Here is a 326,288-nt window from a genome sequence, read left to right as displayed (position 1 = left end):
AGTAGTGAAACGATGCATCGCCGATGGTAGTGTGGGGTTTCCCCATGTGAGAGTAGGTCATCGTCAAGATTCATTTCGCAAAACCCCTATCTGCGCGAGCAGGTAGGGGTTTTGTCTTTCTTGAGCTCCTTTTGCCGGAAAGTCGACTCCCACATTTCGAGCTGGAACACTAGAATAGAGCCGACGTACCTATTCAGAACCTCGAGATGCCCAACCCAGTCGAACCCCAAGCGTTAGAGCAGTTGCCGCTCGAGGAGTTGGTCGCCTGTCACGAATGCGACCTGCTCATGCGCAAGCCACAACTGCAGCATGACGAAAAAGCCCTGTGCCCGCGCTGTGGCTATGAGCTGTACGCTCACCGGCATAATGTGGTCAATCGCAGCCTTGCCCTGGTACTGACGGCGCTGCTGCTGTTCGTCCCAGCCAACTTCCTGCCGATCATGCAGTTACATCTGCTAGGCCAGACTTCAGACGATACGGTCTGGAGTGGCGTGGTTGGCCTGTACAACTCGGAAATGCGCGGTGTCGCCGTCGTGGTGTTTCTCTGCAGCATGGCGATCCCCTTCCTCAAGTTGATGTGCCAGCTGCTAGTGCTGCTGAGTATCCGTCTGAACGTAGGGCGCAGTTATGGCCTGCTGTGCTATCGCATCTATCACCACCTGCGTGACTGGGGCATGCTCGAGGTCTATTTCATGGGCGTGCTGGTCGCGATCGTCAAGCTGGTCGATCTGGCTGAATTGACCGTGGGCCTGGGTCTGTTCTGTTTCATCAGCCTGCTGCTGATTCAGGTATGGCTGGAAGTGGTGATGTCACCACACCAGATCTGGAGCGCTTTGTCAGGGGAGGATCTCCATGCGGGCGATTGATGCAGGCATTCTGGTCTGCAATGAGTGTCATGAGCTGAACAGGCATGAGCCCGACAGTGCTTCGCAGGCCTGTACGCGTTGTGGGGCCATCGTGCATGCCCGGCGCCCCAACAGCATCATACGGACGTGGGCACTGCTGATTGCCGCCTCGATTCTGTACATACCCGCCAACATGCTGCCGATCATGACCGTCAGCACACTGGGGCAGGGTAGCCCGGATACCATCATGTCCGGCGTCATTACCCTGCTCAAGCATGGCATGGTGCCGATTGCCGCAGTGGTGTTCATCGCCAGTATCCTGGTGCCCACCTTCAAGCTGGTGGGTATCGGCCTGCTGCTGTATTCAGTGCAGCGCCGTCAGCCCTTGTCGGCACGGCAGCGCATCTTCATGTACCGCTTCATCGAATTCATTGGTCGCTGGTCAATGCTGGACATTTTCGTCATCGCCATCCTGGTGGCCGTGGTGAATTTCGGCCGCATTGCCAGTGTCGAAGCCAACCTGGGCGCTGTCGCCTTCGCTACTGTGGTGATTCTCACGATGCTCGCTGCTTTAACTTTCGATCCCCGACTGATCTGGGATAACACGGAGTCGGATGACGACCATGAGTGACATGCCAACGGCTAAAACCCGTCCCGCTTCCAATTGGTCGGCCATCTGGATTCTGCCGCTGATCGCGCTGATGATCGGCGGCTGGTTGGCCTGGCAGGCCTACCGCGACGCCGGTGTGGAAATCGAGGTTCGTTTCGAAAGCGGTGAAGGTATCGTCGCCAACAAGACCGAGGTGATCTACAAAGGCATGCCGGTCGGCAAGGTGAAGAGCCTGGTGCTCGATGCTCAGGGCGAGAAGCAGGGGGTGATCGCCACCATCGAGATGAACAAGGCGGCTGAACCACACCTGACCAAGGGCACACGCTTCTGGCTGGTCAAGCCGAGCGTCACCCTGGCAGGTATTTCCGGACTTGAGACACTGGTATCAGGCAATTACATTGCCGTAAGCCCTGGCGAGGGTGAGCGCACCAAGCGTTTCACCGCCTTGAAGGTAGCGCCACCGCTTTCCGACAGCGAGCCGGGCCTGCACCTTACCCTCAAGGCCGACCGCCTGGGCTCGCTCAATCGTGACAGCCCAATTTTCTACAAGCAGATCCAGGTTGGTCGGGTGAAGAGCTATCGCCTGTCCGAAGACCAGAGCACAGTCGAGGTCAAAGTGTTCATCGAGCCGGCCTACGCCAGCCTGGTGCGCAAACACACGCGCTTCTGGAACGCCAGCGGCATCAGCATCGATGCAGACCTGTCTGGTGTGAAGGTGCGCAGCGAGTCGTTGTCCAGCATCGTTGCAGGCGGCATCGCCTTCGCCACGCCGGAACATCGCAAGGATAGCCCGCCCACCGACCCGGGCCTGCCGTTCCGTCTGTATGAAGACTTCGACGCCGCCCAGGCGGGTATCCGCGTCAAGGTCAAGCTGAGTGACTATGAGGGCCTGCAGGCGGGTCGCACGCCGGTCATGTACAAAGGTATTCAGGTCGGTTCGCTGAAAACCCTGAAGATGGAAGACAACCTTGGCAGTGCCATGGCCGAACTGACCCTGGACCCGCTGACTGAAGATTACCTGGTCGACGGTACGCAGTTCTGGGTGGTCAAGCCTTCCATCTCCCTGGCAGGTATCACCGGCCTGGAAGCCTTGGTCAAAGGTAACTACATCGCCATTCGCCCGGGTGACAAGGGTGCCACGCCGCAGCGCGAGTTCGAGGCACGTGCCAAGGCGCCGCCCTTGGACCTCAAGGCGCCGGGCCTGCACATGGTGCTGTTCGCCGATACCCTCGGTTCGCTGGAGGTCGGCAGCCCGGTAATGTACCGCCAGGTCAAGGTGGGTAGCGTGCAGAGCTACCAGTTCGCCCGCAACAGCAACCGCATCCTGATCGGTGTGCACATCGAGAAGGAATACGAGAATCTGGTCAACGGCTCCTCGCGTTTCTGGAATGTCAGCGGTATTACCCTCACGGGCGGCCTTTCAGGCATCAAGATCAAGAGCGAATCGCTGCAGACCCTGATGGCCGGCGGTATCGCCTTTGATACGCCAACGCCGAACGTGGCGCTAAAGCGCCATATCCCACGCTTCCGCCTGCATGATAGCCAGGAGGCGGTAAACCGCGCCGGTACGCTGATCACCATCCGCGTGGACCGTGCCGATGGGCTCAAGCCGGGTACGCCGATTCGCTTCCGTGGCCTGGATGTAGGCAGTATTGAAAGTGTCGACCTGACCAAGGATTTGCAGGCGGTACTGCTGCGTGCACGTATCACCGAATCGGCGGATCGCATCGCGCGGGCTGGAACGCAGTTCTGGGTGGTGAAGCCGGCGCTTGGTCTGGTGCGCACCGAGAACCTCGATACGTTGATTGGCGGGCAGTACCTGGAGGTGCAGCCGGTGGTGAAGGACAAAGGCCCGCAGCGCGATTTCATCGCCCTGGCCGATGCGCCTGAGGTCACCGGCGTGGAAGTGGGCCTGCCTCTGACGCTAAGTGCTCCGAGGCGGGGATCGATCAAGCCGGGCGTGCCGGTCACCTACCGTGAAGTGGCGGTAGGCAAGGTGACCGGTTTCGAGCTGGGCCAGACGGCGGACCGCGTACTGATTCATATCCTGATCGAACCACGCTACGCAGCCTTGGTGCGTGGCGGAAGCCGGTTCTGGAACAGCAGCGGTTTCGGTTTCGACTGGGGGCTGTTCAAAGGCGCTACTGTGCGTACCGAGTCGCTGGAGACGCTCATCGATGGTGGCATTGCGTTCGCCACGCCTGATGGCGAGCAGATGGGCAACCCGGCGCGGCCGCAACAGACCTTTGCCTTGTTCGACAAGCCGGAAGATGCCTGGCTACAGTGGGCGCCAAAGATTCAGATCGCCAAGTGATGGATCAGGGGCTGCCAGGTGCAGCCCCTTTTTTTCAACGTATGTATGCGCCCGTTATAAATCGCAGGCAATAAAAAACCGACCCTAGGGTCGGTTTTTCGACTAAAGCGTCGCTTAGGCAGCTGCAGCTTCTTTCAGCGCCTTGATGTGGCCATTCAGACGGCCTTTGTGGCGAGCAGCTTTGTTCTTGTGGATGATACCTTTGTCGGCCATACGGTCGATTACTGGTACAGCCAGAACGTAAGCGGCTTGCGCTTTTTCGGCGTCTTTTGCGTCGATGGCTTTAACTACATTCTTGATGTAGGTGCGGACCATGGAACGCAGGCTGGCGTTGTGGCTGCGACGCTTCTCAGCCTGTTTTGCACGTTTCTTGGCGGAAGGTGTGTTGGCCACCGTCGAGCTCCTCGAAAGACTTTAGGTAAATAGCAAACAAAATAGGCCGCGAATCATGCCGATGACTGGATCGGATGTCAAGGCCACCTGCAAGGTTCCGCCGAGCGGCGCACCAACAGGAGGGAAATATTCCTTTCTGCTGTACGACCTGTAAACTCGGGAATTTTTGGCTCCCCTGCGAAGGCGCGGGAGTATCGCACATTCGGCCGCTGTCTGGCAGCGTCCTTTGCCCTTGGCGTGAATCTTTTCGATGAACCTGCTCAAATCCTTGGCTGCAGTCAGCTCCATCACCATGATTTCCCGGGTGCTGGGCTTCGTGCGTGACACCATACTGGCCCGTATTTTCGGTGCCGGCGTTGCCACCGACGCCTTCTTCATCGCCTTCAAACTACCCAATCTGCTGCGGCGGATTTTTGCCGAGGGCGCGTTTTCCCAGGCCTTCGTGCCGATCCTGGCCGAATACAAGACCCAACAGGGCGAAGAGGCGACGCGTACCTTCATCGCTTATGTCAGTGGCCTGTTGACGTTGGTCCTGGCTCTGGTCACGGTGATCGGCATCTTCGCCGCTCCCTGGGTGGTCTGGGCCACCGCGCCGGGCTTTGTCGACAATGCCGAGAAGTACCAGCTGACCACCGACCTGCTGCGGGTGACCTTTCCTTATATATTGCTGATCTCGCTGTCTTCCCTGGTCGGCGCGATCCTCAATACCTGGAACCGCTTCTCGGTCCCGGCTTTCACCCCGACCCTGCTCAACGTGGCGATGATCATCTTCGCCGTGCTGCTCACGCCGTATTTCGACCCGCCGATTATGGCGCTAGCCTGGGGCGTGCTGGCCGGCGGCCTGGCGCAGTTGCTGTATCAGCTGCCGGCGTTGAAGAAGATCGGCATGCTCGTGCTGCCGCGCCTGAACCTGCGTGACAGCGGCGTGTGGCGGGTGCTCAAGCAGATGCTGCCGGCCATTCTTGGCGTATCGGTCAGCCAGATTTCGCTGATCATCAACACCATCTTCGCCTCCTTCCTGGTGGCCGGCTCGGTGTCGTGGATGTACTACGCCGACCGCCTGATGGAGCTGCCTTCGGGTGTGCTTGGCGTAGCGTTGGGCACAATCCTGCTGCCGACCCTGGCCAAGACCTACGCCAACAAGGATCGCGAGGAGTACTCGCGGATCCTCGACTGGGGCCTGCGCCTGTGCTTCCTGCTGGTATTGCCGTGCACCCTGGCCCTGGCGGTCCTGGCCGAGCCACTGACCGTGGCGCTGTTCCAATATGGCAAGTTCAGCGCCTTCGACGCAGCGATGACCCAGCGCGCGCTGATCGCCTATTCGGTAGGCCTGCTGGCAATCATTCTGGTCAAGGTGCTGGCACCGGGCTTCTATGCGCAGCAGAATATCCGTACGCCTGTGCGAATCGCGATTTTCACCCTGGTCTGCACCCAGTTGTTCAACCTGGCCCTGGTCGGCCCGCTGCAACACGCCGGCCTTGCTTTGGCGATCAGCCTGGGCGCCTGCCTCAATGCCGGCCTGTTGTTCTGGAAGCTGCGCAGCAAGCAGTTGTTCCAGCCGCAGCCGGGCTGGACCATGTTCCTGCTCAAGCTGGTGCTGGCGGTTACCTTGATGGTGGCGGTGCTGCTGGTGGGCATGCACTACCTGCCGGCCTGGGAACAAGGCAACATGTTGCAGCGATTCATGCGCCTGGGCGCGTTGATCGCGGCCGGTATCGTGACCTATTTTGGTTGCCTCTACGTGTGCGGTTTCAGGCCTCGTCATTTCGCCCGCAAGGCCCTGCATTGAAGTAGAAGGCGGGTCAGGCGTCGGTTTTTCATCTTCCACGCCGCACCCTGGCGCTGCTGCCTGTCACCAACGCCCGGGTGTGGTTATAATCGGCCACTTTATGAGCAAGAAGCGCGTTATGCAGCTGGTTCGAGGTCTTCACAACCTGCGCCCCGAGCACCGGGGCTGTGTCGCCACCATTGGCAACTTCGACGGGGTTCATCGTGGCCACCAGGCGATCCTGGCGCGCCTGCGCGAGCGCGGCCATGAATTGGGCCTGCCGACGTGCGTGGTGATCTTCGAGCCGCAGCCGCGCGAGTATTTCGCCCCGGACACCGCGCCGGCCCGCCTGGCACGTTTGCGTGACAAGGTCGAGCTGCTGGCCGCCGAAGGGATTGACCGGGTCCTGTGCCTGGCCTTCAACCAGCGCCTGAGCAAGCTCAGCGCCGACGAGTTCGTCAAGGCGATCCTGGTCGACGGCCTCGGCGTGCGCCATCTCGAAGTGGGCGACGACTTCCGCTTCGGTTGCGACCGTGCTGGCGATTTCGCCTTCCTGATCGAGGCTGGCAAGCAGTACGGCTTCACCGTCGAAGCGGCCAACACGGTGATCCAGGATGGCCTGCGGGTCAGCAGCACCGAGGTGCGCAAAGCGCTGGCCGAGGGCAACTTCGAACTCGCCGAGCACCTGTTGGGCCGCCCTTACCGCATCACCGGGCGTGTGCTGCACGGCCAGAAGCTGGCCCGCCAGCTCGGCACGCCCACCGCCAACATCCAGCTCAAGCGCCGCCGCGTGCCGCTGTCCGGGGTTTACCTGGCCAGCATCGAAATCGACGGCAAGGCCTGGCCGGGCGTTGGCAACATCGGGGTGCGCCCGACGGTGGCCGGTGACGGCCGCCCGCACCTCGAGATACATCTACTGGACTATGCCGGCGATCTGTATGGCCGGCGCCTGACGGTGGAATTCCACCACAAGCTGCGCGAAGAGCAGCGATTCGCCTCCCTGGAGGCGCTGAAGTCGGCGATCGATGCGGATATCGCCGCCGCACGTGCACATTGGCACGCTCAACCGCTAACCAAGAGCCTGAAATGACCGACTACAAAGCCACGCTTAACCTTCCGGACACCGCCTTCCCCATGAAGGCCGGCCTGCCTCAGCGCGAACCGCAAATTCTGCAGCGCTGGGACAGCATTGGCCTGTACCAGAAGCTGCGCGAAATTGGCAAGGATCGTCCGAAATTCGTCCTGCACGACGGCCCGCCCTATGCCAACGGCAAGATCCACATCGGTCATGCGCTGAACAAGATTCTCAAGGACATGATCGTCCGCTCCAAGACCCTGTCGGGCTTCGACGCGCCGTACGTGCCGGGCTGGGACTGCCACGGTCTGCCGATCGAGCACAAGGTCGAAGTCACCCATGGCAAGCACCTGACCGCCGACCGCACCCGCGAGCTGTGCCGTGAGTACGCCGCCGAGCAGATCGAAGGGCAGAAGACCGAGTTCATCCGCCTGGGTGTGCTGGGTGACTGGGACAACCCGTACAAGACCATGAACTTCGCCAACGAGGCTGGTGAAATCCGCGCCCTGGCCGAAATGGTCAAGCAAGGTTTCGTGTTCAAGGGCCTCAAGCCTGTGAACTGGTGCTTCGACTGCGGTTCGGCCCTGGCCGAAGCCGAAGTCGAATACGCTGACAAGCAGTCCCAGACTCTAGATGTAGCCTTCCCGATTTCCGATACCGATGCCGGGAAACTTGCCTCTGCCTTCGGCCTGGCGAGCCTGCCCAAGCCAGCGGGTATGGTGATCTGGACCACTACGCCATGGACTATTCCGGCCAACCAGGCGCTGGCCGTACATGCCGATTTCAGCTATGCCCTGGTGGACGTGGGTGATCGTCTGTTGGTGCTGGCCGAAGAGTTGGTGCAGGCGTGTCTGACCCGTTATGGCAGGGAAGGGCAGGTGATCGCTTGCGCCCCGGGTTCCGCGCTTGAGCTCATCAATTTCCGCCATCCCTTCTACGACCGCCCGTCTCCTGTATATCTTGCCGATTATGTCGAGCTCAGCGCCGGTACGGGTATCGTGCATACCTCGCCTTCCTATGGCGAAGATGACTTTGTCACCTGCAAACGCTACGGCATGCATAACGACGAAATCCTCACGCCAGTGCAGAGTAATGGCGTGTATGTACCGTCCCTGGAGTACTTCGGGGGCCAGTTTATTTTCAAGGTCGGCCCAGCCATCATCGAGAAGCTGCGAGAAGTCGATGCGCTGATGCACACGGAAACCATCAAGCACAGCTACATGCACTGCTGGCGCCACAAGACCCCGCTGATCTACCGCGCCACCGCGCAGTGGTTCGTCGGCATGGACAAGCAGCCAACCACCGGCGAGCCGCTGCGTGAGCGCGCGCTCAAGGCCATCGAAGACACCACGTTCGTCCCGGCCTGGGGCCAGGCGCGCCTGCACTCGATGATCGCCAACCGTCCGGACTGGTGCATCTCGCGTCAGCGCAACTGGGGCGTGCCGATTCCGTTCTTCCTGCACAAGCAGACCGGCGAGCTGCACCCGCGTACCGTCGAGCTGATGGAAGCCGTGGCTGCGCGCGTCGAACAAGAAGGCATCGAGGCCTGGTTCAAGCTGGACGCCGCCGAACTGCTCGGTGACGAAGCCGGCCAGTACGACAAGATCAGCGACACCCTGGACGTCTGGTTCGACTCCGGCACCACCCACTGGCATGTGCTGCGTGGCTCGCACGACATCGGCCATGCCACCGGCCCGCGCGCCGACCTTTACCTGGAAGGTTCCGACCAGCACCGCGGCTGGTTCCATTCGTCGCTGCTGACCGGTTGCGCCATCGACAACCACGCGCCGTACCGCGAGCTGCTGACCCACGGCTTCACCGTGGACGAGAACGGCCGCAAGATGTCCAAGTCGCTGGGCAACACCATCGAGCCGGAGAAGGTCAACAACACCTTGGGTGCCGACATCCTGCGCCTGTGGGTCTCGGCCACCGACTACTCCGGTGAAATGGCGGTTTCCGAGCAGATCCTGCAGCGCAGCGCCGACGCCTACCGGCGTATCCGCAACACCGCGCGCTTCCTGCTCTCCAACCTGTCCGGCTTCGACCCGGCCCGTGACCTGCTGAAGCCGGAAGAGATGATCGCCCTGGACCGCTGGGCGGTGGACCGTGCCCTGCTGCTGCAGCGCGAGCTGGAAGAGCACTACGGCGAATACCGCTTCTGGAACGTCTACTCGAAGATCCACAACTTCTGCGTGCAGGAGCTGGGCGGCTTCTACCTCGATATCATCAAGGACCGCCAGTACACCACCGGCGCCAACAGTGTCGCTCGCCGTTCCTGCCAGACCGCGCTGTACCACATCAGCGAGGCACTGGTGCGCTGGATCGCGCCGATCCTGGCCTTCACCGCCGATGAAATCTGGCAGTATCTGCCGGGCGAGCGCAACGAGTCGGTGATGCTCAACGGCTGGTACCAGGGCCTGAGCGAACTGCCGGAAAGCAGCGAGCTGGACCGTGCCTACTGGGACCGCGTGATGGCAGTCAAGGCTGCGGTCAACAAAGAGCTGGAAAACCAGCGGACCGCCAAGGTCATCGGCGGCAACCTGCAGGCTGAAGTCACCCTGTTCGCCGAAGAAGGCCTGAGCGCCGACCTGGCCAAGCTGGGCGACGAGCTGCGCTTCGTGCTGATCACCTCCGCAGCCAGCGTGGTGCCATTCGCCCAGGCGCCGGCCGAAGCCGTGGTCACCGAAGTCGAAGGCCTCAAGCTGAAAGTGGTCAAGTCCGGACATGCCAAGTGCGGCCGTTGCTGGCACTTCCGCGCCGACGTCGGCAGCCACCCGGAGCACCCGGAAATCTGCAACCGTTGCGTCGACAACCTGAGCGGCTCCGGTGAGGTGCGCCACTATGCCTAACCCTTCGGTAGGGCGCTTCGGGCGCCTTCCCTGGCTGTGGCTGAGCTTGTTGGTCCTGGTCCTCGACCAGGCCACCAAGCTGTACTTCAACAACGCCCTGACCATGTACCAGCAGATCGTCGTCATCCCAGACTACTTCAGCTGGACGCTGGCCTATAACACGGGCGCCGCATTCAGCTTCCTCGCCGATGGTGCTGGCTGGCAGCGTTGGCTGTTCGCCCTGATCGCCGTGGCGGTCAGTGCCGTGCTGGTGGTCTGGCTCAAGCGCCTGGGGCGCAACGAGACCTGGCTGGCGGTGGCGCTGGCTCTGGTGCTGGGTGGAGCCATTGGCAACCTGTACGATCGCGTCGTGCTTGGCCATGTGGTCGACTTCATCCTGGTGCACTGGAAGAACACCCATTACTTCCCAGCCTTCAATATTGCTGACAGCGCCATCACCGTTGGCGCGGTAATGCTGGCGCTGGACATGTTCAAGAGCAAGAAGTCCGAGGATCCGGTCCATGACTGACACCCGCATCGGCCAGAACACCGAAGTTACCCTGCACTTCGCGTTGCACCTGGAAAACGGCGACACCGTCGACAGCACGTTCGACAAGGCCCCGGCCACCTTCAAGGTTGGCGACGGCAACCTGCTGCCTGGCTTCGAAAGCGCGTTGTTCGGCTTCAAGGCCGGCGACAAACGCACGGTGGTGGTGGCTCCGGAGAATGCCTTCGGCCAGCCTAACCCGCAGAATGTGCAGGTCATGCCGAGGTCCAACTTCGAGGGCATGGAGCTGTCCGAGGGGCTGCTGATCATCTTCAACGATGCCGCCAACACCGAGCTGCCGGGAGTGGTCAAAGCGTTCGACGATGACCAAGTGACCATCGACTTCAATCACCCACTGGCTGGCAAGACCCTGACCTTCGAGGTGGAGATCCTCGAGGTGAAGGCCCTGTAAGCCTGGAGCCGAGCATGCAAATCAAACTCGCCAACCCTCGCGGCTTCTGCGCCGGGGTCGACCGGGCGATCGAGATCGTCAACCGTGCGCTGGAAGTTTTCGGCCCGCCGATCTATGTGCGCCATGAAGTGGTGCACAACAAGTTCGTGGTGGAAGACCTGCGCAACCGTGGCGCCATCTTCGTCGAAGAGCTGGACCAGGTGCCCGACGACGTCATCGTCATCTTCAGTGCCCACGGTGTTTCCCAGGCCGTGCGCCAGGAAGCCGCCGGCCGTGGCCTGAAAGTGTTCGACGCCACCTGCCCGCTGGTGACCAAGGTGCATATTGAGGTCGCCAAGTACAGCCGCGACGGCCGTGAGTGCATTCTCATCGGCCACGAAGGGCACCCGGAAGTCGAAGGCACCATGGGCCAATACGACGCCAGCAACGGCGGCGCCATCTACCTGGTCGAAGACGAGGACGATGTCGCCAAGCTGGAAGTGCGCGACCCGGACCACCTGGCCTTCGTCACCCAGACCACGCTGTCGATGGATGACACCAGCCGTGTCATCGACGCCCTGCGCGCACGCTTCCCGAACATCGGCGGCCCGCGCAAGGACGACATCTGCTACGCCACCCAAAACCGCCAGGACGCGGTCAAGCAACTGGCCGGTGAATGCGACGTGGTGCTGGTGGTGGGCAGCCCCAACAGCTCCAACTCCAACCGCCTGCGTGAGCTGGCCGAGCGCATGGGGACCCCGGCCTATCTGATCGATGGCGCCGAAGACATGCAGCGCGGCTGGTTCGACCAGGCGGCACGCATCGGTATAACCGCCGGTGCTTCGGCCCCCGAAGTGCTGGTGCGTGGCGTGATCGACCAGCTCAAGGCCTGGGGCGCCACCGGCGCCGAGGAGCTGGATGGGCGCCCGGAGAACATCACGTTCTCCATGCCCAAAGAGCTGCGGGTCCGCTCGCTGATCTGATCAGGGTTTTGCGCACAGTGAATCTTGCCGTTCATCTGTGCGCAGCCTGATCCTGCCGCTGCTGGCCAAAACCACTTGAAAGTGGCTTGGCCGCACGGCGTTCTCGCACAATTCCAGCCTGCCACCGAAGCCGTTCCACGGAGTGCCCAGGGCACTGAACCGGACCTCCCCACCCGTAGTTGCCAAAATGTTCACTGGCCGAGCAAGACGCTGCTCCCGCAGTATTTGCCGATTATGTTCCAGCATCACTCGCCAACCTCTTCCCCAATCTTTTTCCAACGATTGCACCAGCACTGGCTGACTTTGCAATATGGCGTGGCTGCGCGCGCTGCGCAGCGCCTGGGCCAGGTCGCGGGCCACCGCCGCTTTGTGTAGGTTTTCGCTCAATTTTGCGTAGGCCGGCAGGCCGAGCTGTGTCAGTACCGCAGCCAAGGCCAGTGCAAACATCATTTGTATCAGTGTTACGCCCTGTTGCTTCATCGTGCATTCCTCCCTGGAAGTGCTTGGCTTAGCTTCAGGCTCACCGGACAAGAGGTCCAGTCGCCAGGTTTTAAGCCATCGCGGGAAAAGTCGCAGGAGGTGCAGGGATGCACGCAAGGCAACGGGGCATGACGCTCTTGGAAGTATTATTGGCTGTGGGGGTGGTGGGTGCGGGGATGTTCGCCGCAGCGGCATTGCAGATCCAGGCACTGCAAGCCACCGAGGCGGGGCATCGAGAGGTACAAGGGGCGCTGGCCGCGCACAGCCTGCATGAGCGGGCCAGGGCTGCAGGCACGGTGCGCCAGCCATGAGGCGAAGGCACAGAGGCTTCGGCCTGGTCGAAGCCATGCTGGCGCTTGCCATTGGGCTGATGCTGCTCACGGCAGCCAGCCGGATTTTCGTTTCGGCCCACCAGAGCTGGCGGTTGCAGGGCGCGGCGCTACTCATGCAGGCAGACGCCCGGCTGGTGTTGCTGCGCATCGCCCAGGATATCCGCATGGCTGGCATGTTCGGTTGCTTGCGCCTGAAGCCGGGTGACTTCAAGGATTCCGCCTCGCGCGCTGCCTTTGCCCAGCCTTTGCAAGTACGCTCAACCAACCTGACCCTGACTGTGGCAGAGCTTCCCGGATACGCCGGGGCGCCGGAGTGGACGTTGCAAACGGACTGCATCCGCGACGTGCTGGTTGGCGAGAACCTGGACAAAAGCACTGACCGACTTTTGTCGTATGCGGTCAGCCGACATATCTATCGACTCTCGGGGACCACGCTGTCTTTCAAGCGAGGGAAGGACAACTTCCAGCCGCTGATAGACCATGTGCGCGAGCTACGTTTCGAGCACGTGCAAACGCTTGAAGGCGGGCGAGTCGATATCGCACTGACGTTGTACGAGCCGACGTTGGAGATCGAGCAGCACTACGACCTCAGCGTGGCAGTCCGCAACCCGCAGGCCCAACCATGAAGCGTCAGCGTGGCGTGGTACTTCTGCTGGCGCTGGTCCTGAGCCTGTTGCTAGGCCTGCTGGCGGCATCCGCTCTGCGTGATGCGCTGCTGGAGACACGCATGAGCGGCTACTTGCGCGACGGCTTACAAGCCTTCGAGCAGGCAGAGGCCACATTGCAGGCCGCTGAGGACGAAGTGCTACGTGCGCCGCCAGCCTTGTGTCAGGTCTGCCTGCCACCTGCGCGCCCCCATGAACTGGAAGGGCAATGGCAAGCCAGCAATGCCGGCTTCTTTCAACTGCAAAATCTGGGCGTAAGCACGCGTGCCCTTCACATGCCGGAGGGCGAGCCTGTCACGCTGTACCGCGTCACGGCCGTCAGTCGGCAGCTCGCGGCAAGGCAAGTACTGGAAACGGTCTATGCCGTCCCGGCCGCTCAAGCGCAAGCGCCCCAGCGCATTCTCTGGCGACAAAGACTGAAGGAAGACTGACATGCAGCAAGGCCTGAGTCTGATCGAGTTGTTGATTGTCGTAGCCGTCACCGGCATTCTGGCAGCCATTGCCTACCCCAGTTACAGCGACCAGCTCAGGCGAGCCGCACGCAGCGAAGTGGTTGGCCTGTTGCATGACGCCGCCTTGCGCCTGGAGCGCCATCGCGTGCGCACCGGCCAGTACGCCGAGGGCGACCCGGCATTGCCCACCGCCAACCGTTACTACAGCCTGCAGGCCGAACGCGGCAGCGACACTTTCACGCTTCGCGCACGGCGGCTGCCGCATGGCCTGATGGCCGAGGACCGCTGTGGCGATTTTCAGCTCGACCAGGCTGGCGTGCAGAGCAATCCTGGCGGCACCGAGGCCAGCGAGCGCTGTTGGGGAAGCTGAAGGTTGAATGATGCACGTGCATCGCGGTTTTACTTCAGGTGTTGGATCGACAGATGAGCAAGCGAGTAGTGGTGGTCGGTGGCGGGGTGATCGGCCTGCTGACGGCGTTCAACCTGGCGGCGAAGGTTGGCCAGGTGGTGGTGTGCGATCAGGGCGAAGTGGGGCGCGAGTCGTCCTGGGCCGGCGGCGGTATCGTCTCGCCGTTATACCCGTGGCGTTACAGCCCGGCAGTAACCGCCCTGGCGCACTGGTCGCAGGATTTTTATCCACAGCTGGGCGAGCGCCTGTTCGCCAGCACCGGCGTCGACCCCGAAGTCTACACCACCGGCTTGTACTGGCTTGACCTGGACGACGAGGCCGAGGCCCTGGCCTGGGCTGATCGCGAGCGGCGGCCACTGAGCGCGGTGGATATCTCTGCAGCCTACGACGCTGTCCCGGTGCTGGGTCCTGGCTTCAAACACGCCATCTACATGGCCGGTGTGGCCAATGTGCGCAACCCGCGGCTGGTGAAATCGCTCAAGGCGGCGCTGCTGGCATTGCCCAACGTGACCTTGCGCGAACACTGCCAGATCACCGGGTTCGTTCAGGAGGGTGGGCGTGTCACTGGCGTGCAGACGCAAGACGGCGCGTTGCAGGCCGATGAGGTGGTGCTCAGTGCTGGCGCCTGGAGCGGTGACCTGCTGCGCACGCTAGGCCTTGAGCTGCCGGTGGAGCCGGTAAAGGGCCAGATGATTCTGTTCAAGTGTGCCGAGGACTTTTTGCCGAGCATGGTGCTGGCCAAGGGGCGCTACGCGATTCCGCGACGTGACGGGCATATTCTGGTGGGGAGTACGCTGGAACATGCCGGGTATGACAAGACGCCGACCGAAGATGCGCTGGCAAGCCTCAAGGCTTCCGCCATCGAACTGCTACCAGCGCTCAAGGACGCCACGGTCGTGGCGCACTGGGCAGGGTTGCGACCAGGGTCGCCGGAAGGTATTCCTTTCATCGGTCCGGTCCGGGAGCACGCAGGTCTGTGGCTGAACTGCGGGCATTACCGTAATGGGTTGGTATTGGCGCCTGCCTCATGCCAGTTGCTGGCGGACCTGATGACTGGGCAACCCCCGGCAATTGCGCCTGCTGCTTACGACCCCCAAGGCCGTATTTAGAAGGAGCAACCGATGGCCGGGACCGGCTCCAGGACTTGATGCTGATGCGTGGTCTCGTGGAGCCGGCCTTGTTCATCGGTGGGGGGGCCAAGAAACAGGCTGTATGCCGGGTTTGACGTCTCATCGTGATAGGGGTAGCCAAGTCCGTCGAGCACACTGCACATGTTCACCCTCTCGGCCTGGGGAACATTCAGCCCAATAAGTACGTAGCCTTGCGCTATACCGTGGTGGCGGTAATGGAACATGGAAATGGCCCAGCGCATGTCCAGATTTTCCAGGAACCGGAACAGCGCCCCCGGTCTTTCAGGGAACTCGAAACTGAGCACTACTTCATCGCGTGCATCAGCGTTGCGCCCGCCGACCATATGACGGACATGCTGTTTTGCGCATTCGTTCGCGGTTAGATCTCGGACCTCGAAACCAAAGGAGCTGAGCATGCGTAACAACGGTACCTGGCCCGGATTCTGCGGGTCGGTTCGAACCCCCAGAAGTACCTGCGCATCGGGGCCGTCCTGGCTGCGCAGACTCAACTCGGTGATCGCGTGCCCCTCCAGCAGCTCGCATAACGACCAGAAGCTGCCTTTAAGATCCGAAAGGGTTACAGCGCAGAGGATCTCCTTGCCTCGACCCAGTTCGGCTCGCTCGGCCACGTGACTCAGCCGGTCGAAATTGATATTGGCCCCCGAGTTGACGGCAACCAGTTGTTTGCCGACGCAGCGGGTAGTTGCCACGTAACGCTTGATTCCCGCAACAGCCAAGGCGCCCGAGGGCTCGAGTATGGATCGGGTATCCTCGAACACTGCCTTGATAGCCGCGCAGATCTCGTCGTTGCTCACCGTAATGACGTGGTCCACATGGGTTTGGCACAGCTCGAAGGGGTAACGACCGATTTGATTGACGGCAACACCGTCGGCAAATTTGTCGACCTGTGACAGCGTTATTCGTTCACCTGCCTGCAGTGCTTTTTGGAGGCAGTTGGAGTCCTCCGGCTCAACCCCGATGATCAGTGTTTGCGGGCGTGCATACTTGATGTAGGCGGCGATGCCGGCAATCAGCCCGCCACCGCCGACCGGTACGAAGATCGCATCGGGCTCTGGAAGTTGTTCGAGGATTTCCACGCCTACGGTCCCTTGGCCGGCGATGACATCCGGATCATCGTAGGGGTGAACGAACGTCAGATCCTGCTGTTTGCACAGGCTTAATGCATAGGCCAGCGCGCAGGCAAATGTTTCGCCATGCAGCACTACGGTGGCACCACGGGAACGTACACCTTTGACCTTGATAGCGGGTGTGGTTATCGGCATGACGATGGTTGCCGGGCAGCCCATGGCCAGCGCAGCCAAGGCAAGCCCTTGGGCATGATTGCCCGCCGATGCGGTAATCACTCCTCGCTGGCGCTGCTCGACAGTCATGTTGGCCAGTTTGTTATATGCACCGCGCAGCTTGAACGAATAGACCGGTTGCAGATCCTCGCGCTTGAGTAGTATCCGGTTATTCAGCTGCGCCGATAACTGCGGCGCATCCTGTAGGGCAGTCTTGTGAGCCACGTCATATACCCTTGCCCGCAAGATGCGTTTGACATAGTCGGTACTCATTGCTTGCTGCCCTCCATGTCTGGCGCATCCGGGGGTGTACAGCCAGCGCGTTTTTCGAGCGCGTGGATGACCATGCCGTGGTTGTAGGCGAGCCCCGATGCCAGGATCAGTACAGCGCCCAAACCCTGGCTGATACTAATGATGTGACCGAAGGCAAAGTAATCAACGATGAGTGCCACCAATGGGTAAACGAAACCGAACACTGCCAGGCTGGTGGTGGTTGCTTTCTTGAATGCGGTGTATAGCAGCAGGTACATGAACGTGGTGTGGAACAGGCCGAGTGTTGCGATGGCACCCCAATGCGCTGTGGTAGTGGGCAACACGGTGAGGTCGGCAATGAACAGAAACACCAGGGTGCCAACGATCATGTGGCTGCTGGCGATGACTTCCGGGCGCATTTCATTAGCAATCTGGCGAGTCAGCAGCGTTGTTATCGCATAGAGAATTGCGGCTGCCATCGCACTGAGGCAGCCTAGCAGGAAGCGCTCGTCGAGGCTGGCCTGCTCGGGTCTGATGATGACAACAAGGCCGATGAAGGCCAGCGTCAGCCACAACAGGTTTGAGCGCTTCACGCGTTCTTTCATCAACAGCATGCTGCTGAACAAGAGGAAGAAGGGCTGCAGATGATAGATGATGGTAGTGATGCCGATGCTGGTGAGTTTGTAAGCCGTAAAAAGGAATACCCAGTTGAAGATGAGAGTCAGCGCCCCCAGCAGCAAGTAGATACCTTGCCGCTGGGTGATTCGCAACGAGCGGTAGAAGCCTTTGCAGAGGCAATACAGGATGAGCCCACTGCCGCCGATCGCGCAGCGAAAGAACACCACATTGAATGGGCTTTGGTCTGAGGACACCACGAAGAAACCGATGGTCCCCGAAATGATCATGGCCAGGATCATGGCCAAACGCCCTTGCTTCTCTTCTGTTATTGCACTCAAGGTCTACTACTCCGGTAGGCTGTTTACTTCTGTTGCAGATCCGCTTCCAGGTTGATCAACATCACGTCCCGGTAGGCCGTGCCTCCTGACGACCCCAGAGGCGTGACGGCGTGCTTCTTCATGGTGTCCACCACCAAGGTATCGAAAGGCGCTACCAGCCGCAGTACGTTGGTGGGCTTGTTGTCCATACCAGAGATCACATTATCGGCGCCTAGCGCATTGGCGGTGAGTTCCACCAGGTGGATGAACACCAAGGGTTCATCATCGAGGTGCAGCCAGACAGGTGAACTATAGGAAGCGCCGCCTTGCTCTGCCTTGTAACGGATGAAGTGAACACTGAGATTTAGCGAAGTGCGGCCCTGTCGCTCACAGTAGATGCGCATCAGTTCGGCGTCTTGATTGAGGATGTGGACAAATGTCTTGTTGCTGACAAGCGATGGGCAGATAGCGGGGAATACGCGAACTTTACCGCCGTCCGAATCATTCGCGCCGTAAGATTGGAAGTAACTCTGATTCGTTGCGAGTTGCAGGTCGCAGGTAAAGGGATTGAAGACGATTTTAATCATGCCGCGGTCTCGCACGGCAGGCGCATAGGGGTCTTCGGATACTTGCGAATGATAGAAGGCGCGGAAGTCGCTTAAGTCTGCCTCGCTGATGGACTGCATATAGTAGTCGCTAGCGATGAAGCGATAGCCATCAACGATATTTAGCGGGTTTTCACATTCGACAGTGCGTTCGGCAACGGCGTGCATTTGAAGTCCTTGTCTTGAAAGAGTCTGTCAGTTGAGGCGATAGCGTATGTTGCTAAGATCGATGATTTCTTCGGAGTTACTGATGCCGCTCAAGGTGTATTCCAGGGCATTGGCGAAGCCCCATATGTCGGTGTAGGAATACTCTCCAGCGTTGGCATGCTTGATGATTTCTTCTTCCCTTGCCTGAATTGAATCTGGCCAGTTGCGCTTTCCGCCATGTCGATGATGCCAGTCGTGCACGGCGAGGGAGCCCTGTACGAACAGGATCCGGCAAGGCAGGTGCCAGAACAGGTGACGAACTGTCCACAGGACCCACATGGGGGTAAGGGTTACCCAACTGCTGCCGCAGGGGGTGGCTTCACCGCAGAAACGGCCCAGGCTGTTGTTGACGTGGGAGGACTTCACTGTTTCACCCGCCTTGCGAATGACCCAGACATGCTCGGTCACTAGGTGCAGGATCGAACAGACTTGATAGACCAGTACCAAAGGCAACAGTACGGCCAAACAGAATGCTTCGATGCCGATGGTTTGGGCCAGTGCGGTTAAAGCCCCAAACCAGGCAACGCTCATCAGGATGCGATAGAGCGGCGGCCCGATGAGGTTTGACTTGAGGCGTCCAAACAGAAATTTGAGATGAAAAACCGGGTTGATGCACTGTAGGAACAGGATCATTTTTAACTCGGCCACTGTCTTGCCTGGGGTCAGTCCCATGCGATAAATCGCAGCCAGATCTTGGTCGCCCGTGGTGGAAAAATCGCTGCCATGGTGTTCAAACACGTGAAACTGTCGATAGATGTCATAGGGCTGGACAACCGTGATGGTCGACAGGATTTCCGAAAGGATGCGGTTTTTCAGTGGGCTGGCGAACAGCGTGTGATGAACGGCATGGTGGATAATAGTTGCGACAATGTAGCGGGCTCCCCCTGCGGTGAAGATGACCGATGGGATCAACCAGAGGGGGTGGTAGTCCTCAAGCACAACCAGCAGCGACGCTGCAAAGCCACCCAACAGCCAAATGCAGGACCAAATCAGGCATTCAACAGGTGACGTTGACCAGCGTGGCTGGCGGCCGCGTAGTTCTTTCCCGGTTAGCCATGTCCAAAAGGCTTGCAAGGGTAATGCCGAATAGCTTTCTCTGATGCGTACAGACTCATCCAATAAGTCTTTATTATTCATGTTAAATCCGGTTAATAGATGCCTATCTGCCAAACCATGGAAGGTTGGCAGTTCGATACTTAACGGCCAAGGCCGCTAGTGATATGGCGCAGTTTGCCAATTGACGACCACAGAAAAATCTACCCGTGCTCGCAGAAATCAATGCGTGCAGGGCAGCGGCGGCCGTGGCTCAGATATCAGAGGCGCAAGACAAAGTGGAGTTGTATCGGTGGGGGCCGTTTAAAAACGGTGGCGGGGGAGGTGCGAGGCGGGGTGACACTATATGCATCATGCATAAAGAAGCTCCAGTTTTCAGATACTGCAATCACGTCATAATTTTCTATCACCTAAAGCGGCACCACATTTTTTGAACGCGGTGGTAGGAGTACTGCTTGCAACTTATGGTTGCAAATTAGTTTTTTACAATACGGGGCTAAATTCGCTTTGTAAAGCCGGATACGCAAAAACGCTCGATCCGGCATAGAACATCTTGACCGCAGTGCGTTCAGCCTTGCCGCCCTGGCCCTTGCTCCAGATGCGCCGGGCTGCAATACCACTCATTGCCTCGGTGTAGCGCCCGGTCATTGGGCAGGTGCACGCCGCAATGGGCGCAGCGCACCATCTGCAACGGCGCGTCGAGTTTTGGCTTGGACGGCGATTGCTGGCTGATCTTGAATTTGCGCCACAGCCAGAACGCGGCGGCGATCAGGGCGATCCAGAAAAGTAGGCGAACCATGGTGTTCAGCTTGTCGAGAGAAGAAGCCGACAGTCTAGGGCGCGGCCAATAAAAAAGGGAGGCCTCAGGCCTCCCTTTCTTGTACCCCGGTGAATCAGTCGAACAGACCAAAGGTCATGTAGCTGAACCACGAGCGGTCTTTCTCGGCTTCTTTCGGCCCTTCCGGCAGGATCGGGTCGCCGTTTTCGTCTTTCGGCAGCAGGTCCTGCGGCATCTCGGCGCGGGCGTCCTGGAACTGGCGGACCACGTCCTGGTTGGCGCGGGTTTCACCCGGCGGCAGTGGCGTGTCGGTTTCGATCAGGCCCAGGGTGGCCTTGGACAGCCAGCCACGGCCATCAGACTCGGCCTGCTTGGGCTGGAATTCGCCATCGACCAGGCTCGGGTGATTCGGGTAGTTGAGCTTGAGGGTTTCCAGGCTGGTGGCAGCCAGCTCGTCCAGGTGCATCTTCTGGTACGCCTCGACCATCACTGCCAGGCCGTCGCCGACCGACGGGGTTTCCTGGAAGTTCTCGACCACGTAGCGGCCACGGTTGGCGGCAGCTACATAAGCCTGGCGGCTCAGGTAGTAGTCGGCCACGTGGATTTCATAGGAAGCCAGCAGGTTGCGCAGGTAGATCATGCGCTGCTTGGCGTCCGGCGCGTAGCGGCTGTTGGGGAAGCGGCTGGTCAGCTGGGCGAACTCGTTGTACGAGTCACGCGCGGCGCCCGGGTCACGCTTGGTCATGTCCAGCGGCAGGAAACGCGCCAGCAGGCCACGGTCCTGGTCAAACGAAGTCAGGCCCTTGAGGTAGTAGGCGTAGTCGACGTTCGGGTGCTGCGGGTGCAGGCGGATGAAACGCTCGGCAGCCGACTTGGCGGCCTCGGGCTCGGAGTTCTTGTAGTTGGCGTAGATCAGCTCCAGCTGCGCCTGGTCGGCATAACGGCCGAACGGGTAGCGCGACTCCAGGGCCTTGAGCTTGTTCACGGCGCTGTTGTAGCTGGAGTTGTCCAGGTCGGCCTGAGCTTGCTGGTACAGCTCGGTCTCGCTGAGGTTCTCGTCAATGACCTCTTTATTCGAGGAACAGGCCGCGGTAAGCCCGAGGATGGCGATCAGCAGCAGGTGTTTCACTTGCATGGCGGCTTGCGTCCCTTTGACGGCCGCTGTCTTGGGCGGTGCCGTCCTGTTATGATGAGCGCCCCGGCCAACCCCGGGACAAAAGAAGCCGTATTTAACCACAAGCGTGCAGCCGAAACCAAAGGCTGTACGCCCGCCGAATCGAGCATGTCCGAGATCATTCAACTTAGCGCAGAGGTACCGTCCGAACTGGGCGGTCAACGCCTCGACCAGGTCGCCGCCCAATTGTTCGCTGAATACTCGCGTTCGCGGCTTACTACGTGGATCAAAGAGGGCCGCCTGACGGTCGATGGCGCCGTCGTGCGCCCGCGTGACACCGTGCATGGTGGCTCGCTGCTGGCCCTGGAGGCCGAGCAAGAGGCCCAGGGCGACTGGGTCGCCGAAGACATCGAGCTGGATATCGTCTATGAAGACGACCACATCATGGTGATCAACAAGCCTGCCGGGCTGGTCGTTCACCCGGCCGCCGGTCACGCCAGCGGTACGCTGCTCAATGCCTTGCTGCACCACGTGCCAGATATCATCAACGTGCCGCGTGCCGGTATCGTTCATCGCCTGGACAAAGACACCACCGGTCTGATGGTCGTCGCCAAGACCCTGCAGGCGCAGACCAACCTGGTCGAGCAGCTGCAGAGCCGCTCCGTCAGCCGTATCTACGAATGCATCGTGGTCGGGGTGGTGATCGCCGGTGGCAAGATCGACGCCCCAATCGGCCGTCACGGTGGCCTGCGTCAGCGCATGGCGGTGACCGACGGTGGCAAGCCGGCGGTCAGCCACTACCGGGTGCTCAAGCGCTTCCGTTCGCACACCCATGTGCGGGTCAAGCTGGAAACCGGCCGGACCCACCAGATCCGCGTGCACATGGCGCATGTCGGTTATCCGCTGGTCGGCGACCAGACGTACGGCGTGCGTTTCCGCATTCCGCCGGCGGCCAGCGTGGCCATGGTCGAGGCGGTCAAGACCTTCCCGCGCCAGGCGCTGCACGCGCGTTTCCTGGCGCTGCGCCACCCCATCACCGGTGAAGTGATGAAGTGGGAATCGCCACTGCCAGATGATTTCACCTGGCTACTGTCGCTGCTCAACCAGGACCGCGAGAGCTTTATCGGATGAGTAGCCTGGCGCAGTCGCTGCTGTTCCCCGACTGGCCTGCCCCGGCCTCGGTTCGCGCCTGCGTCACCACCCGTCAGGGCGGCATCAGCCTGCCGCCCTACGAATCCTTCAATCTGGGCGACCACGTCGGCGACGCGCCGCAGGCGGTCGCCGAGAATCGCCGCCGCCTGAGCGATGAATTCGCCATCCTGCCCGCCTGGCTCAAGCAGGTGCATGGCTTGGTGGTGGCGGATGCCGACCCGTCCGTGGTCGCCGAAGCCGACGCCAGCTGGACCGACCAGCCCGGCATTGCCTGTACCGTGATGACGGCCGACTGCCTGCCCGTGCTGTTCTGCGACCGCGCCGGTACCCGTGTGGCGGCAGCCCATGCCGGCTGGCGCGGGTTGGCCGGTGGCGTGCTGGAAGCCACCCTCGATCGCTTGGCATTGCCACCTGAAGACGTACTGGTATGGCTCGGCCCGGCGATCGGCCCGCAGGCGTTCGAAGTGGGCCTGGAGGTGCGTGATGCCTTCACGGTCATGCACCCGGAGGCTGCAGAGGCCTTTGTCGAGGGTGAGCGCCCGGGCAAGCTGATGGCCGACATCTACAAACTGGCGCGCATTCGCCTGGCGGCGCGTGGCGTGACTGCCGTGTACGGCGGCGGTTTGTGCACGGTCAGTGATGAGCGGTTCTTCTCCTATCGCCGCACCCCGCAGGGTGGGCGCTTTGCTTCGCTGATCTGGCTGGCCCCCCGCTAATCCATCCGACTGACCCCGGTCAACCCCGCTACGCTTGAATCTTCCAGAATCACCCTTATCTATAAGGGCATCTCAGGCAGGTTTCTTCATGAACAGGCGCTGTCCATCGCTCCGACCTGCCCTTTAAAGGAAGGTACTCCCATGCGAATAGACCGTTTGACCAGCAAACTTCAATTAGCCATATCCGATGCCCAGTCCCTGGCCGTCGGCATGGACCACCCCGCCATCGAGCCCCTGCACCTGCTGCAGGCGCTGATCGAGCAGCAAGGTGGTTCGATCAAGCCGCTGCTGATGCAGGTCGGCTTCGACATCAACAGCCTGCGCCAGACGCTGGTGAAAGAACTCGACCAGCTGCCGAAAATCCAGAACCCGACCGGCGACGTGAACATGTCGCAGGACCTGGCGCGCCTGCTCAACCAGGCCGACCGCCTGGCCCAGCAGAAAGGTGACCAGTTCATTTCCAGCGAGCTGGTGCTGCTCGCCGCCATGGACGAGAACAGCAAGCTCGGCAAGCTGCTGCTGAGCCAGGGCGTGAGCAAGAAGGCCCTGGAAAACGCCATCAACAATCTGCGCGGCGGCGCAGCGGTGAACGACGCCAACGCCGAAGAATCGCGCCAGGCGTTGGACAAGTACACCGTCGACCTGACCAAGCGTGCCGAAGACGGCAAGCTCGACCCGGTGATTGGCCGTGACGACGAAATCCGCCGCACCATTCAGGTGCTGCAGCGCCGTACCAAGAACAACCCGGTGTTGATCGGTGAACCCGGCGTGGGCAAGACCGCCATTGCTGAAGGCCTGGCTCAACGCATCATCAACGGCGAAGTGCCCGACGGCCTCAAAGGCAAACGCCTGCTGGCGCTGGACATGGGCGCGCTGATCGCGGGTGCCAAGTACCGCGGCGAGTTCGAAGAGCGCCTAAAGTCGCTGCTCAACGAGCTGTCGAAGCAGGAAGGCCAGATCATCCTGTTCATCGACGAGCTGCACACCATGGTCGGCGCCGGTAAAGGCGAGGGCGCCATGGACGCCGGCAACATGCTCAAGCCGGCCCTGGCCCGTGGCGAGCTGCATTGCGTCGGTGCCACCACGCTCAACGAGTACCGCCAGTTCATCGAGAAGGACGCCGCACTGGAGCGTCGCTTCCAGAAGGTGCTGGTGGAGGAGCCGAGCGAGGAGGACACCATCGCCATCCTGCGTGGCCTGAAAGAACGCTATGAAGTGCACCACAAGGTGGCCATCACCGACGGCGCTATCATTGCCGCGGCCAAGCTCAGCCATCGCTACATCACCGACCGCCAGCTACCGGACAAGGCGATCGACCTGGTCGACGAAGCGGCCAGCCGCATCCGCATGGAGATCGACTCCAAGCCGGAAGTGCTCGACCGCCTCGACCGTCGCCTGATCCAGCTGAAGGTGGAATCCCAGGCGCTGAAGAAAGAAGAAGACGAAGCGGCGAAAAAACGCCTGGAAAAACTCCAGGAAGAAATCGAGCGCCTGGAGCGCGAGTATTCCGACCTGGAAGAAATCTGGGCGTCCGAAAAAGCGGAAGTGCAGGGCTCGGCGCAGATCCAGCAAAAGATCGAGCAGGCCCGCCAGGAGCTGGAAGCTGCCCGTCGCAAAGGCGACCTGAGCCGCATGGCCGAGCTGCAGTACGGGGTGATCCCGGACCTGGAGCGCAGCCTGCAGATGGTCGACCAGCATGGCAAGACGGACAACCAGCTGCTGCGCAACAAGGTCACCGAGGAAGAAATTGCCGAAGTGGTGTCCAAGTGGACCGGCATCCCGGTGTCCAAGATGCTCGAAGGCGAGCGTGAGAAGCTGCTGAAGATGGAAGACCTGCTGCACCAGCGCGTGATCGGTCAGCATGAAGCCGTCACCGCCGTGGCCAACGCCGTGCGCCGCTCGCGCGCCGGCCTGTCCGACCCGAACCGGCCAAGTGGTTCGTTCCTGTTCCTCGGCCCGACCGGCGTGGGCAAGACCGAACTGTGCAAGGCGCTGGCCGAGTTCCTGTTCGATACCGAAGAGGCCATGGTGCGCATCGACATGTCCGAGTTCATGGAGAAACACTCCGTGGCTCGCCTGATAGGTGCTCCGCCAGGGTATGTGGGTTATGAAGAGGGCGGTTACCTGACCGAAGCCGTGCGCCGCAAGCCTTACTCGGTGGTGCTGCTGGACGAGGTGGAGAAGGCCCACCCGGATGTGTTCAACGTGCTGCTGCAGGTGCTCGAGGATGGCCGCCTGACCGACAGCCATGGCCGCACCGTGGACTTCCGCAACACCGTGATCGTGATGACCTCCAACCTGGGCTCGGCGCAGATTCAGGAACTGGCCGGTGATCGTGAAGCACAGCGTGCGGCGGTGATGGATGCGGTAGGGGCGCACTTCCGTCCTGAGTTCATCAACCGGATCGACGAAGTGGTGGTATTCGAACCGCTGGGCCGCGAGCAGATCGCCGGTATCACCGAGATCCAGCTGGGCCGCCTGCGCAGCCGCCTGGCCGAACGCGAACTCGCACTGAGCCTGAGCCCGGAGGCGTTGGACAAGTTGATTGCCGTGGGTTACGACCCGGTGTATGGCGCACGGCCGCTGAAGCGGGCGATCCAGCGCTGGATCGAGAACCCGCTGGCGCAACTGATCCTGGCCGGCAAATTCCTGCCCGGCACCGCGATCACGGCCAAGGTGGAAGGCGAAGAAATCGTCTTTGCATAAGTAGCTGCATCATGAGCCCCGCTTCGGCGGGGCTTTTTTTCGCCGGGTGATCCCGCAAGGGCCCAGTAAAATCGGGGCTTGAAGACTTTATTGCATAACTTGCTGAAAATTTTGAAATTTCTGCTTGCATCAGAAAACGAGTGCCCCTAATATACGCCGCGTTGTCAGCCACTAAGCGAATCACCAGCAACATCGGCGATCGCAAAACAACTTACAAATCAGTAAGTTGAATGAAAAAAAGGGGTTGACAAGCAAAACGAAGAATGTAGAATAGCCGGCCTCAGCAGCGACAAAGCGAAAGCAGCGAAGCTGAAGAGATCGAAGCTAACACAGACTTCGAAGCAGTAAAGATGTACCGAAGTTCAGTTCCGCGATAGCTCAGTCGGTAGAGCAAATGACTGTTAATCATTGGGTCCCTGGTTCGAGTCCAGGTCGCGGAGCCACTCGGGGTGTAGCGCAGTCCGGTAGCGCGCCTGCTTTGGGAGCAGGATGTCAGGAGTTCGAATCCCCTCACCCCGACCATTTTCCGGGTCGTTAGCTCAGTTGGTAGAGCAGTTGGCTTTTAACCAATTGGTCGTAGGTTCGAATCCTACACGACCCACCATATAAAGAGGGCATCTCAGTAGAGGTGCCCTTTTTATTATGTAACACCCGGGGTGTAGCGCAGTCCGGTAGCGCGCCTGCTTTGGGAGCAGGATGTCAGGAGTTCGAATCCCCTCACCCCGACCATTTTCGGGTCGTTAGCTCAGTTGGTAGAGCAGTTGGCTTTTAACCAATTGGTCGTAGGTTCGAATCCTACACGACCCACCATGTAAAAAGGGCATCTCGCATGAGATGCCCTTTTTCTTTGTGCGGCGCAAAGCTAGAAAGTGCGCGATGCCTGTGGGAGCGGCTTTAGCCGCGAAACAGGCAACGCGGTGAATGGCACCGGCTTCGCCAGTGTTCGCGGCTGAAGCCGCTCCCACGACGGCCCCGCTACCGTCAGTGCAGCTTCAGCCGCGGCTCCGTACCTCGGCCAATCTTGCTGCCCAGCATCATCATCGCCGTGCGGAAGAACCCATACAGCGCCATCTGGTGCATGCGGTACAACGACACATAGAACATCCGCGCCAACCAGCCTTCCAGCTTCACACTGCCCATCAGGTTGCCCATCAGGTTACCCACCGCCGAGAAGCGCGACAGCGACACCAGCGAACCGTAGTCCTTGTAGGTGTAGGTCGGCAGCGGCTTGTTCTCCAGCCGTGCCTTCAGGCTCTTGGCCAGCATTTCGGCCTGCTGGTGCGCCGCCTGGGCACGTGGCGGCACGTTGCGGTCGCTGCCAGGCTGCGGGCAGGCGGCGCAGTCGCCAAAGGCGAAGATGTCATCGTCGCGGGTGGTCTGCAGGGTAGGGCGCACCACCAGTTGGTTGATACGGTTGGTTTCCAGGCCGTCGATGTCCTTGAGGAAGCCCGGTGCGCGAATGCCCGCCGCCCAGACCTTCAGGCTGGCCTGGATCACTTCGCCGCTGGCGGTCTTCAGGCCATCAGCCGTCACCTCACTGACTGCAGCGTTGGTCATTACCGTCACGCCAAGTTTTTCCAGGGTCTTGTGCACCGGCACGCTGATGCGTTCTGGCAGCGCCGGCAGCACGCGCGGGCCAGCCTCGATCACGGTGATGTGCATGTCTTTGGGCTGGATGCGGTCCAGGCCATAGGCGGCCAGCTCGTGGGCGGCGTGGTGCAGCTCTGCCGCTAGCTCAACACCGGTGGCACCGGCGCCGACAATGGCCACGCTGATCTTCTCGCTGGCCTGGTCGCCAGCATGGGCGCGCAGATAGTGATTGAGCAATTGCTGGTGGAAGCGCTCGGCCTGCTTGCGGGTATCCAGGAACAGGCAGTGCTGCGCCGCGCCCAGGGTGCCGAAGTCGTTGGTGTTGCTGCCCACGGCGATCACCAGGGTGTCGTAGCTCAGGGTGCGCGCGGGCACCAGCTCGCGGCCCTCTTCATCGAGAGTGGCGGCCAGTTGGATCTGTTTGCCTTCACGGTCCAGGCCACTCATGCGCCCCAACTGGAAGTTGAAGTGGTTCCACTTGGCCTGGGCCACGTAGTTCAGTTCGTCTTCCGAGGAGTTGAGCGAGCCGGCGGCCACTTCGTGCAGCAGTGGCTTCCAGATGTGCGTGAGGTTGGCGTCGACCAGGGTGATCTCGGCCTGCTTGCGCTTGCCCAGGGTTTTACCCAGGCGGGTCGCCAGTTCCAGGCCGCCGGCGCCGCCGCCGACAATCACGATGCGATGAGTCATGGGGATATCTCATAAGGTTTACGGAATTCGTGGCCCTCAGGGCCGGCCGCAAACTGCAGGAGGGGAGGGCGAGCGCAAGGCAGCTCATAGCACCAGTCCACTCAACAGGCGGCTGATGAGACCCAACCCGATGGTCACCGCCAGCACCAGCACAAGGAGCAGCCACGGCCGGAAAGGCTTGCGCTCGACTTGGTGCTGGGGGGCTTGCAGGTACTCATCGACACGACGCTGATCTTCAGGATTCAGTCGGCTGGTCATGGTAGGGCCTCGTCAGGTAGACGTATGTGACTGCCGGAACGCTACAGCGTTCGGGCAAGTACTTGAGGTAAATGATAAAGCTTTCTGTCCCTGGCGCCGAGTGTACGCCATCGCAATGACTCTCGGCACTGGATCAAAGACTGATGCCGACGTCGAAAACGATGCTGCGCCCCAGGTTGCCGCGCAGGAAGTCCGGCGCGTCGGGGTGGGCGAACAACACTCGGGCAAAGGTCGGGCCGACCAGCGACAACGAGCGCCAACCCTGGCGCAGGTACTCGGTGGGCGGCGGGAAGTGGGTGTTGAGGTCGAGCACTTCGCGCTTGAGGCTGGCGAAGGCGATGATGTCCAACTCGCTCAGGTCCAGCCCGCGTTCACGATAGTTGTGCGCCTTCTTGCGCAAGGTCGGCGCCAGCCGCGCCAGCAGCTCAGTGGCCGCGATGCGCCTGGGCCGCGCCTCACGCCGCACCAGTTGGGCCAGGGAAAAGGCACTGCGCCGCCGCTGCAGCTCTTCGCGCCACTCGTCGTTGAGCCGACGCCCCTCGTCGAGCACGAAAAACACTTCGAATGAGGCATCGCGGAACAGCACATCCGGCGGCTCCTGGCCGGCCGGCGTGAAATCCTCGCCGCGATAGGGAATGTTCAACCCCTGCAGCAGGCGCTGGCATACCCAACGCTCCCGCTCCCATTTGCGTGCATTGGAGAGGAAGGCGTTGGCTTGTTCGGCCTGGATGGTAAGCAGGCGCAGGTAGTCTGAGTCATCCATGCAGACAAGCTTAGACGCTAAATCATGACGTTAAGATGCTGTTTTGAATGGGTCTAGACTCAAGTTTATCCACAGGCTCGACAGGGGCATTCGATCGGTGATCAGCGCGCAGGTCTTGTCCGACACTAGCCTTACCCTCGGCTGGCTCGGTTATGTGCCTTTATTGCTCTGGGCGGCCAGCCGCAGCCGCTGGCTGGAGCTGTTCGCCGACAGCCGCCGGCAGCATCTGCTGTTCGGTACGGTGTTCTGCCTGTTTGCGCTGTGGTTGGTGAGGCGCGACTTCGATACCGGCGTGTCCTATCACTTCATCGGCATGACGGCGGTGACCTTGCTGCTGGACTGGCCGCTGGCGGTGCTCGGCGGGTTTCTTGCCCAGCTCGGTCTGCTGGCGCTGGGGCGTCAGGACCTGGCGGCGCTCGGGGTCAATGGCTTGCTGCTGATTGGCCTGCCGGTGCTGATCACCGAGGTGTGCGCCATTCTGGTTGAACGGGCGCAGCCGCGTAACCTGTTCGTTTATATCTTCTGTTCGGGGTTCTTTCCGGCGGCATTGACCGTATTGATCTGCGTGCCCGTGGCGCTGGGGGTGCTGTGGTGGGATGGGCTTTTCGCGATGCCGGAGTGGCTCAGCGACTTTGTAGGCTACCTGTGGCTGATGATGTTTCCGGAGGCATTTATCAACGGCATGGTGATCAGTGCTTTGGTGGTGTTTAGCCCGGAGTGGCTGGAGACGTTTAACCGCAGTCGGTATCTACAGGCGCCGTGGAAGGATGATGAGCGATAGCCTTGCATTGGCTGTGCCGGCCTCTTCGCGGGCTTGCCCGCGAAGAGGCTCGAACAGGCACGCACTGTTTACCTCAGTGCCGCGGCTCCAGATCCCCCGAAAACAACTCATCCTCGGAGTCCGGCGCCACCGGAATCTTGTGTTCCTCAGCCGCCCAGGCCCCCAGATCAATCAGCTTGCAGCGATCGGAACAAAACGGCCGGAACGCGCTCTTCTCGTTCCATTCCACAGGTGCGCCACAGGTCGGGCAGTCGACGGTCAATGGCTGGCTCATGGCTGGCCTCCTCGTAAAGTCAGGTAAAAGTGGTGCAGGCGGTCAATCTGCTCATGAAGCCCGGCGAGGTCGCCGTCATTGACCACCACGTCATCGGCATGGCCCAAGCGTTCCTCGCGGGCCAGCTGGGCCTTGAGAATCGCCTGCACCTGCTCGGCACTGGTGTTATCCCGCGCCAGGGTTCGCGCTACCTGGAGTTCAGCTGGCGCATCGATCACCAGCACGCGCTGGACCTTCTGGTGCTGGCCAGACTCGATCAGCAGCGGCGACACATACACCGCATAGGGTGACTCGGCCTTGGCCAAATAGCTGAAAATTTCCTGCCCAATCAGCGGGTGCAGCAGCTGTTCCAGCCATTTGCGCTGGGCCGGGTCGGCGAAAATCAACTGGCGCAGCGCCGCACGATCGAGCTGGCCGTCGTCCTGCAGCACGCCTGGGCCGAAGCGCTCGACGATACTGGCCAGGGCCGGGCGGCCAGGTTCGACCACCCAGCGCGCCGCCTGGTCAGCATCGACCAGGTGCACGCCAAGCTCGACGAAGCGCTCGGCGGCGGCACTTTTGCCGCTGCCGATGCCGCCGGTGAGGCCGAGTATCCAGGGGGTGAACGCCGCAGTGGTCATCAGAATCCAAGCAGTTGCAGGTAGGAGGCGTATATTTCATCACCCCAGAGCACAGCAATCCACCCCGCAATCGCCAGATAAGGGCCAAAAGGTATCGCCGTGCCGACCGAGTGCTGGCGCAGGCGCAGCAGGCACAGGCCGACAACCGCGCCGACCACCGACGACAACATCATGGTGAGGGGTAATACCTGCCAGCCGCCCCAGGCGCCCAGCATGGCCAGCAACTTGAAATCGCCATAGCCCATGCCTTCCTTGCCGGTGATCAGTTTGAACACCCAGTAAACTGTCCACAGGCTGAGGTACCCAGCCACTGCGCCCCAAAGTGCATCGGACAACGGCACCACGGTGTCGAAGGCATTGACGATCAGCCCCAGCCAGAGCGTCGGCAGCACCAGCACATCCGGCAAGATTTGCTGGTCATGGTCGATCAGGCTCAGCGCCAACAGGCTCCAGGTAAAGAGCAGCAGGGCGATTGCCGTGACACTCGCGCCGTAATGCCAGGCCACCACCATCGAGAGCAAAGCGCAGCCCACCTCGACCAGGGGATAGCGCGAACTGATCGGATGCTTGCAAGCCGAACAGCGCCCGCGCAAGGCCAGGAAGCTCAACACCGGAATATTTTCCCAGGCGCGGATCGAGTGCCCACAATGCGGGCAGCGTGAAGCGGGCAAGCACAGGTCGAAGCGCTCGTGCTCACCGCTTGGCAGCCCCAGCACCTCCTGCGCTTCACGCTGCCATTGGCGCTCCAGCATGATCGGCAGGCGATGCACCACCACATTGATGAAGCTGCCGAGCAACAGGCCCAGCACCGCCGCCAGAGTGATGAAATACGCTGGCTGCTGCGCCAGTAAAGTCCATGCAGTCATGTTCAGATCAAACTACCCAACTGGAAGATCGGCAGGTACATCGCCACCACCAGGCCGCCGACCAGCAAGCCCAGGATCAGCACGATGGCCGGCTCCAGCAGGCTGGTCAACTGGTCCAGCGCCTGGCTGACCTGTTCCTCGTAATGGCTCGCGGCTTTGCCCAGCATCTGGTCCAGCGTACCGCTGGATTCGCCGATGGCCGTAAGCTGCACCAGCAGTGGCGGGAACAGCCTCTCCAGCGCCATCGCCTGATTCAGCCCCTGCCCATTGGCCATGCTTTGGCGCAGCCGCAAGATTGCCTGTTCGTACAAGTCACTGCCGCTGGCCTTGGCCACCGTCCCCAGTGCATCCAGCAAGGGCACACCAGCGGCGTAAGCCGTTGCCAGGCTGCGTGCAAACCGGGCCAGCGCCGCCTGCACCAACAGGCTGCCAAACACCGGTATACGTAGCATTTGGCAAGCTATCCACAGGCGCGCTGGCGCATGCTTCCGATAAACCTGGCGCACGCCTACAGCGAGCGTAAATGCACTTATCAACAGCAGGGGGGCAAGACGGCCCAGCCCTGTGGACAAGTCAATGACCCACTGAGTGAACGCCGGCAAAGCCGCATCGAAGCCGGCAAACAAACTCTGAAACCGCGGAATCACTTCCAGCAACAAAATCGCCGAGACGCCCAGCCCGGTGAGCAACAGCAGCAGCGGATAAAGCATCGCCTTACGTACCCGTTTGCGCAGCGCCTGGCTCTGCTCCAGCATGCCCGCCAGCTGTTCGAGCTGCCGGTCCAGCGTGCCGGACTGCTCCCCCACCCGCACCAGGTTGCAGTACAAGGCATCGAACCACAGCGGGTGGCGCTGCAACGCATCCGCAAACCCCAGCCCCGCCGCCACATCCTGTTTCAATCGCTCCAGCAGCGCCGCCTGCCCAGCCCCGCAGCCGCTGCGCCCCATCACCTCGAACGCCTGCAACAACGGCACACCGGCCTTGAGCAAGGTTGCCAACTGTCGGCTGAAACCCGCCGGATCACGTTTCTCTGGCCGCTTCGGCCAGCGCCAGGCCAGCCCGCCTGCCGGCCGCACGCGGGTGACACGAATACCCTGACGCTGCAGGCCGGCACGCACGTAAGCCAGGCTACGCCCCGCCACCTGCCCGCTGACTATTGCGCCGTTGGCATCGGTGCCATGCCATGCGTAAAGCTGTGTTGAATGGTTCATGCAAAGGTCCTTTTTTGCTCGTGTGACAAGCCTGGAAACAGCTTGCCGCGTCCATGAAGGGGCGCGCTTCCCTGATGCTCACTAGAGTAGTTCAGCGAAGATGACGCCCTGGCAGGCAGGGGTGACAAAAGGTGTCTGTTCAGGCCTACTGCGCCGCTGCCAGCCGGGGTCGAGATTGACCTCAATGCATACGCGTATCAAAAAGGAAACTGTTCATGAAAGGGCAACGCGGTATCACCCTGATCGAACTGATGATCGTCGTCGCGATCATCGGCATCCTGGCGACCATCGCCATTCCGATGTACACCAACCACCAGTCACGTACCAAGGCAGCCGCCGGGTTGCTCGAGATCTCCGCGCTGAAGACGGCGATGGATTTGCGGTTGAACGAAGGCAAGGACGTGGCGGATGTAGCCTCGTTAGGGGGCCAGCCCACAACCTCGCATTGTGCGATCACAGCGCAGGGCACGGCTGCTGACGGTAGCGGCAGCCTCACCTGCACCCTGGTCGATGCGCCGGCCAATGTGGTCGGCAAAGCCCTGACACTGACCCGCTCGGCCAGCGGGTGGAGCTGTACCACCACCATCGAAGACGACCTGGCGCCAGGCGGTTGCAAAGGGGCCTGAGGGTAGGGCAATAAGTCAGGGGAAACAGGGGTTTGCGTAACGGGTGCGGCAGTGGTACGTTGCGCTACACGCCGGTGTAGCTCAGTCGGTAGAGCAGCGCACTCGTAACGCGAAGGTCGCAGGTTCGATTCCTGTCTCCGGCACCATGTACTCTTCCGGGATGGTCCAGCAAGTTCCAGCCAGCCCAGTGAAACCGCCGCCTAGGCGGTTTTCTTTTATCCGGATTCTTCCGAATTCTTCCAGTGCATTCCTGTCTTTTTTAGTACATTGCGCAGTACATCGTAGATTCGAGTACTCAGGTGATGTACTAAATGCCCCTCACAGACACAGCGGCCAGGCAGGCCAAGGAAAAAGCGTACACCCTCAAAGACAGCGACGGCCTTTTATTGCACGTTGCCGCCAACGGGACAAAGTCCTGGCTACCGATTCACCTGGCACGACAAGCAGCCGCGCATTTCCCTGGGCACTTATCCCGACATCAGCCTGCGCGATGCACGGGAGCGGCGCGACCAGGCCAGGTCAAGATCGAGATAACGGAGACTTGGTCCCGCTACAGCTCGTCTTCGACAAAGGGTAAAGGTATCAACCATATTCCAAAGCCTGTTGAGATTCGCATCGTCGACTTTCAAGAGCGCCTTGAAGAGATTGCGAGCCTTGCATCATCGCGCGTGGCGTTCGGCGATTCGTATGAAGACGAACTTCATGGCATCTGGGCGCATTTGAATGCCGAATTTGAGCAGTAGGCGGGGCGGTTTACGCACGAGCGTCACGTAGGCGGGGGGCGTGATACCGCGAGGTACGCAGCCAGGTACGCGCTGCTGGTACACATTCTGGCGTGCGGGTCACAAGTCAGCGAGGCACTGACTCAATAAATGCTTTCCTTTTGGAGTGGGCGCCCAGGGACGCGAACCGGTGCCAGAAGCTTTGAGGTGTGCCCTTGCCAAGCTGGCCCAGGTCGTGAAGTACGCGGAGGTTTTCCAGCGCTTGCTCCTTTGTGAACGTCGGGCCTAGTGCTTCTAGCGCGAGTCGCGCATTGCGTCGAAAGCCGTAGTTCAGCTCGTGCCCAGCCGGGGTCAGGCGATACATGGCCATGATTGTGACCTCCCACGTAGATGAGATATCCATGATAGCCATTGCGCCGGCGTCCGCCTTGCGCCTAGTTGTTCGCAACCATGGCTCGCAGTCAGGTTCGCAACCCCCCTATGCGCGAACCTTCCGTGCGAACCTGGCGTCCTGCCGGTTATCAAAAGTTATGATTTCCAGGTGGAGGTTTCCACTGTGGTTTCCACGGTATTGCGGCTTCCGGTGACCACGATGCCGCAATGAATGACCACATGAAAACCACAATGCTCGCTGCCCAGCGCCAGCCTATCCGCTCTCAGGTTCCAAGGTAGAGCTTCGTACCGCAAGTGCTGTATGAATAAACAGTGAATTTCTGTATGCTGATAGAACGAGGCACGACGACGGTGTCAACATGAATTTGACCCCGGGCCTTGACTTAGGCAGAATCGCGCCTCATTTTTGATAAACCAACCCAACTGACACAGGAGGTCGACATGGTGTATCGCACTGCTGCAGACGTCCTTCAGGCCCATTGGGATGGAAGATTGCCGGTGAATCCTCAGGCCATAGCGCAAGCGATGGGAATTGAGGTGAAGGCTCTGACTCCCTTTGATCCTGCCACCTGGCGCCCCAATGAAAGTGGGCATTACTCGTATCGCGAGGGGCGCCCTTTGATCACCTACAACTTCACTGACGCCCCGGTGCGGCAACGGTTTACGATTGCCCATGAGATTGGACACCACGTCCATGGCGATCTCGACGCACCTCGAGACACGACGGAGCAGTTCAGCGCCAGGGCACGTGACCCCAAAGAGGTCGCAGCAAATCGATTCGCGGCCGCACTACTTATGCCGGCAGCGTTGGTCAAGCACATGGTAGTTGAGCAAAGGATTACCGATCTCTCCAGATTGGCGCAGACCTTCGGAGTGTCCACTGCTGCCATGGAGTTCCGGCTCAAAGCGATCGGGTTGTTATGACAGTTTCGAGCGATGACCTGTCCCAAGGTGAAGCTGAGAATCCGGGGCTGATTGGCGATTACCTTCGGAAAGAGGCTTGGCGGTTTCGGTGGGAGAAGCGTCTTACCACCGTTACCGTTAGCCTCATCATCATTTTTTATGTATCGCTCCTGGGGTTCGTATTTTTCGGCAACATTCGAGTAACGGCCGGTGCTTGGTATTTCTTTGCTTCGGTGAGGCCGCATACTACTGGCGACATCCCCATCATCGTGTCCCTCTCAACGGTTCCGACGCTTCTGCTGATCGCATTGCTTAGGTACTTCCACCATAGGCCCAAGCCTGAGCAGGATGAACCGCAGGCGACGCTGCCCATCAGCGTCGAGGCGGCGAAAGAGATCATCAAGGCCACCACCGACGCTATGAAGCCTTAATAATAACCCCGCCGACAGCGGGGTTTTTTTATTCGCGGCGGTAGCCCCACGGGTGGCCGTCAGATCTCCCTGGACAAACGCCCCGGAGTAAATCGCATGGCTTCAATGGATGTAGCAGTTGTTGATGGGCAGCGACTGCCGCCTGCTCCCGGATTGAGGGGAGTTTGTGAGAGGTGTGGGGCGCCAGCTCAGGCGAAGTGTGGGCCGATCGTTCGCTGGCGTTGGGCGCATGCCGGCCGGCGTCATTGCGACCCTTGGATGGAGAATGAAGGACCATGGCATAAGGCCTGGAAGGAGCTATTTCCCTTCGAATGGCGTGAAAACGTTCGCATTGAGGAAGCCAACGGGGAAAGGCATGTGGCTGATATCAGGCGGCCTGATGATCTTGTGATTGAGCTCCAGAACTCTCCAATGCCGCTCGACGAGATGCGAAGTCGAGAGCAGTTCTACGGCGAGAGGATGATCTGGGTCGTCAATGGTGAGAGTTTCCGCAATCACATCAACATCGGTGTTGCTCTGCCTGCCCCCGAGCATCCCCAGCTTGACGAATATCAGTTGGCTATGCCGATCTTTGGGACTCAAGCAGCTTTGTGGCTTGGGTATTTTCGTCGGGCGGATTTGGATGCCCGAACGTCCACGCGCGACCTCATGGAGCTTTTCCACGGCAAGGAGTTTGAGGCCCTTGAGGGATCGCACCGTGGCCACCATGCCTGGTCCTGGAAAAGGCCACGTGAGGTTTGGCTACATGCCCGGAGAACCGTGTTTTTTGATTTCGGCGGGAGAGGGTGTCTTTGGGCACTGGTTAATTACAAAGGGCACACCGGGAAGGCGATTTATCCCGTCGTTCGCGAGCGGTTCATGCAAGCTGCTTTATCCGGAGCACAGCTCGACTTTGATCAACCCCCTAGCATAGCTGTTCCAATAGCGCCGCAGGTTTAGCTTTACCCAGCCTTTACCGAATATGAGACAGGCATGAGACGGAACCAGCATGGCCTGTGCGCCCGAGGCCTTTGTTCAGGCGGTGAGCGTAAAACTGGGGGATGACGCCGTCTCACATTGCCGGTGGTGCTAAGCACTTGTTTGACCACGCTTTGACGGAGTACGGACCAGACAGATGACAGTGGCTCTTGTGGCCGGGCGTCTGAGGTCTTTCCGGTGCTGGAGGCCGTCAAAGTAGGGGGGCGTACCCCGGACAGGCCTAAGACGGATTTTGGACCGCTTTGGACGGATCGGTGCGGGTGTTGGGTGGTGGTGCTGGCGCTATGGCGCGTGATGGTTGGGCTGCCAGTCTCGTGGCGGGCGAATCCGGCCGTAAGCTCGTCCAGAGTTTCCAGGTGAAACTAGACCCGCACTAGACCGCGATAGACGGTGGTCGGTGGCCCGACTCACTGGATCACTTGCCGCGCCTGGCCTGGACCTATGCGTGACAGGCTAGCGCGGGTAACCCCGTCTAATGCCGAGGCCCGAATTATGGACAGGCTCTGGGCGGATTTGCGCCAGCACCAGTAGGTAGGGCGTCATGAAGCCAGCGGCGTGCCCGGTGTGCGGGCAGCTCGATCATGCCTTGCCAGCTTGCTCTGACCAGAATGGCCAGCACCCTGGCCCCTTGACAGTCCTTGACGGAAATTTCTGACCACGCTTGACGGATTCAGCCGCGGACGCTTGAGCATGGTCGGCTGTAAGCCTTGCTGTACAAGGGCTGGCATTGAACCTGGCGGACTGACCGAGGCGACCGCCGTCAAAAATTTCCGTACATTTTCATCTAGGGAGATTGGGCCTAGAACAGTAGTTCTGCCAAGCTATCCCTGATTATTAACACCACGTCCAACCATGGCTCTACTAGAATCTTGGCCTCAATCGCATCGAGGGAAGTTGTTATGGATCAGGAAAATATGACGGACGCTTGTGCTTCCCTATTACGGGGTATGGAGAGCACTGCCGCCCGTATGCGCGATTTGATTGTTGCTATGCCCCCACATGATTTACTCGGCTATATCTACGCCCGGCACATGATGAAAGCGATAGCGGGTCAGCGCGGCTCTCAGGACCATCACGAAGAAGGCGACTTGGATGATTTGATTGATGAAAATCAATTTCTATTAGAGTACGTCCATGCAGTTCTCGCATCAGATGTCGCCCCTATGGATGTAGTCTTCGACGAAGCCCGGTGTGTCGAACTGTTTGAGCTTGGCCGAAAACTGCGAGAGCAGGCTATGATTTTCGCCATGGCTTCGTCCGACAATATTAAAGATGGTGTCTTTGGCCCAGACACTGCAGACATTGAGTTTCGCGCGAAATCTTCTTGGGTCTTACTGCGAGGGAACCGCTACCAAGTGTTGGAAGGCGAGTTCTATCGATACGTTTTGTCACCTCATGAAGATGTGCTGAGAGAGGTATATGGAGCTAATTCCGCTGAGATTGCGGATGGTTTCCAGGCCCTGGCCAATGCCGGCCGTTCAGGGCATTCCAATGCAATCTCGATGCTTATGAGACAGTTCGAGTCTGCGCAGAATTTCGCTGCGGTTCAGGGAAAGCCTCTGGAAGGCGTCATGGAGGAATGGGTCGCGTGCAACGAGGAACAGACGAATGCCGCAGGCCAGGCGATAAATGACATGTTTCGGGGTGGTATAGCCAACGTGAGTCTTCATACGAAATTGCCGCCTTTGCTCTTGGCGGACTTGGCTTATCGGCGCGGGGAGGAAACCGAGTTTTTTGCGCCTGGGGATTTCGTTGGGACACCGTATAGGACACTGCCAGCTAGGAAGAAACCCCTGATCCAGCTAGGCGAGGATTACTACGCAGTAGATCCGTGTTTCACCCGAGACTCGGGCTATCGGGCACTGCTTTTCAATCTCCTTCAGCGAAAACCTGACTACAAAAAATCGTTCAATGATCGCCAGAAAACGATGAGCGAAGCGGCTTTCGCCGACATCCTGGCCGCCCAGCTTCCAGGCGCTAAAGTTTTCCAAGAGGTTTACTACAAAGACCCCGCCACCAATAAATGGTCAGAGAACGATACTCTTATCCTGATCGACGACGTGTTGTTCCTAGTCGAAGCCAAAGCCGGCGCTGCTGCGACTATTGCATCTCCGGCACTTGATTTCGGACGTCATGCCCAGTCCGTGCAAGATTTGGTTATTAAGGCCTATACCCAATGTGAGCGCTTCTTCAATTATCTGAATTCATCAGAGGAAGTCACCCTCTACCAGCTCGTAGACGGCAAATATCAAGAGTGCGGCCGTGTCCGCTCTTCCGAATACCGAGTGATGATACCGATCGGGTTGACAGTCGAATCCTTCTCCCCCTTTTCAGCGTATTGCAAAAAACTGCCGCAGATCGCGCCGCTACTCGGGAAGCACGCTTTCATTTCGATGTCTATTGACGACCTGTTCGTGCTTAAGCGCTTCCTGCCAACCCCGGGCGAGTTCATGCACTATATGGAGGTGCGCCAGGCTGTGGCAGCTAGGCGTCATGCTCATCTGTTCGATGAGTTTGACCACTTGGGTGCCTATCTGAAGAAGAACCGCTTCGATCATGACATCGACAACCATTTAGCAGATGGCTCAGTAAGCATGCTCATTTGGGATGGTATGAGTAATTTAATAGATAAGAGCTTCGAGGGCGAAGACTGGAATAACACTCCGCTTCCTAAGCAGCACTTCCCTGTGGAGTTAGACAGGCTACTTCAAGCTCTTGACGCAAACCGAACTCCAGGATGGCTTGTAGCGGAAAGCCGTATTCGTGATCTGGGAGAAGAGGGACGTGATGATCTAGCCAAAACGCTGTCTGATCTTCGCCGCACTCTGAATCAGCGCCCCTATCGTTTTTTCCTGCTTGGGGGCTCCGCACCCATATTTGTCTGGCTTCAACAACACGATCACAAAATTGACTGGACTACGGTGCATGTCAAGGCCAGCGCAGGCGCTTTGTCTATCAATGCCTCCGACATGGTAGGCATTTTGGCCTGCGTAGATTCTGATGGGACCTATCATCGAGCCCAACCCTTCGCTGTTCATGCGCCCGGACAGCGAACGGCAGAAAATGATCATGTTTTCGAGGAGGCCGCCCGAATCACCCAGTCCGCGCTCATGGTGAAGCCAAAGCCTGAGAAGAAATTCATACCAGCAGCGGGGATCGAAAAACAAGGACGAAATGAGCTGTGTCAATGCGGCAGCGGTGTCAAGTTTAAGAAATGCCACGGCCGCTGACATACTGCTATCCGAAAATGACCAGTACCTATGATCGGCCGGCTATACATAACCCCCTGGGCATCGCTTAAACAATGGCTATACACAACCCCCCTGGCATCGCGTTGGTTGCCGAACCCACACCCGGAGTTGTGGGCATGTAAGTGATGAGCACAACTGACCGGGATAGGGCCGTTCGATTTCAAATCGAACCCTTCTGGTATGCCTACCTTCACCTGGTGCCAGCCACTACCTCGCGGCGGGGTGGTGGATCGAGCCGCATACCAAGGGTGGCAGCGCAGGTACTTTTCGTTTTAGGTATATGTTTAGGTATACAGTGCTGGCGTGGTGTCATCGAAATGCCCGGTTCCATTGGGCTTGAGGTGCCTGATTCGACTCCTGTCTCCGCACCACATCCAGCTCCACTGCATTCCGCTGAATGCCTCGAAGCCTTCTAAACCGGCTATCTGGCCGGTTTTTGTTTCCGAATCCCCGAAAGCTCCCAGATCTCCACCAACCACCCTATTTCAAGCACGCGCCATTAGCCTAGCGTTCAAATTACCCGCTGATTCACTCGCTTGGAGAGCGCTTCTGCACTTTCCTTGCGCTCCGAGTACCGGTCAACCATATACGCCTCCCGCCCCCGCACCAGCAGCGTAAACTTCATAAGCTCCTCCATCACATCAACCAAGCGGTCGTAATACGAAGATGGCTTCATCCGCCCGTTCTCATCGAACTCCAAAAATGCCTTGGGCACGGACGACTGATTGGGGATGGTGACCATGCGCATCCAGCGGCCTAGCACACGCAGCTGATTGACCGTGTTGAACGACTGCGAGCCACCACACACCTGCATCACTGCAAGGGTCTTGCCCTGAGAGGGCCTCACTGCGCCCAACGCCAGGGGAATCCAGTCAATCTGAGCCTTGAACACGGCGGACATGGAACCGTGGCGTTCGGGTGAGCACCACACCTGGCCCTCCGACCACAGCACCAAGTCACGCAGCTGCTGCACCTTCGGATGCTCTACAGGCGCATCATCTGGAAGTGGCAGGCCGGAAGGGTCGAAGATGACCGTCTCTGCTCCCATGAGCTCCAGAATCCGGGCAGCCTCCTGAGTGAGTAGACGGCTGAACGAGCGCTCCCGAGTCGATCCGTAGAGCAACAAAATGCGCGGCTTGTGGGCTGGAGGGGCGTGCTGGGTGAGCTTGTCGAGAGACGGGGCGTCGAACAACTCAAGGTCCAAGCTAGGGAAGTCCAGCGGTGTCTCCGAGGTGAATTCGGTCATCAGAGTTCTCCAATCCGATCCAGTGCGTGCTTGAGCTCCGTAGGAGTGAGCGCGCTGTGATTGAGGGCAAAGAACGCGGCGAAGCGCTTGCGGATATGGCTCACGGTCGCATCAAAGGCCGCCTGCACTTCCTCATCGCTTCCTTGAACATCGGAAGGATCGGAGAGACCCCAGTGGCTCTTTACGGACGGCCCGAAGTACACCGGGCACGGTTCACCACCAGCCTTGTCGCACACGGTAATTACGATGTCCGGTGGGTTGTCCTGGAAGCTCTCGGAGCCTTTGCTATACAACGCAGAAGTATCCACTCCGAGGCTATTCAGCGTGCTGACTGCGCGCGGGTTCAAGCGCCCACTGGGGAAGCTGCCGGAGCTCACGGCAGTCATTCCTTCAGGGGCAAGGAGATTGAACAGGCCCTCGGACAACACGCTCCGACAGCTATTGGCGGTACACATGAACAGGATTTTCATTGATGGCTCCTAGGCGTGGAGGCTCAGCCGCAAGGCCAAGGCGGCCAGGGTCACGAGCAGGATAGGCAGGGTGAGGAGGGTGCCCACCTTGAAGTAGTAACCCCAGGTGATGCGGATGTTCTTCTGCGCCAGGACGTGCAGCCACAGCAACGTAGCGAGGCTGCCGATGGGCGTGAACTTTGGTCCGAGGTCGCAGCCGATCACGTTGGCGTAGACCATTGCGTCATGGATCAAGCCTGTAGCATCGCTGCCTTGGATCGAGAGGGCGCCAATGAGCACGCTGGGCATGTTGTTCATTACTGAGGACAACAAGGCTGCCGAGATGCCTGTGCCAATGGTTGCTGCCCAAAGTCCGTGCCCGGCGAAATAGCTGAATAGTGTGGAAAGGGCATCGGTGAGCCCAGCGTTTCGCAACCCGTAGATGACCAGGTACATCCCCAGCGAGAACACTACGACCTGCCAGGGAGCATGCTTGATGACCTTCCGTGTAGAGATGATGTGGCCTCTACCTGCGATGACCAGAAGGATGGCGGCGCACAGGGCCGCGACAACGCTGATGGGAATTCCCAAAGGCTCCAGCGCAAAAAGACCGGCCAACAACAGGACAAGTACCCACCAGCCCGCTACAAATGTGACTCGATCACGAATGGCCCGCTCGGGGGCGGCCAGTTGCTCGGGATCGTACTGGGCGGGAATGTCCTTGCGGTAGAACAGCCAGAGCATCAGTAGCGTGGCGGCCACACTCACCAGGTTGACTGGCCACATGATGGAGGCGTACTCACCGAAGCCCACGCCGAAGAAGTCAGCAGAGACGATGTTCACCAGGTTGGACACGACCATGGGCAGGCTTGCAGTGTCAGCTATGAATCCTGCCGCCATTACGAAGGCGAGGGTGGATGCAGGGCCGAAGCGTAGGGCTGTGAGCATCGCGATCACGATGGGCGTGAGGATCAGTGCAGCGCCATCGTTGGCGAACAGTGCGGATACCGCAGCGCCCAGCAGAACCATCAGTGCGAAAAGGCGCCCGCCTTTGCCACGCCCCCAGCGCGCCATATGCAAGGCTGCCCATTCAAAGAAACCGGCCTCATCGAGCAGAAGGCTGATGATGATGACCGCGATGAAGGTGGCCGTGGCATTCCACACAATGTGCCATACCGTAGGAACATCACCGAGGCTGACCACGCCAGTAAGTAGCGCCAGGATTGCGCCCGCAGCGGCACTCCAGCCAACGCCAAGGCCCTTGGGTTGCCAGATGACTAGTGTGAGTGTGAGAACGAAGATCAGGCCAGCGGTGAACATTTTCGATCCTCAGCAGCACGAAGCCTGGCGGACAGGGCGGCCTTCCATGGAGGCAAGGCGTCCTTGGTCGTCATGAACCCAGGTCTGGTGCGCCTCAAGCGTTACCTGCAGGACACCTTTGATCCATTCGGGAAGCTCGGGGTGAAGGCGGTAGTAGATCCACTGACCCTGGCGACGATCCTCCAACAGTCCGCAGGCCCTTAGCTGGGCCAGGTGTCGGGACACTTTCGGCTGATTGTCATCAAGCGCCCAGATGAGTTCGCACACGCAAAGCTCCCCTTCGGCGAACAGCATCAGCATGATTCGTGCTCGGGTTTCATCACCGAGGCACTTGAAGACGGTGGGAGGAGAGAGGGGCATGGTAGACCTATTAAATATGGTAATTCGTATATTCGTATTTACGCATATATAGACAGTGTTAGGGAAGCCCCGCGGTAGCTCTGTTGAAATCCTTTGGAAGGCGCCTCGGCCCCGCGCGCGATTGCCCCCGATCGGATTTAGCCGGCCCTTAAAAAATCCGCCCACTATTAGTCAGTGCATAGTTTTATCGAGATTTTTCAATATAGCGAATAGTTAATTCGAAAATAGCCCCATTACCTGCAAAGTTAGAAAGCACTTTCCGCACAATCAGCGCCATCATTTCCCTCAGCTGCCGGCCTACCCTGGCCCAAGGCGCCCCAGGTGAAACCCACCTACCGAACCACCCTCCCAAAAGGAAGCGCCCCGTGTATCAGGTGACTTACGACCTGGCCGACGCCCAGTCGAGCCTAGAATTCATCCTTGAACAAGTGATCTACGGAACCGTGGTTATCATCGTTCGCCACGGCATCGAGATTGCCCGCGTCACCCGTGTGGAAGGCTTGCGCCAGCCAGCCACTCGGCGCATGGAGACGCCGTATGAACACTAGCGCCTCCTCTTACCCACGCAACAGCACGCTGGATGACGCGTACGGCCTGTTTACGGGCATCGCCCTGGCCGCGACCGGAATTGCAATCCTGGGCAAGAGCGGGCTGATCACCGGGGGTATTGCTGGAATGGCCCTGCTGGCGTCGTTTGTCACCGCCTACCCGCCATCGGTGCTGGTGCCGGCAATCAATGTGCCGTTCCTGCTGTTCGCGCTGTTCACCATGGGTCGGAACTTCACCCTGAAAAGCATCCTGGTCAGCTTCGCACTGGGCCTGGGCGTCAAGCTGGTTAGCCCGGCGTTGAACGTGAACGGGATCGAGCCGGCGGTGGGGTGGGCGCTCGGCGGGACGCTACTGGGAATGGGCATTCTCTGCCTGGTCAGGCACAACGCATCCATGGGCGGTACCGGGTCGATGGTCCTGTGGTTCCAGCGCAAGTTCGGCATCAACGCCGGTGTGGCGCAGCTCGTTTGCGATGCGGCGCTGTTCCTGGTCGCGGCCTTCTACCTGCCGGCCGACAAAATGGCCTGGTCGGCCGTGGGCACCGTCGCCATGAACCTGGTGCTGATTCGCTGGCACAAGCCTGGGCGGTATCGGGGCTAATTTCCGGGGCGCCAGTGGTACGCGTTCCTACGCCCGGACGGGGATCGGGAGGGGTATGGCTCATGTCCTGCACTGGCGGAGCCGATTAGGATTTGTCACAATCGGGACTGGTTAGTGGCGTTGTGATATCGCTTTCATGATGCACTTATTGTTGACGCGTGGGGGCAGTGTGTCGGATTGCGAGTTGATTGAGCTTTCAGCCAGGTCCATCGGGCTGGAGCTTTCCTTCCAGAATGGCTCGGCAGGCTATTACCGAGATTTCGGGGACTGCGTGGCCTGGCTTCCATGGGACCCGATTGTGGATGGCGCTGATGCAATGCGGTTGGTGGTGCAGCACGGCATGCAGATTAATGCGGGTGCAGTGACCTGCCGTGTTGGCACCCACAAACGAGAGCATGTTCGGGATTACCCTGTAGGGGTGAACGGGGAAACCGATGTCGATCTCGCGACCCAAGCGCTCTGCAGAGCGATCGCTGAGGTTGCGGTTGATATTTACAAGGCCGGAGAGGCTGAGAAAGCCTATTCCCAGCCAACCGCTCTTTCGAATGCCTGATCGGGCAGCCCTACGTCACCTGCTGTCTTTTCTGATACCCAAGAAACTTGCAGACGCGGGTTCAGAGGGATAAATTGCCTCAGTCGCAACTAACGATGCGACCGGGTTTGGCGACCCGTACGAAAAGGCGCAACGGCGCCCCGATCACGATTGCAGGCGCTTTTTTTGCGTCCGCAGTTTCGTGTAATGGCGGCTGTGCGTGGGAGACCTTCGGGTCTGCCGGGTTCCTTTTCCTCGGTTCGCCAACCTGCGTACAGCTGCCACCCTAACCGTTTGGCGACGGTCAGCGTGGTGCTTCAACCGAAAAGGACCTCATGCATGCTTACCGCAAGTCTAAAAAGGATCCTCGCATCCGTTCTCCGCCGCCGCCCCACGCCGGCCCCCAGCCTTCACCGTTTCTACCCCATCTGCTCCAAACCCCATCCCGCCTGCACACCAAGGCAGGTCCCCCATGACTGACCTCGAACGTTTATCCACCATCCAAAGCTACGCCTGGACGCTCGAACTGCTCGGCGAAGCCCTCGTACAGCACGACGAGATGCTCGAATGCGAGCACAACCCGCAGCTGACCTTCCGCAACACCGCCGGCATCCATCAGGCGATTCGGATCATCAGCCGCTTGGCCAGTGAACAGTGTGGGAAGATGGCCGAGCTCAGCCATCAAGGTGATCTAGCCGACTAGGAAACAGGCGCTATCGCCCGCCATTGGCTGGGCGATAGCGCATGTGTCGACCCCAACACATTCCAAGTTGGATAAGACTTCCGGCGTCGGCTACAACGTCCCTGCCAGCTTGGTCCCCATCACGCCGGCTTTGCCTTCTGCTTCACTCATCACATGCAGTTGGGTCTTGGCATTACCGAAGCCCATTCTCATTTCCTGCCAGATGTACAGGTTCTTGCCTGCCTCGGCAGTCACCTTGAGCATATGGAACTCCCCGCCGGTGCATGAAATGGTGTGTTCCCCCGGGGTTACTTCAGCGACGAGATAGGTGTCTTTGGCAGTGGCGCCGATCATGCGGCCGTCGATGGACACCATCCACTGAATTGCAGCACCCATGGTTTCGTTGCGGTAGATGTAGATGCGCGACTTGTCCGCCACGGTCTCGAAGCGCTTCATTTGCGCATCTTCGTAGGGGTGGGCCATCGGCACGGAGGTGCAGCCTTGCAACAGAGCGAACGTGGCGAGCGCGGCGAGGAGCTTTCTCATGAAATGTCCTTATTTGAGTAAAGGCGTTTTGCTATGGCGCAGGATGTTTTATACCCGTTGGGCGGGCGCTATCCAATGCTTGGCAGTCACTGGTCTTACACGACTCGACGTGTGCTATAGAGTGACGATATGGGCATCACGAATTGGCAGAGAAATTCGATTAATGTGTGGCCAGCTCCTGTGTAAGCTCAGGATGCTTGAGAATCAAACGCATCAGGCACAGCACACCGCCAGGAGGCACGAAGCGACCTTGTTCCCAATCGCGTAAAGTCGCCACGGGTGTAGCAATGCGCTCGGCGAACGAAACTTGAGTCAGGCCGCAGCGCTCGCGAGCCTGGCGAACCAGGATTTGCTCAGGGGTGGTAATGTGCCCAACCCCCAGCTTGGCTTCTTCTAGCGCTTGGCGCAGATCAGGCAACGGCTCGCCCGCATCAACCTCAATAGCCTTCGCAACTTTTTCGATATCAAGATCACGCATGTCATACCACCTTGCTGATTTCAGCGGGGCTTATGTTGGCTCGCTCTGCCTTGGCATAAACCGTAACCAACAACACAATTTCGTTTTCGCTCAGGTTGAAGTAAATCACCCGAGCGCCGCCGGATTTGCCTGATCCTGCGCAGCTCCATCGCACTTTTCGCGCGCCATCCGCTCCGGGAATCACATCTCCAGCCAGCGGATTCACCGCAATCCAGTCGATGAATGCCACTCGCTCTTCATCAGTCCATAACTTGGCAGCGTTTTTTTGAAACGTTGGCGTCTCGATTACTGTGCGCATAGTGAATGTACGGGAATCCCTTACAGCTCGCAACGTGGAAAATGGATGCTCGAAGGGGCGAGCCGCTCCTTGAACTCGTCGAGCGCAAACTGAATGCGCGCATCCGGTTCATTTTCCGGGCTCAGTAGTCAAAATGCTTCATCCGCTGATTTTCCGAATGTTTCACGGTCGAGCGGAGGTAGAGGGCGGCGGGAATGCGTGGGTGTTATCTGTGAGATTTTGGGGCTGCTCTGCAGCCCCTTCGCGGTGGCTTCTACACCGACTGCATCATTTTTTGACCAGCGCCGGCACCACACGCACATAAACCAACTCAAACACCAACTCCACAAGCGTCTGGGTTATCACCGCCGCCGCCGCCAGCCCACGCAGGTCTTCCGGCAACGCCAGCGCCAGCGGCAACACCACCAACGAATTGCGTGTCGCAGCGCTGAAGGTCACCGAGCGAGCCTCAGCCCCCGGCAAATGGAACAACCGCGCCGAAACAAACCCAAGCACCGGTGCCAGCAGCATGAAGCCGAGGTACACCGGGATCACCGGCAGCAAGCGCTCGAAATCGCGCAGCACCACGGCAATCTGCGAACCGATCACTGCCACCAACACAAGTGCCATCGTCGGCACTGGCATCCACGCCCAGGCGTCGTTCCAGTTCGATATCACCCTTGAACGCCGCGCGCCGGCCGAGGTGAGCACGGCGAGGACCATCGGCAGCACGATCAGCAGCACGAAGGCTTCGACGAAGGGGGTGATGTCGATCGCCACCGCATTGCCATCGCCAAGCATCAACATCAGATACACCGGCAACAGCAGCAACTGCACCAGCAGCAGGACGGGCGTGGCTGCGAGGGTCAGGCGTGAGTCGCCTTTGCCGATGTGAGTGAACACCACCACGTAGTCGATACACGGGGTCAGCAGCACCAGCAGGGCGCCGATGAGGATGGCCGGGTGTTCGACCAGGCCGCGAGTGGCGGCCCACACCAGCAGCGGCACGAGCACGAAATTGGCCAGCAGCAGCGCGGCCATGAAGCGGCGGTTGCCCAGGCCCTGGCGCAGGTCGAGGAAGGGGATCTGCAGGAACATCGCGTACATCAGCACGGCGATGGCGGGGGTAATCAGGGCTTCCAGCAAGCGCGCGGTGTCGGTGGCCAGCAGGCCGAAGACCACTGCTGCGAGTACGGCGGCGAAGTAGATCGGGATTTGCTGGGTTTCGAGTTGTTCTCGGGTCAAGGTGGGGCCTGTGCTGGTAGATTGGTTTGGGTGGGGGCAGGGCTAGCGCTGGATGGCACGGGCTTCGCCCGTGTTCGCGGGACAAGCCCGCTCCCACAGGGATCGCGCAGCTTTTTAAGTTTTGTGGAAGACAGTTGCTCCCCCAGGGATCTCATTGTGCCAGCCGGTGCCATTCACTGCGTTGCCTTCTGCCATAAACGAAAAAGCCCGGCACAAAGGCCGGGCTTTTTCACATCAGGCAATCGCCAATCAGTTGCCGTAAACCGGCAGCTTCTTGCAGATGGCCTTGACCTTTTCACGCACGGCGTCGATGACGGCGTCGTTGTTCAGGTCGGCGAGGATGTCGCAGATCCAGCCAGCCAGCTCTTTGCACTCGGCCTCTTTGAAGCCACGGGTGGTGACGGCTGGGGTGCCGAAACGCAGGCCGGAGGTTACGAACGGGGAGCGTGGGTCGTTCGGCACCGAGTTCTTGTTGACGGTGATGAAGGCTTTGCCCAGGGCAGCGTCAGCATCTTTACCGGAGATTTCCTGCTTGATCAGCGACAGCAGGAACAGGTGGTTCTGGGTGCCGCCGGAAACGACGTCGAAACCACGCTCGATGAACACGCTGGCCATGGCCTGGGCGTTCTTCACCACTTGCTGCTGGTAAGCCTTGAACTCAGGCTGCAGGGCTTCTTTGAAGCAGATGGCCTTGGCGGCGATGACGTGCTCCAGCGGGCCGCCTTGGGCGCCTGGGAACACGGCCGAGTTCAGCTTCTTCTCGATGTCGGCGTTGGCACGGGCCAGGATCAGGCCGCCACGCGGGCCGCGCAGGGTCTTATGGGTGGTGGTGGTGACCACGTCGGCGAACGGCACCGGGTTCGGGTACACGCCAGCGGCAACCAGGCCGGCGACGTGGGCCATGTCGACGAACAGGTAGGCACCGACCTTGTCGGCGATGGCGCGGAAGCGCGGGAAGTCCAGCACTTGCGAGTAGGCCGAGAAGCCGGCAACGATCATCTTCGGCTTGTGTTCAACAGCCAGGCGCTCGACTTCGTCGTAGTCGATCAGGCCGTTGGCGTCGATGCCGTACTGGATGGCGTTGTACAGCTTGCCCGAGGAGCTGACCGAAGCACCGTGGGTCAGGTGGCCGCCGTGGGCCAGGCTCATGCCCAGGATGGTGTCGCCGGCCGACAGCAGTGCCAGGTAAACGGCAGCGTTGGCCTGGGAACCGGCGTGCGGCTGGACGTTGGCGTAGTCGGCGCCGAACAGTTCCTTGGCGCGGTCGATGGCCAGTTGCTCGACCACGTCGACGTACTCGCAACCACCGTAGTAGCGCTTGCCTGGGTAGCCTTCGGCGTACTTGTTGGTCAGGACCGAACCCTGAGCTTCCATGACCGCTGGGCTGGTGTAGTTTTCCGAAGCGATCAGCTCGATATGCTCTTCCTGGCGCAGAGCTTCTTGCTGCATGGCTTCGAAGAGCTCGGCGTCGTACTTGGCAATGGTCAAATCACGGCTGAACATAACGGTCCTCAAGGATCGGGCTGAATTGGGGGTGCATTCTAACCGATTGATTCGCGCCTGGCATATGAAGTGGCATCAAGTCGCGGACCAATGGGCTTCATGTTGCATCCCGCGCCCCGCCTGGGCTGGCTGGGAGCGGGAGTTGACTTCAAGGTCCGCTTTTTCAGGGTTCCTGGAACATGAACAACGTCTCGTTGGCGAACTGCGCCTCGAACTGGTTGGCCGGCATTGGCCGCCCGAACAGGTAGCCCTGCACCTCGTCGCAACCGTGCTCGCGCAAGAACTCCAGCTGCTCGTGGGTCTCGACGCCTTCGGCGATCACCGCCAGGTTCAGGCTGTGGGCCATGGCGATGATCGCGCGGGCGATCTGCGCGTCCTGCTCGCCTTCGGGCAGGCCGTCGACGAAGGTGCGGTCGATCTTCAGCACGTCGATGGGGAACTGCTTGAGGTAGTTGAGCGACGAATAGCCGGTGCCAAAGTCGTCGACTGCAATGCTCAGGCCCAGCACCTTCAGGCCGTCGAGTATCTGCATCGCTTCGTTCACATCGCGCATCAGGATACTTTCGGTCAGCTCCAGCTCCAGGCAGGCCGGCGGCAGGCCGCTTTCTTCGAGGATGCTGGCGATGCGGTTGCCCAGCTGGCCGTCGGAGAACTGCCGCGCCGAGATGTTCACCGAGACCTTCGGCACTCGCACCTTGGCCTTGTGCCAGGCCTTGAGCTGGCGGCTGGCTTCGCGTAGCACCCAGTCGCCAACATCCACCACCAGGCCCAGCTCTTCGATCACCGGGATAAAGTCGCCCGGCGGCACCAGGCCCCGGGTCGGGTGGCGCCAGCGCAGCAGCGCCTCGGCGCCGGTCAGGCGCTTGCCGTCGCCGCTGAACTGCGGTTGGTAATAGAGGATGAATTCGTTCTGCTCAAGCGCGTGGCGCAGGTCGCTTTCCAGCTCCAGACGCTCCAGGGCGCTGGCGTTCATCTCCGCCTGGTAGAACTGGAAATTGTTCTTGCCGCGCTCCTTGGCGTGGTACATGGCGGTGTCGGCGTTCTTCATCAGCTGGCTCAGCTCGCTGCCGTCCTGCGGGCTGAGGGCGATGCCGATACTGGCGGTGACGAAGAACTCGCGGCCCTCCAGCACGAATGGCCGCACCAGGCTGCCGAGGATGTTCTCGGCCACGTGGATGGCGCGGTTGAGGGCCATTTCGCGGGTGGCACGCGATTGCAGCAGCAGGGTGAATTCGTCGCCGCCCATGCGTGCCACGGTGTCGTCGTCGTCGACGCAGGCCAGCAGGCGCAGGGCCATGTCCTTGAGCATGCGGTCGCCCGCGGCGTGGCCGAGGGAGTCGTTGATCGGCTTGAAGCGGTCGAGGTCGAGGAACATCAGCACCACCCACGACTTCTGCCGTTCGGCCTGTTGCAGCGCGGTGTGCAGGCGGTCCTGGAACAGCGTGCGGTTGGGCAGGTGGGTCAGGGCGTCGTAGTAGGCCAGGCGGTGGATGCGCTGTTCGCTGGCCTTGCGCTCGCTGATGTCGGTGAAGAAACACACGTAGCTGGCCAGGTCGCCCTCGTCGTCGAGCACCGCCGTGATGCCGACCCAGGCCGGGTAGCGTTCGCCGTCGCGGCGCTTGAGCCACACTTCGCCTTCCCAGGTGCCGCGCTGGTGCAATTGTTTGAGCACGTAGCGCAGGTGGCCCTCCTGCTGATCGTCGACGGTGAGCATGCTCGGCAACTGGTCGAGCACGTCGCTGACTGCATAGCCGCTGACCCGGCTGAACGCTTCGTTGGCCTGCACGATATAGCCGGCCGGGTCGGTGATGAGGATGGCCGAGGTGGAATGCTCGAACACCGTGGCGGCCATGCGCAGGTCTTTTTCCGCACGGCGCTGCTGGCTGATGTCGCGGCCCACGCCGAGCACGCCTTCGAAGCGCTCGTGTTCGTCCCATACCAGCACCAGGCGCAGCTCGATGGGGATTTTGCGGCCATCGGCGCGCAGGCAGTCGAACAGGAACAGCTGGGTAGGCAGCTGGCTGCGCAGTTGCGCCAGTTGCTCGCGATCGCCCATGGCCTTGCTGACCCGCTCCATCAGGCTATAGATGCCGGTGAGCTGCGACGGGTTGGCGATGATCGACTGCCAGCCGTTGCTGAAGATCCAGTCGGCCTGGTAGCCCAGCACCGCCTGTACCGAGGGGCTGACGTAATTGAGCTGCAGGCGGCTGTCGGTGGAGAAGATCACGTCGCTGATGCTTTCGGCGAGCATGCGGTAGCGCTGCTCGCTGTCGCGCAGCGATTGACTGGCCTCGATCTGCACGGTGACGTCCTTGCCCACGCCGATGATGCGCGTGACCAGCCCTTCGCCGTCGCGGGTCAGCACTTGTTCGCGGATGTCGTAGCAGCGCCAGCCGCCGTCACGGTGGCGGAAACGCAGTTGGCAATGCAGTGGCTGGTCGTGGCCGTTGCCGCGTTGCTGCTGGCGCAGGGCCTGGTAGTGCGCGGCGTCTTCGGGGTGCAACAGCAGCTCCCAGAAGCGGTCGCCCATCTGCGCAAGCTCGCTGCGGTCGTAACCGAGGGTTTGGCCGAGGTGGCGGTTGCTGAAGATCATCCGCTGGCTGAGCACATCCTGCACGTAGAGCTGGTCCGGGACGGTGCGCACCACGTCCGACCAGAAGCTCTCGCGCTCCAGCAATGACAGCTCAACCTGCTTGCGGCTGGTGATGTCGCTGATGCTGAGGATCACCGCCTGGTAGTCGCGGCGTTGCTCGGGCAGGCGCGCCATCAGCCACAGGTGCAGCTCGCCACCCAGTGGCGCGGGCAGGCGTACTTCGAGTTCGAGCAGCGGGCGCTGTTCGATCAGCGCATCGATCAGTTGCATGCCGACGCTGTCGCGGCCATCGCCGCTGCCGTCGATCAACCGCTGCCAGGCGCCTTCGTGGCAGTCGACGTTGAGCAATTGGCGCGCCACCTGGTTGATCTCGGTGATCTTCAGCTCCAGCAGCAACGAGCGGCGCAGGTTGGGGTCGAGCGACAGGCTCTGCTTGAGTGCGGCGAGGTTGCGCAGGTGGTAGCGATCCAGTTGGCCGGGCAGGCTGGAGAGGTCGAGCACGCACAGGGCCACGCCAGTGCCTTCGAAGATTTCCTGGTAACGCCGGCGGTCTTCCTGCAGGGCGCGCTGGCGACGGCGCATGTTGATCAGCGCCAGCACCGGCAAGAGGGCGCAGAACAGCGCCAGCAGGACTTTGCCGAGCAGAGCCGGCAGCAACTTTTGCTGGGCCAGGCCTGCATCGAACAGGCCGCGCAGTTGCCAGGCGCTGTTGTCGATGAATGCCAGCATCACGCTTTGCAGTGGCTCGTCGCTGGTTTGCGCGGGCGCGTGGCGCTCCAGCACCTCGCCGCTTCGGCTGTTTTCCAGTAGCCACAGCGGATGCGCTGGGCCGTCCAGATGCGCGGTGAGCGTGCGGTAGTAGTCGCTGGACAGGCGCAGCAGCCAATAGCCTCGGTCCTGCTCGGCGGTTTGGCGCAGCAGCAGGTAGACGGTGCGGTTGTCCGCTGAATTAGCGAAGAAGTAGCTGCGCCCCTGGTTCAGCTGAAACAGTTCGTCAATCTGCTGACGGTCGGGGCTGCCGACCAGGCTGTCGCTCAGCAGTTGCCCGCTGTGGTCCAGCCAGGCCAGGTCGCGCAACGTGGGCAGGCGCTCGCGCAAGGTGCCAAGTAGGGTCGGCAGGGCGGCGGGCGTCGGCGCTTTGACGTAGGGCTGCACCACATTCAGTGCCTGCTGGGCCTTGAGCGCCATGTTCAGGCTCAGGTGGTCGGCCAGCTCGGCGCTCGCATCCAGGTTCAGCTGGCGCTGGTCGGCCTGGGTGTGGCGAAACTGCGCGAACAGTTGCCAGAGCAGCAGCCCCAGCAGTACCAGGGCCAGCAGGGCCAGCGCACCTTTGACCGAGCCGCGCAACGAAGCAGCAGGGGCCGGGGTGGCGGGGCGCAGCGCAGACGGATGATTGAGATTGGTCAAGCGTTGATCCTGCTAAGGGGCTGGCGATGGCAGGGATTGATCATGCACGGTGTATGCCGGTGTCGCGGGGAACCGGACCGTGGTGGCGCACTATAAGGCCGGATACCCGAAACGGGCTAGCATGCCTGTGATTATGGCAAAGTGCCAGCCTCGCGGAGCGATGCCGACGGTCGTGGTGCAAGCGGGGCGTTCGGCAAGACCCTGCTGGCTGTGCGAGAATGCCGGCCGCTTCAATGACAACGCATCGGAGATGTTCGGTTTTGGTTACTCACTTTTCCTCCAATGGCCTCGATTCCGCCTGTGGGCGCAGCAGTCAGACCCTTGTCAGCACTGCCGTGACCGAGGACGTATCTTGCAAGTCGTGCCAGCGTTCGCTGGTCAAACCCGAGGCCGCTGCCTCGAAAAACAAGACGCCGTCGCTGGCTGAATTGCGCAAAGTCGCCAAGGCGGCGGTTGCACCGGCTGAGGTTGTTGCTGCGGTGAAACCGGCCAGCAAGGCCGTGAGCAAGCCGGCCAAGGTTGCCGAGCAGCCTGCCCGCAGCGGTGGCTTCAGCGTGAAATCCGCCTGGGCCGCGCGCCTGGCCGAGCAGGGTGACCGTTGCCGGTTGCCGCGGGGTAAGGCTGCGAAACAGCGTCACGTCTGAGCCATCTTCGGCTGCTGTGCTGGCCTCTTCGCGGCTGAAGCCGCTCCCACAGGGATATCATCGCCCTCATGTGGGAGCGGCTTCAGCCGCGAAGAGGCCGGCACAGGCAACAGCATTCTCCCCACCATCCGACCACCCTGTGCAACGCCGCGCGTTGGCGTAGAATGGTCGACTTTGTTCAACACCCCGTAAACACATCCGCCTGGCCACCCGGCCGGGGCGTACGTCGATGTCTTTACCTATCTAGAGGGCTTGGTTTTGGCTCAATACGTCTACACCATGCATCGGCTGAGCAAGGTCGTGCCGCCGAAGCGGGAAATTCTCAAGAACATTTCCCTGTCGTTCTTCCCAGGCGCCAAGATCGGCGTACTCGGCCTGAACGGCGCGGGTAAATCGACCCTGCTGCGGATCATGGCGGGCGTCGACAAGGAATTCGACGGCGAAGCCCGTCCGATGCCCGACATCAACGTCGGTTACCTGCCGCAGGAACCGCAACTGGACCCGACCAAGACCGTGCGTGAAGTGGTCGAGGAAGCGGTCAGCGTGATCAAAGACGCCCAGGCCCGCCTGGACGAGGTCTACGCCGCCTACGCCGAACCAGACGCCGACTTCGACAAGCTGGCCGCCGAACAGGCCAAGCTCGAATCGATCCTGCAGGCCGCCGATGGCCATAACCTGGAGCGTCAGCTGGACGTCGCCGCCGACGCCCTGCGCCTGCCGGCCTGGGATGCCAAAATCGAGCACCTGTCCGGTGGTGAGAAGCGCCGTGTGGCTCTGTGCCGCCTGCTGCTGTCGGCCCCCGACATGCTGCTGCTGGACGAACCGACCAACCACCTGGACGCCGACTCGGTGGCCTGGCTGGAGCGCTTCCTGCACGACTTCCCGGGCACCGTGGTTGCGATCACCCACGACCGTTACTTCCTCGACAACGTCGCCGGCTGGATCCTCGAACTGGACCGCGGCGCCGGCATCCCGTACGAAGGCAACTACTCGGGCTGGCTGGAAGCCAAGTCGGACCGTCTGGCGCAGGAATCCAAGCAGCAGAGCGCCCACGAGAAGGCCATGAAAGAGGAACTGGAGTGGGTGCGCAAAGGCGCCAAGGCCCGCCAGTCCAAATCCAAGGCTCGTCTGCAGCGTTTCGAAGAAATGCAGTCGCAGGAATTCCAGAAGCGCAGCGAGACCAACGAGATCTACATCCCGGCCGGCCCGCGCCTGGGCGACAAGGTCATCGAGTTCAAGAACGTCTCCAAAGGCTATGGCGACCGCGTGCTGATCGACAACCTGTCGTTCGCCATGCCTAAAGGCGCCATCGTCGGCGTAATCGGCGGTAACGGTGCCGGTAAGTCGACCCTGTTCCGCATGCTGATGGGCAAGGAGCAACCGGATTCGGGCAGCATCGAGATCGGTGAAACCGTGCAACTGGCCTGCGTCGACCAGAGCCGCGAAGACCTGGACGGCGGCAAGACCGTGTTCCAGCAGGTTTCCGACGGTTCCGACATGATCAAGATCGGCAACTATGAAATCCCGTCGCGCACCTACGTTGGCCGTTTCAACTTCAAGGGCGGCGACCAGCAGAAGTTCGTCAAGGACCTGTCCGGTGGTGAGCGTGGCCGCCTGCACCTGGCCCTGACCCTGAAGGAGGGCGGCAACGTCCTGCTGCTCGACGAACCGTCCAACGACCTCGACGTCGAAACCCTGCGTTCGCTGGAAGAAGCCCTGCTGGACTTCCCCGGCGCCGCGATCGTGATTTCCCACGACCGTTGGTTCCTGGACCGTGTGGCCACCCACATCCTGGCGTACGAAGACGACTCGAACGTGATGTTCTTCGAGGGTAACTACACCGAGTACGAAGCCGACCGCAAGAAGCGCCTGGGCGATGCTGCTGCCCAGCCGCACCGTGTACGGCACAAGAAGCTGGCTCAGTAAGCCGGTTTCCGCTGCACAAGAATGGGGCCCTTAGCGGCCCCATTTTTGTGCCTGTAAAACACTAATGCGCTTGGTTTTTTGTATACATTTATATAAAACGCACCAAATAATTTCATAAAAACGACATTTTGCCCTATTCCAGTGCGATTGCTTCTTGGTACATTCCAGCGAAATCAAAAAAACCAATAAGTCCAATCCCTCTTGGTGAGACGTCTACCATGATCGAATCCGTCGACAATTTCCTCGCGCGCATGAAGCAACGCGACCCGGGCCAGCCCGAATTCCACCAGGCAGTGGAAGAGGTGTTGCGCACGCTCTGGCCGTTCCTCGAAGCCAACCCTCACTACCTGCAATCCGGCATCCTCGAACGTATGGTCGAGCCTGAGCGCGCGGTGCTGTTCCGCGTGTCGTGGGTTGATGACCAAGGCAAGGTCCAGGTCAACCGCGGCTACCGCATCCAGATGAACAGCGCCATCGGCCCGTACAAGGGCGGTTTGCGTTTCCACCCGTCGGTGACCCTGAGCGTGCTCAAGTTCCTGGCTTTCGAGCAGACCTTCAAAAACTCCCTGACCTCGCTGCCCATGGGCGGCGGCAAAGGCGGTTCGGACTTCGATCCGAAGGGCAAGAGCGATGCCGAAGTCATGCGCTTCTGCCAGGCGTTCATGAGCGAGCTGTACCGCCACATCGGCGCCGACTGCGACGTGCCTGCCGGTGACATCGGCGTCGGTGCCCGCGAGATCGGCTTCATGTTCGGCCAGTACAAGCGCCTGGCCAACCAGTTCACCTCGGTGCTGACCGGCAAGGGCATGACCTACGGCGGCAGCTTGATTCGCCCCGAAGCCACCGGCTACGGCTGCGTGTACTTCGCTGAAGAAATGCTCAAGCGCCAGGACCTGCGCATCGACGGCCGCCGCGTGGCCATCTCCGGTTCCGGCAACGTCGCCCAGTATGCTGCGCGCAAGGTCATGGACCTGGGTGGCAAGGTCATCTCGCTGTCCGATTCCGAAGGCACCCTATACGCCGAAGCCGGCCTCACCGACGCCCAGTGGGATGCGGTCATGGAGCTGAAGAACGTCAAGCGTGGCCGCATCAGCGAACTGGCCGCGCAATTTGGCCTGGAATTCCGCAAGGGCCAGACCCCATGGACCCTGCCGTGCGACATCGCCCTGCCGTGCGCTACGCAGAACGAGCTGGACACTGAAGACGCCCGCACCCTGCTGCGCAACGGCTGTATCTGCGTGGCCGAAGGTGCCAACATGCCGACCACCCTGGAGGCTGTGGATATCTTCCTGGAAGCCGGCATTCTCTACGCGCCGGGCAAAGCCTCCAATGCCGGCGGCGTCGCCGTATCGGGCCTGGAAATGTCGCAGAACGCCATGCGCCTGCTGTGGACCGCCGGTGAAGTGGACAGCAAGCTGCACCACATCATGCAGTCGATTCACCATGCTTGCGTGCACTACGGTGAAGAGGCCGATGGCAAGATCAACTACGTGAAGGGCGCCAACATCGCCGGCTTCGTCAAAGTCGCCGACGCCATGCTGGCCCAGGGCGTGGTCTAGGCATCACCCGCGATGGCGACGACTTCGATCGACTGATCCCCAGCAGGTCGTCGCCACAACACCTCGTCGCCGGGGCTGGCGCCCAACAGCGCCCGCCCCAGTGGTGAGCCCCAATTGATCAGCCCACGGCTGGCATCGGCTTCATCCTCGCCAACCAGTTGTACGTTGTGCTCCTGCCCTTGTTCATCGGCAAATGTCACCCGGCTGCCAATCTGCACTTTGCTGTTCGAGGTCGCGGCGGGTACCACCTGTGCGCTCTGCACCCTGGCGCTGAAATAGCGTAAATCACGTTCGGCGTCGGCCAGGCGCTGCTTGTCAGCCCGGTCGCCTTGGGCCTGCAGCTCGGCACGCAAGGCATTGAGTTCAGCCACACGCTGCTGCAGCTGGCGCATGCCACTGACGGTGACGTAGTTGGGCTGGTCGCTGACGCGCCGCTCCACCGGCTGGTCGGCCTGGGCGGCGGCTTGGTCCTCGTTGACGAATGCTCGGCTCATGCTGGGGCCTCCTTGTGCTGGAGACCATGGTGGCAGGTCGCGGGTTTCAATGGATGTTCGATTGCGACGGTTGGCGGGGGATTTGTTGCGCCTGTGAGATCCAGCGCCGCGCGGGCGGCGCTCGATCTGATAGGCGCAACAAATCCCAAGGCGATCAATAGTGATACCACTTCAGCTCCAGCATCACCTCATTCTGCGCCGTGGCCAAGTGGCTGAACTCCCGCGAAGCACTCAACCTCAACCCCAGGTTCTGGCTGATCTCCCACTGCTGATTCAAGCTCACGCTGCGCCGCACCTCGCCATTGGTGAAGTAGTCACCCTTAGCCTCCAGCGTCATATTCCCCAGCCCATTGCGCCACAGCAGCCCGCTGTTGAACCCCGCCGCCGGGGCGATGAACTGGGCGAAGTCGTTGTGGTGCTCGACCCGCACCGTGCCGAGGGCAAAGCCCAACAGCCCTTCAGCCAGTTGCCAGGTGCCACCGGCGCCGCCGTTGACGTGGCTGACCAGCACTTCGTCGTCATGCCTGCCCGGCACCCGCTCCAGGCCACCGGCAACTTGCCACGACCACGGCTTGAGCAGGTCGTTGCGCGGTGTCAGCGAGCGAATGGTGGCCAGGTCCAGGCGTTGCACCTGCCAATCGTTGCCTTCGTACTGGCGCACCTTGAGCTGCAGGATCTCGATCTGCGCGCCAAGGGGGAAGCCGTAGGCGTTGTCGTTAAGGTCGTGATAGGCCATGCGCAGGGCGTACTCGGCATAGGCGCGGTCTTCGCGGGTGCCGACGCCGAGCTGCCAGGTGCGCGAATCATGGCCGTCTTCGGGCAGGCCAGGGCGTTCGATTTGCAGGGGCGGTGGCGGGTTGCGGTTGATCGCCCGCAGCAGTTCGAAGCTGCGCTTGGCCTGGCCGGGGTCGCGTTCCTGGCCGTTGGCGCGGTAGCGCTCCAGGCGGTAGGCGGCGTCCTGCACCAGCGCCTGGCGGTCGCGGGGCAGGGCTTTGAATTCGGGGCTTTGCAGTTGCGCGGTGTCGGCACTTACGGCCAGCACCTGGCGTTTTTCCTCAACGTCCAGCGGTTCGGCGCGGGCCAGCAGTTCCCGTTCGCGCGAAGGGCGGTAGGTCTCGCTGGCGACCATGCCTGACTGCTTGACGGCCTTGACCGTGTCGGTGGGGATCGCGGTCAGCGGGAACTGCGAGGTCAGGTCCAGGCTTGGCCGGGCCACTTTCAGCAGCTCCAGCAAGCGGTAGGAGCAGTTTTCGTCGAAGAAGAAGTAATCGAATTGGACCTGCTTGAGCTCCCACACATGCTCGACCATGCGCCCGGTTTCCTCGGGGGTCAGGTCCAGCTGGTACTCCCACAGGTCGCGGTTCTCCAGGCTGCGGTATTCGGACAGTTTTTCCTGGTAGGGCATCAGCGCGAACAGGCCGGGATAACCGCCCATCAGGCCCTTCCAGGCATACAGGATGCTGTTGTCGCTGCCTTCGATATAGGCGCCGAAGTTGATCGCGTAGCTCAGCAGCGTGGTGTCGTCGCTGCGGGTGTTGGACTGGTCGATGCGCAGCAGGGTATGGCCGAACATCGACGATGGGCTGTTCAGGTAGGCGGCCGGGAAGATCAGCGCCGCGCTGTGCGGGTCGATCGACTGGTACCAGGTCTTGAATTCCTGGCAGTCCGGCTGCGGCAGGTTCTGCAGGTCGAGTTGCTCGCGCAGCCAGCGGGTGCGCGCGGGGAATACGCACTGGACATGCTTGTCGCCCAGGCTGGCCGGGGCGTACAGCGCTTGTACCGTAGCCCGTAATTCCTGATCCGGGTGGTGCGCGCCGTCCTCGGCGAGGAAGAATTTGCGGTCGTCGACATAGCTGCGCCAGCCGCCGAGCTTGGCGGTTTCGTAATGGCCCAGGGCGATCCAGTAGGGGGTGTTGGCCAGTTGCTGGAGACGGCCTTCATCCAGCGCGGGCGCGGCATGAACAGGGGCGCAGGCACACAGCGCCAGGTAAGCGAGGCGTTTGAGCATGTCGGGCAACTACTTCTTAACGATGCCGATAGAAAGGTGAAAACCCGCCCCAGAGGTGAGGCGGGTAGACCTGCGCTTAGGCTTCAGTTGCGTACTTGGCCAAGCGTGGGTCGTTTTTCAGCACGGCCAGGGTGTTGCTGTGCACGGTTTCGGCAGTCACGTCGGCGCTGCTGAAGATCTGGTTGAAGTGCTGGTGAGCGACCGAGTTGAAGTAGCCACGGTCTTCCGGTGCCACGCCCAGGACCACGGCGTAGGTGGTGAGGGCTTCGCCCTGACCCATGGCCATGTCCTCGGACAGCTCGTTCATCATGCCATTCATGGCGAACCAGGACTTGCCGCCGTAGGTGAGCGAAGCCTTGGTGGAGCAGCCGTTGGTGCCGGAGGTCATGCCGAAGGTGGCGTTGCCGGAAGTGCCGTTGGTGGTGGAGGCCAGGAAGTGGGCCGGGGTGCCGCGCTGGCCTTCGAACAGCATGTTGCCCCAGCCGCAGTTCGGGCCACCTGGCGCTTCGGCCATGGCATTGAGGGAGACCACGGTGAACAGAGTACCCAGAAGAATCCGTTTCATAGCTTTTTCTCTATTTGTCTTAACCAAGGGTCAGGGTTTCTGGCAACTCGGTTGCCAGGTCGGGAAAGCGTTTCACCCACCCGCGCAGCTTGGAGTTTAGGCACGATCTAAAGGTTGCGTTGTTGATTGCGAAAAAATTGCTTGTGCATCATGCCGCACCGGCTGCGACATAAAGTCCCGCCGAGCCTTGCAAGGCGCGCGCGGGCAGCGCCAGAATGCTGCGTATCTGCCCCGCCGAAGTAAGGACACCCAATGCCCGATCCTGTCGCTACGCGCCTGCGTCTCGCGCCTGAAGCTTTGACCAGGCGTTTCTCCCCCGAGCAGTTTGCTTTTGCCACCACCGACGATCTGGAGCCGTTTCGCGGAGTCCTGGGCCAGGAACGTGCTGTCGAGGCCCTGCAGTTCGGCGTGGCCATGCCACGCCCGGGTTACAACGTGTATGTGATGGGCGAGCCCGGCACCGGGCGCTTCTCGTTCGTCAAGCGCTACCTCAAGGCCGAGGGCAAGCGTCAGCAGACCCCGGCCGACTGGGTCTACGTCAACCACTTCGATGACACCCGTGAGCCGCGTGCGCTGGAGCTGCCATCGGGCAGCGCCGCAGCCTTCATCAGCGACATGGGCGGCCTGATCGACAACCTGCTGGCGACCTTTCCGGCGGTGTTCGAGCACCCGTCCTACCAGCAGAAGAAGGGCGCCATCGACCGCGCCTTTAATCAGCGCTACGACCGCGCCCTGGATGTGATCGAGCGCGCCTCGCTGGAGAAGGACGTGGCCCTGTACCGCGACGCCAGCAACGTCGCCTTCACCCCGATGGCTGACGGCAAGGCGCTGGATGAGGCCGAGTTCGCCCAGCTACCGGACGAGGTTCGCGAGCAGTTTCATGAAGACATCGCCTTCCTCGAAGAACGTCTGAACGAAGAGCTGGCCAGCCTGCCGCAGTGGAAGCGCGAGTCGAACAACCAGCTGCGCCAGCTCAACGAAGAAACCATCACCCTGGCCCTGCAGCCGTTGCTGGCGCCGCTGTCGGAAAAGTACGCCGAGAACGCGGCAGTCTGCGCCTACCTGCAATCGGTGCAGCTGAACCTGCTGCGCACCGTGGTCGAGCAACTGGTCGACGACAGCAAGACCGACGCCGTGGCGCGCAAGCTGCTCGAAGAGCAGTACGCACCGAGCCTGGTGGTCGGCCACCACGCCGCCGGTGGCGCGCCGGTGGTGTTCGAGCCGCACCCGACGTACGACAACCTGTTCGGCCGCATCGAATACAGCACCGACCAGGGCGCGCTGTACACCTCCTATCGCCAGCTGCGCCCAGGCGCGCTGCACCGCGCCAATGGCGGCTTCCTGATTCTCGAAGCGGAGAAGATGCTCGGCGAGCCGTTCGTCTGGGACGCGCTCAAGCGCGCCCTGCAGTCGCGCAAGCTGAAGATGGAGTCGCCGATCGGTGAGCTGGGCCGCGTCGCCAGCGTCAGCCTGCAGCCGCAGATGATCCCGCTCAACGTCAAGCTGGTGATCATCGGCTCGCGTCAGCTGTACTACGCGCTGCAGGACCACGATTCGGACTTCCAGGAGATGTTCCGGGTGCTGGTCGACTTCGACGAAGACATGCCGATGGTCGACGAGAACCTTGAACAGTTCGCCCAGCTGCTGCGCACTCGCACCAACGAAGAAGGCATGGCGCCGCTGACCAGCGATGCGGTGGCACGCCTGGCCACCTACAGTGCGCGCCTGGCGGAAAACCAGTCGCGCCTGTCGGCGCGTATCGGCGACCTGTTCCAGCTGGTCAGCGAGGCCGATTTCATCCGTCAGCTGGCCAGTGACGAAAAGACCGATGCCGGGCACATCGAGCGCGCGCTCAAGGCCAAGGCCACCCGTACCGGGCGCGTGTCGCAACGGGTGCTGGACGACATGCTCGCCGGGATCATCCTGATCGACACCGAGGGCGCGGCCATCGGCAAGTGCAACGGCCTGACCGTGCTGGAAGTCGGTGATTCGGCGTTCGGCATGCCGGCGCGTATTTCCGCCACGGTGTACCCGGGCGGCAGCGGCATCGTCGACATCGAGCGCGAGGTCAACCTGGGCCAGCCGATCCACTCCAAAGGGGTGATGATCCTCACCGGTTACCTGGGCAGCCGCTACGCCCAGGAATTCCCCCTGGCGATTTCGGCGAGCATCGCGCTGGAGCAGTCCTACGGCTACGTGGACGGTGACAGTGCATCGCTGGGCGAAGCCTGCACGCTGATCTCGGCGCTGTCGCGCACGCCGCTCAAGCAGTGCTTCGCCATCACCGGCTCGATCAACCAGTTCGGCGAAGTGCAGGCGGTGGGAGGTGTCAACGAGAAGATCGAAGGCTTCTTCCGCCTGTGCGAGGCCCGTGGCCTGACCGGTGAGCAAGGCGTGATCATCCCGCGCGCCAACGTCGCCACGCTGATGCTCGACGAGCGCGTGCTGCAGGCGGTGGAGAACGGCGTGTTCCACGTGTATGCGGTGAGCCAGGCCGACGAGGCGTTGAGCCTGCTGGTGGGCGAGGAGGCCGGCGTGCTGAACGACGAGGGCCTGTTCACCGAAGGCAGCGTGAATGCCCGTGTGGTCGAGCGCCTGCGTGAGATCGCCGAGATGATCAGCGAGGAAGACATCGAGAAGGCGGAAAAGGAACGCCTGGAAGAGGTGATTGCCCAGGCCAAGCCGGCCTGAGTCAATAAATCGGCGCTGGCGGCCATGTGCTACCGTTCAGCGCCGGTTTTCCATCTTTTTAAAGCGTTATTCTATGCTGGAACTTAAGGACGGCAGCAGGGTTCAGGATGGAGACAGCCCGAACGTTTCGGGTTGAACAGGGCTTTTCAGAGGGGGACGCGGCCATGCGCAACCTCAGCCTTACTCGCCAGTGCCTGGGCCTGGTGACCCGTATCGAATGCAGCATTCGTCCGCTGGCCGGCGACAATGGCATGTGGACCCTGCTGTTCGCCGCCGGCATGGCCGGTGAACAACCCTCTGCCATCAAGGCCCAGGGGCCGTTCCATGGCCCGCTGGTGGCAGAGTCGGTGCTCAATGCCATCGTCGACAGCCTGACCCTGCATGGGTACCAGGTGGCCGAGGACCCGCAGATCTGGTGCCTGCATCTGCAGGCGCAATTGCGCCGGATCAACGGTGAGCGCTGTCGCAATCTAGGGGACTATCAGTTCCATCCGGAAACCTGAATGAGTTATCCCGATTTCATGCAGGGTGGCTGCGGCAATGGACCGCAGGCTTTTGCTGTCACAGGTGGCTGGCTATACTCGCGCTCGCTTTTTCAGTCACCTGACGAGTTCAAAACCCTCCATGGAACGTATTCTCGAAAACGCGATGTATGCCTCGCGCTGGCTGCTCGCCCCCATCTACTTCGGCTTGTCCCTGGGCCTGCTGGCCCTGGCGCTGAAGTTCTTCCAGGAAGTTGTCCACGTCCTGCCCAACGTTTTTGCCCTGAGCGAGGCCGACCTGATCCTGGTCATCCTGTCGCTGATCGACATGTCGCTGGTCGGCGGCCTGCTGGTCATGGTGATGATCTCCGGCTACGAAAACTTCGTCTCGCAGTTGGACATCGATGACAGCAAAGAGAAGCTCAACTGGCTCGGCAAGATGGACTCCTCGTCGCTGAAGATGAAGGTCGCTGCCTCGATCGTGGCGATTTCCTCCATCCACCTGCTGCGGGTGTTCATGGATGCGCAGAACATCTCCACCGATTACCTGATGTGGTACGTGATCATTCACATGACCTTCGTGGTTTCGGCGTTCTGCATGGGTTATCTGGACAAGCTGACCAAGCACTGAGTGCTGGCAGGACCCTTTCGCGGCTAAAGCCGCTCCCACAGGGACTATACCTGTGGGAGCGGCTTTAGCCGCGAAGCTGGCAACCCAGGCCAACTGACGAGCGGCATCAGTAATGCCTTGTTTAATCCACTTTCCTGTACAAAAAATGAGCACTCATGCGTGGTTCCAGCAGCGAGGTGCTCTCATGAACCTGCATCAGCTCAACCTTGAGGCCAGGGCCGGCCACGTGGACGAAGTGAACCTGATCGCCATCGAAGGCGGCGATTATCTGCTTGAAGCCCGGCTCAGAGGCCGTGCCCACCCCCTTTCCGATACCCGTGGTGAACGGCTTCGTGTGCACTCGGTGGAAGATGCGCGCAAGTTGCTGCAAACCATCCCGATGGTCTCGATGAACCTGGTGCATTGGTCTGTTCAAGACGAGATGTGCGGCATGGGTTCGCACCCGGAAGAAGACCTGAAGGTGCCGATTTCCCAGCGTTCGGCCTGGTAGCTGCTCGCAGCTTCCCAGTGTGCTAGGCTGCTCGCCCTTTTCATCAAGGGCGCGGCTGCACTGCGCCCTGCAGTGGAGCACAACCATGTCCGAACTCAACCTGTCCACCGACGAAACTCGCGTCAGCTACGGCATCGGCCGTCAGCTGGGCGGCCAGCTGCGCGACAACCCGCCACCGGGTGTTAGCCTGGACGCCATCCTGGCTGGCCTGGTCGACGCCTTCAACGGCGCCGACAGCCGCGTCAGCGAAGCCGACCTGTCCGCCAGCTTCAAGGTCATCCGTGAAGTGATGCAAGCCGAAGCTGCCGCCAAGGCCGAAGCCGCCGCTGCCGCTGGCAAGGAATTCCTGGTCGAGAACGCCAAGCGCGAAGGCATCACCACCCTGGCATCGGGCCTGCAGTTCGAAGTACTGACTGCCGGTGAAGGCGCCAAGCCAACCCGCGAAAGCAACGTGCGCACGCACTACCACGGCACCTTGATCGACGGCACTGTATTCGATAGCTCCTACGATCGTGGTCAGCCAGCTGAATTCCCGGTTGGCGGCGTGATCGCTGGCTGGACCGAAGCCCTGCAGCTGATGAACGCTGGCAGCAAATGGCGCCTGTACGTGCCGAGCGAGCTGGCCTACGGCGCGCAAGGCGTCGGCAGCATCCCGCCGCACAGCACCCTGGTGTTCGACGTCGAGCTGCTCGACGTTCTGTAATGCCGTTGAGGCCGGCGCTGCCGGCCTCAATTCCAGTCTGTTCCCCCAGGGCGCAACGCCCGTGCATAGCAGAACAGAAACAGATTGCGCACCAACTCCTTGAGCACGATCGGCTCGCTCGAATTCAGCCCATGCAGGTCCAGGTCTCCCTGGTCGCGCAGTTCGTCGAGTGCTTCTTCTTCGAGCACCGCGCACACTTCACCGGTTTCCCGATGAAGGATGCGCAGATAGGGGTGGGGGCGGTCCAGCCAGGCGTCGATCAGATAAGTCATGGCTATTCTCCTTGGATAGCGGTTCCAATGAGAATAATTCTTATTATCAGAATAGCAAGTGCCAATTGGCGGATTTTGTAATCAGACCTTACGCACGAACTCCGACTTCAGCTTCATCGCGCCGATGCCGTCGATCTTGCAGTCAATGTCGTGGTCGCCGTCGCACAGGCGGATGTTCTTGACCTTGGTGCCGACCTTGACCACCAGGGAGGAACCTTTGACCTTGAGGTCCTTGATCACGGTGACGGTGTAGCCGTCCTGCAGGACGTTACCGACCGAATCCTTCTTCACCACCTCATCGCCGCCGGCATCGGCTTCGCCGTTGGCCGACCACTCGTGGGCGCATTCGGGGCAGATCAGTTGAGTGCCATCCTCATAGGTGTATTCGGAGTTGCATTTGGGGCAGGCTGGCAGAGTGCTCACTTCGGTTCCTTAAACAGACGGACGGTTAAAGGCCCATATTGTATAAGGTTTTGTCGGAGAAGTGTTTGTGCCTCCAAATGCTTCGCGGGCGGTTCGGCGTCCCGACAAGCCCGCTCCCACATTGCCTGTGGGAGCGGGCTTGCCCCGCGAAAAAGACGACTCGGTCTATCAGTGCGTACGCGCTACCGCAAACTCACTCAACTCAACCAGCGCATCCCGGTATTCACTGGCCGGCAACACTTCCAGGCAGGCAATGGCCTTGGCCACATAATCGCGAGCCATCTGCGCCGTGTAATCCAGGGCACCCGAAGCCTCGACCGCCACGCGGATCTGCTCCAGATCTTCCAGGCCACCCTTCTGGATCGCCTGACGCACCAGTGCCGCCTGCTCAGGCGTGCCTTCGCGCATGGTGTAGATCAGCGGCAGGGTCGGCTTGCCTTCGGCCAGGTCGTCGCCGACGTTCTTGCCCAGGGTCTCGGAATCGCCCTTGTAGTCGAGCAGGTCGTCGACCAGCTGGAAGGCCACGCCCAGGTGGTCACCGAAGGTGCGCAGGGCCTCGCGCTGTTCGTCGCTGGCTTCGGCCAGCGCGGCGGCGCTGTGGGTCGAGGCCTCGAACAGCATCGCGGTCTTGCCGCGAATGACCTCCATGTACACCTCTTCGGTGGTGCTGGCATCGCGCACGCGCGACAGCTGCAGCACTTCGCCTTCGGCGATCACCCGGGTGGCCTTGGAGAGGATCTGCATGACCGGCATCGAGCCCAGCTCGACCATCATTTCGAACGAGCGCGAATAGAGGAAGTCGCCCACCAGCACGCTCGGCGCGTTGCCCCACAGGGCGTTGGCGGTGGAGCGGCCACGGCGCATGCCGGACATGTCGACCACGTCGTCGTGCAGCAAGGTGGCGGTGTGCAGGAATTCGATGGTCGCAGCCAGCAGGCGCAGGTCGTCGCCTTCGCGGCCCAGGGCCTTGCCGCACAGCAGTACCAGCAGGGGGCGCAGGCGCTTGCCGCCGGCGGACGTGATATAGTCGCCGATCTTCGATACCAGCGGCACGCGCGAGGTCAGCTGCTTCTTGATGATCTCGTCGACGGCGCTGAAATCGTCAGCTACCGCGCGGTAGAAGGTTTGGGGTTGCATCGGCTGCTCCAGTGAGGTTGCGCGGCATGCTAGGTCGCGGGTCCCGTGGTGTCAAGGCGCGGTGCCCAGGCGGCGGGGGCGGTACTTGCAAGCGAATCCCGTGTTGCGTACAATCGCGCACCCTAACTTCCTGGGCAGCACCTGCCTTACGCAATTGCACCGGGCCGTTCCAGCCCCATGCAGCCATGCCAGCCAATACTCAATATATAAAGCGCTGGGTGAGCAGGATTATCGGAGAAATACCCATGTCTTACGCAGTAATCGTTACCGGCGGCAAGCAGTACAAAGTCGCTGAAGGTGAATTCCTCAAGATCGAAAAACTGGAAATCGCCACTGGCGAATCCGTGACCTTCGATCGCGTTCTGCTGGTTGCCAACGGTGAAGAAGTCACCATCGGCGCTCCAGTCGTCGCTGGTGCTAAAGTTGTTGCCGAAGTCGTTTCGCAAGGCCGTCACGACAAAGTACGCATCATCAAGTTCCGTCGCCGTAAGCACCACATGAAGCGTATGGGCCACCGCCAGTGGTTCACCGAGATCAAAATCACCGGCATCCAGGCTTAATCCCCTAGATCCCCTGAATTTATTTGGAGAATTGAACCATGGCTCACAAGAAGGCTGGTGGTAGTACCCGTAACGGTCGCGACTCAGAATCGAAACGCCTTGGCGTGAAGATGTATGGCAGCCAGGTCGTCAAGGCCGGCAACATCATCGTCCGTCAGCGCGGCACCCAGTTCCACGCCGGCTACGGCGTTGGCATGGGCAAGGATCACACCCTGTTCGCCAAGATCGAAGGCGTGATCAAGTTCGAGAAGAAAGGCGAGTTCAACCGCCGTTACGTGAGCATCGTCGCCGCTTAATCGCGACGTCGCTCCAGAAGCCCCGTCATGCGACGGGGCTTTTTCGTTTGTGGTGAGCCTCTTGCAAAGCTGTTTGTATGGGCTGCCGGCGTGGGTTTCTTCGGTCGTACGGGGCCGCCGCGCTCATTTTTGCAAGAGCCTCAGGTTTTTCAGGTATTCAACTCGCCGGAAGGCGAGAGGCGGTTTAAATGAAGTTTGTTGACGAAGTATCGATTCGGGTCAAGGCCGGTGACGGCGGTAACGGTTGCATGAGCTTCCGCCGCGAGAAATTCATCGAGAACGGCGGCCCCAACGGCGGTGACGGTGGCGATGGCGGTTCGGTGTACATGGTCGCCGACGAAAACCTCAACACCCTGGTCGACTACCGCTACACCCGTCACCACGAAGCCCAGCGTGGCTCCAACGGCGGCAGCACCGATTGCACCGGCAAGAAAGGTGAAGACCTGTTCCTGCGCGTGCCGGTCGGCACCACGGTGATCGATGCTTCCACCCAGGAAGTGATCGGCGACCTGGTTACCCCTGGCCAGAAGCTGATGGTCGCCCAAGGCGGCTGGCACGGCCTGGGCAACACCCGTTTCAAGTCCAGCACCAACCGCGCGCCGCGCCAGACCACCCCAGGCAAGCCGGGTGATCAGCGCGACCTGAAGATGGAGCTGAAGGTACTGGCCGACGTTGGCCTGCTGGGCCTGCCGAACGCCGGCAAGAGCACCTTCATCCGTGCGGTATCGGCTGCCAAGCCGAAAGTCGCCGACTACCCGTTCACCACCCTGGTGCCGAACCTGGGCGTGGTCAGCGTCGACCGCTGGAAGAGCTTCGTCGTCGCCGACATCCCCGGCCTGATCGAAGGCGCCTCCGACGGTGCCGGCCTGGGTATCCGCTTCCTCAAGCACTTGGCGCGTACCCGCGTGCTGCTGCACCTGGTCGACCTGGCGCCGCTGGACGAAAGCAGCCCGGCCGATGCCGCCGAAGTGATCGTCAACGAGCTGACTCGCTTCAGCCCGGCGCTGACCGACCGTGAGCGCTGGCTGGTGCTGAACAAGTCGGACATGCTGATGGAAGACGAGCGCGACGAGCGGGTCAAGGAAGTGGTCGAGCGCCTGCAGTGGGAAGGCCCGGTCTACGTGATCTCGGCCATCTCCAAGCAGGGCACCGAGCAGCTCAGCCACGACCTGATGCGCTACATCGAAGACCGCGCCGACCGCCTGGCCAACGACCCGGCTTACGCCCAGGAGCTGGCCGAACTCGACCAGCGCATCGAAGATGAAGCCCGTGCCCAGCTGCAGGCCCTGGACGACGCGCGCACCCTGCGCCGCACCGGCGTCAAGAGCGTGCACGACATCGGCGACGATGACGGCTGGGACGATGATTTCGAGGACGACGAAGACGGCCCGGAAATCATTTACGTGCGCGACTGACCGGTTGCAGTACACTAAACGCCGCTCTCTGGAGCGGCGTTTTTGTATCTAATGTATCTACGGATTCGACATAGGTTGGAAGAGAAGATGCGAAGCAAGGTGACTGGCGCCAAGCGCTGGGTCGTGAAGATCGGCAGTGCGCTGCTCACGGCGGATGGCAAGGGCCTGGACCGCGGCGCCATGGCCGTGTGGGTCGAGCAGATGGTCGCGCTGCGTGAAGCGGGCGTGGAGTTGGTGCTGGTGTCCTCCGGGGCCGTGGCCGCTGGCATGAGCCAGCTGGGCTGGGCCACCCGACCGAGCGCGATGAACGAGCTGCAGGCCGCCGCCGCGCTCGGCCAGATGCGCCTAGTGCAGGCCTGGGAGTCGAGCTTCGGCGAGCACGGCAAGCACACTGCGCAAATCCTTCTGACCCACGACGACCTGTCCGACCGCAAGCGTTACCTCAATGCTCGCAGCACCCTGCGCACTCTGGTCGACCTGGGTGTGGTGCCGGTGATCAACGAAAACGACACCGTGGTCACCGACGAGATCCGCTTCGGCGACAACGACACGCTGGCCGCGCTGGTGGCCAACCTGGTCGAAGCTGACCTGCTGGTGATCCTCACCGACCGCGACGGCATGTTCGACGCCGACCCACGCAACAACCCCGAAGCGCAGCTGATTTATGAAGCCCGTGCCGACGACTCGTCGCTCGACGCCGTGGCCGGCGGTACCGGCGGTGCCCTGGGCCGTGGCGGTATGCAGACCAAGCTGCGCGCCGCGCGCCTGGCGGCCCGTTCCGGTGCCCACACGATCATCATCGGTGGCCGCATCGAGCGCGTGCTGGACCGCCTGAAAGCGGGCGAGCGCCTGGGTACCTTGCTGTCGCCTGAGCGCGGCATGCTGGCGGCGCGCAAGCAATGGCTGGCGGGCCACCTGCAGACCCGTGGCACCCTGGTGCTCGATGCCGGTGCCGTGCAGGCCCTGCGCCAAGCCAACAAGAGCCTGCTGCCGGTTGGCGTCAAGACCGTACAGGGCAGCTTCCGTCGCGGGGAAATGGTGGTGTGCGTCGGCCCGGACGGTATCGAAGTGGCCCGTGGCCTGGCCAACTACAGTGCGCTGGAGTCTCAGAAGATCATCGGCCAGCCGTCCGATGCCATCGAGTCCATCCTCGGTTACAGCGCCGAGCCGGAGCTGGTACACCGCGACAACCTGGTGCTGGTATGAGGATGCTCAAGGGGGTAATTGCCGCCGCAGCCTTGGCCATGCCGATGCTGGCCGGGGCCGAGGAAATCGGCCAGGTGTCCACCGTGTTCAAGTTCGTCGGGCCGAATGACCGCATCGTGGTCGAGGCCTTTGACGACCCCAAGGTGGAAGGGGTGACCTGCTACCTGTCGCGCGCCAAGACGGGTGGGGTGAAGGGTGGGCTGGGTTTAGCCGAGGACCGTGCTGAGGCGTCGATTGCCTGCCGGCAGGTTGGGCCGATCAACTTCAAGAGTGAGTTGAAGGACGGCGAGGAAGTGTTCAAGGAACGCACCTCGCTGGTGTTCAAGACCATGCAGGTGGTGCGCTTCCTGGACAAGAAGCGCAATACGCTGGTGTACCTGGTGTACAGCGACCGCATGATCGAAGGTAGTCCGCAGAATGCGGTGACGGCGATTCCGATTCTGCCTTGGAGTCAGTGACGCCGCGAATGGGCCGCAAAGCGGCCCCATACCACTATCAGGCCAACTCCTCAGCCTGATCCTCCCGCACAATCGCCTTCTCCACATCCCGCCGGCTGATGTACTTCCAGTCCGCCTCGTCGATGTAGATGCCATTCGGCCCGCTGCCGCCTTCCAGGTCAATCGCCACATGCGCCGACACCTGCGGCTTCACGCTCGCCAGAATCGGCACGAAGCCCAGCTGCAGGCTGGTCTCCAGCAGCGCCGCCTGGTTGCGTTCGTCGATGTCCGCCGCTTCGTCGAGGTAGTACGGCAGGCGAATGCGCCCGGCCAGGTCGCGGTCCATCAGGTGCAGCAACAAGTACATGTTGGTCAGCGCCTTGATGGTCATGGTGGTGCCGTTGGAGGCCGCGCCGTCGATGTCGGCGTGGATCACTGGCTGGCTGTTGATCTTGGTGATCTCGAAGGCCAGTTCGAACAAGTCTTTCAAGCCCAGCTGGTTGTGGTTGGCGGCCACCAGCCGTGCCAGGTATTCCTTGGCCTCTTCGTTCTTGTGATCCTGCTCCGAACTCTGCGTCAGGTCGAACACCGACAGGGTTTCGCCTTCCTCGTACTGGCCGGCGCTGTGGATGATCTGGTCGATGTGCTTGAGCGCTTCCTTGTTCGGCGCCAGCACCACGCGGAAGCTCTCCAGGTTGGACACCTGGCGCTTGTTGATCTCGCGGTTGAACAGGGCCAGCTGGTGCTCAAGGCTGTCGTAGTCGCTGCGGATGTTGCGCAAGGTACGGGCGATGTCGGTGACCGCGGCGCGGCGCGCCTTGGCCAGGGTCAGGGCCTCGTCGGTGCGGTGCGCGTAGGCGTTCACCAGCAGCTGCAGGCGGCGCTCCATGTCGTCTTCGCTGTCGAACTTGGCCACGCCCTTGAGGCGCACCTGGGCGTACAGCGCCTCGATCTGGTTGTCGACGCGCTGCAGGCCCTGCCAGCTGTCCTGGTAGTCGTTGAGCAGCGGCAGCAGGTTGTCCATGGAGTCGTCCACCGCTTCCATGAACGGCGTGCCGAACGGCAAGTCTGCTGGCAGCAGCTGGCGGCGGCGCAGGGCGTCTTCCAGGGTACGCTGCTTGGATTCCAGGTCACCGAGCTGGCGGCCGACCAGCTGCAGCTTGGCCGACAGCTGCTGGACGCGCTCGGTGAAGGCATCGCTGGAGCGCTTGAGTTCGTCCTGGGCGGCTTCCAGTTGCGCCAGCTGCTCCAGCTTCTCGGGCTCTTCGGCGGCCAGGGTTTCGCTGCGGCGGTAGTCTTCCAGGGCCTTCTGCGCGTCGAGTACCTGCTGGTACAGCGCTTCGGTCTGGGCCTTGGAGGCGGTGCGGTCAGCGGCCACCGATTGCTGGGTCTTGAGCTGCTTGAGCTCGCGTTCCAGGCGGTCTTTCTGATCGCGCAGGGCGGCGCGGTCGGCCAGGGCCTGCAGCGCCGGTGGGTCGATGTGCGAGAGGTCGATGGAAATACCCGGTGCCTCGAAGCGCTCGCCCTTGAAGCCGTCGAGCACCGCTTCCAGCGATTTCACCCATAGGTCGCTGTCGTCTAGCTCGATGCCACGGTCGCCCAGCGGCAGGCTGAACAGCGCACCGTTGAACAGGCGCATCAGGCGGTCGACGTCGGCCTGCGAGAACTCTTCGCGCAGGCGGGCATAGCTGTTGTTGTCGGCGTGGTCGAGCTGCTGCTTGACCTGTTTCACGCGCTTTTCCAGGTCGCGCACGCGTTCGTCGAGGTCTTCGGCGGAGAACTGCCGCGACTGCGCCAGGGCGCCGGCCAGTTCGTCGTGGGCGTCCTTGGCCGCCAGCAGCTGTTGTTCGAGGACTTTGACGTCATCGACCAGGGCGAAGCGGTGCTTGAGCACCGACAGCTCGCCGAGCCAGCGCTGGATGCCGGTGATTTCACGCTCCAGGCGCATCAGCTCCTGGGTGCCGCCGCGCTGGTCGTTCTGCAGGCGGTCCTGCTCGCCGCGGAAGTGCTCGGCCTGGATCACCAGCTCTTCCTTGCGCGCCATGGCGTATTCCTGCCAGGTACCCAGCAGGTTGTCGAGCAGCGGCGAAAGGCGGTGCAGCTTGCCGCGCAGGATGTCGCGCTGGGCCACGCCGCCGGCCAGGGCCTCGACCAGCGGGCCGGCAGCGACCAGGGCGTTGTAGTCCTGCTCCATGCGGCGCACGTCGCGGAAGGCTTCTTCGCAGGCGGCGATGTAGTCGACGCTGCCCGAGCGCAGGCTGTGCTCGAAGGCATCGAGGAACAGCTGCTTGAGCTTGGCGGCGGTGATTTCGCGCATGTGCAGCAGGTTGATGAACAGTGCGCGGAAGGTCTTCAGGCTCTGCTCGCTGGTCGAACGCAGCGGGATCAGGGTCAGGTCCAGCGGCACCGAGGTGTGGCCGCCGACCAGCAGCCGGCGCAGTTCGTCCGGCTTGAGTTCATAGGCCTTCAGGCCCAGGCGCTCAAGGTTGGTGAACAGCTCTTTCTGGCGCAGGCAGGTGTCGTTCTTCTGGTAGTGGGCCAGGTCCAGCTCACCTTTGTAGGCGAAGAACTGGTGACCGAAACCGCCGCCCGGGCCACGGCCGACCACACCGATCACGTGCGGACCGTGGGGCAGGTTCAGCTCGCAGAGGATGTACGAAGTATCGCTGGCGAAGTAGAAGCGGCGCGACTGCTCCAGGCTGTACTTGCCGAAGCTCATGTCAGACATGCGAGCCAGGATCGGGAACTGCAGGGCGTTGATCGAGGCGGACTTGCCCAGGTTGTTCGCGCCGTAGACCGACAGCGGGTGCTCCAGGGGGAACAGGCCGAGGCTGTAGCCGGCGGTGTTGAGCAGTGCGAAGCGGCTGATGCCGTAGCGTTCCTGGCTCATGCGTCAATCTCCTGTTGCTCTTCGCGGATGGCCCGGGCCAGGGCTTCTTCTTCGCTTTCGTCGGCCTCGAATGGAGCCAGGTCAAGTGGGTCGTCGGTGCGCGCCAGTTCTTCGGCGCTTTCTTCCTCGACCAATACCGGCGTGGGCAGCGGTAGGTCGCTGTGCAGGGTGGCGGCCAGGTCGCGGTCCTGCTGCACCGACAGGCACACGTCGAGGAAACGGTGCATCGGCGGCAGGAAGCGGTAGATGCCGCCTTCTTCATGGGCGAAGCCGAGCTGGGTCATGCGGCGCATGATCTTTTCTTCCAGCTCGTCGACAGTCTGCACTTCGGCCTGCAGGAACAGATCGCGGTATTTGTCGAGCAGCGATGGCAGCTCGTCGCGGCCGATGCTGCCGCCGTCGAGCACGGCCATCGGGTCGCGGCCCTGGTCGGCCAGGTGCTCGACCAGGATGAAGGTGAACAGCGACAGGCGCTGGGCGGTCTTGTTGACCTGCGCGGCGGCCTGATCGGGGACGAAGTAGTAGAAGCCGCGGGTATCGCACACCAGCTCGAAGCCCAGGGCCTTGAACAGGGTGCGGTACTGGTCCTGGAAGTTCGACAGCTGGGCGTACAGCTCCGGGTCGCGGCGGCTGACGTGAAACCCTTTGAACAGCTCGCGGAAGATCGGCGCGAGCTGGGACAGTTCGGAAAGATCAAGATGCATGGGCTGGGCTCGCGTTGTTTTCAGGTGGCGCTTCGCGGCTGGAGGTCAGGGCGAACGAGCGCAGGCTGACCAGGTGTTCCTGGGTGGTGTATTCGCGGCGGTCGAGGCGTTCGCGCTTGAAGCGCTTTTCCCGTGACAGGCGCGAGAACCAGTACAGCAGCTCGTCGGTGGCGCCTTCGGGCTCTTGCTCCAGCAGCCAGACCATCAGGTCGGGCAGCGGCAGGGCGTTTTCACAGCGTTCGAGCATTTCCTTGACCGTGCGCGGTGCACGCGGCAGCACGCCGCTCTGGGTCTTGTGCGCCTTGGGGAACTTGGCCGGTTTCGGTTCGAAGCGGGCGAGGGCGTAGACGTAGGCCTCGACCTGGCTGGCGCTGCCGAGGAAGGTGCTCTGCGGGCGGGTGAACAGCGGCATGGCGGCGTGCGGCACGGCGTCGATGCCTTTGCGGCGGATCACCGACAGGGCCAGCGCGGCGCCACGGGTCACGGCATTGTGCCGACGGGCTTCTTCACGCAGCGGCAGCAGCAGCTCGCGGGCGTGGCGCAGGGTCAGCTGGGCGCTGGTCTGCATTTCCAGGATGCGCGCGTGGGTACGCAGCAGCATGTCGTCGTCGACCAGGTGGCCGAGGCGCGCCTGTTCACCGAGCAGTTTCAGCAGCACGGTCTCGACCTTGCGCACGCCCTGTTCGAAGGCGCCGTCGGCGTTGACCAGCTGGATCATCGGCTCGACGTATTCGTCCCAGGTCGCCAGTACTTCGGCATAGCGCTGGCGCAATGGGATCTGGCGGTTGCTGGTCTTGGCCCGTTCGGCCACGGCCACCAGCGCCTGTTCGTCGTTGTCGAGCTTCTTGAGCACGTCGCGCACGCGCATGTCGAGCAGGCGCAGCTGGCGCGCCAGGTCGTCGCTGTCGCGGTTGTCGAAGGCATCCTGGATGTGCCCGGCAAGGCGCTCCAGGTGGCGCAGGTAGGCCTCGATCTCCAGGCACAGGCCCAGGCGGTGCTCGCGGCGCAGGTAGGCGAGGAAGTCGTGGATCTGGGCGTTGAGCTCGAAACGGTTCGGGCTCTTGGCCACCGGCACCAGGATATCCAGGCGGATCCACACGTCGAGCAGCTGGGTGATGTCCTGCGGCGTGCTTTCCACTTGCTGGCGGCCCAGTTGCTGGCGCAGTTCCACCAGGCTCAGGGTGCCCTGGTCGAAACGCTCGCACAGCGGCTCGATCAGGGCCCAGTGTTCGGCTAGGGCGCGCAGGACGCGCTTGGGTTCGATCATTGGCGTCTACTCGTTGCCAAGTAAAAAGGGGGCGATTGTACTGCATCCGGAGGGGAGGATTTCACCCCTTGTCTGTAATGAGGTGAATCCCCCGTGGTGGCAGGTGGTTGTCTTGGCGGGTGCGGCGCTCGGTCTCAAGGCCTCTGCAAACCCTACGCGTACACGTTACAATCCCCCACTGACCCTCCCCCGGATATCCGTGCCTTGCTGACCGAGTCCCGCCGCCGCGCCTACCTTTCCGCCATGCAAGTGGTGCATTGGCTGCCGCGCGCCGAACTGCCGTTCGCCGCCCCGTCGCGTCCCGAGCTGCTGTTGCCGCAGGTGCCGGTCGAGGACGCAGCGTTCGAGGTCAGGCCAACCGCTCCGGCCGCCAACGATGCACCGGCCGCACCGCAGGCGCGTTCCGGCGAGCGGCCGAAAATCGAGATCCCGCGCCCGAGCAGCGTGGCCAAGCCTGCCGCCAAGCCGGTCGAGGCCGATGAACAGCCCCCCGCGCCGCGCCCGACGCTGGTGCCGCCGCCGCGCTTCTCCCTGCAACTGCTGCGTGCCGGCAGCTGCCTGCTGCTGGTCGAGCTGGCCACCGGCCAACCGTTTCAGAGCCGCGACCCGTCCTACCTGCTGCTCAAGGACATGCTGCGCGCCGCCGGCTTGCCCGATGCGCCGCAGATCGTCGGTGAGCCCGTGCGCTGGCCGCTGCTGGTGCGCGGCAACATGGACCAGGGGCCGGAGGCCGCGCGTGATTTTCTCCAGGGCTTCATCCAGGCCCGGTTGGAGGAAACACCCTGCACAGTGCTGTGGCTGATTGGCTTGCCGGCCCTGCGCCATGCCGCCAATGTCGATGACACAGCCTATTACCAAGTCCTCAAGCTCGACGGCCTGGGCGATGCCTGGGCCTTGCCGGGCCTTGAACTGTTGATGGACGAGCCGCAGCGCAAAGCGGACGTCTGGCAAGCGATGCGCCAGCTGATGGCGCGCTGGAAAACCGTTGAATGAGTGAATCGATCAGTTTCCGCCCGATGACCGAGGCGGATCTGGATGCCGTGCTGAAGATCGAATATGCCGCGTTCAGCCATCCTTGGACCCGCGGGATTTTCCAGGATGCGCTCAAATCCTACGAAGTGTGGTTGATGTTCGATGGCCAGCAGCAGGTGGGCCATGGCGTGATCAACGTGATCATCGATGAGGCGCACTTGCTGAACATCACCGTGAAGCCTGAGAGCCAGGGGCGGGGGATGGGCTTGCGGTTGCTCGAACACCTGATGGCGCGGGCGTATCAGCTCAATGGGCGGGAGTGTTTCCTGGAGGTCAGGGCGAGCAACCAGTCGGCGTACCGATTGTATGAGCGGTATGGCTTTAACGAGATTGGCCGTAGACGGGATTATTACCCGGTAGCGGGTGGGCGCGAGGATGCGCTGGTGATGGCTTGTACGTTGCTCGAAGATTGATGGTCTACCGTGTCTGGCATTGAGTAATTTGCTACCAATATGCGGGTTTGATTGCCGGTCTTTTCAGGGTGGGTACCCGATCTGGGAATTGGTGTGAGGCAAGCTCCACGGTTGTCACCAGGTGGCGCATCCAGTGTGAATGATTTTTGAGTGAGCCGGGTGCAGTTCGCTTCATGCCCTCGCGGTGCGGCAGGATCACGCCCAATCGCAGTTCTGGGAAATCCTCTCTGATGGCCCTTAGGGCTGGAGTCATATCGGTATCTGCAGAAACTAGAACTATCTGTTCTATTCGCTCTTCTGCGGGGATCGTGCATTGCTGCGCGGCGAGCCGGTACATGCTGATGGCAATCAGAACGTCCGTTTCCTTTTCTTCGAGCTTCCAGATGGCCACTTTGTCGAGCCGCGAGGGTGGCGTTTCTTTATCGATGAATCGTGGAGCACTACGAGGCTCCAGCTGATGGCGTCCGTAATGAACAACAACCCCTCTTGCTATCAGAGCGCGAAGGTAGGTGTCTTGAGCTTCTTTCGAAATGCTTCCCCGGCTCGCTAAAGACGGTTTTACGCCGGCGGTAAAAAAGCTGATGGCTTTGATTTCGCTTTCCGGTTGTTCAACCTTGATGATATGGCCGAGTAAAGCAGGCAGGTCGAGCCATTTGAAGCCTGTGCCTGCCACCAGCCCGTAGAACACGTTGTATCCGTAGATGAAGCAGGCTGTACGCAAAATTTTATTGCCCTGAAAACGAAAAAACCGGCGCTAGGCCGGTTTTTTCACCCCAACAGCCAACGAACTGAATCGTCGCGTACGGGGCTGAGTAGTGAAATTGATTATGCCACCAGGATTGGGGCAGTCAACAGGCATCTCCGGTTCAGATACTCGCTGGTAGCTAATGATGACTCAATACGGAGCGGGCGTGGGTCAAGGCGTATGGAGAAGTGTGTTGCTCCACGTTGCCCTCGACATTGCCTGAAACATCTCACTCGGTTTCGACTGGCTTGCGCAAATCCCTCAGGCTCCTCGTCACAACCCCGCTATTACACTTCGCCGCCGCCTGCTCCGGCGTGTACTTGCGCACCGTGCGGAAGAACAGCTCGCAGGTCTGCTTCTTCTGTGTCACCTGCCACTTGGTCGAGCACGCATCGAGCGTCAGATTGGCATCGGCCTGCTGATTGCGCCCCATCCCAGCCTGCCAGCACGCCGCCGTCAAATCCTGCCCCATCATCTTCAGCCCCGCTGCGTCGGCCTTGTCCTGATCGCCGTCGTAGTTGCTCTTGTCCGCCGCATACCAGATCGCGCTCGGGTGGTTGGCCCCCAGCACAGGCACCTTGGCGCCCGCCTGCGGGCTGATGCTTACCAGGCCCAGCACACCGACCTTAGGCCCATATTGCTGCTCGATCCAGCTGCGCACTGGAGCACCGAAGGCAACCATTGGCAGGGGCTGGGTGATGTTCTGCAGGGTCATCTCCTTGACCATGCGCACCTGGTAGTCCTTGAAGTAGCTGTAAGTCTCTTTCAGCGTTTCGCCCGCACTGGCCGGAGCGGCAATCGGGGCGATGTCGATGATGGTCTGGTAGGCCGGGGTGTCGCCGGCTGCTACACCGTTGTAGGTCAGCAGCTCGGCCCAGCGGTCGGTGGTGTTGCTGCGCAGGTAGTCTTGCGCCTGGGTCAGCGAATAGTCGGGCGGAAAGTGCAGCAGCTCGATGCTGCGGCGGTTCTGCAGGGCCATGCCCAGCGGCAGGAACAGGTACCAGTCGTAGGACCATTTGCCGTCCTTGTTCAGCTGGGTGGCGCCCTGGTAAGCCAGATCGCCGCTGTCGAGCAGCTTGCGCAGCGGCTCGGCATAGTTGGCGGGGACGTCGCTGATGGTTGCGTGTAGCCGGTCAGCGTCGCGGCTGACGTGCACCTGGGCATTGGCGTGGCCGTCGCGGCGTACGCTCTGGGTCAGGTAATGTTCGACGGTCTGCTCCAGCGTCCAGTCGCGATAGCAGATCACGTGACAGTTGTTGGGGAAGGCGAACAGGCGGGTGACGCGCTGGGCGTCGCCCAGGTCAATCCGGGCATCGGCGGCGACTACGCCGGTGAAGGCGAGGGCGGCCAGGCTCGATAGGGCTATCTTGTGCATGCTTAACTCCTTGTCAGCAGAACCGCCAGGGTTGGCGGGCGTGCTCATACTGGAGCGGGGGAGCGGGAATGAGAAGTGTCAAAGGCTGCTTGATGGCGGTGGCGTTGATCGCAGGCGCGGCGCAGGCCGATGAGCGTGACCTGTGGATGTTCGCGCAATGGGCGGGAGATCATCAGACCCGGCCCTTCCGCGAGATGCTGGTGGATGCTCGCCTGTATGGTGTGGTGCCGATTTATCAGCTGCTGCGCTCGGCGTCCGACTGGCGGCTGTGCAAGGCGTCACCCTTCGCCGTGCCGCCGTCCAGAAACTGGCCCAACGTGCGCTCCACGCTAGCGTTGATCAAGACGCTGGGTGATCAAGGCATTCTGCGCCAGTTCGAAGTCGTATCGGCCTACCGCGATCCGAGCCTCAACCGCTGCGCCGGTGGTGCTGCGGACAGTGCCCATACCCGTGCCTTCGCAGTCGATATCCTGCTGCCGGCCTGGGCCGATCCCAACCCGCTGTGCCGCTTCTGGCAGCAGCACGGTCAGGCCTGGAACATGGGCCTGGGGCGTTATCCGACAGGCCGTATCCATCTCGACACAGCGGGCTATCGCACCTGGGGTGGTGATGGCAGTGCCGGTTCGTCGTTCTGTATCAAGCCCAGCTGAGCGAGGCAGGCCTGGCTTTCGCCAATGACCCATTCGGCAAAGCGCTGGCGCTTGCCGCCGTCGTCCAGCGGTTGGGGGCTTAGCAGGTGATAGGCGGAGCCGTCGCGCAAGAAGCCGAGCGGAGCGTGCAGCTGTCCGCTGTCGAGCTCGTCGCGCACCATCAGCGCCGAAGCGATGGCCAAACCAAGGCCGGCGCTGGCTGCCTGCAGTGACAGGTAAAAGTGTTCGTAGTCGCTGCGCTGGCTGTGTCGCGCCTTGCGGCCACTCAGGCGTAACCACGCCGGCCAGGCGTCTGGTCGGGTGCCGCTGTGCAGCAGGCGCTGGCCATTGAGGTCAGTGCTGGCGTCGCGGCTGACCGGGCCGATCCACTCGTCGCAGACCTTCAGGCTGTGCAATGCGGGCGGCCAGTGGAAGTCATCGCGGCGTAGCGCCAGGTCGACACCGCTGCGGGCGAAGTCCAGCGGCCCGCCAGCGGCCACCAGATGCAGTTGCAGGTCTGGGTGGGCGGTGTGAAAGCGAGGCAGGCGAGGGATCAGCCAGCGCATGGCGATGGTCGGTTCGCAGGAAAGCACCAGCACGTTATCCCGCTCTTGCTGCTGCAGGCGCTGCACCGCACCTTCGAGTTGCTCGAAGATGGCTTGGGTGGTGCCTTGCAGGGCGCGGCCGGCTGGGGTGAGGAAGATCGCTCGGTTGCGCCGCTCGAACAGCTCGATGCCCAGGTGTTCTTCCAACAAGCGCACTTGGCGGCTGACGGCGCCGTGGGTGACATGCAGGCGCTCGGCGGCGCGCACGAAGCTTTCAGTTTCGGCGGCGATGTCGAAATAGCGAAAGGCGGTGAGGGGTGGCAGCTTCATAGGCTTTTATGTGAGGAAAACTAGCGGATTCGCCTCACTATAAATCGATTTTTCGCTTTCTGTATGGCCTCGATAATCAGCGCATCCGTGCATTTACATCGCCTATCGAGGATCCACCCGTGACCGAACTGTCCGCCGTTGCTCTATTCACTCTCCTGGCAGTCATCAGCCCAGGCGCCGACTTCGCCATGGTCACCCGCAGCAGCTATGCACTGGGTCGCAGGGCGGGGCTGGCTGCAGCGGCAGGTATCGCCTTGGGCGTGCAGGTGCATGTGCTGTACACGGTGTTGGGGGTTGCGGTGATCATCAGCCACAGCCCGGCGCTGTTCCTGGCGATGAAGGTGCTGGGGGCGGGTTACCTGATCTACCTGGGTTATCAGTCGTTGACCAACACCACCCGCTTGAGCCTTGAGGGAAAGGTCTCTAGCAAGAGCCTGGTGGCCGCGCTGCGCACAGGTTTCATGACCAACGCATTGAACCCCAAGACCATGCTTTTTGTAGTCAGCGCTTACACGCAGGTGGTCCAGCCAGGTACGCCATTGGTCCTGGATTTCGCCTATGGGGCATTCATGTCGTTTGCCCACTGGGGCTGGTTCAGCCTGGTGGCGGTGTTCTTTTCCAGTGCGGGGTTGCGCAAGGCAATGATCGAGCGGCAGGTGGTGGTCGATCGGGTGATCGGTGTGGCGCTGATCGGCCTGGGGCTGGCAGTGGGGGTGGCGGGTGTGCGCTGAACTTTTCTGCAGGCAAAAGAAAAGGGCTTACCTTGCGGTAAGCCCTTTTCAAGTTTGGTGGCTACACAGGGACTTGAACCCCGGACCCCAGCATTATGAATGCTATGCTCTAACCAACTGAGCTATGTAGCCGATGGCGCGCATTATTCGCTTGTGAGGCCCCTGTGTCAACACTCATTTCAAAAAAAATTTGCACGCTTTCAAAAACTTAGCCGCCCAGCCCGGTTTTATTGGACGATCAGCCACTGCCCGAGCACGTCGTGCAGCTGCAAGTGCTGTGCGCTAGCCAGCGCGTCGAGGGTTTCGCCGGGGCGATCGAGGTTGAAGTCACCGCTCACACGCCGATACGCCGTCTGTTCGTCCATCAGCCATACGCGACGGCCCTGATAACTGGCCAGGCGTTCGATGACCTGGCCCAACGGCATGTTGCTGGCGCGAAGCTGGCCGCTGCGCCAGGCATCGGCGGTTTTCACGTCAACTTTTTCCACGGGGTTGATTCGCGCATCGGTAAAGGTCACCCGTTCGCCGGCCGAAACCATGCGCTGGTCGCCGCCCTGCAGGATCATCGCCTTGCCGTTGAGCACCACTAATTCGTCATGGTCGACATGGCGCGCGACCATCAGGCGTGTACCGAAGACCTGAATACGCGCATCGTCCACCTGCACTTCCATTGCGCGACCGTCGAGCATCACTTCCAGATACACCTGCCCCTGCACCAAGTGCAGCAGGCGTGTGCGCCCACGCAGGTCGACGTTCATCGCGCTGGCGCTGTCCAGGTGCAGGGTGGAACCGTCTGCCAGGCGCAGGCTGCGTCGCTCGCCAGCATCGGTGTGCAGCTCGCTGGCAAGGCGTTGCATCAAAGGCCAATACAAATACGCCAGCAGCGCCAGCGCTGACAGGAATAGCAGCGCCAGCACCTTGCCCAGGTGGCCGCGCTTGGTGCTGAACTCACGTGGCCGAGGCCGGGCAGGTGGCACTTGCAGTTGCTGCCAGCAGGCTTCGAGCTCGGCATAGGCGTGCGCGTTGAGTGGGGCCTGGCACCACCGGGCGAACGCCTGGCGTTCGCGCTCATCGCAGCCGGGATGGCGCAGACGGGAGAACCATTCCAGTGCTTCCTGCTCAGGGTCGGGCTGGAGTTGCGTGGCGGGCATCGGGCTCATGGGGAGTGCTCGCGAAAGGGCTGTTTCGCCCAACGATTACGGGGAAATAGGTCAGAGGATGCTAAATATATTGAGAACCATTTACAAGTACGCAGTGACAAAGGGATAAAAAGGTAGCTATGTATCCATTTGTTTCCTGATAATCGGATCCCAAACCTGCGGACGGAACTCAAGCCCATGGCCATCAGCAGCACCTCCAGCGTCAGCAGCGATTCGGCAAACCAAGCCAATCCGCTGGTGATGCGCATCATCACTTTTTGCGCGCTGGCGCATCTGATCAACGACCTGATTCAGTCGGTGCTGCCGGCGATCTACCCGATGCTCAAGGCCAATTACGACCTGAGCTTCGCCCAGATCGGCATGATCACCCTGACCTTCCAGATCACGGCCTCGCTGCTGCAGCCTTGGGTTGGCTTCTTCACCGACCGTCGACCGACGCCGAATCTGCTGCCGCTCGGTACCCTGTGCACGCTGGTGGGGATCGTCATGCTGGCCTTCGTCGGCAGCTTCCCGATGATTTTGCTGGCCTCGGCGCTGGTGGGTATCGGTTCGTCGACCTTCCATCCGGAAACGTCGCGGATCGCACGGCTGGCTTCGGGCGGGCGTTTCGGCTTGGCGCAGTCGACCTTCCAGGTCGGCGGCAATACAGGCTCCGCCTTCGGCCCGTTGCTGGCGGCCGCCATCGTCATCCCATTCGGCCAGACCCACGTTGCCTGGTTCGGTGTGGCCGGGCTGCTGTTCTTCGCCGTGACCTTGATGCTGCGTCGCTGGTACACCGAGCACCTCAACCAAGCCAAGGCGCGCAAGTCGGTGCAGGCCACCCACGGCATCTCGCGCAAGCGGGTGATCGCGGCGCTGATCGTGCTGGGCCTGCTGGTGTTCTCCAAGTACTTCTACATGGCCAGCTTCACCAGTTACTTCACCTTCTACCTGATCGAGAAATTCGACCTGTCGGTGGCCAGCTCGCAGTTGCACCTGTTCCTGTTCCTGGGTGCCGTGGCGGCGGGTACCTTCTTCGGCGGGCCGATCGGTGACCGTATTGGGCGCAAGGCGGTGATCTGGTTCTCGATCCTCGGGGTGGCGCCGTTCACCCTGGCGCTGCCGTACGCCGACCTGTTCTGGACCACCGTACTGAGCGTCGTGATCGGCTTTATTCTGGCCTCGGCGTTCTCGGCGATTGTGGTCTACGCCCAGGAGCTGGTGCCGGGTAGTGTGGGCATGATCGCCGGGATCTTCTTCGGCCTGATGTTCGGCTTTGGCGGTATTGGCGCGGCGCTGCTGGGGTATCTGGCGGACTTGCGCGGCATCGAGTACGTGTACGGGCTGTGTTCGTTCCTGCCTTTGTTCGGCTTGTTGGCGGTGTTTCTGCCAAATACCGGTAAGCGCTGAGACCGATGGGGCCGCACAGCGGCCCCCGGCAATTGACGACTCAACCTGGCTTGGCCTAGAGTGCCGCCTCTTTTCAACCACCTGCGTAGTAGCCAAAGCAATGCGCCGTACCCAGTCCCTCCCACACGCTCGCCAGCCTGCCCTTCAGGCCATGCGTCGTGCGTGGCCGAGCGACACGGTGCTCAAGCGTCGCCGCAGCGTGCTTTTTGCCTTTACCTTCTCGCCACACCTCGTTCTGAACTGACCTGCGCCCCTGTGTCGTTCGCCTTCCCGGCGTGCGCGTGGGCGCCCGTATCTGCGCGTCTTTTTCAGTTTGCTGGGAGTGGTACATGAACATGCGTTTGCTGGCGGGCCTTCTGTTCGCCGTGTCGGTGGTCGGCTTCAGTTTGGGGGCCAGCCTGCCGCTGGTGTCGTTGCGCTTGCACGAGGCCGGCGCCGGCACCTTGCAGATCGGCATCATCTCGGCCATCCCCGCCGCGGGCATGATGCTCTCGGCATTCATGGTCGATGCCTGCTGTCGGCACCTGACCCGGCGCACCATCTACCTGCTGTGCTTCAGCCTGTGCGCCGTCAGCATCGCTTTTCTGGAGTGGGCGTTCGACTCGATCTGGCTGCTGGCCGTGCTGCGCCTGGGCCTGGGGATCGGCATGGGCATCGCGATCATCCTGGGCGAGTCATGGGTCAACGAACTGTGCCCCGACCACAACCGCGGCAAGATCATGGCGCTGTACGCCACCAGCTTCACCGGCTTCCAGGTGCTGGGCCCGGCGATGCTCGCTGTGGTAGGTGCCAACAGCCCGTGGATCACCGGCGTGGTGACAATCTGTTATGGCCTGGCGCTGCTGTGCATTCTGCTCACGGTGCCCAACGACCACGTGGAGCACGGTGACGAGGGCGAGAAGAGCTTCGGCCTGGCCGGCTTCTTCCGCGTCGCGCCGGCACTGTGCGTCGCGGTGCTGTTCTTCTCGTTCTTCGATGCGGTGGTGCTGTCGCTGCTGCCGGTGTACGCCACCAGTCATGGCTTTGCCGTGGGCGTGGCGGCGCTGATGGTGACCGTGGTGTTTGCCGGCGACATGGTCTTCCAGCTGCCGCTGGGCTGGCTGGCCGACCGGGTCGAGCGCACCGGGCTGCACCTGGTGTGCGGGCTGGTGGCGATGGCGATCGGCATCGCCTTGCCGTGGCTGTTGCAGATGACCTGGCTGCTGTGGCCGCTGCTGGTGGTATTGGGTGCAGTGGCCGGGGGCATCTATACCCTGGCGCTGGTGCTGATCGGGCAGCGCTTCAAGGGCCAGGATCTGGTTACCGCCAATGCCAGCGTCGGCTTGCTGTGGGGTGTCGGCAGCTTGGTCGGGCCGCTGGTCAGCGGTGCGGCGATGGACGTGGCGCCCCATGGCTTGCCGATGGCGCTGGCGATCATGGCTGGCCTGTTCGTGTGCTTTGCCCGCCAGTCGTACCGGCGGGTGGGGAAGTTGCGGGCGGTGGCGGACTAGCCTTTATCAGGCAGCGCCGACGCTGACCCAGTAGCGCGTGCGGTAGTCGATACGCACCGGCAGGCTGCGGGCGAGCAATCGCAGAATTTGTTCGGTGTCGCCCAGCTGGTAGGTGCCAGACACTTTCAGCTTGGCCACCTCAGGTGCGCAGCGCAGCAACCCCGGGCGATAGCGGGCGAGTTCCGTGCAGAACTCGCCGAGCGGCATCTGCTGCACGCTGAGCACGCCGTCTGTCCAGCCCCACGGGTCGCCCTGCAGCGTCGCGAGTTGATAGCTGCCACCGGGTGACACCTGCAGCACCTCGCCCGCGTGAACCAGGCGCGGTGCAGTGGAGGCGGGGAACAGGGTGACTTCGCCGGCGCGCACGGCCAGCAGCAGGCCCTGATCATTTTCACGCAGCAGCAGTTGGCCGTCTTGGGTGCCGAGGGCCCCGACACGGGTGTTGATATGGAAGGGTCGGTTGTCGTCGGGGTTGCTGGCCAGGCTGACTTCGCCGCGCAGCAGGGTCAGTTCGCGTTGGTCGGCGCTGTAGTGCAGGTCGATGGCGCTGGCCGTGTTGAGCTGGATCTGGCTGCCATCGCTGCCCTGCAGCTGGCGGCGCTCGCCCGTGTCGGTGCTGCTGTCGGCGATCAGCGCCGGCAGGCCAAGAGGATCGCGCGCGGCCCAGCCAAGGCTGCCGCCCACCGCCAACACCGCCAACAGCTTGAGGTGGTCACGACGGCTGACGCGCTGACGCTGGCTGCCATCGAGGGTGCGCCGGCTCAGCTCGTTGGGTAATCCGGCCAGTTCGTCGCTGAGGTTGCTGACCCGTTGCCAGGCCTGGGCATTGTGCGGGTGGCGGGCCAGCCACTGCTGGAATTGCTGTTCGGTTGCCGGATTTGGGCTGTCGAAGCGCAGTTTCACCAGCCACTCGATGGCCTGGTCGACCTGGGCTTGCGCGGGGGCGCGATCAGAGTTCGGCATAGCGCAACCGGTAGCAGATGCCCAGGGCCTTGGCCAAGTCGCGTTCGACAGTGGCGCGTGACACGTCGAGGCGCAGGGCGATCTGCGGGAGGCTCAGGCCATCGAGCTGAGCCAGCAGGAACGCCTGGCGGGCGCGTGGTTTGAGCTGATGCAGGGCGCGGTCGAGGCGTTCCAGGGTATCGAGAATGACCAGGCGATGTTCTTCGCTCGGCACGTCGCCTTCGGGCAGGTGCGCCAGGCTTTCCTGATAGGCGCGCTCCAGGGTGCGGCGGCGGAACTGGTCGATCATCAGGCCACGGGCGATGCTGCTCAAGTAGGCGCGCGGTTCTTTCAGCGGTGAAACCTGGCGCGCCCGCAGCACGCGCACGAAGGTGTCCTGGGCCAGGTCGGCGGCGTGTTCCTGGCAGCCTACCCGGCAGCGCAGCCAACCACGAAGCCAGGCGTGATGGGACTGATAGAGCAGGGCGACCTCGGCCGGTTTGAACGTGTCGTTGATCTGCATCGTAGCGAAGGCCTGACCCCAGGGAACGTGAGTGATTGTGAATAGTTCTCAATTCTATGCGGGGAGGGCGTCGCGGGGCAATGGTATGCCAGGAATTAGCCGCGCAAGATTCGGCGTTTCCCCGATGGGAGGCTGGGTTAAGCTGAACCTGCACTGACCCCATTGGAGCACTGGATGATCCTCGCCGACCTCTCGCCTGGCGCCTACCGCGAGGCCACCGATTACCTGGCCGCGCTGGACCCTGACTGGGCGCGGCATATCGCCGCTATCGGGCCTTGCCTGCATTGCGCGACGCCGGGGCGTGAGCCTTATGAGACGTTGGTACGGGCGATCGCGTATCAGCAGCTGCATGCGCGTGCGGCCGAGGCGATTCTTGGGCGATTGCTGGCGTTGTTTCCTGGCGACGGGTTTCCTGCACCGCAGCAGTTGTTGGCGCTGGCGCCGGAAACGATGCGGGCGTGTGGCTTTTCGGCGAGCAAGCTGGCCACTGTTCAGGGGATTGCCCAGGCTGCCCTGGACGGCGCGGTGCCTGGCCGCGAAGAGGCGTTGTGCATGACTGACGATGCCTTGATCGAGCGCCTGGTTGCCTTGCGTGGCGTGGGGCGCTGGACGGTGGAAATGCTGCTGATCTACAGCCTGGAGCGCTCGGATATCCTGCCTGTGGACGATTTTGGCGTGCGTGAAGGGTATCGTCGGCTCAAAGGGCTGGAGAAGGCGCCGACACCGGCGCAGATGCGGTCGTTGGGTGGCGGCTGGAGCCCGCATCGGACGGTGGCGGCCTGGTACCTGTGGCGGGCCTGATGATTCTTCAATGGCTGTACTGGCCCTTTCGCGGCTGAAGCCGCTCCCACGGGTTAGGCACTGTACCCGTGGGAGCGGCTTCAGCCGCGAAAGGGCCGGCACAGGCAAACCAACCCATATAGGCACACCCCGATGAACGCGTACACCACCAACGATCAACGCTGGCAAGCCGTACAGACCCGCGATAGTAATGCCGCCGGTCACTTCATCTACGCCGTACGCACCACCGGCATCTACTGCCAGCCCGGCTGCAAATCGCGCATGGCCAAGCGCGAAAACGTCGAATTCTTCACCGACGCCGCCGCTGCCGAAACTGCCGGCTATCGCCCGTGCCTGCGCTGCCAGGTCAAGACCACGCCCAAGCGCCGCTCGGACCTGGTAGCCCGGGCCTGTCGCCTGCTCGAAACCTATGACACCGCTCCCAGTCTCGACCAGCTCGGCGCGCAGTTGGCCGTCAGCCCGTTCCACCTGCACCGCCTGTTCAAGGCCGAAACCGGCCTCACCCCCAAGGCCTACGCCACCGCCTTCCGCGCCCAGCGCCTGCGTGAAAGCCTGAGTGGGCAATCTTCTGTAACCGACGCCATCTTCGAGGCCGGCTACAACTCCAACAGCCGTTTCTACGAAAGCGCCGACCAACGGCTGGGCATGCGCCCACGCGAATACCGCAACGGTGGCGCAGGGGCGGCCATCCATTTCGCCGTGGGTCAGTGCTCACTGGGGGCGATTCTGGTGGCACAGAGTATTAAAGGTATCTGCGCGATTCTGCTGGGCAACGACCCTCAAGCACTGCTCGAACAATTGCAGGACCAATTCCCCAAGGCCCAACTGATCGGCGGCGATGCCGACTACGAGCGCGTGGTCGCCGAAGTCGTGGGTTTTGTCGAAGCCCCCGCTTTAGGCCTGGACCTTCCCCTGGACGTGCAGGGCACCGCGTTTCAGGAGCGCGTCTGGCAAGCGCTGCGCGAGGTGCCGGTGGGCAGCCGCGTGAGCTACACCGAGATCGCCGAGCGCATCGGCGCGCCCAAAGCGGTGCGCGCCGTGGCCAAGGCCTGCGCGGCCAACCGCATTGCCGTGGCCATCCCCTGCCACCGGGTGGTGCGCCGTGACGGTGACGTCAGTGGCTACCGTTGGGGCGTGGAACGCAAGCGGCAACTATTGGCGCGAGAAACGGCACTCTCCTGATTGCAATAAGCCGCGTAGAATCCTCCGCCAAATCGAGTTGTAAAGAGGAATGTTCGATGAGGCGTGTAAGCCTTGCCCGTTATTGCCTGGGAATCATGGCCCTGATGCTGGCGCTCGCCGCACCCGCTTGGTCGGCGCCCACGCCCGCGTCCACGCTTGCAGGTGGCGAACTTCCCGTGCTGGACGAAAATGCCAGCATCGAGCAGTTGAGCGATCGGCTCGATCAGATTCGTCAGGGGGTCACAAGCAACGCCAATGACGACCTGCTCTCGCAGCTGCGCATGGCGGCCGTTCAAGTGCAGCGCCAGGCCGATGCGTTGAGCGCGGTGCGCACGGCGGATGTGGAAAAACTCGATGACAAGCTCAAGGTCATCGGCCCGGTGCAACCGGACGAAGCCGCGAGCCTTACCCTGCAGCGCAAAGATCTCGAAGCACAGAAGAAGGCGGTGCTTGCCGAGCAGGACCAGGCCACCAAACTGACCCAGTCGGCCCGCGACCTGTCCACGCAGATCGTCAACCTGCGCCGCAGCCAGTTCAACTCGCAGGTCACCAGCCGCGCCGCCACCCCGTTGAGCCCGGCGTTCTGGCAATCGCTGATCCGCCCCACCGAAGACGACGTGATGCGCCTGCGCGACCTGCGCGGCGAGGCGGCCGACGCGGTGGCCAGTGCCTTCAGTGCCGAAAACCGCTGGTTCTTTATCAGCAGCCTGATCGCGGCAATCCTGGTCTGGACCCTCGTACGGCTGCTGTTCGAGCGCCTGCTCGCCGACGCGATGGTCCGCTGGTTGCCCGAGGGGCGCTTGCGCCGTAGCGCACTGGCCGTCAGTGTCAGCCTGGCCACCCTGGGCACCATCGCCGGTTCCGTGTCGCTGCTGCGCTGGGGCCTGGAGAGCAGTGCCGAGCTGGGTTCCGACATGGCCAGCCTGACCAACCACTTCCTCACGTTGGTGGTGTTCAGCGCCTTCATCACTGGCTTGGGCCGCGCCATGCTGATGCTCCAGCGTCCGTCCTGGCGCCTGCCGCCGATCCATGACGAAGTGGCCAGCGCACTGGGCTGGTTCCCCAAATTGCTGGCCCTGGCGCTGATGGTGATGCTGACCATGGAGCGCATCAACAGCGTGATCGGCACCAGCCTGGCGCTGACCGTGGCGACCAACGGCCTGACGGCGCTGGTGGTGGCGGCGATCTTCACGATAGCGATCGTCCGCTACCGCCGCACCCTGCGCGCCCATGAACTGGAACGCCCGACCGGCCTGGCCGGGCTGATCCCGTTCGTGATCTTCGTGTGGGTTGGCCTGATCGTGCTGACGCTGCTGGCCGGCTACCTGACCCTGGCCTACTTCCTCACTGCCAAGCTGCTGTGGATAAGTGTGGTCGCCACCTGCGCCTACCTGCTGACCACCTTTATCGGTGACCTCTTCGAAACGTTGCTGTCGCCGCGCCAACCCGGCGGTCTGGCGCTGGCCTCGACCTTGGGCCTGGCGCCACGCCATCAGGCCCAGGCCAGCACCATCCTGACCGGTATCGGTCGCACCGTGCTGCTGTTCCTGGCCGTGATGCTGGCGCTGATGCCGTCGGGCACCAGCCCGGGCGAGCTGCTGATGAGCCTGGGTGATTGGGACGGTACCGGAGGCAAGTTCCTCGGCAACCTGAACATCGTGCCGGGCGACATTCTGCTGGCCGTGGCGATGCTGTTCGGCGGCATGCTCGGCATCCGCGTGCTCAAGCGCTGGCTGAGCGAGCGGCTGCTGCCGGAGACCGACATGGACGCCGGCATGCGGGCTTCGCTGGTGACCCTGGTCGGTTACCTGGGCTTCCTGTTCCTGGCCATGCTGGTGATGTCGACGCTGCGCATCAACCTCACCAGCCTGACCTGGGTGGTCAGTGCGCTGTCGGTAGGTATCGGTTTCGGCTTGCAGCAGATCGTGCAGAACTTCATCTCCGGCCTGATCCTGCTCACTGAGCGCCCGGTCAAGGTGGGGGACTGGGTGAGTCTGGCCGGAGTCGAGGGTGATATTCGCCGGATCAACGTGCGCGCCACCGAGATCCAGATGTCCGACCGTTCCACGGTGATCGTGCCCAACTCGCAATTCATTTCGCAGAACGTGCGCAACGTGACGATGGGCAATGCCTTGGGCGTGGTAGGCATCACCTTGACCTTGCCGCTGGAGACCGATGCCAACCAGGTGCGCGATCTGCTGTTGGCGGCTTATCACGAGCATGAGGCGATTCTCGATGCGCCCGCCACTTCGGTGACCTTCAAGGACCTGACGGCCAGTGGCATGGTGATCAGTGTCAGCGGTTACGTGGCGGGGCCGCGGCAGGTGTCGGGGGCGCGCAGCGATCTGCTGTTCACCATTCTTGGCCGCTTGCGCGATGAAGGCATTGCCCTGTCTTCGCCGCAGAGCATGGTGCTGGTGCAGGAAGGTTCGCGCCCGGCTGACGAGCCCGCTTGAGGCTGGGGCCGCTGTGCGGCCCATTCGCGGGGCAAGCCCGCTCCCACGGGAACCCTATAGCCCTCAGGTCCAGCGCAAATTCTGTGGGAGCGGCTTTAGCCGCGAAGCGCCGCCCGCGCGGCGCTCGATCCCAAAGCAGCCAAAGATGTTATGGCAAGTTCACCCCAAGCACCGTGTCACATGCTTCACCGACAGATACCCCGACAACCCCCAGGGCCCAAGCTCACGCCCAATCCCGCTGCCCTTGGTCCCGCCCCACGACGTTTCGACAAACACCGCCTGCACCGAGTTGATCCACACATGCCCGACCTCCAGCGCATCGGCCACACGCTCGGCACGTTCAAGGTCGGCTGAGCAAACGGTGGCGACCAGGCCAAAGCGGCTATCGTTGGCTTCGGCAATCGCCTGCGCTTCGGTCGCGAACCGGCGCGCACACAGCACCGGCCCGAAGATCTCTTCCGTCCAAAGACGGCTGTTCACTGGCACATCGGCATACAACGTCGGGCTGACGAACCAACCGTCACAATCCAACGCCTTGCCACCGGCCAGGCACTGCAGGCCTTCTTCACGCGCCGTGGCAAAGTAGCCGGCCACCTTCAACCACTGCGCCTGGCTGGTCAGCGGGCCCATGTCCACTTCTTCGGTCAGCGGGTTACCCACGCGCAGCGTCTCCAAGGCCTGCTGCAGGCGCGGCAGCAGCGCATCGGCAATCCCGTCCTGCACCAGCAAACGCGAGGTGGCCGAGCACATCTGCCCGGCGTTCCAGCTGATGCCGGCGACGATCCACTCCACCGCCTGGTCCACATCACAGTCGTCGAACACCACGATCGCCGACTTGCCACCCAGCTCCAGCGTCACCGGCCGGCACTGCGCTGAAGCGCTGCGCATCACCTGGCTGCCCACGCTGTTGCTGCCGGTGAACGACAGCTTGTCCAGGCCGTTGTGGCTGCTGAGCGCCGCACCGGTTTCGGCCTTGCCGTTGACGATGTTCAGCACGCCGGCGGGCAGGCCCAGGGCATCGGCAATCTGCCCGTAGGCCTGCTCGATCAGCGGGGTGACTTCCGACGGTTTAAGTACCACGGTGCAGCCTGCGGCCAGGGCCGGGGCGAGTTTCCAGGCGCTGGTCACCAGCGGGAAGTTCCACGGCACGATCAGGCCGACCACACCCACCGGTTCCAGGCGGGTGCGCGACGTGAAGCCGGGAGCCGCCAGCGGCACGTCACGGTTTTTCGAAGGCAGCTGCTCGGCCAGTTCGGCGTAGTAACTGAAGGTGGCGATCGCGTCGTCGAGGTCGATTTCAGCCTCGTGACGCGGCTTGCCATTGTTGCGCATTTGCAGGGTGATCAACGCTTCACGGCGCTGCCCGAGTTGTTCGGCGAAACCGCGCAGGTAGGCCGCGCGCTCGCTGGCGCTGGTCTGTTTCCAAGCGGGCAGGGCTTCACGCGCCGCCGCCACAGCCTGGTCAACCTGGGCCACGCTGGCAGCCATCAGTTCGGCGAAGGGCACGCCCAATGCGGGGTCGTTGACGCTGATGCAGTCGCTGCCCTGGCCTTCGACCCAGCGGCCGGCGATGTAGTGTGAGGAGGTCATGGTCAGTATCCAGTCAGGCCATTTCGGCAGGGGTCAGTACTGGCGTGTGCGGGGTGCTTTTGCAGCGCACCCAGCGCGGGCCGTTGGGGCCATACACGCCAGCAGGTTCAGGGAACAGGTTGAGCAGCAGCAGGTACAACACGCCAGCCAGGCCCAAGGTGACCGGCAGGCTCAGGTCGATGCCGCCGGCCAGGTCGCCCAGCGGGCCGACGAACTGCCCCGGCAGATTGACGAAGCACAGGCCGACCACCGCGCTGGGGATCCACGCCCCCATGCCGCGCCAGTTCCAGCCATGCAGGAACCAATAGTGACCGCCGCGCTGACCACGGGTGAACACTTGCAGGTCGTCGGCGTGGTAGAAGCCGCGGCGGGTGATCAGGCCGAGAATCATGATCACCATCCACGGGCTGGTGCAGGTGATGATCAGCACGGCGAAGGTCGACACGCTCTGCACCAGGTTGAAGGTGAAACGGCCGATGAAGATGAAGGCAATCGCCAGCACGCCGATCAGCAGGGTGGCCCCGGCGCGGCTGAGCAGGCGCGGGAACACGCTGGACATGTCCAACCCCGTGCCATACAGCGCGGTGGTGCCGGTGGACATGCCGCCGATCACCGCAATCAGGCACACCGGCAGGAAGAACCAGCTCGGCGCCACGGCCAGCAGGCCGCCGACGTAGTTGTTGGCGGCGATGTAATCCGGCGCCTGGGTGGCGACCAGGGTGGCGGTGCACAGGCCGAACAGGAAGGGGATCAAGGTCGCGGCCTGGGCGGCGATCACCGCGAGCATGATGCGCGCCTTCGGCGTTTGCCGCGGGATGTACCGCGACCAGTCGCCGAGGAAGGCACCGAACGAAACCGGGTTGCTCATGGCTAGGATTGCCGCACCGACGAACGCCGCCCAGAAGCCGGCTTGGCCAAGGTTGACACTACCGGCGTAGCCCGCGTCGAACGGCCCGGCGAAGGCGACGATACCGAGCAGGAACAGCAGGCTCGACGCCCACACGGCGATCTTGTTCACCCACAGCATGAAGCGGAAGCCGAAGATGCACACCACCAGTACCAGGATGGCGAACAGGCCGTACGCCAGGCCCAGGGTCAGGTCCGTTTCCGGCAGCCCGACCAGGCGTTTGGCGCCGCCGACCAGGGCGTCGCCCGAGCTCCATACCGACAGCGAAAAGAACGCCACAGCCGTGAGCAACGACAGGAACGAGCCGACGATGCGCCCGTGCACGCCAAAGTGCGCGCCCGATGACACCGCGTTGTTGGTGCCGTTGAGTGCACCGAACAGGCCCATGGGGGCAAGGATCAGCGCGCCCACGCCGACCCCGAGCAGAATCGCCCAGACCCCGGCCTGGAACGACAGCCCGAACAATACTGGGAAGCTGCCCAGCACGGCGGTGGCGAAGGTGTTGGCACCGCCGAAGATCAGGCGGAACAGGTCCAGCGGGGCGGCGTCGCGTTGATCGTCAGGGATCTGTTCGACGCCATTGGTCTCGATACCGGTCGAGTGGCTCATGGTGATGCTCCAGCGCGGTTGTTGTAGGCCGGCGCGGTGCGCAGGCCCTCTTGTGGGTGCGATGGCAGGGCGGCAAGGCCGCGTAAGTCAGGATCAGGCTGCGGTGACGACCGACAGGTGTTCGTGGCAGGCCAGCCACTGATCGCCGTGGCGGCGGAACACGATGGTCTCGCGCTCGGCCAACTGGTGTTCTTCACCAGCGATACGGATGTGCGTGGCGACATCGTGCATGAAGATCGCCACCTCGCCCTGCAGGCTCACCTGCACATTGCTCGACACACAACCGAGCACGGCAAAGCCCTCGGCCTGCCACTGGGCCCAGAGGTCTTCATAGGCACGGCGTGACAGCAATGGTTGCGGCAGGGTGTGGAAGAGGAAGGTGGCGTCTTCGCTGAAACAGGCGAAGTAGCGGGCGGTGTCGTTGCTGGCGAAGGCTGCGACGAGGTCGGCGGCGGCTTGCCGTACCTGGAGTGTCTGGTCCACGGGAGAGGCCTCACGGTTATTGTGATTGTGGTGAAGCGATTCTGGTGGGGAGTGGCGGGGGGAAAAATCGCTGGGGGGAAATAATTAGTTCAGGAATTTGTGAACCAATGTTCCAGCCTGCTTTACCCGTTACATTGCAGTGGATAAGGTGAAGGCGATGGCGTGTGGTCTATGCGTGGAAATGCATGCCGCTAGCGAGGTCTCCAACTCCCAAGGAATTCAGGTAATGAGCAACTATGAGCCGCCGCTGACGGTAACGCCACGCATGCTGGCATTGGTGGCTGAAATCAGTGAGTACGTTGGGCAGTTGACTGCTTATCGGGACGACACGCTTACTCCTCAGCTACGCCGAGGCAACCGCATCAGGACCATTCAGGCGTCGCTGGCCATCGAGAACAACACGCTTTCCGTAGAGCAAGTGACGGCACTACTGGAAGGTAAGCGAGTACTGGGATTGCCGCGCGAAATTCAGGAAGTGCGGAACGCTTTTTCCGCCTACGATGCGATGCCGACTTGGCAGCCGGATCGTCAAACCGATTTGCTAACTGCTCATCGTCTATTGATGCAGGGGCTCATCGATGATGCAGGCCACTTCCGTCAAAGTGGCGTAGGTATCTATCGTGGGGCAAAGCTGTTGCATATGGCACCACCCGCGAGTCGAGTGCCCACGTTGGTGCACGATCTTCTGGAATGGCTAGCTCGGAGCGAGTGGCACCCGCTGATTGTCAGCTGCGTGTTCCATTATGAATTTGAGTTTATTCATCCGTTTGCAGATGGTAACGGGCGGATGGGCAGATTGTGGCAGACACTCTTGCTCAGCCGCTGGCGTGCAGTCATGGCGTTCATGCCGGTGGAAACGGTTATCCGTGAGCAGCAGGATGCGTACTACGCGGCCCTCGCTGCCGCTGATAAGGCAGCTGAAGCGACACCCTTTGCTGAATTCATGTTGGGTGCTCTGTTGCAAGCTTTGATTGAGGCCATCGCTTCCGATCAAGTAACCGATCAAGTAACCGATCAAGTAGCGAGTCTGTTGAGTATTCTTCCACCCGGTGTTGCCTTCAAAACCAGTGAGTTGATGCAGCGTCTAGGGCTGTCTCATAGACCCACGTTTAGCAAAAGTTATCTGAAGCCTGCATTGGCTGCAGGATTGATCGAAATGACTGAGCCGGCTTCACCTCGCAGTCCGACTCAACAGTATCGGCGAGTCCTGAACTGACGCGCTGCTGGCTTATATATACCGCGTCTCTTGAGGCACTGGCCGACTGACGGTCTCGTCCACCCCCCATCCTTGCCTACGCTGAAACTCCCTACCCGCGTAAGCAAGGAGATCTGTCATGGCCTTCCAATACAAGCGTCTGGACAAGAACAATGCCGCGGTCCTGCTGGTCGATCACCAGGCCGGCCTGCTGTCGCTGGTGCGTGACATTGACCCCGACCGCTTCAAGAACAACGTGCTGGCTCTCGCCGACCTGGCCAAGTACTTCAAGCTGCCGACCATCCTCACGACCAGTTTCGAAACCGGCCCCAACGGCCCGCTGGTGCCCGAACTCAAGGCGCAGTTCCCTGATGCCCCTTATGTTGCCCGCCCTGGCAACATCAACGCCTGGGACAACGAAGACTTCGTCAAGGCCGTGAAGGCGACCGGCAAGAAGCAGTTGCTGATCGCTGGCGTGGTCACTGAGGTGTGCGTGGCATTCCCGGCGCTGTCGGCACTGGAGGAGGGTTTCGAGGTGTTCGTGGTCACCGATGCTTCAGGCACCTTCAACGAACTGACCCGCGATTCGGCCTGGCGGCGCATGGAGGCCGCTGGCGCGCAGTTGATGACCTGGTTCGGCGTGGCCTGTGAGCTTCATCGTGACTGGCGCAACGATGTCGAAGGGTTGGGCACCTTGTTCTCCAACCACATTCCGGACTACCGCAACCTGATGACCAGCTACGACAAGCTGGCGAAGTAAAACCTCAGGGTTGGACCATACTGACTGTTCATTCGTGTTCAGGAGCGCGTCATGGCCAAGTCGTCCAGAAAACAAGACCTGCAAGTACCTGCGGAGAAACTGGGCGGCAAGGCCTACGAAAAGTCGCTCAAGCACCTGCATGTCGAGCTGGTGAAACTGCAGGAATGGGTGGTGGCGAAGGGCCTGAAGGTGTGCATCGTGTTCGAGGGCCGAGATGGTGCCGGCAAAGGTGGCACCATCAAGGCCATCACCGAGCGGGTCAGCCCGCGGGTGTTCCGTGTGGTGGCACTGCCGGCGCCGACCGAGCGGGAAAAGACCCAGATGTACGCCCAGCGTTACCTCAACCACCTGCCGGCCGCTGGTGAAGTGGTGATCTTCGACCGCAGTTGGTACAACCGCGCCGGTGTCGAGCGGGTGATGGGCTTCTGCACGGACGAACAGGCCAGCAAGTTCCTCACGGTGGTGCCGTTGCTGGAAAAGTTGATGGTCGAGTCGGGGATCATCTTGATCAAGTACTGGCTGGAGGTCAGCGCCGAAGAACAGACCCGTCGTCTGCAGGACCGCATCAACGATGGCCGCAAGCTGTGGAAGCTGTCGCCCATGGATCTCAAGTCTTACACCCGCTGGGACGATTACACACGCGCCCGCGACGAAATGTTCACCGCTTCGGATTCGTCCTGGGCGCCCTGGTTCCTTGCGCACTCCAACGACAAGCGCCGCGCCCGGCTGAACATCATCAGCCACTTGCTGACGCGGGTGCCGTACAAGGACATCACCCGTGACGAAGTGGTGAAGTTGCCCAAGCGCGGCAAGATCGGCAAGTACAAGGCGGTGGCGTATCCCTTCAAAGTGGTGGAAGAGCGGTTTTGATCTTCAAAATGGCATGTCAGCCGTAGGATCTTTCCTAACCTGAAACCAAATGCTTCAGTTCAAGTTAGCTTGGGAATTATCCTACGCGCGCCGCTGCCGTTTCTCTGTTGTCGATGATGAGCATCAGGGCTAATTTCCTCGGGTCGTCAGGGTTTGACGATCGGGTGTGAGAGCCCGCTGCATTCAAGAGTAACCGTCATGGTAGCTGTGCGCGGGCAGGCCCCGTGCCTGGCCGGTTTTCGCTCTTGTTTGGCCGGTCTCTCACCCCGCGTACAGCTGCCACCTAATCCTGTGAGAGGGAGCAGGACAGCTTCTGCCATCAAACGAGAGAAAGTCATGAAGAAGATTGTTCCTGATCCGCCCAAATCCAAATCCCATTCGTTCTACACAATTAACCAAGACATGCCATCACCCGAGGCATTGCTCTTTGTCATTCAGCTATTGCGTGGCATTGAAGACACCCTCGATGAATACATCTGCGGCAATGTCGGTGAGCCGGGTATCGGCATGTTGGTCAATTCTGTGCACAACGTGCAGATGGGTCGTGCGTTGGCCGAATTGGTGCTGACGCGGGAGTCCGGGGAAATCACCTGGCATTGAGGCAAGTGCTGCATGACCCCCGTGGGAGCGGCTTTAGCCGCGAAGCAAACGACGCGGTGAATGGCACCGGCTTCGCCGGTGTTCGCGGCTGAAGCCGCTCCCACAGGTTCGTGCTAAGCCTCGGATTGAGGTTCCGGAATCAAAGAATGCGGTCTGGAGCCGCCAGTGCAGTAAACAGCCAAGCCGACGGCCATCAATGTCAGCAGTGCACCCGCCCACGGTGTCGAACTCAATGCCCCATGACCTATCACCCATCCGCCGATACCCGTCCCCACAGCAACTCCAACGTGCATTGCTGAAAGGTTCAGGCTCATCCCCGCCTGCACGCTATCCGGCCCACGTGTGGCTAGATAGCTTTGTATCACCGGGGAAATCATCCAGCTGATGCATCCCCAGGCCATCATCAGTGGCAAGAACAGCCACGCTGCCGCACCGCCCCAGGCAACGCCCAGCAGTGTAGCGAGGTAGAGCAGGGGTGTGATCATGATTGCCCGACGTGCGCCCAGCCGATCAGCGAGCCAGCCACCAAGGTATCCACCCGCAACTCCCGCAATACCAAAGGCGGCAAAGATCAACGGCAGCCACTGTTCGGGAATTCGCGCGACGTGCTGCGCGTAAGGCGCCAGATAAGCGAACACTGTGAAATGCCCTGCGATCATGAGGACTGAAATCAGCTGCGCACTGACCAGCCGTCGGTCCCGCAGATGGTTCAGATAGCTAGCGGGCGTGATGCGCTCTCCGCCCTGCAGTTGCGGCAGGGCGTGCCAGGCGGTGAACAAAACGGCTGTGGCCAGTAATACCAACCCCAGGAACACCCCACGCCAGCCAAGCGCGTCGTTCAGCAGCATCCCTAGCGGTACACCCAATACCAGCGAGCCACTGATGCCCATGAAAATCACACCAATGGCGCGGCCGCGCAGCGCTGGTGCCACCATGCGTGTGGCCATCAGGGTGCAGATCAGGCAGGTCAGCGCGCTCGTCGCGGCCATGCCGATGCGGGCAGCCAGCAACACCGTATAGCCAGGTGCCAGGGCGGCAATCAGGTTGAACAGTGCAAACAGCGCTAGCGCCATGCACAGCAGCGTGCGCAATGGAAAACGGCGAGTGAGCAGGGAACAGAAGGGTGCCGCAATGGCAAACCCGAGTGAGAATGCGGTCGTCAGTTGCCCGGCGATGCCGAGCGGTACGTTCAACCCTTGGGCCAGCGTCGGCAGGATGCCGACCGTGATGTTTTCCGCCATGCCCGTGACGAAGGTCGCCAGGGCCAGAAGCCAAATACGCGCGTTCATGTTGCCTCCGAAACGCAGGCCGGTCGTGGTCCGGACCTGTGGGCCCCGACGGTTGACCGGCATAGGTCAGACCATCGGGTTTCGAGGCAGCGCTTCGGTTATCCCGCTTGAATCAGGAAGGGATTATAGGCCTTTGAGGGGTTTTGAAAACAGCGGCGCCCCGCGAAGGGAGCGCCGCCGTATACCGCCGTTATACGTTGAAGCGGAAGTGCATCACATCGCCGTCTTTAACGATGTAATCCTTGCCTTCCAAACGCCACTTGCCGGCTTCCTTGGCACCGCTTTCACCCTTGAACTGGATGAAGTCGTCATAGGCCACCACTTCAGCGCGGATGAAGCCTTTTTCGAAATCGGTGTGGATCACGCCAGCGGCCTGCGGCGCGGTGGCGCCGACGCGCACGGTCCAGGCGCGGACTTCCTGCACGCCGGCAGTGAAGTAGGTCTGCAGGTTGAGCAGCTCGTAACCGGCGCGGATCACGCGGTTCAGGCCTGGCTCTTCCAGGCCCAGGGCCTCGAGGAACATGTCCTTCTCTTCACCGTCGTCGAGCTCGGCGATTTCAGCTTCGATCTTGTTGCACACCGGCACGACGACCGCGCCTTCTTCCTCGGCGATGGCCTTGACCACGTTCAGGTGCGGGTTGTTGTCGAAACCGTCTTCAGCGACGTTGGCGATGTACATCACCGGCTTGCTGGTCAGCAGGTGGAAGCCACGGATGACGGCTTTTTCGTCGTCAGCCATGTTCTTCATCAGGCTGCGCGCAGGCTTGCCTTCGGTGAAGTGCGGGATCAGTTTTTCCAGGATGGCCTTTTGCGCCAGGGCTTCCTTGTCGCCGCCCTTGGCGTTGCGGGCGACCTTCTGCAGTTGCTTCTCGCAGCTGTCGAGGTCGGCGAAGATCAGTTCGAGGTCGATGATCTCGATGTCGCGCTTGGGGTCGACGCTGTTGGAAACGTGGATCACGTTTTCGTCTTCGAAGCAGCGCACCACGTGGGCGATGGCGTCGGTTTCGCGGATGTTGGCCAGGAACTTGTTGCCCAGGCCTTCACCTTTCGAGGCGCCAGCCACCAGGCCTGCGATGTCGACGAATTCCATCGTGGTCGGCAGGATGCGGTTAGGCTTGACGATCTCCGCCAGTGCAGCCAGGCGCGCGTCGGGCATCGGCACGATGCCGCTGTTCGGCTCGATGGTGCAGAAAGGGAAGTTCTCCGCCGCGATGCCAGACTTGGTCAGGGCGTTGAACAGGGTGGACTTGCCGACGTTGGGCAGGCCGACGATGCCGCAATTGAAACCCATGGGTATTCCCCTCTCTAGGAAATCAGGCCTTCTGGCTGTGCAGCTCGCGCATCGCCTTGGCGAAGTCGCCGGCAAGCACGTCCGGCAGCACGCCGAGGGCAAAATCGATGCTGGCGTCGAGCTTCTCCTGCTCGGCGCGCGGCGCGCGACCCAGGACGAAGTTGGAGACCAGTTTGGCGTCACCCGGGTGGCCGATGCCAAGCCGCAGGCGGTGGAAGTCGTTCTGGTTGCCGAGCTGCGCGATGATGTCGCGCAAGCCGTTGTGCCCACCATGGCCGCCGCCGCGCTTGAGCTTGGCAACGCCCGGAGGCAGGTCGAGTTCGTCATGCGCCACCAGGATCGCTTCCGGCTTGATGCGGAAGAAATTGGCCAAGGCCGCCACGGACTGGCCGCTACGGTTCATGTAAGTGGTGGGGATGAGCAGACGAACGTCGTTGCCCTGATGGCTGAATTTAGCCGTCAGGCCGAAATATTTTTTGTCAGCAGTCAGCGAAACGCGCTGGGCGCTGGCAATGCGTTCAACGAAAAGAGCCCCTGCGTTATGCCGGGTCTGTTCGTATTCGGGGCCGGGGTTACCCAGGCCGACGATCAACTGGATGGCGGTCACGTAGGGGCTCTTCCTTGGAGTTGGTGGGTTACGGTGCGCGGCACTGTAACCCGATCAACACCGGCGCGCGAGTGGATTACTCAGCGGCGCCTTCTTCAGCTTCTGGAGCAACGCGTGGCGCGTGAACGTTGGCAACAGCTTTGTCATCACCGTGGGCCAGAGCGACGAACTCTACGCCTTTCGGAGCTTTCAGGTCCGACAGGTGGATGATGGTGCCGATTTCGGCGTTGCCCAGGTCGACTTCGATGAACTCAGGCAGGTCTTTGGCTTCGCAGGAAACTTCGATCTGCGATTCAACGTGCGAGATCTCACCGCCTTTCTTGACCGGTGCTTCTTCGTTGATGAAGTGCACTGGAACGACAGCGGTCAGCTTCTGGCCAGCAACGACGCGAACGAAGTCGGCGTGCATGATGAAGCCTTTGGCTGGGTGACGCTGCATGGCCTTGACCACGACGTTTTGCTTGGCGCCGTCGACGTTCAGTTCGATCACGTGGCTGAAGGCAGCTTCGTTTTCGAACAGTTTGGCGATTTCCTTGGCCACGATGGTCAGGGATTGTGCTTCTTTATCGCCACCGTATACAACGGCAGGGATGCTGGCGGAGTGACGCAGGCGGCGGCTCGCACCTTTCCCCAGGTCAGTACGCGCTTGGGCGTTCAGAATGAAATCAGTCATTTTGTTTCTCCAAAATAGCCTCCCGAGGGCGTTTGCGACCAGCGCCAACGGGGATGGCAAAAAAGCCCCGCCCCAACACATGTTGGGGCGGGGCGCTTCACATCAATACGCGTTCCGCTTAGCGGAACATCGCACTGATCGATTCTTCATTGCTGATGCGGCGTACCGCTTCAGCGACAACCGGTGCGATATCCAACTGACGGATACGGTCACAGGCCTGAGCAGCGGCGGACAGCGGAACGGTGTTGGTCACCACCAGCTCGTCCAGTACCGACTTCTCGATGTTCTCGATCGCACGGCCCGACAGGACAGGGTGCGTGCAGTAGGCGTAAACCTTTGCCGCGCCGTGTTCTTTCAGAGCCTTGGCCGCGTGGCACAGGGTGCCGGCGGTATCGACCATGTCGTCTACCAGGATGCAAGTGCGCCCTTCGACGTCGCCGATGATGTGCATCACTTCGGAGTGGTTGGCCTTTTCACGGCGTTTGTCGATGATACCCAGGTCGACGCCCAGGGACTTGGCGACGGCACGTGCGCGCACGACACCACCGATGTCCGGGGAGACGATCATCAGGTTCTCGAAACGCTGGTCTTCGATATCGTCGACCAGTACGGGCGAGCCGTAGATGTTGTCGACCGGGATATCGAAGAAACCCTGGATCTGGTCAGCGTGCAGGTCGACGGTGAGTACACGGTCGATACCTACGACAGTGAGCATGTCAGCGACGACTTTGGCGCTGATGGCTACACGTGCCGAACGCGGACGGCGGTCCTGGCGGGCGTATCCGAAATAAGGAATCACGGCGGTGATTCGGGAGGCTGAGGAGCGGCGGAAGGCGTCGGCCATCACTACCAGTTCCATCAGGTTATCGTTGGTCGGGGCACAAGTCGGCTGAATAATGAAGACGTCTTTACCGCGAACGTTTTCATTGATCTCAGTGCTGATCTCGCCGTCGGAGAACTTACCGACAGAGACGTCACCGAGAGGGATATGCAGCTGACGTACGACACGCCGAGCCAGATCGGGGTTAGCGTTCCCCGTAAAGACCATCATCTTGGACACGCGCAGTACCTGGAGGCTGAGGGTATACCTGGATGAGTATAAGGAAAATGGCAGGGGCGGCTGGATTCGAACCAACGCATGGCAGGATCAAAACCTGCTGCCTTACCGCTTGGCGACGCCCCTGTATCTGTTGCTGCGAGCGCTAGGCACTCGACTTCTTGACCAGACTTTGCAGCTTGCGATGCAACATCGAAACATTGCTTCCTTTCGCCACAAACCCTGTTTGGGTCGCTGAAAGAAGGGCCAGAACTTTATCAGCTTCGGCTTTGTTTGGGAAGGCCCCAAACACACAACTTCCAGTTCCGGTTAGCCGAGCTTCAGTGAATTTGCCTAGAGAATTCAGCGCGTTGCGAACTTCTGGGTAACTCTGCTCAACCACCCGTTGGCAGTCATTTCGACTGTTTCCCTCGGGAACGGGGCGCATCTTAAGGGGGAGGGAATCACGTGTCAACTGTGGATGTGAAAAAATTTCTACTGTGCTGACAGACACTTGCGGCACCAGCACGACATACCAGGGTTCGGCCGGGTCGACCGGGGTCAGTTGTTCGCCAACGCCCTGGGCGAACGCCGCATGACCGCGAACGAACACCGGCACGTCGGCACCCAGTGTCAGGCCCAGCGCGGCCAGGCGATCTTCGTCCCAGTCCAGTTGCCACAGGTGCGCCAGCGCCAGCAGCGTGGTGGCGGCATCCGAACTGCCGCCGCCGATGCCGCCGCCCATGGGCAGCACCTTGGTCAGCCAGATATCGGCACCAAGCGCGGTGCCGGACTGTTCCTGCAGCTTGCGCGCGGCGCGCACGATCAGGTTGCTGTCGTGGGGCACTGCGGCGATTTCGGTGTGCAGGCGGATTACTCCGTCTTCACGCAGGGCGAAGGTCAATTCATCGCCGTGGTCGAGGAACTGGAACACTGTTTCCAGCTCGTGGTAACCGTCGGGGCGGCGGCCAATGATGTGTAGCCACAGGTTGAGCTTGGCCGGGGCGGGCAGGGTGAGCTTTTGCATCGGTCAGTGGCCCAGCTGGCGTGGCTGCCAGTCCTTGACCACCAGGGTCACGTCGAGGTCCTTGCCGTGCAGCTTCAAGCGCTCGGGCAGCCAGTAACCGTTTTGCTCGGTGTAGCTCAGGTACTGCACCTGCCAGCCATCCTGATCGAGGCTGGCCAGGCGGCTATCGCCGTCGAGAGTCAGCTTGCTCTTGCTGTCGGGGGCGGGCAGGCCGCGCACCCACCAGACCAGGTGCGACACCGGCAATTGCCAGCCCAGCTGTTCTTCCAGCAGGGATTCAGGGCTGCTGGCTTCGTAACGGCCCTGGTTGGCCACTTCCAGCACCACGCCGCCGGGGCGGCCGGTCAGGCGAGCGGCGCCGCGGCCCAGTGGCCCGGCCAGGCGGATGTCGTAATAGTCCTGGCGCTGCAGCCAGAACAGTGTGCCGCTGCCGGAATCGCGCGGGGCGCGAATGCCGACCTTGCCGTTGATCTGCCAGCCATCGAGGCTGCTCAACTGCTCTTTATGGGCGCGCCACTGCTGCGGGTCGCCGTGGCCCTGCAGGGCCTCGCGGCTACCAAAGCCGGCACAGCCGGCCAGCAGGGCGATCAGGGTGAAGGTGATGCAATGGCGCAGGAACATGGCGTTAAAGGGTCTCGGATCCGGTCAGGCGCAGGACGGTCTTGCGCAGGATAGGGCTGTCGGGCTGGGTCTCGAAGGCCTTGGCCCAGACCTGGCGGGCTTCGCGGCGCTTGCCGTTGGCCCACAGGACTTCACCCAGGTGGGCGGCCACTTCATGGTCGGGGAAGCGCTGCAGGGCCTGGCGCAGGTAGGTTTCGGCTTCTTCCAGGTTGCCCAGGCGGTAGGCGACCCAGCCTTTGCTGTCGAGAATCGCCGGGTCGTCCGGGGTCAGCTGGTAGGCCTTGTCGATCAGTGCCTTGGCTTCGGTGTAGCGGGTGGTGCGGTCGGCCAGGGTGTAACCCAGGGCGTTCAGGGCCATGGAGTTTTCCGGCTCGCGGGCGATGATGGCGCGCAGGTCTTTTTCCATCTGCGGCAGGTCATCGCGTTTTTCCGCCAGCATGGCGCGGGTGTAGAGCAGGTTGAGGTCATCCGGGTAGCGTTGGATGGCCTGCTGCAGCACCTGGTTGGCCTGGGCGTCCTTATTGTTGTTGCTGTAGCTTTCCGATTCGATCAGGTACAGCTGGATGGCGATATCCGGCTGCGCTTCGCGGGCCTCGGCGAGCATGCGCGACGCTTCGGTGCCGCGGCCGTTGGCGATGAGGATATCGGCCTGGCGCAACTGCGCTGGCAGGTAGTCGGGGCCTGGGCCGACCAGTGCGTACTCGCGCAGGGCGCCGGCCGGGTCGTGGCGCTCTTCGGCGATACGGCCGAGGTTGAGGTGCGCGGCGTCGACATTGCTGTCGCGCTCGATCAGCTCGCGCAGGTAGCTTTCAGCCTCGTCCCAGTCCTTGTTCTCCAGGCATACCAAGGCCAGGGAGTAACGCAGTTCGTCGTCGTCGGGGTATTGCTGGAGCAGGCTGATGAACTCGCTTTTGGCATCGGCGATACGGTCCTGTTCGACCAGGGTACGCGCGTAGGTCAGGCGCAGGCGCTTGTCGTCCGGGTTGTCGCGGATGGCCCCACGCAGCAGCGGCAAGGCTTCCGGGCCACGGTCCAAGGCCTGGAGCAAGCGAGCGCGGAGCAGGATCGGGGCGATCTCGCCGTTTTGCGCCGGGTGTGCTTCGAGCAGCTCAAGCGCTTCTTCAGCCTTGCCGTCCTGGTTCAACAGCAACGCCTTGCCGAACACCAACTGGCTGTTGTCCGGGTACTTGACCAGCAGCCGGTCGAAGCTCTGCATCAGGCCGTCGCGCGTGCTCTGGTCGGTTTCGGCCGCCGACAAGGCGAGGAAGTCGAAGTGCGTGTCACCCTGGCCCTGCAGTACCTTTTCCATGTAGGCCATGGAGTCGTCATAGCGGCCGGCACGCGCCAGTTGAATGGCGGCGGCACGCTGGGCGTCGAGGTTCTGTGGGTCGTTGCGCGCCCAGATCAGCGCGCTGTCCAGGGCCGGCTCGTCGGCGCCGAGGTATTCGGCAATGCGGTAGGCGCGCTCGGATACACCCGGGTCCTGGGTTTTCTCGGCCTGGTCGGCGTAATTGGCCAGGGCGATGTCGAAGCGGTTGCGCTGGCCAGCCAGCTCGGCCACCAGCAGGCTGTACAGCGTGTCCTGCTTGAACGACCCATACACCACGGGCTTCTCGGCCTCAGCCTTGGCGGCATCGGCAACGGGAGACTCGGCCTTTTGCGGGGCCAGGCTCTGGCAGCCCTGGAGCAGGGCGAAAGCAAGCAGCAGTGCGTAGGGTCTGTTCATATAAAGAGGCTTAGAGAGGCTTACCGGCGGTCGGAGCATGATGACACAAGCGCGGAGGCAAACCCACACGCGAAGGTCGCGCTTTACAGTGATGGTCTTGGTATATAGGGACAATAGCGAACGGTGGTTGTTCTAAAACCTGCGAAAGAGGACAATTATCGGCTTCCCGTCACAACCAGCGACCTTGCATGGCCTTTCTTGCACTTGGTATCAACCATAAGACTGCCTCGGTAGACGTACGCGAGCGCGTGGCGTTTACCCCAGAGCAGCTGGTCGACGCCCTGCAGCAGCTCTGCCGACTGACCGCCAGCCGTGAAGCGGCGATCCTGTCGACCTGCAACCGTAGCGAGCTTTATATAGAGCAGGACCACCTGTCCGCCGAAGCAGTCCTGCAGTGGCTGGCCGATTATCACCGGTTGAGCCTCGACGAACTGCGCGCCAGTGCCTACGTCCACGAAGAGCACGACGCTGTCAGGCACATGATGCGGGTAGCATCGGGCCTGGACTCGTTGGTGCTGGGCGAGCCGCAGATTCTCGGCCAGATGAAATCGGCCTATGCCGTCGCGCGTGAGGCCGGCACCGTCGGCCCGCTGCTCGGGCGCCTGTTCCAGGCCACTTTCAGCGCCGCCAAGCAAGTGCGTACCGACACCGCGATCGGCGAAAACCCGGTGTCGGTGGCGTTCGCCGCCGTCAGCCTGGCCCGGCAGATCTTCAGCGACCTGGGCCGCAGCCAGGCGCTGCTGATTGGCGCCGGTGAAACCATCACCCTGGTTGCCCGCCATTTGCATGAGCAAGGCGTGCGCCGCATCGTCGTGGCCAACCGCACCCTGGAGCGGGCCAGCCTGCTGGCCGAACAGTTCGGCGCGCATGCCGTGCTGCTGGCCGACATTCCGCAGGAGCTGGCCAACAGCGACATCGTCATCAGTTCCACCGCCAGCCAACTGCCGATCCTCGGCAAGGGCGCGGTGGAGAGCGCGCTGAAGCAGCGCCGACACAAGCCGATCTTCATGGTCGACATCGCCGTGCCGCGCGACATCGAGCCGGAAGTCGGTGAACTGGACGACGTCTACCTGTACACCGTCGACGACCTGCACGAAGTGGTCGCGGAAAACCTCAAGAGCCGCCAGGGCGCGGCCCAGGCGGCCGAGGAGCTGGTCTCGGTCGGCGCCGAGGACTTCATGGTGCGCCTGCGCGAGCTGGCCGCGGTGGATGTGCTGCGCGCCTATCGCCAGCAAAGCGAGCGCTTGCGCGACGAAGAATTGCAAAAGGCCCAGCGTCTGCTGGCCAACGGCGGCAACCCCGAAGATGTGCTGGCCCAATTGGCCCGGGGGCTGACCAACAAACTCCTGCATGCGCCCAGCGTGCAGTTGAAAAAGCTCTCGGCCGAGGGCCGCCTCGATGCGCTGGCCATGGCCCAGGAACTCTTTGCCCTCAACGAGGGCTCGACGGACAAATCCCTGCAATGAAAGCGTCGCTGCTGAACAAACTGGACACGCTCCAGGACCGCTTCGAGGAACTCACCGCTTTGCTGGGTGATGTCGAAGTCATTTCCGACCAAACCCGTTTTCGCGCCTATTCCCGTGAATATGCCGAAGTCGAGCCGGTGATCGCTGCCTATCAGAACTGGCGCAAGGTGCAGGACGACCTCGAAGGCGCCCAGGCGCTGCTCAAGGACGCCGACCCCGACCTGCGCGAAATGGCCGTGGAGGAAGTGCGCGAAGCCAAGGACCAGCTGGTTGGCCTGGAGTCGCAGCTGCAGCGCATGCTGCTGCCCAAGGACCCCAACGACGGGCGCAACGTGTTCCTGGAAATCCGCGCCGGCACCGGTGGTGACGAAGCGGCGATTTTCTCCGGCGACCTGTTCCGCATGTATTCGCGCTATGCCGAGCGGCGTGGCTGGCGCCTGGAGATTCTTTCCGAGAACGAAGGCGAGCACGGCGGCTATAAAGAGATCATTGCCCGCGTCGAAGGCGACAGCGTGTACGGCAAGCTCAAGTTCGAGTCTGGCGCGCACCGCGTGCAGCGTGTGCCGGAGACCGAGTCGCAGGGCCGTATCCACACCTCGGCGTGTACCGTGGCGGTATTGCCCGAGCCCGACGAGCAGGTGGCGATCGAAATCAACCCGGCCGACCTGCGCGTGGACACCTACCGCGCCTCCGGTGCCGGTGGTCAGCACGTCAACAAGACCGATTCGGCAATCCGCATCACCCACTTGCCCACCGGCATCGTGGTCGAGTGCCAGGAAGAGCGTTCGCAGCACAAGAACCGCGCCCGCGCCATGTCCTGGCTGTCGGCCAAGCTCAACGACATGCAGACCAGCGCCGCGCAGAACGCCATCGCCAGCGAGCGCAAGCTGCTGGTGGGGTCGGGCGACCGCTCCGAGCGCATCCGCACCTATAACTATCCACAGGGGCGGGTCACCGATCACCGCATCAACCTGACCCTGTACTCCCTCGACGATATCCTCGCCGGTGGCGTCGATGCCGTGATCGAACCTCTGCTGGCCGAGTACCAGGCCGACCAACTGGCGGCCCTGGGGGACTGATGACCATCATTGCCAGCTTGCTGCGCAACGCGCAGTTGCCTGATTCACCCAGCGAACGCCTGGACGCCGAACTGCTGCTGGCGGCGGCCATTGGCAAGTCGCGCAGCTACCTGCACACCTGGCCCGAGCGTATCGTCAGCAGCGAACACGCCGAGATCTACGCCAGCTATCTGCAGCGTCGCCGTGCCGGCGAGCCGGTTGCCTATATCCTTGGCCAGCAAGGCTTCTGGAAGATTGATCTGGAAGTGGCGCCGCACACCTTGATTCCGCGTCCGGACACCGAGCTGTTGGTCGAGACCGCACTTGAGTTGCAACCGGCAACACCGGCCAAGGTACTCGACCTGGGCACCGGCACGGGCGCCATCGCCCTGGCCCTGGCCAGCGATCGCCCGGGCTGGCAGGTTACTGCAGTGGATCGCGTCGATGAGGCCGTGGCCCTGGCCGAGCGTAATCGCCAGCGCCTGGGCCTGGGCAACGTCAAGGTGCTCGCCAGCCACTGGTTCAGCAGCCTGGCCGGCGGGCGCTTCGATCTGATTCTCAGCAACCCGCCTTACATCGCCGCCGAAGACCCGCACCTGATAGAAGGTGACGTGCGCTTCGAGCCCAGCAGCGCCCTGGTGGCCGGTGCCGATGGCCTGGATGACCTGCGGCTGATCATCAGCCAGGCGCCGCAGCATTTGCTGGCGGGTGGCTGGCTGCTGCTGGAACATGGCTATGACCAGGCGCCTGCGGTGCGCGAGCTGCTTGCCGCGCAGGGCTTCATTGAGGTGGCCAGCCGCAAGGACCTGGGCGGCCATGAACGTATTTCCCTGGGGCGCTTGCCATGCTGACCGATCAGGAACTGTTGCGTTACAGCCGGCAGATTCTGCTGGCTCAGGTGGATATCGACGGCCAATTGCGCCTCAAGCAGAGCAAGGCGCTGATCGTCGGCCTGGGTGGCCTGGGTTCGCCGGTGGCCTTGTACCTGGCGGCTGCGGGAGTGGGTGAGCTGCATTTGGCGGACTTCGACACCGTCGACCTGACCAACCTGCAACGCCAGGTCATCCATGACAGCAGTAGCGTCGGCATGAGCAAGGTGGACTCGGCGCTGCAGCGGCTGGAGGCCATCAACCCTGAGGTCACGCTGGTCGCCCATCGTCAGGCGCTGGACGAAGATTCGCTGGCTGCAGCCGTAGCGGCTGTTGACCTGGTGCTGGACTGCTCCGATAACTTCGGCACCCGTGAAGCCGTCAATGCCGCCTGTTTCGCCCACGGCAAGCCGCTGGTCAGCGGTGCGGCGATTCGGCTTGAAGGGCAACTGTCGGTGTTCGACCCTCGGCGCGACAACAGCCCTTGCTACCACTGCCTGTACGGCCACGGCAGCGAAGCCGAGCTGACCTGCAGCGAAGCGGGGGTAATCGGCCCGCTGGTGGGGCTGGTCGGTAGCCTGCAGGCGTTGGAGGCGATGAAGCTTCTGGCCGGTTTCGGTGAGCCGCTGGTAGGTCGCTTGCTGCTGATCGATGCCCTCGGCACGCGCCTGCGTGAGTTGCGGGTCAAGCGGGACCCAGCCTGCGCCGTGTGCGGCAAACGCGATGGCTGAGCGCTCGGCGCCGGTCGGCGTGATGGATTCGGGAGTTGGCGGTTTGTCGGTGCTTGCCGAGATCCAGCACTTGCTGCCGAACGAGTCGCTGCTGTATGTCGCTGATTGCGGCCACGTTCCGTATGGCGAAAAGACCCCGGACTTTATCCGCCAGCGGTGCCGACGCATTGCCGAATTCTTCCAGGCGCAAGGCGCCAAGGCCATGGTTCTGGCGTGCAATACCGCGACAGTGGCGGCTGTTGCCGACCTGCGCGAGCTTTACCCCGACTGGCCGCTGGTCGGCATGGAGCCGGCCGTCAAGCCAGCGGCCGCAGCCACGCGTTCCGGCGTGGTCGGTGTACTTGCCACCACCGGCACCTTGCAGAGCGCCAAGTTCGCGGCCTTGCTCGACCGCTTCGCCAACGATGTGCGCGTGGTCACCCAGCCTTGCCCCGGGCTGGTCGAGCTGATCGAGACGGGTGACTTGGCTAGCGTGCGATTGCGCCAGCTGTTGCTGGGCTACGTGCAACCCCTCCTGGCCGCAGGCTGCGACACGCTGATCCTGGGCTGCACCCATTACCCCTTCCTGCGCCCGCTGCTGGCGGAAATGGTACCCGCCGATGTGGCCATTATCGATACGGGCGCGGCGGTGGCGCGGCAACTGCAGCGCTTGCTGGCCGCCCGTGATCTGCTGGCCGCAGGGCCGGCACGTGACACTGCCTTCTGGAGCAGTGCGGATCCGCAATCTTTGAGAAGTATCCTACCTGTGCTGTGGAAGCAGTCTGGCGATGTGCACAGCTTTCAGTTGTAAAAAAAACGTGAAAACAGCTGAACTATCGTCCCATTCTTGATTTCTATCGCTTTGCCTGGCTTGAGGCGAAGACTAACAACATAGGAAAGAAGGATGTTTCTCATGAGGAAACTGCTTGGCTTGGCGGCGGCTGCCGTCGTTACCCTGGGGCAATTCACGGCGGCGCAAGCTGCGGACGTTTCACTGTCGGTGGGCCAGACCGGTGATTCAACCATGGTTTATCGCCTGGGGCTGCAGTCGAACTGGGATGCGAGTTGGTGGCAAACCAGCGTGGGTCGACTGACCGGCTATTGGGATGGAGCCTACACCTATTGGGACGGTGACGAGACGGCCAGTAACCATAGCCTGTCGTTTGCGCCGGTTTTTGTTTACGAGTTCGCTGGGGAGTCGGTGAAACCGTATATCGAAGCCGGTATCGGTGTGGCTGCGTTTTCGCGCACAGAGCTTGAGAGCAACGATCTGGGCTCGTCGTTCCAGTTCGAGGACCGCATCGGCTTTGGTTTGCGCTTTGCGGGCGGGCATGAGATTGGTGTGCGGGCCATCCACTATTCCAATGCGGGCATCAAGCAGCCCAACGATGGCGTGGAAAGCTACAGCCTGCATTACCGCATGGCGCTTTGATTCATGCAGTGCCGGCCTCTTCGCGGGGCGATCCGGCTTGCCCCGCGAAGAGGCCGGCACTGCAAATAGAGCATTCAGCGTGACAACGGCCACAAGCTGCTGATATCCAGCACTTCCAGCACCAGCTCAGGCTCGCGCAGAGTCAACCGCTGCAGCAGCTCTTCTGCGGCGCTCTCGGGCGTCCAGGCATCAGGCGCCGCCTGCACAGACGTCACCGGCGTTTTCAACGATTGCGGTGCCACTACGGTCAAGTCGATGCCCTTGCTTTGCAGCGCCTGACGTTCCTCGCGCAACCACTGAGGCATGTTGTTCCAGCCGGCCGTCACTTGCGTCGGCGCATACAGTTGCAGTGCCGAATAACGGTTGAAGATCGCCATCACCTGGGGCGAATAGCCCTTGGCCAGAAGCGCCAGCCCTTTAGTCAGACAATGCTCGCCTGCCAATTGATTGGTGTTGACGATCGCCTCGAACAGCTCGCTTTCCGCGACATCGTCAGCCACATAGTCGGTGGTGCCTGCGTTGATGATCAGGCTGTCGAGCGAGCCCCAGGCATGGCAAATCTGCAAGCAGGCTCCGGTTGCCTGGTCTTCGTCGTTCAATTGCCAAGGCAGCGGCAACAATCTGCTGCCATGTTGCGCGGCCAATGCATTCAACATCCCGCCGTCCTTGGCACTTGCGGCAACCCGGTGCCCTTGTTCGAGCAACCGCTCCACCAGGGCCAAACCCAGTCCATTGCTGGCCCCCGTAACCCAGAAACTGCGCGAGTTATTCAAGATACTGCCCTCTGGTCCTGCCGGCGTGGTAGGCCTTTGAAGGCTTCCAATGCGCGCTGGCGACTACTTCCGAGATCGACGATCGGACTGTGATAGGAATTATTAGCAAAAAGATCCGCGGACTTCACGGGCTGGTGAATAGTTTTATCATCCAGCCCCCGCAATTCCGGGAGCCAGTGGCGTATGAAGCTACCTTGCGGGTCGAAGCGTTGCGACTGCGAAACCGGGTTGAAGATGCGGAAATAGGGCACTGCGTCGGTACCGGTGGACGCGCTCCACTGCCATCCACCATTGTTGGCGGCCAGATCGCCGTCTATCAGATGACGCATGAAATGCCGTTCGCCCTTGCGCCAGTCGATCAGCAGGTTCTTGCTGAGGAACATGGCGACAATCATGCGCAGGCGGTTGTGCATCCAGCCGGTGTGCAGCAACTGGCGCATGGCCGCATCAATGATCGGGAAGCCAGTGCGGCCCTGTTCCCAGGCTTCAAGGTCTGCGGGGGCTTCGCGCCAGGGCAGGGCTTCGGTCTGGACGCGGAAAGCGCGGTGCCGCGAGACCTGTGGGTAACCCGTCAGGATGTGCTTGTAGAACTCGCGCCAGAGGAGTTCGTTGATCCAGGTCTGAATGCCGCTGCTGCCACTGTCGAACTCGCCGCGGTTGCTCGCCAGGGCGGCGTGCAGGCATTGCCGTGGCGAAATCACCCCAGCGGCCAGGTAAGCCGACAGCTGACTGGTGCCGGGTTTGGCGGGGAGGTCGCGCAGGTATTGGTAATCCTCGACGGTTTCGTCGAGAAAGCGGGTAAGCCGTGCCTGGGCTTCATCTTCTCCGGCCGGCCAATGCTCGCTGAGGGCACTCGGCGGTTTGTCGAAACCTTCGATGTGTTGCGGGATCGGATCGCTGTCGATATCCAGCGGCGCTTGGCGTTTTACCTGTGGCGCTTGTGATGGCAGGCTGCGGTGCAGGTGCTCCAGGCAGACCCTTTTGAACTGGCTGAAGACTTGGAAGTAGTCGCCGCTGCGAGTGAGGATGGTGCCGGGGCGGAACAACAGTTGGTCGAGGTAGCTGTGCGCCTGAATGCCGGAAGCTTCCAGCAGTGTGCGCGTGGCCTGGTCGCGGTTGTTCTCGTTGATGCCGTACTCATCGTTCCAGTGCACGGCTTCGATACGGTGCTGGCGGCATACCTTGAGCAGCGCAGCCGGGGCCTCGTCCCAGGTATCTATCTTGCGGATAAGCAGCGGGATATTGAGCTTCTCCAGCGACTGGCGCAGGTCGCGCAGGTTGCGTAGCCAGAAATCGACCTTGCACGCGGCATCATCGTGTTCCTGCCACTGGCCGGGGCTGGCCAGCCACAGGGCAACCGTCGGGCCGCGGGCGCAGGCGGCGCTCAGGGCTGTGTTGTCGTTGAGGCGCAGATCGCTGCGCAGCCAAATCAGTTGCATCGGGGGCTCATCTCTACAGGCGGGCGGCCATTGCCCTGGAGTGCGCGCAATGCCGCCTGTGGGGTGTCGAACAAAAAAAGCTCAGGCAGGCCGAAGGCTTGCAGTTGTGCTCGATGGAGGGCGACCGTGGCACCGCCCAGCAGCTTCGTTGCGGGTATCCCTTCGAGGGTGCGCAGCAAGGCCCGGCTGTCGATGCGCGGGCCAAGGTGCAACAGCAGTGCGCGGGGCGCAAGTGCGGTGACGGCGCGCTGCAGTTCGACACCGCTGACCGGTTGCTCCAGCACTTCAACGGGGATGCCGTTGCTGCACAGCAGCCAGGCACACAGCCACAGACTGGGGTCGAAAGCGTGCTCGCTGTCTGCAGCGATCAGTACGGCTGGCCCTTGCAGGAATTGATTGTCGTGGTAAACCCGCGCCCCGAGCTTGCTGCGCAACCAGGTATGGAAGAACACTTGCTCGAGCCGGGCATTGAAATAGGTGCGCCAGCGTTGCGCCAGGCTTTCCAGCAGCGGCAGCATCAGCTTTTCGCACAAGGTTATCGCCGGATACAGCGCCATGGCCTGGTTGAGCTGCTGGTCGAGGGCGCGCTGGGACAGGTTGGCGATAGCCTCTATCAACTGCTGTTGGCGCGTTTGCCAGTCACCTTGCGGGACAACGGCAGGGGGCTTGTCGAGCAGTTCGCGTACCTGCCCGACCGACGCGCCGCGCTCCAGCCAGGCCAATATCGCTTCGACCCGTTCGAGTTGATCGAGTGCGTAGAGGCGATGGCCTTTGGCGGTGCGTTGTGGCTTGAGCAGGCCGTAGCGCCGTTCCCAGGCACGCAATGTCACCGGATTCACGCCCGTGCGTCGCGCCAGTTCACCAATGGGCAGAAGCGTATCAGACGGCATTGCGCAGCCCCAGGCTGTCGGGGTGTGGCTGCAGGTAGGCCTGTTGCAGCAGGTACGGGTCGGGGTGTTTGCGCAGGTGGTGTTTGAGCAGGGTCAGCGGCACCACGAGCGGCACCTCGCCTTGCTGGTACTGATCGATGATGTGCTGCAGCTCGGCCTTGTCCTGAGGCGACAGTGCGTCTTTGAAATAGCCACTGAGGTGCTGCAGGACGTTGCCATGGGTGCCACGGCTGGCGCAGCGGCGCAGGGCCTGCATCAGCTGGCTGAAATAGCGTGGCCCGATTATCTGTGGGTCGTCATCCCGGCTCATGCTGCCGAGCAGGCGACCGAGCTGGCGATACGCCTGAGGGTTGTTGGCCATCAGCAGGTATTTGTAACGCGAGTGGAAGCGGACCAACGCACCACGGCTCAGCCCCTCGGCAAGCACATGCTGCCAGTCGGCATAGGCGTAGACGCGGCTGATGAAATTCTCGCGTAGTACCGGGTCGTGCAGGCGGCCTTCTTCTTCGACCGGAAGGTCCGGGCGACGCGCGCAGAATGCAGCGGCATAAGCGCCTGTACCGCCTTCGGCGGCAGGGTGACCGTTGTCCTGATACACCTTGACCCGCTCCAGTCCGCAGGAAGGCGACTTCTGCATGAAGATATAGCCGCAGATGCCATCGAGTTCAGCGGCCATCTGTTCGCCGTATTGGGTCAGCGGGCCGGTCAGGTCCAGGTCGGGATTGCGTGTGCCGACCACGGCAGGGTGCTGTGGGTCGCCGACCAGGCGAATCGGATCGCGCGGGACGCCAAGGCCAATGGCGACCTCAGGGCAGACCGGCAGCCAGTCGAAATGGGCTTCCAGTTGCTTGCGGCACAGATCGGATGCCTTGTGCCCGCCGTTGTAGCGCACATTGTGGCCGGTCAGGCAGGCGCTGATGGCGATGCTGGGCTTGTTGTGGGCGGATTGATCGGGCATGGCTGCCTCCGAATACTTGTACATTGAAGCGAGCGTGTACAAGCTTATTCCAGCACAGCCACAAAGTTATGCAAACTAGTATTTTTGTATAGCGTTGCCTTTGACGTTATTCGAGATGTTCCAGCAGCCGCCGCGCCGCCTCTTGACCACTGAGCCAGGCACCCTCGACGCGCCCCGACAGGCACCAGTCGCCACAGGCATACAGGCCTTGGTCGGCATCGGCCAGGGCGCCCCATTCATGATTGCCGGCGGGGCGTGCATACAACCAGCGGTGAGCCAGTGCGAAAGAGGGGGCCGGCACCACGCAGCCGACCAGTTCGGCGAATTCGCCCCACAATTGCTCGATCACGTCTTCCTTGACCAGGTCGATGTGATGCTTGCTCCAGTTGGAGGTGGCATGCAGTACCCAGGTGTCGAGGTGTTCGTCCCGGCCTGGTTTGCTGCGGTTGCGCGCCAGCCAGTCGAGTGGATTGTCCTGCACGAAGCAGCCCTGCATGGGCGTATCCAGCGCCGTCTCGAAGCCAAGGGCGACGGCCCAGGTGGGTTCCATGACCACACCTGCGGCCACGGCGGCGAGTTTCGGCGTGGCCGCGAGCAGCGGTGTGGCCTGTGGTGCCGGTACGGCGATCACCACGCGGCTGAACGGGCCGTGGCTGCAGCCTTCGGTGTCTTGCAGGTGCCAGAACTGCTTGCCTCGGAATACCTCGGCGATGCGGCAGCCGAAGTTCACCGTGACGTCCTTGAGCAGGCCGCGGGTGATGGCGCTCATGCGCGGCACGCCCACCCAGCGGGTCTGTTCGTCAGGGGAGGGGGTCAATTCGCCATCTCGGTAGTTGTACAGCTGCGGCTTCCACTGTGCGGCCCAGCCGGCGGCAACCCATTGCTGCACCTGCTCGACGAAACGCCGATCACGGGCCGTGAAGTACTGGGCGCCGAGATCAAGCGCACCAGCATCGCTGCGCTTGCTGGCCATGCGCCCGCCACTGCCGTGGCCTTTGTCGAACAAGTGAACGGCTTGCCCGGCCTTCTGCAGGGCCTGAGCGGCGGAAAGGCCGGCGATACCGGCACCGATGATGGCAATAGGTACTGTCATGATGGCCTCTTCGAACCTTGCTATTAAGCAGACTACGCTGTCAGGCAAACCTGTACAATGCACAATGTTTGTATAAGGTTATTCCGCATCTTAGGGCAGGTTGGCCTATGTTTATCCGAGAGCGTTGGGTTAAAAAAGTGCCTTGTTGTTAAAAATAGACCATCGCCGGACTCTGCGAGGATACAGCCATGCATATATTGCTGACGGGCGGCACTGGGTTGATCGGCCAGCACCTTTGCCAGTACTGGCTTGGCCAGGGTCATCGCCTGACCGTTTGGAGCCGGCGGCCCGATCAGGTGGCGCGTTTGTGCGGCAGCGGGGTGCGGGGGATTGCCCGGTTGGAAGATCTGGCTCAAGACGAAGCGGTAGATGCGGTGATCAACCTGGCCGGCGCGCCAATCGCTGACCGCCCCTGGACCGCTGGCCGGCGGCAACTGCTATGGGCCAGCCGCATTACCCTCACCGAGCAGTTGCTGGCCTGGTTGAGCAGCCGCGATCAGCGCCCCGAGGTGCTGGTGTCGGGGTCTGCCGTGGGTTGGTATGGCGATGGCGGTGAGCGCGAGCTGACAGAAGCTTCGCAGCCGGTGCGTGAGGATTTCGCCAGCCAGTTGTGCATCGCCTGGGAAGAAACCGCATTGCGTGCACAGGCGTTGGGCCTGCGTGTGGTGCTGGTGCGCACCGGGCTGGTACTGGCCAGTGATGGCGGCTTCCTGTCACGCCTGCGCCTGCCCTTCAAGCTTGGCCTGGGCGGCCCGCTGGGCAATGGCCGGCAGTGGATGCCCTGGGTCCATATAGACGACCAGGTCGCCCTGATTGATTTTCTCTTGCAGCACAAGGATGCCAGCGGTCCTTATAATGCCTGCGCCCCAGAGCCTGTGCGTAACCGCGAGTTCGCCAAGCGTCTGGGCCGGGCGCTGCACCGACCGGCGCTGCTGCCGGTGCCTGGGCTGTTGCTGAAGGCCGGCCTGGGTGAATTGTCGACACTGCTGCTGGGTGGCCAGCGGGCGCGCCCGGTGCGCTTGCTCGCTGCGGGTTTCACCTTCCGCTTCAACGATCTGCAATCGGCGCTGGACAACCTGTCCAGGCGCCTCTGACATAGGACGCTGCATGACCGATCACGCCCTGCTGCTGGTCAACCTGGGTTCCCCGGCCTCCACCTCGGTGACCGATGTACGCCGCTACCTCAACCAGTTCCTGATGGACCCCTACGTGATCGACCTGCCGTGGCCGGTACGGCGTTTGCTGGTGTCGCTGATTCTGGTCAAGCGCCCGGAGCAATCGGCGCACGCCTATGCCTCGATCTGGTGGGACGAAGGTTCACCTCTGGTGGTGCTGACGCGGCGCCTGCAGCAAGCGATGGTCGAGCATTGGCCCCATGGCCCGGTCGAAATCGCCATGCGCTATGGCCAGCCGGCACTGCCCGACGTGCTGGCACGCCTGGCCGCCCAGGGCGTACGCAAGGTCACGCTGGCGCCACTTTATCCACAGTTCGCCGACAGCACGGTGACCACCGTGGTGGAGCAAGCCAAACTGACCATCGCCGAGCGCGGCTTGCCGCTGGATTTGCGCGTGCTGCAACCGTTCTACGATCACCCGGACTACATCGATGCTCTGGCGGCCAGCGCCCAGCCGTATTTGCAGCAGGATTACGACCACTTGTTGCTGAGCTTCCATGGCCTGCCGGAGCGGCACCTGAAGAAGCTCGACCCCACTGGCAAGCATGATTTCCAGGCAGCGGACTGCTGCAAAGACGCCAGCGCCGAGATGCGCGCGGTGTGTTACCGCGGGCAGTGCCTGGCCACGGCCAAAGCGTTTGCTACGAAAATGGGCATTCCGGACGGCAAGTGGTCGGTGTCGTTCCAGTCGCGGTTGGGGCGGGCCAAATGGATCGAGCCCTATACCGAGACGCGCCTGGATGAGCTCGGCAAGGCGGGGGTGAAGAAGTTGCTGGTGATGTGCCCGGCGTTCGTCGCCGACTGCATCGAGACGTTGGAAGAGATCGGCGATCGTGGCAAGGAGCAGTTCATCGAGGCGGGCGGAGAAGAGCTGGTGCTGGTGCCGTGCCTGAATGATCACCCGGAGTGGGTGAGGGTGTTGGCGGGGATGTGTGAAAAGGTTTGAGCCTTAGGTTTACTGTTCCGGCCTCTTCGCGGGCGGTCCGACGTATCGGCAAGCCCGCTCCACAGAGGCCGGTTCAGGTTAAAGCTGGATCAAGGCAGTTGGTCATCCAGCTTCTTGTGTTTCCAGCCATCATTGCCCGGCAGAATCAGGTTCAGGGCAATGGCGACGATGGCGCACAGGGCGATGCCCTTCAGGCCCCAGTCGTCCGGACCGTCACCGCTGCCGATCAGCACGCCGCCGATACCGAACACCAGGGTCACCGAAACGATCACCAGGTTGCGGGCCTCGCTGAGGTCGATCTTGTGGCGGATCATGGTGTTCATGCCCACCGCCGCGATCGAGCCGAACAGCAGGCAGAGAATGCCGCCCATTACCGGCACCGGGATGCTCTGCAGCAGCGCGCCGAACTTGCCGATGAAGGCCAGGGTGATGGCGAAGATTGCCGCCCAGGTCATGATCTTCGGGTTGTAGTTCTTGGTCAGCATCACCGCGCCCGTCACTTCGGCATAGGTGGTGTTGGGCGGGCCGCCGAACAGGCCGGCTGCGGTGGTGGCCAGGCCGTCACCCAGCAGGGTGCGGTGCAGGCCAGGTTTTTTCAGGTAATCGCGACCGGTCACGCTGCCGACTGCGATCACCCCGCCGATGTGCTCGATCGCCGGTGCCAGGGCAACCGGGACGATGAACAGGATGGCTTGCCAGTTGAACGCGGGCGCAGTGAAGTTGGGGATCTCCAGCCACGGGGCGGCGGCAATCTTGGCGGTATCGACCACCCCAAACGCGAACGACAGTGCAAAACCCACCAGCACGCCAGAAATGATCGGCACCAGGCGGAAGATGCCTTTGCCGAATACGGCGACGATCAGGGTGGTGAGCAGCGCCGGCATGGAAATCAGCATGGCCGTCTTGTACGACATCAGCGCAGCGCCGTCACCGCCTTTGCCCATCGCCATGTTGGCGGCGATCGGCGCCATGGCCAGGCCGATGGAGATGATCACCGGGCCGATCACCACCGGTGGCAGCATGCGGTCGATGAAGCCGGTGCCCTTGATCTTCACCATCAGGCCCATGAAGGTGTACACGAAGCCTGCGGCCATCACGCCGCCCATGGTCTCCGCCAGGCCGAACTGGCCCTTGGCGAGGATGATGGGGGTGATGAAGGCAAAGCTCGACGCCAGGAACACCGGCACCTGACGGCCGGTGACCAGCTGGAACAGCAAAGTGCCGATGCCGGCGGTGAACAGCGCCACGTTCGGATCGAGGCCGGTAATCAGCGGCATCAGCACCAGCGCGCCGAATGCCACGAAGAGCATCTGCGCGCCCGAAACGACCTGGCGCCAGAGCGGGTCGTTGAAGCCGTCCTGCATGGTCAGGCGTCCTTCTGCTTGGTGCCGAAGATCTTGTCACCGGCATCGCCCAGGCCCGGCACGATGTAGCCGTGCTCGTTGAGACGCTGGTCGATCGAGGCGGTGTAGATCTTCACGTCCGGGTGGGCTTTTTCCACCACTTCGATGCCTTCAGGCGCGGCAACCAGGACCATCGCACGGATTTCCTTGCAGCCGGCCTTTTTCAGCAGGTCGATGGTGGCGACCATCGAGCCGCCAGTGGCCAGCATCGGGTCGATGATCAGGGCCAGGCGCTGGTTGATGTCCGGCGCGAGCTTTTCCAGGTAGGTGTGCGCTTCGAGGGTTTCCTCGTTGCGGGCGACGCCCACGGCGCTGACCTTGGCGCCCGGGATCAGGCTGAGCACGCCGTCGAGCATGCCGATACCGGCGCGCAGGATCGGCACCACGGTGATCTTCTTGCCGGCGATTTTTTCAACTTGTACCTTGCCACACCAGCCATCGATCTCGTAGGTTTCGAGTGGCAGGTCCTGGGTGGCTTCGTAGGTCAACAGCGCGCCGACTTCCTGGGCGAGTTCGCGAAAATTCTTGGTGCTGATGTCAGCACGGCGCATCAGGCCGAGCTTGTGGCGGATCAGCGGGTGGCGGATCTCACGAGTGGGCATAGGGGGGCTCCGAAAGGCGGGCAAAAAAACCGCGCTAGATTAATCTATTCAGCCTTTGCTGTCGTGCAGTCCTTTTGCACGTTAGTCCATAAATGCTTGATCTGTGACGAGCGGATGCGTACCTTTGCCCGCTTTTCCAAAATGCCCCCTGGAGAGCGCCATGTCCGCTGATCTCGAGCACATCCGTCAAGTCATGCGCGAGGCAGACTGCCTGTACAACGAAGCCGAAGTCGAAGCGGCCATTGCCAAGGTCGGCCAGCAGATCTGTCAGGATCTGCACGACAAGAACCCGGTGGTGTTCTGCGTGATGAACGGCGGACTGATCTTCGCCGGCAAACTGCTGACCCACCTGCAGTTCCCGCTGGAGGCCTCGTACCTGCACGCCACTCGCTACCGCAACCAGACCAGCGGCGGCGAACTGTTCTGGAAGGCCAAGCCGGAAGTGTCGTTCATCGACCGTGACGTGCTGATCGTCGACGACATCCTCGACGAGGGCCATACCCTCAGCGCCATCATCGAGTTCTGCAAACATGCCGGTGCCCGCTCGGTGCATACCGCCGTGCTGATCGACAAGGACCACGACCGCAAAGCCAGCCCGGACCTCAAGGCCAGCTATGTCGGCCTGCCCTGCATCGATCGCTACATCTTCGGTTACGGCATGGACTATAAAGGGTACTGGCGCAACGCGAACGGTATCTTCGCCGTCAAGGGACTTTGATCATGAGCCAGCCTGCTTTCATCGACCAATCGCTGTTTGCCGAGCTGGCGGAAAAAGCCGCTGGCTCCGCACGTGGGCGCCACCATCACAATTTCCATGCGATGGAAGACCCTTGTCACCGCCTGGCAGTGGGCTTGCAGCCTGAAACCTATATCGCACCGCACCGTCACCTGAGCGACGACAAGGCCGAGACCTTGTTGGCGCTCAAGGGCCGCCTGGGCATCTTGATGTTCGATGAGCAGGGGCGCGTGACCGGCAAGCGTGTTCTTGAAGCGGGGGGTGACTGTCTTGGCGTCGACCTGCCGCCGGGCATCTATCACTCCCTGGTCGTGCTGGAGGCAGACAGCATTCTGTTCGAGTGCAAGGCGGGGCCCTACCGGCCGCTGGCCGAGGGCGAACATGCGCATTGGGCGCCGCGCGAAGGCGAAGCGGGTGTCGCCGAGTACCAGGCCTGGATGCTCGCACAGTTCGATTGATAGCTGCGCCAGTTGCTCATGCTAGAGTGCTCCTTCATGCCAAGGAGCCTCACATGCGTGCGATTTTCCCTCTGCTGCTGGCAGTCAGCCTGCCGCTCGCCGCAGCACCGCTGCACAGCCAGTTTCTCCCGCCCGATGACCAGGCACTGCGCCAGGAAGCGCCGACTGCTCAGCAACTGTTGCAGGTCACCGATTATTCGGTGGTGGTTGCGGCCCAGCGCCAGTCCGACCAACAGCCGATCCCGATTACCCGCGCTTTGCAGGTGCGCCTCAAAGGCAAGCCGCTGAGTAAAGGTGCGACCGTCGCCCAGGTGCTGCTCACTTTCGACGGCGAAGCTGGCAAGAGCCTGAAGAAACCGCTGTACGACGACAAGACCCGTATCCTGAGCCTGAATTACCCGGTCAGTGATTACCGCGTGGTGATGGACCTGCTGCGCAACGAGACGGTCTATGTACAGTTTTTGACCTACGCCAACGGCCACATCTGGGCCGACCTGCACACCGGGACGGTACGTACGCGTTGAGGCGCGCCGGCTGTGAAGGGTAAACTGCCGGCCTTCGAAATCCCGTGATGGTCCAGTTGGAGCCGGCAATGCGTAAAGACAAGAAGCAGGTGATTGGTGACGAAATCAGCGACGACTACATCAAGACGTTCCTCCAGTTCGAGCCGGCCGATGGTGTGACCTCGCCGTCGCTGCACAAGCTGGTCAAGGCCTACCGCGGCCTGCGCGTGGACGACTTCGAGCGCTTTGTCGGCTTCTTCGTCGAGGCGGGCTATGACCTCGATGGCAAGGATGAGCACGGCAAGACCTTCGTCGAGCAAATCGCCGACCAGCGCACGGCCCCGGAGTACATCGAGATCATCGATAACGCCCGCGGCTGACGTTCAGCAGGCACAAAAAAACGCCCCGAGGGGCGTTTTTTCGTTTCAGCCGGTTCAGGCGTAATGCTTGGCCGGGCTGTCTTCCACCAGCTCCAATGCCGCATCGTTGTCGGCACTGATCTTGTGGTACAGGGCTGCGTCGGTGGCCAGGGTCTTCTCGCGGGCCGGGAAGATTTCCTTGAGCTTGGCGGCCCAGGCACCCTTGGCTTGCTCAGGGAAGCAGCGTTCGATCAACTCGAGCATGATCGACACGGTCACCGAAGCGCCCGGCGAGGCGCCTAGCAGTGCAGCCAGGCTGCCGTCCTGGGCCGAGACCAGCTCGGTGCCGAACTGTAGGATGCCGCCTTTCTTCGGGTCTTTCTTGATGATCTGCACGCGCTGACCTGCCACTTCCAGGCGCCAGTCTTCGGCTTTGGCCTGCGGGTAGAAGCGGCGCAGTGCTTCGAGGCGCTGTTCCATCGACTGCATCACTTCGCTGACCAGGTACTTGGTCAGGTCCATGTTGTCGCGGGCCACGGCCAGCATCGGGCCGATGTTGCCCATGCGCACCGACAGCGGCAGGTCCATCAACGAGCCATGCTTGAGGAACTTCGTGGTGAAGCCGGCGTACGGGCCGAACAGCAGCGAGGTCTTGCCGTCCACCACACGGGTGTCGAGGTGCGGTACCGACATCGGCGGTGCGCCGACGGCGGCCTGGCTGTAGACCTTGGCCTGGTGCTGCTTGACGATTTCCGGGTTGTCGCAACGCAGCCACTGGCCGCTCACCGGGAACCCGCCAAAGCCTTTGCTTTCCGGGATGCCGGACACCTGCAGCAGCGGCAGGGCCGCGCCGCCGGCGCCGAGGAAGACGAAACGGGCGTCGACTTCACGGCTACCGCCGCTGTTGACGTCCTTGATGCTGACGGTCCAGCCAGTGCCGTTACGGCGCAGGCCGACGACTTTCTTGCTGTACTTGACCTGCGCGTCCGGCGAATCGCCCAACAGCTTGAGCAGCTTGTTGGTCAAGGCGCCGAAGTTGACGTCGGTGCCTTTGCTCACTCGGGTGGCGGCGATCTGCTGGTCGGCTGGGCGGCCAGGCATCATCAGCGGCATCCAGTCGTTCATCACCGCCTTGTCTTCGGTGTATTCCATCTCGGCGAAGGCGTGGTGCTGCTTGAGCAGCTCGAAACGCTTTTTGAGGAAGGAAACACCCTTTTCACCTTCGACATAGCTCAGGTGTGGGACAGGGTTGATGAAAGCACGGGCCGAGCCGAAATTGCTCTTCTTGCACAGGTACGCCCAGAACTGGCGCGAAACCTCGAACTGGGTGTTGATGTGCACGGCCTTCTTGATGTCGATGCTGCCATCGGCGGCCTGGGGCGTGTAGTTCAGCTCGCACAGGCCGGCGTGGCCGGTGCCTGCGTTGTTCCAGGGGTTGGAGCTTTCCGCGGCCCCGGAGTCCATCGCCTCGACGACCTCCAGCTTGAGGGTCGGGTCGAGCTCCTTGAGCAGTACGGCCAGGGTGGCACTCATGATGCCCGCGCCTACCAGTACTACATCAACCGATTCGTTCTGCGCCATTTAACGCGTCTCCACAATCTACAGCTACCTAATTGACAGCATGAGAATCCTGGGGTGCCAGGATCGCCATGTCCGACTCTTCGCAGTTCTTGCCACTTCCGCGGACACCGCCAATCAGTCTTCGGGTTGCGATATTGAACCCCGATTGCCCTGGGTGCGGCAATTCGACTTATGGTCAAGGTGTCGTGCGTGCGCTATGGAACGACCTCAGATGCTCATGGAAACTGAGCGCTTTAGCCGCCTGTTCAGGGCTGTTCGGGACACATCTGCCGCTTTTGCACATGCCAGACTGTTCATTTGCTCGCCACACTCTTGTGAAGTAGTGAAAACCGTTTTTTCACGCTCTTTTGGAGACGTGAACCTCAAAAGGGGACTGCGCGATGGCAACCCGCAGGTTCATGCAGTGCGAAGGGCCGGAAAAGCAGGCACGACAGCCGATGCAAGACCTGAGTGGAAGGCTCTCTGTGGGCGAAGCGGTGAAGGTGCCGGGGTCAAACGGCAAATGCGGGGCCCGATCAGGAGACGTCCTTATAATCGGGGGGAGATTATAGCGATGTCGCGGGCAGAAAGGTCGTTATTCGTGCTTTTTATTGCAGCGTTTGTCAGGCCGGCAGGGTGCGGCGCTGCCAATGGTGGTTTGCGTGGGTGCAAACCCGGGCGCTGGAGGGCAGCGGGCGGCCCAGCCAACCGAGCTGGATTTCCTCGACCTGCACCCAGCCGCCGCCGGCAGGTGGCAGGCTGCATTGCTTGAAGGCCAGGCAGTTGCCGTCGCTATCGAGGCGGGCATAGGCAGTGTGGCGCGGGCGTTGGAAAAGCAGGGTCCAGAGCGAGGCCATGGCAGTGAGTCCTGTGCGTTAGGGCTTGGCGCAAGGATAACGGTGCGGCCATGAAACGATTGTGACAGCAGGGCGAGGCCGATGACTGGTGCATGCCTGGCTAGGTATACTGCTGGCCTTTGCCGCCTTTTCTGGAGAAACGCGCATGTTGCAACGTTTGTTGTTCGGTTTGCTTGCCGTGGCCAGCCTGAGCCTGGTCGGTTGTGCCCACAGCCCGCAACAACTCAGCCCGCAACCCAAGCTCAACGCCCAGCTCGCCCCGGTCGGTCATGGTCAGCCGGTGGTGGTCAAGGTTGTCGACGGTCGGGCTTCGCAGTCGCTGGGCACTCGTGGTGGCATGTACCCCGAGACCAGCACCATTAGCGTCAGCGGCAACGATATCGTGCCCAAAGTGCAGGCCCAGGCCGAAGCCGCCGTACGACTGCTGGGCTTCACCCCGACGCCCAACGCCTACAACGCGCCGCAGTTGACCGTGACCCTGGCCGAACTGAAGTACCAGTCGCCCAAGGACAACATGTACGTGACCGAAGCCACGATCGGCGCCACGTTCCGTGCTGATGTATCGAACGCCAACCGCCGTTACAGCGGCCGCTACGGCGCTTCGCTGGACCAGCGTTTCGGCATGGCGCCGAACCAGGAAACCAATACCAAGCTGGTCAGCGACGTGTTGAGCGATGCCCTGACCCGCCTGTTCAAGGATCCGACCATCGGCCAGGTACTGGGCGAATAAACGATTCGCCTGGGTAAAAGAAAACCCGCTGCCTGGTGTTAGGCAGCGGGTTTTTTATTGGCCGTGCCGGCCTTTATGAAATTCAGTGACACTTGGTCGCCAAATCCGAGCGCCAAGGGCGGTCTTCGGTAGAATGCCGGCCTTCGCTGTCGTTAAACCGAGGTTGCGTAATGTCCTTGCAAGTGCTCTGGGGGTTCCTGGCCGCCCACCCGACCAAGCTGATCAATCTGCTGGCATTGCTGATGACCTGCCCAGGCGGGCTGCTGGTGCACAGCGCACGGCGTCGTGAGGCCATCAGCCGTGAAAGCCTGGCAATGGACGAAGGCGTAGTGGATGCGTTCGACCAGCGGGTGCCGCGCTACTACTACATCCTTGGTTTTTCCTGCCTGGCGATGGCGTTGCTGCTGTCCTGGTTCAGTACCTGGATCTGAACGGTGAGGGGCCGCAATGCGGCCCCGCATGATCAGGCAACCGGCGCCTGCTGCTTGACCTGATACTGGTTGCGCACCGGCGTCGCGTACTGCAACACCAGGTACGGGCGCTGCTCTTCAGGGCAGGCGTCCAGGCGGCGCTGCCATTCTTCCTTGGCCTTGGCCAGCTCTTCGGCCGGGAACACCTTCTCGGCGCTTGGCACCTGCAGGGCCTCGTCCTTCTCGCCCCACATCGCATAGGCCAGGTAGTGCACCGGGAACAGCCGGTAGCCACCGAGGATCTGGCGGTCGATTTCCTGCGCCAGTTGCTTGGTGTCCTCAAAGAACTCGGTTACTGGCGGCGCGAAGTTGATGTGCACGCGGCCTTTGTAGCCGGTGATCCCCTTGGCGATGCTGTTGTCGTCCTCCCCCGGCGCCTTCTTGTAGGTGCCGGTGGTGGCGCGGATGTACAGCTCGCGCGCCTTGGCCTGGTCGCAGGGGTCGTATTCGTAGCTGATCGATACCGGCGTGAGGTTGAGGCCCTGGATCACCGCGCCGAACGGCTCGTCCTTGCGGCTCATGTGGAACATCTTGAGGATCGCCGAATCGGTGCGATCATCCCCATCCTTGGCGCGGCCTTCGGCCTGGGCAATCCAGATCGAGGCGCTGTCGTTGCGAATGGAGTGGTTGATGTAGGCCGAAAGCAACTGATAGGCCGCGAGCTTTTCACGACGACCGCTCAGCGAGCGGTGCACGATGAAGCTCTTGTTCAGGCGCATCATGTCGCTGACGAAGGGTTTTTGCAGCAGGTTGTCGCCAATGGCGATGCGCGGCGTCGGCAGGCCTGCGTGGTACACCGCGTAGTTGACGAAGGCCGGGTCCATGACGATGTCGCGGTGGTTGGCCAAAAACAGGTAGGCGGTACCGGACTTGAGCTGCTCGACGCCGGTGTAGGTGACGCCGTCGGTGGCCCGGTCGATGGTCTGGTCGACGTAATACTCGACCTTGTCCTGCAGGGTGGAAACGCAGGTGACACCGGCGAATTCCTTGCGCAGGCGCCGGGCGATCAGCGGCTTGAGCAGCCAGCCGAAGGTGCCGGCAGCGCGCGGGAAGCGGAAGTGGGTGAGGATATCGAGGAATGCCGGGTCGCTGAGCAGGCGTGCCAGAACGGCAGGGACCTCAGCGTCGTCGTACGGTCGGATGGCATCGAATTCGCCCATCATGCTCTCTTGTTGGAAACGGCTAGGGTAATAGATAGGGTCGGGGTCAGAAAAACGGCTCGGACACACACAGGCCCTGTAAACAGACCGGCAATTATACGCACAAGTCACCCCGGAGGCCGCGATGCTGGAAACTGCGATCTACGATTGCCCCTATTGTGGTGAAGAAGTCGAGACAACGGTGGACCTGTCCGGAGGCGACCAAGAGTACATCGAAGACTGCCAGGTGTGCTGTAAGCCTATCCGCTTCGTGCTGCAGGTTCATGGCGAGGAATGGATGCTCGATGTGTACGGTGAGAACGACTGATGCAACGAATCTACGATCCGGAAAACCTGCTCGAAGCACAAATGCTGATCGGCATGCTGGCCAGTGAGGGCATCGACGTGCACCTGGTCGGCCGCGACCTGATGGGCGGCGTTGGCGAGTTGCCGGTGCAAGGTCTGCTCGGCCTCGCCGTGGCCGATGAGCAGGCCGGTTACGCACGGCAGCTGATCGATGCGTACAATGGTGCCCAGCCGCTTGCCGGCGACGAACCGGAGAGTTATCCCGGTACCTTGATCTGCTAGGTTTTGATTTCGCCCATGTGTGGACGCTACGCCCTGTTTCGCTGGCCCCAGGAGCTGACAAGCCTGCCAGGCTTTCCGACCGGCCAGCCGGCGCAATGGAATATTTCGCCCGGTGCTTCTGTGCTGATCCAGCGTCAACTCGATGGCCGGATGCAACTGGCCAAGGCCCGTTGGGGGCTGACCCCGGCCTGGCTCACCGACCTTTCCCGCACCCCGGCCCATGCCCGTGCCGAGACCCTGGCCGAGCAGCCGATGTTTCGCGAAGCGTTGCGCCTGCGCCGCTGCCTGATGCCGGCCAACGGCTTTTATGAGTGGCGCGGCACGGTGCGCAAGCGGCCCTATTGGCTGACGCCGGGGGAGGGGTCATCGCTGTATTTTGCCGCCGTGTGGGAAGCCTACCCGGTGCAGGACCAGGTGTGGCTGAGCTGCGCGGTCGTGACCCAGGCTGCGATGAATCAACGCCGGCCGTTGATCCTCGATGAGACGGGGCAGGCCGCATGGCTGGACCCTGAAACGCCGCTGCCGCGCTTGCACGAACTGTTGGCCAGCCCCCCGGCCACGCTGCGCGAGCGGGCGCTGGCGAATTTCGTCAATGATCCCAAGCTGGATGCGCCAGAGTGCCTGACGCCGGTGTGATGTGTTGATAAAACGGTAAAGAAATCTTCCCTGCGGCTATGGCAGGTAACAGGCGACTCGGCCTAGGATACGGCGCATGTAAAAAGGGAGTGTTTTCATGCGTAAGTCTTTTGTCGTCAGCCTATTGAGCGCTGGCATCTTGCTGGCAGGCTGCCAGGCGGTGAATACCACCAGCGGCGGTGCTGTCGGCGTCGAGCGCAAGCAGTACATGTTCAGCATGCTCTCGACCGATGAGGTCAACCAGATGTACGCCCAGTCTTATCAGCAAACCCTTGGCGAGGCGTCGAGCAAGGGCGTGCTGGACAAGTCCAGCGCCGATGCCAAGCGCGTGCAGGTCATCGCCGACCGGCTGATCGCCCAGGCGCCGAAGTTTCGCCCGGATGCCGCGCAATGGCAGTGGGAAGTCAACGTCATCAAGAGCGACGAGCTCAACGCCAACTGCGGCCCGGGTGGCAAGATCATCGTCTACACCGGCCTGATCGACCAGCTCAAGCTCACCGACGCCGAAATTGCTGCGGTAGTAGGCCACGAAATCGCCCACGCCCTGCGTGAACACAGCCGTGAAGCCATGTCCAAGGCCTATGGTGTGGAAATGGCCCGCCAGGGTGCGGGGGCATTGTTTGGCCTTGGCCAGAGCAGCATCGCTTTGGCCGACCAGGTGGTGAACTACGCCATGACCCTGCCCAACAGCCGCGCCAATGAGAACGAAGCCGACCTGATCGGCCTGGAACTGTCGGCACGTGCCGGTTATGACCCGAATGCCGCGATTACCTTGTGGAACAAGATGAGCAAGGCTTCCGAGGGCGCGCCGCCCGAGTTCATGAGTACTCACCCGGCGTCCGAAAGCCGGATTGCCTCGTTGCAGGCGGCGATTCCGAAGGTGATGCCGCTGTATCAGGCAGCCAAGAAGTAATCAAAATCAGGGGCCGCAGAGCGGCCCCGTCACATTTACCCCACCCAGCCACTGGTTTTCATCGCCGAATAGACGGCGACGAGCGCCAGTACAATGAACGCAGCCGCCGCCAGGCGGCGAATCAGCGTCAGCGGCAGTTTGTCTGCGGCGAAGTTGCCCGCCAGTACCACCGGCACGTTGGCGATCAGCATGCCCAGGGTGGTGCCGATGATGACCATGATCAGGTGCGGGTACTGGGCGGCCAGCATCACCGTGGCTACCTGGGTCTTGTCACCGATCTCGGCCAGGAAGAACGCGATCAGCGTGGTCAGGAACGGGCCGAAGCGGCGCGCGGGGTTTTCATCGTCATCCATCTTGTCCGGCACCAGGGTCCACAGGGCCGTGGCGGTGAAGCTCGCGGCGAGGATCCAGTGCAGCATGGTCTCGCTGAAGAACCCGCCGACCCAGGCGCCCACGGCACCCGCAGCGGCATGGTTGGCCAAAGTGGCGGCGACGATGCCGGCGATGATCGGCCAGGGCTTGCGAAAGCGTGCAGCCAGAATGAGTGCGAGCAGTTGCGTCTTGTCGCCGATTTCAGCAAGGGCGACGATCGCGGTGGGGACCAGCAGAGATTCCAGCATCAGGGTTCCTACGGGGGCGGGTCGACACGGCTATGACACGTACAGCCTTCCCGCCCCGGGTAAGGTGTGCGTGTCATAGGTCTTGTCAAACCCTGGATCCGTCTGTGCGGATCTTGCTCATCAGAGCTGGGTCGCACGCGCCATGGCCTGTGGGCCAAGTGTGTTGACGCGTGCCGGGCAAGCTGGGCGCTTGCGGGAGACTACTCCCCTAGGACGGAGCGGATTCTGCCTAGCCGAAACGCTTTCGGCAAGCCCTGTTTTTATCCGCGTGTTGCCCGATAGATGCGAAAGCCATCGGCCTCGGCACAGGTCTGGCAGTTGCCAAGTGCCCCTTCGATCAAGGGCTGATAACGCAGGAAGCTGTTGGCAACCAAGCGCATTTCGCCACCTTTTCGCAGATGTTGGCCTGATTTTTTCAACAAGTTTTCCGATGCCTGGTAATTGGTGTGCACCCCGGTGTGAAACGGCGGGTTGCTCAGGATCAAGCTCAGGTCGCCGGGCGCGGCATCGATCCCGTCGCCACTGATGACGTTTCCTTCAAGATTATTCGCTGCCAGGGTCAGACGGCTGGCGGCCACGGCAAAGGCGTCCACGTCCAGCAGGGTGACCTGGCTCTGTGGATAACGGCGCTTGACCGTGGCCCCCAGTACCCCAGCCCCGCAGCCGAAGTCCAGCACGTGGCCGACCGGCAGATTGTCCAGGTGCTTGAGCAGCAGTGCCGTACCGCGGTCGAGGCGGCCATGGCTGAATACTCCAGGCAGGCTGACGACCTGCAACGGGCCGTCTTCAAGGTCGAGCTCGAAGCGTTCGGCCAGGCTTTCCAGCGGTTTGGCTGCAGGCGCGTTGTTCACGGTGACCTGCCACAACTGGCAATGCCGCGCGCTGTCCAGCTTGCGCGGCTTGCCAAAGGCTTGCAGCTGCTTGGCCGCGCCTTCGATGCCGCCGCGTTTTTCGCCAACCAGATACAGTTCGCGGCCGGCCAGGCGCGAAGCCACGGCATTGAGCAGGTAGGCCGCCAGTTCTCGCGACTTAGGCAGGAACAGTACCGCCGCATCGAACGCGACCGGCGGGACCTCGACGCCATAATGGCTGCGCCCGGCAAAGCGGCCGTCGAGCATGGCCTGGTCACCGGCATGCCAGGTCCAGCCATGGGCGTGGGGCAGTTGGCCGAGCAGGTCGTCGGCGGGGGCGCCGGCAATCAGCAGCGGACCCTGGAACAGGTCCGCCTGGCGGAGCAAAACTTCACTGCGCGGGTCCATGGACGACGCCTCCTGAAAAAAGTCGCGCAGTGTAGCAGAGCCAGCCTTACCGCTCAGCTGACCACGCGGCGTGGCTGGCCGGCGAAGAAGGCCTGGGCGTTTTCGCTGAGCTGGCCGACGATGCGCTGGCGCGACTCCACGGCGCCCCAGGCACTGTGCGGGGTGATGATCAGGCGCGGAATATCCGGGGCCAGCAGAGGGTTGCCATGGACCGGTGGCTCGACGCTGAGCACATCGGTCGCGGCGCCGCCGAGGTGGCCGTTACGCAGTGTGTCGGCCAGGGCCTGTTCGTCGATCAATCCGCCGCGAGCGGTGTTGACCACCAGCGCACCGGGCTTGAGCAGCGCCAGTTCGCGGGCACCGATCATGTGCCGAGTGTGCTCGTTGAGCGGGCAATGCAAGGTCAGGGCGTCGACCTGTGGCAGCAACTCCTCCAGCGGCAGGCGATCGTCACGCGCAGGGCGCCCGGGGATCTGCCCGCTCAGCACGCGCATGCCGAAGGCTTCGGCCAGACGCGCGACGGCGCCGCCGAGTTCGCCATGACCAAGCAGGCCGAGGGTCTTGCCCTCCAGTTCAACGATGGGGAAGTCCAGCAGACAGAACTGGCTGGCCTTGGCCCATTGGCCGTGGGCCACTGCCTGGTTGTAGTCGCACAGGCGCGTGGCCAGGGCCAGTAGCAAGGCAAGGGTGTGCTGGGCTACCGACGGCGTGCCGTAGCCCTGGCAGTTGCAGACGGTGATGCCTTGGGCGCGGGCGGCTGCCAAATCGACATTGTTGGTGCCGGTGGCGGCCACCAGGATCAGCTTGAGCTGTGGGTTGGCCGCCAGGGCCTCGGCGTCGAGCATGACCTTGTTGCTGACCACCGCCACGGCATCCTGCAAGCGATCGGCCACCTGGTCAGGGCGTGTGGCATCGAACAGCACGAATTCATCGAACTGGCTTCGCAGCGGAGATAGGTCAAGGTCACCCAAGTCCAGGGATTGGTGATCGAGAAACACGGCGCGACGCGGGCTGGGCATCAGTAGGGCTCCGTTGGCAGGGCAGGGATGATCCATCCACCGAACAATGCCACTCATACCTTGCATAGCCAAATCATTCCTTCGGCTGATTTGACCGTCACATTGGCAAACTACAGTAGACCCCAGACTTGTTCGGCTCGCTTTCCAGATAAGGGATACCCATGTTGCAGACCCGCATCATCAAGCCCGCCGAGGGCGCCTACAGCTTCCCTCTGTTGATCAAACGCCTGCTGATGTCCGGCAGCCGCTACGAAAAGACCCGCGAGATCGTCTACCGCGACCAGTTGCGGCTGACTTATCCACAGCTCAACGAGCGCATCGCGCGCCTGGCCAATGTGCTGACCGAAGCCGGGGTCAAGGCCGGTGACACCGTGGCCGTGATGGATTGGGACAGCCACCGCTACCTGGAATGCATGTTCGCCATCCCGATGATCGGCGCGGTGGTGCACACCATCAACGTGCGCCTGTCACCCGAACAGATCCTCTACACCATGAACCACGCCGAAGACCGCTTCGTGCTGGTCAACAGCGACTTCGTAGGGCTCTACCAGGCCATCGCCGGGCAACTGACCACGGTCGACAAGACCGTGCTACTGACCGATGGCCCGGACAAGACCGCCGAGCTGCCGAACCTGGTGGGCGAGTACGAACAGCTGCTGGCGGCGGCCAGCCCGCATTACGACTTCCCCGACTTCGACGAGAACTCGGTGGCCACCACCTTCTACACCACCGGCACCACGGGTAACCCCAAGGGCGTCTACTTCACCCACCGCCAGCTGGTGCTGCACACCCTGGCCGAGGCTTCGGTGACCGGTAGCATCGACAGTGTGCGCCTGCTCGGCAGCAATGATGTGTACATGCCGATCACGCCGATGTTCCACGTGCATGCCTGGGGCATCCCGTATGCCGCCACCATGCTCGGCATGAAGCAGGTGTACCCGGGGCGCTACGAGCCGGACATGCTGATCAAGCTGTGGCGCGAAGAAAAAGTCACCTTCTCGCACTGCGTACCGACCATCCTGCAGATGCTGCTCAACTGCCCAAGCTCCCAGGGCCAGGACTTTGGCGGCTGGAAGATCATCATCGGCGGCAGCGCACTCAACCGCTCGCTCTATCAAGCCGCGCTGGCCCGTGGCATTCAGCTGACTGCCGCGTATGGCATGTCCGAGACCTGCCCGCTGATCTCGGCCGCGCACCTGAACGACGAACTGCAGGCCGGCAGCGAGGACGAACGGGTGACCTACCGCATCAAGGCCGGTGTGCCGGTGCCGTTGGTGGAGGCGGCGATCGTCGATGGCGAGGGCAATTTCCTCCCGGCCGACGGCGAAACCCAGGGCGAGCTGGTGCTGCGTGCGCCCTGGCTGACCATGGGCTACTTCAAGGAACCGGAAAAAAGCGAGGAGCTCTGGCAAGGCGGCTGGCTGCACACCGGTGATGTCGCCACCCTCGACGGGATGGGTTACATCGATATCCGCGACCGCATCAAGGATGTGATCAAGACCGGTGGCGAGTGGATTTCTTCTCTCGATCTGGAGGACCTGATCAGTCGCCACCCCGCCGTGCGCGAAGTGGCCGTGGTGGGTGTCGCCGACCCGCAGTGGGGCGAGCGTCCGTTTGCCCTGCTGGTGGTGCGCGAAGAGCAGGTGGTCGATGCCAAGGCGCTCAAGGAACACCTCAAGCCTTTTGTCGAAGAAGGCCACATCAACAAGTGGGCAATTCCCAGCCAGATCGCCGTTGTTACAGAAATTCCCAAGACCAGCGTAGGAAAACTCGACAAGAAGCGTATCCGCCAGGACATCGTTCAATGGCAAGCCAGTAACAGTGCGTTTCTTTCCACGCTGTAACCGCGCTGCGGGTCGTGACCCTCGGAACACGACCCGCAGGCCAGAGCGGTCGGCGCCTTGCCAAACGGCAAAAATGCGCCATGCTTCTGCCTTGCCAACGCGCTACCCGGGACCACGCCGGGGCGAATTGGCGGCCAGTGTGCAAATCACACTTTAGAGGGATCAAGCACCTAAGTCTGCTGGCTATAGTCGGGGCCAGGGGATTTTCAGGAATGGGGGAAGGCGACACGCGCAACACGTGTCGTCGCGGGTGAAAACCCGCATACCGGTCTTTCGGGCCGTTCTTGAAAGGACTCACTGCCATAACAAAAAAGTACATGGAGTAGCGTCGATGAAATCTGCACACCCGTTCTGGCGTCGGGCCAAGTTGCCCTTGGCCGTCAGCCTTGCTTCCACGCTCGCAAGTCCTGCTTTCGCGGTCAGTTTCAACATCGGGGAAATCGAAGGCCAGTTCGATTCGTCGCTCTCTGTCGGTGCCAGCTGGTCGACCGCCAACCCGAACAAGAACCTCATCGGGGTCAACAACGGCGGCAAGGGCCTGTCGCAAACCTCCGACGATGGTCACCTCAACTTCAAGAAAGGTGAAACCTTCTCGAAAATCTTCAAGGGCATCCATGACCTTGAGTTGAAGTACGGCGACACCGGCGTATTCGTGCGTGGCAAGTACTGGTACGACTTCGAGCTGAAGGACGAAAGCCGCGAGTTCAAGGACATCAGCGACTCCGGCCGCAAGGAAGGCGCCAAGTCCTCCGGAGCCCAACTGCTCGACGCCTTCGTGTACCACAACTACTCGATCGGCGATCAGCCAGGCTCGGTACGCTTCGGCAAGCAGGTGGTCAGCTGGGGTGAAAGTACCTTCATCGGCGGCGGCATCAACTCGATCAACCCGATCGACGTGGCCGCCTTCCGCCGCCCTGGTGCCGAGATCAAGGAAGGCCTGATCCCGGTCAACATGTTCTACATCTCGCAGAGCCTCACCGATAACCTGTCGGCCGAAGCCTTCTACCAGATCGAGTGGGACCAGACCGTCGTCGACAACTGCGGCACCTTCTTCTCGCAGCCCGACATCATTGCCGATGGCTGTACCGACAACCTGCGCGTGCTCAACAGCAGCCGCACGGTGCCAGCAGCGGCCCAGGGCTTCCTTGCCACCCGTGGCGTGAACATCAACGAAGAAGGCGTGATGGTGGCCCGTGGCGCCGACCGCGACGCCCGTGACAGTGGCCAGTTCGGCGTGGCCATGCGCTACATGTTCGAACCGCTGGACACCGAATTCGGCGCCTACTTCATGAACTACCACAGCCGCGCCCCGATCTTCAGCGCCACCGGCGCCGCGCCGTCGGTGTTTGCCGGCCTGAGCCAGCTGCCGCCGCAGCTGCGTGCCCTGGCACCACTGATCGTGGCAGGCAACTCCAAGTACTTCGTCGAATACCCAGAAGACATCCGCCTGTATGGCCTGAGCTTCTCCACCACGTTGCCCACCGGCACCGCGTGGAGTGGTGAAATCAGCTACCGGCCGAATGCCCCGGTGCAGTTGAACACCACCGACATCCTGTTCGCCGGCGTGCGTCCGATTGGTGGCGCACTGAGCAACGCCTCGCTGCTGACCGGCACCCCTGGTGAGGACCTGCACGGTTATCGCCGCAAGGAAATCACCCAGTTCCAGACCACCCTGACGCACTTCTTCGATCAGGTGATGGGCGCCAGCCGCATGACCGTAGTGGGTGAAGTGGGCGTGACCCATGTCGGTGGCCTGGAAAGCGCGCATGAAACCCGCTACGGCCGCGACCCGGTATTCGGCCCTGGCCCGCTGCCAGCCACCGGTGGCGCCGACACTTGCCAGGCGCTCAATGCCAGCACCATCGCTGGCGCCGGGGCCGGTGCCTCGACCACCAACCTGAACCGCAAGTGCGAAAACGACGGCTACACCACCAGCACCTCCTGGGGTTATCGCGCCCGGGTCATCTGGGACTACAACGACGTGTTCGCCGGGGTCAACCTCAAGCCCAACGTGGCCTGGTCGCATGACGTGTCCGGCTACTCGCCAGGCCCTGGCGGCAACTTCGAGGAAGGCCGCAAGGCAGTCAGCCTGGGCCTGGACGCCGAATACCAGAACACCTACACCGCGAGCCTGTCGTACACCAACTTCTTCGACGGCAAGTACAGCACCGTGGATGACCGCGACTTCGTCGCCCTCAGCTTCGGCGTGAACTTCTAAGCACACAGATCCAGGACGAGACGACATGAACAAGACCAGAAGTCTGCTGCAAGCCGGTGTACTGGGCCTGTCCCTGCTGGCGACCAGCGTCATGGCTGCGGTTTCCGCCGACGAAGCGGCCAAGCTTGGCAGCACCCTGACCCCGATGGGCGCGGAAAAGGCCGGTAACGCCGATGGGTCCATCGGCCCGTGGCAACCGCTGTCGACCACGGCCGGCACAGCCGATGCCCGGGGCTTCCTCTCCGACCCTTATGGCAGCGAGAAACCGCTGTTCACCATCACCGCGCAGAACGTCGACCAGTACAAGGACAAGCTCTCACCGGGCCAGGTGGCGATGCTCAAACGCTACCCGGACACCTTCAAGATCCCGGTGTACAAAACCCACCGTGGCGCCACCGTGCCGGATGATGTGTTCGCTGCCATCAAGAAAAACGCCACTGCGACCACGCTGGTCGAAGGCGGCAACGGCCTGAACAACTTCCAGACCGCGATCCCGTTCCCGATCCCGAAAAGCGGCCTTGAAGTCATCTGGAACCACATCACCCGTTACCGCGGCGGCAGCGTCAGCCGCCTGGTGACCCAGGCCACGCCACAGCAGAACGGCTCATTCAGTCTGGTGTACTTCTCGGACCAGTTCGTCTTCCGCGACAAGATGAAGGACTACGACCCGAGCAACCCTGGCAACATCCTGTTCTACTTCAAACAGGAAGTGACCGCGCCTGCACGCCTGGCCGGGACCGTGCTGCTGGTGCATGAGACCCTCGACCAGGTGAAGGAGCCGCGCAAGGCGTGGATCTACAACGCCGGCCAGCGCCGCGTGCGCCAGGCACCGCAAGTGTCGTACGACGGCCCAGGCACCGCCGCCGACGGCCTGCGTACTTCGGACAACCTGGACATGTACAACGGTGCGCCGGACCGCTATGACTGGAAGCTCGAGGGCAAGAAGGAGATGTACATCGCCTCCAACGCCTACAAGCTCGACGATCCGAAGCTCAAGTACGGCGACATCATCAAGGCTGGGCATATCAACCAGGACCTGGCCCGTTACGAGCTGCGTCGGGTCTGGCATGTGGTCGCCACGCTCAAGCCTGGCCAACGCCACATCTACGCCAAGCGTGACTTCTACATCGACGAGGACACCTGGCAGGCTGCGGTGATCGACCAGTACGATGGCCGCAACCAGCTGTGGCGCGTCTCCGAGGCACATGCTCAGGATTACTACAACAAGCAGGTGCCGTGGTACACCCTGGAAGCCATCTATGACCTGCAGTCGGGCCGCTACCTGGCGCTGGGGATGAAGAACGAGGAGAAAAAGTCCTACGACTTCGGCTTCACGGCCAGCAAGGCCGACTTCCAGCCGGCAGCGCTGCGTCAGTCGGGTATTCGTTAATCGCTAGTGCATAACTCCGTGTGATCTCCCAGAACGCCCCGGCTTGCCGGGGCGTTTGCGTTGCACAGGCTAGGAAAGCCTGCCGATGTTTGCCTGGACGTCTTGCCAGTCGGCGACGGCGGCGTCCAGTTGTGCACTGGCAAATGCGCCAGATACAGCGGACGAACTGATTGCTTGCTGCAGTTGCTGCAACTGGCTTTGCAGCGCCTGGGTGCCGGCGAGCGTCGCGTTGACGCCTGCACCCATCTGATCGACAGCTGCCAGGTAGCTGGACAATGCCGGTAACAAAGCCTGCAAGTACGCCGCCTCCTGCGCGTTCGCGGTCTGGTCGGCGCGAATGCGGTTCAGTTGGTCGGTGACTCCGCTGATGTTGGATACCAGCGAATCGATTTCGCGGGCGAGCAGAGCCCCGAGCGGCCCCATCAGCCAGTACCACTTGGCACGATCGCGTGCGGCATCGAGCTGGGATTGCAGGTCGGCGATCTGCTGGGCGAGCACCGCCGATTGGTTGCGATCAGTCTCAAGGCGCTGGCTTATCTGCGTGGCATCACCGTTGAGATCGGCCGAGGTGCTGTGCAACTGCGCAAGGTATTGGCCAAGCCCCTGGGTGACGGCATTGAGGCTGAACGTCGGACCGGCCAGTTGCTGTTCAAGCGCGGCCACTTGGGTCACGGCTTGCTGACGGGCCTGCGCATCACCGTTGTTCATGGCTTGGAACAGCTGGCGTAACACAGGCGCTTCACGGTTGATGAAATTATCGCCAAACCCCTGCAACTGCTGCATGGCGGCCAGTAGGGGTGGCCGGTATTGCGTGGGCCAGGCTGCCGCCAGTTGTTTGAGCTGAATGATGTGCTGCGCCAGGCCGGGCACGCCTGCGTAGTTCAGCCCAGGCATCTGGCTGATGCTGGCGGACAGTTGGTCCAGCGGTGTGAGCAGGCTGCTGACGGCCAAGGTGCCATGCACAATCGCAGGCACACTGAAAGCCGACAGCGTAGCGCTGTCGAAACGTTGCATCAGAGTCATGTCGTTCCCCTCGTGAAACAAATGAAGGCAGGGAGGAGCGCGCCGACCGGGCCGGCGCGCAGGTGCCCTTCAGGCAGCCGCTGGGGTTGGGATGTTCTCGACGACGGAGAGTGGAACGGGCGCAGGATTGATCATGTCCTGCACCTTGCGGGCCTGTGTGGCCATGTCGTCCCAGTCACTGCAGGCGGCATTCAGCTGTGCGGTGAGGAACGCGCTGTCGACATCGGTGGACTGCACTTGTTTGATCAGCGTATCCAGGCTGCTGATCAACGTCTGCCAAGACGATTCCATGGCATTGAGTGCGCCGATGGCGTTGCTGATCTGTTGGTTCAACGTGCCCAGTTGGCCCTTGGCATGCGTCATCAGCACGATTTCGGCCTGGTCTGCGGCAAGTTTCTCGGCTGCCGCCTTGTATTTCTTCATGTTGCTGGAGTAGTCCACCGAACCATAGATAGTGACCGCCGCACCTCCCGCCACTACAACCCCACCCGCAACGATCAGCCCAGTGGACAGTCCCGCGCTGGGGATTTCGGCCAATACGCCTACCGCGATCATCAGCACCCCAACCACCGCGCCGGTGGCACCTGCGGCGATCATGGTCAGGTCGTTGTTCATGGCTTTCTGGCGTGCGGCCATTTCCGCCTGCAGTTGAATGATCTCGCCGTTGTCGCCCGCCAGTTTTTGGGTCAGCGTGTCGATATCAGTGGCAAATGCCGAGAAATCGACCGAGAAGTTCTTGCGGAAATCGTCCACGGACTGATTGGCCAGCACCGCGTTGGATTTTTGTGTGTTTGCGGCGGTCTGCAACAGTTGCAGGCCCTCGACCACCGTCTGGCGAGCCTTGGGGTCCGTGTTGACATTGGCGGCCGCCTTGAGCAGCGGCGCCAGGTAGGCATTGAACTGGTTGGAGAAACCGACCACGCCGCCAATGCTGCCGATCAGCGCCGGTTGCAGCGTATTGATCCAGAGGTTGGCATGGTCGCGTGCGGTCTGCTGGTGCTTGGCCATTTCCGGCATCGCCGGCACATCCATGTTGGCTTGTTGCAGAATGGCCGTGCAGGCGCCATTAACCAGTGAACCGGCCGAAGCGGTCTGGTTGATGGCGTCGTTGTGGTCGTCGGTCAGCAGAATGCTGTTGGTGAAGAGCGGGCGCAGCTGTTGGACGTTGGTCATCTTTCTTTCCTTGAGAGAGCTAACGATTTTTCAGGGGGCATGGCTTGCCACGTGTGCAACAGCACTGAAACAAGAACGCTCCCTGCCTTCTTGCAGCGACTGCACGGAACGTCATCTATGACAGTCCCGCTGTGATGTCTGGTTGACATCACGGAGCCAGCGTAGACCTGGCAAATGGTGATTGCGAGTCGATTGGTCGGCGAGGCCCCGGTACCCGACGGAAGGGCAGGTGGCTGCAAATTCGAGGCGTGATAAAGGCGATGAATATCTCATCAAACCCCGCCTGAACGCGTTGTCCATCAGGCTTGTTGCTTTTTGTCGTAGTCTTTTGCGGGTCATTTGTGCCCATCATCTTCAAATGCGCGGCGTTACCCGCTAGTCTCGCAAGCATCCGTACCGCCGTAGTCTTCCAATCAGAACGAGCCGGTCATGACAGATTTGTCCCGTACGCATGGATTCGCCAGCCAGGCCATGGGCCTGCTGGACGGGCGTTTCTTCCGGCCGCCGCTGCCGGACGGTCACGTGCCGCGCGCGCGCCTGTGCCAGCGCCTGCAAGCCGGCCTCGGCGGGCGCCTGTTGCTGGTCAACGCTCCGGCAGGCTTTGGCAAAAGCTCTCTGGCCATCGAGTTCTGTGAGGCATTGCCCGGCCAGTGGCGCAGCCTCTGGCTTGGCCTGAGCCAACGCGACGCCGACCCTGGTCGTTTCCTCGAACGCTTGCTCGAAGGCCTGCAGCAGTACTGCCCAGCGCTGGGCGGCCAGGCCATGGGGCTGCTGAAAATGCGCCAGCGCCACCAGCCCTTCGCTTTCGAGGAATGGCTTGACGGTCTGCTCGACGAACTGGCGCTGTATTTACAGGCCGATACCCCTTTGCTGCTGGTACTGGATGACTATCACCTCGCCCAGGGGCCAGTACTCGACCGCTGCCTGCAGTTTTTCCTCAATCACTTGCCAGGCGGCCTGGTCCTGTTGGTTACCAGCCGTCAACGGCCCGACTGGCACCTGGCACGGCTGCGCCTCTCGCGCCAACTGATCGAAGTGAATGAGCAGGAATTGCGACTGACGCCGGACGAAGCCCTGGCAGTCATCGGTCGACAACCGACAGGCCTGCGCGGCCAGGCCCTGGACAACCTGATCCAGCGCAGCGACGGCTGGGTGGCCGGGCTGCGCTTCTGGCAGCTGGCTGCCAGCGAATCCGGCGATGAACATGCCCTGCCGCAAGCCCTGCATGGTGGCGAGGGGTTGATTCGCGATTACCTGCTTGAAGAAGTCATCGATATTCTGCCAATCGAGGTGCAGGCGTTTCTGTTCGACACTGCCTGTCAGGAGCGTTTCTGCGCGGCGTTGTGCGATGCGCTGCGCGAGCGCGAGGACAGCGCCGCCATCCTGCACTACCTGCAGGCTCATCAGGTGTTTCTGGTGCCGCTGGATGAGCACGGCCACTGGTACCGCTATCACCACCTGTTTTCCGACCTGCTGCGCAGCCGCCAATCCAGCGAACCGCAGGCGCGCCTGCACTTGCGCGCCTGCCGCTGGTTCCAGGCCCAGGGGCTGCTCGACGAGGCCGTGGAGCAAGCCTTGCGTGCCGGCCATCTGGACGTGGCCGCCAACCTGGTGCAGAGCTTGTCGGAGGAACAACTGCTGGCAGAGCAGAACGTCGGCATGCTGCTGCGCTGGAAAATGGACCTGCCCGACAGTCTGTTGATCAGCACGCCACGCTTGATCGTTCTCTACAGTTGGGCGCTGGGCTTGGCCTGCCAACTGGATGCCGCTGAAGAACTGGCAAGCTACCTAAGCCGCTTTCTGCCCGCCCCATCGGCAACCGCGCAAAAGTCGATGCTGGCACAGTGGCTGGCGCTGAGCGGAGTAATCGCCCGTGGTCGCGGGGATCGCGAACGCACCCTGGCCTATTGCGGCGAGGCGCTGCAGAGCTTGCCCAGCAAGCGTTACGGCCAGCGCCTGGTGTGCCTGTCGACGCTGTCCAACCTGGCCATCGCCGACGGTGACTTCTGGCGCGCCCGGGGCTGGAACCGTGAGGCACTGGAACTGGCCCAGCGGGTCGGCAACCCTCTGTTCGAAGCCCTGGCGCACTACGACCGCGCGCGGGTGTTGCATGCCCGTGGCGAGGCGCTGCGCGCGCTGGACGAAGTGCGCCAGGGGCTGCAGCGCCTGCAGGGGCTTTCTGCACAGCGGCTCTACGCAGTGCGTGCGCGGCTGACCCTGTACGAAGGCTATCTGCTGGTGACACGGCTGCAACCTGCGCAAGGGCGTGCGCGCTTGCGGGCAGGGCTGGGAGAAGCACGCGCCTGTCGCGATATTAGTGTGCTGATCGGCCACTGCGTTATCGCCGCCCTCGATGGTCGTGAGGGCCACTACGCCGAGGCCTTTGCGGAACTGGCCGAGGCTGAGCGGTTGATGCATATCTGGGATGTGCCGCCGATCTTTTACCTGGCGATGATCACCCTGGTGAAGTGCGAGTTGTGGCTGGCTCAAGGCCGTACCGACCTGGCTGAATCCTGGTTGTTGCGCCTGGGCCAGACCTACGGCGGTGATCAACCGGCTGCGGCGCCGGAATTTCACCCATTGCTGCCTCTGCATATTGCTTTGCAACAGGCTTTGCTCGAACGCATCCAGGGCCGCAGCGATGACGCCGTCGCACGCTTGCGTGGCCTGGTCGAGCGCGGGCAGGCCAGCGGCGGCATGATGCTTAGCTTGAGTGCACTGTGCCAGTGGATCGCCTTGTGCCTGGAGGAAGGGCGCGAGGTGCAGGCTGTCGAACTGCTGCCTATGGCTTTGACTGCAGCCCAGGGTGGGGTGATGCAACCCTTCCAGCGGCTGATCGAGGTGCATCCGCTGTGGTTGCGCGAGCACCTGCTCGTGCGGTCTGCCTGCAAGGTCCAGGTAGACCTGTTGACGCGCCTGCCCGAGCTGGCCGCGCCTGCCAACGGTACGGGTGAAGCCCTGAGTGGACGCGAGCTGGCGGTACTCGAGTTGATCGCCCAGGGCTGTTCCAACCAGCAGATCAGCGAGCGCCTGTTCATCTCCCTGCACACGGTCAAGACCCACGCCAGCCACATCAACAGCAAGCTGGGTGTGGAGCGGCGAACCCAGGCCGTGGCCAGGGCCAAATCGTTGGGTTTGTTGGCCTGATCACAACGCTGCAGTGTCTGTCCTCATCTTTCCCGACAAGTGGCCGATACAACGTTCGGCGATCTGCATCGCCCCAGGCCACCCTCCCATCATCCAGTACAGGTCGTGTTGATGCTGCAGTACGGGCAAAAGAGCTTTCTGATCGTCGATGACTTCACTGACTTTCGCACGTCGACGCGCTCCATGCTGCGCGAGCTGGGGGTGCGTGAGGTCGACACTGCCGATAGCGGTGAGCAGGCCCTGCGTATGTGCGGGCAGAAGCGCTATGACTACATTCTTCAGGACTTCCACCTCGGCGATGGCAAGAAGAACGGCCAGCAAGTGCTTGAGGACCTGATCCTCGACAAGCTGATCAGCCATGAGTGCGTGTTCATCATGGTCACCGCCGAGAGCAGCCAGGCCATCGTGCTCAGTGCCCTGGAGCACGAGCCTGATGCCTACCTGACCAAGCCGTTCAACCGGGTTGGCCTGGCTCAACGTCTCGACAAGCTGACGCAACGCAAGACCTTGCTCAAGCCGATCCTCCAGGCGCTGGACCGCGGTCGTCCGGCCGAAGTGCTGGCCGCCTGCGCCGAGCTGTGCAAGAAAGACCCGCGTTTCGCGCCCCTGTGCCTGCGCTACCGCGCCGATGCCCTGCGTGACCTCAACCGCTTCGACGAGCTGGAAAAATTCCTCAAGGGCATCCTCGCCAGCCGGCCGCAGCCGTGGGTGTATGCGGCGCTGGGCAGCCTGATGCACAAGCGCGGCCAGAACGCCCAGGCCCAGGGCGTCTACGAACAGGCGCTCAAGGCGTTCCCGATCATGCCTAGCCTGTATGACGGCATGGCCGAAGTGCTGGTGGCGCAAGGCGAGAGCAAGCGCGCGCAGAACATGCTTGAAGAGGCGGTGCGACTGTCGCCGCTGGCGGTACGCCGACAGGCCGCGCTAGGCAAGTTGGCACTGGACAACGAAGACTTCGAGAGCGCCTCCAAGGCCTTCCGCCACGCTGTGAATCAGGGCCAGAGCTCGCGCTACAAGGATGCCGAAAGCAACCTGGGGTTGGTGCAGGCATTGATGAACAAGAATGCCGGCTTCGGCCTGGATGCGCGAACGCGGGTCGAGATCAACACCGTGCTCAGCGAGGTGGCCAAGGACAATGTCGAGGACCAGGGGCTGCAAGTGCGCGCGCGGCTGATGAAAGCCGCCAGCCTGCAGCAGGCCGGCGACGCCGAGACCGCCGCCAAGCTCACCGAGCAGGCGATGCAGCGGCTGGACAAGATGGACCAGTTCTTCTCGGTCGAAGCCGCCCTGACCGTCGCCAAACAGCTGCAGTCGCTTGGCCAGGAAGCCGCCGGGGGCACCATCCTCAAGGGCTGCGTGGAAACCTACGGCGATGACCCCAAAGTCATGCAGAGCGTGGCCAAGTTGACTGATGACCCGGCGGTGCTCGGTGCCGTCACCGAAGCGGTCGACCTCAATCGCCAGGGCGTGCGCAGTTATCAGGCTGGGCAGCTCAACGAAGCGTTGCAGATGTTCCGCAAGGCCCTGTCGTTGCAACCCAAGAACATCAGCATCGCCCTCAATACGGCCCAGGCGCTCTTGCGTATCGGGGGCGAAGCCACGCCACCGGCGATCCTGCAGGAATGTCGCAACTGCCTGACCAGCGTGGCGGGCATACCAGCCAGCGACAGCCGTTACGACCGCTATCGCAAACTGCACATCAAGGTTTTCGGCGCATGAGCCAGGACAATCAGGGGCTGGATTTTTCCACGGTGATCGCCTCCACCGTGCACGACCTGAAGAACTCGCTTTCGGCGCTGATCCAATCCCACGACCAGTGGTTGGCGCGCCTGCCTGAAGAGCTTCGCAGCGGCCCCGAGCAAGGGGTGATCGAGCACGAATTCCGCCACCTCAACGGCATGCTCGTGCAGATGCTTGGGTTGTACAAACTGGGCGTCAACCAGTTGCCGGTGTGCCCGGACTACCACGAACTCGAAGACTTCATCGAAGCGCAGCTGGCGGCCCATCAGCCGGTGCTCGAACACAACGACATCCTCGCCACCTGGCGTATCGACAGCGAAAACCCCTTGGGTTTCTTCGACCGTGAACTGGTCGCTTCGGTGATCGCCAACGTGGTCACCAACGCTACCCGCTATGCCGGGCACGCGTTGTTGATCAGCATCGAGGAAGAAAACGAACAACTGGTGATCAGCGTCAACGATGACGGCCCCGGCTACCCGGCACGTATGCTCGAACGGCAGCAGGATTACGTGCAGGGCATTGATGCGCAGAGCGGCAGCACCGGGCTTGGGTTGTATTTCGCGGCGCGGATTGCGGCGCTGCATGAACGTGATGGGGTGCGGGGGCGGATCGAGATTGCCAATGGTGGAGCGCTGGGGGGTGGGTTGTTTAGGTTGTATTTGCCGTGATTGAGGTTACGTGCCCGCCATGGGTTATCCTGCGCCCATGAAATCGAGCGCCGCCCGCGCGGCGCATCGCGGATGAATCCGCTCCCACGTTTGTTTCCGGCCAGTAACGTCAGTGACCGACGCGCGCGACCGCCTTGTTTGTACGACTCGGTATCGCGGGGGCACCAAGGCGGCCGCGCGCAAATCCCACTGACATAATTGGCCAGAAACAAACGTAGGAGCGGATTCATCCGCGATGCGCCGCGCGGGCGGCGCTCGATCTGCGCGACACCATGAAACTAAAGACAAGCGCCCGACCCCACCACCCCACGCCCCGGTAGCCCTGATGCTTTCCAAAGCCCCCCTCATCCGCGAAACCTTCCCCGTAGGCCCCCTGCAGTGCAACTGCACCTTGATCGGCGACCCCGTCACCAGGAAAGCCATCGTCGTCGACCCAGGCGGTGACCCGGACAAAATCCTCGCCCGCCTGCAGGCCCACGGCCTGACGCTGGTGAGCATCATCCACACCCACGCGCACTTCGACCATTTCCTCGCTTCAGGCAAGCTCAAGGAACTCACTGGCGCCACCTTGCACCTGCACAAGGACGACCAGCCGCTGTGGGACAACCTGGAAATGCAATGCCAGATGTTCGGTGTACCCTACACGCCGGTACCGCCACCCGACCGCTGGTTGGGCGACGATGAAGAACTCGCCTGCGGCTGCGGCGTGGCCTTGCACACCCCTGGGCATACACCAGGCTCGATGAGCTTCTGGTTCGCCGAGGCCAAGCTGTTGGTGGCCGGTGACACGCTGTTCCGCCGCGGCATCGGCCGCACCGATTTGTGGGGCGGCGATCAGCGCGCTATCGTTCGCTCGATCAAGGAGCGGCTGTATCGCCTGGACGAGGACGCCATCGTGGTCACTGGCCACGGGCCGGAGACTCGCCTGGGTGACGAAATGCGCGAGAACCCGTTCGTGCGGGCGTGAATTCGCATTAAAAGCCTTTCATGGAATTTTTTTGCCGTCGGGCAATCCAAGGCTGGCACAGAACCATTCATGATTTGCCGCACACACGAATTTTTGTAGGAGCTTGTCCATGTTCACCATGCGTCGTCTGATTATCGTCGCAACCGCTGCAGCCCTGATGTCCGGCTGTGCTGGCCAGAACCCTTATGACAGCCAAGGCCAGGCGCAGGGCGGCTCGACCGGCATGAGCAAGACCGCCAAGTACGGTGGCCTGGGCGCGCTGGCCGGTGCCATCGCCGGTGCGGCTATCGACCACAACAACCGTGGCAAGGGCGCGCTGATCGGCGCCGCCGCAGTAGGTGCCGCCGCCGCCGGTTACGGTTACTACGCCGACAAGCAGGAAGCGGAACTGCGTGCGCAGATGGCCAACACTGGCGTCGAAGTGCAGCGCCAGGGCGACCAGATCAAGCTGATCATGCCGGGCAACATCACCTTCGCCACCGACTCGGCCAACATTGCGCCGAGCTTCTATTCGCCGCTGAACAACCTGGCCAACTCGTTCAAGCAGTTCAACCAGAACACCATTGAAGTGGTCGGCTTCACCGACAGCACTGGCAGCCGCCAGCACAACATGGACCTGTCGCAGCGCCGTGCCCAGGCAGTCAGCACCTACCTGAGCTCGCAAGGCGTTGATGCTTCGCGCGTTACCGTGCGCGGCATGGGCCCGGACCAACCGATTGCCAGCAACGCCGATGCCAATGGCCGTGCGCAGAACCGCCGTGTCGAGGTCAACCTGAAGCCGATCCCGGGTCAGCAGTATGACCAGCAGGGTCAGGTGCAGCAGTATCCGTAAGCGGTAGCTTGCGGCAATAAAAAGGGCAGGCCCATTCGGAGCCTGCCCTTTTTAGTTCAGCCGATGGTGCTGGCCTGAATGGCCGTCAGCGCGATGGTGTGCACGATGTCATCAACCTGCGCGCCGCGCGGCAGATCATTCACCGGCTTGCGCAGGCCTTGCAGCATCGGCCCTAGGCTGACTCCGTCAGTACTGCGCTGGACTGCCTTATGGGTGGTGTTGCCTGTATTCAGGTCGGGGAACACAAACACCGTCGCGCGGCCGGCCACCGGGCTGTTCGGGGCGATCTGGCGAGCAATCACCGGGTTGGCGGCGGCGTCGTACTGCAGTGGGCCATCGATCAGCAGGCTCTGTTCCGCGCTTTGTGCCAGGCGTGTGGCCTCACGTACCTTTTCCACCTCTTCGTCGCTCGCCGAATCGCTGGAATAGCTGATCATCGCCACCCGCGGCGCGATGCCGAAGGCTTGCGCCGATTCCGCGCTCTGCCGGGCGATTTCGGCCAGCTCGCTGGCGCTGGGGTGCGGGTTCATCACACAGTCGCCGTACACCAGCACCTGCTCGGGGAACAGCATGAAGAACACCGACGACACCAGGCTCGCGCCCGGTGCGGTCTTGATCAGCTGCAGGGCAGGGCGGATGGTGTTGGCAGTGGAGTGCACCAGGCCCGAGACCAGACCGTCGACCTCGTCCAGCGCCAGCATCATGGTGCCGATCACCACCGGGTCTTCCAGCTGTTGCTCGGCCATCGGCGCATTGAGGTTCTTGCTCTTGCGCAGGTCTACCATCGGCTCGACATAGCGCCCGCGAATCAGCTCGGGGTCGAGAATTTCCAGGTCCGCCGGCAGGGTGATGCCCTGGGCGCGGGCCACGGCTTCGACTTCTTCTGGCTTGGCTAGCAGCACACATCGGGCGATGCCACGTGCCTGGCAGATTGCTGCCGCCTGTACCAGCAGCGGCTCGGCGCCTTCCGGCAGGACGATGCGCTTGTTGGCCTGCTGCGCCCGCTGGATCAGCTGGTAACGGAACACCGCAGGTGACAGCCGCAGTTCGCGCGGCGTGCCGCACCGCTGGTGCAACCAGGCAGCGTCCAGGTGGCTGGCGACGAAGTCGGTGATGAATTCGGCTCGGTCACGGTCATCCACCGGGATTTCGCGGTTCAGCGAATTGAGCAGGTTGGCGGTGTCGTAGGAACCGGTGCTCACCGACAGGATTGGCAGGCCGGCCTGCAAGGCGCCCCGGCACAGGCCGAGGATGCGCGCATCGGGCTTGCTGTCGCTGGTCAGCAGCAACCCGGCCAGTGGCACGCCGTTGATCGCCGCCAGGCTCACCGCCAGGATGATGTCGTCGCGGTCGCCCGGCGTCACCACCAGGGTGCCGGGGGTGAGCAACGGAACGGTATTGGCCACGGTGCGGGCGCAGATGATGATCTTGTTCATCCGCCGTTGTTCGTAGTCGCCGGCATTGAGCACTTGGGCACCGAGCAGCTCGGCCACGTCGCGGGTGCGCGGGGCATTGAGTTCGGGCTGGTAGGGGATGCAGCCAAGCAGGCGGAAATCATTGCCGCGCAGCAATGGCGAATGTTCGCGCAGGCGAGTGGCGAAGTCGACCATGCTCTCGTCGGTACGCACCTTGTTGAGGATCACCCCGAGCACTTTCGGGTCGCGCGGGCCACCGAACAGCTGGGCCTGCAGCTCGACCCGTCCGGACAGCTCGCTGAGCACTTCGTTTTCCGGTGCGGAGACCAGGATCACCTCGGCGTCCAGGCTCTTGGCCAGGTGCAGGTTGACCCGCGCCGCATAACTGGCGTGGCGGGTCGGCACCATGCCTTCGACTACCACCACGTCATTACCGATGCAGGCTTGCTGGTACAGGCGAATGATTTCTTCGAGCAACTCATCCAGCTGGCCATCGCCGAGCATGCGCTCGACATGGGCCAGGCTCAGTGGCATCGGCGGCTTGATGCCGTGGGTGCGCGCGACCAGTTCGGTAGAGCGTTCCGGGCCAGTGTCACCGGGGTGCGGCTGAGCGATCGGTTTGAAGAAACCGACCTTGAGCCCGGCGCGTTCCAGGGTACGTACCAAGCCGAGACTGATCGAAGTCAGGCCGACCCCAAAGTCGGTCGGCGCAATGAAAAATGTCTGCATGCGTGCTTCTCGAAATAAAGCGTTGCAAGGAATCAACGGCCAAGGGTAGCGCTATCGGCCCCTTGAGCGCACCAGCCACAGGCGAAAGCCTGGCCGATACGCTGCGCACGCTGCTCGGGGTCGAGCACCCACGGGCGCGCCTGCCACGGCGGCTGATGGCGCAGGTGCTGGGTGTGGCCGCAGGACAGGTCGACTACCCAGTGGCCTTCGTCGTCCTGGTGAAAGCCCATGATCCGACTGATGGGGCGCCCCGCGCCGCCGCTGCGGTCGCAATCGGGCGATGCGTTGGTTACACTTGTCCGCTCTACATACTTTTGCAAAAGGTCTTGCCCCATGCTGATCGCCGCCAACAAGGCTGTCTCCATCGACTATACCCTGACCAACGACGCCGGGGAGACCATCGACAGCTCCGCCGGTGGCGCGCCGCTGGTCTACCTGCACGGTGCCCAGAACATCATCCCGGGCCTGGAAAAAGCCCTGGAAGGCAAACAGGCTGGTGACGAGCTGAAAGTCTCGATCGAGCCTGAAGATGCCTACGGTGAATACCTGGCCGAACTGGTCAGCACCCTGAACCGCAGCATGTTCGAAGGCGTCGACGAACTGGAAGTGGGCATGCAGTTCCACGCTTCCGCGCCGGACGGCCAGATGCAGATCGTCACCATCCGTGACCTCGACGGCGACGACGTGACCGTCGACGGCAACCACCCGCTGGCCGGCCAGCGTCTGACCTTCCAGGTCAAGGTTGTCGACGTGCGTGACGCCAGCGAAGAAGAAATCGCTCACCGTCACATCCATGGCGAAGGTGGCCACCACCACTGATTTTCTGCGCTAAGCTCAGAAAGTCGCCAGGCGCTCGGACAAGCCGACATGCCTCCAACGTGGAGGGTGGACGGCTTGGAGGAGCGCCTTTTTAGTGGGCGCAATTCGCCCCAGCGGCAACCGGGAACCTGAGAGGGGATTCATCATGAGTGCATTTCACGACCTGACGTTGAAGGCGCTGAACGGCCAGGACCTTCCTTTGGCACCGTTCAAGGGCCAAGTGGTGCTGGTGGTCAATGTCGCCTCCAAGTGTGGCCTGACACCTCAATACGCTTCGCTGGAGAGTCTGTATCAGCAGTTCAAGGGCAAGGGCTTCAAAGTGCTGGGCCTGCCCTGCAACCAGTTCGCCGGGCAAGAGCCTGGCAGCGAGAAGGAAATCCAGGAATTCTGCAGCCTCAATTATGGGGTGAGCTTCCCACTGGGCGCCAAGCTCGAGGTCAACGGGCCGCAGCGCCATTCGTTGTACCGCCTGCTGGCTGGTGAGGGCGCCGAGTTCCCCGGCGACATCAGCTGGAACTTCGAGAAGTTCCTGGTGGGCAAGGATGGCCGGGTATTGGCCCGCTTCGCCCCGCGCACCGCACCGGACGACCCGGCCGTGGTGCAGGCCATTGAGAAAGCGCTTGGCTGATTATCCAGGGGGTGCTTGCGCCCCCGGCGATAGCGCAGAATCACCCAGATCAATAATGCTGTGCCAACCCCGTAACGCCCCCTAACCTCAGGCGCATTTCCTCACCCAGACGGAAGCGCCCCATGTCCAGCCATCCCCTGTTCCAGCCTTTCACACTCGGCGCGCTCACGCTGCCGACCCGCGTTGTCATGGCGCCCATGACCCGGACCTTCTGCCCCGGCGGTGTGCCCCACAATGGCGTGGTCAAATACTACCGCCGCCGCGCTGCCGCGGGTGTCGGCCTGATCATTACCGAAGGCACCACGGTTGCGCACAAGGCCGCCAACGGTTATGCCAACGTGCCGCGCTTCTACGGTGCAGATGCGTTGGCCGGTTGGCAGCGCGTGGTCGAGGCTGTCCATGCCGAAGGCGGGCGTATCGTGCCGCAGTTGTGGCACGTCGGTGCGGTACGCCGCCTGGGCACCGAACCGGACGCCAGCGTGCCGGGCTTCGGGCCAAGCGAGAAGGTCAAGGATGGCCAGGTGCAGGTGCAGGGCATGACCCATGACGACATTCGTGAGGTGATCGCAGCGTTTGCCCAGGCAGCCCGCGATGCCAAGGCCATCGGCATGGACGGCGTTGAGATCCACGGCGCCCACGGCTACCTGATAGACCAGTTCTTCTGGGAGGCCAGCAACCGTCGCACTGATGAATACGGCGGTGACCTGGCGGGCCGCTCACGCTTCGCCATCGAGTTGATCCAAGCCGTGCGCGCCGCGGTGGGGCCGGACTTCCCGATCATCTTTCGTTTCTCGCAATGGAAGCAGCAGGACTACAGCGCACGTCTGGTCGAAACACCCGAAGCGCTGGCGGCCTTCCTCCAGCCATTGTCCGACGCCGGTGTGGATATTTTCCACTGCTCGACACGGCGTTTCTGGGAGCCGGAATTCGAAGGTTCCACGCTCAATCTCGCTGGCTGGACGCGCACCCTGACCGGCAAACCGACCATCACCGTGGGCAGCGTCGGCCTCGATGGCGAGTTCCTGCAATTTATGGTCGACACCGACAAAGTGGCCAAGCCAGCCAGCCTGGAAGGCTTGCTGCAGCGCCTGTGCGACGAGGAGTTCGACCTGGTGGCAGTGGGCCGGGCACTGCTGGTGGATGCCGAGTGGGCGCAGAAGGTTCGCGAAGGGCGCGAAGCGGACGTGCTGCCGTTCAGCCGCGAGGCGCTGTCGAGCCTGGCTTGATCGCCAGTGCGGCGGTTGCCGGCCCACTGCCAGCAGGCGCCGTGTGGCAAGCGCTGTAAAGGTGCGTCTCGAACTGCTCGACGATCGCCGGCCAGCCCTGGCGGCTGGCGTGCTGGCGAGCATTGAGGCGGACCCGGCGCAGGGTCTCGCTTTCTTCCAGCAGCCAGCAGGCAGCATCGATGAAAGCCGCCTGGTCACCGGGCATGGCCAAGGCACCGCTATGGCCGTGGCGGATATGCTGGCCAGCAGCGGCCTCGTCATAGGCCACCACCGCCAGCCCCGAGGCCATGGCTTCGAGCACCACATTGCCAAAGGTTTCGGTCAGGCTCGGGAACAGGAAAAGGTCGCCGCTGGCATAGTGTTCGGCCAGCGCTTCTCCACGTTGGGCGCCGCAGAACACGGCGTCCGGCAGTTGCTGTTCAAGGGATGCCCGTTGTGGTCCATCGCCGACGACGATCAAACGCAGGCGCTGCTGTGGATAACTCTTCTGCAGGGCTTGCAGGCACGGCCGTAACAGCCCCAGGTTCTTTTCCGCCGCCAGCCGCCCGACATGCAACACGGCGATGTCCTCCGGGCCAAGCCCCCAGGCATCGCGCAAAGCCTGGCTGCGCCGGGCCGGGTTGAACAGGCCTGCATCGACGCCACGGGCCATCAGTGCCAGGCGTTCGAAGCCGCGCCGCTCCAGCTCCAGGCGCTGACTGGCGCTGGGCACCAGGGTGGCGACGGTGCGCCGGTGGAACCAGCGCAGGTAATGGGTGAGCAACCGTGCCAGCAGGCCGAGGCCGTATTGGCCGGAATATTGCGGAAAATTGGTATGAAAGCCGCTGACCACCGAAACGCCCAAGCGCCGCGCAGCCCGCAACGCACTCAACCCCAGCGGGCCTTCGGTGGCAATGTACAACACATCCGGGCGCTGCCTGCGCCAGCGGCGCAGCAGCTTGTGCATCGAGATTTCGCCCCATTGCAGGCCGGGATATCCCGGCAACCCCCAGCCGCGGCACAGCAACACATTTGGGTCGTCAGCGGCAGGCACATCCCCCGCCTGCCGTGGCCGCACGATTTCCACCTGATGGCCGCGCTGGCGCAGGCCATCGCAGAGGCGGCCAAGGGTATTGGCCACGCCGTTGATTTCCGGTGGGAAGGTTTCGCTGACGAGGGTGATGCGTAGGGCAGGTGTATTCATGACAAAAAGTTTCCGCCTACCGCGTTGCGCTCATGTGACAGCCCTATGACGCTCAGATGACGCCTGATTTCTGGCAATTTCGGCTGTATGAATATTTCCTTTCAACGCCCTCAAGAAGCGAGTGGAGGCAGCCGATGAAGATGCATTCGATCAGGTGACGCGCTCCGGGAGCGGTGATGTTCAACAGCAAGCTCAAGAAAGAAATCCAGCAACTGCGCGAGGACCTGTTTTCCGTCGAGCAGGTCAAGAGCAGCCTGGACAGCGAAATGCTGGTGCTCCAGCTCGACCCCCAGGGGCGTATCGAGATGGTCAACGGCAACTTCGAGAAAGAGATGCTCTACCGCTCCGAGCAACTGATCGGGCGCCACATCGAAGACATCGTGCCGGCGCATGTGAAGAAGCTCGACTTCTACCAGCGCATGAAAAGCGCCCTCAGCCGCGGTGAGCATCTCAACGGTGCTTTCCGCCTGCTGCGTGGCAATGGTGAAGAAGCCTGGTTGCGTTCGATCCTGCAGCCAGTCAAGGGCAGCGACGGGCGTATCAAGCACTTCTCCATGCACTCCAGCGACCTTACCCGCACCATCGAGACCTCGCGCGAGCACGAAAGCCTGATCAAGGCGCTGATGCGCTCCACCGCCGTCATCGAATTCAACCTCGACGGCCAGGTGCTGACCGCCAACGATCGCTTCCTGCAGACCGTGGGTTACAGCCTGGAGCAGATACGTGGCAAACATCACCGCATATTCTGCGAGCCGGAGGAAGCCAGCTCGGCGGGCTATCAGGCGTTCTGGGAAAAGCTGCGGCGCGGTGAGTACGTAGCGGACCGCTTCAAGCGCGTCGATGCCCATGGGCGCACGGTCTGGCTGGAAGCGTCCTACAACCCGATCTTCGATGCCCATGATGTGCTGTACAAGGTGGTCAAGTTCGCCACGGTGATCACCGACCAGGTCAATCAGGAGCAAGCCGTGGCGCAGGCTGCGGACATCGCCTACACCACCTCGCTCGAAACCGACAGCAGCGCGCGCAAGGCTACCGATGTGGTGACTCAGACCGTCGAGGTGATGCGTGGCCTGGAGGGGTCGATGCAAGATGCCGCCGAAGGCATCCAGGCGCTGGACAAACAGTCGAAAGTGATTGGCGCGATCATCAAGACCATCAGCGATATTGCCGGCCAGACCAACCTGCTGGCGCTCAACGCTGCCATCGAGGCCGCTCGTGCCGGGGAGCAGGGGCGTGGTTTTGCCGTGGTCGCTGACGAAGTGCGACAGTTGGCTTCACGTACCAGCACCGCCACCGAAGAGATCGCCAAGGTCGTACAACAGAACGAGCAACTGGCCCAGGCGGCTGTGGACATCATCGATACCAGCAAGCGTCAGGCCGAACAGGGGTTGGCGTTGGCGGCGGATACCGGTGGGGTGATCGTTGAAATCCAAGAGGGGGCAAAGAAGGTGGTGGATGCGGTGGGGCAGTTTTCCAGCCAGCTGAGCCATTGAACACTTCCGTTGTGAAGCTATACAACGTATCCGGCACCGCAGCGCCGGATACCAGGCCCTTTATCAGGCAGTCAGTTGCACGTAAACATCACTGGCAATCGCGGCGAATTGTTCGATGCTGGCGTGTTTGCCATCAATCCGGTGCTCGTCAGCGAACGAATGCGCTACACCGAAGACGCCGCTTGTCTCACCCCTGATGACCGGATGCTGATTGTTTTGCACAGCTTCGACCAACAGGGTTACCAGCGAGGCGCTGTGTATCACCACCTGCTCTTTTGGGTCGTTGACGCTATTGATGAACAGCGCCGAGGCCGGAAGATCGATGCCTTGTGCCTGCAACGCTTCATCAAGCCGCCAGTTGGCCTTGTGCTTGAGAATCTCGAAGCCTTGCAGGTGCTCTGGAATGCCAGACAGGTCCAGATAGTCTTTATCATTGTTCATAGTGTCCATCTCCTGATTATCGGGCTGCAAAGGTGCGGCCCGTGACTCAGTAGATAACGGCGGGTAATGCGGCTAGCGGTATATATGTCTCGCTAGCGCTCCCGCACCCAGAACAACGTCGCCCCCGCCACCGCCGCGGGCATCATCAGCACGTTCACTACCGGCACCATCAGTGCCAGGTAGGTGATCCCGCCAAACCCCAGCGACTGCCAGCGCTTCTCGCGCAGCCAGGCGAGCATGTCCTGCCAGCTCATCTTGTTGTTGTCCGCCGGGTAGTCGATGTACTGGATGGCCATCATCCACACACCGAAGATCAGCCACAGCGGCGCGGCAATCACGTTCACTACCGGGATGAACGACAGAATGAACAGCGCGATGGCCCGTGGCAGGAAGTAGCCGAGCTTGCGCATCTCGCGGCCAAACGTGCGCGGCACCATGGCCACCAGCTCACCCCAGCTGAAGGCCGGGAAGTTGTCCTGGCCACGCACCACGACTTCGACCTTTTCGGCCAGAAAACCATTGAACGGCGCGGCGATGATGTTGGCCACCAGGGTGAAGGTGAAGAACACCATCAATACCAGCAAGGCGACGAACAGCGGCCAGAGTATATAGCTGAGAAAGCTCAGCCAGTCCGGCAGGGTAGGCATCAGGGCATCCAGCCACAAGCCGAATTCATGGCCGGCAAAGTAGATCATGCCGCCAAACAGCAGCAGGTTGATTGCCAGAGGCAGCAGCACGAACAACCGCAGGTTGGGGCTCAGCACCAGTTTCAGGCCTTCGCGCAGGTACTGGGGGCCAGAGAGGACAGGGGCTTGCATCGAGACACTCCGCAGAGAAGGGAAAACGGGCTGACCTTACCGGCTTTGCCGCGCCGACGAAAGGCGGGCAGGGCCTGGGAAACCGTCTGTAACAAAAGCCTGTGAGCCGTTTAAACAGGTGAAATTCACGTATAGAGGTTGCCTATGAGGTGGATTGTCGAAGGATATTTCCTTAATCTCTGCCACCTCGCTACAGTGCGCTCAACTTTCGGTTTCTGGGCCTGCGCGTAGTAGCCTTCCCCAAGTGCTGCGTGGGCCCTTTTTAATTTACCGATGCCGGCCCCTGCGGCCTGCTCGACAGGAGTACGACATGTCTGAAGTACGTCATTCGCGCGTCATCATTCTCGGTTCCGGCCCTGCCGGTTACAGCGCCGCGGTGTACGCCGCCCGTGCCAACCTCAAGCCGCTGCTGATCACCGGCATGCAGGCCGGCGGCCAGCTGACCACCACCACTGAAGTCGACAACTGGCCGGGCGACCCCCATGGCCTGACCGGCCCGGCGCTGATGCAGCGCATGCAGGAACACGCCGAGCGCTTCGAGACCGAGATCGTCTTCGACCACATCAACGCCGTCGACCTGGCCAACAAGCCTTACACCTTGCAGGGTGACAGTGGCACCTACACCTGCGACGCGCTGATCATCGCCACCGGCGCCAGCGCCCGTTACCTGGGTTTGCCGTCGGAAGAAGCGTTCATGGGCAAAGGCGTTTCGGCCTGTGCGACCTGCGACGGGTTCTTCTACCGCAACAAGCCGGTCGCCGTGGTCGGCGGCGGCAACACTGCCGTGGAAGAGGCGCTGTACCTGGCCAACATCGCCAGCAAAGTGACCCTGGTGCACCGCCGCGAAACCTTCCGCGCCGAGAAGATCCTGGTCGACAAGCTCAATGCCCGTGTCGCCGAAGGCAAGATCGAACTCAAGCTCAACGCCACCCTGGACGAAGTGCTGGGCGACAACATGGGCGTGACCGGTGCGCGCCTGAAGAACAACGACGGCAGCAGCGACGAAATCAAGGTCGACGGCGTGTTCATTGCCATTGGCCACACCCCGAACACCTCGTTGTTCGAAGGCCAGCTGACCTTGAAGGACGGCTACCTGGTGGTCAACGGCGGCCGTGAAGGCAACGCCACCGCCACCAACGTCGAAGGTGTCTTCGCCGCAGGCGACGTGGCCGACCACGTTTACCGCCAGGCCATTACCTCGGCTGGCGCGGGTTGCATGGCGGCGCTGGACGTCGAGCGTTACCTGGACGGCCTGGCTAACGCCTCGTTCTGATCAACGCGCAATAAAAAACCGGCCATCTGGCCGGTTTTTTATTGCCTGCGCTCAGCTCACAGGCTCAGGCGCATCGACAGGTCGACGGCCTTCACATCCTTGGTCATCGCGCCGATGGAGATGTAATCCACACCGGTCTCGGCAATCACCCGCAGGGTGGTCTCGTTAACCCCGCCGCTGGCCTCCAGCTTGGCCTTGCCAGCGGTGATGCGCACCGCTTCGCGCATCTCATCCAGGGTCAGCTCGTCGAGCATGATGATGTCGGCACCGGCGTTCAGCGCCTGGCGCAGCTCGTCCAGGCTTTCCACTTCGATTTCCACCGGCTTGCCTGGGGCGATGCGGTGCGCGGCCGCCACCGCTTCGGGCACGCCGCCGCTGGCGGCGATGTGGTTTTCCTTGATCAGGAAGGCATCGTACAGGCCGATGCGGTGGTTGTGGCAACCGCCGCAAGTCACCGCGTACTTTTGCGCCAGGCGCAGGCCGGGCAGGGTCTTGCGGGTGTCGAGCAACTGTACCTGGGTGCCTTCGACCAGGTCGGCAAGTTGACGTGCCCGGCTAGCCACGCCCGACAGCATCTGCAGGAAGTTAAGTGCGCTGCGCTCGCCGCTGAGCAGCGAGCGTGCCGGGCCTTCGAGGTGGAACAACACCTGGTTGGCGCTCGCGCGCTCGCCATCGGCGACCTGCCAGTGCACCGCCACGCGCGGATCAAGCTGGCGGAACACGGCATCGACCCAGGCGGTTCCGGCAATCACGCAATCTTCGCGGGTGATGATGGTGGCCTTTGCCAGGCGCTCGGCCGGGATCAACTGGGCGGTGATGTCGCCACTGCCGATGTCCTCCAGCAGCGCGCGGCGCACATTGGCTTCGATCTCGGCGGTCAGGTCGGCAAGGCGTAGGTTCGGCATGGTCGGCTCCACAAGCTAGATGCCGCCGATTATAGGGCAGGGGGCCTGGGTGTACAGCCGTCTTGCAGCGCACCTTTGGTCAGGCCGACTGAGCATTTTGCAAAAAATACAGTCATTTACCGACACGTGAAGAGGTGCTGGCAGGCATCGGCATTTTTACCGATAATGGCGCCCAGTATTTGGCGTCATAGCTTTGACGATTATTCGCCCTATCGAATCAGACACCCAGCAAGGAGTTCGGGATGCATAAAGAAGGCAAGGTGGTGCCCCTGGCGGCTGCCACCGATCGAGGAGCGCGCACGCCCTTGCCTTGCCTCCCGGTACTACTGCTGCAAGTGCGCGACAAGGCCGCCCTGCAATTGCGCCAGGGCCTGCAGGCATTGTTCGACAATGCCGACGATACCCTCTTCGAAATGGCCGACAAGGCCGCCGACCGTTTCGACCAGCACCTGTACTTTGAAGCGATGCGCGACTTGCGCCTCAAGCGCAAGAGCATCGAGCGCGGCTTTCTCGACATCTTCTACGATACCTTCGCCCGCATCGGCCAAGTCGACCCGCTGGGCTTCATGGCGGCCAACGAACCTTCGCGCAACAAGGCGCAAATGGAGCGTGCTGCGAGCGTCGAGGGCATGGTCGCGCGCGTGCTGTCGCGCGACGGGCTTGCCCTCGATCAACTAAGCCTGCGTTTGCAGACCTTGCTTGAGTGCACCCTGGCCCCCCAGCACAACCCGCTCGGGCCTGCCGCGCTGAGCGGCTATTTCCTTCAAGCAGGGCGTAACCTGGGCGTGGGCCTGCGGGTCAAGCTGATTCTGCTGAAGCTGTTCGAACGGTACGTGCTGCGCGACATCGACGTCCTGTATGGTGAGGCCAACCAACTGCTGGCCGCCGCTGGTGTGCTGGCAGAGCTGCCGCCGGCACCGCGGCGGCGCGCCGAAGACCGGCGCAATGATTCGCGGCGGATTTCGGCCACGCTTGAGCCTGATGACATCGGCGCAGACAGTGTCGGCCAAGCGTTCTTTGCTTCTATACAAGGGCTACTGGCCCCGGCACGTGGGCGGATTGCCCCCCGCCTGCACGCGGTTGCCACGGCGCAGCCGATCGGGACAGCCGACCTGCTGCGCTTGCTTTCGCATTTGCAGCACTACGTACCGGCAGCCCAGGAAGAGGACGATTTCGACCTCGGTCAGCAGCTTGAACAGTTGCTGCTGCGGGTCAGTGTGCGCAGCGGCACGCGCCGACGTATCGCCACGGCCGACGAGGACATGATCAATCTCGTCGGCCTGCTGTTCGACCATATCCATGCCGACGACAACCTTCCGCACAGCCTGCGCACGCTGATCGTGCGCTTGCACATCCCGTTGCTCAAGGTAGCGCTGCTTGACAAAGGGCTGTTCAGCCGCGCCAGCCATCCGGCGCGGCGCCTGCTCAACGAGATCGGCGCCGCCGCGATCGGCTGGGAAACCGGCAGCGAGGGCTTGCGCGACAGCCTGCACTTGCGCGTGGAACGCATCATTCAGCGGCTGCTCAACGACTTCACTGAGGATGCCAGCCTGTTCGCCGAGCTGCTGGAAGACTTCCTGGCTTTCAGTCAGGACGAGCGTCGGCGCAACGAACTGCTCGAACAACGCACCCGCGATGCCGAAGAAGGGCGGGTGCGTGCCCTGCAGGCCCGCCAGCAGGTACAGCAGGCGCTCAACCAGCGTTTGCGCGGGCGCGTGCTGCCACAGGTGGTGGTGCAGATGCTGGTGCAGTCCTGGAGCCAGGTGCTGTTGCTGGCCTGGCTCAAGCAGGGCGAAGGCTCGCCTGCCTGGCGCAACGCGCTGGCCACCATGGACACCTTGCTTGCCAGCATTCTCCCGCAACGTGATCCGCAAGCGCTGTTGCAGCACGTGCCCGGCCTGTTGAAGGCGCTGCGCGAGGGGCTGGCCAGCGTGGCATTGGACTCGACGGCGACCCGTGACTTCTTCCAGCAACTTGAACTACTGCACTTGCGCGCTTGCGCAGGCGCCGAGGGGCCTGCTGAGGTGGCCGAAGTGCTGGTGGCCGAGGACATCGTGCTGGCCATCGCCGAAGAGTCCGCCTGCGCCCCCCTGCGTCAGCCCGACGAGCACGCCGCGCAGCTGCGAGCGGTGCAACGCCTGCGCATTGGTGCCTGGGTCGAAGTGCTCGACGATGATGAGCCGCTGCGCTGCAAGCTGGTGGCACGCGTCGACAGCAGCGACCGCCTGGTTTTTGCCAACCGTACCGGGCTCAAGGTGCGTGAGTGGACCGCACAAGGCCTGGCCCAGGCCCTGCGCCTCGGCGAGGTGCGGTTGCTGGATGACGGGCTGCTGTTCGAACGGGCACTGGAAAGCGTGCTCGACGGTTTGCGCCAGCAGCAGGTGCATTGACACACCTTCAAATGATTCACCTGCACAGCGCAGCATGGGCAAGGCATACTGCGCTTCTGTACCCGGCGCTTTTCAGGATCTGCCCCATGCAATTGGACCGTGCCACCGGCTGGTTCTGCGGAATCACCCACTGCCCTTCGCCGAACTTCAACGCGCGTCCCGAGGGCGAATCGATCTCCCTGCTGGTGATCCACAACATCAGTCTGCCGCCGGCCTGCTTCGGCAGCGGCAAGGTTCAGCAGTTCTTTCAGAACCGTCTGGACCCTGACGAGCATCCCTACTTCGCCAGCATCAGCCACCTGACCGTGTCGGCGCACCTGTTCGTCGAGCGCGACGGCGCGGTGACTCAGTTCGTGTCGTTGCTCGACCGCGCCTGGCATGCCGGCGTGTCGAGCTTCGAGGGGCGCGAGGGCTGCAATGACTTCTCCATCGGTATTGAATTGGAAGGCACAGACGACCTCCCCTATACCGATGAGCAGTACGCCGCGCTGGAGCAGCTGACGCGGCACATCCAGGCCGCCTGGCCGACCATCGACCAAGGCCGCATTCAGGGCCATAGCGACATTGCCCCGGTACGCAAGACTGACCCCGGTCCGGCATTCGATTGGGCGCGTTATCGCGCCGCCGTGCAGGCTAGCGAGGATAAGGCATGAGCTTTCTGGTGTTGATACTGGCGCTGTGGGTCGAGAAGTTCTCTGCCCTGCGCCATCAGGTGCAACGCGATGGTTTCTTCCTGGGGGAGCTGGTGCGCCTGGAGCGCAGCGGCAAGGTGCACCCCTGCTGGAGCCTGGCCATTCTGGTGCTGGCACCCGTGGCGGTGCTGGTCTTGCTCCTGCATGTGCTCGACCCGGTGGCCTATGGCTTGCTGGCCCTGCCGGTGCACCTGCTGGTGCTGATCTACAGCCTCGGCCGCGGCGACGCCAAGGCAGCCCTCGGGCCGTTTCGCGATGCCTGGCGGCGGGGCGACGACCAGGCCGCGCTGCATGTGGCTGAGCGTGACCTGGGCTTGGTGGCCGACGAACCTCACGGCTTGCTGGTGCGGGTTCAGGGTTACCTGCTATGGCAGGCGTACCAGAGCTTCTTCGCCGTGATCTTCTGGTACTTCGTGCTCGGCCCCGGCGCGGCGTTGGCCTATCGACTGCTGGCGCTGACGGCCGATAACAGCCAGCAACCTGCGCTCAAGGCGCGTGCCGAGCAGTTGCGGCACATCATGGATTGGCTGCCGGTTCGGGTACTGGCGCTGAGCTTTGCCCTGGTCGGCAATTTCGTCGCAGTGACCCGGGTGATGCTGCACGAGTTGCTCAACTGGCACATCAGTGCCGGGCACCTGGTGGCTCGGGTCGGGCGTATTGCCGACGACATACCGGAGGAAGAGGACGCCCAACGCGGACTTGGGCGTATGGACAGCTTGTGGGAGTTGCTGCTGCGCAGTGCGGTACTGTGGTATGCCGGATTCGCGTTGTGGACGGTTTTGCTCTAGGCCAAAGCCTTGATGCTCGGTGGTGCTGCGTTGAAAACAGCCTCGGAATGCTTATTTACAACCCGTAAAGTCGAGCGCGACCCTGGCCTTTCCTCGGCTGTTTTCGCTTTGCCTGACTGTCCTCTCAAGGCTTTTCACACAGACCCTGAATGGCGAACCCGAGCTTCCCCTCCGGAAAGTCTCGATTGATTATTTGAGATATGGCCTTAAATCATCAATCGAGACGAACCCCTCGGTTACCGTGACTTCGTCACCATCCTCAGTTTCCACCGTGAATTCGAAACTTGCTTCGTACGAGCCAGTCTCTGGGTTCCATATAGCACCAGAAATTTTTCCCTTTGTAGCATAACCAGAACGAGGGATTACAAATGAACCCATATAACCACCGGCGGGAGCTGTTTCCCCGCAACCCATCGTGTGCTCTTTTTCGCCGATACCGGCCTTCGGAAACCAAATGTCGACGATGAATCCCGAATCACCGTCGCAACCGGTCATACCTTGCAGGCTGATGCTCTCGTACTGAGTGGATACCCATATCCGCGTTATTTTCAAAGGGAAAGATCCAGAATGCCAAGTTACCGTTGCCAGCGTCTTACCTTTCTCAAAACCTAGAATACCTTTGTTGTTACTCATTTTAATGATCCTCAAAGAGTTAGATCAGAGAATAAAAGTCATTCTACGTGCCAGCAACTAGCAAAATTACTAGGTCTACCCTGGTGCTTCTTATAACCAGCGGTCTTACGGTTAACCTTTATTTACAAACCTACGATTCGATCTGCGCTAGATTGGTGGCCTAGTGCTACCCCTCGTAGAACAAAAAGAATCCATGGAGGTGCCTGTGAAGCGTCTGCTCTATCCGGCCATTGCACTGATGAACCGGCTGAGCTTCGGCCAGAAGTTCAGCCTCATCAGCGTTCTGTTCTTCCTTCCGATGCTGGCCACCAGCAGCTACCTGGTCCGCGACGCTTATCAGCAATACCAGGCCACCCGCGCCGAGCTTCAAGGCATTGCTCCGCTCGGCGGCAGCCTGGCGTTGCGCGCAGACCTGGAAACCCTTGGCAACCTCCTGCAAATCAATGCCGTGCTCGGTCAGTCAGGCCAGGCAGGGGATGTAGAGACACGCATCGCCGCGTTGCAGGACAAGGTTCAAGCGCAGCTGCTGGCTCTGCAAGACCACGATGCCGTGCCACGGGCCAAGCTTGAAGAGCTGGCCAACGCCTTCATCAGCGCTGCAGCCGAATCGTCCTTGCAGAACAAGGTCGCCCTCGTCGAGCGACTGCTCACGCAAGCTCAGGTGTTGAACAAGTTGGTGGCGAGCCAATCCGGCCTCAGTCAGGACAACCAGGCTTCAGTGCGGCAGTTGAGCGAGTTGCTCGGTACAGCCACGGCCCAGGTTACCCAGGCCCTGGGCGAGGGCAGGGCGATGGGCGCCATCGCGCTTGGCCGAGGCTTTATCGACTCGTCCGGCAGCGCTCGCTTTGAAGACCTGTTGCAGCAACTGGAGCGTCTGGCGGCCGACTATGGCCTGCGCGTGGATGACGCACTGGTCAGTGATCCCGGCCTCAGAAACGGCCTGGCTGATGTGGCTGAACGCAGCAAGACGTCCATCAGGCAAGCCGCTGCATTGTTCGAAGAGCAAGTGGTGGTCGCAGAAACCCTGGATGCGCCTTGGCCGGCGTTTTATCAAAAAGTCAGCGACCTGATGGCTCGCACCCAACAATTCAACGAGGCGATCCTCGCTCACCTGCAGGGCCAATTGCAGGATCGACTCGCCCAGCAGCATCTGCGCATGCTGGCCCTGGCCGCAGTTCTGGCTGGCGTGTTTGCATTGATCGTTTATCTGTACGGCGGGTTCTACGTCTCGACCCGCACGACCCTGCGCAAGTTGGGCGGCGCCATGCACAAGGTCGCAGCGGGAGACATGACGGTCAGCTTCCAGGCACACAGCCGCGATGAACTCGGTGAATTGGCCCAGGGTTTCAGCGAAACCGTGCGTCGCATCCGCGGCCTTATCGACCAGGTCGGCCATACCGTGGTGGCCGTCGAGGCGCAGGCCGGGCAAGTTTTGGCAGTGTCGACACGCAGCAACCAGGCCGTCAGCGGCCAGCGTGAACAGATCGAGCAGGTTGCCACGGCGATGAACCAGATGAGCGCCACCGCCCAGGAAGTGGCGCGCAGTGCTGGCTTGGCTGCTGATGGCGCGCAGCAGGTCAATCGCGAAAGCGCCAATGGCCGCAGCCTGGTGGAAAGCCAGCAAGGCAACATTGGCCGGCTGGCCGCCGAAATAGACCAGACCGTGGTGGCGATCAACCAACTGGCGGATGACAGCCTGGCGATCGGCCAGGTGCTGGAAGTCATCCGTAGCATCGCCGAGCAGACCAACCTGCTGGCACTGAATGCGGCTATCGAAGCCGCCAGGGCTGGCGAGCAAGGGCGTGGCTTTGCCGTGGTCGCTGACGAAGTGCGCACCTTGGCCAAGCGCACGCAGGATTCCACCGCACAGATCGCGAAGATGATCCAACGCCTGCAGGATGGCGTCGACGCAGCGGTGCGGGCCATGGGCAGCAGCCACCAGATGGCTGCAGGCACGGTCGATGAAGCGCGCCAAGTGCAACAGGCATTGGGCAATATCCTTGGCGCGGTCGGCGGCATCGTAGAGCAGAACCAGCAGATTGCGGCGGCGGTCGAGCAGCAGACGGCGGTGGCGCACGATATCGACCAGAACATCGTCGCAATCAACCGGGCGGCGCAGGACACTACCCTTGGGGCTTGCCAGACCGAGGACGCCAGCCGGGCATTGTCTGAGCAGGTGGTGGAGTTGAAGCGGTTGATTGGGGCGTTCAAGGTTTAGGCAGTACCAGCCTGTCAGGTGCTGGCCAGTCACTCAAGCTGCCAGCCAGCATCTCCTTCAATCAGTTCACCACCATGGTCGGTACGATCCCCCACGCGCGCCACGCCCATTCCCTCGATTGTGAAAGCAGATGAGCCGCTGACGATCACTGCCCCGCAACTGGTACTGTCGCCAATCCTGGCCACGGACTTACCGTTGAAGGTGTAAGTCGGGCTGCCCGTTTTTACGACGGTTTGGCCATGGATTGGACAGTCATGGGCATGGCCGACCAGTACGACAGGTTTCATGATTGTTCTCCGGGGCTGGGGGCGGTTCGGGATTCCAGGTCCATTGCGGCGGGCCATTTGACTTTGGGCGCGAATCGATCAAATGTATTACGATGAACCGCGTTCTCACAAGCGCCGGGGTTAGGAGATTCATCGAAGTCTCGCGGAGAATCCACGAAGTTGGGAAGTGCTTCGGGGCCTTGGTGCATGAATAATCTAACGACGTCCCAGTACTGTTCTCCTTTATTGATGTCGTCTGTGAAGAAGACGCGATCTATTACTTCGTCAGTACCAGGTTTGCGAACTGACAACATAACCCATTCTTTTAAACCGCCATAACCCAAAGGTAAATAAAGACGATAGGCCTCGGCGGTGAGGTCATCCCAATCATAAACGACAGGCTTTATACCCCATTTTTTTCGTCCGAACGGTTGGAGTTGGTCAAACCTGTATTGATAAAAGTAGACTTTTCTACGATGTCTGTTGAAACGTATGGGCTGGTCGCGGGGGCATTCAAGCTCCATACGAATGTAGGGTGCAACGAGTATAGCTCCTATTAGAAATATGAATAAATCTGTGGTGGCGTATTCAAAGTTATTTGTAGTTGCTTTGGCTGGGTATGTAAAATATAAAATAATTGCGAGGGTGAAAAATATGGGGGAAATTACGAGCCAGTAGCCTCGTAATTTCAGAGGTGAACGTGGTATTTCGATAAAGTTATCGTCAATGTGATTGGGTGTGTGGTATATGTTTGTTGGGGTCGATCCAGTTTGGATAAGGGCCTTGGAAGACGGTAAGTTGTATTTCCAGCCGATGCCGCGTAATGGCATATTCACGAATTTTTTTCCTCAATAATAACTTCGGCATAGGCGCCTGAAAAGTGGCGGTCTGGCCAGAATGTAATGCCGAGCGAAGCTGACATGATATTATGCCTACCCATTGTCGATTCCAGTTCGAGTCGGCCATTAAACACCTTGGTGCAGATGTCAATATTTTGCTGTGATGAATTTTGGAAAGTAGAGGATAATGTGATGGTTTCGGGATTAATGTCCGGTGTTTTTGGTTTGTTAGTTGGCTTCAAAGATGAGATTTTTGAAGTTCTAGTCGACAGTGATGGAGGGAAGTGGCTTTCAAGAAATACTGTTTCACCGCCGCTATAATTAGGCGCCTTGCCATCGTCATGCCGATGTATAACTAAGGCAAATTGATATCCAGATACTGAATTGTGGAAGTGAGGAAGTACGATCCTAAATGCTAGAAATTGATTTGGGGCTAAATCGATGGAAAGGCCCTTGGAGTTGTGCGAGTTTTTATTTGCTCTTGTTTCGAATTTGAGTACGGCAGTTACGCCAAGTGTTGAAGCATTCAGCTCGCTCAACGCGATATCGGCATGGTTAGGTGAATCCCAGTGGATGCGGGGTGACTCGTCGGCTAATCCGAAATAGCTGCGTCGTGCCCACCGCTCTAATGGAGTCGATTCGTTTTTATCTCCGGCCTTCATGAACGCATAAGTAGTAATGCTTAAAATAATTGCAATTCCAACGGGTCCTATTATTAATGGAGAAAATACCCCTGCGATTGCGGCTAAGCTACCTAGGGTGCCGGCGTAGATCGCTCGCCTGTACCAAATGTAGGAGCTGGTGTCGCCAGACGTGTAGGCGCGATTTGCCGCAATGACTGCCTGTACAGTGTCGAATATGCTTGCGGCGGAATTAATTAGTGCCCCGGTTCTGGCTACTCTTCGCCCGATTGAAACTTGGTTGCTTGTACTCGCTTTGTGTGGAATTAATAATCCAAAAAGTTCAACTCCGCCGCCCAGAATACCAATACTGGCCCCGTATAATGCCATCATTACTTCACTGGACGTCAGCCCTAATTCTTCTTCCGCCTTCTTCAAATTCTTCCCAAGGCTGTCGTTCAACAAATAAAGCCCGCCGATGGAAAGCAACAACTCCCACCCTTTGCCAGTCCCCCTCAACCCAGTAAAACCATCGCTCACCAACCGCGAAGCCTGCCCCGCACTGATCCGCATGCCATCGAGCAAATGCCGCGCACTCGGCTCCAGTGTCCCCGCTGCCACTTTGAGATCTACCAGCGTCATCTCTGCCCCAGGCCCCAGTTGATTGACGTTCAACTTGACCTCATTGGCCAGGCGTTCATGCAGTTCATGGGCCGTGCCTTCGACCCAGACGCTGACGTTGACCACCGTGTGCGCCACCTTCGGGTCGAGCACCGCCAGGCTCAGCAAGCCGGTCTGGATGATGGGCTTGACCTTGTTTGCCTTGTTCTCCACGCCCGCCATGACTTCGTGAAGCGGCGGCATCATCCGCGTCCGCGCCTTGGCCAGTTTCTCGCTGGCGCTGTTTTGCAGTTCGCGCAGGTGCGCGCTCTGCAAGGCGTAGTACTCGCCCAGCTTCATCTGCACCTGCAACTCGACCAGGTGCACGCCGTTGTAGATTCGTTGGCTGGCGCTGTTCAGGTGGCGGACCACCTGTTGCACGCCAGGGTCGAGCCACACCGCCAAGCGTTGGCTGGCCGCGTTGACTGCCCCCTGCAGTTCGGTGACCGACTGCTTGAGCGCATCGCGCAGCTTGAGACCGGCGTCTTCACTGGCGATGAACTTGCTCAAGGCGGTGTAGAGCTTTTCGCTGTCGTTCCAGTTGTTCGGTTCGGTCTGCGAAAAGCTGGGCAGCAGCGCGGCCAACAGAGCGCTATCGCGCAGCAGCAAGGCGCGGTAAGCGGGGCTGTTTGGGTCTTGTAGCCACTTGAGCCACAGGGCTGCGCTGGTGCCGGCGGCAGGTGCGTCGGGCTCGGCGCTCGTGGATGGGGCTTCGGTGATGCCGCCCGCCAGGCAGCCGGCCATGGTCTTGGTGTAGGCGATGCCTGACTCGCGGTTCCTGCCGTCATAGTCATGTCGCTCGATCAGGGCGAAGGCTGCGCTTTCGCAGTGCGCTACGTAGTTGACGGCGTGTTGGTCGATGTGGCGTTGGAACTGGAGTTCCTGCTGGTCGTAGTTGGCCTGGAAGGCAGCGCGCCGGGGTTCGTCGTAACGTTCTTCGAGCTTTTCATCGCTCTCGCGCTGGCGCACCTCCACCAGCCGCTGGCGCTCGGCGGCGGGGTCGGCGAACACCGGCGGGCCGTCGCCGGTCTGCGGCTCGAACGACGGTACCTTTTGCGCGGCCCATTCACGCTGGGTTTGCCGGATGATCTGGAGAATCTGCGAGGTCTGCAGCTGATAGGCGCGCAGCGGATCCTCGCGCCAGGCCTGGCGTTTGACCACCCAGTTCAGGCGCTGGTGGTTGTACTCCTGGACCAGGCCGACAGTGTCGTCGAGCACCACCGCCAGCACGCCATTTTCCAGCGCGTGCTGCTGCATGGCGTTGACCACGTAACCGCGCAGGGCGAACTTGCGCAGGAAGCGGCTGTGGAAGCCGTGGGCGCTGTCGAACGGGCCGTTGAGTTGCTGGGCGTATTCGAATACCTGCCGGTCGACCTGAAGGTTGTCTGGGGTCATCGCCAGGCCGAGCAGCTCGGGGTTGTTGCGCGCCTGGGCAAGGTCCAGCCCTTCGAAGCGGTGCGCGGGCGCCTGGCCATTGCGGTAGGCCTGCAGAACGCTGACTGGCCAGGCATCGCTGGAAAAGGCCAGCCAGGCCGAGCCGTAGGTCTCGGTGTCGATGTTGATAAAGGAAGACGGCAGGTCATGGTCCGCCTGCGCGCACCGTTCGGGCAGCGGCGGCGGTGGCCCGAGTGGCGGTTCGTAGGGGTTGAAGCGGCGCAGGTGGCCGTGGTCGGTGACTTCGTAGGCGTGCCAGATGCGCTGGTCGAGCAGCACGTAGAGGTAGCCGCTACGCAAGGTGCGCAGGCCCATGCGGGTTTGCGTGGCCGAGTCACGGCCTGGGCGGGTATCGGGGACCAGGGCTTGGCGCAGGGGCAGGATTGGCAGGCCTTGGCGCTGGCAGGCTTTGCAGGGGGTGAGGAGGAAATCGGTTTCGGCGACTAAAGTGGCGATGCTCTGGCTGATGCTCATGGATAGGCCTCGGACCGGGGAAGGGTGGCGACCAGGCGCTGCCAGCCCGGATCGGAGTATTGGGCCAGCATGGGTGCCAGAGTACGTTGCTGGTTGATGGCCGTGTTGACCATGTCGAGCACTACTTGGAGGGTGTGCAGCTTTGGGTGAAAGCACAGCATGTGAAGAGCAAGCACCTGGATGTCTTGGCCTTCGCTCAAGCCGAGCCCACGTGCATCATCGATATGATTTGATGTACGGACAGCAGCGAATGGAGGCATCACCGGGGCGTTGGTTGCGCCGGAGAGGGCGGACACAGAGCGCCATACTGCCAACACGGCCTCGATCAGCGGTACATTCCCTTGGATTCGCAAGGCATTCGCAGGCAGGCCCCGAGCGGCCTGAGGATTGCCTTTCAGGGTTGCCAGGCTGCCACCGCTGCTGAGGAACACCCAACGATCAATCGGCCACCATGGCCCCTGAGCACGGTCGGACATGGCCGCCAGCAGTTCCAGGCGCAGGGGTTCAAAGATGGGGCAGCACGTGGTTGAACCGCTGCCATCAGGTAAGCGGCACAGGGCGGTCAGATGCCTGGCAAGCGCTGTCGGATTCGCCTCGCTGAGCAGCCAGCCACACACGTATCGTTTTCGTCGCTGGAGATCCTGCTGTGCGACAAGAGCAGTCATTTCCAGCAAGGAAGTGCAAGGTTGATTGTCCGCAGAAGACAGGCAGACGAGCACAGGATGCAGCGTAGGTGCGCTGGGCAAGTCGGGTCGATACACCCGGGTAAGAGCCTGTTCGCCGAGCGCCGAGGCGAGATGCTCCATCAACGAATTTTCCGCAGCTGCGAGCGGGTCCAGCAATACATAGCAGTACAACCCTGGGCGGTGGTCAGCGAGAATGCGCTTGATCAACACGTCACTGCTCATCGGCCTTTCTCCTTGCAGTCGTCGCCTGCATCGGAAGTCAGCTCGAGCGCCACGCTGTTACCTGCGCCATCGGCGGCCGCTTGGGTCGGCCCAAGCAGTGTCAGTTTGAGCCCGTTCAGGGTGATGCCCTGTTGATCCAGAACGATGCTCCCACCCGGAGTTCTGAATTCGATGCGCTCGCTGGCCTGTAGTTGGTATGTGGTGGTTTGCTGATCGATGCCGCCGCCGACGCAGATGCTTTGCGGGCCTTTGACCGAGAGCTCACTTTCGCCGCCAATGAAGACGCGGTGATTGACCCCTGTGGACTCAAGGTGGTCGTTGTCGATTTGTTCGATCAGGTCGTGGCGTATGGTGGCGCGGTAGTCCCTGCCCACCAGATGAGTACGGTCGCGGCCTGTTAGCTGGTGGAGATCGTTGCCGACTTTCAACTGCTCGTCATTGCCCACTGCTTCGATGCGATTACGCCCTACCTGGGTTGTCTCATCGTGCTTGACCACGTTGTTCTGGTCTTTTTCGGCATGGATGAACACTTCCTGCCGACCCAACTCATCCTCGAACCGCAATTCGTTGAATCCAGCTCCCTTGTGGGTTTGGCTCTTGATGGTCATGCGGGTCTTGTGATCGGGCAGGTCATAAGGTGGCAGTTGGTTGCCGCAGTAGGTACGGCCGATGATCATCGGCTGGTCTGGGTCGCCGTTGACGTACTGGATGACCACATCCTGGCCGATGCGAGGAATGGCCATCGCTCCCCAGCTGCCACCGGCCCAACTTTGCGACACGCGCACCCAGCAGGAACTGAACTCGTTGTTTTCGCTTTCCCGGTCCCAGGGGAAGCTGACTTTGACCCGCCCCCATTCATCGCAATAGATCTCTTCGCCCGGCGGCCCGACAACGGTGGCCATGTGCGGGCCGTCGACGCGTGGTTTCTCCAGTGGGGCAGGCCGCCACTCGGTGCGACCGGGCACCAGTACGGCAGTCTGTTCATAACGCGTGCTCTGATCGACGCCGGCGGCCTCTTCCTGCAGGCTGGTAAATTGGCTGCCCTGATGCTTCACCCTGGCGACTCGCCAGTGCATGTTCAGCGCCTCACGTGGGTGCCCGGTGAGGGTGAAGCTCAGGCCTGGTTGCAGGCGCACGTCATCGCCCTTTACCTCAGCGATGCGGGCGTCGTGGCGGCGGGCAGTGATGAGGGTTTCGGTGAAGGGTTTGCCGGCTGCGTCGCGTTTGTAGCGGCCGGGGTAGTCGAAGCGTTCGTAGTCCTTGGACTGGTGCTGCAGATAGGTGCCCGACGCACTGTGTTGCTGGCGGTATTCCGGGTTGGTGAAGGTATGGTCGCGTTGCACCTGGCGGGCGCTGCGTACCTGTTCGCTGTAGCGCAAGTGCTTCAGACAGGGTTGGGCGGGATCGCCGCCGCTGTTGGATTGGTAAAGCACCGTGTTGGGCGCCACGGGTTCGCCGTTATCGCTGTAGTCTTCGTCATCGCTCGCGCTGAGCCCTTGGCTGATCAACCCGAACGTCAGCACGTGGTCGCTGATGAGCAGTTTATGTAGCTCGGGGGTGTGTTCGAATCGGTAGACGAAGCCTTCTTCCGCCGCCAGTCTGGCGATGAAATCAAGATCGGTTTCGCCGGCCTGAACGCAAAATTCGCGGACCTGATGGTTCTCGTGGGCAATGATCTGGAACTGCGTGATGCCCTGGCGCTTGAGCATCAGTTCGAGGATTTGCGGCGCGGTCTTGTGTTGGAAAATACGCCAGTTCGAGCGCAGATTGGCACGGGCCAGGAGAGGCTCGACGAGGGCGTGATAGTAGGTACGGTAAAATCCGCTCTCGCCCTGGCTGAAACTGCTGACCAGGCCGTGCACGTAACGCACCGGTCGCTCTCCCTCCCAGATCGTGAAGAGCACGGGCTTGTCGAGCAGGTGGCCAAAGTCGATGTCGGGCTCGAAGCTGATCAACTCCAGTTCCAGAGAGAAAGGCGCGCTGATCGCTTCGTTCAACGTGAACGACACCACTTCGAAGTCAGCTCTGCCAACGAATGGCTGGAAGCTGTAACGCAGATCGGATTGGCTTGGCATGCGGATGTCCTGGCAACTCATGACTCATGAAGAGGCATGGCTGCAAACGATGAAATGACATGGGCAGCTGATTACTGCTGCAAGATGAGGTTCAGCGATTCCAGCACCTCGGTGGTAAGCAGGTGCAGGCGGTAGCTGTAGATCGAATAGGCCACTGCCATCGCCAGGGCGGAAATCACCAAAGGGCTCCACCAAGGCCAATACCGTTTCATGCGGAAGTTGCTGGGGGCGACGTTGGTATAGGGGTCGCACACTTCTTCGGGCGTGGGGCCGCGCAGTTCACGGATGATTCCGTGAAGTTCAAGGATGAGGGCGTTCAGGGATTCTTCGCCCTTGGGGGCGATGGCATACTTGCCCTTCAAACCAAGGCACAGCGCGAAGTACATGAATTCCAGCACATCCTGGTAACGCTTGGGTTCCAGCATCAAGCGGGACAGTACGGTGAAAAACTTTTCGCCACCCCACGTTTCATCGTGAAAGATGCTCAGTAGCGGCTCGTGGCTCCAGCAGCTGTTTTTACCCCAGGGCCGCTCCATGACCGCTTCATCGATGTAGAGGCACAGGGCGTAGGAGTACGCCAACAGTTGAGCGGGCTCATAACCATGCTGGCGTATTTCTTCCCGAATATTGTCGATTTGAATACGCACTTGCTGATGAACATCTTTGATGTTTGGCAATTCATCCAGGGTTCGCAGGCGCATCACCAGGCCAAACAGGGGCATGGCAGCGTCAAGCATCAGGTTTTTATATCCGCCGCGGAGTTGAAATTCGGGATCTGCTGGGTAGCCAGTGGGCGTTGACGTAAGTTCAGCTTGGTTATCGACGGCGGAATGCTCAGGTTCCGCGGACCATGCTGATGGTTCGAGCAAGCTGCTGGCGCGGTGCTCGCTCAGGTCATGCTTGATAGTTGCACGCCCTGTCCTGTTGTTTGGATTGGATTCCATGTGCATGCGTGTTCCCCTCACCCGTCGGCGCGCGATGATGCCGGCTAACGAGTGGCTAGCGATTGAGGGCCATAAAGCAAAGGCAAAACACTAGCGAGGAATCACTTCTCAGGGGAGGTGATCCATTCCTAAAGGGTTGTAGGATTTTTCAACGTAATGCGCACGCTTGGCTTTGCTTAAGAGGGGAAGCCAAAAACCTCACAGGCATTCTTGCTGCTGGCGTCAGCCAACACTTCCACATCAACACCCATCACCTCAGCCAGCGCCTCGGCAATCTCCGGCAAATGCTCCGGGCTGTTGCGCTCACCGGCAAACATCACCGGCGCCATATCCGGTGAGTCGGTCTCCAGCACGATGCTATCCAGCGGCAGGCGCGGTAGGGTCTTGCGCAAGCGCAATGCCTGCGGCCAGGTAGCTGCACCCCCCAGCCCCAGCCGGAAACCGAGCTTTATGTATTCGCGCGCTTCTTCGTAACTGCCGGCGAACGCATGGATGATCCCCGCCCGCGCTGGTTTGTAGCGCTTGAGGGTGGCAATCACCTGGGCGTGGCTACGGCGTACGTGGAGCAGGGCGGGTAGTTCGAAGTCACAGGCCATTTGCAGCTGCGCCTCGAACAGTACCTGCTGACGCTGCTTGTCGAGATCCTCAAGGTAGTAGTCCAACCCGAACTCGCCAACGGCGCACAGCCTCGGGTCACCGCGCAGGCGTTCGAGCCATTCGCGCAATTGCACCAGATGCTCCGGTCGATGCTGCTCCAGGTAGATCGGATGCAACCCCAGCGCCGCATGGATGCGCTCATCGCTGCAGGTCAGGTCCCATACCCGCTGGAAATTCGCCTGATACACCCCCAGCACCACCATGCGCTCCACCCCGCGCGCCGCCGCGTTGGCCAGCAGGCGCGGGCGGTCGGCGTCGAAGTCGGGGAAGTCGAGGTGAGTGTGGGTGTCGATCAGGCGCATGTTCAGGCCGCTGTAATGCGTTGTTTGAACGTTCGACCGATGGCATGCACGCCGGGTTCGTAGCGCTTGTCTTCGATGGCTGCCAGGGCCAGCTCCAGTGCGGTGGCGGCAATTTGGCCGTGTTGCTGGGCCATTGCATTTACCGGCAGCGGCAGGAAGTCCAGCAGCTGGTTGTCACCGAAGGTGCCCAGTTGCAGCTGACGCGAGTTGGCCGGGCGCGCTTGGAGGGTGTCGAACACGCCTTGCAGCAGCACGTAAGAGGTGGTCACCAGGGCATCCGGCAGCCCGCCCAGTTCATCGATCAGCTGTTGCATCAGGCGCTGGCCGCATTCGCGGCTGAACGCCTCGCCCTGATAGCGACGCACATCGCCGGCAAACCCTTGCATGGCTTCGTCGAAGCCGCCGGCACGCGCCTGGCTGACCGACAGCTCCGGGCGCGCACCGATCAAGGCGATGCTGCGCGGCGCAGTGGCCAGCAGGCTGTCGGCCAGCTGACGGCTGGCATCGCGATCGTCACTGATGACCGAACAGAAGTGCGCCGGGTCCAGGCGCCGGTCGATGGCGATCACCGGCAGGCCTTTGTCCTGCAGTTCGCGGTAGCTGTCGTCTTCCGGCGGCAGGCAGCTGGCGACGAACAGGGCATCGCAACGGCGGGCGCGGAACAGCTGCTGCAGTTGGCGCTCGATGTCGGGCTGGTCATCGCTGCTGGCGATCAGCAGTTGGTAGCCGCGGGCGCGGGCGCCTTGTTCCAGTTGCTTGGCAATGCGCGCATAGCTGGGGTTCTCCAGATCCGGGAGAATGAAGCCAAGGGTGCGCGTATGCCGGCTGCGCAGGCCAGCCGCTTGCGGGTTGGGGGTGAAGCCGTGGGCCTCGACCACCGCACGCACCCGCTCGACGGTGCTGCTACTGATGCGTTGCTGTTCGGCCTTGCCATTGATGACGTAACTGGCCGTGGTCACGGACACACCGGCCAGACGGGCGATATCGCTGAGTTTCACCGAATTTTCCTTGTTATTACCGGGGCTGGCTGTACAACCAGACCGGTTAGTTTGACCCGGGTTGGCCGTCTCGCGCAGACGACCATTGTCGCAATTGTCCGACAGGATGGGGCTTTTTCCCTGGAAGATTATCGAGTAACGTGGCCGCTTGGTCAGGTTAAACGTTTCAGCTATTAATTTTTCTGCCTCGATGGCCATTGGTGCAAGGCTGTTGAACTGGCTGAATACGTGAATTTCACAACAATACCTCAGTACCCGGCGCAAAAGCGCAAGCAGGGGCTGCAAAAGGAGAAGGTCATGCTCGAGCTCGCCAATGAGCAGATAGCCATGGGCCAGACGGCCGCCGACAAGGCCGAGGCATTGCGCCTGCTGGCAGATGGGTTGGTCGCCGACGGCCTGGTCGCCGAAGGGTATCTACAGGGCTTGCAGGCGCGCGAGGCGCAGGGCTCGACGTTCCTCGGCCAGGGCATCGCCATCCCGCACGGCACGCCGCAGACCCGCGACCTGGTGTACGCCACGGGAGTACGCTTGCTGCAGTTTCCTGACGGCGTGGACTGGGGCGATGGCCAGATCGTCTACCTGGCCATCGGCATCGCCGCGCGCTCCGATGAGCACCTGCGTTTGCTGCAACTGCTGACCCGCGCCCTGGGCGAAACCGACCTGGCCGAGGCTTTGCGCCGCGCCAGTTCTGCCGAAGCGCTGCTCAAACTGCTGCAGGGTGCACCGCAGGCGCTGGCGCTGGATGCCCAGCTGGTCGGCTTGAACGTGCCCGCTGAGGACTTCGACGAACTGGCCTGGCGCGGTGCGCGGCTGTTGCAACGTGCCGGTTGTGTCGACAGCGGTTTTGCCGCCGTGCTGCAACAGGCCGAGCCACTGCCGTTGGGCGAGGGCTTGTGGTGGCTGCACAGCGAGCGTCAGGTGCGTCAGCCGGGCCTTGCCTTCATTACCCCGCAGCAGCCGCTGCGTTACCGCGACCAACCGCTCAATGGCCTGTTTTGCCTGGCCAGCCTCGGCGCGGCGCACCAGGCGCTGCTTGAGCGCTTGTGCGAAGTCTTGATCGAAGGGCGCGGGCAGACGCTGTACCAGGCCACCAGCAGCCGCGCGGTCCTGGAAGTGCTAGGTGGTGAAGCGGCGCCCGATTGGCCCAGTACGCGCATCGTGCTGGCCAATCCCCATGGGCTGCATGCGCGGCCGGCTAAAATCCTCGCGCAACTGGCCAAGGGCTTTGAGGGCGAGATTCGCATCCGTGTGCTGGACAGCGCCCAGCCGGCGGTATCGGTCAAAAGCCTCAGCAAGTTGCTGAGCCTTGGCGCTCGCCGTGGTCAGGAGCTGGAACTGCTGGCCGAGCCGGCGATTGCCAGCGATGCCTTGCCGGCCTTGTTGGCTGCCATCGAGCAAGGCCTCGGTGAAGAGGTTGAGCCACTGCCGAAAACCATTGCACCGTTTGCAGCCGCGCCTGTCGAGAAAGCCCAGGCCCCCGCAGCTGGCAGCCGCATTCAGGCCGTAGCCGCCGCTCCGGGTATTGCCAGTGGCCCGGCGCATGTGTGCGTCGAACGTGAGATCGACTACCCCTTGCGTGGCGAATCCCCAGCTCAGGAGCGGCTCAAACTGCGCCAAGCGCTGGAAGCGGTCAACGGCGAATTACAATCGCTGGTGCAGCGCAGCGACAAGGCCATCGGCGAAATCTTTGTCACCCATCAGGAAATGCTCGCCGACCCGGCACTGGCCGACGATGTCGAAATGCGACTGGCTCAGGGCGAAAGTGCGGCGGCCGCATGGATGGCGGTGATTGAAGCGGCGGCACGTCAGCAAGAGGCGCTGCACGACGCGCTGCTCGCCGAGCGCGCCGCCGACTTGCGCGATATTGGGCGCCGAGTGCTGGCACAGCTTTGCGGTGTGCAGGCCCACGCTGAACCCGAGCAACCTTACATATTGGTGATGGGCGAAGTCGGTCCTTCCGATGTCGCCCGTCTGGACCCTGCGCGGGTCGCCGGCATCGTCACCGCCCACGGTGGCGCCACGGCGCACAGCGCGATCGTCGCGCGGGCCCTGGGCATTCCGGCGGTGGTGGGTGCCGGGGCGGCGATCCTGTTGCTCGAACCTGGCACACCGCTGCTGCTCGATGGCCAGCGCGGCGAGGTCAGCGTGGCACCGCCTGCTGACGAGCTGCAACGGGCGCTGGCCGAACGCGACCAACGTGAACAGCGCCTGCAAGCGGCCTGGGCCAATCGCCACGAACCTGCAATCACCCGCGATGGCCATGCCGTCGAAGTGTTCGCCAACATCGGCGAGAGCAGCGGCATCGACAAGGTGGTGGAGCAAGGCGCCGAAGGCGTCGGCCTGTTGCGCACCGAGCTGATCTTCATGGCTCACCCGCAGGCACCGGATGTCGCCACCCAGGAAGCCGAATACCGCCGTGTGCTCGACGGTCTGGGCGGGCGGCCGTTGGTGGTGCGTACCCTCGACGTGGGGGGCGACAAACCGCTGCCCTACTGGCCGATTGATGCCGAGGAAAACCCGTTCCTCGGTGTGCGCGGCGTGCGCTTGACCCTGCAGCGCCCGCAGATCATGGAAGACCAGCTGCGCGCTTTGCTGCGAGCCGCCGACCAGCGCCCATTGCGGATCATGTTCCCCATGGTCGGCCAGGTGCATGAATGGCGAGAGGCGCGCGCGATGGTCGAGCGCCTGCGCGAGGAAATCCCGGTGGCCGACCTACAACTGGGCATCATGGTCGAAGTGCCGTCCGCTGCCTTGCTGGCGCCGCAGCTGGCCCGGGAAGTGGACTTCTTCAGCATCGGCACCAACGACCTGACCCAGTACACCCTGGCCATCGACCGTGGCCACCCGAGCCTGTCGGCCCAGGCCGATGGCCTGCACCCGGCGGTGCTGAGCCTGATCGACATGACCGTGCGCGCCGCCCACGCCGAGGGCAAGTGGGTGGGCGTGTGCGGTGAACTGGCCGCCGACCCGCAGGCGGTGTCGGTGTTGCTGGGCCTGGACGTGGATGAACTGAGCGTCGCTGCCCGCAGCATTGCCGAAGTCAAAGCCCTGGTTCGCCAGGCTGATCATACAAATGCCCGCGCCCTGGCGCGCGAGGCCCTGCAACAAGACAGCGCCGCAGCGGTTCGCGCGCTGGTGGAGCGTTATTGAATGGCCAAGATCCTGACCCTGACCCTGAACCCGGCGCTGGACATCACCGTCAGCCTCGACGCCCTGCGCCCGGGGCACGTCAACCGTGCCGGTACGCAGCACAGCCACGCCGCCGGCAAAGGGCTGAATGTCGCCCAGGTGCTGGCCGACCTGGGGCACGACGTGACCGTCGGTGGTTTCCTTGGCCAGGACAACCTGCAGCCGTTCGAAGCGCTGATTGCCTGGCGCGGCTTTGCCGACTGCTTCGTGCGTGTGCCGGGCGAGACGCGTAGCAACCTCAAGCTGGTCGAAGCGGATGGCCGGGTGACCGATATCAACGGACAGGGGCCGCAGGTCGACGAAGCCGCCAGTGTGGCCCTGATGGCGCTGCTTGAGCAGACAGCGCCAGGGCATGATGCTGTGGTGGTGGCCGGTAGCCTGCCGCGTGGGATCAGCCCTGAATGGTTCCGTGAGTTGCTTCAACGGTTGAAGACCATGGGCCTCAAGGTCGCGTTGGACAGCAGTGGTGAAGCCCTGCGCGCCGGCCTGCAAAGTGCACCCTGGCTGGTCAAGCCGAACACTGAAGAACTTGGCGAAGTGCTCGGTCTGTCTGTCGACAGCCCAGCCGAACAACAAGCCGCCGCCCAGCGGTTGCTGGCGACCGGTGTCGAGCATGTAGTGGTCTCGGCGGGCGAGCAGGGCGTCAGCTGGTTCAGCGCTGGCCCATTACTGCACGCTCAGCCGCCACAGGTGCGGGTTGCCAGCACCGTGGGTGCGGGCGACTCGTTGGTGGCCGGCATGGTTCATGGCCTGCTGCTGGCCGAAGCACCCGCGCAGACGTTGCGCCGTGCCACGGCCATCGCTGCCCAGGCCGTGACCCAGGTCGGCTTCGGCATCCGTGACCGGGAACACTTGGCGCGCCTGGAAGCCGCCGTGCAACTGACAGAACAACAAGAGGGTTGCCGATGAACATTGCCATTGTCACCGCCTGCCCCAACGGCCAGGTGTCCAGCGTGCTGAGCGCGCGCCTGCTGGCGGCTGCCGCCCAGCGGCGTGGCTGGAGCACGAGTGTGGAGGTGCAGGATGCCGAGCACCCCGAGCGGCAGCTGACGCCCGCGCAGATCGCCGAGGCCGACTGGGTGCTGGTGATCAGCACGGGGCCGGTGGACCTGGCCCGCTTCGCCGGCAAGCGCTTGTACCAAAGCACACCGTCACAGGCGCTGGCCGACCGTGAAGGCTTCCTCGACGGGGCTGCGGCCAAGGCCCAGATACAAGCGCATCACGCTGAGCCGCCAATGGCCACGGCCGGCGTCAAAGTCGTTGCGGTCACTGCCTGCCCGACCGGCGTCGCGCATACCTTCATGGCTGCCGAGGCCTTGCAGCAGGCTGCGCAACAGCTGGGCTATCAGCTCACCGTCGAGACCCAGGGTTCGGTCGGCGCACGCAATCCGCTGTCGCCCCAGGCCATCGCCGAGGCCGACGTGGTGCTGCTGGCGGCCGATATCGAAGTGCCCACTGCCCGTTTCGCCGGCAAACGCATCTACCGCTGTGGTACCGGCATCGCCCTCAAACAGGCCCGTGCCACGCTGGACAAGGCCCTGGCCGACGGCAAAGTGGAAAGTGCAGGGGACGCCGCAGCCGCTTCCAGCGCCGGCAAGCCCGAGAAGGCTGGGGTCTACAAACACCTGCTCACAGGTGTCTCGTTCATGCTGCCGATGGTGGTGGCGGGCGGTTTGCTGATTGCCCTGTCGTTCGTATTCGGTATCGAAGCCTACAAAGAGCCGGGCACGTTGCCGGCTGCATTGATGCAGATCGGTGGTGAGGCCGCCTTCAAGCTGATGGTGCCGCTGCTGGCGGGCTACATCGCCTGGTCCATCGCCGACCGCCCGGGACTGGCCCCGGGCATGATCGGTGGCCTGTTGGCCAGCACCTTGGGTGCTGGCTTCATCGGCGGTATCGTCGCCGGCTTCCTTGCTGGCTACAGTGCCAAGGCGATTGCCCGCTGGGCACGACTGCCGAGCAGCCTGGATGCGCTCAAACCGATCCTGATCATCCCGCTGCTGGCCAGCCTGTTCACTGGCCTGGTGATGATCTACGTGGTCGGCCAGCCGGTGGCAGCCATGCTCGCAGGGCTCACGCAGTTTCTCGACAGCATGGGCACTACCAACGCTATCCTCCTCGGGCTGCTGCTTGGCGGCATGATGTGCGTCGACCTCGGCGGGCCGATCAACAAGGCGGCGTATGCGTTTTCTGTTGGACTGCTGGCGTCATCGAGTTACGCGCCGATGGCGGCGACCATGGCGGCCGGCATGGTGCCGCCGATCGGTTTGGGCATCGCCACCTTCCTGGCCCGCCGCAAGTTCGCCCAGAGCGAGCGCGAAGCGGGCAAGGCGGCGCTGGCGCTGGGCCTGTGCTTCATCTCCGAAGGGGCGATCCCGTTCGCTGCCAAGGACCCGTTGCGGGTGATCCCGGCGAGCATTGCCGGTGGCGCGTTGACCGGGGCGCTGTCGATGTACTTCGGCTGCAAGCTGATGGCGCCGCATGGCGGGCTGTTCGTGTTGCTGATACCGAATGCGATCAATCACGCGTTGCTTTACTTGCTCGCGATCGTCGCGGGTAGCCTGCTGACGGCGGTGGTGTATGCGCTAATCAAGAAGAGCGAACAGGTGGAGCTGGCGGTGGCGCCGGTGAAGGGCTGATCCCTGATCACTCGACTGGCCCGCTCGCGGGCCAGACTCGCTTAGCGCCGATGCTTCTGCCGCAACGGCACCAACAAATCCCCCAGCCCGTTGTGATCGACTTCGTGCATCAACGCCAACAACCCGCCCAGTTCCCCCGCCGGAAAACCCTTGCGCGCAAACCAGGCCAGGTAGTCCCCCGGCAGGTCGGCGATGATCCGACCCTGGTATTTGCCAAAGGGCATGGTGCGGATCACCAGCAGTTCGAGTGTTTCCGGTTTCATCGGCAGTGCCTGGCAGTAAAAGTACGCCGACCATACTGCAATCTGCACGAGCGCCCAAGCGGCAATCATGCAGAACGCCGATTCACGGCGTTTGACGATTTATTTTAAGCACTTGATTTATAAGCAATTAATTTAATTAAACGGCTTGGCACGAAGGCTGCTCCTGTCTACATGACTATCACCTGCCAAGGAGTTCAGCCATGAGCAACCCCAACAAAGACGTAATCGACGTGCTCAACGACCTGATCGAGTACAGCAAGGACGGCGAGAAAGGCTTCAAGACTTCCGCCGAAGACGTGAAAAACCCGGAACTAAAAGCCTTCTTCGTCCAGCGTGCCGGCGAGTGCGCCAATGCGGCAGGCGAGCTGCAAAGCGAAGTGCGTCGCCTGGGTGGCGACCCGGAAACCTCCACCAGCATCAGCGGTGACCTGCACCGTGGCTGGGTCAACCTCAAGTCGATGGTCACCGGCAAGGACGAAGAAGCGGTGCTCAACGAAGTGGAACGCGGTGAGGACCATGCCCTTAAGGCCTACAAGGAAGCCCGTGAGAAGATGGTCAAGTTGGGCCGTTCGGTCAGTGATCCAAGCTATGCCGTGGTCGAGAAGCAGCTGCAAGGCGTGCAGCGCAACCACGACCAGGTGAAGGCACTGCGTAACGCAGCCCGCGCCCGCTCTTAATCCGCAGGAATCTCTACTCGGTTGCGGCCCTTGGCTTTAGCCCGGTAGAGCGCCTCGTCCGCGGCACCCAGCAGGCTCGTCAAATCGCGCTGGGTGCCGGGGACATAGACGCTGATGCCAATGCTGACAGTGACCGAATGGGCATCGTCGGCAAACGGCGCCAGGTCTTCGACACTGGCGCGAATGCGCTCAGCCAGTAGGCGAGCACCGGCCAGTTCGGTCTCCGGTAAAATCACCTGAAATTCCTCCCCCCCGTAGCGTGCCGCCAGATCTGCCGGACGACGTATGCAGCGCTCAATTGCTTTGGCCACTTCGCGCAACGCATGGTCACCGCCCGCATGGCCGTGGCGCTGGTTGAATGCCTTGAAATGATCCACATCCACCATCAGCACCGCCAGCGGCTTGCGGTTACGTTGCGCGCGTGCCCATTCCAGGCGCAGCACCTGGTCGAGTCGACGGCGGTTGGCCAGGCCGGTCAGACTGTCGGTCGCGGCCAGTGTGGCCAGGCCCTGTTCGGCTTCATGCCGGCGGCGCAGCTCGCGGCCCAGCAGCAATGTCAGCCAGAGGATGGCGATGCAAAGAATGCCGGTGGCCACGCTGACGACCATCGCGGTGCGTCGCCAGGACTGAAAGACCTCATCGGCGGAGTGAACCACCAGGACGATCAAGGGCAGGTCGGCCACACGGGCGAAGGTGTACATCCGCTGCCTGTCGGAAATGCTCGAACGGCCACTGAAGCTGCCGCTGCGTTTACCGAGGATGCGCTTGAAGTTAGGCCGGTCGGCAAAGCTGGTGCCGATCAGTGGGTCCTGCTCGCGGTAGGGTTGCCGGGCAAGCAACTGGCCATCGGCATTGAGCAGATTGATGCTGCTCTCATCGCCGATGTCCAGGCGTTGGAACAGTTCGCTGAAATAGGACAGGCGCAATGCTCCCGCGGCCAGCCCTGCGAAGCTGCCATCCGGGTTGGAGATGCGCCGGCTGAAACTGATACACCAGTCGAGGTCACCGAGACGTGCCTTGAACGGTGGGCCGATGAACAACCCTAGATTGGGGTCGCTGCGGTGTGCAACGAAGTCCACGGCGTCGGCGAAGTTGGCCTTGCGCGGTGTTGCACTGGTGGAGTCGCCCACCACATCGCCATTGGCATCGATCCAGAGAATATCGCCACGCACCGGCGCGGTGAAGGTCTGGTTGAAGAGGATCTGCTGGCGCAGCTTAGGCGCCACCTGCAACAGTTCGGGATGCTGCACGGCCCAGATCAGCCCGCGCAGGGACTGGTCGTACAGCTCGACGTTGCGCAGGATGTCGCTTTCGATCAGCTGGACGATGTTGTTGGAGGCGCGGATGGCGGACTGCTCGACACTGTCGCGCTCACGCGCCAGCAGGTAACTGACGATGGCCACGATAGCGAGCACGGCAAGGCAACTGCCCAGGTTGAGGATCAGCTCGGGGTGCGACCTGTAGAGTGCGAGACGCGGTAATCGAGTGGGCATGCGCGCTACTGCTGAGGCAGGGCCATTTGCGGCGGGCGACATTCTAGGCAAGCTGGGATTGTCGGACAAGATTTGTCCGACGGAATCGCGAGCGAGAGCAAGCTCTCGCCCGCCAGTCGGGATCAGAACACGTTCAATGGATAATCGACGATCACCCGCAGTTCGTCGTTGTCGCTGTTGCTGTCGATCGACGCATAGCCCTGGCTGCCACGGTGGGTGGCGTAGCGCACCAGCACCGAAAGGTCCTTGAAGTCGCCTCCCTGGAACACGTACTTCACGTCCAGGTCCCGCTCCCAGTGCATGGCGTTCTTGCCATCGGGGCGGTAGTAGTCGTAGTGGGTGATGTTCTGGTCGGCCTTGCTCAGGTCGGCCTCGCCGCGCGAGTACGACACGGTGGTGCTCAGGCCCGGCACGCCGACACCGGCGAAGTCGTAACCGTACTGCAGCTTCCACGAACGCTCGTTCGGCGCGTTGAAGTCCGAGTACATGCGCGAGTTGTCCAGGTACACGCTGTCGCCCAGGTTGATGTAGTCGAACGGCGTGTCGCCATTGACCCGCTGGTAGGCGGCGGTGACGCTGTGGTAACCGGCGTTGACCGTGAAATGCAGGCTGTAGGTGTTGTTGTCGATCTTCCCCAGCAGCGCCTGGCCGGTGTCCTGGGTGTGATAGAAGTGCACGCCCGGGTTGAGGCTGACCAGGTCGTTGACCACGTAGGTGTAGTCGAAGTCAGCGTAGTACTGGTTCCAGATGTCCTTCAGCTCGGCGGCATACAGGTTGGCGGTGATGTTCTCGGTACCGCTCCACGACGCGCCCGCCCAGTTCAGGTGCTTGCTCTTGTCGTGCTCGTCCAGCGACCCATAGTAGGTGTCGATGCGGCGGTGGCCGCTCTGGTTGTACGGGTGGGTGAAGCTGACTTGGCCGCCTTCGAGCAGCAGGCCATCGATGCTGGTGTTGGTCAGGCTCACGCCACGGAAGGTCTGCGGCAGCATGCGGGTTTCGCCACCAGCGATCACCGGGTTGGTGAGGAACAGATCACCCGCTTTCAGTTCGGTGTCGAAGGCCTTGAGCTTGACCGCGGCGCCTGCGGTGGAGAACGAGTGCGGGGCAGCGCCCAGCTCACCGTCGTCCTTCACATGCTCGGGCAGAATGCTGGTGCCAGCATGGCCGCCACCGCCATCGAGCTTGATACCCAGCATGGCGTGGGCATCGAGGCCAACGCCGACTATGCCTGGCGTGTAGCCGGACTCGAAGCGAGCGACCGCACCCTGGCCCCACTCGCGCTTGTCGCGCACGCCAGCGTTCTTGTTGTCGCGGTTGAAGTAGGCATTACGGAAATGCAGGTTGAAGGATGAGCCTTCGATGAAGCCATCAGCCTTGTCTTCATCTGCCTGGGCGGCGAAGGGCATCGTTGCAGTCAATGCAATGAATAACGGGGTAAAACGAAACGCGGAAGACACCGGTACTGGCTCCTTTGGTCTGACGGTGGGGCAGTTTTTATTTTTGAATGTGCAACTTTCTTGTTAGAGACGTAACGGCCGGGCTGATCGTTAACGCACATAAAAAAAGCCGCTGATCGGCAGCGGCTTTAAAAGGCTAACATATCGGCACCGGTGGTGCCCATGGCGTAGCCGAGGGAAAAACGGAGTAGGGGCGAGGCGCGATCAGCTATCGGCATTGGCATCGCTGGCGGCTTTCGAGGCTGTCTGTTCTGCGTCTTTGCCAGCGTCGGCCTTGTGTGCGATGGCGTCGCGGGCGTCTTGGTGAACAGCGGCAAGCTCTGCGTTACGGGCAACGAAAGCGGGGGATTCTTCGGCCATGGCCAGGGGCGACAACAACAGGGAAGACAGAACGAAAACGCTGGCAATACCCATACTGTTGGACATTTGAAACTACCTTCTTGCGCGGGCAAGTGTGAGTGAGGACGGGGCTAAAGTTAGTCCCTTGAGTGCCGCGGAAACAGCGTCTTTGCTGATAAGCACTGTTGCGTAAAAGGTAATGATTACGGAAAAGGCAATTGGACTTTCGCCTGAAAGCCGCGCGGTTGAGCAGTTCGCGTAGCAACAGGGGCTGCTTTGCAAATAAAGAGAAATTTCCTACGAGCTAGAAGGAAGTCGGAGAAGCCACAGGCAAGCGGTTCCTCGTTAGTGTTCAGAGTCCTCACGACTCTGCTCAATACGAGGTTCGCCCATGAGCATCAGCCAGAGCATCGCCACTTTAGTCGCCGAAACCGATTTCCTCCTCACCCCCTGCAAAGCCTGCCAGCGCCAAGGCCTGCCAATCCTGCCCCTGCGCCAAGCCCTGGTCCCCGACACCCGCCCAGGCCGCGACTCGGCCACGCAAACCCGCATGGGCCTGCGCACCTTGCGTAGCGGCTACCTCTACGTGCTGCTCGACCAGCGCATCTGGCACGCCTACGAAGTAACCGATCACGGCCACCTGCGCCGCTTCAACCCCTACGAACCGCCACCCGGGCCACCGCCGCCGCTGCCCGAACGGTGCACACAGGCGGACCATGATTTGCCGTCTTCCTTTCTCAACATCGACACCGAGACCTACGGCTCGGCCTGGCTGGCCTTCTCCAGCGATGCCTGGCCGGTCAGCGTGCTGCAGGCCTACCGCAATGGCCAGGCGCCCGCGCACCGTTTCGAAGGGCTGGACCTGGCCCAGGCGCGCAACAACCCCGAGCTGCTCGGATTGGCGATGACCCCGGACAACCTTCAGGTCGACCGGCAGGTGTTCGAATACGCCCAGCAACTGAACGGCCCGTTCGACAGCGCCCACGGCTTTCACAGCCGCTTCCTGCGCAAGTTCGCCCTGCGCGGTTACGTGGTCAACGCCATGGAGCAGCACGCGCTGGAAAACGGCGTGCTGGCGGTGGTGCTCGACGACACTGTCGGCCTGGTCCAGGAGTACAACCACCAGCGCCTGAACTGGGTGGTCAAACGCCAGGCCTGGCGCGAAGATCCGCTGCGCGCCTACCAGTTGCAAACCTCGCAGATCTTGTTGGCCATTCGCGCCGTTTTGCGGGAGCAGGCAGCACAGCAGGTGCCCTCGTTCGAGCCCCATTCAGGCGACGGCCCACCGGTTTTCGTCGACCCGCAAGTAGAGCGCCAGCGCGTGATCGAAATGCGCCAGGCCCAGAGTCAGGACAGGCTTGAGGAGCGTTACCACGAACCCCAGCGTGCGGCCTTCCAGGCCCAATACGATCAGCAGGACGCGCAGTTCCAGGTCTATATCGACCACTACGCAGCGGCCTATGCCGCGTTGTGGGACAGCCCTGCCTTTAAAGTCAGCGAACAATACGACTATGACGGCAACAACCGTGAGTCGGGTGTGGCTTACAGCAAAACGCTGGCGCTTTGTCTCGGCGGGGGCATTACCGAAGCCCCATCAACCGGCGCAGAACCCCGTCAGCCCGCACCTGGTACCAGCGAAGCGCTGTGGCTGAAGTGGCTGCAGGATCCTCACAGCCCTCCTTACCGTGCGTTGTTGATGAGGGATCAGGCATTGATGGGGGCATGGCTACCCAGCTTTTCCGGTACCGATACGATCAACTGGAATGACAGCGACAAATTGTACGCAGTGCTCAAACAAGTCCTCACCAGCGATGAGGGCCAATTGCGCAGGCGCAACATCCTAAGGCACGCCGTCACCGAGATGCTGGGTGCGGTGAATGCTGCCAGCCAACGCCTGAGGCACTTACTGCCCCCAGGCGTTGAAAGCGCTGTACGGCAACTGAACAGCGCCGTGCAGTTTTTCTACAACGGCGTGCAGCTTGTTGCGCTGGAAGTGCGCATGAAGCTGGGTGAGTACTACGCGTTGCAGAGTGCTCATTTGCGGGCGATGCAACACAAGGCCAATGAAGCGATTGCGGCGGTGAGGGACCGGATAATGGTCAGCCTCGATGACATCGAATGGGGATCGACGCAGTTGACGCGCAAGGTGCGGCCCATCATTCAAAACGGCTTGCTAAGCATCGCCGTGCTCGACCCCAGGTTTACCAACACCATGATCAGCGTGAGCGTTTGGGTGGAGGGTACGGCTGAGGCATTGCATGAGCGTCTGTTCAAGGATGCCAGTGTGGGCGTGAGTCAGCTCAGCAGCGGGGCGCAAATCGCGCTGGTCGATCTATCCGTGGCGGCTGGGACATTGGAGCCGAATGCGCGGAAATTGATGCAAGGCATGCGGGTGACTTCCCAGCAGGCGGCTAAGTTGGTGCGCACGAGCTTTGCTGGGTTGCGTGGAGTGGCCGGGAGTTGGGAGTTGCTGCTCGCGGTGGGTGGGATTTATGTGATGAACGATAGTTTGCGCAGGAATGTTGAGAAGGCGGAAGTTGAGATTGGGAGTAAATCTTATGAAGCGATGATGGCCTTGGAAGGCGCCAGGTTGGGTGTGATGGGGGGCAGTGTGGAGGCGTTGGGGCTGATCATCAGGGAGAGTGCAAATCAAATAGTGAAAAGATCCTCATTGAGCGCGGCAAGTGTTGGTACGGTTAAATCTACTGTAGCGCTGGGTCATGTCGTGGTCAGAATCGGAGCTCTTATCAGCGTTGGTTCAAGCATTCTTGATTCAGTCCAAACGGGGCTTGCCCTGACTCGGACGTTCAAATCGGGAGATACCGATGCATCCAAGCGTTATCTGTTGGCAGGCATATTCAGTATAGGTGCAGTTGTGGCCTCTATGGGCGCAGTATTTAATCCAGTGCTGCTCGGGCCGCTGGGTGTTGCAATAGTTTTAGGCATGATTGTATATGGCTTCAACAAACTTGCTGTGGCCCAGGAATCTAAGCCACTGGAGCGTTGGGCCAGGCGCTGTTATTTTGGACGGGCAAATGAGCAACCGAAAATTCATTGGAATAAGCCTGAGGATACAGACCTTGCTTTTGCTGAGCTGAATGCGGCTACGCTCGGTCTGACCGCTGAGTTGGATTTCCACTCACGGGCTGAAGACCCCCTTGTGACTTCCAAGATGGGAGGTCTTGCTGGCCATGAAATCACTCGGTACATCAGAATAAAAATTACTCTACCGAGATTCGATGAAGCTCACTCTGCCTACAGTTGGAGTTTGTCAGTGCATCGGCACGGTGATGGTGTGGCATCAAACTTTACTGGCGGAGAAACCATTACGTCGGGTAATTATTATCCGCCGCATACCAAAACGGCGGTTGATTTTTTACCTTCAAAGCAGCCCATATTTCCGGACTACAAGCCTGAAAGCTTGAATGTGCGCGTGGCGGATATTAAAGAGGTGGTATCAGAATCTGAAAGCTATCTGCATCGATCGATTTTAGCAAGCGTGGAAATGATGCCGGACATTGGGCGGCATAATATCTTGGCAGCCACCTTGGTCGTTTCATACTGGCCAGATCGAAGTATGCCGGATGCCTTGGCAGAAGTAATCGTACAGGAGTGCAGCTAATGGCCAATATGGAGATAGAACATCTCGAGCGGGCTGTAGGATGGAAGTACGATCTGCCAGCGCCGGGTGAGCCAGTAGATAGTCGGAGTTGCTTGGAACGGTTGGAGCCTGCGCCAAATTACGTAGATGCGGTTTATTTGGAACTGCCTAGGTCATCGTTGAAAGTAAGAGGGATCGGTCGGATTTTTGGGTCAGCTGCATTGGTTATTAGTATTCCAGGGTTGATGTTTTTTATCTATGACTTAATGTCTTCTTCATGGAATTATGATAGTCCGATTATTCTTTTCGGTACCATAGGGATATTCGTCGCATGCTGGGCAACCATTCCAATGATCCGCATGGACATAGAATTTCCCCGCTCCGAACCCATCCGCTTCAACAGAAAACGCCGAAAAGTCTATTTCTACCAATACCACTACGATCCATTCAATCCATTGGGCCTGCGCGGCTGGGGCGTGAAACCGGTCGTCTATGACTGGGACGACCTGGTGGTCGAAGCGTGCAGCATCTACGCACCCATGGGCTATGGCGGCCTGATGGAGCGTGTTTTCATCAGGGTTTGCAAGCCCGGCACCGACAAAGTGATCGACCGCTTGTTCTTTACCTACGACATCGACCAGGGCAAGGATTATTGGGCCGTCGCCCGCCTGTTCATGCAGCAAGGCCCCGAAGCCCTTCCGGACTTCGTAAATCCCCCATGGGACTGGAACAGCGATGACGGGTTGAGCCCCATGCACTGCCTCGCCCCTAAAGTTCAATGGCCCGCAGACATAGATCGCGAATCCCGCACGGCACCTACAGAAACCTAGCCGCCGAACGCGTGGGAGTTGGGCAGGCGTATACCAAACGTATTCGCGCCTGCCTCGCTACGCACAAAAATCTCCCCCCCATGCATCACCGCAATCGCCTTGACGATCGCCAGCCCCAACCCATGATTCCCCCCACCACTGTTGCTGCGCGCCGCATCCACCCGGTAGAACCGCTCGAACAACAGCGGCAGGTGCTCGTCATCAATCGCTGGCCCCGGGTTGCTCACGGCAATACTGACCTGCTCCGGCCCAGCCTCGATATGTACCCGAATCACCTGGTCCGGTGCCGTGTGCTGCACGGCATTGTTCAGCAGGTTGATCAGCGCGCGGCGCAACTGGGCTTTCTCGATGGGCGCTTGGGCATCGCCGCTGACCGAGACGCTGACCTGCGCGTCTTCGAGGATGTAGTCGAGGTAATCGAGCGTGGTGGCCACTTCTTCGGCCAGCGATGCCTGGGTCAGGGCAGTGACCTTGCTGCCCTGGTCGGCGCTGGCGAGGAACAGCATGTCGTTGATGATGCTGCGCAGGCGTTCCAGTTCTTCCAGGTTCGACTGCAGCACTTCAAAGTAATGCTCGGCGCTGCGGCCACGGGTGAGGGCGACTTGGGTCTGGCCGATCAGGTTGGTCAGCGGCGAGCGCAGTTCGTGGGCGACGTCGGCGTTGAACGCTTCCAGGCGTGAATAGGCCTGGCTGACCCGGTCGAGCGCAGCATTGAAGGCGCCCGCGAACTGCGCCAGCTCCGGTGCCAGGTTTTCCGTCTGCAGGCGCCCGTTCAGGCGCGGCGGGGCCAGGGCCTGGGCTTCGTTGGACAGCGCCAGCAGCGGGCGCAGGCCGATGCGCGCGACCCAATAGCCGAGCACCGAGGCCAGCAGCACGCCAAGCACTGCCAGGCCGACGATGGCCACCAGTAGGCTGTGCTGGGCCTGCCAGAACGTTTCGGTGTCGATGGCGATAAGAAAACGCAATGGCGGGCGATCACCCAGGGCCGGCAGCTCGCTGACCAGCACCTTGTAAGGGTAGAGGTGGTCGGGCAGATGCAGGTCGCGCATCCCCGGCGTGCCTTCGGCGAAAGCGCGGACCAGCTCGCTGGGATGACCATACTCGAAGGCCGGGTTGCTGCCGACAACCCAGAAGCGAATACGTTTGTCTTCCTCGCTCAGCAGGTTGAGCTTGTTGTTGATCTTGGCCCAATGCTCTGGCGTGCCGAAGCGGTTGAGGGTGGATTCCAGCACGCTGTAGCGCGCATCGAGCTCCGCCGCTGGCAGCAGGTCGAGGCTGCGGTCGACCTGGCGGTACAGCGCCGAGCCGATCAGCACGAATACACCCAGCGCCACCAGCAGGAACAATGCCGACAGGCGCAGGGCGATGGAGTTAACCGGCACGGTTTTCCAGGACATAGCCCATGCCTCGAATGGTATGCAGCAGCTTGTTGTCGAACGGCCCGTCGAGCTTGGCGCGCAGACGTTTGATGGCCACTTCGACGACATTGGCGTCGCTGTCGAAATTGATGTCCCAGACCAGCTCGGCGATCGCCGTCTTGGAGAGGATCTCGCCCTGGCGCCGGGCCAGCACGCTGAGCAGCGAAAACTCCTTGGCAGTCAGTTCCAGGCGTTGGCCGGCGCGGCTGGCCTTGCGCGCCATCAGGTCGATCCACAGGTCGCCGACCTGCACCTGCAGCGGTTCATGGCTGCTGCTGCGGCGGGTCAAGGCCTGCAGGCGGGCGACCAGTTCGAGGAAGGAAAACGGCTTGCCCAGGTAGTCATCGGCACCTTCGCGCAGGCCATGGATGCGGTCTTCGACACGCTCGCGGGCGGTAAGCATGATCACCGGCGTTTGCTTGCGTGCCCGCAGCGCGCGCAGCACGCCATAACCATCCAGGCCCGGCAGCATCACATCGAGCACGATCACCGCGTAGTCGCCTTCCAGGGCCAGATGCAGCCCGTCGATGCCATCACGCGCGAGGTCGACGGTGAAGCCTTGCTCGGTCAGGCCGCGATGCAGGTAGTCGGCGGTTTTCTCTTCGTCTTCGATGATCAGCACGCGCATGGTCTTGTCTCAGTGGGTACTTGGCGCGACCGCCGGGGCGGCCTGGCGGCGGTGGAACAGGCGCTCCAGGGCCAAGTATATGACCGGGGTGGTGAACAGCGTCAGGGCCTGGCTCACCAGCAGGCCACCGACCACGGCGATGCCCAGCGGCTGGCGCAACTCGGCACCGGCGCCGAAGCCGAACATCAGTGGCACCGCGCCGAGCAGTGCGGCCAGGGTGGTCATGATGATCGGGCGGAAGCGCACCAGGCAGGCCTGGCGGATCGCCTGCTCGGGTGTCATGCCGTGGTGGCGCTGGGCTTCGAGGGCGAAGTCGATGAGCAGGATGCCGTTTTTCTTGACGATACCGATCAACAGCACGATACCGATCAGGCCCATGATGCTGAAGTCCTGGCCGCTGGCCCAGAGCAGGATGACTGCGCCCAGGCCGGCGGAGGGCAGGGTGGAGATGATGGTCAGTGGGTGGACGAAGCTCTCGTAGAGCACGCCGAGGATGATGTACACCGCCACCAGCGCGGCGAGGATCAGCCAAGGTTGGCTCGACAGCGAGCTCTGGAACGCCTGCGCGGCGCCCTGGAAATTGCCGGCGATCGAGTCCGGCATGCCCAGTTCGCGTTGGGTGCGTTCGAGGATCTGCACCGCATCGCCCAAAGCCACGCCGGGGGCCAGGTTGAACGACAGGTTGGCGGCCGGGAACAGGCCGTCGTGGCTGATCGACAGCGGCCCGGTGCTGGGCGCGGCGACGTGCGCCAGGGCCGATAGCGGCACCATCTCGTTGGTCAGCGGCGAGCGCAGGTAGAAGAAATTCAGGCTCTCGGCCTTGCCGCGCTGCTGGGCATCTAGTTCGAGGATCACCTTGTACTGGTTGGTCTCGGTCTGGAACTCGCTGATCTGCCGCTGGCCGAAGGCGTCGTACAGCGCCTGGTCGACGTCGGTGGTGGTCAGGCCGAAGCGCGCCGCGGCCTGGCGGTCGATGTCGATGCGGGTGACGCTGGCGCCCAATTGCAGGTCGTTGGACAAATCGCGGAACGCCGGGTTTTCGCGCAGGCGGTCGGACAGGCGTTGGGTCCACAGGTTGAGGGCCACGCCGTCGTTGCTCTTGAGCACGTATTGGTACTGGGTGCGCGATGGCCCGGAGCTGAGGTTGATGTCCTGCCCGGCGCGCAGGTACAGGACGATGCCTGGCACCTGGGCGAGCTTGGGGCGGATCCGGTCGATCCATTCGCTGGCCGAGACATCGCGCTCGCCTTGCGGCTTGAGCGAAATCCAGAAGCGACCGTTGGCGATGGTCTGGTTGCTGCCGGTGACCCCGACCGAGTGCGAATACGCGCGCACTGCCGGGTCGTCACCGATGATCTTCGCCAACGCCAGATGCTTTTCGATCATCGACGGGTAGGAAACGTCCGCCGCGGCCTCGGTGGTGCCAAGGATAAAGCCGGTATCTTGCAGCGGGAAGAAGCCTTTGGGGATCCCCACGTAGCCGGCCACGGCCAGCGCCAGGGTGATGCCGAACACGCCGAGGGTGATGCGTCGGTGGGCCAGGGCGCGGTCCAGGCCCTTTTCATACCAACCTACGAGGCGATGACCGAACCCACCTTCGTGGTCGCCATGCGGGCGGCGCATGAACAGCGCCGCCAGGGTCGGGGCCAGGGTCAGCGACACGACCACCGAGATCAGGATGGTGGCAGTGGCGGTGAGGGCGAATTCCTTGAACAGCCGACCGACCACGCCGCCCATGAACAGCAGCGGGATGAACGCGGCGATCAGCGAGAAGCTGATCGACACCACGGTGAAGCCGATCTCGCCGGCCCCCTTGAGCGCCGCAGTGCGGCTGTCGTCGCCGGCCTCCAGGTGACGGTGGATGTTTTCCACCACGACGATGGCGTCGTCGACCACGAAGCCGACGGCGATGACGATGGCTACCAGGGTCAGGTTGTTGAGGCTGAAGCCGAACACGTACATCAGGGCGCAGGTGGCGATCAGCGATACGCCCAGCACGCTGGAAACGATGAAGGTGGCCGACCATTGGCGCAGGAACAGCGCCATCACCCCAATCACCAGCACCACGGCGATCAGCAGAGTCAGCTCCACCTCGTGCAGCGAGGCGCGAATGGTCTGGGTCCGATCCTGTAGCACCGACACCTCGACCGAGGCCGGCAGCATCTCTTGCAGACGCGGCAGAGCGTCGAGCACGCGGTCCACGGTATCGACGATATTGGCGCCAGGCTGGCGGAAGATCACCAGGTTGAGCCCCGGCTGCTCGCCGGACCAGGCTTTTACATAGGCGTTTTCGGCGCCGTTGATGACCTTGGCCACGTCCTTCAAGTGCACCGGCGCGCCATCACGGTAGCTGACGATCAGCTGCGCATAGTCTTCGGGGTGGAACAGCTGATCGTTGGCGGCGATGGTCGACACGCTGTGCTCGCCATACAGCGCGCCCTTGGCCAGGTTCAGGCTGGTCTGCTGGATGGCCAGGCGCACGTCGGCCAGGGTCAGGCCGATGGCGGCGAGTTTTTCCGGTTGTGCCTGCACCCGTATGGCTGGGCGCAATTGCCCGGTGATGTTGATCAGGCCGACCCCGTCGATCTGGCTGAGTTGGCGCGCCAGCAGGGTTTCGGCGTAGTCACTGAGTTCATTGCCAGGCATCTGCGCGGAGCTGACGGTCAGGATCACCACCGGGCTGTCGGCCGGGTTGACCTTGCGCCAGGTCGGCGGGCTGGGCAGGTCCTGGGGCAAGCGCGCGGTAGCAGTGTTGATCGCCGCCTGGACTTCCTGGGCGGCGGTGTCGATGTTCTTGTCGAGGGTGAACTGCAGGATCAGCGTGGTCGAGCCCAGCGCGCTGCTGCTGGTCATCTGGGTCATGCCGGGGATGGCGCTGAACTGCACTTCCAGGGGCGTGGCCACCGACGAAGCCATGGTCTCCGGGCTGGCACCGGGTAGTTGGGCGGTCACCTGGATGGTCGGGAAGTCCGCTTCGGGCAGCGGCGCAACGGGCAGGCGCGGGAAGGCGATGGCACCCAGCAGCACCAGGGCGAAGGTCAGCAGCAGGGTGGCGATGGGGTGGTCGATGCACCAGGCCGAGACGCCATTGCGGCTGTTCATGGCTGGCTCCTGCGGTCGGCGATTTCGGCAGGCGCGGGCGCGTCCGGTGTGATCTCGACCCGCGAGCCGGGCTTGAGGCGCGACTGGCCGTCGAGCACCAGCTGGTCACCGGCCTTGACCCCGGCGACGATGTTCAGCGTGCTGTCCTGATACAGCACCTTGACCGGCACGCTGGTGACCTTGTCGCCGTCGAGGCGGTAGACGAAGTGGCCATCGATGCTGCGTTGCACCACGGTGGGCGGCACCACCAGGGCGTTTTCGTCCATGGCCGTGCGCAGGCGCACGGTGACCAGTTGCCCTGGCCACAGGCGGCCATCCTTGTTGTCGAATTCGGCCTTGACCCGCACCGTGCCGGTGTTGGCCGAGACCTGGTTGTCGATCAGCGCCAGGTGGCCTTCACCGAGCAGGTTGCGCTCGCCATCGGCGTCCATGTAGGCCTGCACCAGCGCCGGGGTTGGCGCCTTGAGCAGGCCTTGCAGGGTCGGCAGCATCTGTTGCGGCAGCGAGAACTCCACTGCGATCGGGTCGATCTGGGTGACGCTGAACAGGCCCTGGGTATCGCTGGTGCGCAGCAGGTTGCCGGGGTCGACATTGCGGATGCCGACACGGCCGGTGACTGGCGAGCGAATTTGCGTGTAGGAGAGCTGTACTTCGGCATTGGCAATGGCGGCCTGGTTGCCCTTTACCGTGGCCTGCAGCTGGTTGACCAGCGCTTGTTGCTGGTCGAGGGTTTGCTTGGACACGCCGTCATCGCTGCTGAGCAGGCGATAGCGCTTGAGGTCGACACCGGCCACCTGGATCTGTGCCTGGCTCTGGCCGAGCTGGGCGCGGGCCTGGTCGAGGCTGGCGCGGATGCTGCGGTCGTCGAGGGTGGCGAGCAGGTCACCTTGCTTGACCCACTGGCCCTCCTTGACCAGCACCTGGGTCAGTATTCCCTCCACCTGCGGCCGTACCTCGACGCTGTGCAGTGACAGTACCGAGCCGATGGCGCTGGCGAAGCGCGGCACGTCCTGCTGGGCGACGCTGACCACGCGCACCGGGATGGCGGTTTGGGCGCGGGTGGCGGGCATCTCGTGGCGCTGGCCGTACCAGATGCCCAGGATCACCAGGGCGCACAGTGCCAGGCTGGCAAGCAGGAGAGAGCGGGAAGGACGTCGCATCGGGGCGGGGACCTTGGACAGGGGATGGAAAGTACGGGTCAGTACTCAAGCTTATAGACCTCGAACCGGGTCGGCAGCGTGACGGCTGGCTGACAGCGCTGACAGTTTCGGACGAAAAACGATATCGACTCACCGGTGCTGGCTGAAAACCACGACTGCAGCGTGCACTGAGACACTGCTCGGCCTAGGGTAGTACGCAGTTGAGAAGGGTGAATGCATAAATAAGACAAAGTCCGCTACTAGCAAGAATGCCAGCTGACGGTTCCTGCGACCTGCTGTAGTGTCTCAATACGCCATGGGGCTTGGAACGTATGCGTTTAATAAGCCAGCGAGGCTCAGAATTACGGCTTTCGGCAGGGTCGGCGGGTACAGCGTTTTCATGTGCTCAACGGTAGATGCAGGAATGTTTTTCGAGGATTGGATAATGGGTAATATTAAGCCATTGGCGCAAGTGCAGTCCGGTCATGCGGTACCCACAAACACTTCCCAAAATGATAGTTCTGCAATGCGCAATGCTGAAGGGGTTGTATCACTGCCGCTGACGTTTCGTGTGACTCGACTAAATCTGACCCTCCCGCCTCCGGTCGTTAGAAACACCCCAGACAATACGCTCACGCCTGTGGAAGGCCAAGTGGTGCTCGTGGATATAGCCTATGAGCATATGGGAACTTCACATGAGATAGAACTGGTTTGGAATGGCCGCATATACACCGCTGTGCGCGGAGAGGTCGGAGGCACGGTGAGTGTGGTGGTCGAGAGGGCAGATATCATTGCCAGTATCGGGCGAACCGTTCAGGTATTTTATTACGTGACGCGCGACGGCCGTCGGGAAACGTCAGATACGCTACAGCTCCAAGTCACGGCACCGACCTTTGACCCGATATTACACGCGCCTGTGATCCTAGAGGCCGTCAGCGGGCAACTGGATGTTAGCGCCTTGCTGCAGGATGCGAGACTTACCGTTGCGCGCTGGCCATTCAAGGAAGAAGGTCAGCTTCTTTATTTGAGTTTCAGTGGGACATTGCAAGCTGGTACACCCTATGAAGCACAGCATGCTATATGGTGGGGTTACCCTGCCTCCAACGCGAATCTTGAACAAACAGAAGTGGAGCTGATAGAACTGCGCAAGCTAAAAGCGGATTCCGACTTACATGTCAGGTTGGAGGTCTCATTTGATGGTGGGGTGAGCAAAATCCCTTTCCCTTTATCAACTTACCGTGTAATACAAGTACTGCTTGAAGAAAGATTCGAAGGTTTGCCGGAGGATGTGCTGAAAGAGAAGATCTATGCGGTAGGCGCAAAGATAACGGTGCCGAGCATGGTCATTGAAATGATTTACAACCAAGATGTTGCTAATGCCTACGCGGCTATTGAGAAAGACCCGAACAGTACCATGGCATTGCTGGTCAATCGTTCGCCTCACGGGGGTGTGACGCCTAATAGACGCATGGTCCTGAGGTTGACACTCAATCATGAATACAGCAAGGTGAAGTTGACATGGCTGGCTGCGCACGCCGTTGGATATGTTCGCTTTCTCGATGTCAATGGCAATGAGCTTGAGGTGGGTGTGGCTGTAGCGAATAATGCAGTTCAAGTTTTATCTTCGCGATTGCATGGACCTAATAAAATCAAGGCATTACAAATCGAAGTGACTGACGTCATCTATCTGGATGATTTCATTTTTACCCGATAACTCCATTGCCTGCGCAGAGAACGGGAGGTGATTGAAGTACTAACTTCGAGCGCCGCGCAGGCGGTGCTCGAAGTCATGTCACATCACAGCTTTTGAGGCGTGTGCCTGACAGCCTCATCAAAAACCAATGAACGCGTAGTAAACCGGCGTTTCGCGCGTCGTCTGCAAGCCCAAGCTGCGCAGCTCTCCCGCTGTTTCGGCGTCGGGCACATGCAGGGTCCACGCGGAAAGTTCATCCGTCGGCCCCCCTTCCAGCGCCCCTGCAAACGCCACCATCTCCGGCAAATACGCAGTAAACCCATTACTCTTCAACGCACTAGTTGTCATCCCCAACCCTTGGCACAAGGCAACCTTGGCCGCGATATCATCCCGATCAGCCTGGCGCGAAGCCTGGACTAGGGCGGCCAGTTGCGGGTCGACTGGCAATTGGCCGTGGATCAGTTCAGGACCTTGTTTCCAAGCTTCAGGAGGGCAGTCCTTGTTCTCTGGCCGCAGCGGAATATGTGGGTTGATCTCCACCGGGTAGATGCGACAGACCAGTGGCCGGCTCTCGTAGATGGTGCAAAGGTCATTGTCGTCGAGATTACGGCAGCGCCCGGGGTTGAATGCGGCGAAGGTCACCGAAACGCGCACTTCGCTGGCGCCGCACGGCACTGGGTGCGAGCGGCGCAGTACATGTTCACGCTGGTCCGCCGGCATGCCCGGCCCATCCACCACGAACGCCTCGATCAGCACCACCACCTGGCCACCAGACGCTGCCCAGCGGCGTGTCTCGTCCAGCGTCAGCGGCACATGGTGGCCGGTGCAGCATTTGCCGCAGCCGGTACAGGCAAAACGCAGGCTATCGGTCACTTGGCGTCGGGGTTCCATTCACTGACGAAGGCGCGCTGGTGTTGGCGGTCGTACAGGCACAGCTCGGTGCCGGTGCGTTGCTGCATGTGCTTTTGTGGGTAAACCCCTTCGATGACCAGGGCGCTGAAACCGACCTGATCATCGAACTCCGCCGGCTTGCCGCGGGCATGGGCATCCTTGAACTGGCTGGCGGCCAGGCAGGCCTTGAGCATTTGCTGGCGTTGTTCGTTCCAGGCCTGGGTGCTGGAGGCCTGGGCAGCGCCGCTGAAGGCGGCGAAGGCAATCAGGAGGGAGCTGAAGAACTTCATGCGCAATTTCCGGAAAAGCTTGCTAAGGGTGCGAATTATGCCCCAGTCATCCCCGGTAGCACGCCGAGGAGTTTGTCGCTGAATATAACAGCACGGCCCTCAGCGCTCGGCAAACACCACAGTGCGCGCCGCCACCACCAGACAGTCGGTCAGCTCGGGCGATGAGAACTTGGTAAGGATGGCATTGGCCCCGGCCAAGCGGGCCTTTTCGGCGCTCATGGCGCTGTCCAGCGAGGTGTGCAGCAGCACGTACAAGTGCTGGAAATCCGGCGTTTCGCGCAGGGTGCGGGTGAAGGCATAGCCGTCCATCTCCGACATTTCGATATCGGAAACGATAAGGTTGATTTCCTGCGCGGTGCCCTGCAGTTCCAGCAGCACGTTGATCGCGTCCTTGGCGCTGCGCGCGGTGTGGCACTCGATACCCAGGTTGCGCAGGGTGTGCACGGACTGCTGTAGCGCCACCTGGCTGTCGTCGACCACCAGAATATTGGCGGCGGCCAGCAGGCTGGCATCCTCTTCGTTGAGTACGCCCGCTGTAGGCTCCGGCGCGGCAGGGGCGATGGCGTGAATGACCTTTTCGATGTCCAGCACCTGTACCAGGGTGTTGTCGACCCGAGTCACGCCGGTGATGAACGAGCGGTTGCCCGAGCCAAAGGGCGGCGGCTTGATGTCGGTGCTCAGGCAATGGACGATGCGGCTCACCGCCTGCACGTGCAGGCCCTGGCGCGAGCGGCTGATCTCGGTAACGATCAGGCAACCGCCATCGGGGTCGGCCAGTGGGCGCTCACCGATGGCCCGGGACAGGTCGATCACCGACAGCGGGTTGCCGCGCAAGGTCGCCACGCCTTTCACATGCGGGTGCGACTCGGGCAGGCGGGTCAGCGGCGGGCAAGGGATGATTTCGCTGACCTTGAGCAGGTTGATTGCCATCAGCTTGCCGCTGCGCAGGGTGAACAGCAGCAGGGACAGCGAGTCCGCGCGGGCGTTTTGCGTGGCCATGGTGACCTTCGTGGGAAACAGGGGATAACGGGTTATCGGCCCAGGGTGGCTGGGCTTTAGGTAAAAAGAAGGAGCCTTGCGGCCCCTGATGTTTCAGAAGTTGTAGCGAACGCCGAGATTCACGCCCCAAGGCTGCTCGATGTTGTTGCCCTTCATGTAATCGAAGCCGGCATTGACCTGCACGGTGTCGGTCACCTGTGCGGCCACACCTGCGCCCAGCTCGATGCGACTACCCGACAGATCGTTGTCGAACCGGTTGCCGTTGACCTTGACCTGGTTGTTGCGGGCGAATTCATGGGCTGCAGCCACCTTCACGTAGGGCTGCACGAAGCCGCCTTTATCCAGCGAGATGGTACGGCCCACGTGGCTGCCAACCTTGCCCAGCAGCGAATCGGCGTTGTCGGCACTGGCGCGCATGCCGTTGTCCAGGTTGTAGCTGGCACCATCGACCCACAGCGTCGACGCCTGGGTGTAAGGTTCGACGAACCAGCCGTCGTCCAGCTTGATGTGCTTGCCCACTTCAACCGAGGCACCGATGCCGTTATTGCTGTAGTCGCCCTTGGCCTTGCGGCCGTCGCTCATGCGCACGTCGGAGCTGTTCTTGAAGCGGTTGGCCTTGATCAGTGCATCGATGTACAGGCCATCATCAGCCAACCAGGTGGTGTACGCACCCAGATAGAAGCTGTCGACCTTGCCAGAGGTGCCGCCGGACAAATCCAGGTCAGAGCGGCTGTAACCGCCCATCACACCGACCAGCCATTGGCCGTTGCTGGTAGGCAACGGCGCATCGGCACCGAAGGCGATGCCTTGCTGCACCTGGTCATACGAGGCACCGGCGCCGGCCGCCACCTTGTATTTGTTGCCGTAGCTACGCAGCCAGCCACCGCCTTGTTCCTGGCCGTTGCGCAGCTCGCCCATGCGCCCGCGAAGGGTTGTCGACTCGCCGTACCACACGGTGGGCGCGGCACTGAACAGGCCGGTAACCGAGCGCGTGCCTGGGGTGGTGGTGTCGCCTTTGCGCACCAGGAACCAGTCGTCGCCGCGTTGTTCCAGCTCGTAGGCGAAGGTGCCGAAGTCCACCTGGCCACCGACCAGGCCGAACTGCGAAGTGCTGCCTTCGCCGGTATGCACCAGCTGATGGGCACTGACTTCGGCGCTCGGGTCGGTGCCGGTATTTTCCACCAACAACTGGTGGTCGCCGCTGGCCTTGCCGCTCACGTCAAGGAAGTCGCCTTGCTGGCCAGCCAGATCGGTGCCGAGAATGAAGGTACCGTTGCCCGAAAGCTCGCCCAGCTGCAGACGGCTGAAGCCGGTGCTGCCTTCGGTTCCGCGCAGGTTCACCGTGCCGCCCGCGAGTGCCAGGCTGTCGACAGTGGAACTGCCGGTCATGGTCCAGGCGGAGGTGCCGTCGATTGCCAGCGTGCTGGCGTTCTCGATGGTGCCGGTCAGGCTGGCGTAGTTGGAGAGGCCCAGGTTCAAGGTAGCAGTCGAATCCGCCACGATGTTTCCGCTCAGTTGGCTGTTATTGACCGACACATTGGCGCGGGCTTCTTCGCCCACTTCGAGGATCACGCCGTTACCACCTGAGAGGGTAGAGCCGTTGTTGATTTCGAGCTCCGCAGTCTCGTTTGAGGAAGCCGTACGAAAAATCCTGATGGCACTGCCTTCACGTCCTGCTGCCCTGGACTGATCGAGCACCAGCTTCGCACCCTGCTCAACGGTTCCCGTGACACCCGCAAACAGCACGACGCCATTCTTGTCACCGCTAACCACGCTGCCTTCTCGGATGAGCGCTGTGGCACCCGCCACCACCACCCCTGCCCCCCCCGGCACCGCGCCACTGCCAGGGCCTCCGGCGAAGCCGTCTACCTGTGTATTGGCCAGATCGAGGACAGCGCTGTGGGCAACGTTAATGCCACGGCCAACTCCCGAGATAGTACTGTTGCTGATACGCGCGGTCGATGCCTGATCGGTCCCTGACAAGCTGACACCGTAGGCTGTGGCGTTGGGCTGGGCCGGGTCGACGCTACCGATAATGGTGCTGTTATCAATGACAGCATGGCTGTTATGCAGAGTTAGGGCGGTGATACCGACCATACCGACGTGGCCACTTTGGATATTCACCTGCGAGCCGCCGGTGGCAAATATCCTTTGGGTGGAGCCACCGGGCAGCACATGGAGGGTCGCGTTTCGTTGTAGTTCGTAACGATTGACTGAGGCCCCTTCATCTACGGTGAAGGAGCTGTCGGGCGGCAACACGATCGTCTCGGTGGCGAACGCAAGGGGGGCGATAGCAAATCCCCCCACTGCGATCAAGGTGCAGGTTATTACACGTTTCATGATGGTGCTCGGTCAAAAAATAAAGTGCGATTTGACCGGAATAAGCCGCAATTAAACGTAGGTATATTCTTATGATACTGAAGGAAAAGTCAGATGTTATTACAAAGTATTACACATCAGACCACGCTACCAAGCCAATTGAAATCCAACATTCACGCCCCACGGCTGCTCGATATTCTTGCCGTTGCTATAGTCAATGTCGGCGTGAAGTTGCAGCACATCCGTTATTTGGGCAGCGATACCCGCACCGATCTCCCCACGGCTGCCAGATAAATCGTCATGGAATGTCGTGCGATTTATCTTGATGTCATTGTTACGCGCAAATTCCCGAACTGCCGCAAGCTTTACGTAAGGCTGCACAAACCCTCCTGTCTGCAGAGGGATTGTGCGCCCCACGTGGGTACCCAGCTTCCCCAGCAGAGAATCGGCCCGGTTGCTGTCGGCCTGCAAGCCATTGTCCAGGCTGTAGTGTTCACCCTCGACCCACAGCGCCGATGCCTGCAGGTAGGGTTCGACAAACCAGCCGTCCTCCAGCTTGATGTGCCGGCCGGCCTCTACGCTGCCACCTAACCCATAGTTGCTGTAGTCCCCCTTGGCTTTGTCGCCGTCGCTCATGCGCACGTCGGCTTTGTTGTCGAAACGATTCGCCTTCAGTACTGCGTCGAGGTAGTAACCATTTTCCCCGATCCACGTGCTGTAGAGCCCAAGGTAGTAACTGCTCACTTGGCCGTTGCTGCCAAGTCGCATGTTCAACTGTGAATCGCTGTAACCGCCCATCAGGCCGACCAGCCATTTACCACTCTCGATCGGCAGTGCGGTGTCCACGCCCAGGGACAGCCCTTGCTGTATCTGTTCGTAGCTCACCTGGTCGGCGGCCGACACGCGATACTTGTTACCGTAAGTGCGCGCCCATAAACCGCCTTGCCCATAGCCGTCACGGAGTTCGCCCATGCGACTGCGCAAGGTGCTGAGTTCACCGTACCAGACCGTGGGCGCTGCGCTGAATACGGCGATGGCTACTTGCGTGCTGGGTGAAATGATGGGAGGGGAAGTGGGGTTCTGCGCCAGGTACCAATCAGTATCTCGCTGCTGAAGCGCATATGAGAAGGCACCTGCATCCACCAGGCCGTTTTCGCTGAGCACCGCGAAACTGGCATTACCGCCCTCGGTGTGCACCACCCGTTGCGCAAACTCTCCCGCAACTGGCTCAGCCCCCGTATTGACGATTTGCAGGCCGTAGGTGCCTTCGGCCTGGCCCTCGATGTTGACCAGGTCGCTTTGCAGTTGCGCCAGGTCGGTGCCCAGTACGAAGGTGCCGTTACCTTGCAGCTGGCTGGCTGTCAGGGTGCGAAAATCACCATTGCCAGCGCGCAGGTTGACGGTACCACCGGCCAGTTGCAGTGCGCCAACGTTCGAGTTGTTGACCATGTCGAACCTCGAGCTGGCGGCAATGCTGGTGCTGGTAGCATTGCTTACGGTGCCGATCAGCTGTGAGCCATTGGCCAGGCTCAGCGTGCCTGCTGTAGACGCATCCTGTATCAGGTCACCTGTCATGCGGCTGTTGTCCAGAGCCAGGCTGGCGACATTGTTGACCGAGCCCTTTAGCGACGAACCATTGGTGAGATTCACGGTGGTCGCACTGCTAGAGGCAGAAGCCACGTTTCCATCAAGATGGCTGGCGTCCAAGGACACCTGCGTTGCGTTTGTTACGTTACCGGTCAGCTGAGAGCTGTTGGCCAAGTTCAACCTGCCCAGGTTGAATGCGTTGCCACTGAGCGTTGAACCATTTGCCAGGCTAACCACGGCGGTCGAACCCGCCGACCCATTGAGCGTGCCAGTCAGGGTACTGGCATCTAGTGCCAGGCTGCGCACGTTGTTGACGTTACCCGTCAACGCAGCGCCATTGAGCAGAGAAACATCGGCCACCGCACCACTGGCAACCTGTATATCGCCGGTCAAGCTGCTGGCTTCTACGCTCAAGCGCGCCTGGGCGATGCGATCGGCGGGGTCGCCGGGCAGCCCGACTTCAAGCAGGGTGCCATTGGCTGTGGTCAAGGTCGTTCCATTGCGAATCTCGATACTGGCCAGCATGGCCTCGCTGCTGAGATTGCTCACGACGATTGCGCTGCCGGTCTTCGACTCAAGGCTTGCATGGTCCAGCACCAGGTGTGGAGTGGCGCTGCCGACCGTATTGGAGAACAGACCGGCAGCCCAATTGCTGCCAGTCACAGCGGTGTCGCGCAGGATCGCTTCGCCTCCGACGAGGGACACACCCAAGCCTCTGCCCGCCACAGAGGGCCCCACCGAGCCTGTTGCGCTGATGGTCGAACCAATGACCGTCGCACTGCTGCCGCCAGCGACATTGAGACCGCGGCCAGCGGCTGTGATGGTGGTGTTTTCCACCAGCACGGTCGCGCCAGGGATCGATTCGTCGATGCCTCTGATCACGGAAAGGCCGGTGTTGGCAGTGGATGTCAGGGTTGAATTACGGATGGTGCCCTGGCTTTCCGTCAGAACCACTGCGCGCAAGTTGCCACCACTGACCGTCGCGCCGTCGAGCGTAATGGTCGAACCTGGGTTGGCGAGGATGCCCAGCGCTTCCCCACCGGGTTCGATAATCAAGCTGGCAGCATCCAGGGTCCAGCGTTCTGCAATGTCACCAGGCTGGACAGTGGCGCTGTCCCCTGGGGAAAGATCGCTGGCCCTCACCGGTCCAAACAAACTGGCTGATAGAGCAAACGCATGGATATAACGCGAAACTCGTAGTTTTCTTAGTGAGGTAGCGCTCATCGAGTTTAACTCCCGGTTCAGCATTGAATTGCGAACTGCGCAAGAGTGAGCAGATGTTGAAAGCTCTCTGTCCAACGTACTTTCAAGTACCTGTTATACAGGAGTCACGTCGGTGCCGAACCTAGTAAAAATGCTAGGTTACAGGTCGAGAACGACCGGTTAGCATTCATGGGCACGCAGGGTGTTGCTAAAGGGCATAGCAGCGACTGTTATCGTTTGTATATGTATTGATTGAATTCCAATATAAATAACGGAGGTGCCACCATGAACGCCCCTTTCAATAAGCCGGGAAAGACTGACAGGCAACGCACAGTCAAGCCGACTGCCATGAATCAAGCCACGATTCCGGTGCGTGATGAAGCGACGGGTATCATCAGACGTCCTGACTTGGAAAACAATGTATTGGTTGAAGTGCCAAAAGGGCTTGAGTTCAGGAATACGCTGACCATTCAATTGTTTATCAATAACGATTTTGATGATCCCAATAACCGTATCGGTGATCCCCTTGATCTTGCCGGTTTCGATCTTGCTGACCCTCAGCTGGTGAAGTTTGATCTCTTTTATAAAGTCACCGAGTTCCCAGCGGATGGTACCGATGAGACGGTGTCTTTGAATTACTATCTATTTGACGCCGATTCAGAAGCAGGCATAGCGGCAACTCCTTTAAACGTGCGCTTCGATCGCAAGGCGCCCGGTGGTGATGAACCGCCACCGATAGCCTTCACCGCCGACCAGCTCAGCGGGATCACCGACGCCGATATCGATGGAAGCGACCAGCTGAATATGCTGATTGACCCTTTTTTTGGAGGGGAAACTGGCGATATCGTCGAGCTCTGGCTGGGGGAGTCCGAAACCTCAGGTAGCTATTTAACACCTACGTTCACGGTGCAAAACCCAAGAAACCAGCTGCCGGTTTACTTGACTCGGAATGACCTCAACACAGCGGGTGACGCGCGCACACTCTTCTTTGGCTACCGTGTCACCGATTTCGCAGGTAACGTCAGTGCGCAGTCCAACTTGATTGGCATCCCGGTATTCATCAACCTGCCCACGCTTCTGGCGCCTCTGGTACCCGAATCTGACGATGGTCTTGTGATCTTCACTGATGCCAACCCCTCTGTGAGCGTGGAAATCCCTCAATACCCCGGCGCCGCCGATTCTGATACGATCACGGTGATCTGGGGTGGCATTAGGACCACTTCTTATTCCCTAGGCCAAGGGGAGGGTAATAACGACCCTGTGGCCATTCTCGAAGTGCCTTATGATGTGGTGAAAGCTGCGGGTGATGGCCATGATATTCCTGTCACGTATGAAATGCTCCGAGGCGCTAATCCAGTCGTCCCTTCACCTGTAACCAATGTGCCCGTCAACCTGACGACTCCGGGCGGACCCAACCCGGACCCGGATCTGGGCACGCCTGAGCACGACAACATCAAGCCACCTTCAATCCAGTGCGGCACCAGCCCCGTGAACACAATCTCTCCGGCAGACTTCCACCTGCCGGCTACAGCGACGACCTTCCGCCAAGGCGTGGATAACAATCCCATCTGGAGAGTCGGAGATGTCATTCAAATGCATTGGGGAACGGTCTCGAACCCCGAAATCGCATCGGTGCCAGTAGTTCCGGGTAACGAAGGTGCCAATATTCCCGTCCCCATTCCTTTTGCCGGTGTGATCGAAGCGGTTGGCGTAGGTCCGATCACTACGTTCTTTACCATCACCCGTGAATTACCAGCACCGAGTGGCGGGACCGTTCCTGTGACCGTCAGTTCACCCGTGCAAATTGTTCAAGTAGCGTCAGCAGACGCTCTGCCGGGCGATGGTCAGCAGCTTAGGGCGGGTACATTCCCGGAAGCCAATGCCAGGAACATCATTACTCGCGCAGCCGGCATCAATGGTACGACATTCCGCATTCTGCTGGACGGTGTGACCAATATCGACGGCACAGGCGCAACGGTCAGCTATGACTTTGTGGGTGTTCAAAGTGGTGATGCGGGCAGCTTGCCTAATCCACCACCGGCGCCAATCGAACAATCGCGGGTCAAGGCTGATGATGTGCCGCTGACGGCGGATCATATCGCTCAAGGCTACTTCGAAATTAACTTGCCTTATTCGACGACTTATTACATTTGCCGCAACGGTGCGACACTGAATTATTCCTTGGCCAATACGACGGGGAGAAACAGTAATACGCTCCCGGCCTTTGTCCGTTTCGCCATGGATATTCCCGATAGCGGTTGTTCTCTTCCAACCTTCGGCAATCTCTCAAGCATGGCAACACTTTCGTCTGGTTCGGCGGGCCATGTGACTTATTCCGTACCTGTCAACCTGCCCGCCATCGCCTTCACCGACGATCAGCGCAGCGGAATCACCGAAGAAGACCTTGAAGGCGGTGTGCTCACCGCTTCGGTCAATGCTTACTTTGATAGCCAGCCTGGCGATGTCATCACGCCGTGGCTCGGTGAGTCAGAATTAACAGGGATGTATCTGGAGCCAACCAGTACCGTGGAGCCGGGTACAAAAACACCGATCCACTTCAAACGCAGTGATTTGATAAAGGGTAACCGCCAACGGCTGTTCTTTGGTTATCGGGTCACCACTGCCAGAAGCGAGGAAAGCGAGCTGTCGCGGCTGGTCGATATTGAAATCAATCTCGACATGAAGTAAGTCGATCAACGCTGCATGAAGCAGGGCGTCAGCCCCACTTCATGCAGCGTTACTGCAGCGGCGTGAATGGCGTGATTCAACTACCGTTCACGCAGCGCTTCCTTGGCGCGATTAAGCGGCTTGATCAAATAGTCGAGAATGGTCTTCTCACCGCTACGTATGTCGACGGTGGCAATCATTCCTGGCACGATCGCGAAACGCTTACCAGCCTTGTTCTGCAGGCTGTCCTGCTCGGTGCGGATAAACACCCGATAATAGTAGATCTCCGGCTTCACTTCGTCTTGCAAGGTGTCCGGTGAAATACCCACGACCTTGCCATCCAGCCCGCCGTACACCGAATAGTCATAGGCACTGATCTTCACCTTGGCCGCCTGGTCGGGGTGGATGAAGGCGATGTCGCGGGGTGCGATGCGCGTCTCGATCAGCAGCCGCTCGTCCAGCGGTACGATTTTCATCACCTGGCCGCCGGGCTGCACCACGCCACCCAGGGTGTTGACCTCAATGTCCTTGACGATACCGCGTACCGGCGAGCGCAGGGTCAGGCGGGTCAGCGAATCGCTGCGTCCGCGGATCACTTCGGACAGGCTGTCGGCTTCGGCGCTGGCCTTGGCCAGCTCTTCGCGGGCGCGCACCAGGTAGTCGGAGCGGGCCTCGTTGGCCTTGAGCTCCAGCTCCGAGCGCTGACGGTTCAGGCGGATCACCTCGACCCGGCTGGAGGCGCCCATCTTGGCCAGGTTCTCGGTGATCTTCAGCTCGCTGCGCACCAGCCGCAGCGAATCCTCGATGCCCGCCAGGGTCTGCTCCAGGCCACGGCGGCGGGTCTGGTACAGGGCGGTTTCGGCCTCGATCAGGTCGGGGGAGTCGCGCAAACTCTCGGGGAACACCAGCGGCTTGCCGGCGACTTCGGCACGCAAGCGCGCCACGCTGGCCGTGGCCGCGCGGTATTTGGCTTCGCTTTCACCAACGCTGGACGCGGTCTTGGTCGGGTCGAGTTGGGCCAGCACCTGGCCGCGCTCGACCAGGTCGCCTTCGCCGACGTTCATCTCGGCGACGATTCCGCCTTCGAACGACTGGATCACCTGCTCGCGCGAGCTGGGGATCACCTTGCCGGTGCCGGTGGACACCTCGGTCACCTCGAACCAGGCGGCCCAACCGAGGAACGCGGCCAGCATCAGCGCGCAGAGGGTGATGATGCGGCCCGCGCGTAAGACGGCCTGGTCATCCTGACCATCGAGGTACGAGGCGGGGAGTTCGTGGTTGCTCATGCCTGCGCTCCTTGCAGCTTGGCCAGCGCAGCGTCGCGCTTGTCGTCGATGACGATGCGCCCGCCGTCGAGCACGATGATCCGCTCGACCCGCTGCAGCACGCTCAAGCGGTGGGTGGCGATCACCAAAGTGCGGCCCTGGCAGAAGCGGTCGAGGTTATCCAGGAGCTTGCGTTCGGTCATGTCGTCCAGCGAGGCGGTGGGTTCGTCCAGCAGCAGCACCTGCGGCTGGCGCACTAGCAGGCGTGACAGCACCAGGGCTTGGCGTTGCCCGCCGGACAGGCCAAGGCCTCCTTCGAGGATCAAGTGATCCATGCCTTTGGGCAGACGGCGCACGAAGTCGAGGGCGCCGGTAGCGGCCAGCGCTGCCACCAGTTCCTGGTCGCTGGCCTGGCCGGCGCCGAGGGTGAGGTTTTCCCGCAGGGTGCCGTGGAACAGCCGTGCGTATTGCGGCAGCAGGCCAACGTCACGGCGCAGGTCGGCCGGGTCGAGGTGGGCCATGGCGATGCCGTCCAAGGTGATTTCACCCTGCACCAGGTCCATGGCGCCGCCCAGCGCCTGCAGCAGGGTCGACTTGCCAGCACCGTTGCGCCCCAGCACGGCAATGCGTTCGCCCGGCTGGATGTCCAGCTGGCCGATGTTCAACACCGGTGGCGCTTCGGCGTCGTAGCGGAAGTTGGCCTGGCGCAGTTTGTACTCACCGCGAATGGCCGGCAGGTGCACGCGCGCTTCGCCCTCGGGGTGGTCGACCGGCGACTGCATCAGCTTGTCCAGGCCTTGCAGCGCGACCTTGGCTTGTTGCCAGCGTGTCAGCACATGGGTCAGCTGGGCCAGCGGCGCCATCATCCGTGAGGACAGCATCGAGGCGGCGACCAGGCTACCGGTGGTGAGGTCGCCGGCGATCACCATCGGTGCGCCGATGACGATGACCACGGCGAACACCGCGCCCTGCACGTTCTGGGTCCAGGTCACCAGGCCGTTGGTCAGGGTGCGCAGGTGCAGGTTGGTGTGCGCGCAGGCGGCGTTGTACTGGTTCCACTGGCGCTCGAAACGCGCCTCGGCCTGCAGCGCCTTGATTTCGTCCAGGCCCTGGATGCTTTCCACCAGCATGGCGTTGCGCAGCGACGATTCGCGCATCGAGGCGTTGGCCAGGCGCGCCAGGCGGCGTTGCGCCAACAGGCCGGGGATGACCATGGCCAACAGCGCCACCAGCGGGATGAACACCAGCACGCCGCCGATCAGCCAGAACACGAACAGGAACAGCAGGAAGAACGGCAGGTCGGCCAGCGCGGTAGCGGTGCTGGAGGTGATCAGGTCGCGGATCGATTCCAGCTCGCGCAGCTGTGAGATGAACGAGCCGGTGGATTTTGGCCGCGCTGAATTACGCAGGCGCAGGGCATGGCCGTAGACCAGATCCGACACACGCAGGTCGGCGCGTTTGCCGAGCAGGTCGGTGACCTTCAGGCGCAACAGGCGCATGCTGAAATCGAAAACCAGCGCCAGCACCACGCCGCCGAACAGTACATACAACGTCGGCAGGGATTCGGCGGGGATTACCCGGTCGTATACCTGCATGGAAAACAGCACGCCGGCCAGCGCCAGCACGTTCGCTACCAAGGAGGCGACCATCACCTGGCCGTAGGGTCGCAGGTCGCGCAGGACGATGCGGGCGAACCAGTGGCGGTCGTAGGGCGCGGTGTAGTCGTCGGTGCGCACGTCGCGCAACGGCCGCGCCGGGCGCATCAGCGCCACGCGGTTGATGCGACCTTCGAGGGCTTCGCGGGGCAGGCGCGAGGTCAGGCTCTGGTCACCGGCGAACACCACGGCCAGTTCGTTTTCTTCTGTGACCGCCTCGACCACGGCCAGCTGACCATCGTCGAGTTCAAGCACCAGCGGCGTGCGCCATTGCTTCAGGGCTTTGGCGTCGAAGCGCACGAAGCGCAGCGCCAAACCTGCCTGGCGCGCCATGTGGCGGAGGATTTCGTCCAGCGGGCGGGCATCCTCCACGGCGGCCAGGCGAATGCGCTGGGGCGAGACATCCAAGCGGTAGTGGTGGGCGACCTGCAGCATCACCTCAAGCCACGGCCCGAGGTCAGGGCGATGGACCACGGCCTGCTCCGGGGGCTGCTGATTGGTTTGGCTCAGGTTGACGGTATCGTTCATGGCTCGATCTCCACCCCTTGCAGGTTGCGCCCTTCAAGGCCGAAGGCCATGCGCAGGGCCCCGGTGTTGTACAGGCAGTCGACATCCAGGCGCAGCAGGTCGGAGCGCGTGCCGGCAAGCTCGAAGCGCGACTGGTAGATTTCCTGCTCGGCGTTGAGCAGGTCGAGCAGCGGGCGCGTGCCCAGGTCCAGGTATTGCCGGCCGTAAAGCACGCGGGCTTCCTGGATGCTGGTCTGGCGCGCTTCCAACGAGTTCAGGCGGCGGCCCAGCCCCGAGGTCTGCGCCATGGCTTCGGCCAGCCCACGGCGCGCCTGCAGGCGTGCGGCGTCTTCAGCCGAGTCGGCGGCGGTCAGGGCGTGCCCGGCGGCGCGGCTGCGGGCGCTGATGGCGCCGCCCTGGTAGATCGGCACTTCGACGTTGAGGTAGATGCCGGCCTGGGTGCGGTCGATGCGGTTGTTGTCGCGGTTGTAGTCGTCGTCCAGGTAATGATTGACCTGCGGCTGCAGCGACAGCGTCGGGTAGGCCTCGGCCTTGGCCTGGGCCAGTTCGGCTTTGGACTGGGCGCGCAAGGCCAGGGCCATGAGCACGGCGGGCAGGCGGTCGTCGCCGTTGGCTGGGCGCTTGCAGGACTGGGCGAGTTCCGGGGGCGATTCTTCGGCCAGGGCCGGGGGCGATACGCGGCCCAGCAAAGCGGCGAGGGTCGAGCGCCAGCGCTCGTACTGCGCCTGGTATTCCTCAAGCGTTGCGCGCGCAGCCTCCACGCGTGACTCGGCCTGCACCAGGTCGGAACGGGTGCTGGCGCCCATGTCGCTGCGCTGGCGGGCCATGCCGGCGATGTCGCCGACGCCACGAATCTGCTCACGGGCGATGACCATGAGTTGTTCGTAGCGGCGGGTTTCGATCCAGGCGTAAGCGGTGTCGCGGGCCAGGTCGTCGACCACCAGCAAGATGTTGGCCTGGGCGCGGGCGGCGGCCGCGTGGGCGGCATCCACGGCGCTGTCGACCTTGCCGAAGTCGTAAAGCATCTGTTTCAACGACAGGTTCACCGCCTGGCTGTTGCGGTCACCGCCGTAGCCGGTGTCGTAACCGGTGCGGATGCCGCCGGAAATCTGCGGGTAGTAACCGGCGCGGGCGACGTTGATGCCTTCGCCTTGCTTGTACAGGTTGCCGATGGCCTCGGCGATGCTGGGGTGCCACTGCGCGGCCGCCAGCACCGCCTCGCTCAACCCCAGCCGGTCGCCAGTGCTGGCGGCCTGGCCGGACGGTGGGCGGGCAGGGATGGCATTGGGAGCGTCACGTAGCAGTGACGGCCCGATGTTGCGCAGTGTGGGGTCTATGTCGTCGGCTGCGTGTGCAACCGGGTGGAGGTTCAACGCCAGGAGCCCGAAGGCGCCCAGCAACAGCGGTGACAGCGGACTGCTTCGCTTCACAGAGTTCCCTTACTGCTGATCGTCCTTGCCGCCGGGCGTGGCGCCCGGCGGGTTACTGCGGCCTCAGACGACATGGATGCCGTTTTGTACCCACAGGTGGTGGCTCGGATCCTCCTGGGCCGTGTATTGGTTATAGTCGATGCCGTCGGCGGTCTGGTTGCCGGTCAGGCTCCAGGTGTCGGTCATGTGCACCGAATCCTTGTCATCACCCTTGATCAACAGGGTGTTGTTGCTGGTTTCGGTGATGGCTACGACGTCGGCGAGGTTGAGGGTCAGCGCCACGGCGCTGGTGTCGTTGAGGTCGATGATCTCGATGTCGTGGACACGCCCGACCAGGTTGCCGAGGTCGATGCTGGCATCGCCGCCGCCCCACAACAGGGTGTCGGTGCCGCTGCCGCCATCGACGCTGGCGAAGTTCTGGTCGACCACTTCGAGGATGTCGTTGCCGGCGCCGCCTTCCAGCGTGATGTGGCCGCCCTGGCTGCCGACCAGATGGTCATTGCCGTCGGTGCCGGCAAGCACCTCGCTGGACGCTGCCGCAAGCGTGGCAACACCCTCGTCACTGCTGTCGGCCAGCAGCGAGGTGGCGCTGAACAGGCCCGCGGCGTTGTCCAGGTTGACGGTCAGCGTGGCGGTGTCGGTGGTGCCGTTGGGGTGGGTCAGCTGGTAGGTGAAGGTGTCGTGCTGGCCGATCACCGCCGAGGTCAGCCCGCTGTTGAGGGTGTAGGTGTAGCTGCCGTCCGCATGCACCAGCAGCGAGCCGTAGGTGCCGGCCACGCTGAGCCCGTTGTAGCCGGGGATGGCGTAGGTGTTGCCCGCCACCAAAATGCTCAAGACGGTCAGCGTCGACCCCAGGTTGTCGGCAGTGCCGCCGGAGGTGTCGGTCAACAGGTTGCCGGTCACCGGGGTGTAGCCACTGACCACGAAGTCATTCAGGTGCGTGGTGGTGGTGTTGAGGCTGGTGGTGATCGAGCTGGCCAGGCCGATGCCGCCAGCGGTCACGCGGATGTGGTAAGTGCCCGCCGCCTGGTTCTGGAAGGTATAGGCCGCGCCGCCACCCAGCAGGCTGATCAGCGAGCCACCGGGCACCGACTGCACCAGCACGTACTGACCGGTTGTGGTGTTGAGCTTGAGCAGCTCGATGGTGGTGCCGTTGAGCAGGCCCAGCAGGTTGGTGGAGTTGATCACCACTTGCAGATTGGCCGTGGTGTCGGCACCAACGGTGGTGGTGTAGGTCGCCTGGCGTGAGCCGATCAGCGGCAGGGTCAGTGAACCCAGGGTGGCGCTGCTGGTGTCGACACGGTTGGCCAGGCTGATGTTGCTGCTGTCGATGTCGTTGACCGCATCGACTACCGTGGCCGGCGCGCTGAGGTTGCTGTCGCTCCAGATCTCCGTGGCTTGCGGGCTGTCGATGCGCACGTAGAGGTTGGCGGCATCGGTCAGGCCGTTGCCGTGCACCAACTGGTAGCTGAACACGTCCACCTTGCCGACGCTGGAGGGGCTGCCGTTCGGCGTGTAGGTGTAGCTGCCGTTGGCGCTGATCACCAGGGTGCCGTACAGGCCCTGCACCGTGGTCGAGGCGCCTGCGGCGACGTAGCTGCCGTTCTTCAGCACCTGCAACACGGCGCCGCTGTCCGGGCCGAGCGTATCGACGGTGCCGTCGGTGCCCGGGTCGGTGATGACGTTGCCGGTGGTCGCCGTGCCGGTGCCGGTGAACTGGGTGAGGCTGGTGGCCACGATGTCGAGGGTGGTGGTGACTTGCGTGACCAGGCCGATGCCGCCGCTGGCGACGGTCAAGCGATAGTCGCCGGCTTGCAGTTTGCCCATGTCGACCTGCAGCCCGATCGGCAGCACGATCAGGTCGAGCAGGCCTTGGGTGTTGCCATTGGCGATGGTCACCCAGGCGCCGCTGGCATCTTTGACTTGCAGGGTGAAGGTGGCGTTGTTGAGCAGCGCCAGGACGCTGTTGGTGGTCAGGGTCAAGGTTGGGTCGACCGTGGTGCCGGCCGCGACCGTCCAGGTGTAGGTCTTGCTGAAGCCCGACAGCAGGGTGGAGAAGCTGTCGGTGTAGGTTTGCGTGGCGGTGACCGGGGCCAGGTTGACGGTGGCGGTGACCAGGTTGTCGCTGGCGACCACCGGGGCGTTGGCGTCGACGTCCGGGGCCGTGATGTTGACGTTGCCGGAGACGTTGTTACGCGGGTCGGTGAGGGTGACCGTCAGCGTCTGGCCGTTGTCCTGGGCGGGGCTCAGGGTCACGCTGAAGGTGCCGTTGGGTTGTACCGTGGCGGTTTGCACCAGGCCGCCGGAACTGCGCACGGTCACGGTGGCACCGGCTTCACCGCTACCGGTGAGGGTGCTGCCGTCGGCGCTGATCACCAGGTTGCTGGCGGCCGCAGGCGGGGTGATGTCCGGCGCGGTCAGGGCGGTGGCGGTCGAGGTATTGCCGGCGGCATCGGTCAGGGTGACGGTCAGCGCCTGGTTGTCCACTTGCGCGGCGGCCAGGCTGACCACGAACAGGCCATTGCTGCCGACCGTGGCGGTGCCGAGCACGGTGCCGGCGCTGTTGCGCACGGTGACGGTGCTGCCGATCTGGCCGGAGCCGCTGATCGAGGTACCGTTGGTGTTGATTGCGGCGACAGGTGCGGCGGGTGGAGTGGTATCCGGCGCAGTGATGCTGGCGCTGCCGGACTGGTTGAGACCGGCGTCGGTCTGGCGCACGACGAGCAGTTGGCCGTCGTTCTGCGCGGTGCTCAGGGTGACACTGAAGGTACCGTTGGCTTGCACCACGGCGGTCCCTACCGTGCCGCTCGGGCCGGTGACGGTGACGGTCGCGCCGGCTTCACCGTTACCGGTCAGCACGGTGCCACCGGCATTCACCTGCAGGTTGGTCGGCGCGTTGGGGGCCTGCACGTCCGGCGCCGTGTAGCTGGTGCTGCCTGAAAGGTTCTGCGCCGCATCGACCTGGGTTACACCCAGCACCTGGCCATTGAGTTGCGCACTGGCCAGATTGACGCTGAATACCCCACCGCCATTCACCAGTGCCGTGCCCAGCACGTTGCCGCTGGCATCGCGCACGGTGACCGTGGCACCGGCTTCACCGGTACCGGTCAGGACCAGGCCGTTGGCCGACAGCGCGGTGACGATCGGGTTGGCCGGTGGCGTGATGTCGGCGGCCTGTACGATCAGCGGCAGCGACTCGCCGCCCAGCAGGGTCGAAGTGGTTACCGACAGCGTTTGGCCGTTGAGCTGCGGGCTGTTGAGTGTCAGGGTGAAGGTGCCGTTGAGGTTGGCCGAGCCGCTGCCAATCTGATTGCCTTCGGCGTCGTACACGCGAATCGACGCGCCGGTGGCGGCCGTACCGGTCAGGGTAAGGCCGTCTGCAGCCAGCACTGCACTGGTAGGCGGCTCTGGAGTCGGCACCAGCGGTGTCAGGTAGGCGAATGCCGCCGAGGTGTTGCCGGCGGGGTCGGTCTGGGTGATGGCCAGCGTCGCCGCCGAGCCGGGCGTGGGGCTGAGGTCGACCTGGAAGGTGCCGTTAGCGGCGACAACCCCGGTGCCGATCACGCTGCCATTGAAGCTGACAGTCACGGTCGCGCCGGCTTCGCCACGCCCGCTCAGCACGTTGTAGGCGGTATTGATGTTGATGTTGGTGACCAGGTCCGGCGCCGCCGTGTCCAGCCCTTGGTAGGTCGCGGGCAGCGATGCATTGCCGGCCGCATCAGTCGCCACTGCCGTCAGCAGCTGGCCATTGTTTTGAGCGGGCGTGAGGCTGACGGTGAACTCACCGCCCTCGGGCACTACCACGGTGCCGACCACCACGTTGTCCGGGCCGCGTACGGTGATGGTGCTACCGACCTCGCCTTTACCGCTCAGCAGCGTACCGCCTGCGTTCAGGCTGAGGTCGATGGGTTGGGAAGGCGGCACCAGGTCCGGTGCGGCGATCTGCAACGGCGCCGATGGGTTGCCGGTGGCATCCTGGGCGATGACGGTCAGGACCTGGCCATTGATCTGCGCGGTGGTGAGGTTGAGCACGAACGTGCCATCGGCATCGATCACCCCTTGGCCAACCAGGTCGCCACGGTCGTTCACCACGCTGACGCGTGCGCCGGCTTCACCGCTACCGGTCAATTGCGTGCCGCTGCCGTTGAGCGTTGCAGTCACGCTGACCGGTGGCGTGATGTCGATGGCCGTCAGGTTGCTGATCGGCGAGACATTGCCGCTACCATCGACCAGGCTCACTTGCAGCACCTGACCATTGAGTTGCGGCGCCGATAGGTCGACCACGAAGGTGCCGTTGGCGGCGACCGTGGCGGTGCCAACCTCCACGGTGCCGACGAAAACGCGCACGGTGGTGCCGGCTTCGCCTGTGCCCGTGAGCTGGGTACCGGCGGCGTCGAGGTGCAGCTCGGCGGCGGCTGCTGGCGGGGTCAGGTCCGGGGCATTGACCGTGACTGGCGCACTGATGTTGCCAGGTGGGTCGGCCTGCTGCACCGAGAGCACCTGCTGGTTGATCTGCGCGGGTGTCAGCTCGACCCGGAAGCTGCCGTCGGCCAGCACCTGGGTGGTGCCGAGTACATCGCCGTTGACGTTGGTCACCGTGACGGTCGCGCCCACTTCACCGCGACCGGTAATCGCGCTGCCATCGGTGTTGATGAGCACATCGGTGAGGATGGCCGGTGGTGTGAAGTCAGGCGTTTGCAAGGTTGCGACCGCCGACACATTTCCGGCCAAGTCGGCCTGGGCCAGGCTGAGCAGTTCGGCGTTGCCCAGCGCTGGGTTGAGCGTGACGGTGAAGTGGCCGCTGGCATCCACCAGCGCTGTGCCGATGTCGTCGCCTGCGGCATTGCGAACAGTCACGGTGGCGCCCGCTTCACCACGACCGGTGAGGGTCACGCCGTCGCTGGAAATTGCCAGTTCGGTGAGCACCGTGGGGGCCGTGGTGTCCGGCGCGGTGATGGAAGTGGGGGTCGACTGGTTGCCGGCGGCATCGGTCAGCACCACCTGCACCCGTTGGCCGTTGGCCTGCGGTGGGTTGAGGCTGACCTGGAAACTGCCGTCGCCCATCACCACTGCTGTGCCCAGCAGGGAACCGTTGGCGGCCAGCACCTTGACGCTGCTGCCGGCCTCGCCGGTGCCGTTGAGCAGGCTGCCGCCGCTGGCGAAGGCGAGGTTGCCGGCGGCATCGGGTGCCACGCGGTCTGGCGCTGTGAGGCTGACGCTATTGGATTCGTTGCCTGCCACGTCGGTCTGCTGTGCGCTCAGTTGCTCGCCGTTGGTCTGCGCGCTGGCCAGGCCAATGCTGAAGTTGCCGTTGGCATCCACCACGCCGGAGCCCAGGTCGACACCGCCTTGACCCGTTATTGTCACGGTGGCGCCCGGCTCGCCACGGCCAGTCAGGGTCAGGCCGTCGTTGCTCAGCACCAGGTTGGTAAGTGGTTGTGGCGCAGTGGTGTCTGGCGCCTGCAAGGTGGCTGGCAGCGATGCGGTGCCGTCGGTGGCCACGGCGCTGACATGCAGCACCTCACCGTTGGCCTGGGCGCTGCCCAGGTTGACGGTGAAGTTGCCGTCGTTGCCGACCGGCGCAGTGCCCAGCAGCGCACCGTTGGGGCCGTAGACGTTCACGGTGCTGCCAGGGGCGGCGGTGCCGGTGACCACCAAACCATCGGCCGAGAGCACCAGGTTGTCCGGCGCATCGGGGGCCAGGTTACCTGGGGCGGTCACGTTCTGAACTGGCGAAACGTTCTGCGCGGCATCGGCCTGGGTCACGCTGAGGCTCTCACCGACTACGGCGGCAGGGCTGAGGGTGACCGTGAAGTTGCCGTCGGCGCCAACTGTGGCGGTGCCGAGTGAAGCTCCGCCCGGAGCGCGTACCGTGACCGTGGCGCCCGCTTCACCGGTCCCCGTCAGCGTGGCGCCATCGGCGGCGACGGCCAAGTTGGCGACCGCCGCAGGCGGTGTGGTATCGGCGGCTGTGTATGGCGCGACTGTCGACACATTGCCGGCCGCATCGGTGGCGGTCACCTGCAAGGCCTGGCCGTTGGTCTGGGGGCTGCTGAGGGTGACCTGGAAGGTGCCATTGCCGCTGGCCACGGCGGTGCCCAGCACATTGCCCGCAGCATCGCGCACGGTGACCGTGCTGCCGGCTTCGGCACTGCCGCTCAGTTGCAGGCCGCTAGCGGCCAGGGCCAAGGCGGTCGGTGCTGCTGGCGGCGTGAAGTCGGGTGCAGTGACCGCAACGGCGACCGAAGTGTTGTTGCCCGCGTCGGTCTGAGTCACGCTCAGCTGCTGGGCGTTGAGCTGCGCGCTGGTGAGGGTCAGGGTGAAGCTGCCATTGGCCGCCACCTGGCCGGTGCCGATGATGGTGCCATCGGGCCCGCGCACGGTCACGTTGGCACCGGCTTCGCCGAGGCCGGTCAGGGTAAGGCCGTTGTTGTTGAGCACTACGTTGGTCAGGGAAGCCGGCGCGCTCAGGTCAGGGGTGGCGAGGGTGACGGCAGGCGAAGTATTGCCCGCCGCATCCAGTTGGGTGACGCCGATGGCCTGGCCGGTCGCCTGCGGGGTATCGAAGTTCACCGTGAAGCGACCATCGGCACCGACGGTGGCAGTCCCTACGACGGTACCGGCGGCGTTGCGCACCTGCACGGTGGCACCCACCTCGCCGCTGCCGGACAGCTGCTTGCCATCGGCACTGAGTACTGCGTTGCCGACCGCTGCCGGTGGCGTGCGGTCTGGCGTGGCCAGGCTGGCCGGGCCGGACACGTTGCCGGCGGCATCGCTGAGGGTGACCTGCAGCGGGCTGCCGCTGGTCTGCGCATTGGGCAAGGTGATCTGGAACTGGCCGTTCTGGTTGACCGTGCCAGTGGCCAGAATGGTACCCGCCGCATCGCGCACGGTCACGGTCGCGCCAGCTTCGCCCTGGCCGCTGACCACGGTGGCCGCGCTGTTCAGGCTCAGGCCAGTGGCGGCGCCTGGCGCTTGCAGGTCGAATGCTTGCTGGGTCGCAGCGAGCGAGGTGTTGCCGGCGGCGTCGACCTGGGTAATGGTGAGGTTCTGCCCGTTCGCTTGCGGCGGTACCAGGCTGACGCTGAACAGCCCATTGCTGCCCACGGTCGCGGTCCCCAGCAGGGTGCCCTGGGCATCCACCACGCGTACGGTGGCACCGACTTCACCGTGGCCGGTGAGGGTGCTGCCGCTGCGGTCGATGGCGAGCTGGTTGGGCGCGTCGGGTGCGGTGGTGTCTTCTGCCACTACCGTGGCCGGGATCGACGGCTTGCCGCCGACCGAAAGTCGGGCGCTGACTTGTAGCGTTTGCGCATTGAGCTGCGCGGTGCTGAAGAACACCCGGAAGATGCCGTCGCTGCCCACCGTTGCGGTGCCCAGCGTGGTGCCGCCGGAGGTGACGGTGATCAGCGAGCCGATCGTGCCTTCGCCGGTCAGCAGGAAGCCGTCGGCGCTGATCGACAGGGCGGTCGGCGTGGCCACTTCCGTGCCATCCGGGCCGGCCACGTTGACTGACGTCTCGTTGCCGCCGCCGTCGCGCACCACCACCTGAGCGGTATCGCCGCTGGCCAGTGGCGGTGTGATGTCGATCACGAAGGTGCCGTCCGGGCCAGCCGTGCCGGTACCCAACTCGGTTGTGCCATCGCGAATGATGACCGTGGTACCAGGTTCGGCAGTACCGCCGATGGTGCCGCCATCCGGGCTGACCGTGAGGTCGGCAGCGGGCGCGGGTGGCGTGGAGTCAGGCGCGGTGGCGGTCGACGCTGCGGTGGTGTTGCCAGCGTCATCCGCGACCACGACGGTTACCGTTTCGCCATTGGTCAGCGCGGGTGCCAACGGTACGTTGAAAGTGCCGTCGCCGTTGACCGGGACGCTGATCTGCGTGCCGTCAGGCGTGGTCACCGTTACCGAGCTTGCGCCCGGTGCGTTGCCGGTCACTGCGCTGCCATCGGGGCTGACGGCCAGATCGGTGGGCAATGCCGGTGGCGTAAGGTCCGGTGCGGTGGCTTGGCCTGCAGTCGATGGATTGCCAGCGGCATCGGTCAAGGTGATGGCAAGTACCTGGCCGTCCAACTGCGCAGGCGCCAGTGGCACACTGAAGATACCGCCCACCGGGACCACGACCGTGCCCAGCAGGTCGCCGTTGGCATTGCGAACTTCAACGGTCGCGCCTACCTCCCCACTGCCTTGCAGCGTGGTGCCGTCGGCACTGACCTGCAGGCCGGTCGGGGTGGCAGGGCCGGTGCTGTCGCCGACGGTGTACGGGGTCGACGGCGAGGCATGGCCGGCGTCGTCGATCAGCACCACCGACACTGTCTCGCCGTTGGTCTGCACCGGGCTCAGGGTCACGCTGAAAGAGCCGTCGCCTTGCACCACGGCATCGCCCAGCAACTGCCCGTTGGCATCCCGTACTTCGACGGTGGCGCCGGGTTCGCCCTGGCCGGTTAGGGTGCTGCCGTCGCCGCTCAGGCCCAGGCCTTGGGCAGGTGCGGGTGCTTCCAGGTCATTGGCGGTGAGGGTGCCGGCCCCGGAGGTATTGCCAGTGGCATCGGCCTGGGTGACCGATAACGTCTGGCCATTGAGCTGCGGTGGGTCGATGGTCACGCTGAAGCTGCCATCGGCTTGTACCACGGCAGTTCCCAGCACTGCGCCAAGGGTGCCAGTGACCCGTACCTGAGCGCCGGGTTCACCGGTGCCGGTCAGCAACGCGCCATCGGCGGACAGGGTCAAGCCGCCTGGCGTGCCGGGGGCCTGACTGTCCGGCGCTGCCAGGTCGACGGCTGCCGAGACGTTGCCGGTGGGGTCGCGCTGCTCCATGGTCAATGCCTGGCCATTGGTCTGTGCAGGGCTCAGGGTGACCTCGAAACTGCCGTTACCGGCTACCACAGCGGTGCCCAGTATGCTGCCATCGGGGCCGCGCACGGTGACGGTGGCGCCCACCTCGCCGGTGCCGGTGACGGTGGTGCCTGTGGCATCGATGACGGGCGCGCCGACCACCTGCGGCGGTGTGCTGTCGGGGGCGGTGAAGTCGACGGGGCCAGCGCTGTTGCCGAGGCTGTCGGTGGCCTCGACGGTCAGGCTTTCGCCATTGCGCTGCGGTTGGTTGAGGGTGACGTCGAAGCGGCCGTCGGCGCCGACCGTCGCGGTGCCCAGCACAGTACCGTCGGCCGCGCGCACGGTGACTGTCGAGCCGGACTGGCCGCTGCCGGTCAGATGGAGGCCAGCGCTGTCGATGGCCAACCCGGACGGTTGCAGCGGGCCATCCAGGTCGGGCGCGGTGAGGGTGGCAGTGGAGCTGTTGCCAGCGGTGTCACGCAGCACCACGTCGATCTCCTGGCCATCGGTCTGGGCCGGGGTCAGCGTAACGGTGAATACGCCATTCTGGCCAACGACCGCAGTGCCCAGCACGGTACCTTGCGCGTTGCTGATTTGCACGCTGGTGCCGGGTTCGCCGCGGCCGGTCAGGGTCACGCCGTCGGCACTCAGCACCAGGTCGGTGGCCTCGTTCGGTGGCGTGATATCCGGAGCGCCGACTTGAGTCGGCAACGAGCTGTTGCCGTCGGCGTCGATGGCCACCACGTCGAGCAGTTCGCCGTTGGCCTGAGGCGGGGTAAGGCCGATGCTGAAGGTGCCATCGTTGCCGACCTGCACGCTGCCCAACAGCGTACCGTTGGCATCGCGCACCTCGACCAAGCTGCCCACTGGGGCGGTACCGCTGACGGCTGAGCCGTCGGCAGCCACCACCAGCCCGGCAGGGCTTTCCGGCACGGGTGTTTGCGGCACGATGATGTTGAGGCCGACCGAGGGGTTGCCAGCGGCATCGGTCTGCACCAGCACAATCGACTCCCCGGCGCTGACTGGCGCAGTCAGCGTCACCAGGAAGGTGCCATTGTCAGACACCGTACCGCTGCCGATGAGGGCGCCGTTGGCATCACGTACCTCAACCGTGGCACCCGCTTCGCCACGGCCGGAAATAACCTGGCTACCGGCCCCCACCACGACATTGGAAATGATGTCTGGGGCGGTGATGTCCGGGGCGATGTAGTTCAGCGGCGCCGAGCTGTTGCCTGCGGCATCGATGACCCTGATGGCCAGGGCTTCGCCATTGCCTTGCACTGGGTCGAGGGTAAGACTGAACGTGCCGTCCGGTGCAACAATCCCGCTACCGATCAGCGTGCCATCGGCGTCGCGGACTTCGACCCGAGCGCCAGGCTCGGCGCTGCCGGCCAGCGTTTCGCCAGCGTTCAGCGTGAGCCCCGTCGGTTGCCCGGGGGCCAACAGGTCCGGAGCGGTGAGCGGGCTTGGCGTAGACACGTTTCCGGCTGCATCGGTCAGGGTGACCTGCAGGGAAGTGCCATCGACCACCGCAGCGTCGAGCTGCAAGCTAAAGCTGCCATCGCCTTGCACGGTGCCGGTCCCGACGACCTGCCCCTGGTCGTTCAGCACGTTGACGGTGGCGCCTGCTTCGCCACGGCCCGAGACGGTACGCCCGTCGGCGCTGATGATCAGGTCGCTGGCCGGTGCGGGTGGGGTGGTATCGCCACCACCGTTATCGATATCCGGTGCGTTTACGTTGCCTGCTGTCGAGGTATTGCCGGCGGTATCGGTGGCGGTGACTTGCAGTTGCTCGCCGTCAACCTGAGGCGGGTCAAGGGTGATACTGAACGCGCCAGTGGCACCGGCCACGGCGGTGCCGAGCACCGTGGTGCCGTCGGCAGCGAACACACGCACGGTGCTGCCCGGTTCTGCGCGGCCGGTGACGATGTTGCCGTCGGCGCTGACTGTCAGTTCAGATGGGGCAGTAGGGGCAGTTATATCGGGGGCGCTGACCTGGGTCGGCAGGGACGAGGCGCCGCTGTTGTCGACCGCCGTCACGTCCAGCAGCTCACCATTGGCTTGCGCTGGGTTGAGCACCAGGGTGAAGGTGCCTTCGGCGCCGACCACCACGCTGCCGACCAGCACGCCGTTGGCGTCCCGCACTTCGACGCGGCTGCCGACCGGGGCGCTGCCGGTGATGCTGCTGCCGTCGGCGGCGATGACCAGGTTACTCGGGCTATCCGGTGCCGGGGTCAGCGGCACCTCGAACTGCAGAGGTGGGGAGGTATTGCCACTGGCGTCGGTCTGCACCAGGTTCAGCTGCGCGCCGGATTGCGCAGCCGGGTCGAGCTCGATCAGGAAGGTGCCGTTGGCCGTGACCACACCCGTGCCGATCAGGGTGCCGTTGCCGTCGCGTACTTCGACGGTGGCGCCCGCTTCACCACGGCCACTCAGTAGCGAGCCGCCCGCGCCGACCACGATAGCGTCGACTGCGCCTGGCGCAGTGATGTCCGGGACGCCGAACTCGAGGGGGGCGGAGCTGTTGCCGTCGGCATCGACCAAGCGCACATCGAGGACCTGGCCGTTGGCCTGGGCAGGCGAGAGGGTCAGGCTGAAGGTCCCGTCCACGCCAACCTGGCCGCTACCTAGCACGGTGCCATTGGCATCCCGTACCTGCACGGTGGCGCCGGGCTCGCCGCGGCCGGTGAGGGTGACACCGTCGGCCAAAGCCAGCTCGGTCGGTTGCGCTGGCGGCTGCAAGTCGGGCGAAGTCACTGACCCAGGTTGCGAGACGTTGCCGGCCGCGTCGGTGAGCACCACCTGCAGGCTGCTGCCGTCTTTCACGGCCGGATCGAGGGTGAGTTGGAAGGTACCGTCCACGCCCAGCGTGCCGGTGGCCAGCACGTTGCCTTCGGCATCACGCACCTGCACCGTGGTGCCGGCTTCGCCTCGGCCGTTGAGTTGCCGACCCGCCAGGCCGATCACCAGGTTGGTCGGGGCGTCGGGGGGCGTGGTGTCGGGCGGGTTGCCAATACCGTCATCCGGGGCGTTGATGCCTGCTGCTGGCGATGTATTGCCAGCGCCATCCTGGGCAGTGACTTGCAGGGCTTGGCCATCGGTTTGCGCAGGTTGCAGGCTGACACTGAACTGGCCGTCAGGGCCTGCCACGGCAGTCCCCAGCAGCGCGCCGTCAGCCCCACGGACTTGCACGGTGGCGCCTGCCTCGGCCCGGCCGGTGAGAACGGTGCCCTGTTCGTTGATGAGCAACTCGGTTGGGGCCGCAGGAGGCGTGATGTCAGGAGCGGCTACCACGCCCACTTGCGAGGTATTGCCGGCGGCGTCGGTGAGGGTGACATTCAGGTTTTGCCCGTTGGCCTGGGGCGTGTTCAGGGTGATGTCGAACGTGCCGTCTGTGCCCACGGTGCCACTGCCGATCAGGTTACCGGCCGCATCTCTTACATTCACGGTGGAGCCGGCTTCGCCGCGGCCACTCAGGCGCAGGCCATCAGGCGATACCAACAGGTCGATAGGCGTGGCCGGGGGCGTGGTTTCGCCGGGTTCGGCGCCGCCGCTGCTGCCACCTCCGCCGCCGTTGTCGGCAGCCGCGGCTGCACCACCGACACCGAGCAGGCTGAGCCCGGCAATCGCCCAGGTCGGTGTGGCGCTGCCGGCGACGCCTATGCCAGCAACCAGCTCATCGAGCGAGGCGACTTCCTCGAAGGTGAAGCCGGTGAAGGCCGCCGCATCGTAGTTGGCGTGCCACAAGGTCCCGTCTTCGCCAACGAACACCATGTCACTGCCAACGCCAGCCTGGTCCACGGCAAAGAAGTTGCCGACTGTGACCTTTTCCCCGGATTTCAGCGTGACGATCAGGTCCTGACCACGCCGGGTGACGGTGGCCACCTGGTCGGGTGCCACCGGCATCTGCACGACACCTGGGCTATTGAGCGTGATATTGCCGAAGGCGCTCTGGGTGGCGACTGCGGATTGCTTGTCGGCGACGACGATGTTGTCCATGCATGCTCCCTGCTGGTGTGCGGTACACCGGATCGGCATCTGCGATCCGTAGCTGGCGCAACGTCGTAACTGGCTGCGCGCAGCTGGGCCGTGTAGCGGCCCTGTTACCGGTGGTAAGGGAGATATAGCAGTCCAACGGGAAGCAACCAGAGGCTTTCTGGGTTAATCCTTTGGTAGGGAAGGCTCTAGCGCAAGCCTAAGCGGCGCGCCAGGCGGCTGAGGTTGGCGCGGTCCAGGCCCAGTTCGCGAGCGGCGGCGGCCCAGTTGTCTTGGTGGCGCTGCAGGCAGGCATCGATCACCTGGCGCTGGTAGACGTCGACGGCTTCGCGCAGGCCACCCTCGGGCAGTGACGGGTCTGCCAACGGGGCAGGTGCAGGCGTCTGTGCCAAGGGCGCCACGGCATGCAGGGCAAGGTCGCTGGCTTCCAGGGTGAGGATGCGGGGCCGCTCGGGATGCTGGCCCATGGCTTTGAGCGCCGATCGGCCTATCAAATGTTCCAGTTCCCGCACGTTGCCCGGCCAGTCGTAGGCCAGCAGCGCGGCTTGGGCTGCGCTGCTCAGGCGCAGGCTGTTCAGGCCAAGGCGAGATCGGTTCTGTTCGAGGAAGTAGCCAGCCAATAGCAGCACGTCTCGCCCACGTTCGCGCAGTGGTGGGACATGCAACGGGTACACGCTGAGACGATGGTAGAAGTCGGCGCGGTAGTTGCCGTTGCGCACTTCGGCGGCCAGGTCGCGGTTGGTCGCTGCGATCAGGCGCACGTCGACGTGATGCTCGCGGTCCGAGCCCAGGCGTTGCAGTTGCCCGCTCTGCAAAACCCGCAGCAGCTTGGCTTGAACGGTCAGCGGCAGTTCGCCGACTTCATCGAGAAACAGCGTGCCACCGTTGGCCAGCTCGAACTTGCCGCGCCGTTCGCCGTGGGCACCGGTGAAGGCTCCGCGCACGTGGCCGAACAGCTCGCTTTCCACCAGGGTGTCGGGAAGCGCGGCGCAGTTGAGGCTGATCAGCGGCTTGTTGGCGCGGCTGCTGGCCTGGTGCAGGGCCTGGGCTACCAGTTCCTTGCCGACGCCGGTTTCGCCGGTGATCAGCACGGTCAGGTCGCTGCCGCCGACCAGGCGAATTTCTTCCACCAGGCGTTTGTGCGCTGGGCTCTGGCCGATAAGTTCCTTGTCCTGACCGATGGCCTGGCGATAGACCTCGGCACGTTGGTGTTCATCCTCGGCGCGCAGGGCCAGATGTTCGATGCGTTCGGCCACTGTGACGGTGGCGGCGGCCAGGCTGGCGAAAGCCTGCAAGGCATCCAGTTCCAGGCTCTGGAACTGGCCGGGGGTCAGGGCGTCCAGGGTCAGCAGGCCCCACGGGCGTTCGTCGACCATCAGCGGGCAGCCCATGCAGTCATGCACTTCTAGATCGACGTCATGGGCGTGGACCAAGCCGTCGTATGGGTCAGGCAATTCGGAGTCGCTGGGGAAGCGGGTGGGCTCGGCGCGGCTGAGCAGGATCTCGAAGCGCGGGTGCTCGCTGACTTTGAAGCGTCTGCCCAGCGTGTCCGGCGAGAGTCCATCGACTGCCAATGGCACCAGCCAGTCGCCGTCCAGACGCAGCAGTGCGGCGGCATCGCACGGCAGCAGTCCACGCATGGCTTGCAGCAGCCGGCGGTAGCGTTCCTGGTCGGGCAGGTCACGGGACAGGTCGCTGACCAGGGGGAGCAGGGCGGTAAGCAGGGGCTTTGCGGTCATGGCGCGTCCACAGGGTCGAAATGACCATAAGGTCGACGAGTCGCATACGGTCGTCAAGGTCGGAAGGAGGGGGTACTAGTAAAAATGCCAGGTTACGCAGCCCGCGGGCTTAGATAGTGTTGAGTCATGCCCGGAGTTTGGACGATTGCGATATCTGAATAGGGCTCCGATGCTGCATGCATTCCGTGCGGTAACCTTCCCAATCCCTGGAAAGATCATCATGAGTGCTGAAGAAAAACTGCGCCAATCGCTGAAAGTTTCGCTCAAAGTCGATGAGCTTAATCCGTTGACCATCCCTGATATGGATACACCTGAGGGTTACAGCGAGGGCCTCGGATGGGCTCAGCTTGACGATGAAACCCGTGCGGTGTCGTTGATCGCTCGTTTGCCTGAACCTATCCACGCAAGTCACAGGGCTAGATTGTTCTGGACGGCCACCGAACCGAACTCTCAGCCGCCGACGGAAGATCCGCTGGAATCTCCGGTGCAAACGTACCCTCTCGATGAAGAAATCATTGAAAAGGGTTGGTTGAGTTTTACCGTGCTGCGTAGTGATCTAAACCTGCCCTCCCCCCTCCCTTACCCGCACTTCGGGTATTTCTACTACTCGCTATATGATGTGGACGCTGAGACCACCAACTACAGTGATTACCGCCCTGTGCTGATCGATCTGGTGGTTCCAGGCGGGCTGGATCCGGACACAGATACGCCGATCAACGAGTACTTACAGGCACCGCAGGTCAAGCCTGATGTGATCGATGCTACGACTCCGGAAGTCGTGGTCACTGTGCCGATGTGGCGAGGGATGCAAGTCGATGACCAGCTGACCCTGGTCTGGAACGGGGTTAGCCATGTGCGTCCACGCCTGGTGGCAGCGGACGTTGGCAAATCACTGGTGTTCACCCTGCCGAAGGAGGTCATCGACCAGGGATTCAGCGGCAAGGATCTGCCGGTGTATTACTACATTCGTGACCGCGTGCAGAACTACTCGCGGCCCTCGTATTCCGCTTTGGTCGAAGTGGTGGATCCCAATGCTCTCGCCGAACCGATCGTAAAGGGCGCAGAATCGCCACCTTACCAGCTGGACCTTACGCCGCTCCGAGGCGCAGACGTGCAGATTGAAGTGCCGTTCTACAACGGCTTTGCCGGGGGTGACACCATCGCCCTGCACTGGGTCGGCCAGACCGCCGGAGGCCAGGAAGTAGCACATCACTTTGATCCGAGAGTGGTGAATTCGCCGAGTGATCTTATATTCCAGCTTCCCCATGCGGTTGCCGCCTTGGTGGTCAAAGGTTCCGCCCGGGTGTACTACGAATCGACGCCTGCGGGCGGGGCACCTAGGCCCTCGCGTACCCGCACGGTCACCGTCGTCGGTGAGGTCTCGGAACTGTTGCCACCAACGCTCGATGAAGCCGTGGAAGATGCAATCGACCTTGCAAACCTGACCGGGACAATCGTGCATGTGCGTATTCCGCTGTATCCAGGGCAAATGGAAGGCGACACGGTCACTATGTATTGGACAGGGCAGGCGGCGGGCGGGGGTGTGCCGCTGATATACTACACCGACTTGCCCATCCCCCCAGGTGGCGCGGATAAAGAGTTAGTATTTGAGGTCAGTACGCTACATTTGCTGGCGCTGGTTGATGGCACGCTTACTCTCCACTATACGGTGTACACGCCTGCCTACGGGATTACCCGAAAATCTGGCGAACAGCTTTACAGCGTCGTGGACACGGTTCCAGTGGAGTACCCTGCACCCACTTGCGCGCAGGTCCAAGGTACTGGAGGCGACGCGTTCCTTCCGTCAGATACGCCAACTGCGGTCGTGGTGATTCCTGACACTTCGCCGCTGCGTCCCGGTCAAGTGGTTACACTTCATTGGGCGGCGGCGGTCGGTAATACACCACCGCCCCACGAGCAGACCGCGACGTTCCAGCAGTTCCCATTCAGCTTCAATGTGACCAATACGAATATCCTGCCCTTCGAGGACATCGATGTATCGGTGACTTATTCTGTCGCTTGAGTCGATATGACTACATGGAGTCAAAATGACTCATTTCGAGATCGTGTCATTTTGACTTTTTGCCTTTTAACTTTTTGTTTTTAATGACTTTTTTGTTTGGCATGATTCTTGGTCTATGAATGGCAACCATTCGAAGCCTCAGGCTCAGGAGTTGCTGCAATGCTCAATGCCGAACAACGTGCAATCATCAAAGCTACTGTCCCGCTGCTGGAAACAGGCGGCGAAACGCTGACCACCCACTTCTACAAGCTGATGCTCAGCGAATACCCTGAAGTCAGGCCGCTGTTCAACCAGACCCACCAGGCCAGCGGCGACCAGCCGCGTGCCCTGGCCAACGGCGTGCTGATGTACGCCCGTCACATCGACCAGCTGGAGCAGCTGGGCGGTCTGGTCGGCCAGATCATCAACAAGCATGTTGCCCTGCAGATTCTGCCGGAGCATTACCCGATCGTCGGCAGCTGCCTGCTGCGTGCCATCGAAGAAGTCCTCGGCAAGGACATCGCCACCCCTGAAGTGATCGCTGCCTGGGGCGCGGCCTACGGGCAACTGGCCGATATCCTCATTGGTGCCGAGGAAGGCTTGTATAAACAGAAGGAAGAAGCCGCCGGTGGCTGGCGCGGTAGCCGCGAGTTTCGGCTGGTGCGTCGCGAGCGTGAAAGCAGCGAAATCGTTTCCTTCTACTTTGCGCCGGTCGATGGCAAGCCGGTGCTCAAGGCCGAACCCGGTCAATACATCGGATTGCAGCTGTTCATCGACGGTGCCGAGCATCGCCGCAACTATTCACTGTCTGCCCTGTGCGATGGCAAGGAGTACCGCATCAGCGTCAAGCGCGAGGAGGGCGGAAAGGTTTCCAGCTACCTGCATGACGCGTTCGTGGTTGGCGACACGCTGCAACTGTTCCCGCCTTCCGGCGACTTCACCCTGGCCGCCAGTGACAAGCCACTGGTGCTGATTAGTGGCGGCGTCGGCATCACTCCGACCCTGGCCATGCTCGAGGCAGCCCTTGAGACTCAGCGGCCGGTGCACTTCATCCACTGTGCACGCAATGGTGCGGTACATGCCTTCCGTGACTGGGTTGATGGGCTGGCCGAGCATCATCCGCAGCTCAAGCGGTTCTACTGCTATGCCGAGGAGGATGGTTCGCGCGGTGCCGATGCGGTGGGGCTGTTAAGCCAGGACTTGCTGGGTGAGTGGATGCCGGTTGAGCGTGATGTGGATGCATACTTCCTTGGGCCAAAGGGCTTCATGGCAGTGATCAAGCGCCACCTCAAAGGGTTGGGCATCCCGGAGCATCAGAGCCGGTATGAGTTCTTCGGGCCGGCGGCAGCGCTGGAGTGACCTGACCAACCCTCGGTCTTCCCACCTATATAGAAGGAAAAGTGAAAGGTGCCTCGGCACCTTTCACCTTTAATCCCCCTTTAATCACTGTATCCTTCACTCCCGGGTGTCGAGGGGCTTGCCCCTGCGCGGCACTCGGGTAGCCGCTTTTTTTTCCGGCCGACGTTGAACCGACGTCACGGCAGCCGGTCTGAAGCCAACTCCGGATAGCCCCGCGCCGTGCTGTCTCGCCGCCTCCTCGACACGCTGAAGGTCCACCCTGCGTGTAGACTTGCGCCAGGCAGGCCAATCACGCTGCCCCCTATCCATCGAAGGAATCGGCAATGAACGAACAAACCTCGCGCCTGAATCGGGAACGGCGCTTTCTGGTACTGCTGGGGGTGATCTGCCTCGCCCTGATCGGCGGCGCCTTATATATGCAGGTAGTGCTCGGTGAAGCGCCATGCCCGCTGTGCATCCTGCAGCGCTATGCCTTGCTGTTTATCGCCATCTTCGCCTTCCTTGCGGCTGCCATGCCCGGGCGACGCAGCCTGACCCTGTTCGAAGGGCTGGTGGTGCTCAGTGCGATAGGTGGAATCGTTGCGGCCGGCAATCATGTGTATATACTCGCCAACCCCATGGTCAGTTGCGGCATCGACACCCTGCAGCCGATCGTCGACGACCTGCCGCTGGCCAAGCTCTGGCCGCTGGCCTTCCAGGTCGATGGCTTCTGCAGCACGCCGTACCCGCCGATTCTCGGCTTGTCACTGGCGCAATGGGCATTGGTGGCGTTTGTGCTGACCGCCATCCTGGTGCCGCTGGGTATCTACCGCAACCGGCGCCGACCTTAGACATAAGTCCCGAATTTGCTGTGGTATTTTGCACCCACAGAGAGAAGGGAAAAGTCGCCTCCCGCTTGACTCAGATCAACCACAACGCCTTGCGTGACGCGGCTTTGAGGGCTATCAAGCGGGGTGCGACAAACTGTCGCGAAGTTGATTTATCGCCCCCTATTGTTACGCATTCTGTAAAAGACTGTTGCTCAATAAGTCATAGTCAAGGGTTGGCGACCTCACTACAATCGCCCCCAATTTCCGTTCGGCACTGCTTGCGAGTCGCAGGATTGAAGGAAGCCTCAGCGCTTTCTTTTGCTGACTTCGTCAAGTTTCGCCCAGCGGCGATACCGGGCGGATACCCCTCCGCGTTTTCCCGCACCAAATGGACTTGGTCTGAAGTACAGGCCTGTTGCCTACGAAACCATAAGCACCGCTAACACGCTTGAGCCAAGGTCCTGCAGTCGGGCCCCAGGCAGGAGCGTATTCGGGCGCGAATTGCCTCACTTGGCAGGACGAAGTGTTGGCTACCAAAACACAAATTGCATTGAAGCAAGCTGATCTAGAGGTCGTGAGATGAGTAAAAAGCGTTACCCCAGACTGTTTGGCATATTGCCCTTTTTAGGCATGCTTTTACTCAGTGGGTGCAACTGGACCCTGCTCGACCCGAAAGGTCAGGTCGGCATTGAGCAAAAGAACCTCATCCTCATCGCCACCGGCCTGATGCTGCTGGTGGTGATCCCGGTCATCATCATGACCGTGGCGTTCGCCTGGAAGTACCGTGCTTCCAACAAGGCGGCCACCTACACCCCCGACTGGTCGCACTCGACCAAGATCGAGGCCGCGGTGTGGATCATCCCGATCCTGATCATCATCGCCCTGGGTTACGTCACCTACAAGTCGACCCACAAGCTGGACCCATACCGTCCGCTGGATTCCGACGTCAAGCCGATCCAGATCGACGTGGTCGCGCTGGACTGGAAGTGGCTGTTCATCTACCCGGAGCAAGGCATCGCGACGGTCAACCAGATCAACTTCCCGGCTAACACCCCGGTCAACTTCCGCGTCACCTCCGACGCCGTGATGAACTCGTTCTTCATCCCGGGCCTGGGCGGCCAGATCTACGCGATGGCGGGCATGACCACCAAGCTGCACCTGATCGCCAACGAAAACGGCCAGTTTGACGGTATCAGCGCCAACTACAGCGGTGCTGGCTTCACCGGCATGAAATTCAAGGCCAATGCGACCTCTCAGGAAGACTTCGACAAGTGGGTCGCCGAGGTCAAGCAGTCGCCATTGAAACTGGACAAGGCTACCTACGACGCCTTGGCCAAACCAAGCGAAAACAACCCAGTCGCGCTGTACAGCGAGGCCTCGCCTGACCAGTTCCAGATCATTGTCGACAAGTACGAAGGCATGAATCGCGGTCGTCCGAGCCACGAAGAAGCAGGCAGCAAAGATCTGGCCACAACCAAGGGTGTGGAATCGAGTATGCAACCAGCTGCCGGTGCAGAGGAGTAAGAGATGTTCGGTAAATTAAGCCTGGAGGCGATACCCTATCACGAGCCGATAGTCATGGTGACGCTTGCCATGATCGCGCTCGGTGGTATCGCTGTCGTCGGTCTTATCACCTATTTCCGCAAGTGGACCTACTTGTGGACCGAGTGGCTGACTACGGTCGACCACAAAAAGATCGGCGTGATGTACATCATCGTCGCGATGATCATGCTGCTGCGCGGCTTCGCCGACGCCATCATGATGCGTACCCAGCTGGCTGCCGCTACCGGTGGCTCCGAAGGCTACCTGCCGCCTGAACACTATGACCAGATCTTCACCGCTCACGGTGTGATCATGATCATCTTCATGGCGATGCCGTTCTTCACCGGCCTGATGAACCTGGCGGTTCCTCTGCAGATCGGTGCACGTGACGTTGCCTTCCCGTTCCTCAACTCCCTGAGCTTCTACCTGCTGCTGGCAGGCGTGCTGCTGGTCAACATCTCCCTGGGCGTCGGCGAATTCGCCAAGACCGGTTGGGTTGCCTATCCGCCGCTCGCGGGCATTCAGTACAGCCCTGGGGTGGGCGTTGACTACTACATCTGGGCGCTACAGCTATCCGGATTGGGTACGACGCTGACCGGTGTGAACTTCCTCGTCACCGTGATGAAGATGCGCGCACCTGGCATGAAACTGATGGACATGCCGATCTTCACCTGGACCTGCACTTGGGCCAACGTGCTGATCGTGGCTTCCTTCCCGATCCTGACCGCCGCACTCGCACTGCTGACTGTTGACCGTTATCTGGACTTCCACATTTTCACCAACGAGCTTGGTGGGAACCCGATGATGTACGTCAACCTGTTCTGGGCGTGGGGTCACCCTGAGGTTTACATCCTGATCCTGCCGGCCTTCGGCGTGTTCTCGGAAGTGACTTCGACCTTCTCCGGCAAGCGTCTGTTTGGCCACCACTCGATGATCTACGCATCGGGCGCCATCGCCATCCTGGGCTTCGCGGTCTGGCTGCACCACTTCTTCACCATGGGTGCCGGCGCCAGCGTCAACACCTTCTTCGGCCTGGCGACGATGCTGATCTCCATTCCGACCGGTGTGAAGCTGTTCAACTGGCTGTTCACCATGTACCAGGGCCGTGTGCGCTTCACCGCACCGATGATGTGGACCCTGGGCTTCATGATCACCTTCTCCATCGGTGGCATGACCGGCGTTCTGCTGGCTGTTCCAGGTGCTGACTTCGTTCTGCACAACAGCCTGTTCGTAATCGCTCACTTCCACAACGTGATCATCGGTGGTGCGGTGTTCGGCTACATTGCCGGCTTCGCCTTCTGGTTCCCGAAAGCCTTCGGTTTCACCCTGAACGAGAAGTGGGGCAAAGCTGCCTTCTGGTTCTGGATCTCGGGCTTCTACGTTGCGTTCATGCCGCTGTACGCCCTGGGCTTCATGGGCATGACCCGTCGTCTGAACCACTCCGACAACCCACTGTGGGAACCCTACCTGTACGTTGCCGTAGTCGGCGCCGTGCTGATCCTGTTCGGTATCGCTTGCCAGCTGATCCAGATCTACGTTTCGGTCCGCGACCGCAACCAGAACCTGGACGTGACCGGCGACCCGTGGGGCGGCCGTACCCTGGAATGGTCGACTTCGTCGCCACCTCCGTTCTACAACTTCGCTCACATGCCTGAGAAAGTTGGCCTGGACTGCTGGCACGAAGCCAAGGAAGCGGGCGTTGCGTACAAGGCTCCAGCCAAGTACGAAGCCATTCACATGCCGAGCAACACCGCTACCGGCTTGTTCATGGGCCTGTTCCTGACCGTCTTCGGCTTCGCTTTCATCTGGCACATCTGGTGGCTGGTTGGCGCGAGCCTGGTTGCGACCATCGCGGTCTTCGTTCGCCACGCTGCGCGTGACGACCAGGGCTACATGGTTCCGGCCGAAGAAGTGGCGCGCATCGAAGGCGAGCGCATGAAAGCGCTGGCCAAAGCAGGTGCTCTGCCTGCCGGCGCACGTGTCGAATCGTTTGAGCGGGTGTAATCAATGTCCAGTCAAGTAATGCACGGTGCTGCTCATGGTCACGACCATGGGCATGACGACCACCACCACGACTCGGGCCAGATGACCGTACTCGGTTTCTGGCTGTACCTGATGACCGACTGCATCCTGTTTGCGTCGCTCTTCGCCACCTACGCGGTGCTGTCCGGCAGTTTTGCCGGCGGCCCGTCGGGTCACGACATCTTCCAGCTCGACTTCGTGCTGGTTGAAACCGCGTTCCTGCTGCTGTCCTCGATCACCTTCGGCTTCGCCATGCTGAAGATGTTCGACGGCAAGAAAGCAGGTGTACTGGGCTGGTTGGCTGTGACCTTCCTGTTCGGTGCTGGCTTCATCGCGATGGAAATCTATGAGTTCCATCACCTGATCGCCGAGGGCTTCGGCCCGCAGCGCAGTGGCTTCCTGTCGGGCTTCTTCGCCCTGGTAGGTACCCACGGTCTGCACGTGACCGCCGGCCTGATCTGGATGGCAATCATGATGTACCAGATCAACAAGCACGGCATCACGCCGACCGCCAAGACCCGCATGAGCTGCCTGAGCCTGTTCTGGCACTTCCTCGACGTGGTCTGGATCTGCGTATTCACCGTCGTCTACCTGCTGGGGGTTCTGTAATGGCTAACGCACACGACACTCATCACGAAGGTAACCACGGTAGCGTCAAGTCGTACATGATCGGCTTCGTACTGTCGATCATCCTGACCGCGATCCCGTTCGGCCTGGTGATGTTCCCGAGCTTCCCGAAGAACCTGACCGTTCTGATCGTGGTAGCGATGGCCGTCATCCAGGTGGTAGTACACCTGGTGTACTTCCTGCACATGGACCGCTCGAAAGAGCAGCGTTCCAACGTGTCGACGTTCCTGTTTACCGTACTGGTAATTGCGCTGCTGGTCGGCCTGTCGCTGTGGATCATGTTCAGCATCCACTTCGAAATGATGGCCAAGTGAGGTAAGACTGCATGTCCGTAAAGCACTTTATCCAAATCACCAAACCGGGGATCATTTTCGGTAACGTGCTTTCCGTGGCAGGCGGATTCTTCCTTGCCGCGAAGGGCCATGTGGACTTCGCCCTGTTCCTGGCGGTGGTGGTAGGTACTTCCCTGGTGGTGGCGTCCGGTTGCGTGTTCAACAACTGCATCGACCGCGACATCGACATCAAGATGGAACGTACCAAGAACCGTGTCATGGTCCAGGGCGGCATGTCGCTGACCCTCGCGCTGGTCTACGCCACCCTGCTCGGGGTGGCCGGCTTCAGCTTGCTGTATGTCCAGGCCAACCCACTGTCGGCGTTCTGCGCACTCATCGGCTTCATCGTCTACGTCGGTTTCTACAGCCTCTGGCTGAAGCGCAAATCGGTGCACGGCACCTTGGTTGGCAGCCTGTCCGGTGCCATGCCTCCGGTGATCGGCTACTGCGCCGTGAGCAACAGCTTCGACCTGGCTGCAGTGACCCTGCTGGTGATGTTCAGCCTGTGGCAGATGCCGCACAGCTTTGCCATCGCGATCTTCCGCTTCAAGGATTACAGCGCTGCCAACATTCCGGTCCTGCCGGTGGCGCGCGGGATCCTCGCGGCGAAGAAGCAGATCGTGCTGTACGTGCTGGCCTTCGTGCTGGCCACCCTGATGCTCACCCTCGGCGGTTACGCCGGCCTCGGCTACATGGCCGTGGCAGCAGCCATGGGCCTGTACTGGCTGTACATGGCGTGGGGTGGCTACAAGGCCGAGGACGACAGCAAGTGGGCCCGCAAGGTGTTCGGCTTCTCCATCCTCACCGTCACTGCCCTGAGCGTGATGATGTCGGTGGACAGCCAGACGGCTGCGGATGTGCTGATGACCTACGCGCGCTGATACAGTCGCCTGCAATACCCAAAACCCTGGCCTTGGTGCCAGGGTTTTTTTATGGGCGTTAGCCGCGAAGAGGTCGGCACAATAATGAAAATCTAAAGGAATCAAAAAATAAGCCTGAAAAGTTCTATGTAATCAGTAAATTATCCTTTACACAGTTACCTTGTCGGCACTATCTTCTGATTCAGGCCGCCACAGCGGCCAGCGTCGCTCGGACGGTTCCGGGCGCTTACGTCTCCAGAGGTAAACATGGCCGACCAAGGTTCGCCGCGCCGCTTCGCGCGCATCGATCGTCTCCCCCCGTATGTCTTCAATATCACCGCCGAACTCAAGATGGCTGCCCGCCGCCGTGGCGAGGACATCATTGACCTGAGCATGGGCAACCCCGACGGTGCCACGCCGCCGCACATCGTCGACAAGCTGGTGCAGGTCGCCCAGCGTGAAGACACTCACGGCTATTCGACCTCACGCGGCATCCCGCGCCTGCGTCGCGCCATCTCCAATTGGTACAAGGAACGCTACGAGGTCGACATCGACCCTGAAAGCGAAGCCATCGTCACCATCGGCTCCAAAGAGGGCCTGGCGCACCTGATGCTCGGCACCCTGGACCATGGTGATACCGTGCTGGTACCCAATCCGAGCTACCCGATTCACATCTACGGCGCGGTCATCGCCGGTGCCCAGGTTCGGTCGGTGCCGCTGGTCCCGGGCGTGGACTTCTTCAACGAACTCGAACGGGCGATCCGCGAATCGATCCCCAAGCCGAAGATGATGATCCTCGGCTTCCCGTCCAACCCCACTGCCCAATGTGTAGAGCTGGATTTCTTCGAGCGTGTGGTGGCACTGGCCAAGCAATACGATGTGCTGGTAGTCCACGACCTGGCCTACGCCGATATCGTCTACGACGGCTGGAAAGCCCCGTCGATCATGCAGGTGCCGGGTGCCAAGGACATTGCCGTGGAGTTCTTCACCCTGTCCAAGAGCTACAACATGGCTGGCTGGCGCATCGGCTTCATGGTCGGCAATCCCGAGCTGGTGAGTGCCCTGGCGCGGATCAAGAGCTACCACGACTACGGTACCTTCACTCCGCTGCAGGTGGCAGCCATCGCTGCGCTGGAGGGCGACCAGCAGTGCGTGCGCGATATCGCCGAGCAGTATCGTCAGCGCCGTAACCTGCTGGTCAAAGGCTTGCACGAGCTGGGCTGGATGGTCGAGAACCCCAAGGCGTCGATGTATGTGTGGGCCAAGATCCCAGAGCAGTACGCTCACCTGGGGTCGCTGGAGTTTTCCAAGAAGTTGTTGGCTGAAGCCAAGGTCTGCGTTTCTCCAGGCATCGGTTTCGGTGATTACGGCGACGACCATGTGCGCTTCGCACTGATTGAAAACCAGGACCGGATTCGCCAGGCAATCCGCGGTATCCGGCAGATGTTCAGGGCCGATGGCGTGGTGCGCAAGTAGCTGAGCGCCTCAGAGCCGCCGCTGGGTGAAGTGGGGGGGCAGTTTTCCCGGTGCCGTGTAGCGTTACGGGGGAATAGCTTCTCCACTTCACTACGGAATGGAGGTGCGATATGAGCGTATTTACAGGCTACTTCTGTGGTACCGGTTCTACCCGATTAGATGTGGACAACACCAACTACTGGAGCGGTGAACTGGTCTCCACGCTAGCCGCTAACGACCTATGCCCAGAGTTCACCTACGCAGTCGCGATGGATGGCCCAGGTAGCGGCAATCTGCAAGATGATGAGCTGTTCGTCGAACCCGGCAGATACTCCGCGGTGATGGGGACGTTGTTCGGACGAGGCTGGAACCAAAATGTCGCTCATGCGATGCAGGTCATCAAGGGGCGGAGCAGCTGGCAGCGCGATGAGCTCAGCAAGGTCGAGTACAACCGGCTGAAAGCTGCTGGCGTACCTATCCCTGATGCGGCGCACAAGTTCTTGGGCCAACGCAACTTCGGTCAGCGCAAGGTCACGTCTCAGGCCTTGCGGGAGCAGATCATCGCGATGTCTCGCCCAGCGCGCCTGCCAACGCGCGTCAATCTGGTGGGCTGGAGCCGGGGTGGCATCAGTTGCCACATGCTGGCGAACGCCATGGCTGCCGACCCCGAGCTCAAACACATCCCGGTCAATATCTTCGCCCTCGACCCTGTACCCGGCATCGGCAATATGCAGTCCTGCCGGATAACACTGGAGAGGAACGTGCAGGAGTATGTCGGCTTCTACTCGCGTGACGAACGCTCCAAGGGTTTTGCCCCCGTGATCCCTAAGACAGCGCCCAGCACGGTCATGTACATCTACCCGATACCTGGGCGGCACGCCACGCTGGTGGGTAATGCTTCGCGCGATGGAAAGAGCAGTGGTCAGGTGCTGGCAGAACCTGGCTTGATCGTCCGGCATACGGCGGAAACATTTCTAACCCGCTGGGGAACAAAACTTGCGAATCGCCTGAACCTCAGCGACCGTCAATTGATGACCTATCAAAAGCTCATGCAGTTGGAAGACAACCTCTATCAAGCGATGAGCAAACAGTCCTACACCGTCTTGAGGGAAGGCATAAAGGGCGAACGCTCCGTGCACTATGGCGCTTCCACGAAGCCGTTCAGCGAGTTGCTCGATGACCGTCTTCCACTTGGCATGCCCTGGAACCGGCGTGGCTAGAAGCGGTCGGCTACAGGGGAGGGCGCTGCGTTGAGGGGGACCCGCTAAAGCGGCAGATCAACGGAAAACTTTTTTGCATCACCCCTCTTCTCACGCGCCCCGGCTTCGATTACAAATGGCGCCGCGGGCCTGCCCCGATAACAACAACCTTCCCTCCGTGCCCTCATGTCCGAATATAACCCTTGCCTTGACTGCGGCGCCTGCTGCGGGTTTTTCCGTGTGTCCTTCTTCTGGGGCGAATGCCAGTCTGCCGGTGGTGTTGTGCCGGATGACCTGGTGGTGCAGATCAACCCCACCCGGGTTGCAATGATCGGCACCGATGCCAAGCCATGCCGCTGCGTCAGCCTTCAAGGTGAGATCGGCACCGAGGTGGCGTGCACCATCTACGCCAATCGTTCCAGCCCTTGTCGCGAGTTCGAGGCGTCGTGGGAGGGTGGGGTGCACAACCCCAGCTGCGACGATGCGCGTGCGGCCTACGGGATGCCGCCGCTGACGCCGCCGGGGGCGAACGAGCCGCATTGGCCGGATGATGGCGCCGAGGTGGCCTGATTCGCCCTTGGGGCGGCCATCGCGCAGTCTCGAGGTGCTTGTGCACGCCGCATGACGTTAAACTGTCATCTCCCCAGCAATGGACAGGAGATCCGGCGTGACCCCACCCCGCAGTTTCCCCAGTGACCTCTGCCTCGACAGCCCGCGTCTGCAATTGCGCCCCATGCGCCACGCCGATGCCGGGCAATGGCTGACGATCATGGCCGACCCCGAGGTCATGCGTTACTGGCACCATGCTCCCTGGCAGGACCTGGCCGAAGCCGAGAGCGCTCTGGCTGCCGACCGGGAAGCCTATGCTAATGGTGACCAGCTCAAGCTGGGCATGTATCGCCGCGACAATGGCGAGCTGATCGGCATGGTCCAGCTGTTCAATATCGACGACGTATCCCGCCGTGGCGAGATCGGCTACTGTCTGGCCAGCGCTGTTCAGGGCAGGGGCTACATGGACGAAGCGCTGACCTGCTTCATCGATTATCTCGCCCATACCCTGCACATGCGCCGCCTGGAAGGTGAGATCGACCCGCGCAACCAGGGCTCGGCGCGCACCCTCGAACGCCAGGGCTTCGTCCTTGAAGGCACGCTGCGCGCGCGCTGGTGCGTGGCGGGCGAGCTGTCCGATTCGGGCCTCTATGGTCTACTGCTTGAGCCACCGGTTGCATGACAGCTTTCTATCTCACCCTCAGCCTCGCCCTGTATCTGCTCGGGCTGTGCTTCGACGGCGCCCTGATGAGTGCCGGGCGGCACATGCCCGCGTTGCAGATGTTGCTGTACGGGCCCTGGGGCATTCCATTCGGGTTGTTTCAATGGTTTGCCAACCCCTTGCTGGCGGTGGCGATTCTGGCCCATCGGCGCCTGCGTCGTTTGGCCCTCGTGGCGGGCTTGGGTGCGCTGTATCTTGCGGCCAGCAGCTTTGGCATCGAACGGCTGCCGGACAACATCAGTTATGAATTCCAGGATCGTACGGGCTTTGGTGCCGGTTTCTACCTATGGTTGGCGTCTATCGTCGTGTTTTGCATAGGCCAGGCGTGGCATGTTTACAAAGCCCGCAGCGCCGAGGACATGCCAGGTTGGCGCTGGCTCGACGTTGCGTTGATCGCGGGCCTTGCGTTGACGTTGTATACAGCCACGCAAATGCCATCGCTGCGATTTGAACCGGGGAAGGTGTTGATGCCACCGGAGCAGCCGCAGGCGTTTTGAGGTTTATCTGGAGGGTTACGATGAACAAACAGCTTCTGATGGGGTTGGCCTTAGTGGGCAGCGTGCCGATGGCGATGGCTGGAGACAACTCGCCGAGTTACACCCAATGCATGGACAAAGCTTCCACTACGGTCGCCATGAGCAGCTGCATCCAGGGCGAGACCAAGTTGAAGGATGCGCAGTTGAACAGAATCTACAAGCAACTGATGACCAAGCTCGAAGCAACGCCGCAGAAGAGCCTGCGCGACGTGCAGCGGCAGTGGATCGCTTACCGCGACAGCAACTGCAAATTCCACGTACAAGCCAGCGGTGGAACGATGGCCCCGCTTGAGGGGGCGATGTGCGTAATGGACATGACCCGCGAGCGTGCGGCGGAGCTGGAGCGGGTGCTCAGCCCTGGGCAGTGATAGTGGCTGTGCTGGCCCATTCGCGGGCGGTCCGACGTCTCGGCAAGCCCGCTCCCACAGGCAGTACTTAATCTGTGGGAGCGGGCTTGCCGAGACGTCGGACCGCCCGCGAATGGGCCGCAAAGCGGCCCCTAGCGATTTCGACTTTTGAGGTATTCCCGCACCTCGACAGCATCTCCGGCAAACTCGATCCGGTCAGCCTTGGCGTCACGCTGGTAGGCATACATCGGGTCGTAGTACTCCTTCAGTAACCCCTCGATCCACCCTCGGTGCAGGTCGACCGAGCCGCTTCGCTGCTGCTCATCCAACGCTTGCCGCAGGATTTCGGACAGCCGCTGAAAGCGCTCCCCCCCCAGCCGCTTGTGAATGTTGGCCATGCTCTGCAGCATGCGCTCGGCAAACAGCCTGCGGCCCTGTTCTTCACCATGCACCGCGACGAACTCCGCGCACAGGTTGATCACATAATCGCGCAGAATGCGCTCGACCCGGTTGTCGAAGCTGTCCTCCAGCCACACCAGCGGGTACTGCTGCATGCTCTGGTACAACGCCAGCGGCACCGTGCAGCTGCCGACAATGCGGCCCTCATCTTCCAGCACGAACTGGCCAATCCCTCGCGCGCGCTTTTTCAGCACGTCGATGGCCAGCTTGTTTTCGAAGTCGATTTGTACCGGCTGTGCGGTGGCACGTTTACCGAAGCTTGAGCCGCGGTGATTGGCGTGGCCTTCAAGGTCGAGCACGTTGTTCAGCTGGTGCAGCACGTCGGTCTTGCCAGTGCCGGTCAGGCCGCCCAGCAAGACAAAATCACACTGTTCGACTGCCTGCTGGGTCGTCTCCAACAGGAAGGTGCGCATGGCTTTGTAGCCGCCTTTGATGCGTGGGTAGTCGATGCCCGCTTCGTCACGCAGCCACTGCTGTGCGATCAGTGAGCGCAAGCCACCTCTGAAGCAGTACAGATAACCATTGGGGTTGGCCCTGGCGAAGCTCGCCCAGGCCTGCAGGCGCTCACGTTTGATAGCGCCGCTGACCAGCTGATGGCCGAGGGTGATGGCGGCGGCCTGGCCCTGCTGCTTGTAGCAGGTGCCGACCTTCTGCCGTTCCTGGTCGGTCATCAGCGGCAGGTTGACGACACCGGGGAAGGCACCCTTGGAAAATTCGATGGGCGCGCGCATGTCCATCATCGGCGCGTCGTCGAGGAACAATTGGCGGAAATCGGTGCAGTCGGGGCGCATCACTTCACCTCGACTGCGTGGCTCTGTCGCTCGACCAGTGCGCCAATCGGCGCAAGGTCAAGGCCCAGCTCGGCCGCCATCGCCAGGAACTGCGCTTCACCCTCGGGGCTGACCGCTACCAGCAGGCCGCCGCTGGTCTGCGGGTCGCACAGCAGGTGCTTTTGCTCCTCGCTGAGCAGGCCGATCTTGTGCCCATAGCTTTCGAAGTTACGCAGGGTGCCTCCGGGGATGCAGCCTTCGGCCAGGTAGTACTCGACGCTCGGCAAGCGCGGCACGGCAGCGTAGTCCAGTTGTGCAGTCAGGCCACTGCCCTCGGCCAGTTCGACCAGGTGGCCAAGCAGGCCGAAACCGGTTACGTCGGTCATCGCCTTGACGCCTTCGAGCTTGCCGAAGCGGCTGCCGGGGGTATTGAGGGTGCACATCCAGTCGCGCGCCAGGCCCTGGTCCTGTTCGCGCAGCTTGGCTTTTTTCTCGGCGGTGGTGAGGATGCCGATGCCCAGGGGCTTGGTCAGGTACAGGCGGCAGCCTGCGGTGGCGGTGTCGTTGCGCTTGAGGTGGCGTTTGCTGACCACGCCGGTCACGGCGAGGCCGAAGATCGGCTCGGGGGCATCGATAGAGTGCCCGCCTGCCAAAGGAATGCCGGCTTCGCTGCATACGGCGCGTCCGCCGCGGATCACTTCGCGGGCCACTTCAGGCGGCAGCACGTTGATTGGCCAGCCGAGAATGGCGATGGCCATCAGCGGGTCACCGCCCATGGCGTAGATGTCGCTGATGGCGTTGGTGGCGGCGATGCGCCCGAAGTCGTACGGGTCATCGACGATCGGCATGAAGAAGTCGGTGGTGGAAACCACGCCGCGTTCGTCATCCAGGGCGTAGACGGCGGCGTCATCGCGCGAGGCGTTGCCGACCCACAGCTTCGGGTCCAGGGCCTGTGTGCCGCTCTCGGCAAGAATCACGTCCAGTACCTTGGGGGAGATCTTGCAGCCACAGCCTGCGCCATGGCTGTACTGGGTCAGGCGAATCGGCTCGCTCATACGCACCTCAGAGAATCAAATTGTTGCGCGATTGTAGCAAAGCTGGCCTTTGCGCCATGCGCCCTTATACTTTCCCCGGATCGCCGCCTACTCCCCGCTATTGAACCGGAGAACCCCCCATGCTCAAACGCCCCCTGGCGCTTGCCGCCGGCCTCGTGCTGTCCTGCTGCGCCGTTGTCGCCCAGGCAGCTGATACCTTGCGGGTCAGTGCCATCCCCGACGAAGCACCGACCGAGCTGCTGCGCAAATTCGAGCCGTTGGGCAAGTACCTGTCCCAGCAATTGGGCATGGAGGTGAAGTTCGTACCGGTGGCCGACTATCCGGCGGTGGTCGAGTCCTTGGCCAGCGACCGCCTCGACCTCGCCTGGCTGGGAGGCTTCACCTTCGTCCAGGTGCACTTGAAAGATCCCAAGGCCACGCCGCTGGTGCAGCGTGAGCAGGACGCCAAGTTCACCTCCAAGTTCATCACCGCCAACCCTGAGGTGAAGAGCCTGGCAGACCTCAAGGGCAAGTCGTTCGCCTTCGGTTCCATCTCATCCACCTCGGGTAGCCTGATGCCGCGCTATTTCATGTTCAAGGAAGACAGCATCAAGCCCGAGAGCTACTTCAGCCGCGTGGCCTATTCGGGTGCGCACGATGCCACCGTCGCCTGGGTGCAGGCCGGCAAGGTCGATGGCGGCGTGCTCAATGCCAGCGTCTGGCAGAAGCTGGTCGATGCCGGCAAGGTCGATACCAGCAAGGTCAAGGTATTCGCCACCACGCCGACGTACTTCGACTACAACTGGACCGTGCGCGGCAACATGGACCCGGCGCTCAAGGAAAAGATCAAGAAGGCGTTTCTCGATCTCGACCCGGCCAACCCCGAGCACAAGGCCATTCTCGACCTGCAGGCTGCCAGCCGCTTCATCGAGACCAAGCCTGAGAACTATGTGGGCACCGAGCAAGCCGCACGTGAGGCCGGCCTGCTCAAGTGACTATCGCGCTTAATGACGTGGGGCTGCGGCACGGTCAGGTCCGTGCGCTTGAGTCGGTCTCCCTGCGCATCGCCAAGGGTGAGCGGGTGGCAATCATCGGCCCTTCGGGCGCCGGTAAGTCCAGTCTGCTGCACCTGATGGCCACGGCGGTTCAGCCGAGTGCCGGGCGCCTCGAATTATTTGGCGTGCAGCCCTGGGCGTTGTCTGCCAGGGCCCGTCAGCGCCTGCGCGCACGGGTAGGCCTGGTGCACCAGGCGCCGCCCTTGCCGCCACGTCAACGGGTGGTGACGGCTGTGCTGGCCGGCCGTCTGGGGCAGTGGGGTACGCTGCGTGGGCTGCTCAATCTGGTGCATCCCACTGATGTAACCGGCGCGCGCGAAGTGCTTGGCGAACTGGGGCTGGCCGAAAAACTGTTCGTCCAGTGCGGGCAGTTGTCCGGAGGGCAATTGCAGCGGGTCGGCATTGCCAGGGCGTTGTATCAGCGGCCCGAGGTGCTGCTGACTGACGAGCCTGTCTCGGCCATGGACCCGGTGTTGGCCGACCATAGCCTTTCACTGCTCAACCGCCATGCCCAGGCCAATAGCGTCACCCTGGTGGCCAGCCTGCATGCCGTTGAACTGGCCCTGACGCATTTCCCGCGGGTGATCGGTATACGTGAGGGGCAAATAGCGTTTGATTGTGCGGCAGAGGCTGTGAGCGATCAGATGCTGGATGCTTTGTACGCCAACGAACAGCTTGCTCCGCAGCCGCTGCAAGAGCCGGCACTGACCGTACAGATTCCTCGATGCTGAAGGCCCATGAGCGTGATCCGGCCGCGCTGCCACGCCTGATGCTCACGCTGCTGGCCTTGGCGCTGCTGTGGCCAGGGTTGCAGTTGAGCGAACTGAACCCAGGTGTGCTTATTCACGCGGAAAACCGGCAGCAGATTGCCGCGTTTGCCAGCGCGTTCTGGCCGCCGGCGCATGATGCCGGGTTTCTCAAGCTGCTCGCCGAGGCCACGTTACAGACCTTGGCCGTTGCCACTGCCGGTATGGCATTTGCGCTGTTGCTGGCTGTGCCAATGAGTCTGCTGGCCAGCCGCGCGCTTTCACTGGGCGCAGCATCGCGCGGTGGCCGTGCCGGGGTTTGGTCGCGCCTGCTGCGGATGCCGGTTCGTGGCGTGCTGATCTTCCTGCGCAGTGTTCCAGAGATCGTCTGGGCATTGCTGTTCGTGCGGGCGGTGGGCTTAGGGCCGACTGCCGGGGTATTGGCAATCGCCATCACCTACAGCGGTATGCTGGGCAAGGTCTACGCAGAGATTTTCGAGTCGGTCGATCAGCGTCCGGCCCATGCCTTGCTGCAAGCGGGCAGCGGTCGGCTTATGGCGTTCTTCTACGGCATCTTGCCGAGCGCGGTGACGGAAGTGGTGTCCTACACCGTGTACCGCTGGGAGTGTGCGATACGCGCTTCGGTGGTCATGGGCTTTGTTGGCGCTGGCGGCCTTGGGCAGCAGATCGACCTGTCCATGCGCATGTTCGCGGGTGGCGAAGTGGCAAGCATCCTGCTGGCCTTCTTCGCACTGGTGCTGCTCGCTGATCTGCTCAGCCGCTTCCTGCGGGGGAGGCTGGCATGAACCGGGTGGTCAATGTGCTGGTACTAAGCGCCATCGTCGCTGCCGTGGTCGCTTCGTTCGGTTATCTGGAGTTGGACCTGAAGGCGCTGGTCGGTGATGGCGGGGTGGGGCAGATGGCCGCGTATGCCGAGCGCTTTCTGCAGCCGGACCTGTCAGCCGAGCACATGCAAGCAGTGGCGCGTGGCGCCCTGGAAACTCTGGCCATGTCGGGCCTTGGAACGTTGCTGGCGATGGCGTTGGGCATGCTCCTGGCGTTGCCTGCGGCAGGGCATTTCGGCTGGGCGCTACAGTCTGCGGCGCGCTTGTTGCTGAATGCCTTGCGGGCCATTCCGGAACTGGTTTGGGCGGCGTTGACCGTGCTGGCGGCGGGGCTCGGCCCCAACGCCGGGACGCTTGCGCTGGCGTTGCACACGGCCGGGGTGCTGGGACGGTTGTTCGCCGAAGCGCTGGAGAATGCCCCGGCAGAGCCCGCTGCGGCGATTCGCTTGCAGGGTGGCGGGCAGGTGGCCGCCTTCTGTTTTGGCACCTTGCCCAACCTCTGGCCGCAATTGCTGGCCTACAGCCTTTACCGCTGGGAAAACAACATCCGCATGGCCAGTGTGCTCGGCTTCGTCGGGGCCGGGGGGCTGGGGCAGTTGCTTTACACCACCTTGAGCCTGTTCCAGGAAGCGCAGGCCAGCACCGTGATCATTGCGATGCTGGTGCTGGTGCTGCTGGTGGATGCGTTCAGTGATGTGCTGCGCCAGCGCTATGTCCGGGCCTGACCGCGTCGCACTGCGCCTCGCGCTGCATCGACTCCAGGTTGCGCTCGATGGTCTCGCAGATGGTGTCCATCTGGATCTGGTGCTCGCTGAAGCGGAACGGGCTCTGCAGGTCGGTGCCGATCCGTTCGATGGCCAGCAGCATGAACCCCACCACGGTCGAGGCCAGCGGCGTGAACCAGCCCAGTGATTCGACCAGGCCTATCGGCACGATCAGGCAGAACAGCGTGATGAACAGCCGTGGAAAGTACACGTAAGGGTAGGGCAGCGGCGTATTGGCGATACGTTCCATGCCGCCCTGGGCGTTAGACAGGTCCACCAGCGTCGACTCCAGCCGCGCCTGGCGAATGCTGTCCAGCCGGCCTGCCTTGTATTCGCGCGCCAGCAGGGCTGCCGAACCACTGAGAATATCGTTGGCGAAGTTGTTCGAGCGATTGCGCCGCTCGAACTCGCCTGGCGGGATGAACGCCATCAGCTCGTCCGGGCAGGGCTCGCCCTTGAGGTGCGCCGCCAGGCAGTTCACATAGGCGATATGCCGGCGCAGCAAGGTCGCTTTCACGGGATTCAATTCGTGATCGGGGTCGTCGATCAACGTCAACGTTTGGCGGGCAAAACTGCGCGAGCTGTTCACCAACGCGCCCCATAGCGTACGCGCCTCCCACCAGCGGTTGTAGGCGCTGCTGTTGCGAAAACTCACCAGCACCACCAGCGCCGAACCCAGCAAGGTCAGTGGGATCAGCGGCAGGGTGAATTTGCTGTTGAAGAACAGCATGAAATCGATGGTGACCAATACATCCCAGATCAACAGCCAGAACAGCGACCAGCCGATGTAGCCGAAGGTCTTTACCACCAGGCGGTACTTGCGGGCGATGAGGTCTTTCACGCGGGGTGCCTCGAAAGGGGTGGGCATGCAGGATCGGACGTCGAGGGGCATTGAAGGTTCGGAGTTGGGTGTTGCAAGAGATTTTTTTTGCGCCTGACCGAAGAAAATGCTGACGCAATTATAGGAGGCAGCTGAATTTCATACTGATAGCAAACAAGACAAGATTGATCGCGACCAGACGATGGAGATGAAATGAAAGACAAGCTTGTTGCATTCGACATGGCCGCTTTGCTGGACAGCGATGAGGCATTCAGCGAGTACCTCAGCCAGGTGCTCGCTGATGGTGATACGGACGAAATTATTCGTGCGCTAGGCCACATTGCTCGGGCGCGTGGCATGACTCAGATAGCTACATTCAGCGGGTTGGGGCGTGAAAGCTTGTACAAAGCTCTCACCCCTGGGGCAAAGCCCCGTTTCGAGAGTGTACTGAAGGTGATTCGCGCGCTCGGTATCGATCTGTCTGCTCACCCTCACATGGTTTCGCGGTAACGCTCTTGAAGTCAGCTCGAATTCAAGGCTTTGCGGCCACCGCCACATACCCTTTGATCGCAGCTGGCGCGGCATTGGGCTTGGTTTTGTGGGCCAGGTACTGAAAGCGGCGCCATTCCTTGTCGATCTCGCTGTACGACATGAACACGCTGACGCGCTCCTTGTCAGCCAGGTCGGGTCGGCTGCGCGCATCGATCCCGTCTTTGGCGATGAACGCGACATTGATCCCGACCACCTTGCCATCATCGGCGAACACCGGGCCGCCGGACATGCCTTTGACCATCGGGCCGTCATGCACCCCGTAGAACACACTGCCCGGCGTACCTTCCAGGCGCACCAGCGACTCCAGGGTACGGCCCTTACCCTGCACCGGCATCATCAGGCTGTTGAAACCGACCGCAGTCACCGACTCACCCGGCACGTACTGGCGCCAGAGGGGAACTTGTGTGGCCTTGTGCTTGAAGAACACCACATCGCCGAGGCCTTCGTGGACCACGTTGCGTAGGAAAGGCGTGTGTTTGGCGGTCACTGCGTAGTCTTCGTTCCACTGGATGGCGGTGGCCATCAACAGCATCGGCAGCGGCGCGCCTGAGGTGACCACGAAAGCCTGGTCGTAAACGGGGTCTGATACGTAAGCGGTCGGCATTCCATTGCACCCACTCAGCAGCATCAATGCCGCCAGACAGGGCACGGTAGTTTTCATGATTTGCACATGGGCTAGAAAAATGGAGCGCCACTATGGCTACGTGCCACTACGGTGGCAATACTTTCTGCATATACCTGACGAATGACATCTTAGGTAGGAGGGGAGGGTAATGGCCAATAGATTGCCAGCATGGCTGGAGGGTGCGTGGTCGCAGGGCTGGCGTCAAAAAGTAGCGGATGGAACCATTTTGAGGTTATTTGAACGCTCCACAGCCAGTTAAATGCGAGGGCAATTTGCTGTGGAGCGATCACGGTGTCAGGTGAGGTTTCAAGGGCTTGCGTTGTCTTTGCCGAATGTGACTACGCTATAGGCAAATTCGTTGACCTTCTTGGATTTACCTTTCTCTGAGTCGACTACTTGAACTCTGTCGTCATCATGCACGACCAGCACCTGGCTCTCACTCAGTACCTCGACGCCCTCGGGCTTGTTGTCGAACCACAGCGGCTGTCCATCAGTACCGAGAATTGGCTGAGGCGTGCCAACGGGATCTGACTGCAGCAAGGACAGGGGCAAGCTCCACAGATACCCGCCGATCTTCTCGCCATCCTCGTGGCTGGTGGTCGCCAACAGGCGTCTGTTGTAAGGGTCATACTCCAGGCCGGAGAGAGCAAGCGGCCGATCGTCCCCCGGCACATTCGGGGTGAATCGGTATGCCTGTTCGAATTCGTTGCCCAGCACGATTTCACCCCCGGCCAATGTTTTAATCGGCGCTCGCAGGATGATGAAATCTGGCTTGGCCTTTTTGGAATCGGCGCCCAGCTTGCGGATGCCCAGCAGCAAGTTTTTATCATGATCGACCGCGATGCCTTCGACCTGAAAGAAGGTTTCGCGGAGCTGTTCGCCGATCCGTTGCTGGAGCTCCTGCGGATCACCCAGTATTTTCGCCTCGTCGGGCTTATCTACAGGCCAGTACAGGATTCTGCTGGAGGCCGAATTGCTTGCCTTGGTGAAGGCATTGGTAGCCATCGCGTAGTCGGTGGCGTCGAAGGAGACCTTGGTGAGGCCTTCAAGCTTTTCCGTAGCCTCGAACAACTTACCTCCCTGGAAGGTGAGGTGTTCGAATTCCAGGGGCAACTTTGGTACCTCTTGCACGCCAATCGAGAACAGTGACGAAGTAGCATTGCCCGGAATGGGTTTGTCGTTGGCGAAGAACAGTCGATTGCCAACTTTCGCTACGGCGGATATTTCACAATTCACGTCTTTGCCGTCGCTGTGTGCTGCATCCAGGCAGCGGCCGGTAAAGTGTTCTACGGAACTGGCCTGCATGGGTGCTTCGGCATTGGCTGAGCCAGTGGCCAAGGTGATTGAGGCGAACAGGACGAAACGTAGGCTCGTTTTCATTTCGTGACTCCATGCGTTTGAGGGCTGGTGTCAGGCTATGAAACTGAGGAAAAGAGCGAAACTGGCAGTTTTACTAGGTGAAAACCAAACTGCGGCAATAAAAAAACCGACCATAAGGTCGGTTTTTTCTGGATTTGGTGCCCCGAGGGAGACTCGAACTCCCACTCCTTTCGAAAACGGATTTTGAATCCGCCGCGTCTACCAATTCCGCCATCAGGGCGTGTGGCGCGCAGTATAGAGAGCTCCCTCGAAGCGGTCAATCGGCTTTCATGGTCAATTTTCACGCATTGGGCTAAACTTCCCGGCCCTGCCGAACCCGAACATCATCATGCGCGTCGCCGACTTTTCCTTCGAACTCCCCGATTCCCTGATCGCCCGCCACCCTCTGGCCGAGCGCCATGGCAGCCGACTGCTGGTCCTCGATGGGCCGAGCGGGGCGCTGGTGCACAATCAATTCCCGGATCTGCTCGACTACTTGCGCCCTGGCGACCTGATGGTGTTCAACAACACCCGGGTGATCCCGGCGCGGCTGTTTGGCCAGAAAGCTTCCGGCGGCAAGCTGGAAGTGCTGGTCGAGCGCGTGCTCGACAGCCATCGCGTGCTTGCCCACGTTCGCGCGAGCAAGGCGCCCAAGGAAGGCGCGGTAATTCTCATCGACGGCGGTGGCGAGGCCGAGATGGTCGCGCGCCATGACACGCTGTTCGAACTGCGCTTCACCGAAGAGGTGCTGCCGCTGCTAGACCGCGTCGGCCACATGCCGCTGCCGCCCTACATCGACCGCCCCGACGAGGGCGCCGACCGTGAGCGCTATCAGACCGTGTACGCCGAACGCGCCGGCGCCGTGGCCGCGCCGACTGCAGGGCTGCACTTTGATGAGGCGCTGCTGGAGCAGATCGCCGCCAAGGGCGTCGAGCGCGCCTTCGTCACCCTGCACGTGGGCGCGGGCACCTTCCAGCCGGTGCGGGTCGACAAGATCGAAGACCACCACATGCATAAAGAGTGGCTCGAAGTAGGCCAGGATGTGGTCGATGCCATCGAGGCCTGCCGGGCCCGTGGTGGCCGCGTTATCGCGGTCGGCACCACCAGTGTGCGTTCGCTGGAAAGCGCAGCGCGCGATGGCGTGCTCAAGGCCTTCAGTGGCGACACCGATATCTTCATCTACCCCGGCCGGCCGTTCCACGTGGTCGACGCCCTGGTCACCAATTTCCACCTGCCGGAGTCCACGCTGCTGATGCTGGTCTCGGCCTTCGCCGGTTACCCCGAGACCATGGCTGCCTACGCGGCAGCGGTCGACAACGGTTACCGCTTCTTCAGTTACGGTGATGCCATGTTCATCACCCGCAATCCGGCGCCACGCGGCCCAGAGGATCAAGCATGAGTCGCACCTGTCGAATGTCCTTCGAATTGCTGGCCACCGACGGCAAAGCCCGTCGTGGCCGCCTGACCTTCCCCCGTGGCACGGTCGAGACCCCGGCGTTCATGCCGGTGGGCACCTATGGCACGGTCAAGGGCATGCTGCCGCGTGACATCGAGGCCACTGGCGCCGAGATTATCCTCGGCAACACCTTCCACCTGTGGTTGCGCCCAGGCACCGAGGTGGTCAAGAAGCACAACGGCCTGCACGATTTCATGCAATGGAAAGGCCCGATTCTCACCGACTCCGGTGGTTTCCAGGTGTTCAGCCTGGGCGCCATGCGCAAGATCAAGGAAGAGGGCGTGACCTTCGCCTCGCCGGTCGACGGTTCCAAGGTATTCATGGGCCCTGAAGAGTCCATGCAGGTGCAGCGCGACCTGGGTTCGGACATCGTGATGATCTTCGACGAGTGCACCCCGTATCCGGCCGAGCACGACGTCGCGCGCACCTCCATGGAGCTGTCGCTGCGCTGGGCCCAGCGCTCGAAGAACGCCCACGGCGACAACACCGCGGCGCTGTTCGGCATCGTTCAGGGCGGCATGTACGAAGACCTGCGCAAGCGCTCGCTGGACGCGCTGGTCGACATCGACTTCGACGGCCTGGCCATCGGCGGCCTGTCGGTGGGCGAGCCCAAGCACGAAATGATCAAGGTGCTCGATTACCTGCCGGCGCTGATGCCTGCTGACAAACCTCGTTACCTTATGGGGGTAGGCAAACCGGAAGATCTCGTTGAGGGTGTGCGCCGCGGCGTCGACATGTTCGACTGCGTGATGCCGACGCGTAACGCGCGCAACGGCCATCTGTTCGTCGATACAGGGGTGATCAAGATCCGCAACGCGTTCCATCGCCACGATGATTCGCCGCTGGATCCGACCTGTGACTGCTACACCTGCACCAACTTCTCCCGCGCTTATCTGCATCACCTGGACAAGTGCGGCGAAATGCTGAGCAGCATGCTGAATACCATCCACAACTTGCGCCATTACCAGCGCTTGATGGCCGGTTTACGCGAGGCTATTCAACAGGGTAAATTGGCCGCCTTTGTCGACGCCTTCTACGCCAAGCGCGGGCTGCCTGTGCCGCCTTTGGACTAACTGTCTGCATCCATTATTAGAAAATTACATTAGGAGTGCCCAATGAGCTTCTTGATCCCCGCCGCCTACGCGGACGCTGCAGCACCTGCCGCCGGCCCAGCCGGTACCGGCTTCGAGTGGATTTTCCTGGTCGGTTTCCTGGTCATCTTCTACCTGATGATCTGGCGCCCTCAGGCCAAACGCGCCAAAGAGCAGAAGAACCTGCTGAGCAACTTGCAAAAAGGTGACGAAGTTGTCACCAACGGCGGCATCGCCGGCAAGATCGTCAAGGTTTCCGATGATTTCGTGGTTCTGGAAGTGTCCGACACCGTCGAGCTGAAGTTCCAGAAGGGCGCCATCGCGGCGACCCTGCCAAAAGGTACGCTCAAGGCTATCTGAGTTACCGGTTTCATTTTTCCAGTCGGGGCGCGCAAAGCGCCCCGCGTCTTGAACGGGCGGCGTGATGCTGAACAAATACCCTCTGTGGAAATACGCACTGATCGTGCTGGTACTGGCGGTCGGCTTTATTTATTCCGCTCCCAACCTCTACCCGGATGATCCGGCGGTACAGATCAGCGGTGCCAGCTCGGCGCTGCACGTGAATCAGGCCGACCTCGATCGCGTCAGCAAGGCGCTGGCCGATGCCAAGATCGCCGTGAAGGGCGCAAGCCTGGGTGAGAAGGGCAGCGGGTTGGTGCGTCTGACCAACCAGGAAGACCAACTGCCAGCCAAGGATGTAGTGCGCAAGGCACTGGGCGATGATTACGTCGTGGCCCTGAACCTGGCCCAAACCACTCCGCAATGGCTGCGTAACCTGGGCGCAAGCCCGATGAAGCTGGGCCTGGACCTGTCCGGTGGTGTGCACTTCCTGCTGGAAGTGGACATGGACAAGGCCATGACTGCCCGCATGAAAGTCTACGAAGGCGAGGTCAAGACCTTGCTGCGCAAAGAGCGCGTCCGCTACCGCAGCCTGCCTCAGCAGGATGGCGGCATCATGCTGGGCTTCGCCGACGATGCCACTCGCGAACAGGCACGTGCCCTGATCCGCAAGAATTTCAATGATTTCGACCTGACCACCACCGAGCGCAACGACCTCGCCGTGCTGCGTCTGGCGCTGACTCAGGCGAAAGTCGCCGAGATCCGCGAATACTCGATCAAGCAGAACCTCACCACCGTGCGCAACCGCGTCAACGAACTGGGCGTTGCCGAGCCGCTGGTACAGCGCCAGGGCGCCAACCGCATCGTGGTCGAGCTGCCAGGCGTGCAGGACACTGCCGAAGCCAAGCGTATTCTCGGCAAGACCGCCAACCTTGAGTTCCGCTTCGGTGCCGAGCCGGGCGCGTCCAAGGCCACCACCGAGGTCTTCGAGTTCCGTGAAGGCGGCCGTTCCGCCCCGGTCGAGCGCGGCCTGATCATCACCGGTGACCAGGTTACCGACGCCCAGGCCAGCTTCGACGAGCACGGTCGCCCGCAGGTGAACATTCGCCTCGACGGCCACGGCGGCGAGCTGATGAGCCGCGCTACCCGCAGCAACGTCGGCCGCAGCATGGCGGTGATCTTCATCGAGCAGAAGCCGGTCACCCGCTACGTCAAGCAGACCGTCGACGGCGTCGAGAAAGACGTTGCCGTGCAGAGCTTCGCGGAAGAGAAGAAGATCATCAGCCTGGCGACCATCCAGTCGCCGCTGGGCAGCCAGTTCCGCATCACCGGCCTCAATGGCCAGGGTGAATCGTCCGAGCTGGCCCTGCTGCTGCGGGCCGGTGGTCTGGCCGCGCCGATGTACTTCGCTGAAGAACGTACCATTGGCCCAAGCCTGGGTGCCGACAACATCACCAAGGGTATCGATGCATCGCTGTGGGGCATGCTGTTCGTCTCGCTGTTCATCATCGCCATCTACCGTGGCTTCGGCGTGATTGCCACCGTCGCGCTGACCGGCAACATGATCCTGCTGCTGGCCTTGATGTCGCTGCTCGGCGCCACCCTGACCCTGCCAGGCATCGCCGGTATCGTGCTGACCATGGGTATGGCGGTCGACGCCAACGTGCTGATCTTCTCGCGGATTCGCGAAGAGCTGAAAAACGGCATGTCGGTGCAGCGCGCCATCCACGAAGGCTTCAGCCGTGCCTACACCGCGATCATCGACGCCAACCTGACCAGCCTGCTGGTCGGCGGCATCCTGTTCGCCATGGGTACCGGCCCGGTCAAAGGCTTCGCGGTTACCATGTCCCTCGGGATTTTCACCTCGATGTTCACCGCCGTCATGGTGACCCGCGCAATGGTCAACCTGACCTGCGGCGGGCGTGACATCAAGAAGCTGTGGGTTTGAGGGAATAGCCATGAAAACCATCAACTTCATGGGCGTGCGCAACGTTGCGTTCGCCGTTACCGTGCTCCTCACCGTGCTGGCGCTGTTCAGCTGGTGGCAGAAAGGCCTGAACTTTGGCCTGGACTTCACCGGCGGTACGCTGATCGAGCTGACCTACGAGCGTCCGGCGGACCTCAAGTCGGTGCGCGCCGAGCTGGTCGAGTCGGGCTTCCACGAAGCCGTCGTGCAGAGCTTTGGTGCCACCACCGACCTGCTGGTGCGCATGCCGGGCGACGATCCGCAACTGGGTAACAAGGTTGCCGCTGCCCTGCAGAAGGCCGGTGGTGACAACCCGGCAACGATCAAGCGCGTCGAGTTCGTCGGCCCGCAGGTGGGTGAGGAGCTGCGTGACCAAGGCGGCCTGGGCATGCTCCTGGCGCTGGGCGGCGTGTTGCTCTACCTGGCTTTCCGCTTCCAGTGGAAATTCGCCGTGGGGGCGATTGTCTCGCTGGTCCACGACGTGGTCGTGACCGTGGGTATCCTGTCGTTCTTCCAGATCACCTTCGACCTGACGGTGCTGGCGGCGGTGCTGGCGATCATCGGTTACTCGCTCAATGACACCATCGTCGTGTTCGACCGGGTGCGTGAGAACTTCCGCGTGATGCGCAAGGCGTCGCTGATCGAGAACATCAACGTCTCCACCACCCAGACCCTGCTGCGCACCATCGCCACCTCGGTTTCGACCTTGCTGGCCATTGCCGCGCTGCTGTTCTTCGGTGGCGACAACCTGTTCGGCTTCTCCCTGGCATTGTTCATCGGCGTCATGGCAGGTACTTACTCGTCGATCTACATCGCCAACGTGGTGCTGATCTGGCTGAACCTGAATAGCGAAGACCTGATTCCTCCGGTCAAGGCCGAGGGTGTCGACGATCGTCCGTAAGGCTTAGGCCTACGCCGTTCGGCAAGCAAAAGGCGCGAGTGTTGAACTCGCGCCTTTTTTTTTGCTCCAAGGCTGGGAGAAGCGCGGGTTGATACCCGCTGGTACGATCAGGAGGTTCACGTGAATAAATCAATGCTGGTGGGTGCGGTACTGGGTGCTGTCGGTGTGACTGCCGGAGGTGCTGTGGCGACCTACAGCTTGGTGAACAAAGGCCCCGAAGTCGCCCAGGTGACCGATGTGCAGCCGATCAAGCAGCAGGTGAAAACCCCGCGTGAAGTGTGCAAGGACGTGACCGTGACGCGTCAGGCGCCGGTCAAGGACCAGCACCAGATCGCCGGTACCGTGGTAGGTGCGTTGGCTGGCGGCCTGCTGGGTAACCAGATCGGTGGCGGCACTGGCAAGAAGATCGCCACGGTAGCCGGTGCGGTTGGTGGCGGTTATGCCGGTAACAAGGTGCAGGAAGGCATGCAGGAGCGTGACACCTACACCACCACGCAAACCCGTTGCAACACGGTCAATGACATCAGCGAGAAGGTCGTTGGCTACAACGTGACCTACTCCATCGGTGACCAGGTGGGCAAGGTCAAGATGGACCGCGAGCCGGGTTCGACCATTCCGCTGGACAAGAATGGCAAGCTGATCCTCAGCGAAGCGGGCCAGTGATCTGAATCTGGCAGCCACAAAAAAAGCACCCGAGGGTGCTTTTTTTGTGGCTGCAATCGGCGCTTAGCGCTTCATGCTTTCTGGCAGGTGCGGCTGGATGGCAGTCAGCACAGCCTTGAAGCACTTGATGTTGCCGGCAACGATGTGGCCCTTGTCGAGGAAGTCGTGGCCACCGTTGAAGTCGCTCACCAGGCCGCCTGCTTCCTGGATCAGCAGCACGCCGGCTGCCATGTCCCACTCGGACAGGCCCGATTCCCAGAAAGCGTCGAAACGGCCGGCGGCTACATAGGCCAGGTCCAGGCTGGCGGAACCAGCGCGGCGGATGCCGGCGGTCTGGCCGGTCAGGGCGCGGAACATGCCCAGGTAGTTGTCCATGTCAGCCATCTGGTTGTCACGGAACGGGAAGCCGGTACCCAGCAGGGCGCCGTCCAGGCTGGTGCGCGAACTGACGCGCAGGCGACGGCCATTGAGCTGGGCGCCACGGCCGCGGCTGGCGGTGAATTCTTCCTGGCGTACGGGGTCGAGAACCACGGCGTGCTCAAGGCGACCGCGGTATTTGCAGGCGATGCTGACCGCGAAGTGGGGGATGCCACGCAGGAAGTTGGTGGTGCCATCCAGCGGATCGATGATCCACAGATAGTCCTTGCCTTCTTCGCCGGTGCCCGCGTGCAAGCCGGTTTCTTCACCCTGGATCGAGTGGTTCGGGTAGGCCTTGCGCAGTGCGTCGACGATTTTCTGCTCGGCGGCGCGATCAACCTCGGAAACGTAGTCCTTAGCCTCTTTCTCGTCCACCTTGATGGTATCCAGGCGTTCGATGGAGCGGAAAATCAGTTCACTGGCGCTGCGAGCGGCGCGCAGGGCGATATTCAGCATAGGCTGCATGGGCGGGTCACCTGGAGATGTTAAAGAAGAAAGCCGGACATTCTAACAGAAAAGTTTGGCGGCAGAAGTGTCACATTTGCTTTCATAGCGTTACGCTGGTCGGTTCTGTAAGATCGAAACCCTCAAACCCCGCATCTGTGAGCACAACACCTTGCTGCAAAATATTCGTGTTGTTCTGGTCAATACCAGCCACCCCGGCAACATCGGCGGCGCTGCGCGTGCCATGAAAAACATGGGCCTGTCGCGCCTGGTGCTGGTGCAACCCAAGGAATTTCCGGCGGCGGACGCCAGTGCGCGCGCTTCAGGGGCCGACGATGTGCTGGCCACTGCCCAGGTGGTCGACAGCCTCGAACAGGCGCTGGTCGGCTGCAGCCTGGTGATGGGCACCAGCGCCCGCGAGCGCAGCATCCCCTGGCCGCTGATCGACCCCCGTGAGTGTGGGGCCAAGGCCGTGGAGCATGCCCTCGGCGGCGAAGAGATCGCCCTGGTGTTCGGGCGTGAGCACGCCGGCCTGACCAACGAAGAACTGCAGCGATGTCACTTCCACGTGCACATTCCCTCGAACCCCGGCTTCAGCTCGCTGAACCTCGCCGCCGCCGTCCAGGTGCTCTCTTATGAGGTGCGCATGGCCTGGCTGGCCGTTGAAGGTACCGCGCCGCAGGCCGAGAAAGTCGACGCCAGCGAGCTGGCGACCATGGATGAAATGGAGCTGTTCTATGAACACCTGGAGAAAACCCTGGTGGACATCGGCTTCCTCGACCCCGAGAAACCCAAGCACCTGATGGCGCGCCTGCGCCGGCTGTATGGGCGAAGCGCGGTCGAGCGTCCGGAAATGAGCATTTTGCGCGGCATCCTCACCGAGACCCAGAAGGTCGCACGGGGCGAGCCGCATAAAAGGAAGGACTGACAGATGTTCGAACGTCTGCGTGAAGATATCCAAAGCGTTTTCCACCGTGACCCGGCAGCGCGCAACGCCTTCGAGGTGCTGACCTGCTACCCCGGCATGCACGCCATCTGGCTGCATCGCCTGGGCAATGCCTTGTGGAAGCGTGACTTCAAATGGCTGGCACGCCTGGTGTCGAACTTCGGCCGCTGGATGACCGGGATCGAAATCCACCCCGGCGCGACCATTGGTCGGCGCTTCTTCATCGACCACGGCATGGGCATCGTCATCGGTGAAACCGCCGAGATTGGCGACGACGTCACCCTGTACCAGGGCGTGACCCTGGGTGGCACCAGCTGGAATAAAGGGAAGCGTCACCCGACCCTGGAAAACGGCGTGGTGGTGGGGGCGGGCGCCAAGGTGCTCGGGCCGTTCACCGTCGGTGCGGGGGCCAAGATCGGCTCCAATGCGGTGGTCACCAAGGCAGTGCCCGCAGGCGCCACGGCAGTTGGCATACCAGGGCGGATCATCGTCAAGAGCGAAGACAGCGAGCTTGAAGCCAAGCGCAAGGCCATGGCCGAGAAGATTGGCTTCGACGCCTACGGTGTCAGTGGCGACATGCCAGACCCGGTGGCCCGCGCCATCGGCCAGATGCTCGACCACCTGCAAGCCGTCGACGAGCGCCTGGAGGGCATGTGTGGCGCGCTGACCAAGATGGGTAGCGACTATTGCGCGAAGGAGCTGCCGGCCCTGCCGGAGGACGATTTCAGTGAGGCCGCGCAGGCGCCCCAGCGCGACACTCAGTCGCATTGATCGCGCCGCCTTGAAGGCATACTGACATATGGGGCGTGTGCTCACGCCCCTTTGCTGCTACACTCGCGCCCGCCTCCGAGATGCCAAACCCGACTAAAGCAGTAGGTCTAATAGTTGACTTAAATGCTCGGGAATCGCATACTCGCTCACATCTTGTAACTCCCGTGGTACCCATTAGCCATGCGATTGACTACCAAAGGCCGATACGCCGTGACAGCCATGCTAGACCTGGCATTGCACGCGCAGCATGGGCCGGTGTCTTTGGCCGACATTTCCGAGCGCCAGGGCATATCCCTTTCTTATCTGGAACAGCTGTTCGCCAAGCTGCGCCGCAGCAGCCTGGTTTCCAGCGTGCGCGGCCCGGGCGGTGGTTACCAGCTGTCGCGCGGCATGGAAACCATCCAGGTGGCCCAGGTCATCGACGCGGTCAACGAGTCGGTCGATGCCACCCGTTGCCAGGGCCTTGGGGACTGCCATGCCGGTGATACCTGCCTGACCCACCACTTGTGGTGCGACCTCAGCCAGCAGATCCACGAATTTCTCAGCGGCATCAGCCTGGCCGACCTCGTGATGCGCCGTGAGGTGCAGGAAGTCGCCCAGCGCCAGGACCTGCGTCGTGTCGCAGGCCGCACTGCCCAGCTGGACAAGATTGAGACGTCCGCCGTCGACTGACCTTTTGAATAGTGACGAGCGACGCCACCGCCTGATAGGAGATACTCAATGAAGTTGCCGATCTACCTCGATTACTCCGCGACCACGCCGGTCGATCCCCGTGTCGCCCAGAAGATGGCCGACTGCCTGCTGGTCGACGGTAACTTCGGTAACCCGGCCTCGCGTTCCCACGTGTTCGGCTGGAAAGCCGAAGAAGCGGTCGAGAACGGCCGTCGCCAGGTGGCCGAGCTGATCAACGCCGACCCGCGCGAGATCGTCTGGACCAGCGGTGCCACCGAGTCCGACAACCTCGCCCTGAAAGGCGTGGCGCACTTCTATCAGACCAAGGGCAAGCACATCATTACCTCCAAGATCGAGCACAAGGCGGTCCTGGATACCGCTCGCCAGCTCGAGCGTGAAGGTTTCGAAGTCACCTACCTTGAGCCAGGCGAAGACGGCATCGTCACCCCGGCCCAGGTCGAAGCCGTGCTGCGCGACGACACCATTCTGGTCTCGCTGATGCACGTCAACAACGAAGTCGGCTCGATCAACGACATCGCCGCCATCGGTGAGCTGACCCGTTCGCGCGGCGTGTTGTTCCACGTCGACGCCGCCCAGTCGGCCGGCAAGGTCGAAATCGACCTGCAGAAGCTGAAGGTCGACCTGATGTCGTTCTCGGCGCACAAGGTCTACGGCCCGAAAGGTATCGGCGCGCTGTATGTAAGCCGCAAGCCGCGTGTGCGTCTGGAAGCGATCATCCACGGCGGTGGCCATGAGCGCGGCATGCGTTCGGGCACCCTGCCGACCCACCAGATCGTCGGCATGGGCGAAGCGTTCGCCATTGCCAAGCAGGAAATGGCTGCAGAAAACGTCCGCATCAAGGCCCTGAGCGACCGCTTCTTCAAGCAGGTCTCGGACCTCGAAGAGCTGTACGTCAACGGCAGCCAGACCCAGCGCGTGCCGCACAACCTGAACCTGAGCTTCAACTACGTCGAAGGCGAATCGCTGCTGATGTCGCTGAAAGACATCGCCGTATCGTCCGGTTCGGCCTGCACCTCCGCTTCGCTCGAGCCGTCGTACGTACTGCGCGCTCTGGGCCGTAACGACGAGCTGGCGCACAGCTCGATCCGCTTCTCCTTCGGCCGTTTCACCAGCGAAGAAGAAGTCGACTACGCCGCGCAGAAAGTCTGCGAGGCGGTCAACAAGCTGCGTGAATTGTCGCCGCTGTGGGACATGTACAAAGACGGCGTCGACATCTCCAAGATCGAGTGGGCCGCCCACTAAGCAGTCGCCGGCAAGAGCGGCTCCCTGATGAGGAAGGAATTGCACCATGGCATACAGTGAAAAGGTCATCGACCACTACGAAAACCCACGCAACGTCGGCAAGATGAATGCCGAGGACCCGGATGTCGGTACCGGCATGGTCGGCGCCCCAGCGTGCGGTGACGTGATGCGTCTGCAGATCAAGGTCAACGAGCAGGGCGTCATCGAAGATGCCAAGTTCAAGACCTACGGCTGCGGTTCGGCCATCGCTTCCAGCTCCCTCGCCACCGAGTGGATGAAGGGCAAGACCCTGGACGAAGCCGAAACCATCAAGAACACCCAGCTGGCGGAAGAACTGGCGTTGCCGCCAGTCAAGATCCACTGCTCGGTACTCGCCGAAGATGCCATCAAGGCAGCCGTTCGCGATTACAAGCAGAAGAAAGGCTTGATCTAAGCCGCCCGTTGCAAGGTAAGAGGTAAGGAGTTCCGATGGCTATCAGCATGACAGAAGCCGCCGCCAACCACGTGCGGCGTTCCCTGGATGGGCGCGGCAAGGGCGAGGGTATCCGCCTGGCCGTGCGTACCACCGGCTGCTCGGGCCTGGCCTACGTGCTGGAGTTCGTCGACGAGCTGGCCGCAGAGGACCAGGTGTTCGAGAACCACGGCGTGAAGGTCATCATCGACCCCAAGAGCCTGGTGTACCTCGATGGCACCGAGCTCGACTTCGTCAAGGAAGGGTTGAACGAAGGCTTCAAGTTCAACAACCCCAACGTGCGCGGTGAGTGTGGCTGCGGCGAAAGCTTCAACGTCTGAGGCTGGCTGTGGGTACTCCTTGTCATTACGCTCTGTTTGATCTCCAGCCGTGCTTCCGGCTGGACCTCGACAAGTTGGCCACTCGCTACCGCGAGTTGGCCCGTGAGGTCCATCCCGACCGTTTTGCCGACGCTTCCGAGCGTGAGCAGCGGGTAGCGCTGGAAAAGTCCGCGGCCCTCAACGACGCCTACCAGACCCTGCGCAGTGCGCCGCGCCGTGCCCGCTACCTGCTGGCCATTGGCGGTCACGAAGTGCCCCAGGAGGTCACGGTCCACGACCCTGACTTCCTGCTGCAGCAGATGCAGTGGCGTGAAGAGCTCGAAGAGCTGCAGGACGAAGCCGACCTCGACGGCGTGGCCGTGTTCAAGAAGCGCCTCAAAGGTGCCCAGGACACGCTGAACGAGGATTTCGCCGCCTGCTGGGATGTGCCTGCCGAGCGCGACAAGGCCGAGCGCCTGATGCGCCGCATGCAGTTCCTCGACAAGCTCGCTCAAGAAGTGCGCCAACTGGAAGAGCGCCTCGACGATTAACCCGGCGTTGCCCGTGACGACGCCTAAGGTATTCAGATAAGCATGGCCCTACTGCAGATCGCCGAACCCGGTCAAAGCCCCCAGCCGCACCAGCGCCGCCTGGCGGTGGGAATCGACCTGGGTACCACCAATTCTCTGGTCGCTGCCGTGCGCAGCGGTCGCAGCGAGCCCCTGCCCGATGTGCAGGGCAACGTCATTCTGCCCTCCGCAGTGCGTTACCTGGCTGACCACAACGAGGTCGGCCTGGCTGCGCGCGAGGCGGCCGCCAGCGACCCGCTGAACACCGTGCTTTCGGTCAAGCGCCTGATGGGGCGCGGCCTGGCCGATGTGAAGCAGTTGGGCGAGCAGTTGCCGTACCGCTTCATTGGCGGCGAATCGCACATGCCGTTCATCGATACGGTCCAAGGCCCGAAAAGCCCGGTGCAAGTGTCCGCCGACATCCTCAAGGTGCTGCGCGAGCGCGCTGAAGCGACTCTGGGTGGTGATCTGGTCGGTGCGGTGATCACCGTGCCGGCGTATTTCGACGATGCCCAGCGCCAGGCGACCAAGGATGCGGCCAAGCTGGCCGGGCTGAACGTGCTGCGTCTGCTCAACGAGCCGACTGCCGCTGCCGTGGCCTATGGCCTGGACCAGAATGCCGAAGGCCTGGTGGCCATCTATGACCTGGGTGGCGGTACTTTCGACATTTCCATCCTGCGCCTGACTGCCGGTGTCTTCGAAGTGCTGGCGACCGGTGGCGACACCGCCCTGGGTGGCGACGATTTCGATCACGCCATTGCCGGTTGGATCATCGAGCAGGCTGGGTTGTCCTCCGACCTCGACCCGTCCACCCAGCGCCAGCTGCTGCAAGCTGCCTGCGCCGCCAAGGAAGCCCTGACCGATGCCGACGTGGTCAGCGTCAGTCATGGCGCCTGGCAGGGCGAACTGAGCCGCGCCGCTTTCGAGGCCATGATCGAGCCGCTGATCGCCCGCAGCCTCAAGGCTTGCCGCCGCGCCGTACGCGACAGCGGTGTCGAGCTTGAGGAAGTGGGTGCGGTGGTCATGGTCGGTGGTTCGACCCGCGTGCCGCGTGTGCGTGAGGCGGTTGGTACGCTGTTCGGCCGCACCCCGCTGACGTCGATCGACCCCGACCAGGTGGTCGCCATCGGCGCTGCCATCCAGGCCGACACCCTCGCCGGAAACCGCCGCGAAGGTGGCGAACTGCTGTTGCTCGACGTCATCCCGCTGTCCCTGGGGCTTGAGACCATGGGCGGGCTGATGGAGAAGGTGATCCCGCGCAACACCACCATTCCGGTAGCGCGCGCCCAGGAATTCACCACCTATAAAGATGGCCAGTCGGCCATGATGATCCACGTGCTGCAAGGCGAGCGCGAGCTGATCAGCGATTGCCGCTCGCTGGCGCGCTTCGAGCTGCGTGGCATCCCCGCTATGGTTGCCGGTGCGGCGAAAATCCGCGTCACCTTCCAGGTCGATGCCGACGGCCTGCTCAGCGTCGCTGCCCGCGAACTGGGCTCGGGCGTCGAGGCTGGCATCCAGGTCAAACCGTCCTACGGCCTGACCGACGGCGAAATCGCACGCATGCTCAAGGACTCCTTCGAGCACGCCGGCACCGACAAGCAGGCCCGCCAGTTGCGTGAGCACCAGGTCGACGGCGAACGCCTGCTCGAAGCGGTACAGGGCGCCCTGGACGCCGATGGCGAGCGCCTGCTCAGCAGTGAAGAGCGCGAAGCCATCGAATTCCAGATGCAAGAACTACGTGATTTGCTGACCGGCACCGATGGCCCCGCCATCGAGCAACAGACCAAGCGTCTGTCGCAGGTGACCGATGCATTTGCCGCCCGTCGCCTTGATTCGACGGTCAAAGCCGCACTGGCCGGGCGCAACCTGAATGAGATCGAGGAGTAACCGATGCCGCTGGTGACATTCCTGCCGCACGAGAAATTCTGCCCCGAGGGGCTGACCGTGGAGGTGCCGGTCGGGACCAACATCCTGGAGCTGGCCCACGACCATCACATCGAGATGGAAAGCGCCTGCGGTGGCGTCAAGGCCTGCACCACATGCCACTGTATTGTTCGCAAAGGTTTCGACTCGCTCGAAGAAGCCGACGAGCTGGAAGAAGACATGCTGGACAAGGCCTGGGGCCTGGAGGCCCAGTCGCGCCTCGGCTGCCAGGTGGTCGTGGCGGATGAAGACCTGACCATCGAGATCCCCAAATATTCGCTCAACCACGCTGCCGAAGCGCCGCACTGAGGAGTTTGGCATGAGTCTGAAATGGGTTGATGTACTTGAGATCGCCATCCAGCTTGCAGAAAGCAAGCCGGACGTCGATCCTCGTTATGTGAATTTCGTAGACCTGCACCGCTGGGTCCTGGCCTTGCCAGCGTTTAGCGACGATCCGTCACGTGGCGGTGAGAAAGTGCTGGAGGCCATCCAGGCGGCCTGGATCGACGAAGCCGACTAAGCGTGACACCGCAGGTTAGGCAATCCCTATGAACCCGCGTATAATTCGCGGGTTTAATTTTTCGCAATACTCATATTCTGGAGTTTTCCATGGCTGTTCAACGTACTTTCTCGATCATCAAGCCTGACGCCGTTGCCAAAAACGTTATCGGCAAGATCACCACTCGCTTCGAAGACGCCGGCCTGAAAATCGTTGCTTCGAAAATCAAGCAACTGTCCAAAGCCGAAGCCGAAGGCTTCTACGCTGAGCACAGCGAGCGCGGCTTCTTCGGTGACCTGGTTGCCTTCATGACTTCCGGTCCAGTCGTTGTTCAGGTTCTGGAAGGCGAAAACGCCATCGCTCTGAACCGTGAGCTGATGGGCGCCACCAACCCTAAAGAAGCTGCTGCCGGCACCATCCGTGCTGACTTCGCCGAGTCGATCGACGCCAACGCCGTTCACGGTTCGGACTCCGAAGCTGCCGCTGCTCGCGAAATCGCTTACTTCTTCGCTGCTACCGAGGTAACCACTCGCTAAGCGAAAGCTTACGGGTGAGGGTGAATCCATGACGACATCTACTGGCAAAATCAACCTGTTGGGTCTGACCCAGCCGGAAATGGAACAATTCTTCGACTCAATCGGGGAGAAGCGCTTCCGTGCCGGCCAGGTGATGAAATGGATTCACCATTTTGGCGTCGATGATTTCGCCGCCATGACGAACGTCGGCAAGGCCTTGCGCGAAAAGCTCGAGGCCGTTGCCGAAATTCGTCCTCCGGAAGTGGTCAGTGAAGACATTTCCGCCGACGGCACCCGTAAATGGGTGATCCGCGTTGCCTCCGGCAGCTGCGTCGAGACCGTCTACATTCCTACCGACGACCGCGGCACCTTGTGCGTATCGTCGCAAGCCGGCTGCGCCCTGGACTGCAGTTTCTGCTCCACCGGCAAGCAAGGCTTCAACAGCAACCTCACCGCCGCCGAAGTGATCGGCCAGGTGTGGCTTGCCAACAAATCCTTCGGGACCGTCCCGGCCAAAGTCGACCGCGCGATTACCAACGTGGTGATGATGGGCATGGGCGAGCCTCTGCTGAATTTCGACAATGTCATCGCCGCCATGAAAATCATGATGGATGACCTGGGGTATGGCATTTCCAAGCGTCGCGTCACCCTGTCCACCTCGGGCGTGGTGCCGATGATCGACGAGCTGGCCAAGCACATCGACGTGTCGCTGGCCCTGTCGCTGCACGCGCCGAACGACGAACTGCGCAATCAGCTGGTGCCGATCAACAAGAAGTACCCGTTGAAGGTGCTGCTGGAATCGTGCATGGGCTACATGGCCACCTTGGGTGGCAAGCGTGTGCTGACGGTCGAGTACACCTTGCTCAAGGACGTCAACGACCAGCCTGAGCATGCCGCGCAGATGATCGAACTGCTGCGTGACGTGCCGTGCAAGATCAACCTGATCCCGTTCAACCCGTTCCCGCATTCCGGTTACGAGCGCCCAAGCAACAATGCTATTCGCCGTTTCCAGGATATGCTCCACCACGGTGGTTTCAACGTCACCACGCGAACCACCCGTGGCGACGACATCGACGCTGCCTGTGGCCAGCTGGTCGGTCAGGTCAATGACCGCACCCGCCGCAGCGAGCGCTACATCGCCGTACGCCAGCTCTCTGCCGACGCTGAGCTTGCAGACAGCGCCGTGCGCCACTGAGTAAGGGCCACCATGACCTTGCGCACCGCGCTGTCGATCCTTGCGCTTTTGCTGCTGGCCGGCTGTGTGTCGGGTGGCGCAAGTGACCCCCTGGCCAATCGCCAGGGGCGAGTGGAGGCAGGGCGAGCGTACGTGCAGTTGGGGCTTGGCTATTTGCAACAAGGTTTGACGGAGCAGGCCAAGGCTCCACTGGGCAAGGCACTGGCGCTGGACGCCAAAGATGCCGACGCCCACGCTGCGCTGGCTTTGGTGTTCCAGGCCGAAGGCGAGCCCTCGCTGGCTGAGGAACACTTCAAAAAAGCGCTGTCGGCGCGCTCGGACGACACGCGAATTCGCAACAATTACGGCAGTTTCCTATATGCTCAGCAGCGTTTCGCCGAAGCCGAGCAGATGTTTCGCCAGGCCAGCGCCGATACCCTGTATCCTGAACGCTCGCGAGTGTACGAGAACCTTGGCCTGACGGCCTTGCAGCTCGACAACCGTGACCAGGCTCAGGCGTATCTGACCAAGGCCTTGCAACTCAACCAGCGGCAACCCAGGGCGTTGCTGGAAATGGCTGAGTTGTCCTACGAAAACAGGCATTATGTGCCGGCGCAGGACTACTACGATCGTTTCAGCCAGCTGAGCGATCACAGTGCCCGCAGCCTCTTGCTGGGTAGCCGTCTTGCCCGGGTGTTCGACGAGCAGGGCACACTGGCCGACCTGGGTCAGCAATTACAACGACTTTATCCCGGTACGCCGGAATATCAGCAATACCTGTCGGAGCAACGATGAAAGCCGCGCATCCCGAAGTAGCAGCAGCGACTGGCCAGAACCCCGGTGAGCTGTTGCGCCAGGCCCGCGAAAAACGGGAGTGGTCGCAAGCCGAGGTGGCCCGCAAGCTCAACCTCACCGTAAGTTCGCTGAACCACGTGGAATCCGGCGCCTTCGACAAGCTGCCAGGTCATACCTTCGCCCGTGGCTATATCCGTGCCTACGCCAAACTCATGGACCTGGACCAGGCGCCGCTGGTCGAGGCCTTCGATCAGTACACCGGTACCCATGCCAAGGGCAGCGACGTGCATTCGCTGGGCCGCATCGAAGAGCCGGTGCGCCTGTCGCACAACATCCTGCGCGGTGTCAGCCTGTTGCTGCTGCTTACCGTGGTCGGCGGCAGCTTCATCTGGTGGCAGGACCAGGGCAGTCTGCCTGGCAAAGACCTGGCCAAGATTGCGCTGGAGCATGTCGAAGTCGAAAGCGCCGACGGCACCACCCAGATTCACCCGCTGGACGAGCCTGAAGACCAGGCCGTGAGCGTGGGCCAGCAGGCCGAGAGTGCGCCGCTGCCGCTGCAGCAGGCCCCAGCCGAGCCGGTTGCCGAAGCCACCAGCGAAGCCGCTCCAGCCGCTCCAGCCGCTGCAGCACCCGCTCCGGTACAGCAGGCCCCAGCACAAACCGCAGCATCGACTGCGACACCCGTTGCACCTGCCGCCCCGGTAGCCCAGGCCGCCCCAGTGGTACCCGCAGCCAGCGTGCCGACTGTCGCCGCTGCCGCCGAGCCTGCCGCCGCACCCGCTGGCAGCGCCAAGGTCGCGATCCAGTTCACTGCCGATTGCTGGACCCAGGTCTCCGACGGCAACGGCAAGGTGCTGTTCAGCGCCATCAAGCGCAAGGGCGACAACCTGGAACTGACCGGCAAGCCGCCGTTCGCGGTCCGCCTGGGCTTTGCCCGTGGTGCCCAGGTCAGCTACAACGGCCAGGCCGTCGATGTTGCCCCGTTCACCAGTGGCGAGACCGCTCGCCTGAAGTTGGGACAGTAAGTCATGCACGGCGAATCTCCGATCAAACGTCGCGAATCCCGCAAAATCTGGGTCGGCAATGTGCCGGTGGGTGGTGATGCCCCCATCGCGGTGCAGAGCATGACCAACACCGATACCAACGACGTCGCCGCCACCGTGGGGCAGATCCAGCGCCTGGTCGATGCCGGCGTCGACATCGTCCGCGTTTCGGTACCAGACATGGACGCCGCCGAGGCATTCGGCAAGATCAAGAAGTTGGTCAGCGTGCCCCTGGTCGCCGACATCCATTTCGACTACAAGATCGCCCTGCGCGTGGCCGAACTGGGCGTCGATTGCCTGCGCATCAACCCAGGCAACATCGGCCGTGAAGACCGTGTGAAGGCAGTGGTCGATGCCGCTCGCGATCGCGGTATCCCGATCCGCATCGGGGTCAACGCCGGCTCCCTGGAAAAAGACCTGCAGAAGAAGTACGGCGAGCCGACCCCAGCCGCGCTGGTCGAGTCTGCCTTGCGCCACGTCGAGCACCTCGACCGTCTGAATTTCCAGGACTTCAAGGTCAGCGTAAAAGCCTCCGACGTGTTCATGGCCGTCGAGGCTTACCGCCTGCTGGCCAAGCAGATCATCCAGCCGCTGCACTTAGGGATCACCGAAGCCGGTGGCCTGCGCTCGGGCACGGTGAAATCCGCTGTCGGCCTCGGTATGCTGCTGGCCGAAGGCATCGGCGATACCATCCGTATTTCCCTGGCGGCCGACCCGGTTGAGGAAGTGAAGGTCGGTTACGACATCCTCAAGTCGTTGCACCTGCGTTCGCGTGGCATCAACTTCATCGCCTGCCCGAGCTGCTCGCGGCAGAACTTCGATGTGGTAAAGACCATGAACGAGCTGGAAGGGCGCCTGGAAGACCTGTTGGTACCGCTGGACGTGGCGGTGATCGGTTGCGTGGTCAATGGCCCCGGCGAAGCCAAGGAAGCCCACGTCGGGCTGACCGGTGGCACGCCGAACCTGATCTACATCGACGGCAAGCCGGCGCAGAAGCTGACCAATGACAACCTGGTCGATGAGCTGGAAAAGCTCATCCGCCAGAAAGCGGCCGAAAAGGTCGAGGCCGAAGCGGCGCTGATCGCCCGCGGCTGACACACAGATTCGTAAGGACTTTTCGTGAGCAAATCGCTGCAAGCCATCCGTGGCATGAACGACATCCTGCCAGAGCAGTCGCCGCTGTGGCGCTACTTCGAAGGCACCGTGGCCGGCCTACTGGATACCTACGGGTACAGCCAGATCCGCACGCCGATCGTCGAGTTCACCGAGCTGTTCAAGCGCTCCATCGGTGAAGTCACCGACATCGTCGAAAAAGAGATGTACACCTTCGAGGACCGCAACGGCGACTCGCTGACCCTGCGCCCCGAAGGTACCGCCGCCTGCGTGCGCGCGGTGCTCGAACACGGCATCACCGGCAATGGTCAGGTGCAGAAACTGTGGTACATCGGCCAGATGTTCCGCCACGAACGCCCGCAGAAAGGCCGCTACCGCCAGTTCCACCAGATCGGCGTGGAAGTGTTCAACCTGGACGGTCCGGATATCGACGCCGAACTGATCATGCTGACCTGGCGCCTGTGGGGCCTGCTCGGCATCCAGGACGCGGTCAAGCTCGAATTGAACAGCCTGGGCACCAGCGAAGCCCGTGCCCGCTACCGTGACGCGCTGGTCGAGTTTCTCTCGGCGCGCCTGGAGCAGCTCGACGAAGACAGCCAGCGCCGTCTCAAGAGCAACCCGCTGCGCATCCTCGACAGCAAGGACCAGGGCACCCAGGCGGTACTGGTTGGTGCGCCGAAGCTGGAAGACTACCTCGACGAAGATTCCCGCATGCACTTCGAGGGCCTCAAGGCCCGCCTGGACGCCGCCGGTATCCCGTTCGTGATCAACACCAAGCTGGTGCGTGGCCTGGACTATTACAGCAAGACCGTGTTCGAGTGGGTCACGGACAAGCTCGGCGCCCAGGGCACCGTCTGTGCCGGTGGCCGCTACGATGGCCTGGTCGAGCAGATGGGCGGCAAGCCGACCACTGGCGTTGGCTTCGCCATGGGTATCGAGCGCCTGATCCTGCTGCTGGAAACCCTCGGCAAGGTGCCGGAGTCCATCAACCGCCAGATCGACGTTTACCTGTGCGCCTTCGGCGAACAGGCCGAGCTGGCTGGCCTGCGCCTGTCCGAAGCCCTGCGTGATCGCCTGCCGGGCCTGCGCCTGGCGGTCAACGCCGGCGGCGGCAGCTTCAAGAGCCAGTTCAAGAAAGCCGACAAGAGCGGCGCGCTGTTTGCCCTGATCCTGGGCGACGACGAGCTGGCCAAGCAAGAGATCGGCCTCAAGCCCCTGCGTGGTCAGGGCGAACAACAGAACATTGCCTGGGATGCTCTGGCTGAGCACCTGGAAACCGCGATCGCTCAGGCGTAACGCGGTTCAACAACGAATAGGCGAAAAGGAGTATTGGGGTGTCGAGTACCGATGATGATGACCTGGCAGGGGTCAAGGACTGGTGGAACCGCAACGGCAAGCCGCTGCTGACCGGCGCGTTGCTGGCCGGTGTGGTGGTGCTGGGCTGGAATACCTGGCAGAAGTACCAGAGCAACCAGTCGCAAGGCGCCTCGCAGCTGTATCAGGCGCTGCTTGAAACCAGCCTGACGCCGAGCGGCCAGCCAGATGCGACCAAGGTCGCGGAACTGTCCGGCAAGCTCAAGAGCGAATTCGGCGGTACCGCCTACGCCCAATACGGCAGCCTGTTCGTGGCCAAGGTCGCGGTAGAAAGCGGCAAGCTCGATGACGCCGCTGCCGAGCTCAAGGCGGTGCTGGACAAGCCGGCCGACGTCACCCTGGGCGAGATCTCGCGCCAGCGCCTGGCTCGCGTGCTTGCGGCCCAGGACAAGGCCGAAGATGCGCTCAAGCTGCTCGACGGCGACGCCGACAAGGCCTTCCTCGCCAGCCGTGAAGAATTGAAGGGTGACCTGCTGGTGCAACTGGGTCGCGCTGACGATGCCCACAGTGCTTATGAAAAAGCCAAGGCTGCGCTTTCTGATGAAGCAGCGGTCGGTGGCCTGCAACTGAAGCTGGATGACCTGGCCAAAGGGGACGCGTGACGTGATCGGTTGGAAACAAGCAGCAGTGCTGACCCTGGCCGTACTGGCCGCAGGTTGCAGCAGCAACAGCAAGAAGGAACTGCCTCCGGCCGAGCTGACCAAGTTCACCGAAGAAGTGGTGCTGAAAAAGCAGTGGAGCCGTTCGATCGGTGACGGCCAGGGCGAGACGTACAACACCCTGGTACCGGCCATCGAAAACGACCGTATCTACGCCTCCGACGTCAACGGCGAAGTCTTTGCCCTCGACCGCCTCACCGGTGACGTGGTGTGGAAGAAGGATCTGGAGCTGCCGGTTTCCGGCGCCGTTGGCGTAGGCTACGGCCTGGTCATGCTCGGCACCCTCAAGGGTGAAGTGATTGCCCTGGACTCCAGCACCGGTGAAGAACGCTGGCGCTCGCGCGTTACCAGTGAAGTGCTGGCGCCGCCTGCCAACAACGGTGACGTTGTGGTGGTGCAGACCCAGGACGACCGCCTGATCGGCCTCGATGCCGCGACCGGTGACCGCCGCTGGATCTACGAGAACACCCCGGCCGTTTTGACCCTGCGTGGCACCGGTGCGCCGATCGCCACCAACCGCCTGGCCGTCGCCGGCCTGTCCACCGGCAAGGTGGTGGCGGTGGATATCAACAACGGCGTGCCGGTGTGGGAGAGCCGTGTGGCCATCCCGCAGGGCCGTTCCGAGTTGGACCGCGTGGTCGATATCGACGGCGGCCTGCTGTTGTCCGGTGGTACTCTGTACGTCAGCACCTACCAGGGCCGCGTTGCGGGCCTGGACCTGGAAAGCGGCCGTGTGGTCTGGCAGCGTGATGCGTCCAGCTACGTGGGTGTCGCCCAGGGTTACGGCAACGTCTATGTCAGCGAAGCTTCGGGTACTGTCGAGAGCGTCGACGAGCGCTCTTCCAGCGCCCTGTGGACCAACGATTCGATGGCGCGCCGTCAGTTGTCGGCTCCGGAAGTCTTCTCCAGCTATGTGGCTGTCGGTGACTTCGAAGGTTACCTGCACCTGCTCAGCCAGGTCGACGGCCGTTTCGTCGGCCGTGAACGTATCGACAGCGATGGCCTGCGCGCCCGCCCACTTGTGGTCGGCGACACCATCTACGTCTTTGGCAACAGCGGCAAGCTCGAGGCACTGACCATCCGCTGAAGCTATGCTTGAAGCCTTGGCGGGCTTCAAGCTGCGGCGTAGGACACGCCGCCCGAACTCCGGCCGCTGCACTGCAGCGGCCTTTGCATTTTCAAGAATTCAAGAATGGAGAGCCGCATGGTTCCCGTAATCGCCCTGGTGGGACGGCCGAACGTCGGCAAATCCACCATGTTCAACCGCCTGACCAAAACCCGCGATGCCATCGTCGGTGACCTGTCGGGCCTGACCCGTGACCGCCAGTATGGTGATGCCAGCTGGCAGGGTCGTTCGTACATCCTGATCGACACCGGTGGTATCACCGGTGACGAAGTGGGCATGGACGAGAAGATGGCCGAGCAGTCGCTGATGGCCATCGAAGAAGCCGACTATGTGCTGTTTCTGGTCGATGCCCGTGCGGGCATGACTGCGGCAGACCAGATGATTGCCGAGCACCTGCGCAAGCGCAACAAGTCGGCGATCCTGGTTGCCAACAAGATCGACAACATCGACGCCGATGTCGCCCGCGCCGAGTTCTCGCCGCTGGGCATGGGCAACGCCATTCCGGTGGCAGGTTCCCAGGGCCGTGGTATCAACCAGCTGATGGAGTCGGTACTGGGTCATATTCCTCGTGATGCCGAGGAAGAAGCCCTGGACCAGGAAGTCGCCGAAGGCGAGGAAGCGGTACGCATCCCTGGCCCGAGCGAAAAGGATGGCATCAAGATCGCCATCATCGGCCGCCCGAACGTGGGCAAGTCGACCCTGGTCAACCGCATGCTCGGCGAAGAGCGCGTGGTGGTCTACGACCAGCCGGGTACCACCCGCGACAGTATCTACATCCCGTTCGAGCGCGATAACGAGAAGTACACCTTCATCGACACCGCCGGGGTGCGCAAGCGCGGCAAGATCCACGAGGAAGTCGAAAAGTTCTCGGTGGTGAAGACCCTGCAGGCGATCAAGGACGCCAACGTGGTGATCTTCGTCATGGATGCCCGCGAAGGTGTGGTCGACCACGACCTCAACCTGCTGGGCTTCGCCCTCGAAGCCGGCCGCGCCATCGTCATCGCCCTGAACAAGTGGGATGGCATGGAGCCGGGTGAGCGCGACTACGTGAAGACCGAGTTGGAGCGTCGGCTGTTCTTCGTCGATTTCGCTGACATCCACTTCATTTCGGCATTGCACGGCACCGGCGTGGGCAACCTGTACAAGTCGGTACAGGCCGCCTTCAAGTCGGCGGTCACCCGCTGGCCAACCAGCCGCCTGACGCAGATTCTCGAAGATGCGGTCAGCGAGCACCAGCCGCCGCTGGTCAACGGCCGCCGCATCAAGCTGCGCTATGCCCACCTGGGTGGTGCCAACCCGCCGCTGATCGTGATCCACGGCAACCAGACCGAGAAGATTCCGAAGTCTTACTCGCGTTACCTGGAAAACACCTACCGCCGTGTGCTCAAGCTGGTCGGTACGCCGATCCGCATCGAGTACAAGGGCGGTGAGAACCCGTACGAGGGTAAGAAGAACACCCTCACCGACCGCCAGGTCAACAAGAAGCGCCGCTTGATGTCGCACCACAAGAAGGCCGAGAAGAAGCGCCGCGACAAGCGCTGATGCCGCGTCGACCGCTTCGCGGCTGAAGCCGCTCCCACAGGATGGGTACAGACCTGTAGGAGCGGCTTCAGCCGCGAAGAGGCCAGTTGATCCAACGCAATCCCCCTATTGTTTCAACCTTTTTCCTGACTGCTCGATCCGCTATGCTCGGACTCCAACCCCGTGCCGGATACACCCCAGGAAAGAGGGCTTCATGATCCGCAGCAAACTGCCGAACGTCGGCACGACCATCTTCACCACCATGTCCCAGCTCGCCGTGCAAACCGGTGCGCTCAACCTTTCCCAGGGTTTTCCCGACTTCAATGGCCCGCAGGCGCTGCTCGATGCGGTCGGCCGCCATGTGTCCGCCGGGCATAACCAGTACGCACCCATGACCGGCTTGCCGGCGCTGCGCCAGCAGGTCGCGGCCAAGGTCGAGCGGCTGTACGGCGCCAAGGTGGATGCCGACCAGGAAGTGACCATCACCCCAGGTGCCACCGAGGCGATCTTCTGCGCCATCCAGGCTGTGATCCACCCCGGTGATGAGGTGATCGTCTTCGACCCGTGCTACGACAGCTACGAGCCATCCGTGGAGCTGGCCGGTGGCCGCTGCGTGCATGTGCAACTGAGCGACGGCGATTTTCGTATCGACTGGCAGCGCTTCAGCGATGCCTTGAGTCCGGGTACGCGCATGGTCATCCTCAACTCGCCGCACAACCCCAGCGGCGCGCTGATCACCGCTGAAGACCTCGACCAACTGGCGCAGTTGATCGCAGATCGGGATATCTACCTGGTCAGCGACGAGGTCTACGAGCATCTGGTCTACGACGGCGTACGCCACGCCAGCGTGCTGGCACATCAAGCACTCTATGAAAGGGCCTTCGTGGTCAGTTCGTTCGGCAAGACCTACCATGTCACCGGTTGGAAAACCGGCTATGTCATTGCCCCTGCGGCCTTGAGCGCCGAGCTGCGCAAGGTGCATCAGTACGTCAACTTCTGCGGGGTCACGCCGTTGCAGTGCGCGCTGGCCGATTTCATGGCCGAGCATCCGCAGCACCTCGACGAGCTGCCAGGCTTCTACCAGGCCAAGCGCGACCTGTTCTGCGACCTGCTGCAAAGCTCGCGTTTCAGTTTCCAGCGCACGGCCGGCACCTACTTCCAACTGGTGGATTATTCGCAGATTCGCCCGGACCTGAACGACGTCGACATGGCCTTGTGGCTGACCCGCGAACACGGCGTGGCGACCATTCCGGTGTCGGTTTTCTACCAGCAACCCATCCCCGAGCAACGCCTGGTACGCCTGTGCTTTGCCAAACGTGAGGAGACGCTGCGTCAGGCAGCGGAAAAACTATGCGCGATCTGAGTGCACTGCCCAACCTGAAAATCGCCCTGGTGCAGACCACCCTGGCCTGGCACGACCGCGAGGCCAATTACGCGCACTTCGAGGTGTTGCTCGACCAGGCCGGTGATGCCGACCTGGTGATTTTGCCCGAGATGTTCACCACCGGCTTTTCCATGGAATCGGAGCGCCTCGCTGAGCCTGAGAACGGCCCCACCTACAAATGGCTCAAGGCCCATGCCAAGCGCATCAACGCAGTGATCACCGGCAGCGTGATCATCCAGGCCGCCGATGGCAGCCACCGCAACCGCCTGCTGTGGGCACGCCCGGACGGTGAGATTCTGCACTACGACAAGCGCCACCTGTTCCGCATGGCTGGCGAGCACAAGCACTACACCCCCGGTGAGCGCCAGGTACAGTTCGAAATCAAGGGTTGGCGAGTACGCCCGCTGATCTGCTACGACCTGCGCTTCCCGGTGTGGAGCCGCGATGCCCAGGACACCGATCTGCTGCTGTACACCGCCAACTGGCCAAAGGCGCGGCGCGCTCACTGGAATCGCCTGTTGCCCGCGCGGGGCATCGAGAACCTGTGCTTCGTGGCAGCGGTGAACCGGGTGGGGACTGATGGCAAGGGTTTCGCTTATTCAGGCGACAGCCAGGTGCTGGACTTCCAGGGCGAGAGGTTGCTCAACGCCGGTGAAGCAGATGGGGTGTTCATGGTTGAGCTGTGGGCGCAGCAATTAGCGGAATACCGGAGCCGCTTCCCGGCCAATATGGATGCCGACAGCTTCGAGCTGCATTGAATCAGTACCGGCCCTTTCGCGGGGCAAGCCCGCTCCCACAGGTACACCGCAGATTCCTGTGGGAGCGGGCTTGCCCCGCGAAAGGGCCTGCACTGACTAGTACACATCCCGCCGATAGCGCCCATCTTCAATCAGTTGCTCGACCACGGCTTCACCCAACATGCCCTTGAGCGCCGCATCAACGCCGGCAGCCATGCCTTGCAGGCTGCCGCAGACATACACACAAGCCCCCTCGGTCACCCAGCGCTTGAACTCATCGGCCTGCTGCAGCAACACATCCTGCACATACACCTTCTCGGCCTGATCGCGCGAAAACGCCAGGTCCAGCCGCGCAAGGTCGCCGTTGTCCAGCCACCTTTGCAATTCATCACCGCAAAGCAGGTCATGCGCCCGGTTACGCTCACCAAACAGCAGCCAGTTGCGCTGTTCGCCGGCATTGATCCGCGCCCTTAGAAGACTGCGAAGGCCCGCCAGGCCGGTACCGTTGCCGATCAGGATCATCGGCGCAGCGCTTTCAGGCAGATGGAAGCCACTGTTACGCCGTAAGCGCAGGCTCAGGGTGCCATCCACCGGCAGGTATTCGGTCAGCCAGCCAGAGCCCAGGCCAAGGTTGCCGTCGGCGTGGCGCTCCTGGCGTACGATCAGTTCCAGCACACCATCGCTGGCAATCGAAGCGATGGAGTATTCGCGGCTGCCGATCGGTACCAGCGCATCGATCAGCGCCTGTGGCTGCAAACCGATCAGGTGATCGCGGCGTGTGGGAAGCTGGCGGCCTGCCAGGGCCTGGCCGAGGGTTTCGCTCAGGCCATCGAGCTGCACCTTCGCGTTGGCATCCAGCGCCATACCGCTAAGGAATGCCTGCACACGCGGCTGGCCATTGAGCGGCAGTATCTCCACAAGATCTCCGGCCTCCCAGCTGGCAGGGGCCTCGGGACGCAGGCCGAGCAGGTACACAGGCTGGCCTTGGCTACCTGGGTTGAGCAGCGTGCGGCTGACCAGGCTCCAGTTGCCAAAACTCGGCGGTTGCCAGGCAGCGACAGGCTGGGCGCCCGTCAGCTGGGCCAGTTCCTGATGCCATTGCTGCAAGGCGGCCTGGTCGGCGTTATCCACTTCCACCGGGCTGAACGCGCTGCTGGCACCGCGCTCGCCGAGCCAGGCCTGCAGGCGTCGGGCAAAGCCGCAGAAGTGCGGGTACTGGCGGTCACCGAGGGCCAGTACGGCGTAGCTCAAACCGTTCAAGGCCCAGGGCTGGCCCAGTACCTTGCGCTCGAAACCACGGGCGCTGTCGGGCGCTTCGCCGTCGCCGAAGGTGCTGACCACGAACAGCGCGCGGCGAGCCTGGCGCAGGTCGTCTTCGCCCAGCTCCGCCAGCGCACGCACTTGCACCGGCAGGCCGGCGGCCTGCAGTTGGCAGGCGCTCTGCCAGGCCAGTTGCTCGGCGAAACCGCTTTGGCTGGCGAAGCCTATCAGCCAGTTGTCGCCGCTTGCATTGGCGCTGGCGACGTTGCCACGGGCGGCGCGGACCTGGCGTTTCTTGCGGCGGCGGTCGAGGTACAGCAGCCAGCCGGTGACGAAGAACAGCGGCATGGTCAGGCTGGCGATGGTGACGATGATGCGCCCCGGCAGTCCGAAGTATTCACCCACGTGCAAGGCGTAGACGCTTTGCAGCAGCTGAGCCTTGAAGGACTTGTCGGTATAGCGATCGTGGCTTTTTACCTGGCCGGTGGCTGGGTCCAGCACCAGGGTGTTGAAGGCGCGCGGGTGCGCCGCGTCGTCGAGCAGGTAGAACAGGTTGGCCGGCTGGCCGCCCGCAGGCGGCAGGCGCAGGTTGTACATGGCCAGGCCCGGGCCTGCAGCGTCCTTGAGGTTGGCCCAGATGGCGTCGTAGTCGACCACCAGCGGCGGGGCATTCTTGTCGACTTTCTGCGGCCCGTGGCGACCACGGCCTTCGCCACGTTTTTGCTGCTGGCCGGCGGCGGGGGCGTCGGCCAGCAGTTTGTTCAGGCCTTTGCGGTACCACTCGTAGGACCAGAACAACCCGGTCAGCGCGAACAGGAGGTAGAACAGCAGGCACCAGGTGCCGGCCACCGCATGCAGGTCCCAATTGAAGGCGCGGCCTTTCTTGGCCCAATCGAAGGTCAACCAGGTGCGCCAGTTCAACGCCTTGCGCGGCCAACGCAGATACAGGCCGGAGAGGCAGAAGAACACCAGCATCAGGGTGCAGGCGCCGGTGATCTGGCGGCCCGTGTCGCCCATTGCCAGGAAGCGGTGCAGGGTGAGCATCAGTTGGAAGAAGCCTTGCCCGGCGACTTCACCCTTGAGCTCACCCGTATAAGGGTCGGCGTAGCGCAGTTCGCCACGGCGCTCGCCCGGTGGCGGGGTGAAGAAGACCCGCGCGGCATTGCCTTCACGCACATCGACCCAGAGCATCGACACCTTGTCGCCTTGCTCGGCCTCGACCTTGCGCACCAGCTCGGCCGGCGGCAGCACGCCTTCAGCGCGTACTTCAACCTTCAGCACATCGGCGTTGAACGCGCGCAGCAGTTCTTCCTGGAACGAGTACAGCGCTCCGGTGATGCCCATCAAGGCCAGCACCAGGCCAGCGGTGATGCCAAAGAACCAGTGCAATTGAAACAGCGTCTTCTTCACCACGTCGATCACCTTGTGTTGCTGCCGCAGCCTGCGCGGCGTGCATTATGCCTTGATACGCAAAAGCCCCGCTCACTGGAATGAACGGGGCTTGGGGTTGCTGCTTTAGAAGTGGACGCTGGTGGTCAGCAGTGCGGTCCGGCCCGCCGCCTGATTGGCGAAGTGGGTGGAGAACGCTTTGTCGTAGTAGACCTCGTTGGTGAGGTTCTGCACGTTCAGCTGCAGGTCGACGTTCTTGGTCAGCTTGTAGGCGGCCATTGCGTCGTAGCGGACGTAGCTGTCGACCATGGTGGTGTTGGCCACGCTGCCGTAGACGTCATCCACGTAGAACGCGCCGCCACCGATGGTCAGCTTCGGCGTGATCGCATAAGTGGTCCACAGGCTTGCGCTGTTGTTCGGCGTGTTCGGCAGCTGGTTGCCGTCGTTGGCCTTGCCCAGCGGGCCGCCGTCGATCTGGCGGGCCTGCATGTAGGTATAGCCGGCGAACACCTGCCACTTGTCGGTCAGCTTGCCGCTGGCCGACAGCTCGATGCCCTGCACGCGGGTTTCGCCGACGTTTTCGTAGGTGGTGGTGTCCACCTGTACGCGGGCGTTTTCCTTTTCGGTGCGGAACAGCGCGGCGGCCAGGGACAGGCGCTGGTCGAGCAGGTCCCACTTGGTGCCGATTTCGTAGTTGGTGGTTTCTTCCGGCTCCATGTCGCTGCTCAGCAGGTTGCCGTTGCGGTCGGTCGAGCCGCCCAGTGGGTTGCCTTCCATGCCTTCGCCGAGCATCGCGCCGGGTGGCGTGGCCGAGGTGGCATAGGACACATAGATGCTGCCGTTCTCGGCCGGCTTCCACACCAGGCCCAGCTGGCCGGTGACGAATTCGCTGACGTCCTTGCCCTTGGCAGTGGTGGTACCCGCTGCGTTGTAGGTCTTGTAGTCCGTGTCGAAGTGGTCGTAGCGCAGGCCCATGTTGAGCAGCCAATCCGGAGTCAGCTCCAGGGTGTCGAACACGTAGAGTGCGCGGGTCTTGCTGTTGGTGGTGGTGCCGGCGTAGTTGCGGGCGATGCTGCCGTTCCACGGATCGTCCGGGTTCGGGTTGCTCAGCGAGGTGCAGTTGTAGCCGCTGCTGGCGCCGATCATGCTCGGGGTGCAGTTGGTGTTCGCGGCGCCGCCAGGCACGGTGTCGGTGTTGACGGTGTAAGAGGAGCGATCGCTCTCTTCACGGCTCAGCTCGATACCGGTGGAGAAGCTGTTCTTCAGGCCACCCACATAGAACTCACCGAACAGGTCGGTCTGGTTGGTGGTGGTGGCGGTGTTGCCAACGCGAGTGTTGGCGCGGCGCCAGACGCTGCCGTTGTTGACGTTGCCCTTGCTGTCGTCAGGCTGGGTGAGGATGTAGTCCTGCATGCTGTTGCCGTGACGCAGGGTGTTCTTGACGGTCAGCGAGTCGGTCAGGTCGTGCTCGATGGCGAAGGTGGCGATGTCGACGCGGCTCTTGCGGAAGTCGCGGCCGGTCAGGCCATAGAAGTTGTCGCTGTCGCCGCCGTCGTTGGGCTTGCTCGGGTGTGCCGAGGTGCGTGCGCCGCTGCCACCGGTCGGGATGGTGTACGGGATGCCCGAATCCGGCAGGTCGTCGCTTTCCAAGTGGTAGTAGTCAAGGTTGACGCGGGTCGGCGTGCCCAGGCCGAAGGCCAGGGACGGAGCGATACCCCAACGGTCGTAGTTGACCTTGTCACGGCCGGCGACGTTGCTTTCGTGGGTCATCAGGTTCAGGCGGCCGGCTACGGAGTCGCTGAACTGGTAGTTGCCATCGAAGGTGTAGCGCTGGGTCTGGTCGCTGCCCCAGGTCCAGGCGCCATCCAGCGAGTTGCCCAGGTGCGCACGCTTGCTCACCAGGTTGATGGTGCCGCCAGCGGCGCCGCGGCCACCGATGGCCGAGTTCGGGCCCTTGGCCACTTCAACCGATTCGATGGCGAAGATTTCGCGGGTCTGTGCGCCGGTGTCGCGCACGCCGTCCAGGTAGGTGTCACCCTGAGCGTCGAAACCACGGATGAACGGGCGGTCGCCTTGCGGGTTGCCGCCTTCGCCAGCACCGAAGGTGATGCCAGGTACGGTGCGCAGGGCGTCCTGCAGGCTCAGGGCATTGGTGTCCTTGATCACTTGCTGCGGAATGACGGTGACCGAGCGCGGGGTGTCCACCAACGGTGCGGTGTACTTCTGCGAGGAGGCCTTTTCGACCTTGTAATCGGTGCTGGCCTGTTCAGCCTTGCCATTGACACTGGTCGCGTCGAGGGTGACGGCGTTGTTGGCGGCTGGATCGGCGGCATAAGCGCTCGAAGCGCTGAGGGCGACGCCGATGGCGGTGACGATCAGGCGTGGTGAACTCACTGCAGATGGTACGTGACGCATTTTTATTGGCCTTCCCCAAGGTGTGAAGGCGGCGGATCATAGTGTAAGCGATTGTAACTAACAATTGAGACTCGTTACCATTCGCGAGGAATTTACAATCTTTACAAATTCTCTTTACGGTTACGGCAGGCTGAAACGTCTAAGGCGCCGAAAGGGCTTGTATCGCGCGAAAGGGAATCAATATCATTGGCGCCTTTACATTTCTTGACGGTGCCGCCGCCATGCTGCTTCACATTCCCGGCTTGTTCGACAGCGAAGAGCTTGCCCGCATCCGCGAAGCCCTGGAGCAGGCCGACTGGGCCGACGGTAAGGTCACGGCCGGTTACCAGTCGGCCAAGGCCAAGCACAACCTGCAACTCCCGGAAGGTCATGCGCTGGCCAAGGAAATCGGCGCTGCGCTGATTGATCGCTTGTGGAAAACCCCGCGTTTCATGTCGGCGGCGCTGCCGCACAAGGTGTTCCCGCCGCTGATCAACTGCTACCGCGAAGGTGGCAACTTCGGCTTCCACATCGACAACGCCCTGCGTCAGCCCAAGGGCAGCCCGGAGCGGGTGCGCACCGATCTTTCCTCGACCCTGTTTCTCAGCGACCCTGACAGCTACGACGGCGGCGAGCTGGTGATCCAGGACACCTATGGGGTACAACAGATCAAGCTGGCCGCCGGCGACCTGGTGCTGTACCCCGGCACCAGCTTGCACAAGGTCAACCCGGTGACCCGAGGTGTGCGCTATGCGGCGTTCTTCTGGACCCAGAGCCTGGTGCGCGAAGACAGCCAGCGGGCGTTGCTGTTCGAGATGGACAACGCCATCCAGCAACTCACCGCCGATGTGCCCGAGCACCCCTCGTTGCTGCAACTGACCGGCACCTACCACAACCTGTTGCGCCGTTGGGCTGAGGTCTGATCCGTGTCCTATCAATTGCGTCGTGAGGAAGTGGTGGATGTCGCAGGCCTGCAGGCCATGCTCGAGGACAGCCCCGGCAAGGCGGCTCAGGCGATTCTGGCGGCAGCCGGGCAGGGCGTGATCGAGGCGCAGTTGTTGCTCGGGCAGATCTTGCTCGATGGACGTGGTATCGAGCAGGATGCCGCCGTTGCGCGAAGCTGGTTCGGCATCGCCGCGCAGGGCGGTAGTGCCATGGCCCACAACATGCTCGGACGTTGCCTGGAACATGGCTGGGGTGGTGAGGTGGGCTTGAGCCAGGCCGCCATTCACTATGCGAAGGCGGCCGACGCTGGCCTGGATTGGGGCCTTTACAATCTGGGCAACCTGCTGGCTACCGGGCGTGGGGTGCCGGCCAATCAGGCCCAGGCATTGACGTGTTACGAAAAGGCCGCGCAGATGGGCCATGCCAAATCGATGAACCTCTACGGGCGTTACCTGGAGCAGGGCATCGCCACCGTGGCCAACCCGGTGCGAGCGGTGCGCTGGTATCGGCGCTCGGCCGAGGCGGGAGACTTTCGTGGAATGTTCAGTCTGGCGACGGCACTGATCGAGCGTGGCCAACAGGGGGAGGCCGAGTTATGGCTTGAGCGTGCGCGAATAGAAGGGAATTTGAACTTCCTTCGCAATGCGCTCGCGACCTTGGCAAAGGCTGGACCGCAGTTGGAAAACCATGCGCGTGCTTACGCGGCTGAGATCGAACAGCGCACACGCCCGTAGTGGTAATCGTAACTAGCGGGGATATCGTTGTTGCTTCAAAGCGTCTGTTGCGCTCCGTACTTTCGAGTTGTCGGCCAACGGGGTCGTCGCTCGAACGAGGAGCTCTTAATGAAAGACGTGATCAAAGTTCAGCCTCAGGTCCGTTTGTCTCTGTTGCGAGACAAGCGCAAGCACGCTGTTTTAATTAATAGTGATGGATGGGTGCAGGTAGGTGAGGAAGGCGCCCCCGGACAGACCTTCTCGCTCTTGCCGGGCAAGCACCTCAGCAGCGCTGACGACATCGTGTACGAGATTCATAGCCCATCCGGCAAGCAGATAATCGTGGGCGACTCAGACGCTTTGCAAGAATCTTCGGAGCTAATCCCGCCACCCGTTCCTGCCTATCGCATCATTCGCACACGTTCTACGTCAGACGTTAACTCGTCGTACCAGGTGAAGTTGCAAGCCCTGGATAATCGATTTGTTGAAGCCTATGACGATGCGAGTATCTCTTATTGGGATGAGGCGCAGCAAAAGCAGAAGAAAAGACAGCAGTACAAGCCCGGCAAGCAACTTCGCTTGTTGCATGACGACTTCGTAGAACCCGATACATTCATTCTGGAGTGGCTTGATCCACCGGTCAGTGGTGAACAATAAACGCGGTTATCAAGGCTGTCCCAACGCGTGGCAGTCTTTGAACCTGTTTTGAAAGCGCCCCGCATTGCATCCTGCGGGGCGCTTTTGAACCTGCCTTGTACTTACAGGTAGTAAGCCTTCAGCGGTGGGAAGCCGTTGAATTCCACCGCGCTGTAGCTGGTGGTGTAAGCACCGGTCGACAGCCAGTACAGGCGGTCACCGATGGCCAGGTTCAGTGGCAGGCCGTACTTGTAGTTTTCGTACATGATGTCGGCGCTGTCGCAGGTTGGGCCGGCGATCACCACTTCTTCGGCTTCGCCTTTCTTCTCGGTCCAGATCGGGAACTTGATGGCTTCGTCCATGGTTTCGATCAGGCCGGAGAACTTGCCCACGTCGGTGTAGATCCAGCGCTCGACGGCGGTGCGCGACTTGCGTGCCACCAGCACCACTTCGCTGACCAGGATACCGGCGTTGGCGATCAGCGAGCGGCCAGGTTCCAGGATGATTTCCGGCAGGTTGTCACCGAAGTCTTCCTTGAGAAAGCGGATGATCTCTTCGGCGTAGGTTTCCAGGCTGTTGGTACGGGTGATGTAGTTGGCCGGGAAGCCGCCGCCCATGTTGATCAGCTTCAGCTCGATGCCGTCTTCTTCCTTCAGGCGCTCGAAGATCACCTTGACCTTGGCGATGGCGGCGTCCCACACGCTGATGTCGCGCTGCTGCGAACCCACGTGGAAGGAGATGCCGTATGGCACCAGGCCCAGGTCGCGGGCGAGGATCAGCAGGTCCATGGCCATGTCGGTCTGGCAGCCGAATTTGCGCGACAGCGGCCAGTCGGCCGTGGTGGAGCCTTCGGTGAGGATACGCACGTAAACCTTGGAGCCCGGCGCGGCCTTGGCGATGTTGCGCAGGTCGGCTTCGGAGTCGGTGGCATACAGGCGCACGCCCTTCTCATAGAAGTAGCGGATGTCCTTGGACTTCTTGATGGTGTTGCCGTAGCTGATGCGATCGGCGCTGACGCCACGGTCCATCACCTTGTCCAGCTCGTAGATCGAGGCGATGTCGAAGCTCGAACCTTTCTCTTTCAGCAGGTCGATGATCTCGACCGCCGGGTTGGCCTTGACCGCGTAGTAGACCTTGGCGAATTCGAAACCGGCGCGCAGGTCATCGTAGGCCTGGCTGATCATCTGGGTATCGATGAGTACGAACGGGGTTTCCTGCTTGTCGGCAAACGCCTTCATTTTCTGGAAGGTGTCACGCGCGAAATAATCTTCGACCTGGATCGACATGCTCAGGGACTCCATGGGCAAACTGAAAAGATAAGTGGCTGCAAACTGAACGTCCTCCGTATCCCCACTTTGGTTCGCCTACTCAGTACTTGAGCCGGATGGATCGTTTCCAGCATGGACGTTCGGCGCGCACTTTAGGGCGTGAAGAATGCAGAATCAACAGGCAATCCGGGCGTGATCGGCGTGGATCGACGACCAGCCATTTGAATAACCGACTCGTGTGACCGGAAGATGTTCCCTGGGATGTTTGAAGCGTTAAATATTGTGGAATAGACCGCTTTGGCCCCATCGCGGGCAGGCCCGCTCCTACAGGGATCACACCGTTCAGGTGAGATTGGGCTTGCCCGCAAAAAGGCCGCAGGTGTTCATATTTATGGCCACATTTTCCTGGTACCCACGTACAGGAAAAGACCCATAAATTTTTTGTTACCGACTGGCGGAATTGCCGATTTTGATGAGAAACATTACTATTCGCACCCTTCCTTGCCTCCCTGACGACCCCGACCGTGTCTGGACCCAAAGGCTTTCTCGACCATTACCATGAGCTGATCGGCACCTGGACGCGCAAGCTGCGCAGTCGTCAGCAGGCCGAGGACCTCACCCACGATGCGTTCGTGCGGGTGCTGGAAAACCCGCGCGAGCAGGTCGAGCAGCCACGCGCCTACCTGCACCAGACTGCCCGCAACATTGCCGTGGACGGCTTTCGCCGCGAAGACCGGCGCCAGGCACTGGAGCTGGAGGCGTTCGATGAAAACATCAGCAGCAGCGGCGACCCGGAAGCCTACGTGCACGCCCTGGAATTGGCCGACAGCGTCGAGCGGGCGCTGGCCGAGTTGCCACTCAACTGCCGGCGGGTGTTCATCTGGCAGAAGCTCGAAGGCCTGACCCAGGCCGAGATTGCCGAGCGCATGGGTTTGACCAAGAACACGGTCGAAAAGTATATGATCCGCACGCTCCGACATCTGCGTGAGCACCTGGATGTGTCGGCACGATGAGTCAGGAGACCTTACCCATGAAACAGCACGGCAGCGATAGCGTCCGCGAGCAGGCGGCCGAATGGTTCGCCCGCGTGCAGGATGCGCCGCGCGATGCCGGGCTTCTGGCGCAGTTGCGCGCCTGGCAGGAGGCCGACCCGCGACACCGCGAAGAGTACGAGCACTTCGAAAGGCTGTGGCGCGCAGCCGACTTCATCCCACGCCAGCGCCTCGAATCGCTGTGCCAGCCAGATCCCGTGCAGCAGTTGCCACGGCGGCGCTTCGTGCGCCAGGCATTGGCGGCGGGCATCGCTGTGGTCGCCCTGGGGCTGGGCTGGAGTGGCTGGCAGCATCAGCGGTTGAATCATCAGGATCACTTGCAGACCGCCTTTGGCGAGCGTCGCCAGGTCGAGTTGCCGGACGGTTCGCAGCTGGAGCTCAACGGCGGCACGCAACTGCAAGTCGATTTCAGCGCGGGGCGTCGGCACATTCAGCTAAGCGCCGGCGAAGCGATGTTCATCGTCGCCCACGACAGCAGCCGACCCTTCGTGGTCGATACCGCCCAGGGCAGCGTGACCGTCACCGGCACGCGCTTCGATGTGCGCCTGGACCCGACCGCCACCCGTGTGGCGGTGGAGCAGGGCTCGGTCCGCGTGCAGGGCAAGGATGCCTCGCTGGCGCAACTGACAGCCGGCCTGGGCGCTTCCATAGATGCACAAGGTAAAGTGGCGCCGCCCTACGCGGTGAATGCCGCGGCGCTGACTGCATGGCGCCAGGGCAAGCTGGTGTTCGACAACGCCACCCTGGCCGAGGTGGTGGCCGAGGCCTCGCGTTACCGTGCCCAGCCGTTGCGCGTTGCTCCCGGCAAGGTGGCGCAGATGCGCCTGTCCAGCACCTTCAGCACCGACGACACCGATGCTCTGCTACGTGCCTTGCCGAGCATCCTGCCGGTGGCCATCAAAACCCACGAAGACGGCTCTCGCGAAATAATCGCGAAATAGATTCAGGTTTTTTTCAGCTCGTTCGTCTTCCTCGCCAGCTGCAACTGCCAAGCATTTCCATTTGCATGCGGTTGGCGTTTATCCCGAACTTCAGGATGTCTTGACGACGTGAACAACAAAAAACCTCTGCCACGCTTCCGCGCCCTCGCGCTTGCCCTTGCGGTCAGTGCCGTGGCCGTCAACAGCCATGCCGAACAGGCGGGCGCCGCAATCCAGATCCAAGCGCAACCCTTGGCTTCGGCGCTCAGCCAGCTGGGCCAGCAGACCAACCTGCAGCTGTTCTACAGCCCGGAGCTGGTGGCCGGCAAACAAGCCCCGGCGGTGTCCGGCAAGCTGGCGCCAGTGCAGGCGCTGCAGCAGTTGTTGAAGGGCAGTGGCCTGACCTTCGAGATGTCCCAGGACACCGTGGTGGTAAAGCCGCTGCCGACCACCCTGGATCTGGGCAGCGGTAGCCTGGAGCTGGCGCCCACCGACATCAAGGTGGTCGGTGACTGGCTGGGCGATGCCAACCAGGCGGTGGTGCAGAATCACCCCGGCGCGCGCACCGTGGTGCGTCGTGAAGCCATGATCGAAGAGGGCGCGATGAACGTGCGCGATGTGCTGCGTGGCATCCCCGGGGTGCAGGTGCAGGACTCCAACGGCACCGGTGGCAGCGACCTGTCGCTCAACGTCGGCGTGCGCGGCCTGACTTCGCGCCTGTCGCCGCGCTCGACCGTGCTGATCGATGGCATCCCGGCGGCGTTCGCCCCCTACGGTCAGCCGCAACTGTCGATGGCGCCGATCTCCTCGGGCAACCTCGACAGCATCGATGTAGTTCGCGGTGCCGGTTCCGTGCGCTATGGCCCGCAGAACGTCGGCGGGGTGATCAACTTCGTGACCCGGGCGATTCCGGAAAAAGCCTCGGCGGAGCTTTCCACCACCCTGGAAACCTCGCAGCACGGCGGTTGGAAGCACACCGAGTCGGCCTTCGTCGGCGGCACCGCTGATAACGGCATGGGTGTGGCCTTGCTGTACACCGGGGTGAACGGCAACGGTTACCGCGAGAGCAACAATGGTAACGACATCGACGACGTCATCCTCAAGACCCACTGGGCGCCCACCGATGTCGACGAGTTCTGGCTCAACTTCCACTACTACGATGGCCGCGCCGACATGCCCGGCGGCCTGACCCAGGCGCAGTACGACAGCAACCCGTACCAGTCGCTGCGTGACTACGACTACTTCGCCGGCCGACGCAAAGATGTGTCGTTCAAATGGCAGCGCCAACTCGACGACGCCACCCAGTTCGAAGTGCTGACCTACTACACCGACAGCTTCCGTGGCAGCGCCATCGCGGCTCGGGACATGAAGACCCTGTCGTCGTACCCGCGCAACTACCACACCTTTGCCATCGAGCCGCGCGTGTCACGAATCTTCTTCGCCGGCCCCACCACCCAGGAAGTCAGCGTCGGCTACCGCTACCTGAAAGAAGCCATGCGCGAACAGTCGACCCGCCTGGCGCTGATCGACAACGTGCCGACCGTGACCCCGACCTCCGACGGCCACGTGTTCCAGGACCGCAGCGGCGGCACCGAGGCCAGCGCCTACTACATCGACGACAAGATCGATGTCGGCAACTGGACCATCACCCCGGGCATCCGTTTCGAGCACATCAACACCGACTGGCGCGACCGCCCGGTGCTGGACGCCAACAACCGCCCGGTGGCGGAGAAGAAGCGCAGCATCACCAGCAACGAGCCATTGCCGGCGCTGAGCGTGATGTACCACATCTCCGATGCCTGGAAAGTGTTCGCCAACTACGAAACCTCGTTCGGCAGCCTGCAGTACTTCCAGCTGGGCCAGGGCGGCACCGGCAACAGCACGGCCAATGGCCTGGAGCCGGAAAAGGCCAAGACCTACGAGATCGGTACCCGCTATGACAATGGCGGTTTTGCCGGCGAGCTGACCGCGTTCTACATCGACTTCGATGACGAACTGCAGTACATCAGCAACGATGTTGGCTGGACCAACCTGGGCGCCACCAAGCACCAGGGGATCGAAGCGTCGGTGCGCTATGACCTTGCAGGGCTTGACCCGCGCCTGGAAGGCCTGTCGGTCAATGGTGGCTACACCTACACCCGCGCCACGTATGAAGGGGAGATTCCCGGCTTCAAGGGCCGCGACCTGCCGTTCTATTCGCGCCAGGTGGCCACGGCCGGCCTGCGCTATGCGGTCAACCGCTGGACCTGGAACCTGGACGCTTTCGCCCAATCCAAGCAACGCGCGCCGGGTACCGGGATCAATGCCAATGGCAGCTTCAATGGCGACTACATCACCGAGCCGAGTGCCGATGGGCAGTACGGCGACATTCCGGGCTACGTGACCTGGCATGCGCGTGGCGGGTATGACTTTGGGCCGCAGGTGTCCAACCTGAAGCTGGCGGCGGGGGTGAAGAACCTGTTCGACAAGCAGTATTTCACTCGGTCGAGCGATAACAATGCCGGGTTGTATGTGGGTGAACCGCGGACCTTCTATGTGCAGGCCAGTGTAGGGTTCTGATACCGCGTCGCCTTTATCGCGGATGAATCCGCTCCTACAGGTACGGTGCAAGCCCTGTGGGAGCGGCTTCAGCCGCGAAGAGGCCAACCAATGTCTCAGGAAGCCACTGCCTCGGCCGGCGACACTATGCTGGTCTTCGCCCCCCGCGAACGCCCCGAGCTCAGGTAAGCCGCAATCGACTCCTGCGTCACTTCACCCAGGAACACCTGCTCGGCATCCAGCACCGGCAACCACGCCCGGTTGAACTCGTACATCCGCGACAGCAGGATGCGCAAATGCTCATCGTGCGAGGCGGTGGCATTGAACTGGCGCAGGAAGTCACCACATGTCCCTTGCTGGCGATGCATGTCACGCCGGCGCACATAGCCCAGTGCCTTGTTCTGCCCATCGGTCACCACCACATAGCGGCGGTCGTGTTCATCCAGCAGCTCCAGCGCATCGCTCACCGGCGTTTCCGGGCTCACCGACGGCGCGTTGTCCGCCGCATCTTCGGCGCGCACCAGCAGCAGGCGTTTGAGCGTGCTGTCCTGGCCGACGAAGTTACTGACGAAATCATCCACCGGGTGCGCCAGCAGGGTGTCCGGGTGGTCCAGTTGCAGCAGCTTGCCGGCACGGAAGATGGCGATCTTGTCGCCCAGCTTGATGGCTTCGTCGATGTCGTGGCTGACCATGATCACGGTCTTGTTCAGCGCCCGCTGCATCTCGAAGAATTCGTTCTGGATCATCTCGCGGTTGATCGGGTCGACCGCGCCGAACGGTTCGTCCATCAACAGTACCGGGGCCTCGGCCGCCAGCGCGCGGATCACGCCGATGCGCTGCTGCTGGCCACCGGACAGCTCGCGCGGGTAGCGCTGCAGGTACTGTTTGGGTTCGAGCTTGATCATGCTCATCAACTCGCGGGCGCGCTCGTGGCAGCGCTGCTTGTCCCAGCCGAGCAGGCGCGGGACCACGGTGATGTTCTCTTCGATGGTCATGTTGGGGAACAGACCGATCTGCTGGATCACATAGCCGATCTGGCGGCGCAGGGTCACTTCATCCAGCCCGCTGGTGTCTTCGCCATTGATGAACACCTGGCCGGAGGTCGGCGTGATCAGGCGGTTGATCATTTTCAGCGTGGTGCTTTTGCCGCAGCCCGAAGGGCCGAGGAATACGCAGATTTCGCCTTCGTTGACGGTCAGGCTGACCGAGTCGACGGCTTTGACGTCCTTGCCGTTGACGTTGAAGGTCTTGCTGAGGTTCTTGAGTTCGATCATGAGCGCAGTCCTTCTGGAGTCAGGGCACGTTGCAGGGTTTGCAGGAGCAGGTCGGCGATGATCGCCAGCAGGCTGACCAGTACGGCGCCGACCAGCAGCATCGACATGTCGCTGCGGCTGATGGAAGTGAGGATGAGCACGCCAAGGCCGCCGGCACCGATGGTCGCGGCGATGGTCATCACGCCGATGTTCATCACCACGGCGGTGCGCACGCCAGCGAGGATCACCGGTACCGCGATGGGCAACTCGACCATGCGCAGGCGCTGGCCGAAAGTCATGCCGATGCCGCGTGCGGCTTCACGAATACCGGGCTCGACGTTGGTCAGGGCCAGGTAGGTGTTGCGCAGAATTGGCAGCAGCGAATACAGGAACACGGCGGTAATCGCCGGCAGCGGCCCCAGGCCCTGGCCGAACTTGGAGTAGAACGGCAGCAGCAGGCCGAACAGGGCGATCGACGGGATGGTCAGCAGCACCGTGGCGCTGGCCTGCACTGGGCCGGCGACGGCGGGGAAGCGGGTCATCAGGATGCCCAGCGGCACGCCGACGAGAATCGCCAGGCTGACGGCGATGCCGACCAGCATGATGTGCTGCCAGGTCAGTTGCAGCACCTGGGCCCAGTCGAGGTGGGCGAACGTGTCGAGCAGGCTCATGGCTGTACCTCCTTGAGGGGGTGCTCACGCAGGAACGCGGCGGCCACCGCTGTCGGGTTCTGGTGTTCGACGTCGACCTTGGCGTTGAGCTGGCGCATGGTCTCGTCATCGAGCTGCTCGGCCAGTGGCTTGAGCAGACCGACCAGTTGCGGGTTGGCGTCGAGCACTTGTTTGCGCACCACCGGGGCGGCGGTGTAGTCGGGGAAGTAGTGCTTGTCGTCTTCCAGCAGCTTGAGGTTGAACGCGCTCAAGCGGCCATCGGTGGTGTACACCAGGCCAGCGAACACCTGGTTGTTGTGCATCGCGGTGTAGACCAGGCCGGCGTCCATCTGGCGGATGTTGGCGCGGCCGACTTGCAGGTCATACATCTCTTTGAGGCCGACCAGGCCGTCCGGGCGGTTGGCGAATTCGGTGTCCAGCGCTACCAGATGATTGCGTTTACGCTCGTCACGCAGCACCTGGTTGAGGTCGCTGATGGTGTTGATCTGCGGGTAGGCTTCGGCCACCTGCTTGGGCAGGCCCAGGGCGTAGGTGTTGCTGAACTTCGACGGGGTCAGCCAGATCAGGTCCTTCTTCGCGTCCAGTTCCTTGACCTTGGCGTAGGTGGCCTCGGCGCTGGGCATGCGCTCATCGATGTGGTTATAGGAAACCAGCGACACGCCGGTGTATTCCCACATCAGGTCAAGCTGGCCGGTTTCCTGGGCCTGGCGGGCGATGCTGCTGCCAAGGCCGGTGGTGACGCGCACATCGAAGCCGTTGGCGCGCAGGTATTGAGCAGTGATTTCGGCGAGCACGGTCTGTTCGGTGAACACCCGCGCGCCGATGCGTACCAGCGGTTTATCCGCTGCCTGGGCAAATCCTGCGAACAGCAGGGCCGCGCCCAGCAGCAAGGCGATTCTCTTCTTCATACGTTCCCTCTGTTTATTGGGCCAGGCCACGTTCCAGCCAGCGCTTGCTGGAGAAACTCACCGCCGCATCCAGGACCAGTGCAAGCAAGGCGGTACAGGCCGCGCCGAGCAGCAGCTGTGGCTGGTTGTTCAGGGCGATGCCGGGGAAGATCAGGCTGCCCAGGCTGTTGGCACCAATCAGAAACGCCAGCGGCGCGGTGCCCACGTTCAGCGCCAGGGCCACACGCACACCGCCGACGATGATCGGCACGGCATTGGGCAGCTCGACCTGCCAGAGCTGCTGGCGCGGGGTCATGCCGATGCCGGTGGCGGCTTCCTTGAGCGAGGCGGGGACGTTTTTCAGGCCTTCGTAGGTATTGCGCACGATCGGCAGGAGGGAGGCGAGGAACAGCGCGAAGATCGCGGGCCCGGCGCCGATGCCCAGGATACTCAGGGCGATGGCCAGAACGGCCAGAGGGGGGATGGTGTTGCCAACGTTGAAGAACTGCATGAAGCGCTCGGCTTTGTCGACCCGGTGCGGTCGACTCAAGGCAATGCCAGCGGGGATGCCCACGGCCAACGCCGCCGCCATCGAAGCCAGCACCAATACCAGGTGCGCTTGCAGGTAGAACCAAAGATCGTCGCGGTAACGCGCGATCGTGTCGATGCCGATCCAGTGGATCAGCAGGGCCAGGATGACGAGCACGGTGGCGCATCCCAACAGCCCTTTACCGTAGCGTGTAGCCACAGGCGGACTCCTTGTGTTGTCGGCGAGCACACTTCTTTTTATGCCGGCCAAGGTTGGCGGCGGTGGGTGTGTTCGCGAGTAGCAGCGTGAAGCAACCGAGGGCTGCGATCAGGCCATGAGCCGAACCCCGTCGGGCCCGAAAAAGCTGATGAAACCAGTCCCCAACCGAAGCGGGTTGCAGGGGAGTGGACGTCTCCGAGGGCGTAAAGGTTCCCATCTGAGGCGGCATTTGGCCAGTGTTAATCACTGGCGACATCGATTTTATCTGCAAGAAAACGGCGTAATTCCTACTTAAAGGCGTTGGATTACCTGCTGTCGAGCCATTTGCACCAGCGGCAATCTTCCCTAGAAAAATTCTCAATATTCGCTTGAGTGAATATTCCTTCGGAGGTATTTTTGCCGTGTGGTCTATAGGGATGTGCTTAGAGTTCGTGAACGAGTTCGAGCACTTGGCCGAAGAAGTGCAGGACGAATTGCTGTCTCAGCTTCGTCTGTTGGAGCGTCGAGGACCCGAGCTAGGACGGCCTCGTGTGGATACCTTGAAAGGCTCAAGGCATTCGAACATGAAAGAGTTGCGATTCAGTGCTGCTGGTGGTGTTTGGCGAGTCGCCTTCGCTTTTGATAGGACACGCTGTGCGCTTCTGCTTGTCGCGGGCGACAAAGCCGGCACTAGTGAACGCAGGTTTTACCGGAGCCTGATCGAACGTGCCGATGAGCGCTTTGATCGGCATCTGTCCAGAGGTTGAAAAATGTACAAGACACTTGATGAGGTAATGGGCGAACTTTCACCTGAGCGCAGGGCACGGGTGGAAGAGCGCGGTCGCGAACTGATTCGCGAAGAGATGACGCTTCAAGCGCTTCGCAAGCAGCTTGATATAACCCAGGAGGGCATGGCGGAGCGTCTCGACATCCGCCAGGGCAACGTTTCGAAGGTTGAAAATCGCAGTGATATGTTGATCTCGACCCTGCGAACATACTTGGAAGCCATGGGCGGCAGGCTGGAGTTGGTTGTGCATCTGCCGGGTCGCGCTCCGATCTCTATTGAGGGGTTTACAGAGGATCCGGTTTCACGCGCCTGATTCTTCACGGGGCGACCAGATGCCATCACGTTCAGTCAATGCGCTTTTGGCCTTGTGTGCGAGTTCAGGTATGATACTGCCCCTTTTCGATCCCCAGTCAGGCGATTTCCCATGACCAACCAGGCCGCCGAAGTCGCGAAGCGCCGCACTTTCGCAATTATTTCCCACCCCGACGCCGGTAAGACCACCATCACCGAGAAGCTCCTGCTGATGGGCAAGGCCATTGCCGTCGCCGGTACCGTGAAGTCGCGCAAGTCCGACCGCCACGCCACCTCCGACTGGATGGAAATGGAGAAGCAGCGCGGCATCTCCATCACCACCTCGGTGATGCAGTTCCCGTACCGCGAGCACATGATCAACCTGCTCGATACCCCCGGTCACGAAGACTTCTCGGAAGACACCTACCGCACCCTGACCGCGGTGGACTCCGCGCTGATGGTGCTGGACGGCGGTAAAGGTGTAGAGCCACGGACCATCGCCCTGATGGACGTTTGCCGCCTGCGCGACACGCCCATCGTCAGCTTCATCAACAAACTTGACCGTGACATCCGCGACCCGATCGAATTGCTCGACGAGATCGAGGCGGTACTGAAAATCAAGGCCGCGCCGATCACCTGGCCGATCGGTTGCTACCGCGACTTCAAGGGCGTGTACCACCTGGCCGGCGACTACATCATCGTCTACACCCCGGGCCACGGCCATGAGCGTACGGAAGCCAAGATCATCGAAAAGCTCGATTCCGATGAGGCCCGCGCACACCTGGGTGACGAATACGATCGCTTCCTCGAACAGCTCGAACTGGTACAGGGCGCCTGCCATGAATTCGATCAGGACGAGTTCATCAATGGCCAACTGACGCCAGTGTTCTTCGGTACCGCACTGGGCAACTTCGGTGTCGACCATGTGCTCGACGCGGTCGTCGACTGGGCGCCGCGCCCGCTGGCCCGTGTCGCTCACGAGCGTACCGTGGAGCCGGTGGAAGAGAAATTTTCGGGCTTCGTGTTCAAGATCCAGGCGAACATGGACCCGAAACACCGCGACCGTATCGCCTTCATGCGCATCTGCTCGGGCAAGTACGAGAAGGGCATGAAGATGCGCCACGTGCGCACCGGCAAGGACCTGCGCATCGGTGACGCGCTGACCTTCTTCTCGTCCGAGCGCGAGCAGCTGGAAGAAGCCTATGCCGGCGACATCATCGGCCTGCACAACCACGGCACCATCCAGATCGGCGACACCTTCACCGAAGGCGAAGCGCTGGGCTTCACCGGTATTCCGCACTTCGCCCCTGAGCTGTTCCGTCGCGTGCGCCTGAAAGACCCGCTCAAGTCCAAGCAGCTGCGCCAGGGCCTGCAGCAGTTGGCCGAAGAGGGTGCGACCCAGGTGTTCTTCCCCGAGCGCAGCAACGACATCATCCTCGGTGCGGTCGGTGTGCTGCAGTTCGACGTGGTCGCCAGCCGCCTGAAGGAAGAGTACAAGGTCGAGTGCGCCTACGAGCCGATCACCGTCTGGTCGGCGCGCTGGATCAGCTGCGACGACAAGAAGAAGCTGGAAGACTTCCAGGTCAAGGCCATGGAAAACCTGGCTATCGACGGTGGCGGTCACCTGACCTACCTGGCTCCAACCCGGGTCAACCTGTCGCTGATGGAAGAGCGCTGGCCGGACATCAAGTTCCGCGCTACTCGCGAACATCACTGATCGCTGAAAGGGGGCCGCATAGCGGCCCCTTTTTGCATCAGTTCCCTGCCTTGATACTGGTCCAGATCCGCGTCCTGATGCGGTCGATCTTGGCCGGCATCGCCTCCAGCGCATACAGCTTGCCCATCACCTCGTCACTGGGGTAGATCATCGTATTGCCCTTCATCGCCGGGTCCACCAGGGCGTCAGCCTTGAAGTTGCCGTTGGCGTACTGCACATGGTTGCTGATGTTGGCCATCACGTCTGGCTGCAGCAGATAGTTCATGTACGCATAGCCCGCCTTCTCATCCGGCGCATCGGCCGGCATGGCGACCATGTCGAACCACATCGGCGCGCCTTCCTTGGGGATCGAATACCCCACCTTCACCCCATTCTTCGCTTCATCGGCACGGTTCTTCGCCTGCAGCACATCACCCGAGAAGCCTACCACCACACAGATATCGCCATTGGCCAGGTCGCCGGTGTACTTGGATGAATGGAAGTAGCTGATGTATGGCCGCACCTTCATCAACAAATCCTTGGCCTTCTCGTAGTCAGCAGGGTTTTGGCTGTGGTGCGGCAAGCCCAGGTAATGGAGGGCAATCGGGAGCAGCTCTGGGCCGTTGTCGAGCACCGCGACGCCGCAGCTTTTCAGCTTGCTCATGTACTCGGGCTTGAAGATCAGGTCCCAGGAGTCCACGGGTGCGTTCTCGCCAAGCACCGCCTTGACCTTGTCGATGTTGTAGCCGATGCCCGTGCTGCCCCACAGGTACGGGAAACCGTACTGGTTGTCCGGGTCGTTCACTTCCAGCGCCTTGAGCAGCACCGGGTTGAGGTTGTGCCAGTTGGGCAGCTGCGACTTGTCCAGGCGTTTCAGCGCCTTGCCCTGTATCTGCCGGGCCATGAAGTGGTTGGAGGGAAACACCACGTCGTAGCCGGAATTGCCGGTCATCAGCTTGCCGTCGAGGGTTTCGTTGCTGTCGTACACGTCGTAGGTCGGCACGATGCCGGTGGCCTGCTGGAAGTTCTTCAGGGTGTCGGGAGCGACGTAGCTGGACCAGTTGTAGATCTTCACCGTGTCGGCGGCGCTGGCCACGCTGGCGGCCAGCATCAGGGGTGCGAGAAGGAGGGTGCGCATGTCGGGTTTACCTTGCTTTGTCTGTTGTTATCGAAGGCAGGCGATCAGCGGATCAGAAAATCAGTACGTAGGTCTTGCGCACGGTCTCCTGGATATCCCAGATGCCGGTGCTGTTGGCCGGTAGCATCAGTGCGTCTCCGGCTTCTATGAAGAGGGTCTCGCCACCGTCCGGGGTGAAGGTGCAACGCCCCTTGATGAAATGGCAGAACTCCTGTTGCACGATCTGTCGCCGCCAGCGCCCAGGCGTGCATTCCCAGATGCCGGTTTCGACGCCATCGCTGCGCTCCACACAGGTGACCGAAGCCACCGAAACGGGGTCGCCGAGCGGTACGGCGACCGGGCTGGCGCTTTCCAGCTCGGCGATGTCGGTGTGTTTGAACTGGGTGATGCTCATGAGCAGTAGGTCCTCGGTAGGTGAACGGGAAGTCAGTGCATGAAGCCTTCCATGAAGTCGGCGAGCGAGCTGGCCAAGCGACGCCTCCAGGGTGCGCTGGCGGGGTTGGCGAGGGTGCGGTCCTCGTGCACGAAGCTCTGGATGATCGCGTTGTAGCCCAGCCAGCGGCAGGGTTCGGGCGGCCAGCTGGCCAGGCTCGACAGCGGGCGGTTGTCGAGTACCCAGGGTTGCGCGGTCAGTTCGTTGTGTTGGTTGAGAATCAGCGCAGCCAGGGTGCGGCCGCCGAGGTTGGTGGCGCCGACCCCTTCGCCGCCATAGCCGCCGGCCAGGGCGATGCCACGCTGGCGGTCACACAGCATGTGCGGGCGAAAGCGCCGCGCCATGCCCAGGTTGCCGCCCCAGGAATGGGTGATGCGCGCGTGCTTGAGCTGCGGGAACAATTCGCTGAACAGGTAACGGCGCAGTTCGATTTCCGCTTCGTTCAGGGTGAAGTTTTCGCGCAGCCGACCGCCGAAGCGATAGCCGCCACGCGCACCGAACACCAGGCGGTTATCGGCGGTACGCTGGCCGTAGGTGACCTGGCGGCTGCTCTCGCTGAAGGCCTGGCCCTGGCTCAGGCCGATCTGCTCCCAGGTCGATTCGGGCAGCGGCTCGGTGGCCACCAGCAGGCTCTGAACGGGCAGTTGATAGGTGCCCAGCGGCGGCAGGCTGGCGGCGTAGCCCTCGACGGCGGGCACCATCCACTGGCAGCGGATGCGCGCCAGCGGCGCACGCACTTCACCGGGCTGCCAGTCGACGGCGGGGGTGTTTTCGTAGATCGGCACGCCCAGCGCTTCTACCGCGCGGGCCAGGCCACGCACCAACTTGGCGGGTTGGATGGTCGCGGTGTGCGGGCTGTAGATCGCACCGTACGCGGTGCTGACCCGCAGTTGCGCATCCAGTTGTTCGGGGCGCAGCCAGCGGTAGTCATCCTCGGTCATGCCCTGGCGGTACAGGTCGTCGAGGTAGGCGCGCAGGCTGCGCTCCTGTTCCGGGTAGCGGGCGGCACAGTAAAGCACGCCGCCTTTGCGGTAGTCGCAGTCGATGGCTTCGCGTTGCAGCACGGTGTGCACTTCATCGGGGATGCCGTGCAGCAGGTCGATGCTGGCGCGGCGCTGTTGCGGCGACAGGGTGGCGAGCAGGCGGTCGTCGCCGAGCAGATTACCCATCAGCCAGCCGCCATTGCGCCCGGAGGCGCCGAAACCGGCGATGTTGGCCTCGACTACCACGATGTTCAGGTGCGGCGCCTGGCGCTTGAGGTAGTACGCGGTCCAGAGCCCGGTGTAGCCGGCGCCGATGATGCACACGTCGACATCGAGGTCTTCGCGCAGGGCAGGGCGGGCACACAGCGGCTCGTCGAGCTGGTCCATCCACAGGCTGAGGGTGCGCAGGGGTTGCATCGGGTTTGGCTCCACAATCCATCAAGGTCTGTGGGCGATGCTAGTGGCGTTGGGGCAGGGATGTCTTACGTGCGTGCACGCAGGGAAATTTGCTTGAGATAGGCCTTGGGCGTGACCCCGGTATGTTCGCGGAAGCATTTGTAGAACGCCGACAGCGAATTGAAGCCGGCGCTGAACGCCAGGTCGTCGATGGGTGCTTCGACGCTGTCATCGCCCAGGCTGGCCATCAGGTGCTGCAGGCGCGCCTGGTTGACGTAGCGGTAGAAACTTTGCCCGAGCACCTGGTTGAGCAGGTAGGAGATCTGGTTGCGGCTGTAGCCGCTGGCGTCGGCGACCTGCTGCAGGTCCAGTTCCGGGTCGAGGTAGGGGCGCTGGCGCTGGAAGTAGTGCTCCAGGTCCTGGGCCATGGTCGACAGCTGCCGCGGCGACAGGCCCAGGCGGCTAGTGGCTGGACGTGGGCCGTTGCTGGCCACCCCTTGGCTGTGTTGGCGGACCAGCGTGGCGTATTCGTTGACCTGCCAGATCAGCCCGTCCCTGACCGTGATCGCCTCGCTGGACTGGAACGCCACCAGGCCTTCGCCGCCTTGCACCGTGACCTGGTACTGGATGAACGCCGTGCAGCCGTCGACGCGGATGCGGTCGCTGTGAACGATGTCCTCGCCGGCTTCGTGGGGTAGGCAAGCGCGTACGTAATCACGCAGCTCGTTGAAGCCGAGCACGCGGTTCTGGAAGAAGTCGTGGTACTGCACCTCGGGGTGATAGAGCGCGATCACGCCGTCGAGGTCGCGGTGCTTCCAGCACAGGTGGTAGCGCAGGACGATGTCGGCGGTGATGGGCGTCTGCTCGGGGCCGTCGGCGATTGTGATTGAGGTCATGGGCCTGATAGTGCCCGGGGCGGGTGGAGCAGGCAAGCACGCGCCGAGCATTGCATAAACCCTGAGCTGCAAGTGGCTATCCGGGTGTTTTGCACGATCCTAGGACGTTGTCATTGGCTAACCCATTGATTTTTCAACATGTCATTTTTTGACACATCTGGCACAGCGCCTGCACCGATGATCATGCGACCAGGACCTGTTGCTCACTACATAGGCGAACCCATCATGATCCCTTCTGCCGATTACCCCTATGCCGATACTCAGTCACGCTCAGGCGTGTCCTGGGCGGCGATTTTTGCCGGTGCCGCTGCTGCGGCGTCCCTCTCACTGATCCTCGTGGTGCTCGGTGCAGGGCTCGGCTTTGCCGCCACCTCGCCTTGGGCCAATGAAGGCGCCAGCGCCAAGGCGTTGGGCATTTCGACGATCATCTGGCTGTTGTTGACGCAGATTCTCGCATCCGGCCTCGGCGGCTACATCGCCGGTCGGCTGCGAGTGAAATGGGCCAACCTGCACGGTGATGAGGTGTATTTCCGCGACACGGCCCACGGTTTCCTCTCCTGGGCGGTGGCCACGCTGGTGGCGGCCATGTTGATCGTCAGTACTGCCGGGGGCATTGCCAGTGCCGGGATGCAGGCCGGGGCGAGCGCTGTAGGGGCTGCCGCCAGCATGGCGCCCAAGCCTGACCCTAATGGCTACTTCGTCGACAGCCTGTTCCGCAGCGATGGCCCAGCCGCAGTCAGTGATGACGCGGCCAATGGCGTGGCGGCGCGGATCATCGCCAGGTCCATCACCCAGGGAACGCTTGCCGAAGGCGACCGCGCTTATCTGGCGCAACTTGTGGCGCAGCGCACTCGTCTGAGCCAGCCCGAGGCCGAAGCTCGGGTGGACCAGGTGTTCGCTCAGGTTCAACAAGCCAAAGTTCAGGCGCAACAAGCCGCCGATACGGCAGCCAAGGTGGCGGCATGGACCGCGCTGTGGACCTTCGTTGCGCTGTTGTGTGGGGCGTTCTTTGCCAGCCTGGCTGCGCTGTACGGTGGCCGTCAGCGTGACCGCGTGCAATGGCTGGAAGGGCAGGAAGTGGGTTATACCGCGCGTCGTACCGTTCAACGTTGAGTAAGGAGAAATAACATGCGCTCATTACTGCTGTGGATGCTAGGGGTACCGATTCCGGTGATCATCCTGATCGCGATATTCATGCATTGAAACCCTTCGCGGCTAAAGCCGCTCCCACAGGTATTGCACGGTACCTGTGGGAGCGGCTTTAGCCGCGAAAAGGTTCACACCAATCTAGAGAAACTGCTCGGCGTAATGACAGGCGACTTGCCTGCTCCCGACCTGCCGAAAAGCAGGCACTTCAACCCCACACCGCTCCGTCGCATACGGGCACCGCTTGTGAAACGCACACCCATCCGGCGGATTCAACGGGTTGGGCAACTCCCCCGCAATCCGAATCTTCGGCTTCAACGGGTCCGGATGAATGGCCGGTGTCGCCGACAGCAGCGCCTGGGTATACGGATGCAGCGGCTTCTCGTAGATATCTTCTTTCGGCCCCATTTCCGCCGGCCGCCCCAGGTACATGACCAGCACCTGATCCGCCACATGCCGCACCACCGCCAGGTTGTGCGAGATGAACACATAGGCGGTGTTGAACTCCTTCTGCAGGTCCATGAACAGGTTCAGTACCTGCGCCTGGATCGACACATCCAGTGCCGACGTCGGCTCATCCGCCACCAGCACTTTCGGCTGCAGCATCATCGCTCGGGCGAGGGCGATACGCTGTCGCTGACCACCGGAGAACATGTGCGGGTAGCGCTGGTAATGCTCAGGGCGCAGGCCGACCTGCTCCATCATCTTCTGCACTTTGTCGCGGCGTTCGGCCTTGCTCAGCGAGGTGTTGATCAGCAGCGGTTCGGCCAGTTGGTCGCCGATCTTCTGCCGTGGGTTGAGCGAGGCGTAAGGGCTCTGGAACACCATCTGCACGTCGCGGCGCAACTGCTTGCGCGCGCTTTTGCTGGCGCCTTTGACTTCGGTGCCGTCGATCTGCAGCGAGCCGGAGGAAGGCTCTTCGATCAGCGTCAGCGCACGCGCCAGGGTCGATTTGCCGCAGCCGGATTCACCGACCACAGCCAGGGTCTTGCCGGCCTCCAGTTCGAACGACACGCCATTGAGCGCGCGCACCAGGGCGTGGCCCTTGAACAGCCCGCGAGAGACTTCGTAATGCCGGGTCAGCTCCCGCGCGGTAAGTACGACGGCCATCACGCCACCTCCTGGTTCAGCGGGTAGAAGCAACGCACCAGGCTGTGGGCCTGAGGGTCGAGCGGTGGGCGCTGGCGCCGGCAGTTGTCCTGCACGTACGGGCAGCGGGGTGACAGCAGGCAGCCATTGGGGCGGTCGTAACGGCCGGGGACGATGCCGGGCAGGGTGGCCAGGCGTTCGGCGCCGATGCTGTGCTCGGGGATCGCCGCCAGCAATGCTTCGCTGTAAGGGTGCGCCGGCACGTCGAACAGCTCCGGCACCTGGCCCACTTCCACCGCCTGGCCTGCGTACATCACGCAGACGCGCTTGGCTGTTTCAGCGACCACGGCGAGGTCGTGGGTGATCAGGATGAGCGCCATGTTGCGCTCTTTCTGCAGATTGACCAGCAGCTCCATGATCTGTGCCTGGATGGTCACATCGAGGGCCGTGGTCGGTTCATCGGCGATCAGCAGCTTGGGCTCGCCAGCGATTGCCATGGCGATTGCCACGCGCTGGCTCATGCCGCCGGACAGTTGGTGCGGGTAGGCGTCCAGGCGGCTTTCAGCGGCCGGGATCTCGACCTTCTTCAACAGTTCCAGCGCCCGTTGGCGCGCGGCCTTGCCTTTCAGGCCCAGGTGCTGGCGCAGCACTTCTTCAATCTGGAAGCCCACAGTGTAGCTCGGGTTGAGCGCGGTCATCGGGTCCTGGAAGACCATGGCGATGTCCTTGCCCACTACCTTGCGCCGCTGGCGCCCGCTGAGCTTGAGCATATCGGTGCCGTCGAAAGTGAGCGAATCGGCAGTGATGCGCCCGGGGGCGTCGATCAGGCCCATCAGGGCCATCATGGTGACGGATTTGCCCGAGCCGGACTCGCCGACGATGGCCAGGATTTCCCCGGCGTCCACCGCCAGGTTCAGGCCGTCCACCACCGGTACGGCATTGGCGTCGCCGAAGCGCACGTTCAGGTTGTCTATCTGCAACAGTGACATGGCGCTCTCCTCAGGCGGCGTTCTTGAGTTTCGGGTCCAGCGCATCGCGCAGGCCGTCGCCCATCAGGTTGATTGCCAGCACACTGAGCAGAATGGTCAGGCCAGGCAGGCTCACCACCCACCAGGCGCGCTCGATGTAGTCACGCGCGGAAGCCAGCATGGTGCCCCATTCCGGCGTCGGCGGTTGCACGCCCAGGCCAAGGAAGCCCAGGGCGGCGGCGTCGAGGATGGCGGAGGAGAAGCTCAAGGTTGCCTGCACGATCAGCGGCGCCATGCAGTTGGGCAACACGGTGACGAACATCAGCCGAGGCAGCCCGGCACCGGCCAGGCGTGCGGCGGTGACGTAGTCGCGGTTCAGCTCGCCCATCACCGCCGCGCGGGTCAAGCGCACGTAGGACGGCAAGGAAACGATGGCGATGGCGATCACCGTGTTGATCAGGCCAGGGCCGAGGATGGCGACGATCGCCACGGCCAGCAGCAGCGAGGGCAGGGCCAGCATCACGTCCATCAGGCGCATGATCGACGGGCCGATGAAGTTCGGGAAGAAACCGGCCAGCAGGCCCAGGAAGATCCCCGGGATCAGCGACATCACCACCGACGACAGGCCGATCAGCAGCGACAGCCGCGCGCCCTGGATCAGCCGCGAGAGCAGGTCGCGGCCCAGTTCGTCGGTGCCGAGAACGAATTGCCAGGTGCCGCCTTCGAGCCACACCGGGGGCGTCAGCAGGAAGTCGCGGTACTGCTCGCTGGGGTTGTGCGGTGCGACCCAGGGCGCGAACAGTGCGCAGAACACCACCACGCACATGAACGCCAGGCCCATTACCGCGCCCTTGTTTTGCGCGAAGGCGTGCCAGAATTCTTTGTAGGGCGAGGGGTAGAGAAGGCTTTGGTCCACCGGGCTGGCCGGCGTGACGGATTTCGGAATCGGGCTAGTCATGGCGAAGGCCTCAGCGCTGATGACGGATGCGTGGGTTGGCCAGGCCGTAGAGGATATCCACGACGAAGTTGACCAGGATCACCAGGCAGGCGATCAACAGGATGCCGTTCTGGACCACGGGGTAGTCACGGGCACCGATGGCTTCGATCAGCCATTTGCCGATGCCCGGCCAGGAAAAGATGGTTTCGGTCAGTACGGCGCCGGCCAGCAGCGTGCCGACCTGCAGGCCGAACACTGTCAGCACCGGGATCAGTGCATTGCGCAACCCGTGCACGAACACCACGCGGGTCGGCGACAGGCCCTTGGCGCGGGCGGTGCGGATGTAATCCTCGCGCAGCACTTCGAGCATCGACGAGCGGGTCATGCGGGCGATCACCGCCAGCGGGATGGTGCCGAGCACGATGGCTGGCAGGATCAGGTGCATCACCGCGTCCTTGAAGGCGCCTTCTTCATCGCTGAGCAGGGTGTCGATGAGCATGAAGCCGGTTTTCGGCTCGATGTCGTAAAGCAGGTCGATGCGCCCGGACACCGGGGTCCAACCCAGGCTGACCGAGAAGAACATGATCAGGATCAGGCCCCACCAGAAAATCGGCATCGAATAACCGGCCAGTGAGATGCCCATGACCCCGTGGTCGAACAGCGAGCCACGCTTGAGCGCGGCGATCACCCCGGCCAGCAGGCCGACGATGCCGGCGAACAGCAACGCGGCGAAGGCCAGTTCCAGGGTGGCGGGGAACAGGGTGAGGAACTCGCTCCACACGCTTTCGCGGGTGCGCAGCGATTCGCCCAGGTCACCCTGGGCGAGCTTGCCGACGTAATCCAGGTACTGGACCGGCAGCGGCTTGTTCAGGCCCAGGCGCTCCATGGCCTGGGCGTGCATCTCGGGGTCGACCCTGCGCTCGCCCATCATCACTTCCACCGGGTCGCCGGGGATCAGGCGTATGAGCGCGAAGGTCAGCAAGGTGATACCGAAGAAAGTCGGAATCAGCAGGCCCAGGCGCCGGGCAATAAAACTCAACATTGTCGGGGTTACCTCATCAGCCGTTGTACGGCGGTGCCGCCGGTGCCCGTGTGGGTTGCCGGCGATCGTTGTTGTTCTACTTCACCTTGGTGGTGGCGAAGTTGTTGTTGGTCAGAGGGTTGATCACGTAACCCTCCACGTTGTCACGCATGGCAGTGAACATCTTCGGATGCGCCATGCTGATCCAGGGCTGATCGTCATCGTACACCTTCAAAGCGTCGGCATAGAGCCTGGCACGCTCGTCGTTGTCGATCACTTCGCGGGCGCGGGTGATCAGCTCCTGGAATTTAGGGTTGCACCAGCGCGCATAGTTCTCGCCGCTCTTGGCGGCATCGCAGCTGAGCAGGGGGCTGAGGAAGTTGTCCGGGTCGCCGTTGTCGCCGGCCCAGCCGGTGGACACCAGGTCTGCCTCGCCTTTTTTGGCGCGGCGCAGCATCTCGGCCCATTCCATCACGCGGATATCCAGCTTGAGGCCGATCTTGGCCAGGTCCGCCTGGAGCATCTCGGCGGACAGGCGCGGGTTGGGGTTGGTCGGGCCGCCGCCGTTGCGGGTGAACAGGGTGATCACCGTGCCTTCCGGCACGCCGGCTTGCCTGAGCAGCTCACGGGCTTTGGCCAGGTCGTGGGGCGGGTTCTGGTTTTCGTTGTTGTAGCCAATCATGGTCGGCGGGTAGGGGTTGACCCCGACCAGCGCGTTGCCCTTGCCGAACAATTGGTCGACGTGGGTCTGGCGGTCGAAGGCCATGTTGATGGCTTTGCGCACGCGCACGTCGCTGAGGTACTTGTGTTCGGTGTTCATGGCGATGTAGCCAGTCACCAGGGCTTCGATCTCGGCGACTTTCAACCGGGCGTCGGTCTTGATCGAGGGCACGTCATCCGGTTTGGGATACAGGGCGATCTGGCATTCGTTGGCGCGCAGCTTCTGCAGGCGCACGTTGCTGTCGGTGGCGATGGCGAACACCAGCGTGTCGGCCGGTGGCTTGCCGCGGAAATACTCCGGGTTGGCCTTGAAGCGTACCTGGGCGTCCTTGTTGTAACGCTGGAAGATGAACGCGCCGGTGCCGATCGGCTTGCTGTTGAGGTCGCCGGTCTTGCCGGCCTTGAGCAGCTGGTCGCCGTACTCGGCGGAGTAGATCGAGGTGAAGGCCATCGCCATGTCACGCAGGAACGGCGCTTCCGGGCGGGTGAGGGTGATCACCACGGTGTGGTCGTCGGTCTTGTCCACCGACTTGAGCAGGTCCTTGAAGGCCATGCTCTCGAAATACGGGTAGCCGACGCTGGTCTTGTCGTGCCACGGGTGTTGCGGGTCGAGCTGGCGACGCAGGCTCCACAGCACGTCGTCGGCATTGAAGTCGCGGGTTGGCGTGAAGTAGTCGGTGGTGTGGAACTTCACACCCTGGCGCAAGTGGAAGGTGTACGTCAGGCCATCGGCGGAGATATCCCAGCGCTCGGCCAAAGCCGGCTCGATATCGGTGGTACCGGGCTTGAAGTCGACCAGGCGATTGAACACCGTTTCGGCCGAGGCATCGGCGGTGACCGCCGTGGTGTATTGGACGATGTCGAAGCCTTCCGGGCTGGCTTCGGTGCATACCACCAGCGGCTTGGCCGCCAGGGTGCAGGCGGCGCCGAGAATGACCGCTGCCAGGGCAGCGCGGAGCGGTAGCGATTTCATGGGTACTCCCTGCTTGCATTGATTCCAGCGTAGCCGCCTGGGTCTGCGATGAAGCAGGCCCAGGCGCCAGCGGTCAGAGAATGTTGAATGGAATGGTGGTGACGATGCGCAGCTCGTCCAGGCTGCCATCGGCCTGGGCCTTGCTGGCGCGGTGCGCGGTGTAGGTGGCGCGGATGCTGGTGTCCTTGAGCGGACCACTCTGCACCGCGTAGCTGGTGCCGATGCCCCACTCGTAGTGGGTTTCGCCATCCATGCCGGCGACGTCGTAGGCAGTGCCACGATAATGAGTGCCGTCGATGCCCCAGCCGCGTGCGTTGTACAGGTTGAACTTCAGGCCCGGCACGCCGTAGGGCGCCATGTTCAGCACGTAGGAAATCTGCAGGGATTTCTCGTTCGGGCCGTTGAAGTCCGAGAGCAGCGAGTTGGCCAGGTAGATGCCGTTGGTTTCGTGCAGGTAGTCGAAGTATTCGTTGCCGTTGACCTGTTGCCACGAGGCACTGAGGGTGTGGGCCTGGTGGGTCAGGCCGAACGACAGGCTGTAGGTGTCGTTGTCGATCTCGCCCATCTTCTTGCTGCCTTCGTCCACCGTCTTGTAGTAGTTCAGGCCGGTGGTCAGGCTCAGCACCGCGCTGTCGCCCAGCACGTGGTTGGCGCCGAAGTAGTACTGGTTCCAGAAGTCGTCGACCTTGGTCGCGTACAGGCTGGTGGTCAGGCTCTTGAACGGCTGGTAGTTGACCCCGGCGGTGCTGGCGCGGTCGGTTTCCACGCCTGCGGCGCCGTATTCTGTGCGGAACTTGCTGAGGCTTTGTTCGGTACGCGGGGAGACGCGGTCGAAGGTGCCCAGGTCGAACGACAGGTTGTCGAACTCGGCGCTGTGCAGGAACGCGCCCTGGAAGCTTGAGGGCAGCGCACGGTTGCCAATGAAGGCGATCATCGGCGTGTCCACCGACTGGCGGCCGACGGTCAGGGTGGTGTTGGACACCCGCGCCTTGACGTTGGCCAGGCCCATCTTGCTCCACTGGCCGATGGGGTCGCCATCGCTGTGGGTCAGGGTGCGGTTGTTGGGGCCGGCGACTGCGGCGCGGCCTTGCTCCAGGGCGATGGCGTTGTAGCCGGCGGCCTCGACGGCGAAGCCCACGGTGCCTTGGGTGAAGCCCGAGCTGTAGTTGAGGATGGTGCCTTGCAGCCAGTTGTCGCGGCTGTGGGTGTCGTGGCGGCTGCCGTCGCTCTTGTAGTACTTCCACAGCGGCGCGCGGGTGGCGCGTTCGCGGGCGTACCAGTTGCGGGTGCTGCCGGACAGGCTCTGGCCGTCGATGAAGCCTGTAGCTTCGCTTTGTTCGCTGCTGCCTTTGAGGCTGATCGGGACGTAGTCCTGGCTCTGGGTTTCGGCCTGGGCCATGGCGCAGAAGGTGCCGATGGATAACGCCAGTGCGGTGAGCGTGAATGGTCTCAAGGTTAAAGCTCCCTTTCTGTTCTTTTAGTTATTGCCTGGCCTTGTGGGCCGGGTTGATTGCTGCGGTGTTGCCAGGGTTGCTCGGGGTTGCCGGGCTAATCAGGGGAAAAGGTGTTGCCAGTACTTAATCAATACTCACACCGGAAAAATCATTGCGGCCGAAAGGGCTGACCTTGAAATCCGCCACCTTGATGCTCAGCGGCTGATTGACCGTGGAATGCGCCACCGGAGTGATCGGCACCTGCTGTTTGAGGCGCTGCTGGGCCTGATGGTAGAGCGCGGTGCGCTGCTCGCGGTCGGTGACTTGCTTGGCCTGCTTGATCAGGCTGTCGTACTGCGGATCGCACCACAGCGAGTAGTTGTTGCTGCCGATGGCATCGCAGTTGTAGAGAGTGCCGAGCCAGTTGTCCGGGTCACCGTTGTCGCCGGTCCAGCCGATCAGGGCGATGTCGTGCTCGCCACTTTTCATGCGTTTGAGGTACTCGCCCCACTCGTAGCTGACGATGCGTACCTTGAAGCCGAGCTTGCTCCAGTCGGCCTGCAGCATCTCGGCCATGAGCTTGGCGTTGGGGTTGTACGGGCGCTGAACGGGCATGGCCCACAGGGTGACTTCGGTGCCCGGCTTGACCCCGGCCTGTTCGAGCAATTGCTTGGCTTTTGCCGGGTCGTAAGGAGCGTCCTTGAGGCTGTTGTCGTAGGACCACTGGGTCGGTGGCATGGCGTTGACTGCCAACTGGCCGGAGTCTTGGTACACCGCCTGGAGAATCGCCTGCTTGTTCACCGCCATGTCCATGGCCTGGCGCACTTCAAGGCGGTCGAACGGCGGGTGCTGGGTGTTGTAGGCGATGTAGCCAAGGTTGAAGCCCGGTTGCTGCAGCACCTGCAGCTTGTTGTCTGCCCTGAGCGCCGACAGGTCGGCCGGGCGCGGGTGCAAGGTGACCTGGCACTCGTTGCGGCGCAGCTTCTGGATGCGCACCGAAGGGTCGGTGTTGATCGAGAACACCAGGTTGTCGATCTTCACCTCATCGGGCGCCCAGTAGTCTTTGTTGCCCTTGAAGCGGATCTGCGAGTCCTTCTGGTAACGCTGGAACACGAACGGGCCGGTGCCGATCGGCTGCTGGTTGATGTCGCTGGGGCGCCCGCCTGCCATCAACTGCTCGGCGTACTCGGCGCTGAGGATGGACGCGAAACTCATGGCGATGTTCTGGATAAACGCGGCATCGACCTTGTTGAGGGTGAACACCACGGTCAACGGGCCGATCTTTTCCACGCGGGCGATATTCTTGTCCAGGCCCATGCTGACGAAATAAGGGAACTCGGTGGGGTAGGCCTGACGGAACGGGTGGCCTTTGTCGAGCATGCGGTTGAAGGTGAACAGCACATCGTCGGCGTTGAAGTCGCGGCTTGGCGTGAAGGCCTTGTTGGCGTGGAATTTCACGCCCTCGCGCAAGTGGAAGGTGTAACGCAAGCCGTCGTCGGATACTTCCCATTTGGTCGCCAGAGCCGGGTGCACCGCCGTGCCGCCGCGTTCGAATTCAACCAGGCGGTTGTAGAGCGGTTCTGCTGCATCGTTGTCGGTGGCACTGGTGTACTGGGCGGTGTCGAAGCCGGCTGGGCTGCCTTCGGAGCAGAACACCAGGTTCTTGGCATGGACGGTATTGGCCTGGCTCAGCAGGCCGACGGCGAGCAGGGTCGAAAGCAATTGAGTATGGCGCATGGCAAATCCTTTTCCGTCTGTTTTGCCGCGTCGGGGTACGAATGGCGGCAACAGTGGCCCCAACCCCGGCGCGGATAGCGTCGGGGTGGGTGTCGTTCAGGGGGAATGGTGCGGGCTGGCCCGGTGTTACTTCTCCACGCTGACGCCGTAGAAGGCGTTCAGTGCGAACGGGCTGATCTTGAAGTCCTTCACCTTGGCACTCATCGGCTGGTAGACCGTGGAGTGGGCGATCGGAGTGATCGGTACCTGCTCCTTGAGGATGTGCTGCGCCTGTTTGTACAGCTCAGTGCGCTTGGCCTGGTCCGAGGTGGCCTTGGCCTGTTTGATCAGGTCGTCGTAAGGCTTGTAGCACCACTTGGAGAAGTTGTTGCCGTCAATGGCATCGCAGCCGTACAGGGTGCCCAGCCAGTTGTCCGGGTCACCGTTGTCACCGCTCCAGCCAATCAGCATGGCGCCCTGTTCGCCGCCCTTGGAGCGCTTGATGTACTCGCCCCATTCGTAACTGACGATCTTCGCCTTGATGCCGATCTTGGCCCAGTCGGATTGCAGCATCTCGGCCATCAGCTTGGCGTTGGGGTTATACGGGCGTTGCACCGGCATGGCCCACAGGGTGATCTCGGTGCCTTCCTTGATGCCGGCTTGCTTGAGCAGCTGCTTGGCTTTTTCCGGGTCGTAGGCGGCATCCTTGATGCTGTCGTCATAGGACCACTGGGTCGGTGGCATGCCGTTGACCGCCAGCTGGCCGGCGCCCTGGTAGACCGACTCGATGATCTTCTTCTTGTCCACCGCCATGTCCAGTGCCTGGCGCACTTCGAGCTTGGCCATCGGGTTGGGTTCGTTGCTGCCCTTGATCTTGTCCATCACGTTGTAGGCGATGTAACCGAGGTTGAAACCGGCCTGGTCCGGCATCTGCAGATTCTTGTCGGCCTTGAGCGGCGCGATGTCGGCCGGACGCGGGAACAGCGTGACCTGGCACTCGTTCTTCTTCAGCTTCTGCATGCGCACCGAGGCGTCGGTGGTGATGGCGAAGATCAGGTTGTCGATCTTCACGTCCTCGGGCTTCCAGTAGTCCTTGTTGCCCTTGAAGCGGATCTGCGCGTCTTTCTGGTACTTGCTGAACACGAACGGGCCGGTGCCGATCGGCTTCTGGTTGATGTCGGCGGCCTTGCCGTCCTTGAGCAACTGGTCGGCGTACTCGGCTGACTGAATGGACGCGAAGCTCATCGCCAGGTTCTGGATGAATGCGGCGTCCACTTCATTGAGGGTGAACTTGACGGTGTGTTCGTCGAGTTTCTCCACCTTGGCGATGTTCTTGTCCATGCCCATGTCGGTGAAGTAAGGGAATTCGGTGGGGTAGGCCTTACGGAACGGGTGGTTCTTGTCGAGCATGCGGTTGAAGGTGAACAGCACGTCGTCGGCGTTGAAGGTGCGGGTAGGCTTGAAGTAGTCGGTGGTGTGGAACTTCACACCTTCACGCAGGTGGAAGGTGTAGGTCTTGCCGTCGTCGGACACTTCCCACTTGGTCGCCAGGCCCGGGATAACGGCGGTGCCGCCCCGTTCGAATTGGGTCAGGCGGTTGAACACGGTCTCTGCCGAGGCGTCGAAGTCGGTTCCGGTGGTGTATTGCCCCGGGTCGAAGCCGGCCGGACTGCCTTCGGAGCAGAACACCAGATTCGACGCGGCGTGGGCAATCGGGGCGCCAGTTAACAAGCCCGCGCCGAGCAGGAACGGAATGACTGCGTGTTTGAGCATGGTGGCCTCATTGTTGTCATTTTTTGATTGAGGTGGCCTCGTGAGCCGACCTGCGGATACTTATGCAGGGGGTGTTCCCAATGCAACACTCAGAAGGATAGTTGGCGCCAGAAAAGTAGTACGGGCGTACATGGATGTCGCATTCGTATAACTTTCGGCGAAGTTGAACGTTTGCGCAGGCAAAATGATGGCTTTATGCGGAATGTTTCGGCGGGAGAAAGACTGTAGGAAGCACTGTCTTTGTGCGTAGGAAACGTCTGAAATGAAGCAAAAGGGGCGCTAAGCGCCCCTCGGTGAATCAAGGCATCTGAACTTCGATCAGCCCGTCGGCATTCATGCTGACTTCACTGGTACCCGCCTCGATATCCGGCGCTGGAGCCGCTTCATCAGCGCCCATGGCCTTCATCGCCATCGGCGCGCTGCGCAGATAAGGGCGCGGGTAGCCGCTGCTGTTGAGGTTCAGGCTGACCACTTTATAGCCCTTGCCACCCAGCGCTTCGGTGGCCAGTTGCGCACGGGCCTTGAAGGCATCGACTGCATCCTTGAGCAGTGCGTCCTCGCTGGCCTTGCGGGTGGCTGGGGCGATGGAGAAGTCCATGCCGCCCATCTTCAGGTCTTGCAACAGGTCGGCGCTGAGCTGGGACAGGGCCGGGAAGTCGGCGCTTTCCAGGCGCAGTTCGGCACGTTCGCGCCAGCCGGTGATCTTCTGGCCTTTGCTGTCGTAGACCGGGTAGCTGTTGCGGCTGCCCTGGCTGATCTTCACGTCCTTGACCTGGCGTGCCTGCTGCACGGCCTTGTTCATGGTTTCGGTGATCTCTTTGGCGAGCTTGCCCGGGTCGGTGTTCTGCGCTTCGCTATACAGGGTCACGACCATCAGGTCGCGCGCCACTTCCTTGCTGACTTCGGCGCGCAGCGATATCTGGTTATAGCGCGGCTCATCCGCCGCCAGTGCCGGCAGGCTGGCGAGCAGGCCGCAGGAGAGAATCAGGGCAGCGCTGCGACGAGGGATATGCATGTAGTGCTCCTTGGCAATAAAAGGCGTGGGTTCTGGCCATCCATCCCACGCATGGCCCATCAGACCGGGATCAGTGTAGTGGGTTCAAAAGTGCCATCATGAACCTGTGACAAAGTGTGGCGCTTTGCCGCATCGCTGCAGCAGGGCCCCCGGCTTCGGTATACTCCAGCCGATTTTCCTGGAGCACTCATCAGGAGAGCGCATGCTCGCCGCCGCACAACCGCTGTCCGCTACTCGCCAGAACCTCTGGCGTCTTACTGTCATTCGCGTTTTGGTCCTGGCCGCTCAGGCAGGCTCTGTGGGCGTTGCCTACTGGACCGAACTGCTGCCGCTGCCGTGGCTCTCGCTGGCCGCGACCCTGGCCCTGTCGTCCTTGCTGTGCGCCTTCACCGCCTTGCGCCTGCGCCTGTCGCTGCCGGTCACCGAGCTTGAATACGCATTGCAGCTGGCCTGTGACCTGCTGATCCACAGCGCCCTGCTGTATTACTCGGGTGGCTCGACCAACCCGTTCGTCTCCTATTACCTGGTGCCGCTGGCGATTGCCGCAGTCACCTTGCCCTGGCTTTATTCGCTGATCCTTTCCGGCATTGCCCTGACCGCCTACAGCCTGCTGCTGGTGCAGTTCTACCCGCTCGAAGGCCTGCCGATGGCGCGGGACAAGATGCAGGTGTACGGCATGTGGCTGAGCATCGCGCTGGCAGCGGCGGTGATCACATTCTTCGCCGCGCGCATGGCCGAAGAGCTGCGCCGCCAGGAGCAATTACGCTCCGAGCGGCGCGAAGAGAGCCTGCGCGATGAACAGCTGCTGGCCGTGGCCACCCAGGCCGCTGGCGCCGCCCACGAACTGGGCACGCCGCTGGCGACCATGAGCGTGCTGCTCAACGAAATGCGCCAGGACCACAAGGACCCGCTGTTGCAGGAAGACCTGCAGATCCTTCAGGACCAGGTCAAACTGTGCAAAGAGACGCTGCAGCAACTGGTGCGAGCCGCCGAAGCCAACCGGCGCCTGGCGGTGGTCGAGCAGGATGTCACCGAGTGGCTGGACGAAGCGCTCAACCGCTGGCACCTGATGCGCCCGGAAGCCAGCTATCGCTTCCAGCGCCTGCGCGACGGCCAGGTGCCGCGCCTGACGCCGCCACCTGACCTCACCCAGGCACTGCTGAACCTGTTGAACAACGCCGCCGACGCCTGCCCCGATGACCTGGAAGTGCGCCTGGACTGGGACGCCCAGGACATCGTCATCAGCATCCGCGACCATGGCCCCGGCGTGCCGCCGGCTATTGCCGAAGCCATCGGCAAGCCCTTCATTACCACCAAGGGCAAAGGCTTCGGCCTGGGCCTGTTCCTGAGCAAAGCCAGCGTGACCCGTGCGGGCGGCTCGGTGAAACTCTATAGTCATGAGCAGGGTGGCACCCTCACCGAACTGCGCCTGCCCCATGGCACGCGAGGAGATCAATGATGAGCGAAGAAAACCAGGTCGAAGGCGAAGAAGTGCCGCACCTGTTGCTGGTGGATGACGATGCCACCTTCACCCGGGTCATGGCCCGTGCCATGAGCCGTCGCGGTTTCCGCGTGAGCACCGCCAGTTCTGCCGAGGAAGGCCTGATCCTGGCCCAGCAGGACTTGCCGGACTACGCCACGCTGGACCTGAAGATGGAAGGCGACTCCGGCCTGGTGCTGCTGCCCAAGCTGCTGGAGCTGGACCCGGAAATGCGCGTGGTCATCCTCACCGGTTACTCGAGCATTGCCACTGCGGTCGAGGCGGTCAAGCGCGGGGCCTGCAACTACCTGTGCAAGCCGGCCGATGCCGATGACGTGCTGGCGGCGCTGCTGTCGGAACATACCGACCTGGATACCCTGGTGCCGGAAAACCCGATGTCGGTGGACCGCCTGCAGTGGGAACACATCCAGCGCGTGCTGGGCGAGCATGAAGGTAATATTTCCGCTACCGCGCGTGCGCTGGGCATGCACCGCCGGACCTTGCAGCGCAAGCTGCAGAAGCGGCCGGTTCGTCGCTGAATATGCGGTGACCCTTTCGCGGCTGAAGCCGCTCCCACAGGATTATCACTGCCCTTGAAAACAGTGGACTACCAGTGGGAGCGGCTTCAGCCGCGAAGAGGCCATTACTGTCGGACACTTCCCTTTATCGCATCCAGATCCCCGCAAGTCGCAGCCGTTGACGTATCATTAGCCCCCTAACGGCAACCCCACCAGGATCGCTTGCGCATGCTCGCCCTTCTTATCCAGACCCTGAACATCACGGCACCGGTCTTCGCCATGCTGTTCATGGGCGTGCTGCTCAAACGCATTCACCTGATCGACGACAACTTCAATCGCGTCGCCTCGCAGCTGGTATTCAATGTCTGCATGCCGGCGTTGTTGTTCCTCGGTATCTACCATGCCGATCTGGCTACGGCAGTCCAGCCCAAGGTATTACTCTACTTCGTCGCCGCCACCCTGGTCGGTTTCGCAGTGTCCTGGGGCATGGCCATCTGGCGTAGCCCGCCGGCCGATCGAGGCATCTACACCCAAGGCGCTTTCCGCGGCAACAACGGCGTAATTGGTCTGGCCCTGGCCGCCAGCCTCTACGGCGACTATGGCATCTCTCTTGGCGCGGTGCTCGCGGGCCTGGTTATCCTCCTCTACAACTCACTGTCGGCGGTGGTGCTGGCGGTGTACAGCCCGGACCTCAAGTCCGACCCGTGGAGCATCTGCAAAAGCATTTTCAGCAACCCGCTGATCATCAGCGTGCTGGTGGCCACGCCCATGGCCTACGGCCAGGTGCCGCTGCCCAATTGGCTGCTCACCTCGGGTGACTATCTGGCACAGATGACACTGCCACTGGCACTGATCTGCATCGGTGGCACCCTGTCGCTGGCCGCCTTGCGCGACAGTGGCAAGCTGGCCATCGATGCCAGCCTGGTGAAGATGGTCTGGTTGCCACTGATTGGTACATTCGGTGCCTGGCTCTGCGGTTTTCGCGGGGCCGAGCTGGGCATCCTGTTTCTGTACATCGGCAGCCCGACGGCGGCAGCCAGTTACGTCATGGCCCGGGCGGCCAATGGCAACCATGAGCTGGCAGCCTCGATCATCGTGATTACCACGCTAATGGCGGCGATCACCACCAATATTGGTATTTTCATCTTGCAGTGGGGCGGATGGATCTAGATCCTTGACTGCAAACAACATAAAAACACGGCCTCACTGAGCTAAAGGACACTTCATGCAAGACCAGAGCACGCCCGAGCGGTTACAGCGCGGGCTGAAGAATCGTCATATCCAGTTGATTGCGTTGGGTGGTGCCATCGGGACCGGCTTGTTCCTGGGCATCGCCCAGACCATCCAGCTGGCCGGCCCGTCCGTGCTGCTGGGCTATGCCATTGCCGGCCTGATGGCTTTCTTCATCATGCGCCAGCTGGGCGAAATGGTGGTCGAAGAGCCGGTCGCCGGCAGTTTCAGCCACTTCGCCCACCAGTACTGGAGCGAATTCGCAGGCTTCGTTTCGGGCTGGAACTACTGGGTGGTGTACGTGCTGGTGGGCATGGCCGAGCTGACGGCCGTGGGTATCTACGTGCAGTATTGGTGGCCGGAATTTCCAACCTGGGCCACGGCGGCGATCTTCTTCGTGGTGATCAACCTCATCAACCTGACCCAGGTGAAAGTCTACGGCGAGATGGAGTTCTGGTTCGCCCTGGTCAAGGTGGTGGCCATCGTCAGCATGATCGGCTTCGGTGCCTGGCTGCTGACCAGCGGCCATGGCGGCCCGGATGCCAGCGTCGCCAACCTTTGGCAATACGGCGGCTTCTTCCCCAATGGCGTCACCGGGCTGGTGATGGCGCTGGCGGTGATCATGTTCTCCTTCGGTGGCCTGGAGCTGGTCGGCATCACCGCCGCCGAGGCGGATAACCCGCGCCAGAGCATCCCCAAGGCAACCAACCAGGTGGTGTACCGCATCCTGATCTTCTACATCGGTGCGCTGGCGGTACTGCTGTCGCTGTACCCGTGGCAGAAGGTGGTACAGGGCGGCAGCCCGTTCGTGATGATCTTCCATGAGCTGGACAGCGACCTGGTCGCGACCATCCTCAACATCGTCGTGCTGACCGCCGCGCTGTCGGTCTACAACAGCTGCGTATACGCCAACAGCCGCATGCTGTTCGGCCTGGCCAGCCAGGGCGATGCACCGCGCCAGCTGCTCAAGGTCAGCCGCAGCGGCGTACCGCTGACGGCGCTGGGCGTGTCGGCGTTCGCTACCGGTATGTGCGTGCTGATCAACTACCTGATGCCAGGTGAGGCTTTCGGCTTGTTGATGGCGCTGGCGGTGTCGGCGCTGGTGATCAACTGGGCGAGCATCAGCATCACTCACCTGAAGTTCCGCAAGGCCAAGCTGTCAGCGGGTATCAAACCCTTCTACCAGAGCTGGGGGCACCCATTCACCAACTACCTGTGCCTGGCCTTCATCGTGCTGATTCTGGTGGTGATGTACCTGACCCCGCCAATCCGCATTTCAGTGATGCTGATTCCTGGCTGGATTGCGCTGTTGTACGGGGCGTTCCGCTTGAAGAAGGCTCGCCAGGGCTCGCGCGCTTAATGCTGGCGACGCCAGGCTCGGGCAGTGGTGTAAAGCAGCACTAGCCCGAGCACTGGCAGCACATAGAACAGCATCAACCGCTCCAGCCGACCGGCCAACGGCAGGCCCATGGTGAAGGCGGCCACATGCAGCCCGTAAGCCAGGTACAGGCACAGGAACACCAGCCCTTCAGCGCGGGTGATCCGGTATCCGGAATAGAACACGGGCAGGCTCAACAGGGCGACGCCCAGCATCACCGGCAGGTCGAAGCCCAGGGCGTTGGGCGAGATGGTCAGCGGTTCTGGCGTGATCAGCGCGGTCAGGCCCAGCACCGCCAACAGGTTGAACAGGTTGCTGCCGATCACCGTGCCCACGGCGATCTCGCGTTCGCCACGCAGGGCGGCGATCAATGCTGCGGCCAGCTCGGGTAGGGACGTGCATATGGCGACCACGGTCAGGCCGATGATGCGTTCGGACAGCCCCAGGTCAGTCGCCACCTCGACCGCCGCTTCCAGCAGCAGATGGCCAGCCAGGCTCAATAGGCCGAGGCCAAAGGCAACTTGCAACAGCGTGCCGGTCCAGAAACGCCCGGCGCTGCTGGTGAGCGCGCCAGGAGCAGGGTAGGTGCGGGCATAGTGGCGGGACTGGTGCCATAGCATTACCAGGTAACCTGCCAAGGCCATCAGCAGCAGCAACCCTTCTACTCGGCCGAGGTGGCCATTGGCTGCCAGCGCATAGACCAGGCCGCTGGCGAGGATCATCAACGGAATGTCCATGCGCACCAGTTGGCGTGATACCCGCAACGGGATGATCAGCGCCGCCAGGCCCAGGATCACCAGCACGTTGAAGATATTACTGCCGATCACGCTGCCCACGGCCACGTCGGGCGCGCCCTGGTAGGCGGCCTGCAGGCTGACGGTAAGCTGCGGCGCAGTACTGCCGAAGGCCACCAGGCTCAAGCCGATGATCAGTGGCCGCACGTGCAGGCGCTGGGCCAGGCGCAGGGCGGCGCGCACCATCAGTTCGGCGCCAGCTACCAGCAACAGCAGGGCTACGCCCAGTTGCAGCAGGCTGAAAGTGGGGAGGGTGGCCAGGTCGAAAATGGTCGAAGCTCCAGTTGTGTCAGTCGCTCAGACCTTGTACCCGGACGCGCGCCGTTCCGCTACGGAGCATGCCGATTTTTTCTGCTGCAGCTCGTGACAGGTCGATCAGCCGGCCGCGCGTGTGCGGGCCGCGGTCGTTGATGCGCACGATTACGCTGCGGTCGTTGGCGAGGTTGGTGACCAGCACTTTGCTGCCGAAAGGCAGGCTGCGGTGGGCGGCGGTGAGGCCGTTCTTGTTGAAGGGTTCGCCGCTGGCGGTGCGTTTGCCGTGGTGGCGCGAGCCGTAATAGGAGGCGGTGCCGGTCTGGTTGTAGCCGCGGGGGTCGATGTCGTGGCTGGCGCAGCCGGCCAGCAGGGAGAAGAGGGTGAGGGTGGTGAGGGATCGTTTTAGCAAGTCTGGAGCTCCGCTGTTGGGGCCGCTTTGCGGCCCATCGCGGATGAATCCGCTCCTACACCTGTAGAAGCGGATTCATCCGCGATCGAGGGCAACGCCCTCGCCGCTTTTTTCAGCTCACCCTTCGAGCTTGGCCTTGAGCATTTGGTTCACTTGCCCCGGGTTAGCCTTGCCCTTCGACGCCTTCATCGCCTGGCCGACGAAGAAGCCGAACATCTTGCCGCGCTTGGCCTCGTCAGCGGCGCGGTACTGTTCGACCTGTTCGGCGTTGGCAGCGAGCATCTCGTCGAGCATCGTCTCGATCGCGCCGGTGTCGGTGACCTGCTTCAGGCCTTTGCTTTCGATGATGCTGTCGGCATCGCCTTCACCGGCGGCCATGGCCTCGAACACGGTCTTGGCGATCTTGCCGCTGATGGTGTTGTCGCGGATGCGCAGCAGCATGCCACCGAGTTGTTCGGCGCTGACCGGCGCCTGGTCGATCTCGATGCCCAGCTTGTTCAGCAGGCTGCCCAGCTCGACCATGACCCAGTTGGCCGCCAGCTTGGCGTCGCCGCCAATCTTCACCACCTGCTCGAAGTAGTCCGCCTGTTCACGGCTGGAGGCCAGCACGTTGGCGTCGTAAGCCGACAGGCCGTACTGGCTCTGGAAGCGCTCGACCTTCTGTGGCGGCAGCTCCGGCAATCCGGCGCGGAGGGTTTCGAGGAAGCTGTCCTCGATGACTACTGGCAGCAGGTCCGGATCGGGGAAGTAACGGTAGTCGTTGGCTTCCTCCTTGCTGCGCATGGAGCGGGTCTCGTCCTTGTTCGGGTCGTACAGGCGGGTTTCCTGGATGACATTGCCGCCGTCCTCGATCAGGTCGATCTGGCGCTGGATTTCGCTGTTGATCGCGCGCTCGATGAAGCGGAACGAGTTGACGTTCTTGATCTCGCAGCGGGTGCCAAACTCGGCCTGGCCTTTCGGGCGGATCGAGACGTTGCAGTCGCAGCGCAGCGAGCCTTCGGCCATGTTGCCGTCGCAGATGCCCAGGTAACGAACCAGCGCGTGGATCGCCTTGACGTAGGCCACGGCTTCCTTGGCGCTGCGCATGTCCGGCTCGGAGACGATTTCCAGCAGCGGGGTGCCGGCACGGTTCAGGTCGATGCCGGTGGAGCCGCTGAAGTCTTCGTGCAGGCTCTTGCCGGCGTCTTCTTCCAGGTGCGCACGGGTCACGCCGATGCGCTTGATGGTGCCGTCTTCCAGGGCGATGTCCAGGTGGCCCTTGCCGACGATCGGCAGGTCCATCTGGCTGATCTGGTAGCCCTTGGGCAGGTCCGGATAGAAGTAGTTCTTGCGCGCGAACACGTTGCGCTTGCCGATCTCGGCATCGATCGCCAGGCCGAACATGCAGGCCATGCGCACGGCTTCCTGGTTCAGCACCGGCAGTACGCCGGGCATGCCCAGATCAACCAGGCTGGCCTGGGTGTTCGGCTCGGAGCCGAAGGTGGTGGCGCTGCCGGAGAAGATCTTCGACTGGGTGGCCAGCTGGGTATGAATCTCCAGCCCGATCACAACTTCCCATTGCATGTGTGAATTCCTCAGAAGCCGTTGGGGGCGCGGGTGTGCCAGTCGGTGACTTGCTGGTAACGGTGCGCGACGTTGAGCAGGCGGCCTTCCTGGAAGTACGGGGCCAGCAGCTGCACGCCGACCGGCAGGCCATCGACGAAGCCGGCTGGCATCGACAGGCCCGGCAGGCCTGCCAGGTTGGCGGTGATGGTGTAGACGTCTTCAAGGTACGCGGCGACCGGGTCGCTGCTCTTGGCGCCCAGCTTCCAGGCCGGGTTCGGCGTGGTCGGGCCAAGGATCAGGTCGACGCCTTCGAAGGCGGCCATGAAGTCGTTCTTGATCAGGCGGCGGATCTGCTGCGCCTTGACGTAGTAGGCGTCGTAGTAGCCGGCCGACAGGGCGTAGGTGCCGACCATGATGCGCCGTTGCACTTCGGCACCGAAGCCTTCGCCACGGGAACGCTTGTACAGGTCGGTCAGGTCTTTGGGCTCTTCACAGCGGTAGCCGAAGCGCACGCCGTCGAAACGCGACAGGTTGGAGGAGGCTTCGGCGGGCGCGATCACGTAGTACGCCGGGATGGCGTGCTGCATGTTCGGCAGGCTGATTTCCTTGACCACCGCGCCGAGCTTTTCCAGCTCCTTGACGCTGGCCTGAACCAGTTCGGCGATGCTCGGGTCGAGGCCGGCGCCGAAGTACTCCTTCGGCAGGCCGATACGCAGGCCTTGCAGCGAGGCGTTGAGGTTGGCGCTGTAGTCCGGCACCGGCTCATCGATGCTGGTGGAATCCTTGGCGTCGAAACCGGCCATGCCTTGCAGCAGCAGCGCGCAGTCCTCGGCAGTGCGTGCCAGCGGGCCGCCCTGGTCGAGGCTGGAGGCGTAGGCAATCATGCCCCAGCGCGAAACACGACCGTACGTCGGTTTCAGGCCGGTGAGGTTGGTCAGCGCTGCCGGCTGTCGGATCGAGCCGCCGGTGTCGGTGCCGGTGGTCACCGGCAGCAGGCGCGCGGCCACGGCGGCAGCCGAGCCGCCCGACGAACCGCCGGGCACGTGCTCCAGGTTCCACGGGTTCTTCACCGGGCCGTAGTGGCTGGATTCGTTGGCCGAACCCATGGCGAATTCGTCCATGTTGGTCTTGCCCAGGGTCACCATGCCGGCTTCGGCCAGCTTGGCGACCACGGTGGCGTCATACGGCGCCTTGAAGTTGTCGAGCATCTTCGAGCCGCAGCTGGTGCGTACGCCGTTGGTGCAGAACAGGTCCTTGTGGGCGATCGGCGCGCCCAGCAGCGCACCGGTCTCGCCAGCGGCGCGACGGGCGTCGGCGGCACGGGCCTGGCTCAGGGCCAGCTCTTCGGTGACGCTGATGAAGCTGTTGAGTTGCGGGTCGAGCTGCTGGATGCGCGCCAACAGGGCGCCGGTCAGCTCTTCGGAGGAAAACGACTTGTCGGCGAGTCCGCGGGCGATCTCGGCCAGGGTCAATTGATGCATGGCAGGCTCTATCCCTTACTCGATGACTTTGGGAACCAGGTACAGACCACTTTCGGTCGAGGGTGCGATGGCCTGGTAGGCATCGCGCTGGTTGCTTTCGGTGACCTGGTCGGGACGCAGGCGCTGGCTGGCCTCCAGGGGGTGGGCCAGGGGCTCGATGCCAGTGGTGTCGACCGCTTGCATCTGGTCGACCAGCCCGAGAATGCTGTTCAGTGCATCGGTAATGCGTGGCAGTTCGCCTTCATTCAGGCCCAGGCGGGCCAGATGGGCGATCTTTTCCACGTCGCAGCGTTCAAGCGCCATGGGGATCTCCAGGGGATACAAAGAACGGAATAGGGTCCGTGATGAGGAACATGTCGGCATTTTGGCGGTCATACGGCCGCGATCATCTGCTGGCTTGCTCGGAAAAACGACCAATTTAACATATTGGCTCCTTGCCCAAAATCCCTGCCATTGTTAGAGTTTGCCGCACTTTTTTACCCACGCTTTCCCCAGGGTCACTTTCCCATGTTCAAGAAACTGCGTGGCATGTTTTCCAGCGATCTCTCCATCGACCTGGGTACTGCCAACACCCTTATTTACGTGCGTGAGCGCGGTATCGTCCTGAATGAGCCCTCGGTTGTTGCCATCCGTACCCACGGCAACCAGAAAAGCGTCGTCGCCGTCGGTACCGAAGCCAAACGCATGCTGGGCCGTACGCCTGGCAACATTGCTGCCATTCGTCCGATGAAAGACGGCGTGATCGCCGACTTCAGCGTTTGTGAAAAAATGTTGCAGTATTTCATCAACAAGGTTCACGAAAACAGCTTCCTGCAGCCCAGCCCACGCGTACTGATCTGCGTGCCGTGCAAGTCGACCCAGGTAGAGCGCCGCGCCATTCGCGAGTCGGCCCTGGGTGCCGGTGCCCGTGAAGTGTTCCTGATCGAAGAGCCAATGGCTGCTGCCATCGGTGCCGGCCTGCCGGTCGAAGAAGCCCGTGGCTCGATGGTCGTCGACATCGGTGGTGGTACCACTGAAATCGCCCTGATCTCGTTGAACGGTGTGGTCTATGCCGAGTCCGTCCGTGTTGGCGGCGACCGTTTCGACGAAGCCATCGTCACCTATGTGCGCCGCAACTACGGCAGCCTGATCGGCGAATCCACCGCCGAGCGCATCAAGCAGGAAATCGGCACCGCCTACCCGGGCGGCGAAGTGCGCGAAGTCGACGTACGCGGCCGTAACCTGGCCGAAGGCGTACCGCGTGCTTTCTCGCTGAACTCCAACGAAGTCCTGGAAGCCTTGCAGGAATCCCTGGCGACCATCGTTCAGGCGGTCAAGAGCGCCCTGGAGCAATCGCCGCCGGAGCTGGCTTCCGACATCGCCGAGCGTGGCCTGGTGCTGACCGGTGGTGGCGCACTGCTGCGTGACCTCGACAAGCTGCTGGCCCAGGAAACCGGCCTGCCAGTGATCGTCGCCGAGGACCCGCTGACCTGTGTCGCCCGTGGCGGCGGTCGCGCCCTGGAGATGATGGACAAGCACGCTATGGACCTGCTCTCCAGCGAGTGATTTCCAAAGCGTTCGAGTAGCCCGGTTTACAGGTGGCACGTGCAGTGCTACCTGTATGCGCTGGGCTGGCGTCCGTCGGGGCGTCGTTTCCGTCAACCCGCAACCAGGCTGGTGCGTTGTCCCATGTCCAATGACCTCCTGAGTCGTCCACGAGGAACGGCCCATTAAACCGCTTTTCTCCAAGGGCCCTTCGCTGGGCGTTCGCCTGTTGGTTCTGGTGGTGATGTCGGTCGCGCTGATGGTGGTCGACGCACGCTTCGACCTGCTCAAGCCCGTGCGCAGCCAGATGGGCCTGGTGCTGATGGAATCCTACTGGATCACCGACCTGCCGCAGCGCATGTGGCAAGGTGTGGCTGGCCAGTTCGGCAGCCGTACCGAGCTCATCGCCGAAAACGAGAAACTCAAGACCGAAGCCCTGCTGTTGCAGGGGCGCCTGCAGAAGCTGGCGGCCCTGACCGAGCAGAACGTGCGCCTGCGCGAGTTGCTCAACTCCTCGGCGCTGGTCAACGAGAAGGTCGAGGTGGCCGAGCTGATCGGCGTCGATCCCAACCCGTTCACCCACCGCATCCTGATCAACAAGGGTGAGCGCGACGGCGTGTTCCTTGGCCAGCCGGTGCTCGATGCCCGCGGCCTGATGGGCCAGGTGGTCGAGTTGATGCCCTACACCGCGCGGGTGCTGCTGCTGACCGACACCAC

The 326,288-nt window shown here is 62.0% G+C and carries 287 protein-coding genes, 9 tRNA genes, 3 pseudogenes and 1 riboswitch (1 of these 300 running past the window's edge); of the genes and pseudogenes, 166 read left to right on the top strand and 133 right to left on the bottom strand.

The annotated features are described in order from the left end of the window. Nucleotides 1-206: 206 nt before the first annotated feature. Genes ACIQUF_RS11320 through ACIQUF_RS11310 form a run of 3 tightly spaced genes read left to right on the top strand, consistent with a single transcriptional unit; the run spans nucleotide 207 to nucleotide 3,769 of the window. Nucleotides 207-866 (top strand): paraquat-inducible protein A, encoded by a 660-nt coding sequence (locus ACIQUF_RS11320; protein WP_403131376.1) that lies wholly within the window; start codon nucleotides 207-209, stop codon nucleotides 864-866. After that, the gene (locus tag ACIQUF_RS11315) at nucleotides 853-1,476 is read left to right on the top strand and encodes a paraquat-inducible protein A (RefSeq protein WP_403131374.1); all 624 of its coding nucleotides are present in this window, start codon (nucleotides 853-855) and stop codon (nucleotides 1,474-1,476) included. The genes ACIQUF_RS11320 and ACIQUF_RS11315 overlap by 14 nt, the downstream gene beginning before the upstream one ends. Beyond that, nucleotides 1,469-3,769 (top strand): MlaD family protein, encoded by a 2,301-nt coding sequence (locus ACIQUF_RS11310; protein ID WP_403131372.1) that lies wholly within the window; start codon nucleotides 1,469-1,471, stop codon nucleotides 3,767-3,769. Before ACIQUF_RS11315 ends, ACIQUF_RS11310 begins: the two co-directional genes overlap by 8 nt. 114 nt (nucleotides 3,770-3,883) lie before the next feature. Here ACIQUF_RS11310 and rpsT read toward each other — a convergent pair whose 3' ends face one another. Further along, nucleotides 3,884-4,162 (bottom strand): 30S ribosomal protein S20, encoded by a 279-nt coding sequence (rpsT, locus tag ACIQUF_RS11305; RefSeq protein ID WP_003247625.1) that lies wholly within the window; start codon nucleotides 4,160-4,162, stop codon nucleotides 3,884-3,886. A 250-nt stretch (nucleotides 4,163-4,412) separates the two neighbouring features. Here rpsT and murJ point away from each other — a divergent pair, with 250 nt between their 5' ends. The 6 genes from murJ to ispH all read left to right on the top strand — a co-directional run bounded on the left by murJ (nucleotide 4,413) and on the right by ispH (nucleotide 11,754). Then, on the top strand, nucleotides 4,413-5,951 hold the full coding sequence (gene murJ, locus ACIQUF_RS11300; protein WP_403131371.1) for a murein biosynthesis integral membrane protein MurJ: 1,539 nt from the start codon (nucleotides 4,413-4,415) through the stop codon (nucleotides 5,949-5,951). Between the two features lie 118 nt (nucleotides 5,952-6,069). Then, complete coding sequence (gene ribF, locus ACIQUF_RS11295) at nucleotides 6,070-7,020, top strand: bifunctional riboflavin kinase/FAD synthetase (protein WP_403131370.1); 951 nt, start codon at nucleotides 6,070-6,072, stop codon at nucleotides 7,018-7,020. Further along, nucleotides 7,017-9,854, top strand: a complete 2,838-nt coding sequence (gene ileS, locus ACIQUF_RS11290) for an isoleucine--tRNA ligase (protein ID WP_403131368.1) — start codon at nucleotides 7,017-7,019, stop codon at nucleotides 9,852-9,854. Before ribF ends, ileS begins: the two co-directional genes overlap by 4 nt. Continuing rightward, nucleotides 9,847-10,362, top strand: a complete 516-nt coding sequence (gene lspA, locus ACIQUF_RS11285; protein ID WP_403131366.1) for a signal peptidase II — start codon at nucleotides 9,847-9,849, stop codon at nucleotides 10,360-10,362. The genes ileS and lspA overlap by 8 nt, the downstream gene beginning before the upstream one ends. Continuing rightward, on the top strand, nucleotides 10,355-10,792 hold the full coding sequence (gene fkpB / locus ACIQUF_RS11280; protein ID WP_012270371.1) for an FKBP-type peptidyl-prolyl cis-trans isomerase: 438 nt from the start codon (nucleotides 10,355-10,357) through the stop codon (nucleotides 10,790-10,792). The genes lspA and fkpB overlap by 8 nt, the downstream gene beginning before the upstream one ends. Nucleotides 10,793-10,806: 14 nt before the next feature. Continuing rightward, nucleotides 10,807-11,754, top strand: a complete 948-nt coding sequence (ispH, locus tag ACIQUF_RS11275; RefSeq protein ID WP_400798041.1) for a 4-hydroxy-3-methylbut-2-enyl diphosphate reductase — start codon at nucleotides 10,807-10,809, stop codon at nucleotides 11,752-11,754. Here ispH and ACIQUF_RS11270 read toward each other — a convergent pair whose 3' ends face one another. Beyond that, nucleotides 11,755-12,234 carry a GspH/FimT family pseudopilin gene (locus ACIQUF_RS11270; RefSeq protein ID WP_403131364.1) on the bottom strand — a complete coding sequence of 160 codons (480 nt, stop codon included), beginning with the start codon at nucleotides 12,232-12,234 and terminating at the stop codon, nucleotides 11,755-11,757. It lies immediately after the preceding gene. A gap of 107 nt (nucleotides 12,235-12,341) precedes the next feature. Between ACIQUF_RS11270 and ACIQUF_RS11265 the strand changes: the two genes are divergently transcribed. Genes ACIQUF_RS11265 through thiO form a run of 5 tightly spaced genes read left to right on the top strand, consistent with a single transcriptional unit; the run spans nucleotide 12,342 to nucleotide 15,201 of the window. Beyond that, complete coding sequence (locus tag ACIQUF_RS11265) at nucleotides 12,342-12,545, top strand: prepilin-type N-terminal cleavage/methylation domain-containing protein (protein WP_403131363.1); 204 nt, start codon at nucleotides 12,342-12,344, stop codon at nucleotides 12,543-12,545. Beyond that, a complete protein-coding gene (locus tag ACIQUF_RS11260) occupies nucleotides 12,542-13,192 on the top strand; it encodes a PilW family protein (protein WP_403131361.1) in 651 nt (216 codons plus the stop codon). The genes ACIQUF_RS11265 and ACIQUF_RS11260 overlap by 4 nt, the downstream gene beginning before the upstream one ends. Next, nucleotides 13,189-13,662 (top strand): hypothetical protein, encoded by a 474-nt coding sequence (locus ACIQUF_RS11255; RefSeq protein ID WP_403131360.1) that lies wholly within the window; start codon nucleotides 13,189-13,191, stop codon nucleotides 13,660-13,662. Before ACIQUF_RS11260 ends, ACIQUF_RS11255 begins: the two co-directional genes overlap by 4 nt. Nucleotide 13,663: 1 nt before the next feature. Next, entirely contained in the window at nucleotides 13,664-14,053 is a 390-nt protein-coding gene (locus ACIQUF_RS11250) for a type IV pilin protein (protein WP_403131359.1), read from the top strand. Nucleotides 14,054-14,106: 53 nt separating this feature from the next. Further along, nucleotides 14,107-15,201, top strand: a complete 1,095-nt coding sequence (gene thiO / locus ACIQUF_RS11245) for a glycine oxidase ThiO (protein WP_403131358.1) — start codon at nucleotides 14,107-14,109, stop codon at nucleotides 15,199-15,201. 86 nt (nucleotides 15,202-15,287) lie between these two features. On the opposite strand, the pseudogene ilvA reads toward thiO, so the two are convergent. From ilvA to ACIQUF_RS11215, 6 genes and pseudogenes are all read right to left on the bottom strand, one after another. Then, nucleotides 15,288-16,796, bottom strand: a pseudogene (gene ilvA, locus ACIQUF_RS11240) (threonine ammonia-lyase, biosynthetic); the annotation flags it as partial. Beyond that, nucleotides 16,793-17,692, bottom strand: a complete 900-nt coding sequence (locus ACIQUF_RS11235) for a DMT family transporter (protein ID WP_403131357.1) — start codon at nucleotides 17,690-17,692, stop codon at nucleotides 16,793-16,795. The gene ACIQUF_RS11235 and the pseudogene ilvA, both read right to left, overlap by 4 nt. A 62-nt stretch (nucleotides 17,693-17,754) precedes the next feature. Beyond that, nucleotides 17,755-18,483: a 2OG-Fe dioxygenase family protein gene (locus ACIQUF_RS11230; RefSeq protein ID WP_403131355.1), complete on the bottom strand. Its 729-nt coding sequence runs from the start codon at nucleotides 18,481-18,483 to the stop codon at nucleotides 17,755-17,757. 27 nt (nucleotides 18,484-18,510) lie between these two features. Then, nucleotides 18,511-19,659, bottom strand: a complete 1,149-nt coding sequence (locus ACIQUF_RS11225; RefSeq protein ID WP_403131354.1) for a fatty acid desaturase — start codon at nucleotides 19,657-19,659, stop codon at nucleotides 18,511-18,513. A 484-nt stretch (nucleotides 19,660-20,143) separates the two neighbouring features. Beyond that, nucleotides 20,144-20,374, bottom strand: coding sequence for a PP0621 family protein (locus tag ACIQUF_RS11220; protein WP_403131352.1), 231 nt, complete (start codon nucleotides 20,372-20,374; stop codon nucleotides 20,144-20,146). Between the two features lie 94 nt (nucleotides 20,375-20,468). Then, entirely contained in the window at nucleotides 20,469-21,488 is a 1,020-nt protein-coding gene (locus ACIQUF_RS11215; RefSeq protein ID WP_403131350.1) for an outer membrane protein assembly factor BamD, read from the bottom strand. Between the two features lie 147 nt (nucleotides 21,489-21,635). Between ACIQUF_RS11215 and rluD the strand changes: the two genes are divergently transcribed. The 8 genes from rluD (at nucleotide 21,636) to ACIQUF_RS11175 (ending at nucleotide 26,851) form a co-directional block, all read left to right on the top strand. After that, nucleotides 21,636-22,598, top strand: coding sequence for a 23S rRNA pseudouridine(1911/1915/1917) synthase RluD (rluD, locus tag ACIQUF_RS11210; RefSeq protein ID WP_403131348.1), 963 nt, complete (start codon nucleotides 21,636-21,638; stop codon nucleotides 22,596-22,598). Then, nucleotides 22,595-23,335: a peptidoglycan editing factor PgeF gene (gene pgeF, locus ACIQUF_RS11205; protein ID WP_403131346.1), complete on the top strand. Its 741-nt coding sequence runs from the start codon at nucleotides 22,595-22,597 to the stop codon at nucleotides 23,333-23,335. The genes rluD and pgeF overlap by 4 nt, the downstream gene beginning before the upstream one ends. Before the next feature lie 141 nt (nucleotides 23,336-23,476). Next, nucleotides 23,477-26,041 (top strand): ATP-dependent chaperone ClpB, encoded by a 2,565-nt coding sequence (gene clpB, locus ACIQUF_RS11200; RefSeq protein WP_400798010.1) that lies wholly within the window; start codon nucleotides 23,477-23,479, stop codon nucleotides 26,039-26,041. Between the two features lie 367 nt (nucleotides 26,042-26,408). Continuing rightward, nucleotides 26,409-26,484: transfer RNA gene (locus ACIQUF_RS11195), tRNA-Asn, on the top strand. A gap of 2 nt (nucleotides 26,485-26,486) precedes the next feature. Further along, a tRNA-Pro gene (locus ACIQUF_RS11190) sits at nucleotides 26,487-26,563 on the top strand. Between the two features lie 6 nt (nucleotides 26,564-26,569). Continuing rightward, a tRNA-Lys gene (locus tag ACIQUF_RS11185) sits at nucleotides 26,570-26,645 on the top strand. A 48-nt stretch (nucleotides 26,646-26,693) separates the two neighbouring features. Continuing rightward, nucleotides 26,694-26,770 (top strand) — tRNA-Pro (locus tag ACIQUF_RS11180). A gap of 5 nt (nucleotides 26,771-26,775) precedes the next feature. Further along, nucleotides 26,776-26,851, top strand: a tRNA-Lys gene (locus ACIQUF_RS11175). 171 nt (nucleotides 26,852-27,022) lie between these two features. On the opposite strand, the gene ACIQUF_RS11170 is transcribed toward ACIQUF_RS11175, so the two are convergent. The 3 genes from ACIQUF_RS11170 to ACIQUF_RS11160 all read right to left on the bottom strand — a co-directional run bounded on the left by ACIQUF_RS11170 (nucleotide 27,023) and on the right by ACIQUF_RS11160 (nucleotide 29,339). Further along, nucleotides 27,023-28,318, bottom strand: a complete 1,296-nt coding sequence (locus tag ACIQUF_RS11170) for an NAD(P)/FAD-dependent oxidoreductase (protein ID WP_400798007.1) — start codon at nucleotides 28,316-28,318, stop codon at nucleotides 27,023-27,025. Nucleotides 28,319-28,402: 84 nt separating this feature from the next. Beyond that, entirely contained in the window at nucleotides 28,403-28,576 is a 174-nt protein-coding gene (locus ACIQUF_RS11165) for a DUF3094 domain-containing protein (RefSeq protein WP_346615901.1), read from the bottom strand. 133 nt (nucleotides 28,577-28,709) lie between these two features. After that, the gene (locus ACIQUF_RS11160; protein ID WP_403131343.1) at nucleotides 28,710-29,339 is read right to left on the bottom strand and encodes a DUF1780 domain-containing protein; all 630 of its coding nucleotides are present in this window, start codon (nucleotides 29,337-29,339) and stop codon (nucleotides 28,710-28,712) included. Between the two features lie 97 nt (nucleotides 29,340-29,436). Here ACIQUF_RS11160 and ACIQUF_RS11155 point away from each other — a divergent pair, with 97 nt between their 5' ends. After that, nucleotides 29,437-30,120 (top strand): energy-coupling factor ABC transporter permease, encoded by a 684-nt coding sequence (locus ACIQUF_RS11155; protein WP_403131341.1) that lies wholly within the window; start codon nucleotides 29,437-29,439, stop codon nucleotides 30,118-30,120. A 73-nt stretch (nucleotides 30,121-30,193) separates the two neighbouring features. Here ACIQUF_RS11155 and yacG read toward each other — a convergent pair whose 3' ends face one another. Genes yacG through ACIQUF_RS11135 form a run of 4 tightly spaced genes read right to left on the bottom strand, consistent with a single transcriptional unit; the run spans nucleotide 30,194 to nucleotide 33,091 of the window. Further along, a complete protein-coding gene (yacG, locus tag ACIQUF_RS11150; protein WP_167059234.1) occupies nucleotides 30,194-30,394 on the bottom strand; it encodes a DNA gyrase inhibitor YacG in 201 nt (66 codons plus the stop codon). Beyond that, complete coding sequence (coaE, locus tag ACIQUF_RS11145; RefSeq protein ID WP_403131338.1) at nucleotides 30,391-31,014, bottom strand: dephospho-CoA kinase; 624 nt, start codon at nucleotides 31,012-31,014, stop codon at nucleotides 30,391-30,393. Before coaE ends, yacG begins: the two co-directional genes overlap by 4 nt. Continuing rightward, nucleotides 31,014-31,880: a prepilin peptidase gene (locus ACIQUF_RS11140; protein ID WP_403131336.1), complete on the bottom strand. Its 867-nt coding sequence runs from the start codon at nucleotides 31,878-31,880 to the stop codon at nucleotides 31,014-31,016. Before ACIQUF_RS11140 ends, coaE begins: the two co-directional genes overlap by 1 nt. 2 nt (nucleotides 31,881-31,882) lie before the next feature. Next, complete coding sequence (locus tag ACIQUF_RS11135) at nucleotides 31,883-33,091, bottom strand: type II secretion system F family protein (protein ID WP_403131334.1); 1,209 nt, start codon at nucleotides 33,089-33,091, stop codon at nucleotides 31,883-31,885. A 215-nt stretch (nucleotides 33,092-33,306) separates the two neighbouring features. Between ACIQUF_RS11135 and ACIQUF_RS11130 the strand changes: the two genes are divergently transcribed. The 7 genes and pseudogenes from ACIQUF_RS11130 (at nucleotide 33,307) to ACIQUF_RS11100 (ending at nucleotide 40,374) form a co-directional block, all read left to right on the top strand. Continuing rightward, complete coding sequence (locus tag ACIQUF_RS11130) at nucleotides 33,307-33,717, top strand: pilin (RefSeq protein ID WP_403131332.1); 411 nt, start codon at nucleotides 33,307-33,309, stop codon at nucleotides 33,715-33,717. Nucleotides 33,718-33,787: 70 nt separating this feature from the next. Then, nucleotides 33,788-33,863 (top strand) — tRNA-Thr (locus tag ACIQUF_RS11125). Between the two features lie 165 nt (nucleotides 33,864-34,028). Next, nucleotides 34,029-34,239 (top strand): annotated as a pseudogene (locus ACIQUF_RS11120) (Arm DNA-binding domain-containing protein); the annotation flags it as partial. Nucleotides 34,240-35,273: 1,034 nt separating this feature from the next. Beyond that, nucleotides 35,274-35,756 (top strand): ImmA/IrrE family metallo-endopeptidase, encoded by a 483-nt coding sequence (locus tag ACIQUF_RS11115; protein ID WP_054888454.1) that lies wholly within the window; start codon nucleotides 35,274-35,276, stop codon nucleotides 35,754-35,756. After that, on the top strand, nucleotides 35,753-36,166 hold the full coding sequence (locus ACIQUF_RS11110) for a hypothetical protein (protein ID WP_028625274.1): 414 nt from the start codon (nucleotides 35,753-35,755) through the stop codon (nucleotides 36,164-36,166). Before ACIQUF_RS11115 ends, ACIQUF_RS11110 begins: the two co-directional genes overlap by 4 nt. 96 nt (nucleotides 36,167-36,262) lie before the next feature. Continuing rightward, nucleotides 36,263-37,105, top strand: coding sequence for a competence protein CoiA family protein (locus tag ACIQUF_RS11105; protein ID WP_403131329.1), 843 nt, complete (start codon nucleotides 36,263-36,265; stop codon nucleotides 37,103-37,105). Nucleotides 37,106-38,043: 938 nt separating this feature from the next. Then, complete coding sequence (locus tag ACIQUF_RS11100; protein ID WP_403131327.1) at nucleotides 38,044-40,374, top strand: YecA family protein; 2,331 nt, start codon at nucleotides 38,044-38,046, stop codon at nucleotides 40,372-40,374. A gap of 532 nt (nucleotides 40,375-40,906) precedes the next feature. On the opposite strand, the gene arsH is transcribed toward ACIQUF_RS11100, so the two are convergent. Genes arsH through ACIQUF_RS11080 form a run of 4 tightly spaced genes read right to left on the bottom strand, consistent with a single transcriptional unit; the run spans nucleotide 40,907 to nucleotide 43,770 of the window. Further along, nucleotides 40,907-41,641 (bottom strand): arsenical resistance protein ArsH, encoded by a 735-nt coding sequence (gene arsH / locus ACIQUF_RS11095; RefSeq protein WP_403131325.1) that lies wholly within the window; start codon nucleotides 41,639-41,641, stop codon nucleotides 40,907-40,909. After that, nucleotides 41,641-42,111: an arsenate reductase ArsC gene (locus ACIQUF_RS11090; RefSeq protein WP_403131323.1), complete on the bottom strand. Its 471-nt coding sequence runs from the start codon at nucleotides 42,109-42,111 to the stop codon at nucleotides 41,641-41,643. Before ACIQUF_RS11090 ends, arsH begins: the two co-directional genes overlap by 1 nt. 9 nt (nucleotides 42,112-42,120) lie before the next feature. Next, nucleotides 42,121-43,410 (bottom strand): arsenic transporter, encoded by a 1,290-nt coding sequence (locus tag ACIQUF_RS11085; protein ID WP_403131321.1) that lies wholly within the window; start codon nucleotides 43,408-43,410, stop codon nucleotides 42,121-42,123. Nucleotides 43,411-43,419: 9 nt separating this feature from the next. Further along, complete coding sequence (locus ACIQUF_RS11080) at nucleotides 43,420-43,770, bottom strand: metalloregulator ArsR/SmtB family transcription factor (RefSeq protein ID WP_403131319.1); 351 nt, start codon at nucleotides 43,768-43,770, stop codon at nucleotides 43,420-43,422. 365 nt (nucleotides 43,771-44,135) lie between these two features. Here ACIQUF_RS11080 and ACIQUF_RS11075 point away from each other — a divergent pair, with 365 nt between their 5' ends. The 4 genes from ACIQUF_RS11075 (at nucleotide 44,136) to ACIQUF_RS11060 (ending at nucleotide 46,154) form a co-directional block, all read left to right on the top strand. After that, nucleotides 44,136-44,318 (top strand): hypothetical protein, encoded by a 183-nt coding sequence (locus ACIQUF_RS11075; RefSeq protein ID WP_400797951.1) that lies wholly within the window; start codon nucleotides 44,136-44,138, stop codon nucleotides 44,316-44,318. Next, nucleotides 44,308-44,919, top strand: a complete 612-nt coding sequence (locus tag ACIQUF_RS11070; protein WP_403131318.1) for a YitT family protein — start codon at nucleotides 44,308-44,310, stop codon at nucleotides 44,917-44,919. Before ACIQUF_RS11075 ends, ACIQUF_RS11070 begins: the two co-directional genes overlap by 11 nt. Before the next feature lie 136 nt (nucleotides 44,920-45,055). Then, on the top strand, nucleotides 45,056-45,472 hold the full coding sequence (locus tag ACIQUF_RS11065; RefSeq protein ID WP_403131316.1) for a hypothetical protein: 417 nt from the start codon (nucleotides 45,056-45,058) through the stop codon (nucleotides 45,470-45,472). Nucleotides 45,473-45,923: 451 nt separating this feature from the next. Then, nucleotides 45,924-46,154, top strand: coding sequence for a hypothetical protein (locus ACIQUF_RS11060; RefSeq protein WP_403131315.1), 231 nt, complete (start codon nucleotides 45,924-45,926; stop codon nucleotides 46,152-46,154). Nucleotides 46,155-46,244: 90 nt separating this feature from the next. On the opposite strand, the gene ACIQUF_RS11055 is transcribed toward ACIQUF_RS11060, so the two are convergent. From ACIQUF_RS11055 to ACIQUF_RS11030, 6 genes are all read right to left on the bottom strand, one after another. Beyond that, nucleotides 46,245-46,679, bottom strand: coding sequence for a DUF2846 domain-containing protein (locus tag ACIQUF_RS11055; RefSeq protein ID WP_403131314.1), 435 nt, complete (start codon nucleotides 46,677-46,679; stop codon nucleotides 46,245-46,247). A 160-nt stretch (nucleotides 46,680-46,839) separates the two neighbouring features. After that, nucleotides 46,840-47,157 carry a helix-turn-helix domain-containing protein gene (locus tag ACIQUF_RS11050; RefSeq protein WP_403131312.1) on the bottom strand — a complete coding sequence of 106 codons (318 nt, stop codon included), beginning with the start codon at nucleotides 47,155-47,157 and terminating at the stop codon, nucleotides 46,840-46,842. Nucleotide 47,158: 1 nt separating this feature from the next. Next, the gene (locus ACIQUF_RS11045) at nucleotides 47,159-47,455 is read right to left on the bottom strand and encodes a transcriptional regulator (protein WP_403131311.1); all 297 of its coding nucleotides are present in this window, start codon (nucleotides 47,453-47,455) and stop codon (nucleotides 47,159-47,161) included. A 267-nt stretch (nucleotides 47,456-47,722) separates the two neighbouring features. Further along, a complete protein-coding gene (locus tag ACIQUF_RS11040; RefSeq protein ID WP_403131310.1) occupies nucleotides 47,723-48,679 on the bottom strand; it encodes an arsenic resistance protein in 957 nt (318 codons plus the stop codon). Between the two features lie 249 nt (nucleotides 48,680-48,928). Further along, the gene (gene glyA, locus ACIQUF_RS11035) at nucleotides 48,929-50,182 is read right to left on the bottom strand and encodes a serine hydroxymethyltransferase (protein WP_012316314.1); all 1,254 of its coding nucleotides are present in this window, start codon (nucleotides 50,180-50,182) and stop codon (nucleotides 48,929-48,931) included. 163 nt (nucleotides 50,183-50,345) lie between these two features. Next, nucleotides 50,346-54,182 carry an EAL domain-containing protein gene (locus ACIQUF_RS11030; RefSeq protein WP_403131308.1) on the bottom strand — a complete coding sequence of 1,279 codons (3,837 nt, stop codon included), beginning with the start codon at nucleotides 54,180-54,182 and terminating at the stop codon, nucleotides 50,346-50,348. A gap of 260 nt (nucleotides 54,183-54,442) precedes the next feature. Between ACIQUF_RS11030 and ACIQUF_RS11025 the strand changes: the two genes are divergently transcribed. The 3 genes from ACIQUF_RS11025 to gdhA all read left to right on the top strand — a co-directional run bounded on the left by ACIQUF_RS11025 (nucleotide 54,443) and on the right by gdhA (nucleotide 58,311). Further along, nucleotides 54,443-54,826 carry a hypothetical protein gene (locus tag ACIQUF_RS11025; RefSeq protein WP_403131307.1) on the top strand — a complete coding sequence of 128 codons (384 nt, stop codon included), beginning with the start codon at nucleotides 54,443-54,445 and terminating at the stop codon, nucleotides 54,824-54,826. A gap of 258 nt (nucleotides 54,827-55,084) precedes the next feature. Further along, nucleotides 55,085-56,752, top strand: a complete 1,668-nt coding sequence (ettA, locus tag ACIQUF_RS11020) for an energy-dependent translational throttle protein EttA (RefSeq protein WP_346614845.1) — start codon at nucleotides 55,085-55,087, stop codon at nucleotides 56,750-56,752. Nucleotides 56,753-56,970: 218 nt separating this feature from the next. Then, nucleotides 56,971-58,311 carry an NADP-specific glutamate dehydrogenase gene (gene gdhA, locus ACIQUF_RS11015; protein WP_403131306.1) on the top strand — a complete coding sequence of 447 codons (1,341 nt, stop codon included), beginning with the start codon at nucleotides 56,971-56,973 and terminating at the stop codon, nucleotides 58,309-58,311. Here the strand turns inward: gdhA and ACIQUF_RS11010 are convergent. The 3 genes from ACIQUF_RS11010 to ACIQUF_RS11000 all read right to left on the bottom strand — a co-directional run bounded on the left by ACIQUF_RS11010 (nucleotide 58,308) and on the right by ACIQUF_RS11000 (nucleotide 61,378). Further along, complete coding sequence (locus tag ACIQUF_RS11010; protein WP_403131305.1) at nucleotides 58,308-58,805, bottom strand: GreA/GreB family elongation factor; 498 nt, start codon at nucleotides 58,803-58,805, stop codon at nucleotides 58,308-58,310. The genes gdhA and ACIQUF_RS11010 overlap by 4 nt on opposite strands. Before the next feature lie 154 nt (nucleotides 58,806-58,959). Beyond that, nucleotides 58,960-60,813, bottom strand: a complete 1,854-nt coding sequence (locus tag ACIQUF_RS11005) for a DUF4105 domain-containing protein (RefSeq protein ID WP_403131303.1) — start codon at nucleotides 60,811-60,813, stop codon at nucleotides 58,960-58,962. Nucleotides 60,814-60,889: 76 nt separating this feature from the next. Then, nucleotides 60,890-61,378 (bottom strand): DUF3015 domain-containing protein, encoded by a 489-nt coding sequence (locus ACIQUF_RS11000; protein WP_400797926.1) that lies wholly within the window; start codon nucleotides 61,376-61,378, stop codon nucleotides 60,890-60,892. A gap of 252 nt (nucleotides 61,379-61,630) precedes the next feature. Here ACIQUF_RS11000 and ACIQUF_RS10995 point away from each other — a divergent pair, with 252 nt between their 5' ends. The 5 genes from ACIQUF_RS10995 (at nucleotide 61,631) to ACIQUF_RS10975 (ending at nucleotide 66,375) form a co-directional block, all read left to right on the top strand. Beyond that, the gene (locus ACIQUF_RS10995; RefSeq protein WP_400797924.1) at nucleotides 61,631-64,069 is read left to right on the top strand and encodes a Lon protease family protein; all 2,439 of its coding nucleotides are present in this window, start codon (nucleotides 61,631-61,633) and stop codon (nucleotides 64,067-64,069) included. 164 nt (nucleotides 64,070-64,233) lie between these two features. Beyond that, nucleotides 64,234-64,572, top strand: a complete 339-nt coding sequence (locus ACIQUF_RS10990; RefSeq protein ID WP_003247487.1) for a hypothetical protein — start codon at nucleotides 64,234-64,236, stop codon at nucleotides 64,570-64,572. A 121-nt stretch (nucleotides 64,573-64,693) separates the two neighbouring features. Next, complete coding sequence (locus ACIQUF_RS10985) at nucleotides 64,694-65,182, top strand: TIGR00645 family protein (RefSeq protein ID WP_016501546.1); 489 nt, start codon at nucleotides 64,694-64,696, stop codon at nucleotides 65,180-65,182. A gap of 184 nt (nucleotides 65,183-65,366) precedes the next feature. Further along, on the top strand, nucleotides 65,367-65,672 hold the full coding sequence (locus ACIQUF_RS10980) for a DUF6482 family protein (RefSeq protein WP_403131302.1): 306 nt from the start codon (nucleotides 65,367-65,369) through the stop codon (nucleotides 65,670-65,672). An 85-nt stretch (nucleotides 65,673-65,757) separates the two neighbouring features. Beyond that, the gene (locus tag ACIQUF_RS10975; RefSeq protein ID WP_400797920.1) at nucleotides 65,758-66,375 is read left to right on the top strand and encodes an FKBP-type peptidyl-prolyl cis-trans isomerase; all 618 of its coding nucleotides are present in this window, start codon (nucleotides 65,758-65,760) and stop codon (nucleotides 66,373-66,375) included. A gap of 26 nt (nucleotides 66,376-66,401) precedes the next feature. Here the strand turns inward: ACIQUF_RS10975 and ACIQUF_RS10970 are convergent, their stop codons facing one another. From ACIQUF_RS10970 to ACIQUF_RS10960, 3 genes are all read right to left on the bottom strand, one after another. Further along, the gene (locus tag ACIQUF_RS10970) at nucleotides 66,402-66,647 is read right to left on the bottom strand and encodes a hypothetical protein (RefSeq protein WP_400797917.1); all 246 of its coding nucleotides are present in this window, start codon (nucleotides 66,645-66,647) and stop codon (nucleotides 66,402-66,404) included. Between the two features lie 81 nt (nucleotides 66,648-66,728). Next, nucleotides 66,729-67,070, bottom strand: coding sequence for a zinc ribbon domain-containing protein YjdM (locus tag ACIQUF_RS10965; RefSeq protein WP_403131300.1), 342 nt, complete (start codon nucleotides 67,068-67,070; stop codon nucleotides 66,729-66,731). 168 nt (nucleotides 67,071-67,238) lie between these two features. Further along, complete coding sequence (locus tag ACIQUF_RS10960; protein ID WP_400797911.1) at nucleotides 67,239-68,207, bottom strand: polyprenyl synthetase family protein; 969 nt, start codon at nucleotides 68,205-68,207, stop codon at nucleotides 67,239-67,241. Nucleotides 68,208-68,452: 245 nt separating this feature from the next. On the opposite strand from ACIQUF_RS10960, the gene rplU reads away from it, so the two are divergent. The 5 genes from rplU to ACIQUF_RS10935 all read left to right on the top strand — a co-directional run bounded on the left by rplU (nucleotide 68,453) and on the right by ACIQUF_RS10935 (nucleotide 72,142). Then, nucleotides 68,453-68,767 (top strand): 50S ribosomal protein L21, encoded by a 315-nt coding sequence (rplU, locus tag ACIQUF_RS10955; RefSeq protein WP_008092021.1) that lies wholly within the window; start codon nucleotides 68,453-68,455, stop codon nucleotides 68,765-68,767. Between the two features lie 38 nt (nucleotides 68,768-68,805). Next, the gene (gene rpmA / locus ACIQUF_RS10950) at nucleotides 68,806-69,063 is read left to right on the top strand and encodes a 50S ribosomal protein L27 (protein ID WP_008092023.1); all 258 of its coding nucleotides are present in this window, start codon (nucleotides 68,806-68,808) and stop codon (nucleotides 69,061-69,063) included. A 188-nt stretch (nucleotides 69,064-69,251) separates the two neighbouring features. Continuing rightward, nucleotides 69,252-70,478 carry an Obg family GTPase CgtA gene (gene cgtA / locus ACIQUF_RS10945; protein WP_403131297.1) on the top strand — a complete coding sequence of 409 codons (1,227 nt, stop codon included), beginning with the start codon at nucleotides 69,252-69,254 and terminating at the stop codon, nucleotides 70,476-70,478. Nucleotides 70,479-70,565: 87 nt separating this feature from the next. Next, nucleotides 70,566-71,684: a glutamate 5-kinase gene (proB, locus tag ACIQUF_RS10940; RefSeq protein ID WP_403131296.1), complete on the top strand. Its 1,119-nt coding sequence runs from the start codon at nucleotides 70,566-70,568 to the stop codon at nucleotides 71,682-71,684. Continuing rightward, nucleotides 71,681-72,142: a CreA family protein gene (locus ACIQUF_RS10935; protein WP_403131295.1), complete on the top strand. Its 462-nt coding sequence runs from the start codon at nucleotides 71,681-71,683 to the stop codon at nucleotides 72,140-72,142. The genes proB and ACIQUF_RS10935 overlap by 4 nt, the downstream gene beginning before the upstream one ends. Before the next feature lie 37 nt (nucleotides 72,143-72,179). Here the strand turns inward: ACIQUF_RS10935 and mksF are convergent, their stop codons facing one another. Genes mksF through mksB form a run of 3 tightly spaced genes read right to left on the bottom strand, consistent with a single transcriptional unit; the run spans nucleotide 72,180 to nucleotide 76,982 of the window. After that, the gene (gene mksF / locus ACIQUF_RS10930) at nucleotides 72,180-75,011 is read right to left on the bottom strand and encodes an Mks condensin complex protein MksF (protein WP_403131294.1); all 2,832 of its coding nucleotides are present in this window, start codon (nucleotides 75,009-75,011) and stop codon (nucleotides 72,180-72,182) included. Next, entirely contained in the window at nucleotides 75,008-75,715 is a 708-nt protein-coding gene (gene mksE, locus ACIQUF_RS10925; protein ID WP_400797896.1) for an Mks condensin complex protein MksE, read from the bottom strand. Before mksE ends, mksF begins: the two co-directional genes overlap by 4 nt. After that, nucleotides 75,705-76,982 carry an Mks condensin complex protein MksB gene (mksB, locus tag ACIQUF_RS10920; RefSeq protein WP_400797893.1) on the bottom strand — a complete coding sequence of 426 codons (1,278 nt, stop codon included), beginning with the start codon at nucleotides 76,980-76,982 and terminating at the stop codon, nucleotides 75,705-75,707. Before mksB ends, mksE begins: the two co-directional genes overlap by 11 nt. A gap of 204 nt (nucleotides 76,983-77,186) precedes the next feature. On the opposite strand from mksB, the gene ACIQUF_RS10915 reads away from it, so the two are divergent. Together ACIQUF_RS10915 and rimI are read left to right on the top strand one after the other, a co-directional pair. Further along, a complete protein-coding gene (locus tag ACIQUF_RS10915) occupies nucleotides 77,187-77,975 on the top strand; it encodes an energy transducer TonB (RefSeq protein WP_403131293.1) in 789 nt (262 codons plus the stop codon). After that, nucleotides 77,972-78,427, top strand: a complete 456-nt coding sequence (gene rimI, locus ACIQUF_RS10910; RefSeq protein ID WP_110996186.1) for a ribosomal protein S18-alanine N-acetyltransferase — start codon at nucleotides 77,972-77,974, stop codon at nucleotides 78,425-78,427. The genes ACIQUF_RS10915 and rimI overlap by 4 nt, the downstream gene beginning before the upstream one ends. 31 nt (nucleotides 78,428-78,458) lie before the next feature. Here the strand turns inward: rimI and ACIQUF_RS10905 are convergent, their stop codons facing one another. Both ACIQUF_RS10905 and ACIQUF_RS10900 read right to left on the bottom strand, forming a co-directional pair. Beyond that, nucleotides 78,459-79,148, bottom strand: coding sequence for an NYN domain-containing protein (locus tag ACIQUF_RS10905; protein ID WP_403131290.1), 690 nt, complete (start codon nucleotides 79,146-79,148; stop codon nucleotides 78,459-78,461). Nucleotides 79,149-79,401: 253 nt separating this feature from the next. Further along, a complete protein-coding gene (locus tag ACIQUF_RS10900) occupies nucleotides 79,402-80,547 on the bottom strand; it encodes a hypothetical protein (RefSeq protein ID WP_403131288.1) in 1,146 nt (381 codons plus the stop codon). Between the two features lie 68 nt (nucleotides 80,548-80,615). Between ACIQUF_RS10900 and ACIQUF_RS10895 the strand changes: the two genes are divergently transcribed. After that, the gene (locus tag ACIQUF_RS10895; protein WP_403131287.1) at nucleotides 80,616-81,197 is read left to right on the top strand and encodes a D-Ala-D-Ala carboxypeptidase family metallohydrolase; all 582 of its coding nucleotides are present in this window, start codon (nucleotides 80,616-80,618) and stop codon (nucleotides 81,195-81,197) included. Here the strand turns inward: ACIQUF_RS10895 and ACIQUF_RS10890 are convergent. Continuing rightward, entirely contained in the window at nucleotides 81,137-82,051 is a 915-nt protein-coding gene (locus ACIQUF_RS10890) for a LysR substrate-binding domain-containing protein (protein WP_403131285.1), read from the bottom strand. The genes ACIQUF_RS10895 and ACIQUF_RS10890 overlap by 61 nt on opposite strands. Nucleotides 82,052-82,170: 119 nt before the next feature. Between ACIQUF_RS10890 and ACIQUF_RS10885 the strand changes: the two genes are divergently transcribed. Continuing rightward, the gene (locus tag ACIQUF_RS10885) at nucleotides 82,171-82,782 is read left to right on the top strand and encodes a LysE family translocator (protein ID WP_403131284.1); all 612 of its coding nucleotides are present in this window, start codon (nucleotides 82,171-82,173) and stop codon (nucleotides 82,780-82,782) included. Between the two features lie 55 nt (nucleotides 82,783-82,837). Here ACIQUF_RS10885 and ACIQUF_RS10880 read toward each other — a convergent pair. Both ACIQUF_RS10880 and ACIQUF_RS10875 read right to left on the bottom strand, forming a co-directional pair. Continuing rightward, nucleotides 82,838-82,914, bottom strand: a tRNA-Met gene (locus ACIQUF_RS10880). Between the two features lie 95 nt (nucleotides 82,915-83,009). Beyond that, nucleotides 83,010-83,942 carry a FecR family protein gene (locus ACIQUF_RS10875; protein WP_403131283.1) on the bottom strand — a complete coding sequence of 311 codons (933 nt, stop codon included), beginning with the start codon at nucleotides 83,940-83,942 and terminating at the stop codon, nucleotides 83,010-83,012. Between the two features lie 177 nt (nucleotides 83,943-84,119). Here ACIQUF_RS10875 and ACIQUF_RS10870 point away from each other — a divergent pair, with 177 nt between their 5' ends. Together ACIQUF_RS10870 and ACIQUF_RS10865 are read left to right on the top strand one after the other, a co-directional pair. Beyond that, nucleotides 84,120-85,331 (top strand): MFS transporter, encoded by a 1,212-nt coding sequence (locus tag ACIQUF_RS10870; protein ID WP_403131282.1) that lies wholly within the window; start codon nucleotides 84,120-84,122, stop codon nucleotides 85,329-85,331. Nucleotides 85,332-85,660: 329 nt separating this feature from the next. After that, on the top strand, nucleotides 85,661-86,821 hold the full coding sequence (locus ACIQUF_RS10865) for an MFS transporter (protein WP_403131281.1): 1,161 nt from the start codon (nucleotides 85,661-85,663) through the stop codon (nucleotides 86,819-86,821). Between the two features lie 6 nt (nucleotides 86,822-86,827). Here the strand turns inward: ACIQUF_RS10865 and ACIQUF_RS10860 are convergent, their stop codons facing one another. Beyond that, nucleotides 86,828-87,784 carry a FecR domain-containing protein gene (locus tag ACIQUF_RS10860; RefSeq protein ID WP_403131280.1) on the bottom strand — a complete coding sequence of 319 codons (957 nt, stop codon included), beginning with the start codon at nucleotides 87,782-87,784 and terminating at the stop codon, nucleotides 86,828-86,830. Then, nucleotides 87,771-88,286 carry a sigma-70 family RNA polymerase sigma factor gene (locus ACIQUF_RS10855; RefSeq protein WP_403131278.1) on the bottom strand — a complete coding sequence of 172 codons (516 nt, stop codon included), beginning with the start codon at nucleotides 88,284-88,286 and terminating at the stop codon, nucleotides 87,771-87,773. Before ACIQUF_RS10855 ends, ACIQUF_RS10860 begins: the two co-directional genes overlap by 14 nt. 174 nt (nucleotides 88,287-88,460) lie before the next feature. Here ACIQUF_RS10855 and ACIQUF_RS10850 point away from each other — a divergent pair, with 174 nt between their 5' ends. The 3 genes from ACIQUF_RS10850 to ACIQUF_RS10840 all read left to right on the top strand — a co-directional run bounded on the left by ACIQUF_RS10850 (nucleotide 88,461) and on the right by ACIQUF_RS10840 (nucleotide 92,725). Continuing rightward, entirely contained in the window at nucleotides 88,461-89,087 is a 627-nt protein-coding gene (locus tag ACIQUF_RS10850) for a DNA-3-methyladenine glycosylase family protein (RefSeq protein WP_403131277.1), read from the top strand. A 132-nt stretch (nucleotides 89,088-89,219) separates the two neighbouring features. Beyond that, complete coding sequence (ada, locus tag ACIQUF_RS10845) at nucleotides 89,220-90,269, top strand: bifunctional DNA-binding transcriptional regulator/O6-methylguanine-DNA methyltransferase Ada (RefSeq protein ID WP_403131275.1); 1,050 nt, start codon at nucleotides 89,220-89,222, stop codon at nucleotides 90,267-90,269. 56 nt (nucleotides 90,270-90,325) lie between these two features. Next, nucleotides 90,326-92,725, top strand: a complete 2,400-nt coding sequence (locus tag ACIQUF_RS10840) for a DUF3772 domain-containing protein (RefSeq protein ID WP_403131273.1) — start codon at nucleotides 90,326-90,328, stop codon at nucleotides 92,723-92,725. A 159-nt stretch (nucleotides 92,726-92,884) separates the two neighbouring features. Here ACIQUF_RS10840 and ACIQUF_RS10835 read toward each other — a convergent pair whose 3' ends face one another. From ACIQUF_RS10835 to ACIQUF_RS10825, 3 genes are all read right to left on the bottom strand, one after another. Continuing rightward, nucleotides 92,885-94,315, bottom strand: coding sequence for an aldehyde dehydrogenase family protein (locus ACIQUF_RS10835; protein ID WP_403131271.1), 1,431 nt, complete (start codon nucleotides 94,313-94,315; stop codon nucleotides 92,885-92,887). 13 nt (nucleotides 94,316-94,328) lie between these two features. After that, entirely contained in the window at nucleotides 94,329-95,831 is a 1,503-nt protein-coding gene (locus tag ACIQUF_RS10830) for a purine-cytosine permease family protein (RefSeq protein WP_403131270.1), read from the bottom strand. A 93-nt stretch (nucleotides 95,832-95,924) separates the two neighbouring features. Beyond that, nucleotides 95,925-96,314, bottom strand: coding sequence for a YybH family protein (locus tag ACIQUF_RS10825; RefSeq protein ID WP_403131269.1), 390 nt, complete (start codon nucleotides 96,312-96,314; stop codon nucleotides 95,925-95,927). Nucleotides 96,315-96,540: 226 nt separating this feature from the next. On the opposite strand from ACIQUF_RS10825, the gene ACIQUF_RS10820 reads away from it, so the two are divergent. The 4 genes from ACIQUF_RS10820 (at nucleotide 96,541) to ACIQUF_RS10805 (ending at nucleotide 99,739) form a co-directional block, all read left to right on the top strand. Continuing rightward, nucleotides 96,541-97,530 carry a Fic family protein gene (locus ACIQUF_RS10820; protein WP_403131268.1) on the top strand — a complete coding sequence of 330 codons (990 nt, stop codon included), beginning with the start codon at nucleotides 96,541-96,543 and terminating at the stop codon, nucleotides 97,528-97,530. A 118-nt stretch (nucleotides 97,531-97,648) separates the two neighbouring features. Beyond that, the gene (gene ycaC / locus ACIQUF_RS10815) at nucleotides 97,649-98,269 is read left to right on the top strand and encodes an isochorismate family cysteine hydrolase YcaC (RefSeq protein WP_403131267.1); all 621 of its coding nucleotides are present in this window, start codon (nucleotides 97,649-97,651) and stop codon (nucleotides 98,267-98,269) included. Between the two features lie 51 nt (nucleotides 98,270-98,320). Further along, complete coding sequence (gene ppk2, locus ACIQUF_RS10810) at nucleotides 98,321-99,139, top strand: polyphosphate kinase 2 (RefSeq protein ID WP_403131265.1); 819 nt, start codon at nucleotides 98,321-98,323, stop codon at nucleotides 99,137-99,139. Nucleotides 99,140-99,475: 336 nt separating this feature from the next. Continuing rightward, entirely contained in the window at nucleotides 99,476-99,739 is a 264-nt protein-coding gene (locus tag ACIQUF_RS10805; RefSeq protein WP_403131264.1) for a hypothetical protein, read from the top strand. Between the two features lie 113 nt (nucleotides 99,740-99,852). On the opposite strand, the gene ACIQUF_RS10800 is transcribed toward ACIQUF_RS10805, so the two are convergent. From ACIQUF_RS10800 to ACIQUF_RS10760, 9 genes are all read right to left on the bottom strand, one after another. Then, a complete protein-coding gene (locus tag ACIQUF_RS10800) occupies nucleotides 99,853-101,028 on the bottom strand; it encodes an MFS transporter (RefSeq protein WP_403131263.1) in 1,176 nt (391 codons plus the stop codon). A gap of 190 nt (nucleotides 101,029-101,218) precedes the next feature. Continuing rightward, entirely contained in the window at nucleotides 101,219-102,319 is a 1,101-nt protein-coding gene (gene ychF, locus ACIQUF_RS10795) for a redox-regulated ATPase YchF (RefSeq protein ID WP_403131262.1), read from the bottom strand. Nucleotides 102,320-102,341: 22 nt separating this feature from the next. Beyond that, nucleotides 102,342-102,926, bottom strand: coding sequence for an aminoacyl-tRNA hydrolase (pth, locus tag ACIQUF_RS10790; RefSeq protein WP_012270476.1), 585 nt, complete (start codon nucleotides 102,924-102,926; stop codon nucleotides 102,342-102,344). 76 nt (nucleotides 102,927-103,002) lie between these two features. After that, on the bottom strand, nucleotides 103,003-103,599 hold the full coding sequence (locus ACIQUF_RS10785; protein WP_403131260.1) for a 50S ribosomal protein L25/general stress protein Ctc: 597 nt from the start codon (nucleotides 103,597-103,599) through the stop codon (nucleotides 103,003-103,005). A gap of 118 nt (nucleotides 103,600-103,717) precedes the next feature. Next, nucleotides 103,718-104,659, bottom strand: a complete 942-nt coding sequence (locus ACIQUF_RS10780; protein ID WP_003247410.1) for a ribose-phosphate pyrophosphokinase — start codon at nucleotides 104,657-104,659, stop codon at nucleotides 103,718-103,720. 48 nt (nucleotides 104,660-104,707) lie between these two features. Next, nucleotides 104,708-104,782: transfer RNA gene (locus tag ACIQUF_RS10775), tRNA-Gln, on the bottom strand. A gap of 19 nt (nucleotides 104,783-104,801) precedes the next feature. Further along, on the bottom strand, nucleotides 104,802-105,662 hold the full coding sequence (gene ispE, locus ACIQUF_RS10770; protein WP_403131257.1) for a 4-(cytidine 5'-diphospho)-2-C-methyl-D-erythritol kinase: 861 nt from the start codon (nucleotides 105,660-105,662) through the stop codon (nucleotides 104,802-104,804). A 3-nt stretch (nucleotides 105,663-105,665) separates the two neighbouring features. Beyond that, nucleotides 105,666-106,283 (bottom strand): lipoprotein insertase outer membrane protein LolB, encoded by a 618-nt coding sequence (gene lolB, locus ACIQUF_RS10765; protein ID WP_400797829.1) that lies wholly within the window; start codon nucleotides 106,281-106,283, stop codon nucleotides 105,666-105,668. Between the two features lie 4 nt (nucleotides 106,284-106,287). Continuing rightward, complete coding sequence (locus tag ACIQUF_RS10760; protein ID WP_403131255.1) at nucleotides 106,288-108,009, bottom strand: tetratricopeptide repeat protein; 1,722 nt, start codon at nucleotides 108,007-108,009, stop codon at nucleotides 106,288-106,290. Nucleotides 108,010-108,197: 188 nt separating this feature from the next. Here ACIQUF_RS10760 and hemA point away from each other — a divergent pair, with 188 nt between their 5' ends. The 6 genes from hemA to ACIQUF_RS10730 all read left to right on the top strand — a co-directional run bounded on the left by hemA (nucleotide 108,198) and on the right by ACIQUF_RS10730 (nucleotide 113,544). Then, a complete protein-coding gene (hemA, locus tag ACIQUF_RS10755; RefSeq protein WP_403131253.1) occupies nucleotides 108,198-109,475 on the top strand; it encodes a glutamyl-tRNA reductase in 1,278 nt (425 codons plus the stop codon). Further along, nucleotides 109,472-110,554 carry a peptide chain release factor 1 gene (gene prfA, locus ACIQUF_RS10750; protein ID WP_403131251.1) on the top strand — a complete coding sequence of 361 codons (1,083 nt, stop codon included), beginning with the start codon at nucleotides 109,472-109,474 and terminating at the stop codon, nucleotides 110,552-110,554. The genes hemA and prfA overlap by 4 nt, the downstream gene beginning before the upstream one ends. Further along, on the top strand, nucleotides 110,554-111,384 hold the full coding sequence (gene prmC / locus ACIQUF_RS10745) for a peptide chain release factor N(5)-glutamine methyltransferase (RefSeq protein WP_403131249.1): 831 nt from the start codon (nucleotides 110,554-110,556) through the stop codon (nucleotides 111,382-111,384). The genes prfA and prmC overlap by 1 nt, the downstream gene beginning before the upstream one ends. Continuing rightward, entirely contained in the window at nucleotides 111,378-112,133 is a 756-nt protein-coding gene (locus ACIQUF_RS10740) for a molybdopterin-synthase adenylyltransferase MoeB (RefSeq protein WP_403131247.1), read from the top strand. Before prmC ends, ACIQUF_RS10740 begins: the two co-directional genes overlap by 7 nt. Next, entirely contained in the window at nucleotides 112,126-112,923 is a 798-nt protein-coding gene (murI, locus tag ACIQUF_RS10735; protein WP_403131245.1) for a glutamate racemase, read from the top strand. Before ACIQUF_RS10740 ends, murI begins: the two co-directional genes overlap by 8 nt. A gap of 102 nt (nucleotides 112,924-113,025) precedes the next feature. Then, on the top strand, nucleotides 113,026-113,544 hold the full coding sequence (locus ACIQUF_RS10730; RefSeq protein ID WP_403131244.1) for an acyloxyacyl hydrolase: 519 nt from the start codon (nucleotides 113,026-113,028) through the stop codon (nucleotides 113,542-113,544). 74 nt (nucleotides 113,545-113,618) lie between these two features. Here ACIQUF_RS10730 and ACIQUF_RS10725 read toward each other — a convergent pair whose 3' ends face one another. The 5 genes from ACIQUF_RS10725 to ACIQUF_RS10705 form a co-directional block, all read right to left on the bottom strand. Next, nucleotides 113,619-114,317: an SDR family oxidoreductase gene (locus ACIQUF_RS10725; protein ID WP_403131242.1), complete on the bottom strand. Its 699-nt coding sequence runs from the start codon at nucleotides 114,315-114,317 to the stop codon at nucleotides 113,619-113,621. Further along, nucleotides 114,314-115,756 carry a deoxyribodipyrimidine photo-lyase gene (phrB, locus tag ACIQUF_RS10720; RefSeq protein WP_403131240.1) on the bottom strand — a complete coding sequence of 481 codons (1,443 nt, stop codon included), beginning with the start codon at nucleotides 115,754-115,756 and terminating at the stop codon, nucleotides 114,314-114,316. Before phrB ends, ACIQUF_RS10725 begins: the two co-directional genes overlap by 4 nt. After that, nucleotides 115,747-116,646, bottom strand: a complete 900-nt coding sequence (locus ACIQUF_RS10715; RefSeq protein ID WP_403131238.1) for a MerR family transcriptional regulator — start codon at nucleotides 116,644-116,646, stop codon at nucleotides 115,747-115,749. The genes phrB and ACIQUF_RS10715 overlap by 10 nt, the downstream gene beginning before the upstream one ends. Continuing rightward, complete coding sequence (locus ACIQUF_RS10710) at nucleotides 116,636-117,604, bottom strand: YbgA family protein (RefSeq protein ID WP_403131236.1); 969 nt, start codon at nucleotides 117,602-117,604, stop codon at nucleotides 116,636-116,638. The genes ACIQUF_RS10715 and ACIQUF_RS10710 overlap by 11 nt, the downstream gene beginning before the upstream one ends. Before the next feature lie 106 nt (nucleotides 117,605-117,710). Next, nucleotides 117,711-118,697, bottom strand: a complete 987-nt coding sequence (locus ACIQUF_RS10705; protein WP_403131234.1) for an NAD(P)/FAD-dependent oxidoreductase — start codon at nucleotides 118,695-118,697, stop codon at nucleotides 117,711-117,713. A gap of 188 nt (nucleotides 118,698-118,885) precedes the next feature. Between ACIQUF_RS10705 and ACIQUF_RS10700 the strand changes: the two genes are divergently transcribed. After that, complete coding sequence (locus ACIQUF_RS10700; RefSeq protein ID WP_403131232.1) at nucleotides 118,886-119,791, top strand: TIGR01777 family oxidoreductase; 906 nt, start codon at nucleotides 118,886-118,888, stop codon at nucleotides 119,789-119,791. Between the two features lie 13 nt (nucleotides 119,792-119,804). Further along, entirely contained in the window at nucleotides 119,805-120,818 is a 1,014-nt protein-coding gene (gene hemH / locus ACIQUF_RS10695; RefSeq protein ID WP_403131230.1) for a ferrochelatase, read from the top strand. 89 nt (nucleotides 120,819-120,907) lie between these two features. Here the strand turns inward: hemH and ACIQUF_RS10690 are convergent, their stop codons facing one another. Both ACIQUF_RS10690 and upp read right to left on the bottom strand, forming a co-directional pair. Next, complete coding sequence (locus ACIQUF_RS10690; RefSeq protein ID WP_403131228.1) at nucleotides 120,908-122,182, bottom strand: uracil-xanthine permease family protein; 1,275 nt, start codon at nucleotides 122,180-122,182, stop codon at nucleotides 120,908-120,910. Nucleotides 122,183-122,184: 2 nt separating this feature from the next. Continuing rightward, nucleotides 122,185-122,823, bottom strand: coding sequence for a uracil phosphoribosyltransferase (upp, locus tag ACIQUF_RS10685; protein WP_110994785.1), 639 nt, complete (start codon nucleotides 122,821-122,823; stop codon nucleotides 122,185-122,187). 160 nt (nucleotides 122,824-122,983) lie between these two features. Between upp and ACIQUF_RS10680 the strand changes: the two genes are divergently transcribed. The 4 genes from ACIQUF_RS10680 to ACIQUF_RS10665 all read left to right on the top strand — a co-directional run bounded on the left by ACIQUF_RS10680 (nucleotide 122,984) and on the right by ACIQUF_RS10665 (nucleotide 124,900). Continuing rightward, entirely contained in the window at nucleotides 122,984-123,541 is a 558-nt protein-coding gene (locus ACIQUF_RS10680) for a hypoxanthine-guanine phosphoribosyltransferase (protein ID WP_400797790.1), read from the top strand. A gap of 2 nt (nucleotides 123,542-123,543) precedes the next feature. After that, on the top strand, nucleotides 123,544-124,017 hold the full coding sequence (locus tag ACIQUF_RS10675; protein ID WP_403131226.1) for a WbuC family cupin fold metalloprotein: 474 nt from the start codon (nucleotides 123,544-123,546) through the stop codon (nucleotides 124,015-124,017). 53 nt (nucleotides 124,018-124,070) lie between these two features. Then, nucleotides 124,071-124,541, top strand: coding sequence for a hypothetical protein (locus ACIQUF_RS10670; protein WP_403131222.1), 471 nt, complete (start codon nucleotides 124,071-124,073; stop codon nucleotides 124,539-124,541). A 68-nt stretch (nucleotides 124,542-124,609) separates the two neighbouring features. Beyond that, entirely contained in the window at nucleotides 124,610-124,900 is a 291-nt protein-coding gene (locus tag ACIQUF_RS10665; RefSeq protein ID WP_403131220.1) for a PA4642 family protein, read from the top strand. Between the two features lie 54 nt (nucleotides 124,901-124,954). Here the strand turns inward: ACIQUF_RS10665 and mqo are convergent, their stop codons facing one another. After that, a complete protein-coding gene (mqo, locus tag ACIQUF_RS10660) occupies nucleotides 124,955-126,460 on the bottom strand; it encodes a malate dehydrogenase (quinone) (RefSeq protein WP_403131218.1) in 1,506 nt (501 codons plus the stop codon). A 602-nt stretch (nucleotides 126,461-127,062) separates the two neighbouring features. Continuing rightward, complete coding sequence (locus ACIQUF_RS10655) at nucleotides 127,063-127,296, bottom strand: hypothetical protein (RefSeq protein WP_403131217.1); 234 nt, start codon at nucleotides 127,294-127,296, stop codon at nucleotides 127,063-127,065. A 145-nt stretch (nucleotides 127,297-127,441) separates the two neighbouring features. Here ACIQUF_RS10655 and ACIQUF_RS10650 point away from each other — a divergent pair, with 145 nt between their 5' ends. Then, on the top strand, nucleotides 127,442-128,026 hold the full coding sequence (locus ACIQUF_RS10650; RefSeq protein WP_400797773.1) for a YajG family lipoprotein: 585 nt from the start codon (nucleotides 127,442-127,444) through the stop codon (nucleotides 128,024-128,026). Between the two features lie 170 nt (nucleotides 128,027-128,196). Next, a complete protein-coding gene (locus ACIQUF_RS10645; RefSeq protein WP_400797767.1) occupies nucleotides 128,197-128,457 on the top strand; it encodes a hypothetical protein in 261 nt (86 codons plus the stop codon). A gap of 32 nt (nucleotides 128,458-128,489) precedes the next feature. Here the strand turns inward: ACIQUF_RS10645 and ACIQUF_RS10640 are convergent, their stop codons facing one another. After that, complete coding sequence (locus ACIQUF_RS10640) at nucleotides 128,490-129,659, bottom strand: 1-acyl-sn-glycerol-3-phosphate acyltransferase (protein WP_403131214.1); 1,170 nt, start codon at nucleotides 129,657-129,659, stop codon at nucleotides 128,490-128,492. Between the two features lie 121 nt (nucleotides 129,660-129,780). Between ACIQUF_RS10640 and ACIQUF_RS10635 the strand changes: the two genes are divergently transcribed. From ACIQUF_RS10635 to ACIQUF_RS10620, 4 genes are all read left to right on the top strand, one after another. Continuing rightward, complete coding sequence (locus ACIQUF_RS10635; RefSeq protein WP_010225771.1) at nucleotides 129,781-129,963, top strand: CPXCG motif-containing cysteine-rich protein; 183 nt, start codon at nucleotides 129,781-129,783, stop codon at nucleotides 129,961-129,963. Then, the gene (locus ACIQUF_RS10630; RefSeq protein ID WP_403131213.1) at nucleotides 129,963-130,223 is read left to right on the top strand and encodes a putative signal transducing protein; all 261 of its coding nucleotides are present in this window, start codon (nucleotides 129,963-129,965) and stop codon (nucleotides 130,221-130,223) included. Before ACIQUF_RS10635 ends, ACIQUF_RS10630 begins: the two co-directional genes overlap by 1 nt. 15 nt (nucleotides 130,224-130,238) lie before the next feature. Next, complete coding sequence (locus ACIQUF_RS10625; RefSeq protein ID WP_403131211.1) at nucleotides 130,239-130,859, top strand: SOS response-associated peptidase; 621 nt, start codon at nucleotides 130,239-130,241, stop codon at nucleotides 130,857-130,859. Between the two features lie 97 nt (nucleotides 130,860-130,956). Beyond that, a complete protein-coding gene (locus ACIQUF_RS10620; RefSeq protein ID WP_400797755.1) occupies nucleotides 130,957-131,772 on the top strand; it encodes a M48 family metallopeptidase in 816 nt (271 codons plus the stop codon). Nucleotides 131,773-131,807: 35 nt separating this feature from the next. Here the strand turns inward: ACIQUF_RS10620 and ACIQUF_RS10615 are convergent, their stop codons facing one another. The 3 genes from ACIQUF_RS10615 to ACIQUF_RS10605 all read right to left on the bottom strand — a co-directional run bounded on the left by ACIQUF_RS10615 (nucleotide 131,808) and on the right by ACIQUF_RS10605 (nucleotide 134,670). Next, nucleotides 131,808-132,389: a TMEM165/GDT1 family protein gene (locus ACIQUF_RS10615; RefSeq protein ID WP_403131404.1), complete on the bottom strand. Its 582-nt coding sequence runs from the start codon at nucleotides 132,387-132,389 to the stop codon at nucleotides 131,808-131,810. 91 nt (nucleotides 132,390-132,480) lie between these two features. Further along, nucleotides 132,481-132,613, bottom strand: a riboswitch (yybP-ykoY riboswitch). Nucleotides 132,614-132,652: 39 nt separating this feature from the next. Further along, nucleotides 132,653-133,651 carry a methyltransferase gene (locus tag ACIQUF_RS10610; protein WP_403131209.1) on the bottom strand — a complete coding sequence of 333 codons (999 nt, stop codon included), beginning with the start codon at nucleotides 133,649-133,651 and terminating at the stop codon, nucleotides 132,653-132,655. Between the two features lie 53 nt (nucleotides 133,652-133,704). Further along, nucleotides 133,705-134,670 carry a 2-hydroxyacid dehydrogenase gene (locus ACIQUF_RS10605; RefSeq protein WP_403131208.1) on the bottom strand — a complete coding sequence of 322 codons (966 nt, stop codon included), beginning with the start codon at nucleotides 134,668-134,670 and terminating at the stop codon, nucleotides 133,705-133,707. A 161-nt stretch (nucleotides 134,671-134,831) separates the two neighbouring features. On the opposite strand from ACIQUF_RS10605, the gene ACIQUF_RS10600 reads away from it, so the two are divergent. The 3 genes from ACIQUF_RS10600 to ACIQUF_RS10590 all read left to right on the top strand — a co-directional run bounded on the left by ACIQUF_RS10600 (nucleotide 134,832) and on the right by ACIQUF_RS10590 (nucleotide 140,122). Then, complete coding sequence (locus ACIQUF_RS10600; RefSeq protein WP_403131206.1) at nucleotides 134,832-136,514, top strand: fatty acid--CoA ligase; 1,683 nt, start codon at nucleotides 134,832-134,834, stop codon at nucleotides 136,512-136,514. 331 nt (nucleotides 136,515-136,845) lie between these two features. Next, the gene (locus tag ACIQUF_RS10595) at nucleotides 136,846-138,732 is read left to right on the top strand and encodes a DUF1302 domain-containing protein (RefSeq protein WP_403131204.1); all 1,887 of its coding nucleotides are present in this window, start codon (nucleotides 136,846-136,848) and stop codon (nucleotides 138,730-138,732) included. Between the two features lie 25 nt (nucleotides 138,733-138,757). Next, a complete protein-coding gene (locus tag ACIQUF_RS10590) occupies nucleotides 138,758-140,122 on the top strand; it encodes a DUF1329 domain-containing protein (protein ID WP_403131202.1) in 1,365 nt (454 codons plus the stop codon). Nucleotides 140,123-140,191: 69 nt separating this feature from the next. Here the strand turns inward: ACIQUF_RS10590 and ACIQUF_RS10585 are convergent, their stop codons facing one another. Both ACIQUF_RS10585 and ACIQUF_RS10580 read right to left on the bottom strand, forming a co-directional pair. Next, nucleotides 140,192-141,145, bottom strand: a complete 954-nt coding sequence (locus tag ACIQUF_RS10585) for an HBL/NHE enterotoxin family protein (protein WP_403131200.1) — start codon at nucleotides 141,143-141,145, stop codon at nucleotides 140,192-140,194. Between the two features lie 69 nt (nucleotides 141,146-141,214). After that, nucleotides 141,215-142,318 (bottom strand): HBL/NHE enterotoxin family protein, encoded by a 1,104-nt coding sequence (locus tag ACIQUF_RS10580; RefSeq protein WP_403131198.1) that lies wholly within the window; start codon nucleotides 142,316-142,318, stop codon nucleotides 141,215-141,217. A 429-nt stretch (nucleotides 142,319-142,747) separates the two neighbouring features. Here ACIQUF_RS10580 and ACIQUF_RS10575 point away from each other — a divergent pair, with 429 nt between their 5' ends. The 5 genes from ACIQUF_RS10575 (at nucleotide 142,748) to ACIQUF_RS10555 (ending at nucleotide 149,672) form a co-directional block, all read left to right on the top strand. After that, the gene (locus ACIQUF_RS10575) at nucleotides 142,748-145,465 is read left to right on the top strand and encodes a LuxR C-terminal-related transcriptional regulator (RefSeq protein ID WP_403131197.1); all 2,718 of its coding nucleotides are present in this window, start codon (nucleotides 142,748-142,750) and stop codon (nucleotides 145,463-145,465) included. A gap of 111 nt (nucleotides 145,466-145,576) precedes the next feature. Then, entirely contained in the window at nucleotides 145,577-147,184 is a 1,608-nt protein-coding gene (locus ACIQUF_RS10570) for a response regulator (RefSeq protein WP_403131195.1), read from the top strand. Further along, nucleotides 147,181-147,873 (top strand): sensor histidine kinase, encoded by a 693-nt coding sequence (locus tag ACIQUF_RS10565; protein ID WP_403131193.1) that lies wholly within the window; start codon nucleotides 147,181-147,183, stop codon nucleotides 147,871-147,873. The genes ACIQUF_RS10570 and ACIQUF_RS10565 overlap by 4 nt, the downstream gene beginning before the upstream one ends. A gap of 325 nt (nucleotides 147,874-148,198) precedes the next feature. After that, the gene (locus tag ACIQUF_RS10560) at nucleotides 148,199-148,840 is read left to right on the top strand and encodes an MBL fold metallo-hydrolase (protein WP_403131192.1); all 642 of its coding nucleotides are present in this window, start codon (nucleotides 148,199-148,201) and stop codon (nucleotides 148,838-148,840) included. 109 nt (nucleotides 148,841-148,949) lie between these two features. Further along, on the top strand, nucleotides 148,950-149,672 hold the full coding sequence (locus ACIQUF_RS10555; protein ID WP_403131191.1) for an OmpA family protein: 723 nt from the start codon (nucleotides 148,950-148,952) through the stop codon (nucleotides 149,670-149,672). Nucleotides 149,673-149,728: 56 nt separating this feature from the next. Here the strand turns inward: ACIQUF_RS10555 and pta are convergent, their stop codons facing one another. After that, nucleotides 149,729-151,816 carry a phosphate acetyltransferase gene (gene pta / locus ACIQUF_RS10550; protein WP_403131190.1) on the bottom strand — a complete coding sequence of 696 codons (2,088 nt, stop codon included), beginning with the start codon at nucleotides 151,814-151,816 and terminating at the stop codon, nucleotides 149,729-149,731. Between the two features lie 32 nt (nucleotides 151,817-151,848). Next, entirely contained in the window at nucleotides 151,849-152,151 is a 303-nt protein-coding gene (locus ACIQUF_RS10545; protein ID WP_403131188.1) for a DUF3565 domain-containing protein, read from the bottom strand. Between ACIQUF_RS10545 and ACIQUF_RS10540 the strand changes: the two genes are divergently transcribed. The 3 genes from ACIQUF_RS10540 (at nucleotide 152,150) to ACIQUF_RS10530 (ending at nucleotide 154,489) form a co-directional block, all read left to right on the top strand. After that, nucleotides 152,150-152,635 carry a peptidylprolyl isomerase gene (locus ACIQUF_RS10540; protein ID WP_403131186.1) on the top strand — a complete coding sequence of 162 codons (486 nt, stop codon included), beginning with the start codon at nucleotides 152,150-152,152 and terminating at the stop codon, nucleotides 152,633-152,635. The two genes, ACIQUF_RS10545 and ACIQUF_RS10540, sit on opposite strands and share 2 nt — an antisense overlap. Nucleotides 152,636-152,780: 145 nt before the next feature. Next, a complete protein-coding gene (locus tag ACIQUF_RS10535; protein ID WP_403131185.1) occupies nucleotides 152,781-153,263 on the top strand; it encodes a glutathione peroxidase in 483 nt (160 codons plus the stop codon). Between the two features lie 122 nt (nucleotides 153,264-153,385). Continuing rightward, a complete protein-coding gene (locus tag ACIQUF_RS10530) occupies nucleotides 153,386-154,489 on the top strand; it encodes an NADH:flavin oxidoreductase (RefSeq protein WP_403131184.1) in 1,104 nt (367 codons plus the stop codon). On the opposite strand, the gene ACIQUF_RS10525 is transcribed toward ACIQUF_RS10530, so the two are convergent. Then, nucleotides 154,458-155,672 (bottom strand): glycosyltransferase family 4 protein, encoded by a 1,215-nt coding sequence (locus ACIQUF_RS10525; RefSeq protein ID WP_403131182.1) that lies wholly within the window; start codon nucleotides 155,670-155,672, stop codon nucleotides 154,458-154,460. The two genes, ACIQUF_RS10530 and ACIQUF_RS10525, sit on opposite strands and share 32 nt — an antisense overlap. A 176-nt stretch (nucleotides 155,673-155,848) precedes the next feature. Here ACIQUF_RS10525 and ACIQUF_RS10520 point away from each other — a divergent pair, with 176 nt between their 5' ends. Further along, entirely contained in the window at nucleotides 155,849-157,165 is a 1,317-nt protein-coding gene (locus ACIQUF_RS10520; RefSeq protein ID WP_403131181.1) for a methyl-accepting chemotaxis protein, read from the top strand. A gap of 63 nt (nucleotides 157,166-157,228) precedes the next feature. Here ACIQUF_RS10520 and ACIQUF_RS10515 read toward each other — a convergent pair whose 3' ends face one another. Both ACIQUF_RS10515 and cysZ read right to left on the bottom strand, forming a co-directional pair. Further along, nucleotides 157,229-157,606, bottom strand: a complete 378-nt coding sequence (locus ACIQUF_RS10515; protein WP_403131179.1) for a hypothetical protein — start codon at nucleotides 157,604-157,606, stop codon at nucleotides 157,229-157,231. Nucleotides 157,607-157,698: 92 nt separating this feature from the next. Beyond that, on the bottom strand, nucleotides 157,699-158,424 hold the full coding sequence (cysZ, locus tag ACIQUF_RS10510; protein ID WP_403131177.1) for a sulfate transporter CysZ: 726 nt from the start codon (nucleotides 158,422-158,424) through the stop codon (nucleotides 157,699-157,701). 310 nt (nucleotides 158,425-158,734) lie between these two features. On the opposite strand from cysZ, the gene trxB reads away from it, so the two are divergent. Next, complete coding sequence (gene trxB / locus ACIQUF_RS10505) at nucleotides 158,735-159,697, top strand: thioredoxin-disulfide reductase (RefSeq protein ID WP_264361786.1); 963 nt, start codon at nucleotides 158,735-158,737, stop codon at nucleotides 159,695-159,697. A gap of 56 nt (nucleotides 159,698-159,753) precedes the next feature. On the opposite strand, the gene nadC is transcribed toward trxB, so the two are convergent. Beyond that, nucleotides 159,754-160,602 carry a carboxylating nicotinate-nucleotide diphosphorylase gene (nadC, locus tag ACIQUF_RS10500; RefSeq protein WP_403131175.1) on the bottom strand — a complete coding sequence of 283 codons (849 nt, stop codon included), beginning with the start codon at nucleotides 160,600-160,602 and terminating at the stop codon, nucleotides 159,754-159,756. A 242-nt stretch (nucleotides 160,603-160,844) separates the two neighbouring features. Between nadC and ACIQUF_RS10495 the strand changes: the two genes are divergently transcribed. From ACIQUF_RS10495 to ampE, 3 genes are all read left to right on the top strand, one after another. After that, nucleotides 160,845-162,992, top strand: coding sequence for a DUF1631 domain-containing protein (locus ACIQUF_RS10495; RefSeq protein ID WP_403131172.1), 2,148 nt, complete (start codon nucleotides 160,845-160,847; stop codon nucleotides 162,990-162,992). Between the two features lie 86 nt (nucleotides 162,993-163,078). After that, complete coding sequence (gene ampD, locus ACIQUF_RS10490) at nucleotides 163,079-163,645, top strand: 1,6-anhydro-N-acetylmuramyl-L-alanine amidase AmpD (protein ID WP_403131170.1); 567 nt, start codon at nucleotides 163,079-163,081, stop codon at nucleotides 163,643-163,645. Beyond that, on the top strand, nucleotides 163,642-164,472 hold the full coding sequence (ampE, locus tag ACIQUF_RS10485) for a regulatory signaling modulator protein AmpE (RefSeq protein WP_403131168.1): 831 nt from the start codon (nucleotides 163,642-163,644) through the stop codon (nucleotides 164,470-164,472). Before ampD ends, ampE begins: the two co-directional genes overlap by 4 nt. Before the next feature lie 189 nt (nucleotides 164,473-164,661). Here the strand turns inward: ampE and ACIQUF_RS10480 are convergent, their stop codons facing one another. Next, nucleotides 164,662-165,105 (bottom strand): hypothetical protein, encoded by a 444-nt coding sequence (locus ACIQUF_RS10480; RefSeq protein ID WP_403131167.1) that lies wholly within the window; start codon nucleotides 165,103-165,105, stop codon nucleotides 164,662-164,664. A gap of 193 nt (nucleotides 165,106-165,298) precedes the next feature. Here ACIQUF_RS10480 and ACIQUF_RS10475 point away from each other — a divergent pair. Together ACIQUF_RS10475 and ACIQUF_RS10470 are read left to right on the top strand one after the other, a co-directional pair. Further along, nucleotides 165,299-166,465: pseudogene (locus tag ACIQUF_RS10475) on the top strand (HAMP domain-containing protein); the annotation flags it as partial. Nucleotides 166,466-166,609: 144 nt separating this feature from the next. After that, nucleotides 166,610-167,323: a methyl-accepting chemotaxis protein gene (locus ACIQUF_RS10470; protein ID WP_403131402.1), complete on the top strand. Its 714-nt coding sequence runs from the start codon at nucleotides 166,610-166,612 to the stop codon at nucleotides 167,321-167,323. A gap of 29 nt (nucleotides 167,324-167,352) precedes the next feature. Here ACIQUF_RS10470 and ACIQUF_RS10465 read toward each other — a convergent pair whose 3' ends face one another. From ACIQUF_RS10465 to cra, 8 genes are all read right to left on the bottom strand, one after another. Further along, nucleotides 167,353-167,610, bottom strand: coding sequence for a PAAR domain-containing protein (locus ACIQUF_RS10465; protein WP_403131165.1), 258 nt, complete (start codon nucleotides 167,608-167,610; stop codon nucleotides 167,353-167,355). Next, entirely contained in the window at nucleotides 167,607-168,419 is an 813-nt protein-coding gene (locus ACIQUF_RS10460) for a DUF6708 domain-containing protein (RefSeq protein WP_403131401.1), read from the bottom strand. Before ACIQUF_RS10460 ends, ACIQUF_RS10465 begins: the two co-directional genes overlap by 4 nt. Nucleotides 168,420-168,421: 2 nt before the next feature. Then, nucleotides 168,422-171,616: a T6SS effector BTH_I2691 family protein gene (locus ACIQUF_RS10455; RefSeq protein ID WP_403131163.1), complete on the bottom strand. Its 3,195-nt coding sequence runs from the start codon at nucleotides 171,614-171,616 to the stop codon at nucleotides 168,422-168,424. Then, nucleotides 171,613-172,524, bottom strand: coding sequence for a hypothetical protein (locus ACIQUF_RS10450; RefSeq protein ID WP_403131161.1), 912 nt, complete (start codon nucleotides 172,522-172,524; stop codon nucleotides 171,613-171,615). The genes ACIQUF_RS10455 and ACIQUF_RS10450 overlap by 4 nt, the downstream gene beginning before the upstream one ends. Further along, nucleotides 172,521-174,599, bottom strand: coding sequence for a type VI secretion system Vgr family protein (locus tag ACIQUF_RS10445; protein ID WP_403131159.1), 2,079 nt, complete (start codon nucleotides 174,597-174,599; stop codon nucleotides 172,521-172,523). Before ACIQUF_RS10445 ends, ACIQUF_RS10450 begins: the two co-directional genes overlap by 4 nt. 71 nt (nucleotides 174,600-174,670) lie before the next feature. After that, on the bottom strand, nucleotides 174,671-175,549 hold the full coding sequence (icmH, locus tag ACIQUF_RS10440; protein ID WP_403131158.1) for a type IVB secretion system protein IcmH/DotU: 879 nt from the start codon (nucleotides 175,547-175,549) through the stop codon (nucleotides 174,671-174,673). Nucleotides 175,550-175,719: 170 nt separating this feature from the next. Next, on the bottom strand, nucleotides 175,720-176,502 hold the full coding sequence (locus tag ACIQUF_RS10435) for a TatD family hydrolase (protein ID WP_403131156.1): 783 nt from the start codon (nucleotides 176,500-176,502) through the stop codon (nucleotides 175,720-175,722). A gap of 2 nt (nucleotides 176,503-176,504) precedes the next feature. Further along, entirely contained in the window at nucleotides 176,505-177,500 is a 996-nt protein-coding gene (gene cra, locus ACIQUF_RS10430; protein WP_403131154.1) for a catabolite repressor/activator, read from the bottom strand. A 297-nt stretch (nucleotides 177,501-177,797) separates the two neighbouring features. Between cra and ptsP the strand changes: the two genes are divergently transcribed. The 3 genes from ptsP to ACIQUF_RS10415 are packed head-to-tail and all read left to right on the top strand — an operon-like array spanning nucleotide 177,798 to nucleotide 183,328. Continuing rightward, nucleotides 177,798-180,650: a phosphoenolpyruvate--protein phosphotransferase gene (ptsP, locus tag ACIQUF_RS10425; RefSeq protein WP_403131152.1), complete on the top strand. Its 2,853-nt coding sequence runs from the start codon at nucleotides 177,798-177,800 to the stop codon at nucleotides 180,648-180,650. Beyond that, a complete protein-coding gene (gene pfkB, locus ACIQUF_RS10420) occupies nucleotides 180,651-181,598 on the top strand; it encodes a 1-phosphofructokinase (protein WP_403131150.1) in 948 nt (315 codons plus the stop codon). Next, the gene (locus ACIQUF_RS10415; protein WP_403131148.1) at nucleotides 181,595-183,328 is read left to right on the top strand and encodes a PTS fructose-like transporter subunit IIB; all 1,734 of its coding nucleotides are present in this window, start codon (nucleotides 181,595-181,597) and stop codon (nucleotides 183,326-183,328) included. Before pfkB ends, ACIQUF_RS10415 begins: the two co-directional genes overlap by 4 nt. A 41-nt stretch (nucleotides 183,329-183,369) precedes the next feature. Here the strand turns inward: ACIQUF_RS10415 and ACIQUF_RS10410 are convergent, their stop codons facing one another. Continuing rightward, the gene (locus tag ACIQUF_RS10410) at nucleotides 183,370-183,591 is read right to left on the bottom strand and encodes a DUF3820 family protein (protein WP_012316204.1); all 222 of its coding nucleotides are present in this window, start codon (nucleotides 183,589-183,591) and stop codon (nucleotides 183,370-183,372) included. A gap of 200 nt (nucleotides 183,592-183,791) precedes the next feature. Here ACIQUF_RS10410 and ACIQUF_RS10405 point away from each other — a divergent pair, with 200 nt between their 5' ends. Then, nucleotides 183,792-184,268 (top strand): PA2169 family four-helix-bundle protein, encoded by a 477-nt coding sequence (locus ACIQUF_RS10405; RefSeq protein ID WP_403131146.1) that lies wholly within the window; start codon nucleotides 183,792-183,794, stop codon nucleotides 184,266-184,268. Here the strand turns inward: ACIQUF_RS10405 and ACIQUF_RS10400 are convergent. The 3 genes from ACIQUF_RS10400 to ACIQUF_RS10390 form a co-directional block, all read right to left on the bottom strand. Continuing rightward, nucleotides 184,265-185,761, bottom strand: coding sequence for a diguanylate cyclase (locus ACIQUF_RS10400; protein WP_403131145.1), 1,497 nt, complete (start codon nucleotides 185,759-185,761; stop codon nucleotides 184,265-184,267). The two genes, ACIQUF_RS10405 and ACIQUF_RS10400, sit on opposite strands and share 4 nt — an antisense overlap. Nucleotides 185,762-185,883: 122 nt before the next feature. Continuing rightward, a complete protein-coding gene (locus ACIQUF_RS10395) occupies nucleotides 185,884-187,218 on the bottom strand; it encodes an OprD family porin (RefSeq protein ID WP_403131143.1) in 1,335 nt (444 codons plus the stop codon). Nucleotides 187,219-187,422: 204 nt separating this feature from the next. Continuing rightward, nucleotides 187,423-187,644, bottom strand: a complete 222-nt coding sequence (locus tag ACIQUF_RS10390; RefSeq protein ID WP_403131142.1) for a hypothetical protein — start codon at nucleotides 187,642-187,644, stop codon at nucleotides 187,423-187,425. Nucleotides 187,645-187,948: 304 nt separating this feature from the next. Here ACIQUF_RS10390 and ACIQUF_RS10385 point away from each other — a divergent pair, with 304 nt between their 5' ends. Both ACIQUF_RS10385 and ACIQUF_RS10380 read left to right on the top strand, forming a co-directional pair. Further along, a complete protein-coding gene (locus ACIQUF_RS10385) occupies nucleotides 187,949-191,179 on the top strand; it encodes a T6SS effector BTH_I2691 family protein (protein WP_403131140.1) in 3,231 nt (1,076 codons plus the stop codon). After that, nucleotides 191,179-191,988 carry a DUF6708 domain-containing protein gene (locus ACIQUF_RS10380; protein ID WP_403131138.1) on the top strand — a complete coding sequence of 270 codons (810 nt, stop codon included), beginning with the start codon at nucleotides 191,179-191,181 and terminating at the stop codon, nucleotides 191,986-191,988. Before ACIQUF_RS10385 ends, ACIQUF_RS10380 begins: the two co-directional genes overlap by 1 nt. On the opposite strand, the gene ACIQUF_RS10375 is transcribed toward ACIQUF_RS10380, so the two are convergent. The 4 genes from ACIQUF_RS10375 to ACIQUF_RS10360 are packed head-to-tail and all read right to left on the bottom strand — an operon-like array spanning nucleotide 191,985 to nucleotide 198,296. Continuing rightward, nucleotides 191,985-193,385, bottom strand: coding sequence for a heavy metal sensor histidine kinase (locus ACIQUF_RS10375; protein ID WP_403131136.1), 1,401 nt, complete (start codon nucleotides 193,383-193,385; stop codon nucleotides 191,985-191,987). The genes ACIQUF_RS10380 and ACIQUF_RS10375 overlap by 4 nt on opposite strands. Continuing rightward, nucleotides 193,360-194,034 carry a heavy metal response regulator transcription factor gene (locus ACIQUF_RS10370; protein WP_400797628.1) on the bottom strand — a complete coding sequence of 225 codons (675 nt, stop codon included), beginning with the start codon at nucleotides 194,032-194,034 and terminating at the stop codon, nucleotides 193,360-193,362. The genes ACIQUF_RS10375 and ACIQUF_RS10370 overlap by 26 nt, the downstream gene beginning before the upstream one ends. 9 nt (nucleotides 194,035-194,043) lie before the next feature. Beyond that, a complete protein-coding gene (locus ACIQUF_RS10365; RefSeq protein WP_403131134.1) occupies nucleotides 194,044-197,136 on the bottom strand; it encodes a multidrug efflux RND transporter permease subunit in 3,093 nt (1,030 codons plus the stop codon). Continuing rightward, nucleotides 197,133-198,296: an efflux RND transporter periplasmic adaptor subunit gene (locus ACIQUF_RS10360; protein WP_403131132.1), complete on the bottom strand. Its 1,164-nt coding sequence runs from the start codon at nucleotides 198,294-198,296 to the stop codon at nucleotides 197,133-197,135. The genes ACIQUF_RS10365 and ACIQUF_RS10360 overlap by 4 nt, the downstream gene beginning before the upstream one ends. A gap of 424 nt (nucleotides 198,297-198,720) precedes the next feature. Between ACIQUF_RS10360 and ACIQUF_RS10355 the strand changes: the two genes are divergently transcribed. Next, nucleotides 198,721-199,989, top strand: a complete 1,269-nt coding sequence (locus ACIQUF_RS10355) for a hypothetical protein (RefSeq protein ID WP_403131130.1) — start codon at nucleotides 198,721-198,723, stop codon at nucleotides 199,987-199,989. Nucleotides 199,990-200,106: 117 nt separating this feature from the next. On the opposite strand, the gene ACIQUF_RS10350 is transcribed toward ACIQUF_RS10355, so the two are convergent. The 5 genes from ACIQUF_RS10350 to ACIQUF_RS10330 form a co-directional block, all read right to left on the bottom strand. Continuing rightward, nucleotides 200,107-200,841: a YkgJ family cysteine cluster protein gene (locus tag ACIQUF_RS10350; protein ID WP_403131128.1), complete on the bottom strand. Its 735-nt coding sequence runs from the start codon at nucleotides 200,839-200,841 to the stop codon at nucleotides 200,107-200,109. Next, on the bottom strand, nucleotides 200,838-201,149 hold the full coding sequence (locus tag ACIQUF_RS10345; protein WP_403131127.1) for a hypothetical protein: 312 nt from the start codon (nucleotides 201,147-201,149) through the stop codon (nucleotides 200,838-200,840). Before ACIQUF_RS10345 ends, ACIQUF_RS10350 begins: the two co-directional genes overlap by 4 nt. Nucleotides 201,150-201,248: 99 nt before the next feature. After that, entirely contained in the window at nucleotides 201,249-202,148 is a 900-nt protein-coding gene (locus ACIQUF_RS10340) for a chemotaxis protein (protein ID WP_403131125.1), read from the bottom strand. Nucleotides 202,149-202,241: 93 nt separating this feature from the next. After that, complete coding sequence (locus ACIQUF_RS10335; protein ID WP_403131123.1) at nucleotides 202,242-204,488, bottom strand: autotransporter outer membrane beta-barrel domain-containing protein; 2,247 nt, start codon at nucleotides 204,486-204,488, stop codon at nucleotides 202,242-202,244. A gap of 126 nt (nucleotides 204,489-204,614) precedes the next feature. After that, a complete protein-coding gene (locus ACIQUF_RS10330; protein WP_403131122.1) occupies nucleotides 204,615-207,278 on the bottom strand; it encodes an autotransporter outer membrane beta-barrel domain-containing protein in 2,664 nt (887 codons plus the stop codon). 264 nt (nucleotides 207,279-207,542) lie between these two features. Between ACIQUF_RS10330 and ACIQUF_RS10325 the strand changes: the two genes are divergently transcribed. Then, nucleotides 207,543-209,945, top strand: coding sequence for a hypothetical protein (locus tag ACIQUF_RS10325; RefSeq protein WP_403131121.1), 2,403 nt, complete (start codon nucleotides 207,543-207,545; stop codon nucleotides 209,943-209,945). A gap of 80 nt (nucleotides 209,946-210,025) precedes the next feature. Here ACIQUF_RS10325 and ACIQUF_RS10320 read toward each other — a convergent pair whose 3' ends face one another. The 5 genes from ACIQUF_RS10320 to norR form a co-directional block, all read right to left on the bottom strand. Then, nucleotides 210,026-211,210 (bottom strand): HlyD family type I secretion periplasmic adaptor subunit, encoded by a 1,185-nt coding sequence (locus ACIQUF_RS10320; protein ID WP_403131119.1) that lies wholly within the window; start codon nucleotides 211,208-211,210, stop codon nucleotides 210,026-210,028. Next, the gene (locus ACIQUF_RS10315) at nucleotides 211,207-213,372 is read right to left on the bottom strand and encodes a type I secretion system permease/ATPase (RefSeq protein WP_403131117.1); all 2,166 of its coding nucleotides are present in this window, start codon (nucleotides 213,370-213,372) and stop codon (nucleotides 211,207-211,209) included. Before ACIQUF_RS10315 ends, ACIQUF_RS10320 begins: the two co-directional genes overlap by 4 nt. Further along, nucleotides 213,369-214,802, bottom strand: a complete 1,434-nt coding sequence (locus tag ACIQUF_RS10310) for a TolC family outer membrane protein (protein WP_403131115.1) — start codon at nucleotides 214,800-214,802, stop codon at nucleotides 213,369-213,371. Before ACIQUF_RS10310 ends, ACIQUF_RS10315 begins: the two co-directional genes overlap by 4 nt. Nucleotides 214,803-214,865: 63 nt before the next feature. Next, entirely contained in the window at nucleotides 214,866-227,636 is a 12,771-nt protein-coding gene (locus ACIQUF_RS10305; RefSeq protein WP_403131114.1) for a BapA/Bap/LapF family large adhesin, read from the bottom strand. A 185-nt stretch (nucleotides 227,637-227,821) separates the two neighbouring features. Then, nucleotides 227,822-229,372: a nitric oxide reductase transcriptional regulator NorR gene (gene norR / locus ACIQUF_RS10300; protein WP_403131113.1), complete on the bottom strand. Its 1,551-nt coding sequence runs from the start codon at nucleotides 229,370-229,372 to the stop codon at nucleotides 227,822-227,824. A gap of 220 nt (nucleotides 229,373-229,592) precedes the next feature. Here norR and ACIQUF_RS10295 point away from each other — a divergent pair, with 220 nt between their 5' ends. From ACIQUF_RS10295 to ACIQUF_RS10230, 14 genes are all read left to right on the top strand, one after another. Beyond that, complete coding sequence (locus tag ACIQUF_RS10295) at nucleotides 229,593-231,395, top strand: hypothetical protein (RefSeq protein ID WP_403131111.1); 1,803 nt, start codon at nucleotides 229,593-229,595, stop codon at nucleotides 231,393-231,395. A gap of 159 nt (nucleotides 231,396-231,554) precedes the next feature. Beyond that, entirely contained in the window at nucleotides 231,555-232,733 is a 1,179-nt protein-coding gene (gene hmpA / locus ACIQUF_RS10290; protein WP_403131110.1) for an NO-inducible flavohemoprotein, read from the top strand. Between the two features lie 323 nt (nucleotides 232,734-233,056). After that, entirely contained in the window at nucleotides 233,057-233,563 is a 507-nt protein-coding gene (locus ACIQUF_RS10285) for a disulfide bond formation protein B (protein WP_403131109.1), read from the top strand. Nucleotides 233,564-234,121: 558 nt separating this feature from the next. Beyond that, on the top strand, nucleotides 234,122-235,066 hold the full coding sequence (gene cyoA / locus ACIQUF_RS10280) for a ubiquinol oxidase subunit II (protein WP_400797578.1): 945 nt from the start codon (nucleotides 234,122-234,124) through the stop codon (nucleotides 235,064-235,066). Between the two features lie 3 nt (nucleotides 235,067-235,069). Continuing rightward, nucleotides 235,070-237,088, top strand: coding sequence for a cytochrome o ubiquinol oxidase subunit I (gene cyoB / locus ACIQUF_RS10275; RefSeq protein WP_400797575.1), 2,019 nt, complete (start codon nucleotides 235,070-235,072; stop codon nucleotides 237,086-237,088). 3 nt (nucleotides 237,089-237,091) lie between these two features. Next, complete coding sequence (gene cyoC / locus ACIQUF_RS10270) at nucleotides 237,092-237,715, top strand: cytochrome o ubiquinol oxidase subunit III (protein WP_008093824.1); 624 nt, start codon at nucleotides 237,092-237,094, stop codon at nucleotides 237,713-237,715. Next, the gene (cyoD, locus tag ACIQUF_RS10265; protein WP_400797572.1) at nucleotides 237,715-238,047 is read left to right on the top strand and encodes a cytochrome o ubiquinol oxidase subunit IV; all 333 of its coding nucleotides are present in this window, start codon (nucleotides 237,715-237,717) and stop codon (nucleotides 238,045-238,047) included. The genes cyoC and cyoD overlap by 1 nt, the downstream gene beginning before the upstream one ends. Nucleotides 238,048-238,058: 11 nt before the next feature. Continuing rightward, nucleotides 238,059-238,946 carry a heme o synthase gene (cyoE, locus tag ACIQUF_RS10260; RefSeq protein WP_400797569.1) on the top strand — a complete coding sequence of 296 codons (888 nt, stop codon included), beginning with the start codon at nucleotides 238,059-238,061 and terminating at the stop codon, nucleotides 238,944-238,946. 246 nt (nucleotides 238,947-239,192) lie between these two features. Beyond that, on the top strand, nucleotides 239,193-240,401 hold the full coding sequence (gene alaC / locus ACIQUF_RS10255) for an alanine transaminase (protein WP_403131106.1): 1,209 nt from the start codon (nucleotides 239,193-239,195) through the stop codon (nucleotides 240,399-240,401). Nucleotides 240,402-240,511: 110 nt separating this feature from the next. Then, on the top strand, nucleotides 240,512-241,600 hold the full coding sequence (locus ACIQUF_RS10250; protein WP_403131104.1) for a hypothetical protein: 1,089 nt from the start codon (nucleotides 240,512-240,514) through the stop codon (nucleotides 241,598-241,600). A gap of 165 nt (nucleotides 241,601-241,765) precedes the next feature. Next, a complete protein-coding gene (locus ACIQUF_RS10245; RefSeq protein ID WP_403131103.1) occupies nucleotides 241,766-242,149 on the top strand; it encodes a YkgJ family cysteine cluster protein in 384 nt (127 codons plus the stop codon). A 97-nt stretch (nucleotides 242,150-242,246) separates the two neighbouring features. Continuing rightward, nucleotides 242,247-242,810: a GNAT family N-acetyltransferase gene (locus tag ACIQUF_RS10240; protein ID WP_403131102.1), complete on the top strand. Its 564-nt coding sequence runs from the start codon at nucleotides 242,247-242,249 to the stop codon at nucleotides 242,808-242,810. Beyond that, nucleotides 242,807-243,346 carry a hypothetical protein gene (locus ACIQUF_RS10235; protein ID WP_403131101.1) on the top strand — a complete coding sequence of 180 codons (540 nt, stop codon included), beginning with the start codon at nucleotides 242,807-242,809 and terminating at the stop codon, nucleotides 243,344-243,346. Before ACIQUF_RS10240 ends, ACIQUF_RS10235 begins: the two co-directional genes overlap by 4 nt. 20 nt (nucleotides 243,347-243,366) lie before the next feature. Beyond that, on the top strand, nucleotides 243,367-243,753 hold the full coding sequence (locus ACIQUF_RS10230; RefSeq protein ID WP_403131099.1) for a lysozyme inhibitor LprI family protein: 387 nt from the start codon (nucleotides 243,367-243,369) through the stop codon (nucleotides 243,751-243,753). Nucleotides 243,754-243,884: 131 nt separating this feature from the next. Here the strand turns inward: ACIQUF_RS10230 and mnmH are convergent, their stop codons facing one another. Both mnmH and selD read right to left on the bottom strand, forming a co-directional pair. After that, nucleotides 243,885-244,982, bottom strand: coding sequence for a tRNA 2-selenouridine(34) synthase MnmH (gene mnmH / locus ACIQUF_RS10225; RefSeq protein ID WP_403131097.1), 1,098 nt, complete (start codon nucleotides 244,980-244,982; stop codon nucleotides 243,885-243,887). Then, nucleotides 244,982-246,016, bottom strand: coding sequence for a selenide, water dikinase SelD (gene selD / locus ACIQUF_RS10220; protein ID WP_403131095.1), 1,035 nt, complete (start codon nucleotides 246,014-246,016; stop codon nucleotides 244,982-244,984). The genes mnmH and selD overlap by 1 nt, the downstream gene beginning before the upstream one ends. Nucleotides 246,017-246,135: 119 nt before the next feature. Here selD and ACIQUF_RS10215 point away from each other — a divergent pair, with 119 nt between their 5' ends. The 4 genes from ACIQUF_RS10215 to phnE are packed head-to-tail and all read left to right on the top strand — an operon-like array spanning nucleotide 246,136 to nucleotide 249,366. Further along, the gene (locus ACIQUF_RS10215) at nucleotides 246,136-246,990 is read left to right on the top strand and encodes a putative selenate ABC transporter substrate-binding protein (RefSeq protein WP_403131093.1); all 855 of its coding nucleotides are present in this window, start codon (nucleotides 246,136-246,138) and stop codon (nucleotides 246,988-246,990) included. Continuing rightward, nucleotides 246,987-247,781 carry a phosphonate ABC transporter ATP-binding protein gene (locus tag ACIQUF_RS10210; protein WP_403131091.1) on the top strand — a complete coding sequence of 265 codons (795 nt, stop codon included), beginning with the start codon at nucleotides 246,987-246,989 and terminating at the stop codon, nucleotides 247,779-247,781. The genes ACIQUF_RS10215 and ACIQUF_RS10210 overlap by 4 nt, the downstream gene beginning before the upstream one ends. Beyond that, complete coding sequence (locus tag ACIQUF_RS10205; protein ID WP_403131089.1) at nucleotides 247,775-248,602, top strand: PhnE/PtxC family ABC transporter permease; 828 nt, start codon at nucleotides 247,775-247,777, stop codon at nucleotides 248,600-248,602. The genes ACIQUF_RS10210 and ACIQUF_RS10205 overlap by 7 nt, the downstream gene beginning before the upstream one ends. Then, nucleotides 248,599-249,366 carry a phosphonate ABC transporter, permease protein PhnE gene (phnE, locus tag ACIQUF_RS10200; protein ID WP_403131088.1) on the top strand — a complete coding sequence of 256 codons (768 nt, stop codon included), beginning with the start codon at nucleotides 248,599-248,601 and terminating at the stop codon, nucleotides 249,364-249,366. The genes ACIQUF_RS10205 and phnE overlap by 4 nt, the downstream gene beginning before the upstream one ends. Here the strand turns inward: phnE and ACIQUF_RS10195 are convergent. Further along, on the bottom strand, nucleotides 249,329-250,246 hold the full coding sequence (locus ACIQUF_RS10195; protein ID WP_403131087.1) for a bestrophin family protein: 918 nt from the start codon (nucleotides 250,244-250,246) through the stop codon (nucleotides 249,329-249,331). The genes phnE and ACIQUF_RS10195 overlap by 38 nt on opposite strands. A gap of 192 nt (nucleotides 250,247-250,438) precedes the next feature. Between ACIQUF_RS10195 and ACIQUF_RS10190 the strand changes: the two genes are divergently transcribed. After that, complete coding sequence (locus ACIQUF_RS10190; RefSeq protein WP_403131086.1) at nucleotides 250,439-250,735, top strand: addiction module antidote protein; 297 nt, start codon at nucleotides 250,439-250,441, stop codon at nucleotides 250,733-250,735. A 22-nt stretch (nucleotides 250,736-250,757) separates the two neighbouring features. On the opposite strand, the gene ACIQUF_RS10185 is transcribed toward ACIQUF_RS10190, so the two are convergent. The 3 genes from ACIQUF_RS10185 to ACIQUF_RS10175 form a co-directional block, all read right to left on the bottom strand. Beyond that, a complete protein-coding gene (locus ACIQUF_RS10185; protein WP_403131400.1) occupies nucleotides 250,758-251,405 on the bottom strand; it encodes a trypsin-like peptidase domain-containing protein in 648 nt (215 codons plus the stop codon). A gap of 303 nt (nucleotides 251,406-251,708) precedes the next feature. Continuing rightward, nucleotides 251,709-252,782 (bottom strand): hypothetical protein, encoded by a 1,074-nt coding sequence (locus ACIQUF_RS10180; RefSeq protein ID WP_403131085.1) that lies wholly within the window; start codon nucleotides 252,780-252,782, stop codon nucleotides 251,709-251,711. A 135-nt stretch (nucleotides 252,783-252,917) separates the two neighbouring features. Then, nucleotides 252,918-253,002, bottom strand: a tRNA-Leu gene (locus ACIQUF_RS10175). A 108-nt stretch (nucleotides 253,003-253,110) separates the two neighbouring features. Between ACIQUF_RS10175 and queA the strand changes: the two genes are divergently transcribed. The 6 genes from queA (at nucleotide 253,111) to ACIQUF_RS10145 (ending at nucleotide 259,177) form a co-directional block, all read left to right on the top strand. After that, complete coding sequence (gene queA, locus ACIQUF_RS10170) at nucleotides 253,111-254,160, top strand: tRNA preQ1(34) S-adenosylmethionine ribosyltransferase-isomerase QueA (RefSeq protein ID WP_400797508.1); 1,050 nt, start codon at nucleotides 253,111-253,113, stop codon at nucleotides 254,158-254,160. Nucleotides 254,161-254,174: 14 nt separating this feature from the next. Continuing rightward, complete coding sequence (tgt, locus tag ACIQUF_RS10165; protein ID WP_400798075.1) at nucleotides 254,175-255,290, top strand: tRNA guanosine(34) transglycosylase Tgt; 1,116 nt, start codon at nucleotides 254,175-254,177, stop codon at nucleotides 255,288-255,290. A 42-nt stretch (nucleotides 255,291-255,332) separates the two neighbouring features. Next, the gene (yajC, locus tag ACIQUF_RS10160; protein WP_008092587.1) at nucleotides 255,333-255,668 is read left to right on the top strand and encodes a preprotein translocase subunit YajC; all 336 of its coding nucleotides are present in this window, start codon (nucleotides 255,333-255,335) and stop codon (nucleotides 255,666-255,668) included. A 64-nt stretch (nucleotides 255,669-255,732) separates the two neighbouring features. Further along, entirely contained in the window at nucleotides 255,733-257,595 is a 1,863-nt protein-coding gene (secD, locus tag ACIQUF_RS10155; RefSeq protein WP_403131083.1) for a protein translocase subunit SecD, read from the top strand. Nucleotides 257,596-257,605: 10 nt separating this feature from the next. Beyond that, on the top strand, nucleotides 257,606-258,514 hold the full coding sequence (secF, locus tag ACIQUF_RS10150) for a protein translocase subunit SecF (protein WP_400797502.1): 909 nt from the start codon (nucleotides 257,606-257,608) through the stop codon (nucleotides 258,512-258,514). A 120-nt stretch (nucleotides 258,515-258,634) separates the two neighbouring features. Continuing rightward, nucleotides 258,635-259,177, top strand: a complete 543-nt coding sequence (locus tag ACIQUF_RS10145; protein ID WP_010952063.1) for a glycine zipper 2TM domain-containing protein — start codon at nucleotides 258,635-258,637, stop codon at nucleotides 259,175-259,177. Between the two features lie 63 nt (nucleotides 259,178-259,240). Here the strand turns inward: ACIQUF_RS10145 and suhB are convergent, their stop codons facing one another. Continuing rightward, nucleotides 259,241-260,059 carry an inositol-phosphate phosphatase gene (gene suhB, locus ACIQUF_RS10140; protein WP_400797499.1) on the bottom strand — a complete coding sequence of 273 codons (819 nt, stop codon included), beginning with the start codon at nucleotides 260,057-260,059 and terminating at the stop codon, nucleotides 259,241-259,243. 151 nt (nucleotides 260,060-260,210) lie between these two features. Between suhB and trmJ the strand changes: the two genes are divergently transcribed. The 21 genes from trmJ to ACIQUF_RS10035 all read left to right on the top strand — a co-directional run bounded on the left by trmJ (nucleotide 260,211) and on the right by ACIQUF_RS10035 (nucleotide 278,914). Then, nucleotides 260,211-260,966 carry a tRNA (cytosine(32)/uridine(32)-2'-O)-methyltransferase TrmJ gene (gene trmJ / locus ACIQUF_RS10135; RefSeq protein ID WP_403131080.1) on the top strand — a complete coding sequence of 252 codons (756 nt, stop codon included), beginning with the start codon at nucleotides 260,211-260,213 and terminating at the stop codon, nucleotides 260,964-260,966. 3 nt (nucleotides 260,967-260,969) lie between these two features. Then, complete coding sequence (gene cysE / locus ACIQUF_RS10130; protein ID WP_403131079.1) at nucleotides 260,970-261,755, top strand: serine O-acetyltransferase; 786 nt, start codon at nucleotides 260,970-260,972, stop codon at nucleotides 261,753-261,755. A 180-nt stretch (nucleotides 261,756-261,935) separates the two neighbouring features. Further along, a complete protein-coding gene (gene iscR, locus ACIQUF_RS10125; protein ID WP_008092572.1) occupies nucleotides 261,936-262,427 on the top strand; it encodes a Fe-S cluster assembly transcriptional regulator IscR in 492 nt (163 codons plus the stop codon). Between the two features lie 48 nt (nucleotides 262,428-262,475). Next, nucleotides 262,476-263,690, top strand: a complete 1,215-nt coding sequence (locus ACIQUF_RS10120) for an IscS subfamily cysteine desulfurase (RefSeq protein WP_400797491.1) — start codon at nucleotides 262,476-262,478, stop codon at nucleotides 263,688-263,690. Nucleotides 263,691-263,736: 46 nt separating this feature from the next. Next, nucleotides 263,737-264,123, top strand: a complete 387-nt coding sequence (gene iscU, locus ACIQUF_RS10115; protein WP_003248539.1) for a Fe-S cluster assembly scaffold IscU — start codon at nucleotides 263,737-263,739, stop codon at nucleotides 264,121-264,123. Nucleotides 264,124-264,158: 35 nt separating this feature from the next. Then, entirely contained in the window at nucleotides 264,159-264,482 is a 324-nt protein-coding gene (iscA, locus tag ACIQUF_RS10110; RefSeq protein ID WP_403131077.1) for an iron-sulfur cluster assembly protein IscA, read from the top strand. Nucleotides 264,483-264,490: 8 nt separating this feature from the next. After that, the gene (hscB, locus tag ACIQUF_RS10105; protein WP_016501398.1) at nucleotides 264,491-265,012 is read left to right on the top strand and encodes a co-chaperone HscB; all 522 of its coding nucleotides are present in this window, start codon (nucleotides 264,491-264,493) and stop codon (nucleotides 265,010-265,012) included. Nucleotides 265,013-265,054: 42 nt separating this feature from the next. Next, a complete protein-coding gene (gene hscA / locus ACIQUF_RS10100; protein ID WP_403131076.1) occupies nucleotides 265,055-266,917 on the top strand; it encodes a Fe-S protein assembly chaperone HscA in 1,863 nt (620 codons plus the stop codon). 3 nt (nucleotides 266,918-266,920) lie between these two features. Further along, on the top strand, nucleotides 266,921-267,262 hold the full coding sequence (gene fdx / locus ACIQUF_RS10095) for an ISC system 2Fe-2S type ferredoxin (protein WP_153787457.1): 342 nt from the start codon (nucleotides 266,921-266,923) through the stop codon (nucleotides 267,260-267,262). Between the two features lie 10 nt (nucleotides 267,263-267,272). Beyond that, nucleotides 267,273-267,473: a Fe-S cluster assembly protein IscX gene (iscX, locus tag ACIQUF_RS10090; RefSeq protein ID WP_403131075.1), complete on the top strand. Its 201-nt coding sequence runs from the start codon at nucleotides 267,273-267,275 to the stop codon at nucleotides 267,471-267,473. Between the two features lie 89 nt (nucleotides 267,474-267,562). Beyond that, nucleotides 267,563-267,988: a nucleoside-diphosphate kinase gene (gene ndk, locus ACIQUF_RS10085; protein ID WP_033701183.1), complete on the top strand. Its 426-nt coding sequence runs from the start codon at nucleotides 267,563-267,565 to the stop codon at nucleotides 267,986-267,988. A 28-nt stretch (nucleotides 267,989-268,016) separates the two neighbouring features. Then, complete coding sequence (gene rlmN, locus ACIQUF_RS10080; RefSeq protein WP_400797481.1) at nucleotides 268,017-269,162, top strand: 23S rRNA (adenine(2503)-C(2))-methyltransferase RlmN; 1,146 nt, start codon at nucleotides 268,017-268,019, stop codon at nucleotides 269,160-269,162. 12 nt (nucleotides 269,163-269,174) lie between these two features. Then, entirely contained in the window at nucleotides 269,175-269,936 is a 762-nt protein-coding gene (gene pilW, locus ACIQUF_RS10075) for a type IV pilus biogenesis/stability protein PilW (RefSeq protein ID WP_403131073.1), read from the top strand. Next, nucleotides 269,933-270,961: a RodZ domain-containing protein gene (locus ACIQUF_RS10070; protein ID WP_403131071.1), complete on the top strand. Its 1,029-nt coding sequence runs from the start codon at nucleotides 269,933-269,935 to the stop codon at nucleotides 270,959-270,961. The genes pilW and ACIQUF_RS10070 overlap by 4 nt, the downstream gene beginning before the upstream one ends. Before the next feature lie 3 nt (nucleotides 270,962-270,964). Then, on the top strand, nucleotides 270,965-272,074 hold the full coding sequence (gene ispG, locus ACIQUF_RS10065) for a flavodoxin-dependent (E)-4-hydroxy-3-methylbut-2-enyl-diphosphate synthase (protein WP_400797472.1): 1,110 nt from the start codon (nucleotides 270,965-270,967) through the stop codon (nucleotides 272,072-272,074). A gap of 24 nt (nucleotides 272,075-272,098) precedes the next feature. Next, nucleotides 272,099-273,388 carry a histidine--tRNA ligase gene (gene hisS, locus ACIQUF_RS10060; protein ID WP_403131069.1) on the top strand — a complete coding sequence of 430 codons (1,290 nt, stop codon included), beginning with the start codon at nucleotides 272,099-272,101 and terminating at the stop codon, nucleotides 273,386-273,388. A 38-nt stretch (nucleotides 273,389-273,426) separates the two neighbouring features. Beyond that, complete coding sequence (locus ACIQUF_RS10055) at nucleotides 273,427-274,068, top strand: tetratricopeptide repeat protein (protein WP_403131067.1); 642 nt, start codon at nucleotides 273,427-273,429, stop codon at nucleotides 274,066-274,068. 1 nt (nucleotide 274,069) lies between these two features. After that, on the top strand, nucleotides 274,070-275,212 hold the full coding sequence (bamB, locus tag ACIQUF_RS10050) for an outer membrane protein assembly factor BamB (protein ID WP_403131398.1): 1,143 nt from the start codon (nucleotides 274,070-274,072) through the stop codon (nucleotides 275,210-275,212). Nucleotides 275,213-275,329: 117 nt separating this feature from the next. Then, nucleotides 275,330-276,793, top strand: a complete 1,464-nt coding sequence (gene der / locus ACIQUF_RS10045; protein ID WP_403131065.1) for a ribosome biogenesis GTPase Der — start codon at nucleotides 275,330-275,332, stop codon at nucleotides 276,791-276,793. Nucleotides 276,794-276,986: 193 nt separating this feature from the next. Beyond that, the gene (locus ACIQUF_RS10040) at nucleotides 276,987-278,135 is read left to right on the top strand and encodes a pyridoxal phosphate-dependent aminotransferase (protein WP_403131064.1); all 1,149 of its coding nucleotides are present in this window, start codon (nucleotides 276,987-276,989) and stop codon (nucleotides 278,133-278,135) included. Beyond that, on the top strand, nucleotides 278,123-278,914 hold the full coding sequence (locus ACIQUF_RS10035) for an amidohydrolase (RefSeq protein ID WP_403131063.1): 792 nt from the start codon (nucleotides 278,123-278,125) through the stop codon (nucleotides 278,912-278,914). The genes ACIQUF_RS10040 and ACIQUF_RS10035 overlap by 13 nt, the downstream gene beginning before the upstream one ends. Before the next feature lie 96 nt (nucleotides 278,915-279,010). Here the strand turns inward: ACIQUF_RS10035 and ACIQUF_RS10030 are convergent, their stop codons facing one another. Both ACIQUF_RS10030 and ACIQUF_RS10025 read right to left on the bottom strand, forming a co-directional pair. Then, nucleotides 279,011-281,566, bottom strand: coding sequence for a PepSY domain-containing protein (locus ACIQUF_RS10030; RefSeq protein ID WP_403131061.1), 2,556 nt, complete (start codon nucleotides 281,564-281,566; stop codon nucleotides 279,011-279,013). Between the two features lie 102 nt (nucleotides 281,567-281,668). Next, a complete protein-coding gene (locus ACIQUF_RS10025; protein WP_403131059.1) occupies nucleotides 281,669-283,957 on the bottom strand; it encodes a TonB-dependent receptor in 2,289 nt (762 codons plus the stop codon). Between the two features lie 221 nt (nucleotides 283,958-284,178). Here ACIQUF_RS10025 and ACIQUF_RS10020 point away from each other — a divergent pair, with 221 nt between their 5' ends. The 3 genes from ACIQUF_RS10020 to ACIQUF_RS10010 all read left to right on the top strand — a co-directional run bounded on the left by ACIQUF_RS10020 (nucleotide 284,179) and on the right by ACIQUF_RS10010 (nucleotide 286,251). Then, nucleotides 284,179-284,859 carry a Fe2+-dependent dioxygenase gene (locus ACIQUF_RS10020; RefSeq protein ID WP_403131057.1) on the top strand — a complete coding sequence of 227 codons (681 nt, stop codon included), beginning with the start codon at nucleotides 284,179-284,181 and terminating at the stop codon, nucleotides 284,857-284,859. A gap of 3 nt (nucleotides 284,860-284,862) precedes the next feature. Further along, nucleotides 284,863-285,615: a tetratricopeptide repeat protein gene (locus tag ACIQUF_RS10015; RefSeq protein ID WP_403131056.1), complete on the top strand. Its 753-nt coding sequence runs from the start codon at nucleotides 284,863-284,865 to the stop codon at nucleotides 285,613-285,615. Between the two features lie 108 nt (nucleotides 285,616-285,723). After that, a complete protein-coding gene (locus ACIQUF_RS10010) occupies nucleotides 285,724-286,251 on the top strand; it encodes a hypothetical protein (protein ID WP_403131055.1) in 528 nt (175 codons plus the stop codon). 101 nt (nucleotides 286,252-286,352) lie between these two features. On the opposite strand, the gene ACIQUF_RS10005 is transcribed toward ACIQUF_RS10010, so the two are convergent. Further along, entirely contained in the window at nucleotides 286,353-287,516 is a 1,164-nt protein-coding gene (locus ACIQUF_RS10005) for a type III PLP-dependent enzyme (protein WP_400797444.1), read from the bottom strand. Between the two features lie 506 nt (nucleotides 287,517-288,022). Here ACIQUF_RS10005 and ACIQUF_RS10000 point away from each other — a divergent pair. From ACIQUF_RS10000 to ACIQUF_RS09990, 3 genes are all read left to right on the top strand, one after another. Continuing rightward, nucleotides 288,023-288,511 carry an RNA polymerase sigma factor gene (locus tag ACIQUF_RS10000; RefSeq protein ID WP_403131053.1) on the top strand — a complete coding sequence of 163 codons (489 nt, stop codon included), beginning with the start codon at nucleotides 288,023-288,025 and terminating at the stop codon, nucleotides 288,509-288,511. A gap of 17 nt (nucleotides 288,512-288,528) precedes the next feature. Further along, nucleotides 288,529-289,491 (top strand): FecR family protein, encoded by a 963-nt coding sequence (locus tag ACIQUF_RS09995; RefSeq protein WP_403131052.1) that lies wholly within the window; start codon nucleotides 288,529-288,531, stop codon nucleotides 289,489-289,491. Nucleotides 289,492-289,599: 108 nt separating this feature from the next. After that, the gene (locus ACIQUF_RS09990) at nucleotides 289,600-292,029 is read left to right on the top strand and encodes a TonB-dependent siderophore receptor (protein ID WP_403131050.1); all 2,430 of its coding nucleotides are present in this window, start codon (nucleotides 289,600-289,602) and stop codon (nucleotides 292,027-292,029) included. 95 nt (nucleotides 292,030-292,124) lie between these two features. On the opposite strand, the gene ACIQUF_RS09985 is transcribed toward ACIQUF_RS09990, so the two are convergent. The 4 genes from ACIQUF_RS09985 to ACIQUF_RS09970 are packed head-to-tail and all read right to left on the bottom strand — an operon-like array spanning nucleotide 292,125 to nucleotide 295,567. After that, on the bottom strand, nucleotides 292,125-293,282 hold the full coding sequence (locus tag ACIQUF_RS09985; protein ID WP_403131049.1) for a betaine/proline/choline family ABC transporter ATP-binding protein: 1,158 nt from the start codon (nucleotides 293,280-293,282) through the stop codon (nucleotides 292,125-292,127). Further along, on the bottom strand, nucleotides 293,279-293,932 hold the full coding sequence (locus ACIQUF_RS09980) for an ABC transporter permease (RefSeq protein ID WP_400797430.1): 654 nt from the start codon (nucleotides 293,930-293,932) through the stop codon (nucleotides 293,279-293,281). Before ACIQUF_RS09980 ends, ACIQUF_RS09985 begins: the two co-directional genes overlap by 4 nt. Next, the gene (locus ACIQUF_RS09975) at nucleotides 293,929-294,840 is read right to left on the bottom strand and encodes a glycine betaine ABC transporter substrate-binding protein (protein WP_403131048.1); all 912 of its coding nucleotides are present in this window, start codon (nucleotides 294,838-294,840) and stop codon (nucleotides 293,929-293,931) included. The genes ACIQUF_RS09980 and ACIQUF_RS09975 overlap by 4 nt, the downstream gene beginning before the upstream one ends. Before the next feature lie 13 nt (nucleotides 294,841-294,853). Next, the gene (locus ACIQUF_RS09970) at nucleotides 294,854-295,567 is read right to left on the bottom strand and encodes an ABC transporter permease (RefSeq protein ID WP_403131046.1); all 714 of its coding nucleotides are present in this window, start codon (nucleotides 295,565-295,567) and stop codon (nucleotides 294,854-294,856) included. A 416-nt stretch (nucleotides 295,568-295,983) separates the two neighbouring features. On the opposite strand from ACIQUF_RS09970, the gene ACIQUF_RS09965 reads away from it, so the two are divergent. The 3 genes from ACIQUF_RS09965 to ACIQUF_RS09955 all read left to right on the top strand — a co-directional run bounded on the left by ACIQUF_RS09965 (nucleotide 295,984) and on the right by ACIQUF_RS09955 (nucleotide 298,341). Then, nucleotides 295,984-296,313 carry a type II toxin-antitoxin system RelE/ParE family toxin gene (locus tag ACIQUF_RS09965; RefSeq protein ID WP_403131396.1) on the top strand — a complete coding sequence of 110 codons (330 nt, stop codon included), beginning with the start codon at nucleotides 295,984-295,986 and terminating at the stop codon, nucleotides 296,311-296,313. Between the two features lie 3 nt (nucleotides 296,314-296,316). Next, nucleotides 296,317-296,646 (top strand): XRE family transcriptional regulator, encoded by a 330-nt coding sequence (locus ACIQUF_RS09960; protein ID WP_403131044.1) that lies wholly within the window; start codon nucleotides 296,317-296,319, stop codon nucleotides 296,644-296,646. Between the two features lie 111 nt (nucleotides 296,647-296,757). Then, entirely contained in the window at nucleotides 296,758-298,341 is a 1,584-nt protein-coding gene (locus ACIQUF_RS09955) for a peptide chain release factor 3 (RefSeq protein WP_400797421.1), read from the top strand. Nucleotides 298,342-298,378: 37 nt separating this feature from the next. Here ACIQUF_RS09955 and ACIQUF_RS09950 read toward each other — a convergent pair whose 3' ends face one another. From ACIQUF_RS09950 to ACIQUF_RS09935, 4 genes are all read right to left on the bottom strand, one after another. Continuing rightward, entirely contained in the window at nucleotides 298,379-299,458 is a 1,080-nt protein-coding gene (locus tag ACIQUF_RS09950) for a polyamine ABC transporter substrate-binding protein (RefSeq protein WP_403131042.1), read from the bottom strand. Nucleotides 299,459-299,510: 52 nt separating this feature from the next. Continuing rightward, nucleotides 299,511-299,852 carry a cupin domain-containing protein gene (locus ACIQUF_RS09945; RefSeq protein ID WP_403131040.1) on the bottom strand — a complete coding sequence of 114 codons (342 nt, stop codon included), beginning with the start codon at nucleotides 299,850-299,852 and terminating at the stop codon, nucleotides 299,511-299,513. A 32-nt stretch (nucleotides 299,853-299,884) separates the two neighbouring features. Continuing rightward, on the bottom strand, nucleotides 299,885-301,291 hold the full coding sequence (locus ACIQUF_RS09940) for an NAD(P)/FAD-dependent oxidoreductase (RefSeq protein ID WP_403131038.1): 1,407 nt from the start codon (nucleotides 301,289-301,291) through the stop codon (nucleotides 299,885-299,887). A gap of 65 nt (nucleotides 301,292-301,356) precedes the next feature. Further along, a complete protein-coding gene (locus tag ACIQUF_RS09935) occupies nucleotides 301,357-302,166 on the bottom strand; it encodes a helix-turn-helix domain-containing protein (RefSeq protein WP_403131037.1) in 810 nt (269 codons plus the stop codon). 225 nt (nucleotides 302,167-302,391) lie between these two features. Here ACIQUF_RS09935 and ACIQUF_RS09930 point away from each other — a divergent pair, with 225 nt between their 5' ends. Beyond that, nucleotides 302,392-303,279, top strand: a complete 888-nt coding sequence (locus ACIQUF_RS09930; protein WP_403131036.1) for a hypothetical protein — start codon at nucleotides 302,392-302,394, stop codon at nucleotides 303,277-303,279. 174 nt (nucleotides 303,280-303,453) lie between these two features. Here ACIQUF_RS09930 and ACIQUF_RS09925 read toward each other — a convergent pair whose 3' ends face one another. The 9 genes from ACIQUF_RS09925 to ACIQUF_RS09885 form a co-directional block, all read right to left on the bottom strand. After that, a complete protein-coding gene (locus tag ACIQUF_RS09925) occupies nucleotides 303,454-304,422 on the bottom strand; it encodes a peptide ABC transporter ATP-binding protein (RefSeq protein ID WP_403131034.1) in 969 nt (322 codons plus the stop codon). Then, on the bottom strand, nucleotides 304,422-305,390 hold the full coding sequence (locus ACIQUF_RS09920; RefSeq protein ID WP_403131032.1) for an ABC transporter ATP-binding protein: 969 nt from the start codon (nucleotides 305,388-305,390) through the stop codon (nucleotides 304,422-304,424). The genes ACIQUF_RS09925 and ACIQUF_RS09920 overlap by 1 nt, the downstream gene beginning before the upstream one ends. Nucleotides 305,391-305,400: 10 nt before the next feature. Beyond that, a complete protein-coding gene (locus tag ACIQUF_RS09915; RefSeq protein ID WP_403131031.1) occupies nucleotides 305,401-306,327 on the bottom strand; it encodes an ABC transporter permease subunit in 927 nt (308 codons plus the stop codon). Nucleotides 306,328-306,337: 10 nt separating this feature from the next. Next, nucleotides 306,338-307,348 (bottom strand): ABC transporter permease subunit, encoded by a 1,011-nt coding sequence (locus ACIQUF_RS09910; RefSeq protein ID WP_403131030.1) that lies wholly within the window; start codon nucleotides 307,346-307,348, stop codon nucleotides 306,338-306,340. A 76-nt stretch (nucleotides 307,349-307,424) separates the two neighbouring features. Then, nucleotides 307,425-309,020, bottom strand: a complete 1,596-nt coding sequence (locus tag ACIQUF_RS09905; protein WP_403131029.1) for an ABC transporter substrate-binding protein — start codon at nucleotides 309,018-309,020, stop codon at nucleotides 307,425-307,427. Nucleotides 309,021-309,093: 73 nt separating this feature from the next. Next, nucleotides 309,094-310,473 carry an OprD family porin gene (locus tag ACIQUF_RS09900; RefSeq protein WP_403131028.1) on the bottom strand — a complete coding sequence of 460 codons (1,380 nt, stop codon included), beginning with the start codon at nucleotides 310,471-310,473 and terminating at the stop codon, nucleotides 309,094-309,096. Nucleotides 310,474-310,597: 124 nt separating this feature from the next. Continuing rightward, on the bottom strand, nucleotides 310,598-312,190 hold the full coding sequence (locus ACIQUF_RS09895; RefSeq protein WP_403131027.1) for an ABC transporter substrate-binding protein: 1,593 nt from the start codon (nucleotides 312,188-312,190) through the stop codon (nucleotides 310,598-310,600). A gap of 126 nt (nucleotides 312,191-312,316) precedes the next feature. Then, nucleotides 312,317-313,942, bottom strand: a complete 1,626-nt coding sequence (locus tag ACIQUF_RS09890) for an ABC transporter substrate-binding protein (RefSeq protein ID WP_403131025.1) — start codon at nucleotides 313,940-313,942, stop codon at nucleotides 312,317-312,319. A gap of 298 nt (nucleotides 313,943-314,240) precedes the next feature. Beyond that, on the bottom strand, nucleotides 314,241-314,957 hold the full coding sequence (locus ACIQUF_RS09885) for an SIMPL domain-containing protein (RefSeq protein ID WP_403131023.1): 717 nt from the start codon (nucleotides 314,955-314,957) through the stop codon (nucleotides 314,241-314,243). A 202-nt stretch (nucleotides 314,958-315,159) separates the two neighbouring features. On the opposite strand from ACIQUF_RS09885, the gene ACIQUF_RS09880 reads away from it, so the two are divergent. The 4 genes from ACIQUF_RS09880 to ACIQUF_RS09865 all read left to right on the top strand — a co-directional run bounded on the left by ACIQUF_RS09880 (nucleotide 315,160) and on the right by ACIQUF_RS09865 (nucleotide 319,545). Beyond that, the gene (locus tag ACIQUF_RS09880; protein WP_403131022.1) at nucleotides 315,160-316,416 is read left to right on the top strand and encodes an ATP-binding protein; all 1,257 of its coding nucleotides are present in this window, start codon (nucleotides 315,160-315,162) and stop codon (nucleotides 316,414-316,416) included. Then, nucleotides 316,416-316,976 carry a response regulator transcription factor gene (locus ACIQUF_RS09875; RefSeq protein WP_403131021.1) on the top strand — a complete coding sequence of 187 codons (561 nt, stop codon included), beginning with the start codon at nucleotides 316,416-316,418 and terminating at the stop codon, nucleotides 316,974-316,976. The genes ACIQUF_RS09880 and ACIQUF_RS09875 overlap by 1 nt, the downstream gene beginning before the upstream one ends. A 207-nt stretch (nucleotides 316,977-317,183) precedes the next feature. Beyond that, nucleotides 317,184-318,125 (top strand): AEC family transporter, encoded by a 942-nt coding sequence (locus ACIQUF_RS09870; RefSeq protein WP_403131019.1) that lies wholly within the window; start codon nucleotides 317,184-317,186, stop codon nucleotides 318,123-318,125. Between the two features lie 55 nt (nucleotides 318,126-318,180). Further along, nucleotides 318,181-319,545: an amino acid permease gene (locus tag ACIQUF_RS09865; RefSeq protein WP_403131017.1), complete on the top strand. Its 1,365-nt coding sequence runs from the start codon at nucleotides 318,181-318,183 to the stop codon at nucleotides 319,543-319,545. Here ACIQUF_RS09865 and ACIQUF_RS09860 read toward each other — a convergent pair. From ACIQUF_RS09860 to gatC, 5 genes are all read right to left on the bottom strand, one after another. Then, entirely contained in the window at nucleotides 319,542-320,585 is a 1,044-nt protein-coding gene (locus ACIQUF_RS09860) for a calcium/sodium antiporter (RefSeq protein ID WP_403131395.1), read from the bottom strand. The two genes, ACIQUF_RS09865 and ACIQUF_RS09860, sit on opposite strands and share 4 nt — an antisense overlap. 61 nt (nucleotides 320,586-320,646) lie before the next feature. Next, on the bottom strand, nucleotides 320,647-321,021 hold the full coding sequence (locus tag ACIQUF_RS09855; protein ID WP_403131015.1) for a septal ring lytic transglycosylase RlpA family protein: 375 nt from the start codon (nucleotides 321,019-321,021) through the stop codon (nucleotides 320,647-320,649). Between the two features lie 117 nt (nucleotides 321,022-321,138). Next, nucleotides 321,139-322,584, bottom strand: a complete 1,446-nt coding sequence (gene gatB / locus ACIQUF_RS09850; protein ID WP_403131014.1) for an Asp-tRNA(Asn)/Glu-tRNA(Gln) amidotransferase subunit GatB — start codon at nucleotides 322,582-322,584, stop codon at nucleotides 321,139-321,141. A gap of 11 nt (nucleotides 322,585-322,595) precedes the next feature. Then, entirely contained in the window at nucleotides 322,596-324,047 is a 1,452-nt protein-coding gene (gene gatA, locus ACIQUF_RS09845) for an Asp-tRNA(Asn)/Glu-tRNA(Gln) amidotransferase subunit GatA (RefSeq protein WP_403131013.1), read from the bottom strand. 15 nt (nucleotides 324,048-324,062) lie between these two features. Further along, nucleotides 324,063-324,350 (bottom strand): Asp-tRNA(Asn)/Glu-tRNA(Gln) amidotransferase subunit GatC, encoded by a 288-nt coding sequence (gene gatC, locus ACIQUF_RS09840; RefSeq protein ID WP_054901051.1) that lies wholly within the window; start codon nucleotides 324,348-324,350, stop codon nucleotides 324,063-324,065. A gap of 204 nt (nucleotides 324,351-324,554) precedes the next feature. Here gatC and mreB point away from each other — a divergent pair, with 204 nt between their 5' ends. After that, nucleotides 324,555-325,592, top strand: coding sequence for a rod shape-determining protein MreB (mreB, locus tag ACIQUF_RS09835; RefSeq protein WP_400797363.1), 1,038 nt, complete (start codon nucleotides 324,555-324,557; stop codon nucleotides 325,590-325,592). A gap of 163 nt (nucleotides 325,593-325,755) precedes the next feature. Further along, nucleotides 325,756-326,288 carry the 5' portion of a rod shape-determining protein MreC gene (gene mreC / locus ACIQUF_RS09830; RefSeq protein ID WP_403131393.1) on the top strand. 514 nt of this gene lie beyond the right edge of the window, so the window shows 533 of its 1,047 coding nt (coding positions 1-533); the start codon lies at nucleotides 325,756-325,758; its stop codon lies off the right edge, out of view.

The sequence above is a fragment of the Pseudomonas sp. NPDC090233 genome (assembly GCF_044772285.1).
Lineage (GTDB): Bacteria > Pseudomonadota > Gammaproteobacteria > Pseudomonadales > Pseudomonadaceae > Aquipseudomonas.
Note: the sequence above shows the minus strand (reverse complement) of the source record. Positions and strands in the feature narration are given on the sequence as shown.

Excerpts from the sequence above, each read along its gene's own strand:
- ACIQUF_RS10740 (WP_403131247.1), top strand. The coding sequence starts at position 111,378 with ATGCTGACCGATCAGGAACTGTTGCGTTACAGCCGGCAGATTCTGCTG.
- proB (WP_403131296.1), top strand. The coding sequence starts at position 70,566 with ATGCGAAGCAAGGTGACTGGCGCCAAGCGCTGGGTCGTGAAGATCGGC.
- ACIQUF_RS10960 (WP_400797911.1), bottom strand. The coding sequence starts at position 68,207 with ATGCAACCCCAAACCTTCTACCGCGCGGTAGCTGACGATTTCAGCGCC.
- ACIQUF_RS09925 (WP_403131034.1), bottom strand. The coding sequence starts at position 304,422 with ATGGCCGTCGTACTTACCGCGCGGGAGCTGACCCGGCATTACGAAGTC.
- ACIQUF_RS09940 (WP_403131038.1), bottom strand. The coding sequence starts at position 301,291 with ATGCAACCCCTGCGCACCCTCAGCCTGTGGATGGACCAGCTCGACGAG.
- ACIQUF_RS11140 (WP_403131336.1), bottom strand. The coding sequence starts at position 31,880 with ATGACTGCATGGACTTTACTGGCGCAGCAGCCAGCGTATTTCATCACT.
- ACIQUF_RS10970 (WP_400797917.1), bottom strand. The coding sequence starts at position 66,647 with ATGACTTATCTGATCGACGCCTGGCTGGACCGCCCCCACCCCTATCTG.
- rimI (WP_110996186.1), top strand. The coding sequence starts at position 77,972 with ATGAGTGAATCGATCAGTTTCCGCCCGATGACCGAGGCGGATCTGGAT.
- ACIQUF_RS10935 (WP_403131295.1), top strand. The coding sequence starts at position 71,681 with ATGAGGATGCTCAAGGGGGTAATTGCCGCCGCAGCCTTGGCCATGCCG.
- ACIQUF_RS09945 (WP_403131040.1), bottom strand. The coding sequence starts at position 299,852 with ATGAGCATCACCCAGTTCAAACACACCGACATCGCCGAGCTGGAAAGC.
- tgt (WP_400798075.1), top strand. The coding sequence starts at position 254,175 with ATGTCCTTCGAATTGCTGGCCACCGACGGCAAAGCCCGTCGTGGCCGC.
- ACIQUF_RS10020 (WP_403131057.1), top strand. The coding sequence starts at position 284,179 with ATGCTGCTTCACATTCCCGGCTTGTTCGACAGCGAAGAGCTTGCCCGC.
- lolB (WP_400797829.1), bottom strand. The coding sequence starts at position 106,283 with ATGTTCCTGCGCCATTGCATCACCTTCACCCTGATCGCCCTGCTGGCC.
- selD (WP_403131095.1), bottom strand. The coding sequence starts at position 246,016 with ATGAGCGAGCCGATTCGCCTGACCCAGTACAGCCATGGCGCAGGCTGT.
- ACIQUF_RS10590 (WP_403131202.1), top strand. The coding sequence starts at position 138,758 with ATGAACAAGACCAGAAGTCTGCTGCAAGCCGGTGTACTGGGCCTGTCC.
- pta (WP_403131190.1), bottom strand. The coding sequence starts at position 151,816 with ATGCAGACATTTTTCATTGCGCCGACCGACTTTGGGGTCGGCCTGACT.
- ACIQUF_RS10575 (WP_403131197.1), top strand. The coding sequence starts at position 142,748 with ATGACAGATTTGTCCCGTACGCATGGATTCGCCAGCCAGGCCATGGGC.
- ACIQUF_RS10665 (WP_403131220.1), top strand. The coding sequence starts at position 124,610 with ATGCGTAAAGACAAGAAGCAGGTGATTGGTGACGAAATCAGCGACGAC.
- ACIQUF_RS10355 (WP_403131130.1), top strand. The coding sequence starts at position 198,721 with ATGGGTAATATTAAGCCATTGGCGCAAGTGCAGTCCGGTCATGCGGTA.
- fdx (WP_153787457.1), top strand. The coding sequence starts at position 266,921 with ATGCCGCTGGTGACATTCCTGCCGCACGAGAAATTCTGCCCCGAGGGG.
- ACIQUF_RS11170 (WP_400798007.1), bottom strand. The coding sequence starts at position 28,318 with ATGACTCATCGCATCGTGATTGTCGGCGGCGGCGCCGGCGGCCTGGAA.
- cyoE (WP_400797569.1), top strand. The coding sequence starts at position 238,059 with ATGTCCGTAAAGCACTTTATCCAAATCACCAAACCGGGGATCATTTTC.
- ACIQUF_RS09920 (WP_403131032.1), bottom strand. The coding sequence starts at position 305,390 with ATGTCACTGTTGCAGATAGACAACCTGAACGTGCGCTTCGGCGACGCC.
- ACIQUF_RS10850 (WP_403131277.1), top strand. The coding sequence starts at position 88,461 with ATGATCCTCGCCGACCTCTCGCCTGGCGCCTACCGCGAGGCCACCGAT.
- ACIQUF_RS10215 (WP_403131093.1), top strand. The coding sequence starts at position 246,136 with ATGCTCAAACGCCCCCTGGCGCTTGCCGCCGGCCTCGTGCTGTCCTGC.
- mqo (WP_403131218.1), bottom strand. The coding sequence starts at position 126,460 with ATGGCGCAGAACGAATCGGTTGATGTAGTACTGGTAGGCGCGGGCATC.
- ACIQUF_RS10320 (WP_403131119.1), bottom strand. The coding sequence starts at position 211,210 with ATGAGCAACCACGAACTCCCCGCCTCGTACCTCGATGGTCAGGATGAC.
- ACIQUF_RS10835 (WP_403131271.1), bottom strand. The coding sequence starts at position 94,315 with ATGACCTCCTCACACTACATCGCCGGCCGCTGGGTCGAAGGCCAGGGC.
- ACIQUF_RS10005 (WP_400797444.1), bottom strand. The coding sequence starts at position 287,516 with ATGTCGATCCAGGTCGAAGATTATTTCGCGCGTGACACCTTCCAGAAA.
- ACIQUF_RS10025 (WP_403131059.1), bottom strand. The coding sequence starts at position 283,957 with ATGCGTCACGTACCATCTGCAGTGAGTTCACCACGCCTGATCGTCACC.
- ispG (WP_400797472.1), top strand. The coding sequence starts at position 270,965 with ATGCACGGCGAATCTCCGATCAAACGTCGCGAATCCCGCAAAATCTGG.
- ACIQUF_RS11110 (WP_028625274.1), top strand. The coding sequence starts at position 35,753 with ATGACAGTTTCGAGCGATGACCTGTCCCAAGGTGAAGCTGAGAATCCG.
- phrB (WP_403131240.1), bottom strand. The coding sequence starts at position 115,756 with ATGCAACTGATTTGGCTGCGCAGCGATCTGCGCCTCAACGACAACACA.
- ACIQUF_RS10495 (WP_403131172.1), top strand. The coding sequence starts at position 160,845 with ATGCATAAAGAAGGCAAGGTGGTGCCCCTGGCGGCTGCCACCGATCGA.
- ACIQUF_RS11010 (WP_403131305.1), bottom strand. The coding sequence starts at position 58,805 with ATGAGCCGAGCATTCGTCAACGAGGACCAAGCCGCCGCCCAGGCCGAC.
- ACIQUF_RS10070 (WP_403131071.1), top strand. The coding sequence starts at position 269,933 with ATGAAAGCCGCGCATCCCGAAGTAGCAGCAGCGACTGGCCAGAACCCC.
- gdhA (WP_403131306.1), top strand. The coding sequence starts at position 56,971 with ATGATCGAATCCGTCGACAATTTCCTCGCGCGCATGAAGCAACGCGAC.
- hscA (WP_403131076.1), top strand. The coding sequence starts at position 265,055 with ATGGCCCTACTGCAGATCGCCGAACCCGGTCAAAGCCCCCAGCCGCAC.
- yacG (WP_167059234.1), bottom strand. The coding sequence starts at position 30,394 with ATGAGCCAGCCATTGACCGTCGACTGCCCGACCTGTGGCGCACCTGTG.
- rlmN (WP_400797481.1), top strand. The coding sequence starts at position 268,017 with ATGACGACATCTACTGGCAAAATCAACCTGTTGGGTCTGACCCAGCCG.
- ispH (WP_400798041.1), top strand. The coding sequence starts at position 10,807 with ATGCAAATCAAACTCGCCAACCCTCGCGGCTTCTGCGCCGGGGTCGAC.
- ACIQUF_RS10710 (WP_403131236.1), bottom strand. The coding sequence starts at position 117,604 with ATGCCCGATCAATCCGCCCACAACAAGCCCAGCATCGCCATCAGCGCC.
- ada (WP_403131275.1), top strand. The coding sequence starts at position 89,220 with ATGAACGCGTACACCACCAACGATCAACGCTGGCAAGCCGTACAGACC.
- ACIQUF_RS09935 (WP_403131037.1), bottom strand. The coding sequence starts at position 302,166 with ATGACCTCAATCACAATCGCCGACGGCCCCGAGCAGACGCCCATCACC.
- ACIQUF_RS10530 (WP_403131184.1), top strand. The coding sequence starts at position 153,386 with ATGTCCAGCCATCCCCTGTTCCAGCCTTTCACACTCGGCGCGCTCACG.
- nadC (WP_403131175.1), bottom strand. The coding sequence starts at position 160,602 with ATGCCGAACCTACGCCTTGCCGACCTGACCGCCGAGATCGAAGCCAAT.
- ACIQUF_RS10325 (WP_403131121.1), top strand. The coding sequence starts at position 207,543 with ATGAACGCCCCTTTCAATAAGCCGGGAAAGACTGACAGGCAACGCACA.
- ACIQUF_RS10800 (WP_403131263.1), bottom strand. The coding sequence starts at position 101,028 with ATGAACGCGCGTATTTGGCTTCTGGCCCTGGCGACCTTCGTCACGGGC.
- ACIQUF_RS10840 (WP_403131273.1), top strand. The coding sequence starts at position 90,326 with ATGAGGCGTGTAAGCCTTGCCCGTTATTGCCTGGGAATCATGGCCCTG.
- ACIQUF_RS10445 (WP_403131159.1), bottom strand. The coding sequence starts at position 174,599 with ATGCCAAGCCAATCCGATCTGCGTTACAGCTTCCAGCCATTCGTTGGC.
- clpB (WP_400798010.1), top strand. The coding sequence starts at position 23,477 with ATGCGAATAGACCGTTTGACCAGCAAACTTCAATTAGCCATATCCGAT.
- ACIQUF_RS10410 (WP_012316204.1), bottom strand. The coding sequence starts at position 183,591 with ATGAAACCGGAAACACTCGAACTGCTGGTGATCCGCACCATGCCCTTT.
- ACIQUF_RS11270 (WP_403131364.1), bottom strand. The coding sequence starts at position 12,234 with ATGAAGCAACAGGGCGTAACACTGATACAAATGATGTTTGCACTGGCC.
- ACIQUF_RS10805 (WP_403131264.1), top strand. The coding sequence starts at position 99,476 with ATGAAGAAGATTGTTCCTGATCCGCCCAAATCCAAATCCCATTCGTTC.
- arsH (WP_403131325.1), bottom strand. The coding sequence starts at position 41,641 with ATGACCGAATTCACCTCGGAGACACCGCTGGACTTCCCTAGCTTGGAC.
- ACIQUF_RS10400 (WP_403131145.1), bottom strand. The coding sequence starts at position 185,761 with ATGCCCACTCGATTACCGCGTCTCGCACTCTACAGGTCGCACCCCGAG.
- ACIQUF_RS10285 (WP_403131109.1), top strand. The coding sequence starts at position 233,057 with ATGAACGAACAAACCTCGCGCCTGAATCGGGAACGGCGCTTTCTGGTA.
- coaE (WP_403131338.1), bottom strand. The coding sequence starts at position 31,014 with ATGACCACTGCGGCGTTCACCCCCTGGATACTCGGCCTCACCGGCGGC.
- ACIQUF_RS10585 (WP_403131200.1), bottom strand. The coding sequence starts at position 141,145 with ATGACTCTGATGCAACGTTTCGACAGCGCTACGCTGTCGGCTTTCAGT.
- phnE (WP_403131088.1), top strand. The coding sequence starts at position 248,599 with ATGAACCGGGTGGTCAATGTGCTGGTACTAAGCGCCATCGTCGCTGCC.
- ACIQUF_RS10985 (WP_016501546.1), top strand. The coding sequence starts at position 64,694 with ATGGAACGTATTCTCGAAAACGCGATGTATGCCTCGCGCTGGCTGCTC.
- ACIQUF_RS09980 (WP_400797430.1), bottom strand. The coding sequence starts at position 293,932 with ATGAGCCTGCTCGACACGTTCGCCCACCTCGACTGGGCCCAGGTGCTG.
- ACIQUF_RS10540 (WP_403131186.1), top strand. The coding sequence starts at position 152,150 with ATGCTGATCGCCGCCAACAAGGCTGTCTCCATCGACTATACCCTGACC.
- ACIQUF_RS10315 (WP_403131117.1), bottom strand. The coding sequence starts at position 213,372 with ATGAACGATACCGTCAACCTGAGCCAAACCAATCAGCAGCCCCCGGAG.
- ACIQUF_RS10330 (WP_403131122.1), bottom strand. The coding sequence starts at position 207,278 with ATGAGCGCTACCTCACTAAGAAAACTACGAGTTTCGCGTTATATCCAT.
- ACIQUF_RS10120 (WP_400797491.1), top strand. The coding sequence starts at position 262,476 with ATGAAGTTGCCGATCTACCTCGATTACTCCGCGACCACGCCGGTCGAT.
- ACIQUF_RS10040 (WP_403131064.1), top strand. The coding sequence starts at position 276,987 with ATGATCCGCAGCAAACTGCCGAACGTCGGCACGACCATCTTCACCACC.
- ACIQUF_RS11160 (WP_403131343.1), bottom strand. The coding sequence starts at position 29,339 with ATGGATGACTCAGACTACCTGCGCCTGCTTACCATCCAGGCCGAACAA.
- ACIQUF_RS11320 (WP_403131376.1), top strand. The coding sequence starts at position 207 with ATGCCCAACCCAGTCGAACCCCAAGCGTTAGAGCAGTTGCCGCTCGAG.
- ACIQUF_RS10730 (WP_403131244.1), top strand. The coding sequence starts at position 113,026 with ATGAGGAAACTGCTTGGCTTGGCGGCGGCTGCCGTCGTTACCCTGGGG.
- ACIQUF_RS10470 (WP_403131402.1), top strand. The coding sequence starts at position 166,610 with ATGAACCAGATGAGCGCCACCGCCCAGGAAGTGGCGCGCAGTGCTGGC.
- ACIQUF_RS09885 (WP_403131023.1), bottom strand. The coding sequence starts at position 314,957 with ATGCATATCCCTCGTCGCAGCGCTGCCCTGATTCTCTCCTGCGGCCTG.
- ACIQUF_RS10640 (WP_403131214.1), bottom strand. The coding sequence starts at position 129,659 with ATGATGGGCGAATTCGATGCCATCCGACCGTACGACGACGCTGAGGTC.
- ACIQUF_RS10610 (WP_403131209.1), bottom strand. The coding sequence starts at position 133,651 with ATGGACCCGCGCAGTGAAGTTTTGCTCCGCCAGGCGGACCTGTTCCAG.
- mreB (WP_400797363.1), top strand. The coding sequence starts at position 324,555 with ATGTTCAAGAAACTGCGTGGCATGTTTTCCAGCGATCTCTCCATCGAC.
- gatC (WP_054901051.1), bottom strand. The coding sequence starts at position 324,350 with ATGGCGCTTGAACGCTGCGACGTGGAAAAGATCGCCCATCTGGCCCGC.
- ACIQUF_RS11310 (WP_403131372.1), top strand. The coding sequence starts at position 1,469 with ATGAGTGACATGCCAACGGCTAAAACCCGTCCCGCTTCCAATTGGTCG.
- ACIQUF_RS09930 (WP_403131036.1), top strand. The coding sequence starts at position 302,392 with ATGATCCCTTCTGCCGATTACCCCTATGCCGATACTCAGTCACGCTCA.
- mksF (WP_403131294.1), bottom strand. The coding sequence starts at position 75,011 with ATGAGCCAGGAACGCTACGGCATCAGCCGCTTCGCACTGCTCAACACC.
- ACIQUF_RS10385 (WP_403131140.1), top strand. The coding sequence starts at position 187,949 with ATGAGCATCAGCCAGAGCATCGCCACTTTAGTCGCCGAAACCGATTTC.
- ACIQUF_RS11215 (WP_403131350.1), bottom strand. The coding sequence starts at position 21,488 with ATGCAAGTGAAACACCTGCTGCTGATCGCCATCCTCGGGCTTACCGCG.
- ACIQUF_RS10035 (WP_403131063.1), top strand. The coding sequence starts at position 278,123 with ATGCGCGATCTGAGTGCACTGCCCAACCTGAAAATCGCCCTGGTGCAG.
- cyoB (WP_400797575.1), top strand. The coding sequence starts at position 235,070 with ATGTTCGGTAAATTAAGCCTGGAGGCGATACCCTATCACGAGCCGATA.
- ACIQUF_RS10635 (WP_010225771.1), top strand. The coding sequence starts at position 129,781 with ATGCTGGAAACTGCGATCTACGATTGCCCCTATTGTGGTGAAGAAGTC.
- ACIQUF_RS11070 (WP_403131318.1), top strand. The coding sequence starts at position 44,308 with ATGAACACTAGCGCCTCCTCTTACCCACGCAACAGCACGCTGGATGAC.
- ACIQUF_RS09875 (WP_403131021.1), top strand. The coding sequence starts at position 316,416 with ATGAGCGAAGAAAACCAGGTCGAAGGCGAAGAAGTGCCGCACCTGTTG.
- ACIQUF_RS11255 (WP_403131360.1), top strand. The coding sequence starts at position 13,189 with ATGAAGCGTCAGCGTGGCGTGGTACTTCTGCTGGCGCTGGTCCTGAGC.
- ACIQUF_RS10390 (WP_403131142.1), bottom strand. The coding sequence starts at position 187,644 with ATGTCCAACAGTATGGGTATTGCCAGCGTTTTCGTTCTGTCTTCCCTG.
- ACIQUF_RS10415 (WP_403131148.1), top strand. The coding sequence starts at position 181,595 with ATGAACATTGCCATTGTCACCGCCTGCCCCAACGGCCAGGTGTCCAGC.
- ACIQUF_RS09950 (WP_403131042.1), bottom strand. The coding sequence starts at position 299,458 with ATGCGCACCCTCCTTCTCGCACCCCTGATGCTGGCCGCCAGCGTGGCC.
- ACIQUF_RS10340 (WP_403131125.1), bottom strand. The coding sequence starts at position 202,148 with ATGGCCACGCAAAACGCCCGCGCGGACTCGCTGTCCCTGCTGCTGTTC.
- ACIQUF_RS10460 (WP_403131401.1), bottom strand. The coding sequence starts at position 168,419 with ATGCCATTACGCGGCATCGGCTGGAAATACAACTTACCGTCTTCCAAG.
- ACIQUF_RS10760 (WP_403131255.1), bottom strand. The coding sequence starts at position 108,009 with ATGAACAGACCCTACGCACTGCTGCTTGCTTTCGCCCTGCTCCAGGGC.
- ACIQUF_RS11050 (WP_403131312.1), bottom strand. The coding sequence starts at position 47,157 with ATGCGTGATCTTGATATCGAAAAAGTTGCGAAGGCTATTGAGGTTGAT.
- ACIQUF_RS10655 (WP_403131217.1), bottom strand. The coding sequence starts at position 127,296 with ATGGCCTCGCTCTGGACCCTGCTTTTCCAACGCCCGCGCCACACTGCC.
- ACIQUF_RS10890 (WP_403131285.1), bottom strand. The coding sequence starts at position 82,051 with ATGAAGCTGCCACCCCTCACCGCCTTTCGCTATTTCGACATCGCCGCC.
- ACIQUF_RS11220 (WP_403131352.1), bottom strand. The coding sequence starts at position 20,374 with ATGGTTCGCCTACTTTTCTGGATCGCCCTGATCGCCGCCGCGTTCTGG.
- ACIQUF_RS10600 (WP_403131206.1), top strand. The coding sequence starts at position 134,832 with ATGTTGCAGACCCGCATCATCAAGCCCGCCGAGGGCGCCTACAGCTTC.
- mksE (WP_400797896.1), bottom strand. The coding sequence starts at position 75,715 with ATGCATCTTGATCTTTCCGAACTGTCCCAGCTCGCGCCGATCTTCCGC.
- ACIQUF_RS11230 (WP_403131355.1), bottom strand. The coding sequence starts at position 18,483 with ATGCACGCCGTTGCCGAACGCACTGTCGAATGTGAAAACCCGCTAAAT.
- suhB (WP_400797499.1), bottom strand. The coding sequence starts at position 260,059 with ATGCAGCCTATGCTGAATATCGCCCTGCGCGCCGCTCGCAGCGCCAGT.
- ACIQUF_RS10185 (WP_403131400.1), bottom strand. The coding sequence starts at position 251,405 with ATGCTGCTGAGTGGGTGCAATGGAATGCCGACCGCTTACGTATCAGAC.
- ACIQUF_RS09975 (WP_403131048.1), bottom strand. The coding sequence starts at position 294,840 with ATGAAGAAGAGAATCGCCTTGCTGCTGGGCGCGGCCCTGCTGTTCGCA.
- cyoA (WP_400797578.1), top strand. The coding sequence starts at position 234,122 with ATGAGTAAAAAGCGTTACCCCAGACTGTTTGGCATATTGCCCTTTTTA.
- ACIQUF_RS10515 (WP_403131179.1), bottom strand. The coding sequence starts at position 157,606 with ATGAACAATGATAAAGACTATCTGGACCTGTCTGGCATTCCAGAGCAC.
- iscU (WP_003248539.1), top strand. The coding sequence starts at position 263,737 with ATGGCATACAGTGAAAAGGTCATCGACCACTACGAAAACCCACGCAAC.
- ACIQUF_RS11235 (WP_403131357.1), bottom strand. The coding sequence starts at position 17,692 with ATGATCCTGGCCATGATCATTTCGGGGACCATCGGTTTCTTCGTGGTG.
- ACIQUF_RS09865 (WP_403131017.1), top strand. The coding sequence starts at position 318,181 with ATGCAAGACCAGAGCACGCCCGAGCGGTTACAGCGCGGGCTGAAGAAT.
- ptsP (WP_403131152.1), top strand. The coding sequence starts at position 177,798 with ATGCTCGAGCTCGCCAATGAGCAGATAGCCATGGGCCAGACGGCCGCC.
- ACIQUF_RS09910 (WP_403131030.1), bottom strand. The coding sequence starts at position 307,348 with ATGTTGAGTTTTATTGCCCGGCGCCTGGGCCTGCTGATTCCGACTTTC.
- prmC (WP_403131249.1), top strand. The coding sequence starts at position 110,554 with ATGACCATCATTGCCAGCTTGCTGCGCAACGCGCAGTTGCCTGATTCA.
- ACIQUF_RS10360 (WP_403131132.1), bottom strand. The coding sequence starts at position 198,296 with ATGCGACGTCCTTCCCGCTCTCTCCTGCTTGCCAGCCTGGCACTGTGC.
- der (WP_403131065.1), top strand. The coding sequence starts at position 275,330 with ATGGTTCCCGTAATCGCCCTGGTGGGACGGCCGAACGTCGGCAAATCC.
- ACIQUF_RS10545 (WP_403131188.1), bottom strand. The coding sequence starts at position 152,151 with ATGGGGCAAGACCTTTTGCAAAAGTATGTAGAGCGGACAAGTGTAACC.
- ACIQUF_RS11055 (WP_403131314.1), bottom strand. The coding sequence starts at position 46,679 with ATGAGAAAGCTCCTCGCCGCGCTCGCCACGTTCGCTCTGTTGCAAGGC.
- cyoC (WP_008093824.1), top strand. The coding sequence starts at position 237,092 with ATGTCCAGTCAAGTAATGCACGGTGCTGCTCATGGTCACGACCATGGG.
- ACIQUF_RS10785 (WP_403131260.1), bottom strand. The coding sequence starts at position 103,599 with ATGACTGATTTCATTCTGAACGCCCAAGCGCGTACTGACCTGGGGAAA.
- ACIQUF_RS10705 (WP_403131234.1), bottom strand. The coding sequence starts at position 118,697 with ATGACAGTACCTATTGCCATCATCGGTGCCGGTATCGCCGGCCTTTCC.
- cgtA (WP_403131297.1), top strand. The coding sequence starts at position 69,252 with ATGAAGTTTGTTGACGAAGTATCGATTCGGGTCAAGGCCGGTGACGGC.
- alaC (WP_403131106.1), top strand. The coding sequence starts at position 239,193 with ATGGCCGACCAAGGTTCGCCGCGCCGCTTCGCGCGCATCGATCGTCTC.
- pilW (WP_403131073.1), top strand. The coding sequence starts at position 269,175 with ATGACCTTGCGCACCGCGCTGTCGATCCTTGCGCTTTTGCTGCTGGCC.
- ACIQUF_RS10715 (WP_403131238.1), bottom strand. The coding sequence starts at position 116,646 with ATGCCGTCTGATACGCTTCTGCCCATTGGTGAACTGGCGCGACGCACG.
- ACIQUF_RS11045 (WP_403131311.1), bottom strand. The coding sequence starts at position 47,455 with ATGCGCACAGTAATCGAGACGCCAACGTTTCAAAAAAACGCTGCCAAG.
- ACIQUF_RS10375 (WP_403131136.1), bottom strand. The coding sequence starts at position 193,385 with ATGTCCTGGAAAACCGTGCCGGTTAACTCCATCGCCCTGCGCCTGTCG.
- ACIQUF_RS09905 (WP_403131029.1), bottom strand. The coding sequence starts at position 309,020 with ATGAAATCGCTACCGCTCCGCGCTGCCCTGGCAGCGGTCATTCTCGGC.
- gatB (WP_403131014.1), bottom strand. The coding sequence starts at position 322,584 with ATGCAATGGGAAGTTGTGATCGGGCTGGAGATTCATACCCAGCTGGCC.
- ACIQUF_RS09965 (WP_403131396.1), top strand. The coding sequence starts at position 295,984 with ATGTGCTTAGAGTTCGTGAACGAGTTCGAGCACTTGGCCGAAGAAGTG.
- ACIQUF_RS10565 (WP_403131193.1), top strand. The coding sequence starts at position 147,181 with ATGAGCCAGGACAATCAGGGGCTGGATTTTTCCACGGTGATCGCCTCC.
- murJ (WP_403131371.1), top strand. The coding sequence starts at position 4,413 with ATGAACCTGCTCAAATCCTTGGCTGCAGTCAGCTCCATCACCATGATT.
- ychF (WP_403131262.1), bottom strand. The coding sequence starts at position 102,319 with ATGGGTTTCAATTGCGGCATCGTCGGCCTGCCCAACGTCGGCAAGTCC.
- lspA (WP_403131366.1), top strand. The coding sequence starts at position 9,847 with ATGCCTAACCCTTCGGTAGGGCGCTTCGGGCGCCTTCCCTGGCTGTGG.
- ACIQUF_RS10580 (WP_403131198.1), bottom strand. The coding sequence starts at position 142,318 with ATGACCAACGTCCAACAGCTGCGCCCGCTCTTCACCAACAGCATTCTG.
- ACIQUF_RS10480 (WP_403131167.1), bottom strand. The coding sequence starts at position 165,105 with ATGAGTAACAACAAAGGTATTCTAGGTTTTGAGAAAGGTAAGACGCTG.
- ACIQUF_RS11165 (WP_346615901.1), bottom strand. The coding sequence starts at position 28,576 with ATGACCAGCCGACTGAATCCTGAAGATCAGCGTCGTGTCGATGAGTAC.
- ACIQUF_RS10010 (WP_403131055.1), top strand. The coding sequence starts at position 285,724 with ATGAAAGACGTGATCAAAGTTCAGCCTCAGGTCCGTTTGTCTCTGTTG.
- ACIQUF_RS10675 (WP_403131226.1), top strand. The coding sequence starts at position 123,544 with ATGAGCCAGCCTGCTTTCATCGACCAATCGCTGTTTGCCGAGCTGGCG.
- ACIQUF_RS10560 (WP_403131192.1), top strand. The coding sequence starts at position 148,199 with ATGCTTTCCAAAGCCCCCCTCATCCGCGAAACCTTCCCCGTAGGCCCC.
- rpmA (WP_008092023.1), top strand. The coding sequence starts at position 68,806 with ATGGCTCACAAGAAGGCTGGTGGTAGTACCCGTAACGGTCGCGACTCA.
- cysE (WP_403131079.1), top strand. The coding sequence starts at position 260,970 with ATGTTCGAACGTCTGCGTGAAGATATCCAAAGCGTTTTCCACCGTGAC.
- ACIQUF_RS10855 (WP_403131278.1), bottom strand. The coding sequence starts at position 88,286 with ATGCAGATCAACGACACGTTCAAACCGGCCGAGGTCGCCCTGCTCTAT.
- ACIQUF_RS10235 (WP_403131101.1), top strand. The coding sequence starts at position 242,807 with ATGACAGCTTTCTATCTCACCCTCAGCCTCGCCCTGTATCTGCTCGGG.
- upp (WP_110994785.1), bottom strand. The coding sequence starts at position 122,823 with ATGCCCACTCGTGAGATCCGCCACCCGCTGATCCGCCACAAGCTCGGC.
- fkpB (WP_012270371.1), top strand. The coding sequence starts at position 10,355 with ATGACTGACACCCGCATCGGCCAGAACACCGAAGTTACCCTGCACTTC.
- ACIQUF_RS11115 (WP_054888454.1), top strand. The coding sequence starts at position 35,274 with ATGGTGTATCGCACTGCTGCAGACGTCCTTCAGGCCCATTGGGATGGA.
- yajC (WP_008092587.1), top strand. The coding sequence starts at position 255,333 with ATGAGCTTCTTGATCCCCGCCGCCTACGCGGACGCTGCAGCACCTGCC.
- ACIQUF_RS10990 (WP_003247487.1), top strand. The coding sequence starts at position 64,234 with ATGCGCAACCTCAGCCTTACTCGCCAGTGCCTGGGCCTGGTGACCCGT.
- ACIQUF_RS10870 (WP_403131282.1), top strand. The coding sequence starts at position 84,120 with ATGGCCATCAGCAGCACCTCCAGCGTCAGCAGCGATTCGGCAAACCAA.
- ACIQUF_RS11260 (WP_403131361.1), top strand. The coding sequence starts at position 12,542 with ATGAGGCGAAGGCACAGAGGCTTCGGCCTGGTCGAAGCCATGCTGGCG.
- ACIQUF_RS09895 (WP_403131027.1), bottom strand. The coding sequence starts at position 312,190 with ATGCGCCATACTCAATTGCTTTCGACCCTGCTCGCCGTCGGCCTGCTG.
- ACIQUF_RS10980 (WP_403131302.1), top strand. The coding sequence starts at position 65,367 with ATGAACCTGCATCAGCTCAACCTTGAGGCCAGGGCCGGCCACGTGGAC.
- ACIQUF_RS10670 (WP_403131222.1), top strand. The coding sequence starts at position 124,071 with ATGCGTGCGATTTTCCCTCTGCTGCTGGCAGTCAGCCTGCCGCTCGCC.
- ACIQUF_RS10455 (WP_403131163.1), bottom strand. The coding sequence starts at position 171,616 with ATGAGCATCAGCCAGAGCATCGCCACTTTAGTCGCCGAAACCGATTTC.
- trxB (WP_264361786.1), top strand. The coding sequence starts at position 158,735 with ATGTCTGAAGTACGTCATTCGCGCGTCATCATTCTCGGTTCCGGCCCT.
- ACIQUF_RS10345 (WP_403131127.1), bottom strand. The coding sequence starts at position 201,149 with ATGAAGTTCTTCAGCTCCCTCCTGATTGCCTTCGCCGCCTTCAGCGGC.
- ACIQUF_RS10830 (WP_403131270.1), bottom strand. The coding sequence starts at position 95,831 with ATGAGCCACTCGACCGGTATCGAGACCAATGGCGTCGAACAGATCCCT.
- ACIQUF_RS10180 (WP_403131085.1), bottom strand. The coding sequence starts at position 252,782 with ATGAAAACGAGCCTACGTTTCGTCCTGTTCGCCTCAATCACCTTGGCC.
- ACIQUF_RS10700 (WP_403131232.1), top strand. The coding sequence starts at position 118,886 with ATGCATATATTGCTGACGGGCGGCACTGGGTTGATCGGCCAGCACCTT.
- gatA (WP_403131013.1), bottom strand. The coding sequence starts at position 324,047 with ATGCATCAATTGACCCTGGCCGAGATCGCCCGCGGACTCGCCGACAAG.
- secD (WP_403131083.1), top strand. The coding sequence starts at position 255,733 with ATGCTGAACAAATACCCTCTGTGGAAATACGCACTGATCGTGCTGGTA.
- ACIQUF_RS10570 (WP_403131195.1), top strand. The coding sequence starts at position 145,577 with ATGCTGCAGTACGGGCAAAAGAGCTTTCTGATCGTCGATGACTTCACT.
- iscR (WP_008092572.1), top strand. The coding sequence starts at position 261,936 with ATGCGATTGACTACCAAAGGCCGATACGCCGTGACAGCCATGCTAGAC.
- ACIQUF_RS10895 (WP_403131287.1), top strand. The coding sequence starts at position 80,616 with ATGAGAAGTGTCAAAGGCTGCTTGATGGCGGTGGCGTTGATCGCAGGC.
- iscA (WP_403131077.1), top strand. The coding sequence starts at position 264,159 with ATGGCTATCAGCATGACAGAAGCCGCCGCCAACCACGTGCGGCGTTCC.
- ACIQUF_RS10190 (WP_403131086.1), top strand. The coding sequence starts at position 250,439 with ATGAAAGACAAGCTTGTTGCATTCGACATGGCCGCTTTGCTGGACAGC.
- ACIQUF_RS10365 (WP_403131134.1), bottom strand. The coding sequence starts at position 197,136 with ATGAACAGCCGCAATGGCGTCTCGGCCTGGTGCATCGACCACCCCATC.
- ACIQUF_RS10865 (WP_403131281.1), top strand. The coding sequence starts at position 85,661 with ATGAACATGCGTTTGCTGGCGGGCCTTCTGTTCGCCGTGTCGGTGGTC.
- ACIQUF_RS11100 (WP_403131327.1), top strand. The coding sequence starts at position 38,044 with ATGGATCAGGAAAATATGACGGACGCTTGTGCTTCCCTATTACGGGGT.
- ACIQUF_RS10250 (WP_403131104.1), top strand. The coding sequence starts at position 240,512 with ATGAGCGTATTTACAGGCTACTTCTGTGGTACCGGTTCTACCCGATTA.
- ACIQUF_RS09960 (WP_403131044.1), top strand. The coding sequence starts at position 296,317 with ATGTACAAGACACTTGATGAGGTAATGGGCGAACTTTCACCTGAGCGC.
- ndk (WP_033701183.1), top strand. The coding sequence starts at position 267,563 with ATGGCTGTTCAACGTACTTTCTCGATCATCAAGCCTGACGCCGTTGCC.
- ACIQUF_RS10680 (WP_400797790.1), top strand. The coding sequence starts at position 122,984 with ATGTCCGCTGATCTCGAGCACATCCGTCAAGTCATGCGCGAGGCAGAC.
- ACIQUF_RS11085 (WP_403131321.1), bottom strand. The coding sequence starts at position 43,410 with ATGTTCACCGCTGGCCTGATCTTCGTTCTCACACTCACACTAGTCATC.
- ACIQUF_RS10875 (WP_403131283.1), bottom strand. The coding sequence starts at position 83,942 with ATGAGCCCGATGCCCGCCACGCAACTCCAGCCCGACCCTGAGCAGGAA.
- ispE (WP_403131257.1), bottom strand. The coding sequence starts at position 105,662 with ATGCAAAAGCTCACCCTGCCCGCCCCGGCCAAGCTCAACCTGTGGCTA.
- ACIQUF_RS10465 (WP_403131165.1), bottom strand. The coding sequence starts at position 167,610 with ATGAAACCTGTCGTACTGGTCGGCCATGCCCATGACTGTCCAATCCAT.
- prfA (WP_403131251.1), top strand. The coding sequence starts at position 109,472 with ATGAAAGCGTCGCTGCTGAACAAACTGGACACGCTCCAGGACCGCTTC.
- ileS (WP_403131368.1), top strand. The coding sequence starts at position 7,017 with ATGACCGACTACAAAGCCACGCTTAACCTTCCGGACACCGCCTTCCCC.
- ACIQUF_RS11005 (WP_403131303.1), bottom strand. The coding sequence starts at position 60,813 with ATGCTCAAACGCCTCGCTTACCTGGCGCTGTGTGCCTGCGCCCCTGTT.
- ACIQUF_RS10975 (WP_400797920.1), top strand. The coding sequence starts at position 65,758 with ATGTCCGAACTCAACCTGTCCACCGACGAAACTCGCGTCAGCTACGGC.
- ACIQUF_RS10520 (WP_403131181.1), top strand. The coding sequence starts at position 155,849 with ATGTTCAACAGCAAGCTCAAGAAAGAAATCCAGCAACTGCGCGAGGAC.
- ACIQUF_RS11000 (WP_400797926.1), bottom strand. The coding sequence starts at position 61,378 with ATGAAACGGATTCTTCTGGGTACTCTGTTCACCGTGGTCTCCCTCAAT.
- queA (WP_400797508.1), top strand. The coding sequence starts at position 253,111 with ATGCGCGTCGCCGACTTTTCCTTCGAACTCCCCGATTCCCTGATCGCC.
- ACIQUF_RS10625 (WP_403131211.1), top strand. The coding sequence starts at position 130,239 with ATGTGTGGACGCTACGCCCTGTTTCGCTGGCCCCAGGAGCTGACAAGC.
- ACIQUF_RS10595 (WP_403131204.1), top strand. The coding sequence starts at position 136,846 with ATGAAATCTGCACACCCGTTCTGGCGTCGGGCCAAGTTGCCCTTGGCC.
- icmH (WP_403131158.1), bottom strand. The coding sequence starts at position 175,549 with ATGCACATGGAATCCAATCCAAACAACAGGACAGGGCGTGCAACTATC.
- mnmH (WP_403131097.1), bottom strand. The coding sequence starts at position 244,982 with ATGCGCCCCGACTGCACCGATTTCCGCCAATTGTTCCTCGACGACGCG.
- norR (WP_403131113.1), bottom strand. The coding sequence starts at position 229,372 with ATGACCGCAAAGCCCCTGCTTACCGCCCTGCTCCCCCTGGTCAGCGAC.
- ACIQUF_RS10405 (WP_403131146.1), top strand. The coding sequence starts at position 183,792 with ATGAGCAACCCCAACAAAGACGTAATCGACGTGCTCAACGACCTGATC.
- ACIQUF_RS11090 (WP_403131323.1), bottom strand. The coding sequence starts at position 42,111 with ATGAAAATCCTGTTCATGTGTACCGCCAATAGCTGTCGGAGCGTGTTG.
- ACIQUF_RS10380 (WP_403131138.1), top strand. The coding sequence starts at position 191,179 with ATGGCCAATATGGAGATAGAACATCTCGAGCGGGCTGTAGGATGGAAG.
- ACIQUF_RS10230 (WP_403131099.1), top strand. The coding sequence starts at position 243,367 with ATGAACAAACAGCTTCTGATGGGGTTGGCCTTAGTGGGCAGCGTGCCG.
- ACIQUF_RS10605 (WP_403131208.1), bottom strand. The coding sequence starts at position 134,670 with ATGCCCAGCCCGCGTCGCGCCGTGTTTCTCGATCACCAATCCCTGGAC.
- ACIQUF_RS09880 (WP_403131022.1), top strand. The coding sequence starts at position 315,160 with ATGCTCGCCGCCGCACAACCGCTGTCCGCTACTCGCCAGAACCTCTGG.
- ACIQUF_RS10620 (WP_400797755.1), top strand. The coding sequence starts at position 130,957 with ATGCGTAAGTCTTTTGTCGTCAGCCTATTGAGCGCTGGCATCTTGCTG.
- hemA (WP_403131253.1), top strand. The coding sequence starts at position 108,198 with ATGGCCTTTCTTGCACTTGGTATCAACCATAAGACTGCCTCGGTAGAC.
- ACIQUF_RS10205 (WP_403131089.1), top strand. The coding sequence starts at position 247,775 with ATGCTGAAGGCCCATGAGCGTGATCCGGCCGCGCTGCCACGCCTGATG.
- ppk2 (WP_403131265.1), top strand. The coding sequence starts at position 98,321 with ATGGCCAAGTCGTCCAGAAAACAAGACCTGCAAGTACCTGCGGAGAAA.
- ampE (WP_403131168.1), top strand. The coding sequence starts at position 163,642 with ATGAGCTTTCTGGTGTTGATACTGGCGCTGTGGGTCGAGAAGTTCTCT.
- ACIQUF_RS10370 (WP_400797628.1), bottom strand. The coding sequence starts at position 194,034 with ATGCGCGTGCTGATCATCGAAGACGAAGAGAAAACCGCCGACTACCTG.
- ACIQUF_RS11105 (WP_403131329.1), top strand. The coding sequence starts at position 36,263 with ATGGCTTCAATGGATGTAGCAGTTGTTGATGGGCAGCGACTGCCGCCT.
- ACIQUF_RS11065 (WP_403131316.1), top strand. The coding sequence starts at position 45,056 with ATGATGCACTTATTGTTGACGCGTGGGGGCAGTGTGTCGGATTGCGAG.
- ACIQUF_RS11265 (WP_403131363.1), top strand. The coding sequence starts at position 12,342 with ATGCACGCAAGGCAACGGGGCATGACGCTCTTGGAAGTATTATTGGCT.
- hemH (WP_403131230.1), top strand. The coding sequence starts at position 119,805 with ATGACCGATCACGCCCTGCTGCTGGTCAACCTGGGTTCCCCGGCCTCC.
- ACIQUF_RS10860 (WP_403131280.1), bottom strand. The coding sequence starts at position 87,784 with ATGCCGAACTCTGATCGCGCCCCCGCGCAAGCCCAGGTCGACCAGGCC.
- cysZ (WP_403131177.1), bottom strand. The coding sequence starts at position 158,424 with ATGCAAGCCCCTGTCCTCTCTGGCCCCCAGTACCTGCGCGAAGGCCTG.
- thiO (WP_403131358.1), top strand. The coding sequence starts at position 14,107 with ATGAGCAAGCGAGTAGTGGTGGTCGGTGGCGGGGTGATCGGCCTGCTG.
- ycaC (WP_403131267.1), top strand. The coding sequence starts at position 97,649 with ATGGCCTTCCAATACAAGCGTCTGGACAAGAACAATGCCGCGGTCCTG.
- ACIQUF_RS10820 (WP_403131268.1), top strand. The coding sequence starts at position 96,541 with ATGAGCAACTATGAGCCGCCGCTGACGGTAACGCCACGCATGCTGGCA.
- rluD (WP_403131348.1), top strand. The coding sequence starts at position 21,636 with ATGTCCGAGATCATTCAACTTAGCGCAGAGGTACCGTCCGAACTGGGC.
- ACIQUF_RS09955 (WP_400797421.1), top strand. The coding sequence starts at position 296,758 with ATGACCAACCAGGCCGCCGAAGTCGCGAAGCGCCGCACTTTCGCAATT.
- mksB (WP_400797893.1), bottom strand. The coding sequence starts at position 76,982 with ATGATCGAACCCAAGCGCGTCCTGCGCGCCCTAGCCGAACACTGGGCC.
- ACIQUF_RS09985 (WP_403131049.1), bottom strand. The coding sequence starts at position 293,282 with ATGATCGAACTCAAGAACCTCAGCAAGACCTTCAACGTCAACGGCAAG.
- ACIQUF_RS10900 (WP_403131288.1), bottom strand. The coding sequence starts at position 80,547 with ATGCACAAGATAGCCCTATCGAGCCTGGCCGCCCTCGCCTTCACCGGC.
- ACIQUF_RS11315 (WP_403131374.1), top strand. The coding sequence starts at position 853 with ATGCGGGCGATTGATGCAGGCATTCTGGTCTGCAATGAGTGTCATGAG.
- ACIQUF_RS11060 (WP_403131315.1), top strand. The coding sequence starts at position 45,924 with ATGACTGACCTCGAACGTTTATCCACCATCCAAAGCTACGCCTGGACG.
- ribF (WP_403131370.1), top strand. The coding sequence starts at position 6,070 with ATGCAGCTGGTTCGAGGTCTTCACAACCTGCGCCCCGAGCACCGGGGC.
- rplU (WP_008092021.1), top strand. The coding sequence starts at position 68,453 with ATGTCTTACGCAGTAATCGTTACCGGCGGCAAGCAGTACAAAGTCGCT.
- ACIQUF_RS09915 (WP_403131031.1), bottom strand. The coding sequence starts at position 306,327 with ATGACTAGCCCGATTCCGAAATCCGTCACGCCGGCCAGCCCGGTGGAC.
- ACIQUF_RS10630 (WP_403131213.1), top strand. The coding sequence starts at position 129,963 with ATGCAACGAATCTACGATCCGGAAAACCTGCTCGAAGCACAAATGCTG.
- ACIQUF_RS10245 (WP_403131103.1), top strand. The coding sequence starts at position 241,766 with ATGTCCGAATATAACCCTTGCCTTGACTGCGGCGCCTGCTGCGGGTTT.
- pfkB (WP_403131150.1), top strand. The coding sequence starts at position 180,651 with ATGGCCAAGATCCTGACCCTGACCCTGAACCCGGCGCTGGACATCACC.
- ACIQUF_RS10335 (WP_403131123.1), bottom strand. The coding sequence starts at position 204,488 with ATGAAACGTGTAATAACCTGCACCTTGATCGCAGTGGGGGGATTTGCT.
- ACIQUF_RS10995 (WP_400797924.1), top strand. The coding sequence starts at position 61,631 with ATGCCCGATCCTGTCGCTACGCGCCTGCGTCTCGCGCCTGAAGCTTTG.
- ACIQUF_RS10555 (WP_403131191.1), top strand. The coding sequence starts at position 148,950 with ATGTTCACCATGCGTCGTCTGATTATCGTCGCAACCGCTGCAGCCCTG.
- ACIQUF_RS09995 (WP_403131052.1), top strand. The coding sequence starts at position 288,529 with ATGAAACAGCACGGCAGCGATAGCGTCCGCGAGCAGGCGGCCGAATGG.
- ACIQUF_RS10305 (WP_403131114.1), bottom strand. The coding sequence starts at position 227,636 with ATGGACAACATCGTCGTCGCCGACAAGCAATCCGCAGTCGCCACCCAG.
- ACIQUF_RS11135 (WP_403131334.1), bottom strand. The coding sequence starts at position 33,091 with ATGAACCATTCAACACAGCTTTACGCATGGCATGGCACCGATGCCAAC.
- iscX (WP_403131075.1), top strand. The coding sequence starts at position 267,273 with ATGAGTCTGAAATGGGTTGATGTACTTGAGATCGCCATCCAGCTTGCA.
- ACIQUF_RS10645 (WP_400797767.1), top strand. The coding sequence starts at position 128,197 with ATGTCCTTGCAAGTGCTCTGGGGGTTCCTGGCCGCCCACCCGACCAAG.
- ACIQUF_RS10295 (WP_403131111.1), top strand. The coding sequence starts at position 229,593 with ATGAGTGCTGAAGAAAAACTGCGCCAATCGCTGAAAGTTTCGCTCAAA.
- cyoD (WP_400797572.1), top strand. The coding sequence starts at position 237,715 with ATGGCTAACGCACACGACACTCATCACGAAGGTAACCACGGTAGCGTC.
- ACIQUF_RS10450 (WP_403131161.1), bottom strand. The coding sequence starts at position 172,524 with ATGAGCAGTGACGTGTTGATCAAGCGCATTCTCGCTGACCACCGCCCA.
- pgeF (WP_403131346.1), top strand. The coding sequence starts at position 22,595 with ATGAGTAGCCTGGCGCAGTCGCTGCTGTTCCCCGACTGGCCTGCCCCG.
- ACIQUF_RS09870 (WP_403131019.1), top strand. The coding sequence starts at position 317,184 with ATGCTCGCCCTTCTTATCCAGACCCTGAACATCACGGCACCGGTCTTC.
- hmpA (WP_403131110.1), top strand. The coding sequence starts at position 231,555 with ATGCTCAATGCCGAACAACGTGCAATCATCAAAGCTACTGTCCCGCTG.
- ACIQUF_RS11130 (WP_403131332.1), top strand. The coding sequence starts at position 33,307 with ATGAAAGGGCAACGCGGTATCACCCTGATCGAACTGATGATCGTCGTC.
- ACIQUF_RS10650 (WP_400797773.1), top strand. The coding sequence starts at position 127,442 with ATGTTGCAACGTTTGTTGTTCGGTTTGCTTGCCGTGGCCAGCCTGAGC.
- murI (WP_403131245.1), top strand. The coding sequence starts at position 112,126 with ATGGCTGAGCGCTCGGCGCCGGTCGGCGTGATGGATTCGGGAGTTGGC.
- ampD (WP_403131170.1), top strand. The coding sequence starts at position 163,079 with ATGCAATTGGACCGTGCCACCGGCTGGTTCTGCGGAATCACCCACTGC.
- ACIQUF_RS10690 (WP_403131228.1), bottom strand. The coding sequence starts at position 122,182 with ATGCAGGACGGCTTCAACGACCCGCTCTGGCGCCAGGTCGTTTCGGGC.
- secF (WP_400797502.1), top strand. The coding sequence starts at position 257,606 with ATGAAAACCATCAACTTCATGGGCGTGCGCAACGTTGCGTTCGCCGTT.
- glyA (WP_012316314.1), bottom strand. The coding sequence starts at position 50,182 with ATGTTCAGCCGTGATTTGACCATTGCCAAGTACGACGCCGAGCTCTTC.
- ACIQUF_RS10535 (WP_403131185.1), top strand. The coding sequence starts at position 152,781 with ATGAGTGCATTTCACGACCTGACGTTGAAGGCGCTGAACGGCCAGGAC.
- ACIQUF_RS11250 (WP_403131359.1), top strand. The coding sequence starts at position 13,664 with ATGCAGCAAGGCCTGAGTCTGATCGAGTTGTTGATTGTCGTAGCCGTC.
- ACIQUF_RS09890 (WP_403131025.1), bottom strand. The coding sequence starts at position 313,942 with ATGCTCAAACACGCAGTCATTCCGTTCCTGCTCGGCGCGGGCTTGTTA.
- ACIQUF_RS10525 (WP_403131182.1), bottom strand. The coding sequence starts at position 155,672 with ATGAATACACCTGCCCTACGCATCACCCTCGTCAGCGAAACCTTCCCA.
- ACIQUF_RS10435 (WP_403131156.1), bottom strand. The coding sequence starts at position 176,502 with ATGCGCCTGATCGACACCCACACTCACCTCGACTTCCCCGACTTCGAC.
- ACIQUF_RS11225 (WP_403131354.1), bottom strand. The coding sequence starts at position 19,659 with ATGAATAATAAAGACTTATTGGATGAGTCTGTACGCATCAGAGAAAGC.
- ACIQUF_RS11080 (WP_403131319.1), bottom strand. The coding sequence starts at position 43,770 with ATGCCCCTCTCTCCTCCCACCGTCTTCAAGTGCCTCGGTGATGAAACC.